The sequence below is a fragment of the Mucilaginibacter sp. 320_HR genome (assembly GCF_059691875.1).
Genome location: NZ_JCAWAI010000002.1, coordinates 749,727 through 1,117,169 on the forward strand (window position 1 = coordinate 749,727; position 367,443 = coordinate 1,117,169).

Annotated in this window: 302 protein-coding genes, 4 tRNA genes, 1 other RNA gene and 1 pseudogene (1 of these 308 cut by a window edge); 151 read left to right on the forward strand and 157 right to left on the reverse strand. The window is 43.6% G+C overall.

Translation table 11 applies throughout. The annotated features are described in order from the left end of the window. From AC59GT_RS08985 to AC59GT_RS09015, 7 genes are all read left to right on the forward strand, one after another. Nucleotides 1-55, forward strand: partial view of an XRE family transcriptional regulator gene (locus AC59GT_RS08985; protein WP_497237324.1) — the 3' end only. The gene continues 719 nt to the left of window position 1, outside the view; only the last 55 of its 774 coding nucleotides appear in the window; its start codon lies beyond the left edge, outside the window; its stop codon occupies nucleotides 53-55. Between the two features lie 126 nt (nucleotides 56-181). Further along, nucleotides 182-535 (forward strand): Spy/CpxP family protein refolding chaperone, encoded by a 354-nt coding sequence (locus AC59GT_RS08990; RefSeq protein WP_497237325.1) that lies wholly within the window; start codon nucleotides 182-184, stop codon nucleotides 533-535. Nucleotides 536-601: 66 nt separating this feature from the next. Then, entirely contained in the window at nucleotides 602-1,729 is a 1,128-nt protein-coding gene (locus tag AC59GT_RS08995) for an aminotransferase class I/II-fold pyridoxal phosphate-dependent enzyme (protein ID WP_497237326.1), read from the forward strand. Next, nucleotides 1,722-2,339 carry a dethiobiotin synthase gene (gene bioD / locus AC59GT_RS09000; protein WP_497237327.1) on the forward strand — a complete coding sequence of 206 codons (618 nt, stop codon included), beginning with the start codon at nucleotides 1,722-1,724 and terminating at the stop codon, nucleotides 2,337-2,339. Before AC59GT_RS08995 ends, bioD begins: the two co-directional genes overlap by 8 nt. 96 nt (nucleotides 2,340-2,435) lie before the next feature. Beyond that, entirely contained in the window at nucleotides 2,436-3,323 is an 888-nt protein-coding gene (locus AC59GT_RS09005; RefSeq protein WP_497237328.1) for a 3-hydroxyacyl-CoA dehydrogenase family protein, read from the forward strand. Between the two features lie 98 nt (nucleotides 3,324-3,421). Further along, nucleotides 3,422-3,520, forward strand: an RNA gene (ffs, locus tag AC59GT_RS09010) — signal recognition particle sRNA small type. A 95-nt stretch (nucleotides 3,521-3,615) separates the two neighbouring features. Further along, nucleotides 3,616-4,587 (forward strand): YpdA family putative bacillithiol disulfide reductase, encoded by a 972-nt coding sequence (locus AC59GT_RS09015; protein ID WP_497237329.1) that lies wholly within the window; start codon nucleotides 3,616-3,618, stop codon nucleotides 4,585-4,587. Here the strand turns inward: AC59GT_RS09015 and AC59GT_RS09020 are convergent. Continuing rightward, nucleotides 4,556-5,080 carry a 2'-5' RNA ligase family protein gene (locus tag AC59GT_RS09020; protein ID WP_497237330.1) on the reverse strand — a complete coding sequence of 175 codons (525 nt, stop codon included), beginning with the start codon at nucleotides 5,078-5,080 and terminating at the stop codon, nucleotides 4,556-4,558. The genes AC59GT_RS09015 and AC59GT_RS09020 overlap by 32 nt on opposite strands. Before the next feature lie 347 nt (nucleotides 5,081-5,427). On the opposite strand from AC59GT_RS09020, the gene AC59GT_RS09025 reads away from it, so the two are divergent. From AC59GT_RS09025 to AC59GT_RS09055, 7 genes are all read left to right on the forward strand, one after another. Then, the gene (locus tag AC59GT_RS09025; RefSeq protein WP_497237331.1) at nucleotides 5,428-6,114 is read left to right on the forward strand and encodes a GNAT family N-acetyltransferase; all 687 of its coding nucleotides are present in this window, start codon (nucleotides 5,428-5,430) and stop codon (nucleotides 6,112-6,114) included. 59 nt (nucleotides 6,115-6,173) lie between these two features. Continuing rightward, on the forward strand, nucleotides 6,174-6,485 hold the full coding sequence (locus AC59GT_RS09030; RefSeq protein WP_497237607.1) for a four helix bundle protein: 312 nt from the start codon (nucleotides 6,174-6,176) through the stop codon (nucleotides 6,483-6,485). A gap of 42 nt (nucleotides 6,486-6,527) precedes the next feature. Further along, nucleotides 6,528-7,739 (forward strand): argininosuccinate synthase, encoded by a 1,212-nt coding sequence (gene argG, locus AC59GT_RS09035; protein WP_497237332.1) that lies wholly within the window; start codon nucleotides 6,528-6,530, stop codon nucleotides 7,737-7,739. Between the two features lie 6 nt (nucleotides 7,740-7,745). Further along, a complete protein-coding gene (locus AC59GT_RS09040; RefSeq protein ID WP_497237333.1) occupies nucleotides 7,746-8,183 on the forward strand; it encodes a cupin domain-containing protein in 438 nt (145 codons plus the stop codon). Next, entirely contained in the window at nucleotides 8,170-9,153 is a 984-nt protein-coding gene (gene argC / locus AC59GT_RS09045; RefSeq protein ID WP_497237334.1) for an N-acetyl-gamma-glutamyl-phosphate reductase, read from the forward strand. The genes AC59GT_RS09040 and argC overlap by 14 nt, the downstream gene beginning before the upstream one ends. Nucleotides 9,154-9,217: 64 nt before the next feature. Beyond that, nucleotides 9,218-10,348, forward strand: a complete 1,131-nt coding sequence (locus tag AC59GT_RS09050) for an aspartate aminotransferase family protein (RefSeq protein ID WP_497237335.1) — start codon at nucleotides 9,218-9,220, stop codon at nucleotides 10,346-10,348. Between the two features lie 40 nt (nucleotides 10,349-10,388). After that, nucleotides 10,389-11,339 (forward strand): Rossmann-fold NAD(P)-binding domain-containing protein, encoded by a 951-nt coding sequence (locus tag AC59GT_RS09055; protein ID WP_497237336.1) that lies wholly within the window; start codon nucleotides 10,389-10,391, stop codon nucleotides 11,337-11,339. Here AC59GT_RS09055 and AC59GT_RS09060 read toward each other — a convergent pair whose 3' ends face one another. Continuing rightward, nucleotides 11,340-12,659, reverse strand: a complete 1,320-nt coding sequence (locus AC59GT_RS09060) for an MFS transporter (protein ID WP_497237337.1) — start codon at nucleotides 12,657-12,659, stop codon at nucleotides 11,340-11,342. Nucleotides 12,660-12,801: 142 nt separating this feature from the next. After that, nucleotides 12,802-14,259 (reverse strand): NADP-dependent isocitrate dehydrogenase, encoded by a 1,458-nt coding sequence (locus tag AC59GT_RS09065; RefSeq protein WP_497237338.1) that lies wholly within the window; start codon nucleotides 14,257-14,259, stop codon nucleotides 12,802-12,804. Between the two features lie 178 nt (nucleotides 14,260-14,437). On the opposite strand from AC59GT_RS09065, the gene AC59GT_RS09070 reads away from it, so the two are divergent. After that, nucleotides 14,438-15,577 carry a 5-(carboxyamino)imidazole ribonucleotide synthase gene (locus AC59GT_RS09070; protein WP_497237339.1) on the forward strand — a complete coding sequence of 380 codons (1,140 nt, stop codon included), beginning with the start codon at nucleotides 14,438-14,440 and terminating at the stop codon, nucleotides 15,575-15,577. Nucleotides 15,578-15,581: 4 nt separating this feature from the next. After that, entirely contained in the window at nucleotides 15,582-16,079 is a 498-nt protein-coding gene (gene purE, locus AC59GT_RS09075; protein WP_497237340.1) for a 5-(carboxyamino)imidazole ribonucleotide mutase, read from the forward strand. 362 nt (nucleotides 16,080-16,441) lie between these two features. On the opposite strand, the gene trxB is transcribed toward purE, so the two are convergent. From trxB to AC59GT_RS09095, 4 genes are all read right to left on the reverse strand, one after another. Next, the gene (gene trxB / locus AC59GT_RS09080; RefSeq protein WP_497237341.1) at nucleotides 16,442-17,398 is read right to left on the reverse strand and encodes a thioredoxin-disulfide reductase; all 957 of its coding nucleotides are present in this window, start codon (nucleotides 17,396-17,398) and stop codon (nucleotides 16,442-16,444) included. Between the two features lie 104 nt (nucleotides 17,399-17,502). Then, a complete protein-coding gene (locus AC59GT_RS09085; RefSeq protein WP_497237342.1) occupies nucleotides 17,503-18,678 on the reverse strand; it encodes a dipeptidase in 1,176 nt (391 codons plus the stop codon). Nucleotides 18,679-18,681: 3 nt separating this feature from the next. After that, nucleotides 18,682-19,089 carry a DUF3592 domain-containing protein gene (locus AC59GT_RS09090; RefSeq protein WP_497237343.1) on the reverse strand — a complete coding sequence of 136 codons (408 nt, stop codon included), beginning with the start codon at nucleotides 19,087-19,089 and terminating at the stop codon, nucleotides 18,682-18,684. Nucleotides 19,090-19,097: 8 nt separating this feature from the next. Further along, nucleotides 19,098-20,726: an acyl-CoA carboxylase subunit beta gene (locus tag AC59GT_RS09095; protein ID WP_497237344.1), complete on the reverse strand. Its 1,629-nt coding sequence runs from the start codon at nucleotides 20,724-20,726 to the stop codon at nucleotides 19,098-19,100. A gap of 117 nt (nucleotides 20,727-20,843) precedes the next feature. Between AC59GT_RS09095 and AC59GT_RS09100 the strand changes: the two genes are divergently transcribed. Beyond that, complete coding sequence (locus AC59GT_RS09100) at nucleotides 20,844-21,446, forward strand: hypothetical protein (RefSeq protein ID WP_497237345.1); 603 nt, start codon at nucleotides 20,844-20,846, stop codon at nucleotides 21,444-21,446. 3 nt (nucleotides 21,447-21,449) lie between these two features. Here AC59GT_RS09100 and AC59GT_RS09105 read toward each other — a convergent pair whose 3' ends face one another. The 5 genes from AC59GT_RS09105 to AC59GT_RS09125 all read right to left on the reverse strand — a co-directional run bounded on the left by AC59GT_RS09105 (nucleotide 21,450) and on the right by AC59GT_RS09125 (nucleotide 27,196). After that, nucleotides 21,450-22,034 (reverse strand): LOG family protein, encoded by a 585-nt coding sequence (locus tag AC59GT_RS09105; RefSeq protein ID WP_497237346.1) that lies wholly within the window; start codon nucleotides 22,032-22,034, stop codon nucleotides 21,450-21,452. Between the two features lie 92 nt (nucleotides 22,035-22,126). Next, a complete protein-coding gene (guaB, locus tag AC59GT_RS09110; RefSeq protein WP_497237347.1) occupies nucleotides 22,127-23,602 on the reverse strand; it encodes an IMP dehydrogenase in 1,476 nt (491 codons plus the stop codon). 134 nt (nucleotides 23,603-23,736) lie between these two features. Then, nucleotides 23,737-25,017 (reverse strand): M16 family metallopeptidase, encoded by a 1,281-nt coding sequence (locus AC59GT_RS09115; RefSeq protein ID WP_497237348.1) that lies wholly within the window; start codon nucleotides 25,015-25,017, stop codon nucleotides 23,737-23,739. A 43-nt stretch (nucleotides 25,018-25,060) separates the two neighbouring features. Next, nucleotides 25,061-26,338, reverse strand: coding sequence for a M16 family metallopeptidase (locus tag AC59GT_RS09120; protein ID WP_497237349.1), 1,278 nt, complete (start codon nucleotides 26,336-26,338; stop codon nucleotides 25,061-25,063). 453 nt (nucleotides 26,339-26,791) lie between these two features. Beyond that, on the reverse strand, nucleotides 26,792-27,196 hold the full coding sequence (locus AC59GT_RS09125) for a VOC family protein (protein WP_497237350.1): 405 nt from the start codon (nucleotides 27,194-27,196) through the stop codon (nucleotides 26,792-26,794). Between the two features lie 225 nt (nucleotides 27,197-27,421). On the opposite strand from AC59GT_RS09125, the gene mnmA reads away from it, so the two are divergent. The 3 genes from mnmA (at nucleotide 27,422) to AC59GT_RS09140 (ending at nucleotide 31,523) form a co-directional block, all read left to right on the forward strand. Then, entirely contained in the window at nucleotides 27,422-28,510 is a 1,089-nt protein-coding gene (mnmA, locus tag AC59GT_RS09130; protein ID WP_497237351.1) for a tRNA 2-thiouridine(34) synthase MnmA, read from the forward strand. A 140-nt stretch (nucleotides 28,511-28,650) separates the two neighbouring features. Then, on the forward strand, nucleotides 28,651-31,032 hold the full coding sequence (gene topA, locus AC59GT_RS09135) for a type I DNA topoisomerase (RefSeq protein WP_497237352.1): 2,382 nt from the start codon (nucleotides 28,651-28,653) through the stop codon (nucleotides 31,030-31,032). A gap of 86 nt (nucleotides 31,033-31,118) precedes the next feature. After that, the gene (locus AC59GT_RS09140; RefSeq protein WP_497237353.1) at nucleotides 31,119-31,523 is read left to right on the forward strand and encodes a hypothetical protein; all 405 of its coding nucleotides are present in this window, start codon (nucleotides 31,119-31,121) and stop codon (nucleotides 31,521-31,523) included. On the opposite strand, the gene AC59GT_RS09145 is transcribed toward AC59GT_RS09140, so the two are convergent. Continuing rightward, nucleotides 31,518-33,023 carry a gluconokinase gene (locus AC59GT_RS09145; RefSeq protein ID WP_497237354.1) on the reverse strand — a complete coding sequence of 502 codons (1,506 nt, stop codon included), beginning with the start codon at nucleotides 33,021-33,023 and terminating at the stop codon, nucleotides 31,518-31,520. The two genes, AC59GT_RS09140 and AC59GT_RS09145, sit on opposite strands and share 6 nt — an antisense overlap. Nucleotides 33,024-33,303: 280 nt before the next feature. Between AC59GT_RS09145 and AC59GT_RS09150 the strand changes: the two genes are divergently transcribed. The 8 genes from AC59GT_RS09150 to AC59GT_RS09185 all read left to right on the forward strand — a co-directional run bounded on the left by AC59GT_RS09150 (nucleotide 33,304) and on the right by AC59GT_RS09185 (nucleotide 42,684). After that, the gene (locus tag AC59GT_RS09150) at nucleotides 33,304-33,693 is read left to right on the forward strand and encodes a response regulator (protein WP_497237355.1); all 390 of its coding nucleotides are present in this window, start codon (nucleotides 33,304-33,306) and stop codon (nucleotides 33,691-33,693) included. After that, nucleotides 33,671-34,765, forward strand: coding sequence for a sugar transferase (locus AC59GT_RS09155; RefSeq protein WP_497237356.1), 1,095 nt, complete (start codon nucleotides 33,671-33,673; stop codon nucleotides 34,763-34,765). Before AC59GT_RS09150 ends, AC59GT_RS09155 begins: the two co-directional genes overlap by 23 nt. 3 nt (nucleotides 34,766-34,768) lie before the next feature. Continuing rightward, nucleotides 34,769-35,452 carry a TolC family protein gene (locus AC59GT_RS09160; protein WP_497237357.1) on the forward strand — a complete coding sequence of 228 codons (684 nt, stop codon included), beginning with the start codon at nucleotides 34,769-34,771 and terminating at the stop codon, nucleotides 35,450-35,452. A gap of 1 nt (nucleotide 35,453) precedes the next feature. Beyond that, a complete protein-coding gene (locus AC59GT_RS09165; RefSeq protein WP_497237358.1) occupies nucleotides 35,454-37,598 on the forward strand; it encodes an exopolysaccharide transport family protein in 2,145 nt (714 codons plus the stop codon). Between the two features lie 189 nt (nucleotides 37,599-37,787). After that, nucleotides 37,788-39,290 carry an O-antigen ligase family protein gene (locus AC59GT_RS09170; protein ID WP_497237359.1) on the forward strand — a complete coding sequence of 501 codons (1,503 nt, stop codon included), beginning with the start codon at nucleotides 37,788-37,790 and terminating at the stop codon, nucleotides 39,288-39,290. A 9-nt stretch (nucleotides 39,291-39,299) separates the two neighbouring features. Continuing rightward, a complete protein-coding gene (locus AC59GT_RS09175; RefSeq protein WP_497237360.1) occupies nucleotides 39,300-39,914 on the forward strand; it encodes an acyltransferase in 615 nt (204 codons plus the stop codon). A gap of 25 nt (nucleotides 39,915-39,939) precedes the next feature. Continuing rightward, a complete protein-coding gene (locus AC59GT_RS09180; RefSeq protein ID WP_497237361.1) occupies nucleotides 39,940-41,277 on the forward strand; it encodes a lipopolysaccharide biosynthesis protein in 1,338 nt (445 codons plus the stop codon). Nucleotides 41,278-41,493: 216 nt separating this feature from the next. Then, complete coding sequence (locus AC59GT_RS09185) at nucleotides 41,494-42,684, forward strand: glycosyltransferase family 2 protein (protein WP_497237362.1); 1,191 nt, start codon at nucleotides 41,494-41,496, stop codon at nucleotides 42,682-42,684. Nucleotides 42,685-42,689: 5 nt separating this feature from the next. Here AC59GT_RS09185 and AC59GT_RS09190 read toward each other — a convergent pair whose 3' ends face one another. Continuing rightward, complete coding sequence (locus tag AC59GT_RS09190; RefSeq protein WP_497237363.1) at nucleotides 42,690-44,114, reverse strand: ATP-dependent DNA helicase; 1,425 nt, start codon at nucleotides 44,112-44,114, stop codon at nucleotides 42,690-42,692. 64 nt (nucleotides 44,115-44,178) lie between these two features. Here AC59GT_RS09190 and AC59GT_RS09195 point away from each other — a divergent pair, with 64 nt between their 5' ends. From AC59GT_RS09195 to coaD, 4 genes are all read left to right on the forward strand, one after another. Continuing rightward, nucleotides 44,179-44,997 (forward strand): DUF3822 family protein, encoded by an 819-nt coding sequence (locus AC59GT_RS09195; protein WP_497237364.1) that lies wholly within the window; start codon nucleotides 44,179-44,181, stop codon nucleotides 44,995-44,997. Further along, nucleotides 44,973-45,512 carry a 16S rRNA (guanine(966)-N(2))-methyltransferase RsmD gene (rsmD, locus tag AC59GT_RS09200; protein WP_497237365.1) on the forward strand — a complete coding sequence of 180 codons (540 nt, stop codon included), beginning with the start codon at nucleotides 44,973-44,975 and terminating at the stop codon, nucleotides 45,510-45,512. The genes AC59GT_RS09195 and rsmD overlap by 25 nt, the downstream gene beginning before the upstream one ends. Nucleotides 45,513-45,640: 128 nt before the next feature. Continuing rightward, a complete protein-coding gene (locus tag AC59GT_RS09205; protein ID WP_497237366.1) occupies nucleotides 45,641-46,612 on the forward strand; it encodes a hypothetical protein in 972 nt (323 codons plus the stop codon). 99 nt (nucleotides 46,613-46,711) lie between these two features. Then, nucleotides 46,712-47,173, forward strand: coding sequence for a pantetheine-phosphate adenylyltransferase (gene coaD, locus AC59GT_RS09210; RefSeq protein WP_497237367.1), 462 nt, complete (start codon nucleotides 46,712-46,714; stop codon nucleotides 47,171-47,173). On the opposite strand, the gene AC59GT_RS09215 is transcribed toward coaD, so the two are convergent. Continuing rightward, on the reverse strand, nucleotides 47,148-47,780 hold the full coding sequence (locus AC59GT_RS09215; RefSeq protein ID WP_497237368.1) for an NUDIX domain-containing protein: 633 nt from the start codon (nucleotides 47,778-47,780) through the stop codon (nucleotides 47,148-47,150). The two genes, coaD and AC59GT_RS09215, sit on opposite strands and share 26 nt — an antisense overlap. On the opposite strand from AC59GT_RS09215, the gene pyrE reads away from it, so the two are divergent. From pyrE to AC59GT_RS09255, 8 genes are all read left to right on the forward strand, one after another. Beyond that, nucleotides 47,779-48,420 (forward strand): orotate phosphoribosyltransferase, encoded by a 642-nt coding sequence (gene pyrE / locus AC59GT_RS09220; RefSeq protein WP_117381423.1) that lies wholly within the window; start codon nucleotides 47,779-47,781, stop codon nucleotides 48,418-48,420. The two genes, AC59GT_RS09215 and pyrE, sit on opposite strands and share 2 nt — an antisense overlap. A 1-nt stretch (nucleotide 48,421) precedes the next feature. Continuing rightward, nucleotides 48,422-48,817: an SRPBCC family protein gene (locus AC59GT_RS09225; protein ID WP_497237369.1), complete on the forward strand. Its 396-nt coding sequence runs from the start codon at nucleotides 48,422-48,424 to the stop codon at nucleotides 48,815-48,817. Nucleotides 48,818-49,226: 409 nt separating this feature from the next. Next, on the forward strand, nucleotides 49,227-50,855 hold the full coding sequence (locus tag AC59GT_RS09230; RefSeq protein WP_497237370.1) for an ABC-F family ATP-binding cassette domain-containing protein: 1,629 nt from the start codon (nucleotides 49,227-49,229) through the stop codon (nucleotides 50,853-50,855). 69 nt (nucleotides 50,856-50,924) lie between these two features. Further along, a tRNA-Lys gene (locus tag AC59GT_RS09235) sits at nucleotides 50,925-50,997 on the forward strand. A 149-nt stretch (nucleotides 50,998-51,146) separates the two neighbouring features. After that, nucleotides 51,147-51,740, forward strand: a complete 594-nt coding sequence (locus AC59GT_RS09240) for a dihydrofolate reductase family protein (protein ID WP_497237371.1) — start codon at nucleotides 51,147-51,149, stop codon at nucleotides 51,738-51,740. A gap of 351 nt (nucleotides 51,741-52,091) precedes the next feature. Continuing rightward, the gene (locus AC59GT_RS09245) at nucleotides 52,092-53,228 is read left to right on the forward strand and encodes an AAA family ATPase (protein ID WP_497237372.1); all 1,137 of its coding nucleotides are present in this window, start codon (nucleotides 52,092-52,094) and stop codon (nucleotides 53,226-53,228) included. A 139-nt stretch (nucleotides 53,229-53,367) separates the two neighbouring features. After that, nucleotides 53,368-53,802 carry a nuclear transport factor 2 family protein gene (locus tag AC59GT_RS09250; RefSeq protein ID WP_497237373.1) on the forward strand — a complete coding sequence of 145 codons (435 nt, stop codon included), beginning with the start codon at nucleotides 53,368-53,370 and terminating at the stop codon, nucleotides 53,800-53,802. A gap of 156 nt (nucleotides 53,803-53,958) precedes the next feature. Beyond that, nucleotides 53,959-54,732, forward strand: a complete 774-nt coding sequence (locus AC59GT_RS09255) for an alpha/beta fold hydrolase (protein ID WP_497237374.1) — start codon at nucleotides 53,959-53,961, stop codon at nucleotides 54,730-54,732. 28 nt (nucleotides 54,733-54,760) lie between these two features. Here the strand turns inward: AC59GT_RS09255 and AC59GT_RS09260 are convergent, their stop codons facing one another. Further along, the gene (locus tag AC59GT_RS09260; RefSeq protein WP_497237375.1) at nucleotides 54,761-54,916 is read right to left on the reverse strand and encodes a hypothetical protein; all 156 of its coding nucleotides are present in this window, start codon (nucleotides 54,914-54,916) and stop codon (nucleotides 54,761-54,763) included. Nucleotides 54,917-55,002: 86 nt separating this feature from the next. Here AC59GT_RS09260 and AC59GT_RS09265 point away from each other — a divergent pair, with 86 nt between their 5' ends. Further along, nucleotides 55,003-55,671, forward strand: coding sequence for a hypothetical protein (locus tag AC59GT_RS09265; RefSeq protein WP_497237376.1), 669 nt, complete (start codon nucleotides 55,003-55,005; stop codon nucleotides 55,669-55,671). Nucleotides 55,672-55,803: 132 nt separating this feature from the next. On the opposite strand, the gene AC59GT_RS09270 is transcribed toward AC59GT_RS09265, so the two are convergent. The 15 genes from AC59GT_RS09270 to AC59GT_RS09340 form a co-directional block, all read right to left on the reverse strand. Then, nucleotides 55,804-55,959, reverse strand: a complete 156-nt coding sequence (locus AC59GT_RS09270; protein ID WP_497237377.1) for a DUF2256 domain-containing protein — start codon at nucleotides 55,957-55,959, stop codon at nucleotides 55,804-55,806. Further along, the gene (locus AC59GT_RS09275; protein WP_497237378.1) at nucleotides 55,946-56,428 is read right to left on the reverse strand and encodes a DUF4385 domain-containing protein; all 483 of its coding nucleotides are present in this window, start codon (nucleotides 56,426-56,428) and stop codon (nucleotides 55,946-55,948) included. Before AC59GT_RS09275 ends, AC59GT_RS09270 begins: the two co-directional genes overlap by 14 nt. Nucleotides 56,429-56,505: 77 nt before the next feature. Beyond that, nucleotides 56,506-56,850, reverse strand: a complete 345-nt coding sequence (gene rplT / locus AC59GT_RS09280) for a 50S ribosomal protein L20 (RefSeq protein WP_117381412.1) — start codon at nucleotides 56,848-56,850, stop codon at nucleotides 56,506-56,508. 76 nt (nucleotides 56,851-56,926) lie between these two features. Beyond that, nucleotides 56,927-57,127, reverse strand: coding sequence for a 50S ribosomal protein L35 (rpmI, locus tag AC59GT_RS09285; protein WP_022829872.1), 201 nt, complete (start codon nucleotides 57,125-57,127; stop codon nucleotides 56,927-56,929). An 84-nt stretch (nucleotides 57,128-57,211) separates the two neighbouring features. Then, nucleotides 57,212-57,778: a translation initiation factor IF-3 gene (gene infC / locus AC59GT_RS09290; protein WP_117381411.1), complete on the reverse strand. Its 567-nt coding sequence runs from the start codon at nucleotides 57,776-57,778 to the stop codon at nucleotides 57,212-57,214. A 1-nt stretch (nucleotide 57,779) separates the two neighbouring features. Beyond that, nucleotides 57,780-59,705, reverse strand: coding sequence for a threonine--tRNA ligase (gene thrS, locus AC59GT_RS09295; protein ID WP_497237379.1), 1,926 nt, complete (start codon nucleotides 59,703-59,705; stop codon nucleotides 57,780-57,782). A 152-nt stretch (nucleotides 59,706-59,857) separates the two neighbouring features. Beyond that, nucleotides 59,858-60,133, reverse strand: coding sequence for a hypothetical protein (locus tag AC59GT_RS09300; RefSeq protein WP_497237380.1), 276 nt, complete (start codon nucleotides 60,131-60,133; stop codon nucleotides 59,858-59,860). A gap of 42 nt (nucleotides 60,134-60,175) precedes the next feature. Then, nucleotides 60,176-60,904 carry a (Fe-S)-binding protein gene (locus AC59GT_RS09305; protein ID WP_497237381.1) on the reverse strand — a complete coding sequence of 243 codons (729 nt, stop codon included), beginning with the start codon at nucleotides 60,902-60,904 and terminating at the stop codon, nucleotides 60,176-60,178. Nucleotides 60,905-60,932: 28 nt separating this feature from the next. Then, a complete protein-coding gene (locus tag AC59GT_RS09310; protein WP_497237382.1) occupies nucleotides 60,933-62,234 on the reverse strand; it encodes an MFS transporter in 1,302 nt (433 codons plus the stop codon). 71 nt (nucleotides 62,235-62,305) lie between these two features. Further along, the gene (locus tag AC59GT_RS09315; RefSeq protein ID WP_497237383.1) at nucleotides 62,306-63,667 is read right to left on the reverse strand and encodes a serine/threonine protein kinase; all 1,362 of its coding nucleotides are present in this window, start codon (nucleotides 63,665-63,667) and stop codon (nucleotides 62,306-62,308) included. Next, entirely contained in the window at nucleotides 63,664-64,455 is a 792-nt protein-coding gene (locus AC59GT_RS09320; protein ID WP_497237384.1) for an FHA domain-containing protein, read from the reverse strand. Before AC59GT_RS09320 ends, AC59GT_RS09315 begins: the two co-directional genes overlap by 4 nt. Nucleotides 64,456-64,508: 53 nt before the next feature. Further along, entirely contained in the window at nucleotides 64,509-68,579 is a 4,071-nt protein-coding gene (locus tag AC59GT_RS09325) for an FtsW/RodA/SpoVE family cell cycle protein (protein ID WP_497237385.1), read from the reverse strand. Next, nucleotides 68,566-70,035, reverse strand: a complete 1,470-nt coding sequence (locus AC59GT_RS09330; RefSeq protein ID WP_497237386.1) for a PP2C family protein-serine/threonine phosphatase — start codon at nucleotides 70,033-70,035, stop codon at nucleotides 68,566-68,568. Before AC59GT_RS09330 ends, AC59GT_RS09325 begins: the two co-directional genes overlap by 14 nt. A gap of 95 nt (nucleotides 70,036-70,130) precedes the next feature. Next, nucleotides 70,131-71,090: a hypothetical protein gene (locus AC59GT_RS09335; RefSeq protein WP_497237387.1), complete on the reverse strand. Its 960-nt coding sequence runs from the start codon at nucleotides 71,088-71,090 to the stop codon at nucleotides 70,131-70,133. Between the two features lie 88 nt (nucleotides 71,091-71,178). Then, nucleotides 71,179-72,573 (reverse strand): serine/threonine protein kinase, encoded by a 1,395-nt coding sequence (locus AC59GT_RS09340; RefSeq protein ID WP_497237388.1) that lies wholly within the window; start codon nucleotides 72,571-72,573, stop codon nucleotides 71,179-71,181. A 227-nt stretch (nucleotides 72,574-72,800) separates the two neighbouring features. On the opposite strand from AC59GT_RS09340, the gene AC59GT_RS09345 reads away from it, so the two are divergent. After that, entirely contained in the window at nucleotides 72,801-73,880 is a 1,080-nt protein-coding gene (locus AC59GT_RS09345) for an AI-2E family transporter (protein ID WP_497237389.1), read from the forward strand. A gap of 23 nt (nucleotides 73,881-73,903) precedes the next feature. On the opposite strand, the gene AC59GT_RS09350 is transcribed toward AC59GT_RS09345, so the two are convergent. From AC59GT_RS09350 to AC59GT_RS09365, 4 genes are read right to left on the reverse strand one after another with little or no spacing between them, the layout of a single operon-like run. Beyond that, nucleotides 73,904-74,947: an adenylate/guanylate cyclase domain-containing protein gene (locus AC59GT_RS09350; RefSeq protein ID WP_497237390.1), complete on the reverse strand. Its 1,044-nt coding sequence runs from the start codon at nucleotides 74,945-74,947 to the stop codon at nucleotides 73,904-73,906. Beyond that, entirely contained in the window at nucleotides 74,947-75,336 is a 390-nt protein-coding gene (locus AC59GT_RS09355; RefSeq protein WP_117381397.1) for a response regulator, read from the reverse strand. Before AC59GT_RS09355 ends, AC59GT_RS09350 begins: the two co-directional genes overlap by 1 nt. 22 nt (nucleotides 75,337-75,358) lie before the next feature. Next, nucleotides 75,359-77,518, reverse strand: coding sequence for an ATP-binding protein (locus AC59GT_RS09360; protein WP_497237391.1), 2,160 nt, complete (start codon nucleotides 77,516-77,518; stop codon nucleotides 75,359-75,361). A gap of 1 nt (nucleotide 77,519) precedes the next feature. Then, nucleotides 77,520-78,851: a sensor histidine kinase gene (locus AC59GT_RS09365; RefSeq protein ID WP_497237392.1), complete on the reverse strand. Its 1,332-nt coding sequence runs from the start codon at nucleotides 78,849-78,851 to the stop codon at nucleotides 77,520-77,522. Nucleotides 78,852-79,091: 240 nt separating this feature from the next. On the opposite strand from AC59GT_RS09365, the gene AC59GT_RS09370 reads away from it, so the two are divergent. Next, the gene (locus AC59GT_RS09370; protein ID WP_497237393.1) at nucleotides 79,092-79,964 is read left to right on the forward strand and encodes a YitT family protein; all 873 of its coding nucleotides are present in this window, start codon (nucleotides 79,092-79,094) and stop codon (nucleotides 79,962-79,964) included. A 79-nt stretch (nucleotides 79,965-80,043) separates the two neighbouring features. After that, nucleotides 80,044-82,851, forward strand: a complete 2,808-nt coding sequence (locus tag AC59GT_RS09375; protein WP_497237394.1) for a S9 family peptidase — start codon at nucleotides 80,044-80,046, stop codon at nucleotides 82,849-82,851. Here the strand turns inward: AC59GT_RS09375 and gpmA are convergent, their stop codons facing one another. After that, nucleotides 82,852-83,541 carry a 2,3-diphosphoglycerate-dependent phosphoglycerate mutase gene (gene gpmA / locus AC59GT_RS09380; RefSeq protein WP_497237395.1) on the reverse strand — a complete coding sequence of 230 codons (690 nt, stop codon included), beginning with the start codon at nucleotides 83,539-83,541 and terminating at the stop codon, nucleotides 82,852-82,854. It lies immediately after the preceding gene. 97 nt (nucleotides 83,542-83,638) lie between these two features. On the opposite strand from gpmA, the gene AC59GT_RS09385 reads away from it, so the two are divergent. After that, on the forward strand, nucleotides 83,639-84,229 hold the full coding sequence (locus AC59GT_RS09385) for an acetate uptake transporter (protein ID WP_497237396.1): 591 nt from the start codon (nucleotides 83,639-83,641) through the stop codon (nucleotides 84,227-84,229). A 40-nt stretch (nucleotides 84,230-84,269) separates the two neighbouring features. Further along, the gene (locus AC59GT_RS09390; protein WP_497237397.1) at nucleotides 84,270-84,650 is read left to right on the forward strand and encodes an SRPBCC domain-containing protein; all 381 of its coding nucleotides are present in this window, start codon (nucleotides 84,270-84,272) and stop codon (nucleotides 84,648-84,650) included. A gap of 111 nt (nucleotides 84,651-84,761) precedes the next feature. Here AC59GT_RS09390 and AC59GT_RS09395 read toward each other — a convergent pair whose 3' ends face one another. The 3 genes from AC59GT_RS09395 to AC59GT_RS09405 form a co-directional block, all read right to left on the reverse strand. Beyond that, on the reverse strand, nucleotides 84,762-86,120 hold the full coding sequence (locus tag AC59GT_RS09395) for an OmpA family protein (protein ID WP_497237398.1): 1,359 nt from the start codon (nucleotides 86,118-86,120) through the stop codon (nucleotides 84,762-84,764). 449 nt (nucleotides 86,121-86,569) lie between these two features. Continuing rightward, a complete protein-coding gene (locus AC59GT_RS09400; protein ID WP_497237399.1) occupies nucleotides 86,570-87,751 on the reverse strand; it encodes a trans-sulfuration enzyme family protein in 1,182 nt (393 codons plus the stop codon). Nucleotides 87,752-87,777: 26 nt separating this feature from the next. Beyond that, nucleotides 87,778-88,206, reverse strand: coding sequence for an OsmC family protein (locus tag AC59GT_RS09405; protein ID WP_497237400.1), 429 nt, complete (start codon nucleotides 88,204-88,206; stop codon nucleotides 87,778-87,780). Between the two features lie 105 nt (nucleotides 88,207-88,311). Between AC59GT_RS09405 and AC59GT_RS09410 the strand changes: the two genes are divergently transcribed. Both AC59GT_RS09410 and AC59GT_RS09415 read left to right on the forward strand, forming a co-directional pair. Next, nucleotides 88,312-88,788, forward strand: a complete 477-nt coding sequence (locus AC59GT_RS09410) for a hypothetical protein (RefSeq protein ID WP_497237401.1) — start codon at nucleotides 88,312-88,314, stop codon at nucleotides 88,786-88,788. Nucleotides 88,789-89,082: 294 nt separating this feature from the next. After that, entirely contained in the window at nucleotides 89,083-89,664 is a 582-nt protein-coding gene (locus AC59GT_RS09415; RefSeq protein ID WP_497237402.1) for a HEAT-like fold family protein, read from the forward strand. Nucleotides 89,665-89,688: 24 nt separating this feature from the next. On the opposite strand, the gene AC59GT_RS09420 is transcribed toward AC59GT_RS09415, so the two are convergent. The 3 genes from AC59GT_RS09420 to AC59GT_RS09430 are packed head-to-tail and all read right to left on the reverse strand — an operon-like array spanning nucleotide 89,689 to nucleotide 91,619. After that, entirely contained in the window at nucleotides 89,689-90,363 is a 675-nt protein-coding gene (locus AC59GT_RS09420; protein ID WP_497237403.1) for a DinB family protein, read from the reverse strand. 38 nt (nucleotides 90,364-90,401) lie between these two features. Next, nucleotides 90,402-91,145 (reverse strand): isocitrate lyase/PEP mutase family protein, encoded by a 744-nt coding sequence (locus AC59GT_RS09425; protein ID WP_497237404.1) that lies wholly within the window; start codon nucleotides 91,143-91,145, stop codon nucleotides 90,402-90,404. A 36-nt stretch (nucleotides 91,146-91,181) separates the two neighbouring features. Further along, complete coding sequence (locus AC59GT_RS09430) at nucleotides 91,182-91,619, reverse strand: SRPBCC family protein (protein ID WP_497237405.1); 438 nt, start codon at nucleotides 91,617-91,619, stop codon at nucleotides 91,182-91,184. A 119-nt stretch (nucleotides 91,620-91,738) separates the two neighbouring features. On the opposite strand from AC59GT_RS09430, the gene AC59GT_RS09435 reads away from it, so the two are divergent. Then, nucleotides 91,739-92,716, forward strand: coding sequence for a GlxA family transcriptional regulator (locus AC59GT_RS09435; protein ID WP_497237406.1), 978 nt, complete (start codon nucleotides 91,739-91,741; stop codon nucleotides 92,714-92,716). A 125-nt stretch (nucleotides 92,717-92,841) separates the two neighbouring features. Here the strand turns inward: AC59GT_RS09435 and AC59GT_RS09440 are convergent, their stop codons facing one another. The 4 genes from AC59GT_RS09440 to clpB all read right to left on the reverse strand — a co-directional run bounded on the left by AC59GT_RS09440 (nucleotide 92,842) and on the right by clpB (nucleotide 99,119). After that, on the reverse strand, nucleotides 92,842-93,186 hold the full coding sequence (locus tag AC59GT_RS09440) for a phosphoribosylpyrophosphate synthetase (RefSeq protein ID WP_497237407.1): 345 nt from the start codon (nucleotides 93,184-93,186) through the stop codon (nucleotides 92,842-92,844). Nucleotides 93,187-93,279: 93 nt separating this feature from the next. Further along, nucleotides 93,280-94,521 (reverse strand): cation:proton antiporter, encoded by a 1,242-nt coding sequence (locus AC59GT_RS09445; RefSeq protein WP_497237408.1) that lies wholly within the window; start codon nucleotides 94,519-94,521, stop codon nucleotides 93,280-93,282. Nucleotides 94,522-94,664: 143 nt separating this feature from the next. Next, nucleotides 94,665-96,278 (reverse strand): hypothetical protein, encoded by a 1,614-nt coding sequence (locus tag AC59GT_RS09450; RefSeq protein ID WP_497237409.1) that lies wholly within the window; start codon nucleotides 96,276-96,278, stop codon nucleotides 94,665-94,667. A gap of 249 nt (nucleotides 96,279-96,527) precedes the next feature. Next, nucleotides 96,528-99,119, reverse strand: a complete 2,592-nt coding sequence (clpB, locus tag AC59GT_RS09455) for an ATP-dependent chaperone ClpB (RefSeq protein ID WP_497237410.1) — start codon at nucleotides 99,117-99,119, stop codon at nucleotides 96,528-96,530. A 186-nt stretch (nucleotides 99,120-99,305) separates the two neighbouring features. On the opposite strand from clpB, the gene AC59GT_RS09460 reads away from it, so the two are divergent. After that, the gene (locus AC59GT_RS09460; protein ID WP_497237411.1) at nucleotides 99,306-100,634 is read left to right on the forward strand and encodes a sensor histidine kinase; all 1,329 of its coding nucleotides are present in this window, start codon (nucleotides 99,306-99,308) and stop codon (nucleotides 100,632-100,634) included. 126 nt (nucleotides 100,635-100,760) lie between these two features. Further along, nucleotides 100,761-106,379 carry an alpha-2-macroglobulin family protein gene (locus AC59GT_RS09465; RefSeq protein ID WP_497237412.1) on the forward strand — a complete coding sequence of 1,873 codons (5,619 nt, stop codon included), beginning with the start codon at nucleotides 100,761-100,763 and terminating at the stop codon, nucleotides 106,377-106,379. Between the two features lie 20 nt (nucleotides 106,380-106,399). Here AC59GT_RS09465 and AC59GT_RS09470 read toward each other — a convergent pair whose 3' ends face one another. The 18 genes from AC59GT_RS09470 to AC59GT_RS09555 form a co-directional block, all read right to left on the reverse strand. Further along, nucleotides 106,400-107,215: an SDR family oxidoreductase gene (locus tag AC59GT_RS09470; RefSeq protein ID WP_497237413.1), complete on the reverse strand. Its 816-nt coding sequence runs from the start codon at nucleotides 107,213-107,215 to the stop codon at nucleotides 106,400-106,402. Next, on the reverse strand, nucleotides 107,199-108,035 hold the full coding sequence (locus AC59GT_RS09475) for a glycosyltransferase family 2 protein (protein WP_497237414.1): 837 nt from the start codon (nucleotides 108,033-108,035) through the stop codon (nucleotides 107,199-107,201). Before AC59GT_RS09475 ends, AC59GT_RS09470 begins: the two co-directional genes overlap by 17 nt. Nucleotides 108,036-108,040: 5 nt before the next feature. Further along, a complete protein-coding gene (gene recR / locus AC59GT_RS09480) occupies nucleotides 108,041-108,655 on the reverse strand; it encodes a recombination mediator RecR (protein ID WP_497237415.1) in 615 nt (204 codons plus the stop codon). Nucleotides 108,656-109,054: 399 nt separating this feature from the next. Continuing rightward, nucleotides 109,055-111,421, reverse strand: coding sequence for an ABC transporter permease (locus AC59GT_RS09485; RefSeq protein WP_497237416.1), 2,367 nt, complete (start codon nucleotides 111,419-111,421; stop codon nucleotides 109,055-109,057). A 52-nt stretch (nucleotides 111,422-111,473) separates the two neighbouring features. Continuing rightward, nucleotides 111,474-113,942 (reverse strand): ABC transporter permease, encoded by a 2,469-nt coding sequence (locus tag AC59GT_RS09490; protein ID WP_497237417.1) that lies wholly within the window; start codon nucleotides 113,940-113,942, stop codon nucleotides 111,474-111,476. Between the two features lie 74 nt (nucleotides 113,943-114,016). Next, entirely contained in the window at nucleotides 114,017-116,443 is a 2,427-nt protein-coding gene (locus tag AC59GT_RS09495) for an ABC transporter permease (protein WP_497237418.1), read from the reverse strand. A 50-nt stretch (nucleotides 116,444-116,493) separates the two neighbouring features. Next, complete coding sequence (locus AC59GT_RS09500; protein WP_497237419.1) at nucleotides 116,494-118,902, reverse strand: ABC transporter permease; 2,409 nt, start codon at nucleotides 118,900-118,902, stop codon at nucleotides 116,494-116,496. A gap of 270 nt (nucleotides 118,903-119,172) precedes the next feature. Further along, on the reverse strand, nucleotides 119,173-121,542 hold the full coding sequence (locus AC59GT_RS09505; RefSeq protein ID WP_497237420.1) for an ABC transporter permease: 2,370 nt from the start codon (nucleotides 121,540-121,542) through the stop codon (nucleotides 119,173-119,175). A 147-nt stretch (nucleotides 121,543-121,689) separates the two neighbouring features. Next, complete coding sequence (locus AC59GT_RS09510; protein ID WP_497237421.1) at nucleotides 121,690-122,715, reverse strand: DUF4097 family beta strand repeat-containing protein; 1,026 nt, start codon at nucleotides 122,713-122,715, stop codon at nucleotides 121,690-121,692. Between the two features lie 68 nt (nucleotides 122,716-122,783). Further along, a complete protein-coding gene (locus AC59GT_RS09515) occupies nucleotides 122,784-125,171 on the reverse strand; it encodes an ABC transporter permease (protein WP_497237422.1) in 2,388 nt (795 codons plus the stop codon). A gap of 189 nt (nucleotides 125,172-125,360) precedes the next feature. After that, nucleotides 125,361-127,766, reverse strand: coding sequence for an ABC transporter permease (locus tag AC59GT_RS09520; RefSeq protein WP_497237423.1), 2,406 nt, complete (start codon nucleotides 127,764-127,766; stop codon nucleotides 125,361-125,363). A gap of 63 nt (nucleotides 127,767-127,829) precedes the next feature. Beyond that, a complete protein-coding gene (locus AC59GT_RS09525; RefSeq protein ID WP_497237424.1) occupies nucleotides 127,830-130,223 on the reverse strand; it encodes an ABC transporter permease in 2,394 nt (797 codons plus the stop codon). Between the two features lie 52 nt (nucleotides 130,224-130,275). Next, nucleotides 130,276-132,633: an ABC transporter permease gene (locus AC59GT_RS09530; protein ID WP_497237425.1), complete on the reverse strand. Its 2,358-nt coding sequence runs from the start codon at nucleotides 132,631-132,633 to the stop codon at nucleotides 130,276-130,278. 61 nt (nucleotides 132,634-132,694) lie between these two features. Then, a complete protein-coding gene (locus AC59GT_RS09535) occupies nucleotides 132,695-135,088 on the reverse strand; it encodes an ABC transporter permease (RefSeq protein WP_497237426.1) in 2,394 nt (797 codons plus the stop codon). Nucleotides 135,089-135,121: 33 nt separating this feature from the next. After that, a complete protein-coding gene (locus AC59GT_RS09540) occupies nucleotides 135,122-137,497 on the reverse strand; it encodes an ABC transporter permease (protein WP_497237427.1) in 2,376 nt (791 codons plus the stop codon). Nucleotides 137,498-137,556: 59 nt separating this feature from the next. Further along, nucleotides 137,557-139,923: an ABC transporter permease gene (locus tag AC59GT_RS09545; protein ID WP_497237428.1), complete on the reverse strand. Its 2,367-nt coding sequence runs from the start codon at nucleotides 139,921-139,923 to the stop codon at nucleotides 137,557-137,559. 215 nt (nucleotides 139,924-140,138) lie between these two features. Continuing rightward, a complete protein-coding gene (locus AC59GT_RS09550) occupies nucleotides 140,139-140,816 on the reverse strand; it encodes an ABC transporter ATP-binding protein (RefSeq protein ID WP_117381361.1) in 678 nt (225 codons plus the stop codon). Between the two features lie 133 nt (nucleotides 140,817-140,949). Next, nucleotides 140,950-142,203 (reverse strand): efflux RND transporter periplasmic adaptor subunit, encoded by a 1,254-nt coding sequence (locus AC59GT_RS09555; protein ID WP_497237429.1) that lies wholly within the window; start codon nucleotides 142,201-142,203, stop codon nucleotides 140,950-140,952. A gap of 285 nt (nucleotides 142,204-142,488) precedes the next feature. On the opposite strand from AC59GT_RS09555, the gene AC59GT_RS09560 reads away from it, so the two are divergent. The 8 genes from AC59GT_RS09560 to AC59GT_RS09595 all read left to right on the forward strand — a co-directional run bounded on the left by AC59GT_RS09560 (nucleotide 142,489) and on the right by AC59GT_RS09595 (nucleotide 150,600). Then, the gene (locus tag AC59GT_RS09560) at nucleotides 142,489-143,850 is read left to right on the forward strand and encodes a sigma-54-dependent transcriptional regulator (RefSeq protein WP_497237430.1); all 1,362 of its coding nucleotides are present in this window, start codon (nucleotides 142,489-142,491) and stop codon (nucleotides 143,848-143,850) included. Further along, complete coding sequence (locus tag AC59GT_RS09565) at nucleotides 143,840-145,240, forward strand: sensor histidine kinase (protein ID WP_497237431.1); 1,401 nt, start codon at nucleotides 143,840-143,842, stop codon at nucleotides 145,238-145,240. The genes AC59GT_RS09560 and AC59GT_RS09565 overlap by 11 nt, the downstream gene beginning before the upstream one ends. Before the next feature lie 170 nt (nucleotides 145,241-145,410). Beyond that, nucleotides 145,411-145,839 carry an NAD(+)--rifampin ADP-ribosyltransferase gene (gene arr, locus AC59GT_RS09570; protein WP_497237432.1) on the forward strand — a complete coding sequence of 143 codons (429 nt, stop codon included), beginning with the start codon at nucleotides 145,411-145,413 and terminating at the stop codon, nucleotides 145,837-145,839. 124 nt (nucleotides 145,840-145,963) lie between these two features. Continuing rightward, nucleotides 145,964-146,572, forward strand: coding sequence for a thioredoxin family protein (locus AC59GT_RS09575; RefSeq protein ID WP_497237433.1), 609 nt, complete (start codon nucleotides 145,964-145,966; stop codon nucleotides 146,570-146,572). Between the two features lie 109 nt (nucleotides 146,573-146,681). After that, nucleotides 146,682-147,437 carry a DUF6882 domain-containing protein gene (locus tag AC59GT_RS09580; RefSeq protein WP_497237434.1) on the forward strand — a complete coding sequence of 252 codons (756 nt, stop codon included), beginning with the start codon at nucleotides 146,682-146,684 and terminating at the stop codon, nucleotides 147,435-147,437. 251 nt (nucleotides 147,438-147,688) lie between these two features. Next, the gene (gene htpG / locus AC59GT_RS09585; protein WP_117381354.1) at nucleotides 147,689-149,572 is read left to right on the forward strand and encodes a molecular chaperone HtpG; all 1,884 of its coding nucleotides are present in this window, start codon (nucleotides 147,689-147,691) and stop codon (nucleotides 149,570-149,572) included. Nucleotides 149,573-149,818: 246 nt separating this feature from the next. Beyond that, complete coding sequence (locus AC59GT_RS09590; protein WP_497237435.1) at nucleotides 149,819-150,337, forward strand: DUF4251 domain-containing protein; 519 nt, start codon at nucleotides 149,819-149,821, stop codon at nucleotides 150,335-150,337. A 2-nt stretch (nucleotides 150,338-150,339) separates the two neighbouring features. Beyond that, nucleotides 150,340-150,600 carry a hypothetical protein gene (locus AC59GT_RS09595; RefSeq protein WP_497237436.1) on the forward strand — a complete coding sequence of 87 codons (261 nt, stop codon included), beginning with the start codon at nucleotides 150,340-150,342 and terminating at the stop codon, nucleotides 150,598-150,600. Nucleotides 150,601-150,627: 27 nt separating this feature from the next. On the opposite strand, the gene AC59GT_RS09600 is transcribed toward AC59GT_RS09595, so the two are convergent. The 13 genes from AC59GT_RS09600 to AC59GT_RS09660 all read right to left on the reverse strand — a co-directional run bounded on the left by AC59GT_RS09600 (nucleotide 150,628) and on the right by AC59GT_RS09660 (nucleotide 165,148). After that, on the reverse strand, nucleotides 150,628-151,557 hold the full coding sequence (locus AC59GT_RS09600; protein ID WP_497237437.1) for a sugar phosphate isomerase/epimerase family protein: 930 nt from the start codon (nucleotides 151,555-151,557) through the stop codon (nucleotides 150,628-150,630). Between the two features lie 451 nt (nucleotides 151,558-152,008). Continuing rightward, nucleotides 152,009-154,606 carry an MGH1-like glycoside hydrolase domain-containing protein gene (locus AC59GT_RS09605; RefSeq protein ID WP_497237438.1) on the reverse strand — a complete coding sequence of 866 codons (2,598 nt, stop codon included), beginning with the start codon at nucleotides 154,604-154,606 and terminating at the stop codon, nucleotides 152,009-152,011. Between the two features lie 2 nt (nucleotides 154,607-154,608). Continuing rightward, a complete protein-coding gene (locus AC59GT_RS09610; RefSeq protein WP_497237439.1) occupies nucleotides 154,609-155,685 on the reverse strand; it encodes a dipeptidase in 1,077 nt (358 codons plus the stop codon). A 45-nt stretch (nucleotides 155,686-155,730) separates the two neighbouring features. Continuing rightward, a complete protein-coding gene (locus tag AC59GT_RS09615) occupies nucleotides 155,731-156,840 on the reverse strand; it encodes a D-TA family PLP-dependent enzyme (RefSeq protein ID WP_497237440.1) in 1,110 nt (369 codons plus the stop codon). Between the two features lie 4 nt (nucleotides 156,841-156,844). Further along, a complete protein-coding gene (locus AC59GT_RS09620) occupies nucleotides 156,845-157,312 on the reverse strand; it encodes a RidA family protein (RefSeq protein WP_497237441.1) in 468 nt (155 codons plus the stop codon). 110 nt (nucleotides 157,313-157,422) lie between these two features. Beyond that, nucleotides 157,423-158,523 carry a hypothetical protein gene (locus tag AC59GT_RS09625; protein WP_497237442.1) on the reverse strand — a complete coding sequence of 367 codons (1,101 nt, stop codon included), beginning with the start codon at nucleotides 158,521-158,523 and terminating at the stop codon, nucleotides 157,423-157,425. Between the two features lie 84 nt (nucleotides 158,524-158,607). Further along, entirely contained in the window at nucleotides 158,608-159,390 is a 783-nt protein-coding gene (locus AC59GT_RS09630) for a hypothetical protein (RefSeq protein ID WP_497237443.1), read from the reverse strand. Between the two features lie 30 nt (nucleotides 159,391-159,420). Continuing rightward, nucleotides 159,421-160,965 carry a vanadium-dependent haloperoxidase gene (locus tag AC59GT_RS09635; protein ID WP_497237444.1) on the reverse strand — a complete coding sequence of 515 codons (1,545 nt, stop codon included), beginning with the start codon at nucleotides 160,963-160,965 and terminating at the stop codon, nucleotides 159,421-159,423. An 11-nt stretch (nucleotides 160,966-160,976) separates the two neighbouring features. Continuing rightward, nucleotides 160,977-161,861: a hypothetical protein gene (locus tag AC59GT_RS09640; RefSeq protein ID WP_497237445.1), complete on the reverse strand. Its 885-nt coding sequence runs from the start codon at nucleotides 161,859-161,861 to the stop codon at nucleotides 160,977-160,979. Nucleotides 161,862-162,091: 230 nt separating this feature from the next. After that, nucleotides 162,092-162,646, reverse strand: a complete 555-nt coding sequence (locus AC59GT_RS09645) for a hypothetical protein (protein ID WP_497237446.1) — start codon at nucleotides 162,644-162,646, stop codon at nucleotides 162,092-162,094. Nucleotides 162,647-162,752: 106 nt separating this feature from the next. Further along, nucleotides 162,753-163,889 (reverse strand): beta-1,2-mannosidase, encoded by a 1,137-nt coding sequence (locus tag AC59GT_RS09650; RefSeq protein ID WP_497237447.1) that lies wholly within the window; start codon nucleotides 163,887-163,889, stop codon nucleotides 162,753-162,755. Nucleotides 163,890-163,897: 8 nt separating this feature from the next. After that, entirely contained in the window at nucleotides 163,898-164,602 is a 705-nt protein-coding gene (locus AC59GT_RS09655) for a class I SAM-dependent methyltransferase (protein WP_497237448.1), read from the reverse strand. Nucleotides 164,603-164,662: 60 nt separating this feature from the next. Then, a complete protein-coding gene (locus AC59GT_RS09660; RefSeq protein WP_497237449.1) occupies nucleotides 164,663-165,148 on the reverse strand; it encodes a DUF421 domain-containing protein in 486 nt (161 codons plus the stop codon). Between the two features lie 212 nt (nucleotides 165,149-165,360). Between AC59GT_RS09660 and AC59GT_RS09665 the strand changes: the two genes are divergently transcribed. From AC59GT_RS09665 to AC59GT_RS09675, 3 genes are read left to right on the forward strand one after another with little or no spacing between them, the layout of a single operon-like run. Next, entirely contained in the window at nucleotides 165,361-166,617 is a 1,257-nt protein-coding gene (locus AC59GT_RS09665) for a glycosyltransferase family 87 protein (protein WP_497237450.1), read from the forward strand. Continuing rightward, nucleotides 166,617-167,621 carry a glycosyltransferase family 2 protein gene (locus tag AC59GT_RS09670; RefSeq protein ID WP_497237451.1) on the forward strand — a complete coding sequence of 335 codons (1,005 nt, stop codon included), beginning with the start codon at nucleotides 166,617-166,619 and terminating at the stop codon, nucleotides 167,619-167,621. Before AC59GT_RS09665 ends, AC59GT_RS09670 begins: the two co-directional genes overlap by 1 nt. Next, nucleotides 167,602-168,417 carry a polysaccharide deacetylase family protein gene (locus AC59GT_RS09675; RefSeq protein WP_497237452.1) on the forward strand — a complete coding sequence of 272 codons (816 nt, stop codon included), beginning with the start codon at nucleotides 167,602-167,604 and terminating at the stop codon, nucleotides 168,415-168,417. Before AC59GT_RS09670 ends, AC59GT_RS09675 begins: the two co-directional genes overlap by 20 nt. 31 nt (nucleotides 168,418-168,448) lie before the next feature. Here the strand turns inward: AC59GT_RS09675 and AC59GT_RS09680 are convergent, their stop codons facing one another. The 3 genes from AC59GT_RS09680 to AC59GT_RS09690 are packed head-to-tail and all read right to left on the reverse strand — an operon-like array spanning nucleotide 168,449 to nucleotide 171,337. Continuing rightward, a complete protein-coding gene (locus tag AC59GT_RS09680) occupies nucleotides 168,449-169,246 on the reverse strand; it encodes an SDR family NAD(P)-dependent oxidoreductase (protein WP_497237453.1) in 798 nt (265 codons plus the stop codon). Nucleotides 169,247-169,269: 23 nt separating this feature from the next. Further along, nucleotides 169,270-170,130 carry an SDR family oxidoreductase gene (locus AC59GT_RS09685; RefSeq protein WP_497237454.1) on the reverse strand — a complete coding sequence of 287 codons (861 nt, stop codon included), beginning with the start codon at nucleotides 170,128-170,130 and terminating at the stop codon, nucleotides 169,270-169,272. 49 nt (nucleotides 170,131-170,179) lie between these two features. Continuing rightward, nucleotides 170,180-171,337, reverse strand: a complete 1,158-nt coding sequence (locus AC59GT_RS09690; protein ID WP_497237455.1) for a zinc-dependent alcohol dehydrogenase — start codon at nucleotides 171,335-171,337, stop codon at nucleotides 170,180-170,182. A 373-nt stretch (nucleotides 171,338-171,710) separates the two neighbouring features. Between AC59GT_RS09690 and AC59GT_RS09695 the strand changes: the two genes are divergently transcribed. The 6 genes from AC59GT_RS09695 (at nucleotide 171,711) to smc (ending at nucleotide 179,193) form a co-directional block, all read left to right on the forward strand. Then, nucleotides 171,711-172,550 (forward strand): MBL fold metallo-hydrolase, encoded by an 840-nt coding sequence (locus tag AC59GT_RS09695; RefSeq protein ID WP_497237456.1) that lies wholly within the window; start codon nucleotides 171,711-171,713, stop codon nucleotides 172,548-172,550. A 261-nt stretch (nucleotides 172,551-172,811) separates the two neighbouring features. Beyond that, nucleotides 172,812-173,672, forward strand: a complete 861-nt coding sequence (locus AC59GT_RS09700) for a sigma-70 family RNA polymerase sigma factor (RefSeq protein WP_090466905.1) — start codon at nucleotides 172,812-172,814, stop codon at nucleotides 173,670-173,672. 113 nt (nucleotides 173,673-173,785) lie between these two features. After that, a complete protein-coding gene (locus tag AC59GT_RS09705; protein ID WP_497237457.1) occupies nucleotides 173,786-174,091 on the forward strand; it encodes a hypothetical protein in 306 nt (101 codons plus the stop codon). After that, entirely contained in the window at nucleotides 174,088-174,744 is a 657-nt protein-coding gene (locus tag AC59GT_RS09710; protein WP_497237458.1) for an ATP-binding cassette domain-containing protein, read from the forward strand. Before AC59GT_RS09705 ends, AC59GT_RS09710 begins: the two co-directional genes overlap by 4 nt. Nucleotides 174,745-174,753: 9 nt before the next feature. Next, nucleotides 174,754-175,542, forward strand: coding sequence for a PhzF family phenazine biosynthesis protein (locus tag AC59GT_RS09715; RefSeq protein ID WP_497237459.1), 789 nt, complete (start codon nucleotides 174,754-174,756; stop codon nucleotides 175,540-175,542). Nucleotides 175,543-175,647: 105 nt separating this feature from the next. After that, nucleotides 175,648-179,193 (forward strand): chromosome segregation protein SMC, encoded by a 3,546-nt coding sequence (gene smc, locus AC59GT_RS09720; protein ID WP_497237460.1) that lies wholly within the window; start codon nucleotides 175,648-175,650, stop codon nucleotides 179,191-179,193. Nucleotides 179,194-179,246: 53 nt separating this feature from the next. On the opposite strand, the gene AC59GT_RS09725 is transcribed toward smc, so the two are convergent. From AC59GT_RS09725 to AC59GT_RS09740, 4 genes are read right to left on the reverse strand one after another with little or no spacing between them, the layout of a single operon-like run. Then, complete coding sequence (locus AC59GT_RS09725; RefSeq protein WP_497237461.1) at nucleotides 179,247-180,776, reverse strand: S41 family peptidase; 1,530 nt, start codon at nucleotides 180,774-180,776, stop codon at nucleotides 179,247-179,249. A gap of 52 nt (nucleotides 180,777-180,828) precedes the next feature. Continuing rightward, nucleotides 180,829-181,437 carry an HAD family hydrolase gene (locus AC59GT_RS09730; protein ID WP_497237462.1) on the reverse strand — a complete coding sequence of 203 codons (609 nt, stop codon included), beginning with the start codon at nucleotides 181,435-181,437 and terminating at the stop codon, nucleotides 180,829-180,831. Beyond that, complete coding sequence (locus tag AC59GT_RS09735) at nucleotides 181,427-181,726, reverse strand: hypothetical protein (protein WP_497237463.1); 300 nt, start codon at nucleotides 181,724-181,726, stop codon at nucleotides 181,427-181,429. Before AC59GT_RS09735 ends, AC59GT_RS09730 begins: the two co-directional genes overlap by 11 nt. Further along, nucleotides 181,727-182,386: an ABC transporter ATP-binding protein gene (locus tag AC59GT_RS09740; protein WP_497237464.1), complete on the reverse strand. Its 660-nt coding sequence runs from the start codon at nucleotides 182,384-182,386 to the stop codon at nucleotides 181,727-181,729. 157 nt (nucleotides 182,387-182,543) lie between these two features. Here AC59GT_RS09740 and sucC point away from each other — a divergent pair, with 157 nt between their 5' ends. The 3 genes from sucC (at nucleotide 182,544) to AC59GT_RS09755 (ending at nucleotide 185,482) form a co-directional block, all read left to right on the forward strand. Next, nucleotides 182,544-183,737 carry an ADP-forming succinate--CoA ligase subunit beta gene (gene sucC, locus AC59GT_RS09745; protein ID WP_497237465.1) on the forward strand — a complete coding sequence of 398 codons (1,194 nt, stop codon included), beginning with the start codon at nucleotides 182,544-182,546 and terminating at the stop codon, nucleotides 183,735-183,737. A gap of 441 nt (nucleotides 183,738-184,178) precedes the next feature. Beyond that, on the forward strand, nucleotides 184,179-184,715 hold the full coding sequence (locus AC59GT_RS09750; protein ID WP_117381325.1) for a YceI family protein: 537 nt from the start codon (nucleotides 184,179-184,181) through the stop codon (nucleotides 184,713-184,715). Nucleotides 184,716-184,861: 146 nt separating this feature from the next. After that, entirely contained in the window at nucleotides 184,862-185,482 is a 621-nt protein-coding gene (locus AC59GT_RS09755) for an L-threonylcarbamoyladenylate synthase (RefSeq protein WP_497237466.1), read from the forward strand. Nucleotide 185,483: 1 nt separating this feature from the next. On the opposite strand, the gene trpA is transcribed toward AC59GT_RS09755, so the two are convergent. Next, nucleotides 185,484-186,254 carry a tryptophan synthase subunit alpha gene (gene trpA / locus AC59GT_RS09760; protein ID WP_497237608.1) on the reverse strand — a complete coding sequence of 257 codons (771 nt, stop codon included), beginning with the start codon at nucleotides 186,252-186,254 and terminating at the stop codon, nucleotides 185,484-185,486. Nucleotides 186,255-186,436: 182 nt separating this feature from the next. Here trpA and AC59GT_RS09765 point away from each other — a divergent pair, with 182 nt between their 5' ends. The 4 genes from AC59GT_RS09765 (at nucleotide 186,437) to AC59GT_RS09780 (ending at nucleotide 191,668) form a co-directional block, all read left to right on the forward strand. Next, nucleotides 186,437-187,924 carry a sodium:solute symporter gene (locus AC59GT_RS09765; protein ID WP_497237467.1) on the forward strand — a complete coding sequence of 496 codons (1,488 nt, stop codon included), beginning with the start codon at nucleotides 186,437-186,439 and terminating at the stop codon, nucleotides 187,922-187,924. A gap of 269 nt (nucleotides 187,925-188,193) precedes the next feature. Continuing rightward, the gene (locus AC59GT_RS09770) at nucleotides 188,194-188,901 is read left to right on the forward strand and encodes an LOG family protein (RefSeq protein WP_117381322.1); all 708 of its coding nucleotides are present in this window, start codon (nucleotides 188,194-188,196) and stop codon (nucleotides 188,899-188,901) included. Nucleotides 188,902-189,080: 179 nt separating this feature from the next. Then, the gene (locus AC59GT_RS09775; protein WP_497237468.1) at nucleotides 189,081-190,343 is read left to right on the forward strand and encodes a TCR/Tet family MFS transporter; all 1,263 of its coding nucleotides are present in this window, start codon (nucleotides 189,081-189,083) and stop codon (nucleotides 190,341-190,343) included. A gap of 56 nt (nucleotides 190,344-190,399) precedes the next feature. Continuing rightward, complete coding sequence (locus AC59GT_RS09780; protein WP_497237469.1) at nucleotides 190,400-191,668, forward strand: TCR/Tet family MFS transporter; 1,269 nt, start codon at nucleotides 190,400-190,402, stop codon at nucleotides 191,666-191,668. Here AC59GT_RS09780 and AC59GT_RS09785 read toward each other — a convergent pair. Together AC59GT_RS09785 and AC59GT_RS09790 are read right to left on the reverse strand one after the other, a co-directional pair. After that, nucleotides 191,652-192,245, reverse strand: coding sequence for a DUF502 domain-containing protein (locus tag AC59GT_RS09785; RefSeq protein WP_497237470.1), 594 nt, complete (start codon nucleotides 192,243-192,245; stop codon nucleotides 191,652-191,654). The two genes, AC59GT_RS09780 and AC59GT_RS09785, sit on opposite strands and share 17 nt — an antisense overlap. Nucleotides 192,246-192,259: 14 nt before the next feature. Next, complete coding sequence (locus tag AC59GT_RS09790) at nucleotides 192,260-194,725, reverse strand: bifunctional UDP-N-acetylmuramoyl-tripeptide:D-alanyl-D-alanine ligase/alanine racemase (protein ID WP_497237471.1); 2,466 nt, start codon at nucleotides 194,723-194,725, stop codon at nucleotides 192,260-192,262. A 57-nt stretch (nucleotides 194,726-194,782) separates the two neighbouring features. Here AC59GT_RS09790 and AC59GT_RS09795 point away from each other — a divergent pair, with 57 nt between their 5' ends. The 4 genes from AC59GT_RS09795 (at nucleotide 194,783) to AC59GT_RS09810 (ending at nucleotide 196,957) form a co-directional block, all read left to right on the forward strand. Continuing rightward, nucleotides 194,783-195,265, forward strand: a complete 483-nt coding sequence (locus AC59GT_RS09795; RefSeq protein WP_497237472.1) for a regulatory protein RecX — start codon at nucleotides 194,783-194,785, stop codon at nucleotides 195,263-195,265. 112 nt (nucleotides 195,266-195,377) lie between these two features. After that, nucleotides 195,378-195,453 (forward strand) — tRNA-Gly (locus AC59GT_RS09800). 60 nt (nucleotides 195,454-195,513) lie between these two features. Next, a tRNA-Leu gene (locus AC59GT_RS09805) sits at nucleotides 195,514-195,598 on the forward strand. A gap of 273 nt (nucleotides 195,599-195,871) precedes the next feature. After that, nucleotides 195,872-196,957 carry a GAF domain-containing protein gene (locus AC59GT_RS09810; RefSeq protein ID WP_497237473.1) on the forward strand — a complete coding sequence of 362 codons (1,086 nt, stop codon included), beginning with the start codon at nucleotides 195,872-195,874 and terminating at the stop codon, nucleotides 196,955-196,957. A gap of 78 nt (nucleotides 196,958-197,035) precedes the next feature. Here the strand turns inward: AC59GT_RS09810 and AC59GT_RS09815 are convergent, their stop codons facing one another. Then, nucleotides 197,036-197,539, reverse strand: a complete 504-nt coding sequence (locus tag AC59GT_RS09815; RefSeq protein WP_497237474.1) for a hypothetical protein — start codon at nucleotides 197,537-197,539, stop codon at nucleotides 197,036-197,038. A gap of 121 nt (nucleotides 197,540-197,660) precedes the next feature. Between AC59GT_RS09815 and AC59GT_RS09820 the strand changes: the two genes are divergently transcribed. Next, nucleotides 197,661-198,671 (forward strand): hypothetical protein, encoded by a 1,011-nt coding sequence (locus tag AC59GT_RS09820; RefSeq protein ID WP_497237475.1) that lies wholly within the window; start codon nucleotides 197,661-197,663, stop codon nucleotides 198,669-198,671. A 343-nt stretch (nucleotides 198,672-199,014) separates the two neighbouring features. Here the strand turns inward: AC59GT_RS09820 and AC59GT_RS09825 are convergent, their stop codons facing one another. The 3 genes from AC59GT_RS09825 to AC59GT_RS09835 form a co-directional block, all read right to left on the reverse strand. After that, a complete protein-coding gene (locus tag AC59GT_RS09825) occupies nucleotides 199,015-199,251 on the reverse strand; it encodes a hypothetical protein (protein WP_497237476.1) in 237 nt (78 codons plus the stop codon). A 947-nt stretch (nucleotides 199,252-200,198) separates the two neighbouring features. Beyond that, on the reverse strand, nucleotides 200,199-200,963 hold the full coding sequence (locus tag AC59GT_RS09830) for a TIGR03915 family putative DNA repair protein (RefSeq protein WP_497237477.1): 765 nt from the start codon (nucleotides 200,961-200,963) through the stop codon (nucleotides 200,199-200,201). Between the two features lie 2 nt (nucleotides 200,964-200,965). After that, the gene (locus AC59GT_RS09835; RefSeq protein WP_497237478.1) at nucleotides 200,966-202,222 is read right to left on the reverse strand and encodes a putative DNA modification/repair radical SAM protein; all 1,257 of its coding nucleotides are present in this window, start codon (nucleotides 202,220-202,222) and stop codon (nucleotides 200,966-200,968) included. Between the two features lie 159 nt (nucleotides 202,223-202,381). Between AC59GT_RS09835 and AC59GT_RS09840 the strand changes: the two genes are divergently transcribed. Further along, nucleotides 202,382-202,654, forward strand: coding sequence for a UBP-type zinc finger domain-containing protein (locus AC59GT_RS09840; RefSeq protein ID WP_497237479.1), 273 nt, complete (start codon nucleotides 202,382-202,384; stop codon nucleotides 202,652-202,654). Nucleotides 202,655-202,746: 92 nt separating this feature from the next. Here AC59GT_RS09840 and AC59GT_RS09845 read toward each other — a convergent pair whose 3' ends face one another. Further along, entirely contained in the window at nucleotides 202,747-205,605 is a 2,859-nt protein-coding gene (locus tag AC59GT_RS09845; RefSeq protein WP_497237480.1) for a M16 family metallopeptidase, read from the reverse strand. A 305-nt stretch (nucleotides 205,606-205,910) separates the two neighbouring features. Here AC59GT_RS09845 and AC59GT_RS09850 point away from each other — a divergent pair, with 305 nt between their 5' ends. Beyond that, entirely contained in the window at nucleotides 205,911-207,398 is a 1,488-nt protein-coding gene (locus tag AC59GT_RS09850; protein WP_497237481.1) for a TonB-dependent receptor, read from the forward strand. Between the two features lie 771 nt (nucleotides 207,399-208,169). Here the strand turns inward: AC59GT_RS09850 and AC59GT_RS09855 are convergent. The 6 genes from AC59GT_RS09855 to AC59GT_RS09880 form a co-directional block, all read right to left on the reverse strand. Further along, a complete protein-coding gene (locus AC59GT_RS09855; protein ID WP_497237482.1) occupies nucleotides 208,170-209,552 on the reverse strand; it encodes a 5-methylcytosine restriction system specificity protein McrC in 1,383 nt (460 codons plus the stop codon). A 9-nt stretch (nucleotides 209,553-209,561) separates the two neighbouring features. Next, nucleotides 209,562-211,502 carry an AAA family ATPase gene (locus AC59GT_RS09860; RefSeq protein ID WP_497237483.1) on the reverse strand — a complete coding sequence of 647 codons (1,941 nt, stop codon included), beginning with the start codon at nucleotides 211,500-211,502 and terminating at the stop codon, nucleotides 209,562-209,564. Continuing rightward, a complete protein-coding gene (locus AC59GT_RS09865) occupies nucleotides 211,499-212,815 on the reverse strand; it encodes a restriction endonuclease subunit S (RefSeq protein ID WP_497237484.1) in 1,317 nt (438 codons plus the stop codon). Before AC59GT_RS09865 ends, AC59GT_RS09860 begins: the two co-directional genes overlap by 4 nt. Next, the gene (locus tag AC59GT_RS09870) at nucleotides 212,808-214,421 is read right to left on the reverse strand and encodes an HsdM family class I SAM-dependent methyltransferase (protein WP_497237485.1); all 1,614 of its coding nucleotides are present in this window, start codon (nucleotides 214,419-214,421) and stop codon (nucleotides 212,808-212,810) included. Before AC59GT_RS09870 ends, AC59GT_RS09865 begins: the two co-directional genes overlap by 8 nt. After that, nucleotides 214,418-217,471, reverse strand: coding sequence for a type I restriction endonuclease subunit R (locus tag AC59GT_RS09875; protein ID WP_497237486.1), 3,054 nt, complete (start codon nucleotides 217,469-217,471; stop codon nucleotides 214,418-214,420). The genes AC59GT_RS09870 and AC59GT_RS09875 overlap by 4 nt, the downstream gene beginning before the upstream one ends. Before the next feature lie 75 nt (nucleotides 217,472-217,546). Continuing rightward, on the reverse strand, nucleotides 217,547-218,617 hold the full coding sequence (locus AC59GT_RS09880; protein WP_497237487.1) for a Fic family protein: 1,071 nt from the start codon (nucleotides 218,615-218,617) through the stop codon (nucleotides 217,547-217,549). A 419-nt stretch (nucleotides 218,618-219,036) separates the two neighbouring features. Between AC59GT_RS09880 and AC59GT_RS09885 the strand changes: the two genes are divergently transcribed. From AC59GT_RS09885 to AC59GT_RS09895, 3 genes are read left to right on the forward strand one after another with little or no spacing between them, the layout of a single operon-like run. Then, nucleotides 219,037-221,052, forward strand: a complete 2,016-nt coding sequence (locus AC59GT_RS09885) for a reverse transcriptase family protein (protein WP_497237488.1) — start codon at nucleotides 219,037-219,039, stop codon at nucleotides 221,050-221,052. After that, nucleotides 221,052-221,729: a hypothetical protein gene (locus tag AC59GT_RS09890; protein ID WP_497237489.1), complete on the forward strand. Its 678-nt coding sequence runs from the start codon at nucleotides 221,052-221,054 to the stop codon at nucleotides 221,727-221,729. The genes AC59GT_RS09885 and AC59GT_RS09890 overlap by 1 nt, the downstream gene beginning before the upstream one ends. Continuing rightward, complete coding sequence (locus tag AC59GT_RS09895; protein WP_497237490.1) at nucleotides 221,707-223,395, forward strand: hypothetical protein; 1,689 nt, start codon at nucleotides 221,707-221,709, stop codon at nucleotides 223,393-223,395. Before AC59GT_RS09890 ends, AC59GT_RS09895 begins: the two co-directional genes overlap by 23 nt. Nucleotides 223,396-223,762: 367 nt before the next feature. On the opposite strand, the gene AC59GT_RS09900 is transcribed toward AC59GT_RS09895, so the two are convergent. From AC59GT_RS09900 to AC59GT_RS09935, 8 genes are all read right to left on the reverse strand, one after another. Further along, a complete protein-coding gene (locus AC59GT_RS09900) occupies nucleotides 223,763-224,215 on the reverse strand; it encodes a helix-turn-helix domain-containing protein (protein ID WP_345100276.1) in 453 nt (150 codons plus the stop codon). A gap of 2 nt (nucleotides 224,216-224,217) precedes the next feature. Continuing rightward, nucleotides 224,218-224,550, reverse strand: coding sequence for a type II toxin-antitoxin system HigB family toxin (locus AC59GT_RS09905; RefSeq protein WP_345100278.1), 333 nt, complete (start codon nucleotides 224,548-224,550; stop codon nucleotides 224,218-224,220). Between the two features lie 77 nt (nucleotides 224,551-224,627). Further along, the gene (locus AC59GT_RS09910; RefSeq protein ID WP_497237491.1) at nucleotides 224,628-225,137 is read right to left on the reverse strand and encodes a hypothetical protein; all 510 of its coding nucleotides are present in this window, start codon (nucleotides 225,135-225,137) and stop codon (nucleotides 224,628-224,630) included. Next, a complete protein-coding gene (locus AC59GT_RS09915) occupies nucleotides 225,134-226,048 on the reverse strand; it encodes a relaxase/mobilization nuclease domain-containing protein (RefSeq protein WP_497237492.1) in 915 nt (304 codons plus the stop codon). The genes AC59GT_RS09910 and AC59GT_RS09915 overlap by 4 nt, the downstream gene beginning before the upstream one ends. Further along, entirely contained in the window at nucleotides 226,023-226,415 is a 393-nt protein-coding gene (locus AC59GT_RS09920; protein ID WP_497237493.1) for a plasmid mobilization protein, read from the reverse strand. Before AC59GT_RS09920 ends, AC59GT_RS09915 begins: the two co-directional genes overlap by 26 nt. Before the next feature lie 126 nt (nucleotides 226,416-226,541). Then, the gene (locus AC59GT_RS09925; protein ID WP_497237494.1) at nucleotides 226,542-227,789 is read right to left on the reverse strand and encodes a site-specific integrase; all 1,248 of its coding nucleotides are present in this window, start codon (nucleotides 227,787-227,789) and stop codon (nucleotides 226,542-226,544) included. 271 nt (nucleotides 227,790-228,060) lie between these two features. After that, nucleotides 228,061-228,134: transfer RNA gene (locus tag AC59GT_RS09930), tRNA-Pro, on the reverse strand. 99 nt (nucleotides 228,135-228,233) lie between these two features. Further along, nucleotides 228,234-230,939 carry a TonB-dependent receptor gene (locus AC59GT_RS09935; RefSeq protein ID WP_497237495.1) on the reverse strand — a complete coding sequence of 902 codons (2,706 nt, stop codon included), beginning with the start codon at nucleotides 230,937-230,939 and terminating at the stop codon, nucleotides 228,234-228,236. A 155-nt stretch (nucleotides 230,940-231,094) separates the two neighbouring features. Here AC59GT_RS09935 and AC59GT_RS09940 point away from each other — a divergent pair, with 155 nt between their 5' ends. The 5 genes from AC59GT_RS09940 to AC59GT_RS09960 all read left to right on the forward strand — a co-directional run bounded on the left by AC59GT_RS09940 (nucleotide 231,095) and on the right by AC59GT_RS09960 (nucleotide 242,978). After that, nucleotides 231,095-235,216, forward strand: a complete 4,122-nt coding sequence (locus AC59GT_RS09940) for a hybrid sensor histidine kinase/response regulator (RefSeq protein ID WP_497237496.1) — start codon at nucleotides 231,095-231,097, stop codon at nucleotides 235,214-235,216. Nucleotides 235,217-236,089: 873 nt separating this feature from the next. Further along, on the forward strand, nucleotides 236,090-239,257 hold the full coding sequence (locus tag AC59GT_RS09945) for a SusC/RagA family TonB-linked outer membrane protein (protein WP_497237497.1): 3,168 nt from the start codon (nucleotides 236,090-236,092) through the stop codon (nucleotides 239,255-239,257). A 17-nt stretch (nucleotides 239,258-239,274) separates the two neighbouring features. Then, nucleotides 239,275-240,864 (forward strand): RagB/SusD family nutrient uptake outer membrane protein, encoded by a 1,590-nt coding sequence (locus tag AC59GT_RS09950; protein ID WP_497237498.1) that lies wholly within the window; start codon nucleotides 239,275-239,277, stop codon nucleotides 240,862-240,864. A gap of 21 nt (nucleotides 240,865-240,885) precedes the next feature. Beyond that, nucleotides 240,886-242,031, forward strand: a complete 1,146-nt coding sequence (locus AC59GT_RS09955; RefSeq protein ID WP_497237499.1) for an IPT/TIG domain-containing protein — start codon at nucleotides 240,886-240,888, stop codon at nucleotides 242,029-242,031. A gap of 71 nt (nucleotides 242,032-242,102) precedes the next feature. Beyond that, entirely contained in the window at nucleotides 242,103-242,978 is an 876-nt protein-coding gene (locus AC59GT_RS09960) for an AraC family transcriptional regulator (protein WP_497237500.1), read from the forward strand. 59 nt (nucleotides 242,979-243,037) lie between these two features. Here the strand turns inward: AC59GT_RS09960 and AC59GT_RS09965 are convergent, their stop codons facing one another. After that, nucleotides 243,038-243,286: a hypothetical protein gene (locus tag AC59GT_RS09965; RefSeq protein ID WP_497237501.1), complete on the reverse strand. Its 249-nt coding sequence runs from the start codon at nucleotides 243,284-243,286 to the stop codon at nucleotides 243,038-243,040. Between the two features lie 57 nt (nucleotides 243,287-243,343). Further along, nucleotides 243,344-244,225: a manganese catalase family protein gene (locus AC59GT_RS09970; RefSeq protein ID WP_497237502.1), complete on the reverse strand. Its 882-nt coding sequence runs from the start codon at nucleotides 244,223-244,225 to the stop codon at nucleotides 243,344-243,346. A gap of 33 nt (nucleotides 244,226-244,258) precedes the next feature. On the opposite strand from AC59GT_RS09970, the gene AC59GT_RS09975 reads away from it, so the two are divergent. Then, on the forward strand, nucleotides 244,259-244,396 hold the full coding sequence (locus AC59GT_RS09975; RefSeq protein WP_497237503.1) for a hypothetical protein: 138 nt from the start codon (nucleotides 244,259-244,261) through the stop codon (nucleotides 244,394-244,396). Nucleotides 244,397-244,546: 150 nt separating this feature from the next. Beyond that, nucleotides 244,547-245,410, forward strand: coding sequence for a cyanophycinase (locus AC59GT_RS09980; protein WP_497237504.1), 864 nt, complete (start codon nucleotides 244,547-244,549; stop codon nucleotides 245,408-245,410). Nucleotides 245,411-245,424: 14 nt separating this feature from the next. Here AC59GT_RS09980 and AC59GT_RS09985 read toward each other — a convergent pair whose 3' ends face one another. Together AC59GT_RS09985 and AC59GT_RS09990 are read right to left on the reverse strand one after the other, a co-directional pair. Further along, nucleotides 245,425-245,982, reverse strand: a complete 558-nt coding sequence (locus tag AC59GT_RS09985; protein ID WP_497237505.1) for a GNAT family N-acetyltransferase — start codon at nucleotides 245,980-245,982, stop codon at nucleotides 245,425-245,427. A gap of 159 nt (nucleotides 245,983-246,141) precedes the next feature. Further along, complete coding sequence (locus AC59GT_RS09990; protein WP_497237506.1) at nucleotides 246,142-248,337, reverse strand: family 1 glycosylhydrolase; 2,196 nt, start codon at nucleotides 248,335-248,337, stop codon at nucleotides 246,142-246,144. Nucleotides 248,338-248,713: 376 nt separating this feature from the next. Between AC59GT_RS09990 and AC59GT_RS09995 the strand changes: the two genes are divergently transcribed. The 15 genes from AC59GT_RS09995 to AC59GT_RS10065 all read left to right on the forward strand — a co-directional run bounded on the left by AC59GT_RS09995 (nucleotide 248,714) and on the right by AC59GT_RS10065 (nucleotide 273,718). Next, nucleotides 248,714-249,898 carry a glycosyltransferase family 1 protein gene (locus AC59GT_RS09995; RefSeq protein ID WP_497237507.1) on the forward strand — a complete coding sequence of 395 codons (1,185 nt, stop codon included), beginning with the start codon at nucleotides 248,714-248,716 and terminating at the stop codon, nucleotides 249,896-249,898. A gap of 63 nt (nucleotides 249,899-249,961) precedes the next feature. Further along, entirely contained in the window at nucleotides 249,962-250,666 is a 705-nt protein-coding gene (locus AC59GT_RS10000; protein ID WP_497237508.1) for a DUF421 domain-containing protein, read from the forward strand. A 2-nt stretch (nucleotides 250,667-250,668) separates the two neighbouring features. Beyond that, nucleotides 250,669-251,355, forward strand: a complete 687-nt coding sequence (locus tag AC59GT_RS10005) for a DUF421 domain-containing protein (RefSeq protein ID WP_497237509.1) — start codon at nucleotides 250,669-250,671, stop codon at nucleotides 251,353-251,355. A 43-nt stretch (nucleotides 251,356-251,398) separates the two neighbouring features. After that, on the forward strand, nucleotides 251,399-251,647 hold the full coding sequence (locus AC59GT_RS10010; RefSeq protein WP_497237510.1) for a hypothetical protein: 249 nt from the start codon (nucleotides 251,399-251,401) through the stop codon (nucleotides 251,645-251,647). A gap of 6 nt (nucleotides 251,648-251,653) precedes the next feature. Beyond that, a complete protein-coding gene (locus AC59GT_RS10015; RefSeq protein WP_497237511.1) occupies nucleotides 251,654-252,808 on the forward strand; it encodes a baeRF7 domain-containing protein in 1,155 nt (384 codons plus the stop codon). Between the two features lie 24 nt (nucleotides 252,809-252,832). Further along, nucleotides 252,833-253,324, forward strand: coding sequence for a BON domain-containing protein (locus AC59GT_RS10020; RefSeq protein WP_497237512.1), 492 nt, complete (start codon nucleotides 252,833-252,835; stop codon nucleotides 253,322-253,324). A gap of 380 nt (nucleotides 253,325-253,704) precedes the next feature. Next, nucleotides 253,705-254,133, forward strand: coding sequence for an EthD family reductase (locus AC59GT_RS10025; protein WP_497237513.1), 429 nt, complete (start codon nucleotides 253,705-253,707; stop codon nucleotides 254,131-254,133). A 206-nt stretch (nucleotides 254,134-254,339) separates the two neighbouring features. Beyond that, on the forward strand, nucleotides 254,340-258,515 hold the full coding sequence (locus AC59GT_RS10030; protein WP_497237514.1) for a hybrid sensor histidine kinase/response regulator transcription factor: 4,176 nt from the start codon (nucleotides 254,340-254,342) through the stop codon (nucleotides 258,513-258,515). 361 nt (nucleotides 258,516-258,876) lie between these two features. Then, on the forward strand, nucleotides 258,877-262,065 hold the full coding sequence (locus AC59GT_RS10035; RefSeq protein ID WP_497237515.1) for a SusC/RagA family TonB-linked outer membrane protein: 3,189 nt from the start codon (nucleotides 258,877-258,879) through the stop codon (nucleotides 262,063-262,065). Nucleotides 262,066-262,085: 20 nt separating this feature from the next. Continuing rightward, nucleotides 262,086-263,783 (forward strand): RagB/SusD family nutrient uptake outer membrane protein, encoded by a 1,698-nt coding sequence (locus AC59GT_RS10040; protein WP_497237516.1) that lies wholly within the window; start codon nucleotides 262,086-262,088, stop codon nucleotides 263,781-263,783. Nucleotides 263,784-263,902: 119 nt separating this feature from the next. Beyond that, nucleotides 263,903-267,271: a VCBS repeat-containing protein gene (locus AC59GT_RS10045; RefSeq protein ID WP_497237517.1), complete on the forward strand. Its 3,369-nt coding sequence runs from the start codon at nucleotides 263,903-263,905 to the stop codon at nucleotides 267,269-267,271. After that, entirely contained in the window at nucleotides 267,268-268,584 is a 1,317-nt protein-coding gene (locus tag AC59GT_RS10050) for a vanadium-dependent haloperoxidase (RefSeq protein ID WP_497237518.1), read from the forward strand. The genes AC59GT_RS10045 and AC59GT_RS10050 overlap by 4 nt, the downstream gene beginning before the upstream one ends. Nucleotide 268,585: 1 nt before the next feature. Next, nucleotides 268,586-269,710, forward strand: coding sequence for a glycoside hydrolase family 43 protein (locus AC59GT_RS10055; RefSeq protein WP_497237519.1), 1,125 nt, complete (start codon nucleotides 268,586-268,588; stop codon nucleotides 269,708-269,710). Then, complete coding sequence (locus tag AC59GT_RS10060; RefSeq protein ID WP_497237520.1) at nucleotides 269,710-271,317, forward strand: FG-GAP repeat domain-containing protein; 1,608 nt, start codon at nucleotides 269,710-269,712, stop codon at nucleotides 271,315-271,317. The genes AC59GT_RS10055 and AC59GT_RS10060 overlap by 1 nt, the downstream gene beginning before the upstream one ends. Before the next feature lie 7 nt (nucleotides 271,318-271,324). After that, complete coding sequence (locus AC59GT_RS10065; protein WP_497237521.1) at nucleotides 271,325-273,718, forward strand: glycoside hydrolase family 2 TIM barrel-domain containing protein; 2,394 nt, start codon at nucleotides 271,325-271,327, stop codon at nucleotides 273,716-273,718. 114 nt (nucleotides 273,719-273,832) lie between these two features. Here AC59GT_RS10065 and AC59GT_RS10070 read toward each other — a convergent pair whose 3' ends face one another. From AC59GT_RS10070 to AC59GT_RS10105, 8 genes are all read right to left on the reverse strand, one after another. Further along, a complete protein-coding gene (locus AC59GT_RS10070) occupies nucleotides 273,833-275,032 on the reverse strand; it encodes a glycoside hydrolase family 76 protein (protein ID WP_497237522.1) in 1,200 nt (399 codons plus the stop codon). 11 nt (nucleotides 275,033-275,043) lie between these two features. Beyond that, nucleotides 275,044-277,410 carry a GH92 family glycosyl hydrolase gene (locus tag AC59GT_RS10075; protein WP_497237523.1) on the reverse strand — a complete coding sequence of 789 codons (2,367 nt, stop codon included), beginning with the start codon at nucleotides 277,408-277,410 and terminating at the stop codon, nucleotides 275,044-275,046. Between the two features lie 38 nt (nucleotides 277,411-277,448). After that, a complete protein-coding gene (locus AC59GT_RS10080) occupies nucleotides 277,449-278,675 on the reverse strand; it encodes a glycoside hydrolase family 76 protein (protein WP_497237524.1) in 1,227 nt (408 codons plus the stop codon). 61 nt (nucleotides 278,676-278,736) lie between these two features. Then, nucleotides 278,737-279,855 (reverse strand): SusE domain-containing protein, encoded by a 1,119-nt coding sequence (locus AC59GT_RS10085; RefSeq protein ID WP_497237525.1) that lies wholly within the window; start codon nucleotides 279,853-279,855, stop codon nucleotides 278,737-278,739. 21 nt (nucleotides 279,856-279,876) lie between these two features. Then, nucleotides 279,877-281,508 (reverse strand): RagB/SusD family nutrient uptake outer membrane protein, encoded by a 1,632-nt coding sequence (locus AC59GT_RS10090; RefSeq protein ID WP_497237526.1) that lies wholly within the window; start codon nucleotides 281,506-281,508, stop codon nucleotides 279,877-279,879. Nucleotides 281,509-281,536: 28 nt separating this feature from the next. Continuing rightward, complete coding sequence (locus AC59GT_RS10095) at nucleotides 281,537-284,686, reverse strand: SusC/RagA family TonB-linked outer membrane protein (RefSeq protein WP_497237527.1); 3,150 nt, start codon at nucleotides 284,684-284,686, stop codon at nucleotides 281,537-281,539. Between the two features lie 45 nt (nucleotides 284,687-284,731). Continuing rightward, on the reverse strand, nucleotides 284,732-286,156 hold the full coding sequence (locus AC59GT_RS10100) for a sugar porter family MFS transporter (RefSeq protein ID WP_497237528.1): 1,425 nt from the start codon (nucleotides 286,154-286,156) through the stop codon (nucleotides 284,732-284,734). A gap of 5 nt (nucleotides 286,157-286,161) precedes the next feature. Next, a complete protein-coding gene (locus tag AC59GT_RS10105; protein ID WP_497237529.1) occupies nucleotides 286,162-287,967 on the reverse strand; it encodes a class I mannose-6-phosphate isomerase in 1,806 nt (601 codons plus the stop codon). 270 nt (nucleotides 287,968-288,237) lie between these two features. Here AC59GT_RS10105 and AC59GT_RS10110 point away from each other — a divergent pair, with 270 nt between their 5' ends. Beyond that, nucleotides 288,238-288,966, forward strand: coding sequence for a GntR family transcriptional regulator (locus AC59GT_RS10110; RefSeq protein WP_497237530.1), 729 nt, complete (start codon nucleotides 288,238-288,240; stop codon nucleotides 288,964-288,966). 168 nt (nucleotides 288,967-289,134) lie between these two features. Here AC59GT_RS10110 and AC59GT_RS10115 read toward each other — a convergent pair whose 3' ends face one another. The 4 genes from AC59GT_RS10115 to AC59GT_RS10130 form a co-directional block, all read right to left on the reverse strand. After that, nucleotides 289,135-290,037 carry a Nif3-like dinuclear metal center hexameric protein gene (locus AC59GT_RS10115; RefSeq protein ID WP_497237531.1) on the reverse strand — a complete coding sequence of 301 codons (903 nt, stop codon included), beginning with the start codon at nucleotides 290,035-290,037 and terminating at the stop codon, nucleotides 289,135-289,137. A 108-nt stretch (nucleotides 290,038-290,145) separates the two neighbouring features. Beyond that, nucleotides 290,146-290,667, reverse strand: coding sequence for a c-type cytochrome (locus AC59GT_RS10120; protein ID WP_497237532.1), 522 nt, complete (start codon nucleotides 290,665-290,667; stop codon nucleotides 290,146-290,148). A gap of 97 nt (nucleotides 290,668-290,764) precedes the next feature. Beyond that, entirely contained in the window at nucleotides 290,765-291,607 is an 843-nt protein-coding gene (locus AC59GT_RS10125; protein ID WP_497237533.1) for an SDR family oxidoreductase, read from the reverse strand. Nucleotides 291,608-291,726: 119 nt separating this feature from the next. Continuing rightward, nucleotides 291,727-292,941 carry a BaiN/RdsA family NAD(P)/FAD-dependent oxidoreductase gene (locus AC59GT_RS10130; RefSeq protein ID WP_497237534.1) on the reverse strand — a complete coding sequence of 405 codons (1,215 nt, stop codon included), beginning with the start codon at nucleotides 292,939-292,941 and terminating at the stop codon, nucleotides 291,727-291,729. On the opposite strand from AC59GT_RS10130, the gene AC59GT_RS10135 reads away from it, so the two are divergent. From AC59GT_RS10135 to AC59GT_RS10185, 11 genes are all read left to right on the forward strand, one after another. Next, the gene (locus tag AC59GT_RS10135; RefSeq protein WP_497237535.1) at nucleotides 292,940-293,563 is read left to right on the forward strand and encodes an NADH-quinone oxidoreductase subunit A; all 624 of its coding nucleotides are present in this window, start codon (nucleotides 292,940-292,942) and stop codon (nucleotides 293,561-293,563) included. The two genes, AC59GT_RS10130 and AC59GT_RS10135, sit on opposite strands and share 2 nt — an antisense overlap. After that, nucleotides 293,553-294,032, forward strand: coding sequence for an NADH-quinone oxidoreductase subunit B (locus AC59GT_RS10140; RefSeq protein ID WP_497237536.1), 480 nt, complete (start codon nucleotides 293,553-293,555; stop codon nucleotides 294,030-294,032). Before AC59GT_RS10135 ends, AC59GT_RS10140 begins: the two co-directional genes overlap by 11 nt. 104 nt (nucleotides 294,033-294,136) lie before the next feature. After that, nucleotides 294,137-295,615, forward strand: coding sequence for an acetyl-CoA carboxylase biotin carboxylase subunit (accC, locus tag AC59GT_RS10145; protein ID WP_497237537.1), 1,479 nt, complete (start codon nucleotides 294,137-294,139; stop codon nucleotides 295,613-295,615). Nucleotides 295,616-295,737: 122 nt separating this feature from the next. Next, complete coding sequence (locus AC59GT_RS10150; RefSeq protein ID WP_497237609.1) at nucleotides 295,738-296,439, forward strand: cytochrome c biogenesis protein; 702 nt, start codon at nucleotides 295,738-295,740, stop codon at nucleotides 296,437-296,439. Nucleotide 296,440: 1 nt separating this feature from the next. Continuing rightward, nucleotides 296,441-296,650 carry a CcmD family protein gene (locus tag AC59GT_RS10155; protein WP_497237538.1) on the forward strand — a complete coding sequence of 70 codons (210 nt, stop codon included), beginning with the start codon at nucleotides 296,441-296,443 and terminating at the stop codon, nucleotides 296,648-296,650. Nucleotides 296,651-296,802: 152 nt separating this feature from the next. After that, a complete protein-coding gene (locus AC59GT_RS10160; RefSeq protein WP_497237539.1) occupies nucleotides 296,803-298,239 on the forward strand; it encodes a Glu/Leu/Phe/Val family dehydrogenase in 1,437 nt (478 codons plus the stop codon). Between the two features lie 222 nt (nucleotides 298,240-298,461). Next, the gene (locus AC59GT_RS10165; protein ID WP_497237540.1) at nucleotides 298,462-300,093 is read left to right on the forward strand and encodes a sensor histidine kinase; all 1,632 of its coding nucleotides are present in this window, start codon (nucleotides 298,462-298,464) and stop codon (nucleotides 300,091-300,093) included. Further along, a complete protein-coding gene (locus tag AC59GT_RS10170; RefSeq protein ID WP_497237541.1) occupies nucleotides 300,086-300,784 on the forward strand; it encodes a response regulator transcription factor in 699 nt (232 codons plus the stop codon). Before AC59GT_RS10165 ends, AC59GT_RS10170 begins: the two co-directional genes overlap by 8 nt. Before the next feature lie 85 nt (nucleotides 300,785-300,869). Then, nucleotides 300,870-301,229, forward strand: a complete 360-nt coding sequence (locus AC59GT_RS10175) for a BlaI/MecI/CopY family transcriptional regulator (protein ID WP_497237542.1) — start codon at nucleotides 300,870-300,872, stop codon at nucleotides 301,227-301,229. Between the two features lie 12 nt (nucleotides 301,230-301,241). Beyond that, complete coding sequence (locus AC59GT_RS10180; RefSeq protein WP_497237543.1) at nucleotides 301,242-303,188, forward strand: M56 family metallopeptidase; 1,947 nt, start codon at nucleotides 301,242-301,244, stop codon at nucleotides 303,186-303,188. A 330-nt stretch (nucleotides 303,189-303,518) separates the two neighbouring features. Further along, nucleotides 303,519-303,860 carry a hypothetical protein gene (locus AC59GT_RS10185; RefSeq protein ID WP_497237544.1) on the forward strand — a complete coding sequence of 114 codons (342 nt, stop codon included), beginning with the start codon at nucleotides 303,519-303,521 and terminating at the stop codon, nucleotides 303,858-303,860. Between the two features lie 128 nt (nucleotides 303,861-303,988). Here the strand turns inward: AC59GT_RS10185 and AC59GT_RS10190 are convergent, their stop codons facing one another. The 6 genes from AC59GT_RS10190 to AC59GT_RS10215 all read right to left on the reverse strand — a co-directional run bounded on the left by AC59GT_RS10190 (nucleotide 303,989) and on the right by AC59GT_RS10215 (nucleotide 311,622). Beyond that, nucleotides 303,989-305,095, reverse strand: coding sequence for an acyltransferase family protein (locus tag AC59GT_RS10190; protein ID WP_497237545.1), 1,107 nt, complete (start codon nucleotides 305,093-305,095; stop codon nucleotides 303,989-303,991). A gap of 219 nt (nucleotides 305,096-305,314) precedes the next feature. Then, a complete protein-coding gene (locus tag AC59GT_RS10195; protein WP_497237546.1) occupies nucleotides 305,315-305,860 on the reverse strand; it encodes a DUF4199 domain-containing protein in 546 nt (181 codons plus the stop codon). 28 nt (nucleotides 305,861-305,888) lie between these two features. Further along, nucleotides 305,889-306,557: a hypothetical protein gene (locus tag AC59GT_RS10200; RefSeq protein ID WP_497237547.1), complete on the reverse strand. Its 669-nt coding sequence runs from the start codon at nucleotides 306,555-306,557 to the stop codon at nucleotides 305,889-305,891. Further along, complete coding sequence (locus AC59GT_RS10205; protein WP_497237548.1) at nucleotides 306,557-307,819, reverse strand: dihydroorotase; 1,263 nt, start codon at nucleotides 307,817-307,819, stop codon at nucleotides 306,557-306,559. Before AC59GT_RS10205 ends, AC59GT_RS10200 begins: the two co-directional genes overlap by 1 nt. 26 nt (nucleotides 307,820-307,845) lie before the next feature. Next, nucleotides 307,846-309,891, reverse strand: coding sequence for a BatA domain-containing protein (locus AC59GT_RS10210; protein WP_497237549.1), 2,046 nt, complete (start codon nucleotides 309,889-309,891; stop codon nucleotides 307,846-307,848). A 171-nt stretch (nucleotides 309,892-310,062) separates the two neighbouring features. Next, entirely contained in the window at nucleotides 310,063-311,622 is a 1,560-nt protein-coding gene (locus AC59GT_RS10215; protein ID WP_497237550.1) for a DHA2 family efflux MFS transporter permease subunit, read from the reverse strand. 142 nt (nucleotides 311,623-311,764) lie between these two features. Between AC59GT_RS10215 and AC59GT_RS10220 the strand changes: the two genes are divergently transcribed. Next, on the forward strand, nucleotides 311,765-312,688 hold the full coding sequence (locus AC59GT_RS10220) for a helix-turn-helix domain-containing protein (protein ID WP_497237551.1): 924 nt from the start codon (nucleotides 311,765-311,767) through the stop codon (nucleotides 312,686-312,688). A 240-nt stretch (nucleotides 312,689-312,928) separates the two neighbouring features. Then, nucleotides 312,929-313,648 (forward strand): DUF72 domain-containing protein, encoded by a 720-nt coding sequence (locus AC59GT_RS10225; protein ID WP_497237552.1) that lies wholly within the window; start codon nucleotides 312,929-312,931, stop codon nucleotides 313,646-313,648. Here AC59GT_RS10225 and AC59GT_RS10230 read toward each other — a convergent pair whose 3' ends face one another. The 3 genes from AC59GT_RS10230 to AC59GT_RS10240 form a co-directional block, all read right to left on the reverse strand. Then, nucleotides 313,649-314,395, reverse strand: coding sequence for a hypothetical protein (locus AC59GT_RS10230; protein WP_497237553.1), 747 nt, complete (start codon nucleotides 314,393-314,395; stop codon nucleotides 313,649-313,651). 22 nt (nucleotides 314,396-314,417) lie between these two features. Then, nucleotides 314,418-316,727: a family 20 glycosylhydrolase gene (locus AC59GT_RS10235; protein ID WP_497237554.1), complete on the reverse strand. Its 2,310-nt coding sequence runs from the start codon at nucleotides 316,725-316,727 to the stop codon at nucleotides 314,418-314,420. 156 nt (nucleotides 316,728-316,883) lie between these two features. Further along, the gene (locus tag AC59GT_RS10240; protein ID WP_497237555.1) at nucleotides 316,884-317,447 is read right to left on the reverse strand and encodes a YqgE/AlgH family protein; all 564 of its coding nucleotides are present in this window, start codon (nucleotides 317,445-317,447) and stop codon (nucleotides 316,884-316,886) included. Between the two features lie 110 nt (nucleotides 317,448-317,557). Here AC59GT_RS10240 and pdxH point away from each other — a divergent pair, with 110 nt between their 5' ends. The 3 genes and pseudogenes from pdxH (at nucleotide 317,558) to AC59GT_RS10255 (ending at nucleotide 319,950) form a co-directional block, all read left to right on the forward strand. Continuing rightward, on the forward strand, nucleotides 317,558-318,205 hold the full coding sequence (gene pdxH / locus AC59GT_RS10245; RefSeq protein ID WP_497237556.1) for a pyridoxamine 5'-phosphate oxidase: 648 nt from the start codon (nucleotides 317,558-317,560) through the stop codon (nucleotides 318,203-318,205). Then, nucleotides 318,202-318,663 (forward strand): annotated as a pseudogene (locus tag AC59GT_RS10250) (NADH-quinone oxidoreductase subunit C); the annotation flags it as partial. The gene pdxH and the pseudogene AC59GT_RS10250, both read left to right, overlap by 4 nt. 159 nt (nucleotides 318,664-318,822) lie before the next feature. Then, nucleotides 318,823-319,950 (forward strand): NADH-quinone oxidoreductase subunit D, encoded by a 1,128-nt coding sequence (locus AC59GT_RS10255; protein ID WP_497237610.1) that lies wholly within the window; start codon nucleotides 318,823-318,825, stop codon nucleotides 319,948-319,950. A 7-nt stretch (nucleotides 319,951-319,957) separates the two neighbouring features. Here AC59GT_RS10255 and AC59GT_RS10260 read toward each other — a convergent pair whose 3' ends face one another. From AC59GT_RS10260 to AC59GT_RS10270, 3 genes are all read right to left on the reverse strand, one after another. Next, complete coding sequence (locus AC59GT_RS10260) at nucleotides 319,958-320,989, reverse strand: S41 family peptidase (RefSeq protein WP_497237557.1); 1,032 nt, start codon at nucleotides 320,987-320,989, stop codon at nucleotides 319,958-319,960. Nucleotides 320,990-321,067: 78 nt separating this feature from the next. Further along, nucleotides 321,068-322,153 (reverse strand): S1C family serine protease, encoded by a 1,086-nt coding sequence (locus AC59GT_RS10265; RefSeq protein WP_497237558.1) that lies wholly within the window; start codon nucleotides 322,151-322,153, stop codon nucleotides 321,068-321,070. Between the two features lie 11 nt (nucleotides 322,154-322,164). Beyond that, a complete protein-coding gene (locus AC59GT_RS10270) occupies nucleotides 322,165-322,734 on the reverse strand; it encodes an RNA polymerase sigma factor (protein WP_497237559.1) in 570 nt (189 codons plus the stop codon). Between the two features lie 214 nt (nucleotides 322,735-322,948). On the opposite strand from AC59GT_RS10270, the gene AC59GT_RS10275 reads away from it, so the two are divergent. The 5 genes from AC59GT_RS10275 to AC59GT_RS10295 all read left to right on the forward strand — a co-directional run bounded on the left by AC59GT_RS10275 (nucleotide 322,949) and on the right by AC59GT_RS10295 (nucleotide 324,662). Next, on the forward strand, nucleotides 322,949-323,182 hold the full coding sequence (locus tag AC59GT_RS10275) for a hypothetical protein (protein ID WP_497237560.1): 234 nt from the start codon (nucleotides 322,949-322,951) through the stop codon (nucleotides 323,180-323,182). A gap of 103 nt (nucleotides 323,183-323,285) precedes the next feature. Next, nucleotides 323,286-323,486 carry a hypothetical protein gene (locus AC59GT_RS10280; RefSeq protein ID WP_497237561.1) on the forward strand — a complete coding sequence of 67 codons (201 nt, stop codon included), beginning with the start codon at nucleotides 323,286-323,288 and terminating at the stop codon, nucleotides 323,484-323,486. Between the two features lie 72 nt (nucleotides 323,487-323,558). After that, the gene (locus AC59GT_RS10285) at nucleotides 323,559-323,762 is read left to right on the forward strand and encodes a hypothetical protein (protein WP_497237562.1); all 204 of its coding nucleotides are present in this window, start codon (nucleotides 323,559-323,561) and stop codon (nucleotides 323,760-323,762) included. A gap of 138 nt (nucleotides 323,763-323,900) precedes the next feature. Beyond that, nucleotides 323,901-324,110, forward strand: a complete 210-nt coding sequence (locus AC59GT_RS10290; RefSeq protein ID WP_497237563.1) for a hypothetical protein — start codon at nucleotides 323,901-323,903, stop codon at nucleotides 324,108-324,110. A gap of 117 nt (nucleotides 324,111-324,227) precedes the next feature. Continuing rightward, entirely contained in the window at nucleotides 324,228-324,662 is a 435-nt protein-coding gene (locus AC59GT_RS10295) for a hypothetical protein (protein WP_497237564.1), read from the forward strand. 48 nt (nucleotides 324,663-324,710) lie between these two features. On the opposite strand, the gene AC59GT_RS10300 is transcribed toward AC59GT_RS10295, so the two are convergent. Then, entirely contained in the window at nucleotides 324,711-325,169 is a 459-nt protein-coding gene (locus AC59GT_RS10300) for a PA2169 family four-helix-bundle protein (RefSeq protein ID WP_497237565.1), read from the reverse strand. A gap of 659 nt (nucleotides 325,170-325,828) precedes the next feature. Here AC59GT_RS10300 and AC59GT_RS10305 point away from each other — a divergent pair. The 6 genes from AC59GT_RS10305 to AC59GT_RS10330 all read left to right on the forward strand — a co-directional run bounded on the left by AC59GT_RS10305 (nucleotide 325,829) and on the right by AC59GT_RS10330 (nucleotide 331,045). Further along, the gene (locus AC59GT_RS10305) at nucleotides 325,829-327,316 is read left to right on the forward strand and encodes an ATP-binding cassette domain-containing protein (protein WP_497237566.1); all 1,488 of its coding nucleotides are present in this window, start codon (nucleotides 325,829-325,831) and stop codon (nucleotides 327,314-327,316) included. 117 nt (nucleotides 327,317-327,433) lie between these two features. After that, nucleotides 327,434-328,558 (forward strand): cyclic dehypoxanthinyl futalosine synthase, encoded by a 1,125-nt coding sequence (gene mqnC, locus AC59GT_RS10310; RefSeq protein WP_497237567.1) that lies wholly within the window; start codon nucleotides 327,434-327,436, stop codon nucleotides 328,556-328,558. A gap of 78 nt (nucleotides 328,559-328,636) precedes the next feature. Further along, the gene (locus AC59GT_RS10315) at nucleotides 328,637-328,876 is read left to right on the forward strand and encodes a hypothetical protein (protein ID WP_497237568.1); all 240 of its coding nucleotides are present in this window, start codon (nucleotides 328,637-328,639) and stop codon (nucleotides 328,874-328,876) included. Between the two features lie 76 nt (nucleotides 328,877-328,952). After that, nucleotides 328,953-329,513 (forward strand): SMC-Scp complex subunit ScpB, encoded by a 561-nt coding sequence (gene scpB, locus AC59GT_RS10320; protein ID WP_497237569.1) that lies wholly within the window; start codon nucleotides 328,953-328,955, stop codon nucleotides 329,511-329,513. Nucleotides 329,514-329,651: 138 nt separating this feature from the next. Beyond that, nucleotides 329,652-329,852, forward strand: coding sequence for a hypothetical protein (locus AC59GT_RS10325; RefSeq protein ID WP_497237570.1), 201 nt, complete (start codon nucleotides 329,652-329,654; stop codon nucleotides 329,850-329,852). Between the two features lie 74 nt (nucleotides 329,853-329,926). Beyond that, on the forward strand, nucleotides 329,927-331,045 hold the full coding sequence (locus tag AC59GT_RS10330) for a GNAT family N-acetyltransferase (RefSeq protein ID WP_497237571.1): 1,119 nt from the start codon (nucleotides 329,927-329,929) through the stop codon (nucleotides 331,043-331,045). A gap of 26 nt (nucleotides 331,046-331,071) precedes the next feature. Here AC59GT_RS10330 and AC59GT_RS10335 read toward each other — a convergent pair whose 3' ends face one another. The 3 genes from AC59GT_RS10335 to AC59GT_RS10345 form a co-directional block, all read right to left on the reverse strand. Continuing rightward, entirely contained in the window at nucleotides 331,072-331,413 is a 342-nt protein-coding gene (locus AC59GT_RS10335; RefSeq protein ID WP_117381238.1) for a helix-turn-helix domain-containing protein, read from the reverse strand. A gap of 80 nt (nucleotides 331,414-331,493) precedes the next feature. Continuing rightward, nucleotides 331,494-332,849, reverse strand: a complete 1,356-nt coding sequence (locus AC59GT_RS10340; RefSeq protein WP_497237572.1) for a UDP-N-acetylmuramate--L-alanine ligase — start codon at nucleotides 332,847-332,849, stop codon at nucleotides 331,494-331,496. Between the two features lie 63 nt (nucleotides 332,850-332,912). After that, the gene (locus AC59GT_RS10345) at nucleotides 332,913-333,767 is read right to left on the reverse strand and encodes a universal stress protein (RefSeq protein WP_497237573.1); all 855 of its coding nucleotides are present in this window, start codon (nucleotides 333,765-333,767) and stop codon (nucleotides 332,913-332,915) included. Between the two features lie 173 nt (nucleotides 333,768-333,940). On the opposite strand from AC59GT_RS10345, the gene AC59GT_RS10350 reads away from it, so the two are divergent. Beyond that, nucleotides 333,941-334,345 carry an Rrf2 family transcriptional regulator gene (locus AC59GT_RS10350; protein WP_497237574.1) on the forward strand — a complete coding sequence of 135 codons (405 nt, stop codon included), beginning with the start codon at nucleotides 333,941-333,943 and terminating at the stop codon, nucleotides 334,343-334,345. A gap of 49 nt (nucleotides 334,346-334,394) precedes the next feature. Next, the gene (locus tag AC59GT_RS10355) at nucleotides 334,395-335,033 is read left to right on the forward strand and encodes an NAD(P)-dependent oxidoreductase (RefSeq protein WP_497237575.1); all 639 of its coding nucleotides are present in this window, start codon (nucleotides 334,395-334,397) and stop codon (nucleotides 335,031-335,033) included. Between the two features lie 89 nt (nucleotides 335,034-335,122). On the opposite strand, the gene prmA is transcribed toward AC59GT_RS10355, so the two are convergent. From prmA to AC59GT_RS10375, 4 genes are all read right to left on the reverse strand, one after another. Further along, complete coding sequence (gene prmA / locus AC59GT_RS10360) at nucleotides 335,123-335,959, reverse strand: 50S ribosomal protein L11 methyltransferase (protein ID WP_497237576.1); 837 nt, start codon at nucleotides 335,957-335,959, stop codon at nucleotides 335,123-335,125. Nucleotides 335,960-336,041: 82 nt separating this feature from the next. Continuing rightward, nucleotides 336,042-336,806 (reverse strand): triose-phosphate isomerase, encoded by a 765-nt coding sequence (gene tpiA / locus AC59GT_RS10365; protein ID WP_497237577.1) that lies wholly within the window; start codon nucleotides 336,804-336,806, stop codon nucleotides 336,042-336,044. Nucleotides 336,807-336,838: 32 nt separating this feature from the next. Further along, nucleotides 336,839-338,023 carry a putative sugar nucleotidyl transferase gene (locus tag AC59GT_RS10370; RefSeq protein ID WP_497237578.1) on the reverse strand — a complete coding sequence of 395 codons (1,185 nt, stop codon included), beginning with the start codon at nucleotides 338,021-338,023 and terminating at the stop codon, nucleotides 336,839-336,841. Nucleotides 338,024-338,087: 64 nt separating this feature from the next. Next, nucleotides 338,088-338,336, reverse strand: a complete 249-nt coding sequence (locus tag AC59GT_RS10375) for a type B 50S ribosomal protein L31 (protein WP_117381230.1) — start codon at nucleotides 338,334-338,336, stop codon at nucleotides 338,088-338,090. A gap of 458 nt (nucleotides 338,337-338,794) precedes the next feature. Between AC59GT_RS10375 and AC59GT_RS10380 the strand changes: the two genes are divergently transcribed. Next, on the forward strand, nucleotides 338,795-339,697 hold the full coding sequence (locus AC59GT_RS10380; protein WP_497237579.1) for a hypothetical protein: 903 nt from the start codon (nucleotides 338,795-338,797) through the stop codon (nucleotides 339,695-339,697). A gap of 33 nt (nucleotides 339,698-339,730) precedes the next feature. Here AC59GT_RS10380 and AC59GT_RS10385 read toward each other — a convergent pair whose 3' ends face one another. The 3 genes from AC59GT_RS10385 to mce form a co-directional block, all read right to left on the reverse strand. Further along, the gene (locus AC59GT_RS10385; protein WP_497237580.1) at nucleotides 339,731-341,125 is read right to left on the reverse strand and encodes a right-handed parallel beta-helix repeat-containing protein; all 1,395 of its coding nucleotides are present in this window, start codon (nucleotides 341,123-341,125) and stop codon (nucleotides 339,731-339,733) included. A 323-nt stretch (nucleotides 341,126-341,448) separates the two neighbouring features. Next, on the reverse strand, nucleotides 341,449-342,843 hold the full coding sequence (locus AC59GT_RS10390; RefSeq protein WP_497237581.1) for a right-handed parallel beta-helix repeat-containing protein: 1,395 nt from the start codon (nucleotides 342,841-342,843) through the stop codon (nucleotides 341,449-341,451). Nucleotides 342,844-343,027: 184 nt separating this feature from the next. After that, entirely contained in the window at nucleotides 343,028-343,429 is a 402-nt protein-coding gene (gene mce / locus AC59GT_RS10395; RefSeq protein WP_497237582.1) for a methylmalonyl-CoA epimerase, read from the reverse strand. Between the two features lie 101 nt (nucleotides 343,430-343,530). Between mce and AC59GT_RS10400 the strand changes: the two genes are divergently transcribed. From AC59GT_RS10400 to AC59GT_RS10415, 4 genes are all read left to right on the forward strand, one after another. Beyond that, entirely contained in the window at nucleotides 343,531-344,742 is a 1,212-nt protein-coding gene (locus AC59GT_RS10400; protein ID WP_497237583.1) for an IscS subfamily cysteine desulfurase, read from the forward strand. A 101-nt stretch (nucleotides 344,743-344,843) separates the two neighbouring features. After that, nucleotides 344,844-345,257, forward strand: coding sequence for a Fe-S cluster assembly scaffold IscU (gene iscU / locus AC59GT_RS10405; RefSeq protein ID WP_117381226.1), 414 nt, complete (start codon nucleotides 344,844-344,846; stop codon nucleotides 345,255-345,257). Nucleotides 345,258-345,355: 98 nt separating this feature from the next. Next, the gene (locus AC59GT_RS10410; RefSeq protein WP_117382912.1) at nucleotides 345,356-345,682 is read left to right on the forward strand and encodes a HesB/IscA family protein; all 327 of its coding nucleotides are present in this window, start codon (nucleotides 345,356-345,358) and stop codon (nucleotides 345,680-345,682) included. Nucleotides 345,683-345,815: 133 nt separating this feature from the next. Then, nucleotides 345,816-347,729 (forward strand): AMP-dependent synthetase/ligase, encoded by a 1,914-nt coding sequence (locus tag AC59GT_RS10415; RefSeq protein WP_497237584.1) that lies wholly within the window; start codon nucleotides 345,816-345,818, stop codon nucleotides 347,727-347,729. Here AC59GT_RS10415 and AC59GT_RS10420 read toward each other — a convergent pair whose 3' ends face one another. The 3 genes from AC59GT_RS10420 to AC59GT_RS10430 all read right to left on the reverse strand — a co-directional run bounded on the left by AC59GT_RS10420 (nucleotide 347,730) and on the right by AC59GT_RS10430 (nucleotide 350,147). Further along, nucleotides 347,730-348,740, reverse strand: coding sequence for a Kelch repeat-containing protein (locus AC59GT_RS10420; RefSeq protein WP_497237585.1), 1,011 nt, complete (start codon nucleotides 348,738-348,740; stop codon nucleotides 347,730-347,732). A 94-nt stretch (nucleotides 348,741-348,834) separates the two neighbouring features. Next, nucleotides 348,835-349,461, reverse strand: coding sequence for a CatA-like O-acetyltransferase (locus tag AC59GT_RS10425; RefSeq protein WP_497237586.1), 627 nt, complete (start codon nucleotides 349,459-349,461; stop codon nucleotides 348,835-348,837). 2 nt (nucleotides 349,462-349,463) lie between these two features. After that, nucleotides 349,464-350,147 (reverse strand): HAD family hydrolase, encoded by a 684-nt coding sequence (locus AC59GT_RS10430; protein WP_497237587.1) that lies wholly within the window; start codon nucleotides 350,145-350,147, stop codon nucleotides 349,464-349,466. A gap of 173 nt (nucleotides 350,148-350,320) precedes the next feature. Here AC59GT_RS10430 and lysS point away from each other — a divergent pair, with 173 nt between their 5' ends. Continuing rightward, nucleotides 350,321-352,042: a lysine--tRNA ligase gene (gene lysS / locus AC59GT_RS10435; protein ID WP_497237588.1), complete on the forward strand. Its 1,722-nt coding sequence runs from the start codon at nucleotides 350,321-350,323 to the stop codon at nucleotides 352,040-352,042. Nucleotides 352,043-352,283: 241 nt separating this feature from the next. Further along, nucleotides 352,284-352,496, forward strand: a complete 213-nt coding sequence (locus AC59GT_RS10440) for a hypothetical protein (RefSeq protein ID WP_117381220.1) — start codon at nucleotides 352,284-352,286, stop codon at nucleotides 352,494-352,496. A gap of 17 nt (nucleotides 352,497-352,513) precedes the next feature. Here AC59GT_RS10440 and AC59GT_RS10445 read toward each other — a convergent pair whose 3' ends face one another. Further along, on the reverse strand, nucleotides 352,514-353,071 hold the full coding sequence (locus tag AC59GT_RS10445; RefSeq protein WP_117381219.1) for a tetratricopeptide repeat protein: 558 nt from the start codon (nucleotides 353,069-353,071) through the stop codon (nucleotides 352,514-352,516). Nucleotides 353,072-353,144: 73 nt separating this feature from the next. Here AC59GT_RS10445 and ung point away from each other — a divergent pair, with 73 nt between their 5' ends. Beyond that, a complete protein-coding gene (gene ung, locus AC59GT_RS10450) occupies nucleotides 353,145-353,819 on the forward strand; it encodes a uracil-DNA glycosylase (protein WP_497237589.1) in 675 nt (224 codons plus the stop codon). A 113-nt stretch (nucleotides 353,820-353,932) separates the two neighbouring features. Here the strand turns inward: ung and AC59GT_RS10455 are convergent, their stop codons facing one another. Beyond that, complete coding sequence (locus AC59GT_RS10455) at nucleotides 353,933-354,403, reverse strand: Lrp/AsnC family transcriptional regulator (RefSeq protein ID WP_117381217.1); 471 nt, start codon at nucleotides 354,401-354,403, stop codon at nucleotides 353,933-353,935. Nucleotides 354,404-354,526: 123 nt separating this feature from the next. On the opposite strand from AC59GT_RS10455, the gene AC59GT_RS10460 reads away from it, so the two are divergent. The 3 genes from AC59GT_RS10460 to smpB are packed head-to-tail and all read left to right on the forward strand — an operon-like array spanning nucleotide 354,527 to nucleotide 357,523. Beyond that, nucleotides 354,527-355,177 carry a metal-dependent transcriptional regulator gene (locus AC59GT_RS10460; RefSeq protein ID WP_497237590.1) on the forward strand — a complete coding sequence of 217 codons (651 nt, stop codon included), beginning with the start codon at nucleotides 354,527-354,529 and terminating at the stop codon, nucleotides 355,175-355,177. Beyond that, complete coding sequence (locus tag AC59GT_RS10465) at nucleotides 355,174-357,054, forward strand: Nramp family divalent metal transporter (protein ID WP_117381215.1); 1,881 nt, start codon at nucleotides 355,174-355,176, stop codon at nucleotides 357,052-357,054. The genes AC59GT_RS10460 and AC59GT_RS10465 overlap by 4 nt, the downstream gene beginning before the upstream one ends. A 19-nt stretch (nucleotides 357,055-357,073) precedes the next feature. Then, nucleotides 357,074-357,523: an SsrA-binding protein SmpB gene (gene smpB / locus AC59GT_RS10470; RefSeq protein WP_497237591.1), complete on the forward strand. Its 450-nt coding sequence runs from the start codon at nucleotides 357,074-357,076 to the stop codon at nucleotides 357,521-357,523. Between the two features lie 144 nt (nucleotides 357,524-357,667). Here smpB and AC59GT_RS10475 read toward each other — a convergent pair whose 3' ends face one another. From AC59GT_RS10475 to AC59GT_RS10485, 3 genes are all read right to left on the reverse strand, one after another. Then, entirely contained in the window at nucleotides 357,668-358,324 is a 657-nt protein-coding gene (locus AC59GT_RS10475; RefSeq protein ID WP_497237592.1) for a protein-L-isoaspartate(D-aspartate) O-methyltransferase, read from the reverse strand. 88 nt (nucleotides 358,325-358,412) lie between these two features. After that, a complete protein-coding gene (gene priA / locus AC59GT_RS10480) occupies nucleotides 358,413-360,902 on the reverse strand; it encodes a replication restart helicase PriA (protein WP_497237593.1) in 2,490 nt (829 codons plus the stop codon). A gap of 4 nt (nucleotides 360,903-360,906) precedes the next feature. Then, entirely contained in the window at nucleotides 360,907-361,293 is a 387-nt protein-coding gene (locus AC59GT_RS10485; RefSeq protein ID WP_497237594.1) for a DUF423 domain-containing protein, read from the reverse strand. A gap of 81 nt (nucleotides 361,294-361,374) precedes the next feature. Between AC59GT_RS10485 and AC59GT_RS10490 the strand changes: the two genes are divergently transcribed. Both AC59GT_RS10490 and AC59GT_RS10495 read left to right on the forward strand, forming a co-directional pair. Next, the gene (locus tag AC59GT_RS10490) at nucleotides 361,375-362,985 is read left to right on the forward strand and encodes a hypothetical protein (RefSeq protein ID WP_497237595.1); all 1,611 of its coding nucleotides are present in this window, start codon (nucleotides 361,375-361,377) and stop codon (nucleotides 362,983-362,985) included. A gap of 118 nt (nucleotides 362,986-363,103) precedes the next feature. Beyond that, the gene (locus AC59GT_RS10495; protein ID WP_497237596.1) at nucleotides 363,104-364,546 is read left to right on the forward strand and encodes a DUF5723 family protein; all 1,443 of its coding nucleotides are present in this window, start codon (nucleotides 363,104-363,106) and stop codon (nucleotides 364,544-364,546) included. Here AC59GT_RS10495 and tsaB read toward each other — a convergent pair. The 4 genes from tsaB to rpmH form a co-directional block, all read right to left on the reverse strand. Beyond that, nucleotides 364,543-365,226: a tRNA (adenosine(37)-N6)-threonylcarbamoyltransferase complex dimerization subunit type 1 TsaB gene (tsaB, locus tag AC59GT_RS10500; protein ID WP_497237597.1), complete on the reverse strand. Its 684-nt coding sequence runs from the start codon at nucleotides 365,224-365,226 to the stop codon at nucleotides 364,543-364,545. The genes AC59GT_RS10495 and tsaB overlap by 4 nt on opposite strands. A 200-nt stretch (nucleotides 365,227-365,426) precedes the next feature. Beyond that, entirely contained in the window at nucleotides 365,427-365,669 is a 243-nt protein-coding gene (gene yidD, locus AC59GT_RS10505; RefSeq protein WP_497237598.1) for a membrane protein insertion efficiency factor YidD, read from the reverse strand. Then, the gene (locus AC59GT_RS10510; RefSeq protein WP_497237599.1) at nucleotides 365,666-366,049 is read right to left on the reverse strand and encodes a ribonuclease P protein component; all 384 of its coding nucleotides are present in this window, start codon (nucleotides 366,047-366,049) and stop codon (nucleotides 365,666-365,668) included. Before AC59GT_RS10510 ends, yidD begins: the two co-directional genes overlap by 4 nt. A 72-nt stretch (nucleotides 366,050-366,121) precedes the next feature. Continuing rightward, nucleotides 366,122-366,280, reverse strand: a complete 159-nt coding sequence (gene rpmH / locus AC59GT_RS10515; RefSeq protein WP_117381203.1) for a 50S ribosomal protein L34 — start codon at nucleotides 366,278-366,280, stop codon at nucleotides 366,122-366,124. 125 nt (nucleotides 366,281-366,405) lie between these two features. On the opposite strand from rpmH, the gene AC59GT_RS10520 reads away from it, so the two are divergent. Beyond that, complete coding sequence (locus tag AC59GT_RS10520) at nucleotides 366,406-367,284, forward strand: ChaN family lipoprotein (protein ID WP_497237600.1); 879 nt, start codon at nucleotides 366,406-366,408, stop codon at nucleotides 367,282-367,284. Nucleotides 367,285-367,443: the final 159 nt, after the last annotated feature.

Below are 367,443 nucleotides of genomic sequence, written 5' to 3' on the forward strand. Positions count from 1 at the left end.
CAGCATGATGGCGCAAATGCAGCGCTCTATAGCCGGGTTGCAAACCAAGAATTAGTATTTTTAGTTGATCTGCTATGATGATTACAGAAATTGGTGATTAGCAACAATTAAGTTACAAGGATGTAATTAAACTAATGCTATTTACCTTTATCAAAACATCAATAAACTAAAAAGAAAAATAATGAAAAAAATTATGTTGATCTGCTGCTTCCTTGTTGGGATCACAGCAGTAAGCCGCGCGCAGGGTGGTATGAGGATGACTGCTGCTGACAGGGTTAAAGCGATGAAAGAATCGTTGAAATTGACTGATGAACAGGTAACCAAAATCACCGCTATCTACGAAGGTCAAACAAAACAAATGGACAGCTTGCGTAACGCAGGTGCCGACAGATCGGCTTTCCGCCCTATGATGCAGGCTACTAACGACAAGGTAAAGGCAGTTTTAACAGCTGAGCAGGCAGCTGCATGGCAGAAAGAAATGGACGAGCGTCGTGCACGTATGCAAAACGGCGGCGGTGCCCCACCACAGAAATAATTCTGTATAAGAATATAAAAGAGCGGCCTTAAGCCGCTTTTTTTATTTTAGCAGAAATTTAAGCCGTTGGATAAAGCACACCAATCTCTTGCCGATAAGCTAAACGAACGTAAAGACGCCGGTATGTACCGGATGTTAAGGCCCGAGAGCAACCTGATAGATGTTTGTTCCAACGACTACCTTGGTTTTGCCCGTTCGTTAGAAATGCGAGACGCCATTTTAATGGAGGTAAATGCTTATGCCCAGAGTTTAAATGGTTCAACTGGTTCAAGATTGTTATCGGGCAATACAGCCTATGCTGAAGACCTGGAGCGAGAGATAGCAAATTGGCACGGCGCGGAAGCAGGTCTCTTATTTAATTCTGGTTACGATGCTAACATTGGCCTGTTTTCGTCAGTACCTCAAAAAGGCAATACGATCATCTGTGATGAACTAATACATGCATCCATCATAGATGGCGCGCGCCTGAGTTATGCTAACCGTTACAGCTTTAAACACAATGATCTGGCAAGCCTGGAGGCAAAGCTCAAAGCAGCTAAAGGCAACTGCTACGTGGTAATAGAAAGTGTATACTCTATGGACGGCGATACCCCTCCAATTGTCCAAATACAGCAGCTAACCGCTAAATATGGTGCAAACCTGATTGTTGATGAGGCACATGCCGTTGGCTTATACCCTAAGGGAATCATTCCAGAACTAGGCTTACAGGATAAGGTATTTGCCAGAGTGGTTACCTTCGGCAAGGCGCTCGGCTGCCATGGCGCGATTGTTTTAGGCAGCGAAACACTGCGTAATTATCTTACTAATTTCGCAAGGTCATTCATATATACAACTGCTGCTTCGTTTCATCAGCTGGCTTCTGTAAAAATCGCTTATCAAATGTTGACTGCGGCGGGTGCTGCTATAGCACCGCTGAAACAAAACATAGCAATATTTAAAGATGGCATAGCCGAAAGCACAAGCTTTCCACTTCTTCCCAGCCCCAGCGCCATCCAGTGTATTGTACTAAACAGTAACGCAAAAGCGCGCGAAGTAGCTGGTGCGTTACAGGAGGCCGGTTTTGATGCACGGCCAATACTCAGTCCAACTGTTCCGAAAGGTTTGGAAAGGATCAGAATATGTCTTCACTCCTACAACACTTCACAGGAGATACAACTACTCACATCAACAATTAACAGTTTATTAGATGAATGATAAACCACTTTTTATAACAGGTATAGGCACAGGAATTGGTAAAACATTGGTATCGGCAATACTGGTAGAAAAACTTAAAGCCGATTACTGGAAACCTGTACAATCAGGGGACCTGGACAACTCTGATACAATGAAGGTGAGCAGCCTGGTGTCGAATACCGAATCCCGTTTCCATGAGGAGGCCTACCGGTTAACTCACCCCTATTCACCTCATAAATCTGCATTATTAGATGGTATCACTATAGATGAGCATAGGCTATTAAAGCCTTCAACAACTAACAAGTTACTTATTGAAGGTGCCGGTGGATTAATGGTACCATTGAACGATCACTTCCTGATGGTTGATCTTATTAAAGCCCTTGAAGCCGAAGTTGTGCTGGTCTCTCAAAACTACCTTGGCAGTATTAACCATACACTATTGTCAATAGAATTACTTAGAGCTCGGAGCATCCCAATTAAAGGCATCATCTTTAACGGCGAACCAAATACCTCATCTGAGGAATACATCCTGAAATACTCGGGCCTTAGTTGCATAGGGCAAATCCCCACGTTAGCGAATATTGACAAGGCTACAGTAGCAGCAGCCGGTAGCAACATCAATCTAGATTGATATAGGTCACTAGCAATATCCTGCTAAAAGTTTCAGAGTACAACTAGTAATATGTGCCTTGATATTGTAAGTTTGCGTACATAGTAAACCAATCTCATGAAAAACATTACGGTTATCGGTTCGGGTACAATGGGCAATGGAATAGCTCATACTTTTGCGCAAAATGGCTTTAACGTATCGCTGGTAGACATCAACGATGCTGCTCTGCAAAAAGCGCTACAAACCATCGCCGGCAACCTGGACAGGCAGATTAAAAAAGGTACAATTGACGAAGCCGCGAAAGCTGCCACGTTACAGAACATAAAAACCTACACTGACGCTATTGAAGGTGCCGGCGATGCAGACCTGGTTGTTGAAGCAGCTACTGAGAACCGTGAGATAAAGCTGAAATTGTTTAAACAACTGAGCGAAGTTTGCAAACCGGGCGCTATCATGGCATCTAATACTTCTTCAATATCAATAACAGAAATAGCATCGGTAACCAAAAACCCCACAAATGTTATAGGGATGCACTTTATGAACCCGGTGCCCGTAATGAAGCTGGTTGAGGTGATACGCGGCTATGCTACCACAGATGAGGTGACCAAAACAATAATGGATCTTTCCATAACGCTCGGCAAGGAACCCGTTGAAGTGAACGATTACCCAGGTTTTGTTGCCAACCGGATATTGATGCCGATGATCAATGAAGCTATTTATACGCTTTTTGAAGGTGTAGCGGGCGTTCACGAGATAGATACAGTTATGAAACTTGGCATGGCTCACCCGATGGGGCCGCTGCAACTAGCTGATTTTATAGGACTGGATGTTTGTTTGGCTATTTTAAAGGTGCTGCACAATGGCTTTGGCAACCCCAAATATGCCCCATGTCCTTTGCTGGTAAATATGGTAACGGCTGGGCATCTTGGTGTAAAAAGTAGTAGTGGTTTTTATAAATACACCGCCGGAAGCAAAGAACTTGTAGTTGCCGATAAGTTTAGATAGCAGATCCTCACATAAAATTAGCAAGCTGAAAACCAACGTGTAAGCGCAAACTTTAACATTTTGTTAACCGAAGCGCATCATTTTCCTATATTTGCGGCGGGTAAGTCTTTTACGGCCAGCTCCTCTTGAACTCCCCCAGGGTGGGAACGCAGCAAGGGTAGAGAGTTGAGCGGCGCGATAAAAGTAGCTTACCCATTTTTTTTGCCTGAAATTTCGGTAGGATAAATGACGGTACAACGTCAAAATACTACAATACTAATACAATAGGAAATTTACCTGTTATCTTAGCCACATGCTAGATATACTTATTATTGGCGGTGGCCCTATTGGTCTTGCATGCGGATTAGCAGCGCAGAAAGCAGGCTTAAGCTTTGTGATATTAGAGAAAGGATGCCTGGTAAATTCCCTTTACAACTATCCTGCAACCATGACATTCTTTTCGACGAGTGACAGGCTCGAAATTGGCGGCGTTCCGTTCATCAGTATTAACAAACAGCCTAACCGTAACGAAGCGTTGGAGTATTATCGCCGTGTAGCTCTGGATAACAAACTACCGATCAAACTTTTTGAGGAAGTCACCGGAGTTGAACGCCATGGTAATAACTTTGTAGTTACATCATGTAAACAAACTTACCAGGCCAGAAAAGTAATACTAAGTACCGGCTTTTACGATATAGCAGTAAATCTTCATATTCCTGGAGAGGATTTGCCTAAAGTAAAACACTACTACAAAGACCCTCACTATTACGCAATGCAAAACGTCGTTGTGGTGGGTAGCAGTAACTCTGCCATAGATGTTGCGTTAGAAACATACCGCAAAGGCGCAAAGGTCACTTTGGTAGTTCGCGGAGATGAGATCAGCAACCGGGTAAAGTATTGGGTAAGGCCAGATATTATCAACCGGATAAAGGAGGGCAATATCAAAGCTTACTTCAACAGCAATTTAGTCGCAGTACGCGAAACTGAGGTGGATATTGACACGCCTAAAGGACAGGTTACTATCCCGAACGACTTTGTAATGGCCATGACCGGTTACAAGCCCAATTTCGAATTTCTAGCGAAGCTCGGCATACACCTTACAAAAGACAAGTTCATTCCTGAATACAACGCCGAAACAATGGAGACTAATTTGCCCGGTATGTATCTCGCGGGTGTGGTATGCGGCGGATTAGACACTCACCTTTGGTTTATTGAGAATTCAAGAATTCACGCGGAGATGATCATAAAAGATATCACTGCAAAGTTTCAGAACTCGCAAAGTTAAAGGCCTGCTGGAAGCGCCATGGCCCATTAAGATATTCCCACAGCACCAACCCTGTAGCGATTGTCTTAAATGGCTCGAAGTCACTGTTAAGCTCATTTTGCAACAGCTTAGCTTTACCCGGATCAACCTTATTCTGAACAGTGATATGCGGCCATAGCTTTTGCTTGTCTTGCGGTATCAGAAACCTGCTCCACTCCTGCTGTAATTGTTTGTGCAGCTGCTGTAGTTGCTCGCTCTCTATTTTGTAAGCAACACCATTACCGATGCTTACTATCGCACTTACCTCAAGCGTAAACCGCATCTCCTTACTTACAACTTCATTTAATACTTCAAAAACAGCAGCGTCATTAGCAGGAAGCTGGTGAAAAAGCGTAAGATGCGCCGCCAGAAAGTTGCGTTCAAGCGGGAAATACCTACTGCGTTTGTTATCAAAAAATTGCTGAGAATCTTTGTCTATCTGTAGTGTTAATATAAGTGGCACAACATGGCTCATTAAGGCAATTTAACCTCAACATCATATTAAAGTTTTTTCTTGCATAAATAAATTATTATGCAATACTTTGCAAAAAATTAAAAAAGGCGTTGCCTTTGTTAAAAATGAATACAGAAAGCTTATATACACGCGTTGCGCGGGCCAACAATGCCCCTGTAGCCACTGCTTTGGTTTCATTTACCCTTCTGTATACACCTTGCCGACGACGGGTATTCATCCCGAGGGTTTGAATTGAGCTTTAGCGCTTAATACAACCACGAAGTTTCGTTTTAAACTTCTCTAACCATTGTCCATCTAATTATTCGAGGTTTAATCTAAGAATAGTTTAAAGGTAATTTTCTACAATAATGACCATACAAGATTTTGATATACAGGTAGCTACAGCACAGCATGCCGATTTCGCCCCTCATATTTGCGAGGAAATGGCCGAATCTGCCAAAGCACGCGGCACTGGTATTGCACAACGCTCTCCTGAATATGTTGCTAATAAGATGCTGGAGGGTAAAGCCGTTATAGCATTGCATAAAGACGGCACCTGGGCCGGATTCTGTTATATTGAGACCTGGAGCCACGGAGATTTTGTGGCCAACTCGGGGCTCATTGTTAATCCGCTTTACAGAAAAGCTGGTTTAGCTAAAGCCATTAAGCACAAAATTTTTGAACTTTCCCGTAAGAAGTACCCTGAGGCTAAGATATTTGGACTAACAACCGGACTAGCAGTAATGAAGATTAACTCGGAATTGGGTTATGAGCCGGTAACTTATTCGGAACTTACCCAGGATGAAGATTTTTGGAAGGGCTGCAGAAGTTGCGTAAACTATGATATCCTGATGAGCAAAGGGCGCAAAAACTGCATGTGTACTGCCATGCTCTTTGATCCGGCAGAGATCCAGAAACAATACGAGGAGAAGATGAAAAAGATCACCAAAAAGGCGACCTTGCTTGAGCGTATAGAAAATGCTATTAAAAAGCGTTTGGAACACTTTGAGCAGAGAGCTGAAAGACTAAAGCACAAAGCTTTTCAAGGAGCTTAAAAAGCTTTGATGCGATGAGAGACTATAGGAAGTTAGAGTTATGGAAAAAAGCGCATGTGATGGTTTTGCATGTCTACAAAAACATTCTGCCACTTCTTCCAAAAGCAGAGCAGTTTGACTTGAAAAGTCAAGCAAAAAGAGCAGCGTATTCGGTACCGATGAACATCGTAGAAGGCAGCGGACGTTTTACAGAAAAGGATTTTGTTCACTTTCTTGACATTGCACTTGGTTCGGCACACGAACTGGAGTATTGTTGTTTACTTTGCAAAGATCTTGGCTACATAGGTGAAGACCTTTATGATGATACTAACAAAATAACTAACGAAGTAAAAGCCATGCTGATTGGCTTAATGAAAAAGCTAAGAGCATAGGGCTTTGGTCTTTTCGCTCTTTGCTTTCAGCTTTATAAAAAGATGAAGAAAAAAGTAGTTTTGGCTTACAGCGGCGGTTTAGATACCTCATTCTGCTGTATTTATTTAACCCGCGATCTTGGTTACGAAGTCCACTCTGTTATTGTTAATACCGGCGGTTTTAGTGAGGAAGAATTAAAGGGTGTTGAAGAACGTGCTTACCAAATGGGCGTTACTTCACACCATGTGGTGGATGAAACTGAAAACTTTTACAATACCTGCGTACGTTACCTTATTTATGGCAACGTATTAAAAAATAACACCTATCCCCTATCGGTTAGCGCCGAACGTGTAAGCCAGGCAACGGCAATTGCCAACTATGCTAAAGAGATTGGTGCTGAATTTGTAGCTCACGGTAGTACAGGCGCCGGTAATGATCAGGTTCGCTTTGACATGATCTTCAACATCCTTGTGCCCGAAGTACAAATCATTACTCCTATACGCGATCTGAAGCTTAGCCGTGAGGAAGAAATAGAATACCTGAAGAAACATGGCGTGGAGATGAACTTCGAAAAAGCCAAATACTCAATCAACAAAGGTATCTGGGGTACATCGGTAGGCGGTAAAGAAACACTAACTTCTAATTTGGGCTTACCGGAAGAGGCCTGGCCAACGCAGGTTACACAATCAGAAGTAAAGAATATAGAACTGACCTTTGAACAGGGCGAATTAGTTGCTATAGATGGTACAACTTATGATCACCCAACCAAAGCTATACAGGCTTTACAAGCAATCGCCCAACCTTATGGTATTGGCAGGGATATACATGTAGGCGATACTATTATTGGTATAAAAGGGCGTGTGGGTTTTGAAGCTGCCGCGCCAATGGTAATCATCAAAGCACACCATACGCTGGAAAAACATGTGCTTACAAAATGGCAGCTCTCATGGAAAGATCAATTATCATCTTTCTACGGCAACTGGTTGCACGAAGGTCAGTTTCACGATCCTATCATGCGCAACATAGAGGCGTTCCTTACAGATACGCAGAAACAAGTAAGCGGTAAAGTGTTTGTTCAGCTGCATCCGTACCGCTTCCAGGTGGTGGGTATCGAGTCTGATCACGACCTCATGTCTAACAAGTTCGGCAGCTATGGCGAAATGAACAATGCGTGGAGCGGCGAAGACGTAAAAGGCTTTAGCAAAATTTTTGGTAACCAGGTTATGATTTACCACAAGGTGAATGCCTCTCATGCCGAAGAAGGAACTAACTAACATTGTATGAACGACCAAAGCAACGATAACAAAGGTTTAGGCGCTACTCCTTTAGAAGAAGCCGGGACTTCTACCCGTTCTTCCGAGGGACAGGACATTGCTCCACTGTCAAAAAAATCCAGTGTTCACTACAAATGGGGCGAGGATTGCGACGGGTGGACCTTTGTTGAAAACGACAGCATGTCTGTAAAGCAGGAGCGCATGCCTCCCGGCAGTTCGGAAACCATGCACTATCATGAGAAGGCAACGCAGTTCTTTTTTATGCTTAAGGGGACAGCAATCTTTACACTTGATGGTACTGTGAAAGTTTTAAATGAGCATGAAGGTATAGAAGTGAAGCCTGGTCAAAAGCACCGCATCACCAACCATAGTGAAGCAGATATCGAGTTTACGTTGTATTCACATCCATCAACCAAAAATGACAGAATTAATGTCGAAAGTTAGAGCAGGTATAGTTGGAGGCGCGGGTTACACCGGCGGCGAAATGTTGCGCATCCTTATCAACCATCCGGATGTAGATATCGTATTTGTACACAGCAATAGTAACGCTGGTAAATACGTATACGAAGTCCATACAGATCTTTTTGGAGATACAGATTTACAGTTTGCTTCAGAACTGGCCTTTAACATTGATGTGCTTTTCCTTTGCGTTGGCCATGGTGATGCTAAGAAGTTTTTAGAGCTTAACGAAATACCCGGCAGCATCAGGATAATTGACCTGAGCCAGGATTTTAGGTTGAACCAAAATGCCAGCTTTAAAAGTAAACACTTTGTTTACGGCTTGCCGGAGTTGAACCGTGAGGATATCCGCAGTGCTGAAAATATTGCTAATCCAGGCTGCTTTGCCACTTGCCTGCAACTTGGTTTGCTGCCACTAGCCGGCAAAGGATTATTAACTCACGAAGTACACGTTACGGCAACTACCGGCTCCACAGGTGCGGGGCAAAGCTTATCGCCCACTTCACACTTTACCTGGCGCAATGATAACTTATCTGTTTATAAGGCATTTAACCACCAGCATCTAAACGAGATAGGGCAATCTTTAAACAAGCTGCAAAGCGGTTTTAACGAAGCAATCAACTTTATTCCTTACCGTGGCGACTTTACCAGAGGTATAATTGCGTCTATTTACACGGAGAGTGATCTTGCAGAAGCAGAGGCCTTACAGTTATATAAAGATTACTATGGCGGCCACCCGTTCACTCACGTAACCAGCAGGGATATAGACCTGAAACAGATAGTAAATACCAATAAATGCTTTATACAAGTTAAAAAGCATGCCAACAAGATATTCATTATAAGCATTATGGACAACTTACTTAAAGGTGCGTCCGGACAAGCCGTACAGAACATGAACCTCATGTTTGGCCTTGACGAACGCTCAGGATTACGACTCAAGGCGACGGCTTTTTAAAAAGTCGTTCGCCACCACCGGTCAACAATCAATTTAAGTCTAATGTACTCCTGATCTTTAAAAAATGAATTTATTCGACGTATACCCAATTAACCCAATCAATGTTGTCAAAGGCGAAGGCAGCTTGGTTTATGATGACAATGGCACCGAATACCTTGATCTTTACGGTGGCCATGCCGTAATATCTATTGGTCACACCAATCCGCATTATGTAAAACGGCTGGAGGACCAACTACATAAAATCGGTTTTTACTCCAACTCAATTGAAATTCCTTTGCAAACGCAATTAGCGGAAAAACTGGGCCATGTATCCGGGAAAGAAGATTACCAGCTTTTTTTGTGCAACTCAGGTGCAGAAGCTAATGAGAATGCTCTTAAGCTTGCTTCTTTCTACAACGGTAAAAAGAAAGTGATCGCATTTCGCAAAGCTTTTCACGGCCGTACATCGCTAGCCGTAGCAGTTACTGATAACCCGAAAATTGTCGCACCTGTAAATGAAACAGATAACGTCATTTTCCTGCCCTGGAATGATGAAGCGGCGCTTGAAGAAGCATTCCGAAACAACGAGATATCTTCCGTTATTATAGAAGGTATACAGGGTGTTGGAGGCATTCAGGTAGCTCCTATCCCGTTTCTGCAAAAGATCCGTTCATTGTGTGATAAGCATAATGCTGTGTTTATAGCAGATTCGGTCCAATGCGGATATGGCCGTACAGGCAAGTTCTTCTCACATGATTTTGCCGGGATAAACGCCGACATCTACTCAATGGCTAAAGGCATGGGTAACGGCTTCCCTATTGGCGGCATTATCATATCGCCAAAAATAAAGCCGGCATATGGCATGCTGGGCACTACCTTCGGCGGCAATCATCTGGCTTGCGCCGCGGGTTTAGCGGTGCTGGAAGTGATAGAACAAGATAGCCTTATGCAAAATGCCGCAAATGTTGGCGGTTATCTTATCGAAGAACTAAAGAAGTTTGATAAAGTAAAGGAAATTCGCGGCCGCGGATTGATGATCGGTATAGAACTGCCGGAAGAATTGCCAAACGTTAAAAAAGACCTGCTGTTTAAACACAACATTTTTACCGGCGAGGCCAAACCGAATGTAGTAAGGCTATTGCCCGCTCTCAACTTGACAATGGCACATGCAGACCGGTTTCTGGACGCTTTCGGTAAAACATTAAATAACTCTTAATAAGCATTGCTCCCTGTTAATGGAGTACTTTATCACGCACATGAAATTATTCTCCTCTGTAAACGATGTTCAGGATGTACCGGCACTGGTAGCTGAGGTATTGCGGCTAAAACAAGATCCCTTTGCTCATAAGCAACTTGGTCTTAATAAAACCATATCGCTGGTATTTTTAAACCCTAGCCTGCGCACACGCATGAGCACGCAAAAAGCTGCCATGAACCTGGGTATGAACGTGATTGTACTTAACATTGATAAAGAAGGCTGGGCGCTGGAGTTGAGAGATGGCGTTGTGATGAACGGTACTACGGTAGAACATATCCGCGAGGCAGCAGCCGTTATGGGCGAGTACTCGGATATTATTGGCGTGCGCTCGTTTCCGGGCCTTAAAGACCGCAATGAAGATTATAGCGAAGCTATCTTCAATAAGTTTGTGGAGTTTTGTAAAGTACCTGTGGTAAGTCTGGAATCTGCAACGCGTCACCCGCTGCAAAGCCTTGCGGATTTGGTAACCATCGAAGAATTTAAAACTACCAACCGCCCCAAGGTGGTGCTCACCTGGGCGCCGCATATTAAGCCTTTGCCGCAAGCTGTACCGAATTCTTTTGCTGAGTGGATGTGCAGGGCCAATGTGGATTTCACAATTGCGCACCCGGCGGGTTACGAGCTTTCTGAGGAATTCACAAAAGGTGCAACCATCACGCATGACCAGGATAAAGCGATAAAAGATGCTGATTTCATTTATGTGAAAAACTGGTCAGCCTATGAGCCTTATGGCAACGTATTGCCCGGCAATGATGATTGGATGTTAACCAACGAAAAGCTCAGTATTGCTCCAAACGCCAAAGTGATGCATTGCCTCCCGGTAAGGCGCGATCTGGAACTATCATCAGAGGTATTGGATGGACTCAAATCCATCGTCATACATGAAGCAGGAAACCGGGTATGGGCTGCGCAGGCAGTGCTAAAAACAATGCTTGAGCATATCATTTAACTATATACTTCCAACTCTGCTTAAATACGCAGGCTGAGAAGATATTCTCGGCCTGCGTTTATATATACGGATAGCAACAACGGTAAATATCAAACATCCGCAAACGAAGCCAAGTACCGGCGCTGCTAACCAGGTCATTGCCCAACCGGAAATGTAAGCGCCCATAACATCACATAAGTTTACCATCGCCATATAAGCAGTAAACTGTGAACCCTCCACTTTATCTCTGCACAAAGCCATTAAAACCGGCATAGCTGCAACACTAAACATCGGGTCTGCAAAATTCCAAAGCACAGCTCCCGTGACGCTTACACTATGGTTCATCCAAAAGCCACCCAATACGTTAAACATAATCAGGAATACGGCAATACATATCATCACCCTTGTTTGTAGTTTGGCAGGCCCCATCCGGTCAGCAATTACACCGCCACCAACAACAACCAGCATAGTTGCAATGGTTCCCCAGCTTCCCTGTAATACCGATACCGCATTATCTGCCCAGTGAAGGGTATGGATTAAGTGGAAGGAGAACGACCTGATGAAAATACTATTGCAAGTATATACCAAGGCAATAACAGCAAAGGTTTGCAGGCTTTGCCTTTCAATAAAGCCTTCGTAAAGCTGTTTAAACAACCATCTAAGGCTGGGATTATCTTCTCCAGGCTTATAGTGAGAGCTCCCGGACCCGATAGTAAGTTTTGGTATGTACGTATCAAACCTGTCAAATTTGATAAAGTACGTAAGCATGGTCATAATCAATAGTAGTAGCGACTGCGCGAGTGCCGCATAGAAAAACCCGAAGCTATGCAGCACTGTTGATAGCCCGGCAGAGCCTGCCGCAATGCCCAGCAGATAACCACCTCTCATGAAAGCATTAATCCGGCCACGCTCCTGCTCAGGTACAACAGATATCGCAATTGCGTCAACGCTGGCATCTTGTACACTGGCGAAATTGCTATGAATAAAAAACACCACAGACATAAGCGTAAGCTGCTTTACCGGATCATGTATAACCAACAACGTTAACGACGCTAAAAAGGCAAACAATTGAGTTAATACCACCCAATGCTTTCGGTGGCCAATTACAGAGAACTGATATCTATCTATTATAGGCCCCCAGATAAATTGAATAATCCATGGTATACCTACAATGGCCACAAAAGTACCAACTGAGTGGGAAGACAATCCTTTTGCTGTTAGGTAATTGGCAACAGCAGTCAAGGCAAAGCCCGAGGGAATGCCCTGCATAACATAAAGGTAGAAAAATGTAAAGTACCTCAAGCGGGCACTTTCTTTAAGTACAGGGAATTGGTACGGCAATTGTAGGTTTTAAAGCAAAATACCCATTACAAGTATTTTGTTTAGTATTATTTATTCCAAACAGCTATAGTTAACATCATTAAGGCACAAAAAAAGCCATGACAAACGTCACGGCTTTTTTATGGTTAAAGTAAAATGAGAATTACTGCCCCTGAGCCAAAGTGTAGCCTATTTTGCCACCAAACTTCATCAGGAACTCCACCGAGCAAACTTTTAGGCTTTCTGATAGATCTGCCGCAATGTGCAGTATCTCTTTTTGGGTGATCTCGATGCCTTCCTTCTTTTCAAAACGAATACGATATTCGTTTACAAGTTCCGTAAAGATGGAGCCTGTAGGCCAAACCTGCGTACCGCGGTTGGATATCATTATTAGTTCAAAGTTGTCTGTCAGCTTGGTTTGCGCTATAGCGGCCAGCTCAGATGGTTGCAGGTTAGACTCTACAAACACGTCAACTCCGATCATTTCTTCTGTGACGTTACTGTTGGTAACGGTAAGCTTATTTTTAGCCGGGTGATCCTGGTTGGCTTTATTTGGAACATCGGGCTGTGCAATTACACCATCTTTGAAAGGTATTTTGCCCAAATTGTTGATAATCGCATCAGCAAAGGTGTCCGTGTTTGATGCAGGAACAGATTTGTCACCAAAATCTCCGGTATGAATTCCTTGCTCGAGTGTGTATAGCAATGCATTCTCGATCTTTGCAGCCGTCATGGTAAACCCTAAATAACGCAGCATTAGTATGCCGGAAAGCAGTAGTGCCGTAGGATTTGCGATACCCCTACCCGCGATATCTGGTGCGGTACCATGAACGGCTTCAAAAATAGATATGTTATCGCCAATGTTAGCCGACGGAGCGAAACCCAAGCCGCCCACTAATCCGGCGCAAAGGTCAGATACAATATCGCCTTGCAGATTGGTAAGTACAATAGCCTGAAACATCTCTGGACGGGAAACCAACTTCATGCAAAGGTCATCCACAATAATGTCGCTCGACTGAATGTCTGGGTACTCCTGCGCAATTTCATAAAAGGTTTCCAGGAAGAGGCCGTCAGTAAGTTTCATAATATTAGCCTTGTGACCGCAGGCTAGCTTACTATAGCCTTTACGGCGCGCCATTTCAAAAGCATACCTAATTACTTGTGCCGATCCGGGGCGGGTGATAATACGACGACCTACGGCTACATCATTTGTTAACAAGTGCTCTATACCACCATAAGTGTCTTCGATATTTTCGCGAACAATGGTCAGGTTTATCGGAATGCCCGCTTTAGAGAACACGGTATCTACTCCATTTAAAGAGCGGAAATCACGTTGGTTGGCATAAGTGTTCCATACCTTGCGGGCGGTAACGTTGATACTTTTAACACCCTTACCTTTGGGTGTTTCCATTGGACCTTTAAACAAGATACCCAAACGCTCTATAGTTTCCTTAGCTTCAGCGGTCATCCCTGTAGAATGTCCCGCGTCGAAATACGATTTACCCATTTCTACGTACTCGTAACCTAACTGCACTTCAGCTGCGTCAAAAATCCGCAACACGGCTGCCATTATTTCCGGGCCAATACCATCACCCTTTGCTACTGCTATATTAAACTTCATGTAATTAAATAAGATGTAAAAAACGGGGCAAAGGTACGTTTTTGCGGTTTCATTTTCTACCGTTTAACAGCCTTTACCGTTGTGTGTAAACTAAACAGCGCTTTGTAAATCTTGTTTGTGGACGTGTTTGTGAATAGTATGTAAGTGTTTGAAAGAAAACCCTAAATTTGTCAGCTACATGAAAGCATTCTACGGCGATCTCAGATTAGGCATTTTAGGCGGGGGCCAGTTGGGCCGCATGCTTATTCAACAAGCTATAAATTACAACGTTACCATTAAAGTTTTGGATCCGGACCGGGAGGCACCCTGTCGCCGTCTATGCAACGAGTTTGTAGTGGGCTCATTAAGTGATTACGAGACCGTATACATTTTTGGCAAAAAGGTAGACCTGCTTACTATTGAAATTGAAAAGGTTAACGTAGACGCCCTGGAACAGCTGGAGAAAGAAGGCGTGTTGGTTTATCCGCAAAGCCGGATTATCCGGTTAATACAGGATAAAGGGTTGCAAAAACAATTCTTCAAAGAAAACGACATCCCAACCGCTGAATTCCAGATCATATCATCGGCTCAGCAGTTAAGGGAGAGCCATATTCCATTTCCATATATCCAAAAACTTCGTCGTGATGGTTACGACGGCAAAGGTGTGTATAAGGTTGTGGACGAAAGCTACCTTGAAAATGCATTCACCGAACCAAGCCTGATAGAACGTTGGGTTGATCTCGAAAAGGAAATTGCTGTTATAGTGGCCAGAAACGAGGCAGGCGATGTTAAAACCTTTCCGTTGGTAGAAATGGAGTTTAATCCCGAAGCTAACCTGGTGGAGTTCCTGATCTCGCCGTCTACCCTGCCGTTTGAGGTACAGCAAGATGCGGAGCAAATAGCTAAGAAGATTGCTGAAACACTAAACATTGTAGGCCTGCTCGCGGTGGAAATGTTCCTGGACAAAAGCGGTAAAATACTGGTGAACGAACTTGCTCCAAGACCGCACAATAGCGGTCACCAGAGTATTGAGGGAAATGTTGTTTCACAGTTTGAGCAGCACCTTAGGGCGATATTCAACCAGCCACTTGGTGATACTAATTGCCTCAGCAATGCCATCATGATTAATGTCTTGGGTGAGGCTGGCTATGAAGGTCCTGCAGTTTACCAGGGCATAGAAAAGGTACTCAAATGCGCAGGCGTTTACGTTCACTTGTATGGGAAAGCTTTAACTAAGCCTTTTCGTAAGATGGGTCACGTAACCATCATCGACAGCGATCGCGAGAAAGCTATAGAAACAGCACGATATGTACAACAAACACTTAAAGTGATTGCATAACTCTATGAACACTCCTCAACCTAAAATAGCTATTATCATGGGCAGCAAGTCTGACCTGCATATTATGCAGGATGCTGCTGACGTACTGAAAGAACTTGGTGTAGATTATGAGATCACCGTAGTGTCGGCGCACCGCACACCAGATCGCATGTTCAACTTTGCGCGGGCAGCTGCTGACAGGGGCATTAAAGTGATTATAGCAGGCGCTGGTGGCGCAGCGCACTTGCCGGGCATGGTTGCATCGCTTACACATTTACCCGTAATTGGCGTACCTGTAAAATCAAGCAACTCTATTGATGGCTGGGACTCTATCCTCTCCATACTCCAAATGCCCAACGGCATCCCTGTGGCTACAGTGGCTTTAAACGCTGCAAAAAACGCAGGCATTTTAGCAGCACAAATACTTTCCACCGGAGATGAAACCATAACCGGAAACCTTATTAACTATAAGCAGGAGCTTGCCCGTAAAGTAGAAGAATCTGCAAAGGAAATGGAAGGTTAGTTTAGCTGAGGTGTCCCGCTTTGAGAGTGGGACACGTGGGACAGCTAAAACAGTTAAGTGTCTGTATAAAAGCTATTTACCTGATTAAAGCGGGACACCCCGGGACAGTACAAAAGGTTTAGGTCATTTGATTTAATGACCTAAATGACAATAGTTTATATCATTTTCGCATAGTGTCAAATGCGAACCTTGGGACAGCTGAAATACTCCAGAGCGGGACACTTATAATATCTTATAAACTGGCGGCAATTTGTCTGCTAAGTTGCCGGATGTCTTACCCAGACTAACATAATTTTAAACTTAAAAAGAAAGAGCGCTTACAAGTACTGCAAGCGCTCTTCATTATGTCTACGGGAAAAAGATTAAGCCGTTACTACGTGCTCTTTTGCAGCAAGGTAACGTTCGGCATCAATGGCTGCCATACAACCTGTACCCGCTGCAGTAACCGCCTGCCGGTAAATGTGGTCTTGTGCATCGCCGCAGCAAAACACACCTTCCACGTTGGTTACAGTTGATCCGGGATGTGTAATAATGTATCCAGTCTCGTCCATCTTTAACCAGCCTCTGAATATGTCGGTATTAGGTTTGTGGCCGATGGCAACAAAAAAGCCGGTAACATCAAGTGTGCGGGTCTCGTTAGATTGGTTATTAATAACTTCGACGCCGGTAACACTTTGTCCATCACCAAGTATTTCTTTAGTTTCAGTGTTATAAAGCACTTCAATATTCGGGGTGTTTAACACGCGGTGAACCATTGCTCTTGAAGCGCGGAAGTCATCACGACGAACAATCATGTAAACCTTACGGCACATTTTGGCAAGATAAGTAGCTTCTTCAGCTGCGGTATCTCCCGCCCCCACAATAGCTACGTCTTGTCCTTTAAAGAAAAATCCGTCGCAAACGGCGCAGGCAGATACACCAAAACCGCTATATTTTTGCTCAGACTCTAAACCCAGCCATTTAGCAGATGCACCTGTAGAAATGATTACGGTATCAGCGAGAATGGTTTTGCTTTCATCAACTACCACTTTATGGGGCAGAGAAGTAAAATCAACAGAGCTAACGTAACCAAAACGGATATCCGTGCCTAAACGTTCCGCCTGTTTACGAAAATCTTCCATCATTTCCGGCCCCATAATACCGGCCGGATAACCCGGGAAATTTTCCACCTCGGTAGTTTGGGTAAGCTGACCGCCGGCCAGCATACCAGTATACATTACCGGTTTAAGGTCTGCGCGTGAAGCATATATTGCGGCTGTGTACCCTGCAGGGCCAGAGCCTATAATTAAACATTTTACGTGTTCGGTATCTTGTGACATCAGTATCAAAAATATTGAATACAAAGGTAATAAAAAGATGCACGGGCATGGTCAAACGGCAGTAAAACTTATCAACCAAGGCATATTTACACACACTTCCAGCGCTACTTTCCGTTATTCGCTTTCAGTACCCTTATAAAGTTTTCGCCCATAATTTTCCGTAGGTCCTTTTCGCTATAACCCAGCTTCAGCAGTTCGGCAGTTACCTTGGGGTAATCAGTTACGCTATCCAGGCCCAATGGGTATGATTCTGCGCCGTCAAAGTCCGACCCGATACCCACATGGTCTACCCCCATCAGCTTAACCATGTAATCAATATGTTTAATAAGCATGCTCAACGGCGGTCGCAGCTGGTCGGCTTCCTTTTTGTTGATAACGTTCAACCTAATGCTGGCGAGGTCATAGTCATTATATACTTTAATCAACGAATCCAGTTCCGGTTTATGCCTGGCCAGGTAAGCCTCGTGTTTGGCATCATACGTACTATCTATAAAGCCGCTGTAAAAATTTACAAACACCACTCCCCCGTTTTTGGCAATAGCTTTTAACTGATAATCTTTAAGATTGCGACGGTGTGGGCACAGCGCATAAGCACAACTGTGCGATGCAATAACCGGCTTTGTAGTTATTGCCATTACATCTTTAAAGGTTTGCTCGCCCGGGTGCGACAGGTCTATCATAATGCCCATATCGTTCAGCTTGTGTACCACCTGCCTGCCAAAGTCGGCAAGGCCTGTTTGCTTCAGCCTTTCTTTATGCAATACTTCGTCGCGGGCAGAACTTGCCCAACTCGTACTATTGTTCCATGTCAGGGTAAGGTAACACATGCCCCGTTTGGCAAGACTGTCTATATAGTCGAGCCGGTCTTCTATCATGTGGCCGCCCTCTACACCCAACATAGCGGCCATTTTACCCTGTTTTACAGCTTTCTTCAGATCTTTGGCTGTGCGTACCAGCACTGTTCTGTCCGGGTTACGGTTGATGAGCGCCATTACCGAATCTATCTCCCTGTTGGCAAAGGCGTATGCGGTGCCATTGCTGTATTGATCGCCACACCAAATAGAAAACACCTGCACATCCAGTCCCGCCTGCTTTGCCCTAACCAGGTCAAAGTTGCCCGTAGTTTGCAACTTGCCGAGGTCGTTCTTAGTAATAAGTTCGTTGGAAATAGCGTCGTTATGGGTATCTATTAGGATTGCATTCTGATGAATTTTATTGACGTCCTGAGCCGCTAAATGAAGCGATAAAAATAACAGCGCCGGTATTAAGAATTTCTTCATAGTTCAATGTACGTCATTTTTAATTACCAGGTAGTAAATGTACGCGCCGGTAAACAGCACTGTTCCTGCTATCATGAAAATAACACCCAGGTATTTTGTGGTTTTATTGTCCAGGATAAAGCTTGAGGTATTATCGGGATCATAAATAACCTCTACTTTTTGACCTTCTGAATACTTGTCTGCTGAACTTACCGCAACGTCGTACTGTTCGGTTAGTACCTTCTTATCCGCAGTAACATACCTTATCAGTGGTATCGGCAAACTATCAGCATCTGCACGGGGCGCAAAACCGGCTACCGTACCAACCACCCTTATGCCCGAACGCAGCAACTTTTTACGTTTAAGATATACAATGCAGCCCGCGGCAAAAATCAACCCGCCTAAGCCGGCAGTAAACAACTCGTTATTCATTAACTAACTTAAGTTTGAATTATCCCGACATTAAACTGTTTCTCTATTGGCGAATGATTGGCCGCTTCTATCCCCATGGATATTACTTTTCGTGTTTCCAGCGGATCTATTATACCATCCACCCAAAGCCTTGCCGCTGCATAGTATGGCGTAGTTTGGGCATTATAACGTTCGGTCGTTTGTTTTAACAGTTCGGCCTCTTTAACGCTGTCAACCTCCTCGCCTTTTGCCTTTAAACCGGCTGCCTGCATTTGCACCAGCACCTTGGCCGCTTGTGCACCACCCATTACCGCTATTTTAGCTGATGGCCACGCGTAAATAAGCCTTGGATCGTACGCCTTGCCACACATAGCGTAATTACCGGCACCATATGAATTACCTATAACAATGGTAAACTTCGGCACAACCGAGTTAGACACCGCGTTCACCATTTTGGCTCCATCTTTAATGATCCCGCCATGTTCGCTACGGCTGCCTACCATAAAGCCGGTAACGTCCTGCAGGAAAACTAAAGGAATCTTCTTTTGGTTACAGTTCATAATAAAGCGTGTGGCCTTATCTGCCGAGTCGGAATAAATTACGCCGCCAAACTGCATTTCTCCTTTTTTGCTTTTAACCACTTTGCGTTGGTTAGCTACAATACCAACCGCCCATCCGTCCACACGGCCCAATCCGCAGATAATGGTTTGCCCGTAGCCCTCTTTGTATTCTTCAAAATCAGAATCGTCCAGCAAGCGGAGGATGATCTCCTTCATATCGTAAGCTTTCTCACGATTATCGGGCAGTATGCCGTAAATATCCTTTTCGTTTAGTTTTGGTGCGGATGGCTTTATACGGTCAAACCCGGCCTTGTTATAATCACCCACCTTGTTCATAATCTTTCGGATGGAGTCGAGGCAAGCCTTATCGTTGGGGTGCTTATAATCTGTAACACCAGATATTTCGCATTGAGTAGTTGCGCCGCCAAGTGTTTCATTGTCTACATCCTCTCCTATGGCCGACTTTACAAGGTAAGATCCCGCCAGGAAAACCGACCCTGTACCGTCCACGATCATCGCTTCATCACTCATGATAGGCAGATAAGCGCCACCAGCTACACAAGAACCCATAATGGCGGCTATCTGGATAATTCCCATGCTGCTCATGAGCGCATTGTTGCGGAAGATGCGGCCAAAATGTTCCTTATCCGGAAATATCTCGTCCTGTAGTGGCAGGTATACGCCTGCAGAATCAACCAGGTAGATAATAGGCAAGCGATTTTCCATGGCAATCTCCTGTGCACGCAAATTCTTTTTTGCTGTTATCGGGAACCACGCACCGGCCTTTACAGTAGCATCATTAGCTACCACCACGCATTGTCTGCCACTTACGTAGCCAATACCGCAAACCACGCCACCACCGGGACAGCCCCCGTGCTCAGCATACATGCCTTCAGCAACAAAGGCTCCTACTTCCAGCCAGGGCTTGTCGTCATCAACAAGGTAAGCTATGCGCTCCCGGGCAAGCAGCTTGCCTTTTTCCTTTTGTTTGGCAGCAGCTTTTTCGCCGCCGCCGGCGTATATCTTTTTAAGCCGTGTAGTTACATCAAAGGCGAGTTGCTTGTTAACATCCTCGTTTTTATTAAATTCCAGATCCATAATTGTTTATAATAGGTGCTGTAAGTTTAGGAAAATTTGCCCATTAAACCTGCCCATGCAATTAATGTTTAATTTAGCGCACTGCCGGATTAATACCCGCGTTTATTGCTATACATTATGATAAAGCAGATACTTACAACCGTAATTTTCTTTATAGCCGTTAATTGCGCTGCTTACGCGCAGATCATTTTTGATGTTAAGGGAAAAACAATGGAGTATGTAAAGGGATTTGAGAAAGCAGCCAAAAGCACGCCTGTGTTTTTGGAGAACACCTACTTAAACGCGCCGGGGGTTGGGCAGCCCGTGGTATACCTCCGCGAAGAAAAGCTACTTCCGAATGTGCTGGTGTACTATTTCCCAAATACAAGAGATTCCACCATCAACTATATTTTGTACGAACTGGACGAAAGTAATTTTGGGAAAGACCAGCAAGCTATAAAACGCCCGGTAGAGGACCTCTTGCCGTTTATAGACCGTTACAAGAAGTTTCTTACACAAGCACAAGCAATATTTGGCGCGGGAGAAAGCAGCGGATCTTTAGATGACACGTCGGCAATCGAAAGCGGCAGATTTAAGCGAACAGATAAGTTTTCTAAAAATGGTGTTGAGGTGGAGATGTACATTGTGCTCTCCAATAAACAAGAGACCAACGGGATTGTGAGCATTACGCCAACACACCGGCTAAGAGTATATGTAAGAAATAAAACTGGTGGTAAATAAAAGCTAGCTGAGATTACGATCGTGGAACCATACTTCGTCCGGTTTTATCTCGATCTCATCCATTAAATTCACCAACTCTACAGCATCAGCCGACGAAAGCACCAATTTACGGTTGGCGGGTTTAAGGTAGCGCTGTTCCACCATTACATCCATTTGCATCAGCAAATGATCGTAAAAGCCGCCAACATTGAGTATACCCACCGGATGATTATGCAAGCCCAATTGCAGCCAGGTAAGCACTTCAAAAAACTCTTCCAGGGTACCAAAACCGCCCGGCAGCATAATAATAGCGTCGCACAGATCGTTCATCATTTGCTTGCGCTGGTGCATATTTTCTACTACGTGAAGTTCAGTAATACCGGTGTGGCCTACTTCTTTATCAAGCAAAAACTGCGGGATAACGCCTACCACCCTGCCGCCGCGCTTCAGCACCGCATCAGCCAATAAGCCCATCACACCGACCTTGCCACCGCCATAAACCAGTTGGATGCCGCGGCTCACCATTATTTCAGCAAGCTGCTCAACGGCGTTAGCCAGCGCAGCGTCACCATTAAAATTTGCTCCGCAAAAAACGCAAATGCTTTTCATAGTTGTAAGTAAGGTAAGTCGGAAAGTCCGGAAGTCCGAAGAATGTGTTCTCTATGACCCGGACTCCTGGACTCCCCGACCTTCGGACCTTTTTATCCCCTGCTGGTGTAGTTAGGTGCTTCTTTAGTTATAGTAATATCATGTGGATGGCTTTCGCGCATGCCGGCTGCTGTTATACGTACAAACTTGGCTTTCTGAAGATCTTCGATGGTTGCAGCGCCGCAGTAGTGCATACCTGCACGCAGGCCGCCTATGTACTGGAAGATAACCTCGGCCATGTTGCCCTTGAAAGGTACACGGCCAACAATACCTTCCGGAACAAGTTTAGTAACCACGTCGGTCTCGTCCTGGAAATAACGGTCTTTGGAACCCTTGGCCATTGCCTCTACTGAGCCCATACCACGGTACGATTTAAACTTACGGCCTTCGTAAATAATGGTTTCACCTGGTGATTCTTCAACACCGGCAAACAACGAACCCGCCATAATAGAACTTGCACCGGCAGCAATGGCCTTTACAATATCGCCGGTTTGTTTAATACCACCATCTGCAATTACCGGTATACCACGGCTTTCCATTGCTTTAGCGCACTCGTAAACAGCGTATAACTGTGGTACACCAACACCCGCTATGATACGTGTGGTACAAATAGAACCCGGGCCGATACCTACCTTAACTGCATCAGCACCTGCATCTGCAAGGGCATTGGCAGCATCAGCTGTAGCAATATTACCAGCTATCACCTGCAGGTCGGGGAACTCAGCCTTAACCGCTTTCACCATCTCAATAACTCCCCTGGAGTGGCCGTGAGCTGTATCAACCGTAATTGCGTCAACACCGGCGGCAACTAGCGCCCTTACACGGTCAATGTTATCAGCGGCAACGCCTACAGCCGCGCCAACACGCAGCCGGCCAAATTCGTCTTTACAGGCGTTAGGGAAATTTTTTACTTTTTGGATGTCTTTATAGGTGATAAGACCCACCAGTTTACCTTCATCATTTACAACAGGCAGCTTCTCGATCTTGTTATCCTGAAGGATAGAAGCAGCTTCGGTAAGTGTGGTGCCCTGTGGGGCGGTAATAAGGTTGGACTTGGTCATGATGTCACTCACCGGCAAGCTCAGGTCCTTTTGGAAACGAAGGTCGCGGTTGGTGATAATACCCTTCAGTTTGTGGTCGGCATCAATAACGGGGATTCCCCCGATGCCATACTCCCGCATAATATTTACGGCGTCAGACAGTAGTGCATCTTTATCAAGCGTCACCGGGTCCTGTATCATCCCGCTTTCAGAACGTTTAACCTTGCGTACCTCATCAGCCTGCGCCTGTATAGTCATGTTCTTGTGGAGTATACCAATACCACCAGCCTGGGCAATGGCAATAGCCAGTCCAGCTTCGGTAACGGTGTCCATAGCGGCAGAAATAATGGGGATGTTCAGCCTTATCTTTTTTGTCAGATAAGTGCCGGTATTAACTTCGCGTGGTAAAACTTCGGAGTAAGCCGGGAGGAGCAGAACGTCGTCGTAAGTTAATCCTTCGGCGACAAATTTAGATGGGTCTAACTGCATAGCAAATAATTATTTGGAGTTATTATTTGCCGGGCAAAGGTATGCTTTTAATTCGATTAAAAGAATTGCGTTTTGATATTTGTTTAATGTGACACTAGGTTGATCTAAGATCAACCTAGTGTCACAGGGTACTGTTAATACTTCCCTACAATCACTTTGTAGAACTCATCGAAGTTCCAGTACTTTTGAGCCAACTGTTGCAGTTCCTCAGCAGTGATGTTTTTTACCGTGTTGGTGTAACGCTCGTAATAGTCATAATCCAAATTGGAGAAGTAGAGGTTCTTGAACTTGTCAGCATGAGAAAAAACGTTCTCGAGACTGCCCAATAGTGAGCCAAGCATAAAGTTGCGCACAAGGGATAGCTCTTCTTCGGCTACTAACTCGTTTTTCAGCAGGTTCACTTCTTTTTCTATCTCTGATACGGCTGCCTTACATACGTCTGCACCAACTTCTGAAGCGATAAAAAACGAGCCACCCTGCTTAAAGGACGACACACCCGAGCCAATGCCATAGGTATAGCCTTTATCCTCACGAATGTTTGCCATTAAGCGCGAGCCAAAGTAGCCGCCTAAAAGCGTGTTGAGCACCTGCATGCCCGGAAAGTCCGGATGGGTGCGGTTGATGAATGGCATGCCAATTCTAATTGCCGATTGCAGCGCACCTTCCTTTTGCGTATAATAGAACTTTTCTGCCGACGGTTTAAGCCCTTCTTGCACAGCATCGGCAGTTTTAGCGCCATTCTCCCAACCTTTCTCAAAATGTTCAGTCAGCAGGTCGATGTGCAGTTTTTCTATTTTGCCGGCAAGAATAATAGTACAATTGCCAGGTTGGTACATTTCTTTGAAGTGCGCCAGCAAATCTTCCCTTACAATGCTGCGATAATGTTCCGGCTCAGCAGTAAGGCCGTAAATATTGTCGCCGTTTACCGCACGGTTAAAAATACGACGTGCAACAAAATCGTTCTTTTGCAAGCTTACTGCAAGTTTCTGCTGCTGGTTGCGTATGTAGGTTACCAGTTCCTTTTCAGGGAAGACAGAATCAGTTATTACATCCCTGATTATCGGCAATATCTGCGGCAAATGCTTGGTTAATGAATACAGCGTAACCTGCGAAGTATCGTAGCTATAATCTACCTGCAAAAATGCGCCATAGAAATCTACTTTGTCTGCAATCTCAGCTGAAGTAAGTGTGCTTGTGCCCTCGGTTAGCATGGTGTTTACCGCTACGTTAAGCAGCGGCTTAGCCGGGTTAAACCGAAGATTGTTGAATATCCATTCTATACGTACCAGCTCCTGGCCACCTGAATTAAATGAATATAAATTGCAGCCGTTGGCAAAGGCGGTATGTTCCGGACGAATGAGGTTTATGGCTTCCACCCCGTTAAACGCTGGTGGTATTGTTCTGTTTAATGTCATGTGCTTGGTTTTGAGTTCTTAACAAGAACTGCTCAGCATTTTTTTAATTCTCTAGTTCTGAAAACTCCTGTTCCGATGGTACAACCTTTTCAGCAAGGTATATCAGTGTTGATGAGTTCTCTTTTCTGAATATCTTTATTGCCTGCTGCTGTATCTGCGCAGGCGTTACAGCCAGGTATTTAGCTGTTTCCTGGTTCAGCTCCTCTGCATCGCCCATTAGCTCATAGTAGGCCAGGTTCATGGCCTTGTCCAGCAGGGACATTTCTGAAAACGCCATGGTCGACTCAGTCTTATTCTTCACCTTGGTAAGCTCGTCGGCAGGTACGGGTTCGGTTTTCAGTCGTTCTAACTCAGCCCAAAGCTCCTGTTCGGCTTGCTCTATGCTGATGCCTTCTGTAGGTTTACCCTCAAGTAAAAACATTCCTTTATCTAAGCTGCCGGTGATGTAGGCATGAACTTCGCTTAAAATTTGCTTGTCCTTTACCAGGCTTTTGTAAAGGCGCGACGAATTCCCCCGCGACAATATGTCGGATATTAGTTCGACTGCATAATAGCCGGGGTCTGCACGATTACTCATTTGAAAAGCGATGTATACATCGTCCAACGGTACTTTGGCCGTAACTGTATCGCGTCGTTCTTCGTTCTGCGGCTGCTCGATAAGTAATTTGCGGTTGTACTTCTCACCTGCCGGTATTGGTCCGAACCATTTCTCGGCAAGTTCCCTGACCTGCTCTGTTTTCACATCACCACCAACAACCATTATAGCGTTGCTGGGGTTGTAATGCTTTTGAAAGAAGGCTTTTACGTCTTCTATTTTAGCGTCTTCTATATGCTTTATAGTTTTACCAATGGTTGCCCACTGGTAAGGGTGTTGTTTGTATACCATTGGTCGCAACCTTAACCACACGTCACCGTATGGCTGGTTTAAGTAGCGCTGCTTAAACTCTTCTATCACAACGTTGCGCTGCACCTCCAGGCTTTTCTCACTAAAGGCCAAGCTCAACATACGGTCGCTCTCCAGCCAAAAGGCAGTTTCGATATTTGCCGAAGGTAGCGTTATGTAGTAGTTTGTAATATCGTTGCTGGTGAAGGCGTTATTTTCGCCGCCGACCCGCTGAAGCGGCCCATCGTAATTGGGGATGTTAACCGATCCGCCGAACATTAGGTGCTCAAACAAGTGCGCAAAACCGGTCTGATCCGGGTTTTCGTCACGTGCACCTACATCGTAAAGTATATTTAATACGGCCATTGGCGTGGTGCTATCTTCATGTACCAGCACCCTGAGGCCATTTTCCAGTGTAAATCGGTTGAATTTAACCATGTAATAACAAGTGTTTAACCTGACAAATGTATAATTTTTGTGTATCCGTAAGTATCAATACACCTATTATGTTGTAAGGCTCATGTCAGTTTATTGTTTTACCTGGCGGTAATTACAAAGCAAAGTGTCCCGCTTTAAAAGCGGGACACCCCGGGACAGCTAGAATAGTTAAGTAGCTGTATAATAAGTACTTACCTGGAGTAAGCGGGACACCCCGGGACAGTACAAAAAGTTCATATGGTTGGTATAAATATCTGTATATTAATGCAATAAACAGATTTAAGATGATTTACCATCTAAAGAATTTCGACACTTGGGACACCCTTAATCAGTCATCAATTTTCTTCAGATTTCGCACTTTTACTTACACCAAAGCTTTCAACTTTACGTCTCATCTTTGATAGTAACTCAAATGTTATAATGCGGTTAACCTAAACACCTATTCACAACAACTTACTCTGCAGACTGCTCTTCAGCAGACTCATCGCCCGGCTCCCAAAGCTCTATAATGTTTCCTTCAGGGTCCAGTATATGAACAAATTTACCGTAATCGTACTCAGCAATCTGATCAACAATCGTTACGTTTTCTTTTTTTAGTTCTTCTACTAAGGCAGTTAAATTCTCTACACGATAGTTAATCATATAAGGCTTGGTCGACGGATCAAAGTTCTTTGCATCGTTTGGAAAAGCGCACCAGGTTGTAGAACCCATCTTTGATTGATCATCAGCATGCCGCCATTCAAACGTTGTTCCGTACGCGCTGGTCTCCAAGCCCAGGTTTTTCGCATACCACTCGTTCATGCTTTTCGCGTCATCGCATTTAAAAAAAATCCCACCAATACCAGTTACTTTCTTCATAATGTATATTTATTTATATTAATAATCACTTCAATTACGGTGTATAGCTTGTGACGATATCGTTTTAACGGCACATCAAAATTGCCATAATTGGCCGACAATTGCCTCATACTTAAGGATGATTTTTGCAAAACGTGTTTAATTTTAGCTGCTACATTGGTGTAATGGCATTTTACGCTAACCTGACCCTTACATCACGTTTAAACACTTATCTTTGCAGCTATAATGAGTAAGCACGGAAGAATATTAGTGGCCATGAGCGGCGGGGTTGATAGTTCGGTAGCAGCGGTAATGCTGCACGAGCAGGGCTACGAGGTTATTGGCCTAACCATGAAAACATGGGATTATGCCTCTTCCGGCGGCAGCTCAAAAGAAACAGGTTGCTGCAGTCTCGACAGTATCAACGATGCCAGGGCGCTTGCTGTTGGCTATGGTTTCCCGCATTATATACTGGATATCCGCAACGAATTCGGCGATTTTGTGATCGACAACTTTGTTGACGAATACCTGGCAGGCCGCACCCCAAACCCCTGCGTACTTTGCAACACCCACATTAAATGGGAGGCATTGCTTAAACGCGCCGATAAGCTGGACTGCGAATTTATTGCAACAGGCCACTACGCCAACATTCGTCTTCAGGATAACGGCAGGTACGTTATATCTAAAGGTAAGGACGAAAATAAAGATCAGTCTTACGTGTTGTGGGGCGTATCGCAAAAGAACCTGGCCCGGACAAAGTTCCCGCTGGGAAGCTTTTCCAAGCCCGAAATACGCCAAATGGCAGTAGAAATGGGCCAGTTAGAGCTTGCCGGTAAAAGCGAAAGCTATGAGATTTGCTTTGTACCCGATAATGACTATCGTTCTTTTTTACGCCATAAGGTAGAAGACCTGGACGAACGTGTTGGCCCGGGTAACTTTGTACTTACCGATGGTACCGTAGTGGGCAAACACCAGGGCTATCCTTTTTATACTATCGGCCAGCGTAAAGGCCTGGGCATTGCTTTAGGCAAGCCGATGTTTGTTACCCAGATACAGGCAGATACCAACACCGTGGTATTGGGTACAGCTGAAGAATTGGAACGTAAAGAAGCCTGGGTACGTAATCTTAACCTGATAAAGTACGACAGCATTACCGAGCCGCTTGAGGCTATTACCAAAATACGTTATAAAGACGTTGGTGCCCAAAGCAAAATTGTGCAAATAGGCGATCACATGAAGGTATCTTTTGACCACATGGTTTCCGGCATTGCACCCGGCCAGTCTGCTGTTTTTTACGAAGGCAGCGATTTACTGGGTGGCGGCTTTTTACTGTAATTAAACCAATTTGGCGGGAGTTTTTTCCTGCTCGCCAAAACAACATTACCATATTATATCTTACAACTGTGCAGAGCTGTAGCGGAAAAAACATTTGTGTTTCTGTTACTTTATAGTTTCTTTGCAGAAAAATACCGTTAATGGCTAAAAATTTATTGATAGTGGAGTCGCCGGCGAAAGCCAAAACCATAGAAGGATATCTCGGGAAAGATTTTACCGTTAAGTCCAGCTATGGCCATATACGCGACCTTGTAAAGTCCGAAGATGCCATTGACATTAACAACAACTTTCAGCAACGGTATGAAGTACCGGCTGATAAGAAACAGGTAGTAAGCGAATTAAAGAAATTAGCTAAAGAAGCCGACATGGTTTGGCTGGCATCGGACGAGGACCGCGAAGGAGAAGCCATCTCATGGCACCTTTTTGAGACCCTTGGCCTTAAGGAAGCCGACACCAAGCGCATTGTTTTTCATGAGATAACCAAGCCCGCTATTTTAAAGGCTATTGAAAACCCCCGCAAAATAGATTACCACCTGGTAAATGCACAACAGGCACGCCGTGTTCTGGACAGGCTGGTGGGCTTTGAGCTCTCCCCCGTTCTTTGGAAAAAGGTTAAGCCCTCTTTATCTGCAGGCAGGGTACAATCGGTGGCGGTACGCCTAATAGTAGACCGCGAGCGGGAAATAAATAAGTTTACATCAGAGGCCGCTTTTAAAATAGTGGCGCTGTTTGGCAAAGGACGCGACGCGTTTAAAGCTGAACTGGCAGAACGTTTTAGCAAACAAGAGGATGCCGAAAAGTTTCTTCAGGACTGCGTAAGTGCAACTTTCGAGATTAAATCCCTGGAGACCAGGCCAACCAAACGTTCACCGGCCGCACCGTTCACTACCTCTACCCTGCAGCAGGAAGCAAGCCGCAAACTGGGTTTCTCGGTAGCGCGTACCATGCAGGTTGCTCAAAAGCTTTACGAAAGCGGTAACATTACCTATATGCGTACCGACTCGGTAAACTTGTCTGACACAGCTTTAGCTGCAGCCGCAAGCGAGATTAACAGTGCATGGGGTGATAAATACCACCAGCAGCGTAAGTATAAAACTAAGAGTGCCGGTGCGCAGGAAGCTCACGAAGCCATACGCCCCACTTATTTTAATAAGCATACTATTGAAGGCGACAACTCCGAAAAGCGTTTGTATGACCTGATTTGGAAACGTGCAATAGCATCGCAAATGAGCGAAGCACAGTTTGAGAAAACTGTTGCTAAAATTGGCATCTCTACCCGTAAAGAAGATTTGGTTGCCAACGGCGAAGTAATGAAGTTTGATGGCTTCCTGAAAGTTTACCTGGAAAGCAGCGACGACGATGACGATAACCAAACAGCAGATGGCGAGAACGCCATACTGCCGCCGTTAACAAAAGGGCAGGTATTGCAGCTACAGGAGATGAACGCGACTGAAAGGTTTTCGCGCCCGCCTGCACGTTACACAGAAGCCAGTCTGGTTAAAAAACTGGAAGAATTAGGTATCGGCAGACCATCTACATATGCTCCTACCATCTCTACCATCCAAAACCGTGGTTACGTGGTTAAGGAAGAACGCGAGGGCCGTCAAAGGAACTTCCGCGTATTAACCCTTAAGGGTGGGAATATCAGCAAAGAGGAAAAGACAGAAAATACCGGTGCCGAGCGCGGGAAATTGTTCCCAACCGATATTGGTGCCGTGGTAAACGACTTTTTGGTACAGCACTTTAAAGGCATTGTAGACTTTAACTTTACCGCCAGCGTTGAAAAACAGTTTGACGAGATTGCCCAGGGTTTGCAGGAATGGACTAAAATGATCCGCACCTTTTACGATCCTTTCCATAAGGATGTAGAGAGCACCATACAAACAGCAGACAAAGCCACCGGCGAACGTGAATTGGGCGTACACCCGGAAACCGGCGAAAAGATATCTGTACGTATAGGCCGCTTTGGGCCATTTGTGCAAATTGGCGAACAAACCGAAGATAAGAAGCCACTGTATGCAAGTTTGCGTACCGGGCAAAGCATAGAGACCATATCGCTTGAAGAAGCGCTGGAGTTATTTAAGCTGCCAAAAGTTGTTGGCGAATACGAAGGTAAGGTAATGAAAGTGGCCATAGGCCGTTTTGGGCCATACATTAGCCACAACAGCGGCTTTATCTCATTGCCGAAAGAAATTGACCCGCACGATGTTACCGAGGAAAAGGCAATAGAGCTGATTAACGAAAAGCGTAAAAAGGATGCCGAAAAGCTAATTAAGAGTTTCCCTGAAGATGAAACTGTAAAGGTGCTGAATGGCCGCTTTGGTCCGTATATTGAATTCGGAAAACAAAACGTTAAAATACCTAAAGATAAGGACCCAAAATCACTCACCTACGAAGAGTGTAAAGCACTGGCCGATGCTGCACCGAAAGATGTGAAGAAAGGCCGGTTTGGAAAAGCTGCAGCTGCAAAGCCCGCTGCTAAAACGCCTGCAAAGAAAAAAGCGGCACCAAAAAAGAAGTAACCAGAGGTAATGCATAAATGTAGCTGCAATGGCAATCAGCGGCAACATTTATGCGTTACAATCTTGAAACTTTTTAATAACAAAACATGATCAAGGACCTTCCCCAGAATGTAGTTAAGGATATAGCCATAGCTGTGGCATTGGAGAGTGAGAATGCGGAGAGCAAGGTGTGGTATGTATACCTGATCAATCTTAAAAACATCCCGCTGGAGACGATACTGATCACCTCTAAAGGTTACGGTGAGAAAGACGGAGAACAGGTTAAAACATCCGTGCTAAGGCATGCATTTCCAACAATACCTGCCAACTCCTTTAAACTGATAGAGCCGATAGATGAGCAAACCTTTGGGCTTACCAACGAGTACTGGCTCAGCTACTACATCGGTAAGGAAATCTTCGACAAAAAATTCATCTTCCTGCCAGAAAGTATAATCGACGATAATTTTATTAAACTCCCGGTTGTTAACAAGCCCGGGGTGATGATCTTATAGATCAAGGTCGTGCAGTTTATGCATTGCCGATCTTACATCACCGTATAATTGCCTGTAAACGGCAAACACCCTGGTATAAGTTTGATGTGCGTCCGGGTTAGGGTTTATAACTGTTGCCTTCTCATCCGCTTTGGTCAATATTGGCGCTATATCAATCCCTAAAGCTTCCATTGCCAGGTAAATAGCACCAAGTGCAGATGAGTCGCCGCCTTCTTGCAGTACCAGTTTTTTTCCGGTGATGTCCGCAAGTATCTGTACCCAAACCGGTGAGGAAATGAACCCGCCGCTTGCCACAATCTCGTTTACCTTACTGGATGATTCTTCTACAGCATTAAGCACGTCGTTCAGCGCAAAGCATACACCCTCCAGCGCGGCCCGAAGAAAATGTGCTTGCGTATGCTTAGGTCGAATGTTGAGGAACGCTCCGGAACTTTTCGCATCCCACACCGGCGCACGCTCGGCATACAGGTATGGCAAAAACACCAGTCCTTCGCTACCCGCAGGTATAAGTTCAATAGTTTTAAATAGTTGGTTGTAAGCCACACCGGATACCGGCTCCAGACCAAGAAAATCCTTCAACAACCAGTCAATTGCAGCCCCGCCGTTGTTTACCGCACCACCGCAAATAAACGTTTGCTCGTTAAGCAAATAGTTAAAGGTCATTGCCTTGTGATTATAGGCAGGTTTATCTGACCCTACCCTAACCGCTCCGCTGGTACCAATTGTTAATGCGCCCACGCCAGGCCTAATGGCATTGCCCCCGAGATTGGCGCAGCAACCGTCGCTGGCACCTATTACAAAGGCGGTCTCTTCTGATATGCCCGAAAACGACCCGTTTGTAATACGCCGTATATAGGTAGTGCTTACCGGTACAGATAGTTGGCCGCTGTCTATAGCTGCCAGTTCTAAAGCTTTGGGATGCCACGTGCGCTGGAGAATATCAAACATGCCGGTTGCTGAGGCAATGGAATGATCTACTTCGTACACGCCGAACAGTTTATACCATATATATTCTTTAATAGATATGAACTTGTAAGTTGCAGCAAATAATTCGGGCCTGTTTTCGCGCAGCCAGATGATCTTACAAAGCGGCGACATGGCGTATATGGCTGTACCCGTTGTGCGGTACAAGTTTTCACCATCTATAGATTCTCTTAACGACTGTGCTATTTCGCCGCTTCGCGCGTCTGACCAAATCATCGCGTTGGCTAATGGGTTGCTGTTGGCGTCTACCGGCATTATGCTGTGCATAGCACTGCTGAACGAAACCGCCGCAGGCGATTGTTCGAAATATGCGATAACATCATTAAGGCACGTTTTAAACGCTTGCCAAATCAGGCTGACATCTTGTTCGTTAAAAGCAATATTTGAAGTGATAGTGGGGTAATGTTGCTGCGTTGTGTAGATGGTGTTCCCCAATTCGTCAGTCGCCACGGCCTTGGTACTGCCGGTTCCTAAATCAATCCCAACAAAATATGCTTTCAAACGTAGTAGTGACATATGATAGCTAAGGTAATTACACGTACTCAAATAATGGCAAATAATCCACAATTGTACAATTTGCTAACAAATGCATCGGGCTGCTCCCGGCAAATTTATCCGTAGACGAAATCGTTTAATTTTACGGTAAATATCGGCACGATATTTTATCACAACTTATAGTTGTTAATCATCGTACAATTGACAATATCGCTGTAAAACACCGATTGCATTATTTTTTTGACACAAATTTTTCAATAAAAAGTGCCATATTTATAGCACTAACTACCACAGTTAACGGATGAAGAAAACATTACTAATTGTTGACGACGACCTGAGTATACTTAAACTTCTCAGTTTCATCCTATCTAAGGACTACGATATTGTTGTGAAAAACAACGGTATAGATGCTTTTAGCTGGTTGGAAGATGGTAACAGACCAAAGCTCATTATATCTGACCTCCAGATGCCGTATTTTGATGGTCAATCTTTCATAAAAAACGTAAAGATCAGCGGTTTTTACCGCAATATACCGGTGATAGTACTTTCGGCAGCTCATGACCTGGAAGAACAGGTTGCAAACATGCCGTTTAAATTAGACGCCTATATACATAAGCCCTTTAACCCTACTGTTTTAAAATCCGCAATCAACCAAGCCCTGGAAGTTTATGATGAATCAGACAGCAACTAACTGGAACGAGAACTCGGGCTCGCAAATAAACGTTGCCTATGCGGGTTTGGAACTGAGGGAACTAATAGCTAAGGACCTGGGAGATAGCTTTCACTTTGCCTTTAACGACACCGTAGAACAATTGGGCGAGTACCTGGGCAATCAGTCTATACTTACCATACCGGAAATTGTGCTGATGGAGGTAGATAAGGAAGAGAAATGCTTTGCGATGGTGGAGACACTGCGCAAAAACTTCCTCATGAACGGGGTTATTATTGTAATGCTTTCTACCCGTGCAGACAGGCGTTTGGTGCAAACCGCCATAAAGCTGAAACTGCATGACTTTTATACCTACCCTTTTGCAACGTCAGACCTCCGCGAACGGCTTAACTTCCTGGTGAGGTTTAAGCTGATAAAACCAAAATTGCTGGAGATTGGCAAAGAGGTAGATACCACCTACAAAATGCCTGCCGGTAAACGGTTTCTGGACCTTTTTATATCCATAACCATGCTTATTTGCTTATCGCCAATAATGCTGATTGTAGCGCTGGCAATAAAGCTTGATTCCAAAGGCCCCATTTTTTATAAAAGTAAGCGTGTTGGTACCGGTTACAAAGTATTTGACTTCTACAAGTTTAGGTCTATGCGTACCGATGCGGATCAGTTACTGGCAAAGCTTTCCGAGACCAACAATCAATATGCGGCTGAAGAAACTGGTGTGGCAAAATCAGCTTTTGTGAAGATCAAGAACGACCCGAGGATTACTAAACTGGGTAATTTCCTGCGAAACAGCAGTCTTGACGAGCTTCCGCAACTATTTAATATCTTGCGCGGCGATATGTCCGTAGTTGGTAACCGCCCATTGCCTGTTTACGAAGCAGAGATGCTTACATCTAACGAGTGGTCTATGCGCTTTTTGGGCCCTGCCGGATTAACCGGGCTATGGCAAATAAGCAAACGTGGTAAAGAGGACATGAGTGAACGCGAACGAAAAAAACTTGATAATTTTTACGCTCAAAAATATTCTTTCTGGCTTGACCTTAAGATCATATTTGGTACTATCCCGGCCATGCTCCAGAAAGAAAAAGTTTAAACTATGTACATTAAATTAAAGCTGTTCGTTTTTGTTTTATTTTTCGGACTATTCTGCTCATCATCGCTCCGCGCACAGGAGACGATGATTAACGACATCAATTATCAATACCTGGAGAAATTAATTGCCACGGCAAAAAAGAATTACCCCCAGGTAAAGCTAATGGAGTCAAATTTAATAATTGCTAAAACAGGTGTAAGCCAGGCAACTGTAGGTTGGTTGGATGCCTTTACCGCCTCTTACATATATAGCCCGAGGAATTCACTAAACCTCATTACACCTAATATTTTTAACGGTTACCAGTTAAGTATATCTGTTAACATAGGCCAATTTTTGAGAAAGCCGTTCGCTGTAAAAAGCGCCAAAGAATCGGTAAACATCGCCCGCTACCAAAAAGAGGAGTACGATTTAAGCCTAACGGCGCAAGTAAAAAGACTGTATTTCTCGTACCTTAGCGCCCAGGCCGAATTACGGTTGCGTTCTGGTGCTATAGTAGATGGAGAAACCGCTGTTAAACAGCTAAAATATTCCTTTCAAAAAGGGGAAACAACATTCCAGAACTATAATGAGGCTTTAACAAGCCTTTACCAGCAAGGTGGTTACAAGGTACAGGCAGAACTATCTCTGTTAACTGCTAAAACTAATCTTGAGGAGTTGCTGGGCGTTAAATTAGAAGATATAAAGTAAAATGGAGTTTGCGAGTTTTCTGAAGGTATTATGGAAAAATAAAAACCTGCTAATTATAATTCCGCTTGTTACTATTATCGTGTCGTACTTTTTGGTAAAAAACCTGCCGGACAAGTACCTTTCTTACGCCCATATTGCCACTGGTATTGTTGATGAATCTCGTCATTTGCTCGACAACGACAATAACCAGGTACAGCGGCAGCAGATAACCCAGAACTTTAGTAATTTGATTGAGATGATGAAGCTGAGCAAGCTTTACAATCAGGTATCTTATCGTTTAATTCTGCACGACCTTACGCAACCTACTCCTTTTAAACCCTATAGCAAGCTGTTCATGACCATGAACGACGCTGCTAAAAAACACGCTATTGTTGTATATACCGACAAACTAAAGCGCATGGAACCGCTGGATACCTACGACAAAGACCAGAGAGGACTTAACAACCTCCTTAACTCAATGTGGTATGACGAGCGGAGCCTAAGGGGTATACTTTGGGCAGAGCGTGATGGTGACAGCGACTTTATAACGGTAACCAGCGAATCTTCAAACCCACAAATGTCTGCATTTGTGGTAAATGCACTATGCGAGGAGTTCATAAGTTATTACACCCATACGGTTCGCCAGAATGAGACTGATGCGGTTACATTTTTGGCCAGCCTGCTTAATGAGAAACGAGAAGCCCTTAACAGGAAAACGGCACAGCTGCAGCAGTACAAAATAGAACATGGCGTGCTTAACATTGATGAACAGTCAAGGGGTATCTTTAGCCAGATAATGACGTACAACGACCGCAGGCTATCTGCGGAGAAAGATGTTGCTTCTTATGAAGGTACAATAAAAAACATCAACGGAAAGTTTGACCCTAAGGACAGGCAGTACATAGAGGCATCTCTTAATAAATACAACACCTCGGTAACTGCAACACAAGATGAACTGCACGCGTTAACTAACAAGTACGTAAGGGGTAACTTTGATCCCGCGGTAAAAGCACAGATAGATTCAGTGACCAAAACACTGTCTCAGCAGATAGCGCTAACGTCGGACAAGTACCTTACAAACCCGTTGGCAACAAAGGAAAACCTTGTTACCCAAAAAATAAATCTTGAGATCTCCCGTGATATCGCCAAGTATAGTATCAAGGAGATTGACAAGGCACTTGCTGGCCTAAATGCTAAATTCCAGCAGCTGGTACCATTTGATGCCACTGTAAAAACGTACAACTTTGAACTTGATATAGCAAGCAAAGAATACCTGGATGTATTAAACAAGTATAACGAGACTAACCTGCAGTCCACCTTTTCGGTAAAGCTGCAACAGGTTGAGCAAGCCACTCCGCAGGGTGCCGAGCCGTCAAAGAAAATGCTGCTGATTATCCTGAGTGGTATAATTGCTTTTGCATTCTGCGTAGTTATACTCTTCATCAGGTTCTTCCTCGACGATTCCATTAAAGCCCCTGCCGACTTGGTTAGACAAACTAACCTGCCTTTATTAGGCTACCTTAATACAGTGAGCGGCGGTTCATTAGACCTGAGGAAACTTTGGGATGTGGAACACCGCGAAAAAATGAAGCACTTTAAGGAACTTATCCGTTCGATAAGGTTTGAGATAGACCAGGAACTTAAAGGCGACAAGGTTTTAGCCATCACTAGTTTGGTACCTGACGAAGGAAAGACCGTGCTGGCAATAAGCCTGGCATATTCTTATGCCATGATCAATAAAAAAGTATTGCTTATTGATGGTAATTTCTCACATCCTACAATCACCAGCACGGCTCAGCCAAGGCTGTTTGTGGAGGACTACTTTAAGAACAATCCTGATAATTATGAAGCGTTCTCAGGCGCTACCACAGTATTAGGGAACCATGGTGATGATGTTACGCCGCTGGAAGTAAGTGACGAAATTTTTATACGAAACAGGTTTGCAGAACTTAAAACCAAGTACGACATTATTATTATTGAAACTCCTGCCCTGTCCTCGCTAAATAAATCAAAAGAGTGGATGCTGTTTGCCAACAAAGTAGTTGCGGTTTATGGCGCCAGAAAGAGTGTCAAAAGTTCGCAAAAAGAGAACTTAAACTTTTTGCGCAGCCTTGACAACAAATTTGCAGGGTGGATATTAAACAAAGCAGCTATTCCTGAAGATTAATTCGAACATTCTTTCGGACAAATACTCCGGCTACATGAAAATAGTTCCTCAAGATAAAACCAAGCAAGACCCTTACGCACAGCTTTCCCCTTTGGAGAAGCGTACACGCACTGCGGCTATATGGTTTGTTTTTGTTGGTGTATTTTTTTGGGCGGTAAAAATATTGTTCTTAGCGTAAGCAATTTAACTATGCTTAATAACCGGGTCCGTAATAGCAGGTTTAAAGGTCTCCGCGATAAGCTCGCGCCCGCTAACTGGACACCGGGCACCCTTATAATCTTGCTCATCCCTTTTGCCTTGCTTATTAGCTTTATAGTTGTTAAAGGGGGCATTATTGGTGCAGCCGGTATTTTAGCAGTTGTTGTGGGCCTGCCTATAGTTTACGGGATAATTGCTTATCCGGAATTTGGTATAACGGTACTGGTCATTGCTTCGTTCCTGCTCAACTACGTCTCGGAGTTTTTACCCAATGGAACACCAACGGGTATATTGCTGGATGCGATCACCTACATGCTAATCTTCGGTTTTTTTCTTAAGAAGAAGTACGATAACAGTTGGGATTATTTTAAGAATCCCATCAGCTATCTTGTACTGGCATGGCTGGCTTATAACTTTTTAGAAGCCATTAATCCGGTATCACCATCCATACTTGCATGGGTGTATACCGTGCGTACTGTAGGCTTTATTATGCTGATGTACTTTATTTTCCTCTACCAAATACAAAGAATAGAGTTTATAAAGTTCCTTTTTAAACTGTGGCTGGGCTTGTGTTTGCTTGCGGCCATATCCGGTTTTCAGCAGGAGAACTTTGGCTTTCTCAGTTTTGAAAAAACCTGGTATTACTCAGATCCGGCGAGGGTTAAGTTTTGGTTCATTAATGGACACTGGCGTAAAACGGCAATTTTTGCCGACCCGGTTACCTTTTCTTACAATATGGTTGTTGCAGTAACTATGTGCATATCCTTTGTGATGTTGAAAATCAGCAGCTGGAAAAAGGTGCTGATGGTGCTGCTAATTCCGTTCTACATCTTAGCGATGTTGTATTCCGGTACCAGGGGTGCTTATGTACTTTTACCGGCAGCGCTGGCCTTACTCGCAATACTTAAGTTTGACAAAAAGATAGTAACAGGGGTTGTAGCGGCAGGCTTTTTGTTGCTTATAGTTATATTTATGCCGACTTCTAATCCAACAATAAAGCGTTTTCAATCTGCCTTTAACCCTTCTAAAGATGCATCATTTAACGTGCGTGCAGAAAATCAGCGACGCATAAAGCCTTACATACTTTCTCACCCAATTGGTGGTGGCTTGGGTTCTGTAGGTGTTTGGGGTAGACGGTTTGCGCCAAACTCTTTTCTTGCAAATTTCCCACCAGACAGCGGCTACGTGAGGGTAGCCGTTGAGATGGGCTATATAGGTTTGATACTATTTTGTACGCTGATGTTCGTCATTTTAAAAACGGGCATAAACAATTATTATCTTATACAGGATCCTGAGCTTAAGAACTACTGCCTGGCAATGATATTGGTAATATTTGTTTACAATGTAGGCAATTACCCACAGCAAGCCTTAGTACAGTACCCATCCAACATACTGTTTTATTTGGCAAGCGCATTACTTAGCATTACTCTAAGGTTAGATATTGAAAAAAGAAAAGGATTAGCAGATACAACGGCGAAGTCGTTAAAAGATTAATTTTTAAGGATGTCGTTAGGAGAATTTATTAAATCGAGGCCCAGGCTAAAAAAGTTTGTGCATAAAATGTTGGTGCGGTCGGGTCACTCCCGCCCACGCTTTTGGACGCGCTGGTTTGTAAACCCTTTTTTTCACAAGTATGAAAAAAGCGTCAGGATAGGTTTTTACTCCCGAATGGATATTTTCCCATTTAATAGATTCATTATAGGGCATCACAGCATAGTTGAAGATTTTGCGGCCATTAACAACGGTGTTGGCGACGTTATCATCGGCCATAATGTAGGTGTTGGGCTGAGCAACATAATAATTGGCCCGGTAACTTTGGGCAACTATGTAATGGCCGGGCAAAATGTTGTATTTTCGGGATTGAACCATGGTTTTGAAGACATTACCATCCCGCCACGGTTACAAAAGGTTAACACCAGCAAAATTACAGTTGAGGATAACGTTTGGATAGGTGCTAATACTGTAATTACCGCCGGCGTTACAATTGGTAAACATGCTATAATTGGGGCCGGAAGTGTAGTAACAAAAGATGTCCCGGGCTATAGCGTTGCTGTAGGCAACCCTGCAAAAGTGATAAAAATGTATAACTTCGAATCTGGTACCTGGGAAGCTGTTTAACCGGAAATATCATAAACCAATATCCTTGTTAAAAAAGATCGTAAACAAACACACTATCAGTCTTGCAAGCAGCGCTGCTATGCCTGTAATTGGCTTGCTGGTACTGTCGCAATTAACGCGCAAACTGGGCAAGGTTGACTTTGGAAATTACATTTTCTTTCTCCAGACATTCCTGCTGGCGGATATGTTCCGCACGGGTTTCCTACAAACGTCTCTAATTAAATTTTATGCAGGGGCACCTAAAGAACGTGCTGCAAAGGTGGCGGGTTCCGCTTGGTCGGTGGGGTTTATATTAACCTTCGGGTTGGCTACTATTGATTTGCTTGCCTTTATATTTTACAAAGGCGCTGATGCTAACCTTACAGCAACACTAAAGTGGTTTGGGCTTATCTATGTTTCTACCCTTCCTTCGGCCATTGCAGGCTGGATGTTGCAGGCCGACGGCAGGTTCGACAAGATGTTCATCATCCAGATCACTAACCAGGGCGGGTTTTTGTTACTTGTACTGGCAACCATATATTTGAAGACCATCGACTTTGAAACGGTAATACATTGCTACCTGGGAGCTAATGTATTTACAAGTTTAATGTGCCTGTTTACAGGCTGGTCGCAAGCGCATACCATAAGGCATAAAAGCGTAGAGGCCATGAAAGAGCTTGCCAACTTTGGCAAGTACAGTGTAGGTACCTCGCTTGGTTCTATTCTACTTAGGAGTTCAGACATCTTTATCATCAAATGGATGTTCCCCACGGAATTGGTTGGCGTGTATTACATTCCGCAGCGTTTAATGGAATTTTTTGAGATACCTATGCGCAGTTTTGTGGCAACTGCCCTGCCGGAACTTTCCGCAGCATCGCAAAACGACAACAAGCCCTTAGTAGCCACCATCATGAAAAAGTATGCGTCGTTACTTACGGTTTTACTCCTGCCAATTGCTGTAGGCGGCTTTCTGTTGGGAGGCTTAGTAATTCACATATTGACGGGTGAGAAATACGCGGGATCAGATGCATTTAACATCTTCCGCATCTTCTTGTGCTACGTAATCATCATGCCTGTAGATAGGTTTCTGGGCGTAACTCTCGATATATTAAACAAGCCGCATCTAAACATGATGAAGGTTTTCCTGATGCTTACCGTTAACGTCGTAGCCGATTTCCTTGGCATTGCTATTTTTCATAATCTGTATGGTGTAGCAATAGCATCGTTGTTCACCTACTACTCCGGACTAATATTTGGCTATGTGCAATTAAAAAAGAATCTGAACTTTAGATTTAACGATATTCTTAGTGTAGGTTACGGAGAATTAAAGAAGATGATACAACATCTTCTTCACAAAAAAGCTCCACAACAAGGCAATGTCTGATCTGCCATCAAAGATATAAGCCGAAATAGTTGATCAGCAATTGCACAATAAACTACTTTTAGGGGGAACTTTAGCTATGCTAATACGTATAAGCTTAGGTGTTTTTGTAAAACATAATATTAAGTTATGGTAAATGTTGCTAAGTTTACGTTAGAACACGAAGGCGATGTTACTTTACAATTGAACTGACCAAAAGCTCGCTTAGCCTGTAAACTTATGATAGAACTAATACGATTTATTTTCTGGCTTTTATTTTCGCTGGTGTTCATCTATCTGGGTGTTTACAGCTTATACCTATTCGTATTCTCAGTTACCGGGAAGCTAATCATCAAAAAGGCACCACCGGTTGCACCCGGATTTAAAAAGTTTGTGATTTATATCTGCGCCTATAAAGAAGACGCTATAATACTGAATTCTGCAGCACAGGCACTTACAATTGATTATCCCAAGGACAAGTTCCATGTCTGTGTGATAGCTGATTCTATGCAGCCGGAGACCATTGTAAAGCTTAAAGAGATGCCGTTGCAAGTGGTTGAGGTAGTTTTTGAGAGTAGCACCAAGTCAAAAGCATTGCACAAAGGCATAGCTAACACGGAAGAAGGGTTTGATGCAGCGGTGGTATTTGACATTGACAATATTGCCGCGCCGGATTATCTGCGTCATATCAACAATTATCTGTATGCCGGCGATGTAGTAATACAGGGACACCGTGTAGCCAAGAACACAGAGACACCTGTAGCTATATTGGACGCAATAAGCGAAGAGGTGAACAATCACATTTTCCGTAAAGCACAGCGTGTGTTTAATTTATCGGCGGCTATAATAGGATCGGGTATGGCGCTTGAGTACAGGTTATTTAAGGACACCATGGCCAAAATAGATGCTGTGGGTGGTTTTGACAAAGAAATGGGCCTTGTGCTTACCCGTCAGAAAATACATGTAGCGTATGCTGACGCCGCGCTTGTTTATGATGAAAAAGTAAGTAACCCCGAGGTATTTAAGAAACAACGTCGGAGGTGGTTGTCAGCGCAGTTTAACTTGCTGAAGACCTATGGTGCTACCGGCTTCACAGAGCTATTTAGACGCGGTAATTTCGACTATTTTAACGAAATTTATCAAACAGCAATATTGCCCAGGATATTGATGCTTGGCTTAATGCCCTTTATGCTGCTGGTGTCTATCATCTTCCCCGGCGTCGGCCCTTCCTGGCAGGCCTGGGCTACTGCAACTGCATTATGCTACATTGGCATCTTAGTGGCTATACCAGGACAATTTTTTAACGGTAAACTGTTAGGCGCTGTAATGAAGCTCCCTTTGATCTTCTTCACTATGGTCATGCTGTTGTTCAAGCTTAAGGGTGCCAACAAAAAGTTTATCCATACACCACACAACCCTACAAGCCACTGATTCTATTACAGCTCTTGCTGGTCAGCAAAAAAAAGATCATTAAAGTTGACAAGGAATAGCTCATCGGTAGCCCTGGTACAAGCCGTGTAGAACCACCTGAGGAAATCAGTGTTCACCATCTCCTCTGTTAAGTAACCCTGATCAACAAAAACAGCACCCCATTGGCCTCCTTGCGCTTTATGGCAGGTGATGGCATAAGCAAACTTCACTTGCAGCGCATTGTAGTACGGGTTCTTTTTTAGTTCATCGTGCTTGCTCTTTTTACTGGGTATGTGTTCATAGTCCTTCATTGCTTCCATATAAAGGCGCTTTTGCTCAGCAGGAGGCAATGCAGGCGCATCGGTGTACATAGTGTCGAGCAAAATCTTGCAATCCATAATTGGATCTTCTGCATAGTCTATAAACTCTAACTGCACATCAGCAAAACGAAAGCCGTACATATCTTCAATCCTTCGCACCTTTCTCACGCGAGCTATATCGCCGTTGGCAATAAATCCTGTACTTCCCTCCTCCTGATCCTGCAACCAGAAGTAGTTGTTGCGTACAATCATCAGTTGGTCGCCGCCGGTAAGTTCTTCTTCGCGGTATAAAATCCGTCCACGTATCTGGCGGTTATACAGGTTAGCATTCTTGTTGCTGCGGCATATTACCAGCGCCCCATCATATCCATACTTGCGGTAGGCATAGTTAAGGCCTTCTTCCAGCATGTCGCCGCGCATGCGGTAAACATCCTTGTAACCTTTGGTTTGTATCCTCGGCATTTGCTCCAGCCCTTCGCGTATCATATCGCGCACTTTGGTTACGTTAAACAGTATCCCCGAGTCTTGCTGCTGTCGCAGCACGTGGGTCATCTCGTAACTATAAATATCCAGCATAAACTGGTCTTTCATTAAAGCAGCGTCCAGCGCCGGGCTTTCATCCGTTCCTACAGGCGGGAGCTGGGCGGTATCGCCCACCAGCATCAGCTTGCAATTTCGTGTATTGTAAACGTAATTAACCAGATCCTTTAGTAAACTGGAAATATTGTGGCCATTTATATCGTCTGATATCATTGATGCTTCATCAATGATAAATAACGTATTGGCATGCATGTTTTCGTTCAGCAGAAATGCCTCATCCATATTCATGGCCGAGCGCTTACGATATATTTTTTTATGGATTGTAAATGCCTTACGGCCCGAGTAGTTGGTTATTACCTTGGCCGCGCGGCCCGTAGGTGCGAGCAGCACCGACTTGTAGTTATATGCGGCCAACGCTTTTACCAGCGCGCTCACAACCGTTGTTTTACCGGTACCGGCGTATCCTCTCAGAATAAAGCACTCGTCGCCGTCATCACTTAACAGAAAGGTATGTAGCTTTGTAAATAGTTCCTGCTGCTGCGGTGTAGGTTCAAATGGAAACGCTTTGCTGATCTGCTCAGATGTAGGCATATGCAAAAATGATGATAATTAAGCAGATCAACTATGGCAAATTATATTACTTTTGTTTACCTGAATGAGCGAGCACAACTATAAATATACCGACGAAAGCCTTGATTTAGGCGCCGCGCGCGACTATGTTTTGTTGTTGCAAATAGATGCCGCCAGCTTTTCTTACATTATATTACACAATAGGCAGCTATTGGCTTGGGCAGAGAATTGCCCGCTTGCCGAATTGACCAACCCACAAGAACTGGCAGAAATTTTAACAGCAGAATATCAGCAAGTAATTACAGGCGTTACCGACACCGGGTTCACGTTGGTTCCAAAAAGTTTGTACGATGATGAGTACGCAGTTAATATTGCGCGTTTGTTAAATGTGTCGGCAGAGGATAATGTTTACGCTCAGGACTTTGATGGCCATAATGTTATCGTATATAAAACGCAAATCGGCACACTGGCTTCATCAGGGCTCTCTGCTGTGGATAAACAAATAACGGTTCATCGTGCAAAAGGCTGGATAAGTGCTGTAGCTAACAACTTTCCTACTAGTACCGACATATTTCTGAACGTAGAGAACAGCGTAGTAGAAGTGCTTAATTTTAACTATAACCGTTTACGTTACTTCAATTCATTCACTTATAAAAATCATGAGGAGCTTGGCTACTTTGTGGCCCTGGTTGCCAGTGAACTAAAGCTTAAACCAGCGGATATTACATTGGTATTTAGTGGTGATATCAATGCTGCCGATATAAGCTTTAGCTACCTTGCAGACTTTTTTGGCCATGTTAAGCTGAATACCATTCAAACGCTGGACTTACCCGAAGCTATAGTCCCTCACAAAATTCTTAGCCTCGCAGCTCTTTCGCTATGCGCATCATCGGAGGAAAATTAAAAGGATTGCGGCTCAACCCGCCTAAAAACCTTCCTGTACGCCCCACTACTGATCTTGCCAAGGAAGCACTGTTTAACATCTTGCAAAACCACATTGAATTTGATGAAATTGCCGTACTTGATCTTTTTAGCGGTACCGGAAATATCTCAATGGAATTTGCATCACGTGGTGCAGCCCAAGTTACAAGTGTTGACCGTAGCCAGCAATGCGTATACTACCTGAAAGACACCTCCCGTCAGCACGGGCTGGATCAGATAAAAACCTACAAGGCCGACGTATTCAAATACTTGCAGGCCGAAACGGAGCAATACGACCTGATATTTGCTGACCCACCGTATGATCTTAACAGGATACCTGAAATACCTAAAACAGTCTTCGAAAGAGGATTACTAAAAGATGGCGGCCTGCTTATTGTAGAGCATCAAAGCATGCAAAACCTAAGCAACCACTCAGCTTTTGTTGAACAGCGTAAATACGGTCATTCATCCTTTTCTTTTTTTAAGAAAATATCATAGATATATCGAGCTAAAAAGCATTGTATTATTAGTTAAGTGCAAGTAACCTTTATGCAATTTTTCAGATGACATTTAATTATTGTTTATTATATTCGTTTAAATAAATATTAATAAACAAATCTTATCACATGAAAAAAAAATTGCTATTAGCAGGGGCATTGCTCTTGTTTTTTGGATCCTCGTGCCAAAAAAATTCAGAAACTCATTCAAGTAGCGAAAGCCAAAAACCTAATGTTTCTGAAGAGATCACAAAATTTTATGATTACAATCTTCAGCAAAGGCAAAGTAGTGCCGGTACTACGTCAGGTTCGTTAAGTAAAGCTGAAGAAAGCTTTTCTTCTTATGTCAATGGTAAAGCAGAAAAAGTAAAACTGTTCAACTCATTGGTAGCTGAGCTTTCAGGGAAATTTATTAATCCGGATAAAAGTGTTAAAAGCATTTTAAAGCCCAACCTATTGAATCCCAACCCGAGTGATCCGCCAACTCCGGTTACACTTTTCTCTGACTATATGGCGCAAGCATCTACTGTTCCAGCAGAAATGCAATCTAACATACCGACTGCCTCATATTCATATTTAGACAACTTAAACAGGTCGTTCATTTCAGCAAGTGAAACCGCCTTTTCTACATACAGCAATCAGACAAGCTTCACGGTAACGGATGTAAGTAATATTAAAAGGCGTTATACCAACATAATATCAAATACCCAGTCACAGGTAGAGACTGATTTTTCATTACCTAGTGATCAAAAGACAGCTATGGTAAATTCACTAATAGCTATTAAAGCTTATATCAACAGCTCTGATTTCGACTATAATTTTAGTAGCCTGATTAATGCACCGCTTGCTGTAGATAATGTAAAACACTTATCTACAAACGCCCTACAAAACCAATCGTTGTGGAGTGCGCTGGCATCTATTGGCAAGGCAATTGTTGCTGTAGTAGTAGTAGTAAGTTGCATAGCAATTGGCGCTGCAATTGGTAGTCAAATCAATCCGCTTTACGGTGGAATTATTGGTGGAGTATCCGGATATACTGTAGGGGGCTACCTGGCTGAAAAATGGTTTGGCGTAAATTTCCTACCGGGAGGTATTGATTAAACATTTGGAATTTAATAAAATAACAGGATGCTTAACAGCATTCTGTTATTTTATTATAGAAAACTACTTAGCTATACTTATAATTGTACATCCATAATTATGAAAATAGCGCTCTTTCCTGGTTCGTTCGATCCTATTACAAAGGCCCATGTGGACATAGTACGCCGGTCGGTTGGTCTTTTCGATAAATACTACATTGGTATTGGTGTAAACAGTACCAAGCAGGGATTACTAAGTGTTGGTAAAAGGGAGGAGATGATACGTGCTGTATTTGACAACGATCCGAAAATACACGTTGTTGCTTATGAGGGGCTTACTGTGAATTTTTGCAAGAGCATAGGCGCGGAGTATATGATACGGGGCATACGAACTGTGTCAGACTTTGAATATGAAAAAGCCATCGCTCAGATGAACCATGCGCTGGAGCCCGAAATTGAAAGCATTTTTATTGTGAGCAAGCCAGGTTATTCTTCTATTAGTTCAAGCATCGTCCGCGAGATCATCCGTTACAATGGAGATGTAACGCAATTTATCCCTAAGGAAGCTTTACCCTATCTGTAAGGAGTTCTGCTTTCTCCAGCACATCCATAATAGACGGAAAGGTATTTTTAACAATAGCCGCTATCTGGGTTTTGTCAAACCAGCGCACATCGGTAATACCTTCTTCAAGCTGCGGCACTAGTTTCGCCTTGCCTTTATGGCTCATGAGGTACCAATATGTTTTTTTGACAACCGTTTTGCCTTTCCAGGTGTACATGTGGTACGTTCTGCAGAGCTTTTCTTCAAGCTTATTTACTTTTATACCACACTCCTCTTCTACCTCGCGTACGGCAGCTTCTTTCTTTTTTTCGTTTTTCTCTAATTTTCCCTTAGGCAGGTCCCACTTTTCGTTACGATAGATGAACAGGTAGGTGCCATCGTCATTCTGTACTAAGCCTCCCGCCGCCTCAATTAACGTAGCTGTTTTTAATGCCTTCTTTAAAAAGGCTTTAGGATCGTTGACTCTAACGTAAAAGTACTTCCCCGGCTGTGCATCTACCCACGGATAAATAATTTTCAGGTCAAAATGCTCAGCATCAATTCTTTGAAACTTATTAGCCTGTTTAGGGGCAGTGTTGGTTATCAACACTACTTTTTCGTTTATATAAATTCTGTATTTTTGAGACATGTTAACCTATAGTGAGACCGAGCAGCAGGTGGCCGAATTTCTGCTGCAAATTAAAGCAATAAAATTACAACCTAATAATCCTTTTACATGGGCTTCGGGCTGGAAGTCACCTATTTATTGCGATAACCGAATAACGCTCTCCTATCCTACTATCCGTACATACATCAGGCAGCAGCTATCTTCGTACATACAGGAGAAATTTGGTGCTGTTGGCTGCATTGCTGGTGTTGCTACCGCCGGCATACCACAGGGTGTACTGGTGGCACAGGAACTTGGTTTACCTTTTATATACGTTAGGGCAAAGCCTAAAGAACATGGCACAGGTAGCCTTATAGAAGGCGAAATATCCACAGACAAACGTGTTGTTGTTGTTGAGGATCTTATATCTACCGGCAAAAGCAGCTTACAAGCTGTAAACGCGTTGCGTGATGCAGGGTATAATGTAGCAGGGCTTGCAGCTATTTTCAGCTACGGGTTTGATGTTGCCGAAGAGAACTTCAAAAATGCTAAATGCCCGTATGTAACATTATCTAACTACAACGCGTTAATTAAATACGCCAGCGATAAACAATACATTTCTGAAGCGGATACTGATATGTTAAGGAAGTGGCGTGAAGAGCCGTCTACATGGGGAAAATAGTATGAGTGTTTTTGAGAGTACAGTCCAGGTAAATCAACCAGTAGAGCCGGTGTATAACTTTCTGGCCGACATGAATAATCATAGTCGGCTGATGCCTGATAACATCATCAACTGGCAATCTAACGCTGAAGAAGCAAGCTTTGAGATACAAAACATCACCAAACTCAGCCTAAAGATTAATTCGCGTCAGCCTAATTCTGAGATCACGATCATCCCGGCAGAAAAACCTCCGTTTGATATGGAGTTGAAATGGAAATTAGAGGCTGATGGCAATAATACTCAAGCGACATTTACAATAACAGCCAGCCTTAGCATGATGATGAAAATGCTAGCCTCCAGCCAACTACAAAAGCTTACAGAAAACGAAACCCAAAGACTTACTGAGGTTTTCAGCTGATCTTTGGGTTAAGCCGGGGAAGCGTTTATATATTTATTTTTAATAAATTTTTCTTTCCTCCACGTTACGCAATGCCGTTGCAATATTAACGACAACCAAACAGATTATTACGGATCCCATAACTAAAATATAAAAGGTTTAAAGAGTACGTTTTAGTAAATGCTAGTCAAAGGGCGTTCCAAAAGGTAGTAGCGGCTGTAAATCGGTTAATTACTCATAAATAACGCATTGGATAATCGGTTAGTTTGTTTTCAAATGTAATTTATGGGTACTACAATCCCCAATTTTTTTAAACTTTTGGGGAATTTTTAATGTTAGTGTAGAAACTCCATTTTCTTAATAATCAACCACCTTTATTCATGCTAAAAAACTAAGTTTTAAAGCGTATTTTTGCAGAAATTACAAGTAAATGATTACGGTATCTAATTTATCTTTACGTTACGGAAAGAGAACGCTGTTCGAAGACGTTAACCTTAAGTTTACACAGGGAAATTGTTATGGTATTATTGGTGCAAATGGTGCTGGTAAATCTACCTTCTTAAAAATATTATCAAAAGAAATTGATCCTACCAGTGGGTCTGTTAGCTTCACTCCAGGCGAGCGCATGGCGGTACTTAGCCAAAATCACTACGCCTTTGATGAGTTCACCGTTCTCGAGACCGTTATGATGGGTCATAAAGAGATGTACGCGGTAATGAAGGAGAAGGACGCTATTTACCTGAAGGAAGATTTTAGCGATGCTGATGGTGAACGTGCCGGCGAACTGGAAAACCTTTTTGCTGAAATGGATGGCTGGAACGCGGAAAGCAATGCTGCTACCCTGCTGAGCAATCTCGGCATCAAAGAAGAGTTCCATTATAAAATGGTGAAGGAACTTGATAACACCCAGAAGGTACGCGTATTACTTGCACAGGCACTTTTCGGCAAGCCCGACATCCTATTACTGGATGAGCCCACCAACGACTTGGATATACATACAGTAACCTGGCTGGAAGATTTCCTTGCGTCCTACGAGGCTATTGTATTGGTGGTATCGCACGACAGGCACTTTCTGGACACCGTATGTACCCACGTAGTAGATATCGACTTCAGTAAGATGACCACCTACACCGGTAACTACACTTTCTGGTACGAATCAAGCCAATTGGCTTTAAAACAACGTGCTGAGCAGAACAAGAAAGCAGAAGATAAAGTAAAAGAACTACAAGAGTTCATCCGTCGATTTAGCGCAAACGCTTCCAAATCCAAACAAGCTACCAGCCGTAAAAAGGCGTTGGATAAGATAAATCTGGACGAGATACAGCCATCTAACAGAAAATACCCTGGTATCATTTTCAACAATCAGGGCCGAGAGGCTGGCGACCAGGTGCTGCAAACAGAGAAACTTAGCAAAACCCTTAACGGTGAGTTGCTCTTTTCTGATGTAAATCTACACGTAAATAAAGGTGACAAAATTGCTATCCTGTCCAACAACAGTTTGGCCACTACCGCCTTTTACGACATCCTTACCGGTCGAGATGCTGACTATAAAGGCTCATTTAAATGGGGAGTTACGATCAACTGGGCTGATATTCCAATCGATAACGCAGAATACTTTAAAGGCAAAGATCTTAATCTGATTGATTGGCTGCGCGAGTACTCTCCTGGCGAAAAAGATGACCAGTTTATTCGAGGCTTCCTGGGGAGGATGCTGTTCAGCGGCGAAGAGGTGTTAAAGAAGAGCAACGTACTATCAGGCGGTGAAAAAATGCGCTGCATGTTCAGTCGCATGATGTTGCAGCAGGCTAACTTACTGATGTTTGACGAGCCTACTAACCACCTGGATCTGGAATCTATCACAGCCCTTAACAACGGCATGAAAGACTTCCGTGGCACTATCCTGTTCACTTCGCGAGATCATGAACTGGTGGAAACCGTAGCTAACCGTATAGTGGAAATTACCCCGGGTGGCACCATAGATAAGCTGATGACGTACGACGAGTACATCAACAGCGACGTGGTACAGAAGCAGCGCGAGGAAATGTACGCAATGGCGTAATGCACTCCTTGCAGAGTATTGACACAAACCTGTTTGTAAAATCACATAAAGCTGTATATTTGCAGCCCCGACTCGGTAGCTCAGCTGGTAGAGCAAATGACTCTTAATCATTGGGTCGAGAGTTCGAATCTCTCCCGGGTCACGTTTTAAGTAGAAAGCCTCAGGTCGAAAGTCCTGGGGCTTTTTTGTTTTGGCGCTATTCTCCCCCCTTTTACTGTCGCATTTGCCCCTCAATTTTCCCTGTTTTATTGTTGATGTTTGTAATAATTAATCACAAGCAAAGCAAAAGCTATGAGAAAAATAATCGTGCTAACATTCATCACACTGGATGGTGTGATGCAGGCGCCCGGCGCACCCCAGGAAGACATATCAGGGGGCTTTGAATACGGCGGGTGGTCGGCGCCTTATAATGATGAAGTTTCCGGGCAGATGATGCGGAAGCAAATGAAACCTGCAGACCTCCTCCTCGGCAGGAAAACGTACGACATTTTCGCCGGCTACTGGCCGCAGCATGCGCAATACTGGCCCGGTATAAACGAGGCCACAAAATATGTACTGTCTAACACGCTGGAACAATCTGACTGGAGCAACACCATTTTTCTCAAAAACGTTGAAGACATCGAAAAGCTTAAAAATACCAACGGTCCCGACCTCAAAGTTTGGGGCAGCGGTGAACTTGCCCGGCTGTTGCTTAAACACGACCTGGCAGACGAGCTTTGGCTCAAGATCTACCCGGTATTGCTGGGCAAAGGTAAACGCCTCTTTGATAACACCATCATCCCTGCGGCGTTCACCCTGGTTGAAAATACGGTTACCCCAAGCGGTGTAATCTTTGCCAATTACAAACGTGCAGGTGAGGTGAAAACAGGTACCATCGGCGGGTAGACGGACGTAATTTCTAATGCAGTACGAGCGGAACAAGTAAAATTGTTCCGCTTTTTTGGTGTCGAAGTGTCCCGCTTCGAGAGCGGGACACCCGGGACACCTATTTTAATCAACAAACTGTACACCAGCAACTTACACAACTCAAGCGGGACACCCCGGGACAGTACAAATACTTTAGATAATCATACTTAATGGTTTATTGTAAAGCTAGTTAAGCTATTTTCAGACTGTATGTCTTGCGAGCGGTGGGACACTTCGGGACGCTGAGGTTGGGACACCTACTGACAAAACAGTGTCAGCACTTCTCATTTTAATTATGGGTAAATTTGTAATACAAATCCCACAAATTTCATGACCTATTACCCATCCTATCACACGGCCGAACGCCCTATGGAGATCGAGCTGATACGTTCCATGATCCGCGGCGACATCACTTCCGACGAAGCTTTTGAACTGAAGCGAAAACACGACGAGGACAAAGAGATAAACACCGACGACGCATTTATTTCTAAAACAGCTACCGAATGGCTTAACGTGCCCAAAGAAGAGCTGTCTTTCAACCGGCTCTTTGGCACCTTTTGGAGCATGGGTGAACTGTGCATTCTGTTTGCAGACACCAACGTAGGCAAGTCCATCCTCGCCGTACAGATCGGCAATTCCATCACCAGAGGTGAAATGATCGGCGGCTTGTCGTGTACAAAGCAGGCAGACCCTGTGCTGTACTTTGATTTTGAACTTACCGCTGCCCAGTTCGCGCTGCGGTACAGCAACCGCGGCTACAACACGTACGAGTTTGCCCCGCAGTTTCACCGCTTGGTGATCAACCCCGATGCCGGCCGCGAACGCAAGTTTGCCAGCTTTCATGATTACATTATTAATGCTTTTGAGAACGTGCTGGTAACTACAAAGGCACGAACGATAATCATCGACAACATTACCTGCCTCCGCACCAGTACCGAATCCGGCGCCGGGGCCATAAAGCTGATGCAGAGCCTGCAGCGCATAAAGCAGAAGTACAACTTGTCTATGCTGGTGCTGGCGCATACGCCAAAGCGTAACCCTGCCCGGCCTATTACCCGTAACGACCTGCAGGGCAGTAAGATGCTGCTGAACTTTGCCGACAGTGCCTTTGCCATGGGCGAGAGCCACACCTCCCCCGGCATGCGCTACCTTAAACAGATAAAAGCCCGTAACGATGAGGTGGAATTTGGCGCGGACAGCGTAATGCTGTGCCGCATAGTAAAGCCATACAGCTTTTTAAAGTTCGAGCTGACCACCAGGGAACCGGAGGCGGCCCACCTGCTTACCCATACCGAGCAGATGCGTAAAACCAACGAAGATACCATAAGCAAGCTGCACGCCGAAGGCCGAAGCGTACGCCAGATAGCCGCCGAAGTAGGCCAATCACGCCAGGCAGTGTTCAGAGTGTTGAAAAAGTTGGAGAGAACTGAGAGCGCAAATACCACATCTGCTGACCAGCAACCTTAACGCAGTATTCAACTGCATGGCTACGAAACAAACATTATCGGTTTGTTTCGCAATGATATTTGGTATATTGGTTTACGAAACCAAGCTTGCCAGAACAAATTATATGTTTAACAATGCAACACAACCCTTATCTGCAGTTATGAAAAGAACGCTTGTTTTTTTATTAGTTATACTAGCAGTTACTGCCTGTAACAATGCTAAACAAACGGTAGCAAACCCCAATGTACAGCTAATTAAGAAGTACTTTTCGACATTTAACAAGCACGACTGGACAGCGCTGGCTAACTTTTATACAGACACTGCCGACTTTAAAGATCCATCACTTGGTAAAGGCATAGTTAAGCAAACACGGCAGCAAACCACCAAAAAGTATACAGACCTGAACGCCACCTTTGCAGATATAAACGATCAGCTTGTAAACATCTACCCTGCCGGGGAAAAGAACATCGTAGTGGAGTTTGTATCCCGTGGTACCGCTCCAGACAATACAAAGTTCGAGCTGCCAATCTGCACCATCTTTACCATTGAGAACGGCAAGATCACTAAGGATTACACGTACTATGATAACTTTTAAGTCAATTATTGTGTAGAGAAGGCTAGGTATACAAAGCTGCAAGGTTAATGCCTATCTTCGGTTTGTTGGTGACAACACTAACAAAGGCGAAACTTGAATATCAACTTTTTCCCTAATCTTAATCGACGTCAACCTACAAATAGGTATATTTCCCTTATGATAAAAACCTTCGCGTTCATCCTGTTTTGCTGTGTTTATAGCTTCACTTTTGCTCAAAAAACTATTGTGCTGGTACATGGTGCCTGGAGCAACGCATCCGTATGGTATGCGGTTGCGCCAGCATTAAAAGCGAGGGGCTACACGGTAATCACTGTTGATCTGCCCGGGCGCGGTGCGGATACATTGTCACTTAAAAGTTTAACGCTTCAACAGTACGCAGTTGCAGTGGAGAAAGCCATAGGCAACCATACTGATATTGTATTGCTCGGCCACAGCATGGGCGGACTTGTAATAAGCCAGGTTGCTGAAGACATGCCCGATAAAATCAGCAAGCTGATCTACCTCACAGCTTTTGTACCTAAAGATGGAGACAGTTTTTTTTCTGTGGCCGAAAGCGAAAAAGACAATCAGCTAAGTAAATTTTTGACAATTGATCAACTGTCCGGCTCGGTAAAAGTTTCGGCTGAAGGAGTGCTAAACTATTTTGCAGAAGATGCACTACCTGCTTTAAAAGAGTTCCTGGTCAAAAACATCCAGCCCGAACCGATGGCTCCGTTGGACGATAAAGTGAGCCTTAGTAAAGCAAAATTTGGTAAAGTAAAGAAGTCATTTATATTTGCGCTGAACGACAAAGCAATAACATATCCTTACCAAAAGAAAATGGCAGATGCTGCAGGCATAACCAAAACAGATTTAATAAGTACAAGCCACTGCCCTATGTTTTCGCAACCCACTCAGTTAGCTGCACTCATTGCTAAGCAGGCTCAATAATTTACGGACTTGCTATGGTTGGACAGGCTTACCACGGCATGTTCGTTATCCCGTCGGTCTGAGCTTTCGCCCTTGTTGGTGTTGCCACCAACAAGTACTCTACTTTTTGAATGTTAACCGGCACCGCAGCCACGGCAAAGGGACTTTTAGTAGGTGTACCAATATCAATAAGCCTTCCCAACATTTGTTGCTCCCGGATATAAAATTAGCAACAGCTGTTTCACATCATGTTTTTTAGGCGTAATATATCTTAAAACCTAAAACGCTCAAATGAGAATCATTTACCTTCTAACGGCTATTGCCTTGCTGATGGTCTCCTGCAAAAAAGAAAACACCAGTCCAAAGTCGGGAACCATCACATCGGGTTCAAAATGGGGTATTAGCATAGGCAGTTCGCCGCAAGAGGTATATGCTCAGTTACAGCAAGCGGGTACGCGGTATGATTTTAATACGGTTGCGGTAGCGAACCGGCCGGTTTATACTAAACCCGAACAGGTAAAAGACTTGCTTCCTTTGTACCAGTCGGTAATCTTGCAAAGTAATGCATCGTTGCCTGCCGGCGCTTACATACAATTCCCGGGCGATAAGGTTACTTCTATAGTTCAATTTCCTAACAACAACGTACAAGCAACCAAATGGCCGCTGGATTTGCCTGATGATGCAGCCATCCACATAAACGACGCAGTGACCAGCCTTTACAATAAATTGGTTGCCATATACCAGGTGTCGGCGTATAGTAACTATCAGTTGGTTTTACCCGATAAAACACTGGCAAAACCTTACGACACCGATATGGCTAATTATGAGGAATGGGCTTTTTCGTTCTCTAAAGATGTAAAAGCAGGGCTAACCGGTACAACTTCTGCCAGGCTCATCTTTAAAAACAAGAAGCTGGTATCAATAAAGTACGACTATTCAGAAAACATTTTAGCTATTTAGCTCCCGCTAAACGAGCCTATACACATTTAAAGCATAGTTTAAACTTAACACCAGCTTGTTGGTGACAACACCAACAAAGTCGAGACAAATAGAGGGCCTAATATTAAATTACTGTACTGATGTGCATTCATACTAATGACTGGTACCGCCAGCACGCTTTGTGCGGCACCGGTCAGAGCAATACTTTACATCGTCCCAAACCTTTTCCCACTTTTTGCGCCAGGTAAATGGCCGTCCGCAGGTCACGCATATTTTTTGTGGGAGATGTTGCTTTTTAACCCCTTTCATGTTTCCATTGTTTTTTCATTGTACTGTAAACCGGGTTTGCCTCTGCGGCCTTCCATTGTTGGTAAAATATAGCCGCAGCTTCGGCTTTCTCCTGCTCGCCGGTCCCGCGTTCCAGTAAGCGATAGTTGTCTGTCTCGTCGTACTTTTTACCGCCCTTGTAATTGGCATAACGCCGGGCCCGGGTGTAGCCCATTTGCAGGTACTTACGGGCCATATCTGCACCAACAAAGTCACCTGCTTCTACATAACTGCAAAACATGGCGTAGATAGCCGCGCTGCTTTCCAGTGCTATTTCCCTGGTTTTAAAGCGCCAGTGTTGGCCTATCTCGCTTTTGTAGGGCTCGCAAATCAGCACGCCCTGTTCACCCTTGCCTACCCTGTATAGCTCGGGGTGGTCGCGATAGTTAATGTCCGGTTTCCAGGCATAACTTGTCAGGTCAAAATTAAGGTAAGATGGTTTGTCGGGCATATGTTAGGCAGCAAAAACTTTAACAACAAAAAAGGCCTTCCAGTTTGGAAGGCCTTTTTCTATTGCAATGAGCCGGTTTATTTTACCGCATCAACAATCGCTTTGAAAGCGTCTGGGTTGTTCATCGCCAAATCAGCTAATACCTTACGGTTAAGGCCGATTTCTTTAGCTGCAAGTTTACCCATCAATTGTGAGTAAGAAATGCCGTGCTGGCGTGCACCTGCGTTGATACGTTGTATCCACAACGCTCTGAATTCTCTTTTCTTGGTTTTACGGTCGCGGTAAGCATACTGTAAACCTTTTTCTACTGTGTTTTTAGCAACGGTGTAAACCTTGCTGCGTGAACCCCAATAACCTTTGGCGAGGTTCATGATCCTTTTGCGGCGCCTTCTCGAAGCTACTGCATTTACTGAACGTGGCATTTTTGATTGTTTTTGGTAGTGAGTGTCCCCTGCGGGCGCTTTAGTACTCTAATACCTGGTTAAAAAATTAATTTGATTACTTCCCGATACAAAGCATACGTTTAACGTTACCCATGTCCGCATCAGATACTAAGCTGGTGTGGCCTAAGGCACGCTTACGTTTTGTAGACATCTTGGTTAAGATGTGGCTTTTGTATGCGTTCTTACGTGCAATTTTACCTGTTCCAGTAAGCTTGAAGCGCTTTTTTGCACTGGAATTGGTTTTCATTTTTGGCATAACTCTATTTGTTTGTTTTTAGATATTTACGTTTCGCAACGTTTTATTTTCAATGTACAAGCACTTTTCAGGTGCTGCACGTAATTACTTTTTAGCTGCCTTTGGCGCCACTGTCAGGAACATGCGTTTACCTTCCAGCTTTGGCAATTGCTCTACTTTGCCTACCTCTTCCAGTGCCTGCGCAAAACGAAGAAGCAATATCTCGCCCTGCTCTTTATAAACAATGGCGCGGCCCTTAAAGTGTACATAAGCCCTTACCTTTTCGCCGGATTCCAAAAACTTTGTAGCGTGTTTCAGCTTAAATTCAAAGTCGTGGTCATCGGTGTTCGGCCCGAAGCGTATTTCTTTAATTACCGTTTGTTTGGCATTGCTCTTTATCTCCTTCAGCTTTTTCTTCTGCTCGTAAATAAATTTGTTGTAGTCTGTTACCTTACAAACGGGCGGATTGGCGTTGGGAGATATCTCTACCAGGTCAAGTTCCAGTTGCTGAGCAATAGCTAAAGCTTCTTTAAGCGGATAAACGCCCTGCTCTATATTGTCGCCAACAAGGCGCACTTCCTGTGCCCTGATGAACTGATTAATATTATGTTCGGCTTCCTTTTTCTTAAATGGTAGCCTGGGTCCCCGGTTGAAAGGTTTGTTTAATGCCAAGTTATACTGTTATTTCTTTAATTATTTGTTGTTTAAATTCCTCTATGCTCATGCTTCCTAAATCGCCCTGTCCGTGTTTACGAACAGAAACCATGCCCTCGGCAGCTTCTTTCTCGCCCACTATAAGCATATATGGGATCTTTTTAACCTCAGCGTCGCGGATTTTACGCCCGATTTTCTCGTCCCTGAAGTCAATTAGCCCGCAAATATCGGAATTTTTTAACACATCAGAAACATTTTTTGCATAATCTTCATACTTTTCAGATATAGGCAAAATAATAAATTGCTCGGGCGACAACCACAGCGGGAAGTTACCTGCGCAATGCTCTATCAGCACCGCAACAAAACGTTCCATTGAGCCAAACGGCGCACGGTGAATCATTACCGGGCGGTGTTTTTGATTATCAGCACCGGTATATTCCAGTTCGAAACGCTCGGGCAGGTTATAATCAACCTGTATGGTACCCAACTGCCATTTACGGCCAAGGGCGTCTTTAACCATAAAGTCAAGCTTAGGACCGTAGAAAGCGGCTTCACCTGTTTCTATTACTGTACGCAAGCCTTTTTCTTCGGCGGCTTCAATAATAGCAGATTCTGCTAGCGCCCAGTTCTCATCGGTACCAATATACTTGGCCTTGTTGTTAGGATCACGTAGAGATACCTGCGCAATGTAATCGTCGAAACCAAGCGCGGCAAACACGTAAAGTACCAGGTCGATTACTTTCTTAAACTCTTCCTTTACCTGGTCCGGACGGCAGAACAAGTGTGCGTCGTCCTGAGTAAAGCCACGTACGCGTGTAAGGCCGTGCAGTTCGCCGCTTTGTTCGTAACGATAAACGGTACCAAACTCCGCTAGCCGTACAGGAAGGTCCTTGTATGAGCGTGGCTTTGTTTTGTATATCTCGCAGTGATGCGGGCAGTTCATCGGCTTCAGGAAGAACTCCTCTCCTTCCTGCGGCGTTTTGATCGGCTGGAAAGAATCCGCGCCATATTTCTCATAGTGCCCCGATGTTACATACAGGTTTTTGTGCCCGATGTGAGGGGTAATTACCTGCTCGTAACCGGCCTTTACCTGCGCTTTTTGCAGGAAATTAGTTAAACGTTCGCGCAGTGCGGCACCTTTTGGCAGCCATAATGGCAAGCCCATACCAACCTTCTCGCTAAAAGCAAAAAGTTCCAGTTCTTTACCCAGCTTACGGTGATCGCGCTTTTTAGCTTCTTCAATCACGTGCAGGTATTCGGTCAGTTCGCTTGCTTTCGGGAAAGTAACGCCATAAATGCGTGTAAGCTGCTTACGGCTTTCGTCGCCACGCCAGTATGCACCGGCAAGGCTCATAAGCTTAGCGGCCTTTATAAAGCCTGTGTTAGGGATATGCGGTCCGCGGCACAGGTCGGTAAAGTTGCCTTGTGTATAAAAGGTAATGCTGCCATCAGGCAGATCTTTTATCAGGTCGAGTTTGTACTCGTCGCCTTTTTCGGTAAAGTAAGATATCGCATCCGATTTGCTTACCGGTTTGCGTATGTACTCGCTTTTAGCTTTGGCAAGTTCTATCATCTTGTCCTCGATCTTCTTGAAATCGTCGGACGAGAGGGTCTTGTCGCCAAAATCTACATCGTAGTAAAAGCCGGTCTCTATTGCCGGGCCAATACCAAACTTAGTACCCGGGTACAACGCTTCCAGCGCCTCGGCCATCAAGTGGGCAGAGGAGTGCCAATAGGTTGATTTACCTTTAGCGTCGTTCCAGGTTAACAGTTTTACGGATGAGTCTTGTTCGATGGGGCGGCTAGCGTCCCATACTTCGCCGTCCACTTCGGCGGCTAACACATTACGGGCAAGGCCCTCGGAGATAGACTGCGCTATCTGCATAGAAGTGATCCCTTTGTCATACTGACGAACGGAACCATCAGGGAGTGTAATATTGATCATATACAACTATGATTTGGCTTTTTTTGCCGGGTTGCTACAGCGCAGCCTGCTTAAAAGCCGGTTTTAAATTTGTTTGTTAGTCGATCACCTACTACTGTGATCTTCATTTTGTGGAGACAAAAATAGAATAATTTGGCAATTATCCTGCAATCTCAAAGTAAATCCTCAGCGAAGTCGCTTTTAGTCCAGCGATCCTTGTAGTTGTTGCGTACATCTTCATGCTGACTAATGTAGGTACTAAGCCCCTCTCCTTTCTTGGCGAGTGCTATCATCTTCTTAACGTGCTGCAAACCGGGCTTGTCGCTGTTGTACAGGTAGTAATGATCATCCCTAAAAACCAGTAAAATGCTTGTTTTATCAAACGCGTAAGCTACCACACCGCTGTTGTGGCCAGACTTGCCATAAGGATGCATTTTTATGGACGACATGCTTTTGTAAAAGCAAATTGACTGCCAAATAGGTGTATGTTGTTAAACGTTACCCCAGCCATTTGCCAGCACATCGGCAATGTGATAGGTTTTAATCGGAAGATTGTTCTTGTCAATATAGCTCTGCAAGTGCAACAGGCAAGATGTATCCGTAGAGATGATGTAATCGGCTTTTGCATCCAGTGCGTGGTTAACCTTTTGCTGAGCCATGGCGGTGGAAATACCATCAAATTTCACAGCAAATGTACCACCAAACCCACAACAAGTTTCACCATCTTTAAGGTCAACAAGTTCCAATCCTAATACTTTGGACAGAAGCTGCCTTGGCTCTTCTTTGATCTTGCATTCGCGCAGACCGCTGCAGCTGTCATGATAAACTGCCCTGCCATCCAACTCGGCACCAAAGTAATCTACGCCGAGTATATTCACCAGAAAATCGCTTAGTTCGTAGATATTACTTTGGATGTTACGGCACTTATTATGCAAAATGGTATTGGTGAACAAATCGTTATAATAGTTGCGCACCATACCTGTACAGGAGGCAGATGGCGAAACAATTACGCTATCTTCCTTAAAGTCGTTCAGAAACTTGGTACCGACGGTTTTGGCATCGTCCCAAAAACCGGCGTTGAAAGCAGGCTGACCACAGCACGTTTGCTCGGGATTGTAGTTTACTGTACAGCCGGCTTTCTCCAGTACCTTTACGGTGTTGAAGGCAGTATCAGGGTACAGCTGATCGATAAAACAGGGTATGAACAAATCTACAGTCATCAGCACAAAATTATCCGCCGCTAAAATCTTAAATTTTCTGCACTTTACGCTCTGTTCTTAATAAAGAAACCAGCAATAGTAAACCTACTACGAAAAACCCGCACAATGCGAGTGTAGAATTACGCATGCTCCCGGTAAGTTCTTCTATAAATGCGAAGCTAAACAAGCCGCCAACTATTGCCAGCTTTTCCGTTACATCATAAAAGCTAAAGAATGATGCCGTGTCGGTAGTATTTTGCGGCAAATATTTGGAGTAGGTTGACCGGGATAAAGATTGTATGCCACCCATTACCAGCCCAACTACAACCGCAATAATGTAGAATTGCGTTTGTGTAGTTGTAAAGTAAGCAGCTAAACACACCCCTATCCATATTACAACTACAAATATCAGCACCCTGATATTACCGTACTTGTCAGACAACCGCGACATCAGCATGGCGCCAAATATGGCGATGATCTGAATAATAAGGATAATAGTTATAAGGGCTGAGGTATCCATATGCAGTTCCTTAGCAGCAAAGGCCGTGGCCGCAAGCATTATGGTTTGCACACCCATAGAGTAAAAGAAAAATGCAGGCAGGTAGCCCCGCAGCATTGGCAACGCTTTTATCTTCTGCCAAACCTTACCAAGTTCAATAAAACCACCCTTTATTATGTTTTGATGATGTGATGTTGCGTTAGGGTTGCCTTTTGGCAGCCTTGAGAAGGGGATCATAGCAAAACCAATCCACCAAATCCCTACAAGTAGAAACGATAATTGCGCGGCAGATGATTTGTTTAAGCCAAACGTCTCTGGCATAAGCACGAACACAAAGCAGATAAGCTGAAGCAAAACACTGCCTACATAGCCAAAAGTAAAGCCTTTGGCGCTAACACGGTCCTGCATGTCGAGTGTGGCTATCTCAGGCAAATAGGAGTTGTAGAATACAAATCCTCCGCTATAACCTATAGCCGCTATCGCAAAGCAGATAATGCCACGTTCGATGTGTGCTGCATCGAAGAAAAAAAGACCACAACAAGCCAGCGATCCTATTATGGTGAAAAATTGCATGAAAACTTTTTTGTTACCCCGGTAGTCGGCAATAGAACTAAGCACGGGCAGCATTAAGACCATTATCAGATAAGCAAAAGATAGTGAATAGTTCTGCAATGCTGTATTTATAAAGCTGTGCCCAAAGAACTGCACCCTGTTACCGTTTGCAGCATTCTCTGTTATGGCGACATAGTAGGCCGGAAATATGGTAGTGGTGATGACCAGGTTATAAGCCGAATTGGCCCAGTCGAACATGGCCCAGGCATTAATTATTTTCTTGTCGTTCTTTTCAGGCATGGTGGCTTAAAAGTAACTAAATTTTAGAAACGACAAAATGTAAGTAGCAATGGTGCAGTGAGCATCAGCCCTTAAAAAATGCCTAAAAACTTCTTACGTTTCTTTTTAGGTTTTTCCGGTTGGAAGATCACAGGCGGAGTATATCTATACCTTTCCGCTGATACAGCAGCACGCCACTTGGCAATCGAATCAGCCTTCATACGAGCGAACTGCTGGGTATGAACCAAACTATCATAGTTATAAGGTGTTAACAATAAAACGGATTTATAGGGTTTAAGCGGTACTCCGTCAGCGCCATATTGTGCGGAGTTGCTGTTCCCGGCTTTCGAAACGGCAAATAGTACCATAAATAACGCTACCAGGAAAACAAGCCCTGCAAATACACTTTTTTGCATGTGTACTACGTCTTTATCCATCCTGAGAATGCCAACCTTCTCCGGATCGCTGCGTTCCTGTAGTTTAGTTTGCAGTTTTTCGTTTTCGCCTAGTAAGGTAGATGCTCCTATGTTCACCTGTTCTCCAGCTGTCGACAAGGTTCCGTTAACAATTGCGTCGTGTAAAGCCTGACCGTCCGGAAAACGATCCTCAGGTTTTTTTTGGAGGCATTTATCAATCAGCGCCAGCAGCCAGGCAGGTACCTGCATTTCCATATCACGTTTGTCACTTCCCCAATTTTCGGGTAGTGCTGCTTTGCGTAATGGAAGCGGATCAGGCACCTTGCCCTCCAGGTGTCCCATCATCACATTGTTTCGTCCGGTGTCTCCACTTCCATTTAGGGGAAAAGGCACTTGTCCGGTAAGTAGCTCATACATGATTACGCCATAGCTGTAAACATCAGTCTGCATGAGCATTTTACCATCCGATTGTTCGGGTGCCATAAACTCCACCGCGCCGGCATTGCGTATACTGCTTCGGCGTTGTTCCTCACTCATGATGGCCAGGCCAAAATCCAGGAGTACGTAGTTACCGGTGTTTATATTGTACTTAACGTTATTACTTTTTATATCGCCGTGCTTTACTCCTACTTTATGGCAATGGGCAAGCGCGCAGGCAAGCTGATCAGCTACTTTAAGCAGCTCCTTCAACATGAAAATTTTCTCATGCGGCGGCTGCAATAATTCACTTAGGTCGGGGCCATCTATATACTCCATTTCTATAAATGGAAATGAACCGCTTTCGGTAACACCGAAACTTAATATTTTAACAACGTTCGGGTTTGGTATTTCGTTAACCTTCTGCAACTTAGCTACTTCATTTTGGAAGTTACGGTAGTTTTTATCTTCACCGCTCTCAGAATAAACCGGTGTCGGGATCATTTTAACCGCTGAGTAGATAACACCGGTCCTGCGGCCTTTGTATACCGAACCTTGTCCGCCAGTACGCAGCGCCCCCAAATTTTCTAAACCTTCGGCTATTGTAAAAACCTTACTCATTTACTCATCGGTTGATAACTGAACTCTAACACGGCAGATTCGCCAAGTATAACCTGGTCACCTTCCGCAAGCGGATGGCCTATCGTTGTAGAATGCAGTTTTATAACGTTGTCGCTTTTATCAGCACGTATCTTAATCTTGTTTCTTGGAGGAATGCCGCCATCATCAGCAAACAGCATAAAGCGCTGAGTATCTACACTCCACTCAATGTGTGCATGCTGGCGGCTTATATATTTGTTTGCTGCGTTGCCGCTGTCGGATGGAAATGCTATTTGGTTGGTACGGAAAAATCCATCATCGGCCTGGGCCCGTTTATCGCGACCTATATTAACCTTATCGCCGCCGGAATGTATCTCGTATTCAGCCTGCTCGGTCTCGCCATTTAATACTCTTATATAGCCAATTGCTTTTTGCTGAATAAAGTGTTTACCCGTTTTAATAAAAAACGCGGCATCAACGTTAAGGGCCTGTACTGCTTCTTCGGGTTTGTCATCATCAAAAAATATGTCCAGCGACCAGCGTTCCGGCAAACCGAGGTCATAGTCGTCTGCTATCTTTTGTATCTCGTCCCTAAAAAGATCGGGCGTCTCCGCGTAAACCGCGGCCTCGTACATGTGCCGGTCGGCCTCACTACAATTAATGTAAAGGCTTAAGCCTTTAATGTTTGAACCTTCACCACCTTCCGCTTTCTGAAGTTCCTGCTTTATAAACTGTAACAGCGCGTGGCGTACGCCCTTTACGTCTTCGGGCTTGTCCTTTTCGCTTCCACCGAACAAATTAAAAATCATGTATCTAAAAGTATTATATAACGTGTATACGGACCTTTTTTAAACCCGTTGGTTTATTCAATTGTTTGCTGCGCAATCCCTTTAATATACCCCTTTTTCAGCAAAAATGGTATTACGTGCTTGCCGGCTAGCTTAACCGCGTCTGACGAGCCCTTTGTGGCTTCTACACGTACGCACGTTACAATGTAACCCGGGCCTTTTTGCTTGGGCGCGAAAAACACGTACCAACCATCGTTTATCTGCTGCCCTTTCCAGATACGTTCTGGTGTACCGGTTTTACCCGCTACGGGGATACCGAGGGTATATGTTTTGGCTTCGCTTTGCTCTATCATGTACTTACGCATCAACTGAGCGTATTTAGGATCGTTCGCCAGTTTTACTCCCGGCTTAACTGAAGTTGCAGAATCACTAAATTTAAGCACGTAACGGTTATTAGGCATAGTTCCATTGTTTGCAATGCCTGCAGCCATACGCGCTACTGCGGCGGGGGTAGCAATTAACTCGCCCTGCCCCCATGACATACCCGATATGCCTTTGGCCCGTGTACGCCTGATGTTATTAGGATCATACCGTGGTTTGGTGTTAAATTCCGTTTTACGCCATAACTCGCGCCATTTGTCTTCCTGTGCAGGGTTCAACTGTTCGCGCCCGTAGTAATAACCGCCCACACCATGCAGGAACATGCCGGTTTTAAGATAAACCGTAGCCATATCTTCTTGCAAGTGCTGATCGTTGGCTAGTTTTATGAAGTACACGTTGTTAGACTTTACTACCGCACGTTCAAGCGTTATAACACCTGTTTCGTCAGGTTCCAGTCCTTTGGTACGGATGCGTTCATAAGAGGCAACAGGGTACGTTTTATTGGCCGCCGACAAACCTAACTTGTTAAAGGATGCTAAGGATGTAGCAAGCTTTGCAGTTGAGCCAGGCTGCGTTGCCAGGGTAAAGCCCAGGTCGCTTGTGGTCATCCATCCGGCAAGCTGGTTTTGGTCGGCATTGCTCATTGTTAGCTTTTCCCAATCTTTTACCGGTGGCAGCGGGTAAACCGACGATGCCAGGACGTCGCCTGTGTTAGATTCCATCACAACGACCGATACACGATTGTCAAGCAAAGAGGTATCGGTGCCCATGGAGCGTTGTATATTGGTTTGTAAGCCGGCATCAAGGGTAAGCCTTACATCACGATTGCGGTTCTTGAAAGAGTCCACAGCCATGCTGTTTATACCCGCCAACAACAATGGTGAAAGCGCACTGTAGTCTTTCCGCACAACAGTCATTTCCTTTACGCCACGCGCCAGGAACCTGTCTTCCCGATAACGGTTGGCTGTCACATTAAAGTTGGTGGTCGGCAACTTGAATCCCCTTAATTCCGCAGCGTGTTCGTACTCGGCAAAGTAGCCGTTAGGACTTCCGTTGAAAACACCTGTGTTGTTATCACCCACCCAAAAGAACATCTGCTCTGCAAATGGATAATAACGATCGAGCCGTTTGTGCATAGCCGAATCGATATTGTAGTTACCCGCTCCGGATTGTGCCAGCTTGCCCATTTGCTTTTTCACCAGGTCCGGCTTGCTGGTAGCCAGCAATACACCGTCACGGTCATAAAGGTTACCAGCTTGTAGTCGGTTCATCAATATAGCGATACGGGGGTTGTAGCTAAACATGCGCGCACCGCCTTTATCTGCAACAAGCGCGGGTTGTACCACCCATTTTTTGTTATTGAACAAATAACGGGAAACACTCACTGTAAGTAAGGCAACGCCCATTACCGCTGCAATGAGTGCAGGCACGAGGTTCTTATCCTGCTGGCCTGAGATGTACTTCATTTGTATAGCTGTACCTTTTACCCGTGAGGCCGACATTAAAAAACCAGAAGCCAATAAGTTGGCCACCAATGATGACCCGCCATAGCTTTGAAATGGCAACGACACGCCCGAAAGCGGCAATGCACCGGTAGAACCGCCTGCAATAAGCAGGAACTGCACGAACGTGGATATACCTACGCCCGCACACAAATAAAACAGGAACGGTGTACCCGTTCGCCGACCTATTATGATTGACCGGTGCAAGTAAAGGAGGAACAGGATGAAAATACAAACTATGCCTGTCCAGCCAAATTCTTCGCCCATTGACGGGAGAATCATATCGGTGTGGGCTTCGGGGATGGTTTTAGCAAAACCCTCACCTACGCCCTGCCCGGATACGCCACCGCTTGACATTGCCCAAAGGCCATTCGCTACCTGGTCACCACCATAAACCTCATTGTTCCACGGATCAGTCCAGATGGCTTTGCGGTCCACCAAACGTTGTACCGGGCCTGGGAACAGCTTACCTAAATACGGGATCTGGTCAATGGTAAGGAATGCAGCCATGATCACGAGTACCATAACGGCAGATTCGCTGAGCTTACGACGCTGGAACAACATGAGCAATGCCACTATCCCGGCAGTTACCGCAGCTGAAAGCCACACGTTCTTTAATGTCCAGGAGGCGATAACGTAAATCACTACAGATATGGCCATAAACATAAAGTCGCCACGGGAGAACGAGAACAAAGCAATAAAAGTAAAACATACCACCATGGCCGGCCCAAGGTCGCCTAGTAGTAAGAATAGCATCAATGTAACGAGTATTGCTATAAGTGCAAAAGCAAAGAAAGACCAACGTTTTGTCCAGCTGGTGTATTCGCTTATTAGTTTTTCATTAGCAGCAAAGAAGCCGGCCAAGAAAAGAATAATAAGGTACTTTACAATCTCGCTCGGTTGAAAACCAAACAAGTTCACCTTAACACCACTGCCTTCCGGTCCAGTTCCAAACTTAATGGTCATGGCTAGTAAACCTGCAGCTATCACTACCCACGGCCAGCCATTGGCGGCTTTTTGGTTGTTTTTGAACACTAACAAACGGTACAGATTAGAATCTGCGGTAAAACGGCGCATTTTAATGAACAGCATTACCAGGAATGCTACCATCCCAATGCCTAAATACACCAGTGAGTCTTTTGCCAGGAACCGGTCACGTAAAGGATCCTGAAGGCTAAGCAGTGTCAGGAAAGATAGACCTGTCAGGATCATTACTACAGGCAAAATCAACTGGTCGCTATCACTGAAGAACAGCGTGAGTATGATGTGCATCAGCAGGTAAGCACCAATGAAAGTTGCGGCTATTATCCAGAACCAATGATTAAACTCCGCAGGTGTGCGTATGATCAACGACTTCTCCTTTTTCAGTATGTTGAAATCTCTTGTAGAAAATAGTTTAATGGTATGCGGCGCCTGGCGAAAACTGAATACAGCATCTTCGTCCAAGTTTTCAGTACCCTGCGATGTTCCGAACTGGAAGCCGGGCTGCAGCGGCAGTATTTTAAATGCTTTACCATCAGGTAATCCTTTGAAGTGATAGTTACCTGAACCATCCGTACGTGCATAAGCGGTAAGCTCCTGAAGTTTTAACTTACCGGCGCTATCCGGATAAAGCACTTTTTTGAATCCTTCACCCTGTTCTGTCAGCGGCTTTGTATCCTCTGTGAGTTCATCACTAAAAAGGCTGTCTTGCGGTAGTATCATCTGCAGCCTCACTAATACGCCTGGCACGGGTTCTTCATCATGTAAAATGCTGCCGCTGATGCCGTACGTGCCCATAGCCATATCTGTAACCTGTGGCAGCTTCATTGGCGATTGTTTTTCACTCACGAAAAGCAATGAGTCCGCACCGGTATAGCCCAGTAAAGATCGTGACGCTTCTACACGTTTTTTGAACGACTCGCCGCCTTTTGCAAAAGCATCATCCGCAACCACGTAGTACTTACGCTTGTTCAGTTCACCTACGTTATCAATCTTTTGGCCTACGCCAATGTTATCGGCTACTGTTTTTGTGATAAGTTCGATATCGCGCTTATCGTCGAAGTAGTACCCCTTGGTAAGCAGCTGATGTATGCCCTGTGCGGGATCCTTATCATTAAGGTTCACCATGGTGCCGTCCGCAAGGCGTTTATCCACATCAGCAAAGCGGAGCTGCACAACTTCGTACAACCTGTAGAACAACAAAGAAAAGAGGACCGTGATGAGCAGGAGAAAAATCCTTTCTTTACCCCTGCCTGTTTTTTGCACCTTATCTGCTTCCATTTTGGGGCTTAACAGTTTTATTAACGGAATCGGCATAAAGCGCCGCTGCAGGGAATATTTCCGTTACGGATTTGCCACTTGGCAATCCATAATTCTTTTGTACAGGTGTTTTACAGTCGGTAAACTCCACATTACGCAGGTACAACGGTATATTGCCGGATGCTATACCTGTAGTAAAACCCTTTAACTTTAAGTTGGTAAAGCCAGCAGCCTTAACTCCGCTTTTGAGTATAAATGCAGGCGCGTTATAAGCTGTGTCGGCCTGTATGGCTAGATTACCTTTTACACGAATGAAAAACTTAGCGCGGCTGATATCTAATGTATCGCTGATGATCAAGGGCTGTTTAAAAGATGTGTCGGACAATACAAGCGTATCTGTCTTCATCATGTTAATGGCATTTTGCAGTTTGATCTCTTCAGAATTGCGTGGCGACTTCTCCTTTGTTACGGCAATAGCCTCCGGCTTGGTTACACCTTTGTTAATTTCCTTTTGCCATTGCAGGTAGTAATAAACAGAAGCACCTATAAAGAACAGGCACAAGATGCTGATGATCACAGCGTACAAATTGCTTTTTTTTTCAGGCATTGGTTTTTGTTGCTTTTCTTTAATCGCCGAGGTTACATTTTGATATTCTTTCTTTACCTCTGGCGGCGGTTCGGTATTTTCCTTAAACTCAACAACTGGTATTGTTGCTGCTTGCGGCTGAGACTTCTTGTCGTTCTGCACCAGCACTACGGTTATGTTATCGTGACCGCCATTTTTGTTGGCAGCTTGTATAAGTTTACCAGCCTTTTCAGCTAAGGTAATTGGCTGTGTTATAATATTGGTGATCTCTCCCTTATCCACCATATCGGTAAGCCCATCGCTGCACAGCAGCAGCATATCTCCGGGCAGAAATGGCGATTGACCTGTCTCGATAAAACTATCGTCAGCATCTATCTGGCTGGAAAAACCCAGCGCTTTGTTGATCTCATTACGCTTTGGGTGACTCATTGCCTCGCGCTCGCTTATGCGTCCTGAGTCTTCAAGAAAGCCTACAAAAGAATGATCTTTGGATATTTTAACCAACGAGCCATCGCGCAGCAGGTATAAGCGAGTGTCGCCTACATGTGCATAGTAGAACAAGTTATTAGGGATGTCGGTAACAGCTAGAGTAGCTACACAAGCCATGCTGTCCAACTCTTTAACTTCTTGTTTTTTAGCAGTAATGGCGCTATTCGCTTTGCGTATAGCCTCTATCATTGCAAATACAAAGTTCTCTTTGGTTTCGCTCAGGTGATCCAGTATCTGCTCGCGTGCAATGGATGCTGCTACTTCGCCGCCATTATACCCCCCAACACCGTCTATAACACTTGCCAGTACAAGGCTCTTGTCCAGCCGCGTAGCAATAAAGGTATCCTCGTTATTGCTGCGCACCTTACCGGTGTCTGTTAGTCCAAAAAAGTTTTCAGCCATTGTGTTTGCCCGAGTTTTTAATATCTACAAAGTGCGTTGCCAACAGGCAAACCACCATCACTAACAAGCTTATTGATAATATCTGCGACATACCCTTAAGACTTAAATAGATTAAGGCCCACTATACCGTTTAACAACATACGCGAGTTTACGGGCAGTTCAACCCACTTGGGTGCATTAATATCACTGGTGGGCACTGCCATTTCATTAAGTGTTGTCATTTCCCCAAACGATGCCAGGTAGAATTTACCATCCGCCTTATTAAAGCGCACCTGCAAATGCGGCGTGTTAACCCACTCCGAAGGTATCTTGAATATATTTGGCTCATCGCGTTCTTCGTCGTTCCCGGAGACAATTACATCGTCATCCTTCATTAGAAACTCTACCTTTTTACCGGCAAACTGCTTATCGGGAATAATGGTTTCGAAACGGGCAACGCTCTTGCTTTCCTTTTGAATCGCCTCCTTTTCGCTGTACTCCAGATCTTCCTGGTAAGGGATTTCAAAGTAACCTTCGCTGTAATAGATAAAGCCTTTAAGAATATCCTGATTCACATCGAATGTCTGCGCAATACCTGTTTGGCGCGGAATAAAGGTTACCCGTAAGTTCTCTTCCTTTTTGGTGGGTTGACTGTTATCCGGAAGCAACTTCCCGATAAAGCCTTTATCGCCGCGTTGATAATCCGGATGCGATACCAGCCTGAACACCCATTTGGATCCGGATGGTTCTACGCGTTTACCATCCTGCCGGTATTCCTTAAGTATTTCGTAAAACTTTTTAACAGTCTCCTGTACTATTAAGCCAAACAATCCCTGCTTGTTCTCGATAAACTCACGGTAATCATCAGCATTAAAACTGATGATGAATTCGTGATAAAAAACTACCCGGCCCGCAAACGAGAGGTCCTTAATAGATTCACGAAACTGGTCTACAATATAACTATAAACGCTCTCAGGCGTGAGTGGCGGTATTTTACCATTTACGCCGGTACTTTCTGTGGTCAAGAACCAATCTTGTATACCAATGCGCTGCCAAAAACTGGGTTTGGTTTCCATCTATAAATAGTAAACTTCAAAATATGACTATTGAACATTAAACCTTAGCAGATGTTTTCAACATCCGCCGGTTTGGATATGAGCACTGTTAAAACGGCGATTCGTTAGCTGTATCTGCCCTGCTACTGTCTACAGCAACGCTATCTATAGAAGCTTTAATAATGCTGTCTCTTCTACGTTTGATAGAGTCGCGGCGTAACTTCAAAACACGCTTCCGTTCTGTTTCCAATCTTGCAGAGTCCTCGTATTGCGGATTACTCATCAACGTAGTATCTGAATTAGTTTGAACAGAGTCTTGAGTAGTGGTGTTGTTAGGCAGTCGCGCATCCTTTTTAATGAATACCGAATACACAGAGAAGAGTACAAACAGCACCAGCAATGCTACAAGTGCGTTGAAGCCGAGTTTAGAAACAACCATCTTAGAGTTATCTAAGGGCTCTGCCAGTTCCTGATCTGTTACGGGTTGCGCGTTTTGAAGTTCAAGCAATTGTTGCTGCAGTTTTTGGTTATCCGCTTTTAACGCCGCAACACTCTCTGTAGCAGTAGCAGCTCCAACGGCAACATTCCCGTTTGTAGATGATAAGCTACCCGCAACTATTGCATCGTGCAGTTCAGAACCATCTTTAAAACGGTCATCAGGATTCTTTTGAAGACATTTGTTGATGAGGTTAAGCAACCACGCAGGAACCTGCATCTCCTGTCGGATCTTCTTTTCGTCCCACTCCTCAGGCATGTTTAACTTGCGGGTACGTATCGGATCCGGTATTTCGGTCTCCATATGATTCACCATAACAGAGTTCCGCCCGGTATCGCCGTTTCCTGACAGAGGAAAGGGTACCTGACCGGTAAGCAATTCATAAAGGATAACACCGTAACTGTAAACATCTGTCTGCAGCAGCATTTTCCCTTCGTGTTGCTCCGGCGCCATAAACTCAACCGCGCCGGCATGACGTATGCTACTGCGGCGTTGTTCTTCGCTCATGATAGCCAAACCAAAGTCGAGCAACACGTAATTGCCTGTATGTATGTTGTATTTAACGTTATTACTTTTAATGTCGCCATGCTTTACGCCAACTTTATGGCAATGGGCAAGTGCACAAGCTAATTGATCAGCAACCTTTATAAGCTCTTTAAGCATGAATATTTTATCATGCGGCGGCTGCAAAAGTTCGCTAAGATCCGGGCCCTCAATGTATTCCATCTCAATGAAAGGAAACGAGCCAGTATCCGTTACACCAGAGCTGAGTATCTTTACTATGTTTGGATTTGGAATTTCATTTACCTTTTGCAGTTTAGCAACTTCGTTTAAAAAGTTGCGGTAGTTTTTATCGTCTCCGCTTTCGTTAAGGATGGGTGTCGGTATGAGTTTTACGGCCGAATAGATGGTACCTGTCCGCTTTCCTTTATACACCGAGCCTTGACCGCCGGTACGCAAAGCGCCTAAATTTTCTAATCCTTCTGCAATGGTAAATACTTTACTCATGTATCTTTCTAAAAGTTGAGGTTGTACGGTAAACGGGAACGCGCCCCTGAAATTACAATAAACACCGCCGTTTGTTGTACGGAAATGAAAATTTGTGTCCAAAGCGTTCGACGAACATTTAATTGGAACCGAATAAAAGTTTTAGAAATGCCCTTATATAAGCTTAAACAACACATTCTATAAGGTTGTAAAACATTTGGCTTTAAAGGTTGTCCTTTATGTAATTTATGAATATAGCTGATCAAAAACCCGCCCCCAGGCCACGCAAGGAACTAACTTATATAGAAAAGGTGTGGCACACCGTAGCCATAGTGGCATTGCTGGTGGTAGTGATACTTATAGCAAGGGTGGCTTTCAATGTGCTATTGATGGTGCTTGCCGCAACACTTATCTCTACTTACTTCCATGGGTTAGGCAACATTATCCAACGCAAAACGGGCTGGAACCGGAAAGTAGCCATGTCCATATCTGTTGGCGGTTCTTTTGCCATTGTTGGGGTATTGCTCTGGTTTATTGGTGCACGCCTGCAAATGCAGGTAGCTCAGTTAAGTCATACCCTGCCTAATACCATTAGTGCCGCCCGCGCTAAGTTGTCGGAAACACCTATTGGCCAGCAGGTACTTACTTATTTTGATGATAACTCCGGCAAGATATTTATTACTGCCCAACATTTTTTCAGTACCAGCTTTGGGGTACTTGGCAACATTTACATCATTGTTTTTCTCGCGTTATTCTTCACTGCAAGCCCGTCTGTGTACAAGGATGGATTTATGATATTAATCCCCGAAGAAAAAAAAGAATTGTGGCAATGTATTATGAACAGGATAAACGTATCCTTAAAGGGATGGCTTAAGGGCATGCTGCTATCTATGGTGCTCATATTTGTGATGCTCACAATAGGCCTTACAATCATGGGAATTCCCGCTGTGCTTGTATTAGCACTATTTGCCGGCATGCTCAAGATCATACCTAACTTTGGGTCGCTCGTGGCCATGATACCCGGCGTACTACTTGCATTAACCGTTAGTACAAATACAGCAGTTATTGTGGCGCTTATCTACATTATCTCGCAAACCATAGTCAGCAATATCGTAACCCCCATTATTCAGAACAAGATCATTAATCTTCCGCCTGCGTTAACCATCATTAGTCAGGTAATAATGGGAACGTTATCTGGCGCGCTAGGCATTATTCTGGCAGTTCCGTTGCTTGCGATAACCGTAATACTGGCAGACGAGCTTTACGTTAAAAAGATTAATGCAGTAAAACGTGAAGTTAAAGCTGATGATGTCCCACTGACGGATTAACTTAGGTAAGCAACATATCGTCCTTACTCAAGTACCTGGTAAATGGTTACTAATTTTGCTTTGTTCTTGAGGGTCACCTCTCCTATTCTCTCACATTTAAAAGACTCTTTGGCTTTGTGGAACGTTTCTTCGGATATAATAATCTGACCAGCCTTTGCTGAAGATTGTAAACGTTGCGCAAGGTTAACAGAATCGCCTATTACGGTATAATCCAGTCGTTTCAAAGATGCAGAACCAATGTTTCCCGATACCATTTCGCCGGAGTTGATGCCGACTGATATTTCGGGTTTAAAGGTTTTTTCACCGGCTGTAAATTCTTTAACTCCGGCTAATTGATGCCTTGCCGCGAGCGCGGCATCAATCGCCCTATCCAGGTGGTACTCTCCTCGGAAAACAGCCATTACCGCATCGCCCATGAATTTATCTACATGCCCGCCCTGAGCAACAACTTCTTTTACAATTTTGTCAAATAATCCGTTTATAAGCTCAACTACTGTGTTGGCAGGTACATTCTCGGTAATAGATGTGAAGCCGCATACATCTACAAACATCACCGTAGCGTCTATAAGTTCGTTCTTTAACAGACTATTTTCAAATTCTTTATGTGTCATAAAGTTGAGCACATTCTCATCCACATACATTTTTAGTATGTTGTTTTCTTTAATTGCCTTTATGGTTTCCTGAAGCTGCTTTACGTGCTCAATGGTCTTCTGCATGGTTAGGTCCAGGTCGTCGAAATCCACCGGCTTGCACACAAAATCAAAGGCGCCGCGGTTCATAGCAGTACGGATGTTTTGCATATCGCCATAAGCGCTAACTACTACCGCTTTTACCATGGGATTGGCTTCCGGCAATCGGCTCAATAAAGTAAGTCCGTCCATTACAGGCATGTTTATATCGCTTAGGATTATATCAAGATCGGGATGTTCTTTAACTTTTTCTAAAGCTTCTTCGCCGTTTTGAGCAAACACAAACTCGTAGATATTTTCCCTTATCTTCTTCCGGAACTTTTGCTTCACAAGTAATTCCAGGTCCGCCTCATCATCTACAACTAATATCTTGGCCATTACAATTGTTCCCCGGTGTAGGTTTTTAGTTTTTCTTTTAGCACGCCAAAGTCAAGCGGCTTTGTTAGAAAGTCGTTGGCACCTTTCTCCATAGCCTGGCGGTGGTTCTCTTCGTCACCGTAAGCCGTTATCATCATTACCACGGGCGGTGGTGGTGCCGTGTAATCTTCGCGGATATGTGTTAGTAACTCAATGCCGCTCATGCCAGGCATGTTAATATCGCTAAGTATAAGTACAACCTCAGAGTGCTTTTCTTCAAGGTAATGAAGCGCTTCCTCCCCTGACTGTGCAAAGCTAAACTCAATTTCATTATTTTTTATCTCTTTGCGAAAACGTTGCAGGAATAGTGGTTGTACATCTGCTTCGTCGTCAACTACCAGTATTTTCATATGCTGTGTAAATATAGGCCTTTTAAGTTTGGGCAGGGAGTGAAATTATAAACTTGGTATACTGCCCCTCTACCGTCTCGACATCTATCTTGCCGCCATGACCCTTTACTACAATATCGTAGCTGAGAGATAAGCCGAGCCCTGTACCTTCACCGGTTGGCTTGGTGGTGAAAAATGGTTGCATGATCTTGTCTCGTATTTCAGTTGGTATGCCTGTGCCGTTATCCGCAACTGAAACTACACAGCCGCCGGAAGGTGTACTGTATGTTTTAACTTTAACCTGGGGTTTGTAACCGCTGTCCGAAACTTTTGCTTTTTGTTGCGTAGCATAAAAGGCATTGGTAAACAGGTTTAGTAATACACGCCCTACATCTTGCGGAACGGTATTTACTGCTGGCAAACTTTCTTCATAGTCCATTACAAGTTCGGCGTTAAATGATTTATCCTTTGCCCGTAAACCATGATAGGCAAGCCGCAGGTATTCGTCAACCAGCTTATTAAGATCAGTTGGCTCCTTCTGTCCAGACGTAGCTCGGCTATGCTGAAGCATGCCTTTAACAATGCTATCCGCGCGTTTGCCATGATGTCTTATTTTCTCCAAATTTTGCTTCACGTCGCTGGCAATAGCAATTGCCTCCTCCTTGTCTCCGTTGGCAAGTTCTATTTCCATTTCGTCAATTAGTTCAATACTTACTTCTGAAAAGTTGTTCACAAAATTTAACGGGTTTTGAATTTCATGAGCAATACCGGCAGTGAGTTCGCCCAGCGAAGCCATCTTTTCTGACTGTATAAGCTGAGATTGTGTTTGTTTAAGTTCTGTAAGCGACTGGTTGAGTGCCGCGGTACGCTCGGTAACTTCTATCTCCAGCCATTCATTTTGTTCCGCAATCAGCTTTGCCTTCTGCTGTTCCGCTTCCCTCGCAATTCGTTCGTTTTCCAGAATTTGTAAGGTATTCTGTTGTTCAATGTCCTTAAAACGACCGAATAACGACCATGACAAAGCAATTACTGCCCATAAAAGAGAAAAGTTGGTGAAATACTCCATGACGGATGTATTTTGGTTAAGCACGAGGCCAACTACTATCACCGTTATAAAACAAAATATGAATGGAGATACAGCCAGCACAAAAAGCCTGGTTGTGGCGCGTTGTTTAATAATGTCGGTAACTATTGTAACTACAATACCCACAGCTATAACTGCAGTGATCAACGCGAGCGTTACAGTCAAAACGCCGCGAACGAGATTAGATGCATTAAGCAGTAAATAGTTCAGGGTAGCAACTGCTGCAAAACAATGGCAGAGCGGCATAAATATTTTGTTCCACTTGGGGTAATTTTCTGACGTGCGCAGGAACATCCCACTCAAAATAAAACCTAGATAGAAAACAAACACTAAAATAATACCTGAAACCCGGTCGCTCAGGGTAGGGTACTCGCGAAGTGCCAGGTACTCCAACGGTCGGGAAATGCTTGAGATTGCTACAAGCACTAGCAAGACCGCATAGTAGAGGTAAACTTTTTCACGAACGGTATAGTAGAAAAAGAAATTAAATATCGCGGCAAACAGTAAAAATCCGCACACCGTCGAATTGATTATTATATCAGATAAAAATTTATCATTATTGATGTATTCAGCAGCAACTACCCTGTCTGCAAAGCCAATGAACAGTGCACTCGGCGTGCCATTAAAACGTGGCTCATCCCGGCGGTAAAAGGTAACACTATCACCAGGCGGTATCACGTAAATAGTGTTATTAATTCGTTTAAGACCGCTTTTTAGGCTCCAGGGCACACTAATACCCGTTATATAGCGATGCCATTTACCATCGGGCAACTTCGCGAATATCTCTGATGTTTTCGCCTGTCCTTTAAGGGTGATTTTAACAGGATACCTCAAATCGTTGACTATGCCGAATCTTAACCAATAGACCAGATTACCTTTTATGTTCTGCCGTTTACCTTCTTTTACATATTTGAAACGGCTTTCTAATTCTTTTACGGCTGGGAATTGAAGCACCTCACCTTCACGTTCCGTTAAATACTGCCAGCTGCTTGCCGGTACTTTCACGTAAGTACCCGTATCTGCCTTGATATGAAAAGCTGATGGAAATCCGGAATCTTGCCCTACCGCAAAGCGGCACAATAGCAACATAAAAAACAACAGGTAGCCAGATCTTCTCATACTATTGTTGCTTGCTTTCTATTGGCAGTGTGATGGTGAACTTTGTCCACTCGCCTTCTTTACTGTCGATATCTATTGTACCACCATGTGCCTTCACTATTATATCATAGCTAAGCGACAAACCAAGCCCTGTGCCTTCACCGGTAGGTTTTGTGGTGAAAAAAGGCTGTAAAATCTTGTCTTTAATATCTTCGGGAATGCCTGTGCCATTATCCTTAACCGTAATAATTATGGAGGAGTGGCCACCTGAATGCGATACACCTGTTGTTAACTCTACTATTGGCTTAAACCCTTCCAAGCCGAGCTTTTGTTTTTGCTGAACGGCGTAAAATGCGTTGTTAAACAAGTTTAACAATACCCGCCCTACATCCTGCGGAACTATGTTTACAAGTGGCAGCGTTGGGGCAAAGTTGGTCACCAGCTCGGAATTAAAGCTTTTATCCTTTGCACGCAGCCCATGATATGCCAGGCGCAGGTATTCGTCGGCAAGGGTATTTACATTAGTAGCTTCTTTTGTGTTGCTGCTTGCACGGCTGTGCTGTAGCATACCTTTTACGATGCCATCAGCGCGTTTACCATGATGACGGATCTTCTCCAGATTTTGCTTGATATCCGTGGCTATCGCAATAGCCTCTTCAGTGTCCCCCTTAGTAAGTTCTTCGGCCATTTCATCTATAAGTTCCATACTTACGTCCGAAAAGTTGTTAACAAAGTTGAGTGGGTTTTGTATCTCATGCGCTATACCAGCAGTTAGCTCACCTAATGAAGCGAGCTTTTCGCTTTGGATAAGCTGCTGCTGAGTAGTTTTAAGCTGTTGAAGCGCATCCTGCAACTCGTTACGCTGGTTGGTGAGCTCGGCTGTACGCTCGGCTACAAGCCTGTCCAGTTCCAGGTTTTGCATGCTTACCATACGCATTTCCTGCTCTTGCTTTCTGGAATTGGCCCAACGGGCAAATATCCAGGCAAAACCCAGCAGTATAGCCGTACCAGTCCAGTTATTGTAGCGTCCACCAAACTTGGGCGCTATAAGATCTATAAGTGCTACTACAATCGTGATGGCTGCTAAAGGATAATGCACCTTGATAAAGGAATGCATCGGTTTAAAATCTTCCTGATTTAGAAAATAATAAACAATCCCCAGCAGCACAAACGCTCCCAAGAACAAATTGTAGGTATCTTCAAACTGATCCTCAGCAACAACATATACTATCCAAACGCCAACACTGGCAGTATTAAGCACCAGCTTCCATTTGGGGCCCAGCGGTGTGAACTTGGTTGAACTGAGCAGTCGCCTTATCAGTAAAAAAGAAGCGATGTATAAAAATATTTCCATGTGTAGGGTATCAGGGTAAATTGATGCTAATCAGAATAGCAACAATCGGTTAATTAATTGGTTAAGTAACTAAAATTAGTGTTAATAATCAAATAGCATATTCAAGCTTAGCGGCGTCAAACTTGTTAAGGACTTTATCTGGCAACTTAGCCCTGCAAAGCAGTAAACATTTAATATATTTAGCCGACAATAAGTTGTTACTGGTATCTACACCGTCAACATTGACAATCAGGTTATTAAATGAAAGACTTAGCTATACCACACTGGGTAAGAGATTGGGGATACACATTAATGGGAATACTTTTTTGCGGTTTCGCGCTAAAAAGCTTCCTGATACCCAATTCCTTTTTTGATGGTGGCGTAACCGGTATTTCGCTCCTTATTCACGAACTATACCATTTTAACATTGGGTGGATCATCGTACTCGCAAATATCCCGTTCATAATCATGGGGGCTTTTCAGGTGAACCGCCGCTTTGCTTACAAAACCCTTGCGGCAGTGGTATTGCTTGGATTATGCCTGCAATTTCTGCCATACCCTGATCGTATCACTACCGACAAGTTACTTGTCTCCATATTTGGTGGCGTGTTTATGGGCATAGGTGTAGGCCTTGCTATTAGAGGCGGCTGCGCGCTTGACGGTATAGAGGTGCTGGCATTGTACACCGGCAAGCGTATAAGCTTCACAATCAGTGAGATCATTCTGGGAATAAACATAATTATATTTCTCATTGCTGCATTCGACCTGGGATTGCCTACAGCACTGTATTCTATCATCACCTATTATGCAGCTTCAAAAACAATAAGTTTTGTTATTGAAGGGCTTGAAGAATATACCGGCGTTACTATCATATCTGGCGAAAATCAGTTGATAAAAGAACGTTTGGTAAAAGAACTTGGCCGTGGCATAACTGTTTACAAAGGAGAGCGTGGTTTCCTTAAAGAAAGTTTTGATGTAAGCCAACCGGTTGATATCGTATTTACTGTAATTACCCGTTTAGAAGTACGCAGGCTGCGTAACCTGGTACATGATATAGACCCCAAAGCATTTGTGTTTACCAGCACTATAAAAGAAGCCGCTGGCGGTGTACTAAAGAAAAGAGCCCGGCACTAAGTACTGTTGGTGTAACTTTTTCATCGCAATGTTTACTGATGATGCGAAATTTAGCATATTTAGGGATTACCGCCTGTTTATGAAAAAATTTCTACTTCCAGTTATGGCACTGTTTGCCCTAAATGTTTCTGCACAAAAAATAGCTAAAAAGTCGCTCGATCACTCCGTTTACGATGGCTGGCAGAGCATAGCGAACGAACGCATCAGCAATGATGGAAAAAAGGTTATGTACGTGGTAAAACCGCAACAGGGCGATGCTGACCTGGTTTTAACTGACATAAAGAATAGTAAACCCTTTCACATATCCCGGGCAGATACCGCACGTTTTACATCCGACTCCAGGTATGCCTTGGCCATGATCCGCCCATTTTACAAGGATGTTAGGCAGGCTAAGATCAAGAAGAAAAAGCCGGCGGAGTTCCCAAAAGATACACTTGCGATAATTTTATTAGGCAAAAACACTGTAGAAAAGATCCCTGCTATACGATTATTTAAGATAGCAGATAGAGCATCAGTAGTGGCCTACCTTGCTCCTGCCGATACCGTTAAGAAACCGGAAGTAAGCGACACATCTAAAAAGGCAGTAGCAACAACTATAGCCCCGCCCACCCGCGATGGTGCCGAACTTACAGTTAGGCAACTGCACAACGGCAAGTCGAGGACTTTTAAATACGTAACCGACTATGTATTGAGCAAAAACGGAAAACTCCTCGCCTACTCGGTAACAGCTCCAAAAAAGTTAAAAAATGTCACGTCCGGGCTTTTCCTGTACGATATTGAAAGGGATACTTTAAAGCCGGTAAGTACCGGCCGTGGTAATTACCGCAATATAATTTTTGACGATGCCGGCAAACAACTGGCTTTTACTGCCGAAAAAAATCCGGAGAAAGCCTTAGTAAAGCCGTTTAAACTATACTACTACACTTTAGGAAAAGATAGTGCTAATGTAATAGCTGCAGAAAACTCCAACGGCATGACGCCTAAATGGGCGGTAAGTGGCGACGGAAGGGTTTATTTTAGTAAAACAGGAGAAAATCTGTTCTTTGGTACTGCGCCTATACCCAAGCCGGCAGACACTACCATAGTTGATTTTGAAGTTGCGCGGCTAGACATCTGGAACTATAAGGACGACTACCTGCAGCCTCAGCAATTAAAGAACCTTCAGCGAGATTTGAAACGCAGCTACCTTGCCGTTATCCGCCCTGCAGAACAACACAGGCTGGTGCAACTGGGTGACGAGAACATCCGCGATATAGTGGTATCTGACAATAGCGATGCTGATTACGTGTTAGGATTAAGCGACACCGGTGCACGCGTACAAACACAGTGGGCAGGTGGCGGAGTGCAGGAAGCTTATCTTATAAATACACACACAGGACATCGCACACGCATCAACACTAGGCTTAAAGCCGATTACCGTATATCGCCGAGGGGAAATTACATCATTTGGTTCGATTCAAAAGAGCAGCAATGGCACAGCTACAGCATAGCTACGGGCAAAAAAACAAACCTTACCCTTGGCTTGGGCGCTAAAATGGGAAATGAAGATAATGACGTTCCGGATGATCCGTCGCCTTACGGCATAGCTGGATGGGAACAGGACGACAAGCGGGTGCTTATATACGATCGCTACGACATCTGGAGCATTGATCCGGCAACCAGAAAAGCCATCAACCTGACCAATGGTCTGGGGCGCAGGAACAAGCTAGAATTAAGATATGTGGTCGCAGACAACGACGAAAAGTTTATTCCGTCTAAAAAGAAGATGTGGCTTATAGCACAAAACGAAAAGAATAAGCAATGGGGTTATTACACTAAGCAAATAGATGGAGCAGGTGATCCGCAAAAAGTACTGATGGCGCCGATGGGGTACAGCAGCTTGCAAAAAGCTAAGAACAGCGATGTTTATATTTACACAAAATACAGCTACACCGCCTCTCCTGACTTATATGTGTCTGGAGATCTTAAAAAAGAAACAAAGCTCAGTGCTACAAACCCGCAACAGGCGCAGTATAACTGGGGAACAGCAGAATTAGTTGAGTGGACAACACCAAAGGGATATAAATCTAAAGGCATTTTGTATAAACCTGAAAACTTTGATCCTAATAAAAAGTACCCAATGATCGCCTACTTCTATGAAAAGCTAAGCGAGGGATTGTACAATTATATGGCTCCGGCACCAACCCCGTCAAGGTTGCCCATCACCTACTTTGTGAGTAATGGTTATTTAGTATTTGCACCGGACATTAGCTATATAAATGGCCATCCCGGAGCTTCAGCAGTAGAGTTTGTAAACTCAGGCGTGGAGGCGTTGAAGAAAAATCCCTGGGTTGACGGGGCGCATATAGGCATACAAGGCCAAAGCTGGGGTGGTTACCAGGTTGCATACTTGATAACGCAAACAAACATGTACGCAGCCGCGTGGGCCGGCGCCCCGGTAGCCAACATGACATCTGCTTACGGCGGTATTCGCTGGGAGAGCGGCCTTAACAGACAGTTTCAGTACGAAAAAACACAAAGCCGTATAGGTGCAACGTTGTGGGAAAAACCGGAGTTGTACATCGAGAACTCTCCCCTTTTTCAGTTCCCTAAAGTACAAACACCTGTAGTTGTCATGAGTAACGATGCAGACGGCGCTGTACCATGGTATCAGGGCATAGAAATGTTTACCGCTCTAAGAAGGCTGGGCAAACCAGTTTGGCTGCTCCAGTATAACGACGAAGCACACAACCTTGTTAAGCGCCAGAATCGGATGGATATCACCATCCGCGAAGCACAATTCTTTGATCACTTTCTAAAAGGCGCGCCAATGCCGGTTTGGATGGACAAGGGCGTACCCGCTGTAAATAAAGGGAAAGACTGGGGGTTTGCGCTAAACGGAGAGTAGTTACTCCAGGTAGTAGTGCCTGATGCTATTGAGGCGATCGTCAAGCTCGTAAACCCATGGCGTTGCCGTGGGTATGTCCAATTTAGTCACCTCCTCATCGCTCAGGTTCTCTATGTACTGGATTAATGCCCTCAGGCTGTTTCCATGCGCACAAATAATAACTTTCTTGTGCTCCCTAATGGCAGGCACAATGTGCTCGTGCCAAAAAGGCAAAGCGCGGGTCATGGTCTCACTTAGATTTTCGGTAAGTGGCAGTTCACGGTAAGTGAGGTCGCTGTAACGAAGGTAATGTCCCGGGAAACGTTCGTCCTGCTCAGTTATAGCAGGGGGATGCTCATGCGGATCGCGCCGCCACTTGTGTACTTGCTCCTCACCGTATTGCGCAACTGTTTCAGCTTTGTTTAATCCCTGCAGCGCCCCGTAAAAACGTTCATTCAGCCGCCAGGATTTATGTACGGGTATCCACAAGTGTTCTAATTCCTCCAATACAAAGTGCATGGTTTTAATCGACCGCTTTAAAACGGAGGTAAAGCCTTCATCAAAGGTGTATCCGTTCTTGGCGAGCAAACGCCCAGCCCTTCTTGCTTGTTCCAGCCCTTCGTCAGATAGGTCTACGTCGGCCCAGCCGGTAAATCGGTTCTCTTTGTTCCACACACTTTCTCCGTGACGAATTAAAACTAACTTTTGCATATCTGAGGTAATAACGTGAGCGACTTATTTCAGTTTAAATATATTGCTATTTAACAGTAATTAATTAGCTTGCATAAACCAATAAACCCATTAACACATGATACCTACCACTCCGGTTGTGGTTAAGGATGGCATTGCCAATCCAGCACCTCTAGGCCTTTGCGCTTTCGGGCTTACCACAGTACTGCTTAATATTCATAATGCCGGCTTCTTCGAAATGAATACGATGATACTCGCAATGGGCATCTTTTACGGCGGATTGGCACAGGTTATTGCCGGTGTTATTGAGGCGAAAAAGAACAATACATTCGGGCTAACTGCATTTACATCTTACGGCTTCTTTTGGCTCTCGCTTGTTGGCTTAATTGTGATGCCGAAACTAGGTTGGGGAACTAAACCAAGTGAAGGTGCCATGTGCGCCTACCTGGGCGTTTGGGGAGTATTTACTTTCTGCTTATTCTTTGGCACCTTAAAATTGAACCGTGCGCTCCAGTTTGTTTTTGCATCACTAACAATTCTCTTTTTTTTATTGGTAGCAGGTGATGCTACAGGTAACGAGAACGTTAAACACTTTGCAGGTTATGAAGGAATATTATGCGGAGCATCTGCCATATACACTGGCATAGCCAACGTGCTAAATGAAGTATATGGACGCGAAGTGTTGCCCATTGGTACCGTTAACAAGTAAAACGATAAGAGAAACGGTTGGGAATTACTAACTTCACCTCGTGAAAGATTTCAAAAAGTATTACGTTATCCCGGCATCTCCTGAGGAGCTTTACCTTGCACTTACTAATCCTATAACCATCCAGTTGTGGACAGGGGAAGAAGCAGAAATGTCTACAATCCCTGGTTCAGAGTTCTCTATGTGGGAAGGCAGTATAGTTGGGAAAAACCTGGAGTTTGAGGAAAACAAAAAACTCGTGCAGCAATGGTATTTCGACGGGCAGTCTGACGAATCCATAGTCACCATTAAACTCCATGCAGATAAGCATGGATCTTCAGTAGAATTACGCCATACAAACATTCCGGATGCGGATTATGACGACATTGTTGAAGGCTGGAATGATGCTTACTTTGGTAGTCTGATCGATTTTTTTTCGTTCTAAAATTAAAATAATCCAGCTTCTTAGTTATTAATAGGCTTAAAATAAAGAGGCCCGGTAATGTACCGGGCCTCTTCTATTCAATGTCAGAGATTAATTTATCTCCAAATACTATTAATATAATGTGAACTCAACCCTGCGGTTAGCCTGACGGCCTGCAGCTGTTGCGTTAGTAGCTATTGGCTGGCTTTCACCGTAACCAGTTGCTTCTACACGTGATGGGTTAGCACCTTTGCTTACCAGGTAAGACTTGATAGACTCTGCACGATCTTTAGATAATTTCAGGTTAAGAGCATCTGAACCTACATTATCAGTATGGCCGGCAAGTTTCAGGCTGAAATTCTTTTCAACCAAAAGGTTAGCAACACGGTCAAGGCTAGAGTATGATTTAGAACGGATAGTTGCTTTACCTGTGTCGAACTCAAGATTTGCAATTGCATCACGAACAACACGTTTGTCCTCTTCAGTTACAACTAACACGCGTTTTTCTAAAGGACAGCCAGAACCATCAACCTTTGTACCAGCTGGTGTATTAGGGCATTTGTCGTAAAAATCCGGTACACCGTCAGCATCACTGTCTGCAGCAAACTTAGCAAGGTTAGCGTTGGTTGTAGCCAGATCACTTTGCAGTTTTGCGTTAGCTGCTTTTTGCTCATCTATTTGAGCCTGTAGCTGATTTTTGGTGTTCATATTCTCCCACATGTACTCAGTACGCATACTTGACACAGGGTTGTGTGTAGCTAATTGTGGTTTCGAGCTTTTGCCAAGTGCAAATTCTAAACCGATGTGAGCGTAAGAGAACCGGTCATTTCCTGAACCGTAGTTATAACCGTCAAAGTTGTCGGACGATACAAAGTTAACCTGGTAACCCAGATCAAGGTTAACACCAGAACCAAGGTTAAATTTCAAGCCTGCACCAAGTGGGATAAAAAATTCTTCGATGTTGCCGTTAGTTTTATATTCTGTAGATGTTCCTGCGGTTGTTGTTAACACGGGTTTGTAGCTCATTATACCGCCACCAAACGTCACATATGGCTGTATAACACCTTTCTGATGACGCCAGTTGATGTTGGCAAGTGTTAGGTTACCGCTTAATGCAGCTGACCAGTGCATTTTTGTTTCGAAGCTGTTGTAACCAGTTACGTTAGGCTGTGCATCTTTACCTTTTACCTTACCACCAAGGTAATCTGCCTGTATAGCAAAAGATGGCAATATTTGTTTTTTGATGTAAGCACCGTAGCCAATTTCCGCTTGTGGTGTTCTGAAGTCCTGACGGCCGTTAGTGCCGAAGATGGTGAACGGTGTTAACACACCTCCATTAATACCTATAGACCAGGTGCGGAAAGCGCCGCCGCCTGAGAATGGTTTTACGTAGTCCTTAGTGCTGATAGAATCGGGGGTTTGGGCTAATAATTTACCGCCTACCAGCAAGGAGGTAAACAGCACAGAAGCTTTTTTTAAAGTTGGTTTCATAGTAATGAGTTTTATACAAGCCGCTTAATTTTTTGCCGGCTTACAACGGGTTAGGCAACATTGATGCCAACAGGTATTAAAGAAATATAACAGGAATTTTACAGAAGGATAACGATACTAAAAGTATTAGCTAGAGATGTATCCATCAGCTAGTTACAAGGTTGAGAGAAACCGTATACTATAGCGAAGAGTTTAAATTGCTTGAAAAGTAGCTCTGTTTACTTTATGAATAGAATTTAGTACAATATTGGCCTACGCCATTCCTGCTACTCTATTTAAACATTGATTTCCGACATAGTATAACCATAAACCAACGTTGTTTGCACCCCAAGTTACAGTTATGATAGCGACCAGCCGGTGGTAGTAAGGATGCAAGTAATTCCAACATCATTAGATCCAGCACCTTTAAACGTGCGCGGTGATAGTGGAATTACTTACTTCTATAGATGTTAAACAGCGCTTTTTTCCAGCGCCTGAGTGATATCGGCCAATACGTCATCAACTTTTTCCAATCCGGCCGATATGCGTATCAAACCCGGAGTGATACCTACAGATGCACGTTCCTGGTCGGTTAGCTTAGAATGTGTTGTACTTGCCGGGTGTGAAGCAATACTACGGCTATCACCCAGGTTGGCAGTCACGGAAAGCAATTCCAGACTATCTAAAAACTTACGCCCCGCTTCTACCCCGCCTTTGATCTCAAAACAAAGCACACCACCTCCGGCCTTCATTTGCTTTTTAGCTATCTCGTACTGTGGATGGTTTGGCAGAAAAGGATATTTTACCCAGGCAACATTAGGATCGCTTTGCAGCACCTCTGCTATCTTAAGCGCGTTCTCGCAGTGGCGTTGTAAACGTACATCAAGCGTCTCCAGGCTTTTGCTAAGCACCCAGGCATTGAACGGCGACATTGCCGGACCAGTATTCCTACAGAAAAGGTATATCTCGTGAATCAGATCCTTGCGGCCAGTAATCACACCGCCCAACACCCTACCCTGACCATCAATCCATTTTGTGGCGGAGTGAACAATTAAATCAGCACCAAAATCTACAGGCCGTTGTAGTAATGGCGTAGCGAAGCAATTATCTACATTGAAGATAAGGTTATGTTTTTTAGTGAACTGCCCCGCCCATTCCAGGTCTATCACTTCCAACTGGGGGTTGGTTGGGGTTTCCAGGTAAAGCATTTTCGTGTTCGACTGTACCGCTGCTTCCCATGCTTCCTTGTCATTAGCAGGTATAAGCGTACAGGTTATACCCCATCTTGGCAGATATTTGTTTACAATAGTGAAGGTGCTGCCAAATACCGAGCTGCAGCATAGCAGGTGATCTCCGCTTTTAAGCAGGCCCATAAAGGTAGAGAAGATAGCGCTCATACCCGTTGAAGTGGCAAAACCATCCTCACAGCCTTCTAAAGCACACATTTTGGCCACAAATTCATCAACTGTAGGGTTGCTGAAACGGCTGTAAATGTTTTCGTCGTTCTCGTCAGCAAACGCGGCACGCATGGTTTCGGCCTCGTCAAAAGTAAAACTGCTGGTAAGATATAATGGCGACGAATGTTCGTTTTGAAGCGTTTTTGGCGCACGGATGCGTACCGCCTGGGTTATAGGGTCTAGTTCCTTTGACATTTGTAATCTTTGTAGTAGTATATTTATTATTTAGCAGGGTGAATGAACACCTGCCATTTTATATCTGCCTCGGCCTTGTAAAGTGTAGCTGCTACCGAGCAGTATTTTCCAAGGGATAACTCAACCGCCTTTTTAGCTTTTTCCTCATCTACTGTGCCGTAGAGATGAAACTCCAGGTTTATGGTTTGCCATAGAGAGGGTTCTTTATTAGGCTCACGCTCGCCGCTGATTACCATTTCATAATCAACTACATCCTGGCGCTGCTTGCGCAGAATGGCAATTACATCGATAGCCGAGCAGCCTCCGAGACCCATCAGCAACATTTGCATAGGGCGTACACCAAAGTTTGCGCCTCCGCTTTCTGCACTGCTGTCCATCCTTACAGTGTGGCCATATTCGTCGTGGGCTTCAAAGCCGTATTCTCCGCTTACGCGGGCTAGTTTTATAGTAGGCATGATAATGTAATAATTATGCTAAGGTAGCTTTTTTGGAGAATTTAGCTTAAAATGGATAAGTAAAAACCATTACTTTGATGCTGGAAATCCTAAAATGAAACTTTGATGAGAAAATTACTGCTTACCGCAGCCTTGTTCTTTACTGCAGTTGCGGTTTTTGGCCAAAGCAAACTGGTATCTTACGACGACCTTGGCTACCTGCTCCGAAACAACATTACTAAGGCGGATACCTTTTTCGTTTCTAAAGGCTATACGCTGGCCGAAAAGAACCTGAAAAAGAATACCCGCAAATACACTCTGGCTTTACCCGGCGGCACTTACAACAATGTAAACCTGCGTACCGATGGCAAGCGCATGTTTATGGACATTGAAACCAATGAACTGCAGCAATACAATCTTTTATACAACTCTATAGCCGACTACCTCAACAAAAGCGTAACTACAGCAGATGTGCAGGCCTTTACCGTTAAAGACCTCGGCAGTATCTACATTATGGTGAATGACGCCGTTCCCTATGATGCTATGAAACGTATTTACGATATCCAGATCGTATCAGACAAGGGCATTACAGCCTACAACTAACACTGCAAGTGTCCCGCTTTGAAAGCGGGACAACCGGGACACCTGCAATATTTAATCAATTGCAAGTCAATATATTAGCATATAAGAGCGGGACACACCGGGACAGTACAAATACTTTAAGTAATTAATCGTAAATTATTGAAATAAAGGCTATTATTAATCATTTACATTTTTCAGAAGAAAAACTCCGGGACACTTTTTGGAAGGCGTTTGGGACACTTCTTTTGAGTTTATGCTGAATGCTATTTCTTCAATTCCCGAAACCTTAATCAGCAAGTTTTCATATTTTTATTGATGATGCTTACCGAGGAAACCATCATTAAACAACTTAATGACAATCATACTAAGGGCTTTGTACAACATTTAGCTGCACAACTGCTCAAAGAGAACTTTGACCTTAACCGCCTCGTCGACCTTACCTTCCACCCCGATGTGCAAACGGGCTTTAGGGTGGCTTGGCTGCTGGACACCGCCATACTGGCCAACCCCGAACTATATACAACCACTATCACTTACCTCATGCAGCGCATGCCGCAGGTTACCAATGCCAGCTGCAAACGGCATTACGCCCGTGTGATGATGCATCTCACTGATGCAAAAGCTCCCCTTAACGTGCGTGAAACCATTGCCGGAGCCGATCTTGATAGCTTAGTAGAAACCTGCTTCGACTGGATGATAGACCCGGAAACAAAAGTTGCTGTACAGGTATGTGCAGCCGATACGCTTTTTAATCTTATCCCCCGCTTTGACTGGATTAAAGACGAACTGGAGAACCAGGTAAGATTTATGATGCGTACCGGCACAGCAGCCATGCAGGCCCGGGGTAAAAAGCTACTCGCTAAACTGGAGAAATTTCAAGTCCTGTTAAGGCTTTAAGCAAGAAACCTTTAATAAACTCAATTATTTACACGGAAAACCAGCATCATTTTTCACTTCATCAATTTGCTGCGTATGCCGGTTGGTATGTGCCGCAATAAGCAAGATAAATTGATAAGCATCATACGTACCAATAGGTAAAACTGATACATGATTGCGTAGGTCTTCGTGTGTGCTTTCAACAAAAGCTATCAACTTTTCTCGGTTCTTTTTAAATGAGGCAAGTGCTTCTACAGCTGAATGATCTGGAGAATTTGCAGGCTCCAGGGCAGCGAAAGTTTTTGATTTTTGTGAACGGTTTTCTACGGCTTTTATCAATTCCTCATCAGTAAACTTTATACCTGTTCTTTGTTCAGGGTTAGCCTGCTGCTTTAAAGATGCATCTACCATAGCCCAAAGATTACTCTCCGCTGCTGCAATGTGTTTAAGGCAATCTCCTACACTCCACTTGTCAGGTGCAGGTTTAAATGTAAGTTGCGCTTCGGTCAGGTCTTTCGCGGCGTTAAAAACGTCCGCCTCTGTTTTCTTAAGAAATTCCATCGCATACTCCCTTTCTACTTGAGTTAGCTCCTTTGCTTTTGTTGTTGTATTTGAGATGTTCATAGCATTATTTTTTGTTTTTTTCTTTTGCTGTGCATTGCTCTGGAAAAAAATAGTGCTGAGCAATGCCATCAGCGTGCAGGATAGTAATTGTTTCATGTGATAAAGTTGATATTGAGAGACCAGTTAAATGTGATTTAAAACAAAGGTGTTAACGATTGTGAAGCTACAACGCTTTTAGTTAGTTGCTCCAGGTTGTTATAAGTTGCGCGGTAAGCATGCACAGCCATGCTAATCCTTTTAACGCCTGCATCTGCCATCAGTTTAACTGAAGATAGGTTGGCATTACCTACTACATTTACCGGCAGTTGTACAGCTGCTGTAATCTCTTTTATTATTGCTGCATCTGTTACACCTGTAACAAAAAGGCCATTGGCACCCTCGGAATGGTAAGTTTTAGCCCAGTTGATAACCGTTTGCAATGGCTGCGGTAATTTTTGCAGGAATACGTCTGTACGGGCGTTGATGAAAAGTTGCTGATTGGTTTTTACGAGATAGCTTTTTATACCGCTTAACTTTTTTAGGTAAACAGCCTTACCTTCGGCATCCTCTAAGTTTATACCTGCCACACCGATATCAAGCAGCCGCTGAATATGATCATTTATAACCGCCTGATCGCTGCTGTAGCCCCTTTCAAAGTCTATGGATAGCGGAACATCTACTGATGATCTTATCCTTTGTACAATGTACAACAGCTCGCTAAAAGGGATCTTCTCACCATCGGCATATCCCAAAGAATCTGCGATAGCTCCGCTCGACGTACCTATTGCCAAAAAGCCGGCCTTTTGCATCAATTGGGCACTTTTCACGTTCCATGCATTTGCCAGCAGAAATGGCCTTTCCTGGCTATGTAATTGATTGAATTTCTCGTAATCTGTCATGTCAATAGAATGAGGTAGTATGGTTAAGCAGGTGTATTAAGCCGGTGTTATTTCCCAGCCCAAAAAGTTGTCTAAGTATTGCCGCCAACCCTTGGAACAATCGCCATAACACTGTATCTCAGGAACAAGGCCCAGATGAGTAAACTTCACAACCGACTTGTTTCCCTGTTGAGATATCTCAAAGCAAATTTTGGTTCCTGTCCATTCACTCTCCTGCTCTACAAAAGTCAGCCGGCTTTCTGTCACTTCCCAGGTAATTTTGCTCACAGGTACTAGTTCTACCAACTTTTGCCTGGAATAGTGTACCCCGTCACCAGCCTTAAACGTGAACTCATCACCAACTTTTTCTGAGCTGCCTTCAATTGTTTCGCCATATATACCCGACCACCAACCACGTACATTAACCAGTAGGGTAAATACTTCCGTCGGGGATTTATCCGTCAGGTAAGTAACGGAGTAACTTTCATTAACCATAGGTTTTGCTTTTGTTTAAACAAAGCTATAGTCAATACTACACTCATGAAGGGTGCTATTAAGACTTTATAATGGGTTGATTTGGACATTACTTTCCCATAGCTTTGTTAAAAAAGCTTATGGAGCAAATTACTGTATTATACCCGGAAGAGTTGTGCCTGTTAAGTACAGTAGCCTGCATACTAGGTACTGTAGAGATGTTTTCGCAGGCCGAGCGCTTCTGGACAAGCCGGGGCCGTACTCCTAAATACCAACTGCTGGTGGCAGGCACATCCGGTAAAAAGGAGTATGTCAGGAACCTGGTCTCTATAAAAACTGATGCCCATATAGCTGAAATCCGTAAGACAAAGCTCATTATTATACCGTCTGCCTTACCCCCGAAAGATACTGAGGATAATGCTGTGATGACGGACTGGATAGCAAAGCAGTACAAGGCAGGCGCCGATATTGCAAGTATGTGTTCAGGCGCCTTTATATTGGCCGCTACCGGCATCCTGGATGGAAAAAACTGTTCTACACACTGGACACACGCAGACAAGTTCAGGCAGTTGTACCCAAACGTAAATTTACAAGCCAACCAACTGATCACCGATGAAAACGGCATTTACACTAACGGCGGAGCGTACTCGTTTTTGAATCTTTTGATTTATTTAATTCAAAAGTATTACGACCGTGAGACCGCTATTTACTGTTCCAAATACTTGCAGATTGAGATTGACAGAAACACCCAATCGGTGTTCAGCATTTTTTCCGGCCAAAAGCAACATGGCGATGAAATTGTGCAACAGGCACAGGAGTTTATTGAGAGTAACGTTGACGCTAAAATATTTATAGAAGACCTGTCATCTAAATTTGCAATTGGCCGTAGAAACTTTGATCGCAGATTTATTAAAGCGACGGGCAACACGCCTATTGAATATGCACAGCGGGTAAAAATTGAAACCGCCAAAAAAGCGTTCGAAACAACCCGAAAGACAGTTAACGAAGTTATGTACGAAGTAGGTTACAACGATGTAAAAGCTTTCAGAGAGGTGTTCAGGAAAATTACCGGGATGGCGCCGCTTGCCTACCGCGCAAAATACAATAACACGCTTTAGCTATTGACCAGGGGGAAGTAACCTCTTACTCTATAAAAAACAACAAAGGCCAGGATTCGAAAACAAGGAATTTACCCTTGTGTGAGCTTTCGAACCCCGGCCTTTATACCTTTAAATTGTTGCTATTATTCGCTCGGCCTGTCACTGCCATGCAGTTGGTCGCTTACCTGACCATGGTGGAGCTTTGCCTGCAATGCTGAAGAGCTATCGTTAGCGTAAGCGCCGTAGGCATTCACCAATATACCCTTTAAGTTATATTTTGCTGAACTAATTGCATAAACTATAGACATATCTGAAGGATTACTTTGTCCCTCGAAGCGATAGAACTCGTCTATTTCAAAGTCTTCGGCAGCCATATGTATGTCCTTGGATTTATCGTCAATGGTATCGCCTTCAAGACTGAGGTTGGCCTCATAACCGCGTTTCATCAGGTCGTTAGTGGCGTCAACTAGTGTTTCAAAATTTTTCATCGGTAGTAGTTTTGTTGCTGTGATAAATGATCAACTGAATAACTCAAAAATCCTGCCGTTTGTTTGCAGCAAATTGCCTGTTGTTTCAGCCCGCTACACAGTGCGGTTTAGCCGCTCTGCCACTTTACCAATTGTTAAACCCTGTACCAGTATAGAAAAAACCACTATCATGTAAGTAATCAGCACAAACTCGTCGCGGTACATGGTACTGCTTAACGACAGCGCAAGCGCAACTGAAATGCCGCCACGCAGCCCCCCCCAGGTAAGTATAGCTATGGCATTCTTCTCGAATTTAATAGTATACCGCAGGAACAATACCGGTATGGCTACTGATATCCAGCGGGCCACAAGGGCGGTAAGTATAGAAATGGCTCCAATGATCATAATGGTTGTATCCACCTTGATGATCAGCACCTCCAATCCCATCAGCAGGAACAGGATAGCGTTGAGAATTTCGTCAATCAGCTCCCAAAACTTACCTAAGTAATCGAGTGATACATCAGACATGCCATCCTGCTTCGCCTTATTGCCGGTGATGATACCTGCAACAACCATTGCCAATGGTCCGGACACATGCAGGTGACCGGCAACGTAATAACCTCCCATCACAATAGCCAGTGTTATAAGCACCTCTACTTTATAATCGTCTATAGAACGCAGTGCAAGGAACCCGGCGTAACCTAAAACTGCACCGAAAAGCAATCCACCAACGGCTTCCTGTAAAAACAACTTTCCTACACTTAATATTGAAATATCGGCTCCGCCGGAATTAGCTACCTCAGCAATGGTGATAAAGACGACTACAGCTACCCCATCGTTAAAAAGGGACTCACCGGATATTTTTAGTTCTAAAGACGAGGGTATGCCTGCCCTCTTAAGCAAGGCCAGCACCGCTATTGGATCTGTAGCAGAAATAAGCGAGCCAAAAAGCAAACAGTAGATAAATGGCACTGCCAGCCCGAATGCCCCAAAAAGCAGCCATGTTAACGCGCCAACAACAAATGTTGATATAAGTATCCCTACCGTGGCCAGCACAATTACGGGCAGCTGCTCCTGCCTTAATTTGGCAGCATCTATATGTATAGCGCCTGCAAACAGCAGAAAGCTCAGCATAAAATTAAGCAGCACATCCCTGAAATCTATTGAAGACACCAGTTCTACAGCTTTGGACGACAGCAGTGATTGAGAGCTGCCCAATAAAGCTAACAGCAAGGACGTTACCAGCGACAAAATCATGATGCCTATAGTGGGCGGCCACTTTATAAAGCGATGATTGCTGTAAGCAAACAGTGCTGCCAGCACTATGGTAATACTCAGAATTTCGTTGATGCCCATAAGATGATGTTTTGCCTTAGCTACAAAATAATAAAATTTTGCCAGTTTCCATGCCCTTTAATCAAGTTAATTCACCTAAAAAGCAAACGGCAGCCTTTTCGGACCGCCGCTGCTAACTATAAACAAAACTGATCTTAGAAGCGCTATTGTGCTTTTGCTGCCCAAAGCGAAGCATTTAGGTGCAGCGCAGGGTGCGATGTGTAGCCGGACGGAGCATCACCGCTCCAACCATTGAACAGGTTGTCGGCAGTATCGCCTGTGCCATCATCCGATGGTGAACTGTCGCCGATGAAGAATATACGGCCGGTACCATAAGTGGCAAGCAATGCCATTACACCATTGTTACCGCCGTTTGTTACACTATTGCGCCAGAACAAGCCTTGCACGCTGGAGTTTGTAGAAGGCGAAAGCGTAGCAACCGAACCATTGTAGAAAGCCAGTTTAGATGCATTACCCGCAGCGCCGTTAAGTACAATAGCTGCATTGGCATTAGTGCCGGTATATACATTAGTAGACGGACCTTCGCTGATGTCTACATAGTTCACGGTGAAACCAAAAGGACTGTTATTGTTGATACCGTTATTAGTCATCAAATCGTTCCACACACGTGGTGAGTCGTATCCATCACCGTCACGGTCTGATGGGTTGTAGCCATTAGCATCGGTACCCGCTGTTGTTGCTGCGGTATGATCGGCTACCATTACCAGGCCGCCACCTGCATTTACATAATTCATAATAGCCGTTTTTTCTGCGGCGGTAAACAGGCGGTTAGGTTCTATTACAACAAACACGTCGTAATTGCCCAAGTCCTGCGGATTACTTGAATCACCGTAAGTGATGGCTGTGCCAACAGGTAAAGATTCTACCAATTCGCCTTTTTTAACCAGTTCTACCGCCCAGGCAGACATGGCACCTTTCCAGTAAGTCTCGGCTGTGGTTGATGTTATGCCGGTGTATGACGGTGTTGGGTAACGTTGTGCTTTAGTCTCTACAGTAGTACCGCCGGTGTAAGATGCAACGTTTTCAGTACCGTCGGCATCTATCTGCCAGTCAGCACTGCCCGCGTTTTCCAGGTGACTGGCGTCAAACAGGAATTTTTTACCCGTGATTACCGTTCCGCCACCTCCAGGATTACCGCCGCCCGCGTTATCGTTAACAGTTATGTCATCAATATTAATGCGGTTACTGCCACCATCAAGTTTGCGAATCTCCAGCCTTACCGTACCAGATACTGTAAAGGTGAAGGTTTGCGTCGCCAGGGTTGAACCGGAGGTTACATTACTGCCGGCTTGTGTCCAGCTGCTGCCGCTGTTTGTGGAGTAGAACAAACCCCAGGTGCTGGCAGCATCTCCTGTATAGGTAGCGTGCTTTACGGTAACACTGCTGATGCCGGTTGTGAGATTGTACAGCATGGTAATTTTACCGGTATTACGTATGCGGGCCGACCATGAACCTGCTTTTTTATCGCCCGACAGGTTGCCGATCAAGGCGTCGTAAAGGTTCCAGCTGTTGCCGGAGAGCGTTACATTGTCGCCGCTGGAGGATCCTGTTGGCGACACGTCATAAGCAGTTTTGGGGCTTGTAGCGCCAACCTCAAAACCTTGCGTAAGCGTTACAGCCTGCGTTGCCAGGGTGGCTGTTGCTTCTTTTTTGGTTTCCGGCAGCTTTAAACTGTCGTTCTTTTGGCATCCTGTGGCCAGCAGCGCCGTTACCGCTAATGAAACCAGCGGCAACCTCATTGTAAAGAAAAATTTCATAATGGATTGTAAGTGGTAGTTAAGTGTGGTTAATTATACGTTCAAAGCTGTGCATTAGGTTTCAATTAGTTATGCACAACGTATTATCTAATTGTTAATAAAGTTAAATTGGGTGAAAACACCCGGCAGGGTGTGCAGAAATGCCCATAAACAAAAAGAGCCGCCCTAAGGCAGCTCTTCTGTTCTGAATTATATCTGAAGCTCTGGTTCGTCACTCATCAACCACAATTCAACCATCACAAATCACACTCACGCGTTCAGGAACACAAAGTTGTTGTCAAACATATCCAGTTTTATCTTGCTGTCGCGATCTACCTTACCGGCCAGTATCTGCTTCGACAGCTCGTTCATTATCTTTTTTTGTATCACACGTTTCAGTGGCCTTGCACCAAACTGCGGGTCGTAACCCAACTGAGCAAGCCAGTCCAAAGCTTCTTCCGTCGCTTCAATAGTGATGCCTAACTCGGCCAGTGTATGCTGCAACTGAGCAAACTGCAGTCTAACAATATCGGTGATCTCGTCTCTGCTCAGCGGTGTGAACATGATGATCTCGTCTATCCTGTTCAGGAACTCCGGCCTGATGGTCTGCCTCAACAGGTTAAACAGCTCGTTCTTGGTTTTTGCTATCACCTGCTCTTTGTCGCTGTCCTCAAAGTTTTGGAAGTTATCCTGAATGAGGTTAGAGCCAATGTTAGACGTCATGATGATGATTGTGTTTTTAAAATTCACTACCCGGCCTTTGTTATCGGTTAAATGGCCATCATCCAGAACCTGCAGCAAAATATTAAACACATCCGGGTGAGCTTTCTCAATCTCGTCCAGCAGTACTACGCTATAGGGTTTACGGCGAACAGCTTCAGTTAACTGACCGCCTTCATCATACCCCACATAGCCCGGAGGCGCTCCTATCAGGCGTGACACGGCGTGACGTTCCTGGTACTCACTCATGTCTATACGCACCATGGAGTTCTCGTCATTAAACAAGTACTCGGCAAGCGCTTTAGCCAGCTCGGTTTTACCAACACCAGTAGTACCCAGGAAAATGAATGAACCTATCGGTTTGCGTTTATCCTGTAACCCTGCTCTGCTGCGGCGTATAGCGTCGCTAATGGCCTCTATAGCCTCCTGCTGACCGGCAACACGTTTGTGCAGTTCCTCTTCCAGGTTCAGCAGCTTTTCGCGTTCGCTCTGGATCATTTTGCTAACCGGAATGCCTGTCCAGCGGCTTACTACACCGGCAATATCGTCGGCTGTAACCTCTTCCTTCAGCATCCGGTTGTCGTCCTTATTAGCTTCTAAAGCTGCCTTAAGTTGGTCTACTTCAGCTTGTGCCTCGCGGATCTTACCGTAACGCAATTCGGCTACTTTGCCGTAATCACCGGCACGTTCGGCTTGTTCGGCTTCCAGCTTGTAATTCTCTATCTGCTCAACCTTCTGGTTAATGCCATCTACCAAGTCCTTTTCGCCCTGCCATTTAGCACGGAGCGAATCACGTTCAGATGAAAGATTAGCAATTTCTTTGCTGAGTTCTTCAACCTTGCGATCGTCTTTCTCGCGCTTGATAGCCTCACGCTCAATCTCCAGCTGCATTATGCGGCGCTCCAGTTCGTCAACAGCTTCAGGTACGGAGTCCATTTCCAGCCGAAGTTTGGAAGCAGCCTCGTCCATGAGGTCGATAGCTTTATCAGGTAGAAACCTGTCAGATATGTATCGCTGCGACATTTCTACTGAGGCAATAATCGCTTCGTCTTTAATGCGCACCTTGTGGTGTGCTTCGTAGCGTTCCTTCAGGCCACGCAGGATAGATATAGCGTCGGCAGTGTCTGGTTCGTCCACCATAACCTTCTGGAAACGACGTTCAAGCGCTTTGTCCTTCTCAATATACTTCTGGTACTCGTTAAGCGTGGTGGCTCCAATTGCTCTTAACTCGCCACGTGCAAGTGCCGGTTTCAGGATGTTGGCAGCGTCCATGGCGCCTTCGCCCCCGCCTGCACCAACCAGGGTATGTATCTCGTCTATAAACAATACTATCTCGCCATCACTCTGTATCACTTCTTTAATTACGGCTTTCAAGCGTTCTTCAAACTCGCCCTTGTATTTAGCACCTGCAACCAAGGCACCCATGTCCAGCGAGTACACGGTTTTAGTCTTTAAACTTTCGGGAACGTCACCTTTGATAATGCGAAACGCGATGCCTTCAGCAATGGCGGTTTTACCTACGCCTGGCTCACCAACTAAAATAGGGTTGTTCTTGGTACGACGGGATAATATCTGTATTACCCTGCGAATCTCCTCATCGCGGCCAATCACCGGGTCCAGTTTGCCCGAAGCGGCGTAATCATTAAGGTCGCGGGCATATTTGTTAAGCGCGTTATAAGTAGCTTCGGCGTTTTGGTCGGTAACTTTGTTGTCACCGCGAAGTTCTACAATGGCCTTCTTGAGGTCTTTCTCGTTCACACCCGCGTCTTTCAAAGCGGAAGCTGTTTTATCGCCCGAAGATAAAATGCCCAGCAGGATATGCTCGACAGATACAAATTCATCCTTAAATTCTTTGAGGTATGATTGTGCTTTCTGCAGCGATGAGTTAGTAGCTGAGGATAAATATATATTGCTGCCGCTTACTTTAGGGTACGATGCTATCTGGGCGTCCAGCGTATCGTTAAGGCGGTTGATATTTACGTTTAGTTTTTTTAACAGGTAGCTTATTACGTTCTCATCAACCAACAATAAGCCTTTCAGCAAGTGAGCGGGCTCAATAGCCTGCTGCTGATTGCCGGTGGCAATTTCAGAAGCCTTTTGCACAGCTTCCTGTGCTTTTATGGTGTAGTTGTTAAAATTCATAGTACTAAGTTGTTAACAAATGCTCTGCCATATACTACATTCAGAAGTTTTGACATTTAGCCAACAGCTTTACAGTCAATTTGTCGGCTGATCTGGAAAAAACATGCCTTAACAGCAGGTTAGTGCGTTAGTTTATTTGCTGCTGATATCTTATTTTTGGTGAACCCTTACTAATTCATCTAAACTTTGGATACGCACTATTTTTCGAGATTGCCCGGCAAGTATGTATTTGCTTACCGCAACTATTACACTTACCGCAATTTGCTGAGCGTGCGTACCGCCAGCCTTGTATTTTTTGCGCTTAACGCGGTTATTCGCATTTTGTACCACGTTTTTCCGGAGAGCCTTACCAAAGCTGAAAACTTCCCTGAGTTTAGCTCCACCAATTGGATATTTATAATTGTAACCCCTATATTTTACTTGCTGAGCTATTTAGCGATAGAAAGCTTCAAGGCCACCAAGCGGGGCACAACAGCAATGGCATTGCTGGTATTTGTATTCTCCCTGTACATTATTATGTGTGGCATGTACAGCAGTTTTATTACCACTGGCGATCCCAGCAACGCGCTCACCCTATACCTCGTGGCGTTGAGTATGGTAAGTGTGCTGTTTGTGTTTGAGTATTACGAAACCATTTTGCTGCTGGTCAGCGTGGAGCTTATGTTCGCCATCTTACTGTTTCACGCGGGTGCCGGAGCAACGGAAATGACCTACAACCAAATGATCTCGGCAATTTTGCTTTCAGGCTTTTATCTCACTTCAAGATACTTCTTTTCGTATAAAGCCAGCTATTATGGGCAGATTGTAGAGATCCGCGAAAAAACTGCCGAAATTGAAAAGGCCAACCAGTTTAAGAACGAGGTTTTGGGCATGGTAGCTCATGATTTGCGCAACCCTATTGCGGCTGTTGAGTCATTAGCGATGGTGATGGAAATGGAAGATATAGACGAGGAAACACAGGAAAATCTCACCCTTATGCGTCAGTCGTGCGTTAAAGCGCGCACCATTATAGACGACCTGCTGGAAGCTGCTAAAAACGAGAACGCGGGCCTTGACACCAAACGAACCGACATGAACGTGTTCTTAAAGAATATAGCTGGCGGATGGAAGGTACAGCTGGGTGGTAAAGATACGGTTGTATTTAAAAGTGAGGCTCCGGAAGTATTTGCAAAGATCAACCACGAAAAGTTTCCCAGAGTGATTGACAACCTGATTAGTAATGCGCTTAAATTTTCAAAAGAAAACGATTCTGTTGAGTTGGCACTAAACGTAGTAAAGAATCGCGTAGTGATCCGGGTAACAGATCACGGCATGGGAATTCCTAAAGAAATGCTGCCGCGGTTGTTTGAACGTTTCTCAGGCGCTGGCCGGACAGGTCTGCGCGGTGAGCAGTCTACAGGCATCGGACTTAGCATCGTTAAGCAAATAGTGGAGAGCCACCAGGGCAAAATCAATGTTAAAAGTATTGAGGGCAAGGGCAGCACTTTTACTATTGACCTTCCTATTGTAGCTTAACAAACAGGCCAACAACAACTTGCCTTTACATACACGCAATGTTGCCTGAGTAGAAAAATATTTGCCTATTTTACATAAATTATCAAACTATTATTACCTAAATTCATAGGCAAATTTAACCTACCTATGAATTACATCTATCGCCTTTTCTATTCAAGAAGAGGCCAGGTAACCTTAGCCGTATCACTTATACTTGTTGCAGCCGTTGTTTACTTTGCGAGAAGTAACCATCGAAGCACACCTTCCGCTGAATTCAGCCGCTATATCGAATCTTACACCACCGGTGTTATCTCCCGCCAGGGCGCCATCAGGGTAAAGCTGGCCGGCGAGGTTCAGGTGACGCACGCCCAGGGCGAAGAAGTAAACAGCAAATTGTTCGACCTATCTCCTTCTGTAAAAGGAAAAGCTTACTGGATAGACGAGCGTACCATTGAGTTTAAACCCGACGGCAAGCTGGATGCTGATAAAAAATATGATGTAGATTTTGAACTGGGCAAACTGATAAAGGTTGACGGTGAGTACGAACACTTCAAGTTTGATTTCCAGACGATCAAGCCGGACTTCAGCGTGTCGTTCTTTGGTTTAACAAGCGCTACAAACCGGTCGTCCGACGAGATGAAGCTGACCGGCACAATACAAACCGCCGACTATGAAGACGCCGCAAATGTAGAAAAGATTATAAGCGCCAGCTATGAACAACCTGTTAAATTGAGCTGGCAGCACGATGATGTAAAAAAGAAACACAAGTTTGTTATTTCCTCCATCAAACGGGTCCGCATATCAAAACCGGTTGATGTTAAATGGGATGGCAGCAGCCTTGAGGTAGATAAAACCGGCAACCAGACCTTTGATGTGCCTGCAGTAGGCGACTTTAAGGTGCTTGACATTAAGGCCGTTCAGGAGAATGACCAGTACGTTGCGGTTCAGTTCTCTGATCCCATTATGGTAGGCCAGGAACTTAACGGACTGATAAGCATCGGCGAACTTACAGACCCTGCTTACACTATTGATGGCAGTGTGGTAAAGGTTTATGCACCACAACGGCTGGAAGGCAACTTTAGCGTTACCGTTAACGAAGGTGTAGAAAGTGTATTTCATAAAAAAATCAGCAAAAGCTATAGCGCCAACGTGTTTTTTGAGAACCGTTTGCCTGCCGTTACCATACCCGGTAAAGGTGTTATCCTTCCCGACTCGGGTAAATTGCTAATGCCTTTTGAAGCAGTGAACCTGAAAGCCGTAGACGTAAGTATCATAAAAATATACGAGAATAACGTACCGCAGTATTTCCAAACAAACGGCTTTGATGGCGGCGCTGAATTGCGGCAGGTGGGCAAGCCTGTGTTACAGAAAACAATATCGTTAACTGAAGATAAATCGCTCAACCTGCATAAAAAGAACCGCTTTATGCTGGATGTGGATAAGCTGTTCCGTGCTGAACCAGGTGCTATATACCGTGTGATTATAGGGTACAGACAAGAATACTCTTTGTACAATTGCTCAGCAGGTACTGCTGTCCTTAAAGCAAACAACAACGAAGAGGATGGTGGTGATGAATACGACGACGGCGGCGAATACGGCGGAAATACAGGCGGTGTTAGCGACGAAGACGATGATTTTTGGGCTAAGTATGACAACTACTATCCCGAAGGTTTTGAGTGGGACAAACGCGATGACCCTTGCAACAACTCCTACTTTAACAAGGAGCGCTGGGCAACCCGCAACATTATAGCTTCGAACATTGGACTCATCGCTAAACGTGGCGCCGATAACACCACGCTGGTGGCTGTTACCAACCTGCTTACGGCCGAACCAATGAAAGGTGTTGACCTGGAACTATTGGATTATCAGAAACAGGTTATTGTAAAAGGCACATCGGACGGCGACGGTTTAATGCGTTTTGAGAACAAGCGCAAGCCTTACCTTTTAGTTGCTAAAAACGGCAAGGAGCGTGGATATCTGAAGCTGGACGACGGTAGCTCGTTACCGTTATCACGGTTCAACGTGGGCGGCGAACAGGTACAGAATGGCTTAAAAGGTTTCATATACGGAGAACGCGGTGTTTGGCGTCCAGGCGATTCTATATTCGTGACCTTTATACTGGAAGATAAACTTAAGGCACTGCCTGCAGATCATCCTGTAGAGTTTGAATTATATAATCCGAACGGGCAGCTTTACAAGAAGCTTACCCGCACAAGTTCAGTAGATGGTTTTTACAGCTTCCATGTTGCAACAGAGACTTCATCTCCTACGGGTAACTGGTCGGCAACTATAAAAGTAGGTGGTGCATCGTTCCAAAAGAACCTTAAGGTAGAAACCGTTATGCCTAACCGCTTGAAAGTTAAGCTGGACTTTGGCGGTGCGGCTGCAGTAACAAAAGGAAGTGGTGTAAACGGCAGGTTGAGCGCGCAGTGGCTGTTTGGTGGTGCTGCACAGAACTTAAAAGCTAAAGTAGATGCATTCTTATCTGCAAAAAACACATCTTTTAAGGGTTTCGAAGACTATGTATTTGACGACCCTACCCTTGCCTTTAATACGCAAACCCAAACCGTTTTTGAAGGAAACTTAAATGAGAACGGGCTTGCAGATGTGAACGCGGACATCAATGTAGAAAAACAGGCGCCGGGGCAGTTACGTGCCAACTTTGTAGTGAAAGTGTTTGAGCCCGGTGGCAACTTCAGCCTGCAGCAAGCCGGTGTCGACTATAACGTGTACCCGGGTTATGTGGGAATTAAAACGCCTGAAGGTGCTGCTATGTCGGGCATGCTGGTGACTGATAAAGACCACAACATACAAATTGCCGACGTAGATACCAAAGGCAACCCGCTTGCAGGGTCGCGTTATGTAACAGTTGAACTTTATAAGATACAATGGCGCTGGTGGTGGGACCAAACCGGCAATGAAATGAGCAACTTTACGCAGGACCAGTATAACAAGCTAATCTCTACCGAGAACGTGCTTGTTCAAAACGGTCGCGGTAATTGGAAAATGCACATTAAACAAGCGGACTGGGGCCGTTACCTCATCCGGGTACGTGATGAAGCAACAGGGCACTCCACCGGTAAGATCATTTATGTAGACTGGCCAAACTGGTCGTCGCGCTTGCAGGAAACTAATCCTACTGACGCATCAATGTTATCGTTCACATCAGACAAAAAGAATTATAAAGTTGGTGAGGATGTTACCCTTACTATTCCTACTATGAACGACGGCCACGCGCTGGTAAGTTTTGAAAACGGCAGCAAGGTACTTAAGACTGTTTGGATAGATACTAAAAAGGGACAAACGCGCTATACGTTTAAGGCAGACGAGACAATGGCACCCAACGTTTTTGTGAATGTAACGTTGTTGCAGCGGCATTCGCAAACCCGCAATGATTTGCCTATCCGCATGTACGGGGCAATCCCGCTAACGGTGGAGAACCCTGAAACCGTGGTAAGGCCGGTAATAGGCATGCCAGACAAGATAAAACCAGAAACAACGACCTCCATTGATGTATCAGAAGCATATGGTAAGGAAATGACCTACACGATTGCCGTTGTTGATGAAGGGTTACTGGATATCACCAACTTCAAGGTACAAGATCCACACGAAGCATTTTACGCGCGTGAAGCCTTGGGCGTTAAGACCTGGGACTTATACGACTATGTAATGGGTGCTTTTGGAGGCGGCCTGGAGCGCATTCTCAGCATTGGTGGTGACGGCACCGGGGGCGTGAACAAGAATGTCACTGTTAACCGGTTTAAGCCCGTGGTGAAATTCCTGGGGCCGTTCCGGTTAGGTAAAGGTGAAAAACAAACCAGAAAGTTCACCTTGCCGCAATACGTAGGTTCAGTAAAGGTGATGATAGTTGCCGGCCATGATGGGGCTTACGGCATTGCGGAAAAGACGGTGGCTGTTAAAAAGCCATTAATGATACTCGCTACACTTCCGCGCGTGCTTGGCCCGTCAGAAAAGGTGCAGTTGCCTGTAACCGTTTTTGCGATGGAAAACAACATCAAAAACGTAACGGTGCAGGTGCAGTCGAACGCATTCAATAATTTGGGTGGCAACACCCGCACGATTAGGTTTGACAAACCCGGTGATCAGTTGGTGACCTTCGACCTGGATGTGAAGGATTTTGTGGGCATAGGTAAAGTGCGCATTATTGCTAAAGCAGGGACTGAAACAGCAGTAAACGATGTTGAGCTAAATGTGCGTAATCCTAATCCGCCGGTAACCAGAATCATCGACAAGGAGTTAAGACCAGGCGAAAGTTGGTCTACACCTTACACCGCTTTGGGTATAAATGGAACAAACAAAGCCACGCTTGAAGTTGCCAGCATTCCGCCGCTCAATCTTGGCAAACGACTGGATTATCTTATTACTTACCCGCACGGCTGTGTGGAACAGACCACCTCGGCAGGCTTCCCGCAACTATACTTAAATCAGTTGCTTGACTTGTCAGGCAGGCAAAAAGCCGAAGCTGATCGTAATATCAAAACGGCTATTAACCGCCTGAATGGTTTCCGTGTACCGGGTGGCGGTTTAAGTTACTGGCCGGGCCAGGGCGATGCTGATGAGTGGGGAACCAACTATGCAGGGCACTTCCTGCTGTCGGCACAGGCAAAAGGCTACAGCCTACCCGCGGGTATGCTGAACGAATGGAAGCGTTATCAAAAGCAGAAGGCCGTGAACTGGTCGCCTGACCCACGTACCAACATACACGACTATTACTATTATACAGACCTGGTGCAGGCCTATCGACTGTACCTGCTGGCACTTGCCGGTGCACCTGAACTAGGTGCCATGAACCGCTTAAAAGAATACCAGTACATAAGTAATGAAGCACGCTGGAGACTTGCCGCCGCCTACAAACTGGCAGGGCAACCGGAGGTTGGTTTGCGCATGATCCGCGGGTTGTCTACAGATGTTAAACCTTACAAAGTGATGTACGGCACGTACGGTTCTGACCTCCGCGACGAAGCCATGATACTGGAAACACTAACACTGCTTGGGCAGCAGCAAAAAGCAGCTGGTTTACTGCGCAGCGTAGCTGCAAGGCTTTCTCAGGATAGCTGGTACAGCACTCAAACTACGGCTTATTCGCTGGTGGCTATTGCTCAATACTGTGGCAGTAATAAAACAGGTGCTAAATTAATGTTCAACTACAAGGCAACCGGGGGCAACGGGAATGTAAATTCAGGCTCGTACATGTGGCAGCAGGCGCTGGCATCTAACGGTGGTAACGTTACTATGAAAAATACAGGTGCCAATCGCCTATACGTCCGGCTTATCCAACGCGGGCAGCCATCATCCGGACAAGACGTAAAAACGTATGTTAATCCCGATGTAATGACCATGCGTGTTGGATACTTTACACTGGGCGGTAAACCGTTGGACGTAAGCTCCCTTAAACAAGGCAGCGACTTTGTTGCCCAGGTAACCATCAGGAACCCTGGTAAACGCGGCAGGTACGATAATCTGGCGCTTACGCAAATATTCCCGTCGGGATGGGAGATATTGAATATCAGGATGCTGAATAACGATGAAGCATTTAAATCTTCGATATCAGATTACCGCGACATACGTGATGACAGGGTAAATACCTACTTCCGTTTGAACGAGGGCCAGGAAGTAACCTACTATGTAATGCTGAATGCCGCATATGCGGGTAAATACTATTTACCGGCTACTTACTGTGAGGCAATGTATAACCATGACATTAACGCGCTGATTAAAGGGCAGTGGGTTGAGGTAGTAAAGTAAAGATGGATTGTAAAGGAGCGCTATTTCAACAATGGATCGCGCTCCTTTGCAAATACGTTATAAACCATTTTGTCCAGCAACGCCGGGAAGAACTTGCTCATGAGAACGGTGAGCTTACCTTGGCGAGTCATGATTAGCGTACGTTTACGGGCTTCTATACCATTTAATATAATGGTAGCTACCTCGTCGGACGTCATCATTTTATCTTCTTCAAGGGTGCTTTCGCCTTGTGGTGTACCTTTTTGGTTAAGTGCAGTATTACGGATATTTGATGCTGTAAAACCCGGACAGGCCACCATTACGTGTACGCCCGTTTTAAGGTTTTCCTCACGCAACGAGTCCATAAAGCCATTCATGGCAAACTTGCTTGCTGAATAACCTGATCTTCCCGGGAGCCCTTTGTAACCAGCTATAGATGATACAGCAACAATACTTCCTTGTGTTTTTAATATCTCCGGCAATGCGTACTTTGTGCAATAAACCGTTCCCCAGAAGTTAACATCCATCAGGCTTTTTAGAACACTGAGGTCGGCGTCTTTAAAAAGAGCGCGCATAGATATTCCGGCATTGTTAATTAACACATCTACCCTGCCGAACGTGAGCACCGCTTGTTTGATCAGCATGGCGCAATCATCGGCGAGGGTCACGTCACACTGAACTGCAACTGCACGAACATGATGCTGCGTTTCGATGTTTTGCGCTAAAGTACATAATGTTACATACTGGCGTGCGCCCAACACCAGGTTAGCGCCGCGTTTGGCAAGTTCTATAGCTAAGGATTTCCCGATGCCGGAAGAGGCACCGGTAATAACAACTACTTTATCTTTCAACTTCATATTTCGGGGCAAATAGCTGCGGCACACCCGGAAGTTTTATCTCCGGCATGCTGAACATATATTTGCCGGCGAATATAAACATAGCGCCGTAAAAGTGCCTGATGTAGCTCCATGTAAATTTGGACTGCACCTGTTTCCTGAAGTTGATGATATAGGTTTTTGGAAAGTAATAATTCTTGTATCCCGCAAGCCTGATCCTGTAAGAAAGGTCAATATCATGGCCAAAGTAAGTGAAACGTTCATCTAAGCCACCTACCTGCTGTAGTACAGAACTGCGTAATAACATGAATGCGCCGTTTACTACGTCTACTTCGGCGGTTTCAAATTCATCTACCCAGTTATCTTTACGGTGCTTATATATTCTTGATTTAGGGAACTGTTTAGCTAGTCCGGTAATGCTGAAAAACCCTTCCCAGGCACGATTAAAGCCTCTCCGCGCGATGTGCAAAAAACGGCCCTGAGGTGTAAGCATCCTAACTCCTAGTGCTCCTGCATCCTGGTGCATCTCCATAAAGGATAATGTGCTTTCCAGCGTATTGCTGGCGGTTATTGTATCCGCATTGACCAGTAAAACATACTCGCCTCTTGCCCGGCTTAACGCCAGGTTGCGACTTTTGGCTACGCCAAGGGTTTTCTCATTCACAATCAGCTCGTTGTCTGCAAACTCTTTATGGACCATGGCAACAGACCTGTCTGAAGACGCATCATCAACTATAATTAACTCATAGTCAATATTATTACATGCAGTAGTTAAAGAATTTAACGATTGTTTTAGCAGCGCGCACATATTGTAGTTAACTACAATAACCGAGAGTTTCATAAGCGTCAGGATAATGAATTTTCGTACGGTACACGGGTCACTATAGATCGTCCTAAAGTGATCTCGTCCACGTACTCTAATTCACCTCCAAACGCTATGCCACGCGCTATAGTGGAGATATTTATACTGAATTGCTTCAATTTTTTATGCAGGTAAAATATGGTGGTATCACCCTCCATGGTTGCGCTTAACGCAAAGATAACTTCTTTAACGCCACCGTCCTTTAGTCGCTCTACCAGAGTATCAATCTCAAGATCTGCCGGGCCTATGCCGTCCATAGGTGATATAAGGCCGCCCAAAACATGGTACACACCATTATACTGGCTGGTGTTTTCTATCGCCATAACGTCGCGGGTGTCTTCTACAACGCAGATAATCGAATGATCGCGCTTTGGTGAAGCGCAGATCTCACAAACCGCCTGGTCTGATATATTATGGCAGGTTAGGCAAAACTGGATCTCGTTGCGAAGCCGGCTTATTGCGCTGCTGAAACGCGCCACTTCTTCCTTGTCGCGGTTAAGCAAATGCAGCACCAGCCTAAGGGCTGTCTTCTGCCCTACGCCCGGCAATTTAGAAAACTCAGCAACGGCATCCTCCAGCAGTTTTGACGAAAAATTCATTACGCGAAGTTAAACGTTTTAATAGATAAATGACCCGATCCGGAGCAACACCATAGTCATATTTCATTATGTAAATTCCGGCTGCACGTGTCCCGGGTGTCCCGCTTAATAAGCGGGACACCCGGGACAGCTAAAATACGTAACTAACAGGTCTACAGTTGAATGTCAGTATCAAGCGGGACACCCCGGGACAGTACAAATACTTTATGTAAAATTTGTAATTAGCTAAATTTTAATAAGATGTGGTTTTAACGCCATTTGTCGACATAATAATTGGGACACTTAATGCGGGACACTTTTAAATGCTATAGAGCAAGCAATCTTCTGCAGATATATTACCTACATAACAAGAAGAGGCACCTTAAAGCGCCTCTTTCTGATACATTGTTAAAGAGGTGGCTACTCGCTTCTCAGGCTCTTTACAGGATTGCTCAACGCCGCTTTTATAGCCTGCCAGCTAACGGTGGTGAGCGTAACCAATAAGCTGATAAGTATAGTTGCCGCAAACACCCAGGGGCTGATATCCGTATGGTAGGTGTACCGGCTAAGCCAATCACTCATGAAGTAATAGCTTACACCTGCCCCTATTACAAAAGCAATAAGTACCAGCACTACAAATTCTTTTGAAAGGCTATACCATAAATGCGCAGTTGTGGCGCCAAGCACTTTACGGATGCCTATCTCTTTACGACGCTGTTCTGCCGAGAATGATGCCAACCCGAACAAACCTAAACATGATATGACAATTGCCAGCACCGTAAACGAATTTGCAAGCGTTCCCAGCAATTGCTCGGTACGGAACTTCTCGCCGTACAGCTCATCTAAAAACTTGTATTCAAACGGGTACTCAGGGTTGTACTTTTTGTAAACAGCTTCCAGTTTGCTTAATGCTGATGACACAGAGATACGCGGATTAAGCCGCAGATTTGCTGTACCATTCCAGTCTTTCATAAAGCCCACTATTAAAGGATTTATTGGTTCGGATGGGCTGCCTTGTATAAAGTCCTTCATAATCCCTATAACTACCCTGTCCTGCCCCTGCCACTTTACTTTTGTACCTAAAGGATTCTTGAGGCGCATAAGCTTAACGGCGGCCTGGTTCATAAGAATAGCGAGGGTATCACTTGGCCTGCCTTCTTCAAAGTCGCGTCCTTCCGCCATTTTCACGCCAAAAGTATTGGTAAAATGGTAAGTGGTTACAATCTGGTCTATAGGTGTTTTATCTTCTCCCGGGAGCTGCCCTGGCCACGTAATGCCCCATGACGAGCTGTTGCGGGTGGAAATTGTGCCTGATGTTGCAGAGCCATCTACAATGGCACCGGCTTCAATAGCGTCGCGCCTGAACAGTTCAAACTTGTCGTATAACTTCCCTTCCTGTGAAACTTCTATAACGCCATTCCTGTCGTATCCTGCGGGCTTGTTTTTTATGTATTGTATTTGCTTGTAAATAAGAATGGTAGAAAGGATAAGGCAGGTGGCAAATACAAACTGCAGGGTAACCAGTACCTGCCTGGGCCGTAACGTTGCATTACCGGTTTTATTAAGCCCTTTAAGCACCTTAACCGGCTTAAATGATGAAAGGAACAAGGCTGGGTAACTGCCCGCTATAATGCCGGTTATCAGTATAATGCCTGTTGCTGCTATCCAAAATTGTGGCAGTTGGTAAGGTATTGCCAGGTTTTTGTGAATAATGCTGTTGAAGTAATCTAACAAAATGGTCACCAAAACAATTGCAAAAACAAAGGATACTGCCGACATAAGCAGCGACTCGCCCAAAAACTGTTTTACAATGGCGAATCGCCTGGCGCCAACTACTTTACGTACACCAACTTCGCGGGCCCGGTTTTCTGACCGGGCGGTGGACAGGTTCATAAAATTAATACAGGCAATAAGCAGGATGCCCAATGCCAGGAACATAAAAAGCCGTACATATTGTATTGCACCGCCAACGCTAACCCCATTCTTAAATTCGCTATACAGGTGTAAACGCTCAAAATGATATAAGAAAAGCTTATTCTCTTTGTCGGCACTGTTATACTTCTCTATGGTGCCGGCAAGTTTAGCATTTAAACGGGCTACATTAATACCTGGCTTTACAAGCGCATAGGTTTTAAAAGAAAAGTTTCCCCACGAGTAGTTTTTCACCCAGGGTTGGTTTGCTTCCAGCCCGGCCCATGATCCAAAAACCTTAAACTTAAATGAGCCGTTTTCTGGCAAATCTTTATACATGCCGGATACCATTACCGTACCTGTCGTGTTAAATTTGAGTGTTTTACCTATCGGATCTTCCGTGCCAAACAAAGCTTTAGCCGCCGACTCGGAAACAATTACCGACTGAACGTTGCTAAAAACATACTGTCGTTTGCCTTTTAGAAGTTTTATAGTAAAGATATCCAAAAAGTCAGGATCAGCAGAGATCATCTCCAGCTTCAACGATTTGTTCTTGTAGCCAAAAAGGTTGTCATAGGCCCAGTTTGTCCTTGCAACTTTTTCAAGCTCCGGAAAATCTTTGCGTATAGCTGCCGCAATTGGTACGGACATGCCGTTGGTGGTAATTAATTCGCCGTTTGCTGCCTGGTTGCGGAATAACTGATAGATGCGATCGCCTTTCTCGTGGTACTTGTTAAGAGTAAATTCGTTATACACATACAACAGCAGCATAAAACTTACCGCCATACCAATGCCCAGCCCGCCTATGTTTATAAAGCTATATAGTTTATGCCTGGTAATATTGCGCCAGGCTATTTTAAAGTAATTCGTCAGCATAAATTTTGCTAGTCCTTTTATTCTGCAATCTCAGGAGTTAGATTACCCCCTTTTATTCCGTTTTTAAACTTTTAACCGGGTTTGCTGCTGCAGCTTTTACCGTTTGAAAACTTGATGTAAACAACGCTGCTACAAGCATACCTGCGCCGCTAAGCACAAATACCCACCAACTGATTGGCGTACGGTCCACAAAGTTCTCAGTCCATTTCTGCATAGCGTAATAAGCAATTGGTGTAACCAGTACAAATGCAAGCACAATAAGCCAAATTAATTCTTTAGATAATAAAGCAACAATTTGCCCTACGGAAGCACCCAGCACCTTACGTACGCCTATTTCTTTAGTACGTTGGCCGGTAGTATACATAGCAAGGCCAAGCAGGCCAAGGCAGCTTATGAATACTGATAACCCGGTTGCCCATGTTAGCAGCCTGGTTGTATTTTGTTCCGCAGTATAAAATTTCGCTATCGCTTCATCATAAAACGTATACTCGAAATCATCTTCCGGGTATATGTTTTTCCATGTGGAGCCTATTTTATCCAGCGCAGTTGTCCATTCTGTTCCACCGGCAGTTTGCGGTTTTAAAGCAATATGCAGAGTACGATTATTCCATTTGTTACGGAAAGGTTGTAAAATGACCAGCGGGCGGATAGCCGAGTGAAGGGATTTCTGATAAAAGTCATTCGCCACACCTATTATTTCCATTTTTCTGTCGTTATAGTCTATTACCTTGCCTATCGCATCAGCCGGATTTCTGAAGCCGAGCGTCTTGGCGTAAGTATTATTAATTACGAATGCTCTGCCGGTATCTGCAGGCTGCAAGCTGCGACCGGCCAATAGTTTGATGTTATAAAGTTTGATATAGTTCTCGTCGCCAAACTTTTGTTCAACATCGGTTTTTACTTCTTTTTTGCCGTCGGTATACTTTGCCGTGGTAGAGTTTGTATTGGATGATGAAGGCGCCGCGCCGCCAACGCTTACCATTTGTACCTGGGGCATGTTGCGCACGGCATTTAAAAATACCTGCTGTTTATCTGTACCAAGGCTCTTAAACGGCGTGGAGATATTTACAATAGCATCTTTCTTAAAGCCCAGGTCCTTATTCAGCGCGTAATAAATCTGCTTACTTACCAGTACTGTAGCCATAATAAAGAACTGCGCAATAACAAACTGCGTAACCGTTAACGATTTCCGCAATACAGCGTTGCGGGTTTTGCCGGCCATGCTGTTTGCCTGGGTTTTTAGCACAGCCACAGGCTTATAGCCTGAAAGGACCATGGCAGGATAAAAGCCAGATAAAAGGCTTACTACTAGAGTTAGAACAAGTAGGAAAATGACAAGATCTGGCTGATGAATTAAGTTTGCACTGATACCCGGCGGAATGAAATCTGCAAAAAGTTTTAGAATTACCGGTGCTATGCCAACAGATATAATAACAGCGAGCAACGTTACCAGGAAAGTTTCACTTAAAAACTGCAGAATAAGCTGGCTGCGCGTACTACCCATTGTTTTGCGTATACCAATTTCCTTAGCTCTCTGTGATGCCTGCGCAGTAGTAAGGTTAATAAAGTTGATGCAACCAAGCACCAGAAGAAACGCACCAATAACAAGCAAGCCATACAAAGTAGTGAGGCTTACCGTGCTGCCGTTATCAAACGGAAAGTACTGCTGACTAAAGTGCAGATCGGCAAGTGGCTGCAAGCTGAACGACTGTGAATTGCCCTTATCTTCAGCCTTCGGCGGATTGTACTTTTTCAGCAGATCATTAACCTTGCGGGTAATAACCTGTGGCGACACTCTTGGGTTAAGTTTAACAAACAGCTGAGATGCAGATGTAGTACTCCCCCATTCGGTAAGCTGCATATTATCTTTCCAGGCAGGCACGGTAGTACCGGATGAATAAGATATGAAATCTGTGAAAGCAAAGTCGGTATTCGCCGGCAGGCTTTGTACAACGCCGCTCACTGTAGTTTTAATGGTATCCTCATAAATTACTTCCCTGCCAATTATACGGTCATAAGGCACATTGGGGAAATAAAGCTGCGCCCTTTGCGATGTGATTACTAGTTGGTTAGGCCTATTTAGCGCTGTTTTCGCCGAGCCTGCCAGCCAGTTGTAATGAAACAGGTTAAAGTACTGCCCGTCAGCAAGAACGATGTTCTTTTCTTTCTTTAGCGTTAGCTCTGCCCCATGCTCACCGGGTACGTTCACCTTAGTTTCCCATAAAGTGAAAAATGGTGCAGACTGATCTACACCCGGCACCTGGTTTTTTACAGCTACTGTTAAAGGACCGCATACACCACCGTTGTACCCCGGGTTACCCGCAAACGAATAGTTGGTAACAATGCGGTACACGTTACTGGTATCGTTGTCAAACCGGTTAAAGTTTAAATCAAAATGCACAATGAGGTAGATGACTACTGCAGCACTAATACCAATGGATAAGCCTACCACATTTATAAACGTGAATAGTTTGTGTTTGCGGAAGCTCCTGAGAGCTATTTTGAAGTAGTTCTTTATCATTACCGATGGATATATTTATGTTGTTACGAGATCCTGGCGCAATTCCCCCAGCTTCTTAAAAGCCGTGTCGTACTTTACTCTGTTTTTAAACTTTTTACCGGATTAGCGATGGCAGCTTTTACCGATTGGAAGCTGATGGTTACAAAAGCAATTAGTATTGCTCCGCCACCGGCTACGGCAAACACCCACCACTTTACATTATCATGGTAAGCAAAGCCCTGTAAAAACCATTGTTGCATAAATAACCAGGCAAGCGGTGATGCCACCAGTATAGAAATAATTACCAGTTTAATAAAATCGCGGGATAACATACCCACTATTATAGATGTGCTTGCACCCAGTACCTTGCGGATGCCTATCTCTTTAGTACGCTGCTCTGCGGCATAGGCTGCCAAACCGAATAACCCCAGGCAGGCGATAATGATAGCCATTGAAGTAAACGCGATGAATATGCCCCCCATGCGCTGCTCTGTACGGTAAGTACGGTCGAAGTCTTCATCCATAAACGAATAGCTAAACTCCTGGTTAGGCGATACCGATTGCCACTTAGATTTTATCTGCTTCATTACGCTGCCTACGTCAGCAGCACCAATACGCACAGCCAGGGCTCCGCGGTTTTCATTTAACTTGAACAATAATGGCGAAATGTTCTCGCGCAGCGAATTGAAATTAAAATCTTTAACCACACCCACAATAGTATAGCGCTTTAGTACTTTACCCATATTGTCCTGAACACCTACAATTTCTTTGTTGGATGCATCACGCCAGCCAAGTAATCTCGCCGCAGCTTCGTTAATGATCACTGCCGCAGTGTCGGTCTTCATCTCTTTAGAGAAATTACGGCCGTAAATTATTTTCATCCCCATGGTTGGTATGTAATCTTCGTCAATATCCCATACCTGTGAGGTAACTGCCTCCTTCATGTTTAAAGATGCATCCTTGAAAAACGTTGTACTGTTTCGCCAGCTGTTCGTCGGTATAAAGCCTGTCATGGTAGAACTTATTACACCGGGTAACGTCCTTACTTCCTGTTTAAAAACTTTACTGTTGTTGCCAAGAATATCCGTATCATGAACTACCAGTACCTGGTCGCGGTTAAAGCCGAGGTCTTTACTTTGGATATACTTTAGTTGATGATAAATTACCAGCGTACCGATAATGAGGAAAACGGAAATTGAAAACTGGAAAACCACCAGAAAGCTGCGCAGGAACCCACCTTTAAAACCTGATGACAATTTACCCTTAAGCACCTGCACAGGCTGAAAAGCGGAAAGGAAGAACGCCGGGTAAGAACCGGCCAAGCAGCCAATTACCAGCACCACAACCAGTAAGGATGGCAGCAGCCATATCACGGTATTTGTATCTATTAGCAGTTGTTTATCCGCCATTTGGTTGAACAGCGGCAGTAAAGCCCAAGCCCCCGCCAGTGCAATTAATGTCGCAAAAAATGTTACAATTACAGACTCCGACAAAAACTGCGATATCAATTGCTTGCGGGATGACCCCAGCACCTTGCGCACACCAACCTCACGCGCCCGGTTTGCCGAACGTGCTGTAGAAAGGTTCATGAAGTTTACACATGCGATAAGCAAGATGAATATTGCAACTGCAGAAAATATGTACACGTATTGTATGTTGCCATTTGCCGATAGTTCGGCAATGTCGCTGGAGTACAAGTGGATTTTTTTTAACGGCATCAGCTGGAGATGGAAGTAGTCGCCATTAGCCTCGAATTTATCATAATCCATGTGCACAGCCGCTTGTAGCTGCCCACCCACGTATTTACGTACCATGGACGGAAACTTGGCAGCCATGCGGTTTACATCGGTGCCTTGTTTTACCAGCACATAAGTGTTGAAGTTGTTGCTAAGCCATGCACCATTTTTACTCTCGTCCAGGCCGCTCATGGCCAAAAAGAAATCATAGTTAAAGTGCGATCGCCTGGGCACATCTTTAATCACAGCGCTTACTTTGTACAGCAGGGTATCATTAAGGGTAAGCGTTTTGCCTACAGCATTCGCGGTTGCAAAGTATTTAACCGCCATACTCTCAGTTATTACAGCGTTCTTAGGCTCAGCAAGCGCTTTTACGGGATTGCCGTATAATGCAGGTAGCGTAAATACATTAAAGATGGAAGGGTCCGCAAACACAAAATGCGCCTCCTGGATGTTGTGATCGCCTTTACGAACTTTATATCCACCGCGGTCCCTAAAGCGTGCAATGTCCTCAACCTCGGGAAGGTCATGCCTGAATGCCTCTGCCAGGGGCGCGGGAGATACGGCGTAGTTATTTACCGAACCGCCAAACTTTATATCATTGTTCACCCGGTAAATGCGATTTGCATTGGTGTTGTAGCTATCGTAACCGAGTTCATCTACCACGTAAAACACGATGAGCATACATACACAGAGGCCAAGCGCAAGGCCCAAAATGTTAATTGCGGTAAATCCTTTATTTTTTGTAAGGCTTCGTAAAGCACTTTTTAAATAGTTTTTAAACATTGCCTATAAAACTGAATTGTGATAAATATTTATGTTATTTAGGTTTGGCATTACTCGCTTCTTAAACTCTTTACCGGATTAGCCAACGCCGCCTTAACCGACTGGAAGCTTACCGTGATAAACGCAACCATAAGCGCTATTGCTCCTGCAAGCGCAAACACCCACCAGGAGATTTCCACCCTGTACGCAAACTCTTGCAGCCACTTGCTCATGGCATACCACGTTACCGGTACAGAGATTACAATGGCTATTGCAACCAGCTTTAAAAATTGCGCAGACAGCATTCCTGTTATAGAGCCTGATGACGCACCCAGCACCTTTCGAATACCTATTTCCTTCACCCGCTGGCGTATACTGAATGCAGACAGCCCGAATAAGCCAAGGCTCGCAATAATTACAGCCAACACTGCAAACGAGGTGAATATTTTACCTGTACGTTCTTCGGAACTGTAAAGTGAAGCGAACTGGTCATCAAGAAAGCTGTAGCTGAAGGGGCCGTCCGCATGGTAGCTGTCCCATTGTCCTTTTAGGTAGGCTATTAGGCCTTTCAGGTCGGCGGTTTTTACTTTAACCATAATGGTACCATTGCTATGGCCGTAAAGCATCATCAATGGCGCTATTTTCTCTTTGGCAGATGAGTAATGGAAATCTTTCATTACACCTATGATGTTAAACTCACGCTGACCAGAACGCACTATTGTACGCCCGATTGGGTCGGTGTTGGCCAGGCCAAGTTCTTTTATGGCAGCCTCGTTAACAATTACAGCTGATGAATCGGATTTTGACGCAGGCATAAAGTTGCGTCCTTTAGCCATCTTGATGCCCATAGTTGGCAGGTAATCTTCGTCGATATGATAAATATTGGCATGTACCTCCGAGTGTTCCTGCCCGGCTGTTGTAGGCTTTAAATAGATCTGAGTACCATCTGAAGTGCGGATAGGCACATCGCTGCTGATGGTAGCTTTTACCACCCGTTTGTCTCGCATTAACTGATCTTTAAACGGAACAAGATTGTTGCTCAGCGTATAGGTATCGTTAATTACCAGCACCTGTTCTTTGTCGTAGCCAAGCTTTTGGTTCTGCATAAAACTTAATTGCTGGTATACCACTATAGTTGCAATAATGAACGCCGTAGATATGAAGAACTGTACCACAATCAAACCGCTGCGGAGCATACTTTTGCTGCTTTTGATTGTAGCACCTTTGAGCACCGTCAGTACCTGGAAAGATGAAAGGAAAAAAGCCGGATAAATACCTGCAGCTACACCAACTATAAGTGCAATCACAAGTTCTACAGCTATGGCTTTGTAGTTGAGGTAAAACAACATGCCAATGTTTTTGCCGGATACCTCGTTAAAGTAGGGCAGCAACATATACACCAAGCCTAAGCCAATGGCCATTGCCAGTAAGGTGAGCAGTACACTTTCGGTAAGAAATTGAGAAATAAGGTTACCCTTTAACGACCCCAGCACTTTACGGATGCCGACCTCTTTACCCCGTCTTGAAGACGCCGCCGTAGACAGATTGGTAAAGTTTATGCCAGCCAGTACAAGTATAAACGCCGCCAACGCACCAAATATGTAAACGTATGCGATGTCGCCGTTGCCCTCACGTTCGAATTTGGTGTGCGAATGCAGGTGGATATCAGTAACCGGCTGCAGGCTGAACAGAAATGTATTCACCGCCTTCTGTGCTTCCGCAAGGCTTACGCCCATGTCATGCTGTGTTTCGGGTACTACGTATTTAGCTACCAGTTGTGGAAATTTTGCTTCCAGAGATTTAACGTTGGTGCCGGGGCGCAACAAAAGGTAGGTGTAATAACCAATATTGCTCCAGGTTTGCCGCCGCCCTGCGGTGTAGGTGATGCTACTAATAATTGCATCTGCGTGGAAGTGTGTATTATCCGGAACTTTGTTAATGATACCGGTTACCTTGGTTGGTTTTTTACTAACGAGCAGGGTTTTGCCTAATGCCGATTCATCACCAAAATACTTTTTAGCCATTTCCTTTGTCAGCACAATGCTGTTTGGCTCGGCAAGGGCGCGTTTGCTATCGCCCTCTATTAATGGCAGACCAAACAATTCGGTAAAGTTTGCATCGGCCATAATTAAACCGCCCTCTTTAAATTGCTTGTTGTTATATTCTACAAATATGGAAGGCAAGCCAGACATACGGGTAAAATCTTTAACGTCGCTAAAAGCATTTTTCATCCCCTCGCCTACAGCAATATCAACTAAGGGGTATTCGTCTGAACCGCCGTTAGACAGGGTTGTGAGGTTTACGCGGTAGAGCTGTTTGGAATTGGGCGAGTACGTATCGTAAGTAAGCTCTTGGTAAAGGTAACCGGCAATAAGCATGCAGCAGGCCAATCCTACCGCAAGGCCGAAAGTATTTATAAAAGAGAAAACCTTGTTTTTGGTCAGGCTTCTCCAGGCAATAACTATATAATTTTTTATCATGGTAGTATAGGGTCTCCCTTCAACATGTAAAAGCAATACCAAAATCACAATAGTCTGATTTATAATATATTATGATAAATAAATCACCTTGTAGTGTTCGCAAGTGTAACAGCCTATGTACGGTTATGATACAGTACGAAGGGGTTGTCGCATGCCCATGTTTGCGGGTTGAAACAGCTTTAGGTCCACGTACAAAAAAGTCCCGCACAAAACTGCACGGGACCCCTGTTGACATGAACTTGAAAACTTATTTTCCTTACGGAAGAAGAGCTACTCTGATCGTAAGCTCTTCACCGGGTTAGCAAGCGCGGCCTTCACCGCCTGGAAACTTACGGTACTTATAGCAATAAACACCGTGATAATGCCGGATAAAGCCACCATCCACCAGCTAAGGGTTATGCGGTATTCAAATTTTTGCAGCCAGCCGTGCATTGCCCATACCGATACAGGGCCCGCCAATACTATAGCTATCGCAACCAGTATCATGAAATCTTTAGACAGCAATGTTGTTAGATTGAATACCGACGCACCAAGAACTTTCCTCACTCCTATTTCTTTTACGCGCTGTTCTGCGGCGTAAGCAGCCAGGCCGAAAAGGCCAAGGCAGGAGATAACAATAGCCAAGCCGCCAAACAGATTGGCCAGCGTAGCCAACAAATTCTCATCTGCAAATTTCTTTTCAAAATCTGCATCAACAAAGCGGATATCAGCAGGATAATTAGGGTTCACGGCTTTAAGTCCTTTTGTAACCGCTTCTATATTAGCAGTAATGCTGCGGGTCGGGTTCAATCGCAGGTTTATAAAGTTGCCATTGTCTCCCGAGTACTGGGTGATCATCGGGCGGCGTTTGTCATAAGGCGAACCCCATACAAAGTCTTTATATACCCCAACTACCGTCATTGGGCTATCTCCCCATTTGATGATAGTCCCTACAGGATTTTTTATATTCATTACAGCAACGGCGCTTTCGTTAATAAGCACTGTTTTACGTGCAGTATCCAGCGGGTTTCCTTCAGAAAACTCCCTACCCTGCAGCAACTTTACCCCGGCTGTTTTTGTAAAATCGTTCCCGGCTGCAAACACATCAAACAAAATGGTTTGGTCGTCGCGTTTGCCCGGCCAGCTTATTCCCCAAGTATTATTTCCTGATTCGGTGATACCGGCTGAAAAAACTGTACCTGCCGTTATTGCTCCGGAATTTCTCAACTGTGTAATAAAAACCCCTGCATTCTTCTTCAGGTCGCCCTCGATAGGTATTTCTATCAGGTTGTTCTTATCAAAACCTGTGGGTTTGTTCTGCACATACTTTAATTGCGTATAAATAACTATGGTAGCTGTTATCAGGAACACGGCAAAGCCAAACTGTACCACCACTAAAACTTTACGCAATGGCAGTGCCGCACTGCCACCTTTAAACATGCCCTTTAATACTTTTATTGGCTCAAAAGAGGAAAGATAAAAGGCAGGGTAACTGCCGGCTAAAAGCCCTGTAATAAGCCCTATGCCTAACAGCACAACCCAGGCAAGCGGCTGCCCGTAAGGTAACTGAAGCTTTATCCCCAAAACATCGTTAAAGAACGGCAAACAAGCGAGCACGATAATAAGCGCCCCAACTGTTGATATAAATGATAGTATGACGGACTCGGTAATGAACTGGCTGATGAGTGAGCCCCTGCCTGAACCGATTGCCTTACGGATGCCTACTTCTTTAGCACGTTCTTCAGAACGCGCGGTAGACAAGTTCATGAAATTAACACAGGCAACCAGCAGTATGCAAATGGCCAGGGTAATAAACAGGTGGATGTTCTCTATCATGCCGCCAACTACCTTGCCATCTTCAAATTTTGAATACAAGTGCATTTTAGAGAACGGATACAGGAACAGCTGATTTTTATTGCCATTATTATGACGGCCCACCATGCCTGCCATTACGCGGTTAGCGCGATCAGGTGCAACACCATCTTTTAATTGCACAATGGTACGGGCAAAGTTGCTGCCCCAACCCGAGTTTTTTGCCCAGGCGTTCGCGTCTTCAAACATCGCCCATGGCAAAACAAACTCAAATTGAAAAGATGCGTTTGCGGGTACATCTTCTATAACGCCGGTAACTTTAAGCGGCAGTTGTCCGTTGCGTTTTACCACCTTGTTCATCGGGTCCTCGTTGCCAAACAGCGTTTTGGCCAACGATTGTGTAACTATTATAGAGTTGGGGAGCTTAAGCGCCTCACCTGCATTACCCTCAATAAAGTGGTAAGAAAATATGTTAAAGAAGCCGTTATCAGCAAACATGCCTTTCTTTTTAAAGCTGTTGTCTTTGTAAGTAAGCAATCCTTCGGCAGTGTAGGTTATTGTCCTTACAGAACGTACAGCATCGGGCACCTCAGACTTTATTGCAGCAGAAAGCTCACCTGGCGTTGAAGCAAAGGTGTATATTTTACCATCGCCCGGCTGGTTGTTCTCAACTATGTAAATGTTGTCCAGGTTGTCAAACTGCTTATCATAGTTAAGATGATAAGTTACATAAAGGGTGAGCAGCAAACAGCTGGCAATACCAAGCGCAAGCCCGCCCGCGTTTAACAGTGAAAAACCTTTGTGCTTAACAATGCTTCGCCACGAAATCTTGAGGTAATTTTTTAACATATTGATGAGGGTTGATGTTTATGCCAAAAACCGAACGGCGATAACCGTACGGTTGTAATATTCTCACGCGAAGCCGAATCGGGGCGCAAAATACCTGTCATAATGCTTTGCGCTTTAGCTTACTCCGCGTGAAAATATTTGAATGCTTTACTGCGATACGCTAACGCTGCCGTTACCGCGCACCTCTACAGGTGAGCCGCCACCGTTAACCTTACCTACTACGCGTTCTTTATCTTTTTCTCCCTGGAAACCGCTGCCATTGTAGCTTACACGGTCGCCGCGCACGTCAAGGTCAACACCTTGCGAAGATGGCAAACGCAGGTCTACATGGCCTGAACTGGCATCTATCTTCACGTATTTGCCCACTTTTACCATGGAAGCATGTATGCTGCCCGCGCTGGTAGAGGCATCTAAACTGCCGGACATGTTGTTGATGTTGACACTGCCACCGCTGGTGCCGGTAACCAGTTCGCCATCAATGTCGCTGGCGCTTATGCTGCCGCCGCTTGTGCTTGCGTTTATGGTACCTTTCAGGTCGTTTAGCTTCAACGAGCCACCGCTGGTTACCAGCCTTATCCTGCCATCGCAGTTACTCGCGCTGATGCTTCCGCCGCTGGTTACCAATTCAATATCTTGCTTAGAGTTGCTCACGTGAATACTGCCACCGCTGGTAGTACCTTTTATAGCACCAATCACATTATCTACATGCAGGCTGCCACCGCTGGTGGTAAAGTTTTGACTGCCGGTAAGGTTATCCAGGTGGATACTGCCGCCGCTGGTGGTCAAATTAGTTGCCGACTGTTTATTAACGTATATGCGAAAGCCAATGCTTAATGATTTACGCCAGTCTATATTGTTGCGCTTGTTTCTGGCGGTTGCATGCAATTCTCCGTCGTGCACATCAATATCTAATGTGTAGTTTTCCTCAAGGCGTTTTTGTATTTCGTCTTTACTCAGGTCGTTGTTGCCGTTGTTGCCATTAATATAAACTTCTATCCGGGGTTCTTGCCCTGTAGCACCGCTAACCGTGATGCTGCCGCCGCTTGTGCGTACAAATACATCCTTTACAGCTGAAGCTGATAGCGACTTGGTTAAAAATGGGGTTTTATTATCCTGTGCTGAGGCCAGGAAAGCAGGTGTTGCAAGTAACAACAGCAATAAGGTCTTTTTCATAATGTTTAAGTTTATATCTATGAGACGTTCTGATTTTTTAAATAGTTGCATCACCATGCAATTTCTTTTTATTCGCTTTTCAGGCTTTTTGCAGGGTTTGCCAGCGCTGCCTTAATTGATTGGATGCTGATGGTTGCCAGTGCAATAAGCGCTGCAACAACACCTGCAAGCAGGAATACCCACCAGCTTACGTTTATGCGGTATTCAAAATCCTGCAGCCATTTGTTCATAGCAAACCAAGCTATTGGCGTAGCAATCAGCGTAGCTATAACTACAAGCTTTACCAGATCAGCCGATAGCAGGCGCACAATGCTGGCAACACTCGCGCCTAAAACCTTGCGAATGCCTATCTCTTTCACCCGCTGCTCTGCTGTGAACGTTACGAGACCAAACAGGCCCAGGCAAGCTATGCTGATTGCAAGTATGGTGAATATCAGCAATATAGAGCCTTGCTTTTCCTCAGTTTGATATTGTGCAGCGAAGTTCTGATCAAGAAAATGGAACTCCGGTTTGTCTTCTACATCGAAATTTCGGTAAGTGCGGGCAATAAAATCGAGCGAGGCCTTTACGTTGTTCTTGCCAACACGCACATACAGGTTATCCTTATCGTTAACGTCTGAAGGCATGGTCATGATCATAGGCATGATCTTATGCTGCAGCGAATAGGTATTGAAATCTTTCACCACACCTATAATAGTGCGCCTTATAGGTTCGCCATTATCGTTTTTACCTATGTAAACGCGACGGCCAACAGCATCCTTCCACCCCATTTTATCTACCAGGGTTTGGTTTATTACGAGCGCGTCGTTTACGTCGTTGGTTATCTGCTTAGAAAAATTACGACCCTTGTTCATCTTTACTTCCAGTGTAGGCAACAGGTCTTCATCCACCATTAACGACTGCACCAAAATGCCATCCTGTGTTTCGGAACCATCAGGAGCGGTATTGAAACCTCTGCTGCCCATATTATTATTACCGATGGGATTACCTGCGGCTCCAACTGCTTCAATATTCCTGTTCTGCAGCAACTGCTGTTTTAAAGCCTCAATCTTCGTGCGTGCAGATTGGCTTAAATGGAACGTTAAAGTTTGTTCTTTATTAAAGCCCAGGTCGCGGGTCATGGCGTAACGCAACTGCTGGTAAATGATGCACGAACCAACTATCATGACAACGGTAACCACAAACTGGAACACCACAAGCGACTTGCGAAACAATATGGTAGAAAGCTGATTGCCGAGTTGGCCTTTCATAGTGCTGATTGTACCAAATCCCGAGAGGAAGAACGCCGGGTAAGCACCGCTAAGCAAGCCCACCACCAGGCCAAATGCTGCAAAAAGCAAAACAGTTGTCACCTTACCGAATTGCAGCAACACCAGTGACTTGCCCGATAGCTGATTAAAGTATGGCAAAGCAAATTGTATAATTACGGCAGCCATTAACATGGCTATAAAAGCAAGCAGTACAGATTCAGCGAAGAACATGATCATTAGCTGAGCCCTGTCACTACCGATTACGCGGCGTACCCCTATTTCCTTGAGCCTGATAGACGAGCGGGCTGTTGCCAGGTTTACGTAGTTGATAACCGCAATTACCAGAATGAGTAAAGCTGTAATACCAAATACATAGATGTAGGTAATATTACCATTGGCCCCCAACTCGTAACCCAAATTAGAGTGCAGGTGTATAGATGTTACAGGTTGTAACTCCATACTGAATGCCACATTGCTGAAATCTTTTTTGAGGTATTTATTATAGAATTTGACCGAAGATGCTTCAATAGCTTTGTTGTCGCCGGCATGTTTCAGCAATACGTACGTGTATAGGAATGAATTACTCCACGGACCAGTAAAGTCGGCCGGCATTGACCGCAGTGCTTTAAACGAAAAGTGCGTATTTTCGGGTACGTCAGCAATCACGCCTGTAACTGCAGTAGCAGTGCCATCTATAGCGATATTTTGATCGATCGCATTTGCAGCTGTCCCAAATACAGCTTCCGCCAAGGTTTTGGTCAGCACAATGCTTTGAGGTTTGCTTAAAGCATTCTTCGGATCGCCATAAAGGAATTGATGTGTAAATACCTTGAAGAAGCCCGGGTCAGTAAACAACATGCTGCCTTCGTTTACCTGTTTGCTGCCAAACGTTATCTTTCCGCCGCCCTCAGCATCAATACGAACAGCCTCTTCTACATTGGCAAAGTCGTTCTTTAATGCATCGGCATATGGGGGTGCGGTGATTACCAGATCAAACTGTCCACCGTTCCATTTACCGTGCTGTACCACACGATAGATGCGGTCTGCCTTGGTGTTGTAGCGGTCATAACTTAACTCATTAGTTACGTATAGGGTTATCAGCCAGAAAGCGGCCATACCTACAGCAAGGCCAAATATATTTATGAAAGAGAATGCCCTGTGTTTCCGGACATTCCTCCAGGCTATTTTGAAGTAGTTTCTCAACATGGTAGTGTAATTTAGTACTTACTGTCTAAATTACATACCAAACATATAAAATGCTGTTTACTAGCAAGTTATCTATTAGAACAAAACACCCGCTGTACGCCTGTGTTACAGCGGGGTGTTCGGTTGCGATACATCTAGTGAGCGGCAGATAACCTCAACAAATATCAAGTGATTATCTGACTACTACTCCTACTCGCTTCGTAAACTCTTTACCGGGTTTATCATGGCAGCCTTAACTGCCTGGAAGCTGATGGTAACAAATGCTATCATCACGGCTATTACGCCGGCTCCAAGATACATCCACCATTGTATGCTGATGCGGTAAGCAAAGTTTTCCAGCCACTTACCCATGAGCCATCCGCCTAGCGGTGCTGCAATTACCAGTGCAACAAGCACCAGCAAAATAAAGTCGCGTGACAGCAGTGTAACTATGCCCGACACAGATGCACCCAGCACCTTGCGGATGCCGATCTCTTTCCCTCTCTGCTCGGCAGTAAATGCTGCAAGACCAAATAGCCCAAGTGAGGAGATAATGATCGCTACAATGGCAAATACCGTCATTAAGCCGGATGTTTTTGCATCGTCATGGTATAACTTATCAAACTCCTGATCCAGAAAGGTGTATTCAAGCGGCTCTCCGGGAAAATATTGGTTCCAAACTATTTTAAGCTGCGCAGCAATGTCGTTTTGACGGCCAGGCGATACACCCACCAGGAAGGTGCTCGCGTAATCAGAGCGATTTTTGAAAATGGCAGGCCCAATCTTATCGTGCATGCTCCGGAAGTTGAAGTCTTTAACTATGCCTATCACCTTACCCGTATCATCCTGCGATATAAAGCGCTGTCCAATATAGGGCTTGTGCAATCCGAGTTCTTTAGCTGCCGTCTCGTTCAGTATAGAATTGTGCTTATCAGACGGATCGTCTTTCCTGAACCATCTTCCCTGCACCAGCTTAACTTTAACTATTTTTGCGTAATCCGGGTCGATGTTAAAGTAAGCCAGGGCGGGATCAAAATCTTTTTCGCGACCATCCCAGTCAGCACCGCCTGATGATTGGTTTTGGTTATCCTGTATAGAACGGGCACCAAGAAGTGACACCGCGCTTATTGCGGGCCTGGTTAGCAGCGACTGTTTGATGCTGGCGGCCAGCGCATCACGTTCCTTGTCTTTATACTTATAGTAAACTTTGATAGGCATGCTGAATGTAAGCACCTGATCGCGCTTGTAACCTGGGTCTTGTGAGTTTATAAAGTTAAGCTGCCTGTAGATGGTGATAACACCAATGATCAAGAATATAGAGAAGGTGAACTGAACCACCACCAGGCCTTTTCTTAATGAGCTATCCTTTACGAACAACACACTGCTGCCTCTAAAAATATTCATCGGCTTAAAGGAAGATAGCAGTACGGCGGGGTAAATGCTGTTCAGGACAACAGCAATCAGCAAAGTGCCAAACAGTATAGACCAGACGTAAAATGATCCTATAGACAGGACGAAGTTACGGCCGGTGAAATTGTTAAATGCCGGCAAACTTACCCAGATGATAAAAACCGTTAGTATAAGCGAAAACAAGCTGATCAATCCCGATTCAGCAATAAACTGAGCAAATAACTGGCTGCGCCCTGCTCCTACTATTTTCTTTACGCTTACCTCTTTAGCGCGCAGGCTGGCGCGTGCGGTGGTAAGGTTAACATAGTTTATGCAGGCAATAAGCAGCAGCAAAATTCCCAACGCCACAAATATGTAAGTGACACGCTCGTTGCCATGTGTTAGAGAGGAACTTTGCAGGTCATTTTCGAAGTGTAGTGCGGCAAGGTTGGTAAGCCCTATCTGCAGATCGTCTTTATCTCTGTTCTTACGGATGATGGCCTTTATCTTCTTAGATACTGCCTTAAGGTTAGCACCCGGATTCAGTTTAACAAACGTTAAATAGTTGAAGTTTCCCCACTTCAAGTCATTATCCTTTTCTCGTTTGTTGGCTTGTTTTGCAGCAACGGGCATCAGTATGTCAAACGTAAAGCTGCTGCTTGCGGGTATATCCTTTATAACGCCTTGTACCTGATAATTAAGGGTGTCTACCTTAATCACTTTACCAACAGCGTTCGTTGTGTTGAAGTATTTTCTGGCCTTGCTTTCTGTAAGAATGATGCTGTAGGGGTTGGCGTTGAAAGCATTTGCATTTCCGCTCACAAATTTATAGTCAAACACCTTGAACCAGTCGCCGTCAACGTAAGCGGTTGTTTTTTCGGGAAAAAATTCGCCGTTTACGTTAAAGTAAATTGGCCGCCAAATGTTAGGTGCCATACGAGCAAGCGCAACAATCTCCGGCACATCCTTTTTTGCGTGTTCACCAAGCACATAAGGTGTGTGCTCCCATACCCAGGTGGTTTTTTTATCAACCGCCAGATAGCTTTTTATGCGAAAGATATTTGCTTGGTCGGGCTGCTCTTTGTCAAAGTTAAACTCATTTTGCACCCATATAAATATGAGCACTGCAGCAGCCATGCCCACTGCCAACCCGCCAATGTTAATAATGGTTGTTGCTTTGTGGCTGCGCATATTGCGCCACGCTATTTTAAAATAGTTTTTTATCATTCGGACACTTATTATGAAGTTTATTGAATCACTAAACAATCTTCTAAAAAAGCTAATGAGACCCTACTCGCTCCGTAAACTTTTAACCGGGTTTGCGATGGCGGCTTTGATAGCGTGATAACTAATAGTTGCCACAGCAGTAATAACTGCAATCGTTCCCGCGGCAACAAACATCCACCAGGAGATGTCTATTCTGTAAGCAAAGTTTTGTAGCCAGCTATGCATGGCCCACCAGGCGACAGGTGAAGCTAAAACTACCGATAGGGTAACAAGCTTTACCAGGTCTGCTGAAAGCAGCGATGTAATAGTACTTACACTTGCACCGAGCACCTTACGTATGCTGATCTCTTTGCTACGCTGCTGTATGGTGAACGCCGTAAGACCAAACAAGCCCATTGCTGCAAGTGCAACAGTTATGTAGGTAAAAATGCTGAATATAGATGCCAGCCTGTCTTCTGCCTTGTATTGCTCGTTAAAGGCATCGTCCATGAAAGTGTAGCTAAACGGGGTTTCGCTGTCATATTTTTTATAGATGGACTGCAGACGTTCTAAAAGTGTGGGTAAATTGGTATTGGGTTTAACTTTTGCAAACAACTCACACCTTACCTTTGCCCAAACTTTTGTGGTATCAGGTGCTATAAATAACCCCAAAGGTTGAATAGCAGATTGCATGGAACTGAAGTTGAAGTTCTTCAGTACGCCGGTGACCTCAAACCTTTCATCGCCCGACTCAATAAAGCTACCAACAGGGTTAGCCTTTAAATGCAGCTCATTAATTGCTCGTTCATTTATTACCACCTTGTTTTTTCCCGTAAGCGCAGTTGGTGATATAGGCGGTATCTTCCATTTAAGGTTGAGGGTATTTACGTAATTCTCGTCGACTGTTAAATTTGCTAGTGCTACATTCTCCTCCTTAGTCTTTCCACTTATAAAAAGCATATCATACCCTTTAAACATAGCGTAGTGAGATGTTGCAGTATTTGCAATTCCAGCTAATGATTGCACATCGCGTTTAAATGCGGGGTAATTGCTGCCAAAACTATTAGTTACCGGAATCATCAGTACATTCTCGCGGTTTACACCAGTATCAGTATGCCTGAAAAAGTAAAGCTGCCGGTCGATTATTATTCCACATACAATTAAACCTACTGAAATAGCAAACTGAAAAGCAGTAAACACCTTGCGAACGGTTGCACCGCCGGTTTTCAGGCTCATTTTTCCTTTTAATGTATCAGCCGGTTTAAAGGCAGAAAGCACAAGCGAAGGGTATCCACCCGCTATTACAACAGTAACTACAAACAAAGCTGCTAGTAACGAAAGCACAAGGGGGCTGTACAGGAAACTGCTATCTATCTGTAGTTGCAAAACATTGGTGAACCAGGGCCTTAGGGCATAGCAGAGCACATAACCCATTATGAATGCTATAAGCGTAAATATTGCCGATTCTATATAAAATTGTATCGCAATGGTTTTTCTGCCGGCTCCGGATACCTTGCGTACCCCAACTTCTTTAGCGCGCAGTGTAGAACGTGCTGTAGATAAACTCATGTAATTTACCAGTGCAAGCAACAAAATCAGCACAGCTACCAGCGGGAATATTTTTAGGTATTTAGTATTTGATGAGTCTCCGAAATTACTTTTAAGGTGCATGTTCGGCAGTGCAGTTAAACTAAAGGTTAAGCCTTCAAAAACCTTGTTATTTTTGGCAAGTGTTTCAAGGCCTCTTTTTACACCGGCAGTATCACTAATGTTTTTCAGTTTTAAATATACACCGTGAGATCCTGGTCCAACTGCCGAACCCTGAACCGCATTTTTGCCTTCTTTGATTATAGGCAGCGTTTGATTAGATACAATAAAGTTGTACTTAATAGAGGAGTTTGAGGGGCTGTTCTCCGCCACTCCTGTCACCTGGTAAGTGTAAGTGCTATCCGTTTTGATGGTGATGGTTTTACCTACCGGGTTCTCCTTTCCGAAATACTTGTTTGCCATATTCTTTGAGATCACCACAGAAAATGGCTTGATAAGCACATCCTTTTTGCTGCCCGCAAGAAGTTTGTAGGAGAAGAAATCAAAAAATCCGGCATCGGCAAACAGTAAATCCTGCTCAATTATCTTTTGTTGCGGTAACTGCGGCATAGTTACCACAAGCGGCTTATAGTAGAGCATCGTGCGCAGGTAACTTTCCACCCCAGGCTGAGTTTGTTGGGCAACAGGGCCGGTAGCATAGCTCATATAAGCTACGTTCATCTTATTACCACCCATATTAAGCGTGGCCTGCAAACCAAATATACGCTCGCCATCTTTCTGGAACCTGTCGTAGGTCATTTCATGCGATACATACATCATTATGGTAATGCAAACACCCAGACCAATAGCTAGTCCGCCGATATTAATAGCGCTGTACATTTTCTGCCTGATAATGTTCCTGAACGCAATTTTTATATAATTCTTTATCATGTTGTACTATTGACTGGGTTTACTTATTACGACAACTGGGTCACACCTGAGCTTACTCGCTTCTTAAACTTTTCACCGGGTTTGCTAATGCTGCCTTCATGGTATTGAGGCTCACGACTACAAGCGTCAATAGCAGTATTAGCGCACCTACAGCGGCAAACAGCCAAATGCTGATGCTGATGTGATAGTTATACTTGTTTAGCCAATCGCTCATGAACCACCAGGTAAGCGGCACGGCAATTAAAAACGCAACTGCTACCAGCTTCAGGAACTCTGTTGATATCAACATCAGCAACTGCTGAACGGATGCGCCCAACACCTTACGTACCCCAATTTCGCGGAAACGTTTTTCTATGGTGAACGATGCCAATCCGGCCAGGCCAATACAGCAGATGAATATGGCGAGGCCTGCAAAAATGTTGGTGATACGACTAATCAGTTCTTCGGTTACGAACTTCTTGCCAAACTCCTGGTCCATAAACTGGTACTCGAATATACTCTGCGGATCAAACTTTTTGAAAATACCTTCCATAGCTTTTACAGCTTGCTGAGGCTGAGCAGTGCTCTTTAGACGTATATTAACCACGTTTGTATTTTGCGGGTTATAGTATACCATTAGCGGGTCGACCGGATCGAATGGAGATGCCATTACTATATTGTCTATTACCCCCGCAACAGTGTATTTTTTTGGGCCGTAACGCATTACCATGCCTACAGGGTTCTTCAGATGCATGGCATCTACAGCCGCCTTATTGAGTAACATTACAGCCGAGTCACCCGGCATTGCATTAAAGTCGCGCCCCTGCAAAACTTTAGTACCAACTGTTTTGGTAAAGTCCGCATCTACAGACATCCCGGCAAATATTATGCTGGCATCGGCCGGTTTTCCATCGTAATCGGGTGATGGCGATTTCCACCAGATCTCTGTCATTGGTGAGAACGTGCGGGTTACCGAACTTATCATGCCTGTATTTAACAGCTCTTGTTTAATGGCAGCGTAGTTTTTGCTCACATCGCCCGAGGAAGGTACTGTAATAAGATTATTAGGATCATATCCTATTTTACGGTCTTTAATGTGCTGAATTTGCTGGTAAACGATAATGGTTGCGGAAATTAGCAGTATAGACATCACGAATTGCCCAACAACCAGTATACGCCGTGGCAGCACAGCGCTTTTACCCGCAGCGAAGGTTCCTTTTAACACTTTGACAGGATTAAACGACGATAGGTACAAAGCAGGATAACTGCCTGCAACAACACCTGTGAACAGGATGATCAGAAGTGCACCGATAAGGAAGTAAGGTTGAAACAAGCTTAGATGAAGCTGCTTGTTAACCAATGTATTAAACGATGGCATAAGCAGGAACACGAAACCTATTGCCAAAACAAATGCGATAAGCGCTAATATAATAGACTCAAAAAAGAATTGCGTGATAAGCTGCTTTTTGTCGGACCCAAGGGTTTTCCTTATACCAACTTCCTTAGCACGTTTTTCTGAACGCGCGGTGCTCAGGTTCATAAAGTTGACACAAGCGATCAGCAATATAATAATAGCTATAACAGTAAATAACCGCACATACTCTATCATCCCTCCTACGTTTTTGCCATCTTTAAACTCGCTGTACAAATGCCACTTGCTCATCGGGAATGTGAAGTAGGTACTAATCTGATCGTGTACGTCGTGCTGATGTTTAACGTCATTAATATATTTGTCAACCGCAGCTATGTCAGCACCCGGGGTGGTTTGTACAAAAACACTCCATGAGGAGTTTGTCCATTCCTTCATTTGATCTTGTGCCTGTTTTGATGAAAAATCATAAGGTAGTATGAAATCAAACTTGAAAGTGGAGTTTGTGGGCATATCTGCTACAACAGCAACTACTGTGTGATTTTCCTGATTATCCAGTTTAATCACCTTACCTATAGGATCATCGCTGCCAAAAAATGCTTTTGCCGCAGCTTCGGTTATCACCATTGCTTTAGGGTCGCTTAATGCAGTCGCCTTGTTGCCTTTAATAAACTTGTAAGTAAATACATTAAAAAACTGGTCGCTTACCTGGTATAAATCTTTTTTAAGCTTGGTGTTGTTGTATTGCGCCAGGTGTGATTCCTGGTGTGAGGTTACCACTGTTTTTAAGATCTGCGGATTACCGTTCTCCAGCGCTTTAGCCAGCGGAAACACCATGTTAGGATCTGTAAAAACATTGTTTTTGAAATCCCGTGTGGCCATTACCTGGTGAATGTTGTTGTAGTTCTCGTTCGCCTTGTCAAACGAAAGTTCATCCTTTACCCATAAGAAGATGAAGATGGTGCACACCATACCAATGGTTAAGCCCAGAATGTTGGTGGCCGAGAAACCTTTATTCCTGATGAGGTTCCTCCAGGCTATTTTAAAGTAGTTTTTAATCATGGTTAATTGCGATTTATGATGGTTGGTTTTTTTATTTGTGACGTAGAACGTTTAAATCAGGTTACTCTTCCTTTAAACTCTTCACCGGGTTTGCCAATGCAGCTTTTACCGATTGTATGCTAATTGTTGTTAAAGCAATTGCTGTTGCTCCAAGGCCGGCTATCAGGAAAGCGCTCCAGCCAATGTTTACCTTATAAGCAAAGTCTTGCAGCCAGTGATTCATGGCATACCATGCTATTGGAACAGCAATAAGTATGGCGATAGTGATAAGTACCATAAACTCAGTGGCCAGCAAGGCTATAATCCGGCTGATGCTTGCACCCAGAACTTTACGTATACCAATCTCGCGGGTTTTAACCTGCGCCGAGTAAGTAGCTAAACCAAATAAGCCGAGGCAGGAGATAACAATAGCTATAGCAGAAAATATGTTGAAGAGTTCGCTCTGCCGCTCATCATCGCTATATAGTTTTTTTACACTATCATCAAGAAATGCGTAGTTAAAAGGTATACCGTTGCTGTGGTAAGTAGTCCACTGTTTTTGTGCGGCCTGCACGGCGCGTTGCGCATTTTTATTGGTGGTTTTAATATAAATTCTCCAGCAGCTTTCGGGCTTGTATTGAAAAACCATTGGCTCAATAGTTTGGTGCAGGCTGGCGAAGTGAAAATCTTTTACAACACCAATTATGGTTCCGTTAACTGTTTGTATACGGAGGCGCTTGCCAACTACAGGCTCGTGTAAGCCCATTTCTTTAACTGCGGTTTCGTTTACCAGGAAATGAGATGAATCTGCTACGGTGCCTGTGAAGCCAGCGCCCTCTTTTATTTTAAGGTTAAAGAATTTAATAAAGTTCTCATCTGCATGTAACTGGTTAAACCAAAGGTTGTCACCTTTTGGTTTACCGTCCCAGTCGTTATCTCCTGTAGAGGGGCCTCCGGTGAGTACGCTGCGGCTTGCGCGGGTTACCGCGGTTATGCTTGCATCTTTAAGCAACTCATTTTTGATGCTGTTAAAGTTACTGTGCATGTCATCATTCATATTGAAGGTAAGCGTGTTTTCGCGGTTGTAGCCAAGATCTTTATTCAGCATAAAATTTAGCTGACGCCCAATAATGATTGTGCCGATAATTAGTACTACCGATACAGAAAACTGTACCACCACCAGCACGCGGCGAAAAGCTACATTACCGATACTTGCCGAAATTTTGCCCTTAAGCGCCTTTAGCGGCTCAAATGACGACAGTAGCAAGGCGGGATATATACTGGAAGCCGCCAGTGTACCCGCCAGCGTGGCCGCGATACACAGCCAAACATTATAGTTTGACAAACTAAAAGTAATTTGCTTGCCGCTGAAGCTATTGAATTGCGGCAGCAGTAAAAACATCAGCACAAAAGCAAATACCGCAGCTATAACAAACAGCAAAGCTGTTTCGGCCATGAACTGCATGAACAACTGAAACTTATTTGCGCCGATGATCTTACGCATGCTTACTTCCTTAGCACGCAGCATAGAGCGTGCTGTTGACAGGTTCACGTAGTTGATACAAGCGATAACCAGTATCATTAAAGCTACAATAGCAAACGTGCGTACGGTAGAAAAACCTGCATCGCTTCCGTCGGCTTTATACAGGTGCATGGCGGGCAGCTGCTGTGCCAGGTATGGCACCGGCGCATCTTCCGGCTTTTGGCGTTCATGTACTGCCTGCAGCTTCTTTTTCAATACCTCAATATTGGTATTCGGTTTCACGAGCACGTAAGTTTGAAAAGCAAACTGGCTCCAGTCTGCATCCATGCTGGCAACGCGGGTTTTTCCATCGTAACTGGTGCTGTTCTTAATGTAGGCGAAGTAATTATACCTGGCCATAGGTAATAACACATCAAACTTAAAGCTGGAGTTTTCAGGATAATCGGGGATAACACCGGTAACTTTTACAAGTTCATCTTTACCGGCCGTTATCGTCTTCCCTACCGCTTCCTCATTACCAAAAAGTTTACGGGCCGTTTTCTGGGAGATCACCACTGAGTTGATATCCGGAAATGGATTATTTTTATTTCCTTGAAGCAACGGAAAATCCAGCATACTGAAATATGATGGATCAGTAAAACATGCATTGTCTTCAACAAAAACCTTGTCCTTGTAGCTTAGGGGAGCCCCACCAAACGTATTAATGCGCATGGCGTCCTTTACCTCAGGTATCTCGTTTTTAGCAAATGGTGCTACCGGCGCTATAATGTTATTGAAAATCTGTTTGCTTAGGCCTGTACCGGCTTCAATAGCTACTTTGTAAATGTTATCAGACCGCTTATTGAACCTGTCAAAGCTCAGCTCATCCTGCACCCACAGCAGCATAAACAAGCCGACTACCAACCCTACAGTCAGGCCGGTAACATTAATTGCGGCGTAGAACTTATTACTAAGAATGTTGCGCCATGCTGTTTTGAAATAGTTACGTATCATAATACTTTGACTTTACAGGTTATTACTATCTTATTACTCGCTTCTTAAACTCTTTACCGGGTTGGCCAAAGCGGCTTTAACAGATTGAAAGCTTATGGTTAAAACAGCGATAATTACGGCAGCCGCTCCCGCCGCAGCAAACACCCACAGCTGTATTTCTATGCGGTACTGGTATGCTTTAAGCCAGTTCTGCATCAGGTAATAAGCTATTGGGAAAGCCATAAGGCACGACACCATTACCAGCTTCAGGAAATCTTTTGAAAGCAGCCCGGTGACACTGGAGACACTTGCGCCTAAAACCTTACGGATACCAATCTCTTTTACCCTGCGTTCGGCGGTGTAAGCTGCCAGGCCAAATAGCCCCAGGCACGAAATAATGATTGCGAGCGAAGCAAATACCTGCGAAAGCCTGCTTACCAGCATCTCTGACGAGAACATCTGGGCAAACTGATCATCCACAAAGCGGTAATTGAAAGGGTATGCAGGGTTGTATTTTTTTAATACGCCTTGCAATCCGGATAATGTTGCCTCTATGCTTTTACCGCCTTTAATGCGTACGTACATCATGGTGGTGTGCGCAGTACCTGCCGCGATAAATATGACAGGATCGGGCGTTCCGTACATGTTGCCGTAAACATAGTCGTTCACTACTCCTACTACCGTTGCGCTTGTAGTGTCGCCATCACCATGTAAGCGTTTACCCAAAGCGCTGCCTTTGCCCATCAGGTTGGCAAGGCTTTTTGTGATCACCACATTCAGGTGCTTAAAGCCGGTATCCGCCATAGTGAGGCTCCTGCCCTCCTGAAGCTTAAGATCAGCTGCATCTAAAAAGTCGTTATCAACGTACCGTGTAGATATGAGCACCTGCGAACCGGCGGGTTTACCGTCCCACGTGAGGCTTGATGTATTGTTACCACCGTATATAATAGAATGATCCGACAGGGCAACGTTTTGCACATTGCCGCTGTTAAGCAGTTCTTGTTTTACAGGTTCAAAATTCCTGCCTAGGTCTCCCTGCAAATCAACTTCCAACAACCTGTCCTTATTAAAGCCGAGATTACGGCTTTTTACATGCTGTATCTGCTGATAAACGATAACCGTACTAATAATGAGTACAACAGACGCGGTGAATTGCAGTACCACCAGCCCCTTGCGGATATAAGCCGCGCCACTATCTTTAAGCTTAATACCTTTTAATACAGCAACGGGGTTAAATGATGAAAGGTATAATGACGGATAACTGCCCGCTATAAGTCCGGATGCCAAAGTAAGCAGCAAAAGCGCTGTAATATGCAACGGGTTGGCGAGACCTAAAGCCAATTGCTTTTGTACAAGTATGTTAAAGGCAGGCAAGGCAAAGCTTATGATTACAAGCGCCAGCACAGCCGCCACAGCAGACATAAATATGGCCTCGCCAATGAACTGAATGGCCAGCATATTTTTGCCTGCACCCAGCACCTTTCGTACGCCAACCTCGCGTGCACGCTTTTGGCTGCGTGCGGTTGCCAGGTTCATGAAGTTTATACACGCTATAAATAGGATGATCCACGCTATTACCGTAAACAAGCGCACATATTCTATCTGCCCGCCGCCGGTTCTTATGCCATCCTTAAAGCTATCATAAAGGTGCCAGTCGTTCATGGCAAACAGAAATAATTTGCCTAAGCTCCTGGGTTCACGCTGGTGTACAAAGTTGTATAGTTGCTTATTTACTTTAGTAACATCGGTACCGGGATTTAATTCTACAAAAGTGCTGATAGAGTTATTGCCCCACTTGTTAAGCCATGGTCGTTCGTCAAAATAGATCTGAAAAGGCATCAGCCATTCAAATTTCACAGTGGTATTCTCAGGAAGGTCTTTCACAACGCCGGACACAATGTAGTCCTGCTTGTTGTCTACCCGAACGGTTTTGCCCACGACATCGGTAACATTGCCAAAAAATTTCTTCGCGGTACTTTGCGTGACTACTACCGACCGCAGCTGCCTAAACGCGTTGGCCGCGTTACCCTGTAAAAAGCGCAGACTAAAAATGTTAAAGAAAGAAGGCTCGACATACTTGCCGCTTGCAAAAACCGAGTTAGCTCCTTTAGCAAATAAAAGCGTAACAGCATCGTCGCTGCTGCGGCAGGTATTAGCTATACCTGAGATTTCCTGCTTGATAGCTGGCCCAAGAAGCGCCGGTGTCGACGAGTGGGTAAACACGTAGGTGTCGTACTTTTGGTTCTCCCGAACCAGGTAAATGTTGTCCTTTTTGGTATGTACCGCATCAAAGTTGAGTTCATCCTCTACCCATAAGAAAATGAGTGCCGCGCAGGCTATACCCACTGCAAGTCCGAAAATATTCAGGAAGCTATATGCCTTATTTTTAGTAAGGCTGCGGAACATCGTTTTTATAAAGTTTTTGAACATGATCTTAATATTCGAGCCAATGCATTTTACTGCGATGGCGTTAACCTAACTTATATTTACTACTCACTCCTTAAACTCTTCACAGGATTGCTCAAGGCGGCTTTTACCGACTGGAAGCTTACTGTTATTACCGCTATCAAGATGGATGCGGCTCCCGCCAGCACAAATACCCACCAGCTTATGGCTATTTTATAGGTATACCCTTGCAACCACCTGCTCATGCCATACCACGCAAGAGGCGAGGCAATTGCTATAGAAATAATTACAAGCTTTAGGAAGTCTTTTGATAACAGCGCAGCTATACTGGCCGATGACGCGCCGAGCACCTTTCGTACACCAATCTCCTTGATGCGGCTTTCGGCCATGTATGCAGAGAGGCCAAATAACCCCATGCACGAAATAATGATGGTGAGTGAAGAGAACAAACCGGCCAGTGTGCGGGTACGCTGCTCGTTGAAGAATTTGTCTTTGTATTCCGCGTCTGTAAAGTAGTACTCAAATGGATAGTCGGGATTGTATTTCTTAAACACAGCTTCAGCCTTTTTCATTGCTTCGGCTGTACTGATGCCTGGGTTTAGTTTAAAGTTGATAACATTGAACCATCCCTTTGGCCCCTGTATAACCATTGGCTGTATGGGCTCATACGGTGATTCCATTATAAAATCTTTCACCACACCTACTACATGCCATACTTGCGGCTTAGCAGGATCTGGCAGGGTGATGTTTTGACCAACAGCATCCTTAAAGCCCATTGCTTTAACTGCCGTTTCGTTGATAAGCGCGGCTGTTGAGTCTGACGGGTACCTACTTACATCAATATCCCTGCCTTCTGCTATCTTCAGCCCCATGGTTTTGGTAAAGTCGCCTTCGGTGTTAAACATGCGCACTTCCAGCTTGGCCGATGGGTCTTTACCCTGCCAGGTATAATCGTTGGTGCTGCTCCAGCTTTGCGTCATAGGCGCGCTGGTTTTTGTAACAGCTGTGGCTGCGCCGCTGCTAATCAACTCGGTTTTTATCGGCCCGTAGTTTTTGTCGGCTGTACCGGTCATGCTGGTATACACCAGATTGCTGTTGTTGTAGCCCAAATTGCGGCTTTGCGCAAAATTTATCTGTCGTTGCACTATAATGGTGCAAATAACCATTACAATAGCGAAGGTAAACTGGACCACAACCAGCGCCTTGCGTGGCGTAATCAAAGCGTTGGCCGACTTAATTGAGCCCTTCAAAACGCTGACTGCTTTAAAAGATGAGAGGAAGAACGCGGGATAGCTACCGGCCAAAACGCCGGTAAAAACAACGAACGCCGTGCAGGCGAACCAAAACGCTGGTGCGCTGTATGGTATAAACAGTTGTTTATTGGTTAGTATGTTAAATGCCGGAAAGCTGTAGTTTACTATACAAAGCGCAATGATACCCGCTCCTGCAGAAATGAGTACTGACTCTATCAAGAACTGCAGCACGAGTGAACCCTTTAATGCGCCGGACACCTTGCGAATGCCAACCTCTTTAGCCCGTTTCTCACTGCGGGCGGTACTCAGGTTCATGAAATTAATGCATGCAATGAGCAGTAGGAAGCCAGCTATTACACCAAAAAGCCTTACAGAATCAATGTTGCCGCCGCTCGGTACGCCGTTCTCAAACTTGGCATACAAGTGCCACTGCGATGCCGGGTAAAGGAAGGTTTCGGTATCCTTTCTTTCTATGTGAGGGTTTACAATGTTTTTAATTTTAGCATTAGCTGCCTGCAGCGAAACGCCCGGTTTAAGGAGCACATATGTAAAGCACGAATTGTTGCCCCAGTTGTTATCATCCTTATTTATCTGTTTCAGGTAACCCCATGGCAATAGATACTCAAAGCTAAACTTGGTATTATTTGGAAGATCTTTCAGTACTGCGGTAACCTTAAAGCGGTCCACACTATCAATCCTTACTTCTTGACCTATTGCATTCTCTTTACCAAAGAGCTTTAAGGCAAGTTTGCGGGTGATAACAATGGTGTGCGGTTCTGTCAACGCGTTATTGCTGTTGCCATACAATGCCGGAAACGTAAAGATGTTAAGGAAGCCGTTGTCGGTAAAGTTACCGTGTACGTTAAGGTGCTTTTCGCCCGAGCTAAGCAAAAAGTTGGCGTCGTACGTTCGGGCGCTTTGTTCTATCTCTGGGTGTTGGGCACGCAGTTCGTCTGCAAGAGGTTTAGAGGTCAACGCCCAGGTATCTATCCTGCCGCCAAACGCCGACCGGTTGTAAACCTCGTATATGCGGTCGGCTTTGTCATGAAAACGATCAAAGCTTACCTCATTCTGTATCCACAGCAATATCAACACGGCGCTGGCCATACCCACCGCTAAACCGGTGATGTTGATCAAAGAAAAAGTCTTGTTCTTGATCAGATTACGAAAGCCGATCTTAAGGTAGTTTTTGAACATTTTTTAATTAACTGAATTGTTCCGATACATAATTACGCTAATAACTATCTTGCTATCAGTGACTTATTAACTTTTCAGCTCGTATAAATCACCAATCAACTTTCAAAAAAAAGCACATTCCAAGCCAACCCTGCCGCCAATTAGGTTGACGGCAGGTATAGCTGGAGGCACACATTAAACTATATATTAACTGAAGGTCTTTGTATTGTATATACTTACACCATAATGTTCTCCATTACGGTTTGGCCGTCTAACAGCCTTATAATGCGGTGGCTGTAACGGGCGTCGTGCTCAGAGTGGGTTACCATTATAATGGTTGTGCCCTGTTCGTTAAGGTCGGTTAGCAGTTCCATTACATCATTACCATTGCTGCTATCCAGGTTACCGGTAGGCTCATCCGCAAGTATTAGTTTTGGCTTGTTTACAACGGCACGGGCAATTGCAACACGCTGTTGCTGACCGCCTGATAATTGCTGCGGGTAGTGGTTGCGGCGGTGCATGATCTGCATCTTGTCCAGAACTTCTTCTACCCTTTTTACGCGGTCGGCACTGCTTACGCCGGTGTATATCAGTGGGAGCTCAACGTTCTCAAATACGGTAAGCTCGTCTATAAGGTTAAAGCTCTGGAATACGAATCCAATATTGTGCTTGCGCAGGTCGGCGCGTTTGCGCTCGTTAAAGTGGGCTATCTCAGTTCCGTTAAAAACGTAGCTGCCGGCATCCGGATCATCAAGCATGCCTAAAATGTTCAGCAGGGTTGATTTGCCGCAACCCGAAGGGCCCATTATAGCAACAAACTCCCCGGTGTTAACTTCCATCGACAATTTGTTTAACGCAATGGTCTCTACCTCTTCGGTACGGTAGAACTTCTCAAGATTAGTAATTTTTATCATTTGGCCTCCTTTAAAGCTCCCAGCCTTTCGGCTTAGGAGCTTTGTTTTGATTTAATTGTGATTTGTATATTTTAATGTTTAAACTATCTATTTACTGTGCCCATTTCCTGTTTCCGTTCAGGGAGTTAGGGGGCTACTTCTTCAGCACCAGTTCCTGTATGTCACCGTAGTTCTCGTAGCTGGATGTTATAACCTTGTCGCCGGGCTGCAAACCGTTTGTCAGCTCGTAATAGTCGGGGCTTTGGCGGTTTATCTGTATATCTACCCTATAAGCTGTTTTACCATCTTCACTTACTTTGAATATCCAGTTGCCACCGGTTTGCTGGTAAAAGCCACCTTTTGGTAATAGCAATGCTTTTGTTGGGTCGCTCAGCGCCAGTCTAATCTGTAAGGTTTGCCCTTTACGTATGCCCTTTGGCACTTGGCCAACAAACTGCATATCTACCTGGAAACGGCCGTTAGTAACCTGCGTATACACCTTTTTAATAACCAGGTTGTAAGTTTTATCTGCAAATTGAAAATCGCCTTTAAGGCCTGTGTAAATGCGCGATAAGTAATGCTCTTCTACATCCACCCTTACCTTAAAGCCGCTTTGCGCGTCAATCTGTCCCAGGTGCTCGCCTTTATTTTTGTTTTGGCCAACCTCGGCATCCATTGATGTTAATTGCCCGTCTATAGGTGCACGCACGGTAAGGTCGGCTACTTTTTTGCGCATTAACTCCAGTGTGCTCTTCATGTGCGCGTATTGCTCACGGGCCTGCACACCCTCCTGCTTAGTAAGACTGGTATCTTGTTTTAATATTTGGGTGGTAAGCTTTTTACGCCTAACCTGGTAATTGTAGTTGTTTTCGGCAGCCTTAAATTCCTGCAGGCCTATGGCTTTCTGGTCAAGTAGTTTCTTGTCCAGCATGTACACGCGTTCGGCTTCTTTATAAGCGTTATCTACGTCGGCCATTTGATTCAGCTTGGTAACTGTATTTTGCTGTGCAGCGTTGTGTGATATTTGCATTTGTGTTTGTGCCGCGTAAACTGCTGTTTCCTGGTTAGCCAGGTTCAGTTCAAGATCGGTGTTTGCCAGCTTTATGATCGGATCACCTTTTTTCAGGTTGGCGCCGTCTTCAACATACTTTTCTTCAACACGGCCGCCTTCAACAGCATCAAGGTAAATAGTGGTTAGTGGCATTACTACACCATTAACCGGTATATTCTCCTGGAAGTCGCCTTTCTTTATCTCACTAATAGTAATGCGCTCCAGGTCAACGTTCAGCTTGCTTTTTCCGGAGGTGAACATCACGCTGCCGGCAACCAGTAATACCACTCCTGCTACACCTGCTATGGTCATCAGGCGCTTATTACTCCATTTCTTTTTTTGTATAACTCTGTCCACTGTATTTATCTATGTTTGGTATACCTATACAAAATCACATGCCACAAATTAAACAACTGTATTTCAGTTAATTAAACCATATTATCGTATTTTCACCGTACGCTATTGTTACATCATGTGTTCGGTATTGATACAATGGTAAAAACGTGTGCGGATAAGGCTATTTATGATGTACAACTGATAATCAAACACATAGCTATTATAACATAAATGGTATGATATTTAGCGATCAAATATTAAATTGCAGGGTATTTTCATACACTAAACCACGACCCATTACACCAGATGATATTAAAGAAAGCTACCGTTTTAATTGTTGATGACGATCCGGATGTGTTAACGGCTGTTAAGTTATTGCTGAAACCGGAAACACAGGAAATAATTACCGAAAAAAATCCTGAAAACCTGAACTGGCTGCTGCAACGTAATCAGGTGGATTTGGTATTGCTGGACATGAACTTTAATAGTGCCATTAACACCGGCAACGAGGGCATTTACTGGCTGCGCAAAATAAAAGAATGGAAGCCGAACGTCTGCGTGATCATGATAACCGCTTACGGCGATATTGACCTGGCAGTGCGTTCCCTTAAAGAAGGTGCTAACGACTTTGTGGTAAAGCCGTGGCACAACGAGAAACTGATAGAAACCATTAAAGACCTCCTCGACAAAAAAGAAGGCAACAGCAAAAGCACCAAGCCTTCGGCAAAAGGTGGTGCGGGGCAAACCAATATCCTTGGCGAATCTGAGGTAATGGAGGATATCTTCCACAAAGTAAATAAGATTGCTCCTACCGATGCCAACATTTTGATACTAGGCGAGAACGGTACTGGTAAGGACCTGATGGCAAAGGCTATACATGAACGATCATTAAGGGCAGATAAACCATTTGTAAAGGTGGACGTAGGCGCTCTTACCGACAGCCTATTCGAAAGCGAACTGTTCGGTCATAAAAAAGGTGCGTATACCGATGCCCGTGAAGACCGTATGGGTCGCTTTGAAGAAGCGCACGGCGGCACCCTGTTCCTGGATGAAATTGGCAACATCAGCCTGCAGCAGCAGGCCAAACTGCTCACCATACTACAGAACCGTCAGGTAACCCGTTTAGGCACCAACAAGGCGGTAGATGTAGACATACGCCTGATATGCGCAACCAACGTTCCGCTGAGTGAACTGGCCAACGAGAACCGTTTCCGTAAGGATTTGATCTATCGTATAAACACGGTAGAGATAAACATGCCGCCATTGCGCCGCCGGGCCGAAGACATAGTGTTATTGGCAAGGCACTTCGCAAAGATGTACGCAGGTAAATACTTAAAGCCAAGCATGGACTTTGATAATACTGCGGTACAAAAGCTAAAATCATACAATTTCCCCGGTAACGTACGGGAACTGCAGTACACCATAGAACGTGCTGTGATTATGGCCGACGATCATGTACTCCGTGCCGATGATCTTATCTTCTCTATACTGGAAGCACCCGGAGAGCAAACTACGGAAAACGACAGCAACATCCCGCTGAGCGCTATGGAAAAGAACGCTATCCTTCGCGTGATAGAAAAACATAACGGCAACATCACCCGTGCCGCTAAAGAACTTGGTTTAACACGTACGGCACTTTACCGCCGCCTGAGCAAGTATGACATTTAACCGTTACGAATGGCGGCTGCTGCTGCGTATTTTCCTGCTGTTTATTGCTATTACTGCCACATCTATTGTAGTGGTAGAGGAGCGTTATATGTATGGTGTTATTACCGTTCCGCTGGTGATTTACTCCGTGCTGGACCTTATCCGGTTTCAGCGGAAGGCCATGGACGAGGTAGACCAGTTTGTCGAATCTATCCACTATCGCGACTTCAGCCGGCATTTTGATGTACGCCGCGCGCCAAATGAATTGAAGCCGCTGCGTAAGGGGTTCAACGAGATCAACAGCACTTTTAAGCTCATCAGCCGTGAACGTGAAACCCAATACCACTACCTGCAAAAGATACTGGAACTGGTAGATACCGGCCTGCTCTCCTTTGAATTGGAGACCGGCGAAACCGGTTGGATAAACGAGGCCTTCAAAAACCTTATTGGTGTACCGTATCTGAAAACCATTCACTCCCTCGAAAAACGCGAACCTTTGCTATATGCTGACCTGATGCAGCTGAAGCCCGGTGAAGCAAAGGTTATGGCCATCACACGCAACCAGCAACAGGTAAAAATGCTGGTAAGCGCCAGTATTATGCGCAGTGATGGCAAGATGTACAAGCTGGTTGCTTTTCAAAACGTAAGCGAGGCGCTGGACGAAACGGAATCAAAAGCATGGTCGAAACTGCTGAACGTAATGACGCACGAGATCATGAACTCTGTTGCGCCGATATCATCTCTTGCGGATACCCTTAAGAACCGCCTGAAAAGCCCAGACATCACCGAAAACCTGCACAATGTGGACCTGGAGGATATCGAGCTTGGCGTAGACACCATTAAACGCCGCAGCGAAGGCCTGCTCAAATTTACCGAGAGTTACCGCAGCCTCAACAAGATCACGAAACTTGACCTGGATAAGATGCTGGTGCGCGATATGTTCGAGAACCTGAACAGCCTGATGACGCCAACGCTGGAAAAGAAGAACATCGAGCTGGACATTATCCTGCGCGACCCGGCGCTTGCCATTGAAGCCGACATCAACCTGCTGGACCAGGTAATGATAAACCTGCTGGTGAACGCCATTGAAGCGGTGAAAGACCGGCCTGAGCCGCAGATCACCCTATCTGCCGAGATGGCAAATAACAAACTGGTGGTGAAAGTGATTGATAACGGCGTGGGCATGCCGCCCGAGTTGCTGGACAAGATCTTTATCCCATTTTTCAGTACGCGTAAAACCGGCAGCGGTATTGGCCTTAGCCTCTGCAAGCAAATTATGCTGCTGCATAAAGGCAATATACAGGTACAGTCTACCGAGGGTAAGGGCTCAGCATTTATCCTGACGCTTAACCCCGCTACGCCAAAAGCCGAAGCAGGTGTCGCTCAGGAATTGAAACAGGCAACTATTTGATCTAAGCTCAAGATATCTAACCAAAATCAGAACCAACACCTAAATGACTGCCTTTTTGTAAGAGAACGGCCAATCAAATACCATATTGTGCTTGAAAAAATATAGTTAAAATTCAGGTTTTTAACGGTTTACGTAGCTTAATTTTGATTTTAAATCAACAAAAAACCACTATGAGCAAGTCACCTGAATCTGTTAACAACCCGGCTACGCAACAATTTTTTCACGGCACAAAGGCGCAGCTGAAGCCAGGTGATCTCATTTCGCCCGGCTTCAGGTCTAACTACGGGAAGCAAAAACAGGCTTTATATGTGTACTTATCGGCTACGCTGGATGCTGCTATTTGGGGAGCCGAATTAGCTTTGGGCGATGCACCGGAAAGAATATATGTAGTGGAGCCAACAGGGAGCATAGAGGATGATCCTAATCTTACGGACAAGAAATTTCCCGGGAACCCAACCAAATCTTACCGCACGCGGCAACCGCTGTTAATCGTTGGTGAAATAACAGATTGGCAGGGGCATCCACATGAACAGCTAACAGAAATGAAACAAAATATTGCTCGGCTTAAGAAACTTGGCATTGAGGCGATAGAAGATTGATGGTGCAAGAAAATATTACGAAGCTCTTTCCCGCGTGTCTAAAATAAAGCATTCGCTGTTGTGTAACCAAACTGCTTTTAGTTGATAAATATCCTTATCTTACAGTATCAAATACATCACCATCATGAAAAAAGCCTTGTTCATTTTCACCGCTATTATTTTCACTGGCATAACCAACAGCTTCGCGCAGACCACACCTGCAGCTATGCCTGCATCTGAAGCTGTTTTAAAAGAAGCTTATACCAAAGCCGCTAAAGAGAACAAGAAAGTGATGCTGATATTCCATGCCTCGTGGTGCGGATGGTGCAAAAAGATGGAAGCATCGTTGGCTGATCCAACTGTTAAAAAGAGCATAGATGATAACTATGTGATAGCAACGCTTGATGTACAGGAACAACCGGCAAAAAAGAACCTGGAAAACCCGGGTGCCATGGAGATTATGACCAAACTAAAAGGTGATAAAGCAGGCTTGCCCTTCTGGGTTGTACTTGACCCGAAAGGAACCGTATTGGCCGACAGCCAGGTGAGGCCTGCCGGCGCGTCATTAAACACCTATGGTGAAAACGTTGGCTGCCCGGCGAGCGACAGCGAGGTGGCTTTCTTCGCCGGAATACTGAAAGCCACATCAAAAATAAATGATGAGCAACTCGCCCTTATCTGCAAGCGCTTTGCGATGAACAGGCCTGCTCCCGCCCCGGCGAAAACGGCTGCAGTTCCGGCAGGTACCAATTAACAGGTTTTTATATGTTGCAAATTGTTAGTTTGGAGAGCACCTAAGCCTATCCAGCCAGTCTATGCGCTCGAACGCCGGATTTTATTATGATTGTAGAAATTGTTTATAAATGCATTCACAACACCAAAATTTCGAAGAGTTTAAAGACCAATGTGTGGACGATCTAATGTCTTTACAGCCCGAATTTATGAAGTTGTATGACATAGATACTTATGAAGAATGGTTTTATGACCACAGCATTGGTGCTTTCCATTTTAAATCAAGCGACGGTAGAAATTTGTTTTTCAAATATGTTGATGTTGGTTCGTTTTCTACAAAAACGGACACATGGAATTGGGGTTGGGCCAACACGAGTACGCCAAAACACGTTACCAGGCCTCTTGAGAAAGTAAGACAAATCGGATCAACAAATAATTTTGAAGAATTAACATCCGGTTTATATAAGGGAGATGAATTTACCGGGTGGGCAATGACGGCGATTTCAGCTAATATATTAAACGCTATAGGCTCTTACCGCATCCCTCACAAACATCTTTTTGTTTACTTTATTTTCACTAACGAACTTACGCTGGAGGAGTATAATGAATTGAAAGATAAATATGTGGACTGCGCCAGTCATGTAGCAGACCGTACCGCTTTTGTTTGTCAGCATTTACTTGATGAAAAATCCATTGGTTTCAACGAGGCTTTCGAAACAGACCCTTCAATTGAAGATGATAACGATTGCCAAGCATGGTGCGACGAATGTGAAAAGGTTAGACTTAAAGAGGGCGAATGGACAGATAATGCGGTTGTTTTTGCAAATATTAAGGTGGTTTGCAATCAGTGCTATTTCGATATTAAGGATAAGAAGCTGAAGGCATGAGAATTAACAAACTAGATATAAGATCTCTCTTACAGTACTCCGTTTAATACAGAATTATTTGCATGCAAAGCTTAATTCAACCATAAGATTTGCTAATCACATACAAGCTTAGCCCAGTTCTGTTCATTCTCAAATTCTGAAAATTCTGATTCAGACACCTCCTCTGCCAATTTGTCAACGCATTGTTGTTTGGAACGGGCATTGTTCATTGCCCTGTGAACGATCACAAAAACTTATAAACTACTATAACAATGCAAGAAAAAGGCACCATTTCGATACACACTGAGAACATTTTTCCTATCATTAAAAAATTCTTATATTCTGATAATGAGATATTTCTGCGCGAGCTGGTATCCAACGCGGTAGATGCTACACAGAAGATAAAGCGCCTTGCCTCACTTGGCCAGTACAATGGCGAACTGGGCGACCTGCGTGTTGAAGTGGCATTTGATGCCGACAAAAAGACCATTACCATTTCTGATAACGGTATTGGTATGACCGCGGATGAAATAAAGAAATACATCAACCAGATAGCTTTCTCCGGCGCTACCGAGTTTATGGAGAAATTTAAGGAAGCTAAGGATGCAAATGAGATCATCGGCCGTTTTGGTTTGGGTTTCTACTCTGCATTTATGGTTGCCGACCGAGTTGAAATTGAAACCCTGAGCTACCAGGATGGTGCCGAACCTGCGCACTGGACCTGCGACGGCAGCACCGAGTTTGAGATCACCGAAGGCTCGCTGGCTGAGCGCGGTACCGAGATAACCCTGCACATTAATGCGGAAAGCGAAGAGTTCCTGAGCGAACATAAACTACGCGAGATACTTGATAAGTATTGCAAGTTTCTGCCGGTTCCTATCAAATTTGGTACAAAAACCGAAAGTGAAGAAGACGGTGTTGACGAAGAAGGCAAAACCAAATACACATCTTTTGAGGTTGACAACATTATTAACGATACTACCCCGATCTGGACAAAGTCGCCAAATGAACTTACTGATGAGGACTACCTGAAGTTCTACAAAGAGCTTTATCCGTTCAGCGAAGATCCCCTGTTTTGGATCCACCTAAATGTAGATTATCCTTTTAACCTTACCGGTGTACTTTACTTCCCTAAGGTGAAGAACGATTTCGAGTTCCAGAAGAACAAGATCAAATTGTTCTCGCGCCAGGTATTCATTACCGACGAGGTAAAGGATATTGTGCCCGAGTTCCTGATGTTGCTGCATGGCGTTATCGACTCACCAGACATTCCGTTGAACGTTTCCAGGAGCTTCCTGCAGGCCGACAGCAACGTTAAAAAGATAAACAGCTACATCACCAAAAAAGTGGCTGATAAACTTGCCGAGCTGTTTAAGAACGACCGCAAAGCGTATGAAGACAAATGGACCGATATTGGCCTGTTTGTAAAGTACGGCATGATCAGCGAAGACAAATTCTATGACAAGGCTAAAGACTTTGTTTTGGTGACCAACACCAAAAAGGAGAACTTCACCCTGCCGGAATACAAAGAGAAGATAGAATCTACCCAAACCGACAAGGACGGGCAGCTGGTGTACATTTACACCAACAATGCCGAAAAGCAGGACGCTTTCATCCAGTCGGCCAACAAAAAGGGCTATGATGTATTGGTGATGGACTCTCCTATTGATACGCACTTCATAAGTCAGTTAGAGCAGAAGCTGGAGAAAACCTCGCTTAAACGCGTGGATGCTGATGTTGCAGATAAACTGATAAAGAAGGACGATGCGCCGGAGCATGTATTAACCGAAGAGCAATCGACCAAAATAAAAGAGATATTTGATAAGGCCATTAACAAGCCAGCCTACAAAGTGGAGCTGGAAAGCCTTAGCCCGGATGAGTTGCCGGTAACCGTTACCATGGACGAGTTTATGCGCCGAATGAAAGACATGGCAGCCATGGGCGGCGGTATGAGCTTTTATGGCAGCATGCCAGACAATTACAAGGTAATTGTGAATGGCAATCACAAACTAATTAGCCGCATACTGGAGAACGACAATACCGATGCGCAGGCACAGCTAGCAAAACAAGCTTTTGACCTGGCATTGCTGTCGCAGGGCTTGTTAACCGGTGCGGAACTTACCGAATTTGTTAACCGCAGCGTTAGCCTCATATAAGCTTCTAAATATTTGTTATGAAAGCCGCCTATTAAATGGGCGGCTTTTGTGTTTTTGGAGGATTTTTTGCTACAGTTTATGGAAAATTGCTGATGCCGACATCATAGTTGCGAGATTAAAAATAAAGGAGATAAACAGGCCATGAAAACATCAGCAAACAGCAACGTAAATGCACGTTGCGTTAAACCATCAAGTAGTTATTTAAGTCTAATAACTACAACAGAAAATTTTAATAGTACACTAAAAATGAAAGCTTTAATAAAGTATTTATTCATAACGCTATTTGTTGCCGGGAGCTGGCAAACAACACTGGCGCAAAGTTCTAAAGCCGCAAAGCGGGCTGCGAAAGAAGCAGCTGTAAAACAAATGATAGAAGCGAAAGATTTTGTTTTTACCGCTCGGTTTATGTACCCTATGGGTGGCGGCCAGAAATATATCGATCCGTATTATGATCTGCGCGTAAACAGGGATACGGTAACGTCATTCCTGCCCTACTATGGTGTGGCTTATTCGGGCGCGGGATATAACAACGCAGACGATAACGGCATAAAATTCACCTCTACCAAGTTTAACTACCGCACGGAAAGCGATAAAAAAGGTGGTTGGAAAATTTATTTTAAACCAACTGATGTACGTACCGTTAATCAAATGATACTGAGTGTAGCCAGCAATGGTAATGCTGATCTAAGCGTTATCAGCAACAACAGACAGCAGATACGGTTTGACGGCTATGTAGACGAAAAACCGAAACCCAAACAAAAGTAACCATGCTAAAGATAAGCTTACCTGCTGAGGCAGATGGATCGATATTCGACAGGAATGATATTCCAAAACCGCTTAACGGTACAGACACCGAAGTGAACGGCGACGTGATAATGTTGTTTGATGACGAAGAGCAAGCGGTAAGCTACCTGGACACGCTGGAAGATTTTGCAGCTAATGCGGACAATGACGCAGGCAAAAACGCGATAAACCTTATTGTAAGCGCCATAAGCAATGATGAGTTTGTACAGGCGTACTTACAATAAGTTTTATTACTATTAGCAAGAACGATCTTATACGTTCAGGTTTTTGTTGATGAAAGCGATGCTGCTTACCATGCTGGCAAAAGCATCTTTAGGCATATCGTGCTCTACAAAGAAATGTTTCATACCGGATGATTTTGCAGCCGCGAAGATGGGTTTAAAGTCGATAGTACCGCTGCCTACCGGCAATATGTTTTCACGTGCCGCGTCTAAGTCCTTAACATGCCATAACGGGAAACGGCCGGGGTTTTCTTTAAACATTTGCACCGGGTCCTTACCCGCTTTGATAGACCAGGCCAGGTCAAGCTCCATCTTAACGTTCTGCGCGTCTGTTTCGGTAAGCATCAGGTCGTAAGGTACCTTGCCGTCTATGGCCTTAAATTCCATATCGTGGTTGTGGTAGCAAAACTGCATGCCCGCCTTTTTAGCCGCTTCGCCGGTTTTGTTAAGGATAGCGATGGTAGACTTTACTTCGTCCAGCGTGCCGGTTGGAGCGTTGGCACATACCAGGTACTGTACTCCGCCTTCGGCAGCCTCGTCAACCAGTTGCTGCATGTTATCGGTAAGGTTTGGCATTGGCGGTATTACCATTGGTTTACCATCAGGGCCATTTGGCAATTTGGCACCGGCAGGCAGCTTGAATGGAGCGCCAAGCACGTGATGCGATCTCCAGGTTAAGCCCTCGCTATTTACCATGGCTTTAAACTCTTTCGGCTTCATGCCATAGTACCCGCCCTTTTTGCTGAAAGCGGATTCGATCTCCTTGTACCCTGCGGCAGATATTTTGGAGAGGGTTCCTTTTACATCGGCATCTATGGTGTTAAAAAAAGTGAACAGCTGTATCCCTACCGGGTGCTGTGCCATCCCCTCAAATAATGATGCTGCTTTACCTGATAGGGCAACGGCACCAAGCGCCAGCGTACCTGTAGTTCTTAAGAACCCACGTCTGTTTGTATTCATATTCAAATGCTTTAGTTTTAATTGGTTGTAGTAAAGCTAAAACATTGATTTGAATAAACAAACTTTATTGTGTCTTTTAAACGCATTGACGTTATTAGACCGGAATACCTGTGTAAACTTGTATTATTTAGCAATAGAAGTTTATGGGCCCACCAGGGTTTAAATGTGATGCTTAAAAATGCGGTTTTTGCAGGTTTTGGATCATCCGGTAAACTGCAAAAGGTAAGATTATAAGCTGGAAAAAGACGGTGCAACTTTGTCTCGAACTGCACATCCAATGGCGTGTTTATACTGTAACATGCCGCCAAAAAGTGTAACATGGTTTTGAAAACTGTAACATGTTGTAACATCTAAAAAACGTAATATACTTTAGATGAATACCTTAACAAAATTCACCTTGAAAAAAGTGTATCAGGTGTAACACCTTCCCGTGATACAGTGCGCGAGGGTATTAGTGGTACAGGCAATTGGCAATGAGCCCTGTCCACCCGGTTTGATGGGAAGCACCCAGGCCTTGTCCGGTATCGCCATTAAAGTACTCGTAAAATAGGATGTGGTCTTTAAACTCTGTATCGGTCTGCTGCTTTTCGTGATTGCCGAATACGGCGCGTCGGCCATTCTCATCCTTCAGGAAAAGCTTCGATATCCGGCGATAGATCTCGTTAGCTACCTCTTTTAGCGTCAGCATATTACCAGACCCTGTAGGGCATTCAACCTTGTAATCTTCTCCATAGTAGTCGTGGTACATATTCAGGCTTTCGATGATGAGGTAGTTCATGGGTATCCAAACCGGGCCGCGCCAGTTACTGTTGCCACCAAACAAGCCGCTGTCACTCTCCGCCGGGATGTACTTAATGCTGAAATCGACGCCGTCAACCTTTACGCTGTACGGGTTCTGGAGGTGGTATTTGGATAGGGACCGGATGCCGTATTCGCTCAGGAACTCGTTTTCATCCAACATATACTTAAGCAAGGTATTCATGCGGAAACCACGCAACAGGCTTATCAAGTGTGTCCCGTTAGAACGGGTTTGATTCCAGCGGGAAACAAGCGCGGCCAAGTCGGGCCGGTTGGCCGTAAACCAGTCCATCCGCCCTTTGAAGATGGGGTTTTCTGTGATAGCGCTATCGATAAGTACCTGTACAGCAAACAGCGGCACTAAGCCTACCAGACTGCGCACCCGCATTTTCTGTATGCTGCCGTCTGCCATTCTAAGCTGGTCGTAGAAGAAACCATCGGCATCGTCCCACAGCCCGGTGTTGTTCTCCCCTCCTGACCCTATCGCATTAGCTATGTATATAAAGTGCTCAAAAAACTTGCCGGCAATGTCGCGGTAGGCTTTGTTGGTAACTGCCAGCTCTGTAGCTATTTGCAGCAGGTTTAGCGAATACATGGCCATCCAACTGGTGCCGTCCACCTGCTCAAGGTGCGTACCATTACTGAAGCGTGTGTTACGATCAAACACTCCTATGTTGTCCAAACCAAGGAAGCCACCTTCGAATATGTTGTTACCCGCTTCATCCTTGCGGTTAACCCACCAGGTAAAGTTAAGCATGAGCTTGTGGAACACCCTCTCGAGAAAGATCGTATCGCCCTTGCCCTCGTTTTTATCCTTGTCAAGCGAATATATCTTCCATGTAGCCATTGCATGCACCGGCGGGTTGGCATCGCCAAGGTCCCATTCGTAAGCCGGTAGCTGGCCATTAGGGTGCATATACCAATCCCGGGTAAGCAGGAGCAGCTGCCGTTTGGCAAAGTCCATATCTAAACTGGCTAATGGGATGCAGTGAAATGCAAGGTCCCACGCAGCAAACCATGGGAACTCCCACTTGTCGGGCATGGAGATGATATCCCCCCTGTTGTTAAAATGCGGCCACTTGCTATTACGCGCAGTGAGCCGCGACGATGGCGGTTGCGGCTCTCCGGGGTCCCCGTTTAACCACTGGTGAATATCATAATAATAGAACTGCTTGTTCCATAACATACCGGCAAATGCCTGTCGCTGAATCAAAGCTTTGTCCTCATTGTTTTTGACCAGCAAACCGCTGTAAAAATCATCAGCCTCGGTTATCCTGGCAGCGAAAACATCGTCAAAATCGCCAAAGGAAGCGTTGCTGTTTGGAGACAACCTTAACCTTATTACATGCGTTCCATGTGCCGGTATACTGATGTCGTAGTTCACGGCCGCCTTTGTCCCTGTTTTAGCAAGGTTTACCGTGTCGGCTTTATTAACGATATAATCGTTTATACCGTCCTTGTAAAAAGCACCATCCTTTACTGCACCCGTAAAGCGTGTTAGATTAGTTTCATTGTCACAAAACAGCATCTCCGCATTACCATCTGCTTTCAGGTAAAGCTCGCCAAGTTCTCGGTGTGTTATTGATATTTCATTTTCAACTGACGCCGAAAGTGAAGGCTTTGTATTATCATATCCCCAACTCCAGGTATTCCTGAACCAAAGCGTAGGTAGGATGTTTAATTGTGCCTCGCCATTACTTCTATTGTGAATAGTAATTTTTACGGCAATGTCTTCCTGGCCGGCTTTTGCATATTCTACAAATACATCAAAATATTCGTTATTATTGAAGATACCGCTATCAAGCAGTTCAAACTCTGGATCATTACGTCCCCTGCGTCGGTTTTCTGATGTAAGCTGATCATATGGATAAGGCTGCTGTGGATATTTATACAGCATCTTCATGTAGCTGTGTGTCGGCGTATTATCCAGATAATAGTAAAGCTCTTTCACATCCTCGCCATGGTTGCCTTCACTGTTGCTAAGTCCGAAGTACCGTTCTTTAATGATAGGATCGCGCTTGTTCCAAAGCGCTATGGCAAAGCACAAATATTGATTAACATCACATATGCCGGCGATTCCTTCTTCTCCCCATCGGTAAGCCTTGCTACGAGCAATATCATGTGTTATATAGCCCCATGCATCTCCGTTCGCGCTATAATCTTCACGTACCGTACCCCACTGCCGGTCGCTAACGTATGGGCCCCATTTTTTCCAACCTGCTTCCCGAAGGCGTTCCTGTTCTTTACTCATAATTATTGCTTCCAGGCATTCTTCAAAAATCGCAGCCAATTACCATGCATCATGTTTTCAATATCCGTTTCACTATACCCACGCTTTTCTAAAAGCTGTGGGACTTTCCGGAGGTCTGCAATAGTTTCCAAGTCGTATGGGCACTGCTCTTTTCCAAATGCACCATCCAAATCGGTTCCTATTCCCACGTGCAGTGTATTGCCGGCAATCTGGCAAATATGATCGATGTGATCCACCATTACCTCCAAACTGCAGTTCATCCCTCGTGGTGTGGACTTACCCCTTATCCAACCAGGCACCATCATCCAGGCGTCTAAAGCTGCGCCAATCACCGCACCTCGCTCAACAAGCGCTCTAATCATTTCATCACTAAATTGTCTGTTGTGGTCAACCAGAGCTCGGCAGTTGTTGTGACTGGCCCAAATATGGCCTCCGAAATTGTCTAACGCTTGCCAAAAGGCATCATCACATAAATGAGTGGCATCCAGAATGATGTTGAGTCGATCCATTTCTTTTAGCAACGCTAAACCATCACTACCCATTTCGCCGGTAGCATCTGTGCCGTTAGCGTATCTGCCCGGTCCGTAATGAGCCGGACCTAAAGCACGCAAGCCGTAGTTATAAGCACGCTCAAGATAGTTTACGTTTACAATGGAGTCTGCACCTTCAAGGCTGAGGATATAACCGACTGGCTTTGTTTCGTTATCAGCATCATTGTTTAGCCAAAGATCAAGATGTTGTTGCAAAGATGTAAGATCGGTCACCTGTACCATCTCCCCTGCGTCTTCCATGGCTTTATACCATGACAGTTGCCCTTGCGTTTGCGCCCAAGCCTGTTCTGGTGAATGCCAGCCGGGCAGCTTATTATCCGGCGCTACATAGCGGCCTATTTGCGTTGCTACCACTAACCCGATATTACCCTTGCGAAGTTCCGGAAGGGATACCGTACTCAAACCGCGATCAGGCTTATCGGTTAAGCCTTTTTCACGGGCATTTATCTCGGTAATAGGTCGCCGAAGATCTCGGTTCCACTCCAAAGCATTCATACTAAGATCCAGGTGGGCATCTATGGTAAACATACTGAGCTATTATTTAACCATTTACATCAATGTAAACGGTTGATATTATATGTTGATCTTTCTGTCACGGGCGGTATTAAACCACTCCCCCGTTACTTGCCTGTTTTCTATGGTGTAAGCCCGTTCATAAACAGCTACTGTAGGGCAGATGTGATAAGGTAATCCGTATAGTACATCACCAACCTTGTAGGTGTGCCCGTTGCCGGCTTCAGCGACAAGGTGCTCTTCGCTTTGGCTTACAAACGACAGTTCGGGTGCATTTAGAAAATAGATGCGCTTGCTCAATTCGTTTTCAGCCGATACAGATTTATGACCGATGTCTATACAAATCTTTGTTTCATCAGGCAAAGAAAGCACCCTGCCTACTACAAGTGCTGCAGTTTGAAAACACTGCTCTGTAAAAGCACCTTCATAACCCTTATCCCAATACGCGAACGTGCCCGGACTACATTCAATATCTTCCATGTGAACGGCGATTGGCAACGTGGGTGATGATCCACCAATGATAATAGGTGAAGCGTATCCTGCCTCTAGAATGGTTTTCTTCAACTTCAGTACCGGCGTAATCGCTTCATGAAAACGCTGCTCACGTATGGCAAATTCCTCGTCATGTATGTGACCATCATAAGCATGTAAGCCAAGTAGTTTTATACCACTGGTGTTTACTAATAGCTGGTACAGGTCAAACGCGCGCCACGGTACAATCCCGGTGCGGTTCATGCCAACATTCAGATCAATGAATACCGAGACATTAATATCCGCGTTTAAAGCCGCTGTTGATATAGATTGTGCAGTTGCAGCGTTATCAACAAGACATGAATAGCTGGTTGAGGGATATGTCTGCATAAGTTTAACAAACCGCGCCAACTTTGGTCCGTTTGGCTGATAAGCGAGTAAAACATCAAGAGCGCCGCAAATGCCAAGCATTTCTGCCTCTGCTATAGTTGCACACTTAAACTTACTGATACCCGCGTTGAGCATCATGGCAGTAACATTCGGGCTTTTATGTGTCTTTATATGCGGGCGCAGCCTACTCACATCGCTTATCATGCCTTTTAATTGATCAATATTGTATTGAACACGTTCCGGGTATACCACCAAAGCCGGGGTATCCAGTTCAGCCACATTATCAATAGTATACCATTCGCTTGCCATATAGTTACTCTGCTAGTTCAAAAAGTGCCTCTATCTCAACAGGAATATTATCTGGCAATGATCCCATACCGACAGCGCTGCGTACACCTATTCCATTCTCTTCGCCCCATACCTGTGCAAACAATTCGCTTGCGCCATTGATAATGAACGGATGCTTTTCAAAGTCGGGTGTGCAGTTTACCATCCCCAGTACTTTTATAACACGCTTTACCTTATCCAGACTGCCTATGTTAGCTTTTATCGTGGCCAGCATAGCAAGGCCTACTTGTCTTGCTGCAAGCTTGCCTTCTTCAGGTGACATATCGGCCCCAATACGGCCTATTATAAGGGATCCATCGTCCTGAACAGTGCCGTGGCCTGATAAATAAAGATATTTGCCATCAATAAGGCATGGTTTGTAAACACCAAGTGGTTTAGGCGCAGGCGGTAAATTAAGGCCAAGCGCTGCAAAGTTTTGTTCGGCAGTATTCATTTCGTAAACATATCAATTTTGACTGTGCTCAGCAATTCGGTTGGTCATTTCAAACCAATAAAAAAAGCCGGGTGCGTTACGCCCGGCTCCTAATTAAAAATAAACCGACACTATAATTTAAACGAAAAACCAATGTTCACGGCGTAATCTGCAAAAGCAGCGTCGCCCTGAGTGTATGTTCCTGTTAGCTGGGTTGTAATTTTATCCGGTACGCTCTGTGTACGGTTACGCACAAGCGCAACAGGAACAAAAGTGTAAACCGAGAACTTGTGCAGGCGGTAGGTTATACCGGGTTCAGCAGAAATAATATAACCAGGCCTGCGGAAACCATTGCTACCCCCTACCAAATCCTTAGCGGTAAGGCATTCGTACCGTGCCCCAGCAGAAAAATTCCATTTACCTGCCATGTAATTTGCACCAACCCTTGCGCTTAGCTGGTCTGGAACGCTCATGATATCGCTGCCGTTGGCCACAGCCTTAGCGCTTGGCGCGCTGCCACGTGCAGAAGAAACACCGTTTTCCTCACGAGGACTCATCAGGTAATAAAAAGTGCCGTACAGGCCGAAATTATGTGAGAAGTTGTAAAATGCATTAACATCTGCAGTGATGCCTGTACCACCGTCACCCAATTGAATTGATTGATCTACAGGGCCTAAAGTACGAGCGCCATTTGCGCCTGTGTTGTAGAAATAATCGGTATAAGTGTAAGAGCCTGTAGGCAGTTTTAAACCTAAACCTACTTGAATATTGGCCTTTGTTGATTTATGCGGATCAAGCAACCAGGCGAAAGCCTTAATGGTAATATCACCTACTCCAAAAGAGTGCGTTGTACGGCGTTCTTTACCACCATGCTCGTACAAAGACGAACGGCTGTTAGAGATTACAGGCACATCTAAAGACACCGACCACCTGTTATTGAAAACGCGGGTAAGGGTAAGGTCCTGAGCGTAGGTATGATTAATTACGTTTGTGCCAAGTTCTATACGTTGTTTTTGCTCTTCTCTGCCAACAAAGTGCTTGTAAGAGCGGTAATAACGGCTATTGCTGTTAAACAACCATGCCCCTTCAGAACCTAAGCTATCCGGGTGATCGGCCATAGTACAAAGGCCACCGGTACCCCGTATAGCTACGCAGCCCTGAGCTTTTGCGCTTGTATTATTTAGAAATAAGGCAATAGCAGCACCTGCAATTAATTTGTATGTAAGTTTCATGATTTAAGATTAAAGGTAAATGCGAGTATGAACCCACTGTGTACCGGTGATTGGCCGGTGTAATTGATTAATAACTTTTGTTGATTAGATTGTTAAAAGCGTCGGACTGAATTTCTCAGACGTTTGCTTAAGTGTAAACCAAAGCGCTAGTATTGACCCGTAACTCCCGCCACGTTCTATCCACTCAAACAATTCGTAGTGAGGATAGAAAAGTTCTGTTGATGCCTTCCAGACAAATAGTACAAGCAACATCCAACGCACGGGTTTAATGAGCACGATAAAAGCCGCGGACAGTTCAAAAGCTCCAACGATTAATGCGACTTTAGCCGGATGAGCAAATCCAAGTGAAGCATATTGATTAAGAAGTCCTTTTTTTTCCAGGAGGTTCAGCCAGCCGTGGCCCATCAGCAACATAAAAACCACAACCTTTAAACAATAGCTTACAGTTTCTAAAGTACCAGGTGAGGTCTGGGCATTGGGATCTAGCTTTGTAAATAATTGGCTACGAGGGTTGAAATTTCCTGAAAGAAGTATTAGCGCTAAAGGCGCTCCAAAGTTTCCTGCACGTTCTATAAACTCGGCAAAAGGCTCACCAGACATAGGCCTCAAAAAGGCGGTAATTGCTCCCCAGCCAATCAGCCAAAAACAAACCGCCCTGTTTGGGTGAAAAAGCATTATAATGCCCAACAGTATATCTATACTGCCTACCCATGGCATAAGCATATATGCAGTTGCTTTGTCTATACCAAATACGGCGAAATAGTTACACCAAATTTCTTTGGTAATAACACCAAATACCCCATGGCCAATAAAGCACATGGCTATAGCTACACGCAATACGTAGTGTACAATTACTTCCGTTTTCATTTGCTCAATCTCGCTGACTATGTTCCAATACTATTTTGCGCCATCAGCTTTTCCGCGTGCTACAGCATACTCGCCTACTTTGATACCGGTTTTTAAGCCAACCTCGCAGTCATTACGATAATGTATAGCGCCCCATAGTCTCGATTTTGCAGCCTCCTCAGCCATCGCCATAAAGTCGTTTGCACGTTCAGGCACTAAATAGCCCAATACCGTTGCGGCAGCACCACTGAAATTAGAGTGGCCGGAAGTGTACGACGGAAAGTTTGGAATACCTGTAAGCGTTTTTATACCCGCAATCATCTGTGTAGGACGTGGATTGAAGTAATAGTACTTCGCATCCCAGCAAACTATAGCAGCGTCCATTTCTGCCATATTCAATAATGCCAAGTTACGCGCCCAGCGTACTTCGCTGTAGTTATGCTTTACAAACTCTTCAGCGGCTATAGTATTCCAATGCCCCGGAGGGGTTGCGGTACCTACTCCATCAGCCCAAAAAGCAACAACACGTTCGTGTTCCCGACTTTTATCCTCGCTCATTGCCATTACTTCCTTAAGGTCCTTTTCGTATTCAGGAGAGCCTTCTTTGTAAGGTGCCGGCGGGCGTATTGCCGCAACTGTAGCTGTTGAGAACAGGAACGGTGTTACTTTAGTGAACAACGGCAACATCGGCGGACGATGCGGCGTTTCTAGGCTTATCCATGGCGTATTACCGGCTGTTTTAGCTACGGTCTCAAAGTTTGTCCAGTCGGCTTGTGTACCAATTGCCGCGCCGGCTTTATCGCCCCTGGCGCGAGCCAGAAAAACATCGGCAACCTGCCTGCCCAAATTTTCTCCCGCGTCTATGTCTGACCGTGTATTTGCTCCTGCCATTATACGGTAAAGCTTCTCCTCAGCCACTTTCTGACGAATATAATCCAGGTCTCCCGGAAATAACAACTCCATCATCTTTGATGTAACACCCGCAACTACAGCATCTTCGCTAGGGTAAGACGGCAGGTCGGACTTAGGAACAAGTGCCTGTACGTTTACATCGTTTTTGTAAGGCGCCGCACGGTTAAATTGCTTCTTGAATTTCCATGCCTGTACTAATGCGTCGTATTGCGCTGCACTTACATAGGCGTAAGCACGGGCAGCATACGGCGGATTAGAGAACGGAAACAGCGGGTAAGCTAACGGGTTAGCCGCACTTGGGAACGGGTATGAACCATCATCGTTTTGGTATGGTGGCAAGTTATGCTTCGCAACCAGCTCACGCAATATTTCGTTCCAACGCAATACCGATCCTGCACTCCAGTACTTTATAATTGCACGCTGATCATCAGTCAGGTTTTTCTGATAGCTTTTAATCTCGTTTAGATCAGCAATGTAATTTGGTGTGGTTATCGCGTCAGGAGTAGCCACGGTAAACGTGGACGATGCAGTAAGTATTGGCGACCAGCTATCGGCATTCAGATCAATGTTTGCTGGTGATAATGCCGGAAACGTTTCATTCCGTTCTGTAATGTCCTTCTTGCACGCTCCTGTAAATATTGTAGCGGCTGTTAATAGCGATATATAAAGTATTCTTGTTTTCATAACTGTTCTTCTTAATTGCTTTTTTCCTTTTTCACCGCAAACACGTAGTACACTCCGCCAAAAGCCGATAAGTTCTGACCTACATTACGACCAGCAACCACATAATTACCGCCGGCAGTAAACTCCAGTCCCTGTATGTTTTGGAACATGTATTTAAATATTGCACCGGCTGCAGTAGCGTTCATTTTATTGCTTGGGAACGGCATGTTGTTACGGGTGATATCAAAGCCGCTAAGAGAGGTATACCTGGTAAGCGTTGCCTCAGCGTTGAATTTTAAGCTACGGAAGCCTGCACTCACTAAGAAATTCGTTGCATTTGGCATTGCCACTTGGTTGGTGTAGTGCATTTCGGTAGTGTAATAGGAGTCACGGTCGATAGTAACATTATCCTTACGGATGTATTGACCACCACCGGCAACAAACAAGCGGCCAACCTGGTAGTTAAGCAACCCACGTAAAGCAATGCTTTTGGTTTGCATACCGATGGCTAGCGGCTGGAAGTCTGCCTGATATTTACGAACCGGTATCACACCAGATAATATAGCGTGAAAGCTTAACAGCCCGCTGCCAAGTTGCTCGCGAACAGCCATCCATTTTACGGCAAGGTTAATATCCTGCAAGCCATCCTCTCCGCGCAGTGTCCCGGCAGATGCGTTAGACTTTACAAACGGCAGCATAGCAAGCAAGTTTATGCGATTACTTAGGCCGTAATTACCGCCAACAGCATAAACGTTGCTGCTGACAGTACCCATATTAAGGTTCTCGCGTTTAAGTGTACCTTCCCAGTACCTGTCCCAACTGTTGTGGGTGTAGATACCTGCCGCGCAGAAGTAGTTTTTAGGTATCATTAAAGCGTCGCTTTCGGTTTGGGCGTATGCTGCGTGAAAAGCGCTCATACATAAGATTATAGCAATACAATACCTGTAAGTATATTGTAGAAAGTGTTTCATAAAAGTTTATTAAAAAGGGTAAGAGCAATATGACAGATACATCGTCATATTATATATCTAATGCACTTTTCACCAGCATGCTTATAGGCAACGCAAGATGAAAATAACTATGCCTTTAAGCTGTTGAGCAAAAAATGCATTAGATAAATACTTATAAAATCAAATATATTGGAGAGTTAGCAAGCGGTGTTTGGCGGCTTACCGGGAGATTCGATATACGGATCAGTTAGAGAGGTAGATATAGGGTTCTCATGTTCCTTCAATGTTTCGAAAAACGCAACGTAGTTGTATTCAAAAGCGACTGGCTGGTATTCAAAACCGCCGGTTGCCTTTTTGACATTTGGTGCTTCAGTACCTTTTTTGGTTAATGGCACATCTGTAATATCTTTAGCTACAATGAGGTTAGAATTAGCCAACCTTGTTTTTACAGCATTTGCAATACAAACAAGGTACATAGTGTCCCTTGTCATTTTAACACCAAGATAATTGTAGTAGTTATCTTTGAATTGAATTTGCCCCTCAACTTTTTCATAATCGGGCCAATCCTGTATTTCAGGCATGTGTACCGGAAGCTTTATCTGGATAAGCTGTGCGGCATCTACTTTATTTTCGTAGATCTGTTTTACCATCTGATCTTCGGAACGATTGATAAAATATTGGACGATAAGCAAGCAGCCGCCTGTATAGAACAGGTGCACACAAAGGATGCATATCGAGAAAATCCGTTTCACCAGATCAGGTTTATTAGGGGTATAACTGGTTGTAAATATATGCAGATAAATTATAATTCCAAATTTAACTGCTGGTAAGTAGCTATTAACCAAATATTATCTAAATCTATTTCTGTGTTTTTTGCAATGGAATATATACCGCAACCGCGACCCTCGAATCTGCACAACCATAATACAGGAACCATTTACTCTTAAAGAATACCAGCCCTTCCATAAACACCGTACCTGCCGGGTATTGGCCGCTTTTCTCAAAGGGTTCCTGTGGTACAAAGAAAGGCTTATCCAATCTTGCAAGCGGCTTTGTAGGGTCACTTGCCGAAAAAATAACCTGCCCGCCGCAGTAGCTGTTAGCAGTGTAGGCTTTATCGCCATATACAGGGTTATTCTTGCCGTTGTATAATAGCAGAATACCCTTGGACGTAATTATAGCCGGAGGCCCACACTCGGTAAGGTCGCTATCGAAATAGTGTTTGCGGGGTGATATAAAGGGCCGCAAAGTACTATCGGCGTTTATAACAGGCGACCAGTTCACCAGATCTGTAGAGGTGGCGCCATACACACCGGTTTCTCCCCAATACATCCAATATTTTCCGTTTATTTTAGCGATTACCTGTTTGCCGTTCACCATCTTAGTAATGATGGATGCCGATTTGCTTGCTATTTTATGGAACTTACCATTGTAAGCTTTACGGAATATAGGACCATGCTTCGTCCATTTTTTCAGGTCTTTTGATGTTGCTACACCAAGTCGTGGCAGGTCATGGTTCCACTGTGTATAAAACACCACGTATGTACCATTCGCTGTTACCGCCACGCGAGGGTCCTCGCAGCCGCCAGTCCATTCAAATTCTTTTTGACTGTCATTTGCAGGATAAAACACAGGTACCGGTGAACGTTTAACATGCAAACCGTCCTTACTTTCGGCTAAGCCGAGCCGTGATGTGCGCCCCCCTATGCCAACCCCTGATTTATCTTCCGCACGATAAAGTATATATATCTTGCCGTCTTTGATTGTTGCCGCCGGATTAAAGGTGTCGTTAGACTCCCAGTCTACCATCCGTTTTCGCATTGGATCGTAAAAGCGTGTTGTTGTATCAGGGCTTATCAAAGGGTTCACCCCCGCCGGCCTTACGAACGGTCCGAAAGTCCATAAAGGCAACTTGCTTGTTTGTGCAACAACAGCTGTCGCCGAGATGACGATCAGCGAAAGGGAAAATAGCGCTTTATACAGGTGTTTCATCATCTAAATTGTTATTCGGCTACCATCAGCCGTGCCAGGTAGCCATCAAAATCGTCTTCAAACAATATTTCTATTGCCCAGCCTTCTTCTGAGGATATACCAATCAGCGTATCCATGTCGATGTATAACCACTGGAACCACTCTGTTCTTTTGCCTTTATAAGCATATTGATACCAGAGTTCGCCATAATAGTTATCTACCGGCATATTGCCGTTGTATAAATAAGATATATCAGAAGAATCAAATAATAATTGGCCACCCGGCTTGAGCAGGGTTTTGGTATGCCGTAAAAATAAGCGTAAGTTTTTAATATTACCACAAAGACCGATACCGTTCATGAGCAATAATAAGGTATCATACCGTTCATCGTTATACAAGTAGATATCCTGATTAATTGCCCCTGTGACACCGCGCTCCTTCATTAGGTTTACCGCACCTGGAGATACATCCAAAGCAGTTACATCTTTACCGCTATTTTGCAGTATAAGAGTATGGCTTCCTGCACCAGCACCTATATCCAAAATCTTGCCCTTGCATGCATCGAGCGCAACTAATTCCAGCTCGGGCATGTCGACCGCATCTCTAAAGTATATGTTCACCGGCATCTCTTCCTTAGGGCCGTATTTATTGTTTATCCAGAGTTTTGCGGGTTTATTGCCTTTAAAATGATCGTATAACGCATGGCCGAAGATGTCAGCACCTGATGTACCTTCCATTGCGTAAAAGTAATATTATTAAAGCAGGCTTAAAAGATGAACGATTTGTTCTTGTGCCGATTACTTAGTAACAAAACTTAGTTCACCGGTATTTTCCATGTAAATGGTTTTTACGTCGTCAAGCGACTTGCTGTTTGTTTTAATACGTAGATCAGTCATGATATCGTCGCGGGTCAGGAGGCACTTGCGTAAGTTATTTTCGTTAAACTTACCATTTTCATAAAGCATTCGGCCTTCACCTTTTACCAGCTGACCCATTATTTTACTGTGCCATATAGCCATCGCTATTAACCTGTGCAGCAACACGAGAGCGAAACTTGCAATTACGGTAGAGATAAAGGGCGAAGCACCAACTATCGCCCTGCTGAGTACTGCTCCTAAGATTATGGATATGGTGATATCAAAGGACGACTTTTTACCGAAGGTGCGCCTGCCAGACACACGTATTAGTATCATCGCTACAAAGTAAACTACTATAGCACGGGCAGACATCTGGAACAAACTTAAGTCTTTCCCTTCGCCAAAAATGCTAATGAAGACGTTCATTGATGTTAAGAAATTATTAAGTTAAATACCTTCTGCACACCGTTTTTGTTTGCTTTAGCTTTTAAAGCAAACCCTAATTATCAAAAGCAAAAAAAATATTTATCAGGATTGTTGCACTATGTGTAAAAAACACGTTACATAAATTACATTTGTAAAGAATTGCAATCCTTAAGGCGGTTCAAAACTATTGTTAAACCCTGCGGTGCAGCAGCATGGCTTGCCATATACCGCAAATATTATCGGAACTAATGGCCGCAAATGGCACCAGGAATGTGTTTTATAAGCTTATTGACAACAAACACTTTGTTTTATCAATTTGGATAATCATCGCGGCATTTTATACGTACAAATGCATTGGCTACCACGGTGTAAACAACTATCTTATTTTTAAATACACCTACTTCAACGCGTTGCATGGGCAAAACCTTTACGCTCAATACCCTCAATACTATTTCGACAGCAATCACTACGGGCCGGTATTCTCATTGATAATGGCGCCATTTGCAGTCCTCCCTGGCGACTTAGGACTGTATTTCTGGCAAATATTTAATGTATCAGTGCTTTTTTGGGCAATACACAAACTACCGCTGGACACCACCAAAAAGAATATTATCTGCATCATCTGCACACAGGAGCTCATCGTGATGTTAAGGGAGTTTCAAACTAATGGCGCCATTGCTGCCCTGGTAATACTTGCCTGGGTAATGGTAGATAACAAGAAGGACTTTTGGGCCGGGCTGTTTATCATGCTCGGGTTTCTTATTAAGCTCTATGGCGTTATAGGCGTGGTGTTCTTTCTATTATCTAAGCAGAAGAAGCAATTTGTAGCCGGCTTGTTTGTTTGGGCGGTGGTGCTCTTTGTTCTGCCTATGTTGTTCTTTACTCCGCATTTCATTATACAATCGTATGCCGACTGGTACCACTCCCTTGTGGAAAAGAATGCTCAAAATGTAAGCATGGATACCCAATACCAGGATATCTCTGTAATGGGTATGACACGCCGAATAATCGGCCATTCTATAGCTATACTGCCTGTCTTGTTGACCGCCGCAGCAACATTCTGCATTTCCAGCCTTAAAGTTTTAAACACGAGTGTTCACCGTCAAAAGTTTCTGATGCTATGCTCCAGTTTGCTGTTTATTGTTCTATTCAGCACCGGTTCGGAATACGTTACCTATATCATAGCCTATGCAGGAATAGCAATTTGGTTTGTTACGGCACCAAGGCCGTTTACAGCACTTCAAATCACCTTATTTGTCTTTGCAGTCTATTTTGGAAGCCTTTACCGTACTGATATATTTCCATCTTACATCAAATTACATTTCATCAATCGCTATGCACTTAAAGCACTACCATGCTTGCTCATATGGCTTGCGTTGATAGCCGAAATGCTTACAAGAAAAAATGGCGAGGAAATTGTTTCCGATTACCGAACTCAGCCCAATATAGCCCCCACCCTAAAAAATTAATGAGACACATCGCAGCACGATCAAACTCACACCGGTCAACAAAAAAAATATCGGTGGTAATACCAGCATTTAACGAAGAGGAGAACATCCCTGTACTTGTACAAGCGTTAAGAAAGGTGCTTGACAAGCTTACATACGATTACAACGTAATATTTGTAGATGATGGCAGTAAAGACGGAACAATTTCTGTACTAAGGACCCTGAATAATCTTGATGGCAGAATTGAGTACATTAAATTAAGCAGGAACTTTGGCCATCAGAACGCGCTTAAAGCAGGATTGGACCATGCCGATGGCGATTGTGTAATTTGTATGGACGGCGATATGCAGCACCCGCCGGAACTTATTCCTGCCTTTATAGCGAAATGGGAGGAAGGTTTTGATATTGTCTATAGCCGCCGTACATCCACAGAAAACATATCGTGGTTTAAACGCGCCACATCTAACATGTTTTACGCGCTGGTTAACAAATTATCTGAGATACATATGGAGCCGGGCACGGCCGATTTTCGGTTAATTGACCGCAAGGTAGCGGATGCACTGCTTCAGTTTAATGAGATTGATCCGTTTCTACGGGGCATTATCAAATGGCTGGGATTTTCGCAGCATGGCATCAATTATTCTGCAGACATTAGGTATTCCGGCAAAAGCAAGTATTCTTTGTCGCGCATGATAAAGTTTGCTTTCCAAGGCATAACCTCATTTAGCATACGGCCGTTATACTTCGCAGTTTACCTTGGCTTTGCATTTTCGGCAATAACAGGTGTTTGCCTGCCTTATGTACTTTATAGCTATTACACTGGTAACACAACTATAGGTTATGCATCTGCAGGCTGGGCGTCAATTTTAATGTCTATCTTCTTTTTAGGTGGATTGCAGTTAATTATCATGGGCATAATCGGCATTTATGTAGGTAAGATATTCCTGCAAAGCAAACTACGGCCAAATTACATTATACAAAGCACCAGCATAAAGCAACCACAATATGATCTTGTTGAGTTTTGATATTGAGGAGTTTGATATGCCCTTTGAATATGGCAAGGAAATCTCCTTCGACGACCAGATTAGTATATCCGCAACAGGTACAAGGCGCATTCTAGATTTGTTGACCAAACACGAGATAAAAGCTACTTTTTTTTGTACTGCAACCTTTGCGTTAAACAAAACTGAGCTGATTAAAGAAATGGTTGCTGCAGGCCACGAAATTGCATCTCATGGGCATTACCATTCTAAATTCGAGTCAGCTGATTTATACAGCTCGAAGAAAGTTCTGGAAGAAATCAGCGAAACTACTGTAAAAGGCTACCGTATGGCGAGAATGATGCCTGTAGACAACGCAGAGATTAAAACTGCAGGCTACTTGTACAATAGTTCGGTTAACCCTACCTGGCTTCCCGGGAGATATAACAATCTTAAAGTTTCAAGAAACATTTTCTGGCAGGATGGTGTACTGCAGCTACCCGCTTCGGTAACTCCAGGGCTTAGGTTTCCACTGTTTTGGTTATCTATGCACAACCTGCCATTAGGATTGTACGAGCGACTTTGCCTAAAAACTTACAAGGCTGATAGCTACCTCAACTTATATTTTCACCCTTGGGAATTTACCGATTTAGATGATAAAAACCGCTTCGGTTTCCCGGGGTATGTAAGTAAAAACTCCGGCGACGCAATGGTGAATCGGATGGACTGCCTTATCAGAACTTTCAAAAAACATAGGTTGCCTTTCGGAACGATAGCAGATTCTGTGTTTGTACAAGGAGTAAATTTCTCTGCTACAGCTACAAAAAGAGCCGCTTTTTGAAGCGGCTCTTTTAATTATTTCAAAAACGATCTTATTTATCCTCTGCAGGTTTTTGCATTTCGTTCATCATATGTGCAACAGTGGTATCAGGTGTTACATTGCTCATCGCTACAGTAACTTTGTTTTTAAAACCTGACACAACCTTGTCTGTACCGGACATCAGCGCATCATAACCGTCTTTTGCAACATCGGCGGGATCAGATAACGAACTCTTATCCTGCACAATCCTACTTCTCTGCATGTCGGCTTTGTTAAAGAAATCAGTATCAACCGGGCCCGGAAGTAAAGCGGTGATCGTAACCTCAGTATCTTTAACCTCCTCACGTATCGCTTCTGTAATCGACAATACATAAGCTTTCGTACCATGATACACTGCTTGCCATGGTCCTGGGGTCGTACTAGCTATAGAGGCCAAATTGAGTATCTTACCCTGATTGCGGCTTACCATTTCTTTAAGGAAATGCTTTGTAAGAATAGTGAGCGCACCAATATTTAGGTCAATAATCTTCAGTTCGCGCTCTATATCATTATCTTTAAACAAGCCATAAGCGCCTTGTCCTGCATCATTCACCAGTACCTCTACCAGTAAATTGCGGCTGCTTACTTCTTCGCAAAGTTGAAATACTTCTTCGCGGTTGAACAGATCCTTTTCAATGCTGATCACATCCACACCATTCTGCCTGAACTCTGCTGCTTTGCTCTCAAGTTCGGCCTGGTTGCGGCCCACAATTATTAAATTATATTGGTCTTTGGCAAACAACTTTGCCAGTTCGTAGCCTATACCGCTGCTTGCACCGGTAATTAAGGCGTAACCTTTTGTATTTTCCATGTTTATCTTAGTTTGATGTTTGTTTAACCGTTAACTACTTCGCCACCGTTAACATGTATAACCTGCCCGGTGATGTACGATGAGTCATCTGAAGCAAGAAATACGTATGCCGGACCTAATTCTGATGGCTGACCAGCACGTTTCATTGCTGTTTCGCTACCAAACTCCTTTATCTTTTCTTCCTCAAAGGTGGATACGATCAAGGGCGTCCAAATAGGTCCCGGCGCAACTGCATTTACACGAATCTTCTTTTCTACCAGGTTGGTAGCCAACGACCTCGTGAAAGTTGTAATAGCTCCTTTTGTTGATGAATAGTCTACCAAATTGGGCGAGGAGCGATATGCTGTTACGGACGTAGTGTTGATGATAGTATCACCTTCATTCAGGTGATCTATCGCGGCATTTGCAAAGTGAAAATAGGCGAAAATATTGGTCTTGAAAGTGATTTCAAGCTGTTCTTCGCTAATATCTTTAAACTCCTTTTGCGGAAATTGCACACCAGCATTGTTAACTAAGATGTTCAGCTTACCTAATTCAGCAACTGTTTGTTCTACGGCTTGCTTGCAAAACGCACGATCTTTAACATCGCCCGGTATCAATAGGCAACGCTTTCCTGCAGCTTCTACTTCTTCTTTGGTCTCCTGCGCGTCTTCATCCTCTTCAAGGTAAACTATAGCAACATCTGCACCTTCATGTGCATAATGCACCGCTACAGCCCGGCCAATTCCGCTATCTCCGCCTGTAATTAACGCTACCTTACCTTCCAGCTTTCCGGCTGCTTTGTAGGTCGATTTGATATACTCTGGTTTCGGATCCATCTCCGCCTCTACTCCCGGCTGATGTTCTTGTTTATCCGCTACTTTTACTCCTTCGTCGTTTTCCATTGTAAGTTTTGTTTGGGGTCAGTTGATGATGTAGGTTCTGTATCTCCAATTATGGTTTTAATACCACCTTCACACAATCCTCTTCTTTATCATCAAATATTTTGTAGCCATGGGCTACTTCGCTTAGCGGCAAAGTGTGGGTGATAATGTCGTCCAGCACTACCTTTTCCTGTGTTACAAGATCTATCAGGTGGTCTATATAGTTCAGCACAGGCGCTTGTCCCATCTTCAGCACTATTCCTTTATCAAACAGCCGGTGCATCGGGAAATTATCATAGGTAGAACCATAAACACCCATGATAGTAACCGTTCCCATACGCCTTACCGCTTTAAAAGCCATATCAAGTACTTTCATGCTGCCTACCTCAAAATTCACAGCGGCTTTAGCTTCGTCCAGAAAACTGCGCTCCGGTTCAAAACCTACCGCATCTACACATACATCGGCCCCGCGGCCACCTGTCATTTCGCGAATTGCTTCCACAACATCTACTTCGTGCGGGTTAAGGGTTTCTACTTTATTTACCGCCCTCGCTTTTTCCAACCGGTAATTGAGCGGATCAATTGCAATAACCCTGCTGGCGCCATTTATCCAGGCAGCCTTCTGTGCCATAAGCCCAACCGGGCCTGAACCAAATATGGCTACCACTTCTCCGCCTTTAAGTTGTGCCCAGTCTATGGCAGACCAGCCGGTAGGAAATATATCTGTAAGGAACAGCACCTGTTCATCAGTCATGTTATCCGGCACTTTACGCGGACTTATATCAGCGTAAGGTACACGCACATACTCCGCCTGTCCGCCGGAGTAACCTCCATATAAATCAGTATAGCCAAACAATGCCGCTCCTTTTTGATCGAGCATGTCACCGTTGGGACCATAATGCTTATAGTTGGAGTTTTCGCAGGCAGGAGATGCGTCATGCTGGCAAAAGAAACAATGGCCGCAGGCTATCGGAAATGGTACTACTACCCGGTCGCCTTTTTTCAGGTTTGTAATTTCAGAGCCAACCTCTTCAACTATCCCCATGAATTCATGGCCCATTATCATGTCTTCTTTTTGCGGAACTCCCCCGCTTAATATATGCAGGTCTGATCCGCATATGGCAGTTGATGTAACTTTTAAGATAACATCACGGGAATTTTCTATTCTAGGATCAGCAACGGTGTCGTAGCTAATGTCGCCTGGTTTATGGAATACGGCTGCTTTCATTTGTGTTTTCTTTAGCTTTGTTTATTAAGACAACACAACAACCTCAATTATAGTTTTACGAAAAAAAATTACCTTAAGAATAATCCATTAAGAGATTGCTAGTGTACAAATGGCTTTCGGTAAGCGCTGCAAGTGTTTCGCTTGTAAGTGAAACACCCGGAACAGTATTTTATGGTAAACCTTTAAATACCAATTACTTAATACATCAGGGCGAAACAAACCGAAACAGTACAAAAACTTCACATGATTAAGCTATATGGTTAATTAATAACCTATTATGTAACTAAAGCAGATTGACAATTTAGAATTGAATGCGTCATAAGCTTAATAGCGAAACAACCATTTTCGATCAAATACCTTAACTTTCCGCCAAATGAAACTTCATACTATAGATACAGGCTTTTTTAAACTGGATGGGGGCGCCATGTTTGGTGTTGTGCCAAAGTCCATCTGGCAGAAGACCAACCCAGCCGACTCGAACAACCTTTGTACCTGGGCAATGCGCTGCCTTCTTATTGAAGAGGGCGACCGGCTGATACTGGTCGACACTGGCATAGGCAATAAGCAAAGTGAAAAATTCTTCAGTCACTATTACCTTCATGGAGATGCGAGCCTTGATAAATGTTTGCTTGCAAAAGGCTTTCACCGCGACGATATAACAGATGTATTTTTGACTCATCTGCATTTTGATCATGTTGGCGGGGCTGTAGAGCGCAATGGCGATAATCTGCATCCTGCATTTAAAAATGCTGTTTACTGGAGCAACCTGCAACATTGGAATTGGGCAGTTAACCCTAATGAGCGCGAAAAGGCCTCTTTTTTAAAAGAGAATATACTTCCCATACAGGAAAGCGGACAACTGCAGTTTATTGACGCTGAGGACGGGATCAGTTTTTCTTCAGAGATAAAGATACGGTTTGCTTACGGCCATACCGACGCAATGATGCTGCCGCAGATTAATTACAAGGGCAGGCAACTACTGTACATGGCCGACCTGCTGCCTTCCGTTGGACACCTGCCCCTGCCTTATGTGATGGCGTATGATATGTTCCCGATGAAAACGCTGGAGGAACGTAACCAATACTGGCAGGAAGCCGTAGACAACGAATATGTGCTCTACCTGGAACATGATCCAGTTAATGAGTGCTGTACTGTTCAGGCTACAGATAAGGGCATCAGAGTAAAAGACACCTTCCGGCTAGACGAGTTATAAGTATAAGAGTATTTATTTCGCAGGTGTAGGTACTTAACAATGTAAAAAAGCTAACTTGTGCTAAGTACTTCTTTTACTTGAAACTGTGTTTTCAGGTTAAAAGAATTGCCACTAAAAAGTTGCATGATTAACCACACTGGGCATCATTTTTGCTATAGCAAAATATTGCAATTAATCAATATTCTAGTATAAAAATGTGTAAACAAATGTTTACCTTTGCACGTTCATTCCAGATAACAGAATCGAGGTTATAAAACATAAATGAGACAACTCAAAATAACTCAATCCATTACCAATCGTGAGTCGCAATCCCTCGACAAATACTTACACGAAATTGGTAAAGTTGACTTAATTACTGCCGAAGAAGAAGTAATATTAGCCCAAAAAATCCGCGAAGGCGACCAGGCCGCGTTAGAAAGGTTAACAAAAACCAACTTGCGCTTTGTGGTTTCCGTAGCAAAACAATACCAAAATCAGGGACTTACACTTGGTGACCTTATTAACGAAGGTAACTTAGGTCTTATTAAAGCTGCCAAGCGTTTCGACGAAACAAAAGGTTTCAAGTTTATCTCATACGCCGTTTGGTGGATCCGTCAATCTATCCTGCAGGCTATTGCCGAGCAAAGCCGTATAGTACGTTTGCCGCTTAACCAGGTAGGTTCATTAAGTAAAATCAGCAAAGCATTCAGCAAGCTGGAGCAGGAATACGAACGCGAGCCGTCACCGGAAGAACTTGCCGATATACTTGAAACTACAGTTGATAAAATATCCGACACGCTGAGCAACAGTGGCCGCCATGTTTCTATGGATGCCCCTTTTGTTCAGGGTGAAGAAAATACGTTGCTGGATGTATTAGAAAACCAGGAACCAAATACCGACTCTATCCTGATAAACGAATCGTTGTCAGAAGAGATCAAACGTTCATTGTCTACACTTACCGAACGTGAACGCGAGATCATCGTATTGTTCTTTGGTTTAGGTACTAATCACCCATTGTCACTTGAAGAAATTGGTGAGAAATTTAACCTTACCCGCGAACGTGTACGCCAGATAAAAGACAAGGCTCTACAGCGCTTACGCCATACATCACGTAGCAAAATATTGAAGTCCTACCTGGGCTAATTATATCAAGTTTTTTTAAAAGCCCTTGCTTAGCAGCAAGGGCTTTTTTTATGCATTTGCAATAATGCCGCATGTAACAACGTTCATCACTAAACTTTATCTGAACGCAGTACATGTCTAACTTACCTAAGCTTATCTGGTACTTTTATAAACCATTAATGCTTTGGAACATTGCGTTCAGTATCACCTGCCTTTTCTTGGTGTCCGTCTATGGTGTAAAGGTTGCCGGCTTTGTACTCTTCTTTAAGTTCCTGGGCTATGCAGCCACCATCTTCCTGCAAAGTTATACTGCAAAAAACGTGTATATGTATTACCGTAATGCCGGTATAAGCGTGCGCAGGATGTATTTTTACGTATTTTCCCTGGATCTTCTTACTTATCTATTTGCGCTTGCTATCCTCATTATCTTAACAGCATGAAGGAGCTTAAAGCGGACAGCATACAACTTGAATTTGACGGGCGTAAGATTTTGCAGAGTATATATTTAAGCTGTGAACAAGGCGAAGTGCTGGGCTTACTGGGCCGCAATGGCTGTGGTAAATCATCTATGCTGAAGATAATCTTTGGCACTTTAACAGCAACTCATAAGTACGTAAGTATTAATGGTGAGTTCATCCATAAAGGTTATTTAAATAACCGCATTGCTTACCTTCCTCAGCACAATTATCTTCCCGCAGGAATAAGAACAGAAAAGCTGGCACGCATAATAGTCGACCCGCAATCGTGGAAGGCGTTTACCAATCTGCCTGTATACCAAGAGAGCTACAATAAGACGGTTGACGAACTATCCGGCGGACAGCTGCGGCAGTTAGAGACCATGATGATCATCCATAGCAAAGCTGATTTCATATTACTGGACGAGCCGTTTACCCATATCTCCCCTATACAGGCAGAAGAGTTTAAACCTGTAATAAGAGCTTGTGCTAAGCGCAAAGGCATTATCATTACAGATCATCAGTATTACAATATTCTCGACGTAAGCGACCGCATTGTTTTACTGCATAACGGAGAAACAAAACACATCACCAATAAAGATGAATTAGTCACTTACGGTTATATTAGCGGTTTATAACATTTCTTTATGATTATACCTATGTACCAGGCTGATGCCTTTACCGACAAACTGTTTGGCGGTAATCCTGCTGCTGTTTGCCCGCTTACCGAATGGCTACCAGACAACATCATGCAGAGGATTGCAATGGAAAACAACCTTGCAGAAACCGCCTTTTTTGTAGCAAACGGGGATGATACCTACCTGCTGCGGTGGTTCACCCCTGAGCTGGAGATAGACCTTTGCGGGCATGCTACCCTGGCGTCAGCCCATATCCTTTTTACAGAACTTGGCCACGATGGTGACACTATCCACTTTAATACCATGACAGCAGGAACCCTGGTGGTGACCCGTGATGGAGATAAGTACGCCATGAACTTTCCGTCACGGCCCGCTAGCCGTGCTGAGTTGCCGGAGGGTTTGCTGGCAGCGTTAGGTGGTAAACAACCTATTGAGGTACTCCGCTCACGGGATTACATGCTGGTGTACGAAACTGAAGAAGATATAACATCCATGATTCCGGATCACTCCGCCTTGGCGAAGATTGACACGCTTGGTGTCATCGTTACCGCGCCCGGCAAAGATGTGGACTTTGTATCCCGGTTTTTTGCACCGGCAGCAGGTGTACCCGAAGACCCGGTAACCGGATCGGCTCACTGTAACCTGATACCTTACTGGGCAGATAAGCTTGGCAAAAATCAACTGCACGCTTACCAGGTATCGGCACGCAAGGGCGAGCTTTGGTGTAAACTGCAAGGCGACCGTGTATTGATGGCTGGCAACGCCGTGACTTTCCTGAGAGGTTCTATAACAGTTTAGCTTTCGACAGAAAAGTCTTCCACAAGCTTCTATTTAGCACTTTTTGCTTTAAGGTATAAAACGTAAATTTAAGACCTTAATTAGTTTTAGTCCGCTACCGCGTTAATGCAGCTTACACAGTTAGAGATAAAGGGGTTTAAAAGCTTTGGCGATAAGATCACCATTAATTTTAATGAGGGTGTTACCGCTATTGTAGGCCCTAATGGCTGCGGCAAATCTAACGTGGTGGATTCGATACGTTGGGTTTTGGGCGAGCAAAGTACCCGCATGCTTCGGTCCGAAAAAATGGACAACGTCATCTTTAATGGCACCAAAAGCCGTAAAGCCGCTAATCTTGCTGAAGTATCCCTCACGTTCGATAATACCAAGAACATCCTGCCTACCGATTTTTCGCAGGTAACGCTCACCAGAAGGCTTTATCGCAGCGGAGAAAGCGAGTACCGCCTCAACGATGTACAGTGCCGCCTAAAGGACATAACAGACCTTTTCATGGACACCGGCGTTGGTGCCGACTCCTACTCTATCATCGAGCTGCGCATGATAGATGAGATCATCAATAACAAAGAAGGCTCCCGAAGGAACTTGTTTGAGGAGGCGTCGGGTATATCTAAATACAAGCTGCGTAAAAAGCAAACCTTCAGCAAACTTAAAGATACAGAGGCTGACCTGGAGCGTGTAGACGATCTTCTTTTCGAAATAGAAAAGAACCTTAAAACGCTGGAAAACCAGGCAAAGAAAGCTGAACGGTATTACAGGATCAGGGATCAGTACAAGGTACTCAGCATACAGCTTGCTTCATTTCGGATAGCTGGTTTTAGTAAGACACTGGCGGAGATAGAAGAAAAAGAACAAAAACAACAGGCAGAAAAAACCGGCATTGTTGCACAGATAGATACCCTGGAAGCGGCCTTGCAGCAGCAAAAGCTGGAAAGCATAACACGCGAGAAGAACCTGGCTGCCCAGCAAAAAACAACGAATGAGTTTGTCTCCAAAATACGTGCTTACGAAAGCGAAAAGCGTGTAAAAAACGAGCAGCTAAAGCATCAGCAGGATAAAGAAGCCCGACTAAAGGATGAACTTGAACGCGACACCAATCAGCATAAACACGTTCAGTATAACATCAAGCGCCTGAGCGAGGAAAAGATGCAGGAGGATGAAAATCTTGCCCGCATCACATCAAGCCTGGCCGACCTTAAAGAAGCCGTAGAAGAACTGCGGGCCGAGCAAGCAGAAGCCCGTGGTGAGTTAAATGAACTCAACTCGGTAAGTAACCGCCTGCAAAGCCAGGTTTATAAAACAGAAAAGGATATTGACATCCTGAACATACAGCAGCAGGCACTAGAACAGGAAAGCCTGCGCAACATGGAGGATGCAAGCAACAAGGAGGTAGAGCTTTCGCACTTTAACCAGGTAGTTGCAGAACTTGCTTCGCGTGCGGACACTTTAAAGAGCGAATATGATAGTGCCGTTGACACCGAGACCAAGTTACAGGAACAGATTGCTGATACAGAAACCCAGATAAAAGCCATCACAGCGGACATTGCCGCTGATGTGCGCAAGCTGGATGCGAAGCAAAACGAATACAATCTTACCAAAAGCCTGGTAGATAATCTTGAAGGGTTCCCCGAGTCTATCCGCTTTTTGAAAAAGAACACAAGCTGGGCAAAAAACATCACGCTTTTCAGCGATATCCTTTTTTGTAAAGAAGAATACCGCATTGCTATTGAGAATTACCTGGAGCCGTTAATGAACTACTACGTAGTGAACAGCTACGACGAAGCCATAGCGGCGATCAACCTGCTGGGTAATTCATCAAAGGGCCGCGCGCAGTTCTTTATACTCGATAATTTTGGCGGGGAAAATGAGATTTCTGATCACAAAACGTTAGAAGTTGCCGCTGTGCCGGCGTTGTCGGTTATTGAAGTTGATGAACGTTACAAACCACTGTGCGTACACCTGTTAAAGAATGTTTACCTGGTGAATGACACTACCGAACACGACATTAACAACACTGTTTTGCCGAACGATGTTGTGCTTATCGGCAAAAGCGGCAAGTTCAATAAATCCAAATTTACCATGGCCGGCGGATCTGTAGGCTTATTTGAGGGTAAGCGTATAGGGCGGGCTAAAAACCTTGATAATCTGCTTAAAGAGATCAAGCAGGCAGAAACACGTATCAACAGCCTCAAAAATAAAAATGAGGAACTGCAAAGTACATTAACCGCTTTGAAAGCTGCCGGTAAAGCAGCAGAGATACGCCAAAAGCAAGTAGAACTTAACCAGCTGAACACAGAGCTGGTAACTGTAAGAACCAAACAGGAGCAGTACCAGGCGTTTATAGAGAACAGCCTAAATCGTAAACAGGATATTGCCAACCGCATTGCAGGCATCAAGAACGATATCATCACTTTACAACCGCAGCTTTTAGACCTGAAAGCACAAAAGCAGGAACAAAGTGAACTGCTGCTGGAAAAACAACAGGCCTTCAATGAGTTGAACGAAATGTTATCGGTACGATCCAACGCTTATAACCAGGAGAACATACGCTTTCACCAGCAGCAAAATAAAGTATCAGGATTGGTGAAGGATTTGGAATACCGGGAGTCGCAATTGGATAATCTGGACAGCCGCATAACGCAAAACAGCCATGAACTGGAAAAGGTTAAAGCGCTAATAAAAGAAAACCTGCAGCATACCGAAAACAGCGACGACAGCTTGCTGGAGATGTACGAGCAAAAGGAGAACCTGGAGAAAGCCACGCAAGAGGCAGAACGAGAATACTACCAATGGCGTGGTACTATCACCGAAAATGAAAACGAGGTAATCAACTTACGTCGTAAAAAAGATAACGCGGAAACAATAGAGAACGAGCTTAAAGATGCCCGCAACAATCTTAAAATAGAGTTAAATGCCTTAAAAGAGCGCCTTTCCGTAGAATTTAATGTTGATATAACAGACCTGCCGGAAACTGAGGACGCACAAACTGAATCTGAAGCCGACATAAGGGATAAAACGGAAAAGATGAAGCGCCAATTGGACGATTTTGGCGCTATAAACCCGATGGCTGTTGAGGCGTATAACGAAATGAACGAGCGCCACAGCTTTATACAGGCGCAAAAGAAAGACCTCGCGGAAGCTAAAGCCTCTCTCCTCTCTACCATTCAGGAGATTGATGATACCGCGCGGGAAAAATTCATGACAGCCTTTACATTGGTACGAGAGAACTTCATTAAAGTGTTTCGTTCCTTGTTTAATGAGGAGGATTCATGTGATCTGATACTTTCAGACCCTGACCGTCCGCTGGAATCGGATATTGACATCATTGCACGCCCAAAAGGCAAGCGACCGCTTTCTATAAACCAGCTTTCCGGCGGGGAAAAAACCCTTACGGCTACAGCCATCCTATTCTCGCTTTACCTGCTTAAACCGGCACCCTTTTGTATTTTTGATGAGGTTGATGCCCCGCTTGACGATACCAACATCGACAAGTTCAATAACATCATCCGTAAATTCTCCAAAGAATCGCAGTTCATCATCATATCGCATAACAAGCGCACCATTGCTTGTACGGACATTATTTATGGCGTTACCATGGTAGAACAGGGCATATCGCGTGTAGTGCCTGTAGACCTGCGCCAACTAGCCGACTAACAAAAAAGGTGCACCAAACAGGCGCACCTTCAATCAATCATATGTCAGCAAAACTACTTTTTGAATGCCGGCCTGCTTAAAACCATGCTCCTGAACTTCGGCGCATCCAATTGAATGGCTGCTTCCCGGGCCTGGTCGATGGTCATTGTCCGTTGCCGTTGGGTACTTTGTATCTGCGGCGTATTAATGGTGTAAGTACCGGTTTCCACAAACTTTAATGCATGAGCCAAAAGCGTTTCTGTCGGATCGCCAAAGTCGTGCGTCACGTCATCAAAATCTTTAAAACCCGGATAGTCCGTACTAGCTGGTAGCATACCAGTGAAATATCCGCCCTGGTTAACCGAGTTCTTGGTTTCAAACATCGGTGTGTACATCTGGTATTTATTTATTTGCAGGTAGCTAAAACCAACAGGTTTGCCGTAAGTTGTTGTACCTATCAGCTTAACATCCATAACAGGTTTAAGGTTGTTTATCAGTAACTCACTGGCAGATGCAGTTGAACCTGTCACAATAAAGAACACATGGTTGAGAGTAAGTGCAGGCACGCTTACGTCTTCACGGCTGAACATTGAAACATTCCTTTCTTCAGAGTAGTCAAAATCAGCATAAGTATAGCTCTTTCCGGTCTCTTCATCTTTGCGTGTCTGCTTTCTTAACAAATCATCTGCTTTACCGCTCTGCAGCAAGCTATTGTAATAAGTAGTGTACATTTTAGAGCCTACCTTGGCTGCAGGTGCTATTACATTAGCCAGGTACTCAGATGTTTCTACCCTGCCACCGCCGTTGTACCGCAAGTCAACTACCAGTTCTGTAATGCCTTGTGCAGCAAATTCGTTAAATGCCTGGTTTATATTTGCTTTGGAATTGTCAAGCGAGGTAAATTCATTAAATACAAAGTATCCAACTTTCTTGCCCCCCTGAGTAATAACTTTATAGTTATAAACCGGGTTAATGGTGTAAGTGGCAGTATTTAGTGTTACATCAAAAGTTGATGCATCAGGCCTTTTAAGCGTCATTGAAATTGTAGTACTGTTGGCGTAGGCATTGATAACAAAATTAAGGTTCGCTCCACCTCCACCATCACCGTCATATGCAAGGTTGGTTCTATTATTTATCTTGGTAATCTGATATCCCCGCTTAATCCCAGCTGTAGCTGCCGGCGAATTAGGTGCAACATATCTTATACGCAAATCATCCAGATCGTTCCATATCGGCGCGAAACCAAAATCTCCGGTAACTCCGTTAAGTTCCTGCGATATACTACCATCATCTATAAAAGAATATTTTGGGTGTGTAGGGTCAGCAGCATAATACTCGTACGCCTTGCCCGTGGCAGGGTTTATCTTATACTGAGAAAGCGCAAACAGCTCCTTGTTCAGCGCGTCAAGGTCGTTGCTGCCGGTATATCTCCGCGGTTGAAACGTAGCGTATTCGGGAATCGCATCATTCCAGTAGTAAAGCTGTTTTTCATAGTAAAATACCGAGTCGCGCATCAGATCAAGCTCGCTTGAAGCAACTTTTTCTTTCTTACACGAGGTCAGCATTGCTGCCGATGCTATAATAAGGTATATAAATTTACGCATATAGTATTTATGTTGAATAACGATGTATTACTAATAATAGTACAGCGACACTCTAAAGCAACTTACTGACATCCAGATAGTCTATCCCGGTAGCTTCAGCACAAAGGGAGTCTGCTTCGCTATTCCCTGTCATTATTAGGTCTCTTCTTTCTAACCCATGCTGTTTCATCAGCAAATGCAAAATATCCGGTTCCGGCTTAGCAGCCACTTCCTCCGCAAAATAGCAGATTAGGTAAGGTTCCAGCCCATGCCACTCCACCTGTTTGATCTTGTTAAGCTGCCGTTCTGGTTTACCATTGGTCACTATAAAAAGCTTCTTTCGGTCGGTCACCACTTCCTGCATTAAAGTTAGCATGTTTTGATATAAAAGCAACTTCAACGGCAGTCGGGCAGTATCCAGCAAAACATCAAGATTTGGCCTATACTTTTCATCAACCTTTAACTGGTCAACCAGCTCGTCAAAAACTTTATCGGGTCCTTTAGTTGTATACGCATCAACCATAAAGTTGGTTGTCTGCGTAGCGTCAGTAACATCGGTATATTCCAGTAATCCAGCAAAGAGGTAATACACCTGGTATAAATAGTCTTTCTCGGGATATAGCACATTGTCCAGCTCAAAAACAAACGCCTTCTTACGTGCATCTATATCGCTATATTGCATTGCTGCCATCTAAAATATCTATATTATATTCATTAAACAACAGTTCCGATTCCTTCAGCAGCAGCAATTCCTCGGTTGTCATTACAAAAACTTTTTCTACTGCTGCATCAAGGCATAGTGTAAGCATTTCATGCTGATAGCTTGCTGATGTTGGCTTTGGTAGTTTTACGGTATTGCCAAGGAACAAGGGCAGTTCTTGGTGATCGCCTAATAACACGACATCGCCTGGGTACTGATTTTTTAACTTGTAAGCTGCTGCGGAGGTAGCATTAGTTATTAATATTTTCACCTATAGTTCCTCCACTATTAACCCGTCTTTCATCAGTATGGTGCGGTTTGCCATTGCGGCCAGGTCCTCGTTATGGGTCACAATTACAAATGTTTGGTTAAACTCCTGCCGCAGGCGCACAAAAAGCTCATGCAACTCCAGCGCGTTCTTTGAGTCGAGGTTACCGGATGGTTCATCTGCAAATATCAGCGCCGGCCGGTTTATCAGCGCCCTCGCAACTGCCACACGCTGCTGCTCACCGCCCGATAACTGGGCCGGTTTATGCGTCATCCGCTCGCCTAAACCCAACATGTCCAGCAACTCTTTAGCTCGTTTCTCTGCTTCGGCCCTTGGCTTGCCTGCTATAAAGGCGGGCATACATACATTCTCCAGGGCGTTAAATTCCACCAGCAGATGATGAAACTGGAAAATGAAACCTATTTTAAGGTTTCGGAAATCGCTCAGGTCTTTGTTGTTGAGCTTACTAACCTCTATATCATCAATAAAAATCTGGCCGGAATCGGGTTTGTCAAGCGTACCCAGGATGTTTAGCAGCGAGCTTTTACCCGCACCGGACGCACCAACAATTGTAACAATCTCGCCGCGGTCAACCTCCAGGTTTACGCCCTTTAAAATATTAAGCTGCCCGTAGGATTTGTTTATAGATAGTGCTTTAAGCATGAGCCAAAGATAACGATTAGCGGTTTTAGATTAGGTAATGAGTTATTGTAAAGTAAAAATTGGGTTACCATGTCATTTCGCGCTGCAACAAATCTCTTACGGCTATCCGCTATTCTCTAAACAAAATTGTAGCTTTACCGCAAATCTTTCAAAAAACATGAATATCCACGAATATCAGGGCAAAGCGATCTTAAAAAGCTTTGGCGTTAGAGTACAGGAAGGCATTGTTGCCGATACGACCGAAGAGGCAGTAGCAGCCGCTCAGAAACTGAAGGAAGACTACGCTTCGGACTGGGTTGTTATAAAAGCACAAATACACGCTGGTGGCCGCGGTAAAGGCGGAGGCGTTAAGCTGGCTAAAAACCACGACCAGGTAAAAGATATTACAGGCCAGATAATAGGGATGCAGCTGGTTACCCCACAAACCGGCCCTGAGGGTAAAAAAGTAAAGAAAGTTTTAGTAGCACAGGATGTTTACTACCCTGGCGAAAGCGAAACGAAAGAGTTTTACATGAGTGTATTGCTTGACCGTGCGAAAGGCCGCAACATAATCATGTATTCTACTGAAGGTGGTATGGACATTGAAGAAGTGGCTCACTCTACACCTGATAAAATATTTAAAGAAGAAATTGACCCTAAGGTTGGCCTGCAGGGCTTCCAGGCACGTAAGATTGCTTTTAACCTTGGTGTAAGCGGCGACGCCTTTAAAGATATGGTGAAATTTATCACCGCTTTATATAAAGCTTACGAAGCAACCGATTCTTCACAGTTTGAAATAAACCCGGTTCTTAAAACCTCTGATAATAAAATATTAGCTGTTGATGCCAAAGTAAACCTTGACGACAACGCTTTATACCGTCACCCGGATTACGCAGCAATGCGCGACACCGACGAAGAGGACCCTACCGAAGTTGAAGCAAGCAAGAGCAACCTTAACTATGTAAAGCTTGACGGAAACGTGGGCTGTATGGTTAACGGTGCAGGTTTGGCAATGGCCACTATGGACATTATTAAGATTGCAGGTGGCGAGCCGGCTAACTTCCTGGACGTAGGTGGTACTGCAAACGCACAAACCGTTAAAGCCGGTTTTAACATCATCCTTTCAGACCCTAATGTTAAGGCAATCCTGATCAACATTTTTGGTGGCATTGTACGTTGCGACCGTGTTGCACAGGGTGTTATTGATGCTTACAAAGAAATCGGCGATATCCCGGTTCCTATTATTGTACGTTTACAAGGCACTAACGCTGAAGAAGCAAAAGAGCTGATAGACAACTCGGGCTTAAAGGTGTACTCTGCTATCCTGCTTAAGGAAGCTGCACAACTGGTTACCGAAGTATTAAATAAATAATTCTTTTTAGAAAGATACTGCGAAGGGCTGCCTAACAAGGCAGCCCTTATTTTTTGCACTTTTGAGTCGATAGTAGTACCTGTGATTTATACCATTACTTCCAAATAAACTTGAAAACAGCATGCAAAAACAGTGTGGTTTTGAAGGTTGAACAAGGTAATTTGATCCAAAAAGCGCGATTGGACATCTATTCAGCCACTTTATTGAAGGAGAATGCGGCGGCATAAAAAAGTGTTCAAATGCTTTATCTTCAAAAAAAACTGAACACTTGAACAGTTTTCTCATCTGTTTATTTATAAAAACATATCAGCAAGAAATGCCTTAGTAGAACAGGAATGTCTACCAATTGTAATAAGTGTTAAACAATAATAGATGTTTAAACATATAATATTACTTTTGTTGTGTAAACAAATGAGAAACAATATTTAAACAAATAAAACAATGGCAACAGCAACAAAATGGGTTTTAGACCCAATGCACTCAGAAGTACAATTTAAAGTTAAACACCTGGTAATTTCTACAGTTACCGGCTTTTTCAAAACATTTGAAGGCGAGTTGGAAACAACCGATGACAATTTTGAAGATGCACAGGTTAACTTCTCACTTGATGTGAACAGCATCGATACTACCCAAACTCAGCGCGACGAGCACCTGAAATCAGCAGAGTTTTTTGATGCTGCAACTTATCCGAAGATCACTTTCAAATCTACTTCAATAAAGGCTAGCGGTGATGATGAGTACGCTATCACAGGCGACCTTACTATAAAAGATGTTACTAAACCAGTTACTCTTAAAGCAGAGTTCGGTGGTTCTGCCGATGACTTTTACGGTAACACCAAAGCAGGCTTCGAAGTTAGTGGTAAAATAAACCGTAAAGAATTTGGCCTTACCTGGGATGGCGTAACAGAAGCAGGTTCAATAGTAGTTGGTGAAGACATCAAGCTTATCATCAACGTACAATTTGCAAAACAGAAATAATTTAAGTTATAAATGCAGGTGGAGTTGATATTTGAGTGAGTTTTGATGTTTTGTCCATAGCCTCCACCGGCATTTAAAAAAGAAAGCCACCTGATTAGGTGGCTTTCTTTTTTAAACCTATCTGTGTGTATCTTTGTTAACGTTATATGCTGATAAAGATCTATCCTGAAAATCCCAACCCTAAAGCTATAGAGCAAGCTGCAGAAGTGCTTCGAAAGGGCGGGCTCATCATCTACCCTACTGACACGGTTTACGGCCTGGGCTGCGATATTACCAACCAAAAAGCGATAGAAAAAATCTGCCGCATTAAAAACATCAAACCTGAAAAGGCTAACTTCTCGTTCATCTGCTATGACCTTAGCCACATATCAGACTACATAAAACCCATTGATAACGCAACGTTCAGAGTATTAAAGAAGGCGCTGCCAGGCCCATTTACATTTATATTCAACGCCAGTCACGCTGTACCTAAATTATTGAGCAGCAATAAAAAAACTGTGGGTATACGCGTCCCGAACAATAACATAGCAAGGGAAATTGTACGTGTGTTAGGCAACCCTATAGTCTCTACATCTATTCATGATGATGATGACATTATTGAGTATTCTACCGATCCAGAACTTATATACGAAAAATACCAAGAACAAGTAGATATAGTAATAGACGGTGGTTATGGCGACAACACCCCTTCTACAATAATCGATTGTACTTCAGGCGACTTCGAGGTAATACGAGAAGGTAAAGGTAACCTGGAGAACTATCTTTAACTCAACCTTTTATATTGTTGATGAAGGCAGGGATCTTACTCAGATAATCATCTTCACCTAACAACTTAACGAACGCGCTGCCTACTATTGCACCGTTAGCGTATTCGCATGCTTTGCTAAAGGATGCATTATCAGATATACCGAAGCCTATAATAGCCGGATTATTCAGTTCCATTGCCTTAACACGCTTGTAGTACTCTTCTATGCTTTCGGTTAGCTTAAGGCTTCCTCCAGTTATGCTTGATGAAGATAAAAGGTAAATAAAGCTATTGCTCAATCCATCTATCTTGCGGATACGCTCAACAGATGTTTGCGGTGTAACCAGGAATATATTACTTAAGTTATTCTCTTCGAAGTAGTTGCTATACAGCATTTCATACTCGTACATAGGCAAATCTGGCACGATAATGCCATCTACCCCTACAGCGGCTGCCTGCTTGCAAAAGCGTTCTACACCGTATTGTACTATGGGGTTAACATATCCCATCAGCAACACTGGTATACTTACACGGCTACGCAGCCCTTTTAATTGATCGAACAACACGCTGAGCGTCATGCCGTTCTGAAGGGCAACTTCTGAACTATGCTGAATGGTTGGCCCATCGGCTACAGGATCTGAGTACGGAAAACCTATCTCCAGGAAGTCGGCACCGGCCTGTTCAAGGGCTGCTGCAATATCAAGGGTGGTGTTTAGTTCCGGGTAGCCTGCAGTAAAATATATAGATAGTAAATTCTCTTTTTTTGTAGAAAAAAGTTGGTTCAACCTGTTCATCGGTGCAATTGTATCAACCATTGAAATTAGCTTGTATTCGCGTTAATTGGACAAAAATACCGTTAAAAATCTTCACTTTCCACACTTTTTGGGAGTATTTAAAACGGCTTCAATCGTTGATTTGGTTGATACGCCGTAAACCGCTACTTTAGGCCTTACATCTGCACCGATAAATCTGAATTATGGCTCCGGGAATACTGCTCACTTTTATCATTGGATATTTTTTGGTACTGCTGGTAATCTCTCACCTCACATCAAAAAACTCTGCCAATAACGATACCTTCTTTGTTGCCAACCGCAACTCCAAGTGGTACCTGGTTGCCTTCGGTATGATAGGTACGGCGCTTAGCGGCGTTACTTTCATTTCGGTGCCGGGAAAGGTGGGTGCACCAAGCGGCGACCAGTTTGCCTACTTTCAATTTGTGCTAGGCAATGCGGCCGGCTTTATCATCATTGCTACTGTGCTGCTGCCGTTATACTATAGAATGAAGCTGACCTCTATTTACAGTTATATAGAGCATGCGTTAGGGACATGGAGCTATAAAACGGCGGCAGGCATATTCCTCATCAGCCGCACTATTGGTTCATCATTCCGCCTATACCTGGTAGTAATAGTTTTACAACGCTTCATATTTGATAGCTATGGTGTACCTTTTGCCGTAACGGTGCTGATTTCTTTAGTGCTTATATGGTCGTACACCTTTAAAGGTGGCTTGAAAACCATTATCATTACCGACAGCCTTCAAACTTTCTTCCTGGTGGCATCGGTGTTCTTGTCCATCTATTTCATTTGCCGCAGCCTTAATTACAATGTTTTTGAAGCCGCGGAAGCCATTAAGAACAGCAGCTATTCTAAAATCTTCTTCTTTGAGGATTTCATGACCAGCAAGTTCCACATCAGCAAGCAATTTCTTGGAGGGTTGTTCATTACCGTTGGCATGACAGGCCTGGATCAGGATCTTATGCAAAAGAACCTCAGCCTTAAAAATATAAAGGAAGCACAAAAGAACATGTTCAGCTTTACGGCGGTGTTCGTCGTGATAAACATCTTCTTTCTTAGCGTTGGCGCACTGCTGTACATGTATGCCGCCAAAAACGGCATCAAAGTAGAAAAAACAGATTATCTCTATCCTACGATAGCGCTGCAGTACCTTGGTGTAATACCTGCCATGGTGTTTATGCTGGGGTTAACGGCAGCTACCTTTGCCACTACCGATTCGGCACTTACCGCGCTCACCACCTCGTTCTGTGTAGATTTCCTCGGGTTTAACAAGCGCAACGATGTAAACAGCAAAAAAAATGTGAATACCCGCCACTATGTGCATATTGCCTTTTCCGGGCTGATGTTTATAACCATTATCATCTTTAATGCTATCAACAATGATGCTGTTGTCGGCGCAATATTCAAGGTAGCGTCATATACCTACGGCCCACTACTCGGCTTATACTCGTTTGGATTGTTTGTAAAGAATCGGCAGGTTGCAGATAAGCTGGTGCCGTTCATCTGTCTCATTTCGCCGGCGGTTTGCTTTTTCCTGAGCACGGAATCCAAAACTTTGCTGAACGGTTACGTTTTTGATAATGAGTTGATCATTGTAAACGGCTTAATTACATTCCTCGGTTTACTGGCAACATCATCAAGAAAAAAGACCGCCGTAGCAATAGTTTAGAAGGCTTATCTACAATATACGGAATTGTCATGATATTTTAAAGTTGTGTCGTCCGCCTCACCTAACGGGCTTGTAAAGTTTTACATTGAAGCGCAGGCTTTATCCCCTAATAAAAAACTTAAACGTACAACTATTGTACTATCAAAATCGTTTATTAACTTTCTAACTTTCCAAAATTTTGGAAGGTATTTATAACATCAATTAATATTTAACTAATTATACTTTCCGGGACTTTACCGATTTTCGGCTATCCGGATTTAACAACTACTATGACTGGCGACGATAAAATAAGACAAGCGTTTGAGAACAAGAACTGGCAGGAGATTAAGGTTACCGACTCCTGGCAGATATTTAAGATAATGGCCGAGTTTGTAGACGGCTTTGAGAAACTGGCCAAGATTGGCCCATGCGTATCCATCTTCGGTTCTGCACGAACTAAAACCGACAACAAGTACTACCAACTGGCCGAAAAAACTGCCGCCCTGCTTACAGAACGTGGCTATGGTGTAATATCTGGCGGCGGTCCAGGTATTATGGAAGCAGCTAACAAAGGTGCTTACGAAGCAGGCGGTAAATCGGTAGGTTTAAACATTGAGCTGCCATTTGAGCAGTTCCATAACAAATACATCGACAGGGATAAAGTGCTGGAGTTCGATTACTTCTTTATCCGCAAGGTTATGTTTATGAAGTATTCGCAGGGGTTCATTATCCTGCCGGGCGGCTTTGGAACCATGGACGAATCTTTTGAGGCGATCACCCTTATCCAAACCGGTAAGATAGCGCGCTTCCCTATTATATTTGTTGGCAAAGATTACTGGAAAGGCTTATTTGATTGGGTAGAAAGCAATATGCTGAATGAAGAGCATAACATTAGCCCTGACGATTTGAACCTTTATCGTGTAGTGGATACTGCCGAAGAAGCCGTTGAGCACATTTTCCGATTCTACGACAAATATGTACTGAAACCAAACTTCTAAAGATCTTGTCTGAACTTGAATTTTAAGAATTGTTGGATTGGCAGAATGCTGTTGATGATAATTAATCCTTAAAATTCAGGTTCAGACTACAACGCTTAAATTAGCGATTCTGAAGGTGCAAATCCGGCTAATTCGGATGCAACTGTCTGGTTTTCGATTTTTTGTTACATCTTTACGGTATGGACTCTACAGCCCAAACCAAAAAACCTGCAGCCCTCGGCTTTATCTTTGTCACACTGCTAATTGATATTACCGGCTTCGGTATTATCATCCCAGTGTTTCCTAAACTTATTGAAAAGTTAATACACGGCGATCTTAGCTCTGCCGCGCAATGGAGCGGCTGGCTTCTGTTCTCCTACTCGGTAATGCAGTTTTTGTTTGCGCCGGTACTTGGTAACCTGAGCGACAAGTATGGCCGAAGGCCGGTATTGCTTGGCTCACTGCTCGGCTTTGCTATTGACTATTGCTTCCTTGCTTTCGCGCCTACTATATGGTGGCTTTTTGTAGGCCGTATAATAGCCGGGATAACAGGTGCCAGTTTCACAACCGCGTCAGCTTATATTGCAGACGTTAGTCCGCCTGAGAAACGGGCCCAAAACTTTGGAATAATTGGCGCGGCTTTCGGGCTTGGCTTTATTGTAGGCCCGGTGCTAGGCGGTATACTTGGTCAGTATAGTACTAAACTCCCCTTTTTAGCCGCAGCAGGATTAGCGCTCATCAACGCGTTGTACGGATATTTTGTATTACCCGAATCACTCGACAAATCACTTCGCCGCCCTTTCGAGTGGCGCAGGGCAAATCCGGTAGGTTCGCTAATGCAGCTGAAAAAGTATCCTGCGGTAAGCGGGCTTATTGCATCACTCATATTAATTTACCTTGCTGCACATGCCGTACAAAGCACCTGGACGTTCTTCACCATGCAGCGGTTTCATTGGACTGAATCGCTGGTGGGTTACTCGCTCGGCTTTGTTGGTGTGCTTTCCGGCTTGGTACAAGGGTTGCTCATTAGGGTAACTATACCCAAGCTGGGTCAAAAAAAGAGTATCATTTATGGCCTGTTACTTTATACAATAGGGTTGTTCTTGTTCGCATTTGCCAGCCAAAGCTGGATGATGTACGCCATACTGGTGGTTTACTGCCTTGGCGGTATTGCAGGCCCTGCTTTACAAGGCCTGATCAGCGGGCAAATACCGCCAAACGAACAAGGTGAGCTTCAAGGCGGACTTACCAGCTTAATGAGTGTAACCTCTATCGTCGGGCCTGTTATGATGACCAACTTGTTCGCATTATTTACCGGGAAAAGTGCGCCCGTGCATTTTCCCGGTGCTCCTTTCTTTGCGGGCGCTGTGCTAATGCTGTTAAGTACCATATTGGCTATACTAAGCTTTAAACGTGCAAGAGAAACCAAAAACGCGGCACCCATTGATCCCGCTGCACACTAAAAATCGTACTCTAATGAAACTTTCACTCTCTTATCTGTTCTAAGCAATATATATACATGGCAGATAATCAGGAGAAGCCGCAAAAACGGCACGGTGCGCTGGGATTTATTTTTGTAACGGTACTTATTGATACCATGGGGCTTGGCATTATCATCCCCATCCTCCCTACCCTTTTGGAGCAATTAGGGCACGTTGGCGTGAGTATGGCAAGCCAGTATAGCGGCTACCTTACTTTTACTTATGCCACCATGCAGTTTGTTTGTGCACCAATACTAGGCAACTTAAGCGACAGGTACGGCAGGCGGCCGGTATTGCTTATATCCCTGCTGGGCTTTGGTATAGATTACCTTTTCATGGGTTTTGCCCCATCTATACTCTGGCTGTTTGTAGGCAGGTTTATAGCCGGGGTTGCAGGTGCAAGTTCCACAACTGCCTCTGCATACATATCTGATGTGAGCACCGGCGATAAACGGGCCGCTAATTTTGGCCTGGTTGGCGCAGCTACCGGGCTGGGTTTTATACTTGGTATTGGTTTGGGTGGCTTTTTAGGCGGAGTTTATATCAGACTGCCGTTCTTCGTAGCGGCCGGCTTGGCGTTTATTAACGCCATCTACGGTTTTTTTGTACTCCCGGAATCACTTGATAAAGAGAACCGCCGTAAGTTTGATATAAAGCGCGCCAACCCTATCGGATCATTAGCGCGCTTACGTCATTATTCAACAGCAGTAAGCACACTTATCACGGCTTATACCATTGTTTACATCGGCCAAAAAGCAGTAGAAAGTGTGCTGCCGTTTTATGTTGTAGAGAAATTTAAATGGTCTGAAACCAGCATTGGCGCGCTTGGTATTTTCCTGGGATTGCTCATTGTCGGCGTACAGGGTGGCCTTGTGCGCTGGACCATACCCAAGTTCGGGCTACGTAAAAACATAATGGCGGGTATCGCATTTTACGGCATAGGGCTGGTATTGATATCATTCAACAATACCGCATGGCTCATGTATGTGTTTATGATTCCTTATTGCATGGGCGGTATTGGCGGCACAGCTTTGCAGGGGTTTATATCAGAACATGTTTCTAATAAAGAGCAAGGCGAGCTGCAAGGCGCGTTAACAAGCCTGGTAAGCGTCACCACCATTGTAGGTCCTTTAATGATGACTTCTATATTTCACCACTTTACAGCTAAAAGTTCTCCCTATTATTTCCCTGGGGCACCTTTCCTGTTGGGTGCTGTTATGATGGGCGTAAGTATATTGCTCACCATCCGAAGTTTCAAAAAGAAAGAGGCTATTCTGCTTCCTAAAGAAGTTAATCAAGCCCGCTAACACCACCGGAAATTACAAATTTCATTACATCAGCGGCACTTTGATCGATGTGTTTTACCTTATCAGCGGATATAATAACCACCTGCCCGGCAAAAGAATACGAGTACGGGAAGTACACCGCAACGTCGCCAGGTAAGCCTATCCTGGCCATGTCTTTCCGCACCAGGAAGCCAATCTTTTTAAGGCCGAATTCGTTTACCTCTACCAGTACCGGTTCGTTAAACTTCTTTTCTTCACCCACAAATGCTTCGGTAAGGTCCTTAATGGAGGAATACAGGAATTTGAACAATGGCAAGCGGTTAAGCCAGCGGTTGAACCAAGCCTTAATGGGATCGGTAATTACATTAGTAACCAGTACACCCGCTATCAGGATAATCACCAATACATTAACAATACCCAAACCGGGTATGTACATTGGCTTACCATCCTTACCCACCCAAAGGTAGTCGCTCAGGTTAAGGCTTTTATCTACTGTAGAGATTGCCCAGTAGATCAAAAAGAAAGCCGCGCCCAGGGGAACAACTATAAGCAGCCCCTTAACAAAGTAATTGAGCAGTATGCGTGCGAACCTTTTCATTTCGCAAATATATACTATTCGTAAAAGTACACCCGTTTAACCCGGTGAGAAATATTGGTGAGTATCTCATATGGAATGGTGCCGATCTGCCGGGCAAGCTCCTCAATACGTTGCTGCTCGTTAAACACAATCACCTCATCGCCTTCTTTTATATTAGGGACTTCGGTAATGTCTATCATACACATATCCATAGAGATGTTGCCGACGGTTGGGGCAAGCACACCATTTACCAGCATGGTACCAACGCCGTTGCCAAAAGCCCGTAAATAACCATCGGCATAACCTATACGTACAGTTGCAATAACGCCATCATTCTTCAGGCTGCCATTACGATTGTAGCCCACAGTTTCATTAGCAAGGAGCTTTTTTACTTGAGAAACCGTGGTCTTTAAGGTGGCAATCGGTTTTAAACCAGCTTCATCAGGCGATACCGCTGCATCTACGCCGTACAGGCCTATGCCCAACCGTACCATGTCGTACTGCGCGTTTGGCCAGCGGGTAATGCCTGATGTATTGCTGATGTGCCTCATAAAAGGATAGCCGAGCGCCTCTTCTATCTGCGCACAGGCCTTATCAAAAATGCCAATCTGTTTTAAGGTAAAAAGATCGTGCTGTTCGGCATCGCTGGCTACCAGGTGCGAGAAAACCGACCGTACATTCACATATTTGTTAATTTCAAGCAGGTCGCATAATGTCTCTACCTCAAAATCTTCAAAGCCCAGCCGGTGCATTCCCGTATCTATTTTTATATGGATAGGGTAATTGGTAATTTCTGCCTCCTGAGCATATTTTACAAACTCATCAAGCAATGTAAAGCTGTAAATCTCCGGCTCCAGCTTATAGGCTGTTAGCTTATCGTAAGCAAGAGGCTCAGGATTTAGCACTACAATGGGCAAGGTAATGCCACCTTCGCGCAGGTCTATTCCTTCGTCGGTATACGCAACGGCCAGGTAATCCACCTTGTTATATTGCAGCATGTTAGCCAGTTCGAACGTGCCGCTGCCGTAAGAGAAAGCCTTTACCATGGCCATCACCTTTACACCAGGGTTAAGCTTCGACCTGTAAAAGTTGAGGTTCCCCAAAAGGCTGTTAAGGTTTATTTCCAGTACCGTTTCATGGGCTTTTTGCACGAGGGCTCTGCTAACCTTTTCAAACTCAAAGCTGCGTGATCCTTTTATCAGGATGGTTTCGCTTCGTAAGTGAAGTTTAGCCATATCGCGCAACAAAGCCGATGTATCGGCATAAAAATGCATTTTGGGCACGTTAAAAAAGGCTTTATGCTCGTTTATGGACGGGCCCACACCTATAAAGCGTTCGATCTGCTTATCTTTTACCAAGTGAGCTACCTGCGTGTACAATTCCTGCTGCGTCAAGCCAGACTGAAAAATGTCTGACAGGATCAGCGTTTTCTTTTGATGCTGATTTTGCTGACTGAGGAAGTTAAGCGCAATTTCCAGCGACTGTATATCTGAATTGTAGGAGTCGTCTATAATAGAACAATCATTTATGCCGTTCTTCAACTCCAGTCGCATGCTTACTGCGGTAAGGCGTTCTATACGCTCGTCGGCATCGGCAGGGCTGTAATCCATGGCCAGCATGGTTGCCCAGCATACGATGGCGTTTTCTACGGCTGCCTGGTTGCGGAACGGTATCAAGCATTCTATTTCACTGTCTTTATAAATCGCCCTCAGGTAGTACTTACCCGATATAACTGTTTCACTAAATACATACAGATCTGCCTGCTTAAATTTGCGGCTCCAGGTAAAGCATCGTGTTTCAGTTTTCAGATCAGTTTTAACATTAACCAGTACATCGTAATTATGTACAAGCAAGCTGCAGTTTGTAAAAAGCTTTAATTTCTCCGCAAGTTTATCTTCGGCAGACTTAAAGCCTTCGTCGTGTGCGGTACCCATGTGGGTAAGCACACCTATGCTGGGCTGTATAACCGCTTCCAAAAGGTCCATTTCATTATAAGTAGAGATGCCAGCCTCAAAGATACCGAGTGTATGTGTTTCGTTTATCTGCCACACAGAAAGCGGTACACCTATTTGGGAATTATAACTTTTAGGATTACGAACAATATTGCCATCAGGGCACATAAGCTGGTACAGCCACTCTTTTACTATAGTTTTACCATTGCTGCCGGTAACGCCTATCACGGGAATATTAAACTGCGACCGATGATGAGCGGCAAGTTTTTGCAGTGCCGCAAGCACATTATCCACCATCAGGAAGTTTCCGTCAGGCATCATAAAGGTTTGCTGCTGCTTTACCACAAAGTTGCGCACCCCGGAAGCATAAGCATCCGCTATGAACTCGTGACCGTTACGCCGGTCGCTTAAGGCAAAAAACAACGAAGCGGCAGGGTTGGTAATTCTGCGGCTATCCGTGAGCAATACGCTTATTGAGTTGTCGTTGATGATGTCTCCAGAAGCATTGATGATGCTTTTAACCTCACTTACCGGGTAGGAATTCTGCATAGGACGAATTTGCTTATATTTATGTGAATAGAAGAATTTTTAGCTTATTTTGGTTTGATGGACGAACCTAAAAAGCAAAAAATTACAGACGAAAAAGTTGCTTTAGCTAAAGCCGAACACTATTGCGCCTACCAGGAGCGTTCGCAACAGGAAGTGCGCGACAAACTTTATGAATGGGGTTTATGGACCGCCGCTGTAGAAAACATCATCACCAAGCTTATAGAAGGCAACTACCTTAACGAAGAGCGGTTTGCCAAAGCTTATGCATTGGGTAAGTTTAATCAAAAGGCATGGGGAAAAATTAAGATAAAACAGGGGCTGCAATTGAAGAGAGTATCTTCCCCGCTCATAAAAAAAGCGTTGGCCACTATAGATGGAAGCGACTACATGGCTACGTTAACTAATATACTGGAGAAAAAAGCACCCGCTATAAAGGAGGTAGCCCCTTACAAACGCCGGTATAAACTGCAACAGTATGCCATAAGCCGGGGTTTTGAGAGTGAGCTAATTTTAGAAGTTTTGAAAGACAGCGACTTATAAAATAATTTAAAAAAGTTTTAAATTTTCCTTGCAGAGTTTCGTTTTCTGCCTATATTTGCACTCCCGCAAACGCAGTAAGGCACACGCCGAAAGCCAAGCAGGAAATACCAATGCGAAAGTAGCTCAGTTGGTAGAGCACGACCTTGCCAAGGTCGGGGTCGCGAGTTCGAATCTCGTCTTTCGCTCCAATCCCTTCCCGCCCGAAGGGATTTATTGTTAGAGGGTGAATATACCCGAAAACAACACCTGCTCAGATGGTGGAACTGGTAGACACGCAGGACTTAAAATCCTGTTCCCGTAAACGGAGTGCGGGTTCGATTCCCGCTCTGAGTACTAATGCAGAGTAAAATCGCATCAAAAGGCCCTAAAATCAATGATTTAGGGCCTTTTTTATTTCGAAGCCCTTCATCTATAGAATTAGCGACCGTTACTTAATTTAGCATCTCATATATATATAGCTATTTTATAGCAATACAGTTCTTAACAGCAGGGAGATATAGACAGCAGTTAAATCTTCTTTATAAGTATTTGAAATTTAAGGCCTGATAAATAAAGGTGTAGTAAAACCCTAAATCGCTTTAATACGTATTACGGATATATAGAATTATGCCTTTAAGAGAACTGGAACGGCTTGCAGCGGTAAATCGCTTTCTAAACTTAAATTTTAGCAAAGAAAATGAAGTTCAGGAACTGGTAAATCTTGCAGCAGAGGTTTGTAATACACCTATTGCTTTAGTTACGCTGCTTTCCGAAGACACTCAACATATTCGTTTTAAGGTCGGTCTCGACAAAAAGACGACCGCTAGGGAAGATGCCTTTTGTAATCACGTGATAACGCAGGATGATTTCATGATGGTTGGAGATGCCAGCCTGGATAAAAGGTTTGTTGACAATCCATTGGTAACAGGCGATCCAAATATCCGTTTCTATGCAGGAGCACCTTTAACCACTCAGGATGGTTATACGCTGGGAAGCTTATGTGTAATCGACAAAGTGCCAAACCAATTAAGCGACCTGCAACAAAAAACTTTGAAAGCGCTATCCAAACAGGTGATTCACCTGCTTGAATTTGATGTTAGTATAAAGTTACTTAAAGAACAGTTTATAGAAGCTAAGCGCTCCGAAATAGAGCTGCGCTCCTTCTTCGAAAGTTCAATTGACTGTCATTGGTTGCTTGGAAAGGAGTTTGAATTGCTAGCTTTCAACAAATCTTTGGAACGGCACATGTTTTCACAATACAATAAGGTATTGGAGCGTGGCAGGTCGATGGCAGATTACCTTACACCAGAGATACTTAAAGAATTTTATCTTAATTATCAGCGCGCCTTAAAAGGTACCGCGGCGTTTGAACAGCGACGAATCGATTATTCCAGCCGTACAGTTTGGTGGCTTATTAAATATGAACCCGCCTTTGATCCTGACGGTTTTATCATAGGCGTTTCTATCAATGCAACTGATGTAACAACAAGGGTCGAACATGAACATACGGTTAACCTACAGAACCAGTCGCTTCGAGAAATTGCATTTATTCAATCACATGAGCTTAGACGTCCTGTAGCTTCTATTCTTGGCTTAGTGAACCTTCTAAAAAACGATGAACGCCTGAAAGACATTGAAGAAATAACGCTTATGGAAAAAGCAGCCCTTGAATTAGACGAGAAGATACACCTGGTTGTGGGTTACACATCCTAATTCGGTTCGGCAATCGTTCTGAATACTTAAACGTGTTCAAGTTACAAGGGTGGCTTATATCAATAATTAAGAGATATATTAATTGCACACTGCTGCTGCAAATTCTTTGGTAGTATATGCTTTTAAAATCCGGCGGGAGGTGCCCAGCATTTCTGCGGCTTTGCTACCAGCAGGTATAATTTTTGCGTTCTCTATAACGCGTATTGGCCGACCGTCTTTTATGTAATAGCGATATTGCGTTCTCGTTACCTTACCAATAGCAGGCCCACCAACAATAGTTTCCAAACCAAAAAACATTTTACCTTTCTCATAATAATACTCGTTAACCCAGCTACCATCTCCTATTGAGCCCGACTCAATTATTTTAACTATTTCCTTCCCATTAAAATAGAAGTCCACTACCCCATCTTCCACACACCCTGGAGATTCGTAGGTAAAGTGCCGGGAGGATAGCTTAAGCTCAGATATAGCCTTATAATGTTGTCTGATAGCACTTATGTCAGCCGAACTTGCAGTTGATTGCGCAAAAGTTTTACCAAAGATGAATGAGATGATAATAATTAGCGTACTGATTTTAATCATATTTTTTCAGCTTATCAAGCACCTTTAACGTTAGGTTCGAGTTTTACATATACTCCGGGGCATCAAACATAACGATTAGTTAATTTCTTTCGTTTAACTTGCGGCACTTAAAATTACCTCTATGAAAAAACACCTTATTATTACTTACTTATCGCTGGTGATATGCCTGTTCTTTAACTTAAGTGCCAACGCGCAGTTCGGCGGACTTGGCAAGAAACTGTTAGATAAAGGCGCCGATGCTTTATCCGGCGGCGGATTAAACAAGATATTAAAACAGCCACAGGCTATTACCACAAGCTTTCAGGACGTTGATAAAAAAGGTTCTAAACCGCCGTCGTTTACCGAGGGGCAGCAGCCACAGCCACTCTACCTTTTACCCAAGGCGCCAACCGGGGGCTACAAACTTTGCGAAGGCTTTTACGAAATGACAAACAAAAGCTACTGCCTGCACGCGGGTACCCGCGGACCGAGCAGCGGGGACGGCTATATGCTGGCACCTGTGCTGGGACCAAAAAAGGATGTAGTAATATTGATCCTAAAGAGCGGCGAAAAGCACCCCGAAGTAACACAGCATAGCATACAAGTACTTCTTTGGGCTATAATTGCCCGCACCCGTTTTGTAGATATGGGTAACGACATTAAACTTACCGCAAGTACACTGTTAACACCACAACAATTGCTTATGCTGGAAGGTGGCGCTCTAGGCGTGTTACCGGCAAGCCTTATGGCGAAAGCTAAGGACCAATTACCGCCGGCTGTACAAAGCGTTTTTGAGGCAGAGAACAACATCCGCAGACTTGCGGCGTCGGGTTCGTCGTCTTATGAAGAAATGGAAAAATACGCTATACTGGCGGGACTTGCTCCGCAACCCGACCCTGAAGTACCATCAGGTATCTGGTCATTGCATCCCGATGGTTATTATATCCGTTTTATCCCCAGTGGTTACTCTATCACAAAAACACAGATTTATGTGCCTAAAGAATTAATAGCAGCAAAACCAGACCTTATTTACGATGCTCCGAATGGCATTGCCTGTCCGGCAAATGTGGGGTCGCAACGCCTTGCACAAACAAATGAGCCTTTACACCCGGACTATACTCTTAAGCTGAAAACCGTATGCTTTTCTAAATAACACTTAAGTAATATCCTAAACAAAAACGGCTACGAACATTAGTTCATAGCCGTTTTTGTATTATAAAGTGTCCCGCTTGGAAAGTGGGACAACCGGGACACCTAAAAAATACATGTAATTGATTAACAGTCAGTTACTAACTTATAGCGGGACACCCCGGGACAGTACAAATACTTTAAATAACAAATGCAGTTATATGATATACAGCGTCATACATCTATTTCACGTATTTTACAATAGCACGGTGGGACACTTGTAAACAGTTAGCTTGGGACAGCAAATTTATTTCAACATTCCACGGATTACGCGATGATCAGCAAAATTTGGTTTACTGATTAAAGGCTCAACCTGGGAGGTAAAATCCCCATACCAGATTGGAAAATTCACCGGCTGCAAAGGTGATAGTCGTTTCTCCGGCAGTAATGGTATATATATTCATGGTATGGTCCTGTTGGTAAATCGGATTTTTAACAGTAATCCATAACCGGGTGTTATTCCATTCGTGATCCCAAATGTTCAAGCCACTAATACGTAGTTCTTCTCCTTCAATAACCGACCGGTAATACACCCAGTTCTCCATCTAATTCAATATGTAGCTACATCCAGCAAGATGTGCAAAGGCTTAACTACCGCCAGTGTTACCCTATTTGCGGTGACTAAAAAATAAAAGGCCTTAAAACAGGAAAACGGAAGCCTGTTCTTGCGAATGGACATCCGTTTCCTAACTCTTGTGTTGGCCTTAGCCGCTTCAAAAGCATCAAGTTTTGTGTAAGTTAACCGACCCGATCTCATCATTGTTACCTGCAACACTGGCTAACCCTACTTCCCTGAAAATACTGATGACTCAAATGCTGACACATTGTGCGGACTAAATCTGTCTCCTTGCGAAGTTGACTGCATCTGTATCACAAGCTACCTTATCTGCACCAATCTCCTTGCGGACGCCGGTGAGCTACTGTCTCTGTGCGAATACCGATCATGCCATCTCCCGAGGGGAAGTCGACTCTGTCGTTACTTGTGCAACGCTGATGTACCGTATGTTTCGAAGAAACGCCGAGTTATCATTAATTGCAAACGCTGATTGCTTCAAGGTCATTATTTCCGATGCCGTTCTCCGTAAAGTTTTGCAACATCTATAATACCTTTTAACCATTATAAGGGATAATTTACTTTCGTATCCTTCCCTTTAATTGGCTCAGGCACTTCCCTGATCTTTAGTTCCCCCGGAGGTTCACCCGATTCAGTTTCTGTAATCCTGTAAGGCTGTCAAAGTACGTCGTTCTTGATATTTGCAATATCGGGACTTTACCCTATACGTGTCAAGACTTTTTTGAAAAAAAATTAATTTTGTTGTTAACAGGTTTTCCACACCTTACTACCACATCTTAACACATAGTTAATACTGAGGATCAACACACTAGCTGCGTATTCCACAAATAAGCTACAACAAACTTATTCACAGAATATAACAGAAGTCAAGAAAAAAGAAAAGATATATTTTAAAGAAAACGCGTAAAAACTCACAATTCAGATTTTTTCCGTTAAATGTTTCCAGTACCTTTTGGGGATATGACGCAGGTGAAGCTTGGTGTTTTTGCGGGATTTGATGTTGACATTGTTGAAATACGTTTTCCAAAGGTCCTGATATAAGGTCTCATCTTCTGTGAACGCTGCTGAAACATTGGCCGGATAATTTGCCTCTGAAAAATCCATCGTTATAAATTCGGTTTCGTGCAGATCATAATAGATGCCATAATGGCGCTTAAGGTCGTAAATCATCCATTTCTGATCGGCGTACCGGCTCTTAAAATGCCTGATGAGCAGCGGCAGCACATTAAAATCCGGCTCGATGGCACTGTAAAACGTCCCGTCCTGCAACTTCTGGAAACGAACAAAAGCTTCCATCCTGTGCTTTTCGCGCCTTATCATACGTACCAGTCCCGAAACACGCATTACATACCGGTTGCCGTAATCTTCCTCAATATTATCCTTTGTATCAAAAGCATATCGTATAAACCCTAGTAATGTAGAGTCCTCTCCTTCCATATCGGCCAAATGCGCTGCGTAAAGCCGCTGCACACCAATAGACGACAAGCGTTGTTTAAGCCCTTTTAATACCCTTTGCGCCCTTGCCTGGTCTGTAATTACCTCTTTAACGTCCTCAAACAAAGCACCGACTTCAAGGGGCCCTTTTTGCAGCTTCACCTTATCTAACTTATGTTCGTAAACTTCAAACACTGCGGTGAGCAAACCTTCAAACGTTCCGTCGTAAACTAAATTGGTTAAAGCCATGATTAAAATAAGCTAAGCTGCGACTGGCTATTTTTAAGATACTTGCTTTGCGATGAGGCCAAAATAAACTGCCTGATGTTGTTTCCGGTGAGGTCGCGCCGCTCAAATTGGCTGCTGTTACAGGTAATAAAGTATTTGGCTCTGTTTACGCTCACCCCTATCTTGCTCAGTTGCTCCCAGTTTAATTTACCAAACTTACGCGCGCTCACAATTTTTTGAGCAGACAACAGCCCTATACCAGGTACCCGGAGTATTAATTGAAGATCGTCCTTGTTTACATCTATTGGGAAAGCCTGCATGTTGCGGATGGCCCAGCTCAGTTTAGGGTCTATCTCCAGATCAAGGTGGGGCGAAGTATTATCAACAATTTCATCTACCCGGAAGCCGTAAAAGCGCATCAGCCAGTCCGCCTGGTATAAACGGTTTTCCCGCACCATCGGCACCGACGTATTTAGTGCAGGCAAGCGATTATCTGCCAAAACCGGTACATAGCCGGAGTAATAAACCCTTTTGAGGTTGAAGTTTTTGTAAAAGTAATTGGCAGATCTCAGCACCTCGCTGTCATTCTCGGGAGTTGCACCAATAATCATCTGCGTACTTTGGCCTGCGGGCGCAAACATGGGCGCCTTTTTAAAGAGCTTTTTTTCATCCTTGTTCTGGATAATGGCATGTTTAAGATAAGCCATAGGTTTTATCATGTCCTTTTGATCCTTATCCGGTGCAAGTAGCTTCAGCCCGGCTACAGTGGGCATCTCCAGGTTTACGCTTAATCTGTCGGCATATAAACCGGCCTCCTGCATTAACTCATCGCTAGCACCTGGAATTGATTTAAGGTGAATGTAGCCATTGAAGTTATGTTCGGTACGGAGTTTCTTTGCCACACGAACCAGTCTTTCCATAGTAAAATCGGCATTCTTGAATATTCCCGAACTCAGGAATAAACCTTCTATGTAATTTCTCCGGTAAAAATTTATGGTAAGGTCTACCACTTCCTGCACGGTAAAGGCGGCGCGTTCTATATCATTGCTCTTGCGGGATACACAATAAGCACAATCAAAAATGCAATGGTTGGTCAGCAATATCTTTAACAGCGAAACGCAGCGGCCATCCTCGGTATAAGAGTGACATATTCCATTACTGGCATTGCCCAAGCCTTTATCTTTATTTTGCCGCTTGCTCCCGCTGCTGGCACACGATACATCGTATTTTGCAGCATCAGCTAAAATGCCCAGCTTCCCGGTTATCCTATCCACATTCATGTTAAATCAAACTTACTAATATTTTTAGTAATTAATAAGCTTTACGCGGATATACTTAATCACTTATAAGAATACTTAAAGAGAGAATACATGAAGTTTTCTTGATAGACGCCAGTAGTATTACACCCTTTGATTATATTAGGGCTATATTTTACCCTTATGAACAACCCCGAACTTTGCCAGCACCTGCAGGCTATTAACGAAGTAAAAATTGGCGATGAACCCGTTTGTGAAGAGTGCATAAAACACGGCACCACATGGTTTCACCTGCGTACATGCCAAACCTGCGGACAAACGTTGTGCTGCGACCAATCGCCACAACAACACATGACCAAGCACTACCATGCCGACGGGCATCCGGTAATTGCATCGGCACAACCGGGCGAGCGCTGGCTTTGGTGCTATCCTGATGAGGAGTTTACAGAATACTAGAGTGCTACGGACTTATTTGTTGCCATATATTTAACAAAAAAAGCCGCCTTCAAATTACTTGAAGGCGGCTTGCGTTTTCATAGGGTTAAGTTTTACTGCTTAGGCTTGCCATCAGCATCAAGCTCAACAATTGGGTAACCCAGTTTTTGCAATCCGGGTAATATTCTTGCTTTATCGCCAACTACCAAAATCACCATCTTGTCGGTGTTCAGGTATTTAGCTGCCAATCGGTTTATTTCGGCCGGCGTAATGGTCGATAATATTTTGCTCTGCTCGTCTACGTAGGTAGGCTTAAGATCATAATCCTGTATACGTTGCAGGAATGCTGCCTTTTGCCCGTTGGTTTCATAACGGCGCGCGTCAGACTGGCCAATTGAAGTTTGAGTGAACTTTAACTCGTCGGCAGTAATGCCGCTTGCCTGGTAGTTGCGGATCTCTTTTATGAATTCAACTACCGAGCTGTCGGTAGCGGTAGCAAGTACACCTGCAGAAGCGGTGAAATCGCCACCGTATTTACCTGAGCTAAAGCCGGAACGTGCACCGTAGGTCCAGCCGCGTTTCTCCCTTAAATTAAGGTTGATATGGCTGTTGAACGCTCCGCCAAGTATGTAGTTGGCAATGCCCAACTTATAGTAATCGCCTGTTGCATCGTAGTTCAATTTATCCAGGTAACCAATACGGATCTCTGATTGTGCAGCACCGGGAATATCAACAATGTAAAGGGTTGTTTTATCGAAAGTTTTACCTTCAGCAGGTGTTGGTAAAGTCACTTTCTTGTCAGCCCAGTTATTCAGGAAAGCAAGGCTGCCGCGGGCGGTACCCTGGTTTACATCACCTACCACCACAATCTTAGTTTGAGATGGAGTGAAGTACTTATCGTAATAATCCTGTACATCCTGCAATGTTATACCGGCAACGGTTTCTTCGTTTCCGCCTGTTGCATAAGTACGCACGTTATCAGTACCGTATAGTATTTTGCTGTAAACAGTGGAGGCTACACCCGCCGGCTGCGTTTTAGCTTGCTTAAAGCCTTCCAAGGTTTGTTTCTTGATGCGGTCAAGGGCGTCCTGGGTAAACTTAGGGTTCAGCAGGCGCTCCTGTAAAAGCGTCATTGTTTTAGCCAGGTTTTTGGTAAGTGATGATACACTGATCGCTATTTCTTCATTACCGGCAAACACGCTAATGTTGCTGCCCAACTTGTCAAGTTCTGATGTAAACTGTTCCGCAGTGTAGTTTTTAGTATCCTCGTTCATCATACGGGCCACAATACCTGCAACGCCAGCCTTAGAAGGATTTTGAACTGCATACAATCCGCCACCTTTAATAGAGATGTTCATAGACACAGATGGGATCTCGCTATTTTGCGTACCGATGATGTCTATACCGTTTGGCGTTTTAGCTGTCCATATAGCCGGTACCTTTATAGCCGGGTTTGGACCTACGCCAGGCTTTGCAGCACGATCGAAGTTATCAGTGGCTTTTTTATACGTTAAACCATTATAGCCGTAATCAGGCGCCTTGTATCCGGCGGTGTTTACAGTATAGTTATCCGGAGCAACTGCCTGTACAGTACCGCCTTTTGGCAGTACACTAAGGATAACGGCAGGCTTTCCTTTAATATACTTGTTGTATACACGCATTACGTCCTCTTTTGTCACCGCACGGATATCAGCCAATTCGCGACCAATCTGGTTAGGCTCACCGGTAAGATATTGGGCTTGTGCCAGCTCAGATACTTTTCCGCTCACACTCGCCAAACCATTGATGTAGTTAGCCTCTGCACTTGCTTTAAAACGAACAAGAGCTTCATCAGAAACACCTGTTTTCTCAAACTCAGCAAAAGACTCTTCAATCAGCTTCTTGCTGTCAGCTAAGGTTTGTCCCGGGAATGGTACTACACGCAGCGTGATCTCGCCTGCAAGTTCTGTGTTAGACGAGCTCATTGAGGCTTGTGCCGCTTTGCGGGTCTTAACAAAGTTTTTGTAAAAAATGGAGTTACGCCCCTGTCCTATTATCTCAGATAACGCGTCCAACGGCGACATGTCCTTGTCATAAATTTTTACACCAGGATAAGTGATAGACAGCAAAGGCAGCTTGGCATAATTGTCGGTGTATGAAACGTATCGATCTGAAGTAAGTACCGGTGCAGGGAAAGAAGCGCTTTTTACCACAGGACCACGCGGGATGCTGCCGAAATACTTAGTTACCCATGCAAGTGTTTGCTTTGGATTAAGGTCGCCGCCGATAGTAATAGTGGCATTGTTGGGGCCGTACCAGCGCAGGAAGAAGTTTTTGAGGTCGTTTACACCAACTTTATTCAGTTCTTCGATATACCCGATGGTTAACCACGAATATGGGTGACCATAAGGATAAAGATTTTTTGAGGTGTATTCGCTTGCTAAACCGTACGGGCGATTATCATAGTTCTGGCCACGCTCGTTCTTTACGGTTGCGCGCTGTACTTCAAATTTTTGCTGAGTAACAGCGTCAAGCAGGAAACCCATACGGTCAGACTCCAGCCACAGCATTTTCTCCAACTGATTAGCCGGAACAGTTTCGTAATAGTTTGTACGGTCGCGGTTGGTAGAACCATTAAGCGTACCGCCTGCTTCTGTGATGATCTTAAAGTGATCGCCATTAGCAACGTGATCACTACCCTGGAACATCATGTGCTCAAAAAAGTGCGCGAAACCCGACTTACCAATCTCTTCGCGTGCGGAACCTACGTGGTAAGTTACGTCTACATGCACCAGCGGATCGGAATGATCTTCGGCGAGTATAACTGTTAGCCCATTAGGTAAAACATATTTTTCATAAGGGATCACCAGTTCGGTTCCCTTTTTCACCACCTTCTCTACCAGCTTTGGCTGGCCGGCGGTTTGCGCGGTTGCAGATAGCGCCATAATTGCTACTGTGGGCGTAAGCAACGCTACTTTTAAAGATTTGATCATATAAGTCAGTTAATTGAGTGCTTTTTGTGCAACTAAATACTTAGTGCATTACAGATGCTAATATTGAGAAAAATTGCCTGTGCACAAATTTATTTAACTATGAATAATTGTGTGTAACAGCTTTGTGACGGTTTATCATTGTGGCATTTACCAGCCATATTACAGTTATGATACCGTAATGATGTACTTTATGCAATAAACTCGTAATTTCGTGTATATTTTAAAACGCGGGTACAAATTCTCTTCTGTTGCGCGTTTTAACGGAAGCACCGTTCATTTATTCAGGCAATACTTAAACAGCTAATATGGCAGCCATTCACAATAAAGATATTGGAACCAAGCAAAAGGCCCTGGCCATTAACCTCGACCCAAGTATCTACGGCTCCTTTGCAGAGATCGGCGCTGGCCAGGACGTGGCAGCAAACTTTTTCAAAGCCGGTGCATCATCAGGAACTATTGCTAAAACCATGTCCGCTTATGATATGGTCTTTTCAGATGCAATCTATGGTGCACAGCCGGGTCGGCGTTACGTAAGTGAAAATCGGCTCATGGCCATGCTGGAGCGCGAATATGACTTGCTAATAGAACGTCTTGCCACTCAACGTGGAGACAACACTACCTTTTTCGCTTTCTCGGATACTGCTTCGGCGCTTAATTACCATAAAACGAACGAAGGCCACGGCTGGATGGGCGTACGCTTTCAGCTAAAGCCCAACGGCCCGTTTAATGATGTTGTGCTGCACGTAAAAATGCTGGATAATGACAATATACTACAGCAGCAGGCAGTGGGTATATTGGGCGTAAACCTGATATATGCGTGCTTTCATTATAACGACAACCCACCTGTGTTCCTGCTCTCGTTGATGGACGATCTGTCACGCGACCGGATACAAATAGACATGATCCGCTTTGAAGGACCGGACTTTACCCATGTAGATAATCGTTTAGTGAGTCTTCACCTGGTTAAATATGGCTTCACTGACGCAGCCGTTTTTGGCCCTGATGGCAAGAACCAGCAACCATCGGAAGTACTATATAAAAAGCATATCGTAGTTGTGCGTGGCAGGTTCAGGCCGCTTATCAACGTTCACCTTGATATGCTGAATACCGGCGTGAAGCAATTTATGCAGGAGGCTGACGTTGATAGCTCGAACGTGGTGGTGATTAGCGAGCTTACGTTACAAGCCTTGAAGGAGCGCGACGCTGACCCGCTTGCGGAGATAGATGAAAAAGACTTCCTTGATCGCGTTGATATACTTTGTTCATTAGGGCAAACAGTATTAATATCTAACTTTCATGAGTATTATAAGCTTGTAGCCTACCTGTCTAAAATCACAAAGCTTAAGATGGGTGTGGTGTTAGGCTATCCTAACCTGGAGTACATATTTTCGGAAGTGCATTACCAGGATTTGCCCGGTGGTATTCTGGAATCATTTGCCACTTTGTTTAGTCGTAAGGTTAAGCTATTTATCTACCCTACCCTGCGCGACGGAATAATATGGAACTGCCTCAGGTTTTATCCGCCACCACACCTTATAGACCTTTACAGATACCTTATTGCTAACAACAAAATAGAAGACATCAGGCATTATAACGAAAGCAACCTGAGTGTAGAAACGGATAAGGTATTACAATTAATTAAACAAGGTGCTGAAGGATGGGAAGAACTGGTCCCTGCCGAAGTTGCTGCTATTATAAAGGAACGATCGTTATTTGGTTACAATCGCCCTGCGGCTTTAACAGACAACAACGAAGCAGCCACACAACAGGATAATGTTGCTACTGTAATTTAAGGTAAAAAGCTTCTTCTCTTTAATTAGGGATAACTATGCCGCTAGCTAAAATTATTTAACAAACAGCAGGTTGCATTTTACACACTCACGAATTTTCAAGGTGTTTAACTTCCGCTGTTAGCAGGCACCTACAACACTAACAATGTATTACTTACAAAAGAAAAGCTGAAAATACCTTAGTCACTGGAGAACAGCAGTTGGTTATACTTATAGGTTTTGCATTTATAGTTGCAGCGCCACTTGCGTGGTATTACATGAACCAATGGCTTCACAATTACGTTTATTGTATTAATATAAGCTGGTGGTTGTTTGCGGTAGGCGGAATAACTGCGTTAGTTATTGCACTTGCCACCATAAGTTTTCAGGCAATTAACGCAGCAACGACAAACCCTATTAAAAGCTTACGAGACGACTAATCAACTAACGTGTAATAGCATCATTATCCTAAAAGTACCATGGTCGTAAGCCGGGGCGCACGCGCATTTACACCAAATAGTAACAAATAAAAGATGTTACAAAGCAAAAAGCCCTGTAAACTTACGTTTACAGGGCTCATCCGACTGTTGTCGGGATGGCAGGATGCATCCACAACGCTCTAAATTATTGATTATCAAATACTTTAATCACACCATATAGACGAGGGTGTGATTTAGGGCATTTTCTGAAACTTCTAAGGAACTATTTCGCAATCACTGGCTTTTTATTTGCTGTCAATGCTTATCAAAAATACTGATAAATTCACACTGTGACAAGTCAAATTCATCCGGTATTTTAAAGATACGGCAACCGAATACCTAGCTTAAAAACTTTTTTATAAGCTTCGATAGTTTTTCTGTTACCCATTTCCAATTGATATGTATTGGGTAGATTTCCAACTTCGGGATATATGATTAAACAATCAATCATTTCCGTTGAGTCTTCAGGTTTCTTTAATTCTTTATAAACCTTACTTAACCTTGCGTAGCCAGCGACTTGTCTTATATCTTGATGGATATGGCTACTGCGATAGTGCATTTTATATTTAGCATCTATAACCATTTGACTATTTTCCTTTATAATAAGAAAATCCAAAATGTTACCATACGTAGCTAACTGAAATTTGATTTCGTGTTCGTTAAAAACAGTTAATAAATGCCGAAATACATACAATTCAAATAATTTGGTCATATCGACCCAAAAAGGTGGTGTCGATATATTATTTGTGGCTGTATTACTGATGTTGTAGGAAAAGCGCTTTAAAATAAAACTACCGATCTTAATAGCTTCTTTATATTCTTTGAAAAATGGATTGTATTTGATGTTTTTTAAATTACTACTGGTAATATCATCATTTACTAACTCAAAAGCCGGGTGACAATAGTTGATTAGTTGTTCCAGATTAATTTTGTTTTGACCTAAAATGTTTGAGTTCTGATGAACGTAGTTACTACAAAACATGAGCACTTTCTTCAAAAATTTATTTTCTTGATGATCTATCCCAAACTCTTGGTATTCACAACAAATTTTAGTGAATCGATTTTTTAATACGTTTTTTTTTATGTGCGTACCAATTAGTATTTTACCTTTTACTCTGTTGTTTAAATTTTCTTGTACCTTATAATAAGATTTTTTAAGCCCTTTACGGGCAATCTGTTTTAGAAGATTTAAAAACTGAACTACTAAAAAAGGAGTTAATGTATCATCTTTTTGAGTAATAGGGATTTGCTTTTTGTCCCAATCTATAAAAACTAAATCATCTGTATATTTTGATACCGCAGGATGGCTGAAAGCGTCTAATAATAGCTTTAAATAATCTAGTTCTGCATAATTACTATCTGCATCTAGATCTTTGGGGTGTTCTTCAATCGGTATTTCACTTTCGTCTGTCTTGTTATTATTAATTTCATCTTCAAACCTCTGAAGTAGGATGGTGTTTAACTTAGGCTTAACCTGTATAAAATGTTCATCCTCAATTAACCAATCTACACCTACAAAATAATCAGCAGTTAAACAAAGTGCTTCTTCGCTAACTCTAATTTGATAGCATTTCCGTTTTTCTTTTTTAGATGGAAATTCGAAGGGAATGATTGATTCGTATTTTTTTGAATCATATTTATGATGAATGTTAAATGGGCAACATACCAACTCTTTATGTTCGCTTAGTAATATTTCCATTTTTAGAGATTAAGAAACTTGATAGTCTTTTTCAATTTCATCAATCTTAATTGCCGCATTAGCATGCAACACCCCATCTTTTACATATTCTTTAAGAATGGGAACAATTTCATATTTTACCCTTATATTAAAGTCAAGTGGCTCCAAGACATCCTCATTATTCTCATTTTTTAATTTCTTTTGAATAAAATAGGAATGACCTAACCAAACATCTTTGGGATCGAATTCGGCAGATAGATATGTTGAACTTTTTAACGCTTCCTCATTATTTTCCAAATAATCGTCATAGTTAGTTATAAACAATTCAGCAACTTTTTTGAATAAATCAGCATGGAAAATCATATGATCATTGCTCTCCAATTTTTTAGGCAACACGTCTACAAAAGCAAATCTTCTTCTGATTGCGTAATCTATATGACCAACACTTCTATCTGCCGTGTTCATTGTGCCAATGATATATAAATTTGGCGGGAGAACTAATTTTGTACCTTCTAAATCAGTTTCATAAATACTATCAACCGCTTCGTTTCGATATTCTAAAGCGTAAATTAACTCACCTAAAACTGTCGAGAGGTTAGCTCTGTTAATTTCATCAATAATAATTATGAATTTTTTTAAAGCAATCTTATCATTAGTCTTTTTATATTGATCTAAAGAAATTTGAGATATTAGATTATAAACTCGATAATAATAAGGGTATTTCCCCTTCATCTTGAGATAGCCATCTTCCAAATCACGGATATCAATACTTCTTGATATTTGAATAGGATGTAATTCAATTTTTAATAAATCTGAGAAAAGCAAACGGTATCTAATTTCCATCCGATTTTCAAACGAATAAATAAACCCATCTTCCTCGATTCCGATGATTTTTGCAGTGGTGTCGTCACCCAATGAATACTCACCTTTTTCATCTAATTCATCCCTTACACTATCAGTAAACTTTAGTATTTGATACTTGAACTTTTCTTCCGGGCCGTCGTATACTTTGTTTTTGCTACTTATAAAGTTTTTATTTGCTTCTAATGCAAAAGAAGCAAGAGCTTTATTTTCTGCTTTGTATAAAATCCCGGTTCCGTTTTCATTTGGTTTAGCAGATATTCCTCTTACAAAATCTTCATAGCTGTAAGAGGGATGAAATTGGATGAGTTTATATTGAAATTTAAGAAACTTTTGTAACAAGAAAAAGGCTAACGCTTGGGCACCTCTATCATTGCCGTTTTCAACAGTACCCCAATACTCTTTATCAATAAATTCTTTTATTTTGCTTTTTGTGATTCCTTTTTCTTCAATATCATCGCCAGTTAATATAACCTTATTGGTATCTACGTTTTTAATTACGTAATCTGTATTTCCTTTTACTGATTTGACAATGTCACCAATTTCTAGATTAGTGGTTAAAAAAAGGTCAGAGAGCACCTCATCCTTGAAGAACTGATACACTATTTCTTTAGCTTCTCTTGTTTTTCCAGTTCCTGGAGGACCTTGGAGAATGATTTGCTTCTTATATTCAAGAAGATGTTTGTAATTATTTATAATCGAATTTGCCATTAGCTTTTCTTGATTATCGGATAGTAATTTGTCAATCTTTTCTAAAATTTCGGGTTTGTCAATTCCACAGATTCCTACTTGTGTTTTAAACTTGAATTTTTCACTTTCTAATAAATCTAAAATGTTGCAATCATACACATACATATGTTTGGAATAGTCGATTTGTAAATCTTCAAATTCCTTTTTAAGCTCCGGGAAATTCAATACAGATTTCCTTGAACTCGTAGTTTTCGCAATACCCAAAGCTGTATGTCCATCAGTTAGCAGAACACTAGCATTTTTTTCATAATCCTTGTCCTCCCAACCAATAACTATTTGATATTTAATCAATAAATTATAAAACAAGGGTTTGCCTTTAGTTTTACTTCCCCACCGGTATCCTAATTTCCAATAACTCACCCTGTAGACTCCTTCCTGTATGATTCTTCGGCAAGCAAATCCATCTTTTTTTGAATTTCATCTGAAGCTTTAGCAAATGTTATCTGTCCGTTCATCAGCATTGGTAATAACCAATCTCTTAGCGTTGCTAATTCAGTATTTTGGCTTTCTATAATATTTTGTTTAATAAAAGATGGCTTTAGAATACTTTCGTATCGTTGCAAAATGTTATCAGTGGGCGCAATAACTTTTAAAGAATAAAGGTCATCTTTGGTTATTGAGCCAAAAGTTGTACCATCAACGTTTCTTCTATCAAATACTTGCTTCAGATTTACCAATACTCCATATAAAAAAGTTTCAGCATTGTTTTTACTGTTTAATGAAGCTAGCCCTCTACCAATACAACAGTTCTCTTTTGAAATATTTAGTGTGCCAACCGGTGCCCGTACGCTTAATAATATGTCATTCTTTTTCGCAAATCTTGTAGGTGCAGTTGTAAATTTCCTAATGGTTGGAAATCTATTTCCAAAATCTGTGCATCCTTGATAAAAAACCGTGCCGGTGCCATTTTCATTATAGGTTCCTCCAGGAGGGGATTGCCCCATTGTTATATTGGAAATATTATAAAGTTCTTTGACTTCCCAACCTTTTGGAATCTCTCTTTTTAATTCTTTATTATAAACCATACTACCACCAGATGATTTATAAGGTTTACCTTCTTCATTTGGAAAATCAAACTGCACAAACCAATAGTCATAAATGACTTTTGCCATCTTTTCTAAATAATCATTTATCCTATTGTTGATTTCTATTTTGTTATCTAAAATAGAAAGCACTACGGCGATTTTTTGTTGAAGCGAAATATCTGGCAAATTAAGTTCCAGCCTCTTAAAATTAGAGGTTGCTTGCGCTAGTGCTGGAACACCCACATGGTTTTTAAAAGATAAAAGTTTCTTCTGACCGTACTTTGTATGAAACAAATACACAATGAACTTTGGATCTACCTTTTTATCATTAAATCTTACTCGGAATTGGCTTTGTGAAATGACATATCTATCATATTTTGAATTCTCCGGAATAAATGATATTTGCCCAAGAGTACCTCGATGTGTAATTACAATATCTCCCCTTCTTGCTATTGCTTTTTTAAAAGTTTTTGCTTTTTCTTCACTAACATATTTAAAGGAGTTCTCAGTAAGCTTATAACCAGACAAATTTGAGCCATTTAAAACAGGTACCCCAGCCTCAATAAAATTATCAACTTTAATATCAGACCCAAAGGGGCCCATTGAAATTTCGTCAATTAAAGTAGAAAGTAATTGCTCTTTATTCATACTTCAGTCCCTTCAATTGATTCCTAATTTCAACATCTAACTGATTTCCTTCGGCAAACAAAGCAGCTAATTTGCTTTCAAAAGTTTGTAATTTAAATTCAAATTCATTAGCAGTGATATCTACATAATCAATCTTCACATCAAAATATTGGCCGGCAGAAAACGAATAGTTTTTAGCTTCGATTTCAGCATGACTTACTTGAACAGCAAAATCATCTTCTGTTTTTAGAAGATTAAATGCGTCGATAATTTTTTGTTCTTCTATTGGTGTTAATACAGTGCGTTGATTTTTACCTTCTTTAACTGTTTCACCAAGTTTACTGGCATCTACCAGCATTACTTTATCGCCCTGATGAGCGTTATCTAAAAACAATACAGAAACATTAGTGCCAGTACTCGCAAAAATATTACTCGGCATACTTACCACGCCACGCAGCATATTGCGGTTAACCATTGCCTCCCTTATCTTTTTTTCTATACCGCTTTGCGCTGTAATAAAGCCTGTAGGTACCACAATAGCGGCTTTACCTTTTGCACTTAGGCTAAACATAATGTGCTGTATGAAAAGCAGATAAATTGCCATGCTTTCCTTTTTTGCTTTGGGGACATTGGGTAAACCTGCAAAAAAGCGTTCGTTATTGATTTTACTGTCTAAATCTTTGTGGTAATCAGAGAAATCCAGTTTAAATGGCGGATTAGAAACTATATAGTCGAACTTTTCTTCCCGGTGTTGAGGATGTAAAATAGTGTTGGTTTTTACAATATTGGGGATAGATAGCGAAAGGTTGTTTAGAATTAAGTTTAAACGCAGCATGTTGCTAGACTTCTGCGAAATATCTTCTGAAAAAATACTGCACTTATCTTCGCCAATGGCATGGGCAATATTCATAAGTAGAGTACCGGACCCTGCACTTGGATCATAACAGGTTACGTTATTTACCGGCTCATTTACCATAATTGCTGCCATAATACGGGCTACGGCATGGGGTGTATAATATTCAGCATATTTGCCACCGCTATCGGTGTTGTAATCCTTGATAAGATATTCAAAAATAGTGGCAAAGAAATCGTATTTCTGGCCGAACATATCCTCAAAACTAAATTCGAACAACTTATTAATTAAAGCTCTGCAAAAATCGTCACGCTGTGTACTGTCTGATATAAATTGACTCAACTCATCAAACATTAAATCTTTTGCTCCTGAAGATGATTTCACCGAAAAACGTTCTACGTTTTCGGAACTAATTGCTTTTAAGGTATTATCAAACAGTTTGGAAAAATTGTCTTGATTTTGGTTTTGATATAAATAGCTAATTAAGTAGTCTGGTTTAAAATGTAATTCATTTTCGCCATTTGCCATTAGTAAAAACTCGAAATCATCTTCATTCATGGCATGCAGTGCCTCATAAAAATCATCAGCTTTAGCTAAAACTTCATTGTTTAATTTAGAAGTGTAAGTGAACTTATCGTTTAAAAACTTGTATAAAAAAACTTGCGTAATAATTTTAAATTCGTTGCCGTCGTTACCTAATCCATAATTGGCACAAACATTTTTTAAGCTGTCTATTAATTGTTTGGTCTTGGTGATGTATTGTGTATCTGTCATGCTCTCGCTCCGCTATAATCTTTTAAATATTCTTTAACTATTAGAGTATTGATGTTTTTGGTGGTTGCTGCATCAATGGGTAAGTTTTGTTTCTGTTTAAACTCATTAAAAACCAAACGTAAAAGGTATTGGTTAAAATAGCTTTCGTTCTGCATTAGGTTTTTGTTTTTTAATATATCGTCGTCAGCATTTGATTTCACACCCATTAAAGCCTCGTGTAACTGCGATTCCTTTGCTGAAATACCATTATTTTCTAAAATACGCTTATGTACCCTGACATACTTTTCATCGGCCTCATACTTGGCTGCCAATAAGGCATTTTTTCGGTTTAGCTCTTTTACTTTCTCGTAGATTTGGTTGAGTAGAACAATGTTTTCATTCATTTCTGTTTGCGAAATTTCATCCAAATTTTTCTTTTTAAACATCCGCCCTAACTCTTCTCGTAAATTCACAAACTCAGGATCTGCTGTATCAAAATTTTGCAGTAAAGTTTCGCGCGTTTTGCGCAATTGTTCTTTTAAACGATCGGCTAATACTAATTCATCTTCAGATACCTTACGGAACATGAAAATAACATCTTCCAATGCAATGTTTAAGATATTAGTAGTATCTGGACTAGCCAAAGCCGCTTTATCATTCAGTGCACTTAAATGAGCCTGCGCTTCGCGCTGAAGTTGACTTAACTTAAAAAAGTCAAGCTTAGTTAGCAATTCTTCGTATCCAAATAACCGAATGATGTTTTTTAATTCCTTGGCATTATTTAAAGCTTTTAAAATTTTTATTACATCTTCACGAGATGTGATATCGCTGATTTGTTGTCTGAAAATTTCAGCGTTTTTAGTGTCGAAATGAAATAGCGTTTCCTTGATCTCTAACAAATCACTTTCTATTTCCTCTTTTGACTTAAAAATATCACTGTAAAATTGCATTTCATCGCCCAACTCTTCCTGTAGTTCGTCAAAATACTCACGATTAGTTTTATCGAAGGCGGCCCTGATGTCTGCAAAATCCACCACATAACCATACCTAAATGTTTTATAAGGACGGTTTACTCTGGTTAGTGTCTGCAATAAATTGTGGTCTTTTATTACACGTCCTAGATATAATTTTTTCAATCGTTTGGCATCAAAGCCTGTTAACAACATATTGTAGACAAATAATATGTCTATTTTTCCGTCTTTGTAATCCTCAACCTGGTCTTTGCGTTCTGATTTTGTATTTACATCATGTAATATCAAGGCGGCGGTTAATCGTTTTTGAGGATTTTCTCCGTATGGAACTTCTTCCTCGGCTGCCATTGATAATAATGAAACTTGTTGTACGCCATAAATTGATTCAAAATAATTGAACATTTCTTTGGCTTGTTCCGAACTATCACACACCACCATTGCGCCAACAGTCTTATCTTCCAAGTTTCTAAATGTGTTGAAATCTTTGAGAATATAATCTAACATTGGCTTCACGTACTTTGGGTGCGCAAAAATTTGTCGCCGGTCTAAATCGCCTTTTAAAACATCTATTTCGTTTAAAATTTCTTGAAGCTGTATTTTGTAACTTGTGTCAATGCCTTCGCGGATGAGTTTTAAAGTATATCCATCAGCAATAGAACGGTTATAATAATATTTGTGGATGTAATCTCCAAATAGGCTTTTAGAATATAAATTCTTAGTAATTAGTGGAGTACCTGTCAATCCAATAATAATTGCATTTTTATCAGAATTGACGAGGTTGGCTAAAAAACTACCTCTTGGATTGTAACTACGGTGCACCTCATCTAAAAAGTAAATACGTTGTATATGTAAATTGTATGCTGTATTTTCTATTACAGTGGTATCTTCTGTAAATTTCTGAATGTTGACTACGGTAATTTCGCTTTTACCACTATCGTTGTGTATAGCACCAACGGTTTGGATGTCTTTTATAAAACCTTGGCGAGAATCCACATCTTTTACTGATAAATCTCTACTGGTAAACTCACGGCTAGCTTGTATGGCTAAATCCAACCTATCAACAATAAAATAAAATTTAGGGATAATGCCTTTCTGCTGATATAGATCGGTTAGGTGTTTTACATTATAAAAAGCTAAAGCCGTTTTACCGCTGCCTTGTGTATGCCAAATGATGCCTTTTTTTATGCCTTCGTTTAATTTAGTTTCGATGGCTTTTGTGGCAAATATTTGCGGATAGCGCATAATATGTTTTTCTAACCCCTTGCTTTCATCAACATAAGCCAAAGCATATTTTAAAATAAAAGCCAGCCTATCTTTTTTTAGTAATGATGTTAAGATTCTATTGGTTGGACTATCCGGATTTTTGTTAGTTTTAAATTCTTCGGAATATTTAATGGCATTAAGATTATTATCTTTCAAGATGCTATTTTCAAGCGCCTCATCATCAGGTTTTAAGATTTCCGATAAATTAAATTGCTCTTCTTCCCTAAAGTAGTTAAAATGCAAATCGCTATAAGCGGAAGTAGCGTAATACGCTCCTTGATAGGGCTGTATCTCGTTATCATCATACTCCATATTATTGGAGAAAATCATCATTTGCGTAATGTTGGCAAACCTTCTGAATTTTGGATTTTTATACCTTTTATTGATTCGGTTACGCTCGTCTAAAACCCCATCTTTATTGTTAGGTTTTTTAACCTCTATAAAAACTAAAGGAATTCCATTGATCAGAATTGTAATATCTGGCCTGAATTCTTCGTCACCATTCTTACAAGTTAGTTCTGTTACTACATGAAAACTGTTGTCTTCAAATTTTTTAAAATCAATAAGCTTATAACCAGATTGACTAGTTAATTGACGATAAAAATCTTTTCCTAAATCTTCATAATTGAGTTTAAGCTTCGTATCAGTTAAAATATTATTGATCTCCTGGTCTGTAATTGAGGGATTTATTTTTTTAAGACTGTGGTTAAATATATCTACAAAGATATTTGTGTCAAGATCCCATTGAGATTTTGACAATGAAAGATAAGTATAGCCCAATCGTTCTAAATGTATTAACGCGGGAATTTTAACCCGGGAATTTTCGTTAAATGCCATCAGGAAAATTTCTCGTTGATTTTAATTCAGCTACTTTCTTCATGTTAATTTAGGTAATTTTTTATTTGATATTGTTTACCGCTTTGTTAGCAGGTAGAATAAATCTTCGTTGATGTAATAATTTCCTGTTCCTAGTTTATCTTTTCTTAGCATTTTATCTTTCGCAAGCTTATTCAGGTAGTTTCCGGCGGTTAGTCTAGAAACGCCTAAATCATTTACCAAAAACTCGATTTTAGTATAGGGGTGTTTAAATAAGTTGTTTAACAAGTCTTGACTGTAAAATTTATAATTGTCTCTTAGTTTATGCTTAAAATCCAGCATTAAATCTTTGATTTTGATAATCAATTCTATGGTTTCCCTGGCAGTAATTTCGATTCCTTTTATCATAAACAAGAGCCATTCTTCCCATAAGTTTTCATCTCTTACCTTTTGCAAAAGGCGGTAATAATCAGCTTTATGCTTGATAATATAGTTGCTTAGGTACAATATGGGCAGGTTTTGAAGTCCTTCCAAAATTAAATAGAGTATATTAATAATTCTCCCGGTACGTCCATTTCCATCATAAAATGGATGTATGCTTTCAAATTGAAAATGGATCATTGCCATTTTTATTAATGGGTCGCAATCCTGCATTTCAGTATCATTGATATATTTTTCCAAATTGGACATCAGTTCATTTATTTCTTCGTAGTCCTGTGGTGGTGTATAAATGACTTCACCCGTAACGGCATTTTTAAGGGCAGTTCCGGGAAGTTTTCTAAACCCGGCATTGTTATCTTCTAAAGTTTCCTGAACTTCAATAATAGTTCTGTTGGTTAATAAATTATCCTTTTTAATGAGTTCAAATCCTTTTTTTAATGCCAATATGTAATTCTGCACTTCTTTTGCTTCCAACGATTTGAACGCGTCGAGATTGAGTTCAGATTTATATAAGTCGTCATGTGTGGTAATGATATTTTCAATAGCAGAACTATCTTTTGCTTCTTGAAGTCCTAAAGTGTTTATTAGAATACTTTGATTAGGAATTGTTGAAGCTATCCCTTTCAATTCTGCTAATGCTGCATGTGCGGACGGTAATGCTTTCAACACTTTTACGGTTTCCAATTCAATCGCTAAAGGAAGCTTATCTAATGTCCAGCCTTGCATATGTAAAGAGTTTTAAAAAACGTATACAAACATAATATAATATGTAAAGAAAATAGTAAAATCTTTACATAAGATGGGTGTTGTGTATAGAAAATGAAAGAACGAGTATTATATTAAAGAGATCGCTATCGATAACAAAAGACTGTGAGGCGAGTTGAAATAATGATTATCAATACCAATTATTTTTCATCAAATTAAACGGATTAAATTTTCATTGCGAATTTGTTAATCCTATATTTGATAAATATAGAGCCTACTAAAATTGAATCCGTATGCTGGGTTACCAATTGGTAACCAATGATCGGCATATCAACCAGGTTTATCTTGGGGAAAATGGTTGCTTTTACTATTAGTTATATCATTAAATACTTATTACCTATACATATAGAATTTAGTAGGCTCTTTTATACTTAATTAACTTGAATAATTCCTTTAAAGATTTAAAACCTGAGCAAGTCGAATCAATAAGTGAGCGTTTTAATAACTTAAATTCGCTTAAAGACTTTTATGTTTTATTAATCGACCTCCTTGATATTTTAGAAATTAAAGATGAGGAGAAGGTAATATGTATAAATTGGATAAAACATTTTGTTCGTTTTAAATTCCAAAGATGGTATTCTTATTTCACGATAAAAAAAGCTTCTGGAAAAGACCGAATTATTCACTCGCCAAATGATGATTTAAAATTCATACAACGACTGCTAAATGTATTATTAAATGCAGTGTTCGTTGCGCATCCTCATTCTTTCGGCTTCAAAAAATCAAGTTCTATACGTGATAACGCGTTACTACATGTTAATTATAATTATGTTTTCAATATTGATTTAGTTGATTTTTTTTCCACTATCGATTCCGAGCGCATAATAAAAGCTCTTAAACAATCGCCATTTCATTTAAATGGCAAGAGAGCACATTTGGCCGACCATCTTAGTCACCTAACTTGCATCCGACTGAAAAAACCTTACTCCGAGGATAATGTAACAAAACTAAAGAGCGAAAACGTATTACCGCAGGGAGCACCAACATCCCCAATTATTTCGAATATAGTTTGCTATGAGATGGACCAGCAACTCCTTGAGTTGGCTTCAAAGTTTAAAATAAATTATTCGCGATACGCTGATGATATTACGTTTTCGTCTAACAGAAACCTGTATCAAGACGAATCAAAGTTTCGGGTTTTGTTAGAGAGCATTATAAATAAGCACGGATTTTCCATAAATGCGAATAAAACAAGACTACAAAAAAAACATTCCCGACAAACTGTTACAGGACTTGTCGTTAATGAAAAAACTAATGTCAACCGTAAATACATTCGATCATTACGAATGTATTTACACTATTGGGAAAGATACGGCTATCCAAAGGCAGAGTTACTCTATAATTATGATTCCAATGCTGAATTATTTTTTGGAGAAACAGAAAGTCTTTTTGATCTGATCAAAGGCAGAATCGATTTCTTAAAAATGGTTAAAGGTGGTGATGACAAAGTTTATAAGGATTTTAAGAAAAGATGGAATAGATTAACAAATCCCAACAGTCGTACTATTGAATTCAGAGAAGAGTATTTCAACACACATAAGCCAAAAGATGTGGCTAATTTCTTACGCTTGTTTCAGGACAGTGCTGGGCTAAAATATTTAACTCACGATTTCGATATACCTGGGGCAAAATTTAGCTATGAAAAGATCATAGACACTGCCAATAAAGAATTTAATACAGGTTTTACTCAATATGCAATCACCCGATCACTTTACGCAAGAGTAAAACAATTTGCTTTTACTGAACGCCCAAGTTGGTGGAGATGGATAAAGGGCGAAAAACGTACCTTTAAAATGGGTTGGAAATCAGAAAAAATCAGGGAGTGGATCGACGAAAACCCAGGTGTTCATCCAATTCGTTTTAAAATATTTCGGGATGAATTGATTTCTCCTTTCAAGGACAGTATTCAAGTCCGTGCTCCAAAATTTAAAGGATTGATAGAAGACAGTATCAAAGAGAAGTTTCATGATTACAAATCCGAATTCAAAATCTCTTTCAACAACCTTGAAACTGCTGAATTTTACACCGATGTAGATATTATATTAGGTGGTATTAGACATTTATTTGATGGAATTATTGAACGCCTTTCACTGTCAAACGAGATTGTTATAGGTTTTAAAAGACTGGCTATAAATGAGCATGTTTTCAAAGTTGTCGACATTACCCACATAAATTCACGTTGTTACAAAGAAGCTAAAATCAAAGATTTGTTAAATGGCAATTTTATAGAAGCCAAAAAGGCTTTTCAAGGTCTTTGCAATTGGTCTATCACTGCCGAGTTTGCAGATGGGAACTATAAATTGAATATGTTAGATGATAGTGATCAACACACTGAACGAATACCTGTTACACCTGAACAAATCACTGGCTTTACTCACTCCCTATACTTTTACTGATGATTTATTTAATTGATGATAACCGACGGGAACAACAAAAAGAATACGATTGCGATTTTTTAACCGCAAATGATTTCTCTAGCTTTCTTACCGTGATTTATAAGATATCAGTCGGAACTGATTTAAGTCATTTTAAAAATGCTACTTGCATCTTAATTCATAACTCCTTTCCTGATTTTAATGCCGCGGGAGAAGTAATTACCGCAAAAACGGCAATCTATGAATCTATTTTATCTATTGCCGGACAAAACAATGTACCAGTTGTGATATTTACAAATAGTATTTTAGACCTTGATTATAACAAGGGTGACGCTACAGGTTTAATACGGATAAATAAACGCCTATTTTACACCAATTTAAAGGATTATCTCTCTTACTACAAAGAAACAGGTAAGTCCGAACTTAAGATCTTGACCTTTGGCAAGAATTTTATTGCACAAGACCTATCATCATTATCTAGTAAGATCTCGGCTTTAATCAGCACGTATGACATTAAAGATAAATTACACGAAATAAAGACATTGGCTATCGATTTCGCTGATTTAGCCAAATCATCAACTGGAGTTATGGCAAAGTTCGAAGCAATGTCTAACGGAGCGCTTCCACAAAGCTTCTTAAACTATTTAGAAAAAATCATACAATCAATCCTTAGACATGGGCGAAATATATATAATTAATGATCAGGCAAATACCTTTACTAAAAAGATCATATCAGAGTTAAAAGTCAAGTCCCTGGATTATCATGAACTTACCGACGAAATAGAAACAGATGGGTTCGTCGTAACTCGATTTCAAAGAAATAAAATAGACAAAATTATTATCCCTGTATCGTTAGGTGAAACACCCAACAATCAAATGGGATTTAAATTAGGTTTGCATATCAGGTTATCTAACGAAATAAATGATGATTATCTAATTCCGATTATTTTCATTTCCGACAAGTCATTAGAAACGCTATTGTTAGCTCGTAATGAAAAATATCCACTCCTTGCTGTTACCGAAGGTTGTTTATTATGCCCTGAAGACCTTGATGAAATTAGTGCGAATCTTGATGCTGCACAACCATTGAGAAAACAAGGCTATTTAAATGTTCTTAATAACCTGATTATAAACAAACCAGAAAATATGGGTCCTCATTCCTTAGCTAACGAATGGGGCGTTTATCAATTAGATCGGGTTACTAAACTGAATAGTTTAACTACGACTACCCCAGCTTATTTGAAGTCAAAATCTCTTTTTTTTAAATATTTACGCGCCAAAAACAATGCAACGGCAGCAGCACTAATAAGACAGGCCGTGCATAGTTTACACTCAACTGCCGCGACAACTTCCACTTCCGGTCCAAATACATTAGATGCAATTGGGAAAAGGATTCTTTATATAGATGATGAAGGCTTTAAAGGATGGACTAGCGCATTATCTAAAATATTTAAAGGTGGTACTGTTAAATCAATTACTGGAGATGGATTATCAGAAATTGAATTTTTTAAAAGTATTGACGAGGAAATTAAAAAAGACTGGGATCTTATATTGTTAGATTTAAGATTATTACCCTTAAAAGAAGATATAGCCAGTATTATATTACCAATTAATCAATATAGCGGGACAAAAATTTTACGGGATATAAAGAACTTGAATGAAGGCACTCAGGTAATAATATTCACAGCCTCTAATAAAGCATGGAATATGAAGCAATTGTTAGATTTGAAGGCAGATGGATATTATGTTAAAGAATCACCGGAATATCTTATACCGGATGATCTAAGTCTTAAGAATTATGAGATTTTTAAAGAGCAGGTAAAATCTTGTTTTGACAAAATTTATCTTAAAAATATTTTCATAGCTCACACGAATGCAATTTTGCAAACTGCATTTACCGATACAGATTTCATGAATTTTTCTGAAGTAGGCTTAAAGCGCTCATTTGAGCTGTTAAGATTGGGTTTATTTGAGGCCGCTTATATTAACTATTTTCAAATTATTGAAAATTACTCCGAAGTTGTATTTAATTCTAGCACGAATAGCATCGTAAATTTAGCTGGTGTTACCATCAGCACAAGAACAGGAAACACGAATCACATGACGTTTTATCCTGATGCGGTCAACGGAAATTATTTACAAAAAAGTGATAATACCAATCGGGCAACGCCATATAAAGCTTTGGCAAAGCTGTCTTTCATAATGGCCTTTAAGTTCAATAAAGACGATACATTTTTGAAAGAGGTTGGTACTCTTGTCAAAATAAGAAATGACATCGCGCATACAGGAACAAGTACATTATTAGTCGTAAACAAATTTTTTGATTTGATAGGCATTATTCATGAATTTCGAGCTAATCTATAAGCTCTGTTATTATTTGACTATTAACTGAATATTATAACATACCATCCCATTTTCAACGCTTAAGCAACCAAAAGCGAAAACAACGGAAGCTGTCAAGGGTGAGTGCCGGCCTTAAAAAACAAATACTGGGCACTCATTTATATACCCTTTACTGCTTTCGTTGTGCAGGCTATCTTTGCGTCTTGCGGTGAGAATATGATGAAATAATTAACCAAGTCTTCGTAGGTATGCCGAGGTACGAGGCATTTCTGCGTTGTTCAGCGAGGCTGGTGACGAAATGGAACCCTGCGCGATAGCGCATGGTACAATGTAGGAACCTGCCGCAACGATTATAGCAGTCCTCTATTATTTGCCATAACGCTTTAAATTAATGTTTAGCTGCGTGAATTTGCTTAGAAGTATTTATCAAGCCTGGATTAGTGTAAGTATCAGCAGTAGGTATCAACTTATAGTGCCTGTTAAATGCTTCCTGTCTAACTTTGAAATAATCAGCCAGTTTTCTAATAACTTCTTTAGACAGTCCTTTTTTATAATTTAAGATATCAGATACATAACCTTTACTGATGCCCAGTATTTCAACTAAATGCTGTGGTTTCAAATGATGATCCTGCATAAAGGAGCGCAGCAAGGTAATAGGATCACTTTCATTAAACGTGTTATTTTCTTCATCGAATTTCTCGATCAATAACGTTAGCAAATCAACTTCATCCTGTATTGCATTGTTAATAGCACCAGAGAGCAAGCTTTCCAATTGATTACAATAGTCCTCATATTGGTTCTTGTCTTTTATGACGGTATATTTTAAAACTGTTGTTTCCATCTTCAATAAAGATTAATTGTAAACTGTTCACCTTGTTTGCAAACTTTATCATATTCCGCGTGAGTTCCCATCCAGCAAACAAAAAGATGCACCTGCTTTATTCCGAACACATATTTGCAGATCATCCGGTAATTATTGCCGCCAATATCAAATACCACTCTGTTGCTGCTTTTCCCTAACAGATCAGCAGTGTTATAAGTAAATTTCATATCGCCGGGCTGTTGCCAGTCGGCAAGCTTTAACTTTTCAGTCCAGTCTTCCAATGAAGATTTACTACGAGGTTGAAGCTTCGCAAACTCTTCAAGCGTTTGTTTTTTAATCAGATGAATTTTCATCTTATGCAAATTTAAATAAAAGTTCACAAAAAGAGAACTTTTAAAATGAAATATTTATTCTTTGTTTTTGCTAAGGATTATTGGTTGGCTTTTTCCCAAGCTTCATCCATTCGTTTTTTTACTAACTTACTATCTGCATGGTTATCCATATAATTCCATGCTTTGACATATTGATAAGCCTGTTGATTGTATTCTTTCATTCTCCAAACGTCTAATCCTTTTTGTGCCAAAGCAAATAAGAAGACTAATCCCATTAACAGTATTCCCCAAGGAATAAGGCGACCGAAAACAATTTTATAATATTGGCCCTGGTTGGTTTCCGGAAATAACAGGAAACGATATTGCTTTACAGGCTGCTTTGTTAAATTCAATTGTTTGATCTGTTGTGATAGCTTGTCAAGCTGTACATTGCCACTGTTTTGCTTGAGTTCCTGAAGCTGACCGCTTATATCACACAACTCCTTTTTATAGTCAGGTATCCTTATTTCAGGAATTTTAACTTCTTTCTTTTCATAACCGTTAATGGTCACGATCACTTGTTGCAATACTTCCTCTATTGCTTCAAGCTTTTCAAGTGTATCATTCATATCCTTCTTCCTTTCTTAAGTTTACGTTTTGCTCTTATTAACTCAAATGGTGTTTGGGCGTCCTGTTCGTGGTCGGGTTCCAACAGTTTGCCTAATAAAGATGCTCCGTGAGTATCACTAAATGAGTTTCGGTTAGGAAGTGTTGTGTCGTTTACTGACGCAATCTGTTGCCGCTGCCCATGTTGTTTATTAAACTCAATAAGCTGATTTAATTTGCCGTAGCTTAAACTCCGGTCTATTTCAGAACCTTTGAATTTAGTAATGCCCTTACTAAAGCTGATTCCTTGCACAGTGTCAGTTCCGCTTAAATACTTATAATGAGTTTGTATCCCTTGCTTAAGAAGTGCTGCTTCCAATTGCTGCCAGTTTTGCGAAACTTTAGCTATCGCTTTGATGGCATCATACATTTCATATTTGATTTGATCTGAACCCTTAAGGCGCTGCCCGTTTACCTGGGCTTTACCTTCCGCTAAATGGTAACCATATTTCAAGGTAATCTCCTTGCAAACCTTCGCATTAACTACTTTCTGGTAACGGTCGGTAATCGTCTGCCCATTGTTACCAACCCGGTTGTAAACAAGATGTAAATGCGGATGCTGCCTGTCTGTATGCTGCACTATTAGATATTGCGTATCTCTGATTTTCATTTTGTGCATATACTCCTTTGCCCGCTCAACCATGATCGCATCATTAAGCTTCGCTTTATCTTCGGCACTCCAACTTAAAACGATATGGCCGACAGCTTGCCCTAAGTTTGGATTTAGCTTTCGCTGGAAATTAAAGTCGCTGGTAATATCCTTAACGCTCGTTGTACGCACGCCGCTTGCATCCAATATGATTGCTTCATCCCGCTGCAAATTGTAGGCTATGCACCCTGCAAAGCTTCTACCTGTAATCACTTTCCCTATCATCGCCAATTATTTTTTTAAGCAACTCATTTATTTCAGCCATTAGCAACCTGCAATTTCTCTGGACGCTAAGCAACCCGTTTAAGTGAGCCAGGTGTGTGAGCTGGTTAAGGTTATTTGCCATACCCGCCAACACGCGCATATCGCCCGCCTCCTCAGTGGTCAACCGGGATACGACTTTCGCCTTTTGTGCCGACTTCCTGAAAAAATCGCTGATTGAAGTTCCGGCGTTTTTGGCTTTCGTGGCAATAGTAAATTGCTCTAAATCCGTTAACCTTATCATATAAATATGGCACCGTTTTATTTTCTTTTGTGGTCTTCCGCCTTTGCTTCGGATCACTTTTTCTGTTTTAATTTTTTGCTCTTCCATCACTGCCTCCTTTGAATTCCTTTCGATTTTTCCTTCTGCAACCAACGGGCGCGGAAGGCAAGTTTGCCGTTTAGCCGCTTAGGCGAAACGAGTTTTTGTATAGCAAAAACACAAACTTGCTCTTAACTATCGGTTATGCCTGTTCAGGCGTTCTCTTAAGATTTTCATATCAGTACTAACCTTCTTTTTCTTGACCTTAGAATAGATCTGGGTTGTCCGAATGCTCGAATGTCCAAGCATTTTAGACACACTTTCCATGGGTACGCCATTCTCCAAAGTCACGGTAGTCGCAAACGTATGCCTTGCGATATGATAGGTTAAAGCGAAATTCAGGTTAGCCATTTTGCTGATAACTTTAAGGTAGCGATTGGTAGCCTGGTTTGAATAGATAGGAAAGACGGTACCGGTGTAAGATGCCATTGGATGACCTTTATATTTTTTGATGAGTTCGATGGCTTCCGGCAACAATAAAACATAGAATTTCTTGCCGGAAAAATTGGCTGTTTTCTGCCTCACCATTTCAATCCACTTTTCGCCTTCTATATCGGTTACTAAGTGTTCACTACTCAAGTTGCATACATCGGCAAAAGCCAAGCCTGTATAACAGCTAAAAACAAAAGTGTCTCTTACTATCTCTTGCCCATGAATATCGAAATTCAAAGCTTTGATAGTTTCCAATTCCTCCAATTCCAAACACTGCCTATCCTTGTGGATCATGTGACGCTCGAAACGAAGAAAGGGGTCTTTGACTATCCAGTCGTTCTTCAGTGCTATGTTGATCATCTTACGTAGCCGCTCGATGTGTTTCATTACGGTGTTATTGTTACAAGGTCGCTGGCCTTTATCCGGTTCCCGTTGACGTAAGTAAATTTCAAAGTCTATGATGAACTTGTAATCTAATTGGGATAAATAGATATCCGTCCGCTTTTTCCGTTTGATTATAAACTCCTTCACATACCGCTCGGTACTATAGTAGTTTTTCATCGTGCCTGGCTCCAGTAGCTTTTTGACCTCTGTGTTATGATAGTTCATTAGAAAAAGCAAAGTAGTTTGCTCTTCCTCGCCACCGCTTTCCAGAAAAGTTTTGATGCTATCTGCAGTTAGAACTTCTTTATTGTAGCGCAAGGTATCATAAGCGGAGTTAACCTCGGTGCGTGTCTGCCGGATCTTCTCCTGTATCTCTTTTAATTCCTTATCGGCTCCAATTACTTTTTGAAACTTGTGATCCCAGGATATTAACTTGAGGCGGCGTTTCAAAGAAATGTCGACGAACTTCTTGTTAATGGTGATTCGCACATACAAGGGGGCGATCCCTTTGCTTGCTTTATCCTTTTTTAGAAAAAAAAGGATACTGAATGAATTTGTTGTTTTCATACGCGGTTTTACTTATTTGATATTATCCCCGTCGACGCAAATACATTTTGCGATAAACGGATTAAAACACGAAATCAGTTACAAGCAACCACGGGTTGCGAGTAAAAACGCATTGAACAATTTTACAAATTAAAAAGAGGGTGCGATATAGGGCATGTAGAAGTTTGTATTAATATGGATTACTTTGAACTATAATTTTGCAAAATCCATAAAAAAACCCTCTAAATCATACAATTTAGAGGGTTTTGATACAACTTGGTATCGCTTGTTGTCGGGATGGCAGGATTCGAACCTGCGGCCTCCACATCCCAAATGTGGCGCGATACCGGGCTACGCTACATCCCGAAAGGGAATGCAAAGGTAGCTTTTTTAGCAAGAGGTGCAAATTTTTTATTCATATTTTTACGTAGTTACATTAAACACGCTGATTAGCAGAAATATAATTTATTTTTCTTTAACATCAATATAAAACTCTTGCCTCAACAACTTGCCATTAATGTTTATTCCCTCGGCCACTATCCGGTAAGTGGCAGGTTCATCAGCTGTATAAAACGAAAGCTTGGCGTTGCCAGCTGCGTTAGTTACTAAATTAGGTTGCCAAAATATAGTTGAACGTTGGTCATTGTATTTGTTGTCGGCTTTTGGCTTGTCATACAAAGGGGTATAAAATTCTTTATCTTCAGCATATCCGGGTAATTTAATTCTTGCTAGTCCGGGCTGCTGCATGCGCTGCAAATCACCACTTCCCTTTTTTAAAGTGACCACCACTACCCCCCAGTAACCTTCGGTACCATAAATAGCAGCACCAACGCCTGGCTTTAGTATCTCTATACCTTCAACATCATAAGGTGAAATTTGCATTAACACATCAAAGCCAACCTGCACACCATCAAGAACTATTAGCATTGGACTACCCCCTGCTTTAGTAAGCGAGATTGTTCTTCCTATAGAATATATGCCATTTCCTTTTACCTGTATACCCGGCAAACCGTAAAAAGCATGTACCAGCTGCGGGTACATTGCAATTCTATCCTTTTTAATAACAATGTCTGCATACGCATTGCCCAATTTGCTGGAACCTGCAACAGAGTTTTTTTGCAGATATGACCGGTCTTTAACCTTTACCTCGTTTAGTACTATTACCTTATCACTAAGCATACTACTGGTCTCTTGCGTTTTTTTGATATTTTGCAAAAAACTTACTAAGCCACTATTCGATAATAAGGTAGCGTCGTAATCCATCGGGGCTATTAAATTACCTAGTCTATCTAAAGTTATTTTCACATTATCAGTATTCTTAGCGTTTTTGGCCCGTATCACTAATGATGAGGTTCCTACAAAATCCAGGTTCTCAAAAATGAACTTTCCGTCAGCGTCAGTAGTGGTATCCATCAAAACAATCCCGTCAGAGGTATTACCGTACAACGTTACCTTACCATTAGCTATAGGCTTGTCATTTAGCGTGGTCATTTTACCGGTAATATCTAAGCTTTGCTGCGGCTGGTAAATTAGAGGCTTAGAATTATAGGCGGTTAAATCCGTCCACTTAAACCTTCGCCAACCTTGTGTAAGCAGCAAATTATCAAGATGACGGGTTTTTTCGGCAGATCCCTCAGCAAAATAATAATTAGGGTTTTCTACGTATCCCTTAATGTCAGAAGTAAGTAGAAGACTGGCGTATATGCTTGCTTCTGTGCTATCAACAGCAACCTTTGCTACATTTGTAACAGCGATAGATAAATTAGACTCTGCAGGACGTCCTGCTGCATCCTCAACCGAAACCACCATATTCACTTGTTCACGTTTACCATAAAATGGCTTATCGAAGTTAACCTTCATTCTGAGATGATCATGATGATTAATAAAAATCAACCGCTCGGCAAGTGGCTGAGCATTAGTTGATAACAATGTAAATACCACCAAGCCAGTACCAAACTTACTTTCAGGTATATGTGCGTTAATAACCGGCTGATTTAGGTTGATTTTAGTTGCATACTTAACTACCCCATTTTGCTGTGCTATTAAGGCTACCTCTTCGCCCATCAACAAATTGCTTGATGCAACCTGTACGCCAACACTATCAGTTAAATGATTAATGCTAAGCACGTACCCTTGTGCATCTACAGAAGGTAAGGGGTAACGGATCACTCCGCCGCTTCTATCATCTATTATTGCAGTATATACATTACCTGCTACTGGTTGCAATGCAAATATGCCCATTCCGGCATGAGCCGTTGTAAATTCAGCTACAATCTTATTATGATTATCAACAACCTTCCCATTTATTTCCCCACTTAATCCTTTGGGAGAAAGTACTTTAAAAGCAACTTTTGATCGTAACCCAGCTACCAACCGGCCACCTTCCGGAAAAAACTGCACATCCAACTTCCCCTTTAAGGTTTTGATAGGGAAAGACTGGGTAATGGTATTTCCATTTGCCAGCTTAATGTTGGTGCGCAATATCAAGCCGTCAATTGTTTTCCAATTCTTGGCTTTTATATTAACAAACGCATCACCAGTGCCGCTGGTAATTACATTCCCGTTGGATATTGTTTTATTCTGGTTCACCAAAGAGTAGGTAAACGGTTTACCTGCTAATGGCGATTTGTTTTCAGATCCGGAAAACTTTATGTTGACGCGAAAACCATCTTCTGAAATGGAATCGAATTTTGCATCAGCAATAGCATTTAGCTGTTCATGTGCATTGCCAATCCAGATGTTTTTTGAGAAGATAAACTTAGTATCAAAGTTCTGCATCCAGTGTGTGTACGCGTTGATACGATATCTTCCTGTATTAAAAGTTGAGTCAGACAGGTTTATTACACCATTACTTAAGCCATTTGCCAATTGTAAAGCAACTGTTTTCCGAATCGAATCACTATCATCAACAATGTCAATGTATAATACTTTACTTAAAGCCGAAAGCTCATTGTTCTCTGCATTAACAACGTACGCTTTTATCCAGACATCGTCGCCGATGGCGTAATAAGGTTTATCTGTATGTAAATGCACCTTTTCCTGAGGATAACTAGTCCTGATAACATCCAGTTTGTATAATAATGCGGTTAGCCAATCCTCATCCGACGCAGCGGAAGCAAGTAGTATAAAACAGATAGCAGAGAGTAAATAAGTATATATCTTTCTTATCATAGCGTGGTGTCAAGTTAACCAAAAATTTCGTCATCGTTAAAACTAGTTGCTGAAATTAAATTATCGTAACTGCATTTTTGCAAAAGATTGGTGTCAATTGTTGGCTTATTACCTCATCTTTGTGTCACTATTAAAACCTGGCTTTCCGCCGTTTGATGAAGACACCTTTACTACTGCTTCTGCTTGTTTTGTCGGCTAAATTGTTTGGACAAAATAACGAGTATCAGTTCTCAAAACTGGATATAAGCAGCGGGCTGTCTCATAATCAGGTAAACAGTATATTAAAGGACAGCAAAGGCTTTATGTGGTTTGGTACTGTTTCTGGCTTAAACCGCTACGATGGCTACAAGTTCAGGACCTTTAAACATACACAGGGAGACAGTACAAGCCTGAACGATGATTTTATTGAATCGATATCTGAAGGACCAAATAACACCTTATGGATAGGAACACGCACGGGCTACAACATCTACGATCCGCGCACAGAAAAGTTTAGCCATGACATAGGCAAAGCTTTAAGATCGTTAGAAATTCCGCCTCAAAATATAACCAGGATAAAAAAGGACTGTGCGGGTAATTATTGGTTTTTAAATTCGGTTACCGGTATTTACAAGTACAATCCTGCTACGGCGAAGACCATGCACATAGCCGCGAGTAGCAATGGTATCTACAGCAATACAGTTTCTGATCTATCGGTAGATTACAGAGGAAATATCTGGCTGGTTTACAATCAGGGAGTAATGGAGCGGCTTAATGGCTTTAATTATAAGGTAAACTACCGCAGGAAGTTGGCCGAGCTGCCAATTGGGTTAAACAGCGGTTATAAAGTTTTTATTGATAAGCAAGATGATGTATGGGCCTTTGTACCGTCATATTCTAATGGCGTGTACTTTTTAAGCAGGGATCAGAAAACGTTCAAACACCTGGATAAAGGAACAACTCCTGAAAGTTTAAATACAAACGTTGTTGCTAATGTTGTTCAGGATAATAACAACAACATCTGGATAGCGACAGATCATGGTGGAATAAACTTGCTGAACAAGCAGGATTTTAGCATTAAATACCTTCTAAATCGGGAGGACGACAACAAAACTGTTGGCCAAAATAGCATAGTACTGCTTTATAAAGATGATACGGGTATTATTTGGGTAGGCACCTACAAAAGAGGTGTTAGCTATTATCATGAAAGTATTATCAAGTTCCCGCTTTATACGCATCACTTGTCAGACCCCGGAAGCTTAAGCTTTAGCGATGTAAACAAGTTTGTCGAAGACAAACTTGGAAACCTCTGGCTGGGAACAAACGGCGGCGGCCTGATGTACTTCGATCGGCAAAAAAATACGTTTAAAAAATACCTCCACAATGCGGCTGATCCAAACAGCTTAACCAACAATGTAATTGCCAGCATGTACCTGGATCATGAGCAAAAGCTATGGATTGGGACCTACTTTGGCGGTTTGGATTGTTTCGACGGAAAGGTATTTAAACACTATCGCCACAGCCAGTCGGATACAACTAGTTTGTCTGACGATAGAATATGGTCGATATTGGAAGACACTGATCACAATCTGTGGGTGGGAACGTTATCTGGCGGATTGAATATGCTGAACCGTAAAACAGGTAAGTTTACACATTACATTCCTACGCCAGGTTCCTCTAATTCTATCCATTCCAATTACATACCTGCACTACTCGAGGACAAGCACAATAATATCTGGATAGTAACCTCCTATGGTATAGATGTTTTGAACAGAAAGACGGGACAATTTTCTCATTATATACATGAGGATAAAGATCCATCAAGCATTATAAATAACTGGACCAACAACATCCTGGCAGATGGTCGCGGTTTAATTTGGGTGAGCACACGTGAAGGATTAAGCATATTTGATCCTGCCTCCGGTAAGTTTACTAACCTCACCAGAAAGGACGGGCTGGCTGATAATACCGTTTTGGATATTCTGGAAGACAAGGCGCACAACATTTGGGTAAGCACCCCTAATGGCTTGTCTAACATCATTGTAAACAGGCAATCTGCTGCGCTGAAGTTCCAGTTCATCAATTACAACGAGAAAGATGGTTTACAAGGACGTGAGTTTACGCCTTATTCCTCTTACAAAACCCGTAGCGGGGAGCTAATATTTGGAGGCGGAAATGGTTTCAACATTTTTCGTCCGGAAGATTTACGCACTAGCAAACGCGTACCTCAGCTGGTGTTTACGGATCTACAAGTGTTTAATAAAAGCCTTGCAGTTGGAGAAAAGATTAACGGAACTGCTATACTGACCAGCTCAATTACGGACGCTAAGCAGATAGAACTGAAATATAACGAAAACGTGTTTTCTGTAGAGTTTGCTGCACTTAACTACTTTGATCCGGATAAGGTAAAGTTTGAGTACACCATGGAAGGCTTTAACAAGGATTGGATTGCTGCTGATAACCTCACACGTAAGGCAACTTACACAAACCTTGATGCGGGCGACTACATCTTTAAAGTACGTGCTTCTAACCCTGGCTTTTGGACAAGTAAAGAGATTACACTACATGTTACCATATTACCTCCATTTTGGAAAACAACCTGGGCTTATATACTATACGCGCTGGCCTTCACCTGTGTCTTGTTATATATAAGGCGTCGTGGTATAGCTAAACTACGTACGCAATTCTTGCTGGAAAAAGAACGTGAAGAAACCCAGCGCCTGCATGAACTTGACCTGATGAAAATCAAGTTCTTTACAAACGTAAGCCATGAGTTTCGTACGCCTTTGTCGCTGATTATGGCACCGGTTGACAGGATAGTGAAACAAGCAAAAGATCCCGAGGTAAAAAGCCAGCTGCTACTGGTTAACCGTAATGCTAAGAGATTGCTTAACCTGGTAAATCAATTACTCGATTTCAGAAAGATGGAACACCAGGAGCTTAAACTCCATAAACGCTCCGGAGATATCGTGAGCTTTGTGAGGGAACTCTCCTATTCCTTCACAGACGTTGCGGAGCAAAAAAGCATAGACTTTGTATTCGATACGGACATAGAGCAGTTCTACAGCAACTTTGATCATGACAAGATCGAGCGCATATTGTTCAACCTTTTGTCAAACGCATACAAGTTCACCCAATCGGGCGGGCAGGTAAGCGTGTTGCTTAACCTGGTTGAACAAGAAGACAGCACCGCATTGGAAATCAGAATAATAGATACCGGAATTGGCATTCAATTCGACAAAATAGATAAGATATTTGAGCCATTCTTCCAGAATGACCTCCCCGGTAGTATGCTGAACCAGGGCAGCGGCATAGGCCTATCCATCACCAAAGAGTTCGTGCGGCTTCACGGCGGGGAGATAACGGTGGAAAGCGAACCTGGTCAGGGCAGTTGCTTCACCGTAATACTTCCGCTGCAGCAGTTAGCCGACGCGCTGTTCACAGATACTACGCACACTATTGAACACGAAAAGGATGAAGAACATAATGCCATCGCTAAAACAACAGCTCGCCTAAAAGACAACCGCGACACCCGTAAGCCTACTGTACTATTGGTAGAGGATAACGACGACTTCCGCTTTTACATAAAGGATAACCTTAAAGACGCTTTTAATATTATTGAAGCAGATAATGGCAAGAAGGGCTGGCAAAAGACTTTGGCTCAGCACCCAAATCTTGTGGTAAGCGACATAACCATGCCGGAGATGAACGGCATCGACCTTTGCCGTAAGATTAAGACCGATCCTCGTACCAGCCATATACCCGTTATATTACTTACAGCTATAGCAGGCGAAGAGCAGCAATTAAAGGGACTTGAAACCGGCGCCGGCGATTACATGACCAAACCCTTTAACTTTGAGATACTCGTTTCCAAGATTAAGAACATCCTGAGCCAGCAGGAAAGCATGCGCAAAACCTATCAAAAACAGGTTGAGGTTACTCCTACTGAATTGCACGTAGACTCGCCAGACGAGCTATTCATCAAAAAGGTGTTATTACTAATAGATAACAACATATCAAATCCGGGCTTTTCAGTAGAAGAGTTGAGCAGTGAAATGTTTGTGAGCCGCTACACCTTATACAAGAAGATACTGCAGATGACCGGCAAAACCCCTAACGAACTGGTGCGCCAGATGCGCCTTAAGCGTGCTGCGCAGCTGTTAGAGACCGGTCACCTTACCATATCGCAGATTTGTAACAAGGTTGGATTTAAAAGTCAGAAGTACTTCGTAAAAACCTTTAAAGCGGAATTCAACACCATCCCCTCCAGGTATGCTGAGCAATTTAACGAATCTTAAACCCTGCAAACTGTAACACAATGAGGTGTTACACCTGATACACTTTTCCGTCTCTAAAAACACCTTAATTATTGTTAATCAATTTGTTAACAAAATCTCATGTTACAGTTTTTGGAAGCATGATACAGTTTGATAAAAATATAATTTTACAATTATCTCATTTCCAATAATTTACACAAACCGTCGTATTTTCGTGTTTACACCATGTTACACTTATTGTGCTGACAAGATCATGTCGGTTGGTAGCTGACAATCAGCTATAATACCCCTCGCAAAATGGAACTTCTTCCAAGTTTCAGCAAGCACCTGTATTCTTAAACCTTCAAAAACCACATATAAATCACAGCCGTTTAAGCAAGTGTGATTAAGCCGATGTGTCCTAAACTTCTCATTAGTCAACTGTACCATTTGAGCTTTGTACTGTTACTACCTGCAAAGAATGCTCGTGTCAGCTGTTTACTCGTCAGTACTCCCATATTGTTTGATACTATTTCTTCACTTTATAAAGTATTCATCAATAGAAATAGGTACACAATTGTAACAAAAGGCGGCACATTAAAGCTTAAATATAGTTTTACTTGTTGACAATCAGTAAGTTATGTTTAGTTGACATTTGTACCCCTATTTAGCCACAACGGGTTAAAAATTGAGATATAATTTTAACCTCTATATAATCCTTATCGCATCAGTTAATTACCCTGAATGGTAAGTTATAAACCAATTACACCAGTTACTAACTTTTGACTATTGCAGAGAGGCAGCCGTGCTGTCTTAATGCTTGCACCTGCTAAAGCGCTTTACGGGACTAAGCAGGTAAACCATTTTATGCTGTAAAATCAATATAACAATCAATCAATAACCAATTAAACCATTATGAGGAAAATTCTACGAATAGCACTGCTGTTTGCCTCTTTTTTTGTTTGTGCCCGGGGCATGGCACAAACCGGCAGCACAGTGGTCACAGGAACCGTGTCCGACGACAAGGGCGTTACCCTTCCCGGGGTAACCGTCGCCGTTAAAGATGTGCAGGCTAACGCCATTACCGACATTAACGGTAAGTACAGCATTAATGTACCGGCAACCGGCAGAGTGCTGGTTTATTCTTTCATCGGCATGGAGCGCCAGGAGATCACCATTGGCGGCCGTACATCAATTAACGTTACATTAAAATCGGGTACAACTGCCCTGTCAGATGTTAACGTGGTAGCTATCGGTTATGGCACGCAAAGGCGCCAGGATGTAAACGGCGCGGTATCATCGGTAAAAGCTTCTGATATTGCCAACATTCCGCAGTCCAGTGTAGATCAGTTACTACAGGGTAAAGCGGCAGGTGTTACCGTAACGCAAAATACCGGCGCGCCGGGCAGCCAAACATCAGTACACATCCGCGGTATCTCGTCATTTGGCGCTGCAGAGCCGTTGTACGTTATAGATGGTGTACCTATTTCGGGTTCGGCCGGTGCTAACGGTGGTGTTGCGCTTAACGCTAACAATGGCCAAAACTCGCCAAGTCCGCTGGCATTATTAAACCCTAGCGATATCGAAAGCATCGACATCCTTAAGGATGCATCAGCTGCCGCTATTTACGGTAACCGCGCATCAAACGGTGTTATCATCATCACTACAAAAAAAGGCCGCAGTGGTACATCGCGCATCAGCTACGATGGCTATGCAGGTTTCCAACAGCCGCAAAAGTATCTGGATCTGATGAAGCTGCCTCAATACGCATCTCTGCAAAATTCTCTGGCAGATGTATACGGCACAGGCCGCCGCGGGGAATTTGCCGACCCTACCCTGCTTGGGCCAGGTACCGACTGGCAGCGCGCTATCTTTCGTACTGCTTACCAGCAAAGCCATCAATTATCTTTATCAGGTGGTAAAGAAGGTATCAATTATTACGTTTCAGGCGGATATTTTGATCAGGATGGTATCGCTATCGGGTCAAACTTCAAACGTTACTCTTTCCGTTCAAATATCGATGCCCAGATCAAGGACTGGTTCCGTGCAGGTTTAACCCTTTCCGGCAGCCGATCTACCGAGAACATCGTTTACAGCGATAACGGCGGTATTATTTACAATGCCTTGCTGCAAGCACCAGACGTTGCAGTTTACAATGCTGATGGTACCTTCGCAGGTCCGCCAAACACGCCTGACGCAGTAGGCGGTATACTTAACCCTGTACAGCAGGCGCTAAGCATCTCTAACCTGCTTAACCGCAATAACCTTAACGGTAACTTTTATGCAGAGATACGCTTTGCACCAGGCCTTACAGCTCGTACGGAAGCCGGTGGCGATTTTGGTTTCTCTAACAACAACCTGTTTAACCCAAGCTACTCATACGGCCGCTTTAGCAACCCTACAGCAACCCTGCAGGAGCAGCAGAACACCAACAGCTTTTATAACGTAAAGGAATACATCACCTACAACCACACTTTTGCGCAAAAACATGCGCTTACCGCTTTATTGGGTTATGAGCTTTCTTCTTCGCGCTGGGGCTACACCCGCGGTACCATATCAGGCTTCCTAACAAACGATTTAGGCGGCAACGTACCAACCCTTAACCTGGGTACTGCAACAACCGCCGTGGTAGACGAGCGCAAGAGTGCGCCACACAACCTAGAGTCGCAGTTTGCGCGTGGTATTTACACTTTCAACAATAAATACAGCGTAACGGCTACCATTCGTACTGACGTTTCTTCAAACTTTGCGCCGGGCCATCAAAGGGGCTATTTCCCATCGTTCGCCGCATCCTGGAGACTGTCTGACGAATCATTCATGGCACCTATTAAATCCGTTGCCGATAATATCAAGATCAGGTTAGGTTATGGCCAATTGGGTAACGAGGGTATTGCCCCTTACTCTTTTGGTTCGCAGTTAAATCCAACCATCACAGGTTTGGGTACAGGCTTCCTGGTGGCACGTATCGCCAATCCCGATCTTACCTGGCAGCACCAGATAGAGTATAACGCCGGTATAGATTTTAGCTTGTTTAACTACCGTATAGATGGCTCCTTTGATTACTTCCATCGTAAGGCCAGCAAATTCCTGTTCCAGTTGCCGCTTCCATCGTACCTGGTAGGCGGGCCGGATTACCTGGGAGGTATAGCGCCACCGTATGTTAACGCAGGTGGTATAGTAAACAAAGGTTTCGATCTTTCTTTAAACTCACGTAACATCACCGGTAAAGATTTTAAGTGGAACACCACTTTAATTGTATCCCGCTACAAAAACGAGGTTATCTCTTTAGCTAACGGCTTGCCTCAGCTTATTCAAAGCGTTACCAACGGTTTCCTTAGCTTGCCTATCACCCGCACCGTTGTTGGCGGCCCGCTCGGCGAGTTTTACGGCTACCGTGTTAAAGGCGTATTTAAAACCGATGAGCAGTTGCGCAATGCTCCTATCCAATTCGGTTACCCTGTATCAAACGATGGCAACCTGGGTAACAAACGTACCTGGCTGGGTGATGTACAGTATGAAGATATTAACGGTGATGGCAAAGTGGACGCTAATGACCAGGAATCACTGGGTAGCCCGCAGCCAAACTTCACCTTTGGTTTTACCAACACGTTCAACTATAAAGCTTTCGACGTAAGCATATTCCTGCAAGGCCAGCAAGGTGGCAAGATCCTGAGCCTGCTTGACCGTACGCTGGGTGGCCTGGCTAACCTTTACCAGAACCAGTACGCTGCCGAAGCAAACTTTTGGAGCCCGACAAACCCAACATCAGACGTTCCGGCTCCAAGGGGTGGTACAGATAATGCCAACCTGCAGATCTCTGACAGGTTTATACACAGCGCTACCTACTTGAGGGTACAAAATGTACAGCTAGGCTACAACTTCCCGTCAAAAATCATTCGCAAGGTTAAGCTTAACCGCTTAAGGATGTATGTAAGCGGCCAAAACCTGTACACCTTTACCGGCTACAAAGGTTACGACCCGGAGATTGGCCTGCAAAACCAAAATCCGCTGTTATCTAACGTAGATATAGGCAGGTACCCATCGGCACGCACCGTTACATTTGGTATTAACGCTGAGTTTTAACCATTAATAAGTAAACAATGAAAAGATATATAAAATATATAAGTGGCTTAGCTGTGATGACCTGCATTACCGCTACCAGCTGCAAAAAGGAATTTTTTAACAAAGCGCCCGAGGACGCTATTACTCTGGACAACTTTTATAAAACTGCAGACCAGGTACAATCAAGCACTAACGGCTTGTATAATAACGTATGGTTTAGCTGGAACAACAAGGCCGCGTGGGCAATTACCGAGCTTTCCAGCGGAAATGCGCGCACCTACTCCAGCGACGTGGTTGCTTTTGGCAACTTTTCGGTAACGGGTGATAATACCGAGCTGAATAACGCCTGGGTATCGCTATTTACTGTGATAGCGCAGTCTAACGCGCTTATCAACAACCTGCCTTCAAAGGTGTCTGCATCAGTTCCCTCTGCAGTAGTTAACAACGCGCTTGGCGAAGCGCACTTCATGCGTGGCCTGGCTTACTTCTACCTGGTAAGGTTATTTGGTAATGTACCGATTATTGAGAATAGCCTTGATTACGTAAACAACTTCCAGATAAATACCAACCCCGTTGCTGATGTGTACAAGTTTATTGAGCGCGACCTGCAGTTTGCAGAAGCCAATTGCAACAAGATGGTACGCAGTGGCAGTTCTGTAGCGCAGGGGCATGTATCAAGCGGCTCGGCAACAGCAATGCTTTCTAAAGTATACCTGTACCAGCAAAAATATGCTGAAGCACGTGCTGCTGCAGAAAAGGTTATAAACAGCGGCGAGTTTAAACTCTACGGTGTTGATGTAGCGGGTAAAACCTATACCGACCTGTTTGAGACTGCCAGCAACAACAATGAGGAATCTGTAGCTGCTTTACAATGGGCTGCGGGTGCGCCTTATGGTCACGGCAACTCCATGCAGGCATCATTCGCCATTAACTCTATCATCACGGGTACCGGTGACGGCTATTCGGTTATTGGCCCCACAATTGACTTGCAAACAGCTTACGAACCGGGCGACAAACGCCTGCACGGCACTATAATGCTTGCCGGCGATAAATACCCTGAACTGAACCAGGCAGGCGGCGGTTTTACCGTACCTACCGACGTGAACTCACAAAATACCCGGGCGGGAATTAAAAAGTATGTAACAGGTACCCCTGCTGATAACGGCGGTAAAGGTGGCGCCCAATCAACCGGTAACAACACCTACCTGATGCGTTATGCAGAGGTATTGCTGATAGAGGCCGAGGCCGTATTAGGAAGTAACTCCAGCACTGCAGACCCTGCCGCGCTGGTACCGTTTAATAAAGTAAGGCAACGCGCAGGCTTAAACCCGCTGCCGAGCATCACTAAAAACGACATCTTTCACGAGCGCCGCATAGAGCTGGCTATTGAAGGCGATTACTGGTTTGACCTTGGCCGCCTGGATGGTTTTAATGTTGCCAGCCACCCGCTTGCCAAAGCAATTATTGATAACCAGGAACGTGGCACTTACAGCAACGATACCCCTCCTGTTGTGTATAGCCAGAAAGTGCCAATTCCGGCTGATGGATTCCTGTTCCCTTACCCCACCACGGAAGTAGCAGCAAACCCTAAGCTGAAAGAAGCGCCAGTAGCTTATGTATTTAAATAAATTTTTAAGAATCAGTTTAAAATGAAAAATATAAAAACATACTTCTGGGTACTATCGGCATTGATGGTATTCGGATTTGCGGCCTGCAAAAAAGACCAGCCTGAAGGCGGCAAGGGCGCGCCAACCATTAGCCGTGTGCGCACAGTTAGTAAGGCCGATACCATTGTAGGGGTAGTGCACCGTATTACCCTGGATTCAAGCAGCGTTTATGATGATCGCACGGTTGTGGCATTCGACTCTACAGTTGCAGAAGGTAAGCTGAACAATCAATACGCAATAATTGGCGAGAACCTGCAAACCACCACTTCGGTATCTTTCAACGGCTCATCGGTATACTTTAACCCGGCACTTGTTACAGATAAAGTGATCATTATCACCATACCTAACGGTACTCCTTTCGGGCCAAGCCAGGCTAACAAGTTAACGGTAGTAACCAAGTACGGCACGGTAGACTTCAACTTCTCTATAGCGCAGCCGCCGCCGACTATCACCAGTTTCGATCCGCTGGCAGCCAGCACGGGCGACATCATCACCATCAAGGGTACCGTGTTCGATGGTGTTACCGCTGTTAAGTTTGATGATACACCTGCCGAAATTGTAGGTACACCTACCCCAACGCAAATTCAGGTAAAAGTACCGGCTGGCATTGTACAAAGCTACATTTATGTAACCACACCGGGCGGCACTACAAAGTCTGCAGCATCATACGGCTTTAAATATGTTATCTATGGCGACGCACTTTCTGCAGGCTGGGGCGGCCAGGGCAATGGAGGTTACGACGGCTACGGAAGTACGCGTAACTACGCCAGCACCGAACATCCTAAGCGCGGCCCTAACGCAATTGCTGTAACAGTTGATAACGGCTATGGCGCTTTGCAGCTGGGTTACGGCGGTGCTACCTTAAGCGTTACCGAAAAAGGGCTTACCAGCCTTAAGGTATCAGTTTACGGCGGCAACGCCATTAAAGCCGGTGATCGTGTGCAATTGGTGATAAACGGCAATTATGGCGCGGCTTACCCTATAGAGCTAAAGCCTGGCGCATATACCGACTACACCATCCCGCTTAGCGCTGTAGGCAGCCCTGCTACTATTAGCGAGATTACCTTCCAAACACTTGGTGTAGCTGCACCAAGCACCTTCTATGTAGATGACCTTGGTTTTATATAGCCATAAAGCTGCCGCAACAGTGACAAGCTGTTGCGGCAGCTTTATATTACACGTAAATACATCCAGCTGATATGCCAAACAATGTAATGCATGAGATAACTCCGCTTACCCCAAACGACTGTTTTACCATATTCAACAGGGTAAAAACAAAGTTTGATTTCCCGCTGCATTATCACGATGAATATGAGCTTAACCTGCTGATTAATGCCTGTGGCGCCAAACGTGTAGTGGGAGGCAACATTGAAGTTATCGGCGATGTTGATCTTGTACTTATCGGGCCAAACCTTTATCATGCCTGGTTTGACCATGAATGCAGGAGTACAGAAATAATTGAGGTGACCATACAGTTTCACCGCGATTTATTTGACGAAAAATTTCTAAGCCGTAACCAGATGAACTTTGTGAAAAGCATGCTTGACAGGTCGCTCAGGGGTATAACGTTTACGCCTGAGGTTATTGATACGGTAAAGGACCGGCTATTAGAACTTGACAAGAAGAACGGATTTTTATCGGTACTGGAGCTGCTTACCATATTGCACCACCTTTCTGTAGCGCCGGATACCCGCACACTGTCTGAATGGAGCTTTAGCAGCGACAAGCTGAACAGCAACAGCAGGCGCGTACAGAAAGTGTTTGATTATCTCAACAGCAATTACACCCGCCCGGTAACCCTCGCGGAAGTGTCGCGGATAGCTAATATGCCCGAAGCAAGTTTCAGCCGTTTTATAAAAAGGCGTACCGGTAAAACGTTCATAGATAGCCTAAACGAAATAAGGCTAGGCCATGCATCCCGATTACTGATAGACAGTACGGCCACCGTTGCCGAGATAGCTTACAAATGCGGCTTCAACAACATATCCAACTTTAACAGGATATTCAAACGAAAGAAAAGCTGCAATCCTAAAGTATTCCGGGACACCTATACGGATAACCGGGTTTTTGTGTAACAGAGCATCAAATAAAAGCCCCGCTGCATTATACAGCGGGGCTTTTTTAATATTAATAACTATTTATTGTTTGGAGATGCCTGCCCGTGTTTGGTGGTATCTTCTTTTGGCAAGGTATCATTCATGTGTGCCCTGCCTGCAGGACCTGCACCGGAGCCGGGCGTCTCATCCGTGTCCATAGAATGGTCATCACTTTTGCCAGGCTGATTTTGTCCGGCAGTATCACTGCTGCTTTGTTTGCCATTGCCGCTGCATCCGGCTAATGTTAGTGATGCACCTAAAGCACATATCATTATTAACTTTTTCATAGCTTTTGATTTAAGTATTTACCGGTACCTGTACATGCCAGGCAGCCGGTATCTTTATTATGGTAAAATGGTGTCTTTGATGTTCTCCAGGATACCTTTATCGGCACCGCCGGTCATTTGCTGTTCCTGTGCATACCCTTTAACATCCGGCGGACCTAGTACGGGTACATCTCCCATAGGAGTAGCATGAACGTATGAGAATTCGCCCTTGCCATCCATTGACGGGCCACTTGCCCAACGTGCATCCGGTGCTTCGGGGCGCTCTATATTGGTTGATACGAACGCGTATTCAAAGCCTTTCACCTGCTCTCTTGTTGGGAAAGTGTTAGGGATTGGCATGTTAGCGCTTAAACCACCAAGGTCTTCAAGCACAGCCAACCACTGGTTCTGGTGCATAGTATCGCGGGTGATCAGGAAGGATAACAGGTCTTTCATGCCGGGGTCATCAGTTAGTTCCCATAAACGGGTAGCTAAAACACGACCGGTAGACTCTGCCATTACGTTTGCATACATATCAGCCGCAATGTTGCCGCTGCCTACCACCCATGAACCGTTAAACGGAACACCGTTACTGTCTACGGCCATCGCTGCCAGCCCTGATGATAATACATGACGCGGATCCATTCCGCCCATTATACTACCAACTATTGGGTTCTCGCCGGCAATTTTGTCTTTAAGGTCATTGGTTGCACCTTCGAGGTTCAGCGCTACTGCTGTGCTCAGCATTTCAATGTGCGAAATCTCCTCGGTACCAGTATCCAGCAGCATATCGCGGTATTTGGCCGGCCTACGGGCGCCCCATGCCTGAAAAAGGTATTGTAAACACACCCTTATTTCGCCTTCTATACCGCCTATGGCCTGTTGCAAAAGTTTAGCAAATGCGGGGTTTGGTTTTTCTACACGTACCTGGTACTGTAGCTTTTTGTCATGATAGAACATACTTAACCTGTTTTTATTTATAATTAACAATAAATGAGTTCTAAATTATTTCCGGCAAGTATGGCGGCATCACAGATGGATGCTGAAGCGCTTTCTGAAAAGAAGTGGTCAGGTAATTTGACTGCTGTAATTAGAATGATTTTAGACTTAGTTTGTTTTACTTTTAATTAATAAAACTCAGTTAAGTAAATTAATAATATAAAAATTAGCTAAATAAATGTTTTAAAACCCGGAATACAAATCAAAATACTAGATAGTTAATTTCTAATTAAAACAATTTCACGTTAAATAACTTGAATATTGACCTTAGATTTTATAGAAATGAGAGAAGAAAAGATTAACTCGTGCCCCATACCATCAGGAACATTATTGGTTGTGGGAGGACATGAAGACAAAGGTGCGGGTGAAAAAGAAAGCAGCCAGGCAGAATATAAACCTATGGAAATCCTAAAAGCCTTTGTTGATCTTGTAAGTAAAAAGGACTGCGTTATTGAGGTAATTACATCTGCAAGCGCAGAGGGTGACGAGTCTTTTGAAGACTACAGAAAAGCATTTACTGAACTTGGGGTAAACAAACTGGGCCATATACATCATGATAAACGTGCAGACGCTGCAAATGAAGAAGATGTAGAGCGTATTAAGAAAGCAGACGGCATATACCTGGCCGGCGGCGACCAGCTTAAACTCACTTCTATTTATGGCGGTACCCAGTTTTTATTTGAGCTTAAGCAGCGCTATATACACGACAAGTTGATTATTGGTGGTACCAGTGCAGGCGCAATGGCAATGTCTACCCCGATGATATTCGCAGGTAACAAAGATGCGCAGCAAATTGCTGGTGAAATAAAGATCACAACGGGTCTGGAGTTCCTGAACGACGTCTGTATTGACACTCACTTTGTGGACAGAGGCCGCTTTGTGCGCATGGCACAGGTGGTTGCAACCAACCCTACTAATATTGGCATAGGCATCGAAGAAGATACCGCTCTGATTGTTCGCAACGGTATTGAAGGGGAGGTAATTGGCAGCGGGATAGTTATCGTGATAGAAGGCTTCAACATCACAGATACCAATATTGTAAGGTTCAACTCGGACCGCAGGATATTTATACAGGACCTTAATGTTAAACTGCTTTCAAAAGGCTGCAAGTACATTATCCCGCAAAATAATCCACCCCATATTTAATCAGGAGAACGCTGTTACAAAGCTGTTGTTTCTTTATGTTGATTGAACTCGCGCCATTCGTTTTCGAGTATGCTCATCTCCATCAGGCTCCAAAATGTATCACCGTGCCGGCTGATGTCGCGCAGCAAGCCATCCACCTGAAAGCCACATTTACTATAACATTTTATAGCGGGCTGGTTAAAATCGTAAACACCGAGGCTCATCCGGTGGAGATGGAAATCTTCAAACCCAATCTTCATAACAGCCCGGGTAATCTGTTCGCCCAAGCCTCTCCCCCGCTCATCGGTACTGCCTACAAGCACCCTGGTAATACGTGCGGACCTGTTGCGGCGGTTCAAGGCAGTTAATGAGACATGGCCTACAGTCTTGCCGCTCTCTTCATCAACAGCTTTATAGATCATAACGTCAGAATCATTGAAATCATTAGCGTCCTCTATGTACCAGTTCAGTTTATCAGGCGTAAGCGGAAAACGAAACTGCGTACCCGCCCAGTTCATCAGCAAATCTTCGTTGTCTATCCAGTCTATCAGCAACGGAAAATCGTTCGGTGTGAAATATTCTAATTTAATCATGTTTGCTTTAAGATCAAGCGGGTTGAAATCCTTTAACATCCATAGTACCTTCTTTGTTCAGTGTTTAAGGCACGGCAAGCATCACTACTCATTATATGAATATCACGCTAAAAATAACAAAAGTGCTTAAGGCGGAGAAATCCGCCATTGTGTTGAATCTTAAACAGCTATTGTATTACCAAGGTAGCTGTTTCCGGTGACATCTACATAATGCCGCAAAGCACTTTCAAGAGTAGGTAGTTTTACGCCTTTTTCACTCTGCAATACGTTACTCTTCGGCATTCTTACCTTCAAGTTCATCTGTTTAAGTGGGGTTGGTTTTATCACGCTAGCATCCAAGCCGGTCATCTCTGCTATTTTAAAAGCGAGTTCGGCCCAGGTGATACGCCCGGTGCTAGCAACATGGTATAGGCCATTCTCGTTATCAAGCATCAGGTCCAGGCCAATGTGAATAAGATCGGGCACGTAAGTAGGCGATACAAACACATCACTTGCGGCCACAACAGTTCTACCTTCTTTAAGGTCGGAAATTGTTTTTGCAACAAAGCTGGTATCATCCCATGGGCCAAAAAAGTTACAGGTGCGCACAACTAAGGCATTTGGGTTATTAGCTAATACAACCTCTTCGCCCCTGGCTTTACTTTCGCCGTAGACATTTAACGGAGAAACGGGATCACTCTCAACATAAGGTAATTGTTTAGCGCCGTCAAAAACAAGCCCGGAAGAAAAAGTGAGCAGTTTTATAGCGTGCTTTGCACATTGTGCTGCTAATACTCCAGGGCCTTCGTAGTTAGATCTGAAACAAGCCTCACGTTTATCTTCTGCAGCAGCAACATCTACGTAGCCTGTCGCGTTTATAATTGCCCATGGGTTATAATCTTCAATAATCTGCTCTACAGTTTCAGAGTCTGTAATATCAACATCTTCCCTGCTTAACAAGAAATGATGTATGTTCCTTTCATCGCAAACTATACTGAAAGCATTGCCTAGCGTGCCCGATTTGCCTATGATAAGTACAGGCTGACACTTTGGGATATGTTTAATGTTTTTTAGAGGTAAAATATTGTCGAAGCTATATTGCAACCTGTCTTCGCGTTTCCACCAGCCCTCTGTTTCCAAAACAGGGTGATAATAAACTTTACGTTTTGTAAGCACTCTGATCAATCGCGCGAGTGCCGTCGGTCTTGGATAGCCCGAACTTAAGTTGAAAACGCCGGGCTCATAATCGCCGTAAGGTTGGGTAACCAGCCGGTTCCATCCGTGCAGGCCAAATATCGCCCAAACAGTAATCGCTCTTATGTCCAGCCCCTCTGCTTTAAGTCTGTTAACGGTTTCCCACATTTCATGAAACCAGCGCATCTGCTCCTCGCGGGTACTATGTAAGTGGCACTCTGTAATTGCCATTGGTAACCCAAGCCTTTCCCACGCCTCGCTAAGCAGTTTATCTGGTCCCCATTCAAGTTCTGTGGCCGCCTTTACTATTTCAATGTCTGCATACGCATGTATCCCATTTCCACCGTGGTATTGGTTTGGGTAAGTATTTAATGTCTCATCGAGGTATCTTTCCGAAGTAATGTAGTAATTAAACCCGGCGATATGAGGACGGCAATTATTTGCAAGGAAGTACTGCAGCTCGCTTTCTGGTATGCCAACAGCCAACATCTGCCGGTACATAACTTTGTCGGGTGTTAAGGTTCCGCATAAAAGTTCATAAGATGCCCAACGGCGCTCGTTTTCGAAATTAGCCTGATACTGCAGCAATGGTGTGCTATAGGTTTTGCCTAGGTCTTCTGTTTGTACTAGTTTAGCATCAGGGTTAATTTCCCGTATGGCTGCCATAGCCATTACGGTTGCTTTACATTCGCTCAGCAGTATATTATAAAAGCTAAGCTCATCTGCCATATGCGGGTACCAATGCCCATAAAGCCCGCAAAACCTTGCGGTAGTTAAAGGCTCATTAACTGGTGTGTAATATTCCAGCCAGGGGAAGCGCTCAGCTACTGCCTTAGCATACTTAGCAACACCCTCCTCAAAGCTTCCGTCAAAAAAGTTAACGTGCAGCGGGCCACTCCCGTGGTGTACCAATCCGGCTATCGGTTCTATATTAAGCTCCTTTAAACGGGTTAGTTTCCTGTCAGTAAAGCCCCAATCAATTACACCGTCCTTAACAGGTTGATGTTTTTCCCAAAGAACAGGGTACCGGAGCATTTTTATACCCAAAGACCCAATCAAATCAATATCATTCTCCCTTTTATAGTGTCCACCAAATTCAAACTGATCATGATATGCGTCTTTAACGCGGTTTATAGTACATTCTAAACCGCCCCATATATCAACCGGGTTTTCTAAAGCCATAATTCTACTCTTTCCTTACATATAGCAAGACAATTGCCAAATCGATTATTAATTTAAATTATTATCTAATAGTTAAGAAATCAACGGTGTTTTGTTGCTCTTGCCACCTAATTGTCAAAAAAATCCCCCTACTCATCTTCTAAATGGCTTAAAGTGTATGGAATGTTGGATGGTGTGTAGTTAATTCATTCACTTTTATTTAGGAGGCAAATTAGCTGTAAACCAGAAGTAAAAAGCCATTATCGATTTAATACGTTGAAAATGAATAGAATGCAGTCGATGTTTAAAACTTTTATTATCGTATTAATTTAAATTGTTTCCAATAAGATACATTTCGGTATCTGCTTTGCTACTCTTCTATAAACACAAAACGAATATGAAGATTATAAACAGTAACACTGAGAAAGACCAGGTAAGGAGCATTTACAACACCTTACCAGCTAACCTTATCTGTTTCTCTCACCTGCGCTGGGATTTTGTTTATCAGCGACCACAACACTTGCTAACACGCCTGTCAAAGGTTTTTAACATATTTTTTATTGAAGAACCAATTTGCGATGCCACTGAAAATGAATACTATGAATACCTCACAAGGGGTAACAACCTTGTTTTAATGGTTCCGCATATTAACGCTGGCCTTAATGCCGAAGAAACTAAAACAATATTAAAATCAATGTTCGATGGCTTTATGAAAAACAAAGACCTGTCTGAATATGCATTTTGGTATTACACTCCTATGGCGCTTGATTTCAGCCGTAAGTACTCTCCTGATTTGATCATATTTGATTGCATGGACGAACTATCTGCGTTTAAGTTTGCGCCGGAAGAATTGAAAAATCTCGAAAAAGAAATGCTGAGCAAGGCAGACGTAGTATTCACCGGTGGTCACTCCCTGTACGAAGCCAAAAAAAATCAGCACGCTAACATACATGCTTTCCCTAGCAGTATAGAAAAAGAACACTTTGCAAAAGCAAGGGAGATAACTAAATGCCCGGAAGACCAGGCGCACATCAGCGGTCCAAAACTTGGTTTCTACGGCGTAATTGATGAACGCTTTGATATTGAACTGATAAGAGATATTGCTAACGCACGTCCTGAGTGGCAAATATGTCTGATAGGCCCTGTAGTTAAGGTTGATCCGGAGACACTACCCCGTAACAAGAACATCCATTACCTTGGTCCAAAAAGCTACCAGCAATTACCAGAATACCTGGCACACTGGGACATTGCACTAATCCCTTTCATGCTTAACGAATCTACAAAGTTCATCAGTCCAACAAAAACTCCTGAATACCTGGCCGCCGGCAAACCGGTGATATCAACCCCGATTAAGGATGTAATAAATCCTTATGGCAAGAACAGCCTGGTGCACATTGCAAGTGATGCACAAGGATTTATTGATGCAGCTGAAATAGAATTAAGCAACAACCAAAAAGCGAAATGGCTGTCTAAAGTTGACTCTCATTTGAAACAAAACTCATGGGATAAAACCTGCAGCAACATGCTTCACTTGGCAAAGGAAGTCATCAACCGTAAGGCATATTCATCTATTGCACAATAAAGGGGTTCAGGCTCGCAAATAACGTTGAAGACAGGTGCAGGTTAATAGCCTGGTGGGAAAGCTATGAAAAAAGAGTCCATTCATTTTGATGACATATACCGCATCCTTATTGGTAATGCTCCTCCAATTTTCCTCCTGGAAGTTTTCCTGAGGACAATTATCATATTCGTTACACTGCTACTCGCCATACGTTGGCTTGGTAAGCGCATGAGTGGGCAATTAACCATAATGGAGCTTGCAGTTATGCTTACGCTAGGGGCAATAATTTGCGTTCCGATGCAAATACCAGACAGAGGCCTTCTGCAAGGTATTGTATTACTGCTTTGCGCCGTATGGCTACAACGCGGAATTAGCTACCTGGGTGTTAAAAGCACCAAAATAGAGGATATTACCCAAGGTAAGCTCAGCATGCTTATAAAAAATGGTGTGCTTGAATTAGATGAACTCAAAAAGAATCGCATATCTCACAGGCAACTTTTTTCACAGCTTCGACAGCTTAATGTATTTAACCTTGGCGAGTTAGACAGGGTTTACCTGGAAGCTAACGGCGTATACAGCATTTTCAAGTCTGATGAACCAAGGCCCGGCTTGCCGATACTGCACGTTGACGACGAGGAAATTGTGGAAAAACAAGAACATGCTGGTAATAACGATACCGAGCAAAAACCGCTTAAAGCATGTAAGATGTGCGGAAACGTTGAGCCGGAGGAAACAAAAGGCAGATGTAAGGTATGCGGAAACGATGATTGGATTAAAGCTATAATTTAAATATGCAACCAGATCAGATAAAGTTAGAGGATTGGAAACGCATACTGATAGGCGATGTTCCGCCTAGTTTCTTTTTAGAGTTAGTTATCCGGTCTGTTATTATTTTCTTACTGCTGCTGTTTTCCATGCGATTGATGGGTAAACGCATGAGTGGCATGCTAAGCAGGAACGAGATGATAGCAATGGTATCTCTGGCAGCAGCCATAGGTATTCCCCTCACCTCTCCCGACCGCGGCATTTTACCGGCATTCATTATAGCCATTGTTGTAGTATTCATACAGAGATGGATCTCGGCACGGGCAATGTCTGACACTAGCTTTGAAAACTTTGCCCTTGGTGAAATGGATGTGCTGGTGAAAAACGGCGTGATAGACCTGAAACGGATGGAAAAGGTAAGAGTATCCCGCGAGCGTTTGGTAGCCCAGTTACGATCGCAGGGGATAAAGCAACTTGGTAGTGTAAAAAGGCTGTTTATGGAGGCAAACGGATCTTTTACCCTTATTCGTACGGAAGATAGCACTCCAGGACTTACACTACTCCCGCATTGGGACAAAGAATTTAATGCCCGCCTCAAGCATCATGAGGAACTAATGACATGCGAGGCTTGCGGATTAACCGTAAAAACAGCGGAGAAACCGGAGAAATGTCCACATTGCGGCTTTAATCAATGGACTACTGCGGTTGAATAATAAAACACCAATAAGTATTTAATCAATTGTTAAAACTATAGTTATGGCAAAGAATAAAAATGGCGCATTTATACCGCCAAAAGGAAAACCATCTGGCAACGGAAGAGAAACACATCAGTTAAAAGATGCTTTCGCGGTAACCGACCCGGAAACGGAGAACGAAATAGCTGCCAAATACACCAGGGACGGTACAGATGAAATTGCCGATGGTATACACGTAAGGCATGTAAACCGCAACCTACACAAAGGTGAAGATATGGATGGAGATGACAGTGTTAATAATGCTAAATAGCTACTGATGGAATTGATAACTAAACAGGAATTTACCGAACTAGCCAACCATAAAGGCGAACCATGTATCTCGATTTACATACCTACTCACCGGTCAGGTGTGGAGGTTAATGAAAAGAAAGATGCCCTTGTATTTAAAAACGCTTTGCAAAGCGTAAATGCTCAGTTGCAGCCAAAAGGCATGGATTCTGAAAGTATCGCAGAATTGCTGACACCTTGCTATGAGCTTTACAACAACGAAATATTTTGGAATAGCCAGCTGGACGGGCTGGCTGTATTCGTGACAAAAGATTTCTTTAAGGCAGTGCAACTACCTTTTGCTTTAAAAGAAGAATTGTTCATTAACAGCGAATTCTATGTTAGTCCACTATTGCCAGTAATAACCAATACTGAAGAATTCTACCTGCTTGTGCTAAGCAAACAAGAGGCAAGGCTGTACCAGGGCAACGCATTTGGGATGCAGCATATACAAGTGGCTGGAATGCCCTACGGTATGGAAGATGTTATCCAGTATGATGAAAAGGTTGGCGCTCAGCTGCACAGGCGCGGCAGCAGAGGTGGTAATGATGGCGGTGCGAACTTCCACGGGCAAGAAAACCAGCTTGACGACAAGACGTTAGTAACAACTTATTTTCAGGAAGTTGACAGAACGCTGTTCTCAGAAGTACTGCACGACAAGAACCTACCGCTGGTGCTCGCCGGTGTTGAATACCTGCTTCCGATTTATAAGAGCATATCAAAATATCATTTTATAGAAGAAGAGGCTATTACAGGTAATCAACAGCACGAGAGCTTACAGGCACTATTTACCAAAACGCGTGAAAAGCTCACTTCCTACTTCAAGCAACGTACAAACAGCGCGTTGGAGAATTACTACAATGGGATAGCTACTTCGCTTACGTCATCTATACCCGAGAAGGTTATCCCGGCAAGTTTTTACGCGCAGATTTCCGATTTGTTTGTTTGCCAGGATCAACATATCTGGGGGAAGTTTAATGCAGACACTGCTGAACTGGAGATACACCCCGAACGTCAGGACAATGACGAGTGCCTTATTAATAAAGCGGCTGTAAATACATACATAAATGGCGGCAACGTATATGTACTGCCTGCTGAAAAAATGCCTAAAGAAAGTATTATCGCAGCCTTTCTCAGATTTTAAGGTCTGCGTTAGTACCTAAAAGTTATGAATATAATAAAAGCGTTTAAAGCATCTTCAGCACGCCTATCAGCCATTCTCGTACTTACGGGTCTAATGGTGTCTACTGGTTGCACCACCACGGACAAGGATATTAAAGCAGAGATCACCCAACTAGCTAAAACAGATGTGAATTTTGCTGATGTAAAGTACACGGTTGAAGATAAAAGAGTGACGCTTACAGGAAGTTGCCCTTCAAAAAAGTCGAAGGATGCGGTAGAAAAAATGGTTAAGGGTATACGTGTTGTAAAAGATATGGTAAGCCGCTTACAAATAGCGCCGGTTACGCTAACTAACGCTTTCCCCATAAAGCAAGCTGTAGATAGCATATTGGCGGGGTACCCCACAGTAATAGCTGATGTAAGCGAAAAGGAAGTAACCCTGTCCGGCAAAATTACAAAGCCGGAAGTAGTTCCGCTTTTAACCGCTATCCGCAGATTGAATCCACCCAATATTAACAACAAGCTTCAGGTAAAATAATCTGAAGCTTGTTACTTTAAAACAAACAGGATCGACAGCTAGAATCCCCCTAATTCCAAACAGGTGTCCCGCATAGGAAGTGGGACAAGCGGGACAACTTCAAACATTAAGTACTTAATTTACAGTAATTTACACCATCAAAGCGGGACACTGCGGGACAGTACAAAAGCTTTAGGTCTTTGGTAATAAACATTTAACTGATAGTAACTTACACGTTTACTGACTGTTTTTAAAAAAACTGATGGGACACCATAGATTTTTTAATTGGGACACTCTTTGAAGGCTTGATAATATAGAAAAATATCTAAATTGTCTCATGTTTAAGAACTGGTTGTCAACTTGAAATTTTCAACCGAACTTCACCAATAAAAAGCCGCAATATGAAAATCATAACCATTATCTCCTTTTTAATTTTAATATCCGGTTCTGCCGCATTTAGCCAGGAAAAGCAAAATACCGACACCAAAGAGCGCAATATGGCTGTTGCTGAAAAGGGCTTGATCAAAGTAACCGTTATGTACCCATACGCAGAAGGCAAAAAGTTTGATATGGAATATTATGAAACCAAACATATGCCTATGGTTGCCGGATTTCTTGGATCAAACCTGGTGAAATACACAATTGAAAAAGGAATGGCCAATGGCATGCCCAATCAACCATTACCTTTTGCAGCAATCGGAACGTTTTACATCAGGAACCTTAAAGATTATCAATCAGCTGTTGGTCCGCACATAGTTGCTATCAGGGCCGATTTTGCCAATTACACGGATATAGTTCCTTTAATTTTGGTAAGTGAAGTTGTAAAATAATCTTGTACATAACATAGCTTTATGGTTATGTATTGCATAAACGCACGCGGTTTAACAATCGTACCCTCCTTCGCTTATAGCCTCATCAGGTTTGTCGTTTAAGCTAAAACATACACGTGCCTTTGCCTTAAAAACAAAATATTTTGCCGATAATGTTTATAAATGCTAATTTGACATTTATAAACCAGGGTAAATCTGCCACGCTTATGAGAAAACTTATACTAACTGCACTTGGTGTATTGCTTAGCATGTGCAATTTTGCGCAAACCACACCCAACAGAAAGGTTATAAAGTACTCGCTAAAAGACGGCCTTTCCTTTGGTTTTGTAAACAGCATTATACAAGATAATAAAGGTTTTATGTGGTTTGCTACCGCAGATGGCCTAAACCGGTTTGATGGTATAAACTTTAAAGTTTACAAGTACGACCCAACTAAACCAGAAGGCCTTCCGGGAAACTATCTTGAAATGATGTTTAAAGATCCGCAGGGCGAAATATGGGTATCAACCCGCCGCGGCCTGTTTAAATTTAATACCAGTACCGAGCAATTTACCCCGTTCTACTTAACGGGTAATCCGGCTGACCGCATCAATAGCGTTAATAACATTTCTGTTGCTGATAAAAATACTTTATGGTTTTCGTGCAACAACCTGGGCATGTTCTCTTACAACAAAAACACCGGGCAAATAAAGGAATTTAGCAAGCGCAACGTGCCCGGCATGTTCAGCAATAGTATAAGTATGTCACTGCAAGACTCCCAAGGGCTATTATGGCTGGCTGACCAAGGTGGCACATTATCTGTTTATCATGTAAAAAGCGGCGTAATCTTAAGTAAGGCAACGGAAGTTGATGTAAGCAGTGTAAAAGCAGGGCGTTTAAACGCCATCTGCGAAGATCATAATCAAAATGTTTGGATAGGCACCAGCCAGGGCCTCGCCTATTACGTCCGCAGCAAAAATAAATTTTACTTAATCAACGGCCCAAAACATCATCTCCGCAGCAACTATTTCTATTCGCTTTTAGAGGACAGCCAAAAAAATCTGCTTATTGGTTTGCAGGATGGTGGCCTGTATAAACTGGACCTGCAAGAGCTGCAAAAGACCACTCCCGAAAAAATTGACATAGAACCGGTAGGATCAGAAGACAACTACAACATTACCGAGCGAACTATTCAGTCGCTATACCAGGATAAGGACAATAACGTTTGGGCGGGCACCTACGGCGACGGCATTTACATGGTGAGCAGCGTACCGGAAAAATTCATGAAGTTTCAAACCAAGCAAACCAGCGGCTATAGCACCAGCCTGTTAAGATATTACGGTATGTGCCTTGATGCTGATGGTTTGTTATGGCTGGGCAGCGATGGAGATGGCATTTACAAAAAGAACCTGAACGGGGATGTTTTAAAGCATTATTATGCCGACGGCAAAAACGGCTCATTAACCAACAACGCAATACTATGCGCGGCAAAAGACAACGCGAATAACCTATGGTTTGGCTCGTATGAGCAGGGACTGTTTAGGTACGACAAACGTACAGACAAGTTCATCAACTTTACACACAGCGGCAGCAACCTGGCCAGTTTGTGTTCAAATGATATAAGGGTGATATACCCTGATTCACACAATAGCTTGTGGATAGGTACAAATGGTGGCGGCATAAGCCGAATGGTAGGCAATGGAAACACCTTTATAAACTACAACACCGGTAACAGCTCGTTAGGGAGCAACAACATTAGGGCTATCTGCGAAGACAACGACGGCAACTTGTTTATAGGCACTTATGGCTCGGGGTTGTGGTATTATGACAGGGTTAAAGATAAGTTCTCCAATATTTCTGCTGATAAACAGATGGTTGAATATCTGCCAAGCAGGGTAATATATTCTTTGAAGATGTACCCTGGTAACAAATTGCTTATTGGTACAGAAGACGATGGCCTGCTTTTTTTTGATATTAAAACAAAAAGCCTGAGCCGTATCACCGAAGCTAACGGATTGGCCAATAATACCATTAATGCTATACAGCCTGATGAAGATTACAATATTTGGGTAAGCACCAACAAAGGCATCTCCAAAATAGATGTTAACGGTAAAATAGTCAACTATGATGCTTCTAACGGGTTGCAAACCGGCCACTTTAGCCCTAACGCGGTGATGTACAGCCTTAAGGATAAGTTTATTTGTTTTGGCGGTACCGAAGGCTACAACATCTTTTTTCCACAACAGGTAAAAACCAGCAGCTTTAAACCAAATATTGTGATTACAGCCCTTCAGCTATTTGGTAAAGAAGTAGAGGTTGGTAAGAAGGACAACATCCTGACGGAGGTAGTTGCCGATGCTCGGCAGATCACCCTGAAGCCCGATCAGTCTGTATTCTCTATACAGTACGCTGCGTTAAATTACGCCTATACTGATAAAAGTGAATTTGCGTACCAACTGGAGGGGCTTGATAAAAGCTGGAACTATGTAAAAAACCAAAAGTCTGCCACTTACCGGTATCTTAACCCGGGCACTTACAATTTCAAGGTTAAAGCAGCTAATCAGGACGGGGTATGGTTTGATAATTATACGTCCTTAAAGATAGTGATACTGCCGCCGTGGTATAAAACCTGGTGGGCATACCTTTGCTACTTTGCAGTTGGCGCCGTTTTGGTATACTATTACCTTCGCTATAAAAGTAATCAGGCGAGGCTTAAGTACGAGATACGCATAGCCAATATATCTGCAGAAAAAGAGAAAGAACTGGTAGAAAAGAAGCTTTCATTCTTTACCAATATATCGCATGAGTTTCGTACGCCGCTTACACTCATCATAAATCCGGTAAAAGAAATGATCGCCAATAATAACGATGAGACCGATAACATAAACAATCTGCATCTTATCTACCGCAACTCAAGGAGGTTACTTAGCCTGGTAGATCACCTCCTTCTGTTCAGAAAGGCAGATACCGATGGCGACAAACTCAAAGTAGTTAAGCTTAACTTTGTGAATCTTTGCCGCGAAGTTTTCCTTTGCTTTAGCTTTCAGGCTAAAACCAAAAACATCAACTTCAATCTCGAGTGCAGCGTAGAGACTATAGAACTTTACGCGGATAGAGAAAAGATGGAAATTGTGCTGTTTAACCTTCTTTCTAATGCAATTAAATTCACACCAAAAGGTGGCAGTGTAAGTTGTACCCTTACCGAAGATGAAAAAGGCGTAAACCTTTACATTAAAGACAGCGGCGCAGGCATACCACCAGGCACAGGTGATCAGCTTTTCGACAGGTTTTATCAGGTACAGGACGCAGCGCAGTCACAGCCCGGCTTCGGAATAGGGCTCTACCTCGTAAAAATGTTTATAAACAGCCACAAAGGGGCAATCAGTTATGAAAGCAAACCTGGCGACGGCACTACATTTAAAATTGATCTCCTAAAGGGCAAGGAACATTTCGGAAGCGCTTTTGTATTTGAAGACGTAGTGGAAACATCAGTCTTCCTGGACGAACTGATGGATTTTAGCGAGCCGGAAACGGTTGTTTTAAATAGCGTTAACACCGTAAAGGTAAATACCTATGATACTTTGCTGGCAGCTAAAAATACCATGCTTATCATAGAAGATAACCTACAGATTAGGCAGTATGTAAAGCAAATTTTTCAAGCAGAATTTGAGGTGTTTGAAGCAGACAATGGGCTTGATGGCTTCGAAATGGCAAGTAAACTTATCCCATCCATTATCATTTGCGATGTTATGATGGATGGGATAAGCGGTATTGAGTTATGCAGCCGGGTAAAGGAAGATGTCGCGCTGAATAATATACCCGTAATTTTGTTGACAGCCAGTACCCTGCCGGAGATAAGGCTGAAAGGTATAGAGGGCGGTGCCGACGATTATATAACAAAGCCTTTCGAAAAGGAAGTACTAATTGCCAGGGTTAACGGCCTTTTAAGGAACAAAGAAAACCTGCACAAGTACTTTTATAATGAGATTACTTTTAAGACGAACGACTTTAAGATATCAGCTGATTACAAAGAATTTTTAGAGAAGTGTATCAAAATTGTAGAGGAACACCTTGAAGACAAAGATTTTTGCATAAAAGATGTAGCTGACAGGATTGGAATGAGCCATTCTAACTTCTATAAAAAAATTAAATGCATATCGGGCAGTTCGGCAAATGAGTTCATCAGGTTTGTACGCCTGCGCAAATCTGCAGAGCTTATGATCACTACAGACTGCTCCGTTGCCGAAGCTGCCTACAAAGTGGGCATTAATGATAAAAAATATTTCAGGGAAAAGTTCAGCAAGCTTTTCGGGCTTAACCCGTCGGACTATATTAAAAAGTTCAGGCAGCCTTATCACAATCAAAACGTGCGCAGTATAGCCAATAGTCGGCGCAACTCCTGATATAAAAAAAGCCCTTGCCACTCTGGCAAGGGCTTTTTTTTACGATATACCCCCGCTACAAATCCGAGTTTACCCCCTTTTCAAGTGCGCTGATATCATCAAATTAGCGGTACCAATTATTACCTGTATAAATAACAGTAAATAAATTTTTGCCTTAAGGTTGTTACTGATGCTATTCGCACATAAACTCCTTTAATCCTTATGCAACTATTTGCTACCTGGCTATACGGCTGTTCTTTCAATTAAAAACCAACATTAACCAAATAAAACAAAACTTATATGAGAAAGGCCAGCAACTTATAACCAATTACCGATCCTTTTAAACTTAAAGCAGCATTAATTATCACCTAAAAAACCAACTATGCAACATAACTTACTTAAACCTTTTTACCGGCCAAAGTTTAGCAAAGCGGCAATTTGCGCTCTTGCTGTGCTGATGTGCCTGGGAAATGTTACTTATGCTCACAGCGGCACCTATGCAATGTCTGCAGCAGCCAACGTGCCACCTATAACCATTAAGGGAAAGGTTATTGATAAAACAACCGGCGAATCGCTGGTGGGGGTAACCATCAGGGTTAAAGATGGTACAGGCGGTGTGGTAACCGACGTAAACGGCGACTTTACACTTTCCGCCCCCGACAACGCTACGCTGATAGTGTCCTACATTGGTTACGAAACTTCAGAAATAGCCGTAGGCGGACAAACTGTGTTGAGCATACGCCTGCAGCCTGCCGGCAAAAACCTTAACGAGGTTGTTGTAGTAGGCTACGGTACCCAGAAAAAAACATCTACGACAGCGGCCGTATCCACATTAAAAGCTAAAGATATCGCGCTAAAACCAGTTGTGAATATCTCCAATACACTGGTGGGCCGTGTGTCGGGCTTAATTGTTACCCAAAGCAGCGGTGAGCCTGGTTTCGACGGTTCAAACATACAGATTAGGGGAACAGGCTCATTGGGCGGCAGCGCACCTTTACTTGTAGTAGACGGCGTACCGCGCGACTTTACCCGGTTAGACCCAAACACCGTTGAAACCTTAACCATATTAAAAGATGCTGCCGCTGTTGCACCTTACGGTGTTGCCGGAGCAAACGGCGTTATTTTGGTAACTACTAAGAGAGGACGAGTGGGGTCACCTACCCTTACTTACAACGGCTATGTGGGCTTTCAAAACCCTACCAAGGTGCCAAAGTTTGTAGGCTCATATGAGTACGCGTTGATGCGTAATGAAGCCAACAAGAACGAAGGACAGCCGGTGGCTTATACAGCTGAAGAGCTGCAAAAATTTCTGGATCATTCAGATCCGGACAGGTATTCAGATGGCCATCCTTTACAGGAGATTATCAAACCTAATCGCCTGCTTACTTACCACAACCTTACCTTGTCAGGTGGTGCTGAACGTATAAAGTACTTCGCATCCCTGGGCTACACGCATCAGAATGGTATGTGGGACCCAACCTATCTGGATAAATACAATGGATCAATAAATTTAACAGCCGATGCTACTAAAACTACCAAGGTTTCATTATCTGTAAACAAATGGGTAGAAGATCAGCACTTCCCAGCACAAAGCGCAGGTACCATTATAGGCCAGGCGCAAAGGCAGGCACCAACTACACCGGTATACTATAGCAATGGCCTGTGGTCTGGTTACATTGGTCAGTCGTTAATCGGCGAGATCTACCATAGCGGTACTCAGTTTAATGAGAACCCTGGCCTGCAAACGCAGTTTACAATTGAGCAGCAACTACCTATAAAGGGGTTAAGCTTAAAGGGTGTTGCCAGTTATGATGAAGGCCCCGACGCATTGTTCCCTGGGCAAACTAATTCATTCCAGCGTACATATGCCACCCCTATCCCCTTCTACAATCCGGACTTTAGCACTACCCCTTACACTTTCAAAGAAGGTATACAGGGTAACTCAAAAGCAAGTTTCACGCAGTCATACGCGCAAAACCACTCTTTTACATACCAGGGTTTGTTAAACTACCAGGGTAACTTTGGTAAAAACTCCATTACTGCATTGGGCGTTGTTGAATATCGCCGCGTGAAATACCAAACATTCAGCGCTACCCGTATCAACTATAACCTGGATCTGGACGAGTTGAACTACGGCGGTCCTGCTCCGTCAGATGCTACCAACTCAGGCTTCTCAAACGGCCAAAAACAGTTAGGTTATGTTTATAGGGTAAGCTATGCCTACAGCGGTAAATACCTGCTGGAAGCTGCCGGTCGTTATGATGGCAGTTACCTGTTTGGACCGGGTAAACGCTTTGGTTTCTTCCCAGCGTTTTCAGCCGGATGGCGCTTATCAGAAGAGAAGTTCATTAAGGACAACTTCAACTGGATAGATAACCTCAAACTTCGTGCATCATGGGGCCAGTCTGGTGCTTATCCACGCCAGGGAGGCGGCATCAGAACATATGATTACCTAAGCCCATATAATGTTTACGGTAACTCAGCTGTACTAAACGGAAGCGCTACACAAGGCATATACGAGGCTCTGCAAGGTAACCCCAACATCACCTGGGAAAAATCAGTAAAGACGGACGTAGGCTTTGAAGCCACGTTATGGAAAGGCGCTTTAAGCATAGAAGCCGATTACTTTTCAGACAAAAGATCAAACATGCTTGTGGGTGTTTCCGGAGCACTGCCAGGCGAGTATGGTATAGGACTGGGATTCGAAAACGGCGGCGAAATGGTAAACCGCGGTGTTGACCTTACCGTAAGCAGCTCTCACACATTCTCCAATGGTTTACGCTTAGACCTTACCGGAACTTTTACGTATGCCCGCAACAAACTGCTTAAGTTTTTTGAGAACGGCGCAACCTTTAATAACCCTAACCGCAGGCAAACCGGCAGGCCATTGGGTACACAGTTTGGCTTAGAGGCTTTAGGCTATTTCTCTGCAAACGACTTTAATGCTGACGGTTCCCTTAAGGCAGGTATTCCTGTGCCATCTTTTGGTGTTGTAAACCCGGGAGATATACGTTATGCCGACATAAGCGGACCAAACGGTACACCTGATGGTAAAATAGATGCAAATGATAACACGGTAATAGGCCATCCGCAAACACCGGAGATCATCTACGGACTTGAGCCACGCATTGCCTTCAAGAACTTTGATCTCGACGTATTGTTCCAGGGTACTGCAAACTCAAGCATTAACCTTAACAGCTACTTCGTTCAGCCATTCGCAGCCTCTGGTTCTCCTTCGGAGCTATCATTTACGGAGTACTGGACACCGGAAAGAACCAATGTGCTTTACCCAAGGTTGACAGGAACACCAACACCGAACAATACGCAAACATCATCATGGTTTTTGCGCAACAACGCTTACCTCCGCCTAAAAAGCGCCGAGATTGGCTACACCTTTTCAAGCAAATTATTGCATAACAAGATTCAGTCCCTCAGATTGTACCTCGCAGGCCAGAACATATTTACCTGGACACCAAACATTAGAGAGACGATAGACCCGGAAAACAGCGGCAGCAATCAGAACTATTATCAGCAGCGCGTTATCTCGGTGGGTGTTAATGCTACTTTTTAATATTAATAATTTTAGAAAAGATGAAACAGAGATATAAGATATATACACCAATACTTTTGCTGGCTGTGCTTGCCATAAGCTTCAGCGCCTGTAAAAAAGACGGCTTTTTGGAAGTGCCGCCAAAAGGGGCGTTAACTGATGTCACTACCTTCAGCAGTGAAAGCAATGCTGATCTATTCTTAAATGACGTATACAATCAGTTACCTGATCTCAATAATGAGTATCAAACTTCTGAACAGTATTCAGATAATAGCTTCTGCGGTGCAGCATGGGAAACCGGCCAATCTGTAGTACGGGCGGGCTCTATAAACCCTAATAACGTACCAACAGGACCGGGCACCAACGTTGGGCCGGGCATGTGGGATTGGGAATCAAACTACACCAAAATCAGGAAGTGCAACGTGTTTTTACAGCAGGTTGAAAAGTACAAAACAAACTTTTCAGCTGATTGGATTAAACAGCGTACTGCCGAGGTTACCTATCTGCGTGCATTCTTTTACATGTGCCTGTTCGAAAGCTACGGCGGCGTACCTTTGATCACCGTTCCGCTGGATAATAAAACGCAGGGCGACGACATATTCTTTGGAAGAGGCACTACTGATGAAACGCTTGCTTTTATTGAGAAAGATTGCGATGCAGCAGCTGCTGTATTGCCCTTAACCGCATCACAAGCGGGCAGACCTACAAAAGGCGCGGCACTGGCGCTTAAAGGTTGGGTTGAGCTATTTGCTGCCAGCCCACTGGCAAACCCAAGTAACGACGCTACAAAATGGGCTAAAGCCGCTGCTACAAACAAAGAGGTAATGAACCTGAACCAGTACTCCCTGTTTCCGGATTATGCGGCTCAATTCCTTGCTGTTAACAACAACAACAGTGAAACCATCTTTGCACGACAGTACGCTACTCCTGCAAAAGGTGGCCACCGCGAGGGCTACCTTGGGCCGGTAAAAGTGAACGGTGTACAGCAAGCCTGGGGCAATCTTGCGCCAACACAAGGCCTGGTGGATGACTACAGCATGGATAACGGCTTACCTATTACTGATCCGGCTTCGGGGTACAATCCGCAGGATCCGTACAAAAACCGCGAGCAGCGCTTTTATAAATCGATCATTTATGATGGTTCTTCGTGGCAGGGCGATGTTATTACAACCCGTGTAGGTGGTAATAATGAAGTTGACCTAGGCTCTAACAGCGACATTACCAATACAGGTTATTACGGAAGAAAGACCCTGGATGAATCTATACTCGGGCAAACCAGCTTAAACCTCGGTGCCAGCACGGCAAACTTTATTTACTTCCGCTACGCAGAAGTATTGCTGAGCTATGCGGAAGCGCAAAACGAGGCCGCCGGACCAGATGCATCTGTATATGACGCAGTGAACAAAGTAAGAGCCCGTTCGGCCCTGCCAGGTGTAAAACCTGGCCTCAATCAATCGCAGATGCGCGACTACATACGCCGTGAACGCCGTATAGAACTTGCCTTTGAAGACAAGCGATGGTTTGACATCAGGCGTTGGAAAATTACGGCAGGTGCTACAGGGGTGCTGAATACACCGGTATACGCAATGAAGATTGTGAAGGACCCGGCAACCGGAAAACTTACCTACACTCAGGTTAAAATATTCCAGAACGTTTACTTTGATCAGCAAAACTGGATGCCAATACCACAGGTAGAGATAGACAAGAACAAAAAGCTTGTTCAAAACCCCGGATATTGATTACATATATATTGGTTGGATCGCGCCCCGGATGTAAAAGTCCGGGGTTGCGATTTTTTACAGCAGGTGGTTTTTGCAATTGTTCTGTTTAACTTAAGCCTGTTGTTTAGCTTATTTCTATGCAAAAATATTTATTCTCTCCTGGTCAATTTACTTATTACTATTCAGCCAAATTGTTCAAGAAGCTTTGGACGTGCCTGATCGCCGTTCTTGCGCTTTTCAGCTGCGGAAGATCTCATAAGGACGAACAGCAGACCCACACTCTATTTAAGCTGTTAAGCCCTCAGCAAACACATGTCAATTTCAGCAACACCCTTACTGAAGGCCTAAATACCAACGTGTTGATGTACGAGTACTTTTATAATGGTGGCGGTGTTGCTATAGGTGACCTTAATGGAGACAATCTGCAGGACATCTATTTTACCGGCAACATGGTAGATAACAAACTTTATATGAATACTGGTCACCTGCAATTTAAAGACGTTACCACCTCCGCTGGTGTGGCTGGTCGTCCAGGTCCGTGGAAGACAGGGGTAACTATGGCGGATGTAAATGGCGATGGCAAGCTGGACATTTATGTTTGTTATTCTGGCAAAATACGTGGGGAGAAGCGGGTTAACCAACTGTTCATCAATCAGGGTAACGACAATAACGGTACTCCGCTCTTTAAGGATATGGCTACCGAATACGGGCTGAATTTTCCGTCATTCAGTACGCAAGCCTACTTTTTTGATTACGACCGGGACGGCGACCTGGATATGTTACTAGTTAACCATAACGCGCAGCGCATCAGCAGCCTTGATGATGTATCTGTTAAGGTATTAATAAACAAACCGGATGCGGAAGCCGGTATACGGCTACTACAAAATAACAACAATCGATTTAGCGACATTACTGCTAAAGCGGGCATAATAAATACTTCATTGTCTTACGGCTTGGGTGCTGGTATAGCTGATGTAAACAACGATGGCTGGCCGGATATCTACATCTCTAACGATTACAACGTACCGGATAGATTGTACATCAATACAAACGGAAAGTTCACAGATCAGCTGCAAAGGCAAATTGGCCACACTTCATTTTACTCAATGGGTAATGATGTGGCGGACATTAACAATGATGCAACACCCGACATCTACACACTTGATATGCTGCCGGAAGACAACAAACGGCAGAAATTATTATTTGGTGCAGATAACTATGAGGCGTTTGACTTAAACCTGCGTGTTGGATTTTATTACCAGTACATGCGCAATATGCTGCATCTGAATAATGGCAACAATACATTCAGCGAGGTGGGTCAACTATCGGGCGTTTCCAATACTGATTGGAGCTGGGCTCCCCTATTTGCCGATTATGATAACGATGGATGGAAAGACCTTTTTGTGAGCAATGGCTACACCCGCGATTACACCAATATGGATTTTTTGAAGTACATGGGCGATAACCTTCGTGACCGGCGTGTGATGCGACAAGACCTACTGAACATAGTTAACCAAATGCCCTCTTCAAAAGTGCAAAGCTACTTATTTAAAAATGATGGCAATCTTGGCTTTAGCAATACCAGTTCGGCATGGGGAATTACGCAATCATCCAACAGCAACGGAGCCGCCTACGCCGATCTGGATAACGACGGCGACCTCGACCTGGTTGTAAACAATATAAATCAGCCCGCTTTTATATACGAAAGCGAGGCAACCACTCAAAACAAAAACCACTTTATCGAGATCAACTTAAAAGGAAGTACAGGTAACACCCAGGGCATCGGCGCAAAAGTCACCATCTATAAAGGCAACAAAAAGCAGTACTTGCAGCAAATGCCTACCCGGGGCTTTCAATCAAGTGTTACACCTGTACTTCACTTTGGATTAGGGATAGATAACGATATAGATTCGTTACGAATAACCTGGCAGCAAGGTGGTACGCAGCTGTTAAGCAGCATAAAGGCAAATCAACATATTACCATCAGTGAAAAAGATGCTGTAAAGACAACAACGCCGGTAAACAGTATAGTGCCGGTGTTTAAAGAGGTTAATTCCCCTATTTCGGTTACCAAAAACATCAACACTACTAATGACTTTAAGCGGCAGCCGTTATTAACTAACTCATTATCTTTTTCTGGCCCATGCCTGGTGAAAGCAGATGTTAATGGCGACGGATTGGAAGATGTATATGTTGGTGGCGAAAACGGGCGTCCGGGCGCACTTTACCTTCAGCAAAAAGGTGGCGGCTTTGTGTTGAAACCTACATCAGCTTTCACGGCAGACAAAGCAAGTACCGACGCTGCAGCAGTGTTTTTTGATGCCAATGGCGATGGCAAGCCTGACTTGTATGTAGCCTCTGGGGGATATGGAGATTACCTGCCAGATGACCCCGCACTGCAGGATAGGCTTTATTTAAACGACGGTAAGGGAAACTTTGCTAAAGCAACGAACGCCCTACCTAAAATGTTGAGCAGTAAAGGTTGTGCAAAAGCAGCTGATATAAATGGTGACGGAAACATAGATCTTTTTGTTGGCGGGCGCGTGATACCGGGAAGATACCCCGAAACTCCGCAAAGTTATCTGCTGATTAATGATGGCAAAGGCAACTTTAGTGATAAAACAGCTTCGCTGGCTCCAGCTTTGCAACATATAGGGATGGTGACGGACGCGGCATGGGCAGATATGAATGGCGATAAAACGCCCGACCTTGTGGTAACAGGCGAATGGATGCCGATAACCATTCTTACCAACCGCGCAGGCAGGCTTACGGATGAGACTACCAAATTTTTAAACAAGCAGTACACCGGATGGTGGAACTGCATAAGCGTAAGCGACATTAACAATGATGGACATGCTGATATTATAGCAGGCAACCTTGGCCAAAACACCCAGTGTAAGGCTACCGACAAAGAACCTGCTGAATTATATTACAAAGACTTTGACGACAATGGCTCGATAGACCCGATACTTTGCTTTTACATTCAGCACAAGAGTTATCCGTATGTAACGCGTGATGAACTGTTGGATCAGATCAGCATGATGCGTACCCGCTTTCCTGATTACAAAAGCTATGCCGATGCAACAATAAACCAGGTTTTTACTGCCGAAGAAATGAGTGGTGCCAAACGTTTAACGGCTAATCATCTTTCGACAATTTGCCTGCTAAGTAATAAGCAAGGTAAACTTCAAGAAACTGCTTTAGCTATCCAGGCCCAATACGCGCCTGTATATACCATAACTATGCTTGATTTTGATAAAGACGGCAAAGAAGATATGCTGCTTTGCGGAAATATAAACCATGCGCGCATACGGTTTGGAAGGTACGATGCAAATTACGGCACCTTGCTAAAAGGAGATGGTAACGGACACTACGCTTATGTAAGCCAGCTACAATCCGGGTTCAAGTTGTCGGGAGATGTAAGAAGTGTAGTGCCGCTTGGTAATCTGATCCTTTTCGGTGTAAATCAAAGCGGTATTAAAGCTTATAAACTGGCTGGTAAATGAAAAAGCAATTTATTCTTATGGTGTTGGTGGGGTTAACTGTGATAATAAACAGTTGCGGCAACACCGCTAACCCAAAACTTACGGGTAACGATGTTGCAAAAGTGATTGACGGAATGACCGATTTGATGATTCATGATGTAACTAACCCTCCTCTTGCATCGCGGTTTTTTACTTACACCTGCTTGGCTGGTTATGAGGTTGTATCGCAAAATGATAAAAAAACTAAAAGCCTTCGTGGCGTACTGAACGAGTATCCTGTGATAGATAAGCCGGCCCGGTTTAAAGAATATGACTACCACCTGAGTGCTATACTGGCGATGTACGAAACTGCCGGAAAACTACAGCCATCAGGCACCGAAATGATTAAACAAGAGCAAGCTTTTGTAGATTCCTGTCGTAATCTAGGCTTTGATGACGCGGTTATTGACAGCTCAAAAAGCTACGCTAAATTCATCAGTAAGAAGATACTGGCTTACGCAAAATCGGACAAGTATAACCGCATTAGCAATTACGCGCGCTATAAGGAATCAGCCGCGGATAGCGGCTGGCATCCCACGCCGCCGGCATACATGCTTCCGGTAGAACCCTATTTTAATACCATACGTACGGCAACCCTTGATTCTGCTTCGCAATTTTTGCCGCCCGCTCCTATTCCATTCTCCACAAACAAGGGTTCGCCTTTTTACAAGTTCCTGCAAATGAGTTATCAAAAAAGTGGCAAGGGACTAAGCGAAAAAGAACGATTGACCGCCGCGTTTTGGGATTGCAACCCTTTTGCTGTGGAAAGCGACGGACACATGCAGATAGGTTTAAAAAAGATCTCTCCGGGGGCGCACTGGATGGGAATAGCCAGCATCGCCTGTAACAAAGCTAAAGCCGACTTTAACAAAGCAATGCAAGTGCATACAGTTGTAGCCATTGGCCTGCTCGATGGCTTTATCTGTTGTTGGGATGATAAATACCGCACTAACCGCATCCGGCCGGAAACTGCCATACGGAAATATATTGACCCTAATTGGAAACCACTTTTACAAACCCCTCCTTTCCCTGAATACATCAGCGGCCACTCAGTTATATCTGCTGCATCCGCCGTTATACTTACCCACTATTTTGGTGACAGGTTTGAGTATGTAGACAATGTGGAGCAGAAGTATGGTTTAGCACCACGCAAGTTTAACTCTTTCACGCAAGCGGCTAATGAGGCTGCAATCTCAAGGTTTTACGGCGGTATCCATTTTATGGATGCTATTGACAATGGTATTATACAGGGAAAGAAGGTGGGTAACTGGGTAATTAATAAAGTCAACAAATAACATGTATAAAACCATCTGCCAAATAATCTTATTCGCACTGTTTACATCCGTCCGTTCCCATGCGCAGACCGGAGAAAAAGATAGCACGGCCTCTAACTTTTACCTAGGTAAAATTTGGCCCGACAACAATGGTGTACACATCAATGCGCATGGTGGTGGCATTATCTACGAAAAGGGCACCTATTATTGGTTTGGCGAACATAAGATTGCGGGTCCTAAAGGAAACAGTGCACAGGTAGGTATTCACTGCTATTCTTCAAAGAATCTGTATAGCTGGCGTGACCAGGGGATTGCGCTAAAGGTGTCTGATGATCCTAACAGCGATATTACCAAGGGTGCAATTATAGAGCGTCCTAAGGTGATATTCAATAAACGAACCGGCAATTACGTTATGTGGTTTCACCTGGAATTGGCCGGTAAAGGATACGGTTCGGCATTGGCAGGTGTAGCTGTTAGTAAAAACATCACTGGTCCTTATACATTTTTAAAAAGCACCAGGGCAAATTCGGGCAAAATGCCTTTTTACCCTATGGGAACTCCGGAAAGTGAAAAGGTAAACTGCTCCGATACCACGAAAAAAGACGACAAATTTTTCTGCCGCGATTTAAAGCCCGGGCAAATGGTGCGTGACATGACCTTGTTTGTTGATGGTAATAAAGCGTACCACATATTTTCATCAGAAGAGAACTACACCTTGCAAATAGCCGAACTAAATGATGATTATACCGGCTACACCGGCAAGTTTGTGAGGATGTACATCGGCCAGCAAACCGAAGCTCCGGCAGTGTTCAAGCGTAAAGGTATATATTACATGATCGGATCTGGCTGCACGGGCTGGGCACCTAATGCCGCCCGTTGGTTTACTGCTGCGTCTATATGGGGGCCCTGGACATTTCATGGCAACCCGTGCAAAGGGCCAGAAGCCGACCTAACATTTGGCGGTCAAAGTACTTATGTACTGCCGGTCGCCGGGAAAAAAGATGCCTTTATTTTCATGGCAGATAAATGGACACCGAAGAACCCTATAGATGGCCGTTACCTGTGGTTACCTATAACGTTCAAAGGCGGCAATTTGCAAATAGAATGGAAAGATAAGTGGAACCTGAGCTCATTTAACGGTCTTTGATGAATGCGAAACCGACAAATGAAAAGCCTAAGTCTCGTTTAGTTAAACGGATTGTATTTTCTGTTTTGTTGCTGTTAATTATTATTTGCGCATATGTTTTATTAAAGAACCCGCAGAATGATAAAGACATAGTATCGAGTGCTGGTTACAGTGCAGTAGCTACTACCAAAGCTATTGCCGACGGCAAAGCACTTTCGGCGGTTTACTGTAAGTCCTGCCACATGTACCCGGAACCATCACTGATAAATAAGGCAAAGTGGAAGAATGTATTCCCGCAAATGGGACTAAGATTAGGAATAAAACAACACCGCGGTGAAAGCTATGTGAGTTCACTCAGGGGAACAGACCTGGTAGTTCCTAGTAAACCTGCAATGAACGATGAGCAATGGCAGCATATCATAGATTTTTACATGGCCGCTGCACCAGAACACCTTCCTTCGCAATCCCGTAGCATACCAATTACACGGCAGCTTCCATTTTTCAACATTATAGCCTCCCCTGCCAGGTTCTCAGCACCAAAAGTACTTGCTACGTATGTGAAGATAGATACCACAAAAAAACCAGCCAAGATATTTGTTGCAAACTCCTTAAAGAACCAGCTATTGCTTTTGGACCAGCACTTAAAGGTCATAGACTCAGTTGCAACGAACGGTCCTGTGGTTGATATGTCATTCTATAATGGTGATGTGCTGGTTTGTACCATCGGAAAAGAATTAGGTGCTAACAGCGATAAATTGGGCAACGTTTACCGATTACATGTAAGTCATTCCGGTAACCTGAATTTTGATGCCAAGCCTATGTTCAGCAATCTGGCCAGGCCTGTACAGGTGCTGGCTGCAGACATAAACGGCGATAGTTACACTGATTACCTCCTATGCGAATTCGGCTCTCTAAAAGGTGATTTATGCTGGATGGAGAACAAACATAATGGCAGTTTTACAAAGCACGTCATCAGCAATTTGCCGGGGGCTATTAAGGCTTACGTAGAGTATGCACCTGGTAAAAAACTGCCTGATCTGTGGGTGATGTTTGCACAAGGCGAAGAGGGAATCTATCACTTTATCAATAAGGGCGGCGGCCATTTTGAAGAGCAACAGGTATTAAGGTTTCCGGCTGTTTATGGCTCCTCCTACTTTGAACTGACCGATGTAAATCGCGACGGCTACAAGGATATTGTTTATACCTGCGGGGATAATGGCAATGCTTCACTTGTACTAAAGCCTTATCATGGGGTCTACGTTTATTTGAACAATACACATGGCAGATATCTAAAACGGTTCTTCTACCCTATTAATGGCTGTTATAAAGCCATTGCCCGTGATTTCGATAACGACGGCAACGTTGATTTAGCAACTGCAAGCTTGTTTACAGATGCGGACCAGCCCGAAGAAGGCTTTGTGTATTTACATAACACCGGCGGGCACTTTAAACCTTACGCCATGCCACGCGATACTGCTTTTGAACGGGCAGTAACTCTTGATGCAGGCGACCTCAATGGAGATGGCAAGCCTGATCTGGTCATCGGCAATGCTTATTTCGACATAGGGCCATTTGGCTATCATATAAAAGAACCGCTCTTCTACCTGCTTCAAAACACTACAAAATAAACCTGTCATGAAAAAATCATCTACCCTTCTCTGGCTGTTACTGGCGTTATTTTATTCTATCGAAAGTGAAGCACAGCCCGCCCGCAGCAAAGTTCTTTTTAATAACGATTGGAAGTTTTATAAAGGTGATGTCTCAAATGCCGAAACAAAAGGCTTTAATGATCATGATTGGCGGACGCTAAATTTGCCCCACGATTGGAGCGCTGAAGGTCCGTTTGACAGCAAATGGGCAAGTGCTACGGCGTTCCTGCCTGGTGGAGTCGGCTGGTACCGTAAAGTCTTTAGCCTGCCTGCAGGTATGAAAGGAAAAAAAGTTTTTGTGTACTTTGATGGGGTTTATAACAACAGTGAAGTTTGGATTAATGGTCATTTGTTAGGTAAAAGGCCCAACGGCTTTATAGCTTTTCAGTACGATCTCACTCCCTACCTTGACAAAGGCACTAACCTGATAGCTGTTCGGGCTGATCATTCAAAGTTTGCCGACTCACGCTGGTATACTGGCTCAGGTATTTACCGTAACGTTTACCTGATTGCTACCAATCCTGTTCATGTGGGTTTATGGGGAACCGCTTTCACTAATGAAGGCAGCCAAGGTAAGATATCTGTTAGTGTGGACAACACATCCGCCACCAGGCAGAACGTACTTGTAAAAACTGCCTTGTACGACTCCTCCGGCAAGCTTGCAGCGCAGAACAGTAACTCAGTTATCATTGCGAAAGGTGCTCAAGGTCAGTTATCACTCTCTTTAACCGTGCCGAACGCAAAGTTGTGGTCTGTAGATCAGCCTTATTTGTACAAGATGCAGACGTTAGTATATGTTGGCGCTAAAAAGGTAGATGAGTACACCGAAAAAGTAGGTTTTAAAACAATTAAGTTTGATGCAGAGAATGGCTTCTTCTTAAACGGTAAGAACCTGAAAATAAAAGGTGTATGCCTCCATGACGATGCCGGCGTGCTTGGTGTAGCAGTACCTCAGGAAGTTTGGAGAAGGAGATTGCTTCTGTTGAAGGCTGCAGGCGTGAATTCTGTTAGAATGAGCCATAACCCGCACGCAGACTATTTTTATGACCTGTGCGATGAATTAGGTTTGCTGGTAATGGACGAAGCCTTTGACGAGTGGGAATATGGTAAAAACAAGTGGATAGCAGGCTGGAATCTGGGAAAACCCGGTCAGGATGGTTATCACGAATATTTTAAAGAATGGGGAGCGCGCGACCTGGGCGATATGGTGAAACGTGATCGTAATCACGCCTCAATTTTTATGTGGAGCATTGGTAATGAAATAGACTATCCGAATGACCCCTACAGCGCCCCGGTACTGAGCACCGGCAGAAATCCGCAGATCTACGGAAGAGGTTACCTGCCAGACCATCCTGCCGCAACCGCACTTGGCGAAATTTCTGCAAGGCTGGTTAGGGCTGTAAAGCAGATTGACGTTTCGCGACCAGTCACTGCAGCACTCGCCGGAGTTGCCATGTCTAACACAACTACTTACCCACAAAATTTGGATGTTGTTGGTTATAATTACCAGGAATATCGTTATGACGAGGATCATAGACAATATCCCGAAAGAATAATCTACGGCAGCGAAAACGGCATGAAAGCAGGTTACTGGGCGGCGGTAGACAGTAACAAATATATCAGTGCTCAATATCTGTGGACCGGGATTGACTACATGGGCGAGGCCCACAAATGGCCGGAACATGCAAATGGTGCGGGTTTACTGGATATGGCCGGGTTCCCTAAAGCCGAGTATTATTTTAGGCAAAGCATTTGGACGGAAAAGCCGATGATTTACATAGGCGCATCACGCCCGGCAAGCAATGGTGACAACAGCATTTGGGCACAAAAAGATGCACAACCAATTTGGAACTGGACAAAAGAGGAAAAAGTTGTTGTAAGTTGTTTTAGCAATTGCGAAGAAGCTGAGTTATTTCTTAACGGCAAATCGCTTGGCCGTAAGGTGGTAAAAGATCATACGCTTACCTGGAGCGTCACTTACCAGGAAGGTACACTTACTGCTAAAGGATATAAAAACGCGAAAGTGGCTGCAACTTACGCCATTAGTACTGCAGGTGAGCCGTATACTATTAAAGTACATAAATTCGAATCTGCATCGGCTGTTAAGCCCGAATTGACGCATTTGGAAATACAGATTGTTGATGCAACAGGAGTACCCATATTAACAGCAACTAACAATATAACTGTTACAGTAACCGGCCCTGCAAAATTGCTAGCACTAGAAAGCGGAAGTTTAAACACCACCGAAAGTTATAATGCCGACACCCGCAAGGCTGTGAACGGAAAGTTGTTGGCCTACATCAAATATAGTTCAACAACCGGCAAAGTAAATTTAAAAGTATCAGGGCAGGGTTTAAAAGATCAAATTATAGCATTGTAGCGGTTACAGTGGTCAAGTCAATCTCCAGCATTTAAAAGGATAACATATTAAACAAAAAAGCGCCACCGGCTCTCACAACCGGCGGCGCGTATATAAATCAACTAAATTAAATACTTACTTCTTTTTAATTAAGCTTAATCGGGCATAAAGCTCCGCAATGCAAGCTTCGTCTAAAAGCCATTTAGGTTTGTTCAACTCCAGCTGTTTAGGCAACCAGCTGTGGGTAGTTAGACCGTACTTGTCGCGTGAGTTCATCCACGCATAATTTAAATCGTGCTCTATAGCTCCCAAATATTTGTAGTTGCCATCTACTTTATACAGAGCTTCATATCCTCTGAACAATACAGTAACAAACCATGGCAAATCAATATGCAGCACCAGATTACTATCGTGTGGTACACCGCTGTAATATTTATAACTGTCAGCGGCTAATTGCTGTGCTTGTAGCAAATATTGTTTTTGCCCCGTAAACTGGTAAAGCAGTACCGCCGCCTCTATTAATGAGCCTGTGTTGTATGTCCAAAAGGTGCGGTTTTGCTTCCCGTCGAGTTTTACATCATTGGTGATAATACCGGTTGTGGTATCCCGCAAGGTTTTATACATCCAGCTATAAAAGCGCTTGCCTTGCTCCAGATAATACTTATCCTTGCTGCCCTGGTATATTTTAAGCGCTGTAAGTGTGGCCATACCGTTTGTGCAAGCGGGTTTCTGGTCTTTATGGCCTTCGAGCCAAGTTACGCCGCCGCCCACATCGTCATTCCAGCCGCTCAAAATAAATTTGAACACGTTTTTAGCGCGTTGCAAATAAATCGGGTTTTTGGTGTTAAAGTAGGACTCCATATAATCTATACCGACCAGCCCGTTATCATCATAGTACCTGTCAGCCTTTTCAAACCTAACAGGGTATGCCTGGTACCCTGCCGGCTTCCGTAAGGTATCACGGTACTGCTCTATTCCCATCACTAAACTATCCTGGTAAGTTTTGTATTTGGCTTTCAAGGCTGGCTCTTTCATTAGCACGTTAGTTGCCGAAAAAACGCCCGAGAACGGCCACAAAAAACTCACCTCTTTCTCTTTTACGCTCTCGCCCTGGAAATAGTTGAGTGTATCTTTTTTGTTGGAGGGATAATTTTCTGAAAACAACCCAACCTGAGAAGACACACGGTAATGTTTCCAGATATTGCTATACATTTCCTCGGCACGGTGCAAGTACATTTTACTGGTTGCATTTTGTTGAGCCATGCAGGAAAACGTGTAGCTGATAAAGCCCCCGAAAGCTATCGCGTAGCGTAAATACTTGTTGGTAATTTTCATCAATTTATGTTTTACTGCGCCGAAGGAGGAGGTATTTTTACTCCCCAGTTTGTATTTGGCTGCCTGCCCATTATTAACGTTATTTTGCCGCCCTTCATTAACTCATCTCGATACAGCCAGCAGTTATCAAGCGGTTGGTTGTTAAATTCTGCCGATTGTATATAGAGGTTGTCTTTTGAGTTATTTTTAGTTTGAATAATAAGCGTTCGGCCATTACCCAGCGTAATAGTTGCCTTATCAAACAGTGGGCTGCCCAGTTCAACTATTGGCCTTAGATCTGTAAAACCTTTCACATCAAATAGTCCCAGGGCGTTAATAACATACCACGAACCTAATTGTCCCTGGTCTTCGTCCTGGCCGTAGCCATAACCATGAATGGGTTCCGTTCCGTAAAAATCGCGACCAATGAGTCTGGTCCACTTTTGAGTTAGCCATGGCTTGCCAGAAAAGTTAAAAAGCCAGCTGATATGCAGGTTTGGCTGGTTACCGTGGTTGTAAATAGAGTTTATCCCTGCAAAGGCATCAATTGTTTTGCCCCCCCCGAAGCCAAGTGTTTCTGACACGGTAAAAATGCTGTCGAGCCGTTTATTAAAGTTAGCCTTACCAATAGCGTCAACAAGCCCGGCCGGGTTCTGAGGTACGTAAAAGGTATATTGTATGGCGTTACCTTCCTGAAAACCTCTCCAGGGCTGGTACGGATCAAACTTTTCTATAAAACCGCCGTTTGCCCGTTTCGGCTGCATTAGTTTGTTTCGCGGATTAAAAATTTGCCGCCATCCATTCGAGAGATTAATAAGCTGGCTGTAATCTGTTGTTTTACCCAACGATTTTGCCATTTGCGCCGCGGCAAAAGCGCTGTAACTATACTCTAAGGTGTGAGATCCGGCAAAGTTTGAGCCTGTTGAATCAGTTATGAAATCGCGACCGGTCTGATCGAAAAATGGCACGTAGCCATGATCAACAAAGGCTTTGGTATCCAGCTTACCCGAACCAACCGGTCGGTTGTGGTAATTTAATTCATTAGCTCTAACTGCTTCATACGCCAGGTTAACATCATAGTTGCGAATACCTACATTATACGCGCTGGCCACTGCCAGGGCTACAAAGTTGGTACCTACCCCGGATACATACTCGCTATTGGCAACACCATCACTAAACCAGCCTTTGTCTTTATATATCTGCAATTGGGTGTTCACAAAGCTGCCATACCATTCGGGGTATGACAGAGACCAAAGCTGTGTAAGGTTCCAAAATCCACCCCAAATAGCATCCGTGTTGATGAATTCAGCTTTAAGTTTTTTATCGGTTTGGATAGGTAACTGACCGATTAATCCGCCATGTTTAGGATAGTCGCCGTTTACATCACTGGCTATCCCTCTTCCAAGCAAGGCATGAAATAAGCCTGTATAGAACTTTGTCTTATCCTGTAAATTGCTTCCTTCAACAGCTATTTTACTTAGCTGTTGCTCCCAAACTCCCTGTGCCTTCGCTTTAGCTTGTTTGAATGATAAATTACTTGCTTCAGCCATAAAGTTGGCTTTAGCATTAGCGTTAGACGTGTAGGACAAGCCGGTTTTCACCTCTATCACTTCGTCCTGGTTAGTTTGATAATTAAGTACTAATCCAGCGCCTTTACCGCTAGCAATAGTTGTATTTTCTGTAACAACGCCACTTACAAAAGCATGTACCGTTGAAGGCTTTTTACTCAATTCGCCATAGAAATACATGTTCACTTTTCCCTGCGGGTCATATATCTTCACGTACTTAGGATAAGTGCTCACAAAGCCTTCAAAGTGGGTTTCATCAAGCATTTTAATACTTGCATTGGTAACAATATCGCTTTCTCCCTGCTTGTTGCCAATGTCTAAGATGATGTGCGCCTGATCATTTTTGGGGAATGTGTAGCGTTGGAAGCCTACTCGTTTTGTAGCGGTAAGCTCGGCAGTGATGCCGTAATCATCTAACAAAACTTTGTAGTAGCCTGGTTCAGCAACCTGGTTTTTACGATTAAATTTGGAGCGGTATCCGTTGTTAAGACCCTCCAGGTCGCCGGGTATAACCTTTAGCATCCCTGTAGTAGGCATATAGCTTACACCACCCACCTGCCACTCATGAAAATGTACAAAACCTTCTATAGAGTTTTGGCGGGTATCATAGCCGACAGCTTCCCAACCAGATGGGTTACCATAATGCCCGTTGGTAGACGGAGCCAATTTGGCCATACCATAAGGTACCGCTGCCGGCGTATAAAAGAACCACCTGCTATGGGCCGTACCAATGTTTGGGTTGACGTATTTGGATACACTTTCACGCTTAACGCTACAGCCTGTTAATAAAACAGCGAGCATTGCAGCAGCAGGAATAAATTTAACTTTCATGTATATATTATATAACAACCAACTAAGCTTCAGATTAACTATTTATCGTAAACAGACATCATAGCCTGTACCCTTTGCATCCAGGCCTGATCTACCCCCTCTATTTCCGGCGAGCGGCTTGAACCATCAAAGCTTGCAAAAAAGTAGTAAGCACGGGAGTCGACATTTCTGGTTGCTTTGTTTAAGGCAGCAATGTTATTGCGGGCAAAGGTAAGCCACTTTTGATCTTTATCCTGTTCGTACAGCCTGATCATTCCCTGTGTACCCCAACCGCACCATGCCGGGTTAACACGTGTTTGTGTGGGGTCAGTATTAAAAATGTAGCCTTTGTATTGCGAATTCCATAACACGGTATTCATTGCGTTACCAATAGCCTGCGCTTTTGCTAAATAAGACGCATCGTTTGTTGCCTTGCCAAAAAGTATATCAGCCTCCAGCATCACGGCATTGTCGTACGTAAATTTTTCCAAGTGTTTTGTACCTGAGCCACCTCCATCAATCTTCCAGATGTAAAGGCCACTCGCAGAGTCGTACATGGTTGTACGCAGCCAGTTATTCACCTGGGTAGCCCAGTCACGGTAAATAGTTTCGCCGGTAATAGTGTACAATTTGGCGAAGAGCTGCATAGCCACACCATTTGATTGCGTTGGCTTATCCGGTTTGGAGGTATTCCACCAAAAACCACCGCCGTATGTACTATCCCACAGCCCGCTGTTTATTAGCCAGTCAGCACAAGCTTTAGCCTTAGCTAAATACGCTGCTTTGTCTGTACCGTTAGTTATTTCGTACGCTTCAAGGTAAACCATACCGGTCAAGCCGTTATCATCTACATATTTATCGCCGGCAGCGCCGCTGCCGTTCAGGTTTACAGAAGCAAAGTACCCACCGCGCATGTCTGCCCTGTCCCAAAAGTTCTCCATAAACTTAAAGGTATTATTCATGTAAGGCAAAGCCGAGGCATCGCCCGCGGCCACCAAAGCAGCATCAGCATATATCTGGCTTACGTTGTACCACTCGTAGCAATTATTAGCGTGAGAGGTAGTATTTGCCCGGTAACTAAAGTTAGACGTAAGCAGGTTACTGCTTATAAAGCTGCGCGTTTGCTTAGCCAAATCAAGGTAATTAACGGTGGTTGCAGGTGGGTTAACCACCACAGGCGGTGTTGTGCCACCGCCGCCCCGACCTGGTGTTACTCCTTTATCTTTACTACACGATGCTGCCAATACAGTTGCAACAGCTGCCAACCCAAAAAGTACTTTTTTCATAAGGTGAAAATTTAATTAAGCACCTGCGGCCATCGCCGCAGGTGCTTAAATGTGCAACAGTTTAAAGAACAGTCACTTTGTGTGTATAAGCGTTAGGTTGTAACATCACATCAACTTTAACATTCTTCCTGTCGGCAGACGGATCAAACTTATACGTGTTATCCCATTGCGAATTAGTAACCGGAACCAGGTAAAAGTAGGAAGCTGCCTGGCCTGCCGGCGAAACGTTGTTTGCGTTAGTGCTTCCCTTATATTCTAAGCCTGTTGCAGTGTGGATGATGAACTTGTAGCGTTCGTCACGACCCCAGGAGAACTGATAGAATTCAACGGGGATGCTTGCCGCTTCAAATACACCGTTACCAATGTAGTTAAGGGTACCTATTTCGGTACCATATGCTGACATGTATAAACCGATAGATTGTATTTCTAACGACTTGGTAGTAGCTGATGTAAAATCATAGTTTAAGCGGTAAGTTTTGGCAGTACCTGTAACAGTTACAGCGCTTGCACCTTCCTTAATCACGCCGTTTTCAATGTAATATTTTTTACCTCCGTCAGCATTTTTATCGGTAAGGTAGTAGTCGCCTGCCTTTAGAGAGGTGTAAATCTCAAACACACCGTCTTCTACCTTTTTTAGCTTAACTGCTTTGCTTAGATCAGCACCACCTTCGGTAGCCGAGCCGGTGATGTACAAATCGATAGGGTTTTCAGCAAATCCGGCGGGACGTTCCAACTGCAACATGCGCGATGCAGAAGAAGGCAAGGCATTTGTACCTTTAGACGCTATAACTGTCCACTTTAACTTTCCGGTGCTTGAAGAAGCGATACCTGCTGCATTGGCAATTTTATTAAGGTCCTTATGTGTTATGGTGATCTCTGTTTTTACACCACCGCCATCAGAAACAACTTTGTAAACAGGTTTGCTAAAATCGCCACCCTCTTTATCAAACGCTATTTCATAAAGTATCAAGCCGCCATCATCAGTAGATGCCGCGTCCCACTTGAATAAAATGTTTGCGGAACTTGTAGGGTCAAGTTTTACATCCGCATTGTCGTTAGGTGTAGCCAGGGATCCAACCGGAGTGAGGCTAAGGTCTAAAGGTCTGTTGTCTTTTTTGCAGGAACTTGCTGCAATTACCACTAGCAGCATTATACCTGCCAGCTTTATTATCTTCTTCATAATATTTATGGTTTGATTGATTTATTGAGTGTAGCCGGGGTTTTGAACAAGGTTTTTATTCAGATCGACATCATGCGCGGGAATGGCCCACAGGTAATCACGATTGGGGTTGAACTTACGCAGCTGTACCCTTATGTAACCGTTGTCTGTATTTTGGTCATTAGAAAACTTAGCCCCGTGGATATAGCCATTCATTACTGTTTCGGCGGTCTTCCATCTGCGGATATCATCAACACGCAAGCCTTCCATCGCCAGCTCTACCCTTCTTTCGCGACGGATGATGTTAGTCATGTTGCCTGTTCCCGGATAATTTAAAGCGCCTGCATCTGTGAAGCCGGCTCTCGCCCGTAATGCGCCAATGGTTTTCGCCCAAACACTGGCATCCATCTGTCCAAGGCTTTGTTTTGCTTCTGCGTAATCTAAAAGGATCTCCGCATACCTGATAAGGTGCAGGTTGTTGCCCGAAACGAAGTTGGCCAGTGCGCTTGGATCATAGTATTTTCTCCAGTAATATGCCGTCGCCGATGCCGCCTGCGAACCCGCGTTGTATTCATCTAATCCAGGCTGAACAGGGTCTGTGCCTGGCTTAATGTAAATGGTTTTAGTAGTATTATTTGCATTTACCCAGGTATAACGGTCGTAAACTACTGTAGCAGTTAAACGAGGGTCGCGGTTTACGTAAGGGTTAGTTTCCACATAGCCAGAGCCGGCTTCTTTGATTCCTTTGCCGTTTAGCATAATATAATCATCAACCAACTCCTGTGTAGGCGCCATGTTACTTACACGACCACCAACAGTGCGTGGAGCGAAATCCCAAAAGTTTTGCCATGTACGTAAAGTAGGCACATACTGTAGAGAGAGTATACTCTCTTTAGTGGTTTTATTAACGTTGGGATCGCTGAACAAAGCGCTGTAACTAGTTTCCAAACCGTATGAGCCGTTCGTACCCTGGTCATTCATGAGTTTCTCACAAATGGTTACTACATCGGCCATACGGTTTCCCTCATACAACAATACCCTTGCTTCTAATGCTAGTGCTGCACCTTTAGTTATACGGCCATTCTCGGTAGCTGGGATCGCGTCTTTTGATGGCAGATCATTAACTATAGCTTCCAGTTCTTTAACCACAAAGTTTATCACTTCTGCTTTTGGTGAGCGCGAAACTGTTTGGGCTTCCTCGGGAGTAGCATCGTGATCAACAATTGGCACATCACCATACCATTTGGTTAGGTTAAAATGCTCAAACGCACGTATAAAACGTGTCTCTGCTACCAGCCTGGTTTTTACCGCAGCAGGCAGTGTTGTGTTTTTATCTATGTTTGCCAAAAATATATTACAAGATTTTATTGCCGAGTAATAATTGTTCCAGTCGCCGGCAAATTTCCCTGTTTGCGATGTTGCATTGCCACTGGCAATAACATTAAGGTCGCCTGATGGTGAGTAGGCGTTGTCAGATAATGCTTCTGCATCAAAATATAAACCGCTGTTATAAATTAAGCTGTAGTTGTTGTATAGTGCGTTATAAACGTTTGCGTCGACCTGCCAGAAGGTAAGATCGGAAAACCGGTCTGTTGGAGCGATATCGAGTTTTTTACAACCCGATGCTGCTAAAACCGCAACAGATACGATTAAAAGCTTTTTAAAAAATCTCATTTTCTTATGTTTTTAAATTATCTGTTCTTTAGAATGTAATGTCGAGGCCGGCACCGTAAAATACAGGTAGCGGATATTGCCTTGCACTGTTAGAGGCCGAACCAGGGTTAAGGTTATTGCCAAACTCAGATGTTTCCGGGTCAATAAACTTCAGCTTGCTCAATGTTGCCAGGTTTTGGCCGATGAGTGATACCCTTAACCGCTGTATACCTAACTTCTTGGTAACACTGCTGCTAAAGTTGTAACCTATGTTTACGTTCTTTAACCTTGCGTAAGCTGCATCATACTTATACAAATCAGACCCGGTACGCCAGTTGTTTGTATTTGACGGAGAACCAATGTTAGCCAATATTGGGTAACGGGCATTCGGATTGGTTGGCGACCAAATATCTGTTTGATGTTCATAAACAGTAGCACCATAACCATAGTGGAACGGTTCCACAAGTTCGCCGCGCAGGAATGCATCACGTTTGCCTACACCCTGTATAAAGAATGATAAATCGAATCCTTTGTAAGCAACACGGTAGGTGAAGCCAAATGTGTAACGCGGGAACGGGTTACCTAACACAGTTTTATCTTTCTCGTCAATTATACCGTCGCTGTTGCGGTCTTTAAACTTCAAATCGCCAGGCTGTACGTTATTACCTGCAAGTTTTGGCGAGTTATCGATATCTTGTTGATTCTGAAAGAAACCGTTTGTTTCATAACCGTAGTACTGCGTAATGGGTTCTCCTACCCTCCTGATTAGTTGGAATACATCCTGGTTGTAGATGGTCTGCGTAGCACTACCGGTCAATTTTAACAATGTATTCTTATTGTCGGCAACGTTTATGCTAAAGCTTTGGCTAACTTCTTTGCCGCGCAAATTGTACGTAAGGGATGCTTCCCAACCTTTATTTTTTACCTTGGCAACGTTATAGTCCGGAGAGCCAGCGCCGAAGATGAATGGCACATCGGCACGAGGTGCAAGAATGTTGCTTCTGATTTCACGGAAGTAATCGAAAGTAGCCGTTAACCTGTCATCAAATAAGCCTGCATCAAAGCCAATATTAAGCTTTGCTGCTTTTTCCCAAGTGATATCGCGGTTAGCAATATTTGTACCCGCACCACCTACTATATTGTTTCCAAAACCATATGCATTAGCATAGTTAAAGTAGGTAGTTTGATACTGGTAGTTACCTACGTTTTGGTTACCTACAGTACCGTAAGATGCCCTGAGCTTAAAGGTGCTCAGCGTATTCTTAACAGGTGCCATAAAGTCTTCCTGGGTCACGATCCATCCTGCGCTTACAGATGGAAAGAAACTTGCGCGATTACCGGCTGCAAATTTCGAGGAAGCGTCCTCACGGAATAATGCCTCAAACAGGTATTTATCTTTATAGGAGTAGTTAATACGTCCAAACGCAGATAGTAAGCTTGTTGAGTTTACTGCTATACTGTTGTTAGAGTTTTGTGTATCAACAATAGTACCCGTGGTTGGCGTTCCCAAGAGCGGATCAGTTAGCGTTTTTTGTAACTGAAAACCCCTTTGATTGTAAGTTTCACTTGATGCACCGATCTGAATTTTAAAGTTATGATCGTTTACTTTTTTGCTGTACTCAGCAGATAGTTTGGTATTGGTTAGGAACGATTTACTGTTGCCGTCCAATACTGTCAGGTCGTTACCATAAACACCAGCGGGTAAGTAATTAACCTGGGTACGGCGGAAAAAGGTTCCGTTATTTTGAATGGTACCGCCAAACTCTCCAACAAGTTTTAAATCTTTAGTAATACTTAGCTGACCATTAAACGCTCCGAATATCTCATCATTATCAGCCTGATTGTAACCTCCCTTTTCCAGCACACCGTATTCATTATACTGTGATGCAACCGGATTAGTCAGGTAATTGCCGTTCTCATCCTGCCAGTTGTAGTTGTGCGGAACGCGGTTAGCATCTGCAAAGATGTTATTATCGCCAACACTGTTGGTTTTGTTGCGGGTTTTGGTATAATTCAGAATAATGTTAGTCCTGAAACGTCCTATTACCGAAGTTTGATTCAGCCTTAAATTATACTTCTGGTAACCGAAATCGGCACCTGTGCCACCATTACCTATCAGGTTGCTTCCCTGATTCTGGTAACCGGCAGATATATAATAAGAGTTGGTTTCGCCACCGCCTGTTATGTTCACGTTGTGCGATTGCAGCGGAGCTTTTTTTAGCAAGTGCTCAATATCCCAGGTACCATTACCGGCATCTTTCAAAGCCTGGATCTGGTCGGGTGTGTAAGCTGCGGGCAGGCCTGAGTTAATGAGCGACTGGTTTTTGTAATAAGCGTTATCCCAGGCATCAACTTTATGAACCAACACTTTGGCATCCTGCAAACCATAGCTGCCATTATAACTCACAGAGGGCTTAGCGTTAAATTTACCGGCCTTTGTAGTAACTAAAATTACCCCGTTAGCTGCACGTGAGCCGTAAATAGCTGCAGAACCTGCATCCTTTAGTACAGATACACTGGCAATGTCATTAGGGTTGATAGTGTTTAAGTTACCCCCTACTATACCATCAATAACAACAAGCGGCGTGTTATCGCCAAGCGTTCCTATACCTCGTATATTTACCGTAACATCGCTGCCGGGGTTTAAGTTAGTTTGTTGTATAATCAAGTTTGGCGATTCACCCTGTAGCGCTTGGTAAGTATTTAGTACCGGTTTGCTCTCGATATTTTTAGAGCTTATAGTACCAACCGCACCGGTAACGTTAATCCGTTTTTGAGTGCCATAACCTACTACCACCACTTCATTAAGGTTGGTGTTGTTGGTTTTTAGATTTACGTTGATTTCTGTTTTACCTGAAATAGCAATATCCTGTTTGATATAGCCAATGAACGAGAAGCTTATGCTGCGGCTTGCGTAAGCATCAGGTATGTTAAGAGTGTACCGGCCGTTTACATCAGTTATGGTACCAATGTTAGTGCCGGCAATACTTACGTTAACACCGGGTAACGGCTGGTTAGTTTCGTCTAACACTCTACCGGTTACGGTAATGTCAACAACCTTTTTTGTGTAGAACAATGGTTTTGTGCCCACAGCATAAGCAGCGCTGTTAAAAGCGGCTATGCCCAGCATACCTGCTACAATGGGTCTGCTGTAAAGCCATTTAAGCTTTTTAAGTTTTTGTAATAGTTTTGATCTCATAACTACGGATTGATGGTTTATATTGGTTTGGTTTATATTGGCTTGTTATAATTTAGGTCTATTTAGGTGGTAGTCTTCTTTCCAGTAACGCTCTATGTTTTCCAGGGAACGGCCCTTAGTTTCGGGAATTAACTTCCAGGTGATCCACAATGCCGGTGAGCAGCAAAGGGCAAAAAGCCAAAATGTCCACGACGAACCCAGACCTTCCAGCATAACTGGCGTTAACTGGCCAACTAAAAAATTGCCTATCCATAAGGATAAGGTTGCAAGCGCCATAGCTTTGCCACGCACCGCGTTGGGGAATATCTCGCCCACAACAACCCAGCAAACCGGGCCGAATGAAAAAGCAAAGCAGGCGATGAAAGCCAGAATGAATATGAGTATCCAGGGACCAGAAGTAACACCCAGCGCAAACAGGGCTCCTATAATAAGAAGCGACAGTACTGCGCCGCCAACACCTGCATAAAGCAGTGGCTTACGACCCCATTTGTCTATGGTAAAAATTGCAACGAAGGTAAATACTACGTTTACAAGCCCTATTGTTACCTGACCGCCTAGCGCATTGTTGAGCGTAAAGCCGGCTTGTTCTAAAATGCGCGGACCATAGTATATTACTGCATTTATACCGCAAACCTGCGATAAAAAAGGTAGCAGCAAACCAATCAGTAACGCTTTGCGGTATACAGGTTTAAATAGCTCTTTAAGGAAGGTATTGTCCGCCTCGTCCTGATCTTTAAAAGCTTTGATCTCATTTGCTGCAGCGTTCTCACCATCTATTTTGATAAGTATGGTTCTTGCTTTTTGCTCTTCTCCTTTTAACAAAAGCCACCTTGGTGACTCCGGCACCATAAATAAGGATAACAAGAATATAGCAGCAGGTAAAGCACCCAAGCCAAGCATTGCTCGCCACACCTCGGCCGAGAAAATATTTTGCAATAACCCCGATGAGTAGCTATCATTTACGTGATTAGCTAGATAAGCATTAGAAAAATAAGCCAGCACAATGCCAATTGTTAAAGCCAATTGGTAAAGAGACACCATCATACCACGGTATCTAGATGGAGAAAATTCTGATATATACAGCGGTGACACCATTGATGCTACACCTATGCCCAAGCCACCTATCAGGCGAAAGATAATTAACTCGGTAAACGAATTGGTAAGCATACAGCCTAATGCTGATGCCAAGAACAACACTGCTGATAGGATCAGCACTATTTTGCGCCCGTACTTATCACTTAACTTGCCCGAAAAGCTTACCCCTATTATACAACCCAATAAAGCACAGCTTACAAACCAGCCTTCACTTACGGCAGTGAGGCCAAAATCCTTTTTAACCAGGCTCACGGTGCCTGATATTACGGCAGTATCAAACCCAAATAAGAATCCTCCAAGAGCAGCCACCAGGCAAACCAGGTACAGGTATGTGGTACTTTTTTTCGCACCAGTATAGTTTATTGTGTCTATCATGGTGCTTATTTTAGAAATGCTTTTACAACTTTAGCTCTGCCTTCACTCAGGTTGGTAATAGTGTAAGATCCGGCCGCTGCAGGAATCACGAAGGTTTCAGCATAAGCAAAATCATGTTTGATGCCGTTGGCGGTTTGTATGGATATTGCTTTCCCTTCAACCAGCATTAACACATGGCACACGTTGTTAGTCTCTACTGTTACGGTGTTATCAAATTCAATGCGGTGCACATCATAAAAGTGTTCGGCGTGTGTTGGTACATGTACCAACTGATAATCTGCCGTTTGATCAATTATTTGGGGTTTTGATATCAGTTCGCGGTGAACCTGTTCACCTTTGCGGTTAAAATCAAGATTTTTAAAGGCGTGATCTATATTTATCGGACGCGGATTTCCGTCCAGATCAAGCCGTACCCAATCGTACATTTTAAAGGTGAAAATGTAGGGCGTAGCACTTATCTCCAACACCAGGTTACCGGCACCGGCGCTATGCACAGTGCTGTTTGGTATCAGAAAAAGATCGTGCTTGTTTGCAGGGTGCGATTGCACATACTGCTCTATTTCTAACGCCTCGCCGGTTTGTTGACTTTGCTCTAACGCCGAACGGAAATTGGCAGGGTCAATTCTTTCCTGAAAACCAAGGTATACACGCGCGCTATCCTCACAATCTAATATGTAATAAGTCTCATCCTGCGTAATGTTCTCGCCAAAGTTTTCCTGTATATATTGCAGTTTAGGATGGCACTGAATTGAAAGATTACCACCCTCGTAAGTATCTAAAAAATCGAAGCGGATCGGGAATTCATCACCAAAACGTTCTGCGTGTTTCCCAAGAATATTCCCGTTGTTGCTGAACATTAGCATGTCGAACGACACTTCCAGCAGATTACCATCACTTTCAAAAACTAAACCATTTTCAGGTACTATCAACTCAAACGACCATGCGAGGTTCACCACATCGGTATTCAAGTTTTTAATGTGCCTTTTCATCCATTGGCCGCCCCAAGCACCCGGTTCAAACCAGGGACGAACACGCAATACAGATGTGCTTAAACTATCGAGTGCTTTAGTCAGTTCAGTTCTGTACATCCAGTTGATGCTGTCCGGCCACTGGCTATCTGCAACAACGGCGATTTCATTCAGGATAGTTTTTTTATGCTCATTAAGCATCACCCAGTCCACAAAGTAGAAACGTTTGTACATCTGGAAAGGCTCGTCGTTTTCCGCAGCACCCAAATTTGTAATGCTGCCTGCACGCATCCTGAACTGGATCTCGTTTTTCGGCAGATCGATGTAGATAATCGGAGCTTCCCACCCTGACAAGGCGGCACCAGTACCAATTATAATGTTCAGGTCACTATTATTATTTGCTTTTTGGGATGTTAAGGCATTTTCAAACAGATCCGATAATTTTAAATTTGTTTTAGTACCCCATACTGATTCATGTTCGCCTAAAAAGGGCTTTACCGTTAATGCTATCACATCAGCAGGTTTTAGCAGATCACTGGTTGTTATCCAATTAACCTTTAGGCCAACATCGTTAAAGCAATCCTGAAGATTTGCCTGAATCCTGTCCCAAAACACACCAACATAACCATCTATTAAAACTGTCTTTTCCTTAATGATATATTTAGCAAGGGAATCGAAGCCATTATAGATTTTGCCTGAACCAAGTGATGCAGTTGGATAAATGTTATAATCTCCTTCAACTTTCAAGGCATCATCAACCTTATCGGGCATTAAGAATTGTGATGTCTTTCGCAGCTGCATGTTAGTCTCTGGATATGATTTAATAGTAGTATCGATATTCATTTATTTGTAGTAATGTATGTACATATTAACAATCAAATAAAACGACCTGATGCGGTAGTTTCCTTAGCATTAATGACTAAATGATTGTTGATTTATATTGGTTATGTACAAACATATGAACAAATTAATAAATTAAAAATTATTTTGTTATAAATTTTTCCTTGGTGTAAAGCATACACATAAGCTTTTATTGCTTCCTGTATGTTTAATATGTATGTACAATGGGCACAACAAATTGAAAATTATTATCATTGCAATAGCATACCTGTCATGAAATACACCATAGATCATAAGAGCCCCATCCCCCTACATATACAGGCTGAAGAACTCTTAAGAAAACTAATAGCCGAGGATGACTTTCAGAATGGCAAGCTTTTACCTAATGAGGTTGAGCTAGCTAAAATGTTGGCAATATCGCGCACTACACTTCGGCAGGCTATAAACAAGCTGGTGTACGAAGGTTTGCTGATAAGAAAAAAGCGTACAGGTACCAAAGTAAACCAGGGCACTGTAAGTTCAAAATCTAATAATTGGCTTAGCTTTTCGCAAGAGATGAAACTGCGGGGCATTACCATAAAAAACTTTGAGCTGCATGTTACCTGGGTGTATCCTGATGAGATACTGGCTAACTTTTTTGAGATTAAAACAGACAGGAAGGTTTTGAAAATGGAACGTGTACGTGGCAAAATCGATGAACCATTTGTATACTTCATTTCTTACTTTCACCCACGCATTGGGCTTACCGGCGATGAGGACTTCAAACGGCCCCTTTATGAACTGCTTGAAATGGATTATTCCACCACGGCCACGCTATCCAAAGAGGAAATAAGTGCCCATGCAGCCGAAGATGAGATTGCCGCTAAATTAAGGATTGCTAAGGGCTCCCCGGTGCTTTTCCGCAAGAGGTTTGTTTTTGACCAAGGCGAGCGTCCGCTTGAATATAATTTAGGATATTATAAAGCTGACAGCTTTGTTTACACTGTGGAAAGCAGGCGGTAAAAGTAATCCTCAATGTTTGAGGTAAAACAATGTGGATTACGTTCAATGCAGAGCGTTTAAAATAGAAGTCGATTGTTGTTGCGCTATCTATTATAGATGACAATCATCAGCAATAGTTTACACAGACATGCCTAAATTCATCGTTAACAATTATTCTAATAGATCTTATCACACCCATTTAAATGGTTCTCCGGATGCAATGTGCGTTATCTTCATGCCGGGCAGCTTAGGTTGCAGCCATTCTACAAAATACTCCATACCGGGTTCTTCGCTGTAAGAATGGCCAAGTACAATAAGTGCCATCTTACGGCCCTGCAGGTTACCGTCGCGGAAGTATTCGGCAGTTTCCCATTCAGACACTTCGCCCACCACCAACACATCCGGCTGATCAGCTACGGCAACGGTCATTTGCATCAGTCCTCCGGCGGCTCCCGGAATAAGGGTGACGCGGCGGCACTGTTGGTTAAGATCGCCTACCACGCGCAGGTGCGGTATATTCAACGTCTGCTTTAAATGCTGCACCATTTGCTGCAAGGTTGCATCAGGCAGAGTAATGGTATATTTATCAGTTGGTTTATAGTATTGCAGCCAGTTGGTCTTTTTCAGGAAACCGTAGCCAACTACATCCGGCTTAATGCTATGAATGTAATCGTGACAGCGCCAAACGGTTATGTTGTGCTTCGCGAGCAGCTCTGCTTTTTGTTTTACCACCGGGTTGTTCGGAACCATTTCCTTATTGTCGATATGATTATAAAAGGTTGGTTCGTGCGCAATAATAAAGTTGGCTCCAAGCCTAACTGCCTGTTCTATAACAGCTGTGGTAGCAAACATGGTGATTACAATGCCGGTAACAACCGCATCAGCGCTACCGCTCTTTAGGGTATCAACGGTATTAATAATCGGCGTTAGCTTACCTTCTTTTAACACCATATCTATAATCTGCTGTACGGTTTTGGCACTTTGTGCCTTAACGTGCGTATTTTTATCAGATGCAAAGGATGATGTAACCCCTGCAATGGCCAGCCCGCCTGCTGCGGTGAGCGTATTGTTCACAAATTTCCTGCGGTTCATTGTTATTGATATGTAGATAACTTAAAGCTATGAATAATTGCGGAGTGATGGTGCATTATCCACGTATAGGCATAAAAAAAGCTGCTTGTTAAGAGCAGCTTAATAGTTTTATTTTTGGCCACCACTTGGCGGCGGAGTTGCAGGCGTACCACCTTGCCCGCCCGCAGGAGCAGGGCCGCCCGGACCGCCGGGGCGGGGACCTCGGTTAGCTGATGCTTTTACTACCTCCGGGTGAGAGTTACCACGGTGACATGAATTGCAGTTAATACCGGTTTCGGCCATCATGCCTGTGCTGTCCTTTTTAGCTTCAAAATATTTTTTATTAATAGCAGCAGTCATCTTGAACATGTGGCGCGCCATCTCTTTTTCTGGCTTGGCGTCATTGGCCCAGTCCATTTTCTTCGTTTCCTCATTCCGTACATGGCAAAAGTTGCAGCGTGCGCCCAGGGCGTGTTCCCATTCTTCCATAATGTCGTGCAGTTGCTTGTCGCTAATGTTTTTAGGAAGTACCTTCAGGTTAGTAAATTTAGGTTTTTCTTCCTGTTGCTGTTGTTTAGCCGGCGACATGGCCATAAAAACTACGGCAGACAACAGGCTGGCGGTAGCTATTAATTTTTTGTTGATCGTCATAAATGAGGGGCGTATTGAGCTACTAAAATAAACAATGTTTTTAGTTTGTAACGGAAAAGTCAAATTAATGGTGTTCCAACACGAAAATGTTACACTGCTAAATAAATGGTTCTATCATTTCCGTGCTTAACTCCCATAAAGTTTGACGTGCTTTTTCGTCCGCTGCGGTGGCCGATGTTGCTGCAACTTCCTGCTTTTTAAAATACTTACCGCTTTTCGCATCTATCCGTTGCGCGGTAGCCAGAAAGATAGTTGTCTTGGCGCCTTCTTCTGCTGTGATCATAAACGGACTTGCCAGCCACATCAGCGTTTTGTTAAATCCGGTAAGTCCAGCCCCAAACTCCGTGCTTACCACGCCAGGGTGCAGTGCAAATGAAGATATTCCCTTTAGGCCAAATTTGGTAGCCAACGACCGCGTGAAGTAGATGTTAAACAGCTTTGCCATTCCGTACGCCTTCATGGCGGAGTAGGGTGTGTGCTCCCAATTAAGGTCATTAAAGCGTGGCTTGCCCAGGCGGTGCCCCTCACTGCTTACGTTTATAATACGTGCTTGTCCGCGTTCTAACCGCTGCATCAAAGCATTCGTTAGCAGAAAATGCCCTAAATGATTTACAGCAAAGGTCATTTCGAAACCATCCTTGGTAATTTCCCTTTGCGCAAAAATCCCGCCGGCATTGTTGATGAGCACGTTTATGGCCATCAAGCTATTGCGGAGGGTGTCTGCCGCGGTACGTACGCTTTCCATGTCAGAAAGGTCACAATGCACTATGTATACGCTATTATTCTTACTGTAGGTGATAATCTGCTGCCTTACTTGCTCGCCTTTCTCCATATTCCGCACCAGCAGGTAAACGGCGTGTCCTTTTTTGGCGAGGGCCAAAGCTGTTTCTTTACCTATCCCGGATGTGCCCCCGGTAATTACTGTAGTAGTAAAGGCCATGATGTTAACAGTTTAAGAATTGGTGACTCAAAACTAACATTTTATAAACGTACAGCAAATCAGAGCTACTATATTTCAGATATATAATGCCTGATTGACAAAGTCTTTAGTAAGGACGCTTACAAGTTCTGCGCTATAACGAAGCCGCTGGCCCATGCCCACTGGAAATTGTAACCACCCAACCATCCGGTAACATCAACGCACTCACCACCAAAGAATAAGCCCGGTACTTTTTTGCTTTCGAGGGTTTTGGAGGATAGCTCGTCGGTATCTACGCCGCCCGTCATTACTTCGGCTTTGTCGTAACCTTTGGTGCCGGCCGGCTTAACTTTAAACTCGTGTATCAGAGTTTGCAGGGCATCCAGTTCGGCGTTGGTGAGGGAAGCCAGGTTCTTTTCTGCGGGCAAATAATCGCTGAGTGCTTCGGCAAATTTGCGCGTAAACAGCCCTGAGAGGTACGCCAACAGCATTTTTTTACCATTCTGTACGCGTTCCGCAGCAATCAGTTCTGCAATGCTTTGGCCGGGCAGCAGGTCTATAAAAATAGATTCGCCTGGTTTCCAGTAAGAGGATATCTGCAGTATTGCAGGCCCGCTCAATCCCCAGTGGGTGAAAAGTATATTTTCCTCAAAGCTGGCATGGTCGTTCCATACACGGCTAAATATACTATTGCCAGACAGCTTTTCATACCATGGTTGATCTTTACCCGTAATGGTAAGCGGTACCAGTGCGGGTGACGTAGCAGTAACTTTCATTCCGAAACCACGCGCAACACGCATTCCCAGGTCCGTAGCACCCAACTTCTGTATAGGTAAGCCGCCCGACGCAACTACCACTTTGGCCGCAAAAATCTTCTCCTCGGTATTGTATTGTTTATAGCTAATGCTAAAGCCTCCATCCTGCTGCTCCAGTTTGACTACCTCTGTATTGTACCATATCTCCTGGCCAAGATCGGCGCAAAGGGAAGTAAATACATTTACAACATCTCTGGCCTTATTACTTACCGGGAACAGTTGCCCCAGTGTTTTCTCTTTACCTTCAATTCCGTAAGCCTCAAAAAAACTTATCGAATCATCCACCGTCCATTGCGCCAGTGCCGACCGGCAAAAGTGCCCGTTTTGCGAGAGGAATTGTTTGTAAGAGGTATGCAGGTTGGTATAGTTGCACCGCCCGCCCCCGCTGATGAGGATCTTAGCGCCCGCGCGGTCGTTCTTTTCCAGTATCAAAACACTTTTGCCTAAAAAGCCGGCCTGTACTGCGCACATGAGTCCGCAGGCACCGGCGCCTATAATTATCGCATCAAAGTGGGTTTGTTTTGTTAAATTTGCCGTCATGAATGATGTTTCGCAAATATCAGAATTTGGAAAGACTTTGATCTTTTTAATTACGGGCGCTATTTTCATAGGCCTGCTGTTTTTTGTGAACCGCCTTTTGGCTCCGCGCAACCCCAATACCGAGAAACTTACCTCCTACGAATGCGGCGAAGACCCCGTTGGCGATGCATGGATACCCTTCAACTCCCGCTTTTATGTAGTGGCCCTGGTGTTCCTGTTGTTTGATGTGGAGATGGTGTTCGTTTTCCCTTGGGCTACTGTTTTTGCCGATAAACAAATCATTGCAGCTGACTCACGCTGGGGATGGGTATCCCTTATAGAAATGTTTGTGTTCCTGGGTATACTGATACTTGGCCTGGCTTATGTTTGGGTGAAAGGCGACCTGGACTGGATCAAACCAACCCAGGCCATCCCCAGGACGGACACCAACATACCCGTATCTTTATACGAAAAACTTAACATGGAGCAAAGCAGTTACAAGCTCCGCACATTTGCTGCAGATATTGCAGAAATTGTCGTTACTACTGCTGTTGACAGGCATGCTGCTGCAGCTACAGGAGATGCACCTGCGCGCAAACCAATGTTTAAACCCAACTTTAAAAAACCCGGTAATGACGCCTGATCTGACTAATGAAAGCGGTGGCATTGTGGTCACCAAAATGAACGACCTGCTTAATTGGGCAAGGCTCTCATCGCTGTGGCCGCTTAGCTTTGGCATTGCTTGCTGCGCTATAGAAATGATGGGCAGTATGGCGTCTACCTATGACCTGGACCGCTTTGGCGTGTTCCCCCGCCCTTCTGCACGCCAATCGGATGTGATCATTATATCGGGTACGGTTACCTTCAAAATGGCCGAACGCATCAAACGCTTGTACGAGCAAATGCCCGACCCCAAATACGTTATCTCTATGGGGTCATGTTCTAACTGCGGCGGCCCGTATTGGCAACACGGTTATCATGTGGTAAAAGGTGTAGACCGCGTGATACCTGTAGATGTTTATGTACAAGGCTGCCCGCCCCGCCCCGAAGCACTTATTGGTGCTATATTGGAGTTACAAAAGAAAATAGAGACAGAAAGCCTGGTAGGATAGTGATCGCTGCTTTTTCTTTGATGTTTTCACTCCTGTTACGGAAATCACATAATTCCGTCCTCATGTAATTTCGCCCTTTCGCCAGAATAATTACATTTGTTTCTATGCAAAAAATTCTGGTTGCTAATCGCGGTGAGATAGCCCTGAGGGTAATGCGCTCTGCGCGCGAAATGGGTATAAAAACGGTGGCAGTGTATTCTGCTGCTGACCGCAACGCCCTGCATGTACGCTATGCAGACGAAGCGGTTTACATTGGCGAAGCGCCGTCTAACCAATCTTACCTAGTTGGCGAAAAAATAATTGCTGCCTGTAAAGCTACCAGCGCGGAAGCTATACACCCTGGTTACGGTTTTTTAAGCGAGAACGCTGCATTTGCGCGCGCAGTAAGAGATGCAGGATTGATACTTATAGGCCCTTCTCCGGAAGCGATGGAGGTAATGGGTAATAAGCTATCTGCCAAAGCAGCAGCCTTAAAGTATAACATACCAATGGTGCCCGGTACCGAAGAGGCCATAACCGATATTGCTGAAGCCAAAAAGCGCGCAACAGAAGTTGGCTTTCCCATATTAATTAAAGCTGCGGCAGGCGGCGGTGGCAAGGGCATGCGCATAGTGAACAATGCAGATGTTTTTGAAGAGCAGATGAACCTTGCCGTGTCCGAAGCTACTTCGGCCTTTGGTGATGGGTCGGTATTTATAGAACGATACGTTTCCTCCCCACGACACATAGAGATACAGGTAATGGGCGACACCCACGGCAATATTGTTTACCTATTTGAGCGGGACTGCTCGGTGCAGCGCCGCCATCAAAAGGTGGTGGAAGAAGCGCCGTCGGCCATCCTCACCCCTGCCATTCGCGAAGAAATGGGGAGGTGCGCGGTGAATGTCGCACGGTCTGTAAACTACACTGGTGCCGGTACCGTGGAGTTTATCATGGATGAGCAGCTCAACTTTTATTTCCTGGAGATGAATACACGGCTTCAGGTAGAGCACCCCGTTACAGAACTGATAACCGGCATTGATCTGGTAAAAGAACAAATTAAAGTAGCACGCGGCGAAGCATTAAGCTTTACCCAGGAGGACCTTAAGATAAGCGGCCATGCCATGGAGTTGCGTGTTTACGCCGAAGACCCCTCCAATAACTTTTTGCCGGGCACGGGCACACTACAGGTATATGAAACACCAAAGAGTCTTGGCATACGTGTAGACGACTGCTATGAGCAGGGCATGGAAATACCAATTTACTATGACCCGATGATAGCGAAGCTAATCACCTACGGGAAAGACCGCGAAGAAGCCATTTCACGCATGATTCGCGCTATTGACGAATACCGCATCACCGGCATACCTACTACTCTTGCTTTTGGCAAATTTGTAATGCAGCATGAGGCATTTACCAGCGGGAATTTCGACACACATTTTATTGAAAAGCATTTTACCCCCGAACTGCTGCAGGATGACAACGAAGAGGAAGCTTTAATAGCGGCCTTGGTGATGGACAAACTTATGCAGGCTCTTGCAACCAATACCGCTCATTCTATCGAAGTTCAATCATCTAACTGGGTAAAGAACAGGAGAAATTAAGCGGCGGTTTGTCTGCTAACTTCTTAAGCTTTTTTATAAAAACCGGCAATAATTACAACAGAAAAAAAGCCAGGCTAAAACAATAGCAATAATTGCGTTGCCGCCTGCCAACAATAAAGTTATTGCTACCTTTGCGGCACTGTAACATGAAGTTTATATACCAAACCTGGTGGAAGGTACTGGCCGTTGTGCTGGTATTTTATACGCTTATTGCCGGACTTCTTTTAAGGGTGCCGCGGCTGGACATTTTGCACGAGACCATTCGTAACCTTTACTTCCACGTACCTATGTGGATGGCTATGCTAACGGTATTTGTGATATCGGTATTCTTTAGCATACTATACCTGCGAACCGGGAAAGAAGAGCATGATCTTGCTGCTGTAGAGTGCGTAAACACAGGCATGATCTTTTACGGGCTGGGCCTGCTTACCGGCATGCTTTGGGCCAAGTATACCTGGGGCGAGTTTTGGAGCAACGACCCTAAGCAAAACAGCGCAGCCATTGCTTTTTTACTATACTGTGCCTACTTGGTGCTGCGCAACTCTATAGATGAGGAGCAAAAGCGCGCTAAGATATCAGCCATTTACAACATCTTCGCCTTCCCTATCATGATTGTGTTGTTGTTTGTGCTGCCACGCATGACCGACTCTCTGCATCCTGGCGGCAGCGGAGGCAACCCCGGCTTTAACAAGTACGACCTGGACAGCCAGATGCGCGTTGTACTTTATCCGGCTTTTATTGGCTGGAGCCTGCTTAGCCTGTGGATAGCAACTATACGTTACCGCATCCGTTTAATAGAATACAAAAAGAACACCATAGATTAACATGAAGAAGCTTGTTGTTTTAGCCATTATGCTGCTTTGCTTTAGCGGCGTTTACGCCCAGGCCGCGCACAATGTTGAGATGGCCGATGTGCTGCGCGGCTCGGGTAAAATATATGTTGTGGTAACCACCATAGCCATTGTGTTTGTAGGGCTGGCCATTTACCTGTTCAGCATTGACCGCCGCCTGACAAAAATAGAGAAGGAAGATTAAACCAATACCCCTTTTTATCTGTTTAAACCACGTACTTGTCCAACTTTACACTTTAAACAGATTTCTACTCCTTAAAATTTGCATTATTGGCAAAAAAAGCATCAACTTTGAGCACTTTTTTGAGGATATAATTATTTACCCAATACTAAATTATGAACATTAACAATCCTACTGCAAATCAGGATACACACTTCTTTGGTGATGTGTGTAAAAACTTTGATCATGCAGCACAATTTACCAAGCACGATTCCGGTTTGCTCGATCAGATCAAATCATGTAATAGCGTTTACCGTTTCCGTTTCCCTATACGTAAAGGCAATGGCTTTGAAGTAATAGACGCCTGGCGCGTAGAACATTCTCATCACCAGTCGCCAACAAAGGGCGGTATCCGCTACAGCGAAATGGTTAACGAGGATGAAGTAATGGCCCTTGCCGCGCTCATGACCTATAAGTGTGCTATTGTTAACGTACCGTTTGGCGGTGCTAAAGGCGGCATCAAAATAAATCCAAAGAACTATACTGTTGGCGAACTGGAAAACATTACCCGCCGTTATACCGTAGAGTTGATCAAGAAAAACTTTATTGGCCCTAGCATAGACGTACCTGCACCTGATTATGGTTCGGGCGAGCGTGAAATGAGCTGGATTGCCGATACCTACGCGACCATGAACCCAGGCCAGCTGGATGCGCTTGGTGCCGTTACAGGTAAGCCAATAGCCCTGCACGGTATCGCGGGACGACGCGAAGCTACCGGCCGTGGTGTGGCAATTGCTGTACGCGAATGCGTTGGCGTAGCCGAAGACATGCAGAAGATAGGCCTGACCAGTGGGCTTAGTGGAAAGAAAGTTATTGTACAGGGACTTGGTAATGTGGGCTACTACTCGGCTAAATTTCTTTCAGAATTTGGCGCGTTGATAGTTGGTATTTGCGAGTTCGAGGGAGCTGTTTATAACGAAGACGGTCTGGATGTTGAAGCAGTGTTCCAGCACCGTAAGACTACCGGCTCTGTTTTAGGATATGCAGGCACTAAACAGGAATTTAAAAATACTATGGACGGCCTGGAACAGCCTTGCGATATATTAGTACCTGCCGCGCTGGAAAACCAGATAACTGTCGAGAACATCCGTAACATTAAAGCAAAAATTATTGCTGAAGGTGCTAACGGGCCAACTTCGCCTGAGGCAGAAGCCATATTTTATCAAAACGGTGGCATGATCATCCCGGATATGTATGCCAACGCAGGTGGTGTTACAGTTTCTTATTTCGAATGGTTAAAAAACCTTTCGCACGTTGCATTTGGCCGTATTAACCGCCGCTTTGAAGAGAATTCTAACCTTAACCTGGTGAACATGGTAGAAGGCATCACTGGTGTTGCCCTTACCCCTATCCAACGATCTACCATTATTAAAGGTGCGTCGGAACTGGAGCTGGTAAATTCGGGTTTAGAAGACACCATGATCCGCTCTTACCATGAGATCCGCGAGATATACAAAAACAACCCTAAGGTAGAGACCCTGCGTAATGCAGCCATGGTGGGCGCTATCAACAAAATAGCGGTATCCTACATGAACCTTGGTGTATGGCCGTGATCGCGTGGTGAAAATCGGAAACTAACGATAATTTTTATCAGAATAAAGAAAGCGCCTACGGGCGCTTTTCTTGTTTAAAGCTGTAGTAAATTTTAGTAAAAATTTCTTCTAAAGTCTATTCAGACTATATCTCCTTAACATTCCTTATTTAATGTTAACGTATGTTAACGAACAGCCCTGGTTGCTTTTGAGGGAATTACCTTTACCTTAAGCAACTATAAAATGAAAAAGAAACTAACCTTTGTTCTGTTCTTAACAACCTTATTACTTATCGGCATAATAGCGCTGCAAGCCTACTGGAGTTTTAGCGCGTATAAACTCAATAAAGAGAAATTTGATGGCGACATTAACCTTGCCATGCAGCGTGCGCTGGACAGCTGCAAAAAAGATTATTTCGATTCAATACGGGTGATAATGGTAAAGCGACTTTCCGATACGGGCACAAAAATAAAACTCGACACTATCCGCACTCAAGATACTGTTCATACACCTTTAGCTATCACAATATCCAACCCGTATACTGGTATGGGGCAACCTTTCCAAACTACTATACCAACGTTCGACTGGTATCGTAATAAGATAGCACATCAGGCTACCATACCGGAGTTAATTACCGAAATGTCTTTTTATGTACCCGCGTTGATGGACGACATACAATTAATAATGAGCATGGAGGATATTATGTCACACCAGGGCGAACCGAGTGCTTTTTTACAGGCACACACCAACGAACCCCGGGACAGCGTTATGGCACATAACAAGATAATCCAAAGCGGTACCTTTGCTATGCCGGCTAACTATCGCAAAGCAGACAGTATAAGACTTTATCACTATTACGACAAAGAGCTACATAAGATGCACCGCTATGCAGATTTCAGCCTCAAGTTTTCCGATATAACTATTCCTGCTGACGACTTTGACCCTCATCATGTAAAACAGCTACGCTACAGCGAAACTGACGAGTTCACTTATAAATACCATGGCTTTCTGTTCCTGCAGCACACGGATAAGGGACAGCTGTTCGTACGCGCCGTGTTCGACCGTGCACAGGTAGGCCTGCTAAAAGAGATGATACTGGCGCTGGGAGCATCAGGTATAATTATTATTTTTACTATTGTTTGTCTGTCATACATAATCCGCACGCTTATTCAACAACGTAAACTGGCCGAACTAAAGGACGACTTTGTTAACAACATGACCCATGAACTAAAAACGCCTATTGCAACCATCACCGTTGCCCTTGAAGGTTTGCAGAAGTTTGACGGCCTGAATGATGCCGAAAAAACTCGGCGATATCTGCAAACCTCACGTAACGAACTGCAACGGCTGGACCAGCTCGTAAGCAAAGTGCTTAACGTGGCTGCCTTTGAAAACAAACAGATTACCATAAACAAAGAGTTTATTGCTGTAGATGAGCTGATATCGCAACTGATTGAAGAAGAGAAGCAAAAAACAGATAAGCAGATAGAGATCAGTTACACCAATGCAGACAGCATAAAGGAAATACCCGCCGACCGGGTGCATTTCAGGAATGTAATATTTAATTTAATAGATAATGCAATTAAATACTCTACAGAACCTGTCATCATCAGCATCAGTTTGAAAAAAGAAGGTACTTACGCCGTTTTTACCGTGCGTGACAACGGCAGCGGTATACCCGCAGGCCACCTGAACCGTATATTTGATAAGTTTCATCGTGTGCTGTCAGGCAGTGTACATAACGTTAAAGGCACAGGATTAGGACTGAGCTATGTAAAATATATAGTTGAAGCACATGGCGGCCACATCAGCGTACAAAGCGAAGTAAACAAGGGCAGCCAGTTCACAGTTACCATCCCCCTCAAACATGGATAAGATACGGGTACTGCTTGCTGAGGACGAACTATCGTTGGCGCACATTGTCCGCGAAAGCCTCGAGCATTCTGGTTTTGCCGTAACACTGTGCGGCAACGGGGAGCAGGCGCTACAAAAATATCGGGAGTCTGCTCCCGATATTTTGGCGCTTGATGTAATGATGCCCAGGATAGACGGATTTGAAGTGGCCCGCCGGATCCGCGAAACGGACAAACGCACACCCATTATCTTCCTTACCGCACGTTCTCAGCCAAAAAACGTGGTAGCCGGTTTTGAACTAGGCGCAAATGATTATTTGAAAAAGCCTTTTAGTGTAGAAGAACTCATTGTACGAATAAGAGTATTGCTAAGCGAAGGCCGGCTGCTTAAGCCCACTCCTGCATTGAAACCAGTAAGCCAACGCTATCAATTAGGCAACATCAGCTTTAACCCTGCCCGCAACAGCCTGCAGTTGGGTATCAGCACGTGGCAGCTTACCGCCAGAGAAAGTGATATACTGGCCTTGCTTTGTAAAGAGCAGCACCAGGTTATCCCCCGCTCTAAATTGCTGAACGAAATATGGGGTGACAATAGCTTTTTTAACGCCCGCAGCCTGGATGTTTTCATTACCAAGCTGCGCCGGCACCTGCAGGTGGACCCTGATATCCAGATCATAAACATCCGAGGTGTAGGATATAAGTTGGTTTGGTAACTTATTCTCCGAGAAATTTAGTTAAAAACCGTTAAATAATTTGGATATTTACGAAACAGTCGTAGATTTACGAAATAGTCGTAGTATGATGGAAAAATTATCACAACAGGAAGAGGAAGCAATGCAGGTTGTTTGGCAGGCAGGATCGGGTTTTATAAGGGAGTACCTTGATAAATTTGGCGAACCTAAGCCGCCTTACACCACCCTTGCATCCACCATAAAAAACCTGGAGAACAAAGGTTTTTTAATCAGCGAAAAGTTCGGCAACTCTTACCGGTACACCCCTGCCATTAAGGAGGAGGAATACAAAAAAAGGTTCATGAGCGGCTTTGTGAGCGATTACTTTAAAAACTCTTATAAAGACCTGGTAACCTTTTTTGCCAATGAGAAAAAGATAAGCGCTACTGACCTGAAAGAGATCATCAAACTGATTGAAAAACCTTAACTAATACCCACTATGCCAGCCTTATTTATCTTTTTATTTAAAGTAAACGTAGCATTGCTTGTATTTTGCGCAGGTTATTACCTGGTGCTTAGGCACCTTACGTTCTACACACTTAACCGGGCTTATCTGATTACCGCTATTGCGTTTGCTACCATTTACCCTAAAATAGACCTTACTGCATTTGCAGAACGGCACGAGAATATTGCCGTGCCGGTACAAACCATCATTCTGAAATGGCAGGCGCCCGCGGCCAAACTAATTACACCTCTCGCCCATCCCGATTACTGGCAATGGGCCACTCTGCTGTTTTGGACAGGCGTAGCATTGCTTACAGTGCGGTTTGCCGTGCAGCTGGTATCATTGATAAAATTGCACCGCAATTCACACGCTGCAAATATAATGAACCACGAGGTACGTTTAATGAGCGGCGATGCAGCCCCGTTTTCATTCTGGCGAAGTATATATGTAAACCCTGCTAATCATACCCCGGCAGACCTCAAATCCATCCTCTTACATGAGCAGGTGCATGTGAATGGCTGGCACACGCTGGATATTTTGCTGGCGGAGCTCAGCAGCATCTTCTACTGGTTTAATCCTGGTGTATGGCTGATGAAAAAAGCCGTTCGCGAAAACATCGAGTTTATTACCGACCGCAAGATCCTGAACAAAGGCGTTGATACCAGAGCGTACCAGTACAGCCTGGTAAATGTGAGCTTTAACACAACTACCCCGGGGATTGTAAACCACTTTAATATATCAACCATCAAAAAACGTATAATTATGATGAACACTAAAAGATCTTCGAAGGTAAACCTCACCCGTTATGCATTCATACTTCCGGCCATAGCGCTTTTAATGGTATTCAGCTTTTCAAAAGCTGCTATTGTAAAAACAAGCCGTAAAGCAGTTAAAGACATAACTTACAAGCTAAAAGCTGATATAAAAGAAGTTATTCCGCAGGAACTGGTGGCGGGTGTAACGTTTGATAAGGCCACAAACACTTCAAATAAAATTGCACCTACAAACACGAATAAAAACGCTGTAGGTGTACTTATTGCCAGTAAAAGAGATGATCTGCTGCCAGCATTAGCAAGCCCGGTAAACCTGCAGTTAGGAAGGGCAGATACCAATTCCAAATCTCTTTTCTTTGCTACAACCCTTTTGAAAAAAGGTGACACACTTACTTACATTCTTAACGGAAAAAAAATAAGTGCTGCCGAGTTCAACAAAACAGACCCGGAAAAGATCATTTCTATAAACATTACAGATGCAGCTTCTGCTAAACGCATGCTTAACGACTACCCATCTTTAGGGTTAAAAGATGAAGGAAAAGTTCTCTTCGTAACGACAAAAGACTCGCCGGAAGGTAAAAAGATTACTGATCTGCTCGGCACAAAGCGCCAGATTACCCATATTACGGTGAACAGAAATGGCGATATACTTACTCAAGACTTTAAACAAATTCCGGCCGATACTTTCGTAACTATTACTGGCTCCCTATCTCCGTTAGCTTCAACAGTTTACAGGAGCAGCAAAGAGCCGGGTGACGTTATCGTTAGAGGTTATGGCAGCAAAAAAGGAGCACTTGCATCAACCGGTGATAACCTAGTGTACAAAGAAGTAGTGGTTAGTGGTAAGCCGTCAAAAGCTTTGACGTATTCTTCGGTAGGTGCACCAGCTGCCGTAAAAGTTTACACTACAAGGCCAAGAGCAGATTTAGCAGAGGTAAGAAGCATTAACCGTAGCCTTACGTTTACAACAGGAAGCGTTAACCGTATATCCGATAAGCTTATTGTAATTGATGGCAAGGAAGCGTCTGAGAACGATCTAAAAAAACTTACTGCTTTCGACATTGACAGGATGAACGTATCGTCTGATGCTGATACTGTAAAAAAGTACGGTGAAAAGGCGAAATATGGTGTGGTTTACATTTATACAAAAAAAGGCAGCAAAAAATAAGCACCAGTTATAGTTAATAAATGTTAAGCCGGGCGAAGCGATTTTGCCCGGCTTCTCTGTTTTATTTTTGATGCTGATTGTATGTTAAATTATTCAGTTAAGAAAACTTCTAACCATTTTAGGATTCAGGTAATATCCTGGTTGCAAAACGATCTATTAGCAACTTGGCAAAAAAACTCCTTGAATAAGTTGGTTTTCAAGTATTTACTTTTACTTGGTTTAACATTTAAATAATTAACTACGTTAATACGAGATTCATCACGATAAAACACCTACTTGGCAGGGATTTTGATTATTAGTTAATAAGCATAACTAATTACTAATACGAATATGTCAATTGTAGCCCATCAACAAACCGCAGACGTACAGCTTAAAGTTGTTACAGTAAATAAAGGCCAGGCCGAAAAAACAAGCACCGGCACTGCGTCATCAAAAATATTTACTATTTCGTTCAGCTATCTTAAGAAAGCATACCGCACTAAAGTAATGAAAGTGATTTATGCTAATAAAGAGCCCATGTACAAAGTGGTGTTGCCATGTATAGGTGAGACTGAAAATTGCATGTACTGGCTTCAACGCGAGAATAATGAGTGGACAGTTGCCCTTGGCGATACCGCTGTAGATAATAAAGTATTTAAGGCAGTTACAACTGCTATTGAGTGCATGGAATAACGGCGCCGTTATCCTTTCTAAAATATATTAAAAGAGCCCCGGTAAACCGGGGCTCTTTTTAGTAAATAAAAAACTCTACCATCTTTATATTTCTGGCCAACCAAGCGACGATTGCCTATCCTTTTACATCAGGCAAGCTTTTTCCGCAACCATCTTCGAACAGGCTCATCATACCATTTCAATGCGGCGTATGCTAAACAAATCGCGCCGACTAAAATAAGCAAGGCATAGGGCCACGCCTGCACAATGGTTGTACCTTTATGGTTGCTGATCCAGGCTACATAAAAATAAACCAGCGGGTAATGTACCATGTAAAGCGGGTAAGATATATCTCCCAGGAATTTGCATGTTCTGCTCTCCCCCTCGGTGTGCATCACACCGCCAGCACCTATGTATACTATTAAAGGGAATATTATTATGATGCAAACAGATTCATATATACCATTCATCCAAAGATGCGTGGCGCCACCTATACGAGGCATGTAAAGCACAACGGCTATTAACAAGCTGCACCATAAAAATGCATTTTTGATTTGGATAGGCTTAGCCACTCGGAAAAGCAATAATCCGGCAAAGAAAGGGTACATTGTACGTGTAAACCCAATACGCACCTGTTCTACATTCAGCGTCCAGCCGCCGCTAACATCCCCGTTTGTAATTGCGAGGTGAGCCAGTGCAATGGCTGCAATGGCAACCAGCACACCTAATACTACTTTGGAAAATTTTTTGATCCAGATGGCATAAAGAATGTTGGCTATGTACTCGAAGAACAACGACCATCCTACGCTGTTTAAAGGGTGCATTTCTTCCCAGCCACGTATGTCAAGCGACAACGGTACCGGCAGGATAGTATACCCAATTAGCATTACCAGCAACATCTTCCACACCGGAATGGTATGAATGAGTGGCCAAAGTGTAGAGTCTGTAAAGTAGAACCCAATTGCACCGAGTGTCATTCCCAACACTACCATGGGCTGCAGGCGTTCTACCCGATGCCTGAAAAAGCCGGTGATCGTCATTTTATTCCAGCGATCGTCATAGGCATAGCCCATTACAAAACCTGATAATAAGAAGAAAAAGTCGACAGCCAGGTAACCGTGGTTTACCAGTATATCGAGGTGCCCGTTTCCTAACGGCTCAGTCAGGTGAAATGTTACTACTATAATGGCAGCAATACCGCGTAAACCATCTAATATAGTATAGTGCGGCTTACTGGCCAGTTCATGATTGTTCATCAAAAAGTTGAATAATTGGGATAGATCACCGCCGCAAATTATAAAAAACTGTTTATTAGCCGCGCCTGAGCGGTAAAACTGATATTAATAACTTGTAGTATTAAGATAGTCAATAGGTTTAATTCAAACTATAACATTATACATCAATAAAAGACCCGGTAACTCGGAAGTTATCGGGTCTTTTGAAATTTTTTTTGCTATGGACAATGTCCACTATATTTACACCGTTGCGTCGGGATTGCTATCCTGTACGTCGTAAATCGAACGTTCTTTTTTGAATATTGCTGCTCCTATTAGGGAAATGATACAGCCGAAAATAAGCGAACCAAGCGCTGTAGCGATCATGCCGAACAACGGACCCCATTTTTTGCCGATCTCCAAAGCTTTGTCTATTTGATCTTGGCTCATGCCTTTATCTGCCATAACCTGCTGTTGCTGTTCCAGCGAATGCGCCAGCATACCGGGACTCAAAACCGCTAGGTATAAATAAACAAATATCGCTAGCAATAACCCTGAGAACAAAGAATATCTAAAACCCGTTGTAAACGCCTGCCCAAAGGTAATGTAACCGCCTAACTGATCTTTAAACTCCTTTTGAGCCAAAAACAAAAACGCTATAAAAGGTATATAGCTGATGTACTTAAGCGGTGACTCCGGGGCTATGTTCAGGAATTCGAACGTGTAAGTAAGCACGATAGATACCAGTACATAGAATAAGGTCCATTTAGTAGCTACCTTGGTTGGGTTAGCGGCAACATTTTCCATTTTTTGTGGGGATAAGGTTTATTTAATTTTATTTAAAGCTAAGTAATATTTCCAACACAGCCATATCAAACGGAGCATTTACAGCATTTTCAGCAACTTCTTTCTTTTCGGCATCTTCAGGATCAGTGTTCTGGAAAAAAGCGATCATCGGGTAGAACAACTCTTTTACTTCCGAATCTTCGGGCAGTGTACCGGCAACCTTTTTTACTTCAGCAAGGGGGCTTTCAATTAATACCTGGTTGGCAATAACCGGTTCATAAATGCGGTGCTCGTCCTGAAATTCATCCTCGTCTACTAACAGGAACTCTTTAAGGTAGTCTTCCAGTTCCGGCTCAATGTCTTCGTCTTCACATTCATTAAGGTACAGCAGCAGGTTCAGCAGTTCAGTACCACGGTCAAGGGTTTGTTCTTCTATCTTCTCCCATTCAGGAGTTTCCAGGTAATCGTCTTCCAGCTTTTTAACATCTTCGCTAAAGAAGTTTACCAACAGCAGGTCAAAGAACACTTCGCGGAGTTCTCCTGCCTTTGGGGTATCGTCGAATATTTTGTCAAGGTCGTCAACCTTGCTCATGAAGGTAGCGTCAGAACTAAAAACCTTTTCTAATTCGGTTTTTAGCGTGGTGGTATCATAGCCATTGTAGGCAGTAAAAGCCTGCAGCGCGCCTGTAATAGCCGAACTTACTTTTGGGTCAGTCATTATTGGTTAGATTTAAAGAGTTGATTATTATTACAGGTTAACAAAACTTTTCCTTTTAAGTTCTGACCGATGAACGGCGAGTTATAGCTCTTGGAACGGTTGAGCTCTCGTGTATACGCCCATTCTGCATTAGGGTCTGTAAGTACCAGATTGGCTGGAGCGCCCTCTTCAATAGCGGGTACCTCAACGTTTAACAACCGGCGTGGGTTAACAGCCAGCTTCTCCACGATAACATCTATCGGTAAGCCCGCTCCAACCGCAAGTGAAAATGCCGTTTGCAAGCCAATGATGCCATACTCGGCCACTTCAAATTCCACATCCTTGTATTCAATTTCGTGAGGGGTGTGCTGGGTAACAATGGCATCAATAGTGCCATCCTTTAAACCGGCTATCAGCGCGTCTACATCATTTTGCGTACGCAAAGGTGGTTTTACTTTGTAAAGGCTGTCAAAGCCGGTTAGGGCTTCATCTGTAAGTACAATATTGTGCGCGGCAACATCGCAGGTCACGCTTAGTCCGCGTTTTTTGGCTTCTCTTATTAACTCTACCGAACGGGCAGTAGATATAGTGGTAAAGTGGATAGCCGTACCCGAATCTTCGGCTAAATAAATGTCGCGGGCAATCATCAGTTCCTCGGCCAGAGAAGGAATACCCTTCATGCCCAGCATGGTGCTTACCACGCCCTCATTCATCTTTGCCTTGCCGGCAATAAAACCATCTTCGGGATATGAAATCACTTTAGCACCAAAACCCTGTACATACAGTAATGCGCGCTCCATCAGTCCTGCATCCTGTACCGGCCGGTCGCCGTCAGTAAAAGCCTTAGCCCCGCTTTTGAACATGTCGTACATTTCCGACAGATCTTTCCCTTCCCGTTTGTGCGATATAGTTCCTAAGGGATAAATATCTACCAGGTTGTTTAAAGCGCGGTTCCGCAGGTACTCTACTTCAGCTTTGGAATGTACCGGCGGGTGACTGTTAGGCATTAATGCGATGCCTGTGAAGCCTCCGGCAGCAGCTGCTGCTGTACCGGTTTGCAGGTCTTCCTTCGTTTCAAGGCCCAATTCGCCAACATTGCAGTTGAGGTCAAAAAAACCGGGCGACAGGTATTTACCAATACCGTCGATAACCTCGGTGTTATCACTCTCATCAATGTCACCAATTTCGCTGATGGTGCCGTTTACGATTAAAATATCGGTAACCTGGTTATGAAAAGGCGATGCGGGATGTACAACGGTGGCAGATTTGATAAGCAAGTTCATTAGCGCTGCTTGTGGTGGGTTTAATGTTATCCCGGCTGCTGTGCGTAGCTTTTGTTGGTTTTATAGAACCTGATAAGCAATGTTTCAGCGGCCAAAAATATCAAAGCCAAAATTATACAAAGTTTCCATAATTGCAGTCCTGAATTTTTCGCGGTATTAATATTGTTCACATTTAACTTTTCGCCCTGCAGCAAAGTTGCTTTACGGCCAAAAACCTTCTCCAGGTCGCTCGCGGACAAATAACTCAGGTCGCTTTCTCGGCGATTATCGTTAAAGGCCAGCACGGCTGCTGTACTATCCTGTTTTTTAAGCAGGTACAAGCCGGTGCTGTTTAGCTGATCGGGCAGATATAAGGTTGTGCTCCCCTCCTGCTGCCGTACCTCTGGTATTATGGTCTGGTTGCCTTTAACCACTTTTACCTGTTGCTTCTCGGTTGATTGCAGAGGAACGGTTTCGATTGGCTGATTGTTGCCGAGCGTGTAGAACAAAGGCTGATCATGCCCGCCGAGAATAGCTATACGGAACATCACAGGCACAAACAGAGGGTGTACCGGCAGGTTACTGTATTCCTCGTTCAGCGGAACTGCAGCTACATACACCATGCCCCTGCCATGCGCATAGCCCGACCAGAAAGCATCCCCGGTTTGCAGCTTCATCAGGCTTTCGGCACTGCCGGTACCGCCGGTAAGCGAGTAGTATTTCTTTACAGCAGGCAAGTCTGGATTTTGTGGGACAGCTTCGAAAGTGTTTTTGAACACCGGGCTTTGCAGGTTTAGCGAGCCAACCGTAGCGTTGGTAGTTACCAGTTTTTCGGGATAAGCCGTGCCCAAAGGCTGCAGTAACGAGCGGTAACTATTCACATCAGCATCTGCCGCGGGGAACACCATCAGCGTACCGCCTTTAGATACATAAATTTTCAACTGCTGGGCTAGACCTGCGGAGACACTTTTGATATCGCTTAGGACAATCAAATGGTATGTATTTAACGAAGCGTATTCGACATTCCCGTCCTGCGCGCGTTTTACAGCAAAGAACGGGTCGGCACTGAATACGGCATTCAGGTACTTGTTTGGCGTGCCGCCATCTACCAGTAACACCGCCTGCCTGCTGCTCACATTAAAACTCAAGTAAAAATTATTGTCGAACACCACAGGGTTATCCTGCAACTGTATCTCTCCGTTTTGCCAGCCCGGCTGCAGTCCCGAAAAGCTGAGGGTATCTGTCCGGGTTGATCGTGCGGCAATGGTAAAGCTGCCCAGCGCTTTTTGCATACCGTTTATGGTTAATTTAAGCGGTACTTTTTCTGCTGGTTTGCCGGCATAGTTATGCAGCCGCACCAGCATCTTTTCGGTTTCGCCGGGACGGTGTATGGCATTCACCAGCCAAACAGAATCTACCGCTACATTGGGTAGTTCCTGCGCCTTCAGCTGCACCAGGCTCATCGGGATATCGGTCTTGTTGGCGTCGCCGGCAGATATGTTCTTTTGAAAATCAGACAGGATATATCCACGTTTTACTGTACCGGGTTGCATATCCAGCAGGCTCTGCATACGGGCAGTAACCTGCTGCAATGTGCGGCTTTGCGGGCTTATCTTAATAGCGTCTACCGCGTCATTAAATTCATCGCGACTCAGCATGCGCTGGTGCTTTCCGTCAAAATCCTGCGTAAGCAGCTGGAAACGGTCGTTTATGGAATATGCCGATGCTATTTGCTTGGCTTTTTGTTTGGCTTCGTCCAGCAAGCTGCCTTCCCGGCTAAGGGTCTGCATCGAGTAAGAGTTATCTACAAAAATGCTAACTGCCTGCTGTTTGCCGGCGTTAACGGCATCGTCTCCCGGAATGTATGGGCGCGCAAACGCAAATACCAAAAAAGCAAGTGCCAGCATACGGGCTGCAAGTATTAAACGCTCTTTAATGTTTCTAAGTGAGGCCTGCTGCTCCTGCACTTCTTTTAGGAATTGCACATTGCTGAAATATACCTTTTTATAACGCCTGAAATTAAACAGGTGTACCAACACCGGGATAGCAAGTGTAAGCAGCGCAAAAAGAAAAGCCGGGTACAGGAAGTGCATCAAACAAATTTGCAAATAATATTCGAGGTAAGCGCTCCTACGAAAAAGAGCAACGCCTGTAAATTACTATTTACCTGTATTTAACGGTGTTTTTTACGATGACGTATTGTTATTCATGATGTCGAAATAAAAGTTAACACATCATACCACGATATCTTGTACAATGGGCCGTCAATGGTCTGAGACAACTACTTTGGTGTTTGCAGCCTGTGCAGACCTTTTCTTGATGGTGATGATTACCAAAGGTATACAGCAGGCATTTAAAATGGCCAACAACAGAAAAGCATCCATATAGCTTAACAGGAATGTTTGCCGTACAACCGTATTTTCCAGCGCGCCAAAAGCTTGCTTAACCGCATTGAGATAGCTGGCACCGTGCGCCATAAAGTTTCTGATGAACGACTGCATGCGACCTGTGGTTTGCGGATCTGATGCAGTTACGTGTGCAATCAGCGCAACCCGGTTAGCCGCAGCCCGGTGTGCAATGTAGGTGTTGATGAGCGCTATACCAAAGGACCCTCCCATTTGGCGCATCATGTTATTTAAAGCAGCGCCCTGCGGAATATCTGCCGGTTTAAGGTCTGACACAGCAAGGGCAGTTAACGGCACTATCAAAAGAGCCGCGCCCAGCCCCCTAAATATAAGCGGGATGAAGAAGTAAGCGTCACCCGTTTGCAGGTTTGAGCCCGACATCATGTACCCGAATATAGCGGAAAGGCCAAACCCTACTATAATAAGGTATTGTGGTCGTATACCACTTTGCAACATTTTCCCCAAAAAAGGCGAAACCATTGCAGCCATAAGTGTACCGGGTAACAACATGGTACCTGTTTGAAATGCAGAGTAGCCAATTAATCGCTGTGAATACAATGGAAAAACAAATACCGCGCTAAACAGCCCAAAACCCAGCACAAAGGTCATGATAGCGGAGATGGACAACGTGGTGCTCTTCAGCACCCGGAGATTGATAACAGGGTATTCAATCCGCAGTTCCCACCAAATTAATACTGCTAAAGACACTACAGAAACGATGGTTAGCAGAACGATATAGTTAGCCGAGAACCAGTCGTCTGTTTCCCCGCGTTCCAGCACTACCTGCAGCGCGCCAACACCTACCGCCAATAAAAAAATACCGAACCAATCTATACTCCGTTCGTTATCTGATTTTTTAGTAGGCCGAAGGTATATATAAGATAAAAGTGCCGCCATTAGCCCGATAGGAATATTTACATAAAATATCCACTGCCACGAAAGATTATCTACTATGTAACCGCCCAATACCGGGCCTATGGACGGACCAATAATAACCCCGAGGCTAAATATCCCGCTGGCTGTGCCACGCTCTTTAGGTGGAAATGTTTCAAAAAGGATGGACTGCGAAGTGGATAGCAAAGCGCCGCCGCCAATACCCTGGAAAAAACGGAAAGCAACCAACTCCCATAAACCATGTGAAAACCCGCACAGCGCCGAAGCAAGCGTAAACAAGAGGATAGAACCAATATAATATTGCTTTCGCCCAATCTTCTCGGCTAAAAAGCTCGTCATCGGGATGATGATAACGTTAGCAATTGCATAGGACGTTATTACCCAGGCCGTATCTTCGAGCGACGCGCCTAAATTGCCGCTCATGGTGTTTATAGATACGTTCACGATAGTGGTATCTATCAATTCGATAATTGTGGAGGTGATGATCGTTACAACGATGATCCACTTTCTGAAGCCCGTTTCCATACCGGCAAAAGTATACCCACAGCTTTAGTTTGCACTTGTGATTTTCAAGCAAGATTTTATACTTTTCAAACAATCCTTTTCTTTAGCATCATTGCTTCGTCAAATTCGTTTATAAAAATCAAACAGTTTACTATCTTTGATTATGCAGCCTATTGAAACATTAGCAGAATTCTATCAAACCCATCCGGTAGCTAATCAAAGGGTATTTTCAGAAAACAATACCGGACAAGGGCATTTTAACGTGTTTTTACGTGAACCCTGCAAGATGAGAAGTCCGTTTAGCCGCCGCGATTTTTATAAGATTGTACTGATACTTGGCCAGGGAAAAATGCATTATACCGATAAGCAGGTAAAGGTTGACCGCCCCGCCCTAGTGTTTTCCAGCCCGTCTGTTACTTCATCCTGGGAGTCTGGCGCGGGCGAACAGAAAGGCTGGTTTTGCCTGTTTTCACAGGCATTTATCGAATCGCAGGAAAGAAACAGTGTTTTACATGATTTCCCCATGTTCAAGCCGGGCGGCAGTCACATCGTTTTTCCTGATGAGGCCCAGCTTACATTTTTGACCGGGCTGCTGCGAAGAATGATGGAAGAGATGGACGGCGAGTATATACACAAGTACGACCTGCTGCGTAACTACCTGCAGGTACTTATGCACGAAGCGCTGAAGATGTCTCCTGTAAATACATTTGAGCCGAATGCAAGCGCTGCTGCAAGAATAACTACCCGGTTTCTGGAGCTGTTGGAAAGGCAATTCCCGATAGACCCATCTGGCAAGGACCTAAACCTTAATTCTGCACAGGACTTTGCGCAAAGTTTGGCAGTACATACCAACCACCTAAACAGATCAGTTAAGGAAATTACCGGTAAGACCACCACGCAGCACATATCAGAGCGAATTTTAAAAGAAGCTAACGCGCTTTTAAAACATACCGACTGGAGCATTGCACAGGTAGCCAACGCGCTTGGCTTTGAGGAACCTGCCTATTTCACCAGCTTTTTTAAGAAGAGCACCGGTGTGTCGCCTGTGATGTACAGAACGGCGAACACTAACATAGCAACCTTATAGAGGTGAATGAATTTAAGTATTAAAATGAGCTTACTGGTTAGTATATAAATCTTTTGTACTGTTTCGGTCTGTTTCGCTCTATTTTTTAAAAGCTTGACTTGTAGAAAGTTAGGCAAAGTCGCTGTTGCGGGTGTTTCGCTTTTGCTAACCGAAACACTCCTGAATCGTTGGATGCTCATCTGAGATTATCAATCTGCCTGGTTTTCTGAAACAATTTTCCGCGCCATTTTTTTACCTATTATGGATTGGCATATCGGCTGTTCGGGTTTTCATTATAAGCATTGGCGGGGTAAATTCTATCCGGAGAAGCTGGCGATGACCAAATGGTTCAACTTCTACGCTCAGCACTTCAGCACACTTGAGCTTAACGTTACCTTCTATCGTTTTCCGCAGCTTTCATTCCTGCAAAAGTGGTATGATACCAGTCCTTCAAACTTCAGGTTCGCGGTGAAAGCGCCGAAAGCTATTACGCATTACAAGAAGTTTAATGATACCACCCAGATGCTAACCAGCTTTTATGACACTATAAACAGTGGTTTGCAGGATAAACTTGGGCCGGTGCTTTTCCAGCTACCACCAAGTTACAACTACACAGATGAAAAGATTGGCAAAATACTGAATGCCCTGAACCCAGCCTTTAAAAACGTGCTGGAGCCCAGGCATGTTTCGTGGTGGCAACCCGAGATTTATAGTACGCTTGCAGCTCACAATATCAGCTTTTGCGGCATGAGCCACCCTTTACTGCCGCAGGAGGTTATTCAAAACACACCATCCGTTTATTATCGTTTCCATGGGGTGCCTGATGTGTATAGGTCTGCTTACAGCACACAAGCGCTGCAGCAAGTGGTTGATACCATAAAAAACAACAAAACCACTGCCGAAGCGTGGTTTTACTTTAATAACGATATAGAAGCTTACGCGATAGATAACGCCAGAGAAATGTTAACAATGGTGGACTAACTATCTCCTCCTGTGCCTACGTTTTCTCGTTTCAGTTTTCTTTCTTGATGATTTCTTAGAGTTGGTTTGCTTCCTTTCCGGTTCAGCTTTTTTAGCTTCTTGTTTGATAGGAGCAGCAACTCCTGTAGAATCTTTACTGAGCTGCTTTACGGTAAAGTCATTACCATGAAGGCTGTACTCCAGAAGGCGTTTCGCTCCTGTTTGAGTAGCGGTACTATCGTTACTGCTGTAGATCGGGAACTCGCGGATAAGCTTACCTTCTTTAATATAGAAGTTATCGTTACCACGGTAGCCTTTTCGCTGCGAGCTGGTGAGCCGCGGAAAATCGAGCTTATTAGCATCGTTGTTATTAAACTCGAAGGCATACACTTTGGCATAGTTCACGGTGTCCTTACCTTTTGATTGGATCAGGATCTCGGGATTACCATCCAGGTCCATATCGGCGTTGTAAACGTCGGTAATATTACCATCCAGATCGCCGGTGGTGGTAGTGTACTTTATATTGGCCGAGTCTGAATGTAATATCGCGTATGCGCCAGCCGACTTTGATCCACGACCCCAGCTTACTACATCGTAAGTTTGCCCGGGTGCCACTTCAATAGCTTTATGAAACCGGAATGGCTCCATCAGCGAAGGTTTTGCCGTAGTTACTGCCGAGCTAATATTGGTCGGCTTCTTTTCGTCGGAACCGCAAGCTACTACTAAGGTGCAGCAAGCGGCTATAAAATAATTGTACTTTGCATTCATTTTATAATTAGGGGGGAATGTATCAATAGTAAAGCATGTCTGGCGATAGCTCACCCTTCGGCTTGCCCGGTATGGTCATGTAAACACGAAGTGTGCTAGTGCTTAAACTTGCATCAACATACTTAATGGTAAGTTTATGAAAACCCTTTAGCAATGGTACCGCGCTTCCCTGCTCCCACTGCCCATGGCGGCCATCATTATCTACAACCGGGATATCATCAATATACAGCACAGATCCGTTAACAGACGAAGTAGAGAACCCATAAGTACCGTCCTGATCTACCTTAACATAGCCATTGTAAACAACACCGTATTTACCAAAAGACTTCTTAAATGCGCTGTTAGCCGTCTGGAAGCTTTTAGCAATACCGGTATCAATAACCGCTGCCGAATTTACTTGGGTTGTGTTCACATAAGTACCTGCAGATACCTGGTATTTAAGTCCCATATTGTTACCGTTATAAGCAACGGCAGCCAAAGGGGCTTTATTGTAAATAGTAGTCTTAGTTATTGGGCTGCGCTTACCACCTGGTGTAACTACAACGGTTTGTATCTCGCGGTATTGGTCAAGAGGCACCTGGTAGGTCATAGGTTTGGTGTACTCCATCTCCGTTTCTCGTGGCGTGTAGCCATCTACCGTGTAATAAATCTTAGCACCTTTAACCGGCGACTTGAAGTCTACAGTATATTGTGATCCTATTATCGTCGTATCCTTACCACCAATCGCTGGCGGGACGCGGAAATTGTAATCGGCATCTAACCAGGCAAGGTGACCAGGCAAGCGCGTTTCAGAGAAATCCTTAAAGTTCTTATTAGCCATTGGGGACCAGGCTACTTCTGCTACAGCAAGCATCCGCGGCAGCAGCATGTATTCCACCTTGTTCTCGGTAGTTATATATTCCGTCCACAAGTTAGATTGTACACCTACAATATGCTTTTGCTGTGCCGGTGTTAATACCGCAGGCGTAGGGTTATAAGCATAGGTTTTATAAATAGGTGCGTTTCCGCCGATACCTAAAGGCTCCTGGTTAAGCTTACCTTGTGCATGGTCAAGATAAAGCCCCTGGCTTGATGGCGTCATAATTACATCGTGGTTTTGCTGGGCTGCTGCAATGCCACCTTCTTCTCCGCGCCAGCTCATTACAGTAGCATTAGGTGCAAGCCCTCCCTCCAGTATCTCGTCCCAACCAATTATACTGCGACCTTTGCTGTTCACAAATTTTTCCATCCGCTGGATAAAGTAGCTTTGCAAGCCATGCTCGTCCTTCAAGTTTAGCCTTTTGATCAGATCCTGACAGAATTTAGAATTCTTCCAAACGGTTTTTGGAGCTTCATCACCACCTATGTGTATGTACTTGCTCGGGAACAGGTCTATTACTTCCGTCAATACGTCCTGCAAGAAGCTGAACGTCTTTTCAGACGGACAATAAATGTTATTGAATACTCCCCATGTTTCCGCTACCTTGTAATCCAGCTTAGGGTCGCAGCTTAACTCCGGGAACGCTGCCAGGGCTGCCTGCGCATGGCCCGGCATCTCTATTTCGGGTACAACAGTTATGTACCTGTCAGCTGCATATTTCACTACATCACGTATCTGGTCTTGTGTGTAGAAGCCGCTAACGGGTGTATTATCATACTGTTGCGGATTGCGGTCGCGGTAGTTACCAATTACGGTTTGCGCGCGAACACTGGCAACCTGTGTTAACCGTGGATACTTTTTGATCTCTATACGCCAGCCCTGATCATCGGTTAAATGCCAGTGAAAGTTATTCAGCTTATAAGCAGCCATCAGATCAATGTACTTCTTGATAAACTCCACTGAGAAGAAATGTCGGCACACATCCAGCATCTGGCCGCGATAGCCAAAGCGCGGGTAATCTTCTATTGTAGCTGCAGGTATTTTAGCAGTTGCAGAGCGTTCAGCAGGCAGCAATTGAATCAAGCTTTGTATTCCGTAAAACAAGCCTACGCCTTTCCCCGCAACTGTAATTTGCTGCGGTGTTATGGTAAGGCGATAACCTTCGGCAGGCAGTCCTTCAGTCCCTGAAGAAGTTAAATAAATGCTGTTTGATGCTGCATTGGCGCTTCGTAGGCCCACCTGCTTGTTGTAGGCCATGTGGTCGCGCAGGTAGTTAGAGAAAAACACCACTGCTTTATTATTCGGTGTATCTGCCTGGATGCGGGTTTCCTGGCTCAGGACAAACATACCTGCCGATTTTTTTACAGATACCGGCGCCGGGATAATACCCATATATGGATCTGTGTCCTGGGCTTTAACAGCAGTTGTAGCAAACATGACAGCAAGAAACAGGGTAGAAATTTTTTTATACATAGCAGAGATAGCCAGGTTTATTACAAGGCTGTGAATTTATATTTTTTTTAGAAAAGGACGGTACTTAGAAGTGTGATTATTGCAGATTTTTGCACGCTGATGCAAAAATCTGCAATGTTCCTATATAGCGGAAACTGATAAGCTAATGAAAGTAGCTTAGTTTAAAGTAGGGTTTTCAGGAAAATTGGCAATGTGGGCGTAACGCTGCCCCAGGCCAATAACTACCTCTTTCCACATGTTGTGTTCGTGGTTGCTAAATACGGCATCAGCCTCAAACTTATTGGCCACTATCCATGCATCATCCCTGAGTTCATCGTCTAGTTGGCCGGGTGTCCAGCCGGAGTAACCGGTGAAGAACTTCACCTCATCTTCCTTTAGCTGGTAATTGGTTATCAGCTCTTTAATCTGTTCAAAGTCGCCGCCCCAGTAAATACCGTCCCATATCTCAATGCCACCTTCAATTTTCTCAGGGCAACGGTGAATGTAGTGCAGTGTATTTGCAGCTACCGGGCCGCCCATATATACCGGTATCTCAGAATATGAAAGATCAGGCAGAATATCTCCCAGCATATATTCTGTTTGCTGATTAAGTATAAAACCCATAGCACCAGCCTCCGAGTATTCGGTAAGCAGTATAACCGATCTCTTAAAATTAGGATCGGGCATAAATGGTTCAGATATCAATAATCGCCCTGCGGCTGCTGTAATTGGACTTAACATTTGGTAAACAATTTTAATATATAACGATCTTTGTAAAATTATGTTCAAGATCATTTAAAAGAACGGAGCTAAACATAAGTACGGTATAATTAATTTGTAAGTTTGCATAAATGGATCAAGAGCAAATAGAAAATTTAAGACAGGATTATAGCGCAGCATCGCTTAACGAGACAGATGTAGACGCTAACCCGATGCGACAGTTTGACAAATGGTTTAATGAGGCCATTAACGCCAAAATACACGAACCAAATGCCATGACGTTGGCTACCAGTACACACGATGGCAGGCCCTCAGCTCGCATTGTGTTGCTGAAAGGCTTCAGCGATGATGGTTTTAAATTTTATACCAATTACCTTAGCCGGAAAGGTCGCGAACTAAGCAAGAACCCAATGGGTGCGCTTGTATTTTTCTGGGGTGACCTGGAACGCCAGGTTCGCGTGGAGGGTACTATAGAGAAACTGGATAAAGATTACTCTGAAAAATACTTTCATTCAAGACCTAAAAAAAGCCAGTTGGGCGCTGTTGCTTCGCCGCAAAGCCAGGAAATTAATGGACGTGAAATGCTGGAAGAACGCATGGCACAATTGGAAGCAGAATACGCTGACAAAGATATCCCTAAGCCGTCATACTGGGGCGGTTATGTTTTAAGGCCGCGCCTTATAGAATTTTGGCAAGGCCGCCGCAGCCGCCTGCATGACCGTATAGTTTATAAAAAAACCGATAACAAAAACTGGAAGATAGTACGGCTGGCACCATGAGTTTTGATGATATTAAAACTTTACTGATAGATAAATTTGGCCCTGACGTAGTACTTGGCGAAGAACGCACAGGTTTGCAGCCTGCGCTGCTAATTGAACCCGGCCGAATAGCTGAAGTTTGCCTGGAACTGCGCGATAATCCCAAGACTTATTTTGACTTTTTAGATTGTCTGAGCGGCATTGACTACGGCCCGGATGCAAGGCTTTTCGGAGTGGTTTATCAGCTGTCATCTATCCCCTACCATTTGCAGCTTACTTTAAAGGTAAGCAAAGAGAATAATCGGGATGAAAACGATCTTCCTTACTTTCCCAGCATAGCCTCCGTCTACCGCAGCGCCGACTGGCATGAACGGGAAGCTTTTGATTTGACAGGTATTTTCTTTGAGGGCCATCCTGATCTGCGCAGGATTTTGTTGCCCGATGATTGGGAAGGTTATCCTTTACGAAAGGACTACGTAGCCGCAGAGTATTATAAAGGAATAAGAATTGACTACCCTGTACAGCCTAACAATCCTGTAGAAAAGGTTCAATACAGATTACCTGTAGATCAAAATTCTAAATACACTGCCGCTTTTAGCGCTTATCAGCAAAAAATAGCTAACGCCAGTGTAGAGGACATGATCCTGAATATGGGCCCCCAGCACCCATCAACACACGGCGTTTTGCGGCTTGAACTTATTACCGATGGCGAGATTGTAAAGGAAATGATCCCGCACATGGGCTACCTGCACCGCTGCTTTGAAAAACACGCCGAGTCGCTCACCTACCAGCAAACCATTCCGTTTACCGACAGGATGGACTATCTGTCATCCATGACCAATGCACATACCTGGGTGATGGGTGTAGAAAAAATGCTTGGCATTGATCAGGACATACCCAAGCGTATAGAATACATCCGCGTTCTCGTTTCTGAACTAAACCGTATCGGCTCGCACCTGATCGCTATCGGCACTTACGGGATAGACATAGGCGCATTTACACCGTTCCTGTGGTGTTTCCGTGATCGTGAACATATTATGGGTATGCTGGAGTGGGCTTCAGGCTCGCGTATGCTATACAATTATATATGGGTTGGAGGCTTGTTTTACGACTTGCCCGTTGGTTTCGAAGAACGCTGCCGCGAGTTTGTTGACTACTTTAAGCCAAAGATGGTTGAGCTTAACGGGCTACTTACCAACAACCAAATATTTATAAGCCGTACAGCAAACGTTGGTGTATTGCCAATGGATGTTGCTATCAATTATGGCTGCTCGGGCCCGGTACTGCGTGCATCAGGCTTAAAGTATGATTTGCGCCGTATAGACGGATATTCAGTCTACCCTGAAATTGACTTTGAAATACCTGTTGGCAAAGGCACCATGGGCACCGTCGGAGACTGCTGGGACAGGAATAAAGTAAGAGTTGACGAGATAGAGCAATCGCTGCACATAATTGAGCAATGCCTTGACAGATTGCAAAAGGAGCTAAAACGTACACCAGATTTTGACCCAAGAGCTAAACTTCCACGCAAACTCACACCTAAAAAGCAGGATTTCTACGTGCGCGCAGAGGGCAGCAAAGGTGAACTGGGTTTTTACTTTATACACGATAACGAAAAACGTGAGATACCTTTTAGAGCAAAAGCGCGGGGACCAAGCTTCTCCAACTTGTCGGTTGTTCCGGAGATTTCTAAAGGGGTAATGATAGCTGATCTGATCGCCATTATAGGCTCCATTGACTTTGTAATGGGCGAACTAGACAGATAAACACGCTCTATTTACCCTTTAACCATTTTAAGGCGGCCTGCACTTTTTTGTCTGTTGAAAGGTCATCCAGGTTATCACCTGTAACTATCAATTCATCTGGCACAACGTTTTCGTAATAAATTATACCGTTCCGGTCTGCTTCTACTGACGTGGCCATAAGCACCTGCACCCCCAGATATGAAAAAGAATCATTTGCGGTGGTATAGCCGCCGGTAACTTCACCTATAATACGTACGTTCTTTTGTCCTTTAAAGGAAATAAGCAACGCCTCTGCTGATGATGCTGTAAATGGCGATGTAAGCAGCACAATTTTAATCTTAGGATTAACTTTGCTGTACGATGGTATTGACATTGCCTGCTTTCCTGACATAAAAAAAGCATTGCCAGCAATGTGCCATTCGTCTTCGGGCTTGTTGCCCGGGTAAATAAAAGCACCAAGCTTGCCTGCAGTAAACAAGTTGCCCACACCTGTTATCATCGGGTACATATCGCCACCGGTATTGGTACGCAGATCAATTATAAGGCCCTTAAGCTTAGCCGGATTAAGATTGGTAAGGGATAGTTGTATTTGCCTTGCAATACTGTCAGATTCGCCAGGCTTTGTTGGATTGTTAGCAGGTATAATAAGATAACCATAACCATCCTCGAGTATTTTTGAACTTATCTGCACAGAGCCACTCCGTATTTTATTTAAAATATCCGTGTAAAGCTTATAGTCTACGTGCGGCCTGTTAGCAACCCATTTATAATTCTTTCTTTTATAGTATGCACCGCCATGAAAATCACCAAGCATTTTAAACAATACCTGTAATGCTGGCATGGCTTCTTCTATATTCTTGGCGTTTTCACCACGGCTTTTTACTGAATCGGTGATAGCAGCCCAGTTTACCTTGTTACCTGCTAAAGCATTTTGCCTGGCGTAACGCAAAGTACTGTCTATTAACATGCGTGCACTGTCAGTACCCGTGAGAGTGGTTTGGGCATATAAAACTACCGAAGAGAAAATGCAAATGAGTAGTAGAAAAGCGGGTTTAATCATGCGGTTAAGTTAAGTATTAAGCAACAAAAAAGGAGACGCAATTGCATCTCCTTTTCTATTGTTGATTGTTTTGGATGTTTATTGTTTGTAGACCTTAACCATGAACACATAGTTGCGCAACTTTTTTATTTGCTGGGGTCTGCTTAGTCCCGCTAAGGTATTTTTACTATTTAGGGTAAGATCTTTACTGAGTGAGTCTGACGGGATGTCCTGAATAGCTTTTAATAGATAGTTTGATTTTACAGCAAAAGCCGCTCCTGACGTTTGGGTTTGTTTACCATTTATAACACCTATAATGTTACCCTTATCATCAATAAGCGGACCACCGCTATTACCGGGATTTACCGGAATATAAACCTCATACTCAGTACTGTCGCCATGGAAACCTGTGTTTGCTGACAAAGCACCCGGACCAAATTTAATATCCTCCCCAGGATAGCCAAGTGTAAATACGTTCTCTCCCAAATCACTCTTAGACTTTTTGAAACCGTATGGCACCGGACCCAAATTCCTGAAAGCGGTATCTACTATCTGTAAAACTGCAACATCAGCCGTGGGATCCTTATAGATTACTTTTGATTTGAAAGATTCGCCTTCAGCATTTTGAACGTAGATAGAATCTGCTTCATTCACAACGTGCAAATTGGTTACTACATAACCGTTACCAGTAAGGGCAAAACCAGTTCCTTTGAAATTAGCCGCTGTAGTAGGGCCACGTTTAGGGCGAATGTCGTTCCCAAGCTTTTTAGTAGCTTTTTCTATCTGATCTACCTTACGTGCCAGTTGCACAAAGCGTGGATCTTTATTGGTTAGATACCCGGTAAAAAGCAAAGTAAGCAGTGTAGCAAAAATGGCAATAGATGCTGCAACAGATATTTTAGAATGATGCTGGCGCCACAAACGAACAACAACTGACGGATGTGCCATCAGGTCGTCTTTAAGCGTGTGCACATCTATTTCGTCATGTATCGCATTCAGCCTCGCCTCCAGGTCCAGCTTGTCGCTATACTGTTTCAGCAAGGATGTAAATTGCCTGTGCTCGTTAAACTTGTCCTCTATTGCTGCATCTTTTTTACGCAATGCATCAAATTCAGCACGTTCTTCAAGCGTTAACTCACCATTAAGGTACCGCTCGATAGTTTCCAGTAACTGGTTCTCTCTCATAATAAACCCCTTCAATTTTGCTGAAAAAATAACTTCTTCAGCCGTTGCAGACATTTGTATTTCTGCGTTTTCGCGTTATCCGCATTAGTATATCCAAACCGTTCGCATATTTCCTGCATAGAACGGTTATTCATATAAAAATCTTCCATAATGGTTTTGCAGGGCTCGCCAAGTAATTGTAACGCATCAGCCATTTTACTTAACTGCAGATCACGTTCCTGGTGCCGCTCTACTTCCTCCTCTACCGTTAAGTGATCTTCAAAATCCTTTATATCGCCGCCATATCTGTTCATTTGCTTAAGGCGCTTTAACCACAACCTGCGGCAAATAGAATATATGTAGGTTTTGAGTTTGGCACTTAGCTCAAAATCGCCCCGCTTAACTTTATTGTAAAGAACAATTATTGCTTCCTGGTAAATGTCCTTCGCATCATCCTCATCGCCGTTGTTGTTTAATACTAACTGCAATATCATTGGAAAATAAGCCAGGTAAAGCTTTTTTAAAACACTGTCAGAGTTGTTGAGAATACCCAGTATTACTTCACTATCTGCCGGTATTTCCACGTTATATATATTATTCACTCCTTAATACTCTTTATATCAATTTGTAACCCAACTCAACCAATTTTTTTTTGTCATACTATCAGCCTTCCGCCGGAGTAGCTACTAAGGCTGCAGATCACGTAACCCGCAATATCGCTTAATAAATTGAGAGCCCGAAGCTACGGTTGGCATTATGTTTGAAATCTGCTGTGTATCAGCATACATTAAAGAACAAAAATTAAATTATCTAAACATGAAAAACGCATTCAAAACAGGCGTTGTTGCAATCGCCATAGCAATATCGGCAGCAGCATGCTCGGGCAACAGCTCTAAACCAGGTAAGGACACCACCGGAGGTGCAGCCACAATGAGTGATAGCAGCCAAACAGGACGCGAGCCCGGAGCAAACGGTTCTGGCGCAGGAATAGACAGCGGAATAGAAAAATCCGGATCAGGTGGCGTAGACACTACCAAGAAGGTCCAGTAAACATTCAATCCTCTTTCGGCCGACTGTAACCCGTAGAATTATTTTCTATGGGTTACCTTTTGGAGTTATTGATATTAAGGCTAAAACATTAACACTCCAAATCATGAAAAATTCATTCAAAATTGCCACTCTTGCTTTAATAATTTCAGTATCTGCTGCTGCTTGCGGCGGTGACGCTAAAAAAGCTGATGTTGACAGCACATCTGTTGATTCAACTGTTACTAAAACTACTATCACTGATTCTACCAAGAAAGATTCAGTAGTTAAAACTGATAGCGTATCTGTCGACTCAACAAAAAAATAATCAAATAACGGGTTACCTTTTTTAATATTAGGCATTAACCGTTACTTATTAAATAATAACAAAAACACAAACATGAAAAATTCATTCAAAGTTGGCGTATTGGCTTTAGCTATCGCTGTATCTGCAGTTGCTTGCAAAGGTAAATCTGGTGAAAACGGTGGCGACACTACTAAAACTGATTCAGTTGTTAAAATTGATTCAACTGTCGTTGATTCAACTAAAACTGACACCGTTGTTAAAACTGACACCGTTAAAGTTGATTCAACTAAGAAATAATTACCGCTTAGGTTTTTAAGTTTATTAGTTTTTCAATAATTAAAGGTAATCTGCATTTTTTTTAAAAAAAGTGGGTTACCTTTTTTCATTTGCTGTATTAATGGGTGAAAACTATTAAATCACTTAAAAAAACAAAAAATGAAAAATGCATTCAAAGTTGGCGTATTAGCCATCGCTATCGCTGTTTCAGCTGTTGCTTGTAAAGGTAAATCTGATTCTTCTTCAGCTGATTCAGCTGCTATGGATTCCGCTAAGATGGATTCTACTACTAAAATGGATTCTACTACTAAGATGGATACCACTACTAAAATGGACTCTACTAAAATGGATTCTACTAAAAAGATGTAATTCTTTTTACGTTTAACAAAAAAGCCCTTTGGTTTACTCCGGAGGGCTTTTTTGTTGCCTTTGGTTTACTTGTAAAACAAATGCGTGTTTTGTTGTTTATTGAGGAAAGCTTTAAACATGCGATACGCCGACTATAATAAACTAAGCGCCGAAGAACAACAAAAGCTACACTGGAGGCGGCACCCAAGGGTAAGAACGGCAACAATCTTCTCTGTATTATTTGCCTTGGTGTTGGTGGTGTTCCTGCTTAGGGTATTTCAGAACAGGAGAATGCATGTTAACCGCAAACCAAACAAGCTGGAGGCATTTACCGTAGCAAAAGGCTTTATTAAAGATAAACTAAAGCAACCTGCTACTGCAACATTCCCCAACAACAAATTTGAGTCAGTAATTGATACTGCCAGCAATAATTATCAAATATCATCTACCGTTAGTTCGCAGGACAGCACGGGCACCCTCATTAAAAGGAGTTGGAAAATACAATTAGGATACACCGGAGGCGACTGGGCTGATAAAAAGAGCTGGAAAGTAGGTGAAGTAACTATTAAATAAAAAGAGCGCTTTAAGCGCTCTTTTTATTTAATAGTTACATTATTGAAATCAGTTTGACACGCTATCGCGTAGTGCTTTAATTTTATCGTGAGCGGCGTTCAATATAACTTGCTGCTTTCTCAGGATGTCCTTTACGTAAGCAGGTAAAGCTTCATAATCAAGTGCACTCTGGTAAGACTTTTTAATAGCATCTTCGCCAAATTCGCATTCTTCCAATACGCTGTGGGTACTATGCCCCGTAAACGTAGCTTTTAAATCAAGCCAGGTTCGATGCAGCTTACCACTTGTAGAAGAGTTCGTCTCGATATCTTTACCAAGAGCAGCAACTTCAGTAGCCAACTCCATTTTAAACTGATGGCTTTCACCTATGCAGTTTGTAAACAAATATTTAAGATCCGCGTTATCGTCCTCTATTTCGCTTATTGCTCTTTCAAACCCAGCTATGCGATCGTTGTTTATCGCAATCAGATCGTTGAGCGCCTCAACAGTTGCTTTTGCATTTTCCATATGTTTTTTCCCCTGTGTTATTAACCAGCAAGAAAAAATATTGTTTACAAAAACTCCGGCAAATGTTTAAGAATTACTCCTGAACTTAGATATTATCCAGAAAATAATCAGTACCAAAATAATGATACCAATAATAGCGGTATAGGCACCTGCTTTAAATATATCTCCGACAACAGAACAGCTGCTTAAAAAACAAAGGGCTGTTACAAAAAATAATAGACTAAACTTTTTCATAATAGATGATTGATTATACTAATAATACAATGATCTATTGCAATTGTTATTGGTAGCCCCGAATTAATTTTCCTTCATATTCCCACGCTCTGCGGGTAAAAACCTCACAGCTATCAACACAACAAATAAACTCATCAGAAACAACTTTACAGCTGTCTCGAGCAGCAATAATAAACTCATATCTCAATAATTAACAAGTGCCGGGGCACCACGTAAAAAAATAAATCGGTTTTTGGTTAGTACCCGCTCAACGGCGTTTCAGATAGGTTTTACTAATTTATAAATTGAATTCCACAATAAAAATAGTTTGATGAAAAAAAGATGAAAAACTTTATGGTGAATGACTTTAGCTCAAACTATAACCTTAAATAAGTAATTACTTGTTTAAAATCCTTGTCCAATGCTAAATTGCGGGCTTAAACATCATGAACAAACCACTTGTATCACTTGAAGACGTCAGCCTGAAAATATCCGGCAACAACATACTAGATGGCATCTCTTTTCAGATAATTAAAAAAGAGAACATAGCAATTATAGGCAAAAGTGGCTCGGGCAAGACTGTCTTGCTGCAGCTCGTCGCAGGTAACATGTCCTCCACTTCGGGCAGCATCAAGTACCATTTTTTTGATAACGATGGATCCGAAATTAACGACTACCACCTGAAAATAGCATTTGTCGGATCTCGGCACCATTTCAAGAATCTCTCTAACACATCCAACTTCTATTACCAGCAGCGTTATAACTCATCAGATTCGGAGGATGCCTTAACTGTTGCACAATACCTTAATACAGCTGCTAAGCCCGGTAACGCAGCTTGTAATTATTGGACTTTTGAAAAAACAACTGAGGCCTTAAACCTGAGGCAGTTGCTCGATAAAGAAGTAATTAAACTATCTAACGGAGAAACTAAACGGTTAATGATTGCAACAGCCCTGCTAAAAAGCCCAGACCTCCTGCTCCTGGATAACCCATTTACCGGTTTGGACATTGCCACTCGCACCTACTTGAACAAATTGTTAGATGAAGTAAGCGCATCCGGGATCACGATTGTCATGGCCACATCCGGCCACGAACTTCCGGATTGTATAAAACACATTTTAATGCTTAAAGATGGCAAATTGGAGCAAAGGCTTAGCAAAGCAGAGTTTTTAAAGAGAATAGAGCATGACCAACCAACACTTCAAAACATTGATCTTTTGGAGGCGCTGATTAAACAGCCGCAATCTGTTACCTACAATACTATCGTTAACTTGACTGGAGTAAACATCCGGTACGGCAATAAACAAGTACTTAAGGATATTAACTGGACTATAAACCCCAGCGAGCGATGGGCGCTGCTTGGGCCTAATGGCGCGGGAAAATCTACCCTACTCAGTTTGATTAACGGCGACAACCCGCAAGCATATGCTAACAGTATAACCCTGTTTGATAAGCAACGCGGCACAGGAGAAAGCATTTGGGATATTAAAAGCAAAATCGGCTTTGTGTCGCCGGAACTGTATCAGTACTTCCCTACTGATAACAGTTGCCTGCAAGTTATAGAAAGCGGTTTTTACGACACACTAGGGTTATTCCGACCTAGTGTAAAGAGCCGTGCCGATCTCGCTTTAAGCTGGATGAAAGCGCTTGAGATAGATAAATACGCTCGTGTGCTGCTAAAAAACATTCCGGCAAGCGCACAGCGGCTTTGCTTACTAGCAAGGGCACTAATTAAAAACCCGGCGCTTCTAATATTTGATGAACCATGCCAGGGGTTGGATGATCATCAGCAGATGAATTTTAAGGCGATTGTAGACGCTATATGTGGTGTAAGCAATGCTACCCTTATATATGTCACCCATTATCATCATGAAATACCTAATAGCGTTACTAACGTGTTAAAACTGGACAAAGGAGCGATAGTAGAAGATTGAGGTGAAATTTACGCCTTGGTGGGTCTTCTAATTACATGCTGTTTTAGACTTTGTCACCACCGAAACACCTTTCATCTTTGGCTTTCATGTTTCAAATCAGTCCGTGTATATTTGTATATGATTACAGCCGATCTGTTGCAGCGTGCGCTAGCATTCGATTTTCTTAGTATGGAAGAAGGGGTTTATCTATACCATAATGCCTCCACCCCCGATCTGATGTACGTTGCTAACGAACTGCGAAAAATACAGGTTCCGCATGGCAAAGTAACCTGGCAGATTGACCGAAATGTTAACACCACTAACGTCTGCATTGCTAATTGCAAATTCTGCAACTTTTTCCGTCGGCCTGGTCACGAAGACGCTTATATAACCGACATAGAAACCTACAAGCGTAAAATAGAAGAGACCTTCCGTTATGGTGGCGATCAGTTGTTATTACAAGGCGGCCACCATCCCGATCTTGGCTTAAAGTTCTATACCGATTTATTCCGCGAACTTAAACAGCTTTATCCTAAATTAAAGCTGCACTCTTTAGGTCCGCCAGAGATTGCGCATGTGGCAAAATTGGAGGGCATGAGCCATTACGAGGTGCTTAAGGCTATGAAAGATGCGGGTTTAGATTCACTGCCTGGTGCCGGCGCAGAGATATTGAATGATCGCGTTCGCAGGCTCATATCCAAAGGTAAATGTGGTGGTAAGGAGTGGCTGGATGTTATGCGTGCAGCTCATCAGCTTAACCTCCCATCTTCGGCAACAATGATGTTTGGCCATATAGAAACTATTGAAGAACGCTTTGAACACCTGGTATGGCTTCGTGAAGTACAGTCCGAAAAGCCGGAAGGCCACTATGGGTTTATAGCCTTTATTCCGTGGCCTTTTCAGGACGACGGCACACTTCTACGCAAAGTGCGCGGAATTACTAATAACGTTACCGGCGACGAGTATATCCGCATGATTGCGCTCAGCCGTATTATGCTGCCCAATGTGAAGAACATACAGGCATCGTGGTTAACTGTTGGTAAACAGGTCGCGCAGATATGCCTGCATGCTGGCGCTAACGATTTCGGCTCTATAATGATAGAAGAGAACGTTGTTTCTGCAGCAGGTGCACCGCACCGCTTTACTGCTAAAGGTATACAGGATTCGATACGTGAGGCCGGCTTTGAACCTCAACTGCGTACCCAACGTTACGACTGGCGCGAGATACCCGCGGAAATAGAAGAACAGGTTATTAATTATTAATTTGTGGATATCTCAGGCGAAGTGGACAAATGCTGCTAAACAAAAGTGATAGCAACGAGTTACAAGCTTAATACTACTATGGAACGCCACAAACTAACAATAACCAAAGACAAAGAAGTTTACCAGTTTGAGGTAAGCGATCATCCGCATCACGAACGTGAACAATGCAAGTTTGATGTTTTTAAAGACGGCGAACTGGTGGCTTCATTCGATCCCGACGAACAGCACATTTTGCATGTTTGTAAAAATTTGGGGAAAGTGCCTGAAGAGGTGCTGCATCTACTTGCTGATAAGATAGAGGCTCATCACTGGATATAAGCTCACTCTAAATACTAAAGCCTTCCCCTTTAATTCCGACTTCGCACTTCCATGCTATCTTATATATTTGCATCGAATGGATAACATTGGCGAATACATAGAAGCGTTGATCTTTGCATCTGAACAAGGTATTCGCATGGAGGAAATTCTCTACTGTTTACAGGCTGCTTTTGATCATGATTTTGATAATGCTGAAGTAGAATCAGCTGTCGATCTCATCCGAAAAAAGTATTCATCAGATAACCTCGCCATAGAACTCGTCAGGGTAAACAATGGGTATCAATTCCTAACAAAGAAAAAATATCATCAGGTAATTAGCCTGCTGCAACTACAGCGCTCTAAAAAGAAATTAAGCCAGGCTGCATTGGAAACACTGGCTATTATTGCTTATAAGCAGCCCGTAACCAAGCTTGATGTGGAACAAATACGTGGCGTAAACTGCGATTACTCTATACAAAAGTTGCTGGAAAAAGAACTTATAGCTATTACCGGCAAAAGCGACACTGTTGGTAAACCCATTTTATACGGAACAAGCAACCTTTTTATGGATTATTTTGGTATCAACAATATCAATGAATTGCCACAGCTTAAGGATGTTACCCAAAGCGACAATACTATTGGAGAGGCATCCGAATAAATTTTAAAGATTTTTTTATTGAAAATTGATTTTAGCTATTTTTACAGTAATAAAGTTCGATATTAGAACATCATAATTACCCAAACAAATAAACTATCAGCTTACCGATATAAGTTTTACCCTTAGAAATTTATTAAGATGGCAAAGAAACCCGTAAATAAGAATATCTCCTCGAAAAAGGCTAGTGAAGATGACGAGGACGACATTGATGACGATGATGTAACACCAGGCAAGAAGGTCGCTGCCGATGATGATGAAGATTTCGACAACATCGCACTAGATGATGATCTTGGAAGATTCGACGCTTACGATCCGTATGGCGACGAAGATGACGATTAACTTCGTTTCACTATAATTGCAGAAGCATTCAGCAGCCGCTGGATGCTTTTTTTATGAAATGCGCACATAGAAGCATGAAAATTACTGAAGTAAAAAGTAAATCGGATAAAAAAGCCTTTCTTGATGTAGCAAGGATTATATATAGAAATGACACCAATTGGGTGTGCCCGCTGGATAATGATGTGGAGGCCGTTTTCGATCCTGAGAAAAATAACTTCCATCAGCACGGTAAAGCTACCCGCTGGATACTAAGAGATAACAGCGGCAAACTCATTGGCCGTGTTGCAGCATTTATAAACGAAAAGAAGGCTTACAATTATGAGCAACCAACCGGCGGAATGGGTTTTTTCGAAAGTATTAATGATGCGAACGCTGCTGTACTGTTGTTCGACACGGCAAAAACCTGGTTAAAGGAAAATGGCATGCAAGCCATGGACGGACCGATAAATTTTGGTGAGAACGATAACTTTTGGGGATTACTTGTAGAAGGATTTACGCCTCCCTCCTACGGCATGAACTATCATATGCCCTATTACCACAAATTCTTTCAGGATTACGGCTTTGTTAAACTTTATGAGCAAATCACAAATCATCTTGATGCGCGTAAACCCTTTTCAGAACGCTTCACCAAAATTGCTAATTGGGTAATAAAAAAACCGGGATATAGCTTTGCCCACTTTAAATCAGCGGAAATAGAAAAGTTTGCTGATCACTTTATCGAAATATACAACGACGGCTGGCAAGACTTTGAAAATTTTGTGCCGATAAACAAAGCAACTATACTGGAGAGCTTCAGGCAAATGAAGGCTATAATGGACGAAAAACTCATCTGGTTTGCCTACGTAAACAATGAACCAGCTTCTTTTATTGTGATATTGCCAGACGCAAATCAAATGATAAAGCCGCTTAACGGCAAGCTCGATATTATTGGCAAATTGATATTCCTATATAGAAAATGGAAGGGTGTTTCGCGAATGCGTGCAATAGTAATGGGAACAAAACAGAAGTTCCAAAACCATGGCTTGGAATCTGCACTGTTCATCAAACTTAAAGAATACGTTATACCTTTGGATCAGTATGACGAATTAGAATTATCCTGGGTTGGCGATTTTAATAATAAAATGATAGCAATACATGCTGCCGTAGGTGCCACCTTTGGAAAAAGGCATTTAACCATGAGATATAAATTTTAAGCCCGGCACAATGCCGGGCTTAAAATTTAGGCCGTAACCTTTTTATGTCTGAGCTCTTCAAAAAGCTCAATAACTTTTTTCTGAAGGTCGATCACCTCGGTTTCACGGTCCATCAGTTTTTTATTAACGTTCTCTAATTCGCTGGCTATCTTCTGATCCTGCTCAGTTTCGTTATAGGTAAGGAGCTGCACAACAGACATCTCGAACAAAGCTGCTATCTGTTCTAAACGAGAAAGATTGATGTCGGTTATGCCAGTTTCAATTTTAGAGAAGGCAGGTATAGAAATGTCTAATCTCTTAGCTACTTCTTCCTGGCTCCAACCTTTTTGGTGACGTAATAACCGGATTTTTTTTCCAAGTGTCTTCATATATGGTTAATTAGGATAGGGTTTCTCAATAGTTAATAAAGTTACGAATATTTTGATCAATAAACTAATACTCAGTAATATTATAACAAATTATTTTTCAACGTAATAAGATCAATACCTCCAAAGTTGCCCGAACTCATCATTAAAAGGTTGGCATTTTCTAAATTTAACGCTTGCAAATAGGTCAACAATTTATCAGGCTCGTCAAAAAACCGCAGTTTTTCATTGTTAAATGCGGTTTTTACAACTTCCGGAGCATACGGCGTCATTTTCTTCTGCTCGAAAGTCCTATTGTGGATAAATACTATAGCATCATCTGCAGCATCCATCGTTCCGTTGTATTCGCTTAAAAAATCTTTATTCAAACTGCTAAAAGTATGCAGTTCTATACAGGCGATCAGCCGTCTTTCAGGAAATTGAGTACGTACGGCCTGGATTGTAGCTGTAAGTTTAGACGGCGAATGCGCAAAATCTTTAAATATGGTGGCCGTAGATGTACTGCCAACAACTTCCAAACGGCGGGCGGCGCCCTTAAAAGTACTTATGTGTTTATAAAATTCTGCAGCTTCTATGCCCAGGGATTTACAAACCAACCTTGCAGCTTCAATATTCAGCAGATTGTGTTGTCCAAAAACCTTTAGCTGATATTCATCGCTGCCGTTAATTATGGTTGTTACTCCGTTATCTATCTTATATAGCGGCAAATCATAAGGCAGCTTTTCGGCTGTTATATTACTGCTGTTTATCATTGAATCAAGTACAGCATCAGTCTGGCTATAAATGAGTGCTCCTCCGGGTTCTATGGTCTCTGCAAATATCCTGAACTGATCTACATAATTGTCAAAGGTGGGAAACACATTAATATGATCCCATGCTATACCGCTTATTACAGCAACATGTGGCTTGTAGATATGGAATTTAGGGCGACGATCTATCGGCGATGCAAGGTACTCGTCGCCTTCAATAACAATAACGGGAGCTTCCTCTGTAAGCCCAACCATTGTTTCAAAACCTTCTAGTTGTGCGCCTACTAAGTAGTCAAATTTTTGTCCGGCTTGTTGCAATGCATGCAGTATCATGCTGGTAATGGTAGTTTTACCATGGCTTCCGCCAATAACAACACGTTTCTTGTTTTTACTTTGTTCGTAAATGTAATCGGGATAAGAGTAGATCTTAATTCCAAGCTCCTGCGCCTTTAGCAGTTCGGGATTATCTGCACGAGCATGCATGCCTAAAATCACAGCGTCAAGCTCTGTGGTTATTTTCTCCGGGTACCAGCCGTCTGCAGTGGGCTTTATGCCGTATTTACCCAATCGGGATGCAGATGGTTCAAACAACACATCGTCTGAACCGGTAACTTCGAAACCTTTTTTATGCAGGGCTATAGCAAGGTTGTGCATAGCGCTGCCGCCGATAGCAATAAAATGAACTCTCATGTATAAATACGGTGCAAATAAACACAAAAACGCTTATCGCGCCAATTAAATTAATAAGTAATACTATTTTAACAATAACACCGGCACCGTAGCGCAAGAAGCTAACTGCCTTGAAACGCTGCTATGCAACAGAGAACGCAGGAAGCTGTACTTATGCGGCAATGCTATAATTAGCTGGGTATCCTGCTCATTTGCAAAATTGAGTACGCCAGCAATAACGTTTGGAGTGTTTATGTAATGGTAAGTGGGACTGTACTCTTCCAGCATTTTATATAGGGTTGTTTGCTCGGTAAGCATCTGTGGATCGGCACTGGCCTGTTTTTCAGTTGCATCTATATTTACTATTAAAAGCTCCATGGGCTGTGTACCCAAAAACTTGTGCAATGCCTCTACTGGTATACTTTCTTTCACCTTTTTTAAGTCGCATGCTATAGCAATGCGTTTTATAGTTTGATATGTATATGCTGGCGGTACAACCAATACTGGTGCCGGACTGGCCTTAGATACGTTAGTTACATGGCCGCCTATTCCGACACCATTCTCTCGGACGGTACTGTTTCCTATGCTACCCATAATTACCATATCTACCTTATCTTCTTCTACGGCATCAACCACTGCCCTCACCAAATGGGATCTGTTAAGCCGGATGCTTATTTCAATACCCGCTCTTACCTCAGCTCTCAATTTGTCGCGTAATGCACTTAGGTTCTCTATTCGCTCTGCGGCGCTCTCTTCTACCTCCTGCTCACGAAGCATCAGCATATCCGGATTCGGTAGTAATTCTTCGTAAGGCGTTATATAGTAGGCGTTCATCAAAACTATACGATGCGCACCCGATTGGTGAGTTAAATGCGCGGCCAGAAAAGCTGCATTTTCCGCAGCTGCAGAAAAATCAACAGGAACTAGATAGGTCTTCATAATCATTTAATTACACCCCGACCATTTCGGCCAAAGTTACTTCGCAATGCCAAATAGGTTTAAAAAGCACATTGTCAATCATAACTCATATTTGTATCGAGGTAAATTTAAGATTTGTTTAATTGATAAAAGCATCTACTTTTGTACTGTAATAAAAATTATTACATATAAGCATGAACGGTCGCTTTCCTATAACACTCCACATAATGACGTTGCTTTGTACTGAGCAAGGTGTAATCTCGTCGGAATTTTTAGCCGGGAGCATTAACGTAAACGCTGTGTTGGTAAGAAAAGAACTGAGCAACCTAATTAAACACGGACTTGTAAAAAGCCAGGAAGGGAAAAACGGCGGTTATCAGCTCGCAAGGCCTGGTACTGATATAAACCTGGCAGAAATTTATAATACGGTGAAGCCGGATGCGATTCTCGGACAGGCTAAAAATCAGCCAAACCCTAAGTGCCCGGTGGGAAGGCAGATAAACAGCCATTTAAACAACTTGTACGAAGAGGTAGACCAAGCGCTTATAAATAAGCTGAACGGAATAAGCCTGGATGCTTTTTGTAAAAAATTTGACTAAAAAATTTAAAACAAACTGTAACATATTTAATTACATTAAAAACAATAACATGAAAGTAGCAATAATCGGTGCCACAGGTTTTGTAGGAAGCGTATTGGTTAAAGAAGGTGTATCTTGCGGATATGAGATAACTGCAATAGCAAGAGATACCGCGAAAGTAGATACACATGCAGGCGTAACGCCAATAGCAGCAGATGTAAATAATATTGATGCGCTGGCGGCTGCACTATCAGGACACGATGCTGTTGTAAGTTCCTTTAACGCGGGCTGGACCAATCCAAACCTGTATGAAGACTTTTTACAAGGAAGTAAAAACATCCAGGAAGCCACCAAAAAATCGGGAGTAAAGCGCCTGCTGGTAATTGGTGGTGCCGGAAGTTTATATGTTGACGGCAAACAACTGGTAGACTCGCCTCAGTTCCCTAAAGAATATTACCCCGGAGCATCATCAGCACGCGATTACCTCAACATTTTAAAGGAAGAAAAAGAACTTGATTGGACTTTTTTAAGCCCGGCGATAAACCTGCACCCGGGCAAACGAACCGGCGAATTTAGAACTGGTACCGAAAGCCCGCTATTTGACGAAAACGGCCACCATGATATTTCTGTAGAAGACTTAGCTGTAGCCATCTTTAATGAGCTTGAACAAAACGAGTTTATTCACAAACGGTTTACTGTAGGTTATTAATACCGTTGATATAAAGAGCTAGAATGATTACACGGATTTGATGATACCCCAAACGCGGCATCAGTTCGTGTGATTATCTTTATTACGGACTACAGCACAAATTTTGCCGCTACCCATTCTTTATCTTTCTTATGTGTAATGTACTTAAGGTTATACTTTCTTGCTTCATCGGTGATAATCTCTGAATCAGGCGACTCATAAAACCCGCTGAAGTAGATCTCGCCGCCTGGCTTAAGCACCTGCGCGTAACGTTCCATCTGATCAAGCAAGATATTGCGGTTGATATTAGCAAGTATAATATCGTACTTGTCGTTAGGTATAGCTTCTTTAGACCCGCATAAAGCCGTTATGTTATTGATGTCATTCAATGCCGCGTTCTCGATTGTGCTTTCATAACAAACCGGATCATAATCTATTGCTGTTAGTTCAACCGCACCAAGTTTGCTAGCGAGAATAGCTAAAATACCCGTTCCGCAACCCATATCCAGCACTTTCTTCCCAGCAAAGTCGTTCTCCAGCATCAACGCCATCAGCATGGCCGTGGTTTGATGGTGCCCGGTTCCAAAAGCCATTTTCGGGTCTATCACGATCTCGTAAGGAAACTCCGGCTTCGCCGCGTGGAAAGTAGCGCGAACGAACACCTGATCGCCGATTTGTATCGGTTCAAAATTACTTTCCCATACCTCGTTCCAGTTTTTTTGAGGGATCAGGTTGACTTCATAACTAAAAGTGAACATTTCCTGATATGGACGCAAAGCATCGTCTACTTGCTGCCGATCAAAATTATCAACCGGTATATAAGCCTTAAAACCAAGATCGACTTCTTCAAAAGTATCAAACCCGATTTCCCCTAAAGCTGCAATCAAAAGGTCCTGCTGATAATCTTCGGTAGTTAGCGTAGTGAACAGGAGTTCGTAGTAGTTCATGATATGATTAGTATAGCAACTATATAAACAAAGATTGGAGGCCAGCCTTAACTAACCTCCAATCTCAAAACTGAATATCTGATTAATTGAACGCTTTAACGATGTCGGTAAAGTCGCGTGATTTTAATGATGCACCACCAATAAGGCCACCATCAATGTCTGTTTGTGCAAAAAGTTCTGCGGCATTCTTGGCATTACAGCTACCACCGTAAAGAATAGTGGTGTCGTCAGCAACTTGCTGGCTATATTTAGCAGCTATCTCCTTGCGGATAAATTCATGTATCTCCTGCGCTTGTGCAGACGTCGCGGTTACGCCTGTACCTATTGCCCATACAGGTTCGTAAGCGATAACGAGTTTGGCAAATGTTTCAGCATCCAAATGAAACACGCCCTCTGTAAGCTGCGCTTTAATAATGCCAAAGTGGGTATTAGCTTCACGCTCTTGCAAGGTCTCGCCAATACAAAAAATTGGTTTTAGGTCATTGGCTAATGCCGTATCCGTCTTTTTAGCCAGTAACTCGTTAGTCTCACCAAAATACTGGCGACGCTCGGAGTGCCCCAAAATAACGTATTCAGCACCGGTAGATTTCACCTGTTTTGCAGATATTTCGCCGGTGTAAGCACCTGACTCTGCCTGATGAGCATTTTGTGCGCCTATAGCTACGTTATTGGAGCCTTTGGCTAATTGCGCCAGGCTATGCAGATGTATAAACGGACTGCAAACCACCACCTGCTGATTGCCGGTGGCTTCATCTTTTACCATGTTAACTACTTCTGAAAACAAGGCTAAACCTTCATTATAATCAAGGTTCATTTTCCAGTTGCCGGCTACAATTTTTTTTCTCATTTCGTGTGTTGTAAAGGTTATAAAGGTACAGGTTAAAATTGCCTGTACTGCTTTGTCGTATTAAATATCTCTGTTAATATTGCTATCTCTGTTTCATCAAACACCCGGTGTTCACGGCGTGATATTACTTTGGCTGCAGTTTGCAGTACCTTATCCAGCCTGTATTCTTCCATTGCTTTAGCACCGCCCCACGAGAAGTCCGGGATAAAGTTCGGTGGGAAGCCTGCATCGAATACGTTAGCACTTACGCCAACCACTGTACCTGTGTTAAACATTGTATTAATACCGCATTTTGCATGATCTGCCATCACGAGGCCGCAAAATTGGAGACTTGTATTGCGGTAACTTTTCTGGCTATAATCCCACAAGCGTACGTCAGCGTAGTTATTTTTAAGGTTGGAGTTGTTACTGTCGGCACCTATGTTGCACCACTCTCCCATCACAGAGTTACCCAGGTAACCCTCATGGCCTTTTGATGAATATCCCCAGATAACAGCGTTGTTTATTTCGCCACCAACGCGGCTGTATGGTCCAACCGTTGTGCCGGGATAAATCTTGGTCCCCATTTTAACCTGCGACTCCATACAGAGCGCGAAAGAGCCACGAATAGCAGAACCCTCCCAAACTTCACTGTTTCGACCAATGTAAATTGGGCCATGAAGCGTGTTGAGTATAGCGCACTCAGCGCTAGCACCTTCTTCCAGGAATAACTGATCGCCCAGGATAGTATTGGTACTGCTCACCCGAGCGCTGGTGCGGCCCTTAGTTAGCAGTGTAAAATCCTTTTTAAGCTCCTCGTCGTTTTTTTTGAAGATATGCTCGGGATAGGTTATTGAAACCAATTGACCTGTATACTCTATCGGCGAATAATTTTGTTCGGCCAGGCTAAACTCCGCCGCCGCCGTGGCGTTAAGCTTAACAGCAATCAATTTACCCTGTTGAAATAAAGCCTCGCCTTCGGCAAGTTTATCTATTGCTTCCAGCAATTGCTCATCAGGACATACCGAACCGTTAATAAAGATATTTTCTTCGGCAATATTTATGGGGTACTTAACCTGCAGGTAAGGCTGCGTAAGGTAAGAGAAACCTGTATCGAGGTATTTACCCCACTTTTCGGCTATAGTAAGTATGCCAATGCGCAAATCGGCAACGGGGCGTGTAAATGTAAGCGGCAGTAAGGTATCGCGAGCGTTATCGTCGAACAGAATGATCGCCATGCGCCAAAAATAAAAAAAGTCGCCCGCATGCGGGCGACTGAACAATATTTTATTGAAAAAACACTTATTTCTTAGAGTAACGCGTGCGGAACTTATCAATACGTCCGGCAGTGTCAACCAATTTCATCTTACCAGTATAAAACGGGTGAGAAGTGTGTGAAATTTCTAATTTTACCAAAGGGTATTCATTGCCATCTTCCCATTTAACGGTTTCACGGCTATCTATGCAAGATTTAGTGATAAAAGAATAGTCGTTAGACATATCCTTAAAAACAACTAATCTATAGTTTGATGGATGCAGGTCTTTTTTCATTATCGTATACTTCTTATAAAAGAGGTGCAAATGTAACTAAATAGTTGAGAAGTAAAAAGGCTAATTAAAAAAGTTTTTAACATATACTATAACACCCAAGTGTCCCGCTTAGGAACCGGGACACTTGGGACACCTAAAATATTTAACGACCTATTTTACAGGTGTTTAGATAAAACAGGCGGGACACCCCGAGACAGTACAAATTATTTAAGTAAATCACCTATTCAGCTTTGCTACAGCTAAATAAGCAATTTTGAAACTCTTTGACCAAGCAGGCTGGGACACTCAGCTTGGGACACCTGTAGCATGACCCGTCCTATAAAGTGAAAATCAATGCGCGTTGAATTGAGCTCTCAGGCTCAATTGATAAAAACTTTAAACTTTTATTCGCACTCATTAAAACTAACTGTATTTATTTTGATTATGTAATCAGTTATTAACCAACTAAAATCATAGGTATGAAAAAACCCACTGCCTTCATTGTTTTAATAGCCTTAGCCTCCACTCTATTTGGATGCGGTGAGAAATTGAACGGGCACTCTGAAAAGGAATTTGAAAACTCAAGAAAGAAGGTTGAGGCAAAATTATCAAAAGAAGAAAAAAACACCCTTGAAAAGGCTATGAGGGTTATTGTAGGTGAATCTATGAGGCTTAAGTTTGTTGAACCCAAAAAATACAAAGGCCAGTCATTCAGTAAAATTGCACTTAGCATAGCAGATGGGCAAACCTATTCTTCTATAGTAGATAAGGCAGAGGATATTCTGCAGGAAGACAACAAACGTGAGATAAAGAATATTACTACTGAGCTTGACAGCCTGGAAAGGCAGCGCGCGAATAATCTTAAGATTAGCAAGTATATGTCATCGCTATTTACAATTGATTATTTAAGCCTGGAGCAGACGGATTTTTTTAATGTAAAAACTCCAACAATAAAAATAAGCTACAAATATACTGGTCAACAACCGCTCCGCGGACAGGTTATGGTATCATATAAATTATATGAGAAGGGCAAACCTGAACCTGTTTTCTATACTACATCAGGCACCGGCGATGAAAACAGCACCTTACAACCGGGCGATAGTGTAGATGACAATTTAATTTTAAGTTCACCGGCCCAAAAAAACCCTCAATTATGGAGCAGCATCAAGTACCCGCTTAAAGATCCAAATTGGCCCGCTCTCGGCCTTAAATTAGAAGTACAACCGGTTAGTTTTACACTGGAGGGCAAGCAATACCTTATGCCAACAACCAACAACGCAGAGTTGACCGCAAAGATAAAAAAACTAAAGACCGACTTAGCGGACCTAAAAGAGTTGAAAGGCAAACTTGATGAATACGACCTAACAGAAGCTAAACTGTAAGCAGAAGTATACAATTATTACCAGCCATCCATTTTATTTAAACTCAGTTGCGCCAATATCATATGCACCAGCAGACGGGCGGCTTGTCCCGTACAAATCACTTGTTACGCCATATACAGATACGTTTGCTCCGGCATTAATAAGGGGCGATGTTGGCAACAAATGATAGTCATTGGTAGCGTATGCTACAAGCATCAGCAAGTTAACACTTGTGGTGGTGTAATTGTTACTGGCAGTTAACTTAACCGCAGGACTGATCTTAATGATTGGAATAGAAGTCCGCGGACCTGTAATGGCATTGTTAATAACAATATTCATCGGGATGGTGGTAGAATTAAGCTTGATACCCCCCAGAACAGAATTTGTTATTGTATTATTAATGAACCGGAAGTAAGGCCCGGGTGTATATCTCGAATCGGCAAATATCCCGTAAGCGCCGGAATTCAAGATCACGTTATTGGCAATCGTATTATCTCCAAGCCCCAGCACTATAATGCCGTTACCGGGCGCACTTCTAATTATGTTGTTATAACATTTTCCACCTGTACCTTCTCCTATTTGTATGCCGTTATTCTGGCCGCTGGCAAAAGGCGAAACTCCGGGAAACTGCACCACATTATTGTAAATGGCACAATCAGCAATAGCACTACCTACTTGTATCCCCTCACATCCGGTATGTTCTACCCGGTTGTTGTATATCTTAACATTTCTAACATCGTGGGGCAGTACGGTACCACATGCCAGCGCTTCACCTTTGGCGTAATAGGAATTTCCTACGTAAAAACCCTCACCACCCGTATGGTGTATATAATTGTCATGCAGCAGCACGTTCTTCATGGTAAAGTGTCCCCGCCACGTTGCGGGATCACAAGTAGGGTCGGTTTTGGCCATGATGCCGGCAAAAGCAGAATTCCGTACCTCTAGATTGCTTATCTCGAAATCAGAACTAAAGCTATCCATAGTTACGCTGATATTGCCACCGGTAACAGTTATTCCGTATTGCAATGTGGAAACACCATTGCCAAGGATCTTAAAGTTTTGGCAGTTTTGTGTTTTAAACGCGTATGCAGCTCCCGCCATAGCGGTGATATTTACCTTCCCGCCTTTATTAACAATAATAATTGGTTTATCAGTAGCGCCGCGGAAGTTCTTTAGCAGCAAGGAGCCCCTGGATCCGGCAGGGATACTGATTACTGATCCGGGAAGAAAGTTTTGCCCATCAACATACCACTGTGTAGGCTGGATAACGTAAGTTGTGGTGTAAATGGCTGCGGCGGTTGTAACCTGGGTTTGATCAGTAGTAACAAAACCCGTCTCTATCGCTCCACCCAACTCTGGCATATCAATAGCTGTTTTTGCACAATTTGAAAAGCAAGAGCATACGACCAATGCCAGCGCCAGATTTGCTACGTTATTTATAATCCTCATGTAGTTTAAAGACGGTAGGGGGTTAACGCTTCAAAAACGGCACTATATTCTCAGAGCAAACCGTCACTTGGCTTTATACGCTGGTTGCCGTTACATGTTGTTCAAGAATAAAAAATAAGCGACTGAGTTTTCACATTTATAAGTTAAACAATTCACATCTAAATGCTTATAAAATTTATTATTAGATGTAAATCTTACACCATGGATATTGTCAAACATTTAGATTTAACTCTAAATGCAATGGTTTTTTGATTATTAATTTAAAGGAAAGTCGAGTTCTTTAATACATCCTTAACTACTCTTTCGCTCGCTAAAGTTTTTACCTATTCGCCTAACACAGCGCCTATAAAAGTACTTGATGTACTAGCTGTAATCCGCTGTAAACCATTAAGGTCAAGTGATATACCCAATACAGACACATCCGTCCCGGCACCAATAAGCGGCGAAGATGGTAAGAGCGTAAAGTCGCCGCCATCTAAATCAGTGTACTCCAGTGCATTTACGTCTGCACCTATGTAATTACTTGCTGATGTAAGCTTGACGCTGGTGTTCATCCGTGAAATGGCATTGTTGTTTAGCGAACTAACTATAGCGTTATTAGCTACCACATTCATGGGGATGGTGGTTGAGTTAAGCCGTATTCCCGCAGTTTTGGAATTGATAATGGTGTTATTTACAAAACGGAAGTAAGGCCCCGGTGTATACCTTGAGTCGGCAAAAATGCCATATACACCAGAATTGATAATAACGTTGTTGGCTAACGTATTATCTCCCAACCCAAGTACAATGATACCGGCACCGGGCGCGTTGCGTACAATATTACTATAGCACTTACCGCCTGTGCCCTCTCCTAGTTGTATACCATTATTTTGACCGCTTGCAAATGGAGAAAGCCCAGGAAAGTTTACAACGTTGTTGTAAATGGCGCAATCGGCAGTAGCGCTGCCTACTTGTATACCCTCGCAACCGGTAGAGTCTACCTGGTTATTATAAACCTTAACGCCGACAACATCGTGCGGCATTACCTTGCCACAGCTGGTTTGCACCCCATTAGCGTAAAAGGAATTACCAACATAAAAGCCTTCTCCGCCTGTGTTATGTACATAATTATCATGCAACACGACATTTTTCATAGTGAAGTTACCGCGCCATGTAGCCTGGTCGCAGGTCGGATCTGTTTTGGCCATAATGCCTGCAAAACCTGAATTACGCACCTCTACATTTGCTATCTCGAAGTCCGTACTAAGGGCATCCATTGTCATGCCAATATTACCACCAGTTACCGCTATGCCATACTTTGAAGAAGCATCGCCGTTGCCGAGTATTTTAAAGTACTGGCAATTTTGCGTTTTAAACCCATAGGACGCGGTTGCAGCGGCAGTAATATTTACCGTGCCACCCTTATTTACAATAACAATAGGGTTAGCCTCTGTACCATGAAAATTCTTAAGCAGCAAAGCGCCTCTTGTACCGGCAGGTATGCTTACTATCGTTCCCGGGAGCATATCTTTTCCGTCAACGTACCATTGGGATGGCTGTACGTTGTACACCGGCCTAACCATCAAGCTTTCGGCTGTAGTATCTGCTGAAACAGTAAGGCTGGTCAGGTTTTTTTTACCTGGTGCCGGCTCCGGCAACTCAGCTTTTTTACACATTGTGAAACAAGAAGAAACAGCCAGCATCAGCATGCCGCGCAATACGGGGGATAGGTTTTTCATACGAGTTTAAATACGTTAGGGTGCTGACTGCTAAACAGTTGGGAGAATAAAATTTATTTCCTCAATGTAAAACCGTCATGCGTCCGTTTACGTAGCCTCTAACCAAATGGTTGCACTCGTAACAAAGAAATGTAGAAATGACACAATGAACATCAGAGTTTAGGTACCCGGATGTTGCATGGTTTTATTGCCGCTCCTGGCACAACTCCACCAGCACGCCTGCAGCACTCTTAGGGTGGATGAAGCACACCAGTTTGTTGTCTGCACCGGATTTGGGCACATCATTCAGTAAAACAAAACCTTCCGCTTTAAGGCGGGCCATCTCGGTTTCGATGTCATCTACCGCGAAGGCAATGTGATGAATGCCCTCTCCTTTCTTAGCTATGAATTTGGCAATTGGGCTGTCTTCGGTGGTAGCTTGCAGCAATTCTATTTTGTTGGGGCCGCTTTTGAGGAAAGCGGTTTTCACACCCTCGGTAAGCACATCTTCTATCTTGTAAACGGTTGTACCAAGCAACTTTTCGTAGATGCTGCCCGTATCTGTTATGCTGTTTACTGCTATGCCAATATGCTCTATCTTGTTCATGTCCAAATATTGTAAATAAATGGCATCATACCGCAATTTACAGCAGCCGGCAGATGTAAAAGTAAAACTTTGCGTATATTTGTATTGTTAATTTTTTAACCATGAACATCCCAATTTATCTAGATAACAACGCCACCACACCAATGGACCCCCGGGTGCTGGAAGCTATGCTGCCTTACTTTACTTCTAAGTTTGGTAATGCTGCAAGCCGCAACCACCCTTTTGGCTGGGTTGCAGAGGAAGGTGTTGATTACGCACGCGAGCAGGTTGCTAAGCTTATAGGTGCCAGCGAAAAAGAGATCATCTTTACATCAGGCGCTACCGAAAGCGACAACCTTGCCATTAAAGGCGTGTTTGAAATGTATAAAGAAAAAGGCAACCACATTATTACCGCGGTTACCGAACATAAAGCCGTTTTAGACGCGTGCAAGCACGTTGAAAAACTTGGCGGCCGGGTTACTTACCTTCCTGTTAAAGAGGACGGGCTTGTGGACCTTTCGGTACTTGAAGCTGCCATGACACCGGAAACCATACTGGTATCTATCATGTATGGCAATAACGAAATTGGCGTTATACAGCCGGTTAGGGAAATTGCTGACATTGCCCACAAACATGGCGCTTTGTTCATGACTGATGCTACCCAGGCAGTTGGTAAAATACCTGTCGACGTAAACCGTGACGGTATTGACCTGCTTGCTTTATCGGCCCACAAAATGTATGGCCCTAAAGGTGTAGGCGCATTATACGTACGCCGTAAAGGACCACGTGTTAAAGTTACTGCACAGATGGACGGTGGCGGCCACGAGCGCGGCATGCGTTCAGGAACGCTTAACGTACCGGGTATAGTTGGTTTAGGTAAAGCCTGCGAAATTGCCAATCAGGAAATGGCACAGGAAGCTATACGTTTGTCTGCCCTGCGCGATAAACTGGAGCTATCATTATCTCAATTGGAAGAAAGCTATGTGAACGGCAACGTACAGCACCGCTTACCTCATGTTGCAAATATTTCCTTTAAATATGTTGAAGGTGAAGGCTTAATGATGGCCATGAAGGATCTTGCGGTATCATCGGGTTCGGCATGTACTTCGGCATCACTGGAGCCATCATACGTGCTGAAAAGCCTTGGCCTGAGCGATGACCTGGCACATTCTTCTATACGTTTTGGCTTAGGCCGTTTTACTACCGAGGAAGAAGTTGACTACGCTATTGAGGTGACTAAAAAAGCGGTTACCCACCTGCGTGAACTTTCACCGCTGTGGGAAATGTTTAAAGAAGGTATCGACCTTAACTCTATTGAGTGGGCAGAACACTAAGCCCTCTGTCCTCAAAAGGGGACGTATAAATTGATCGTAAAATAATAACATAACAAACTCCTATTCCCCCTTCAGGGGGTTAGGGGGCAAAACTTAAAAGAATGGCTTATTCAGATAAAGTAATTGACCATTACACCAATCCGCGCAACGTGGGCACGCTTGATAAAAGCAGCACTACAGTTGGTACCGGGCTGGTTGGCGCACCGGAGTGCGGCGACGTAATGCGTTTACAAATACAGGTTGACGAAAACAACATCATCACCGATGCGAAATTTAAAACCTTTGGTTGCGGTTCGGCTATCGCGTCTTCATCTTTGGCTACCGAGTGGCTTAAAGGTAAAAGCGTTGACGACGCCATGAAGATTGACAACATGGATATTGTTGAAGAACTTGCATTGCCACCGGTAAAAATTCACTGCTCGGTATTGGCAGAGGATGCTATTAAAGCAGCCATTAACGATTACCGCGTGAAAAACGGCATGGAGCCGATTGAGCTGGAAAAATCACACCACTAATAAAAACAGACGCAAGAATCAAGAGATAAGAGTTAAGACTTTTATCTGCTTGTGCGCTTTATCTTGATTCTTGTATCTTGACTCTTGATTTTAAGATCATGGTAACTGTAACTGATAAAGCAAAATCTAAAATAGATCACCTCATGCAGGATGGCGGGCTTGATGCCTCCTACTTCCTTCGTGTAAGTGTACAAGGTGGGGGTTGCTCGGGCTTGTCCTACAACCTCGATTTTGATAACGAGGAGAAAAAGGGCGACCAGTTTTTTGAAGACAAGGGCGTACGCATGGCACTGGATATGAAATCATTTTTATACCTGGCCGGCACCGAACTTGATTTTAGCGACGGCCTTAACGGCAAGGGCTTTAACTTTCATAATCCTAATGCTTCCCGCACCTGCGGCTGCGGCGAAAGCTTCTCGGTTTAAACAAAATCTTTATTCGATATCGGAATAATACTTGAGGCTCCTGCGAAGGGGCCTTTTTCTATTTAATGCCACACCTATTTAAATTGCGAAATAACCGTTAGTTTTGTTTTAATATAAACCTGATATAAACTTAATGAACCCGGTAAAAGAACACGATACTGTTCCTGGCCTTATACGCAATATTGTAAAGAACATTCATCCAGATACCCATCCCTTCATGACCCATAAGGTGAAGGATACATGGGTAGATATATCCTACAAAGAAGCTATCGAAAAGATAGATGCCATTTCTGCCTGGTTCCTGAACGTGGGTGTACTAAAAGGCGACAGGCTATCACTTATTATTGAGAACGGGCCGGATTACGTGTATTACGACCAGGCCTTGCAGCAAATAGGTGCAGTTAATGCCTCTATATACCCTACCCTTACCGAAGCTGAGATAGAGTATATCCTTAACGACTCCGGAGCCAAAACGATACTGGTAGGCAATCCATTCCTCTTTAAGAAAGTGCTTAAGGTTGTAAACAGCTGTCCTTCTGTACTGCGTATAATACCCGCTTTTGACGACTTTGAGAAACACTGCGAAAAGTTAAAGCTTAATGCGGGTGTGGTTGGTTTTAAGCAGGTGATAGAAGAAGGTAAAACGCTGCTGCCGCAATACGCCACAGCTATAAAGATAGCACGGGAAGCTATCCTGCCGTCAGACTTATCTAGTTTAATCTATACCTCCGGCACAACAGGCATTCCTAAAGGAGTAATGCTAACGCACAGTAACTTTGTAGAGACTGTACGTGAAGGCCTGAACCAGATACCGAACGTTGAGGCGAGCGACATTTTCTTGTCGTTCCTGCCGCTGTCGCACGTTTTCGAGCGTACTGCAACGTATTACATATGCATGGGCGCAGGCTGTAAAATAGCGTTCTCGCAAAGCCTTGAACTGCTTGCCAAAAACATGGTTGAGGTGAAACCAACTATCATGAACTGCGTACCGCGGTTACTGGAGCGCATTCATGATAAGGCGATGAAAACCGGCACTTCCGCCGGGGGCATGAAAACCAAAATTTTCAACTGGGCGTTTGAACTGGGCAAAGAGGCGCTGAAGTATGCCGAAGAAGGCAAAAAACCGGGGCTAATACTTTCCGGCAAACTTAAGATAGCTGATAAGCTTGTTTTCAGCAAAATACGCGAGAAGACAGGCGGCAACTTAAAGTTTCTGATTTCGGGTGGTGGTGCACTGCCAAAAAACGTGGGTATATTTCTGGGTAGTGTAGGCATTAAAGTACTGGAAGGCTTTGGGCTTACCGAGACTACCGGTCCTATGGCAGTTACAGAGTATCACCGCCAGGTGTATGGCACAGCAGGCCGCATCATGACAGGCACCCAGGTTGGCATTCAAAACATTGATACTAAGCAGATATACACCATTCAAACACATGATACCTTTAAGCCCGATTACCAGTCGGAAGAAGGTGAGATCATCATCCGCGGTATATCCGTTATGAAAGGTTATTGGAACAAGCCGGAAGAGACCGCTGCAGCCATTGATGCTGACGGTTGGTTCCATACGGGTGACATTGGTCGTTTTTACAAAGGCTACATCCAGATCACCGACAGGCTCAAGAACATGCTGGTGAACGCTTATGGCAAGAACATCTACCCTACTCCGGTAGAGAACACCTACCTGAAAAGTTCAAAAGTTGAGCAGATATTCCTGGTTGGTGATAAGCGAGAATATATAACCGCTATTATTGTTCCGCCAAAAGAACTGCTGCAGGAAACCTTCAAACTGGGTAACGAGTACTTTGAGCGGCCAGATACCTTTATAGAAGATAAGGAGATAGTAGACTGGGTGGCACAGGATGTAAAACGCTTTTCTAACGAGCTGGCAAAGTTCGAGCGCATCAAAAACTTTATTGTTAAACGTAATCCGTTCAGCATGGAAGCGGGCGAGATAACCCCTACCCTAAAAGCAAAACGCAAAGTTATAGAAAAGAACTACGCCCAGGCTATAGACGAAATGTACCTGCAGGAAACGGAAGCTGATTAATTAATCAGGTTTTTGGGTGGGAGTATATTTCCAAAAGTCGTACAATAAGCCGGGGTTGCCGGTGCCTGCGTACCCAGTGCCGTTGATGGTGAAACTGATAGCATCGTAACGGGCAACCCCGCCAAAAGTGGTGATCTTGACCCAGCTATTTGTTGCCGGGGAGTACTTAAACCAGTCGTCTGCAGAGGCTGCCTGGGTTGTACCAAGTCCCACATAGCCTTCGTTACCAATTACAAACTGGCTGCTAAACACCCGTGGTTTGCCTGTGAAATCTGCCTTTGCTGTCCATTTATCAGCAGCAGGATCATATTCCCAAAAGTCGGTTTTTATAACATCTGGCGACGTTCCGCCCAAGCCAACGTAAGCCTTGCCGTTTACCGCAAAGGCAGCAACGCCAAAGCTGCCATTGCCGGGGTAATCAGCAACCCGGGTCCATTTGTCGCTAACCACGTCGTATCTATAAAAGTCCTTATAACTGGCGTTGTAATCGTTATTGGTGCCGAGTCCCAGGTATCCCGAACCGTTAATTTCAAAAGCGACAACATTTTCGCGCGGCGGCCCGGGAACATCTGCTTTACGCGTCCATTTATCTAAAGCAGGATCATACTCCCAAAAATCGCGCTTCTGCGGCAGGTCGTCCTGGTGTTCTGCCCGCTCTCCAAAACCTGTGCCCAGGTAAGCTTTATTATTTACAGTGAAACCACGAAGATATTCAGCACCCTGCCCCGGGTAATCTGCCTTGCGCGTCCACTTGTCGGCAGCTGGATCATACTCCCACATATCGTACAACGCTATCGAACTAAAACCCGAACCAGCGTTCCCTCCTACAATATAACCTTTGTTACCTATTGAAAAACCGTAAGCCCGCACGCGACCAACACCTTCAAAGTTGGCCACCTGCTTCCAGAGGCCGGGTAGCGCATTTTCGTAGTTAGGTACAAACGGTTGTTTTTTACAGGATACCAGCAGCAATGCGGTCAGTAAAATTAATCCGGTTCTTTTTAAAAACATTTATAATTGGCGTAGAATAGTAAATATATCAATTTACCTGGAACAAGGCGATAAGTCACCTATCACAATTACACCTCAGTGGCCTATTTGGTTGCTATTGGTTAAGCAGTTGCTGCAACAGCTCTACAAACTCACCCACGTGCCGGCCATTAGTAAGCCCATGATGAACAGTTATCGATACCGGCATCATTCTTTTACCACCTACTTCGGTTACTTTTCCTACTGATATTTTAGGTACGCTGTCACGCCAGGTGAAACTGCGGGCATGGGTAAGCGCGGTGAAATTGAGCCACGGCAGTGCGGAGAAATGTATTACATCCTGTCGCTCGCTGTTGGGCGAGAACAGCCCGGTTGCAGCCCGCAAACGTTCCAGCGTTGCTGATGCAGTTTGCACAAAATTTTTCAATTCAGATTCAAACTCGATAAAGCCAAATCCGAAACTTCCGTCGGCCCTGTCCACTGTTGGCGAGACATTTATCTTGTCATACAAAAACAGTTCGGTGCCTTCTACCCTGTACTTGAAACTTTCCACCTCGTTTACCGCTAATAAAGCGCAATGCAGATAGTAAAGAAAAAAAGACAACCCCTGCTCTTTTGCGTTCGAATAAGCTTTTGTCACATCAACATTAACCACAATACTAAAATATGGCTCTTCAAACTTGTTAAAAAACTCGAAATGCTCTTTTCTTGACCAATTATCAAGATCGATCTTTTTCTTCATTACTATAAAAATGCTAAAACGTCGGTAATAGTATCCACACTTTTGAAACGTTCGTTATCTATGGTATGCTCTATTTGCTCATGCGCCCATGTTATATGATAAGGTACGTGAACAGCGTGCCCACCAACATTCAGCACCGGGATTACATCGCTCTTGAGCGAATTGCCTATCATTAACAATTCCTCCGGACCGATGTCCAGGTGTTTGATCAACTTGAGGTAATTAGCGTCGTCCTTTTCACTCATGATTTCGATATGATGAAAATAGTGGTTAATGCCGGATTTCCTGAGCTTGCGTTCTTGGTCCAGCAGATCGCCCTTTGTAGCTACAACAAGGCGGTACTTATTTTTTAAAGAACCCAGCACTTCTTCCACACCTTCCAGCAATTCTATGGGCTGGTTAAGCATCTGCTTGCCAAGATCCATAATCTGGCCGATCACTTCCACACTCAGGGTGTTGTTGGTGATCTTCATTGCTGCCTCTATCATCGATAGTATAAAACCCTTTATACCGTAGCCGTACAAAGACAGATTGGCTATCTCTATAGATAACAGTTCACGCTCAAGGTCGTGCCGGGACAGGTAGTCGCTCAGTAGTTCACAAAAACGTTCCTCCGTCTGCCTGAAATAGGGTTCGTTTACCCATAAGGTGTCGTCGGCATCAAAGGCAATAACTTTAATGTTCATACAGGCAAAGGTATTCATCCGCAGATAATTTGCAGCTTTTACCTGATGCTAAAAGTAGGATATTGCCTTAGGGAAAGAGCACCGCGACCTGCCACCTTCAAATCTCACATCCAATCGCTTACTTGTAAGCTAAAAAGCCTATTTTTGCACCCTTATAAAATACCTACACTTATATGAGTATTGCGCTGTCTGAACAGGAACTCTTCCGCCGCGAGTCGTTAAAACAACTACGCGCCCTTGGCATTAACCCATACCCTGCCGAGGCATTTGATGTGAACGCATGGGCAAAGGATATTACCGATAACTTTGAAGCCAATCCTGACCAATATAAACAGGTAGTGATAGCAGGCCGTATCATGACGCGCCGCATCATGGGCAGCGCAAGCTTTGCCGAGTTGCAGGACAGCACCGGCCGCGTGCAGATCTACCTTAAACGAGACGATATATGCCCCGGTGAAGATAAAACGCTTTACAATACCGTATTTAAGAAATTACTGGACATAGGTGACTACGTAGGTGTAAAAGGCTACGGCTTTATTACCCAAACGGGCGAGATCTCTGTACACGTACAGGAACTTACCGTACTTTCTAAATCGCTTAAGCCGCTGCCCGTAGTTAAACGTGAAGAGGACGGAACTATACATGACGGATTTACTGATCCGGAAATGCGTTACCGCCAGCGATATGTAGACCTTACAGTAAACCCGGAGTTCAAGCAGATATTCATCAACCGCTCGAAAGTTATCAGCGCCATGCGCGGCTACTTTAACGCGCAGGGATGGATGGAAGTGGAAACTCCTATATTACAACCTGTACATGGTGGCGCTGCGGCAAGGCCTTTTGAAACCCATCATAACACGCTGGATATGCAGCTTTTCCTGCGTATTGCAAACGAGCTTTACCTAAAAAGGCTGATTGTAGCGGGTTTTGATGGTGTATATGAGTTTGGTAAGATGTTCCGCAATGAGGGCATGGACCGTACGCACAACCCGGAATTTACAGCTATGGAGATATATGTAGCCTATAAAGACTATATATGGATGATGGCCATGGTTGAGGAATGTCTGGAAACAGTAGCTAAAGCTGTACAAGGCGTACCTGTGGTACAGGTGGGCAAAAACGAGATAAACTTTGCAGGCCCTTACGAAAAGTTGTCGATGTATGATTCTATAAAGAAATACACGAACATTGATGTATCGGAGATGGATGAAACGGGCTTACGCTCGGTTTGTGCAGACCTAGGTATAGAGGTTAATGCAACTATGGGTAAGGGCAAACTGATCGACGAGATCTTCAGCGCTAAAGTAGAAGCTAATTTGATACAGCCTACTTACATCACCGACTACCCTATAGAGATGACTCCGCTTGCTAAGAAGCACCGCAGCAAAGATGGTTTAGTGGAGCGTTTTGAGCTGTTTGTTAACGGTAAAGAGATAGCTAACGCTTACTCGGAGCTAAACGATCCGATTGATCAGCGCGAGCGTTTTGAAGAGCAATTGGTATTGGCGGGCCGCGGCGACGATGAGGCAATGGCAATGGATGATGACTTTCTGCGTGCGCTGGAGTATGGCATGCCGCCAACATCCGGACTGGGTATTGGTATAGATCGGTTGGTAATGCTGATGACCAATCAAAGTACTATACAGGAGGTATTGTTCTTCCCGCAGATGCGCCCCGAAAAGAAAGCTAAAGTAGCAACTGCTGAAGACTTCGTTAACGCTGGTGTACCTGCAGACTGGGTGCCTGTACTAAACAAGATGGGCTTTAATACCGTAGAGGAACTAAAAGCAGGCAACCCTAACAAGGTTTTTAACGACCTTGGTGGTATGCGTAAAAAGCTTAAGCTGGATCTTACCATGCCAACTAAAGACGAAGTAATGAAGTGGTTTGAATAAGAATAATCACTCGTCTTAATATAAACGAAAAAGGAGCTTAATGCTCCTTTTTCGTTTTACTAATATTTTCTTGAGTAACCAGCTATAAGTACCCTCGTCACAATTAACATTAACCCTCCACAAATGTGGAAATTAAATAGTGAAGGGCTTTACAATTTGTTAATGAAAGCATAAAACAAAACAAACTTTCGTAAAAGACAAGTTGTTTAACTTTATATCAAACACACTAATAAGAATTGTTATGACTAATTCTATCCTGGAAATAACAGAAAACGAATACCTGATAAAACTGAACAGAAGTAATTTCGACCTGTCTTTTATCCGTAGCTTGCTTAAAATGGTTGAAGTTTCTAAACCTTCTTCAGAAGATACTGACGTCACCGATCGCTATATAACTGCCAGACAAGGTATGTCGTCAGAACCCGATTACTTTAGCTCGCTGGACGAGAAATAACCGGGTTCATTGTTCTTCTAGAACTTTTGCTGGCGGAAACCTCCGCGTACTACCTGCTGCTTATCCATTTGAGCCATTTGGCCTTTCATCATCTTTATCTGGTCAGCCAGTAGCTTATTCTTGTCGTCTTTGGCTGCTTCTTTCAGGTACATTTCTGCCTCGCGTTTATTGCGTTTGGCCATTGATATGCCTGCAAGGCTTAGCTTTGCCAATGCCGTATTGTGAGACATGCTCATACCCAACTGCAAAGCTTTCTTAAAATACTTTTCAGACTTCATTGGCGATTTACGCGACTCAATCAGTCCTATCAGCAGGTTGTAATAGCCGTGCTGCGATTTGTATAGTTGCTTTTCGTAATCAGTAATCTTATCCAGAAACTTCTCGGCGCCTTCTGAATTTTCTTTACGCAAGTAGTACTGCGCGATAATCATGTTCTCATTAAAGAAGAATGTAAGCAGCAAAAAGCCACCTAAAATAAATACGGTAATACCCCAGCCCCAAAAACCGAAAGCGCAAAGTGTTACACCGGCTCCCATCATAACACAGGCAATAATCAGCCTAACTATATTCGACATAATTTGTATTAGTATAAACAGAGCGCAAATATCGTTATTTGCGTGCTAATAAAACATCCGTATTTTAATATTTATGGCAGGAGAATTACATCCATCGTGGATGAAGGTTGTAGGTGACGAACTAACCAAACCCTACATGGCAAACCTGAAAGGTTTTTTAAAACAGGAAAAAGACGCAGGGCACACGGTTTACCCAAAAAACGCCGACATTTTCAACGCTTTTAACAAGACACCGTTCGATAAAGTTAAGGTGGTTATATTAGGGCAGGACCCGTATCATGGCGTACACCAGGCACACGGGTTATCTTTTTCTGTACAGCGAGGTATTGCTATACCAAGGTCGCTGGCAAATATATACAAGGAACTTAAGACTGATATTCCCGGCTTTATTATTCCCAATCATGGCAACCTGGAGAAATGGGCAGAACAAGGCGTATTACTCCTGAATACTTCGCTTACGGTACGCGCCAACCAGGCAGGCTCCCACTCAAAAAAAGGCTGGGAACAATTTACCGACGCTGTGATCAGGAAAATTTCTGAAGAATGCACAGGAGTGGTTTTCATACTATGGGGCGCGCATGCGCAATCTAAGATAGCGCTTATAGATACGCAAAAGCATCATATTCTAAAATCGGTACATCCGTCACCATTATCCGTAGAGCGTGGCTTTTGGGGTTCTAAACCATTCTCTAAAACCAACGAGTTCCTGATAAAAGAAGGTAAGGAGCCCGTTGACTGGCAGGTGTGAGCCCCCTAACCCCTGAAGGGGGGACAAATTTCAATATCAGGTTTAAAGCAATGAGCCCCTTAGTTAGCTAAGGGGCTCATTTTTATTCTCCCCCCTTCAGGGGGTTAGGGGGATTAGTATTCCAACGGAACTATCGGCTCCTTTTTGCTGGTGCTCATGATCATCATGGTTTGGAAGGTTTTCACCACTGTTATGCGGCTTATCTTTTCCATTATAAGTTGCTCATACGATTTTATGTCGCGTACGTAAACCTTCAACAGGAAATCGCATTGTCCGGTTACGTGGTGGCACTCGGTAACTTCCTTAATGGTTTGTATCTCGTCCAAAAAGGTTTGAATGGTATTCTTCTGGTGAAAGTCCAGCGAGATTTGTATAAAAGTTTTTATACCTAGCCCAAGTTTCTCTTCATCAACCAGCGCGTGGTAACTTTTTATGTACTGAGCGTTCTCCAGTTTACGTACACGTTCAAGCGTTGGGGCCGGTGAAAGGCCAATTTCGTTAGATAGCTGCAGGTTGGTTATGCGGCCGTTTTCTTGTAATATCTTGAGTATTTGGAGGTCTATCTTATCTAATTCAGCTGCCATGGTACATGCAAATATATGATAATCTGTATTACACAAAATAAAATTTCACATTAATATAGTTTGACCAAACATTTTCTTTCATAAAATTTAGACATGACTAAAAAATTTATTAGATTTGCTTAAATGAATACTTTAGCCGAAGAAAACTACCTAAAGGCTATATACAAACTGGCCGCCTCTGTAGAAAGTGTAAGCACCAATCAAATCGCGGCTTCGCTTGACACCAAGGCGTCGTCAGTAACCGATATGGTGCGCAAACTTTCCGAAAAAGGTTTGATAAACTACACCCGGTACCAGGGCGTGAGCCTTACAACATCGGGCGAAAAGGTGGCGCTGAACATCATACGGAAGCACCGGCTTTGGGAATACTTCCTGGTAGAAAAACTTCACTTTAAATGGGACGAGGTGCACGAGATGGCCGAAGAAATGGAGCACATATCCTCAAACGAATTGATTGACCGCCTTGATGAGTTTATGGGTTTCCCGAAGCGCGACCCGCATGGCGACCCTATCCCCGACCGCGACGGCTGTTTTAAAACAAATGAACTTAAACCAATTTCATCTGTAGGCGTTTACAGCGGGGGTATCATCTCTGGCGTGCGCGAACACTCTACAGCATTCCTGCAGTACCTGGATAAACAACAGCTTACCATTGGGAAGAAGATAATTGTGAAAGAGATAATACAATATGACGGCACAGTAGTGCTGCAAACCGAAAACAAAGAGATACACATTAGCCGCGAAGTGGCAAATAACCTGCTTATAACCTTATGATAACAAGCGAATCTTTAGGAGATGTACATAATTCGGTAAGTACCGAAAATAAAACAGGATGGAAAAAAGTATTGTCCTTCCTGGGGCCTGCTTACCTGGTAAGCGTTGGCTACATGGACCCGGGCAACTGGGCAACGGACCTTGCGGCCGGTAGTCAGTTTGGTTACAAGCTGATCTGGGTGTTACTGCTGTCCAATCTGATAGCCCTGCTGCTGCAAAACCTTGCCGTACGGCTGGGCATTGTACGTGGGCTCGATCTTGCACAGGCATCAAAACACACCTACCCGCGTTTTGTAAACTTTTGCCTGTATATACTTGCACAAATAGCCATAATAGCCTGCGATCTTGCCGAAGTTATAGGTATGGCCATTGGCTTGAACCTGCTGTTTGGCTTACCATTAATATGGGGAGTATCCATTACCATGCTGGACACCCTGCTGCTGCTATTTCTGCTTAACAAAGGGATGCGCAAGCTGGAAGGATTTATCATTACGCTAATATTTATTGTGGGTGTATCCTTCCTGGTAGAGATGTTTATTGTTAAGCCTGATGTTGTGGAGATAGCCAAAGGGTTTATTCCTGCAAACCTTAACAACCAGGCCTTATATATAGCAATAGGTATTATTGGGGCGACAGTGATGCCGCACAATTTGTATCTGCACTCCTCTTTAGTGCAAACACGTAAGATAGACCGTTCCGAGTCGGGTATCAGGTCGGCCATCAAGTTTAACTTTTGGGACACAACCATTGCGCTCAATCTTGCTTTTTTTGTGAATGCAGCCATTTTAATACTTGCTGCCAGCGCGTTTTTTGGGCGCGGTTATCATGAAGTAGCGGAGATACAGGATGCACACAAGCTGCTTGATCACATATTTGGCAAAATAGCGCCGGCATTGTTCGCGCTGGCTTTAATTGCAGCGGGCCAAAGCAGCACAGTGACTGGCACTCTTGCGGGTCAGATAATTATGGAAGGGCACCTGAATTTACGTATTGCGCCGTGGCTACGCAGGTTGCTTACCCGGATATTTGCTATTGTGCCCGCCTTTTTCACCATTATGCATGCCGGCGAACAGGGATTGGGCAAGCTGTTAATTTTGAGCCAGGTGGTACTGAGCTTACAGTTAGGCTTTGCTATTATTCCGCTTATACACTTTACCTCCGATAGGAAACGCATGGGCAAGTTTGCAAGCAGTGTTTGGTTACAGGTGCTTGCCTGGATATTCGCGGTGTTGATTGTTGGGCTAAACGCAAGGCTGGTAATACAGGAAATAAACAGTTGGGCTGCTGATAATCCATCGTCTGGAAACCTTGTACATTATGTAATAACGCCAATAGCCGTGGCAATAGGCGCTTTATTGCTGTATGTGTTTCTTAGGCCGCTGCTGTTTAAGCACGCCGATAAACCTGCTTACATTCCGCACGGCATTGCAGCCGCGCTGGATAATCTGGAAGCCGTGCACTACGACCACATAGCGGTTACAATAGATTTTTCTAAAAACGATCAAGACTGTATCAGGCACGCGTTAATGCAGGGTGGTAAGGATGCGAAATATACGCTTATACATGTTGTTGAAACTGCAGCCGCCCGTTACTACGGCGATACCGTGATGGATAATGAGACGCAAAGCGATGTAAACAATCTTGATAAATATGTTGTTGCGCTGAAGGCATTGCACTATAATGCAGAAGCAGTAATAGGCTACGGTGGCCCGGCAACGGCCATTGCTCAAATTGTAAATAAATCAAGTATAGACTTTATGGTAATGGGGTCGCACGGCCACAAGGTGTTAAAGGACCTTATATTTGGCACTACTGTAAACAGTGTAAGGCACAAGGTAAACATCCCGGTACTGGTGGTAAAACCCGGCAAGAAATAATTTGCATATTTGCAGCGTAATGAAGCAGGACATATATATTAAGAATAAGAAAGCCTATTTTGAATACCATATACTTGACAAGTATGTGGCAGGCATAAAGTTGCTTGGAACGGAGATCAAATCCATTCGCGAGGGCAAGGCTAACGTAAATGATGCTTTCTGCACGTTCATTAACGACGAATTGTACGTTCGCAACCTGCACATTTCTGAATACTCCTTTGGATCATTCTACAACCATGAGGCAAAACGCGACCGTGTTTTGCTGCTAAACAAAAAAGAACTAAAAAAACTCCAGACCCGCGGTGAAGAAAAGGGATTGACCATTGTTCCGCTGGCCCTGTTCATCAGCGAACGCGGCTTTGCCAAACTGGAGATAGGCCTTGCCCAGGGTAAAAAGACCTTTGACAAACGCGAAACACTAAAGGAGCGTGATACAAAGATTGAGATTGACCGGGCGATGAAGAGATAGTCATCCTGGTGAAGTAGCAGTGCCACTGGCAGTAGCAGCTTGGAATCTGTAGTCTTAATCGTGGGATCATCATATTACAGTGACTGCAAAGTGCTTATTCGCAGCAGCAAACTGCAACTGCTACTACGGACTGCAAACTGCACTTTACCAAGCCCTGTCCCCTACCAGCGGTACAAATCTGAAAGTATCCAATACATGCCGTTCGTAATCGTGTTCAGCCGTTTTTAAAACAGTTACCATCTTCTGCGATTTTTCGTCACCTACCGGGATAACCAAAATACCGCCAATGCTAAGTTGTTTTAATAACAGGTCAGGCACTGTAGGTGCTCCTGCAGTTACAATTATTTTATCGTAGGGCGCATCTCCAGGTATACCAACAGAACCATCACCCAGAAAAAACTTTGGCTTATAGCCCATGTAAGGCAGCACCTGAATGGTACGCTCATAGAGTTTTTCCTGGCGCTCTATAGTAAAAACACGCGCACCTAGTTCCAGTAAAATACACGTCTGGTACCCGCAGCCGGTACCTATTTCCAGCACCTTATCTCCTTTGCGGATATGCAGCAATTCGGTTTGGTAAGCAACGGTATAGGGCTGGGATATGGTTTGCCCCTCGCCTATCGGGAAAGCGATGTCCTTATAGGCCTGGTTCCAGAAAGTCTCATCGAAGAAAAAATGACGCGGTACTTTGCCTATGGCTTTCAGCACCTGCTCATCAGTAATACCTTTCTTTTGTAATACTTCTACTAATCTCTTACGAGCCCCCTGTTCCCGGTAATTATCTATAAACTTATAAGCCATTGCAGCTACAAAGTTATACAAAAAGCCTGTTTTAGGCGGTTAAATGCGCACCACACTTATTAACAGCCTGAGCATGAAACTAATTTTTTCAATAAGGGTCAACATCGGGCTGTACTATGCTGCCCTTGCTGAGTTTGGTGGTTTGGAATTGCGTTATGGTCTCCCTGATAAGCGCCTTTGCCTTTGCCATAGAGGTGTTTTCCCGCTCAAATTTGAGCATTATGGACTTGATATAGTAATTACGTATCCTGTTAATCAGCGGCGCCTCGGGGCCAATTACCCGTTCACCAAAATGCTTACGCAATTCGTTTGCGAGGTACTCAGCCTGATTATATAAGATCTCAGGGTTTTGGTGTTTGATATCAATGTTGACAATGCGATAAAACGGCGGATAGTTAAACCCTTTGCGTTCCTCTAATTCGGTGAAATAAAGGTCAGCATAGTCATTCTCAATCACCTGCCGGATAACCCTATGTGATGGATCATAAGTCTGAATAACCACCTTACCCTGTTTGCCCCTCCGGCCGGCACGACCGCTTACCTGGGCCAGCATCTGAAAGCTTCGTTCGTTGGCGCGATAGTCGGGGTACTTTAGCAGGCTGTCTGCGTTAATAATGCCGATGACGGTTACATCGGCAAAGTCCAGCCCCTTGGCTACCATTTGAGTACCTACCAGCACATCTATTTTTTTATCCTCCAAATTATTAAGGATATTCTGCAAAGAATTACGGGAACGTGTAGTATCGAGGTCCATCCGGGCGAGGCGTGCATCCGGCATAAGGACGGATAACTCGTCTTCCACTTTCTCGGTACCAAAGCCCTTGTACTCCAGGTGCGTGGAACCGCAAGCCGGACATATAGAAGGACTGTCCTCTTTATATCCGCAGTAATGGCAATGCAGTTTACCTGTATGTTTATGAAAGGTAAGGCTTACATCGCAATTGATGCATTTGGGCGTGTAGGCGCAAACCCTGCACATCAGCACGGGAGCGTAGCCACGGCGGTTCTGAAACAGGATCACCTGCTCCTTATTTTCAATCGCCTGTTGCATATCGGCCATCAATACACTGGTGAAGTGCGATTGCATGGTTTTCTGCTTTGTTTCGGCAGCAATGCTTACCACTTCTATCAAAGGCAACTGAACTCCGCCATAACGTTCGTTAAGTTCTACCAGGCCGTACTTGTTGGTGCGTGCGTTATAATAGGTTTCAAACGAAGGTGTAGCGGACCCCAGCAGCACCTTACCCTTATGCATGTTGGCAAGATACACGGCTGCGTCGCGGGCATTGTAGCGCGGTGCAGGATCATACTGTTTGTAGGAGGTTTCATGCTCTTCATCCACAATAATCAAACCCAGATCCTGAAACGGCAGGAACACCGACGAGCGCGCACCAAGTATCACCTTGTATTCGCCTTGCAATACCTTTTGCCATACTTCTACCCGCTCGTTATCATTAAACCGCGAGTGATAAACCCCTATCGACCCGCCAAAGTAGATGCGTAACCGCTCTATAATGTGCGTTGTTAAGGCTATCTCCGGCAGCAGGTAGAGTACCTGTTTACCGCTGGCTACAACTGCTTCTATCAGCCTGATGTACACTTGCGTTTTACCGGATGCCGTTACGCCATGCAGCAGCACTACGTCTTTACTTGCAAACTGATTCTGTATATCCTCCAGTGCCGTTTGCTGTACATCACTTAAAGTGAATGTACTAATTGCTTCTTCGTCTTCGTCATAACGCAAACGGCTTATGGCGCGTTCCTCGGAAATAAATACTTCTTTATCAATAAGTGCGCGTATACTGCCATCACCTGCTCCGCTGTCTTCAATCAGCTCTGCTTTTGTGACGGTTTTCTGCTGCCGCGAGAGCTTTATAAAAGCCAGCACCGCGTCGGCCTGCTTTGGGGCGCGGCGCTCCAGTATCTCAAAAAGCTCACGTAAATTGTCCTGATTGTTGTACGACGCATGCAGCGTTATGAAGGTCTTCCTGCGGGGTTTAAAGCGCTCGCTAACCTCCTCGGAAATGTGTATGATGTTCTTCTCAAACAACGACTTAAGTACCGGCATTACCGTTTTCTGCCCCAGCAGCTTCACAATGTCGCTGATGGTGAGTTCGGGTTGCAGGTCAAGCGCCTCTGTTATCATGAACTCTTTGTCGTTCAGTAAGGCCTTATCAAACTCATATTCTTTGTTAAGTGTTACTTTCGTTTCACTCGCCAGTTTAAGTGCACTGGGCAGGGCGGCATTCATCACCTCCCCTTCGTTGCACATGTAGTATTCAGATACCCAATGCCAAAACTGTAGCTGCTTTTGGGTAACAATGGGTTTATTGTCCAGTATCTCTATAATGTATTTTGCTTCGTACTTCTCCGGCGCGAGTTCGCCGATACCGGCTACTATAGCGGTGTATAGCCTGCTTTTGCCAAACTGAACCACCACGCGTTTGCCTATAGCTATGTGATCGTTCATCTCAAAAGGAACACGGTAGGTGTAGTTACGACTGATAGCCAGTGGTAATATCACGTCTACAAACAGCGTTCGGCGGTTGCTTTGCGGAGCCTGGGCAAACTCTAACATCTGCTTATTTATTTTTTAAAGCAGCCAGCGCAAGTGACACCCATCCGGCAATAAACAGCAGGCCACCTATTGGAGTAACCGGACCAACTACACTCAGGCCCGGCATTTTCAGGATATCGCGACAAGCCAGCAAATACAGCGAGCCTGAAAAAAGTACAATACCAAAAGTAAATAAGTAGAAAGCCGCGTTGATTAATCCCGTTTTTACCCGACTGAAGGTAGACAAGAACAACAATGCAAACACATGGTAAAACTGGTACTGCACACCTGTTTGCCATACTTCTAATTGCCGGGGCAACAATACAGCCTTAAGCGCATGGGCGCCAAATGCACCACAGATAACGGCAATTGCACCTAAGATGGATGCGGTAATAATAATTCGTTTGTTCATGCAGATATAAAGGGCTAAGTTAACCAATTGAAAGAATTACTTTATTGTGGCAGCGTAAAATTCTAACTTGCGGGCAGAACGATGAGAAGACTTATTTTGTTCACTTTAGTATTGGTTGCGGCAACCGTGTTTATTACCGTTAAGTATTTTAAAAGTTTAAATACTTCCGGCGTTCACGCTGCTAATGTAATGCGCACCATTCCGGATAGCGCCGCCGCTGTGTTCGAGTTTACCAACGACAAGGGTTTTTACGAGATATTTAACGACAATTCGCTACTGGGCAGCCTTGCCGGCGACCAGAACATAGCAGACCTGGATACCGTTCGCAAAGCATTGTTAAGCCATCCGGTACTGCAAAGCGCTTTTGATGCAAGTAACATTTACATCTCCCTGCATCCTACTACAGACAATGAGCCAGATCTGCTACTGACCGCTGCGCTAAACAAGGATGCCGACCCAACCGCCTTCGATGCGGCAGCAAGGCAGAAAATACCAGGGCTACTAATTACCCCTCTTACATTGGCCGACAAGAAGGGTTACACCATCTACTTTACGTCGTTAAAAAAGCGGTTTTACCTTATCAACACAGAGGCAAACATCTACTCATGCAGTTTTTCAAAGGCGCTTGTAGAGAAAGCCGCCAGATACCGGCCGGACAAGGACAGGCATGCGTTTTTGTTGCTGCCCGATCAGCAGAACTCCAACTCTTTAGCCAATCTTTACATTAACTATGCTCATTTGTCGCCTTTATTCGGGCAATTGTTCCGCGATCAAAATACCGATCTGTTTAAAAGTTTCAGGCTGCTGCCCGCGCTGGCTGCCCTTAACTTAAATTACCGTACAGATGCGCTCATGTTTAATGGTTACACCAATATTGAGCAAGGCAAGCCGGCAAGCTACCTTAACCTTTTTAGCCGGCAAGCGCCAATTGAAACCCATCTAAAAGAAATTTACCCGGCTACTGTAGCGTACTCTATGGACATGGCGGTTGCAAACCCGGCAACGTTCCTGCGTGACCTTACCGATTTTCATGATCGTGCCGGGTTGAAAAAAGAGCGGGACACGCTGTTTAAAAGGATAAAAGCAGAAACGGGAATAAACCTGCGCGAAGAGTTTAACAAACTGGTTGGTAACGAATTTGCTGTAGTTACTACACGTTACCGCGAAAAGTTTGCTCTGATCACCATCAAGGACGGATCAGACCTCAGGCCATTTATGACCAATGTAAGCACCATGGTGAACGATGATGTTGGCGAGCTGAATTATAACAAGCTCCCGTATTTTTTATTGGGCGACGCTTTTAATGTTTTTAAAAGGCCTTACTTCCGGATAGTAGATAACTACCTCATCTTCGCGAACAGCTTTAAGGAGATAAATAGCTACTACGATAGCTATATCAACACTAAATTTTTAACGAAAACGGCCGACTACAACCGGTTTGACGACCTGCTTGCTGAAAAGAGCAACGTAGCCTTCTTTATAAACTTTAAAAACGCGCAGCTTATACTAAAAAACGACCTTAAGCCAAACACTTACAAAGCATACAGCAGCAACAGGTTGTCGCTTAAAAACTTCTACGCGGCATCTTACCAGTTCACAGCTGCCGACAATAATTTCTTCACAAACTTTTGTATCCAAAAGAACCCGGCCGACTCAGCAGCATCATTAAAAACTCTGAAGAATTCACAATAAAGTACAACTGTTGTTGCATTATTCCGTTTAAAAACCAATTATTTGAGCTTGTTTAACATTAAGTCACACAGGATTTTTATATTAGGGCGGTAATAATGCGCACGCTCGGCAAGATTATATGAAGAAAATTTTACCGGTTCTTATCCTTCTGCTGTTCACTGTCAACTGCTTCGGCCAACAATTTGCGCAATACAATACCGGCACTTTGTACGATTCTTTTGAGAACCTGTCGCAACGGTCCTTCATTCCCGATTCCAGCCGGAAGTACGCCTTTAACTTCTTTCTTCCAAATCTGTCTGTAAACTCTTATTTGAAAGGAAACGCGCAGGTACCACTTAAAACAAGGGCATTTTCTGGCTACTACACAGCAGACAACTTAAAGGTTGGGCCAGGCACCGTATATAACCGCGTAAATGCCAATGTAAACAACTATTGGGTTATGTTTAAAGTGTTTACAAGTTTAGAGGGCAACTCCGAGGTTGGCGTATCGTTGCAAACGCGGGCGGAAGGCCGGGGACTTTTTACCGATGAAACTGTAGGCTTATACGCAGGTCCTGGTGCTTTCCAGAAAGACCATTACGATGATATTTTTAACAATACCGGCACTTACCAGGCATACCACCAGGCTAGTTTTACCTACCGCGAAAAGCTGAGTAAAAAGTTTGCTGTTGGTATAAAGTTAAGCGCGTTAATGGGTATACGCTATCAAAAAGCGACGGTAACATCATCCAGCATTGATTTTGACCGGGCCAATGATGCGGCTTTGCTGAGTATGACCGGCAGGTACTACCTTAATTATAACCCGGGCCCATTTAACTCGCACGATTACTTACCAACCTTCAGAAACCCGGGTGCTGCCATTGGTATAGGAACATCATTACGTACCCGCGATAACTTTAATCTGCAGTTCAACTTTAAAGATGTAGGCTTTATCCACTGGAGCAGCAGGTCTACGGTTTATAACTTTGCCTCTGCAGATACCATCTTTAACTTATCTACATCACGCAGGGAAAACAACATTTACGATGCTGCAAAAAACATAGCTAAAACAAACGTAACTGTTGGTTCTTTTACAACGCCTACAAATGGCAAGTTTGAAATAAGTGCGAATAAACAATTTTGGCTTGATTACGATAACAGGTACAAATACTCGCCTACGCTAATCTTGTCCAAAGAGCTATTTTTTGATGGCTTTACCGCGGCATTGGTCAATCCTTTTCAGTACAAAAATTATGTAGTAACCCTTACTACAGCATACGACAATAACAGGGTATTTAGCCTTGGCGGGCAGTTTATGGTTAAAAGCCCCAATGCGGAGTTCTTTATTGGCAGCGAACGTTTCCTGCCTACAGCAAGCACCGCCCTTGCCGGCCTGAAAAGCAACTCGCAGATCAACAAAAATGCAGCCTATACGGCTGTGGACCTCTTTCTTGGGGTATCGTTTAAGTTCGGACCGGTTATAGAGCATCCACTGAATGCCAGCTTTATCCCTACCGAGAACAGCCCCGGCTTTATCAAGCGTTTATACAACAGGATATTCGGGAAAGATAATGGCGATTAAACCGTCTTCTTTTTAAGGACTATAAAGTCTTTTAGGTAATAAGGCTCAAAATAAGCAACGTCTTCAAAGTCCCGCGCCAGTAACTTCTGCTCTGCAATTTTTGTAAGGTGAGCCGCCGAGTTGGAGAATCCATCCAAAAAGCTCGCGTTAGCATTTGTGCCCAATACCTCGCGGCACTTTTCGGCACCATCACCAAAAAACAGCACCTTGTTATCGGCTAGCAAGTCGGCAAAACTTTCAGCGGTAATAATCTCCGCAGCGGTTGGTTTAATTACATCCCCGGCCTTGTTGTACACGGCCGTATAAACTTCCATCCTGCGCGCGTCTATCATGGGGCATAACAGCACGTCTCCGGCAACATCAGCCGCTACACCTGCCGCCATTGCTTGTAACGTTTCAACAGCAATCAACGGTTTATCTAAAGCAAAGCAAAGCCCTTTAGCGGTTGATACACCTATACGCAAGCCGGTATAGGAGCCGGGGCCGCAACTCACGGCTACTGCATCAATATTTGTGTAAGTAATGCCGGCCGCGGCTATCAGTTCATCAATAAACAGTGTAAGTACCTCGGCATGGATGTTTCTTGCGGTCACCTCTTTTATCCCTACAATTACACCATTATTAGTTAGAGCGGCAGAGCACGAAGTAGTAGCAGTTTCTATTTGTATGATGTAACCCATGAGAAGCGGAATATTAAAAGTTCTTAGTCTTAAGTAGTGAGTCTTAAGAAAAGTCAAAATTAAAAAAAATGAGGTAAGCGCTTAACCTAATTTCACTTGGAACTGTCGCGTCCGTTCGTCTTGACTTAAGTCTACTGAATCAACACCAGCTACTTAGTACTGGGGACTTCGAACTCGCTACTTCAGACTTCCCCACTTAATCAAGGTACCGGATCGTGCCCGTGCCCACCCCATGGATTGCAGCTGGCAATGCGTTTAACTGTTAGCCAACCACCCTTAAAAGGACCATATTTCCTGATGGCCTCAGCTCCGTATTGAGAACACGTGGGTGTGTACCTGCAGGACGCGCCTATAATAGGTGAAATAAAGTACTGGTAAAATTTAATAACCAGGAGGAAGAACCAGCCAATGGCGTTTTTTATGGCATTCCATAAGTAACTCATGCGCCAAGCTCCTTACTAAGCTGTATTAAAAGCTTAATCATCTTCTTTTCAAAGAAATCATAAGCGGCTATTTCTTTGCCTATATAACTGATTGAAAGAATGAGTTGCTTGTTGGATGCTATCAAAGCATCGTAAAGAAGGGCTTGTTTGTTAAGCCGGTAAGCTTCGCGCATGCGGCGTTTAACGGCATTGCGGTCTACCGCGCGTTTATAGCGCTTTTTAGACACGGTAAAAATCACTTGCACCGGGAAAACCTGTTGCTCGGTAGCAACCATCCACGATGCCTTGAAGGGATAACATAAAAAAGAAGAACCGTTATGAAAAAGCCCATCAATAAGCTTTTTATTACATAACCGTTCTTCTTTTTTAAAAGTATACATAGTTGCCGGCTCTAACCGATAGTAAGCTGTATTACGGTCCGGCCCCTTTATTTAAAGGAAAACAACCAGTAATTAAGCTTTGTGGCTGCGCTCGTCAGATACAGTTAATCTTTTTCTGCCTTTAGCTCTTCTGGCAGCAAGTATTCTTCTGCCGTTAGCAGATGACATGCGCTCACGGAAACCGTGCTTATTTCTTCTTTTCCTTTGTGAGGGCTGAAACGTTCTTTTCATGGCTATATTATATTATATACGTCGTTTTTAAAAACAAGAGTGCAAATGTAGCGTAATTTTTAGTTTTTTCAAATACTAATGTGGTTATTTGGCTAAAATTATTAACATCTGCATAACTCAAACTAATGAAGGCATTTTGCGCATTACTCCTGCTGTTTTTACCTGCACTATCTTTTTGCCAGGATGGTATGTCTGCTCATTATAAGGTATACAATACAGCTAAAAAGGCACCTGCCACGCTGGATGATATTGTTAATGACATGACTAAAGCAGATGTATTGTTTTTTGGCGAGGAGCATAACGACTCTACCGGACATTACCTGGAAAATGTACTTTTCAAAAAACTTGTGGAAAAGTATGCTGCCAAGGCGGCACTTTCTATGGAGATGTTCCAAACAGATTGCCAAACCGTGGTGAATGAATATTTAGCGGGATTTATCCGCGAAAAGAACCTGATAACTGAAGGCCGGGCGTGGAACAACTACAAAGACTACCGCCCGATGGTAGAGGTTGCTAAAGAAAACCACCTGCAGGTGATAGCGGCAAACGCGCCGACCAGGTATACCAATATGGTAACAAGAGGCGGGCTTGCAGAGTTGCAAAAGCTGGATGCTACAGCTAAAAACTGGCTTCCTCCTCTCCCGATTGATACGGCCACCGGCGCTTACTACGAGAAGTTTGTAAACATTATGGGCGGGCACAGCGCCATTGGCCCTATGAAAGTTTACCAATCACAAAACCTTTGGGATGCTACCATGGGCTACTCCATAGCGAAGTTTTATAACGCTCATAAAGGTTTTAAAATATTCCAGGTGAATGGTGGCTTTCACAGCGAAGAAAAACTAGGCACAGTTGCTCAGCTACAGAAATATGCGCCGGGTGTAAAGGTGATAAACATCCAGGCCTATGCCGATGACAGCTTTAGCAACCCGAACTGGAGCAAATTTGCTAAACTCGGCGACTACATTATCTTAACTGATCCAAAACTGCCCAAGACCTTTTAGACATTGCTTACTGAGAATTCTAGCGTGAAGTGCGTGTAACACTCCAATGCGGCAAATACCAAGTTAGCTGATCAACACGGTATGACTTGTCCTGGAATGAGTTTACACGGTAAAAGGAGTAAACGATGAAAAGAAGTAAGGAGCAAAAGATCATTGATG

Coding starts and splice junctions, on each gene's coding strand:
- AC59GT_RS10220 (WP_497237551.1), top strand. CDS start 311,765: ATGCAGCCTATTGAAACATTAGCAGAATTCTATCAAACCCATCCGGTA.
- topA (WP_497237352.1), top strand. CDS start 28,651: ATGGCTAAAAATTTATTGATAGTGGAGTCGCCGGCGAAAGCCAAAACC.
- AC59GT_RS09925 (WP_497237494.1), bottom strand. CDS start 227,789: ATGAAAACAACAAATTCATTCAGTATCCTTTTTTTTCTAAAAAAGGAT.
- AC59GT_RS08990 (WP_497237325.1), top strand. CDS start 182: ATGAAAAAAATTATGTTGATCTGCTGCTTCCTTGTTGGGATCACAGCA.
- AC59GT_RS09785 (WP_497237470.1), bottom strand. CDS start 192,245: ATGAAAAGGTTCGCACGCATACTGCTCAATTACTTTGTTAAGGGGCTG.
- AC59GT_RS10255 (WP_497237610.1), top strand. CDS start 318,823: ATGATCCTGAATATGGGCCCCCAGCACCCATCAACACACGGCGTTTTG.
- AC59GT_RS09675 (WP_497237452.1), top strand. CDS start 167,602: ATGATCTTGTTGAGTTTTGATATTGAGGAGTTTGATATGCCCTTTGAA.
- AC59GT_RS09920 (WP_497237493.1), bottom strand. CDS start 226,415: ATGGAAGAGCAAAAAATTAAAACAGAAAAAGTGATCCGAAGCAAAGGC.
- AC59GT_RS09640 (WP_497237445.1), bottom strand. CDS start 161,861: ATGAGCGCTTTTCACGCAGCATACGCCCAAACCGAAAGCGACGCTTTA.
- thrS (WP_497237379.1), bottom strand. CDS start 59,705: ATGATCAATATTACACTCCCTGATGGTTCCGTTCGTCAGTATGACAAA.
- priA (WP_497237593.1), bottom strand. CDS start 360,902: ATGTTAGAGTTTGCCCAGGCTCCGCAAAGCAACCGCCGAACGCTGTTT.
- AC59GT_RS09395 (WP_497237398.1), bottom strand. CDS start 86,120: ATGAAACCAACTTTAAAAAAAGCTTCTGTGCTGTTTACCTCCTTGCTG.
- AC59GT_RS09070 (WP_497237339.1), top strand. CDS start 14,438: ATGAAAGCATTCTACGGCGATCTCAGATTAGGCATTTTAGGCGGGGGC.
- AC59GT_RS09270 (WP_497237377.1), bottom strand. CDS start 55,959: ATGAAAGGGGTTAAAAAGCAACATCTCCCACAAAAAATATGCGTGACC.
- AC59GT_RS09990 (WP_497237506.1), bottom strand. CDS start 248,337: ATGGCTTTAGAAAACCCGGTTGATATATGGGGCGGTTTAGAATGTACT.
- AC59GT_RS10345 (WP_497237573.1), bottom strand. CDS start 333,767: ATGAAGACCTATCTAGTTCCTGTTGATTTTTCTGCAGCTGCGGAAAAT.
- AC59GT_RS09850 (WP_497237481.1), top strand. CDS start 205,911: ATGGCAGCCATTCACAATAAAGATATTGGAACCAAGCAAAAGGCCCTG.
- htpG (WP_117381354.1), top strand. CDS start 147,689: ATGCAAGAAAAAGGCACCATTTCGATACACACTGAGAACATTTTTCCT.
- rpmH (WP_117381203.1), bottom strand. CDS start 366,280: ATGAAAAGAACGTTTCAGCCCTCACAAAGGAAAAGAAGAAATAAGCAC.
- AC59GT_RS09470 (WP_497237413.1), bottom strand. CDS start 107,215: ATGAAGTTGAAAGATAAAGTAGTTGTTATTACCGGTGCCTCTTCCGGC.
- AC59GT_RS09465 (WP_497237412.1), top strand. CDS start 100,761: ATGAATTACATCTATCGCCTTTTCTATTCAAGAAGAGGCCAGGTAACC.
- AC59GT_RS10495 (WP_497237596.1), top strand. CDS start 363,104: ATGAAGAAAATTTTACCGGTTCTTATCCTTCTGCTGTTCACTGTCAAC.
- lysS (WP_497237588.1), top strand. CDS start 350,321: ATGAGTATTGCGCTGTCTGAACAGGAACTCTTCCGCCGCGAGTCGTTA.
- AC59GT_RS09890 (WP_497237489.1), top strand. CDS start 221,052: ATGATTTATTTAATTGATGATAACCGACGGGAACAACAAAAAGAATAC.
- AC59GT_RS10335 (WP_117381238.1), bottom strand. CDS start 331,413: ATGAAGACACTTGGAAAAAAAATCCGGTTATTACGTCACCAAAAAGGT.
- mnmA (WP_497237351.1), top strand. CDS start 27,422: ATGAGTAAGCACGGAAGAATATTAGTGGCCATGAGCGGCGGGGTTGAT.
- AC59GT_RS10065 (WP_497237521.1), top strand. CDS start 271,325: ATGAAAAAATCATCTACCCTTCTCTGGCTGTTACTGGCGTTATTTTAT.
- AC59GT_RS09775 (WP_497237468.1), top strand. CDS start 189,081: ATGGACTCTACAGCCCAAACCAAAAAACCTGCAGCCCTCGGCTTTATC.
- AC59GT_RS10120 (WP_497237532.1), bottom strand. CDS start 290,667: ATGACGATCAACAAAAAATTAATAGCTACCGCCAGCCTGTTGTCTGCC.
- AC59GT_RS10315 (WP_497237568.1), top strand. CDS start 328,637: ATGGAACGCCACAAACTAACAATAACCAAAGACAAAGAAGTTTACCAG.
- AC59GT_RS10295 (WP_497237564.1), top strand. CDS start 324,228: ATGCGATACGCCGACTATAATAAACTAAGCGCCGAAGAACAACAAAAG.
- AC59GT_RS09345 (WP_497237389.1), top strand. CDS start 72,801: ATGAATATAGCTGATCAAAAACCCGCCCCCAGGCCACGCAAGGAACTA.
- AC59GT_RS09335 (WP_497237387.1), bottom strand. CDS start 71,090: ATGGAAACCAAACCCAGTTTTTGGCAGCGCATTGGTATACAAGATTGG.
- AC59GT_RS10040 (WP_497237516.1), top strand. CDS start 262,086: ATGAAACAGAGATATAAGATATATACACCAATACTTTTGCTGGCTGTG.
- AC59GT_RS09650 (WP_497237447.1), bottom strand. CDS start 163,889: ATGATGAAACACCTGTATAAAGCGCTATTTTCCCTTTCGCTGATCGTC.
- AC59GT_RS10415 (WP_497237584.1), top strand. CDS start 345,816: ATGAACCCGGTAAAAGAACACGATACTGTTCCTGGCCTTATACGCAAT.
- AC59GT_RS10420 (WP_497237585.1), bottom strand. CDS start 348,740: ATGTTTTTAAAAAGAACCGGATTAATTTTACTGACCGCATTGCTGCTG.
- AC59GT_RS09620 (WP_497237441.1), bottom strand. CDS start 157,312: ATGAATACTGCCGAACAAAACTTTGCAGCGCTTGGCCTTAATTTACCG.
- AC59GT_RS10300 (WP_497237565.1), bottom strand. CDS start 325,169: ATGGAAAATGCAAAAGCAACTGTTGAGGCGCTCAACGATCTGATTGCG.
- AC59GT_RS10265 (WP_497237558.1), bottom strand. CDS start 322,153: ATGAGAGAGAACCAGTTACTGGAAACTATCGAGCGGTACCTTAATGGT.
- arr (WP_497237432.1), top strand. CDS start 145,411: ATGAGCAAGTCACCTGAATCTGTTAACAACCCGGCTACGCAACAATTT.
- AC59GT_RS09915 (WP_497237492.1), bottom strand. CDS start 226,048: ATGATAGGGAAAGTGATTACAGGTAGAAGCTTTGCAGGGTGCATAGCC.
- AC59GT_RS09255 (WP_497237374.1), top strand. CDS start 53,959: ATGATAAAAACCTTCGCGTTCATCCTGTTTTGCTGTGTTTATAGCTTC.
- AC59GT_RS10215 (WP_497237550.1), bottom strand. CDS start 311,622: ATGGAAACGGGCTTCAGAAAGTGGATCATCGTTGTAACGATCATCACC.
- AC59GT_RS09025 (WP_497237331.1), top strand. CDS start 5,428: ATGACCATACAAGATTTTGATATACAGGTAGCTACAGCACAGCATGCC.
- AC59GT_RS09445 (WP_497237408.1), bottom strand. CDS start 94,521: ATGGGCATCAACGAAATTCTGAGTATTACCATAGTGCTGGCAGCACTG.
- AC59GT_RS09665 (WP_497237450.1), top strand. CDS start 165,361: ATGGCTTGCCATATACCGCAAATATTATCGGAACTAATGGCCGCAAAT.
- AC59GT_RS09595 (WP_497237436.1), top strand. CDS start 150,340: ATGCTAAAGATAAGCTTACCTGCTGAGGCAGATGGATCGATATTCGAC.
- AC59GT_RS09240 (WP_497237371.1), top strand. CDS start 51,147: ATGAGAAAAATAATCGTGCTAACATTCATCACACTGGATGGTGTGATG.
- AC59GT_RS09340 (WP_497237388.1), bottom strand. CDS start 72,573: ATGAGTAAAGTATTTACCATTGCAGAAGGATTAGAAAATTTAGGCGCT.
- AC59GT_RS09865 (WP_497237484.1), bottom strand. CDS start 212,815: ATGAATAAAGAGCAATTACTTTCTACTTTAATTGACGAAATTTCAATG.
- AC59GT_RS09095 (WP_497237344.1), bottom strand. CDS start 20,726: ATGGATCTGGAATTTAATAAAAACGAGGATGTTAACAAGCAACTCGCC.
- AC59GT_RS10305 (WP_497237566.1), top strand. CDS start 325,829: ATGAACAAACCACTTGTATCACTTGAAGACGTCAGCCTGAAAATATCC.
- AC59GT_RS10340 (WP_497237572.1), bottom strand. CDS start 332,849: ATGAGAGTTCATTTTATTGCTATCGGCGGCAGCGCTATGCACAACCTT.
- AC59GT_RS09730 (WP_497237462.1), bottom strand. CDS start 181,437: ATGCAATATAGCGATATAGATGCACGTAAGAAGGCGTTTGTTTTTGAG.
- AC59GT_RS09325 (WP_497237385.1), bottom strand. CDS start 68,579: ATGGAAGCAGATAAGGTGCAAAAAACAGGCAGGGGTAAAGAAAGGATT.
- AC59GT_RS09155 (WP_497237356.1), top strand. CDS start 33,671: ATGATGAATCAGACAGCAACTAACTGGAACGAGAACTCGGGCTCGCAA.
- bioD (WP_497237327.1), top strand. CDS start 1,722: ATGAATGATAAACCACTTTTTATAACAGGTATAGGCACAGGAATTGGT.
- AC59GT_RS10490 (WP_497237595.1), top strand. CDS start 361,375: ATGAGAAGACTTATTTTGTTCACTTTAGTATTGGTTGCGGCAACCGTG.
- AC59GT_RS09670 (WP_497237451.1), top strand. CDS start 166,617: ATGAGACACATCGCAGCACGATCAAACTCACACCGGTCAACAAAAAAA.
- mqnC (WP_497237567.1), top strand. CDS start 327,434: ATGATTACAGCCGATCTGTTGCAGCGTGCGCTAGCATTCGATTTTCTT.
- pyrE (WP_117381423.1), top strand. CDS start 47,779: ATGTTAACCTATAGTGAGACCGAGCAGCAGGTGGCCGAATTTCTGCTG.
- AC59GT_RS09840 (WP_497237479.1), top strand. CDS start 202,382: ATGAACAACCCCGAACTTTGCCAGCACCTGCAGGCTATTAACGAAGTA.
- AC59GT_RS09625 (WP_497237442.1), bottom strand. CDS start 158,523: ATGAAACTTACATACAAATTAATTGCAGGTGCTGCTATTGCCTTATTT.
- AC59GT_RS10205 (WP_497237548.1), bottom strand. CDS start 307,819: ATGAACTTGCTTATCAAATCTGCCACCGTTGTACATCCCGCATCGCCT.
- AC59GT_RS10110 (WP_497237530.1), top strand. CDS start 288,238: ATGAAATACACCATAGATCATAAGAGCCCCATCCCCCTACATATACAG.
- AC59GT_RS09540 (WP_497237427.1), bottom strand. CDS start 137,497: ATGTTCAAAAACTTTATAAAAACGATGTTCCGCAGCCTTACTAAAAAT.
- AC59GT_RS09690 (WP_497237455.1), bottom strand. CDS start 171,337: ATGAAAGCAGCCGTATTCCATAAACCAGGCGACATTAGCTACGACACC.
- AC59GT_RS09910 (WP_497237491.1), bottom strand. CDS start 225,137: ATGAATGATACACTTGAAAAGCTTGAAGCAATAGAGGAAGTATTGCAA.
- AC59GT_RS10135 (WP_497237535.1), top strand. CDS start 292,940: ATGAATGATGTTTCGCAAATATCAGAATTTGGAAAGACTTTGATCTTT.
- AC59GT_RS09725 (WP_497237461.1), bottom strand. CDS start 180,776: ATGCGTAAATTTATATACCTTATTATAGCATCGGCAGCAATGCTGACC.
- AC59GT_RS09475 (WP_497237414.1), bottom strand. CDS start 108,035: ATGAAACTCTCGGTTATTGTAGTTAACTACAATATGTGCGCGCTGCTA.
- AC59GT_RS09740 (WP_497237464.1), bottom strand. CDS start 182,386: ATGCTTAAAGCACTATCTATAAACAAATCCTACGGGCAGCTTAATATT.
- AC59GT_RS10440 (WP_117381220.1), top strand. CDS start 352,284: ATGACTAATTCTATCCTGGAAATAACAGAAAACGAATACCTGATAAAA.
- AC59GT_RS10355 (WP_497237575.1), top strand. CDS start 334,395: ATGAAAGTAGCAATAATCGGTGCCACAGGTTTTGTAGGAAGCGTATTG.
- AC59GT_RS10485 (WP_497237594.1), bottom strand. CDS start 361,293: ATGAACAAACGAATTATTATTACCGCATCCATCTTAGGTGCAATTGCC.
- AC59GT_RS10190 (WP_497237545.1), bottom strand. CDS start 305,095: ATGAACAATCATGAACTGGCCAGTAAGCCGCACTATACTATATTAGAT.
- AC59GT_RS09770 (WP_117381322.1), top strand. CDS start 188,194: ATGACTGGCGACGATAAAATAAGACAAGCGTTTGAGAACAAGAACTGG.
- AC59GT_RS09750 (WP_117381325.1), top strand. CDS start 184,179: ATGGCAACAGCAACAAAATGGGTTTTAGACCCAATGCACTCAGAAGTA.
- AC59GT_RS09560 (WP_497237430.1), top strand. CDS start 142,489: ATGATATTAAAGAAAGCTACCGTTTTAATTGTTGATGACGATCCGGAT.
- AC59GT_RS09410 (WP_497237401.1), top strand. CDS start 88,312: ATGAGAAAATTACTGCTTACCGCAGCCTTGTTCTTTACTGCAGTTGCG.
- AC59GT_RS10130 (WP_497237534.1), bottom strand. CDS start 292,941: ATGACGGCAAATTTAACAAAACAAACCCACTTTGATGCGATAATTATA.
- purE (WP_497237340.1), top strand. CDS start 15,582: ATGAACACTCCTCAACCTAAAATAGCTATTATCATGGGCAGCAAGTCT.
- prmA (WP_497237576.1), bottom strand. CDS start 335,959: ATGAACTACTACGAACTCCTGTTCACTACGCTAACTACCGAAGATTAT.
- guaB (WP_497237347.1), bottom strand. CDS start 23,602: ATGCAGTTAGACCCATCTAAATTTGTCGCCGAAGGATTAACTTACGAC.
- AC59GT_RS09985 (WP_497237505.1), bottom strand. CDS start 245,982: ATGATTAAATTAGAATATTTCACACCGAACGATTTTCCGTTGCTGATA.
- AC59GT_RS09420 (WP_497237403.1), bottom strand. CDS start 90,363: ATGAAACAATTACTATCCTGCACGCTGATGGCATTGCTCAGCACTATT.
- tsaB (WP_497237597.1), bottom strand. CDS start 365,226: ATGGGTTACATCATACAAATAGAAACTGCTACTACTTCGTGCTCTGCC.
- AC59GT_RS09500 (WP_497237419.1), bottom strand. CDS start 118,902: ATGATAAAAAATTATATAGTTATTGCCTGGAGAAGCCTGACCAAAAAC.
- AC59GT_RS10170 (WP_497237541.1), top strand. CDS start 300,086: ATGGATAAGATACGGGTACTGCTTGCTGAGGACGAACTATCGTTGGCG.
- AC59GT_RS09630 (WP_497237443.1), bottom strand. CDS start 159,390: ATGAAAACGGAAGTAATTGTACACTACGTATTGCGTGTAGCTATAGCC.
- AC59GT_RS09590 (WP_497237435.1), top strand. CDS start 149,819: ATGAAAGCTTTAATAAAGTATTTATTCATAACGCTATTTGTTGCCGGG.
- trpA (WP_497237608.1), bottom strand. CDS start 186,254: ATGAACAGGTTGAACCAACTTTTTTCTACAAAAAAAGAGAATTTACTA.
- AC59GT_RS09115 (WP_497237348.1), bottom strand. CDS start 25,017: ATGACATTAAACAGAACAATACCACCAGCGTTTAACGGGGTGGAAGCC.
- AC59GT_RS09265 (WP_497237376.1), top strand. CDS start 55,003: ATGAGAATCATTTACCTTCTAACGGCTATTGCCTTGCTGATGGTCTCC.
- AC59GT_RS09215 (WP_497237368.1), bottom strand. CDS start 47,780: ATGTCTCAAAAATACAGAATTTATATAAACGAAAAAGTAGTGTTGATA.
- AC59GT_RS10210 (WP_497237549.1), bottom strand. CDS start 309,891: ATGCACTTCCTGTACCCGGCTTTTCTTTTTGCGCTGCTTACACTTGCT.
- AC59GT_RS10280 (WP_497237561.1), top strand. CDS start 323,286: ATGAAAAATTCATTCAAAATTGCCACTCTTGCTTTAATAATTTCAGTA.
- AC59GT_RS09225 (WP_497237369.1), top strand. CDS start 48,422: ATGAGTGTTTTTGAGAGTACAGTCCAGGTAAATCAACCAGTAGAGCCG.
- AC59GT_RS09550 (WP_117381361.1), bottom strand. CDS start 140,816: ATGATAAAAATTACTAATCTTGAGAAGTTCTACCGTACCGAAGAGGTA.
- AC59GT_RS10230 (WP_497237553.1), bottom strand. CDS start 314,395: ATGAATGCAAAGTACAATTATTTTATAGCCGCTTGCTGCACCTTAGTA.
- AC59GT_RS09715 (WP_497237459.1), top strand. CDS start 174,754: ATGATTATACCTATGTACCAGGCTGATGCCTTTACCGACAAACTGTTT.
- AC59GT_RS09305 (WP_497237381.1), bottom strand. CDS start 60,904: ATGACTGTAGATTTGTTCATACCCTGTTTTATCGATCAGCTGTACCCT.
- recR (WP_497237415.1), bottom strand. CDS start 108,655: ATGAATTTTTCGTCAAAACTGCTGGAGGATGCCGTTGCTGAGTTTTCT.
- AC59GT_RS10025 (WP_497237513.1), top strand. CDS start 253,705: ATGAAAATCATAACCATTATCTCCTTTTTAATTTTAATATCCGGTTCT.
- AC59GT_RS09435 (WP_497237406.1), top strand. CDS start 91,739: ATGGAGCAAATTACTGTATTATACCCGGAAGAGTTGTGCCTGTTAAGT.
- AC59GT_RS09370 (WP_497237393.1), top strand. CDS start 79,092: ATGAAAGACTTAGCTATACCACACTGGGTAAGAGATTGGGGATACACA.
- mce (WP_497237582.1), bottom strand. CDS start 343,429: ATGAACAAGATAGAGCATATTGGCATAGCAGTAAACAGCATAACAGAT.
- AC59GT_RS09230 (WP_497237370.1), top strand. CDS start 49,227: ATGATTACGGTATCTAATTTATCTTTACGTTACGGAAAGAGAACGCTG.
- AC59GT_RS10400 (WP_497237583.1), top strand. CDS start 343,531: ATGAACATCCCAATTTATCTAGATAACAACGCCACCACACCAATGGAC.
- AC59GT_RS09490 (WP_497237417.1), bottom strand. CDS start 113,942: ATGATAAAGAACTACTTCAAAATAGCTCTCAGGAGCTTCCGCAAACAC.
- AC59GT_RS09875 (WP_497237486.1), bottom strand. CDS start 217,471: ATGGCATTTAACGAAAATTCCCGGGTTAAAATTCCCGCGTTAATACAT.
- AC59GT_RS09375 (WP_497237394.1), top strand. CDS start 80,044: ATGAAAAAATTTCTACTTCCAGTTATGGCACTGTTTGCCCTAAATGTT.
- AC59GT_RS09535 (WP_497237426.1), bottom strand. CDS start 135,088: ATGATACGTAACTATTTCAAAACAGCATGGCGCAACATTCTTAGTAAT.
- AC59GT_RS09405 (WP_497237400.1), bottom strand. CDS start 88,206: ATGCCTACTATAAAACTAGCCCGCGTAAGCGGAGAATACGGCTTTGAA.
- AC59GT_RS10375 (WP_117381230.1), bottom strand. CDS start 338,336: ATGAAAAAAGACCTGCATCCATCAAACTATAGATTAGTTGTTTTTAAG.
- AC59GT_RS09680 (WP_497237453.1), bottom strand. CDS start 169,246: ATGGAAAATACAAAAGGTTACGCCTTAATTACCGGTGCAAGCAGCGGT.
- AC59GT_RS10000 (WP_497237508.1), top strand. CDS start 249,962: ATGAAAAAAGAGTCCATTCATTTTGATGACATATACCGCATCCTTATT.
- smc (WP_497237460.1), top strand. CDS start 175,648: ATGCAGCTTACACAGTTAGAGATAAAGGGGTTTAAAAGCTTTGGCGAT.
- AC59GT_RS09580 (WP_497237434.1), top strand. CDS start 146,682: ATGCATTCACAACACCAAAATTTCGAAGAGTTTAAAGACCAATGTGTG.
- AC59GT_RS09845 (WP_497237480.1), bottom strand. CDS start 205,605: ATGATCAAATCTTTAAAAGTAGCGTTGCTTACGCCCACAGTAGCAATT.
- AC59GT_RS09440 (WP_497237407.1), bottom strand. CDS start 93,186: ATGAAAAATTTTGAAACACTAGTTGACGCCACTAACGACCTGATGAAA.
- AC59GT_RS09505 (WP_497237420.1), bottom strand. CDS start 121,542: ATGTTAAAAAATTACCTCAAGATTTCGTGGCGAAGCATTGTTAAGCAC.
- iscU (WP_117381226.1), top strand. CDS start 344,844: ATGGCTTATTCAGATAAAGTAATTGACCATTACACCAATCCGCGCAAC.
- AC59GT_RS10235 (WP_497237554.1), bottom strand. CDS start 316,727: ATGTATAAAAAAATTTCTACCCTGTTTCTTGCTGTCATGTTTGCTACA.
- AC59GT_RS10100 (WP_497237528.1), bottom strand. CDS start 286,156: ATGATAGACACAATAAACTATACTGGTGCGAAAAAAAGTACCACATAC.
- AC59GT_RS10160 (WP_497237539.1), top strand. CDS start 296,803: ATGAACATTAACAATCCTACTGCAAATCAGGATACACACTTCTTTGGT.
- AC59GT_RS09415 (WP_497237402.1), top strand. CDS start 89,083: ATGATGCTTACCGAGGAAACCATCATTAAACAACTTAATGACAATCAT.
- AC59GT_RS09790 (WP_497237471.1), bottom strand. CDS start 194,725: ATGCAGAATTCCTACCCGGTAAGTGAGGTTAAAAGCATCATCAATGCT.
- AC59GT_RS09565 (WP_497237431.1), top strand. CDS start 143,840: ATGACATTTAACCGTTACGAATGGCGGCTGCTGCTGCGTATTTTCCTG.
- AC59GT_RS09030 (WP_497237607.1), top strand. CDS start 6,174: ATGGTTTTGCATGTCTACAAAAACATTCTGCCACTTCTTCCAAAAGCA.
- AC59GT_RS10155 (WP_497237538.1), top strand. CDS start 296,441: ATGAAGAAGCTTGTTGTTTTAGCCATTATGCTGCTTTGCTTTAGCGGC.
- AC59GT_RS09355 (WP_117381397.1), bottom strand. CDS start 75,336: ATGAAAATACTGGTAGTTGACGACGAAGCAGATGTACAACCACTATTC.
- AC59GT_RS10445 (WP_117381219.1), bottom strand. CDS start 353,071: ATGTCGAATATAGTTAGGCTGATTATTGCCTGTGTTATGATGGGAGCC.
- AC59GT_RS10180 (WP_497237543.1), top strand. CDS start 301,242: ATGCCAGCCTTATTTATCTTTTTATTTAAAGTAAACGTAGCATTGCTT.
- AC59GT_RS09810 (WP_497237473.1), top strand. CDS start 195,872: ATGCCTTTAAGAGAACTGGAACGGCTTGCAGCGGTAAATCGCTTTCTA.
- AC59GT_RS09315 (WP_497237383.1), bottom strand. CDS start 63,667: ATGAGTAAGGTTTTTACAATAGCCGAAGGTTTAGAAAATTTGGGGGCG.
- AC59GT_RS09350 (WP_497237390.1), bottom strand. CDS start 74,947: ATGGCCAAGATATTAGTTGTAGATGATGAGGCGGACCTGGAATTACTT.
- AC59GT_RS09120 (WP_497237349.1), bottom strand. CDS start 26,338: ATGGTTAAATTCAACCGATTTACACTGGAAAATGGCCTCAGGGTGCTG.
- AC59GT_RS10125 (WP_497237533.1), bottom strand. CDS start 291,607: ATGGCCTTTACTACTACAGTAATTACCGGGGGCACATCCGGGATAGGT.
- AC59GT_RS10455 (WP_117381217.1), bottom strand. CDS start 354,403: ATGGCAGCTGAATTAGATAAGATAGACCTCCAAATACTCAAGATATTA.
- rsmD (WP_497237365.1), top strand. CDS start 44,973: ATGCGCATCATCGGAGGAAAATTAAAAGGATTGCGGCTCAACCCGCCT.
- AC59GT_RS09530 (WP_497237425.1), bottom strand. CDS start 132,633: ATGATTAAAAACTACTTTAAAATAGCCTGGAGGAACCTCATCAGGAAT.
- smpB (WP_497237591.1), top strand. CDS start 357,074: ATGAAGCAGGACATATATATTAAGAATAAGAAAGCCTATTTTGAATAC.
- AC59GT_RS09250 (WP_497237373.1), top strand. CDS start 53,368: ATGAAAAGAACGCTTGTTTTTTTATTAGTTATACTAGCAGTTACTGCC.
- accC (WP_497237537.1), top strand. CDS start 294,137: ATGCAAAAAATTCTGGTTGCTAATCGCGGTGAGATAGCCCTGAGGGTA.
- rplT (WP_117381412.1), bottom strand. CDS start 56,850: ATGCCACGTTCAGTAAATGCAGTAGCTTCGAGAAGGCGCCGCAAAAGG.
- AC59GT_RS09605 (WP_497237438.1), bottom strand. CDS start 154,606: ATGAGTAAAGAACAGGAACGCCTTCGGGAAGCAGGTTGGAAAAAATGG.
- AC59GT_RS09040 (WP_497237333.1), top strand. CDS start 7,746: ATGAACGACCAAAGCAACGATAACAAAGGTTTAGGCGCTACTCCTTTA.
- AC59GT_RS09950 (WP_497237498.1), top strand. CDS start 239,275: ATGAAAAGATATATAAAATATATAAGTGGCTTAGCTGTGATGACCTGC.
- AC59GT_RS09695 (WP_497237456.1), top strand. CDS start 171,711: ATGAAACTTCATACTATAGATACAGGCTTTTTTAAACTGGATGGGGGC.
- AC59GT_RS09940 (WP_497237496.1), top strand. CDS start 231,095: ATGAAGACACCTTTACTACTGCTTCTGCTTGTTTTGTCGGCTAAATTG.
- AC59GT_RS10290 (WP_497237563.1), top strand. CDS start 323,901: ATGAAAAATGCATTCAAAGTTGGCGTATTAGCCATCGCTATCGCTGTT.
- AC59GT_RS09185 (WP_497237362.1), top strand. CDS start 41,494: ATGATAGAACTAATACGATTTATTTTCTGGCTTTTATTTTCGCTGGTG.
- AC59GT_RS10105 (WP_497237529.1), bottom strand. CDS start 287,967: ATGAATATCGATACTACTATTAAATCATATCCAGAGACTAACATGCAG.
- AC59GT_RS09520 (WP_497237423.1), bottom strand. CDS start 127,766: ATGATAAAAAACTATTTTAAAATAGCGTGGCGCAATATGCGCAGCCAC.
- AC59GT_RS09170 (WP_497237359.1), top strand. CDS start 37,788: ATGCTTAATAACCGGGTCCGTAATAGCAGGTTTAAAGGTCTCCGCGAT.
- AC59GT_RS10285 (WP_497237562.1), top strand. CDS start 323,559: ATGAAAAATTCATTCAAAGTTGGCGTATTGGCTTTAGCTATCGCTGTA.
- AC59GT_RS09150 (WP_497237355.1), top strand. CDS start 33,304: ATGAAGAAAACATTACTAATTGTTGACGACGACCTGAGTATACTTAAA.
- AC59GT_RS09545 (WP_497237428.1), bottom strand. CDS start 139,923: ATGTTCAAAAACTACCTTAAGATCGGCTTTCGTAATCTGATCAAGAAC.
- AC59GT_RS10080 (WP_497237524.1), bottom strand. CDS start 278,675: ATGAAAAAAGTACTTTTTGGGTTGGCAGCTGTTGCAACTGTATTGGCA.
- AC59GT_RS09105 (WP_497237346.1), bottom strand. CDS start 22,034: ATGAAAAGCATTTGCGTTTTTTGCGGAGCAAATTTTAATGGTGACGCT.
- AC59GT_RS10430 (WP_497237587.1), bottom strand. CDS start 350,147: ATGAACATTAAAGTTATTGCCTTTGATGCCGACGACACCTTATGGGTA.
- coaD (WP_497237367.1), top strand. CDS start 46,712: ATGAAAATAGCGCTCTTTCCTGGTTCGTTCGATCCTATTACAAAGGCC.
- AC59GT_RS10410 (WP_117382912.1), top strand. CDS start 345,356: ATGGTAACTGTAACTGATAAAGCAAAATCTAAAATAGATCACCTCATG.
- AC59GT_RS10005 (WP_497237509.1), top strand. CDS start 250,669: ATGCAACCAGATCAGATAAAGTTAGAGGATTGGAAACGCATACTGATA.
- AC59GT_RS09635 (WP_497237444.1), bottom strand. CDS start 160,965: ATGAAAACAAGAATACTTTATATATCGCTATTAACAGCCGCTACAATA.
- AC59GT_RS10045 (WP_497237517.1), top strand. CDS start 263,903: ATGCAAAAATATTTATTCTCTCCTGGTCAATTTACTTATTACTATTCA.
- AC59GT_RS09385 (WP_497237396.1), top strand. CDS start 83,639: ATGATACCTACCACTCCGGTTGTGGTTAAGGATGGCATTGCCAATCCA.
- AC59GT_RS09175 (WP_497237360.1), top strand. CDS start 39,300: ATGTCGTTAGGAGAATTTATTAAATCGAGGCCCAGGCTAAAAAAGTTT.
- AC59GT_RS09710 (WP_497237458.1), top strand. CDS start 174,088: ATGAAGGAGCTTAAAGCGGACAGCATACAACTTGAATTTGACGGGCGT.
- AC59GT_RS10240 (WP_497237555.1), bottom strand. CDS start 317,447: ATGTTAAGTCCAATTACAGCAGCCGCAGGGCGATTATTGATATCTGAA.
- AC59GT_RS09145 (WP_497237354.1), bottom strand. CDS start 33,023: ATGTCACTACTACGTTTGAAAGCATATTTTGTTGGGATTGATTTAGGA.
- AC59GT_RS09330 (WP_497237386.1), bottom strand. CDS start 70,035: ATGGCTGAAAACTTTTTTGGACTAACAGACACCGGTAAGGTGCGCAGC.
- AC59GT_RS10225 (WP_497237552.1), top strand. CDS start 312,929: ATGGATTGGCATATCGGCTGTTCGGGTTTTCATTATAAGCATTGGCGG.
- AC59GT_RS10085 (WP_497237525.1), bottom strand. CDS start 279,855: ATGAAGAAGATAATAAAGCTGGCAGGTATAATGCTGCTAGTGGTAATT.
- AC59GT_RS09575 (WP_497237433.1), top strand. CDS start 145,964: ATGAAAAAAGCCTTGTTCATTTTCACCGCTATTATTTTCACTGGCATA.
- AC59GT_RS10385 (WP_497237580.1), bottom strand. CDS start 341,125: ATGAGGATTATAAATAACGTAGCAAATCTGGCGCTGGCATTGGTCGTA.
- AC59GT_RS09855 (WP_497237482.1), bottom strand. CDS start 209,552: ATGGAAATATTACTAAGCGAACATAAAGAGTTGGTATGTTGCCCATTT.
- AC59GT_RS10070 (WP_497237522.1), bottom strand. CDS start 275,032: ATGAAAATTACCAACAAGTATTTACGCTACGCGATAGCTTTCGGGGGC.
- AC59GT_RS10030 (WP_497237514.1), top strand. CDS start 254,340: ATGAGAAAACTTATACTAACTGCACTTGGTGTATTGCTTAGCATGTGC.
- AC59GT_RS10050 (WP_497237518.1), top strand. CDS start 267,268: ATGAAAAAGCAATTTATTCTTATGGTGTTGGTGGGGTTAACTGTGATA.
- AC59GT_RS10275 (WP_497237560.1), top strand. CDS start 322,949: ATGAAAAACGCATTCAAAACAGGCGTTGTTGCAATCGCCATAGCAATA.
- AC59GT_RS09900 (WP_345100276.1), bottom strand. CDS start 224,215: ATGGAAACAACAGTTTTAAAATATACCGTCATAAAAGACAAGAACCAA.
- AC59GT_RS09320 (WP_497237384.1), bottom strand. CDS start 64,455: ATGATTTTTAATTTGTTCGGTGGAAGCGAAAAGGACAAGCCCGAAGAC.
- AC59GT_RS09195 (WP_497237364.1), top strand. CDS start 44,179: ATGAGCGAGCACAACTATAAATATACCGACGAAAGCCTTGATTTAGGC.
- AC59GT_RS10060 (WP_497237520.1), top strand. CDS start 269,710: ATGAATGCGAAACCGACAAATGAAAAGCCTAAGTCTCGTTTAGTTAAA.
- AC59GT_RS09700 (WP_090466905.1), top strand. CDS start 172,812: ATGAGACAACTCAAAATAACTCAATCCATTACCAATCGTGAGTCGCAA.
- AC59GT_RS10075 (WP_497237523.1), bottom strand. CDS start 277,410: ATGAAAGTTAAATTTATTCCTGCTGCTGCAATGCTCGCTGTTTTATTA.
- AC59GT_RS09125 (WP_497237350.1), bottom strand. CDS start 27,196: ATGAAGAAAGTAACTGGTATTGGTGGGATTTTTTTTAAATGCGATGAC.
- AC59GT_RS09955 (WP_497237499.1), top strand. CDS start 240,886: ATGAAAAATATAAAAACATACTTCTGGGTACTATCGGCATTGATGGTA.
- AC59GT_RS09830 (WP_497237477.1), bottom strand. CDS start 200,963: ATGGCTTTAACCAATTTAGTTTACGACGGAACGTTTGAAGGTTTGCTC.
- AC59GT_RS09835 (WP_497237478.1), bottom strand. CDS start 202,222: ATGAATGTGGATAGGATAACCGGGAAGCTGGGCATTTTAGCTGATGCT.
- AC59GT_RS09510 (WP_497237421.1), bottom strand. CDS start 122,715: ATGAAAAAGACCTTATTGCTGTTGTTACTTGCAACACCTGCTTTCCTG.
- AC59GT_RS09615 (WP_497237440.1), bottom strand. CDS start 156,840: ATGGCAAGCGAATGGTATACTATTGATAATGTGGCTGAACTGGATACC.
- AC59GT_RS10090 (WP_497237526.1), bottom strand. CDS start 281,508: ATGAGATTTTTTAAAAAGCTTTTAATCGTATCTGTTGCGGTTTTAGCA.
- AC59GT_RS09970 (WP_497237502.1), bottom strand. CDS start 244,225: ATGTTCTATCATGACAAAAAGCTACAGTACCAGGTACGTGTAGAAAAA.
- AC59GT_RS10115 (WP_497237531.1), bottom strand. CDS start 290,037: ATGAACCGCAGGAAATTTGTGAACAATACGCTCACCGCAGCAGGCGGG.
- AC59GT_RS10010 (WP_497237510.1), top strand. CDS start 251,399: ATGGCAAAGAATAAAAATGGCGCATTTATACCGCCAAAAGGAAAACCA.
- AC59GT_RS09870 (WP_497237485.1), bottom strand. CDS start 214,421: ATGACAGATACACAATACATCACCAAGACCAAACAATTAATAGACAGC.
- AC59GT_RS09055 (WP_497237336.1), top strand. CDS start 10,389: ATGAAATTATTCTCCTCTGTAAACGATGTTCAGGATGTACCGGCACTG.
- AC59GT_RS10465 (WP_117381215.1), top strand. CDS start 355,174: ATGATAACAAGCGAATCTTTAGGAGATGTACATAATTCGGTAAGTACC.
- AC59GT_RS09360 (WP_497237391.1), bottom strand. CDS start 77,518: ATGAGAAGATCTGGCTACCTGTTGTTTTTTATGTTGCTATTGTGCCGC.
- AC59GT_RS09050 (WP_497237335.1), top strand. CDS start 9,218: ATGAATTTATTCGACGTATACCCAATTAACCCAATCAATGTTGTCAAA.
- AC59GT_RS09430 (WP_497237405.1), bottom strand. CDS start 91,619: ATGGTTAATGAAAGTTACTCCGTTACTTACCTGACGGATAAATCCCCG.
- AC59GT_RS10140 (WP_497237536.1), top strand. CDS start 293,553: ATGACGCCTGATCTGACTAATGAAAGCGGTGGCATTGTGGTCACCAAA.
- AC59GT_RS09245 (WP_497237372.1), top strand. CDS start 52,092: ATGACCTATTACCCATCCTATCACACGGCCGAACGCCCTATGGAGATC.
- AC59GT_RS10015 (WP_497237511.1), top strand. CDS start 251,654: ATGGAATTGATAACTAAACAGGAATTTACCGAACTAGCCAACCATAAA.
- AC59GT_RS09655 (WP_497237448.1), bottom strand. CDS start 164,602: ATGGAAGGTACATCAGGTGCTGACATCTTCGGCCATGCGTTATACGAT.
- AC59GT_RS09190 (WP_497237363.1), bottom strand. CDS start 44,114: ATGCCTACATCTGAGCAGATCAGCAAAGCGTTTCCATTTGAACCTACA.
- AC59GT_RS09005 (WP_497237328.1), top strand. CDS start 2,436: ATGAAAAACATTACGGTTATCGGTTCGGGTACAATGGGCAATGGAATA.
- AC59GT_RS09300 (WP_497237380.1), bottom strand. CDS start 60,133: ATGTCGTCCATAAAAATGCATCCTTATGGCAAGTCTGGCCACAACAGC.
- AC59GT_RS09660 (WP_497237449.1), bottom strand. CDS start 165,148: ATGAACGTCTTCATTAGCATTTTTGGCGAAGGGAAAGACTTAAGTTTG.
- yidD (WP_497237598.1), bottom strand. CDS start 365,669: ATGAGTTACTTATGGAATGCCATAAAAAACGCCATTGGCTGGTTCTTC.
- AC59GT_RS09450 (WP_497237409.1), bottom strand. CDS start 96,278: ATGAAATTTTTCTTTACAATGAGGTTGCCGCTGGTTTCATTAGCGGTA.
- AC59GT_RS09485 (WP_497237416.1), bottom strand. CDS start 111,421: ATGCTGACGAATTACTTTAAAATAGCCTGGCGCAATATTACCAGGCAT.
- AC59GT_RS10390 (WP_497237581.1), bottom strand. CDS start 342,843: ATGAAAAACCTATCCCCCGTATTGCGCGGCATGCTGATGCTGGCTGTT.
- AC59GT_RS09090 (WP_497237343.1), bottom strand. CDS start 19,089: ATGAATAACGAGTTGTTTACTGCCGGCTTAGGCGGGTTGATTTTTGCC.
- scpB (WP_497237569.1), top strand. CDS start 328,953: ATGGATAACATTGGCGAATACATAGAAGCGTTGATCTTTGCATCTGAA.
- AC59GT_RS09515 (WP_497237422.1), bottom strand. CDS start 125,171: ATGTTGAGAAACTACTTCAAAATAGCCTGGAGGAATGTCCGGAAACAC.
- AC59GT_RS09260 (WP_497237375.1), bottom strand. CDS start 54,916: ATGTTGGGAAGGCTTATTGATATTGGTACACCTACTAAAAGTCCCTTT.
- AC59GT_RS09365 (WP_497237392.1), bottom strand. CDS start 78,851: ATGGAAATATTTTTATACATCGCTTCTTTTTTACTGATAAGGCGACTG.
- AC59GT_RS09140 (WP_497237353.1), top strand. CDS start 31,119: ATGATCAAGGACCTTCCCCAGAATGTAGTTAAGGATATAGCCATAGCT.
- AC59GT_RS09825 (WP_497237476.1), bottom strand. CDS start 199,251: ATGGAGAACTGGGTGTATTACCGGTCGGTTATTGAAGGAGAAGAACTA.
- AC59GT_RS10055 (WP_497237519.1), top strand. CDS start 268,586: ATGTATAAAACCATCTGCCAAATAATCTTATTCGCACTGTTTACATCC.
- AC59GT_RS09275 (WP_497237378.1), bottom strand. CDS start 56,428: ATGCCCGACAAACCATCTTACCTTAATTTTGACCTGACAAGTTATGCC.
- AC59GT_RS09815 (WP_497237474.1), bottom strand. CDS start 197,539: ATGATTAAAATCAGTACGCTAATTATTATCATCTCATTCATCTTTGGT.
- AC59GT_RS09880 (WP_497237487.1), bottom strand. CDS start 218,617: ATGCAAGGCTGGACATTAGATAAGCTTCCTTTAGCGATTGAATTGGAA.
- AC59GT_RS09980 (WP_497237504.1), top strand. CDS start 244,547: ATGAGAGAAGAAAAGATTAACTCGTGCCCCATACCATCAGGAACATTA.
- AC59GT_RS09600 (WP_497237437.1), bottom strand. CDS start 151,557: ATGAATACAAACAGACGTGGGTTCTTAAGAACTACAGGTACGCTGGCG.
- AC59GT_RS09065 (WP_497237338.1), bottom strand. CDS start 14,259: ATGAAGTTTAATATAGCAGTAGCAAAGGGTGATGGTATTGGCCCGGAA.
- AC59GT_RS09755 (WP_497237466.1), top strand. CDS start 184,862: ATGCTGATAAAGATCTATCCTGAAAATCCCAACCCTAAAGCTATAGAG.
- AC59GT_RS10175 (WP_497237542.1), top strand. CDS start 300,870: ATGATGGAAAAATTATCACAACAGGAAGAGGAAGCAATGCAGGTTGTT.
- AC59GT_RS09205 (WP_497237366.1), top strand. CDS start 45,641: ATGAAAAAAAAATTGCTATTAGCAGGGGCATTGCTCTTGTTTTTTGGA.
- argG (WP_497237332.1), top strand. CDS start 6,528: ATGAAGAAAAAAGTAGTTTTGGCTTACAGCGGCGGTTTAGATACCTCA.
- AC59GT_RS09965 (WP_497237501.1), bottom strand. CDS start 243,286: ATGAAAAAGTTAATAATGATATGTGCTTTAGGTGCATCACTAACATTA.
- AC59GT_RS09610 (WP_497237439.1), bottom strand. CDS start 155,685: ATGTTTACCATAGATGCCCACCTGGATCTTAGTATGAATGCTTTGGAG.
- AC59GT_RS09165 (WP_497237358.1), top strand. CDS start 35,454: ATGGAGTTTGCGAGTTTTCTGAAGGTATTATGGAAAAATAAAAACCTG.
- AC59GT_RS09975 (WP_497237503.1), top strand. CDS start 244,259: ATGAGTTCTAAATTATTTCCGGCAAGTATGGCGGCATCACAGATGGAT.
- gpmA (WP_497237395.1), bottom strand. CDS start 83,541: ATGCAAAAGTTAGTTTTAATTCGTCACGGAGAAAGTGTGTGGAACAAA.
- rpmI (WP_022829872.1), bottom strand. CDS start 57,127: ATGCCAAAAATGAAAACCAATTCCAGTGCAAAAAAGCGCTTCAAGCTT.
- AC59GT_RS10330 (WP_497237571.1), top strand. CDS start 329,927: ATGAAAATTACTGAAGTAAAAAGTAAATCGGATAAAAAAGCCTTTCTT.
- AC59GT_RS09765 (WP_497237467.1), top strand. CDS start 186,437: ATGGCTCCGGGAATACTGCTCACTTTTATCATTGGATATTTTTTGGTA.
- AC59GT_RS09780 (WP_497237469.1), top strand. CDS start 190,400: ATGGCAGATAATCAGGAGAAGCCGCAAAAACGGCACGGTGCGCTGGGA.
- AC59GT_RS10510 (WP_497237599.1), bottom strand. CDS start 366,049: ATGTATACTTTTAAAAAAGAAGAACGGTTATGTAATAAAAAGCTTATT.
- AC59GT_RS09525 (WP_497237424.1), bottom strand. CDS start 130,223: ATGATAAAGAATTATATAAAAATTGCGTTCAGGAACATTATCAGGCAG.
- AC59GT_RS09100 (WP_497237345.1), top strand. CDS start 20,844: ATGATAAAGCAGATACTTACAACCGTAATTTTCTTTATAGCCGTTAAT.
- AC59GT_RS10350 (WP_497237574.1), top strand. CDS start 333,941: ATGAACGGTCGCTTTCCTATAACACTCCACATAATGACGTTGCTTTGT.
- AC59GT_RS09015 (WP_497237329.1), top strand. CDS start 3,616: ATGCTAGATATACTTATTATTGGCGGTGGCCCTATTGGTCTTGCATGC.
- AC59GT_RS09795 (WP_497237472.1), top strand. CDS start 194,783: ATGGACGAACCTAAAAAGCAAAAAATTACAGACGAAAAAGTTGCTTTA.
- AC59GT_RS10185 (WP_497237544.1), top strand. CDS start 303,519: ATGTCAATTGTAGCCCATCAACAAACCGCAGACGTACAGCTTAAAGTT.
- AC59GT_RS10460 (WP_497237590.1), top strand. CDS start 354,527: ATGAATACTTTAGCCGAAGAAAACTACCTAAAGGCTATATACAAACTG.
- AC59GT_RS09400 (WP_497237399.1), bottom strand. CDS start 87,751: ATGTCAAAGGAACTAGACCCTATAACCCAGGCGGTACGCATCCGTGCG.
- AC59GT_RS10260 (WP_497237557.1), bottom strand. CDS start 320,989: ATGATTAAACCCGCTTTTCTACTACTCATTTGCATTTTCTCTTCGGTA.
- trxB (WP_497237341.1), bottom strand. CDS start 17,398: ATGTCACAAGATACCGAACACGTAAAATGTTTAATTATAGGCTCTGGC.
- AC59GT_RS10325 (WP_497237570.1), top strand. CDS start 329,652: ATGGCAAAGAAACCCGTAAATAAGAATATCTCCTCGAAAAAGGCTAGT.
- AC59GT_RS09995 (WP_497237507.1), top strand. CDS start 248,714: ATGAAGATTATAAACAGTAACACTGAGAAAGACCAGGTAAGGAGCATT.
- sucC (WP_497237465.1), top strand. CDS start 182,544: ATGAATATCCACGAATATCAGGGCAAAGCGATCTTAAAAAGCTTTGGC.
- AC59GT_RS10380 (WP_497237579.1), top strand. CDS start 338,795: ATGAAAAAACCCACTGCCTTCATTGTTTTAATAGCCTTAGCCTCCACT.
- pdxH (WP_497237556.1), top strand. CDS start 317,558: ATGGATCAAGAGCAAATAGAAAATTTAAGACAGGATTATAGCGCAGCA.
- AC59GT_RS09705 (WP_497237457.1), top strand. CDS start 173,786: ATGTCTAACTTACCTAAGCTTATCTGGTACTTTTATAAACCATTAATG.
- AC59GT_RS10370 (WP_497237578.1), bottom strand. CDS start 338,023: ATGGCGATCATTCTGTTCGACGATAACGCTCGCGATACCTTACTGCCG.
- AC59GT_RS09160 (WP_497237357.1), top strand. CDS start 34,769: ATGTACATTAAATTAAAGCTGTTCGTTTTTGTTTTATTTTTCGGACTA.
- AC59GT_RS09895 (WP_497237490.1), top strand. CDS start 221,707: ATGGGCGAAATATATATAATTAATGATCAGGCAAATACCTTTACTAAA.
- AC59GT_RS09685 (WP_497237454.1), bottom strand. CDS start 170,130: ATGGAAAACGACGAAGGAGTAAAAGTAGCGGATAAACAAGAACATCAG.
- AC59GT_RS09905 (WP_345100278.1), bottom strand. CDS start 224,550: ATGAAAATTCATCTGATTAAAAAACAAACGCTTGAAGAGTTTGCGAAG.
- argC (WP_497237334.1), top strand. CDS start 8,170: ATGTCGAAAGTTAGAGCAGGTATAGTTGGAGGCGCGGGTTACACCGGC.
- AC59GT_RS09020 (WP_497237330.1), bottom strand. CDS start 5,080: ATGAGCCATGTTGTGCCACTTATATTAACACTACAGATAGACAAAGAT.
- AC59GT_RS10035 (WP_497237515.1), top strand. CDS start 258,877: ATGCAACATAACTTACTTAAACCTTTTTACCGGCCAAAGTTTAGCAAA.
- AC59GT_RS10200 (WP_497237547.1), bottom strand. CDS start 306,557: ATGACTGACCCAAAAGTAAGTTCGGCTATTACAGGCGCGCTGCAGGCT.
- AC59GT_RS09960 (WP_497237500.1), top strand. CDS start 242,103: ATGCCAAACAATGTAATGCATGAGATAACTCCGCTTACCCCAAACGAC.
- AC59GT_RS09935 (WP_497237495.1), bottom strand. CDS start 230,939: ATGATAAGAAAGATATATACTTATTTACTCTCTGCTATCTGTTTTATA.
- AC59GT_RS10020 (WP_497237512.1), top strand. CDS start 252,833: ATGAATATAATAAAAGCGTTTAAAGCATCTTCAGCACGCCTATCAGCC.
- AC59GT_RS10425 (WP_497237586.1), bottom strand. CDS start 349,461: ATGAAGAAAAAGATCGATCTTGATAATTGGTCAAGAAAAGAGCATTTC.
- AC59GT_RS10520 (WP_497237600.1), top strand. CDS start 366,406: ATGAAGGCATTTTGCGCATTACTCCTGCTGTTTTTACCTGCACTATCT.
- AC59GT_RS09945 (WP_497237497.1), top strand. CDS start 236,090: ATGAGGAAAATTCTACGAATAGCACTGCTGTTTGCCTCTTTTTTTGTT.
- ung (WP_497237589.1), top strand. CDS start 353,145: ATGGCAGGAGAATTACATCCATCGTGGATGAAGGTTGTAGGTGACGAA.
- AC59GT_RS09495 (WP_497237418.1), bottom strand. CDS start 116,443: ATGTTTAAAAACTATTTAAAAAGTGCTTTACGAAGCCTTACAAAAAAT.
- AC59GT_RS10475 (WP_497237592.1), bottom strand. CDS start 358,324: ATGGCTTATAAGTTTATAGATAATTACCGGGAACAGGGGGCTCGTAAG.
- clpB (WP_497237410.1), bottom strand. CDS start 99,119: ATGAATTTTAACAACTACACCATAAAAGCACAGGAAGCTGTGCAAAAG.
- AC59GT_RS09085 (WP_497237342.1), bottom strand. CDS start 18,678: ATGAAGAAATTCTTAATACCGGCGCTGTTATTTTTATCGCTTCATTTA.
- AC59GT_RS09425 (WP_497237404.1), bottom strand. CDS start 91,145: ATGACAGATTACGAGAAATTCAATCAATTACATAGCCAGGAAAGGCCA.
- AC59GT_RS10095 (WP_497237527.1), bottom strand. CDS start 284,686: ATGAGATCAAAACTATTACAAAAACTTAAAAAGCTTAAATGGCTTTAC.
- AC59GT_RS09820 (WP_497237475.1), top strand. CDS start 197,661: ATGAAAAAACACCTTATTATTACTTACTTATCGCTGGTGATATGCCTG.
- AC59GT_RS10165 (WP_497237540.1), top strand. CDS start 298,462: ATGAAAAAGAAACTAACCTTTGTTCTGTTCTTAACAACCTTATTACTT.
- AC59GT_RS09310 (WP_497237382.1), bottom strand. CDS start 62,234: ATGCCTGAAAAGAACGACAAGAAAATAATTAATGCCTGGGCCATGTTC.
- AC59GT_RS10195 (WP_497237546.1), bottom strand. CDS start 305,860: ATGGAAAATGTTGCCGCTAACCCAACCAAGGTAGCTACTAAATGGACC.
- tpiA (WP_497237577.1), bottom strand. CDS start 336,806: ATGAGAAAAAAAATTGTAGCCGGCAACTGGAAAATGAACCTTGATTAT.